Origin of the sequence: Pseudomonas urethralis, assembly GCF_021602465.1 — a bacterium.
GTDB lineage: Bacteria > Pseudomonadota > Gammaproteobacteria > Pseudomonadales > Pseudomonadaceae > Aquipseudomonas > Aquipseudomonas vlassakiae.
This window is the reverse complement of sequence record NZ_BQIJ01000004.1, coordinates 57672-445788: the sequence shown is the minus strand read 5'-3', so window position 1 is coordinate 445788 and position 388117 is coordinate 57672. Positions and strand designations below refer to the sequence as shown.

Sequence of the window (388117 nt, the reverse complement as noted above, 5' to 3'; positions counted from 1 at the left end):
AAAGTTGCGCCATGCAGAAGCAGTGTACGACGGGTAAGGAACGCCGGTTAAAGCGCTGGGAGCATGAAACGGTAGTCGAAGCGGTGCAGATCCGATTGGAGCATGATCCAGGAAAGATGAAAGTTCGCCGGCAAACGGTGGAGCATCCCTTCGGAACGCTCAAATACTGGATGGGAAGCACTCACTTCCTGACCAAAACCCTACCGAGGGTAAGCACCGAAATGAGCCTTCACGTGCTGGCTTACAACCTCAAACGAATGATGAGCATCTTTGGCATCGCTGGGCTGATTGAAGCGATCAGGACATGAGGCCAAGCATTTTTTGCGTCCGTATACGGCTATTCGGGCCGCTGCGGCGGCCCAAATAGCACAGGCCGCGTCTGGTGCCCGACTTAGGTAGATCAGCACTTAGATCTGCTGAATTAACAGGCTGCCCCAGCTTCTTTCGCTACTCGACGTACTTACTTGCGTTTTCACACAGCCTGGGTCGTAAGCAGTCGTTCGCGACTGGCCGTTAACGACCCATAGCGGTCGATGCTCTAAAACGACAGGTGCGATACAGTATTAACGCGCCCAGGCAACAAGACCATTTGCCTGCTGATCTGCCTTACTCTTGAAAAAATCTCTGAGGTGTTCAATGAAAAATGACACTTTCGCAGATAAATTCAGGCGCTCCAAGTAAACGGCATAGATGTCCGCCGGAGGTGTTTCATAATCCGCCAGCACCTCTTCAAGCCTTCCGGATCGTAAATGATCAGCCAGGTTCCACTCCGCACGCATAAGTATCCCATGCCCCTCCAAGGCCCAGCTCAAGGCGACCTCACCGTCATTGGTACTCAAGCCACCATGAACCTTTATGGACTCGATCTGCTTACCCCGACTCAATCGCCAAGTGGCAAATGCCGCATCGTTTTGCCGCAACACTATGCAGTTGTGCTTCATGAGATCACGTGGAGACTCCGGTCTGCCGAAGGTGTCGAGATAGCCCGGTGTGGCGCAGAGACGTCGACGGTTGCTGGCAATCTTTCGAGCAATCAGTCTGGAGTCCGGTAGCTCACCGAAACGAATAGCCACATCGATCGCGTCATCGGGAAGATGGATCGGACGGTCGCTCAGGTGCAGCTGGACCTCCACCTCAGGGTAACGCTTGGCAAAGGATGAAATTGCCGGCCCTACATGAGTACGCCCAAAGCCAAGAGGCGCATTCACACGCAGCAAACCCTTCGGTTCGGCGCGGCTGCTTGAGACCTGCCGCTCCATCTCCTCAATCTCCTCAAGGATCCGCTTGGCATTGACCAGATAAGTCTCACCTTCCGCCGTGAGGCTGATGCTGCGTGTCGTCCGATTCAGCAAGCGCACCCCAAGGCGCTTTTCCAGTTGCGCAAGACGCTTCGTCACTGCAGGTGGGGTGAGGTTCAGCTCGCGAGCGGTGGCCGCCAGGCTGCCCGCCCCGACCAGCTGACTGAAGAAAGCAAGCTCAGACACAGGGTTCATAATTAACTCTAGGTAAATAATGAGTTTAATTTCATTGTATTACACCGTTTCTAAAAAACCATTACCTTAGTCCCTGCGTGATTAACCACAAAAAAACTGGGCTATTAAGCTGCCAGCCTGTGAGGAGGTTTTCCTCCCGCTGCGTAGCCCAGTCGCCACATAAATCCGACTCACAACAATAATTCGGAGACGGCAATGGCCAAGCGATGGGTAGGTAAGTTGTACGTGCAGGTGCTGATCGGGGTTTCGATCGGCATCCTGTTAGGCGTGTTCTGGCCGCAGCTCGGCGTAGACATGAAGCCGCTGGGTGATGCGTTTATCAAGCTGATCAAGATGGTGTTCGCGCCCATCATCTTCGCGACGGTGGTGCTGGGCATCGCCAAGATGGAAAACATGAAAGAGTTGGGTCGGGTCGGTGTGCGCGCCCTGATCTACTTCGAGGTCCTGTCAACTTTTGCTCTCGTTCTGGGCCTGATCGTTGTCAATCTGGTGCAACCCGGACAAGGGATGAACGTCGACCCAGCCACCCTGGACACCCAGGCAATTTCCACTTACACCTCAGCCGCAGCTACGGGTACGGGCGGTGTCACCGACTTCCTGCTCCATCTGATTCCGGGCAGCGTAGTCGACGCCTTTGGCAAGAATGAGATCCTGCAGATCCTGCTTTTCTCTTCCTTGCTGGGCATTGCCCTGGCCAATCTGGGCGAACGCGGCAAACCGGTCGTTGACGTGCTGGAGGCATTCTCACACGGCATGTTCTACATCGTTGGCCTGGTCATGCGCGTCGCGCCGTTGGCAGCTTGCGGCGCAATGGCGTTCACCGTAGGCAAGTACGGCTTGGGCTCGATCGCGTCGCTAGGCAAATTGATGGCGACCATGTACCTGACTTGCTTCCTGTTCGTGGTGATCATCCTGGGCAGCATCGCGCGGATGTCGGGCTTCAGCTTGTGGAAGTTTCTCAAGTACCTGCGCGAAGAACTGTTCACCGTGCTCGGCACCAGCTCATCCGAGTCGGTAGTGCCGCAAATGATGAACAAGCTGGAAAAGGTCGGCGTATCCAAGCCAGTCGTCGGCCTGGTTATCCCCTCCGGCCTCACCTTCAATCCTGATGGCCAGTGCATCTACTACACCATGGCCGCGATCTTCATCGCCCAAGCCACCAACACACCATTGTCCCTGATGGATCAACTGATCGTACTCGGCGTGCTGCTGCTCACCTCCAAGGGTTCGGCAGGGGTTACCGGCTCAGGCTTCATCACGCTCGCTGCGACCTTGGCCACCATGGACAACATTCCGGTAGCCGGCATGGTGCTGCTGCTAGGCGTCGATCGTTTCATGTCCGAGGCTCGCGCTATCACCAACACCATCGGCAACGCGGTCGGAACGATGGCCATCGCGAAGTGGGTCGGTGCGCTTGATAGCGACCGCATGAACCAGGTTCTTGATGGCAAAGCCTGCGCTGAACCAGAGAAAGAAGCGTTAAAGGGTACGGCTCCACTCACTGCCGTCAGCCCTGAAAAAAAACACCTTGTGATGCACTGAGGAAATAACCGTGGACACCATAGATAAAGAAGCAGCCGTCTCATCGCTGACCGACACGCTGGCCAAGTTCACTGCCTATATTGGCAAACGCCTGCCCAAAGACGTGAAGGAAAAAACGGCCAAGCTGCGTGCAGCCGAAACCAATCCACTGGCCATTGCCGTGTATGACTCGATGGCCGACAACCAGGAATACGCCGACAAGCTCAACCGGCCGAGCTGCCAGGACACTGGCGTGATCCAGTACTTCATTTCGGCCGGCGCGCGTTTTCCGCTGCTCGGTGAAATGGAAGGCATCCTCGAAAATGCTACCAAGGAAGCCACTGTCCATGGGCCCCTGCGCCATAACGCGGTGGAAACCTTCATCGAGAAGAACACGGGCACCAACACCGGCTCGAAAATCCCGTGGCTGGACTGGGAAATCATCCCCGATGCCGACTACGCCATCGTCGACGTGTATATGGCCGGTGGTGGTTGCACGTTGCCGGGTTCGGCCAAGGTACTGATGCCAGGCCAAGGTTATGAAGGGGTGACTGAGTTTGTCTTCGATGTCATCACCTCCCGTGGTGTAAACGCCTGCCCACCTTTGCTGGTAGGTGTGGGTGTCTCCACCTCGGTGGAGACCGCAGCTCGCCTGTCGAAGAAGGCCATTCTGCGCGAAGTGGACTCCAGCCACCCGAACGAAAGCGCGGCGATGATGGAGAAGCTGCTGGAAGAAGGCCTCAACGAAATCGGCATCGGCCCGCAGGGCCTGACCGGCAACAGCAGCGTGATGGGCGTGAACATCGAGTCTTCGGCGCGTCACCCCTCGACCATTGGCGTGGCAGTTTCCACCGGTTGCTGGGCACACCGCCGCGGCAAGATTCGCATCAACGCCGACCTGACCTATGACATCCTCTCCCACGAAGGGGTAGTACTGTGAAGAAGATCATCAACACCCCGATCAGCGACGAAGATCTGGCCAACCTCAACCTCGGCGACGTGGTTTACCTTACCGGCCAACTGGTGACCTGCCGTGACGTCGCCCACCGCCGTCTCATCGAGCTGGGCCGCGAGCTGCCTGTGGACCTGCGTGGCGGCGCTATTTTCCACGCGGGCCCGATCGTCAAGAAGAAACAAGACGGCAGTTTCGAGATGGTGTCCATCGGCCCGACCACCAGCATGCGCATGGAAAAATTCGAGAAGCAGTTCATCGAACAGACCGGTGTCAAGCTGATCGTAGGCAAGGGCGGCATGGGGCCGGAGACCACTACCGGATGCCTGGAGAACAAAGCCGTACACGCAGTATTCCCCGGTGGCTGCGCAGTACTGGCCGCCACCCAGGTCGAGGAAATCGAGTGTGCCGAGTGGCAGGATCTGGGCATGCCGGAGACGCTGTGGGTCAACCGGGTGCGTGAGTTCGGGCCTCTGATCATCTCCATCGATACCAAGGGCAACAACCTGTTCGAGCAGAACAAGGTCCGCTTCAACGAGCGCAAAGGTGCGGTCATCGAGAAGATCAATAGCCAAGTCCGTTTCATCAAGTGATGAGCAGGGGCAGTCAAGTGAATGCCTGAACTGCCCATCTCTCAACCTTGCCAAGGCACTTATCTACATCGCTGTCAGCGGCGTCATCACCTCAGCGAGGGGTAGGATGGCTGGGCTTGCGCTCATCGCGGCTGGATCGTCGGGCCTCGGCGCGTACCACCAGGCAGATCCCGACCGCCGATAGCGCCATGCCCGCTGCCATCTGCCAGGACAACGGCTCATCGAACATCGCCCAGGCCCAGAGCAGGGTGATCGGTGGGCTGAGATAAAGCACGCTGGCGACGCGGGTGGCCGAGGACCTGCGCAGGCAGACCCAGTACAACCCGTAGCCACCAAGCGTCGACAGAACTACGGTCCACGACACGCTCAGTGCAAAGCCTGCGCTGGCAACCGGTGCCAGGCTGCGTTGGCTGCCTTCGAGGGCCGCGAAGGCGAAACTGGAGACGAAACACTGCAGCCAAAGGTTCGGCAACAGGCCCATGGCCTGCACCGTGCTGCGTTTTTGCCACAACGTGGCGACCGCCAGCGAACACATCCCGGCCACGGGCAGGCCATAGGCCCACATCGGTGCTGTGCCCAGCGTCAGCGCATCGTGGGTCACCCACAGCATCCCCAGCAGCCCGACGACCAGGCCGACCCACACCTGCAGCGGCAGGCGCTCGCCCAGCAGCAGCGCCGCGAGCAGCGCCATGCCCAGCGGCAACAGGTCGGCGCATAACGCGGCAAGGCCGGCGGGCACACCCAGGGCAATGCCCTGCGTCACGCCGGTGAGGTAGCCCGCCATGGCCAGCAGGCCGATGCCCGCGTGCCTCAGCAACACGGCAAACGGCGTCTGGCGCAGGGTGCGCCAGACGAACGGGAACAACAGCAGGCTGACCACGAGGCAGCGCCAGAACACTACCAGCAGGGCGGGGGCATGATCGACGGAAAAGCGTGCGCCGATGAACCCGGAGCTCCAGGTTAGCAGCAGTGCGGCTTCAAGCAAGGGCAGCGGCAAGGCCCGCCGCCAGGGGCGACGGGTCTGCATGGAGGGCGGAGTCGGCAGGTGCTGGTTCATACTCCCGACACTACGAAATCGGGGTAATCTGATAAATCAAAATTAACTGCAGCAGTGCTTTACGGATATTGAACCATGGCCACCACGCTCGATATCGACCTTCTGCGTACCTTCCATGCCGTGGTGCGTATCGGCAAATTCAGCGCTGCGGCCGAGCAGCTGCATAAAAGCCCGGCGGCTGTCAGCGTCCACATTCAACGCCTGGAGGCCGTCGCCGGCGGCAGGCTGCTCAATCGCGACAACCAGTCCATATCGTTGACGGCCCTGGGCCGACGGCTGCTGAATTCGACTGCCGAGCTGTTACGCACCCACGATCAGGTGCTGGCAGAGCTGCACGGGCCGGATCTGGCCGGGCGTATCACGCTCGGTGTCCCTGACGAATATGCAGCCCATGTGATTCGCGATATCTTGCCGACGTTCAGCGCTGCCTGGCCGAATGTGGTGCTCGAACTGAGGACCGGGCCGAGCCATGCCCTGAGGGATCTGGTCCGGCGCGGCAAGCTGCAGGCAGCAGTTGTCGCCCAGGCCGAAGGCACGCTCGGGCCCAATGCCGAGCGACTGCTGTCGACCACGCCGGTCTGGGTCGGGCCGATGAACGCGGCGGCGGTACTTCATGACCCGTTGCCGCTGGCTGCCCATGCGCTGCAATGCCCCTATCGTGAGGCCATGACCGAATCACTCAAGGCCTCGGGACGCCGCTCGCGGATCGTTCTTGAAAGCCACTCCAACCAGGCCGTCAAAGCCTGTGTGGAGGCCGGGTTGGCCATCAGTGTGATCGACCGGGCCAAGGTCACCGGGCGCATGCAGATCCTCGAGGGGCTACCGGCTATTCCCGACCACGATATCCTTTTCGTGCGCAGCCCGGCATCGGGCGGGGACGCCGCCGTGACTTTGCTGGCGCGGGCGATGCGGCAATCGTTTCGACTGTAGGCAAGGGGCGGACGCTTCGATGCGCAGCAGGCGGGTAGATAGCGCGTCCACGTTTCACCAAGGTGGATTCTGTGGCATCACGCCCGTTCACGGGGAGTACGGTTTCGATCATGCGCATCTGCTGCGTTCAGGGCAGCTGACCTTGATGGACAAGCGCGGCCAGCGCACCGAACTGTCTGAGCCAAGCATCAGTTGTTGGAACAACCATTTCCCATGATGCGGTACTCCATGACATGCCGCTCGCCATTGGAGTCATCGTAGGTCAGCTGCATCGGCACCACGTCGCAGACATCGGGCACCGGCGTAACAGCCACCACGTGCGCGATATCCAGGTGTTGAGCGTAGCGATAGGGTTCGACCGCAACCTGTGTGGCCTGGGTATTCTGTTCATCGGCCAGCGCAACAGAACCCAGGCAGCCCAGGAGCAATAGGGATAACAGTTTCATGGTAATCACCTGAAGTGGGGCGCAAGAACGCCAGAGCACCCAAGCGGTGCTCGGTCGTCATGAAGGTTGAAGGGTGGCCCGGCGCCGTCAGGCGCCGGGCTGGGCTGCATCAGAAAGGCTTGGTGGGCAGGTATTTGCCATCCAGGGTGATCACGGCACGGTGGCCACCCTCGGGATCTTCGACCTTCTTGATGTCCAGCTTGAAGTTGATGGCACTGATGATGCCGTCACCGAACTTCTCGTGGACCAGTGCTTTGAGGGTGGTGCCATACACCGACATCATTTCGTAGAAGCGGTAGATGGTAGGGTCGCTCGGCACGCCGTCGAAGAAGCTGCCGCGGATCGGCATCGATTGCAGCAGTGCCACTTGATCGGCATCGAGGTCGAGTTTTTCGCCCACCACCTTCGCGGCGCTTTCCGGCAGAGGGTGCTGGCCAAGCAGGGCAGCGGTGACAAAGGCTTCGGACAGGCCAGTGCCGTCAACGATCTGTGCGAATGACAAGTCCTTGCGAGCCTTGGCCTGAATGATCACTTCGGTCAGTTCCTGGCGAGCGGTACGGGTGGCTTGAGTCTGGATCATGGTGAGTCTCCTGGGTAAGTAGAGGTGCAGGTACAGGTTTCAGGCAACGTGCCTGGCGTGTTGGGAAACAGCGTGGACTTCCGGGTTTTCTGCAAGCGACACGAAGGTGCCGGTACTGCCATCAAAGGCGTCGATACGTCCGCTCTCGATGTCGTAGATCCAGCCATGCAAGGTCACGCGGCCTTCTTCGAGCGCCAGGCGTACGGATGGGTGGGTCTGGATGTTGGCCAGTTGCGCGATGACGTTTTCGCGCACCATGGAGGCGACTTTGCTCGGCATGTCCACGTGTTGGCGGGCCTCGTTGACGACCTTGGCCGAGTCGGCATAGCGCAACCATCCAGACACCGCGGGCATGTGATCGAGGCACTTGCAGCTGGCAATGGCCGTCATCGCGCCGCAGTCGGAGTGGCCGCAGATCACGATGTCTGCAACGTCTAGCCCGGCGACCGCGTATTCGACGGAGGCCGACACGCCACCTGGCTCTGGCCCATACGACGGCACGATGTTGCCGGCGTTGCGGATGACAAACAGATCACCTGGCTCGCGCTGGGTAACCAGTTCAGGCACCAGCCGGCTGTCCGAGCAGGAGATGAAGAGCGCCTTGGGGGCCTGTTGATTGGCCAGGTCCTTGAACAGTTTGACCCGCTCAGGGAAGGCGTTTTTTTGAAACTTCAGAAATCCGTCGATGATCGCTTTCATGGTTGCTGTCTCTGTGTCGCTGGGTGTGAGACAAAGATTAAGCAGTGCATGTGATAAGGTAAAAGTCTCAATTATTATGAAACGGATCAGATTATCTTATGGGTTGAGCATGCTGGCTCGATGACTGGGCCTGCATCGGTTGTTACGGCAAAGGCGAATGCCCTCGGCAGGGTGATGTCAGGCAGCGGGAGAGGGGACACTGAAAAGAATGCCCCCATTGGCTGTTTGAGGGCCAATGGGGGCTTATGGATTGCAAAGAACCTGGAACGGGGATGATAAACGCCAGCTGAAAAAAAACCTGATCCTGCATCAAAGCAGGATCAGGTTCGGCATGAATTAAAGGCCCAGTTCAGTCAGGCCTGGGTGGTCATCCGGACGGCGCCCCAGCGGCCAGTGGAACTTACGCTCGCTTTCCTTGATGGGCATGTCGTTGATGCAGGCGAATCGGCGTTGCATCAGGCCGTCGGCTTCAAACTCCCAGTTTTCATTGCCGTAGGAGCGGAACCAGTTACCCGAATCGTCGTGCCACTCATAGGCGTAGCGGACGGCGATGCGGTTATCGGTGAAGGCCCACAGTTCCTTGATCAGACGGTAGTCCAGTTCCTTCTTCCACTTGCGGGTCAGGAACGCCTGAGCTTCTTCGCGATTGTTTGCAAATTCGGCTCGGTTACGCCATTGGGTGTTCAATGTATAAGCAAGCGCAATTTTTTCAGGGTTGCGAGTATTCCAACCGTCTTCAGCGAGTCGGACCTTTTCAATCGCCGACTCGCGAGTGAAAGGAGGAAGTGGCGGGCGAGCCTGTTCGTTGGACATGGTGGTGCCTCCAATCTATTGGATGAATCAGTCGAGTGGGTATTGCCGGGGTGTCAGGCGCTTACGCGCTGTTGTTGTTCAAGCAGTAACTTGGCGATATCCCGTGCACTGTCGAGTGCCGTAAAATCACCCATCACGCGGGCGACGGTTATCGTGCCCTCTATCAGCACGAAGAGTTGCCTGGCCAACTTCACCGGATCGTTGACCTGCAACTGGCGGGTCAGCTCCAGTGTGTAATCCAGAAGCTTTTGCTTGTGCAGTTTTGCGATCTGCCGAATAGGGTCGTCTGCGTCGCCCACCTCGCCGGCGGTATTGATGAATGCGCAGCCCCGAAAACCGTCAGACTCGAACCAACTTCCAAGCACATCAAAAATGCCGAGAATGCGCGCGTGCGGCGTTGGGGCTTTTTCGCACTCACTCCTGAACCACTGCATCCAGCGTACATCGCGTGCATTGAGTGCCGCTGCGGCGACATCGTCTTTGGTTGCGAAATAGCGATAGATACTCTTACGGGCTACGCCTGAAGTCTTTACCAAAAGGTCCATGCCCGTGGCGTGAATCCCGTTTTCGTAAATCAGCTTCTCGGCAGTCGTGAGGATTTTTTCGCGTGTATCGTTCATTGGCTTGTTCATGTAGTTAGAGTAGAACGATCGTTCTCCCTGGTCAAGCAACGATTGATTTATTTCATTTGAGGGTTGCCAAGGAGTACTTAGCCGAAGCGCCGGCCCCGGCTATCGGTCATATCACTTTCAGTTCGTTCAGGCTGCGCTGGATACGGCTCTTCAGACGGGCGTTCGATGGCTGTGGCGCAGCCAGCGCGGTCAGCTGCAGCAAGCGTGCCTCCCAGGCATCCACTGCGGCGCGCCCTGGCTATCGATGCCCAGGCTGTTGATCAGCCCTTCCTCGATGCCGAGGAGCCGGCGGGACGCCGGCTCCGGTCAGTTCAACGAGCGGCCCAGGCGTTGAAGCGCTCTTCGAGCTCTTCGCCATGGTCGACCCAGAACTCGGCGTTCACCAGCTGCGCCTCGGCCATATTGCCCGGTGCGGTAGGCAGCTGTTGCTGGACGCCCTCAGGCAGCTGCGCCAGCGCTTGCGTACGTACCGGGCCGTAGGGGATTTGCGTGGAGAAGGTCTTCTGCGGCCCGACCTGGCTCGCGAACCTGATGAATTGCTCTGCCAGGTCCTTGTTGGCAGTGCCGCGCACGATCGCCCAGTGATCGGGGTCGTACAGGCTGCCCGGCCACACGATGCGCAGTGGTGAGCCTTCCTTCTGTGCGGCAGCGATGCGCCCGTTGTAGGCGGCGGACATCACCACATCGCCTGCCACCAGCCACTGGGGTGGCTGCGCACCGGCTTCCCACCACTGGATGCTCTGCTTGATTTGATCCAGCTTGTGGAACGCACGGTTGACGCCCTCGGGTGTACTCAGTACCTGATACAGGTCCGCGCGGGAAACACCATCGGCGAGCAGCGCGACTTCCAGGGTGTACTTGGCGCCCTTGCGCAGGCCGCGCTTGCCGGGGAAGCGCGTGGTGTCCCAGAAGTCTGCCCAGGAGGCGGGCCCGACGCTAAGCTTTTGAGGGTTGTAGGCCAGCACCATCGACCAGACATAGCTGGCTACGCCGCACTCGCTGACAGTCCCGGACAGGTAGCCGGACTGCTCGCCGAGAATGCCGGGGTCCATACGTTCGAACAGGCCCGCTTCGCAGCCGCGGATCAGTTCGGGGCTCTCGACCTCGACCACGTCCCAGGAGACATGGCCCACGTCCACCATGGCTTTGATCCTGGACAGTTCGCCGTTGTACTCACCCGCCACCACCCTGGCAGCACCGCTCTTCTCGAACGGCTGGAAGTACGCTGACTGCTGGGCCGCCTTGGTGGCCCCGCCGAAGGAGATGATGGTGAGACTGGCTTCATTGGCTACGGCGCACAGGCTGAAACCGGAAAGCAGTGCAACGCTGAGCGATGCGGCGATGATACGCATGGAAAACTCCCTCATTGCTTGTGGTTGTGTTGTTTTGTCGAGGCAGTTGGGCCAGTCGGCCCGAGCCCACTGCGCAGCGGTGTGCGCAGTGGTTTCTTGTTGTTGTGGTGAGTGCGTATCGCGAGGCGCTGGGTGGAAATGACTGGAAGGCGGTTGTCACTCACCTGGGGGATGGTGCGCCACAGCTGCGGCGGGGGAAATTAGTAAAAATATGCTCCAGTCATATGAAAATGCTCTGCAGGCCGCTGGCGCCAGGGTTACGCAGACGCTCAGCTGAGCGATGCTCCGCCAGGGCGAGCGGCTAGAAAACCACCGAGCGCCGATGCTCCGTGGTCGCCACCACGTTGCCCCGCTTGAGCACCATCAGCCGCGCTGGCAGGTCGAGAATCACATCGCTGACCGCCTGGGTATCCATCAGCACCAGGTCGGCGTCCTTGCCCACCGCCAGGCCATAGTGCTGCAAGCCCAGGGCCTTGGCCGGGCCGGTGGTGAGCATCGACAGCACCGTGGCCTGGTCGTCGGCACCGCCCAGGTGGCAGGCCGGCAGGGCCAGTTGTGCGATGTTCAGCAGGTCGCCGGTACCATACGGGGTGAACGCATTGCGAATGTTGTTGGTGGCCAGGCACACGTTCACGCCCCCATCGCGCAACGCCCGCACCGGGGTCAGGCTACGCCGTACGTTGTAGCTGTCGCCTCGGGCGCCCAGGTGCAGGTCGGTGGCCGGCAGGCACATCACACTGATGTCGGCTTCGCGCAGCAGCTCGATGATACGCGCCTGCCGCTCGGGTTCGACCGCGGCCAGGCTGGTCAGGTGGCCGACGCAGACGCGGCCTTGGTAGCCCTCGGCGAGGGTGCGGCGGGCCACATGCTCGATGGTCATCTGCTCGGCGTCATCGGCGAAGTCCTGGTGCAAGTCGATGTCCTTGCCGTAGCGCTTGGCCAGGTCGAACACGAAGTCGATGTGATCGAAGGGCGACACGTCGTTGTAGGGGATGCCACCCACGACATCGGCGCCTTTCTCCATGGCCTCGACCATCATGGCCTGCATGCCTGGCAGTTTCAGGATGCCTTCCTGGGGGAAGGCAACCACCTGGATGTCGATGATCTGGCGAAACTTATCACGCAGTTCCAGTACCACGTCGAGGCCGGTAAAGCCTTGCACCGGGTCGAACTCGGCGTGGGCGCGGACATGGGTGCTGCCTGCCTGCACGAGGGCGCGCAGCACCTGAGTCGAGCGCTCCAGGATGTCCTCGCGGGTGAGCGTCGGCTTGAGCGCGGCGGTGACCTCGATCGCTTCCTTCAGGGTGCCGGAGCGATTGGCCTTGCGCTGCATGACGTTGGCCTTTTCCAGGTGCAGGTGGCCTTCGACGAACCCTGGAATCAGTACGTTGCCGTTGCCTTGGACTTCCTGCGCCGCGCGTGCGGCAATCGCCGGTGCGATTTCGACGATCCTGCCGTTGTGTACGGCAACGTCCTGCAGCGGTTGTGCGTCATCGATGCGCACGTTTCGAAAGATGATATCCATGGGGTGTTGCTCCTCATAGCGGGTGAGGCCCGCCGCTGTGGCGCGGCGAGCCGGTCGGGCAGAGGTTAGGGGGCATGTGGCATAAGGTAAAAGTCTGATTTATGATCGTGTCGATCAGATTAGGTTATGTAAGAGACCATGCTTGCCCGACACATCCAGTACTTCCTCGCCGTGGCGGCGCATCACAGCTTCACCAAGGCCGCCGCGGCCCTGCATGTCTCCCAGCCGGCGCTGTCGCAACAGGTCCGTCAGCTGGAAGAAAGCCTTGGCGCCCAGCTGTTCGATCGCTCGGGGCGCACCACGCGGCTGACCGATGCCGGGGAAGTCTACCTGGCCTATGCACGCCGTGCCGCGCAGGAGCTGGAGGAGGCCAGGCGCGCCATCCACGACGTCAGCGACCTCAGCCGCGGTTCGCTGCGGGTCGCGGTGACGCCGACATTCACCACCTACCTGGTCGGCCCCCTGGTCGAAGCCTTCCACACGCGTTATGGGAACATCACCCTGAACGTGTGCGAGATGTCCCAGGAGCGCATGGAGGCACTGCTGCTCGCGGATGAGCTGGACGTGGGGATCGCCTTCGAGGGGGGCCAAGCCGAGGACATCGAGGCCAGCCCGCTGCTGGTCGAGACGCTGGCGCTGGTGGTCAACCGCCACCACCCCTTGGCCCGGGCAACGTCCATCGGGCTGGAGGCCCTGAGCGCAGAATCGCTGGTGCTGCTCAGCGGTGAGTTTGCCACCCGCGAACAGATCGACCGTTTTTGCCAGCAACATGGCATTCACCCGCAGGTGCGGATGGAGGCCAACACCATCAGCGCGGTGACCGAGATCGTGCGTCGTACGACGCTGTCGACCCTGCTGCCTGCCACGGTCGCGCTGGCCCATGACGAGCTGGCAGCCATTGCGCTCGACCCGGTCCGCCTGCAGCGCACGGCCGTGCTGATGCAGCGCAAAGGCGCCTACCAGAGCGCTGCGGCGCGGGTGTTCAGGGAGATGGCGACAGCTGTGGCTGCGCGGCTGGCCAGCTGAAAGGATGCGGCCGGAGCGGGCGCTTCGCTGATCAGCCCCGTGCTGCGAAGCGCAAGGCCAGTGGCAGCGCCAGTGCCCATACCGGTGCCAGGATCAGCGCGGTCTCCAGGCGCCCGAGTGGCAGCTCGATACCGGCCAGCCGGGCGCCGGCCAGATAGGCCAGCGGGCCACCGAACAGGCCCAGCAGCACCGCGCGCCACGCGGGCTGGCCGAGCCCTGCCAGGCTGTGGCGCATGCCACTGGCCAACACCAGCCACAGCAGTGCCAGCCACAGTGGCAGCGGCCACTGAGCGAAACTGAACACACCGAGCAGACCCAACGTACTGTCCAGCAGGCAGCCGGCCAGCGCTACCCACAGCAGCACGCGCAGCTCGCCGCTTGGGCTCAGCCGCAGGTGCAGCAGCAGGCCGCTCACTACCATAAGCAACAGCCACGGCCTGTGTGCCCCCAGCACACACAGCCACCAGCCCGCTTGCAGCCACAACGCGTTGCCGAGCAACCAGACACGACGGCCCATGTTCAGGCATCCGGTAGCGGTGCCCGCCGCGCCTGGGGGCCGGCCCATAACAACTGGGCGACGCCGATGGTCCGTTCCTCGAAGCCGCCCTGGCAATAGCACAGGTAGAACTCCCACAGGCGCTGGAAGGTGTCGTCATAACCGAGCCTGGCCAGTTCCGTGCGTGAATGGCGCAAGTTGTCGCGCCAATGTCGCAGGGTGCGCGCATAGTCCAGGCCGAAATCCTCCAGGTGCACCAGGTTCAGCTCCGTCTGGCGGCTGGCGGTATCGAGCAGGACGCTCAACGAAGGCAGCGCACCACCGGGGAAGATGTAGCGCTGGATGAAGTCCACCGAGCGACGGGCCTGGGCGTAGCGTTGGTCGCGGATGGTGATGGCCTGCAGCAGCATCAGGCCGTCGTCCTTGAGCAGCGTGGCGCATTGTCGAAAGTAGGTGGGCAGGTAGCGGTGGCCGACCGCCTCGATCATCTCGATGGACACCAATTTGTCGAAGCGCCCGCGCAGGTCGCGGTAGTCTTCGTGCAGCACGGTGACTTGCCGGTCCAGGCCCAGCGCCTTGACCCGCTGCAGGGTGTGGGCGTATTGCGCGGCGGAGAGGGTCGTGGTGGTCACCCGGCAACCGTGCTGCAAGGCCGCGTGGATGGCCAGGCTACCCCAGCCGCTGCCGATTTCCAGCAGGTGCTCGCCGGGCTTGAGTTCGAGCTTCTGGCAGATCTGCCGGAGCTTGTTCGACTGCGCCTGTTCCAGGGTTTGTTCGGCGCTGTCGAACTGCGCAGCGGAATACATCATGGTCGGATCGAGCAGCCGTTCGAACAGCGCATTGCCGAGGTCATAGTGGGCCAGGATGTTGCGCCGCGCGCCGCGCCGGCTGTTGCGGTTGAAGTGGTGCAGCAGGCGCAGGGCCGGGCGGGCCAGGCGCGCCAGGCCGCCTTCCATGGCGTCCAGCACTTCGAGGTTGGCGACGAACAGGCGGGTCACCGCGGCCAGGTCCGGGCTGCGCCAGTAGCCGTGGATGTAGCCTTCGCCCGCGCCGATCGAGCCATTGCCGGCCACCAGGCCCCAGGCTGCGTCGTCGACAATCTCCACTTCCGCATAGAGCGGGCTGGCGACGTCGCCGAAGGTCCATTGCCGGCCCTGGCTGATCAGGCGCAGGTGGCCACGGCTCAGGTGGCACAGCTGTGCCAGTACCGCACGCCTTGCCAGCCCGCCGAACAGCGGCGCGATGCTGACTGATTTGCTAACGCTCAGGGTCGGGTCGGGCATGATCGGGGTCCTCGTGTATGGCTTGGCCAAGCGACAGGTCGTGCTGGCTAGCGGTGTGGTCGTAGACAGGGGAGCGTTTGAGCAGCAGGCGCAGGGCTTGCCAGTAGATACCGGCGACGGTGCGCAGGCTCATCCAGGGAAAGGCCAGCAGGTGCCGCTGCAGGCTGGCGCGGTCGAGCGGCTGGCGCTGCACGGCGAGGTCCGCGGTGAACACCAGCCGCCCGGCTTGCCAGTTTTCCATGTGCACACGCACGCGTTGCCCATCGACGGCGAAGCGCAGCCGATAGTCCATGTCCATGGGCATGAACGGCGAGACATGGAAGGCCTTGGCCACGGTAAATGGGCGGGCCAGGTCGCCCTGTACTGGCAGCACGTAGTGGAAGCGCTCGCGCCAGGGTGTGTTGCGTACCTCCAGCAGCACGCTGGTGACCTGCCCTTGGCGGTCGTGGCAGAAATAGATGCTCACCGGGTTGAACGACAGCCCCCAGCAGCGCGGTTGCGTCAGCAGGTGCACGGCGCCTTCGGGCACTTGCCCGGTGGCCTGGCCGACCAGCAGGCGCACGGCCTCGCCCAAGGGCTTGCCCTGGCGAGTCAGCGCCGGCAGGTAGTCGGTTTCGCGCCAGCACAACGGCGCCAGGCGCGAACGCCCGAGCCAACGGGACAGGCTCAGCAGGCGCGGCAGTTCGTCGAGGTCCAGGTAGAACAGGCCGATGCGATAGCGGAACGCGTGCGGCCTGGGCGTCAGGCGCCGGTGGCTTAGCCAGCCGTGGCACAGGCTGCTGTTCACAGCTGCTCTCCGAAGTGCCTGGCGACGTTCAGTGCACTGAGCACGCCGTCTTCATGAAAGCCATTGGCCCAATAGGCGCCGCAGTAGTAGCTGTGCAGCGGGCCCTGCAGTTCGCCCTGGCGGGCCTGGGCGGCAACGGCGGCGAGGCTGTACTGGGGATGTGCGTACTCGAAGCGGGCGAGTATCTGTGCCGGGTCTATCAGCGCTGTCTGGTTGAGGCTGACGCAGAACGTCACCGGTGCATCGATGCCCTGCAGGATGTTCATGTCGTAGGTGAGCGCAGCGGGGGCCTCTTCGCTGCCACCCAGGCGGTAGTTCCAGCTGGCCCAGGCCCTGCGCCGGCGGGGTAGCAGGCGGGTGTCGGTGTGCAGCACCACGTCGTTGCTGGCGTAGTGGATGGCACCCAGGATTGCCTGCTCCTGTTCGCTGGGGGCGTCCAGCAGCGCCAGCGCCTGGTCGCTGTGACAGGCGAAGACCACTTTGTCGAAGCGTTCGCTGCCAGCGGCCCAGGTCACGTTCACACCCTCATCGTCGCGGCTTACCCGTTGCACCGGGCAGTTCAGGCGAATGTGCTCGGCAAAGGGCTGGCACAGTGGCGCCAGGTAGCTGCGTGAACCGCCCTCGATCACCCGCCATTGCGGGCGCTGGTTGACTGAAAGCAGGCCGTGGTTACGGCAGAAGCGCACGAAGAACTGCAACGGGAAGTGCAGCATGTCGGCCCGTGACATCGACCAGATGGCCGAGCCCATGGGCACGATGTAATGCTCGATGAAGCGCTGGCCGTAGCGGTTATCCCGCAAGTAGCTGCCCAAGGTGGTCGCGCCATCGATGCGCTGCTGGTCCAGGTCGGCCAGGGCCTGGCGGTTGAAACGCAGCACATCGCGCAGCATGCCCCAGAAGCCGGGCGACAGCAGGTTGCGCCGTTGGGCGAACAGGCTGAGCAGGTCGTGCCCGTTGTACTCGAAGCCGCTGCGCGGGTCGTGCACCGAAAAGCTCATCTCGGTCACCCGCGAGCCGACGCCCAAGTGTTGCAGCAGGCGGATGAACTGCGGGTAGGTCCAGTCGTTGAAGACAATGAAGCCGGTGTCCACCGCATACTGCTGGCCGCGCCACTGCACATCGACGGTATGGGTGTGCCCGCCCACCCGGTCGGCCGCTTCGAAAACGGTGACGGCATGCTGGCGTGACAACAAGTGGGCGCAGGTGAGGCCAGCGATACCGCTGCCGATGATGGCGATGCGCATGGGTCAGTCCTCGGGTTGTCGCGCCAGGCGCTGGCCCAGCTTCAGGCGCCAGCGTGCCGGCAATGCGCCGAGCAGGCGCAGTAACAGGGTGAAGGTGGCGGGGAAGGTGATCTCCAGCGGGCGACGGGGCAGGCGCGCGACAATGTGCCTGGCGGCGCGCTCGGCACTCCACAGCTGGGGCATGGGGAAGTCGTTGCGGCGGGTCAGCGGGGTATCGACGAAGCCGGGGTTGACCAGGGTGACATCGATGTTCTCGCGGGACAGGTCCAGGCGCAGGGATTCGACCAGGTAGCGCAGCGCTGCCTTGGACGCCCCATAGGCACCGGCCCGCGGCAAGGCCAACCAGCTGACCGAGCTGCCGATCACCACCAGATGTGGCCGCTCGCTGCGGCGCAGCAAGGGCAGGGCGGCCGCCAGGCAATGGCTGGTGCCGATCAGGTTGGTGCGCATGACCCGCTCGACCAGCGCCGGGTCGAATTGCCCCGGCTCGAGGTATTCGCAGGTGCCGGCATTGAGGATCACCAGGTCCAGCGAACCCCAGGCCTGCTCGATCTGTGCGGCGATACGTGCCACCTGCTCAGGCTGGTCGACATCGCCGACGGCCAACAGCACCTGGCCGGCAAACTGTTCGGCCAGGCCTGCCAGCCGCTCGGCTTGCCGCGCCCCAAGCGCTACCTGGTGGCCTTGCTCCAGCAGGCGCTGCGCCAGTGCTGCGCCGATGCCGCTGCTGGCGCCGGTCAACCAGCAGCGGCTCATGCCAGCCTGCCCTTGAGCCAGCGAACCGCGCCGCCCAGGACCGGAACATGTTCATACAGCAAGGCGCCAGCGTCGAAGTAGTCCTGATGGAAGTACACCCGCCCACGCCAGCGCAGGTGACTACAGCCCTGCAGGCTGATCGGCTGGCCGCCGGCCAGGCGCGGATGGCGGTAGTGCATGATCCAGCGGATGTAGCCGTGGCCCGGCGCTGGCTCATCGAGCCCTTCGAAGCGGTAGCCGACCTCGGAGACATTGGCATAGAGCTGTGCGAAATAGCCACGCAAGGCCGAGAGCCCACTGATGTGATGCAGTGGATCGCGGAAATTCACATCCTCGCTGTACAACTCGCCGAGCAGCTCGAGATTGTCTGGACCCAGCGTGGCAAAGCGTTCAGTGAAATGTTGCAGGTAGTCGGACATGCGCAATACCTGTACAAAATGAAATTACTGTACAAGGTATAGTGCAAGCGCCTGGAAAAATCTATACAGCCGAATACTTTTGTACAATTTTATCGTGCGCCTTCCATCGAGGCGCGGGCGTTCGCTGCTGCGCGACGCTTTCATGTTACCGATCGCGCCTGTTGGAGGGCTGACCGCGCTCGCGACAGCCTCCACTTTTGGCTATGTGCGTAGCGGGTCAGAAACCTTCCAGCACGATTTTCCCTTTGGCTTTACCGCTTTCGATCAAGCCGTGGGCGCGCTTGAGGTTCTCGGCGCTGATCGTACCGAAATGTTCGCCGAGGGTGGTTTTGATGTCACCCTGGTCAACCAGCTGCGAAACACGCTCGAGCAGCTGGTGCTGTTTGATCATGTCCTCGGTCTTGTACAGCGATCGCGTGAACATGAGCTCCCAGTGCAACGAAAGCGACTTGCGTTTGAGCGGCATCACATCCAGCTGCGCGGGGTCGTCGATCAGCGCGAGCTTGCCTTGGGGCCGCAGCACTTCGACCAACTGGGTAAGGTAGGTGTCGGTGTGCGTCAGGCTGATTACATAGTCGACCGGGTTGAGCTTGAGCGCTTCGAGCTGGAGCGGGATCGACTGGGCGTGGTCGATGACGTGATGGGCGCCCAGTTCCTTCACCCACGCTTGGGTTTCAGGCCGTGAGGCGGTGCCGATGACGGTCAGTTGCGTGAGCTTGCGGGCCAGCTGAACGAGGATCGAACCGACACCACCGGCAGCTCCGATAACCAGCAGACGTTGGCCCTTGCCCGCGTTCTCTTCGATACCCAGGCGGTCGAACAGCAATTCCCATGCGGTGATGGAGGTCAGCGGCAAGGCCGCGGCGCTTGCGTTGTCCAGGCTGCGCGGTTTGCGCCCGACGATGCGCTCATCGACGACATGCAGCTCGCTGTAGCTGCCGGGGCGATCGATGGCGCCGGCGTAGAACACCTCATCACCCGGTTGGAACAACGTCACTTCGGCGCCTGTCTCGCGGACGACGCCAACTGCATCCCAGCCCAGAACCTGCGGCAGCTCACCGCCACGGCTTGCGCGGATTTTCGTATCGACAGGGTTTACGGCAATCGCCTTGACCTCCACCAGCAGGTCCCGGGCACCCGGTTTGGGCGCGGGGAGTTCCGCGTCGTAGAGCGATTGCGGGTCATGGATAGGCAAACCGGGCTGGTTATAAACGACGGCTTTCATGGGCGCTACCTCCAGTGATGTGAAAAGTGCGTGCAGGCTATTGGTTTCGATTCATTCAAGACACAACCTGAATGGAGTAAGCCTTTATCGCTTGGGATGAAAATCGGGTGAAGCCGCCACGTCTGGCTGGCTTCACCCGGTGAACGGGGGATCACCTGGCGTTGTAGCGAGGGGCAAGCTGGTTGCTGGACAGCTGACCGAGCAGGGCCTTTCGGCTGGCTTCATAGCGTTCGAACGATTGCAGGTCATGCAGCGAGGGGATGGAAATCAGCACATCGTCGTCGAAGTCCTGCAAGGCACCGTCCACCAGGTCCTGGGCCGACATGACGATGGCGGGGTCCAGGTTCTCGACCGGCAGACCGCCGATCTGCCAGAAGTCGGTCGCTGTGGCCCCGGGCAGGACTGCCTGGATCCTGATGCCCTGGTCCGCAAGCTCCTTGTGCAGCGACTGGGTAAAGGCGGTGACATAGGCCTTGCTGGCGCCGTACACGCCGTTGAGCAGCTCCGGCGCCAGGCTGACGATCGACGAGATGTTGATGATGGCGCCTTGCTTGCGCGCCACGAAGCCTGGGACGGCCGCATAGGTGAGGCGGGTGAGGGCGGTGACGTTGAGGTTGATCATTTCGGCCATGCGCTCGACATCACTTTCCAGCAGGCTGGTGTGAGTGCCGATGCCCGCGTTGTTCACCAGCAGGCTGATGCTGGCGTCCTCACGCAGTTTGCGTTCCACCCTGGCCAGGTCAGCGGCGTTGCCAAGATCTGCCGGGAACACCTCCACGTTCTGTCGGGTTTGCGTGGTGAGCCGGCTGGCCAGCGTGTTGAGGCGTTCGCGGTTCCGTGCGACCAGCACCAGGTCGTAACCTCGGCGTGCCAAACGTTCCGCGTAGATCGAACCAATGCCGGTGGAAGCGCCGGTGATGAGGGCGGTGCCTTTGAATGACTGTGTCATGGTGGTGCTCCTGGTTGGGTGTAGCGCCATGATGGAACAGGTCGCTTTTGTCTTGAACGACGTATATGGTACGTTTTCAAGACATTGAACAAGGAGCGCTAATCATGCACCGGGTCGGCTACCTCATCACCGAAGGGTTCCAGATCATGTCGCTGGCGACGCAGTCGGTATTCGAGTTCGCGAACATCGTCGCGGGCGAAGCGGTTTACAAGATCCAGAACTTTTCCATCGAGGGTGGCACGGTGCGCTCTTCGCTGGGGATGTACATGGACACGCTGCCGTTGGGCGCGCCTGGTCTGGCCGACACCTGGATGATCACCGGGACCTTGACCCCGCTGACGCCGCCGAGTGAGCAAGTGCTGGCCAGCGTGCGAGGCTTCGTCGACGGCGCTCGACGTACCGCAGGCCTGTGTACCGGTTGTTTCATCCTGGCCCAGGCGGGCGTGCTGGATAACCGGCGAGCCACGACGCACTGGGCCTATGCGAAAAAGCTGCGTGAGCTGCATCCGAAAATCGAAGTGGAGGACGATCGGATCTTCATTGTCGATGGGCAGATCTGGACCTCGGCTGGCATGACCGCCGCCCTGGATATGGCGCTTGGCATGGTGGAAAAGGACCTGGGAACCGACATGGCCAGGTCAGTGGCACGCAAGCTGGTGATGCATCAACGCCGCTCGGGTGGGCAATCGCAACATTCCGAGCTGCTGACCCTTTCGCCAAAGTCGGATCGGATTCAGAGCGCCCTGGATTATGCGCGCAAGCACCTGAGTCGGCCGTTGAGTGTCGAGGAGCTCGCCGAAGCTGTGCATTTGAGCCCTCGGCAGTTCACGCGCGTATTCACCGCCGAGACCGGACAGTCACCGGCCAAGGCCGTGGAGAGCTTGCGGCTTGAAGCGGCCAGGCTGCTGATCGAGCAGAGCAGGCACAGCCTGGACGTGGTGGCGAAGGAGGCCGGCTTCAGGGATCGGCGGCACATGCGCGAGGCCTTCATGCGCGGCTATGGCGTCCCTCCGCAAGCCGTGCGCAGGGACGCCAGGCGGGTGGTGACTGCTTCCTGACCGGCATGGGCTCAGCGGGCTGACAGGCGCTCGCTGCTCGCTGGCCCGTCTTGTCGTGTCTGCAATCCCATTGCCGTCAACCGCCGGAGCTACCGCCACCTGATGCGCCACCTGAGCCGCCAGTGCCCGAGCCGCCACTGCCGTTGCCACCGCCGGTACCGCTGCCGGTACCTGAGCCGTTGGTAGTGCCGTCACCCCCGGTATTGTCCGTGCCATTGCTATCGGTACCCCCAGAACCGGTACCCATGCCATCCCCAGGCGTACCGGAGCCGGTGGCCCCGCCGTTGCCATTCATGTGGCCACTGTCCTGGGTCTGCGTACCTGGGGCGCGTTGGTCGTTCAGGTCAGTCGCCGCCAGTACCAGCGGGGCGCTGGCGCCAAGACACAGCGCCAGTAACAACGAATGAGGCTTGATGATCTTCATGGTCTGTCTCCATTAAGGGGTTTACCTTTGGTTGGGCCTGCCCGCGGGGCAACCTGTGCGATGGCGCCGACGAGCGGAGGCCACGGAGTCAGGCCCCTCTGATACCGAGGCTGTCGCGCCCCTGGCCCTGCAGGCCGGCCTCGTGTGGCAATGCGGTGACCTTGATCGCGCGCACCGGTACTGCGAACTTGGCGCCGATTTTCGAGAAGCGTTCGAGCAGCCTGAAGTTGATGGCCTGCTGTATGTCCATGTACAGGTTGTAGCCAGGGTCCTTGACGATGTACACGCATTCGAATTCCAGCGCCTCCTTGCCGAAACCGCGCAGGTGGGCGCGGTCGAAACGCACCTGTTCCTGAGCCTTGATGGCCTCTTCGACAATGCCCGGCGCTTTCTTCACCGCCTCGGTGGGCGTGTCGTAGGACAGGCCGAACTCGAAGACGATGCGTCGCTCCTGCAGGCGTTTGTAGTTCTGGATGGTGCTGCTGATCATGCTGGCGTTGGCCATCACGATCTGCTCGCCGCCGAGGCTGCGGATGCGTGTGGTCTTCAGGCCGACGTGTTCGACGCTCCCGGCCAGCGGCCCGATGACGATGAAGTCGCCGACCTCGAAGGGCTTGTCCACGGCGATCGACAACGAAGCGAACAGGTCGCCGAGGATGTTCTGCACGGCCAGCGCCACCGCGATGCCTCCCACGCCCAGGCTGGCGACGAACGCGGTGATGTTCACACCCAGGTTGGACAGCATTGCCAGCAGCACCACCGACCACAGCAGCACCCGCGCGCCCCAGGCTGACAGGGTGGCCAGTGCACTGCCCTGGTTCAGGCCAGCGGCGCGGTGGCGGGCGAAGTAGTGGCCCAGGCCCAGGCCGATGGCGCGGTTGGCCCAAAGGCCGATCTGCAATGCAGCGACCACGAACCACAGGCTGCCGACCCGGGTCAGCCAGCGCTCGGGCAGGTCGAGCATGCCCAGGCCCACCAGCAGCGAGGCCAGGAACAGGAGGAAATTGCTGGTGCCTGACAGCACCTTGGCCAGCACCTGGCTCAACGCGCCGTCATGCTCGGACCAGCGCCTCACCCGGTGCAGCAAAAAACTGATCGCGGCGCGGGAGACCAGGAAGGTCAGGACGGCCACGGTCAGTGCCAGCAGCAGGTTGAGGATGGAGATACCGAATACGGTGGTATCGGTGAAAAAGGCGATGATGCGTTCGTTCATGTGAGCCTCACCTCTGGTTTGCCCGATTGATTAGCCAAGGTTCTCTTGTTGGGACGCCCAACGGGCCCCACAGGTCGATTGGATTTCTCGGTTTCGGCAAATTCCAGGTTTCGTGGCCGGGATCAGCGCAGCTGGCCGGCCGTCCGACACTGGCATTTGATTTGGAGTGTTGGCGCACAGCAGGTGATCTACCGCTGACAACCGTGCAGAGGACAAGCAGATGAAACGACGAGGCGAAACCTATCGGCAGTGGTGCGACCCGATCTTGCACCACCAAACCCATGAGGAAGCGCTCGACAACGGGGTTTGCATTGAAGTGCAGTCTCGTTTGTCACGCACAGGTGCTACCCAGTTGTTCATCGGTGTCTATCGGGCAGACGGATCGGTGCTGCGTGAACGGGTCTATCATCAGCGCCCCGGCGAAACCATGAGCCGGGCGCTGGTTTGGGGCGTTGGCTATGCCCGTCGTCTAGCGAGCGAGGACAAGGTCGTAAGCGCCGAAACGGCAGGCCGATGAGCGTGTGGCTGAAGGCCCGGCGATGGCGCCTGGCGTTCAGCCAGTCTGCATCGCCGTGTTCTTTTTCCAGCCCCGCAGGTTCATCACGCACAGGCAGACCTGTAGGATGATCAACGCCCAGGCCTGTGCCTGCCACCCCCACACCGCCCACAGCACATTGCTGGCGATGAAGCAGCAGAAGCCGAGCTTGCGTCGGCCTGGGCGCCGTGAGCCGATGCACCAGGCAGCCAGTACGGTGAGGGCCATGGCGGGCCACTCGAGAAAGTCGATCCAGTCATTCATCCTGCGACATCCAAGCGATTGCGTTTCGATGTAGATTGCCCAGCGCTGAGTTGCCCACCCCGTAAGCCTGGGCCAGCGCGCCCGGATGGGGCGCGCTGGGGGTTGGTCAGGCGGCGCGCTGTTCACCCTTGAGCAGTTTCTTCTGGGCTTCCATGGCCTGGCCCATGTCCTCCAGTTGCTGCTTGCCCAGCAGCTTGCGAGCGGTGGGGAACAACTCGCTCTCTTCTTCCTCGATATGATGTTCCAGCAGCTCTTTCATCACTTTGACCCGGCCGGCGAATTCCACGCTTCCGGTCTCGGTCTCCAGCAGGTCGGGCAGAACCAGCGAGTCGACCGTGCGGTGTTCCTCCTTGGCTTCGTAGTACATCTTTGCCTCTTCCTTGCCGCCAGCCTGCTTGATCGCCGGGTACAGGATCTCTTCTTCCAGGGCCGTATGGATGGTGACTTCCTGCTTGATGCGTTCCAGCAGCTCGGCGCGTTTCTTCACCGCTCGTTCGGTGGTCGAGGACAGTTCCTCGAGCAGTTTCTTCACCAGTTGATGGTCCTGGATCAGCAGTTCGATCGCGTTCATGGGACACCTCTTCAGGGGGCTGGGAAAAATCACGGTTGCCTTCGATGGAGTGGGCCACAAGCGGCGGGGTTCAATGCAATTGATCAGCGCACTGGCGGGACGGGGTGTTCTGGCCACTGCGATCCGGGGTGTGACGCGCTCGGCCAGTATCGGACGCTGGATAATATGCGACGTATCCGGTCGTGCACTTTCACTGAATCTTTTCTTGCACGCGCTGCTCCTAGATCGGGAATCGTAAAAGGAGAGTCCGATGGCAGGTCAGCAACTTTTCGTGATCGAGTATGCGCTCAGGAGTGAATACCGCACATTCATCATCCGGCTGGACAAGATGGATAACGCCGAAGCGTGGCATTGGGCGAGCTGTGATGCCGGGGTCGGCATCATTCCTCGTTTTGGCCAGCACAAGATCAAGAAGGTCAGCCGGCCCATGGCAGAGCGCTATGGCATTTCCAATGTGAAATGGCGAGCCGCCGGGGAAGGCCCGGAGTTTGTCGCTCCGCCAGTGGACGTCAAGAAGTTCTCAACCCACTCTTGACTGATCGTTGCAGTGGCCAGGGCCGATCCGTCGCCCTGGCGAATATTCTTGATTGAGCCAGCGCCGCTCGTCTTCACGCAGTTATTGGCATGGAATTCTCATAGATTTTGACCGATCGAAATTATTTCCAACCACAATAAACACGGGGGCTTTATGAGCTGCCTTATCTGCGCAGGAAGTGCGGTGTCTGTCCAATGTACGGTCGGCTGGGAAGAGCGAAACTGCCCCCGCTGTGGGTGTTACCGAATGTCCCAGGCGCTCATTGCCTCGATGATGGAGGAGGGCCAGATCTTCGATGCAGAAAAAATGAGGCTCTGGCTTGGCACGTGTCGTAATGTCGCAGCGGTGCCCACCATAGAACCCCATCAAGCGATATTGATGCGATAACCGGAGGCAGTCATTCGTTTGCGATTATCGATATTTTTCCGTTTCGCTCCACGATCGCAAACTTGATCTGTTGCACCGATTCCAGTCCTTGGCTGTCGCGAGCTGATTCCAGAATGTCGTCCTCGGTCAACCGGGCCCGGCGCATTCGCTGGTGCAGAAATTGCCCATGCTCGACCACCAGGGTTGCGTGGCCATCCAGCAAGCGTGCAAGTGGGCGGGCGTTCAGTTTGGCCAGCGACAGGCCAACATCCAGCACGATCAATGTGGCGATCACCAGCATGGCATTGGTGAACGAAAAGTCTTCGCCCAGGAGCGCCTGCTGGGTAGCCTCGCCAATGATCAGCAGCAAGACGAAATCGAAGGTGGTCAGGTCGGCCAGCGAGCGCCGCCCGGCTATGCGGAACAGCAGCATCAGGGCGAGGTACATCCCGGCTGCGCGGAGGATCGAATCCATGACGCACTCCTAGGGGTAGAGGAATGTGGAAAAATGGACTTCAGTCTGCGAGCCTGCCCTCACGGCGCCCTGCAAAGTTCCGACGTGCTCGCTGCGTAGCGTCAGGTACAGGGTGGCGACGCCATCACTTGTCGTACCCAGTTGCAGGAGCAGGGCGGGGCCATGGGACATCGAGACCTGCGGCTCAGGCTGCATCGTCTCGATGCTGGCTTCGCGAAGCAGTGACCCCGCCAGTTCGACCATGACCGGTTTGCCCGGTACGCCTTGGACGGTGATGAACAGGCTGTCGGTTCTACCGCTGCGGCTGAGGCGCTGGTATTCGACCTTCAAGCGGCCATCCTGGCTTACCGCCTCGGCATCGCTCAACGGGCCGTTACCAAACAGCCCAGCCAAGGCAAGCACGACGATGATCAGCAGCACATACCAACCGACACGTTCGAAGCGCCAGACGCGCTGCTGCATCCGCATGTTCTCTTGGACGGGGTGGCGCCTGGACCACAGCTCATCGTCCGCCATTTCACTGGCCCTCAGGCACGTTCGCCGCGAAGCCAGCGTTGGTGGTAGTGAGCCAGGCGCGTGAGGCCGAATTGCGCGCCCTGGCGCATCACATCCGTCCTCTCGCCAAAGAAGCGCTGGGTACGGGTAAAGACCGCGACAGGCTCGCCGGCAAAGGCCCAGGCAAAGCACATCGTCCCGGGTGGCACCCCGGACTCAGGGCCGGGCCCGGCGACGCCGGTGGTGGCAATCACCACATTGGCATCGCTGTCTCGCAACGCACCCAGGGCCATTTCCCAGGCCACCGGCTCGCTGGTCAGTCCGTAGCGCTCGATCGTTTCGCCACTGACGCCCAACAAGCGCTTTTTTGCACTGGGCGAATACACGACATAGCCACTTTCCAGCACCTCGCCGGTGCCGGGGACTGCGGCCAACATGGCCACCATGCAACCTGCCGTGCACGATTCAGCAGTGGAAAGGATCAACTGATGGTCTTTGAGATAGCCAATCGCGGCCAGTACAGGATCGGACGTCATGAGGGTTTCGACTCGCTTGTTCTTTTGCTGTTGACGCAGCCGTTGCGCGAATGGTTCAGCCCTTGTTCGGCCCGCCTGTCCCAAGCCTGACACCTGGCCTGAACTTTGTCCGGCTTGCTGCCTTCACTTGTTTAGGGGCAGCGGACCTTCGGCATAAACCGGTATCAAAACGCTGCGGCTACTCAAATGGAAAATGGAGACAAGCAAATGGGCGATCTCGCAACGTATTTCTGGATTGCCGTGGCGGCCATCATTCTGCTGGTCGATCTATGGGCGATTGTCAGTGTGTTTCGCAGCGACAAATCTGACGCAGTCAAGGTGATGTGGTCGTTGATACTTATCGTGCTGCCCGTCGTCGGGCTTGCCATATGGGGCGTCGCTGGCCCGCGTGGGATCAAGCGCGGCACGGGGCCGACCTCACCCGAACACAGCAAAGGGTAGCGGGCAGGGCTCGCCGCGGGGCGAGCCCTTTTTGGGGCTAGAGGATCGGTTTGCCGCCCGTGACGGCATAGCGTGACCCGCTGATGTAGCTGGCCTCATCCGAGGCAAGCAGAACGTAAATCGGCGCGACTTCGACCGGTTGGCCAGGCCGCCCCATGGGGTAGCTGGCCCCGAAATTCTTGACCGCCTCATCCGGCATGGTCGCGGGTATCAAAGGCGTCCAGATCGGGCCCGGCGCCACGCAGTTCACCCGTATGCCCTGCTTGCCCAGAAGCTGGGCCAGCCCAGCCGTGAAGTTGGCGATGGCACCTTTGGTCGTGGCGTACGCCAGCAGTTGCGGCGAAGGATCATCCGAATTCACCGAGCTGGTATTGATGATCGAGCTGCCTTTGGGCATCGAGGGCAACGCCCGTTGGCAGATGCGGAAGATGGCCGTGATGTTGACGTTGAAGGTCATCACCCATTCATCGTCGTCGATTTCATCGAGGGTTTCGTGAGACATCTGGAACGCCGCGTTGTTGACCAGCACGTCGATGCGGCCGAACTGCTCGACGGTCTTGTCGACAATGTCATAGCAATGCTGCTTCTGCGCCAGGTCACCGGGGAGCAGCAGGCACTTGCGACCCGCTGCTTCCACCCAGCGGGCCGTCTCTTTCGCATCGTCATGCTCGTCGAGGTAGGCGATGGCGACATCAGCGCCTTCGCGAGCGTAGGCGATGGCCACAGCGCGGCCGATACCGCTGTCGGCACCGGTGATCAAGGCGACCTTGCCGGCAAGCCGGTCATGCCCTGTATAGGTCTGTTCGCCGCAGTCCGGATATGGATCCATCCGGCGCTGCGATCCGGGCACCGCTTGCGGTTGTGAAGGGAAGGGCGGGGTGGGGTATTCACTCATGGTCATAGCTCCTGCATTAACGAACGGATGTCTCCGTTTGAAACAGCACCGAGCAAAGTGTTGGACGTGATTGGCTGTCGCCGCGACGGACGGAGTGTTCTGCGAATTGCACTGAATTTTCGACAAAGGGCTCAGCTCTACCTGAGAGATGCCAGTCTTCTCTATACGCCGTTGCTGATCCAGGAGGAATAGAGTGCCCCGTATCATCACGCCCAGCACACCCGAGCACGAGCAGGAGGAGCGTAACGCCAGGATGTTCGGTTCGCCCAAGGAGCGCCTGGATTTCTACCGCAAGGAAATCCAGTACGAGACCAGCATCCTGGCCAACCGGACAGACGCCTACCTGGCGGCCCAGTCGTTCCTGGTCATCGCGTTCGTGTCTTCGATGGGCAACCTCAACCCAGGGTGGGGCGAAATGTTCACCCTGCTCGTGCCCGCCTTTCTCGCATTGCTTGGCGTGCTGAGTTCGCTCAACGCGTGGCCAGGCATTCGCGCTGCTTATCGCATCATTGAACACTGGCAGCTGAAACAGAGTCATCTGCTGCGCAGTGAACCGTTGATGGGGCTGGCTTACGACGAGTCGCCGCTGTTTTGCGAGGTCGAGACTTCGCAGGCAGGCCACCGTAAATCGCTGCTGTTTTCCTTGCGCACGCCGTGGATATTTCTTTGTTTCTGGATCGTGCTGGGCAGCTACTCGGTCTACATTCAGCTGGCTTGAAGCGGCAGGGCAAGGCCCCGTTGTCGATGCAAAGCATGCACGACAAGGGGCCGAATGCAGAAGGGGCTCAGCTGGCCAGGGCCTTGATCAATTGTTCATTGAAGGCCGGGATATCGTCCGGCTGGCGGCTGCTGATAAGGTTGCCATCCACCACCACTTGCTCATCCACCCAGTTGCCACCTGCGTTGCGGATGTCATCCTGCAATGTCTTGTAACTGGTCATCCGCTTGCCCTGTGTCAGGCCCGTCGACACCAGCAGCCAGGCACCGTGGCAGATCACCGCCAGCGGCTTGCCGGCCGAGTGGTGACTTTTCACCAGCTTCTGTGCCCCCGGAATCAGCCGGATCGTGTCGGAATTCTGTACACCGCCAGGCAACACGATCGCGTCGTAAAGATCGAGGTGGGCACTGTCAAAGGTGGCGTCCACCTCAAACGCGTCCGCAGGCTTGTCGTGGTTCCAGCCGCGTACCGTTCCTTCCTTGTCAGCCAGGATGTCGACCACAGCTCCGCTTTCTATCAAGGCGTCACGCGGCCCGGTCAGCTCGACCTGTTCAAAACCATCGGTTACCAGAAAGGCCACGCGCTTGCCGTTCAATTGTGTGCTCATCGTTGATTCTCCGTTCTCAATGGTAGGGTCAGTTCGTCGGGATCATTCAGCCGCGCCGGCGTTGCGAACGGGTAATGACGAAGCCTGCAAGGAAACCGATAACCGCTGCGCTGAGCAGCAGTGCGGTTTTATCTTTTGGCGTTCGCCATCCGCCTTCGACACTTCGACGGCCACTGGGCGGCTCGAACAGATTGCCTGCGGACTTTTCTGCGCTGGGACTGCGCTGCAGGCCCCTGCGGGCAAGCCACCCGGACAGTGCCGGCAGCCCGGGCACCAGGTAGCTGGCCAAATGGGCGATGCGGGCGCTTGCGCCGACGGTCGTGTTGGCGCGAGGCGAGATCGCGCAGGCCACCATGGCCTTGGCCACTCGCTCCGGGTCGTAGATTGGCCCCGGCGGTTTGAGGGCATGACCGGTGTAGTTGCCACCGTCGCGGAAGCCGGGGGTATCCATTACGGCGGGGTAAATGTCGCAGACGTGGATATCGGGGAACTCGGTAAGCTCGCCCCGCAGTGCCTCGGTGAGCCCGCGCAAGCCGAACTTGCTGGCCGAATAGGCGGCGGCGTAGGGTTGGGCAAGCCAGCTGCCCAATGACAGGGTGTTTATCAGTATGCCGCTGCCTTGCTGCTTGAAGTAGGGCAGTGCAACGTGAGCCCCTCGAAGGTAGCCCAGCAAATCGGTCTGGATCACCTGCTCGTGCGCTTCAAGCGGTGTCTCCTCGAAACTGCCCACCGCTCCCACACCTGCATTGTTCACCCAGATGTCTATGCGCCCATCGCCAAATTCGGCAGCGCGGGCTGCCAAGGCTTGTACCTGGTCGCTTTGGGTCATGTCGGTGGTCACGGCCACCGCGTCGGTGCCGCAATCGGTGCATTCGTCCAGCGTTTCGAACAGCGCTTCCTCATCCCGTGCCGCCAGCACCAGACGAGCGCCTTTACAGGCAAAGGCATGGGCAGCGGCTCGCCCTATGCCGCTGGACGCGCCAGTGATCACAACCACCTTGCCACGCAGCGGGCCCTTGATCGGCGAGCCGGTCAGTGGCGGTGGCTGGTCGGGTGCGACGGAGGGGTTGAACGGCGCCGTGAAGGGCTCACTGTCCTCAATGGGCGACAGCTGGAGCGTGGTGCCGTCCACCAGGTTCAACGTCAGGTTGCTGATGGTGCCGGCCACCCGATCGGGGAATACGGGCTCTCCTTGAGCATCCAGGCTGTCGTAGATGAACCGGTCATCCTCCAGCCATCCAACCGCCGTCAGCAGCTCCGGGCCCAGGTAATACTTGCCATCCTGAAAGAAGCCGGGGAACTGATGGGCCCGCTCGATGTTTTCGACACAATAGCGCTCACCTGGCTTCATTCCTGTCGCTTGATCAATCATGCTGCAAGCTCCTGTGAAGTTAAATGTGGTCGGGGCCGAGCGTTCCGGATGCCGCTCCTGGAACCAGGATCACCTTGCGGCAGTCATCCTCTTTTTGATCGAACATCCTGTAGCCCAGGGCTGCCTCTTCCAGCGCGAGGCGATGGGTCACGATCAATTCCGGCTGCAGCCGTCCCGCTTCGATATGCTCGAGCAGCTCGGGCAGGTACTTTTGGACATGGGTCTGCCCCATCTTGAAGGTCAGGCCCTTGTCAAACGCATCGCCGAACAGGAAGCCGTGGATGAACCCGGCATAGACACCTGGCACGCTGACCACGCCGCCACGCCGCACCGCCGCAATGCTCTGACGCAGCGCCTTGCCGCTGCTGCCCTCCAGCTTCAGGGCCGTCATGACGGTTTCCGTGGTGCTGCCCTTGGCTTCGAACCCGACGGCATCGATGACTGCGTCGACGCCGCGCATACCGGGTGTCTGGCGGATGATGCTGTCGGCAGGGTCGTCATCCTTTTCGAAATTGATCGGGATGACGCCGTAGGCATCCTGGGCATAGGCCAGCCGGTAGTCGTTGTCATCCACCATGAAAATGGTGTGAGCGCCCAGCATCCGTGCGCAGGCGGCACTCAGCAGCCCCACCGGCCCCGCACCATAGATCGCCACCGACGAGCCTTGGCCGATCTGGGCATTGACCACAGCTTGCCAGGCGGTAGGCAGGATGTCGGAGAGGAACAGCACCTTGTCATCAGCGAGGCTCGTCGGGACTTTGAACGGCCCGACGTTACCCTTCGGCACCCTGACATAATCGGCTTGGCCTCCCGGCACGCCGCCGTACAGGTGGCTGTAGCCAAACAGTGCTGCGCCGGGTGGAATCCCCTTCTTGTTGAGGATCGCTCCTCGCCCTGTGTTGGTCGTTTCGCAGGCGGCAAACAGATCGTGCTGGCAGAAGAAGCAGCTGCCACATGCGATGACGAACGGGATCACGACGCGGTCGCCAACCTGCAGGTTGGTCACGTCTTTGCCGACCTCTTCGACGATGCCCATGAACTCGTGGCCGAAGATGTCGCCGTGCTCCGTTGCCGGGATCTTGCCGTGATAGAGGTGAAGGTCGGATCCGCAGATGGCGGTGGCGGTCACCCTCAGGATGATGTCGTCCGCTTCGGTGATGATCGGGTCAGGGACGGTATCGACCCTGACATCGTTAGCGCCGTGGTAAGTCAGTGCTCTCATGCTGTTCGCTCCTGCATCACAAAAAATCGTGGGGGTATGCAGGGGAAGCCTCATGGGCGGGCAAAGTTCAGACCAAGTTGTTCAGTGGTGATCCTGGACACGGCAGAACACACATGCAGGTCGAGTCAAAGCCTAAAGAATGGATTGTCCAGCGTTTAGCCAGCCCCAGCATGCACTGAGGTGCCAGGCGGGCACACCGCTGACCTGTCCCGGCTGAACCTATTCACCGCTGCGTGCTCGACAGTCAAAGCGTGCGAGGGCAGGCGAGATGAACGCGATCAACCAGCAGATCAGCCAGGAACAGCGCCGTCTGGTTGCAGTGAACCGTTGGTTCATGGTGTATGACGATGTCGAGCGCAGGCGTCATTGCCCAAGCAGCCACCACGAAGCGCTGCTTGGCCAGGCCGACGAGATGGACCGCCTGGGACTCATTGGCTGGCGCGAGTGGCGGGACCTACGGCGCCTCGCCGACCGTGCATTTCTAAAAGCCATAGCCGGCGCGGACTACCATCATGTCCCTGGCGAACGCTTTCAGCCTGAGCCCACTTGAATCACTGTGACAGGGCAGCACGTCACGCAAGGGCTGAGCAGGCCAATGCCCCAGGCCGCGTCGCCCCGAAGCCACTCAAGCAGTCGCGGCCCTTTGAACTGAGCCTCGGCGTCGCATGCTGTGCTGACAGTGTTCGCCCCGAGCATGATGGGAACCGTGCCACCTGGCTACCCTGCCTGCCTGTCAAGGGCGTAATCCTTGAAACCAGCCACCCGATTCCATGGAAGCACTGTACATGTCTATCGACTTCAGGCCTGCCCAAGCCTCGGACGCGCACGATATTGCGCGCTTCTTTCAACTGACATCGGAGGGCATGGCCGATTACATATGGAGCAAGCTTGCCGCACCCGGAGAAGCATTGCTGAGCGTTGGTGCGTGTCGCTATGCCAGGGAGCAGGGCGACTTCTCCTACAAGAACTGCCTGATGGCCACGTCCGAAGGCCGGGTAATCGGCATGATGCACAGCTATGCCTTGCACGAGACGCCTGACCGGCCTGTCGAGACAGACCCGGTCCTCGCGCCTTATTCCGAAATGGAAATACCCGGCAGCTTGTACATCTCCAGCCTGGCCCTGGATGAGGGCTGGCGCAGCCAGGGCCTGGGCGCCCAGTTTCTCCGCCATGCCCAGCAGCGCGCCGAGGGCGCTGGCCTGGATGGGCTGTGCTTGATCGATTATGCAGAAAACCACGGTGCACGCCGCTTCTACGAGCGTCACGGTTTCCAGATTGTGAAAACCTGCCAGATCGTTGCGCACCCCATGCTGAGGGTCACCGGTGACGCCTATTTGATGTATCGCCCCAACCACCACGTGCTCGAGAAAAAATCATGAACCAGAAACTCACCGTGTTCCGCGAACTGGATATCCAACCGGTGCGCGACCTTCCTTTTTTTGCAGAGGTCGTGGAAGGCAGCCCCCATACGCTGACGTCCAGGTACTATCACGATGAACAGCAAGGTCGCATTTCCGGCGAATGGGAGGCCACTACCGGAGCGTGGCGCATCGACTACAAAGTCTGGGAGTTTTGCCATGTCCTCAGTGGCCGCTGCGTCATCGAGCTTGAGGGTTGCGCCCCCGTCACACTGGCAGCTGGCGATACGTTCATCATCGAACCGGGCGCCAAGGGTAAATGGACCGTGCTGGAAGACATGAAAAAGAACTTCGTGATCCTCGTGCCCACGAACTAGGACCGTTCACCCGGTTGACAGCTGGCTGCATCACGCCAGCCAGTATCGCCATGGCCGGCGCCTGAATCCTCTATCAGGCCTGCCCGCGCACGGCTTCGATGTTAAAATCTATACAAGGCCAGTAAAATATCTGTACATTGTGTTAGGGTTGTACAGTATTTCTGCGTGTTCGAGGCCAGTATGGCGCACCCTGCTCGTTGGACAGCGCTTTGCCTGCTACTGGTTGCCCTGTCAGCGACGGCGGATTGGCGTGCGGAACTGCCAGCTGCGCAACGGCTGGGTGCCGGTGAGTTCACCTGGTTTGGCCTGCGTCTTTACACAGCTCAATTGTGGACAGTAGGTCCTGTTCATGACTGGAACCAGCCTTTCGCCCTTGAGCTGCTGTACCACCGCTCGCTGTCCAGGGACACCTTGGTGCAGGCCAGTCTCGAGGAAATGCGCCGCCTCGACACGGGCAGCATGACGCCGCAGCAACGTGCCGCGTGGACCGATGCCATTGAGCAGGCATTCGTCGACGTGCATGCCGGCACGCGCATTACGGGCCTGTACCTGCCGGGGCAGGGCTGTCGCTTCTATGTCGATGGCAAGCTCAGCCGCGAAATTGCCGACCCAGCCTTTGCTCGCCAGTTCTTCGCCATCTGGCTCGACCCCCGCGCCAGGGATACCCAACTGCGTCAGCGCCTGCTTGGGCTGGCTGGCAACGACCGAGGACCATGAACATGTACAAGGCGCTGTTGCTGGCTTTCTGTGTGCTTCTGGGCAGCTGTGGCAATGTCGGTGTCGAGCAGTATGCCCAGCAGCAACCCAAACTGGACCTGGCTGCGTTCTTCTCGCGACCGGTGCAAGCCTGGGGGATGTTTCAGAAGCGTTCCGGGGAGGTGGTCAAGCGCTTCCACGTGCGCATCGACAGTCACCGCGAAGGTGAGCGTCTGATTCTCGACGAGCAGTTTCTCTATAGCGATGGCACACGCCAGCAACGTACCTGGACGCTGGTGCCTGACGGCCCCGGCCGCTGGCGCGGAACGGCGGGGGACGTGATCGGTGAGGCGCGAGGCGAAGTGGCAGGCAACGCGCTGCGATGGCGTTACCAGCTGGACCTGCCAGTTGACGGAAACCACTGGCAAGTAGACCTGGACGACTGGATGTACCTCATGGATGACGACACCCTGATCAACCGCTCGAGCATGAGCAAACTGGGCGTGGAGATAGGGCAGATCACCCTGTTCTTCCGCCGTCTGCCGGAGGGCACACCATGAACTTGATCGCGCTCACTCAACTGGTTTCGACCGGCGAGGCAAAGGAACTTGAGCTGCTGTCGCTGGAAGGGGGCTTCTACCTCCTGCGCGCCTTGACTGACGTAGGCCCCGTGACCTTGAGCGATGCCCTCGGGCAGCCTGTTCGCGTGCGCTCCACGACTGAACTGAGGCATTTGCTCGGCGGCCTGCCCCCCCGTGCCGTGCATGCTGGTACAGCAGGTGGTGCATGATGAGATGTGCGGGCAACGTGACGGCCCGATTGCGCCGCTGCGGCTGCCGATATCGCTCGCCAGCCAGTGGTAGCCTGAACGATGCGCCTGGGCCTGGTGCTGGGTGACCAGCTGTCGTTCGACCTGGCGAGCCTGGCCACGCTTGACCCTGCCCGCGATGCGATCCTGATGGTGGAAGTTGAGGGTGAGGCCCGGTACGTGCCGCACCATCCGATGAAGATCGTGCTGATCTTCAGTGCCATGCGGCACTTTGCCCAGGCCCTGCGGGAGCGGGGTTGGCAAGTGCATTATGTCGAGCTCGATGCTGACGGCAACAGCGGTAGCATCGTTGGCGAATTGCGGCGCTGGCAACACGCCTTGGGTGCCACCCACATTCACCTGACCGAATGCGGGGAGTGGCGCCTGGAGCAGGCTTTGCGCGATGCCGGATTGCCCCTGGTGTGGCATCGGGATACGCGTTTTCTGTGCTCGCGCGAAGCCTTCGCGCGCTGGGCCGACACGCGTCGCCAACTGCGTATGGAGCACTTCTACCGTGGCATGCGCAAGCGAACCGGCCTGCTGATGGAGGCCGATGGCAGCCCGGCAGGTGGGGCCTGGAATTTTGATGGCGACAACCGCAAGCCGTTACCGCGCCAGCTGCGCGGGCCGTTCGCTGCGCATTTCGCGCAGGACGGGATCACGGCAGCGGTGGTCGCCCTGGTACGTCAGCGCTTCAGCGACCACTATGGAGCCATCGACGGCTTCGACTACCCGGTGACCCATGCCGAAGCACGTCAGCTCTGGCAACATTTTCTGGACTTCGGGATGGCGGCCTTCGGTGACTACCAGGACGCTATGGCCGAAGGCGAACCCTTCCTGTTCCATGCGCGCATCAGTGCGGCGCTCAACATCGGGCTGCTGGATCTGCGGTGCCTGTGCCAAGAGGTCGATATAGCCTGGCGCGAGAGGCGGGTGCCGCTCAATGCAGCCGAAGGTTTCATCCGCCAGTTGATCGGCTGGCGCGAGTATGTGCGGGGCATCTACTGGCTGCGCATGCCGGAATATGCCGGGCTCAATCACCTGGGCAACGAGCGTGCGCTGCCGGCATTCTACTGGACCGGGCGCACCCGCATGCGCTGCATGGAGCAAGCTATCGGGCAGACCCTGCGATTGGGGTACGCCCACCATATCCAGCGGCTGATGGTGACCGGCAACTTCGCTTTGCTGGCCGGCATCGTGCCTAGTGCGATTTGTGAATGGTACCTGGCGGTTTACATGGATGCCTTCGACTGGGTGGAGTTGCCCAACACGCTCGGCATGGTAATGCATGCCGATGGCGGCTACCTGGGGTCCAAGCCCTACTGCGCCAGTGGTCGTTACATCCAGCGCATGTCCGACCACTGCAAGGCGTGCAGCTACAGGGTCGACCATATGATCGAGGAAGATGCCTGCCCGTTCAATGCCCTTTACTGGCATTTCCTCATCCGACATCGGCCTCAGCTTTCGGTCAATCCGAGGCTGGCGCTGGTCTATCGTAGCCTCGATCAAATGTCGGCCGACCGTCGCGATGCGGTGTGGCAGCGTGGCCAGGTACTGTTGGCCCGGCTCGATGCCGCGCAACCCATATGAAAAAGCGGGTTGCCCTGACCGGGTATGGGTGTTCAGTCAGCGCTCAGCCTGCCCCAGTTGCCGGCGCAACTCAGCCACTTCAGCTTCCAGCTCGCGTACCTTTTCCTCAGCGAAAATCTGTGCTGTGACGTCGCGCTGAATGCCGATGTAGTACGTCAGCTGGTCCGCCTCGTTGCGCACGGGCGTGATCGATAATTCGTTCCAGAACAGGCTCCCGTCCTTGCGGTAGTTGCGCAGCACCTGGCGGCAGGGCCTGCCTTCGCGGATCGCCTTGCGGATGACTGCAAGGCTCTCCTGGTCATGATCCTCGCCCTGAAGAAAGCGGCAGTCCTGATAGAGGATGTCGTCCGCGTAGTACCCGGTGAGGTGCTGGAAGGCGGGGTTGACGTAGATAAGGATGCTGTCATCGCCTTCCTGCTCGGCGACGACGATGCCATCGTTTGAATGCTCAACCATCAGTTGCAGGAGTTTCGCGTTTATCATGGGGCCACCCTACAGGCGTTTCGTGTGCGATATGCGCAGCGTAGCTTCTATGCAGAAGGTTTCGGCGACGTGTGTTGCATCATGAACCAAGACGGCTCAGCGCAGAAGGCGCATATGGGTCTAGAATGTTTCTCCCACTGGATGCCCCTCGTTATGACTGACGCCACTTCACCCGACCTGCTACCGATGCGCGATGTGGTCAGCTTGACCGGCGTCAACCCGGTGACCTTGCGTGCCTGGGAGCGGCGCCATGGCTTGATCAGTCCGCAGCGCACCGAGGGCGGCCATCGCCTGTACACGGCGCGGGATGTCCAGCGCATCCGCGACATCTTGCGTTGGACTGGCAACGGCGTGCCGATCAGCAGGGTCGGCGAAAGGCTCGCAGGCCAGCCTGAGGTCCCTGCCCAGCAGCTCCCGGCCTTTGACCAATGGCGCGCCAGCGTGGCGCGCGCCTCCAAGGCTTTCGATGCAACGGCGCTTGAAGGCATACATGGGCAGTTGTGCACACTTTTCCCCACGGCCACCGTCCTGCGGCAAGTGCTGATGCCGGTTTGGCACGACTTGGCTGCAGGGGCTGCGCCAGGCGAGCGCAGCCAATGGCTGTTTCTCGACACGTTCTTGCGCGCACGCTTGCTGCTGCGTCTGCAAATGAACCAGGCCGATGCGCCGCGAGTGGTGCTGGCCGCTACCGAGGGGCAAGCCGAACTCAAGGTCCTGTGCGCCGGGCTACTGTTGAGCAGTGCGCAGCAGCGTATCGAAGTGCTCGGTTGCGGGCAGCCGCTGGATGAGCTCCCTATCGTGTGTGCGGCGATGCGGCCTGCGGCACTGGTGATAAAAGTCCAGGCCCCGCTGAGCCCGGCCTTGATCAGGCGCTTGCGCGCGTTGCAGATGGAAATCGAATGCCCGCTGGCCTTGGTTGGCGAGGGGCTTGCCGATACTCAACCCGCCTTGAGTGAAATCCCTATAGGCCTGCTGGACGAGGGTAGCGCTGACGCGGCGCGCATGCTGAACGCCTTGCACCGTGGGGTGCTCGACCTTTGATCGATGGGCTTGCTCCTGGACACCACCTCGTCTGCCAGAACCGCTCAGGATTCAACGGCGCAAAAAACAGCGCGTACTCAATAGAGCTTGATCACAGACTATCGGGATCACCGAAGAACATTTGTATCCTCGACCTCAACCAGCGCTCAGCCGGGTCGTTATCCTGCGCCCCACGCCAGGCCATGTGCAGTTCGAACGAGCGCACGTCCAGCGGTAGGTCCTCAGCCCGCAAGCCTCCCGCCGAGGTCAAGGCATCGGCCGTATAGTCCGGCACCGTGGCGACGATATCGGTCCCCGCCAGCAAACTCCCCAGGCCATTGAACTGCGGTACCGCCAGCACCACATGGCGCTTGCGGCCTATCTCCTCCAGCGCCTCGTCGATGAAGCCCGACAGGTCCCCGGCAAACGACACCAGTGCATGCGGCCGCGCGCAGAAGTCGTCCAGGGTGATGCTGCCCGGCACGCTGTCGGCGCGCAGCAGCTTGGGCTTGCTGCGCCGCAGCACCTTGCGCTTGGCGTTGGCTGGCAGTTCGCTGGTATAGCTGACGCCCACGGAAATTTCGCCCGAGGCCAGCAGGGTCGGCATCAACAGGTAATTGACCCGACGTACCACCAGGACGATGCCGGGGGCTTCGGCGCGGATGCGCTTGAGCAATTGCGGCAGCAAGGCGAATTCGGCGTCGTCCGACAGGCCGATGCGGAACACTGCGTTGCTGGTGGCCGGGTCAAACTCGGCGGCGCGGCTGACGGCGGTGGAGATCGAGTCCAGCGCCGGTGACAGCAGGGCGAAGATTTCATGAGCGCGTGCCGACGGCTCCATGCTGCGGCCGGTACGCACGAACAGCGGGTCGTCGAACAGGTTGCGCAGGCGCGACAGGGCCGCGCTGATTGCCGGCTGGCCGAGGAACAGCTTCTCGGCAGCGCGGGTCACGCTACGCTCATGCATGAGGGTTTCGAACACGATCAGCAGGTTGAGGTCTACGCGACGCAGGTCGTTTCGATTCATCGGTGCGCTTCGCCTAAAGTGGGGCAGGGGTGAATCTTAAGGCCAAAGGCTGTTACCCTGCACCGATTTCCGGGGGCCAATGCACAGGAAAGTCAGGTGCCCAATCGATGACAGGCATGTCGACTATTAATAGCCACTGATGGTCTAACCGCAAAAGCCCGGATAAAGTCCGTGGTAATACGAGATTCACACAGGCGAGGTATGCGATGTCCCGCATGATCCGTTTCCACAAGTTCGGCGCTGCCGATGTGCTCCGTTGCGAGGAGCAGGCCGAACCGTCACCTGCCGTCGGCGAGGTGCAGATCCGCGTCGAGGCGATCGGCGTGAGCTGGTATGACGTGCTCTGGCGGCAGAACCTGGCGCCCTCCCAAGCCCGTCTGCCCGCAGGGATCGGCCACGAGATGGCCGGTGTGGTGACTGCGGTCGGCGAAGGCGTCGATGACATCGCAGTGGGCGACCGGGTCGCCAGCTTCCCGGCCACCAGCGCCAACGATCACCCGGTGTATGGTGACGTCATCGTGCTGCCGCGCACCGCCATCACCCGCTATCCGGACCTGCTCTCGCCGATCGAGGCCAGCGTGCACTACACGCCGCTTTTGATCGCCTATTTCGCCTACGTCGACCTGGCACGCGCCAAGGCCGGGCAGACCGCGCTGGTCACCGATGCCAGCCATTGTGCCGGGCCGGCCTTCGTGCAACTGGGCAAGGCGCTCGGCCTCAAGGTGTTCGCCGCCACACGCGAGCCCGAGCAACGTGAATACCTGCTGGGCCTGGGGGCCGACAAGGTGATCGTCACCGAGGAGCAGGACTTGCTCATGCAGGTTGGCAAGTACACCGATGGGCGCGGCGTGGACATGGTACTCGACGGCATGGGCGGGCCGCAGATGTCGCTGCTGGGCGATGTGCTGGCGCCGCGCGGCAGCCTGGTGCTGTATGGCCTGCAGGGGGGCAACCAGACACCGTTTCCGGCCTGCGCGGCGTTCCAGAAGAACATCCAGTTTTACGTGCACTGTATCGGCAACTTCACCGGCAAGCCGGAACTGGGCATCACCCAGGATCAGGTGGCGCTGCAACGGGCCTTGCGCGATATCAACCAGTTCACCGCCGATCAGTTGCTGACACCGCAGATCATCAAGGTGTATCCATTCGGCAAGGTGGTCGAGGCCCATCGGTACATGGATGAGTGCCCATGTGGTGGGCGGGTGGTGCTGGACATGGCCACGGCCTGAAGCACGTTTGGTAATGATAAAACCGGGCTGATGCCCGGTTTTTTGCATTATGGCTGGTTATATTTAGCTGGGCTGCGGCCACGAACTTTGTAAATAGATGTTGCCTCAAGCAACGTGGCAGTGTTTTCAAGCGGCGTTTCCGCGCTGTGCGGGTTGTGTTTGCCGATTTCTGAATGGTGTTTTCAGCAAGATCTGTATCTTTTAATCCTTATTCAACGCTCGATAATGGCGTATCGATAGTTGGCGCAAGGAGCGTGCAGTGGAGAACAACAGGCACAGCAGTGCGCGGTTGAAGGCGAGGGTAAGTCCATGGATGGGTTCATGTTTTGCGTTAGTGGAACGACAGCGTATTACAACTTCGAAGTTTCCCGGATGTTTGTAGGAAGTTTCCTCAAATTAAATTCGCTGTACTTAATCCTGAGCAGCGCGTTTTGTTGTGAAATGAAGTTGTGAGGTAACGCCGTGAGCATTGTGCACGACCAGGCTATGCACTTTATCTACCAACAGGTGCTGGAACGCCTGTTGAGCCATATGTCGAAGGAGCAACGCGCATCCCTGCAGTTATTGATACAGCGACTGCTGGTGGCCGCTGGCGGGCCGGAATATATCGGTACGTTCAGGTTGCTGGTGGTACACGGGGCGGATCGCCGTAGTGCCCGGCTATTGGCGATCTTGCGGGCCGCCCAGCTGAGCATTGCCTTGCGAGCACCGGTCACCTTCAAGTTACGGGTGTTGGTGGCCTGTTTGCCGACAGCCAGCAGCGCCGTGCTGGAGCAGCACGAGCGCACCTTCAGCGCCTTGTTCATGCATGATGACCCACGGGTGCTGTTGCAGATGGTCGAGGGCGCCGACGTGGTGCCGTTCTGTCGCCGCGCCGATGCCGCAGCCCGGCAGTCGCCGTTGACACGCGAAGCGTTGCTCTTGTTCGGTCACCTGGTCGATGCGCGCCCGCAAGCGTTGCTGGGCAGCCGCACCCACCTGGAACTGGCCGATGCCGTTCGCCGGGCACTGGCCGAGTACCCGGGTGCCGATGCACTGGTCACCGCCGTGCCCGCCTGTCAGCGACGGCGCTTTGCGGCCTGGGCCCGGCGCAGCCTGCGCCTGGCAGGTGCCACCCGCCTTGGCGCGCTGCATCAATGCGTCGATAGCCTGGCCAGGAGGCTGGGCCAGTTGCATGCCGCCGCCGATTCACCGGGTGTGGCCATCGCTGTGTCCGATAGCACCCGCTCAAGGGCATTGCCGATGCGGGTCATCGTGATCGACGATCTATTGGCCCAGTTGCTCAGCGACGGCCAGCTGGACGTGATCCTGGGTTGCGGCCTCGAGGGGATACAGGAAGGCCAGCCGCTGGCGGCGTTTGTCGACCCTCTGGCGCTGGCGCAGCTGCCAGAAACAGGCGCTCGCGGACAGTCGCCTGACGCGCCCCGGTTCAGCCAGGGCGACCCAGCCGGGTCGCAGGCGCTGCAGCCGAGGCGCCTGGCCAAGGGCTACGGGCTTGAGCCGACCCAGGTCGCCTGCATGTTGTACCGGCCGTTTTGCGACCAGGGGGCGGGTCTGGAGCGGTTTCTGCAGTATTGTCACGCTGACATGCTGGTCGCGTTGCCCTACCTGCATCGGGCCTTGCAGGGCAAGTCCTGCCCTGATGCCGTCAAGGACTGGATCGTCAACACCAGCGGCTTGCAGTTGGCACAGTTGCGCATGGTCTACAAGGGGCGGTTGGGCACGGGAGTACGGCGTTTGCTCGCCAACCTGGCAAGGCGCGATGTGCAGTTGCGGTTGTTGGGCCGTCCTGCGCCGTTCAAGGCCTCATCCTGATGGGCCGTGAATTCGCCTATCAGGTGGTGTACCGCTATCTGGTCGCCTTGATCGACGAAGCCGAGCGGGGAGGGCCGCCGCGCTTGCCTTCGCTGAGGGCCTTGTCCAGACGCCTGGGGGTTTCGTTGGCCACGGTGCAAGCGGCCTACAGCCTGCTCGAGCATGAAGGGCGGGTACATTCGGTGCCCAAATCCGGCTATTTCGCCCAGGTTGGCCTGCAAGCCGGCCGGGCCGACGTGGCCCAGGCGCTGCCCGCGCAGCCGCTGCTGCGCGCACTGTTCGCCCATGAGCGGCGCCTGGGGCGGGTGCGTACGCAACCCGCGCGGGGCCTGGGCGGGCCACGCCTGCGTGATGCCCTGGCCGAACGCTATACGCGCGCTTCGCGTCAGTGCTGGCGGCCTGAGGATGTGCACCTGGGCCCGGATGTGCAGGCATTGCTGGAAACGCTGCTGCTGGCGTTGGGGCTGCGTGGCTGTGCCGTGGTGGTCGCTTCACCCTGCTGTTGGCGGATCCTGCGGGTACTGCAACGCTGTGACATGCGGGTCCTCGAACTGCCGCTCGATAGCGGCGGCAGTCCGGATATCGGCAGCCTGTCCACGCTGCTGGGCTGTGAGCCGGTGCGCATGATGATCATGCCTTCGTGCCTGGGTTTTCCTGCCGGGCGCCTGATGCCCCAGCACGCCCAGCAGCAGATCGCCGAGCTGCTGGCGTTGCACCCGGTCTGGTTGCTGGAGAACGATCTCGACAGTGAGTTGTGTTTTTCCTTGCCTGTGGGGGCTCGGCTGCGCGACTGGGTTGACCCGCGCCGGCTACTGGTACTGGGTTCGCTGGAGGCAACCCTGGGGGCCGAGGTACCCTATGCCTACCTGTTGGGGTGCCACCCGGCGTTGGCCGATGCGGTCTCCCAGCGAGCCTTCCAGCTTGCCCCGCTGCGCCAGCAGGCGCTGGCGCAGATGATCAGTTCGGGCGAAATCGACCAGCACCTGGGGCGGATGCGCGGGGTACTGCAGGGGCGTATGGCGCAACTTTGCCAGCATTTGAGGGCGGTGTTGGGGGCGCAGGTGGCGTTCGACATGCCTGATGGCGGGTACGCCTTGTGGGTGCGCCTGTCACCGGAAAGTGTGGGCGCTCGAGCCGTGGCGGCGACAGCGGGCTCGGTACTACAGGTGCTGGCCGGGGAGCAATTCAGCGTCCACGGGCGTTATCGGCAATTTCTGCTGCTGACCTGGTTGGGCGAGCAGCCCGGTACACTGATCGAGGCGCTGCAACGCCTGGGGCTGGCCTTGGCGGTTGACACCGTTCGTCGGTAGAGCGCCGCAATCAACCAGGGTGCTTGCCTGTGCAGGTGGTCTGTATGTATAAACAGTGTTCACTCTGGCTGCCTGACCCCGTCTTGTGATCGCTCACCCTGTCGCTGACCCGCTGTATTACCTGCACAACTTCCGCCAGGTACTGCAGTGGGTCGACTCACGTTACGCCGACCTGCTCGATGAGCAGGAGCGGGCCTTTCTCCATGCCTTTGCCAAACTGGCGCAGCCGGCCCAGGCGCTGATGGTGCGCATGGTGATGCGCAAGGGCGAGCTGTTTCGCTGTGACCGCCTGGACTATGCCGAAATCGGCGACAGCATGGCTGCCTTGCAACCGCTGTTGGCATTGGGTTGGGTGCGCGAGCCCGAGGTCCTGAGCCTTGAGCAACTGTTCGCGCTGTTGCGCAAGGATGAACTCGCCGCAGGTTTCGCTGGGCTGTTAAGCCGCCCGCGGGCGGCCAAAAGTGACCTGCTCGAACAACTGCGGCCACTGTCGCTGGTCCCCAGGCCGTTGCGCGAGTGGTTTGCCCAGGCCCCGGTGGTTATCGTGCAATGGTGCCTGCAGCCACTGTGCGATCGCATGCGGCTGCTGTTTTTCGGCAACCTGTATCAAGACTGGTCGGAATTTGTGCTGGCCGACCTGGGCGTGCTGCGTTTCGAGCAGGTCGCGTTCAGCCCTGACTCACGCGCTCTGCAGCAGCGCAGCGAGGTCGATCAGGCAATGGCGCTGCACCAGTGTGGCGAGCGTCTGGAGCAGGGGGAAGACCCTGCGTCGATCCTCGCGTCACTGGCCGACCTGCGCTTCGACAACCCGTGGCTGGCGCGGCGCCATGGCCGGCTGCTGTTTGCCCTGGGTCACCAGTGCGAGCGCCTGGGTGACTGGGACCAGGCCCTGGCGGTGTATGCCCGCAGCAACCATGCGCAAGCGCGTATCCGCCAGGTTCGCGTGTTCGAGCGCAGCGAGCGTTGGGAGCAGGCTTACGCCTGTGCACGTGAGCTGGCGGCTGCACCGGCCAATGCCCTGGAAGTGCAAGCGCTGGAGCGCATGTTGCCGCGGCTGGCACGCAAGCTCGGCGGGCCGGCGCAGCGCCGCCGGCGTGCAGCACCCCTGGAACTGATCGAACTGGAGCTGCCACGCGAGCAGGCAGGGCTGGGTGTCGAGGAGGCCGTGCGGCAACACCTGGCGCAAGCGGGGGGGCAGGTGCATTACGTGGAAAACACGTTGTTCAACAGCCTGTTCGGCTTGTTGTGCTGGGAGGCGATCTTCGCTCCGGTTCCAGGAGCCTTCTTCAACCCGTTCCAGGCAGCGCCCCAGGACTTGCATGACAGCGACTTCCAGCACCGGCGCGCGGCACAGTTCCTGGCCTGCCTGGGGCGCCTGGACGATGGCTCCCATCGCCAGGCCATTCTCGACTGCTACGCGGCCAAGCAAGGCCTGCAATCGCCGTTCGTGTTCTGGCCCATGCTCAACGAAGTGCTGCTTGATGAAGCATTGACGTGTCTGCCCGCCGCGCACTTGAAGCAGTGTTTCCTGCGCCTGTTGCAGGATATACGCAACAACCGCGCCGGCATGCCTGACCTGATCCAGTTCTGGCCGGAGCAGCAGCGCTATCGGATGGTCGAGGTCAAGGGCCCGGGTGATCGCCTGCAAGACAATCAGCTGCGCTGGCTGGCGTTCTGCGCCGAACAGGGTTTGCCGGTTGCGGTCTGCCATGTGCGTTGGAGCGAGGCACCATGAGCTACCGCGTGGCAGTGCGGGCATTGTGCGAGTTCAGCGCCAAGGTCGGTGACCTGGACCTGCGCTTTACCCCGTCCCCCACGGCCCAGGAAGGTATCGAAGGGCATCGCCGGGTGGTCGCCCGGCGCGCAGCAGGCTATGAGGCGGAAATTGCTCTTGAGGGTGAGTACCAGGGCCTGCTGGTACGCGGGCGTGCCGATGGCTACGACCCGGCCGCCAATCGCCTGGAAGAAATCAAGACCTACCGCGGCGACCTGGCCCGCCAGCCCGCCAATCACCGGCAGCTGCACTGGGCCCAGGCCAAGGTCTATGCCTGGCTACTGTGCCAGGCCCGACAGTTGCCGGCCATCGAGGTGGCGCTGGTCTACCTGGAGGTCGACAGCGACAGCCAGACGCTGATCAGCGAGTCCTGTCGCGCCGATGAACTGCAGCGCTTCTTCGACACCCAGTGCCAACGGTTTCTCGGCTGGGCCCAGGCCCAACAGCAGCGACTTGCCGAGCGGGACCAGGGTTTGCTGGGGTTGGGCTTTCCTTACCCGCAGTTTCGCCAGGGCCAGCGGCAACTGGCCGAAACCGTGTACAAGGCGGTCAGCACTGGCCGCTGCCTGATGGCGCAGGCCAGTACCGGCATCGGCAAGACCCTCGGTACCGTGTTCCCGCTACTCAAGGCGATGGTCCCGCAGAAGCTGGACAAGGTGTTCTTCCTCACTGCAAAGACCCCCGGGCGGGCGCTGGCGCTTGACGCCCTGCGCCAGATCAGCGCAGGTTCGCCGCAGCCGGCCTTGCGCACCCTCGAGCTGATCGCCCGGGACAAGGCCTGCGAATACCCGGACAAAGCCTGCCATGGCGAGTCCTGCCCGTTGGCCCAAGGCTTCTACGACCGCCTCCCGGCCGCACGCGCGGCGGCGGCCTTGCGGCCCATGCTCGACCGCGCCGGCTTGCGCGAAGTGGCATTGGCGCATCAGGTGTGCCCGTACTACCTCGGCCAGGAAATGGCCCGTTGGGTGGACGTACTGGTGGCCGACTACAACTACTATTTCGATGCCCACGCGTTGCTGTTCAGCCTGACCCAGCTCAACCAGTGGCGGGTTGCGGTGCTGGTGGACGAGGCGCACAACCTGGTGGAGCGCGGCCGCAGCATGTACAGCGCCAGCCTTGACCAGGGCCAGGTGCTCGCCTTGCGCCAAAGCAAGCCGCAAGGGCTCGGCAGTGCCCTGGACCGGCTGAACCGGCAGTGGAACGCGCTGTACAAGGAGCAGCGCGCGCCTTACCAGGCCAGCGACCAGTTGCCGGAGAGCTTTCTGCGTGCCCTGCAGCACTGCATCGGGTTGATCCAGGAGCGCATGAATGAAAAGCCGGCCGAAGTCGATGCCCAGGTGCTGCAGTTTTTCTACCAGGCGCTGCAGTTCAGCCGGGTGGCGGAACTGTTCGGCGAGGATTTCCTGTTCGACGTCAGCCTGCGCGAGGGCTCGCGCAAACGGCGCCTGGCCAGCCTGTGCCTGCGTAACGTCACCCCGGCCCGGTTGCTTGCGCCGCGCATGCAGGCCGCGCGCAGTGTGGCGCTGTTTTCCGCCACCTTGAGCCCGAGGCCATTCTACGCCGACCTGCTCGGCATGCCTGCGGACTCCGCCTGGCTGGATGTGGCAGCGCCGTTCCGTGCCGAGCAGCTCGAAGTGCGCATCGCCAGCCAGGTCTCGACTCGCTATCGCGAACGCCAGGCCTCACTGGCGCCGATCACCGAGCTGATTGCCGAGCAGTATCAGCGCCAGCCAGGTAACTACCTGGCGTTCTTCAGCAGTTTCGAATACCTGCAGCAGGTAGCCCAGCGGGTCGCCGAGCGCCATCCGGGCATCCCGCTCTGGGCGCAGGCGCCGGGCATGGATGAAGGCGCGCGCCAGGGCTTTCTCGATCGTTTCGTCGCGCACGGGCAGGGCGTAGGCTTTGCCGTGCTCGGTGGCGCGTTCGGCGAGGGTGTCGACTTGCCTGGCACGCGCCTGATCGGCGCCTTCGTCGCCACGCTTGGCCTGCCTCAGGTCAACCCGGTCAACGAACAGTTCAGGCAACGTCTGCAGCGGCAGTTTGGCGCCGGTTTCGACTATGCCTACCTTTACCCCGGCGTGCGCAAGGTCATCCAGGCGGCCGGGCGGGTCATTCGTGGCGATCAGGACCGCGGTGTGCTGGTGCTGATCGACGAACGTTTCGCCGAGTCCCGGGTGCAGCAGATGTTTCCGGCATGGTGGCAGGTGGCCGTTAAATAATCCCGGGTGGCCCCATCGCACGGCACTGCAACTCCCAGTACACTGCGTGTTCCAACACCAACATCCGTTGAACTCGAGGTTTTTGCATGACGCTCAGTCCTTTGGCAGGCAAGCCGGCTCCGGCCAGCGTGCTGGTCGATATTCCCCGCCTGCTCACCGCCTATTACACCGGCCGCCCCGACGCCGCCGTGGCGGCCCAGCGCGTGGCCTTCGGCACTTCGGGGCACCGGGGCAGCTCGTTCGACCTGAGTTTCAACGAGCACCACGTGCTGGCGATCACCCAGGCCATCTGCCTGTACCGCCAGGAAAAGGGCATCGACGGCCCGCTGTTCATCGGCGCCGACACCCACGCGTTGTCCGCGCCAGCCGCAGCCAGTGCACTGGAAGTACTGGCTGCCAATGGCGTGCAGGTGATGCTGTCCAAGGATGACGAATACACCCCGACACCTGCGGTGTCCCATGCCATCCTCTGCTACAACCGGGGCCGCAGCCAGGGCCTGGCCGATGGCATCGTCATCACCCCGTCGCACAACCCGCCACAGAGTGGCGGCTTCAAGTACAACCCGCCCAACGGCGGCCCGGCCGACAGCGACGTGACCAAGTGGATCGAGGCCAGGGCCAACGAACTGCTGGCTGCGAACCTTGCCGGGGTCAAGCGCATGGCCTATGCCCAGGCGCTGCAGGCTGCCACCACCCAGCGCCATGACTACGTGGCCAACTATGTGGCCGACCTGGAAAACGTCATCGATTTCGACGTCATTCGTGGCGCCAACCTGCGCCTGGGCGTCGATCCGCTGGGTGGGGCAGGGGTGCGCTACTGGTCGGCGATCGCCGAGCGCTACCAGCTGAACCTGGAAGTGGTGAACACCGAAGTCGACCCGACCTTCCGCTTCATGAGCGTCGACTGGGACGGGCAGATCCGCATGGATCCGTCCTCGCCTTACGCCATGCAGGGCCTGATTAGTCTGCGTGATCGCTTCGACGTGGCTTTCGCCTGTGACCCGGACCATGACCGCCACGGCATCGTCACCGCCGATGGCCTGTTGCAGCCTAACAACTACCTGGCCGTGGCCATCGACTACCTGTACCGCAACCGCCCGCAATGGCGCAGCGACGCAGCGGTGGGCAAGACCGTGGTGTCCAGCGGCCTGATCGACCGCGTCACCGAGCGCCTGGGCCGTGAGCTGTATGAAGTGCCGGTGGGCTTCAAGTTCTTCGCCCAGGGCCTGTTCGACGGCTCGCTCGGCTTTGGTGGTGAGGAGAGTGCCGGTGCCTCGTTCCTGCGCAAGGACGGCACGGTCTGGGCAACTGACAAGGACGGCCTGATCCCGGCGCTGCTGGCGGCCGAGATGACCGCCCGCACTGGTCGTAACCCGAGCCAGGCCTACAACGACTTGACCGCGGCGCTGGGCAAGCCATACGCCACCCGCGTCGAGGCCAAGGCCGATGCCCGGCAGAAGGCCGCCCTGAGCAAACTGGCACCGCAGCAGGTACAGTCGACCGAACTGGCGGGAGAGCCGATCGTGCAGATCCTCAGCCAGGCGCCGGGCAATGGCCAGGCGATTGGTGGCCTGAAGGTGATGACCGCCAATGGCTGGTTTGCTGCGCGGCCTTCGGGCACGGAAGACATCTACAAGATCTACGCCGAGAGCTTTGTCGACGAGGCGCACCTCAAGCGCCTGGTGGAAGAGGCGCAGGTGCTGGTGGATGCGGCGATTGCCTGATTGACCTGAGTGGGGCCGCGGCGCGGCCCCACACACTCAAGCAACATCGACCAGGACGATCTCGCTGTCCTCGATCGCGGTCACTCGCAACAGGTCTTCCTGCTCGATCGCCACGCCATCCCGGCCCTTGGCACGCAGTCCATTGACTTCCACCAGCCCCTTGGCCGGCACCAGGTAACCCCGGCGCCCGGCATCGAAGCGGTATTCGGCGGTTTCGCCAGCCCGCAATGTCGCAGCCACCAGCCGTGCGTCGGTGCGGATCTGCAGGCTGTCTTCATCACCGGCTCGGCCGCTGGCCAGGGTCACGAAGCCTTCGCCGCGCTCACCTTTAGGGAACGGGCGGGTCCCCCACGACGGTGCATCGCCAACTTTCTCCGGCACGATCCAGATCTGGAAGATGCGGGTGTCGACCTCTTCGAGGTTGTACTCGCTGTGCACGATGCCGCTACCCGCACTCATCACCTGCACGTCGCCAGCTTCGGTGCGGCCTTTGTTGCCGAGGCTGTCCTGGTGGGTAATGGCGCCTTCACGCACGTAGGTGATGATTTCCATGTCGCGGTGCGGGTGTGGTGGGAAGCCGCTGCCGGCGGCGATCAGGTCATCGTTCCACACCCGCAGGTTGCCCCAGTGCATGCGCGCCGGGTCATAGTATTCGGCGAACGAGAAGTGGTGGTGAGCGTCGAGCCAGCCGTGGTTGGCGTGGCCGAGGCCTTCGAACGGTCGCAGTTGCAGCATGGTCGTGCTCCTTGAGTCAGTGGAATGAAACCATGATGCGCCAAATAAACATCGAAAATAAGCGTAAATATCGGCTGATAACAATCATTTTATTAGATTGATTATGACGATGTGGATTATGCGATTCATCGCCTAATACACTGATCTGCAAGCATTCGCTGGCGATTTTCGGCAGATGCGGCGAACATGGCCTGCTGATTTGATTTTCAACGGAGTGACCGTGGCCCACGAGCAAACCCAGGCCCCCGCCGAACTGACCCCGCCCGCCCAATTACCCTGGTTGCGCCGCCTGGCGGCCCGCCTGCTGGGCCGGGGCTTGACCTGCCTGCAGGCCCAACATCGCGACTCCTGGTTCCTGGGCCACGCCACCGGCCAGCGCAGCGGCCATGCCGATGGCCTGCGCGAAGGGTTCGAGCGCGGGCGAGCGGAAGGCTTCGAGGCCGGGCGCCAGGTGCTGGTGATCCGCGACGCCCGCCCGGATACCGCCGCCGTGCCTGGGCAGGACGACAATCTGTTCGACGATTGGCGTCTGCCTTTGAGCGCCGAGCTGAAAAAGCGCTTCAAGGCCGACGTTGCCCAGCGCCTGCCCGCCGAGGCCCAACCCAGTGTTGCGCAGTGGAAGCTGATCTTCAGCGACACACCGTCCACCTGTGTGGTGGCCGGCGCCGGGGCAGGCAAGTCGACCTCGCTGGTGCTGCGCATTCTGCTGTTGCGTCACTACCTGGGCTACGAGCTGGACGCGATGACCGTGGTCACCTTCACCCGCGAGTCGCGCAAGGACTTCATCAAGCGCCTGGTGCAGGTGTTCGCCCTGTGGCAGCTTGACCTGCAACCGGCCAAGGCGCGCGAGCTGGTGCGCACGTTCCATTCTCGGATCCTGCCACTGGTGCGCAGCTTGCCGGGTTTCGGCCAGGTGCGCGCGTTCGAGACCCTGGGCAACGAGATGCCGGCCGGCCGCGAAGCAGAGGCCGACAGCAACCCGTTCGACCTGCGCCTGAACGATGCCCAGCGGCAACAGTTGAACCAGTGCTATAGCCAGTTGCTGGGTGAAAGCCCGCGCTTCGCCGAAATTGTCGCCACCTTGCGCCGCGAGGCCCTCCAACTCAAGCCGCTGGACCCGGACCACCCGGACGTGCAAAAGCGGGTGCAGGTTACCCAGCTGGCCGCCCAGCGTGACGAAGAACTGTGCGACGTGATCGAAGACCTGTGGTTCGCTGCTGGCGCCTGGCCGATCAAGGGGATCGAGCCGTGCCGCGAAACGGTCGAGATCCGTGGCAGCCGCTTCCATGTGCATGGCCGCCTGGAAGGCCTCGATGCCTGGGTGGTGCTGGGCTTCGACCCCGCGGAAAGTGCCCAGTACCAACGCCCCGGCGCCAAGCTGGCGGTACGTGCCGAGTGGGCGGTCAAGCGCACCCTGCTGCAGGCGTTCTGCGACAAGCCGCTGATCTGGCTGGACAACTACGCCATGGCCCGGCGCCTGGCCGCATCGCTGGCTGGTGATGCCGTGGCCGGGCCGGGATTCGAGTACAAGATCAAGGGCGAGCTGGCCCCGGCACCGTTGCTCGACGCCTTTGTCGGTGCCGCCAACTTCATCGAGAACCTTGGCCTTGAGGTGAACCCGGCCGTTGCAGCCATGAGCTTCCCGCCCGGCGATACCGACGCGCTGTTCTTCGAGGCGTTGGCGCTGTACTGGAAAGCCCTGGAAGCGCACTTGCTCGACCAGTCGCCACCGGTGATGAGCTACAACCGCATGTTCGCCCTGTTCGGCGAGAACAACCCGGAGAACCTGCAGTTGCTGCCCGACCCGCTACTGCGGCCACTGGCGCACCTGATGATCGACGAGTTCCAGGACGTTTCGCCGCAGATCGTCAGCTGGCTGCGCGCCAGTCTCGCGGAAATCCGCCGTCGCGGCCCAGCCATGCACACCGGGCGTAATGCTCAGCATGCCTCGCTGATGTGCGTGGGGGATGACTGGCAGTCGATCTACGGCTGGCGTGGCAGTTCACCAAAGTACTTCATGGAGTTCACCAAGGCCTTCCCGTCGCCCGCCAACACCCGGGTGATGCTGGTCGACAACTACCGCTGCCAGCAGCAGGTGATTGATGCCGCTGAGCATCTGGTCAGGGGTACGCCGGCGATTGCTGGCAAGAAGGCCCGCGCCAGTGGGCCGGCGGCCGAGCTGCCGGGTGCCCCGGTGCGGGTCTTCGACCGTGATGAGGCGGCGCTGGGTGAGACGCTGATCGAGCATTACCAGCGCGGCGAGTCGGTGATGATGCTGTACCGCAAGGGCAGCGACAAAGCGCTGATGAGTGAGCACCTGCAAAGCGTCCTGCAGGCTGAAGCCCAGCTGCCGGCCGAGCAACGGCGCCTGCGTCAGCTGACCTACCACAGCGCCAAAGGCCTGCAGGCCGATGCGGTGTTCATGCTCGGCGATTGCCACTACCTGACCAGCTCGCCGTACAAGAACCAAGTGTACCGCCAGGCTGGCCTGGGCAAAGCGGGTGATGCGCAGCCATTCGACACGGCGCAGAAGGAAGAGGTGCAGCGCCTGGCCTATGTGGCTGTGACCCGCGCGGTGCGACACTGTTATTGGCACGTTGAGGCTGCCAACGGCGAGGCTGGCTCGATGCCGCGCGCATCGAGCCAGGTGGATGGCCGGCAGGCCTTCTTCGAAGACCTGCGCGGCCAGTGATCACCCGTCCAGGGTTTCCACCTGCCGGGTAAGGCTCAGCAAGAGACCGTCCTCAACCTTTTTCTGTTCGCGCGTCAACGCGTCCATGGCATCCTTGAAAGCCTTCTGCTCTAGCGGCACGCGGCGTAGCGTGCCGCGTTCGTCCAAAGGCGAGTCCGGCATGGCTTCTCTCAGCACCTGGGTTATGCCGCTGTCAAGCCGGGGAACCGGTTCGTATTGTTCATCCAGGCAATGAAACAGATAGTCGACGCCGGGCCGCCAGAAATCGGTTATGGCTTCGAACTGGCTGGCATATCTGGCTTTCAGATAGTCAACCCAGACCGGTTGCCCGGCCATCCATTGTTGCCGGGCATGAGTATCGGCATCGAGCTTCAGCACGGCAGCGCCTACGTTGTCGATTATCGTCTGGTTGATCCGTGCAGTACTTCGAAAGAGCATGCCGCTGCTGGGCTCGGGAAAATCGAGATGCTCGGCCAAGGACTGACGCAGGGCCAGGCGGACTTCTATGTCGTCGACCAGGCCGGTTTCCAGGTCCACGTCGGGAAAGGCTGCAGGGTAATCCAACACATCGTAGGCTGGCAGCTCATCGTCCATGACATTTTCCTGCAGCGCCTGTTTGCGCAGATTGCGCTTGAGGCTGATGCGATCAGCCAGTTGGTTGACCATTTCCCGGCGATACAACTGGCGATACAAGTCTACAAGCGGTTTGGCGCTGCCCTGTGCCTGGGCAGCTGCCCGATTGGCCAGCAATTCGACCTCCAAAGCGCTGAAGGCCTCGGCGCCAGCATCCCCACAGGTGGGAGGGTAGAGTTTCGCCACTTCCGTCAGGCGCTCTCGCAGCGCTGTGTCTTCGCTGGCTTGCTCCAGCAATGACCATACTCGCGTGCGCAGGCCCTGGGGATCGCTTTGTGCCTCCTTCGAGTCAGTCATGCGTTCGATCACGCCCTGCAGGTCACCGTTTTCATTCTGGTCGAACAGGTCGGCCCATAGCTGATCCTGTCGCATGGATGCCTGGTCGCGCCAGAACCCCTGCCACTCAGGCCTCTCGGGCGGGTGCTCGAAGGCATTTACACCGCTGGCACGCAAACGCCTTGATGATTCCGCCTCGATATTGTTGTAGTTGAACATCCAGTTGCGTTCAGGCAACCGGGCGGCGACATCGCGTGCATACGGGGTGCGGAGTAGGGTGGTGAGGTCCTGGATATGGTGGATGCGGTTGAACGACAGATCCAGATAACGCAGCTGATACTGTGGTTGGCTCATCAAGGTGGTGAGGCCGTTGGGCCATGCCAGCAACTCGCTGTTGTTCAAGTCCAGATGGCGGAGTCGAGCCATGAAACTGACGTCGGGTGCATGTTGCAAAGGGTTGAAGTCCAGGTCCAGCTGTTGCGGGTGGACCATATCCTGGAACCTTGCAGCGAGGCCTTCATCGAGTGTGATGCGGTTGCTGCCCAGCCTCAGGACATCCAGAGGCAGCTTGCAGAGGAATGCCAGTGTGCCTTCATCAAGCGTCAGCCGGTTACGGCGCAGGTTCAACTGGCGCAGGTCGGGCATCGCGGACAGCACCTGCTGTGCCGTGGGTGAAAGGACTTGCAGGGCATTGCTGGTCAGGTCCAGCGTGCGCAACCTGGGCACTGATCGAAGAGCCAGGTACAGCGCCTCTGCATTGATCTGCGGGTTGCCGGTCACTTCCAGTACCTGCAGGTTGGGGAAGCAGGACAGGAACTGTTCATTCAGATCGTGCAGTTCCAGTTCGGTCAGTTTCAGTTCCCGGATGTGGGGCATGCGGGCGCTGATTGCGGGTAGATCGGGTAAGCGCATGCGTGCCAGCACGAGCGTCTGCTGATTGCTGCCACCTTCCCGACGCCAGGCTCTTTTCAGTTGCTCGGCACATTGCTGTCGATCGAGACGATCGTCCAGGCCTTGCGCACTCCCGATCCATTCGTTCAGGTCATGTTCGAGGTTGTGCAGCTCTTTCTGCAATTCCTTGATCGCGGAGCCGAGGTCGCCGGTCCCGCTCAACTCGGCCTGCAAGGCCGCAATCTCGTCACTGTCCAATGTCGGGAAGAGTGAGCGCAGCCGCCGAGCAGCAACGCCCGCACCACGGCTGGCCGCGCCGCGACCGCTGAGCGGGTAGCCGATGCGACCATGGGCCAGGCGCATCGGTGTGCGAAAACCGGGCTTGATCGGTTGTTGGCCAAGCAGCTTGGCACAGCCTGGGCGGTCGGCAAGCGCGATATCCAGCACCTGGGCTTCGCTCGCTTGCGGGTGGGCAGTTTGCAGGGCGTGGCGCAGCAGCTGGCTGTCCGCATTGGCCAGGCTGGGCCGGTACAGGCCCAGCAAGGCGCGGTCAAGGCGGGCGCGGGCTTGCAGGTGGCGGGCTTCTTCTGCCACGCGCAAGGGCACGCGGCCACTCGCCATGCGTTGCCGTTCGCTGCTGCCGGCATGGGCAACCAGCTCTTTCAATGCGCTGTCGGGCAAGCCGGGAAACTGCCGGCCGAGCGTCTGTTCCGCGGCGCCGGGAGGCGTTTGTTGGCTCTTGAGCATGCTGTCGAAGACGTCGCTGCGGCGCTCCGTCAAACGCTTCGCCAATTGCTCGTCCAGGGCGCGTGCGCGTTGTTCCGGGGCACTGCCTGGCAGCAATTGTTGCAAGGCTTGCTCGTCCATCTGCTCGACGACGACGGTGCTCAGGTTGCCTGAGTCGAGGTCTTCCCGGCCGATCTCGATGGATAACGCCTCGGGTGCGTCATCAGCACCGAAGTAGATGGCATCCCCCCACTTTTCAGGCCCCGTGAACACTTTCAATCGGTAATGCGCTGGCCACCCCGGCATGCTGGTCAGTTCCGGCAGCGCGAAATTCTTGTAGGCCGCCAGTGGCAGGCCGTGGCGCACCCGGGTGATGATGCTCTGAGTTTCGTTATCCAGACGCAGGCGCAGCAAGGTATCGGCCAGCAACGCTGGCGGGCGAGCGCCATTGATCTGGCTGTGGCGCAGGCTGTCTGCATCGCCACCGGCAATGCGCAGGGCCGTGAGTTGTTCCGCGGGTTCAAGGCCGTCGCTGAACTGGCCAAGCCCGTTCAACAGCTTGCTGTCGTCCCATTCGAGCGGGTCGTCATGATCCAGCTGCCAACGTTTGTCACCCAGATAGCGCAATGCCGGGCTATAGGCATCGGGGTTTTGAGGATGGCGGACACGCCATTTACCGTCGGTGCCTTTGAACACTTCGTACAGCTGCCCCTCAAGCAGTACATGGTCTTTGCCACCGATGACGTAGAGCCCCAGGTCGTTGGGCTGTGCGTCTGCAGGCAGCAGTTCGCTGCTGGCATAAGGGCGCATGTCAGGCTGCCAAAGGCTTTGACGGCCATCTTTCCAGACGCTTTTCAGTGCATCGACAAACCCCGACGCCTTGAGCAGTTTTGTACCGACTGCAAAGCCCCCGATCGTGGCTGCGTTGATGGCCAGCGATTCCAGTTGCAACAATGCCTCATGGGTATCGCCGTTCTCCCAGGCCTCAAAGCCGGTGAACACCGAGTCCATGATGTCGTAGGCGAACACGCCGAGCATGACGACATCCAGGCCTGGCACGAAGAACGCAGCCACATTGAGCACGGTCATGCCGACATCAAACCACTGTGCAAGCCGTGCCTTGCGTGCCTTGGCGTCGGCCTCGGCAGTGGGCACCGCAATCGCTCGCGCATCAGCCATCAGGCGTCGCGTGTGGTTGCGGTACAGCACCGGCCAGATGGGCAAGGCCAGCCTGGCGGAGTCGAACGGCACGTGGGGATTCACAGCGGGCTTGCGCTCGGAAGGGGGGCCTTCGAAGAGGGCGGTTTCCATCTTTTCGGTGAGTTTGGCTTGATTGTCCTGGTCAGCGGATGCGATCAGTTGGTGGCGGAACGTGGTTTGCAGCAAGCGTTGCCGTAAATGCGCGCCAGCCTTCTGCAACGAGGGGAATTCCCTGAGAGGTTGCTCCTGATCCTGGGGAATGTAGAGCATGCAAGGGTTGGCCTGGTCGGTACGATCCGGGCCAATCAGCAAGACGTCATTCAGCGGGATGCCGAACAGGCTGAGGCGCCAGCAGTGAAGCCTGTCGCCGGCATAGTGCGGTGTAGGGTGGTTATCGCATAACTGGGTCAGCGCATCGCGCCCCTTGTGCGTCAAAAGGCCTTTGAGGTGGGCAATCATTGCCTGGGTTTTCAGCGCCTGCCGGCTTGCTTCAATCCATCGCTGTTCGATCTCTGCTTGCCAGGGCCCCTTGTAAATGGCTTGCAGGTGATCTTGATAGCGCTGGCCCAGGTCCAGCGCTCGGCATTGATCGATGAACATCTGTGGCGTGAGGCCGCGGGGCATTGTGTTGTTGCCAGGGCCTTGGGTCAGGGTGTCGTAGGGGCCTGCTTCCTCAGACGCCGCAAAATTATGCAGCGCGGCTTCCATCAGGGAGCGTGGTTGCGGCGGCCCGTCGGGTTTGGTGATGAAGGGTTGGGGCTGGTCCAGTGAAATCTCCAGGCCGGGCGGGTTTGTTTGCTCAGTGAACACCTTGTAGGGCTGGTGGATGTATTGGGCCTGGTCCACCTCGACATCCAGGCCCAATTGCTGGCTCAGCAACGGCTTGCAGAACTCATGGATCTGCTTGAAGCCCCGGAGCGCGCCGTGCAACGCCTTGAACTGCGTATCGCGATCGCCGATGAGTTGCCGCACATGCGCCTGGTCGTCCTTGCTGGCAGCAGCGTACCAGCTGTACGGCGTGCCATTTTCATCCAGGTAGTCCTTGCGCAGGGCCTGCACGATGCGGCGAGTATGCTCAGGATGCAGCGTGCGCGCCCAGAGGGGCAGGCTGCGGTCAATCTGGGCTTGATGGTAGGGCGTGGGTGGGGTCGTCATGGTGATGGCACTCCTGTTGAAAGAAGCGTCATTCGGCAGCCTGCGCGGCAGCAGAGGGTGGTAGTTAGATGGGTGCACGGGTCGGTCCTGTGCATGCAAGGGTCGGGGAGAGGCCAGCGCGGGCGGGGGGACTGAGGGAAGGTGGGGAACGGCATGTTGTCAGGGAGAACTCCAATGCATTCGCTGTGCAGTCCCAAGGATCATTTGCTGGACCTCGATGGTATTGAAATTGCGGTACGCACCTGGGGGCCAGAAGACGGCATCCCGGTGCTGGCCTTGCATGGCTGGCTGGACAATGCGGCCTCGTTCGAGCGCCTGGGACCATTGCTGGAAGGTTGCTTCGTGGTGGCCCCCGACCTGGTCGGCCATGGCCGTTCCGATCACCGCCGCCACGACAGTGGCTATTACCTCTGGGAGCATGCCGAGGACATGCTGGCGGTCACCGACAGCCTGGGCCTGTCCCGGTTTCACGTGATTGCCCATGGCATGGGCACCGGCATCGCCTCGCTGCTGGCGGCCATGACCAGTGGCATCGCCAGCATGATCTTCCTCGATGGCATCGGCGCGCCGTTCACCGTGGCCGAGGATGATCGTGTACAGCACCTGGCCCGCGCGTATCGGCTGAAGAAGATGGTCCAGCGCAGCCAGTTGCAAGGGTTTGGCGAGCCCCATGGCAGCCGGTTCGACAACCTGGAAACAGCGCTCGAACAACGGCGCAAGCGCCTGGACGGCGCACTGAGTGAGGATGCTGCGCGCCTGCTGGCCCTGCGCGACCTGCTGCAATTGCCCGACGGTTACTGTTGGCGCCACGACCCTCGGCTGGTGCTGCCCGAGCCGATGCCGCTGACCGAACGCGAGGCGTGTCACCTGTTGCAGGAAATCCGCTGCCCGTTGTACCTGATGTTCGGCAGGCAGGGTGCATTCAGCGGCCACGGTTTCGAACAGCGCCAGGCGGCTTTGCCAGGCCATGCCAAGGTGTCCTGGCACCCCGGTGGGCACCATTTCCATCTCGAGGCGCCGGACCGGGCGCTGGTCGACCAGGTTCTACGCATCCTCGCCCGCCATGAGGGGGGGCTGCTACAGCGCCTGGTGAACGAATAACGGGCTATGGGACTTCGTGGCGGCGCAAGTGCAGCGGTTTCTGGGGCGAGGGTATCTGGCGATGCTGGCAAGTGGATATTGCCGCAAAGCCGATTATGCTTCAGTTACCTTGCTGCGATCCGAGGCGGCTGACCTCGTCGTGCTTCGCGCAACCATTGTAGCCCTTGGGCCTGGGTGCGACGGTTAAAGGGAAGTGAGGTACTCCGGCCTGCGATAACGACAAGACGGAGGCAACCCATGGCGGTTCTCGACAGCGCTTCCACGGGCAGTAGCGCGCCCCAACGGGGCATCACCAAGGAGGAGCGCAAGGTCATCTTCGCCTCCTCGCTGGGCACCGTGTTCGAATGGTACGACTTCTACCTGTACGGCTCGCTGGCAGCGATCATCGCCAAGCACTTCTTCGCCGGCGTCAATGAAACAACCTCGTTCATCTTTGCCTTGCTGGCCTTTGCCGCGGGTTTTGCCGTGCGGCCGTTTGGCGCCATCGTGTTCGGCCGCCTGGGCGACATGATCGGGCGCAAGTACACCTTTCTCATCACCATCGTCATCATGGGCCTGTCTACCGCAGTGGTGGGGCTGCTGCCCAGCTATGCGGCGATTGGCGTGGCGGCTCCGGTCATCCTGATCACCTTGCGCCTGCTTCAAGGGTTGGCGCTGGGAGGCGAGTATGGTGGTGCAGCCACCTATGTGGCCGAGCATGCGCCCAAAGGCCGGCGTGGCTTCTTCACGGCGTGGATCCAGACCACCGCCACGCTGGGCTTATTCCTGTCGTTGCTGGTGATCCTGGCCTGCCGCACCGTCATGGGCACCGAAGTGTTCGAGGCCTGGGGCTGGCGAGTGCCGTTCCTGCTGTCGATCGTGCTGCTGGCGATTTCGGTGTATATCCGCATGCAGCTCAACGAGTCGCCGGTGTTCATGAAGATGAAGGCCGAGGGCAAGGCGTCCAAGGCGCCGCTGACCGAGTCGTTCGCCCGCTGGGACAACCTCAGGGTGGTGATCATGTCGCTGTTGGGCGGCACGGCCGGGCAGGCGGTGGTGTGGTACACCGGGCAGTTCTATGCGCTGTTCTTCCTGCTGCAGATGCTCAAGATCGACCCGCAGACCGCCAACCTGCTGATTGCCGGGTCCTTGCTGATCGGCACGCCGTTCTTCATTTTCTTCGGCAGCCTGTCGGACCGCATCGGCCGCAAGAAGATCGTCATGGCCGGCTGCATCATCGCTGCGCTGACCTACTTCCCGATCTTCAAGGCGCTGACCGAGTACGGCAACCCGGACGTGTTCGTCGCCCAGGAGCAGAACCCGGTGGTGGTGGTCGCCGACCCTGGCCAGTGCGCGTTCCAGTTCGACCCGGTGGGCAAGGCCAAATTCACCAGCTCGTGTGACATTGCCAAGAGCCTCCTGGCCAAGCGCGCGATCCCCTACACCAACCAGGCAGCCGAACCTGGCAGCGTGGCGCAGGTTCGTATCGGTGAGCGGGTGATTCCGAGCTTCGATGGCAGCAGCTTGGCGGCTGCCGACTTCAAGACCCAGGGCGATGCCTTCAACGCGACCATGGCCGGGGCCTTGAAGGAGGCGGGTTACCCGGAAAAGGCCGACCCGGCGAAGATCCATTACCCGATGGTGCTGCTGCTGCTGACCCTGCTGGTGATCTACGTGACCATGGTCTACGGGCCGATCGCCGCCTGGCTGGTTGAATTGTTCCCGGCGCGCATCCGCTACACCTCGATGTCGCTGCCATACCACATCGGTAACGGCTGGTTCGGTGGTTTCCTGCCGACAGTGGCGTTCGCCATGGTGGCGGCGACCGGGGACATCTACTACGGGCTGTGGTACCCCATCGTGATTGCGGTGATGACGGCGGTGTTGGGGATCTTGTTCCTGCCAGAGACCAAGGATCGGGATATCTCATAGGCAGGTCCGGCCTCTTCGCGGCTGAAGCCGCTCCCACAGGTGCAGTGCAGGGCCTGTGGGGGCGGTAAAGGTACCCATCAATCGAAATAGCCACGCAGGGTGAAGGCATACCCGGTATCCACCGCCTTGGCCTCACCCCGGCTCCAGCGTTTGGTCAACACGAACTCGAACGCCGGTTCGTACAATCCGTCCCTGATCAGCGCCCCCGCCAGCACCTCGACGTCATACCAGCCGTTTTCCAGCTCGATCATCGGCCGCCCCGGCACCTGATAACGGGCCAGCAGGTCACCCAGCGTCTTCGGGGTGAAGTGTTGCAGGATGCGCCAGGTGTACAGCATCAGCGCACGGTTCTCCACGTGCAGCACATAGCCGTTGCGCCGATGCTTGAGACGGCTGCCGGGTTCGAGCAGGGCGGGTGGATAACCATCGAGGGTGAACAGGATGTGATAGGGCAGGTTGTCGACGCCTGCCAGGGGTATCACCACGCCTTCGGCCACGGCTTTGTCGCCACTGTCGTTGCTGGTGAATTCACGGGCCAGGTCATCGGACAGGTGATTTTCTTCTTTGAAACGATCGAGCAGCTGGATATCGCCCAGCAGGAAATAGTCGACCAGGTCGTTGAGCACTTCGCTGAATTCGTGGCGCATCTGTTTTCCTTGTTGTGGCGCACGGGACACAGCTGCAATGTAGCCAATGGCAGCCTTGGCTGCCATGGGCGCCGCTCAGTGTTTTTGAGCGATCTGAATCAGGTTGCCGCAGGTATCGTCGAACACCGCGACAGTGACCGGGCCCAGGTTGGTGGGCGCCTGGATGAACTTCACGCCAGCTTTGCACAATCGGGTGTACTCGGCCTGGATGTCGCGCACGCCGAAGGAGGTGGCCGCAATGCCGTCCTGTTTCAGCGCTTGCTTGTAGGCCTTGGCGGCAGGATGCGCATCGGGCTCCAGCAGTAGCTCGACACCATTCGGGTCGTTGGGTGAAGTCAGCGTCAGCCAGCGATGCTGGCCCATGGGGATGTCGTGCTTGGGCTCGAAGCCCAGTACGTAGTGGTAGAAAGCCAGGGCCTTGGCCTGGTCGTCGACGAGGATGCTGGTGACAACGATCTTCATAGGCGTACACCGTACCTGCGGGTCGTTACCTAGCAGTAAAGACGGCTCTGGCTCAATTCACCAGCGAGGCCTGGCCCGGCTCCTTTACCTTGCTGCATTTCCAGATGGGGGCACAGGTTGCTCGGCGATAGCCTTGGCGAGCAACCTTATTCAGCAAGGAGTGATGCACATGAAGTTCAGGGCCATGGTTGTACTTCTGCTCGCTGCGGGCCTCGCGCAAGCACAACAGCAGTTGAATACCAGTGACGGCGGCAGCCAGATCGACGATTTGAAAACATTCCAGGCGGATGCCGTCGATGGCAGGGATGCTGACGCGATGGAAAAACTATCCCGAAAGAAACGCGGCGTTGCCCCGGTAGTCGGAATGCCGTGCGAGCACGGGCACAAGTTGATTGGCGATGATTGTGTAGTCGCCGGCATCTCCTTCGAATGACGACGATCGAAAATAGGGTTATGGGCCTCGGCACGTTGGTGTGCAGTTCTGCGACTACGGCAGTATGTTGACTGAAATGTCCTAGTCACCGGGAAGCCGGCGACTGGGACTTTGCTGCTTACAGCCAGCCCTTGATCTGCCGCGCCACCGCCTCGGTGGAGATGCCATAACGGTCATGCAAGGTCGGCAACGCCCCGGCATCGAGAAACGCGTCCGGCAGGGCGATCTGGCGGAAGGTCGGGGTCACGCCATTGCGCAGCAGCACGCCAGCCACCGCTTCACCCAGCCCGCCGATGATCGAGTGGTTCTCCGCCGTCACCACCAGCCGCCCCGGCTTGCGGGCCTCGGCCAGGATTGTCGCTTCGTCCAGCGGCTTGATGGTCGGCACATGCAGCACCGACACATCCACGCCATCCTTGTGCAGCTGTTCGGCGGCCTCCAGAGCGCGCATGGTCATCAGCCCGCTGGCAATCACCAGCACGTCACGGCCACCGCGCACCACCTGGGCCTTGCCCAGCTGGAAGCGGTAGTCGTAGCGGTCCAGCACCAAGGGCACGTTGCCGCGCAGCAGGCGCATGTACACCGGGCCCTGATGGGCGGCGATGGCCGGTACCGCCTGTTCGATCTCCAGGGCGTCGCAAGGGTCGATCACCATCAGGTTGGGCATGGCGCGCATGATCGCCAGGTCGTCGGTGGCCTGGTGGCTGGGGCCATAACCAGTGGTCAGGCCGGGCAGTGCGCAGACGATCTTGACGTTGAGGTTTTCTTCGGCAATGGCCATGCAGATGAAGTCGTAGGCGCGCCGCGAGGCAAACACCGCATAGGTGGTGGCGAACGGGGTGAAGCCTTCGCGGGCCATACCGGCTGCGGCGCTCATCAGCAGCTGTTCGGCCATGCCCATCTGGTAGAAGCGCTGCGGGTGGGCTTTGGCGAATATATGCAGGTCAGTGTATTTGGACAGGTCGGCGCTCAGCCCGACGATGTCCTGGCGCTGCTCGGCCAGCCTGGCGAGGGCATGGCCGAACGGCGCAGGGCGAGTCGGTTGGCCTTCGGCGGCAATCGAGGCGATCATCGCCGAGGTGGTCAGGCGTTTTGCTGCTACGGTCGGGTTGTTCATGCGCGGCTCCCGGCGTCCAGTGCTTGCAGGGCGAGGTCCCATTCGTGTTCGTCGACACGGATGAAGTGAGTCTTGTCGCGGTTTTCGAGGAAGGGCACGCCTTTGCCCATGCGCGTGTCGCAGACGATCACCCGCGGTTGCGCGCCGGTATGGGCGCGGGCCAGGTCGAACGCCTTGACCAGGGCGTCGAGGTCATTGCCGTCGACCCGTTGCACGAACCAACCGAAGGCCTGCCAGCGGTCGACGATGGGTTCGAAGGCGAGGATTTCACTGGAATGGCCGTCGGCCTGCTGGTTGTTGACGTCGATGATGGCGATCAGGTTGTCCAGCTGCCAGTGGCTGGCTGACATCGCCGCTTCCCAGGTCGAGCCTTCGTTCAGCTCGCCATCGGACAGCAGGTTATAGACCCAGCTGGTCGAACCCTTGCGCTTGAGGCCCAGGCAGGCGCCGACGGCAATGCCCAGGCCGTGGCCAAGCGAGCCGCCGGTGATTTCCATGCCGGGGGTATAGGCGGCCATGCCGGACATCGGCAGGCGGCTGTCGTCGCATCCATAGCTTTCCAGTTCATCCTCGGCGATTACCCCGGCTTCGATCAGCGCGGCGTACAGGGCGATGGCGTAGTGGCCGATGGACAGGTAGAAACGGTCGCGCTGTTCCCACTCGGGGTTGGCCGGGTCCAGGCGCAGGGCGTGGCAGTAGGCCACGGCCAGCAAGTCGGCGGCCCCAAGGGCTTGGCCGATATAGCCCTGGCCCTGGACCTGGCCCATGCGCAGGGCGTTACGGCGGATGTTGTAGGCGCGCGCAGCCAGAGGCCGCGCACCCGGGGTAGCGGGTACGGCATTCATGGGGTAGCTCCTTACGTGGGAAATTAACGGTTGACCAGGCTCGCCGGCACGCGGAACACCATTGCTGCACCGACGATCAGCACGGCGGTGATCAGGTACATGCCGATGGCGTTGTTACCCAGGGTGCTGGTGACCCAGCCGATCAGGAAGGGTGAGCAGAACCCGGCCAGGTTGGCGAAGCTGTTGACGGCGGCGATACCGGCGGCGGCCGACACCCCCCCAAGCAGCGTGGTCGGCAGCATCCAGAACAGCGACGAGGCCGAGAGGATGCCGGACGCCGCCAGGCACAGGCTGAGGATCGACAGGCTCAGGTGGCTGGCGAACACTGCCGCCAGGGTCAGGCCCAGGGCCCCGGCCAGCATCGGGATCGCCAGGTGCCAGCGCCGCTCGCGGTAGCGGTCACCGCTGCGCCCGGCCAGCAGCATGGCACCGATGGCGCAGAGGTAGGGCAGGCTGGTCAGCAAGCCGATGTGCAGCGGGTCGGCGACGCCGGCATTGCGCACCAGGGTCGGCAACCAGAAGGTGATCGCGTACTGGCCCATGACCACGCAGAAGTAGATGCCGGCCAGCAGCCACAGGCGGCGGTCGCCGATGAAGTCGGCCACCGAGCCATGCTGCACCTTGTGCTGCTCGTCCTCGGCCAGCTCCTTGCGCAGCAGGGCCTTTTCCTCGTCGTTGAGCCAGTGCGCCTGGTGCACGCCATCCTTGAGGTAACTGAGCACCAGGATGCCTACCAGCACGGTCGGCACCGCCTCGAGCACGAACATCCACTGCCAGCCGGCCCAGCCGTGCACGCCGGCGAAACGCTCCATGATCCAGCCCGACAGTGGCCCGCCGACCATGCCCGAGAGCGGGATGGCGATGAACCACAGGGCGGTCATCTTCGCCCGCCGGTACGACGGGAACCAGTAGGTCAGGTACAGCAGCAGGCCGGGTGCCAGCCCTGCTTCGGCGACGCCGAGGAAGAAGCGCAGCACATAGAACTGCCAGGCTGTCTCGACGAAGGCGAACAGCGCCGAAATCAGGCCCCAGGTGATCATGATGCGGGCGATCCAGCGCCGTGCGCCGACCTTGTGCAGGATGATGTTGCTCGGCACTTCGCAGAGGAAGTAGCCGATGAAGAACATCCCGGCGCCCAGGCCGTAGACCGCTTCGGACAGGGCCAGGTCATCCATCATCTGCAACTTGGCGAAGCCGACGTTGACCCGGTCGAGATAGGCGCACAGGTAGCACAGCATGAGAAAGGGCATCAGCCGCCAGGCCGTCTTGCGATAGGCATTGCTGCGCGCGGCTGTGGCCGCGTCGAGGGTTAGGGTGGTCATGTCGATCTGATCTCTTGTTGTTATCGATTGCCCTGCCGTGGCGGGGCTCAGATGCGATACAGAGTGCGTGGGGGCGTCAGTGAATCAGCATGCCCCCGTTGACGTCCAGCGTGATGCCGGTGAGATAGCTGGAAAGGTCGCTGGCCAGGAACAGGGCGGCGTTGGCCACGTCGCGGGCCTCGCCCAAGCGGCCCAGGGGGATGCCGTCGATGATGGCGTGGCGGCGCTCGTCCTGCATCAGGCCGCCGGTGATGTCGGTATGGATCAGGCCGGGCGTGATGGCGTTGACCCGCACATTGTCCGGCCCCAGTTCGCGGGCCATGGCCTTGCCCAGACCCAGCACGGCGGCCTTTGCGGCGCTGTAGTGCGGGCCGCCGAAGATGCCGCCGCCACGCTGCGCCGACACTGACGACATGCAGACGATACTGCCTGAGCGCTGGGCACGCATGGACGGGATCACGGCCTGGGACATCAGCAGCGTGCCGCGCAAATTTACGTCGAGGATGCGGTCATAGTCCTTGCCGGTGATGTCCAGGGTTTTCACCGGTTGGGTGATACCCGCGTTGTTGACCAGCACATCGATGCGACCGAAATGCGCCAGGACCTCGGCCACCGCATCACGCACCTGGGCTTCGTCGGCGACGTTGGCGGCCAGGCCCAGGTGGCCATCGCCCAGCTGCGCGGCGGCGTCGCGGGCGGCTTGCAGGTCGAGGTCGAGGATGGCCACCTTGGCCCCGTGAGCGGCAAAGGCCTGGGCGGTGGCGCGGCCGATACCGCGGGCAGAGGCGGCGCCGGTGACGATTGCGATTTTACCTTCGAGCAGCATGGGTGTACTCCGGATGTTTGTTGTTGTGGGCACAGCTTGGTATCCGGACGAGGGCTGGGCAACGCAGTGCGCTTCAGCCTATGCTGAAAAAAATTCAGCACAGGGCAGGGGCGTGATCACGTTCGAGGCCCGTGACACCCAAGGAATACGATGAATCACGATCCGGGCAAGAAGCCCTTGCAACTGCCGCCGCTGAAAGCAATTCAGGCCTTCGAACAGGCCGCACGGTTTGGTAACGTCGCGCGCGCCGCTGAGCAGCTCAACTTGACCCCTTCGGCGGTCAGCCACCAGATCGCCAACCTGGAGGCACTGATCGGTCGGCCGTTGTTCCTGCGCACGGCCAAGGGGGTGACCTTGACGGCGGCGGGGGATCAGTACCTGCGCGAGGTTTCCGGCATCTTGCAAAGCCTGGCCACCGCCACCGAGCGGGCCGGTAGCGCGGTCGGCTTCGACTGCCTGCGCCTGCATTCGGCGCCGAGCTTCGGCCTGCTCTGGCTGTTGCCGCGGCTGGAGCAGTTTCGCGCCAGCCACCCGGATATCCAGATCAACCTGTCGTGCTCCTATGAATCGCTGCACTTTGGCCGCCACCAGATCGACGTCGATATCCGCCATGGCTACCCCAACTGGCCAAGCCTGGAGGTACGCACCATCCGCCATGAGCGCGCCACGGTGCTGGCGTCGCCGGCGCTGCTGGCACGCCAGCCGATCGACCAGCCAGCCGACTTGTTGGGGCAGAACCTGATCCTCTCCGAGTCGGCGCTGGTGCAATGGCCGTTGTGGTTCGCCCAGCAGGGCGTATCGCTGCCACAGGCACCGTTTGCCTTGAGCTTTGACCGCTCGTACATGAGCCTGGAGGCAGCCAGCCATGGCTACGGGTTCATTCTGGAAAGTTCGCTGCTGGCGCAGGACTATGTGGCGCGTGGGCAACTGGTACCGGTGTTCGGCGCCGAGCAGGCAAGCCCGGTCAGTGCCCATCACCTGGTGTTTCCGCGGGGGCATGCCGAGCTGCCGCGGGTGAGGCGGTTTCTGGCATGGATGCAGGGGCAGTTGGGGCATGATTTCAGTTATTGATTGCCCGCACCGGCAACATACGAAAACTATGTTCAAGCCTTAGGCAAATCCTTCATCACCGGCAGCCCGCTGAATCAGGCCACAAGGTAAAGTGACAGGAAAATTCCAAGGCGCCCGCGAACGGCGCCACCGAGGTGCCTGTGGCTTCCTACACCCTGCGACAACTGAAGTATTTCGTCACCACCGTCGAGGCCGGCAGCGTTGCCGAGGCCTCGCGCCAGCTGTACATCGCCCAGCCATCGATCTCTACGGCGATCAAGAGCCTGGAAGAGAGCTTCGGTGTGCAGCTGTTCATCCGCCACCACGCCCAGGGCGTGTCGCTGACCCCCAGTGGCAAGCGCTTCTACGCCAAGACCAAGTCATTGCTGCAGATGGCCCATGAGTTCGAGCAGAACGCCCTGGCCGACAACGACACGGTGGCCGGGCAGATCGACATCGGCTGCTTTGAAACCGTAGCGCCACTGTACCTGCCGCGGTTGATCGCCGGCTTCCGCGAACGCTATCCGGGCGTGGACATTCGCTTGCGCGATGGCGAGCAGCAGGACCTGATCCAGGGCCTGACTGCCGGCACCTTCGATCTCGCCTTTCTTTACGACCACGACCTGGACGGCACCATCGAGGCCGAACCATTAATGCCGCCGCAGAAGCCTTACGTGCTGCTGCCCGAGAAGCACCGCTTCGCCGGCCAGGCGCAGGTTTCGCTGCGTGATCTGTGCCCGGAGCCGATGATCTTGCTGGACGTGGCGCCAAGCCGGACCTACTTCGTCAGCCTGTTCAATGAAATGGGCCTGACGCCGAACATCGTCTTCAGTTCGCCGTCGATCGAGATGGTGCGCGGGATGGTGGGGCAGGGCTTCGGCTTTTCGCTGCTGGTGACCCGGCCGCATTCGGAATGCACCTACGACGGGCAGAAGCTGGTGATGATCGACATCGCCGAGCCGGTGGCGTTGTCGGGGCTGGCGGCTGCGCACCTGAAGCGGGTGCAACTGACCAAGCCCGCGCAGTTGTTCGTCGAGTTCTGCCGCGAAGAACTGGCCAGGTTCTGAAAAAGCGTCGCGGGTAAACCCGCTCCCACAGGTTCAGCGCAGGCCCTGTAGGAGCGGGTTTACCCGCGAAAGGGGCGCAGCGCGCGCCCAGCTATCTCAAACGGATCACTGCTGATCCGGCACCACTGCAATCACGTCGATTTCCATCAGCCACTCGGCTTGGGCCAAGCCGGCCACCACCAGCCCGGTGGAGATCGGGTACACACCCTTGAGCCACTTGCCGACTTCCCTGTACACCGGCTCACGGAAGCGGGGGTCAGTGATGTAGGTGGTGGTCTTGACGATGTGCGAGAGGTCGGAGCCGGCTTCTTCGAGCAGCTGCTTGACGTTCTTCATCGCCTGCTCGGCCTGTGCTCGCGGGTCACCCAGGCCCACCAGTCTGCCTTCGAAATCGGTACCGACCTGGCCGCGCACATAGATCGTGTTACCGGCCCGCACCGCCTGGCACAGGTCGTTGTCCAGGGTCTGGTTGGGGTAGGTTTCCTTGGTGTTGAACATGCGGATGCGAGTATGGGTAGGCATCAGTGGGCTCCAAAGGTGCTGACGTTGCTGATCGGGTTTGCTTGTTCATCCGCTTTGCGCTGCTCGCGGTCGCGGTAGGCCAGGTAGGTGCGCTGCGTGGCGATGTGGCCGGCGACGTGCTTGGCGTCATGCCACACGCCCCAGATGAACGACGAGCCGCGGCGCGACAGCCAGGGCAGGCCGAGGAAGTACACACCCGGCTCGCGGGCTACGCCACGCTGGTGCTGGGGCTTGCCATTGGCGTCGAAGGTGTCGACCTGCAACCAGCTGAAGTCGACGCCGTAGCCGGTGGCCCAGATGATGCTGGTGACGCCGGCCTGGGCCAGGTCCAGTTGCTGCAGCGGGTTGACCATGCAGTCGGGGTCGGCCAGGCGCTTGCGCGCTTCGGGTTCTTCCGGCAGGTCCAGGCCGTTGCGCTCGATGTAGGCATCGGCGGCATCCAGCAGGGCCAGGTAGTTCTCGTCGCCGCGGTTGATGTTGTCGACCAGGTTGTCCTGGAAGTGGGCCACGCCGTTTTCGAACGACTGGGTCAGGCCGACCAGGGTCATGCCCTGGTGAGCGAGGGCGCGGAAGTCCACGGTGTGGCCGCCACGGGCGCCGCTGACGGCGATGGTCACATGCTCGCGGCCCGGCTTGGCGATTTCCGCGTCCCATTCGCCGAGCACGCCCAGCCACCAGCAGAAGTCGCGGTTGCGGTAGGATCGCGGCGGGCGGTCGTGGGCACCGACCGACAGGTACACCTGGCGCCCGGCACGCATCAGCTCTTCGGCAATCTGCACGCCGGAGGAACCAGCGCCCACCACCAGCACGGCGCCGTCAGGCAGCTGCTCGGGGTTGTAGTAGGCGGCGGAGTGGATCTGGTGCAGGTTGGCATCTTTCGGCGCGATCGCCGGGATCACCGGTTTCTGGAATGGGCCAGTGGCAGCCACCACGCGGTTGGCGCGGATCACGCCTTCGTTGGTCTCGATGGTGAAGCCAGGGCGGTCGGCGTTGCGTACCACCTTCTTGACTTCGATGCCGGTGCGTACCGGCAGGTTGTACTTGCGTACGTACTGCTCGAAGTAGTCGGCGACCTGGTCCTTGCCGGCGAATGCATCGGCATCGAGGCTGAATTCCAGCCCAGGGAAGCGGTCGTGCCAGACCGGGCCGTTGGCTACCAGGGAATCCCAGCGGCCGGTGCGCCAGGCCTCGGCAATGCGCTTGCGCTCCAGCACCAGGTGCGGCACGCCAAGCTTGCTCAAGTGTTCACTCATGGCCACGCCGGCCTGGCCGGCGCCCACCACGAGGGTGTCGATTTCGATGTTGTTCAGTGTCATGTCCGAGCCCTTGTTCAGGCGGTTTTTGTCAGGTCGGTTTGGAGGACCGCCGTTGCCTGGGGCCAGACTATGGATGCCTGGAAAATCGCGAAAATAGTATTTAGCTGGGGCTTGCCGATAAAACGGCGAAGGCCGCGTCTTGCCTGGGCTCGGCCAGGGTTCTGCGGGCTTTCCGGGCGCTGTGGGTCGGCCTTAGTTTTTTCCTGTTCAAGGCACAGGAAAATGTTGGTTTCGTGGCCCTGAAGGTTCCGCCCAGAATGCCGGGCATCGCACAGAACAACAGGAGCTCCACCATGACTTTCTCCATCATCGGTCGCTGCCAGGAAACCGGCCAGGTCGGTATCGCCATCAGTTCGTCGAGCATCGCCGTGGGCGCCCGCTGCCCATGGGTACGGGCAGGCGTCGGTGCCGTGTCCACCCAGAACATCACCTTGCCGGCCCTCGGCCCGCAAATCCTCGATGCCCTGGAGCAGGGCCAGTTGCCGCCTGCCGCCGCACTGGACCGAGTACTGAGCGCCAATGGCTGGAGCGAGTATCGCCAGGTCACGGTGATCGACAGCCAGGGCCAGGTGGCACTGTTCACCGGCAAGGAAGCGTTGGGCGTGCATCACGCTGTGGCCGGTGAACAGTGCGCGGCCGCTGGCAACCTGCTGTCTTCGCGCCAGGTGATCGACGCCATGGTGCAGGCCTTCGAACAGGCAGGCGGGCATCTGGCCGACCGCCTGTTGGCAGCCATGCATGCGGCGATGGCGGCGGGCGGTGAAGCCGGCCCGGTGCATTCGGCGGCGCTGAAGATTGCCGGTGAATTGACCTGGCCGCTGGTGGACCTGCGTGTGGACTGGGCCGATGAGGACCCGATCGGCGTGCTCGACGGCCTGTGGCAGGCGTACCGCCCGCAGATGCAGGACTACGTCACCCGCGCCCTCGACCCGACCGCCGCCCCCAGCTACGGGGTGCCGGGCGATGAGTGAAGTCAGCAGCCGCGCCTTGCTGGAAAGGCTGATCGGCTTTGCCACGGTCAGCCGCGACTCCAACCTTGAGCTGATCGCTTTCATCCGCGACTACCTGGCCGGGCTGGGGGTGGAGTGCGAGCTGTTCCACAACCCGGAAGGCACCAAGGCCAACCTGTTCGCCACGATCGGCCCCAAGGACGTCGGCGGAGTGGTATTGTCCGGGCACACCGACGTGGTGCCGGTGGACGGCCAGGCCTGGACGCTGCCGGCCTTCAACCTCACCGAACGTGACGGGCGCCTGTACGGTCGTGGCACCGCTGACATGAAAGGCTTCATCGCCTCGGTGCTGGCTGCCGTGCCAGCGTTCCTGGCGCAACCGCTGCGCATGCCGGTGCACCTGGCGTTTTCCTATGACGAGGAAGTCGGTTGCCTGGGCGTGCGCTCCATGCTTGCTGCACTGGAACAGCGCCCGCACAAACCGCGCTTGTGCCTGATCGGCGAGCCTACCGAGCTGAAGCCGGTGCTGGGCCACAAGGGCAAGCTGGCGATGCGCTGTGAAGTGCATGGCGCGGCGTGTCACTCAGCGTATGCACCTTACGGGGTGAACGCCATCGAGTACGCTGCGAAGCTGATCGGCAAGCTGGGCGAAATCGGTGATGCCCTGGCGCTGCCGGCGCATCACGACAAACGCTTCGACCCGCCGTTCTCCACGGTGCAGACGGGGCTGATCAAAGGGGGCAGGGCGCTGAACATCGTGCCGCAGGAGTGTGCGTTCGATTTCGAGGTGCGCGCGCTGCCGGGCTTTGAAGCGCAGGCAGTGGCCGACCAACTGCAGACCTACGCCGAGGCCGAGTTGCTGCCACGCATGCGCAAGGTCAATGCGGCCAGTGCGATTCGCCTGCAACCGTTGAGTGCGTATCCAGGGCTGGCCACGCCCGCCGACAGCGAGGCCGCGCGATTGGTGGCATTGCTCAGTGGTTCGGAGGATTTTGGCACTGTTGCGTTCGGCACCGAAGGTGGCCTGTTTGACCAGGCCGGGATACCGACTGTGGTTTGCGGGCCTGGCAGCATGGACCAGGGGCACAAGCCGGATGAGTTCGTCAGCGTCGAGCAGATGCAAGGTTGTGATGCGATGCTGCTGAGGCTGGTGGATTACCTCAAGCAGGAGTGACGGTGCTGGCTTCTTCGCGGGCACGCCCGCTCCCACAGGTACTGCACGGGGCTTGAGAGCTGTGCCGTCCCTGTGGGAGCGGGCGTGCCCGCGAAGAGGCCATTGGCTTGGACATCAGATTTCAATCCCCCCACTGACCAATCCATACACCGCAATCACGGCCCCCAGCACCACCACCGCGAACACCGCCCGCTCGAAGCCGTTGAACACCTGCCGCTGCTGCTCCCGGCGTGCCTTGATGTACAGCAGCGTCCCTGGCCCATAGATCACCGCCGACAGCAGCAGATACTTCAACCCGCCTGCCCACACCATCAACAACGCGTAGGCCGTCGCCAGCACGGCGACCAGCAGGTCCTTGCCACGCTCTCGGGCATCGTTTTCATAGGTCTCCCGGCTGAATGCCAACTTCAACGCATAGGCTGCCACCAGCAGGTACGGGATCAATGTCAGCGAACTGGTCAGCTCCAGCGCCAGGGTAAAGGCATACTCAGTGAACCAGGTCAGCAACAGGAACAGCTGTACGAACAGCGTGGTCAGCCACAGCGCGGCCGAGGGGGCATTGTGTGGGTTCTCACGGGTGAGAAAGGCCGGCATGGCCTGGTCGTGGGCAGCGGAGTAAAGCACCTCGGCGGCCAGCAGCGTCCACGACAGGTAAGCGCCGAGCACCGAGATGATCAGTCCGATGCTGATGAAGATCGCCCCCCAGCGCCCGACGATGGTCTCCAGCACGCCAGCCATCGACGGCTGGCGCAGGCCGGCCAGCTCCGGGCGCAGTAACACGCCGTAGCTGAGCAGGGTGATCAGCACCAGCAGGCACAGCACGCCGACGAAGCCGAGCACCGTGGCGATGCCCACGTCGCGGCGATTGCGTGCGTAGCGCGAGTAGACGCTGGCGCCTTCGATGCCGAGGAACACGAACACGGTGACCAGCATGGTGCTGCGCACCTGTTCGAACAGTGACTCGGCCGGCGGCAGCATCTCGGCGGCGGCATGCCCGACCCGGCCATAGTCATCCAGGTGTGCCAGGTCGGCGGCCGGACCGGCTGCGGCGGTGCCCCAGAAGTTCAGCGAAAACAGCTCGCTGTCGAAGGCAGCAATCATGACCACGACGAACACCAGGATCGGGATCATCTTCGCGACCGTGGCGATGGTGTTGATCACGGCGGCCTGCTGTACCCCGCGCAGCACCAGGAAATGGAAGCCCCACAGCAATACCGAGGAGACCGCGATGGCGGCCACCGTGTTGCCTTCGCCGAACACCGGGAAGAACGCGCCGAGGGTGGATTTGATGAGGATGAAGTAGGACACGTTGCCAATGCAGGTGCCGGCCCAGAAGCCGAATGCCGAGGCAAAGCCCAGGTAGCTGCCGAAGCCGGCGCTGGCGTAGGCGTAGATGCCGGAGTCAAGGTCGGGCCGACGGCGGGCAAGGGTCTGGAACACGAAGGCCAGCATGAGCATGCCGAAGCCGGCAATGCACCAGGCGATGATCGCACCCAGTCCGCCGGTGGCACGGCCGAAGGTGGCCGGGAGCGAGAAGATGCCGGCACCGACCATCGACCCTACGACCAAGGCGGTCAAGGCCCAGACGTTCAGTTTGCCTTCCGTTGCGGTGCTCATCGGGCTTGCTCTCCTTTGCGCTGAAAGGGTGAGTAAAGACCGAGGCTAGAGGGTCTGCCAGCTGACGCTGGTGTGCGGGCGCGGATTTCTCAGGACGCCGAAGCGCTGCGAAGGGGCCGCAGCGCGGCCCCGGCGATGTCAGAAGGTCGCCTTGACCTGCAGGCCAACCACCAGCGCGTTGTCGATGTCTTTGCCCGAGAACGCTCCTGGCTCGATGATGTACTGCACATCCGGGCGCAGGTTGAGCCACGGCGTAGCCTGGTAGCCATAGCTCAGTTCGATCAACTGCTCGGCATTGTCGATGTTGGGGAACTCTTGCCCGGCATTGAATGCAGCGTCTTCCAGCACATCGCGGCTACGCGGATTCGGCACGGCGCGGCCATAGCCCAGGGCCAGGGTGTCGCGCGGGCGGCCTTCGAACGGCTTGTACAGCACCACACCGGCGCCATACCACTTGGTGAATGGCGAGGCGGCCTCGCTCGCAGCCGAATACTGGCCGAACGCGTGCAGGCTGCGCCCCGGCGAGCCGGCATCGTTCCACACCGCCTGGTCGACCAACAGGTAGTGGCCGCCGCGGCCGGACACCTCCTTGCTGCTGTCGACGCGCTTCACGTCGGAGCTGTCGTAGTAGTAGCCCAGCTTGTACTCACCCGGCAGTTCGCCCTGCAGCTTGTACACCAGCTCCACCGGCACCACGGTACCGGTGGTGTGCTTGGGCCCCAGGTGCCAGGCGCGGCTGGAGTTGCCGTTGCTTTCCGGGTCGACGTTGAACGCCGCCACGCGCAGCTGCCAGGACGGCGACAGGTCGTACTTCAGGCGCACGCCGAGGTGGGCGTTGGGGTAGTTGGTCCAGCCGCTGCCACCGGACATGTTCAGCGGGTGGCCGCAGAAGCCGGCATTCATGAAGTTGCACAGGATGCCGCTGTCGAGGCCGCCGAGGTCGTTGCCCATGGCCATGTAGCCGAGCTTGACGTTGAGTGCTGGGGTGAACAGGGTGCGCTCGTAGCTCAGTTCGGTCAGACGGGTGTACAGGCCGCCGTAGTTTTCCTGAATCGGCAGGCGGTTGCCGACCAGGTCTTCCGAGGCGCTATTGCCGCGGCGGTCGTTGATGGTCAGCTGGACCTTGCCGCCGTTTTCCAGGCCGTACAGTTTCGACAGGTCGAACTGTGCGCCGAGCTTGATGTTCTGCGAGTAGCGCGCCGAGCGGTGCAGGCCGCCGTTGGCGTTGTAGGCGGTTTCACCGCTGTAGTCGCCGGTGAGCTTGACACCGTCTTCTTCGAGCTGGTGACGCAGGCCGCCCCAGTCACCGGTCATGGTGCTGCGGTTGAGCAGGTCGCCGTCGGCCAGGGCAGAGGTGCTGGCCAGTGCCAGAAGCAGGGTTGGGGTAATGCGGATAGCGGATGGCATTGCTGTGTCTCGTGTTGTTTTCGGGAGGCCATTCGCGATCAAGCCCGCTCTCATCAGGATCAGCGCAGACCCTGTGGGAGCGGGCTTGCCCGCGAATGCAGCGACGCGGTCTTACGGCAGGGCGTAAGAAATCACGTAGTCGCCACGATCAGTCGACTGGCGTGCACCGCCAGCGGTGATCACCACGTACTGCTTGCCGGTCTTCGGCGAAACGTAGGTCATCGGGCCACCCTGGCTGCCTACCGGCAGGCGGGCTTTCCAGATTTCGTTACCGTTGCTGCTGTCGTAGGCGCGCAGGTAGAAGTCCTGGGTGCCAGCGATGAACACCAGGCCGCCTTGGGTCGACAGGGTGCCGCCGAGAGTCGGCAGGCCAATCTTGATCGGCAGGTGCATGCGGATGCCCAGGGGGCCGGTGTCTTCCACGGTGCCGACCGGTACCTGCCAGGCGATCTGGCGGGTCTTCATGTCGATGGCGGTCAGGGTGCCGAATGGCGGGGCCTGGCATGGGATGCCGGCTACCGACAGGAAGCGGTTCTTGTTCACCGCGTACGGGGTGCCCTTGAGCGGTACGGCGCCCATGCCGGTGTTCAGTGCTTCACCGCCGGAGGCAGCGTCGCCCTTGTTCTGCGACGGGATCATCTGGATCCACAGGCCCAGGCGCATGTCGTTGACGAAGATGAAGCCATGCACCGGGTCGGTGGACAGGCTGCCCCAGTTCATGCCGCCCAGCGAACCCGGGAAGCTCAGCGACAGGTCGGTACCCGGCGCGGTGTACAGGCCGTCGTAGCGCATTTTCTTGAAGTCGATACGGCACAGCAGTTGGTCGTACGGCGTGGCACCCCACATGTCCGACTCGGTCAGGGTCTGCGCGCCGATCTGCGGCATGCCTACCGATTTCGGCTGGGTCGGGGAGTACGGCTCGTTGGGGATGTTGCTTGCCTTGACCGGTACCTCGTCGACCTGGGTCAGCGGCTTGCCGGTGGCGCGGTCGAGCACGTAGATCTGCCCGGCCTTGGTGCCGATCACCACCGCAGGCACGGATTTGCCGTCGTCCTTGGTGAAGTCGATCAGGCTCGGCTGCATCGGCAGGTCGAAGTCCCAGAGGTCGTTGTGCACGGTCTGGAATACCCACTTCTGGTTGCCGGTGGTGGCGTCCAGGGCCAGTACGGAAGCGCCGTAGGTGTGGTCCAGCTTGCTGCGCTCAACCCCATAGATGTCGGTGGACGACGAGCCCATCGGCAGGAACACGGTGTTCATCGCCGGGTCGTAGGACATCGGCGCCCAGCTGTTCGGCGTGCTGCGCACATAGGTGCGGCCATCGGCCGGCGCCTTGCGGTCTTCCGGGTTGCCCGGGTCGAAGGCCCAGCGCATTTCCCCGGTGATCACGTCGAAACCGCGGATCACGCCGCCAGGCATGTCGGTCTGGACGTTGTCGGCGACACGGCCACCAACCACCACGGTGGTGCCGGCCATCAACGGTGCGGAGGACAGCTGGTAGTAGGAGTCCGGTACGTCACCCAGGCCGGCCTTCAGGTCGACCTGGCCGTTGTTGCCGAAACCTTGGCAGAACTGGCCGTTGTCGGCGTCAACGGCGATCAGGCGGCCGTCGATGGTGTTGGTCAGCAGGCGACGCTGGCAGTTGGCACCGGCCGGCACGCTACCGACAGGGATCGGCGAACTGTTCGGCTGGGTCGGCTGGGCGATCGCGGCGGTGGCGTCGAAGTACGCCATGCCACGGCAACGCTGCCAGACCTTGGACTGAGCGTTGATCGCGTTCTTCCACAGCTCTTTGCCGGTGTCGGCGTCGAGGGCGATCAGGTTGTTGTGCGGGGTGCAGATGAACACCTTGTTGCCGATCTGCAGCGGGGTCAGCTGGTCTTCGGCGCCGTTGCCGTCACTGATGGCGACGTCACCGGTGTGGTAGGTCCAGGCCACCTTGAGCTTGTTGACGTTGTCGCGGTTGATCTGGTCCAGCGCGGCGAAGCGGCTGCCCCCTTCGGTGTTGCCGTAGTGGGCCCAGTCCTTCTGCTCCTTGCCGGCCTCGACCGGGGTGATGCCCGGGCCTTTGCCGGTGGGGGCAACGCTTGGGTGGGCGACGAACATGTTGCCTGCGGCGATCACCAGCAGCACGGCCAGCACACCGGCGATGCCGTATGCACCCCGGCCGGCGCTGGCGCCATTGGCGCGGGCGAGCATCGGGTAGACCAGCGCCACCACCATGCCGATTGCGCCGAACATGAACAGGCGCGAGAACAGTGGCCAGAACACCAGGCCGGCGTCGATCAGTGCCCAGACCACGGTACCGACCAGAAACGCCGCGTACAGCCAGGCGCCGGCCGGCTTGCGGCGAGCGATGAGAATACCGGCGATGGCCATGGCCAGGCCGCCGATCAGGAAGTACCAGGAACCGCCCAGGCCGGCGAGCTTGACGCCGCCAGCGGCCAGGAGCAGGCCGAGCAGGGCGACGATCACGCCCAAGCCGACCAGGATGATGGTTGTGGCGCCAGAGGCGCGCGGTGTTTCGTTCATGCCAGGGATCTCAGCAGGTGGAATGAGCGCAGTTTAAGCCCTTAGCTTGCTAATTAACAAGTTGGTACATAATTTAATGAGGCTGATTGTCGCAGGGCCGAACATGCAAATATGTGGCTAAAAGTGAAGATCATGCGCTGAAAATTGCATTAAACGCGGCGTTTATACCCCCTGTAAATTTTGATGGCCTGGACGCCTGCGCCAGGCAATGGGGTATCTCAATGAGGTGGCCATGGCGTGTCGATACCCTGAAACACGGCAAGCCAGACGGTCGGTTGCCCTTGGGCAGTCCATTCCACCCGATGCCGACAATGCGCCGGAATGTCCAGGCAATCACCCGGCAGCAGCAAGCGGGAGTAGTTCTCGCACTCAAGGCGCAGCCCGGCGCTGCCGGTCAACAGCAGGATCCATTCGCTTTCGGCCTGGTCGTACCAGAAGCCGTGCGGGCTGGCCTGGCCGCAGGAGACGATGCGTTCGATGCGCATCCCAGGGCGTTGCAGCAACACATCGACCCGCTCGGCGGCGGCGGGGTCGCAAGGGGGCAGGGCATTGAGCAGGTTGGCAATGGGCATGGGCGGTTCTCGCACTGACGGAGGTGCTTCCACTATGGACCTGATCGCTCTGTTGTGCGCTTCTTGACCCGCCTTGCCGATTGTAGGAGTGTTCCGAAATTGGAAAACTGGAGTAGCTATGGACAAGCTCCTGGCGATGAAGATGTTTACCGCAACAGTCGATGCCCAGGGCTTTTCTGCGGCAGCGCGCAGGCTCGGCGTCGCTACCTCGTCGGTGACGCGTCTGGTCGATGCGTTGGAGTCGGAGCTCGGCACGACCTTGCTCAACCGCTCCACACGGCAGGTCAGCCTGACCGAAGCCGGTGCACGTTATTACGCGAGGGCGAGGGACATCTTCGACGCGCTGGATGAGGCCGACGCCAGCGTCGCCGACCGAGGCGATGAGCCGGTCGGTGTGCTGCGCCTGTGCCTGCCGGTCGAGTTCGGCCGACGCGTGATCGCACCGCACCTGGGGCCATTCCTCGCCCGTCACCCGTCGCTGGAGCTGGACATCGACATGAGCGACCGGCTCGATGACCTGCTCGACGGCCGCTATGATCTGTCCATTCGCCTCGGCGACCCGTCGCCAAACGGCGAGCTGGTGTGCCGGCAACTTGGCCGCTTCCAGCGCTGGCTGGTGGCAAGCCCCGACTACCTGGCCAGGGGGGATGCGTTGCTGCACCCCGAGCAACTGCTGCGGCAGGCCTGCCTGCGTTTTCGCTACGGGCAGAAGGCGCGCGCCTGGCGCCTGCAGCGGGCCGACGAGGTGCTGGAACTGGAAGTGAGCGGGCCGTTGCGCAGTGCCAACGCCGACCTGTTGCGCGAAGCGGCGCTGGCCGGCAGCGGCATTGCCTTGCTGGCCGACTGGCTGGTGCGCGAGGACGTCGCGGCCGGGCGCCTGCAGCGGCTGTTTGCGGACTGGCAGGCGAGCCCCGGCACGGCCAACGACAGCATCAATGCCCTGTACTTGCCCAACCATCGCGGCTCACGGCGGGTCAACGCATTCATCGGCTTTTGCGAAGGCCTGCTCAACCCCTGATCCCTACCGTTGCGCCTGGCGCAAAGCCTCGTTGCGCCGGGGCCGGATTCTCTCGCAGGCAAGCGCTCGGTAAGGTGCCTGGCATATTCCAACCCGATGCCGAGGTGCCTTGCATGAATCCCTCCCTTGCTGCTGCCCAGCCAGCCCATGCCGGCCTGAGCCGTGCCCTGGTCGCGCTGCTGGCGTTCTGCTGCGGCGCGATCGTCGCCAATATCTATTACGCGCAGCCCATCGTTGGGCTGATCGCCCCGGACCTGGGCCTGTCTACCGAGCGCGCCAGCCTGATCGTGTCGTTGACCCAACTGGGCTATGCGCTGGGCCTTTTGTTGCTGGTGCCACTGGCCGACCTGGTGGAAAACCGCCGGTTGATGATCACCACTGCCGTGCTGGCCTGCGTCAGCCTGTTGCTGGCAGGGACCAGCAGCAGCGGGCAGGGGCAACTGTTCCTGATGTATGCCTTGCTGATCGGTTTCAGTTCGGTGGCTGTGCAGATGCTCATTCCGTTGGCCGCTCACCTTGCGCCTGAGCAAGAGCGCGGGCGGGTGGTCGGCAACATCATGGGTGGCCTGCTGCTGGGCATTTTGCTGGCACGGCCGTTGTCGAGCCTGGTCGCCGACCATTTTGGCTGGCGCACGGTGTTCATCGGCGCCGCTGGCCTGATGTTGGCCATCATCCTGTTGTTGGCGTTGACCCTGCCGCGCCGGACACCTGAGCACAAGGCCAGCTATGCCGGGCTGATGGTGTCGCTGGTCGCCCTGCTGCGCCAATACCCGGTGCTGCGTCAGCGCTCGTTGTATCAGGCGTTGATGTTTGCGGCGTTCAGCCTCTACTGGACCGCAGTACCGTTGGCCCTGGCCAGCGAGCATGGCCTGTCCCAAAGCCAGATCGCCTTGTTCGCCCTGGTTGGCGCGGTCGGCGCCATCGCAGCACCGATGGCTGGACGCCTGGCCGACGCCGGCCATGCCCGTGCCGGTTCGTTGCTGGCCCTGGTGCTGGCGCCCCTGGCGCTGCTGCTGGGCTTGACCACACCCGGCTACAGCGTGATCGGCCTGGGGCTGACCGGGGTGCTGCTGGATTTTGCCGTGCAGATGAACATGGTCATCGGCCAGCGTGAGGTCTATGCCCTGGACCCGGCCAGCCGCGGGCGGCTGAATGCGCTGTACATGACCAGCATCTTCCTGGGTGGGGCAGTGGGTTCGGCGGTGGCCAGCGCGGTGTTTGCCCAGTACGGCTGGCACGGTGTGGCGCTGGTGGGCGCAGCGTTGCCCGGCTTGGCTCTGCTGGTCTTCCTGCTGGTTTCGCGGCGCGCTTGAGCACTACCGGCCCAGCGGCAAGGCGACGCCAATCAGGGCGAACAGGCTCGCGCAACAGCGATTGAACCCCTTGCCGCCCTTGGCCAGCCACGGCCGGATACGAAAGGCCAGGCGCGCCAGCACGTATTCGACCCCGCATTCCACGCTGGCAAAGGTCGCCGCCATGATCACGAACTGCAGCAACAACCCACGCTGGGGCTCGATGAACTGCGGCAGGAAAGCGCCGTAGAACAACAGGACCTTGGGGTTGGCAAGCGCCGACAGCAGGCCTTGGCGGAACATTCCCAGGTTGCTCAGGCGGGCAGTACGCTCGGTCACCTCAAGCTGCAAGCCAGGGCTGCGCCACAGCTGGATGCCCAGCCACACGAGATAGGCGCCACCGACCCACTTGAGCACGGTCAGTACCGAGGCTGACGTCTGCAGCAGCGCGGTCAACCCGAACATTGCCAGGGCTATCAGTGCACTGAAGCCGAACACCCCGCCGACGATGGTGAACAGCGTCCGGCGCGCACCATACAGCGCGCCGTGGGTCAGGGCCAGCAGGCTGTTCGGGCCGGGCGTCAGCGACAGGCCGATGCTGGCCAGCAGGTAGAGGAGCCAGGTATTCAACGCCATGGTGTGCGCCTCAGCTGTTCACGTGTGTGTTGAACCGGCGTGGTGGTCATTGCGGCGTGCCGAACAGGCCGGTCCAGTAGATACCCGCATCGCTCTTCGGGTCGACCGCATAGGCCGCACCCATTTCGCGGAAATCCGGGTTCATCAGGGTGGCACAGTGGCCGGGGCTGTCGAGCCAGCCATCCACCACCTTCTGCGCGGTGTCGCGCCCGGCGGCGATGTTTTCGCCGATCTGCTGGTACAGGTAGCCGGCCAGTTCCGCCCGGTCACCGGGGGTGCGCCCGTCCTTGTCGATATGGTCGAAGAAATTCTGGTTGGCCATGGCCCGCGTATGGCTGGCAGCCACGCCTGCCAGCGCCGTGCTCCAGGTCAGCGCTGGCGCTGCAGCGAACGGCTGGCCACCGCATTGGCGGGGCGCCTTGCGTGCGGCATTGATGGCCTGCAGCACCTTTTGCCCCTCGGCTTGCCAATCGCCCAGGCGCCCGCTGAGCAAGGGCCGGGCGAGCACGATGCGCCAGTCGCGGCCTTCCTGGCTGACGCCGATATCGACAAACTGCGGGTCGAGCACGACCTGGCAGAAGCTCTCTTCGATGGCGTGCATGGCCGCACGGGCATCGCGTGGGCCGGACAGGCTGATGGCCTGGACATTGACCATGGGGTAGGCGGCGCGGCTCATGGCCTGTTGCAGGTCGCGAGTGCCTTCCGGCGACAGTGCCAGACGGGTATCGCTGTTGAGCGGCGGCAGCTCCACCGACACCTCGTCCCCGCAGCGCTGGGCCTGGCTGCGGTAGGCATTGATCGATTCGATCAGCTGCGCCTCTTCGCCGGTGGCGGCCATGGCCCCGGTCGACATGATCAGGCCCAGCGACAAGGCGGCAACGGATGACAGGACGCGCATGTGGATCTCCCTGTGGCTGGCAGCGTCTTGGTATGCGCTGCTCATCCTACACAAGCGCGAGGCTTTTGGCCCGGTCTCGTGCAAAGCAAAGAAAACGCCAGCAAGGACTTGCGGGCGACAAAAGAGGGAGTAGACCGGATAACGCCAGAAAAGTGCGATTGCGTATCAGCGGGCCAGCGCCTGGTTCGGTTTGTAGAACAGGAAGTGCCGGGTTTCGGCCGTCTTGCGATAGGCCTTGGCCCAGTCCGGGTGCACATTGCGGTCATGGAAATACAGCGCGCCTCCTGTCGAGTCCTTGAGCTGCTGGTTCAGGGCCTTGCGCGCAATCTCCTTGGCCACATCGTAGCGCTGCGCTTCCTCGACCTGATCGGAACGCCCGTCACACCACCAGGAAAATTGGCAGGCCTTGGTTTCCACGCCTTGCTTGACCACGCCGCAGATGGTGTCGGGAAACCCTTCCTGGCCCAAGCGGTTGAGCACCACGCTGGCCACTGCGCTCATGTCCTGGGCGTCGGCGCCCTTGGCTTCCCAGTAGAGGGTGCGGGCCAGGCAGGTGATGCTGTCGTCCAGCGGCGCCTGGCCTGCCGGGTCCACTGCCTGCACCTCGGCAGGGGTGATGGTTTCTGTTTTTCTGGGCGGCGGGGCATCATCCACCACCTTTTTCTCCAGCTTCTCTGCTTTGTCCTCGGCCACGGCGGCCTTGGCACTTTCGGCGGCATGCAAAGGGCTGGCGAGCAGGGGCAAGATCAGGCAGATCACCGTCCAGTCGAGGCGCATGGTCGCGTATCCGAAGTGTGGGCTGATTCACAGTCTAGCCAAGCGGCTTCATTTCAGCGCCAGCATGAGCATCAATGGCAAGGTCACGGCGGCCAGCACGGTCTGCAAGGCGATGATGGTGGCCATCAGCGGTGCGTTGCCGCCCATCTGCCGCGCCATCACGTAAGACGACGAGGCAGTCGGCAAGGCCTGGAACAACACGGCCACCACCGCCGCCTGGCCACCCAGCCCCAGCAGGCGGCACAGGCCCCAGGTGGTCAGTGGCATGACCAGGAACTTGAAGACCGAGGCTGCCAGCAGTGGCCGCGCCTGCTGGCCCAGGCTGGCACCACCCAGCGCCGCCCCCACGCACAGCAGGCCCAGGGGCAGGGCGGCCTGGCCCAGCGCCTTGACGGTGGGTTCCAGGCCCGCCGGCAGGCCCAGGCCGGTGGCCCGCAGCAACAGGCCGCCGGCGCAGCCGACGATCAACGGGTTGGCAAAGATGGCCCGCAACACCGTCGCCGGGGAGCTGTGACGTGCGCTGAAGCGGGCGAACACCAGCACGCAAAGCAGATTGACCAAGGGCACGATGGCGGCGTTGGCCACGGCGGCCAGGGCAATCCCGGCACTGCCAAAGAGGCCAGCGGCGAGGGTGGCACCGATGTAGTTGTTGAAGCGCACGCCGCCCTGGAACACCGAGGTGAAATCAGCGCCATCGTGGTTGGCCGCACCTTGGTAGAGCACCAGCAGCAAGGCCCCTAGCAGGGTCGAAAGCATCAGTACGCCAACCATGCCCAGCACTGGCACGCCATCGAGATTGGCCGTCGCCAGGCCATGCAGGAACAGTGATGGCAGCAGCACGAAATAGCTCAGGCGTTCGGCGCCCGGCCAGAACGACTCGGCGAGAAAGCCGCGCAAGCGCAGGAAGGTGCCCAGGGCAATCAGCAAGATGATGGGCACCAGGGTGGTCAGCAGCAGGTGGAGCATGGGTGTGATTCCGTGGTCGGGTACGGGCACAGGTTAGCGTGGCGGACCGATTGGGAAAAACGTTGATTTCTGCAGTGATCGTTGAGAAAAACTGTACGTTCAGGCGTCCATCGCAGCTCTCAGCACGGCAGTGAGGTGCCGCCGCTGGCTCTTCTCGTGTTCCAGCAACACCACCCGCCGCACCAGCTGCGGCTCGCCAAAGGGCAGGCAGGTGGCCGCCGGCAAGCGTTGCAAGTCGTCATCGGCCATGGGAATGATCGCCACCCCCAGCCCCATCACCGCCATGCGCGCCAGCGCTTCCTGACTGTCCAGTTCCATTTGTTCGCTGACCTGCAAATGTTGGCGGCGAAGTTCCTGCTCGATCTGCCGCCCGGCCCAGGCACGCTTGTCGAAACGCAGGAACGGCTGGCTGGCCAACAGCTGTGGCAGGCTCTGGCCCGCCAGGTCGGAGCTGGCGATGGCCCAGAACCGGTCTTCGAACAGGGGCGTGAAAACCAGGCTCTGCGGGTAGGGGCTGACCGGTTCCGTGGTGATGGCCGCATCCAGTTCGCCGTCTTCGACGCGCCGTGCCAGCTCCGCCGACATCCCTGAGTTGACGCTGATGTGCAGCTCCGGGTGATGCGCCTTGATCCAGACCAAGGCCTTGGGCAGGCGTCGCGCCAGGACGGTGTGGATCGCCCCCAGGCGCAGCCGGCCACGCAGGCTTGGGCCGCTGGCCAAGGTATCGGCCAGTTCGTCGTAGGCGCTGAGGATGTGTTCAGCTCGGGCCACTGCCAGTTGCCCGGCCTCGGTCAGTACCACCTGGCGGCGGCTGCGGTCGAACAGTGCGACCTTGAGTTCGTCCTCGAGAGTCTTGATGTGCAGGCTGACGGCCGAAGGGGTGAGGCTGAGCAGGTCGGCGGCACGGGCGAAGGTGCCGTGGCGGGCAATGGTCACCAGGGTGCGCAAGGCTTTGAGGGACACGCGAACGGGCTCCGGGCAGCAAGGGAAGTGTTTCAGTCTGTGGCTGAATGGAATGGCTGGCAAGCTGCGCAGTCCCACTCGTTACGCGGGTAAGAAACCCGCCTGACCCCAACCTTGGAGAACGTACATGAAAGCAGTCATCTTCACCGCGTTGCTGGCCTCGGCCGGTCTCGCCCAGGCCGCGCAAACGGTGGAATTGAAGCTGGCCGGGACGGATGGCCCGGGCAAGTCGATCGGGACCATCAGCATCGAGCAGAACAAGTACGGCACCGTGCTCACCCCGGATCTCAAGGACCTGCCGCCGGGCGTACACGGTTTCCACCTGCATCAGAAGGGCTCATGCGCAGCGGCAGAGGAAAACGGCAAGGCGGTGCCAGCAGGTGCGGCAGGCGGGCACTGGGACCCTGACGCCACCAACGCCCACAAGGGCCCCTATGACGACAGCGGCCACCGGGGTGACCTGCCGGCGCTGTATGTCGGTGCCGACGGCAAGGCCACCTACCCGGTGTTGGCGCCACGCCTGAAAGCCGCGGATTTCAAGGGTCATGCGTTGATGGTGCATGCAGGTGGCGATAACCACAGTGATCACCCCGAGAAGCTGGGCGGTGGCGGTGCCCGCGTGGCCTGCGGGGTGGTTCAGTAAGCCAGGAGCCGCTCAGGGCTGGCGCTCGGCTACCGCTCGCAAGGTACGCAGCGTCACCACCGGAGCGTCTACCACGAACCGGTTGGCCAACCAGCCCGGTACGTCCCCGGCCGGGTCGGCCTGCAACTGGTAGGTCACCTCGGTTTCCCGTTCGCCGAGTGGCTTCATGATCCATTCGCCCGAGAGGTGCTGGACGCGGATCAACCCCGGCTCTTCTGGCAGGCGGTTCGGTTCGGCGCTCAGGTGGCGCACCAGCGCGCCGTCATCCAGGCGTTCGGTGCGGACCTTGAGAATGATGTCGCGCGGCAGGGTCGGCCATGGCAGATTGGTGGTCAGGTAGACCCAGGTCGTGTCGCCTTCCACCTGCAGCAGGCGCATCTGCTCGCAGGCATACAGCCACTTGCAGGCCACCCGCAGGTTTTCCTGAAGGTCGGTGAGCGTGCGCACACTGGCTTTCATGGTACTGACGCCGCGAAACTGCTGGTAGGGCGAATCAGGTGCCGCGGCCAGGTAGACCTGGATACCTTCACGGTCGTAGGCGATTTTCCAGTCGTCAGCCGCCAGGCTGGCAATGGAGACAAGCAGTAGCGCAAGCATCAGGCAGCGGTTCATGGCGAGTACCGCGCAAGGGCAGGGCTAATCAGTATGCGCGGCAAACAGAAAGCCCGCCAGGTGGCGGGCTTTGGGGTACCAGCCTGAACTCAACGCTGAGGGTTGAGGGTCAGGTGCACGTGACGGTTGACGTCCTTGTACAGCAGGTAGCTGAACTTGCCTGGGCCGCCGGCGTAGCAGGCCTGCGGGCAGAAGGCCCGCAGCCACATGAAGTCACCGGCTTCCACTTCTACCCAGTCCTGGTTCAGGCGGTATACCGCCTTGCCTTCCAGCACATACAGGCCGTGCTCCATGACGTGGGTTTCAGCGAACGGGATCACGCCGCCCGGCTGGAAGGTGACGATGTTGACGTGCATGTCGTGGCGCATGTCAGCCATGTCGACGAAGCGGGTGGTGACCCAGCGGCCTTCGGTACCCGGCATTTCGATGACGGTGGCATTGTCGCGGTGGGTGACGAACGACTCCGGCACGGCCAGGCCTTCGACTTTCTGGTAGTGCTTGCGCAGCCAGTGGAAGGTGACGTTGGCCTTGCTGTTGTTGCGCAGGCTCCACTCGGCGCCAGGGGCGAGGAACGCATAGCCGCCCGGGGTCAGGGTGTGGTGCTTGCCTTCGACGGTGATGTCCAGCTCGCCTTCGACGATGAACACCACGGCTTCGGCGTTCGGGTCCAGCTCAGGGCGCTCGCTGCCGCCTTCCGGGGCGACTTCGACGATGTACTGCGAGAAGGTTTCGGCGAAACCGGTCAGCGGGCGGGCGATGACCCACATGCGCATCTTGTCCCAGAACGGCAGGTGGCTGGTGACGATGTCACGCATCACGCCTTTAGGGATGACGGCATAGGCTTCGGTGAACATGGCACGGTCAGTCAGCAGCTCGGTCTGAGCTGGGTGCCCACCGTGGGGGGCGAAGTAGGAGTGGTTCGACATGAGCAGTCTCGACTTGTTGTTCTCTCCCCGTGCCTTGGACCACACCGGCCGGTGCGTGCAGGGGATGTGCGGACAGCATAGGGGGCAGCCCGCGTCATCCACAAATTAAATGTTGAAATACTCGACATTCAGTTACTGAATGCGAACCTGGCGCCCGGCGTGCCCGTCGGGCAGCCGGTCGCCGTGGCCGAACAACTTGTGGCGCAAGGTGCCGTCGGTGTAGTTCAGCGGGTAGCGGCCACGACGCTGCAGCTCCGGCACCAGCAGATCGACGACATTGGCCAGGTCGTCCGGTTGCACGGCATAGGTGAGGTTGAAACCGTCGATGCCGGTCTGGTCGAGCCAGTGTTCCAGCTGGTCGGCAATGTCGCCGGGCGAGCCGACCAGTACCGGGCCACGCCCGCCCAGGCCGACGAATTCGGCGGCTTCGCGCACGCTCCAGCGGCGGTTCGGGTCGGCGGCGGTGAACGCCGCCAGGGCCGCACGACCAGCATCGTTTTCGACGTATTCGATGGGCGCATCGGGGTCGAGGCCGGCGAAATCGATGCCGGTCCAGCCCGAAAGCAGGGCTAGGGCGGCGTCCAGGTCGACGTAGCGGCGGTATTCGGCAAAGCGCGCCTGGGCCTCTTGCGAGGTCGGCGCGACGATCAGCAGCGCCTGGGCATAGATCAGCACCTCGTCCCGCCCACGCCCGGCCACCTCGCTGGCCTGGCGGATGCCGTCGGCGTAGCGGCGCAGCACGGCGGGCGTCGGGCCGCTGATGAACACGCACTCGGCATGCCGGGCGGCGAACTGTTGGCCACGCGCCGAGGCGCCGGCCTGGAACAATACCGGGGTGCGCTGGGGCGAAGGCTGGCACAGGTGCATGCCGGGCACCTGGAAGTGCTCGCCAGCGTGGTGGATGGCGTGCACCTTCGACGGTTCGATGTAGCGTCCGGTCTCGCGATCCAGTTGTACGGCATCGTCTTCCCAGCTCTTTTCCCAGAGCTTGTACAGCACCTGCAGATATTCCTCGGCCAGGTCGTAGCGCTGGTCATGGCCCAGCTGCCGGGCCAGGCCCAGGTTGCGCGCGGCGCTGTCGAGGTAGCCGGTGACGATGTTCCAGCCGACCCGGCCATTGCTCAAATGGTCGAGCGTGGACATGCGCCGGGCAAAGGGATAAGGGTGTTCATACGTCAGCGAAAAGGTGACGCCGAACCCCAGGTGCTCGGTGACCCCGGCCATGGCCGGCACCAGCAGCAGCGGGTCGTTGACCGGCACTTGCACGCCACCGCGCAGGGCGGCTTGTGGGCCACCTTGGTAGACGTCGTAGATGCCCAGCACGTCGGCGATGAACAGCGCATCGAACAACCCGCGCTCCAGCAGGCGCGCGAGGTCGGTCCAGTAGTCCAGGCGGTTGAACGCCACGCTGGTGTTGCGCGGGTGGCGCCACAGCCCCGGGGACTGGTGGCTGGCGGCGTTCATGCTGAAAGCGTTGAAACGGATGTGGCGGGGCATTGCCTTCACTCCCTGGTCACGGCAATACGGAAGCCGGGTAGATTGCATCGGCCACCTGCAACTTGTGCGGGATCAGGCCCAGGCCCTGGAAGGTATCGGCCAGTTTCTGCTGCTCGGCGATGATCTGCGGGGTGATGGCCACGGCGTTATAGTTGCGCCGCTCGCTGGCCACCTCCAGCACATTGGCGCTGATGCCCAGTTGCGGTGCCAGCAGTGCGGCAACTTCGGCGGGCTTGGCGTTGGCCCACTGGCTGACCTTGGCCAACTCGCTGAAGAAGGTTTTCAGCAGCTCGCGGTGCTGGTCGGCGAAGGTGGCGGTAGACAAGTAGAAGGTGCGGTTGTTGGTCAGGCCGCTGCCGTCGCGCAGGTTTTTCAGGCCTGGCTGGCTTTCGGCCGCAGCGAGGAACGGGTCCCACAGGGTGACGGCCTGGACGCTGCCCGATTGCAGGGCGGCGATAGCATCGGCGGCGTTGTTGACGTAGGCCGGGGTGATGTCCTGATAGCTCAAGCCGGCCTGTTCCAGGGCCACCGCCAGCAGGTATTGGGCGTTCCAGCCGCGGCCGGTGGCCACGCGCTTGCCTTTGAGGTCCTGCACTGCGGTGAGATGATCCTGCTCGCGCACCACCAGGCCGATGCCGCGTGGGTAGGGTTGTTCGGCGGCCAGGTAGACCACCGGCTTGCCGGCAGCCTGGGCGAATACCGATGGCGCGTCGGCCGCGTGGCCCAGGTCGATGGCGCCGGTGCTCAGTGCCTCGAGCAGTTGCGGGCCGGCGGCGAACTCGTGCCAGCTGACTTTGACGCCTTGTGGGGCCAGGGCCTTTTCCAGCGCGCCGCTGCCTTTGAGGATGTTGATGCTGTTGAATTTCTGATAACCGATACGCAGGGTCTTGGTGTCTTCGGCGAAGGCGCTGGACCAGGGCAGCAAGCTGCAGGCGACGGTTGCCAGGAGACCGCCGACGAGCAGGCGGCGCAGGGGGGAAAAGGGCATGGGCGACGCTCCTTGAGCAGGATGGGAAACGGTATGCCCAGCCTAAGGAGGTGGCGTATGGCTTTCAATTTTTTAATTCCATTTTGTTAGAATGTTTTGTTCTTTTTATATCCTTTTGTGATTTATTAGTGTTGACGAAATTTTCACATCCTCTTGCTAGGATTCGGGCCCATCACAAGGAGTCCTGTTCATGCCCATCCTGCGCCGGCGCAGTACCCGCATCGCCCTGGCTGCCACTACCGGCCTGGTGGCCGCCACCTTGGGTTTTTTCGCCTGGCAATCGTTCTATCCGGTGCAGGCCGCCAGTGGCTGGCGGGTCGACGTGCTGCACCGCGACGTGGCCAAGGCCGCGTCGTTGCTGCCCCAGGCTGACGGCAGCCTGCTGGTCAGTCGCGAGCTGGATGACAACAAAGGCAGTATTCTCAAGATCACCGCCAGCGGCGACCGCGTGGTCCTGATCGACAACCTGTCCAAGCCCGACGGCATGGTCGCGGCGCAAGGTGGCTGGGTGTTCAGCCAGGAAGGGGGCCGGGCTCCGGTCAGCCTGTCCCGCGATGGCCAAGTCACCCGCCTGTTCGACGGCGACAGCGTGCAAGGGCTGTGGAACGATGGCGATCACCTGTATGCCATCGAAGACCGCAAGGGCAATGGGCGCCTGATGCGTTATGAGTGGGCCAGCGGCCAGCTTGACGTACTGCGCTCGGGGCTGACCGAAACCGAGGGCCTGACCCGTTGCGCCGACGGCCGCCTGCTGTACACCGAGAAGGGCACCGGCATCGTTCGTGCATTATCCGAGGACGGTAGGGACCCGGTGGTGGTAAAGGGCCTGCGCCATCCGACCTTCCTGATGTGCGACCAGCGGGGCCTGTGGATCAGCGAAGACAATACCCATCGCGCACGATTGTTACGAGTGGACGCCGATGGCACCCAGCACGTGGTGCTGACCTTCCTCAAGGCGCCGCAGTCGATCATCGCCGATGGCAAGGGCGGCTACCTGCTCGCCGAAGGGGGGCGCGATCGCATACTGCAGCTGAGCCCGTCCGTGGACCAGGCCACAGCCCAGCGTTAACGGGGGCGAGGGCCCGGGTGTGAAAGGGTGGGATCAGGCTACTCCGCAATCATCAGCAATGACTGCGGCAGCGGGCTCTGCGGATGCTGCGGCTCCTGCAGGCTCAGCAACCGGAATCCCGCCATGTCCAGGGCATTCAGCCAGCTGGCCAAGGTCCGGAAGTACCACGGCATCGGCTGCCAGTCCCCGGCAAACCCGGCAAACGACTCCTCGCGCCAGCCGTCCTGATAGTTCCCGCCGGCCACGCTCCAGGGGTGCAAGGTCTGGATAACCAGCACGCCACCGGGCGCCAGCCGTGCTTTCATCGCCGCCAGCAAGGGGATGATGTCTTGTTGCAACAGGGCGAAATTGGCGCAGATCAGCGCGTAGCCGTGGCCGATATCCACTTCACCTGCGGCGAGCTGCGCATAGCTGGCCTGGTGCACGGGCGTCGAGCCTGCGGCCCGCGCAGCCTCGACCAACCCGACGTCGCCATCTACGCCAGTCACTTCGATGCCGCGAGCAGCCAGCGCCCGCAGCAACCAGCCTTCGCCGCAACCCAGGTCCAGCACCCGCTCAGGCTGACGACCGAGGATCGCCAGCAAAATTGCTGAGTCGGTGACCTGCCGGCGGCTTTCGATGACGCCGCCACGCACCGCTTCTATCCACGCCTGGGCATTGTGCTGCCAACTGTGCAGCAGGGCGTCTTCGGGGTTGGGCATGTCGCTGATCCTGAGCAGTGGCACTGCTCAAGCATAGGCGTTCACCGTCGCCTTGTCCGAGGGGGACCGAGCGGGCGCCTGGAGCGCTTCGCGCCCATAGAAGCCCAGGGCGGTGGCCCAGGTGGTCAGCCACACGAAGATGCCGGCCCAGAAGGTATGCGACATGTAGTGCCAGCCCTGCAGCACGCGGGTGGTGCCGTAGACGAAGCCGATCAGCAGGATGGCCACCAGCAGCTTGCGCGCATGCTGCCAGCGGTAACGCAGCGCCACGAAGTACAGCGCCAGCAGGGTGAAGCCGCTGGACGCGTGGCCGCCCGGCCAGCAACGGCCTTCACCGGCCTTGCTGAACCAACTGAACTGCTCGTACCACTCCACGCGCGCCTCTGGGCCACCGTAGAGGGTGGTTTCCACCGGGCAATACACACTGGTGTGGCTTTTCAGATAGTGAATGACCGTGGTGCACAGGGCAAATGCCACCACCACGAACAGAAAGTCGCGGCGATGACGGTGGGTGAAACGCAGCACCGGGCTGATTCTGACGGCATTCAGGCCACGGGTGACCATTGCGTCGGGGTGGTTGGCCAGGCGCGGCCAGATGAACGACAGCAGCGAACCGATAATCGCCGCCTCACCGGTCCAGTTCGGCAGCACGCGTGGCCATTTGTGGGTCACTTTTTCGAACAGCTGGTCATGCAGCAGCGGGAATTGCCCGCTGACGGGATCGAGCAACAGGTTGCTGATCCAGCGGTCGAGTTCGGTGAGGTCGAACAGCAGGAACGTGATCACTGCCAGCAGCAGCGGCAATAGCAAATTGTTGACGTAGAACGCGGTGCGTGGAGAAACGGGCATGCTTACATCCCTGTGCTGCTGTTGAGTGTCTGCCATTGGTTGGCGTTGAGTTGCCCGAGCAAGTGGGCCTTGCCGTTGCTGTCTTTGCTGACGAACAGTGCACTGGCATAGCCAGCAACCCGTTCGCCGCCTGCGACGCGCAGCTGCCGCTCGAGGTGGTCGATGCAGCCGCTGTGGGTGATCAGCACCAGGTTGTGACCCTCGCGCTTGTGAGCCAGGGCAGCGTTGGCAAAGGTACTGTCACAGCGTGCCAGCCAGTCCTGGGTTTCGATGGCTTTGCCAAACACGGCTGATGCCGTCTGCTGGGTGCGCACCTCCGGGCTGCTGAGGATATCGGCGTCGGCCAGGCCCAGGTGGCGGATGCCCTCGCCAACGGCGGTCGCGGCCTGGCTGCCCTCCACGGTGATGCCGGCAGGGTCGCCAAGGCAGGCATGGTTGGAGCGGTCGCAGCGTTCGGCATGACGGATCAGGACTATCACCTGGTCGCTGTTCCAGGCGCTGTAGACGCCGTGCTCGCTCATCAGCTGCGCGCTGCCCAGGTTGCTGACATGCGGACGAAGCACATGCCAAAGGCCGAACGCCGTGAAGGCCAGCACCACGGCCAGCAGCCAGGCAGCCGGCAGCTGACGGCCTTTGAGGCGCACAAGGCGCGGGTGCGTCGCAATTACATTTTCCAGCATGCTGCCACTCCGGGGACAAGGCTGGCTGCACCTTATCCTCGGCTTTGTGGCCCGTTAGTGAAGCGGATGTGAAAATTGTCTTAGCCCACACGCTGGCCCACGCCGAGGATTTTTTCCGCAGGTTGCGGCAGCTTGTGATGCACACGGTATGATTCGCGCCCGCAACTGGAGCCCACCATGGCCAAAGACATCGAAAACCCCTGCGTCGCGCTGTGCCAGCTCAACAGCGAGTTGTGCGTGAGCTGCGGCCGCACCCGTGAAGAAATCCGCAAGTGGCGCGGCATGAAGCGCCCGGAGAAGATGGCCACCGTGCAACGCGCGGCCACGCGAATGAAGGCCATCAGCAAGAAGAACGCCAAGCGCCAGGGTAACGACTGAAGCCGCTGGACTGTGTAAGATGCAGGCTTCGCAACGTTCGTGAGCTTGCCGTATGGATACCCACTCGCTTCTTGCCTTCACCCTGGTCGCTGCAATCGCCATCGCCAGCCCGGGGCCTGCCACGCTGATGGCCATCAACAACAGTATCAACCATGGCCAGCGCAGTACCCTGTGGTCGTCGCTGGGCAATGGCACGGGCCTGTTCTGCCTGTCGGCGGCAGCCATGCTCGGGCTCGGCGCTTTGTTGGCCAGTTCCGAAATGCTGTTCAACGCGGTCAAGCTGATCGGTGCTGGCTACCTGTTCTACCTCGGTGCCCGACAGTTGCTCAAGAAAGGCCCGATGCTGGTCGACCAGGCGGCAGCGAAGGTGAGCAAGCCGACTCCCCTGAAGTTGTACAAGTCGGCGTTCCTGACCGCCGTCACCAACCCCAAGGCAACCATGTTCTTCACCGCGCTGTTCCCGCAGTTCATCGACCAGGGCACGGCGTTGCTGCCGCAGTTTCTGACCCTGACCGGGATCTTCGTGGCGTTGTCGCTGATCTCGTTGACCCTGTATGCGGCGCTGGCGTCGCGGGCCAAGGGCGTGCTCACCCGGCCGGCGCTGTCGCGCTGGGTAAGCCGGGTAGTCGGCACGACCTTCATCGGCTTTGGTGCGGCGATTCTCACCATGCGCCGCCAGGCCGCTTCGGCGCCACTCTAGTCCCTGCGTGTCGCCTACTTCAACGGAATGTAAACGTCGGTTTGCCACTGCTCCAGCGGTGTCTCGGGGTAGACACTCAGGTAATGGAAAAACAACGGGTGGTCGCGCAGCTCTTCGTTGCTCGAGGGTAGCCAGTCGCGGTAAAGCGGGTAGAGGGTTTCGCCGATGTAGTCAGGCGAGCCTGCATGGCGAATGACGGCACATCGCCCGGCAGGGATGACCCGCTCCTGCACGCTGAAGGTATTGGGCATTATGGCTTCAGCTATCTCGCCACAGATCGCGAAGTGGAAATCGTCTTGCGCAACGGTGTCGGGGTTGTTGTACGGAATGCCGAAGGTGCGGCTCTGGGCTACCGGCGACTGACCGCTGTGCAGGCGCCATTGGCGAAAGCGTTCGACGCTTTCGCCGAGCAGGCCCGGTGCGCCATGGTGTTCGAGTGCCGCCACGCGGGTTTCGGCAAATTCCACGATTCGTATCTGCATGCTGATGCTCCTGGACAAGTGAGGGACCACGAATACCGCACTCCAGGCCTGCCAGTTCGGGGCTTTGGCAAACACACTGGGCGCCCTGCCGAAAGCCCGCTTGAACGCCCTGGAAAACGCTTCGGGGCTTTCGAAACCCGCTGCGAATGCGACTTCCAGCACAGGGGTTGCAGGCGAGGCGACCAGTTGATGTGCCGCGCGCCGAAGCCGAATCAGCTGTACATACCGCGAAACGGGAATGCCTATGTACGCGGAGAACTGCCGATGAAAGTGATACGTCGAGAAGTTGGCGATCCGGCTCAGGGCGTTCACTGACAGGTCGCCTTCGAGATGGCTGTCGATGTAGGCGAGCACGGCTTCGAACCGTCTGGCGTAGGCGGGGCTGGGCTGTATGTCAGTCAACGTACGGAGTCTCTGGAAGTGCGGTGAGCACTAGCATCTGCCGATCAGCCCTTGTCGTGCCTAGCCGTGATTGCTCTATCGGCACTTGCCTGGGTTCAGGCTTGCACGGCAGGGGTATCGGCGCCGGCAGCGGCCTGTGCCTCGGCATCCAGCTTCGCCCGGTCGGCCTTGCTGATGTACTTGGGCTTGTTGCTCTTGGGCGCCAGCTTGGCATTGGCCTTTTTCTGGTGGGCCTTGAGCAGCTGTTTGAGTTTCTTCTGGCGGTTCATTGTCCATCTCTGATGTGCAGCGTAGGTCGCGCATTGTACCTCGGGAACTTCAGGCTGCGGGCCCGGTCTGTGGCCTCTCGCCAAATTCACCTGACGCTCCTCCGAGTGCCCACTCCCATGCCAAACCAGCGCCTGCTGTCAGCACTGTTCCTGTTGTTCAGCACCATTGCCTGCCAAGTGGTGCAGGCGGGTTCATACTCGGCACCGGCACGCAGCAACAACGCCTCGACCCAGCTGATCGAGCGCGCTTCGCGCCAGTATGAAGAAGGCAGGCTGGACCAGGCCGCCGCCACGCTGGAGCGCGCCCTGCAGATCCAGCCAGGCAACCCGGCCACGCTGCACTATCTGGGCGTGCTGCGCCTGGAGCAGGGGCAGTATGAACAGGCCGAAGTGCTGGCGGTGCGTTCCAACCAGCGGGTTGGCGGCAACAGCGCCCTGCGCAATCGCAACTACCAACTGATCCAGGCTGCACATAAGGCCAGAAGCGCTGGCAGGGTGGTCGTGACCGGCCAGGCAAGGTGACACGCGCGGATCAGCCAAGCCTGGCGCCATTGGATTGATGAATTTTGTTCCTTCCATATATGAGAATTGGCCATTAATTGACGGTAATGGAATGAATAAACTGGGCGGCCACCCACCGGAGCCTCCCAATGTCTGCTTACGAAACAACCGCTCAGGTTGCTTCCTCTCCCAGGAGTGCAGGAATCAGCATCGCGATCCTGGCCTTTTCCGCCTTTCTTATCGTTACCACCGAATTCCTCATCGTAGGGCTGCTTCCCGCGCTGGCCAGGGACCTGAACATTTCAATCGCCATGGCCGGGCAACTGGTGACGCTGTTCGCCTTCACCGTGATGGTGTCCGGTCCGCCGCTGACGGCGGCGCTGTCACACCTGCCGCGAAAAAAACTGTTCATCGGCATCTTGCTGCTGTTCGCCGCGGCCAACGCGGTGGCCGCCGCCTCAAGCAGCTTCTGGCTGCTTGCCGTGGCCCGTGTCGTGCCTGCCTTGGCTTTGCCGGTGTTCTGGGGCACAGCCAGCGAGACCGCCGGGCAACTGGCCGGGCCGCAGCGGGCGGGGCAGGCTATTTCACGGGTGTACCTGGGGATATCGGCGGCCATGTTGCTAGGCATCCCGCTGGGTACCGTGGCGGCCAGTGCGATCGGCTGGAGAGGGGCTTTCTGGCTGCTCGCCGGGCTGTCGTTGCTCATGGCGGCGGCCATGTGGATCTACATGCCGAGCGTGGCGCGCACGGCCAAGGTGGATTTCCTTCAGCAGGCACGGATTTTCAAGGAACCGCGTTTCCTGGCCAACGTACTGCTTTCGGTGGTGGTGTTCAGTGCCATGTTCATCGCCTACACCTACCTGGCCGACATCCTCGAGCGTGTCGCGGGCGTGGCACCTGCTGATGTTGGCTGGTGGATGATGGGCTTTGGCGCCATTGGCCTGGTGGGTAACTGGATGGGTGGCAAGGCAGTCGACCAGTCGCCGATCAAAGCCACCATCGGCTTTCTCGCGTTGCTTGCGCTGGGCATGGCCGTGGCCGTTCCGCTGGCTCAAGATGGCTGGCTGTTCTGTGTTGCGCTTGGGCTGTGGGGCATCGCCAATACAGCGCTTTACCCGGTCAGCCAGGTGCGGGTCATGCATTCGGTCAGCCACGCACAGGCGCTGGCGGGCACCAGCAATGTCTCGGCGGCCAATGCCGGCATTGGAGTGGGTGCGATCGTCGGCGGCATGACCGTGTCGAACCTCGGCGTCGGCTACCTCGGCTATGTGGCTGCAGCTGTTGCGCTGTTCGCGATGCTGCTGGCGCTGGTCATTCTCCGCCTTGAGCGTTAGGGCAGGGCGGTCAGCTGTCACCACGCCGGCTGCCATGGGGCGTCAGCCGCGGCAGCAAGTAGTCCAGCAGTGCGCGGACCTTGGGCTGGTTCTCGCGGCTTTTCAGCCAGACCAGGTTCATGGGCAGGCCGTCCGTTGCCAGTTCTGGCAGCACCTCGACCAGCGTGCCTTGGTCGAGGTGCCGTTGGGTCAGCCAGGTCGGCAGCTGGCCAATGCCATGCCCGGCGAGCACAGCGGCCACTTCACCCTCGCCATCGCCGACTGCGATGCGTGCCTGCGGCGTACGCCGCTCCATCTCTCCCGGCTGCCGGCCTTTGAAGAACCACGGGCTGACCTGGCCGTCGCCGTGCCCATAGCCGACGCAGTGATGCTGATCGAGATCATCTTCGCTTTGCGGGGTGCCGTGCTGCGCAAGGTAGCCGGGTGAGGCGCAGAAGATCAGGCGCTGGGCGCCGAAATACTGATGGCCAAGGCTGGCTGGCCAGGCATCCGCGCCGCCGATGCGCACGACGATGTCGATGCCTTCGTGCTGCGGGTCGATAAAGCGGTCGGTAAACGAGATGTGCGGTCGCAGCAACGGATGCTGGTGGATGAAATCCAGGATCAGCGGCAGCACATGCAACCGGCCATACGAGGCTGGCAAATCGATCCGCACCTTGCCGTGAGGCTCGTCGCCCTCGGCGCTGAGCGCATGCTCGACCTGCTCCAGGTCGGCCAGTACCGACGTACAGGTGCGGTAGAACGTGATACCCGCCTCGGTCAGCGCCAAGGTGCGGGTGGTACGGTTGAACAGCCGTACCCCAAGGCGTTCCTCCAGGCGCGCGACACTCTTGCTCACAGCCGACCCCGTGAGGTTCAGCCGTTCGGCCGCGGCAGTGAAGCTGCCCAGGTCAGCGACCGCGACAAAGACGTCGAGACCCTTCAATCGTTCAGATGAAAACATTCGCGTCCCCGGTTGAGCGCCATGGAACAGGAATTGCTGGCAATGCTGTAAAGCTGACCAGGCGGGGGATACGCCCATGCTCGTGGAAGACCACTGCTTCATGTTCCTCGTGGTGATGATCGTGCTGGCCGTGGATGCGGTGGCGCTCACCCTTTATTGGCGCAGCAAACCCTGACCCAGCCTCGGGGGCAGGATACCCCCTGGTCGGGGCCTTTGCGATGAATGATCGACTGGCACCGCTTCCAAACCTGCGGTGACGGCGGTAGCCTCGGTAGACCTTCGCCGATAGAAATTCCATTCCCATGCCTGCTGGTTTTCCCGGGTTGCCGTCACTCAATGCGCTGCGTGTGTTCGAAGTGGTGGCGCGTCAGTTGAACTTCCGCCTCGCCGCCGAGGAGCTGGGCGTGACCCAGGCGGCTGTCGCCCAGCAGGTGCGCGGGCTGGAAGCCAGCCTGCAGGTACGCCTGTTCGAGCGTCTGCCGCGGGGCGTCAGGCTGACCGATGCCGGGCGTGGCTATGCCGCGAGTATCCGCAGCGCCTTGGGCATGATCGACGAAGCCACCCGGCTGCTGCGCCCGGCGCCTTCGCAGCTCACGGTCAGCGTGACGCCTACCTTTGCTTCGAAGTGGCTGATTCCAAGGCTCGGCCACTTCGCCGAGGCCTACCCCGACATCGATCTGCGCCTGCTGGCCAGCGAACGCCTCGCACACTTCCATACCGATGGCGTCGACATCGCCGTGCGCTACGGCCAGCCGCCATTCGCTGGCGGGCTGAACGCAGAGCTGCTGATGGAGCAGCGCATCGTCGCGGTGGCGAGCCCGGCACTGGTGGCTGAAATGGGCAGGCCAGACAGCTTTGCCGCGTTGCAGCGATACGTCGCCTTGCACGATGGGCACAACTTCTGGCCGCAGTTCACCGCCGCCTTGTTCCCAGCGCATCCGAAGCCGACGGCCAAGAGTGTGCGCTTCAACCAGACATCGCTGGCCATCGATGCTGCCGTCGGCGGGCAGGGTGTAGCACTCGCCAGCCATGCCTTCGTCAAGGACGACATCGCAGCAGGCAGGCTGCAACAGGTGTTTGCTCAGCAGCTGCGGCTGGACAAGGCCTTCTACCTGGTCTGGCCACGCAAGACGCAGGAGGCGCCAGCGCTGGGCTTTGTCAGAGCGTGGCTGAAAAGCCAGATAGGCGATAGTTAATCTACTGCATGCGCAAATCTTGACTGCCTCCCTCGATCAGTGGGTCGCTGCTAGTGTGATGGGACTCGCAACCGCACAGTTCCATTACCCCAGGAGGCAACATGTCTGTAGAAAAAGTGGCAATCATCACCGCCGGTGGCAGCGGCATGGGCGCAGCAGCGGCACGTCGCCTGGCCGCTGACGGGTTCAAGGTTGGCATCCTGTCCTCATCGGGCAAGGGCGAGGCGCTGGCCGCCGAGCTTGGCGGCATTGGCGTCACTGGCAGCAACCAGTCGGTCGAGGACCTGCAGCGCCTGGTAGAGGCCGTGGTCGAGCAATGGGGGCGCATCGACGTGCTGGTCAACAGCGCCGGCCACGGCCCGCGCGCACCCATCCTGGAAATCAGCGACGAGGACTGGCACAAGGGCATGGACACCTACCTGCTCAATGTCATCCGCCCGACGCGGCTGGTGACGCCTCATATGCAGAAACAACAGGGCGGGGTAATCATCAACATCTCCACCGCCTGGGCGTTCGAGCCGGTTGACCTGTTTCCTACATCGGCTGTGTTCCGTTCAGGCCTGGCCGCCTTCACCAAGATTTTCGCCGACAGTTTCGCCGGGGATAATGTGCGCATGAACAACGTGCTCCCCGGCTGGATCGACAGCCTGCCGGCCACCGAGCAGCGCCGCGACAGCGTGCCGCTCAAGCGCTACGGTACCAGCGAGGAAATCGCCGCCACCATCGCCTTCCTCGCCAGCGATGGCGCTGCCTATATCACCGGGCAGAACATCAAGGTGGATGGTGGCGTGACGCGCAGCGTCTGAGCAGGTTGTTTTGGGTGTGGCCGGGAGGTGTTCGCCATGGCGCTACATCCCTTGCGCATACACCTATAAGCCCAGATACCGATTTTACGTTTTGCGACAAATTTTTTACGTTTGTCGTTATAACGTTACGCCGCTCGTCAGCGGTGGCCGTCAGCGCCCTCGGCTCATGACTGGCAAAGCCTGGTATTCCTGGAGTCTTAATGAGAGTCGATCTAGACACTGAGGCCGCCGACCTCGATGCTTACCCGCGATTTCAGCGTGCGACGGTCCATGCGCGCACGTTGAGGCAATTGATGTACCTGGCGCTGGCGGTTGCGCTGCTGCTGGCGCTTGTGCAGGGGCTGATCGGCATTTTCAGCCCTGACTCGCACTGGCGCGTCCTGCTGGCGGTCAACAGCGCGGTGTTGCTGCTGTTGGCGGGCGCCGCGCAGTCGGCGTGGCAGGTGGCCAGCTGGCGCGCGACCGCCATGGGCCAGGTGCCGGCCCCGCTGCTGTTCTGGCGCACAGCCAGCGAAAGCGTCGAGCCCGAGTCGCTCAGCCGCTTCGATCGCTGGTGCCGGCAAATGGCCGATGCCTGCCGACGGCAATGGCGCAGGCTCGGTGCAGAAGCCCCCTGGCTGATTGGCCTGGCGTGCCTGGCACTGCTGCTGGTGACGGGGAGCTGGCGCTTCGACCTGCCGACACCGACGGCGGCAGGGCAGGTGACCTGGGTTGCCATCGGCCTGTTGGCCGTTTTTGCGTTCTGCCTGGTCGTGCTCGAACGCCACCTGATGGCTGAAAGCGAGGCGACCTGGCCCGAAGCCGCAGCGCTTGCCGCTAGCTTGCGGCTGGTCATCGCTGTGCAGGTACTGAGCATTGCCTGCCTGGTCTGTGTTGACGGCGAGCGCCTGTGGCCGGCCCGTGTGGCCGTGCTGATCGGCCTGTTGCCCGGCCTGGCAGCGCTCGAACTGCTGACCCGGGCAGTGCTGGCCATGTTCCGCCCTTCGCGCCCGGGTGAAGAGCCGGCGCTGGTGGCGCGCAGTCTTGCGGGCGACTTGCTGCAATGGCCGCCGCGGCCATTGGCCGTGTTGCAGGATGAACTGCATGAGCGCCTGGGCATCGACCTGCGCCAGGTATGGGCTTTCGCTTTCATGCGCCGGGCGTTCCTGCCGGTGGCCGCGCTGGTGGCCTTGGTCGGCTGGTTGCTGACCGGCATTATCGAGGTGCCGACCAACAATCGCGGCGTCTACGAACGCTTTGGCAACCCTGTGGCGGTGTATCCCCCTGGCCTGCATGTCGGCTTGCCATGGCCGTTTGGCAAGGTGTTGCAGGTGGACAACAGCATCGTCCATGAACTGGCGACCACGACGGCCGAGGGCGTCAGCGAACCCTTGGCCGCTGCCGATGGTGCGCCGCCGACAACCGCCAACCGGCTGTGGGACGCCACCCACCTGAGCGAGAATTCGCAAGTCATCGCCGGTGCCGATGGCGGGCGTCAGGGCTTCCAGATCGTCAACATGGATGTGCGCTTCATCTACCGCATCGGCCTGAGCGACGCAGCCGCGCTGGCGGCGGCCTATCACACGGCGAATGTCGAGCAACTGCTGCGCAGCGTCGCCAATCGGGTGCTGGTCCATGATTTTGCCAGTCGCTCGCTGGATGGCCTGCTAGGGGCCGAACGTGCCGAACTTGGCCGTGACATCGGTCGTGCGGTGCAGGCCGACCTCGACCGTATGGACACCGGGGTGGAGCTGCTGGCGACCTCGGTGGAGGCGATCCACCCGCCAGCCGGTGCGGCCAACGCCTATCATGCCGTGCAGGCCGCGCAGATCACCGCCCAGGCGTTGGTCGCCCGTGACCGTGGTCGGGCTGCACAGAAGCTTGACGAAGCCCGCCAGAGCGCCACGTCGTTGACCGACAAGGCCGTGGCCGACGCCCATGAAACCCAGACCAGCGCCGACACTGCCGCGCTGCGCTTCGACGCCGAGCATACCGCCTGGCGGCATGCAGGCCAGGCGTTCATCCTGGAACAGTACCTGGAGCGGCTGTCCCAAGGCATGGCGCACTCGAGCAGCCTGATCATCGATCACCGGCTGGCGGCAAACCAGGCACCGACCCTGGACCTGCGCAGCTTTGCCGTACCCATCGACCCTTCGCAACCGAAACCCGCATCCGGCCGTACCCAGGAGCGTAACCCGTGAGTTCCCATACCGCACATGGTCATGACCACGACCACGACCACGACCACGATCACCATCACCATCGAGATCATGTTGAGACCCCCGACCGTGCCCGGCCCGCCTGGGTACGGATCGGGGTAGCGTTGCTGCTGGTCTTGATCATGGCCGCAACGGCCTGTCTGGTGCAGGTTCGTGTCGGCGAAGCAACGGTCATCACGCGCTTCGGCAACCCGTCGCGGGTGCTCATCGAGCCCGGGCTCAACTGGCGTTGGCCCGTGCCGTTCGAGGCTGCGGTACCGGTCGACCTGCGCCTGCGCACTACCTCCAGCGGGCTGCAGGATGTCGGCACGCGGGATGGCCTGCGCATCATCGTGCAGGCCTATGTCGCCTGGCAGGTGGCAGCGGATCCGCAGAGCATCCAGCTGTTCATGCGCGCGGTGCAGAACCAGCCCGACGAGGCGGCGCGGCAGATCCGCACCCTGGTCGGTTCGGCCCTGGAAACCACGGCCAGCGGTTTCGAACTGGCCGACCTGGTCAACGTCGATGCCAGCCGGGTGCGCATCGATGCTTTCGAGCAGCGCCTGCGCGAGCAGATCGAGCAGCAACTGATCACCAGCTATGGCGTACGCGTGGTGCAGGTGGGCATCGAGCGCCTGACCTTGCCCAAGGTCACCCTCGAAGCCACCGTCGACCGCATGCGCGCCGAGCGCGAGACCATCGCCACCGAACGCACGGCCGAAGGCAAACGAAAAGCGGCCGAGATCCAGTCGGCCGCCGAGCGTGATGCGCGCATCCTGCAGGCCGATGCCAGCGTGAAGGCCGCGCAGATCCAGGCACAATCGCAGGTGCAGGCCGCGGACATCTACGCCAAGGCCTATGCCGGTGCGCCGCAGCTGTACACCTTGCTGCGTTCGCTCGACACCCTCGGGTCGGTCATCAACCCCGGCACGAAGCTGGTGCTGCGCACCGACGCGGCACCGTTCCGCGCGCTGGTTGAGGGGCCTGTGCAGCCTGCGGGGGTTGACCATGGCCGGCCGTGAGCCATTGTCGGGCGGGCTGCCCGCCGGCCCCTGGCTGCAATCCGGGCGCATCGGTTTCGTGGCGCTGTATGGGGTGGCGTTGTTGGCGGCGGTGGGATGGCTGTTCGGCAATGTGCGTCAGATAGGGCCGGAAAACCGTGCGGTGGTGTTGCGCCTGGGAGCCGAGGAGCGCATCCAGAATGCAGGCTTGCTGCTGGCCTGGCCCGAGCCCTTCGAGCAGGTGGTGATGTTGCCCTCGGCAGCGCGGGTCAGCGAACGCCGGGTGGAGCTGCTGCTGCGCTCGGAACTTGCACAGAAGTCCGACAAGGACGGCACGTTGGCCAGCGATGCCACGGCGGGCTCCGGTTACCTGCTGACTGGCGATGCCGGGGCGGTGCAGCTGGACGTCCGGGTGTTCTATACCGTCAGCGATCCCTACGCCTATGCGCGCCAGGGGCAGCATGTGGAGCCCGCGCTGGACCGCCTGGTGGAGCGCAATGCGGTGCAAATCTGCGCTTCGCGCGACATGGACGCGATCCTGGTCGCGCGCCCTGAGCTGGTTGGCGCGGATGCCGGGCTGGCCAGCCAGCGTGAGCGTCTGCGTGGCGACCTGCAACAGGGCATAAACGCTAGCCTTGCCCGGCTGCGTTCGGCCGGTGCCAGCCTGGGAGTCGAGGTGGTGCGGGTCGACATCCAGTCGTCGCTGCCATGGTCGGCCGTCAGCGCCTTCAATGCGGTGCTCACCGCCAGCCAGCAGGCCGAGCAGGCAGTGGCCAAGGCCCGTAATGATGCTGCGCGGCAACTGCAGCAGGCCACCCAGGCCGCCGACCGCACCGTGCAAGTGGCCCAGGCCGAAGCCAGCGAGCGGCTGTCCCGCGCCCAGGCCGCCACCGCGACGATCGTTGGCCTGGCCCAGCAGCAGGATCCGCAATTGCTGCTGCGGCTCTACCGCGAGCGGGTACCGGCGATACTGGCGCGCGCCGGCTCGGTCACCACCGTCAACAAGGATGACACCGGGCACATGATCCTGCAGGGGCCAGCGCAATGAGTTCGACGCTTTATTCCCATTTCTGGAGCGGCTCGCGATGAGTACTCATCATTGTCATGGTCACGGGCACCATCACCACGCCCATACTCACCTCACCTCCGGTTTGCTGTCGCAGGCCGAGCAGCGCTCAGCCGCACGCCAGTTGAGCCTGGCGATGCTGGCCCTGGGGTTGCTGGCACTGGGGCTGGCCTGGCGCTGGCTGGCGCCGACCCAGGAGGGGATCAGCCAGTTGCTGCTCGGCGGCGCCTCGTTGCTGGTTGCCGTCCCGGTATTGCGCTCGGCCTGGTACAGCCTGCTGCACCCCAGCCTGCATGGCCTCACCGATCAACTGATCGCCCTGGCCATGCTGGGCGCCTGGGCGACCGGCGACCTGGCCACGGCGGCGCTGCTGCCGATCATCATGATCTTCGGTCACATGCTCGAAGAGCGCAGTGTGCTGGGTTCGCAAGAGGCCATTGCCGCGTTGGGGCAACTGACCCGCAGCCATGCGCGGCTGATCGATGCCGATGGCCAGGTGCGCGAGGTCGATAATGCCAGCCTCAAGCCAGGCGACCAGGTCGAGGTGCGCGCCGGTGACCGTGTGCCGGCCGACGGCCGCGTCCTGCAAGGCCAGGCCAGCCTGGATACCGCGCCGATCACTGGTGAGGCGGTGCCGCTGGAAGTCGCCAGTGGCATGGATATCCACGGTGGTTCGATCAACCTGGATGGGTTGCTGCGGGTAGAAGTCACCCGGGTGGGCGATGATTCCACCTTGGGCAAGGTCATCGCCCTGATGCAGCGCGCCGAGCAGGCCAAGCCGCCCATCACCCGGCTGCTCGAACGCCACGCCGGGCGCTACCTGGTGCTGGTCTTGCTGATTGCCGCCGTGACCTGGTTCATCACCCGCGATGCCCAGGCCATGCTGGCCGTGCTGGTGGCTGCCTGCCCGTGCGCGCTGGTGCTGTCGGCGCCGGCGACAGCGGTGGCGGGGATAGCCGTCGCTGCCCGGCATGGCATCCTGATCCGCGGTTCGGCCTTCCTCGAGGAACTGGCCGACCTGTCGTCACTGGTGATCGACAAGACCGGCACGCTGACCTACGGCGACCTGCGTCTGCGCAGTGTGGTCGGTACTGCGGCGACCGTGCCGCAGGGCGAAATCGTCAAGCTCGCGGCCAGCCTTGGCGCCGCCAGCAGCCACCCGGTCAGCCGCGCCCTGGCGGCGCTGGTACCCCATGAGCAGCACCTGGCGCTGCTGGACATCCAGGAACGCCAGGGCTTTGGTGTGGTGGCGCACACGGTCGAGGGTGAAGCGGCTCTGGGCCGCCCGGAGCTGTTCCGCCAGCTCGGTCTGCAGGTGCCGCCCGTGCCCGAGCATGACGGCCCGATTGCCGGCCTGGCGCGAAACGGGCAGTTCCTCGCCTGGCTGCTGCTGGCCGACAACCTGCGGGCAGAGTCTGCCGAGGCCATGCAGCAGCTGCGCGAGCTCGGCCTGCAGCGCCAGTTGCTGCTGACCGGCGACCGTAGCCGTGTCGCCGAAGCCATTGCCGAGCAGGTCGGCATGACGCGCGTGGTGGCCGAAGCGCTGCCGGAAGACAAGATGCACCACGTCAACCAGGAGCTGCAGCTGGGCTTCCGCCCGTTGGTGGTGGGGGACGGCATCAATGATTCGCTGGCGCTGAAGGCCGGTGTGGTCGGGGTGGCCATGGGGGCTAACGGTGCCGACATTGCCCTGGCTGCGGCGGATATCGTGCTGATCAACGGCGACCTGCGGCGCCTGGCCACCTGCATTCGCCTCAGCCGCCAGTGCCGCCGCACGCTGCAGGTGAATGTACTGATCGGCCTGGGTTGGACCTTGGCGATTGTGGTAGCCGCCGCGTTCGGCCTGCTGGGTGCAGCCGGTGCGATGATCGCCGCGCTGCTGCACAACCTCAGTACGCTGTTGGTGCTGACCAACGCCGGGCGCCTGTTGCGTTATGACGAACGGCTCGGGCCGAGCAACGCGGTGCCGGCACTGAAGCCCTAGCCCTAAGCGCACGGCACGCAACATCTGTTCGGTCACCGAACACAAACCGTATGGGCGCGCTCAAGCCTGCGGCGGCGACTCCGATAGCTGCTGACCCACCGTCGAAACCTCGACCCGAAGTGGCGTCAACCAGCACAAAAGGAGTACCGCACGCATGTTTGCCGACCTGAAGATCCGTACCGGAATGTTCTGGGTGCTGTTGTTGTTCAGCCTGACCTTGTTGTTTTCCACCGTCAGTGCCTGGCGGGCGGCGCTGGGCAGCGACGAGCAGATCACCGAGCTGGATCGGACCGCGCACCAGTCGGACCGGCTGAACAATGCCCTGCTGATGGCGATCCGCTCCAGTGCCAACGTGTCTTCGGGCTTCATCGAGCAGCTGGGTGGCCACGACGAGAGTGCGAACAAGCGCATGGCGATGTCGGTCGAGCTGAACGACAAGAGCCAGAAGCTGGTCGACGAGTTCGTCGAAAACACCCGCGAGCCGGCGCTGCACGCAGTGGCCAGCGAGCTGCAAGCCACCTTTGCCGAGTACGCCAGGGCGGTAGACGGGCAGCGCGAAGCCACGCGGCAACGCTCGCTGGAGCAGTATTTCAGGGTCAATACCGATGCTGGCAATGCCATGGGCCGGTTGCAGGCGCTGCGCCAGCAACTGGTTGCAGCCTTGACCGAGCGCGGGCAGCAGATCATGCAGGAATCCGACCGTCGCCTGGAGCGTGCGCAACAGCTGAGCCTGGGGTTGTTGGCGGTGACATTGTTGCTTGCCGGCCTGTGCTGGGCCTTCATCGCCCAGCGTGTGCTGCACCCATTGCGTGAAGCGGGCCGGCACTTCCAGCGCATTGCCAGTGGCGACCTGAGCGTGCCGGTGCAGGCTCAGCAACGCAACGAGATCGGCCAGCTGTTCCATGAACTGGAGCGTATGCAGCAGAGCCAGCGCGATACCTTGGGCAAGATCAGCAGTTGCACCCGGCAGCTGGCCGACGCGGCGCAAGCGTTGAATGCCGTCACCGAGGAAAGCGCCAACAACCTGCGCCAGCAGGGCCAGGAGCTGGAACAGGCGGCCACCGCCGTCACCGAAATGACCACGGCGGTGGAAGAGGTCGCACGCAATGCCGTGACGACCTCCCAGGCGACCCATGAATCCAATCAGCTGGCGGAGCAAAGCCGTCAGCAGGTCAGCGACAACATCGATGGCACCCAGGCCATGACCCGCGAGATCCAGACCAGCAGCGGCCATCTCGAGCAGCTGGTGGGGCAGGTGCGCGATATCGGCAAGGTGCTTGAGGTGATCCGTTCGGTGTCCGAGCAGACCAACCTGCTGGCACTCAACGCAGCCATCGAGGCGGCTCGCGCCGGGGATGCCGGGCGCGGTTTTGCGGTGGTGGCCGATGAGGTGCGCACGCTGGCCTACCGCACCCAGGCCTCGACCCAGGAAATCGAGCAGATGATCGGCCGCGTGCAGCAGGGGACCGAGGCGGCGGTCGCCTCGATGCAGGCCAGCACCAGCCGGGCGCAGTCGACACTCGACGTAACCCTGGCTTCAGGCCAGGTGCTGGAGGGGATCTACAGTGCCATTGGCGAGATCAACGAGCGCAACCTGGTGATCGCCAGTGCAGCCGAAGAGCAGGCGCAGGTGGCGCGTGAGGTGGACCGCAACCTGCTGAACATCCGCGAGCTGTCGAGCCAGTCTGCGGCGGGTGCGCAGCAGACCAGCGAGGCCAGCCAGGCGTTGTCAGGGCTGGTCGGGGAGATGACCGCCCTGGTGGGACGGTTCAGGGTCTGAAGCGCCCACCTGCTGCCATGCAAACAGATATACTCCGCGGCCGTTTCGAGCATTCAGGAGTCGTTCATGCAGCAGGTTCTGCTCATCGTTGATGTCCAGTCCACCTTCAGCCCCCCCGAGTGGCTGGTGGACGGGATTCGTCTGTTGTCAGCGAGGATTCCGTCGTTCGCCTCGATCGAATTGCACGATGAGCAGGTGACGCCGTTCCAGCGCCAGCTCGGCTGGCACCCGGCAGCCGAGGACGAGTGCCTGGTCGAGGTGGACCAGGTGTTCATCAAGCATGGCTATGGCCAGACCGCCGAGACCATCGCCCAGATCCGCCAACTGGGCGTGGAGCGCGTGCTGGTATGCGGCATGCAGACCGAAACCTGCGTCCTGGCAGCAGGTTTTGCGCTGTTCGATGCCGGGCTCTGCCCGACACTGGTGACCGACCTGACCGTCGGCTCATCACTGGACCGCTCTGGCAAACTGGGGACCGACCTGTGGAAGCACCACTTCGGCAACGTGACCACGCGGGCCGAGGTAATGGCCGAGCTCGCGCAGTCGGGCTGCTGAGAAAACCGCGAAAAGCCAGCGCGCATCGTTTAGCATGGGGGCGCCGATTTACCTGGCCCCCCCTCTTATCGAAATGCTCTGGCTTGCCATGACTGCCTTCTACCTCAAGTTTCTGATCACCCCCACGCTCATGTTGGCCATCTCGCTGGCGGCCAAGCGCTGGGGCACGCAAATCGGCGGGCTGCTGTCCGGGCTGCCGGTTACCTCAGCCTTGGTCGTGCTGTTCCTGAGCCTCGAACAGGGCCCTGGTTTTGCCTTGCAGGCAGTGCCTGGCGCGTTGGCCGGCCTGGCGGCGGTGCAGGCGACCTACCTGTTCTACTACCAGGTGACGCGACGGATCGGTGCATTGCCCGGTTGCATCGCCGCGCTGGCGGTTTACGCGGCCATGGCAGCCTTGATGAGCCACCTGGGTTGGCTCGCGCTGTCGGTGCTGGTGACCCTGGCACTGCTCACCCTGATCATCATCGTCACCTCGCAACCGGCGCCGGCCGCTGATGCCAAGGTGGTGCAACTGCTGCGCTGGGTGATCCCGATGCGCATGCTCACGGCCACCGCGCTGCTGGTGGCGATCACCGCCAGCGCCGAATGGCTCGGGCCGGTGGCCAGCGGCCTGCTGGCGCCGATCCCGGTGATCGCCTGGCCGCTGGCGGTGTTCGCCCATGTTCAGGGCGGGCACCCTGAATTGGGGGCGATCGTGCGCGGCAACGCCATTGGCGGCGTGGGCGTGCTGGGGTTCTACCTGACAGTCAACAGCTTCATCGAGCAGTGGGGCAGCGTGCCGGCCATTGCCGCCGCCGTGGTGCTGGCCGTGGCGGCCACCTTTGCCCTGGCCAGGCTGCTGGACCGCCGCTGACCTCTGCACCCAGGCAGGCGCTTGTATCGTTCTGTATCAAGGCGCCTGCCACGCCTACTTGCTTACAAAACCTTCGCTCTGCTGATACGCCCGGGATACATCCCTGGGGCCAAATGAACCAGCCCGAACGAACAAGCCCTACGGCTCGCGTTCCCTGGCGCTTCGCCCTTGAGGCATGACCGTACGACTATCAGGAGAAACACCATGTCCCGTATTCAATTCCCCAACAAGACTCGCCTCGGCCTGCTGAGCATCGCCCTGGTGGGCGGTATCAACCTGGCGTCTTCGGCATTTGCCGTCGAGGCACTGCCGCAAGGCTACCAGCTGGCGGCTGCGGAAAAGGCCGGCGAGGGCAAGTGCGGCGAAGGCAAGTGCGGTGCCAGTGGCGCCAAGGCCAAAGCCACCCAGGCCGAAGGCAAGTGCGGCGAGGGCAAGTGTGGCGCCAGCGGGGCCAAGGCTACCCAGGCTGAAGGCAAATGCGGTGAAGGCAAGTGCGGCGACGCTTCGTTTGCCCGCACGGACGCCGACCATGACGGCCGCGTGTCCCGCGCCGAACTGCTGGCGGTCGCGCCGAAGGCCGGTGCCGAGTTCGATGCCATCGATGCCAACCACGACGGCTACCTTTCCGAAGCCGAGGTCTACCAGTTCCGCAAGCATCAGTTCGACGCCAACGGCAAACCCTTCCCGACCGACCTGTACAGCAAGCTGAGCCAGGCAAAGCACTGACCCGCAGCGGCATCCTCCCCAGGCTGCCAGCCGGGGAGGGCGCTGCACCTCAAGGAGCCTGCGATGAGCACTCAAACCAACCTGCAGGGCGCCGGCCTGGGCTTGCGCCGTGCGCTGCTGCCAGAGCTGCTGAGCATGGACAGCACAGCCGTGGACTTTCTCGAATGCGCGCCAGACAACTGGATCGGCGTCGGCGGCGCCTTCGGCGAAGGCCTGGCGCAGCTGGCCGAGCGCTATCCGCTGGCTTGTCATGGCCTGTCATTGTCGCTGGGCGGCCCGGCACCGCTGGACCATGGCTTCCTGCGCCAGATTCGCGCCTTTCTCGACCGTCACCAGGTGCCGCTGTTCAGCGAACACCTGAGCTACTGCGCCGATGACGGCCATCTGTACGACCTCATCCCCATGCCGTTCACCGAAGCAGCCGTGCGCCACACTGCCCAGCGCATTGCTGAGGTCCAGGATGCCCTGGGTCGGCGGATTGCCGTGGAGAATATCTCTTACTACGCCGCACCGTATCAGGCGATGAGCGAAATCGAGTTTCTGCAGGCGGTGTTGAGTGAAGCCGACTGCGACCTGCTGCTGGACATCAACAATATCGTGGTCAATGCCTGCAACCATCGCTACGACGCTGCCGGGTTCCTGGCCCAGGTGCCGGCCGAACGGGTGGTCTGCCTGCATGTGGCCGGGCACTACGACCAAGCGCCGGACCTGAAGATCGACACCCATGGTGCCAGCGTCAGGCCTGATGTCTGGGGCCTGCTGGCCAGTGCCTACCAGCACTTGGGGCCGGTGCCGACCTTGCTCGAGCGCGACTTCAACCTGCCACCGCTGGCCGAACTGCTGGTCGAGGTGGAGCACATTCGCAGCCTGCAATCTACAGCGCAGGCCTTGGCGGTGCGCCATGGCTGATTCACTGCATGAACAGCTGCTGCGCATGGCTGGCCATATCCGCGATCCGCACGCCAATCCGCCACCGCCTGGTATCGAAGCGCGGCGCCTGGCGGTCTATCGGCAGCTGTTCTTCGGCAACCTGCAGGCACTGCTGGCCGGCAGCTTTCCGGTGCTGCACGCCAGTCTCGCTGCCGAGCACTGGCAGGGGTTGTGCGAAGACTTTTACGCCAACCATCGCTGCCACACGCCGCTGTTCACCGAAGTGGGCAGCGAGTGGGTCGAATACCTGCGAGGGCGAGGCGAGCAGCCCGGGTGGATCGCCGAGCTTGCCCATTACGAGTGGATAGAAACGGCATTGTTGCTCAGTGATGCCGCCGAACCTGAGCATGCCCCGGAGGGTGATCTGCTGGTTGGCGTGCCGGTGCTGTCCAGCCTGGCTATGCCATTGGCCTATGCCTGGCCGGTCAGCCATATCGGGCCGGACCATCTGCCGGGCGAGGCGCCCGATGAGCCCACCTTGCTGCTGGCTCATCGAGGTAAAGACCACAAGGTGGCCTTTTCGCGCCTTGCGCCGCTGGCCCATGCGCTGTTGCAGTCGTTGCAAGACCAGCCCGTGAGCGGGCGTGAACATCTGGCGGTCTTGGCCGCAGCTGCCGGCGTCGAACCCGCTGCCATCGCGGCACCTGGCCTGGCGCTGCTGCAGAGCCTGAAAGCCCAGGGCGTCGTGCTCGGCACCCGATAGGTGCGAGCGGTGAAGCGTTTACTGATACTTGATCACGATCGCCTTGAGCGTGCGCCCTTCGACACTGCGGATATCACGATCCCACAATGGCCCTTCGACATAGGCTGCCAGTGGCTGGCTGCAGTGAACAGAGTCGAAGGGAGTGTAGGGCACAAATTGCCACTGAGGGTCAGCGGCGGTAGTAGCGATGGTCAGCATCGTAATGGTGGGCCCGCTCGTGTCGGCGCTCCCAGTCGCGGCGGCGCTCCGCCTCACGGCGCGCCTCTTCCCGCCGCCATTGGGCCCGGCGCCATTCTTCGCGGCGGCGGTCTTCGCTGTGGTAGTGCCAGCGACCGTCGCGCCAGTAGCGGTCATCATCATGGGCGAGCAGTGGCCCTGGCTGGCCGTCGGCGATGCGGGCCAGGTTCGGCCAAGGGCTCTGGGCCGGCTTGGCCGGCGACGGGGCGATGGTTTCAGTGGCCAGGGCCGCATTCGACGCGTGGATCGGTGTCGCTGAGGCAGCGCCCATGGCTACCAAGGCGAACAGGCCGGCAAAGAGGATTCTCGGGATATGGCGTTTCATCGGCGTAGGCAACCCCAGGTTGTCATTGAACATGCGGTTGGGCAGCACCGTAAGGCGGCGCCCACCGCGAGCGTGAGCATGTCCAGATAGACAAGTAATTGGGGAAAAGTTCTGTTCGTTCAGCGCCTTAGCTTCTACACGTCGCTGAACCAGACCAATGGCCCGCCTGCAAAGCATCTTCCAGCCGTTCGACCGGGGTGGGCAGAGCGGCGCCGATGGCTTGTGCGTGACAACGCTGTTGCCACGCCTGGGTTGATGCGTCTGAGCGCCTGGGGTCAGCGGCCGAGCATCACGGTCTGCAGTTGCGCCTGAGCCTGCTGTACGGTCTTCGCCTGAGCCGTGAGGTCTTGCAGCAAGGCATTCAGTTCAGCCTGCACCTTGGGGTCGTTGACCTTGACGATCGGCCCGTTGATCTCGATCTGCGCCTTGTGGGCATCCACGTAGTCGGCGACTTTCAGGCTGCTGTCGAGGGTGCCGTTGATCTGTGGCAGCACCTGCAGGAAGGTCTCGGCCGGGACGCTGACGGTGCGGTCGTAGGCTTTGTCGTAGACCAGCTTGAGGTCATCGGGCTGCTTGAGCTGGGCATGGGCGCTGTCGGCCTTGGCTTTTTGCGCCTGCAGCTGGACACCCATGTCGTTCAGACCGGTCTGTACCGCCTTGATGTCGTCACGGCGACTGGTGATATCGTTCAGCGACCGCACCGCACCTTTCTGCAGCAGGCTGCCCAGCGGTTTCACCGCGCTATCCATGGCACCGTTGAAATCGGTGATCACCGCGTAATGGTCGTTGTAGGGGCCAAACGCCTTGGACTCGTCGGCGCTCGGCTTGGGCACGTGAACGCCGGGCTTGTCGATGATACGGGTTTGCAGGAATTCGCTGAAGGCAGCGCGCTGCTTGGGTTCATTGTCGCCACAGGCGGCAAGGGCGAGGGGCAGGGCGAGGGCGAGTAACCAGTTGCGGCGGAATGAGACGTTCATGTCGATGAAACTCCGTAGGGGGGAGGGGCGCCAGCGCAATGGCTCGCGCGGCGGGCAAGGGTAGCGCTTTTTCAGGACTGGATCCAACTTGCGTTGTGGTGTTCGCCGCGGTATTTGCAGCGAACCCCCGCAAGCCATCACTCAATGCACCGGAATTAAATCACCCGAGCCTGATGCAGGGCTTCCAGCGCTTCCCCGCGCAGCCGCGAGAGGCGTTCGTCGCGCCGGTCACGCGGGTATTCCAGCCCGACCCGCAATGCCCGGCAGACCGTGCCGGGCCGGTTGCCGATCACCAATACCCGATCACTCAAGTACAGCGCCTCGTCCACATCGTGGGTCACCACGAGCAAGGCAATCCCGTGCCGGTGGGCCAGTTGCAACAGCAAGTCCTGCAGCTTGAACCGGGTAAACGCGTCCACCGCGCTGAACGGTTCATCGAGCAGCAACAGTTGCGGCTGGCCATACAAGCCGCGGGCGATGGCCACGCGTTGCGCCATGCCGCCCGACAGGGCTTTGGGTAGCGCATCAGCGAAGCCCGTAAGCCCGACTTCTTCGAGCAGCGCCGCAACCCTGGCGCGGTCGTAGCGGTTGTCCTCGCTGAAGCCGATATTGTCGGCCACGCTCAGCCAGGGCATCAGCCTGGGTTCCTGGAATACGAAACCCACTTGCTCAGGGCGCCGGTGCAGGCAGCCGCTGAAGTGCGGGTCAAGCTGCGCCACCAGCCGCAGCAATGTGCTCTTGCCGCAGCCACTGGGGCCGAGCAGGCTGACGATTTCGCCGGGCTGCAACTGCAGGTCGATCTGCCCGAGGACCGGGGTTGCACCGAAGGACTTGGCTTCGACCTGTAAGTCGAGCAGCGGCGCAACGGGCAGTGTGCTTAGGGGTTGGTTCATCGGTTCAGGCCTTTGTGTCGGTGCCGTCGAAGGTGTCGCGCCAGGCCAGCCAGCGTCTCTCCAGCCCGGCCAGTAGCCCGTCGCTTAGCTTGCCGAGCAGGGCCAGGGCGATGATTGCCGCCAGCACCAGGTCTGGCCGGGAGGTTTCCCGCCCGTCGCTGAGCAGGTAGCCCAGGCCGCGGGTGGCGGCGATCAGCTCGGCGGCCACGAGGAACATCCAGCTCAGGCTCAGTGCACTGCGCAGGCCGGTGAATACACCGGGGATGGCGGCTGGCAACAGCACCCGCCGGGCCAGGCGCAGCGGGCCGAAGCCGTACATGCGGGCCACCTCGACCAGTTTGCGGTCGATGTTGCGGATCGCCGCTACGCCGTTGAGGTACACCGGGAAGAATGCGCCGATGGCAATCAGCGTGACTTTGGAGGTTTCACCAATACCTAGCCACAGCAGCAACAGCGGCACCCAGGCCAGGCTGGGAATAGCCCGCAGGCTGGCGAAGGTCGGTTCGAGCCAGGCTTCGGCTTCGCGGCTGAGCCCGACCCAGGCGGCAAACACCAGGCCGAGCAGGGCGCCAATGGCGAACCCGGCCAGCACGCGGCTCAGGCTGGCGCCGATATGTTTCCACAAGGCACCGTCCGCCAGTTGCAGCAAGGTCTGGGCAACCTCGCTGGGGGCTGGCATTTGGTAGGACGCTATCCAGCCAAGGCGTACCACGGCCTCCAGCACAACGATCAGCGCCAGCGGCAAGGCCAGGCCCTTGGCCCGGCGCGGCCACTGGCGCCGTGCAGGCACGGGCAAGGTGGTGGCGGTCATTCGATGTTGGCCTCGCCGAAGGACGGATCGATCAACTGGTCAATCACCTGGTTGACGTCGGCACCGCGCTTGACCAGTTCCTCGGAGACCAGGATGGGCGCCGCCGCCTTGGAGGCCTTGGCATCGTCGGCAGTCAGCTGCGGGGCGGAGAGGTCGGTGCGCGACAGCTGGAGCTTGGCGACGTCCAGCGGCAGTTTGGACTCGTCAGCCAACAACTGGGCGAATTCGCCTGGATGCGCGATTGCCCAGTGGCGGGCCTTTTCATACGCCTTGATGACCGTGGCGATGGTTTGCGGGTGCTGTTTGGCAAAGGTCTCGGTGACGCTGATCACGCCGTAGCTGTTGAAGTCCTTGTTGCGGTACAGCAGGCGCGAGCCCGCCTGCAGCTCGCTGGCGGCCATGTGTGGGTCGAGGCCCGCCCAGGCGTCGACATCGCCTTTTTCCAGGGCGGTACGGCCGTCCGGGTGCTGCAGGTGCAACAGTTCGACGTCGTCCTTTTGCAGGCCGGCCTGTTCCAGGGCGCGCAAGGTGAACAGGTACGGGTCGGTGCCTTTGGTGGCGGCGATCTTCTTGCCCTTGAGGTCATTGACGCTGTTCAGCGGTGAGTCCTTGGCCACCACCAGCGCGGTCCATTCCGCGCGGCTGTACACATACACCGATTTGATCGGGCTGCCGTTGGCGCGGGCCAATACGGCGGAGAGGCTGGCGGAGGAACCGAAGTCGGCACCGCCGCTATTGAGGTACTCCAGCGAGCGGTTGCTGCCCTGGCTGAACACCCAGCTGACCTTGGCGCCGGGCAAGGCTTGCTCCAGCCAGCCGAAGTGCTTCAGCACCAGGCTGACCGGCGAGTAGTAGGCGTAGTCCAGGCGTACTTCCTTGGGTGCGTCTTCAGCGTGGGCGGTGAGGTTGAGAAGGAGCGCGGCCAGGCCAGCGGCGAGGGTCTTGAGAGGGAGGCGCATTGCAGAATCCAGTCGAATGAAGGTGTGTTCATTCGATTGCAGGGGGCATGCCATTTGGCCATGCACTTGCCCCAGGCGTTGGCGCTAACCCTGTGGGAGCCGGTTGACCCACGCATGCCGTGTGGTAGAGACCGACGCATACGCGGGTGACCTGCTCCCACAGGCTACGTGGCTGGGCGCCTGGGCTGTACGCAGCTGTACTTTCTGTTGATCGGCTGTTGCCGTGCAGACAGTGCCTGAGGCCTCAAGGGTTGACCTGATAGCCACGCCCCTGCAGGCAACCGCTGTAAGCACTGGCGTGCGCCGAACTTTGCGCCTGGCCCTGGTTGCGCCGGTCTTCGCGGCGCTCCTGGCGTTGCCGCGAGGCACCTACCGCAGCGCCGGCGGCTGCCCCCTGGCTTGCACGGTTCTGCCGATATTGCTCCTTGGCATCGTCGCCGACCCGGTCATACACCTCCTCGTGCTGGTTGCCCCGCACCTGGGCGCCAACCGCACCCGCTGCGGCACCGGCCGCCGCGCCCTTGACCCTGCCGCCGACATGGCTGCCGGTGGAACTGCTGCCGGCGCTGTTTGCGGCGTTGTTCGCCACGGTGTTGCAGTCGTTGATGTCCAGCTGCATCTGTTGGCTGCTCTGGCCCTTGAGCGGCACCACCGACTGGGCCTGGGCTGCAGACGCCGCGCACAGCAGCATCAGCAGGTAACTCCACGTGAACGCACGCATCGCACACCTCCAGCGGATGGGAATTGCATCTCACAGGATAGCCGGGGCTACGGTAGCTGGCGGTGTGCAGTGGCCAGTTGATCTGTAGCGTTTGCCGGTACTGGCCTTTTGGCGGGTACCGGCTGTGCAAGGCTCAATGGGCAGTACGCAGTGGCACCTCGCGCAACAGCCACGACAAGGCAAAAGCCACACAGGTAACGATCGCCGCCAGCAGAAATACCCCCTGCATGGCTGCGCAGAAGGCCTCGAGATAGGCCTGCTGCTGCGGTGCCGACAAGGCGTGCACCGCCGTTGGCGAAAGGCTTGCGGCACCGCCACTGCTGGCCGCGAAATCACTCGGCAGGCCGTCGAGCAGGGCATGGGAAAACAACGCGCCAAACACCGAAACGCCCACCGAACCACCAATCGAACGGAACAGCGTGGCCCCTGATGTTGCCACCCCCATGTGCCGGCGTTCGACACTGTTCTGCACTGCCAGGATCAGCACCTGCATCACCATGCCCAGGCCTGCGCCAAGCAGCCCCATGTACAGGTTCATGCGCCACATCGACGTGCCCAGTTCCAGGCGGCTCAGCAGCCCCAGCGCGACCACCTGCAGCAGCGTGCCGACGATGGGGAACACCCGGTAGCGCCCCCAGCGGCTGATCAAACGCCCGGTGATTGCCGACACCACCAGCAAGCCCCCCATCAATGGCAGCATCTGCAGGCCGGCGCTGGTGGGCGAGGCGTTTTTCACCACCTGCATGTACAACGGCAAGAACGTCACCGAACCGAACAGCGACACGCCGACGATCAGCCCGATCAACCCGGCCAGCACGAAGGTGCGGTGGCGGAACAGGTGCAGCGGCATGATCGGTTCGGCCGCGCGGCGTTGTTCGAACACGAAACCGACCAGGCCGATGACCGCGAACAGTGCCAGGCACAGCACATCCAGCGAGGCCCAGGGCAGCAAGCTGCCGCCCAGGCTGGTGATCAGCACCAGCGCGCCCAGGGTAATGGTGAGGAAGAACGCGCCGATGTAGTCGACCACATGCTTGACCGGCGCCACAGAGGGACGAAACACGCCGCCGATCACCAGCACCGCCAACAGGCCCAGCGGCAGGTTGATGAAGAAGATCCAGTGCCATGACAGGTGTTCGACCAGAAACCCGCCGATCAACGGGCCCACCACGGTGGCCAGGCCGAACACGCCGCCGAACAGGCCCTGGTAGCGGCCCCGTTCGGCGGGTGGAATGACGTCGCCGATGGCCGCCATGGCCACCACCATCAGGCCGCCGCCGCCCAAGCCCTGCAGCGTGCGGAACAGGATCAGCTGGGTCATGTCCTGGGCCAGCCCGCACAGCGCCGAGCCGAGCAGGAACAAGGCAATCGCAATCTGCAGGACGCGCTTGCGCCCGTAGAGGTCGCCGAACTTGCCATACAGCGGCACGACGACGGTGGAGGCCAGCAAATAGGCGGTGACCACCCAGGACAGCCAGCGTAGCCCGCCGAGGTCGCTGACGATGGTGGGCAGCGCGGTAGAGACAATGGTCTGGTCCAGTGCCGCGAGGAACATCACCAGCATCAGGGCGCCGAGCAGCAGCGGGATGGAGGCTTGAGTGCCGGGTTCGGCCTGTACGGAGGAGGGCGCGTCAGCAGATGTCGGTTGCATGCGGTTGCCTTGAGCCTGTGAGGGCGACTGAGTGTCCATGGGCGTCAGCAGCCTTTGCCCTGGGCATGCTGGCGGCCGGCTTCCTGCAGGCCGGCCAGGGCGAAGCTGAACAACTGGGCAGACACGTCTGCGGTTGGCATGCCGAGGATTTCGTGCAGGGTCCCGGTGGACCCGCGCGGGCCGATCAACAGCATCGCCCAAGGCGCGGTGACACAGAGGATGCAGCGGGTCAGTGCCGGGTCGCTCTGGGGAATGCCTGTGATTTCGCTGAACAGGCCCTTGAGCAGCGACAGCTTCAGCGGTGCCTCAGCCTGCAGGTGCGCCTGGCCGTGCGGGCTGGGGGCGAGGATTTCCGCCGCGAGCACCCGCAGGTGCCAGATGTCGCGGCGCTGCGTGGCCTTGCGTACGACCAGTTCGACCAGTGCCCGCAGCTTCTGCGCTGCCGGTTGCTCGCCGGCGGTGATCCGCTGCAGGTCGCTGATGTCCAGAAAGCGCCGCCGCGCTTCATCGAGCACGGCCAGGTACAAGCCACTGCGGCTACCGAAGTGGTAGTTGATCGAGGCCAGGTCGACCTCGGCCTTGGCAGCGACGGCTTTGTTGCTGGCCTCGGCATAACCCACAGCGGCGAACAGCTCGCCGGCGGCCTGGAGGATGCGCGTGCGAGTCGCTTCGCCGTCCTTGCGCGGTTCACGTTGAGTAATGGCCATGGGCGGGCGCTCGGATCGGTGGAATGGAAGTCAGCCTGATTCAGGCTGAATCTAAATTCAATTTAAATTTAATGATTGCCACGGGCGGCCGACAGAAGGTGTCGCTGCACTGCGCCCGGATGGCGCACGCCACTAGGGAGAGCACCCTCAGTTGTGGTACAACACGCTAGTTGACACCAGCCTCGCAGGCGCCCGGATGCGTCGCGGCCGGCTGGTGATTCCCTTGCACCTGCTCCTTTTACTGTGAAACGGAGATTCGAAGATGACCGCCACCGACCGTCTGAGCCTGCTGCAGTACGAGCACCTGGGCCTGGACGATGTTGCCGCTGCCGAGTTCAAGGTGGCTCTGGAGGAGCTGCGTAAACTGGCGCTCGAAGACCGCTATGAACATCCCGCCGCCCTGCACCTGGGTGATATCGCTGACGCCGAAAACCGTCAGGAACTGGCTGAAACCAAAGGCTGGGGGATCGGTTTTCTGCAGGGGCTGACCTGCGCCAAGGCACTTACCCAGGAGCAACTGGAAGCACTGCGCCGAGTGTTCCAGGCCGCAGCGGAGCGCGCGATCAAGCGTATGTGCAGGTAACTACCGCTTTATTGACCTTGCCGCTCTTCGCAATGGATAGCGGCAACCTGCGCATACATGACTCTAAGGCAATGGCTTTCTCGCCAATGCCTTATGCCATTGGCTAACTTCCTGTTTTTCAAGCGCTGTCGCGATCGTCGGCAGATCCGCGCAAAAAACCCTTCAGGGTCAACCAGCTAAGCCGCCAGGGCCGAACTTTCGAAACAGGCTTTTCCCTTCCGGTGAAGACGAGCGCATCCGCCGTTTATCGACTTTACTGGAGAGGCGCTGCGGTCAAATCTTCATGTATCACGCGCATTGAGTAGTGGCTTTGAGTGACGGCATGGAGTGACGCGGGCCTTTGGGGAAGACCATGAGCCAGAGCCAGACACTGATCATCTGTGAATACTGCGACGCGGTGTATGAACGTACGCCGGTGCACAAACATCAACGTGCATTGTGCGTGCGTTGTGGCGGCGTACTGTATCGCCATGCAAGTCTGACCATCCAGCAGCGTCTGGCGCTCAGTGTCACCGGTGCGATTCTGTTGATATTCGCCAATGCCTATCCGGTCATGACCATTGGCATGCAGGGGCTGACCAACTCTGCGACGCTCTGGGATTCGGTGCTGATCCTCAGCAACGGCAGCATCACCTTCATTGCGCTGGTCATGGCCTTGGCCATCATCTTCGCGCCAGTCCTGCAGATTGCCTTGCTTTGCTGGGTGCTGAGCTTCGCCCTGGCCGGGCAGCGGGCGCCTGGCTTTGCCATGTGCATGCGCTGCCTGGAAGGGCTGCGGCCCTGGAGCATGCTGGAAGTCGGCCTGCTGGGCGCACTGGTGGCGGTGATCAAGCTGGCCGGCCTGCTCGATGTGATCCCGGGCATCGGCCTGATCGCATTGGCAGCGCTGAGCATGCTGATCATCTACATTGCCGGGCGCGATATCCGTGACCTGTGGGACCCGCTATGAGTTCGCCCGCGCTGGCAGACGAACTGGGCCTGTGCCTGTGCCATGGCTGCGGGTATGCCTGCGAGCAGGGCGGTCATGTGCACACCTGCGCGCGCTGCGGCGCGCCCCTGCATCGGCGCAAGACCAATGCCATCGCCCGTGGCTGGGCCTTTCTGGTGGCCGCGCTGGTGTTCTACGTGCCGGCCAACCTGCTGCCGGTGATGCATACCGAAATGCTGGGCAGTGGCAGCGACAGCACCATCGGTGGCGGCGTGGTGGAATTCTGGGAACACGGTGCCTGGGACATCGCCCTGATCATCTTCATCGCCAGCATGGGCGTACCGGCCATCAAGTTCTTTTCCCTCGGGCTGCTGCTGTACACCGCCCAGCGTCGTTCGAGCTGGGCTTGCCGGCAGCGCTCGCAACTGTATCGCGGCGTCGAGCTGATCGGCTACTGGTCGATGCTCGATGTCATCGTCGTCGCACTGGTGGCCGCGTTGGTGCAGCTGCGCGGGCTGGGCACCATCGAGCCGCGCCCGGGCATCCTGTTTTTCGGCATGGTCGTGGTGCTGACCATGTTTTCGGCAATGAGCTTCGACCCACGCTTGATCTGGGATCACCCTGGCAATGAGGGAGGCCGCACCGATGGCGCAAGCGAGTGACGCGCGAAATGGCGCCGGGCAGGCAGATGTACGCACCCGGCGCTGGAATGTTTCACTGGTGTGGATCGTGCCGATCCTGGCGATCCTGGTCGGGGCATCGCTGGTGGTACGCAACTGGATGCAGCAGGGGCCGGTGATCTCGATTTCCTTTCGCTCCGGTGAAGGGCTGGTGGCGCACAAGACACAGGTCAAGTACCGCAGCGTGGTGATTGGCGAAGTGACCACCGTGGACCTTGCCGAGGACCACAACAGCGTCATCGTCAAGGTGCAGCTGTCCAATGACGCGCGCTCGTTCGCCACCCAGGGCGCGCGCTTCTGGGTAGTCCGCCCGCGGATCGGCGCGGGCGGGGTATCCGGGGTCGACACCTTGCTCTCTGGCAGCTTCATCGGCGCCGATGCCGGTGAATCGAAAGGCGCTGAAAAGAACTTTACGGGCCTGGAACTGCCACCGGCGATCACCTATGGCGAGAAGGGCAAGCGTTTTATGCTAAGCGCCGATGACCTCGGTTCGCTGGATATCGGCGCCTCCATCTATTACCGCAAGATCCCGGTGGGTGAGGTGGTGTCCTATGCGTTGCAGGATGATGGCAAGGGCGTGGATATCGGCATATTCGTGCAGTCGCCCTACGATAGCTTCGTCACTGGCGATACCCGGTTCTGGAATGCCAGCGGCGTCGACATGCAGATCGGCGCCAATGGCCTGAAGGTCGATACCGAGTCGCTGTCGTCCATCCTGGTCGGCGGGCTGGCATTCGGTTCACCGGACTTCAGCGCCGATGCTCAGCCGGCCGCAGACCAGGCGCGCTTCCAACTGATCGCCGACCGCGACGCTGCCCTGGCACCGCCTTTCGGCAAGGGCCAGTACCTGCAGCTGCGCTTCGACCAGTCCATGCGCGGTCTGTCGGTGGGGGCCCCGGTGGAATTCAAGGGCGTCGAGTTTGGCCGGGTCACGGCGATCAAGCTGGATTACGACCCGGTGAAGCAGATATTCCCGGTGGTGGTGGATGCAGTGGTCTACCCGCAACGCCTGGGCCCTGTGCATCAGAAGATGCTGGCAGTGTTCAAGCACACCGAGGGTGACCTCAATGGTGCCCGGCAGTTGATTGGTACCTTCGTCGAGCATGGCCTGCGGGCGCAGGCGCGCAGCGGCAACCTGATCACCGGGCAGATGTTCGTCTCCCTGGACTTCTATCCGAACGCGCCCAAGGTCGCGTTCGACCGCGAGGCCAACCCTATCGTCATCCCGACGATGCCCGGCAGCCTGGAGATGCTGCAGGAGCAGTTGCAGCATTTCGTCGAGCGCATCGGCAAGTTGCCGTTGGAGAGCATTGCCAGCAACCTCGATGGCACCCTGCGCGACCTGCGCGCCAACCTGAAGACATTCAACAGCCAGACGCTGCCTGGGGTGAAAGCCACCCTCGACGATATGCAGCAAACCTTGAAGACGGCCAACGCGACCATTGCCGACAACTCACCGGAGCGCGAACGGCTGGGTGAAACACTGGACGAGCTGGAACGCATGTCGCGTTCGCTGCGCGACCTGACCGACTACCTGGGGCGCCACCCCGAGTCGCTGATTCAAGGCCGGCCGAAGGCGGCCGGGGCGCAAGACTTGAGACCTTGAAACTGGCAGGCCAAAGGAGTGTCAGCTGATGCATCGAGTGCGCAACCTGTGTGGGGCCAGCCTGCTGATCTGGCTGAGCGGCTGCAGCAGTACCCCGAACAACTACCACACCCTGGTCCCGGCCCAGCCGGTGCAAGGGGGTAGCCAGCATGTGCTGGTGAGCCGGGTCAGCCTGCCGCCGCAAGTGGACCGTCCGCAACTGGTGGTGCGCCAGGGCAGCAGCGGCCTGGCCATCCTGGAAACGGAGTGGTGGGGCGCCAACCTGGTGGACGAGTTTCGCAGTGCCCTGCAGGACATGCTGGGCGGCCCGGTGTCTGGCCCCGGCACTGTGTTGAGGGTCGAGGTGCAGCGATTCGACAGCGTGCCCGGCCAATACGCCTCGCTCGATACCTTGTGGCGCCTGAAACGGCCAGGCGAGCCCGCAATCACCTGCCGGACGTCGGTGCAGACCGCCGCCGACAACAGCATCAACAACCTGGTCAACGCCCACCAGGCCAACCTGCGCAAGCTGGCCGAAGCGGTGCGCGCAACGGCGGCGCCAGGCAGGCCCTGCCCAACCACCTGATGCAGGTGAACACGGGTACGGGGAGCCCGCATGACGTTACGCACGAGATTGCTCTGGCTGTTCGTACCGCCGTTGCTGCTGGTGTTGTCGCTTGTCTACTTCGCAGCCCAGGGCATGCTGCTGGCACGGCTGGACAAGCAGGACGAGCGGCTGCTGGTGGCCGAGGCCGAGCGCCTGCGTGCCTTGCTGGGCAACAGCTTCGAGCGCGACGCCAACCGCCTGCGGCAATGGGCCCAGGCGATGCCGGGTACGGTGCCGTCGGCTTTTCCGCTCGATGCCGCCACGCTGGGCCGCAGTGGCTTCGACTTCATCCTGTACTTTGCCAATGGTGAGCAGCGGGTGAGCTGGCGTCCGCTGGACCTCGCAGCGCTTGAGCGCCCGGCCGGCGCGCCGGCGCTGAACCTGAAGGCGCTGCATGACGGCGTTGCCCAGCAATTGGCGCGCCTGCTGCAGCCTCAGGATGTGGCGCCGCCTGCGCAACTGCTGGCCGTGCTCAGGGTGCCGCTGATCCTGGTCGCCGTGGATACCGCGCGCAGCGGCGACAGGGCCAGCGGTGTGCTGCTGGCGGGCACCTTCCTCGACAGCAAGCGCATCGCCATGTTGCAGCAACAGCTGGGCGGTGAGCTCACCTGGTTGCCGTCGACCAGCGGGCAGGAGCGGCCCGTGCTGCAGGCTGAACTGATGAGCATCGGCAACCGTCGGGTGGTCGATGCCCGCCTTCAGAGTATCGACCTGCTGTTCCAGGACAGCCTGGGCGAGCCTCAGCTGCGCCTGCAACTGACCCGCGAGCGCCATCTGTACCTGGAAGGCGAACAGCAGCTCGCTGTATTCCTAGGCGTGACCGGCGGGCTCATCGGCCTGGCCTGGCTGCTGATCTACCTCGCCCTGGACGTCACCTTGCTGCGGCGCATTGCCCGCTTGCATCACGAGCTTCTGGCCATTGGCCCGGCGGCGGCAGGGCGGCGCCTGACCGATGACGGCCGTGATGAGCTGGGCCAACTGGCGCGCGAGGCAAACCGTGCGCTGGACCGCCTGGAGCAAAGCGAAACGCGTGACCGGGCGATCCTCGATGCCATTGAGGACGGCTACTTCGAACTCGACGATCAGGCCAGGATCGAGTCGGTCAACCCGGCTTTCTGCAGGCTGCTTGGGTATTCGGCGGCGCAGGTGCTGGGACGCACCTTTGCATCGCTGCAGGCACAACCAGCGCCCACCACGACGACAGAACCGGTGATCGCCGAAACCGAGCCCGGCGCGCCACTTTCGGCTCGCCTGCGGCGTGCCGACGGCAGCATCGGTCACTTCGAGACGCAGATCTCCAGGCGCCACAACGCCGGGGGGCGGCTGATCGGCTACCGCGGCATCCTGCATGACGTCAGTGAGCATGTGCTGCATCAACAGCAACTGTTTGACCTGGCCTATCAGGATGCCCTGACCGGGTTGGGCAATCGCAAGGCGTTTCATGAGGACCTTGCCCGGTACCTGCACAGCGCCAGCATGCCGCTGGCGCTGATCTTTCTCGATCTGGACCGTTTCAAGCAGGTCAATGACCGCTTTGGCCACGACGTCGGTGATGCCTTGCTGGCGTGCATGGCCGAGCGCCTTCGCAATGCGCTGCGTCAACCGAACAAGGCCTATCGTTTGGGCGGAGACGAATTCACCGTGATTGTCCCGGCACCCGGGTGCCAGGCGGCCAGCGCGCTGGCCCAGCGCTTGCTAAAGGTGTTGGGCGAGCCGGTCAGCGTCAGGGGAGTGAGCATCGATTTCGTCACGCCAAGCATCGGCGTTGCCTTTGCGCCTGCCCATGCCAGCGAGGTGGATGCCCTGATCAAGGCAGCCGATCAGGCGATGTACGAGGCCAAGCGTGAGCGCGGGCGGGTCTGCGTGTACCAGCCTGCCGAGTGATCAGCCCAGGAGGGTGTCGATGGTCGAGCGTTGTCGTTGCCAGTCCTGGCTGTTGCCGCTGTTGATGCTCCTGCTGCCCGACCTCGCGCTGGCAGAGCCGTCGTGCGGCCAGCTGACTGCGACTGGCAATCCGGAATACCCGCCGTATCTCTGGCGTGACCCGAGCAACCCTGAGCAACTGATCGGAGCCAATGCCGACTTGCTCAAGGAGGTCGGCCAGGCACTGGGGCTGGAGGTGAAGGTGATCTATGGCGGGCCTTGGTCAAGGGCTCAGGAAGAGGTGCGTACCGGGCGTATCGACCTGATGGCGGGGTACTTCATGACCCAGGAGCGTCAGCAGCGGATGGACTTCATCAGCCCGCCGTTCCTGCGGACCCGCAGTGTGGTCTGGGTCCGCCAGGACGGTGCCTTTGCCTATCAGGGTTGGGCGGACCTCAAGGGCCGCAACGGCGGGACGCTGGTCGGTAACAGTCACGGCCAGCAGTTCGACGACTACGCCAGGACCAACCTCCAGCTCGAAGCGGTGCCCAGCGCCAGGCAGGCGTTCGAAAAACTGTTGCTCAAGCGCAATGATTACCTGATCTACGAGCAGTACCCCGGCATGGCCCTGGCGCGCACGCAGGGTTGGGATACGCAGTTGAAGCTGCTCGACCCGCCGGTGTCCAGCGAGGGACTGTACCTGGCGCTGTCGCATCAGTCGAAGTGCAATCGACCCGAGCTGCGCGAGCGGCTGGCACTGAAAATGAAAGCGCTGGTGGATGGCCCGATACCGGAACAACTGGTCGAAAAGAACCTGGAGTTATGGCGGCGGCAGCAAGCCGGTGGGCAGCCCTGACGGCGTCGACTACCCATCCATCTCCAGCGCCCGCTTGGCCTCGCTCACGGTGACCTCGCCAGGCAAGGCGACGCCGTTCTTGGTCGCCAGGATCTCGGCCATGACACTGACGGCAATCTCGGCCGGCGTCTTGCTGCCGATATAGATACCGATCGGCCCGTGCAAGCGTCGTAACGAGGCCTCGCTTACCCCGAAGTGCTCGATCAGGCGTTCCCGGCGCGACTGGTTATTGCGCCGCGAACCGATCACGCCGATGTAGAACGCCGGGCTGTGCAAGGCTTCGAGCAGGGCCAGGTCGTCCAGCTTGGGGTCGTGGCTGAGGCCGACGATGCAGCTGCGCAGGTCCGGGGCGAACGCACGCACCACGTCATCCGGCATGCCGACGATCTTCTCCACGCCCGCCACGTTCCAGCCATCCATGTATTCGGGGCGCGGGTCGCAGACTGCCACCTTGAAGCCATTGAACAGGGCCATGGTCGCCAGGTACTCGGCCAGCACCCCGGCGCCGATCAGCAGCATGCGATAACCCGGGCCCAAGGTATTGAGCATGTGCCGGCCATCGAAACCGAACTGCTCCGGTGCGCCGGTGGTGGTCAGGTGGACCTGGCCGTTGTCCAGGTCCAGTTCGCGGCGCACCAGGTTGCCGCTGTCCAGCAGGGGCAGCAGTTGCTCCAGGCTTGCCAGCGCCGGCTCGAATTCGAGGATCAGCTCGAGGGTGCCGCCGCAGGGCAGGCCGAAGCGCTGCGCTTCATCGGCGCTGACGCCATATTGCACCACGTGCGGCAGGCCATGCGGCATGCCGCCGCCCTGATAGGCCGTGGTGTAGCGGTGGATGAGGTCGTCCTCGATGCAGCCGCCGGAGACGCTGCCGACCACGCGGCCGTCGCCGCGCAGGGCCATCATCGAACCCACGGGCCGCGGTGATGAGCCCCAGGTGCGGGCCACGGTGGCCAGCAGAACCCGTTGCCCGGCCAACAGCCAGTCACGGGCGGTGCGCAAGACCAACAGGTCGATGCTTTCCATGGGAGCCTCTTGAAAATCCAGATTCGGTTGATACCTGCGCCGGCCTGTTCGCGGCTAAAGCGCTCGCAGAGGTACAGCGCAGCACTTGAGCCTTGCGATGCCCCTGTAGGAGCGGCTTTGGCCGCGAAGAGGCCAGTACAGGCACCATCATTTACCGCATGTGCAAGATGATCGGGCTGCTGCTGGCCGGGTCGGTGTGCCCGCGCAGTTTGCCGACCGCTTGCGCATCCACCGCGGCGCCCTTATTGCCCCAGGTGCTGCGTACGAAACTCAGCACATCAGCGATTTCCTGGTCCGACAGCTGTTCGCGGAACGCTGGCATGCGGTAGGCATCCGGCAGACCGGCGGCGACGATGCGCTGCGAACCATTGAGGGTAATGTTGATCGCCGAGGCGTCTTCCCTGGCCAACGCCGAGGTGGCACCGGCCAGCGGGGGCATCCATTCGGCCTGGCCCTTGCCGTCCAGGCCGTGGCAACTGGCGCAGCGGGTGACGTAGAGGTGAGCACCAGGGCTGTCCGGGCGCGTGGCCGCGGAAAGCGCCTGGTACTGCCAGGGCGCACCGTCACGCTGTGGATCTCCGGGCAGCGACTTGAGGTAGCGGGCAATGGCGCTCAGGTCGTCATCGCTCATGAACTGCGTGGAGTTGTTGAAGGCCTCGGTCATCGACCCATACACCACGGCGTGCTGGTTGCGCCCGGTCTTGAGGAACTGGACGATCTCGGCCTCGCTCCAGCGGCCAAGCCCGGTGTTAGGGTCACTGCGCAGACTGGGGGCGTACCAGCCATCGAGCAGGGCGCCGGCGAGGAATGGCGCCCCGGCTTCATCCAGGGCTTTCTCGTTGAAGGCCAGGCCCCGTGGCGTATGGCAGCTGCCGCAATGGCCAGGCCCCTGGACGATATAGGCGCCGCGGTTCCACGACGCATCCTGGCCGGCCTTGGGCGCGTAAGGCGTGTCGGCGGCAAACACGCCGTTCCACAATGCGATGGGCCAGCGCAGGTTCAGCGGCCAGGGAATATCGCTGGGGATGTTCGGCTGTTGTGCCGGCTGTACACCCTTCATGAAGAAGGCGTACAGCGCCTTCACATCGTTATCGCTGAGCTTGGCGTACGAAGGGTAGGGCATTGCCGGGTACAAGCGCCGGCCACCCGGCGCGACGCCATGGCGTACGGCGCGGTCGAAGTCGGCCAGGCTGTAGTTGCCGATGCCGGTCTCGCGGTCGGGCGTGACGTTGGTGGCGTGGATCGTTCCCAGCGGCGTGGCCATCTGCAGGCCGCCCGCAAACGGCTTGCCGTCGGGCAGGCTGTGGCAGGCTACGCAGTCGCTGAGGCGGGCGACATATTCGCCCTGGCTGACCAATGCGGGGTCAAAGCGGGGGGGCTGTTCGGCAGCGAATGGCGAGGCGGGTTCGCGGGTCACGTACCAGGCCAGCAGGCCGGCCGCGACCAGGCACGGCACGGCCAGCCAGCCCGCAGTGCGGGCAAAACGGCTGTGGGTCATGGGGCAGTCCTTGTCCGGTCAGCTGAAGGTGTGGCGGCTAAGCGGCAGGCTACGCACGCGCTGGCCGGTGAGCTGCGCCACGGCGTTGGCCACGGCAGGCGCTACCGCGGGCAACGGCGGCTCGCCGATACCGCCCATCTTCGCCCCGCTCTCGACGATGCGCACATGCACCCGGGCCATGCGCGAGGGCGGCAGGATCGGGTACAGGTCATAGTTGCGCGCGCGCGGCTTGCCGTCGATGAACACCGCTTCTTCCACCAATGTCTGCGACAGGCCCAGGGCTACCGCACCGTTGACCTGATGCTCGATGATCGCCGGGTTGACGATGCTGCCAGGATCGATCGCCTGCCAGATGTCGTGCACTTTGACCTGGCCATTGTCGATCGACACTTCGGCGATTGCCGCAGCCTCGGAGCCGAACGGCGAGGCCATGGCAATGCCCCGGGCGCGCTTGCTGCCGTCTTCTGCGGTGAACGGCCCACGCTTCCAGCCGCCAGACAACTCGGCCACCGCATGCAGCAGGTTGGTCAGGCGCTGATTGTCACGCAGCAGGTGCAGGCGCAGTTCGTAGGGGTCCTTGCCACCCTTGTCGGCCAGCTCGTCAAGGAACGACTCATAGAAGAAGTCGTTCAGCGAATTGCCTACCGAGCGCCAGTAGCCAAGCATGGCCGGGCCTTTGACGTAGATCTGGGCGATGCGTTTGTTGGCTATGGCGTAGGACTTGCCCGACAGCCCTTCGAGCGCCGTGGGGTCGATCTTGTCGCCTTGCTTGCCGGCCAGGGCTTCGGTCGGGCCTTCGGTGGCACTTACCGCTTCGATGGCCACCGGCAGGCCGTCGGCATCCAGCCCGGCGCGGAACTTGACCACCGCGACGGGGCGCAGCACGTCGCGCAGAAACTCCTCTTCGCGGCTCCAGATCAGCTTGACCGGGCGGCCGACGGCCTTGGCCAGGGCGATGGCCTGGGGATACGGATTGGCCGAGTCATAGAGGAAATGGCGGCCGAAGAAGCCGCCGAGCAGCGGCGAGTGCAGGGTGATTTGCGCGGCATCCAGGCCGGTGCGCTTGGCGATGTCGTCGCGGAACATGTCTGGCGCCTGGTTGGGCAGCCAGACCTCCAGGGTGCCGTCCGGGTTGAAGCGAGCGAGGGCAGACGGCGGCTCCAGCTGGGCATGGTTGAGGTACTGGTTGTGGTAGCTGGCCTCGACCTTGGTCTTGGCATTGGCCAGGGCACCGGCGATGTCGCCTTGGTTTTCTTCGTCGCGGGCCGGCCCTTCAACGCTGGCCAGGTGCTCGCGCCAGCCGTCGCTGGAAAAATCTGCCGGCATCGGCCGGACCTTGCTGTCGGCGCCCGGTTCTTTCCAGTCCACCTGGATCGCTTCCACTGCGCGCTTGGCGTGCCACCAGCGTTCGGCTACCACGGCCACCGCGCCCGGCAACTGGTGCACCGAGTGCACCCCTTTCATGCCCTTGACCTGCTCCTCGTTGCGCAGGCTGCCCACGGTCATGCCCAGGCGGGGCGCGTGCTGCACGGCGGCGTGGAGCATGCCGTCGACCTTGAGGTCGATGCAGTATTGGGCCCTGCCGGTGGATTTGTCATAGGCGTCCAGGCGCCGCACCGGTTTGCCGATCCAGCGGAACTGGCTGGGGTCGCGCAGCTTGATGCTGGCAGGGTCCGGTACTGGCAGGTCCATGGCACGGCTGGCCAGCTCGCCATAGGCCAGCGAACGGCCCGAGGCGGCGTGAATGACCTTGCCAGGCTCGGTGGACAGCTCGCCGACCGGTACCCCCCATTGTTCGGCCGCTGCCTGCAGCAACATGGCACGGGCCAGGCCGCCGAGGCGGCGCATGGTCGGGTAGCTCATGCGCACCGACATGCTGCCACCGGTAATGCGCATGCCATTCTCCATCACCACGTAGGCTTCACCGGGCGGCGCGCTTTCCACCAGGAAGCTGGCGGGGTCGACGTCGAGTTCTTCACCGACGATCTGGGCCATGGCCGTGAACGGGCCTTGGCCACCTTCCATGAACGGGCTGAGCAGGCGCACCGTGCCGTCCGGGCGGATCTCCAGGAATGCCGGCACCTGGGTGCCGCGCTCAGGGGTGGCTGCCGCCGCTGCCTGCGCGCGGGGCGCGGCCATCGGCAGGCCGAAACCCAGCACCAGGGCACCGACCGCGGTGCTGGCCAGAAAGCGTCGGCGCGACAGGTTGACGGTTTCGCCCAGTTGCAGCCTGAGCAGTTCTGCGGGGGTGTCGACGGGCGTGTTCATCAGGCCTGCTCCCCTTGGGCCAGTGCATGCACGGCGGCATGGATGGCGTTGTAGGTGCCGCAGCGGCAAAGGTTGACCATCGCCGCGCTGATCTGTTCATCGCTGGGCTTGGGGGTGTGCTTGAGCAGCGCGGTGGCCGCCATCACCTGGCCGGACTGGCAGTAGCCGCATTGGGCCACCTGGTGCTCGACCCAGGCCGCCACCACTCGCTTGCCCACCGCGTCGGCCTCGACCGCTTCGATGGTGGTCACCTCCCGCCCGACCACGCCGGCCACGGGAGTGACGCAGGCGCGTACGACATTGCCATCCACCAGCACCGAGCAGGCGCCACACTGGGCCAGGCCACAGCCATACTTGGTGCCGGTCATGCCCAGATCGTCACGCAGCACCCACAGCAGGGGCGTGTCGGCATCGGCGTCGACCTGGTAGGTCTTCTGGTTGATATGAAGTTCCATGGCTTACCTGCTGATCATCGGTTGATGGCGTTTTATTGTCTGCCGGGGAGTCCGTTGTTCCCCGATCCAGAAACGCTAGCACAGGGGGCCCCGCACGGGGCCCGTGGCAGGCGCAGGTTCAGAGGATCAGGCAAGCAATCCGGCGGAATGCGCAAGCCAGCCCTGGCCACGGGGCAGCACAGACAAACAGGACTTCCGCGGCGAAAACCCGGATAATGCCGGCCAATTTCGTTTTGCACGCTTAAATCACGGTAATCCCCGCATGGAAATCAAGGTCAATTTTCTCGACAACCTTCGTCTTGAAGCCAAGTTCGACGACTTCACGGTGATCGCCGACCAGCCGATCCGCTACAAGGGCGACGGTTCGGCCCCGGGCCCGTTCGACTATTTCCTGGCCTCGTCGGCCCTGTGCGCGGCGTACTTCGTCAAGCTGTACTGCCAGACCCGCGATATCCCCACCGAGAATATCCGCCTGTCGCAGAACAACATCGTCGACCCGGAGAACCGCTACAACCAGATCTTCAAGATCCAGGTCGAATTGCCCGAGGATATTTCCGAGAAAGACCGCCAGGGCATCCTGCGCTCCATCGACCGCTGCACCGTGAAAAAAGTGGTGCAGACCGGCCCCGAGTTCATCATCGAGGAAGTCGACAACCTCGATGCCGATGCCCAGGGCCTGCTGATGCCGGTGGCCGACACCACCACCTACATCCCCGGCAAGGACCTGCCGCTGGAGCAGACCATCGCCAACATGTCCGGCATCCTTGCCGGCCTGGGCATGAAGATCGAGATCGCCTCGTGGCGCAACATCGTGCCCAACGTCTGGTCGCTGCACGTGCGCGACGCGCAGTCGCCCATGTGCTTCACCAACGGCAAGGGTTCGACCAAGGAAGCCGCACTGGCCTCGGCGCTGGGTGAGTTCATCGAGCGGCTGAACTGCAACTTCTTCTACAACGACCAGTTCTGGGGCGAAGACATTGCCAACGCGCCGTTCGTACATTACCCGAACGAGCAGTGGTTCAAGCCAGGGCCGAAGGACGAACTGCCGGCCGAGATCCTCGACCCACACTGCCTGGCGATCTACAACGCGGACGGCGAATTGCGCGGTTCGCACCTGTACGACACCAACTCGGGCAACACCGAGCGCGGCATCTGCTCGCTGCCGTTCGTGCGCCAGTCCGATGGCCAGGTAGTGTACTTCCCGTCCAACCTGATCGAGAACCTGTTCCTCAGCAACGGCATGAGCGCCGGCAACACCCTGGCCGAAGCCCAGGTGCAGTGCCTGTCGGAAATCTTCGAGCGCGCGGTGAAACGCGAAATCCTCGAAGGCGAGCTGGCCCTGCCGGATGTCCCCCAGGAGGTGCTGGCCAAGTACCCAAGCATTCTCGCCGGCATCCAGGGCCTGGAAGAGCAGGGCTTCCCGGTGCTGGTCAAGGACGCCTCGCTGGGCGGTGAGTTCCCGGTGATGTGCGTGACCTTGATGAACCCGCGCACGGGCGGCGTGTTCGCCTCGTTCGGCGCGCACCCAAGCTTTGAAGTGGCGCTGGAGCGCAGCCTCACCGAACTGTTGCAAGGCCGCAGCTTCGAAGGCCTCAACGACCTGCCGCAACCGACCTTCGAAAGCCATGCGCTGACCGAGCCGAACAACTTCGTCGAGCACTTCATCGACTCCAGCGGTGTGGTGTCGTGGCGTTTCTTCAGTGCCAAGGCCGATTTCGAGTTCGTCGAATGGGACTTCTCCGGCCAGGGCGAGGACTCCAACGCGCAGGAAGCCGCGACCCTGTTCGGCATCCTCGAAGACCTTGGCAAAGAGGTGTACATGGCCGTGTACGACAACCTTGGCGCCACGGCCTGCCGCATCCTGGTGCCGGGTTATTCCGAGATCTATCCGGTCGAAGACCTGATCTGGGACAATACCAACCGCGCCCTGGAGTTCCGTGCCGACATCCTCAACCTGCACAGCCTGGATGACCGCGCCCTGCGCGCGCTGCGCCGGCGCCTGGATAAATGCGAGGTGGATGACTACACCACGATCACCACCTTGATCGGCGTCGAGTTCGACGAAAACACGGTGTGGGGCCAGCTGACCATACTGGAGCTGAAACTGCTGATCTGCCTGGCGCTCAAGCGCTTCGAGGATGCCAAGGAACTGGTCGAGGCGTTCTTGCAGTTCAACGACAACACCGTCGAGCGCGGCCTGTTCTACCAGGCGCTGAACGTGGTGCTGGAAGTGCAGCTGGATGATGAGCTGCAACTGGCCGATTACGAGGCCAACTTCCGCCGCATGTTCGGCAACCCGCGGATGGACGCGGTGCTGGGTTCGGTCGACGGTAGCGTGCGCTTCCATGGGCTGACCCCGACCAGCATGAAGCTTGAAGGGCTGGACCGCCATCTGCGGCTGATCGAGAGCTACAAGAAGCTGCATGCCGCGCGGGCCAGGTTTGCCTGACCGACCCTGGGGGGCGCAGCACCGGTGCAGGCGTCAGTTCTTGCACTTGGCCAGCACCACTTGGCAGGTGTCAGGCGTACCGCCTGAGCGCCCCGCATAGCGGATGCAGTTGTTCAGCGACTTCTGCCGGGCAATGCCCAGTGTGTTGCCCCAGGCCAGGCCGCCTTCACCGCTGCTCGGAAGCGCCTTGGCGTAGCAGTTGGCGCCCGGCGCGGCGGCGTAATAGCGTGCCTTGCCGGTTTTGCTCGAACAGCCGGCATTGAGTGCCAGGCTGACGGCCAGCAAGGCATGCGCGGTCCAGTACGCGTACGGTCGTGTGTTGCGAGTCTTCATGCTATCCCTCATCCCGACCCATCAAGTCTTTCAGGATATTTCTCTCAAGCCAAGCGGTGAACTATCCGAACGTCAAGGTGATCCCTTCTTAAGCGCACCCTGCGCACGCCTGATGGACCAGGCCCACGCGCCTGTCTGTCAGCCTTGGGTCACCGATGAATAAGGAGGCGCCGTGACCGCTACAGAGCAAACCCTCTACCGATGCACGCCCGGACCGCTGCATGCGATCCTGCTGGCTGGCACGGTCCCGCTGTTTCTCGGCGCGCTGCTGAGCGACATTGCCTACTTCAAGAGCTACCAGATCCAGTGGAGCAACTTCGCCGCCTGGCTGATTGCCGGTGGCTTGCTGTTTTGTGGGCTGACGTTGTTGTTCGCCCTGGCCAACCTGATCCGCGCCCCGCGCAAGGGCGGGCGGCCAACCCTGTACTTCCTGCTGTTGCTGGTGACCTGGGTGTTGGGACTGATCAACGCGTTCGAACATGCCAAGGATGCCTGGGCGGTCATGCCCGCGGGCCTGGTGCTGTCGGTCATCGTCACCTTACTGGCCTGCGTGGCGGCATGGCTGGGCATGAGCGACCTGGGTTCGGGAGGTGAGGCATGAAGCCGTTGCAAGGACTGTCGTTGTTGAGTGTTGCGGTACTGTTGGCCGCCTGCGGGGGGGACGGTGAGCCGACCCAGGCACTGGGGCCTGACCCGAAACTGCCGGCCCCGGAGCGCGGCCTGCTGCCGAGCATGAAGATTGCACAACCGGCGCAGTGGGGGGATCAGAAACCCACCGTGCCTGAGGGCTATCGCATCACGGCCATCGCCACGGGCCTGAACATCCCGCGCCAGAGCCTGGTGCTGCCCAATGGCGATATCCTGGTCGCCGAAGGGCGGGGCGGCAGTGCGGCCAAGCTCAAGCCCAAGGACGTGATTGCCAGCCAGATCAAGGCCAAGGGCAATACCCAGGTGAAGGGCGGCAACCGCCTGACCTTGCTGCGTGACGCCGATGGTGATGGCAACTACGAGGTGCAGACGGTGTTCGCCGAAGGCCTCAACGCGCCCTACGGGCTGGCCTTTGCCGACGGCAAGCTGTACGTGGCCAACCAGGACGCGTTGGTGCGCTTCGATTACCAGGACGGCCAGACCAAGGCCGGCGGCCCGCCGACCAAGGTCACCGACCTGCCGGCCGAGATCAACCACCACTGGACCAAGGCGCTGACGATCAGCCCCGATGGCCGCTACCTCTACGTGGGCATCGGCTCGAACAGCAACATCACCGAGCGTGGCATGGAAGTGGAGATCGACCGCGCCATGGTCTGGCAGATCGACGCCGTGACCGGGGCGCACAGGCCTTATGCCACCGGTTTGCGCAACCCGACGGCGCTGACCATTCAGCCGGACACCGGGCAGTTGTGGACGGTAGTCAACGAGCGTGACGAACTGGGGCCGGACCTGGTGCCGGACTACCTCACTTCGGTGCGTGAAGGTGGCTTCTATGGTTGGCCATACAGCTACTGGGGGCAGAATGTCGATGAGCGGGTGAAGCCGCAGAACCCGGACAAGGTGGCGGCTGCCATCAAGCCGGATTACAGCCTGGGGTCGCATGTTGCCGCGCTGGGTGTGGACTTCTCCATCCCGGCCATGGGCGAGCGCTTTGCCGACGGGGTGTTCGTGGGCGAGCACGGTAGCTGGAATCGCCCGAACCCGGTGGGTTACAAGGTGATCTTCGTGCCGTTCAAGGCGGGTAGGCCGGCCGGTGAACCGATCGACTTTGCCACCGGATTCCGCGGGGATGATGGCAAGACCCGCGGCCGGCCTGTAGGGGTGACCGTCGATCCGCGCGGGGCGTTGATCATCGCTGATGACCTGGCCAACACCATCTGGCGGGTGACGCGTAACTGAGGAGCGGAGCGAGGGCCTTGGTTTTGTACGAGTCTCCAAGGTCTACTCAGTCCGTGTGGGAGCGGGCACGCCCGCGAAGCAGGCGCCGCGGTGCATGGCACCGGCTGCGCCGGTGTTCGCGGGCTTGCCCGCTCCCACAAGTCCAGGCTTAGAAGCGGTAACTGAGGCTGGCTTCCAGCGTGCGCGGCGCACCCGGGGTTATCAGGTTCACCGAACCGTGTGCCGAGGCGTAATAGTCGCGGTCGAACACGTTCTTCAACCGCAGCGCGCCGTCCCAGTGCGCCTCGCTGTACAGCAAGGCGGTGTCGACCGTGGTGTAGCTCGGCATCACCACCACGTTATCCAGCGCGGTGTAGCGCTGGTCGACGTAGTTGGCGCCAGCGGCCACGCGCCATTGCGGCGTCAGCGTGCGCACCAGCCAGACGTTGGCACTGTTGCGCGGCGTCAGGGTTGGCGTCTGGCCCTCGTTGGCGACACCGTTGGTCTTGCTGTTGGACTTGGTGATCTCGGCATCAAGGTACGCGTAACCGGCATAAACCTGCCACTTGTCGGTGAGCTGCCCGCTGACGGTGGCCTCGAAACCATCGGTGCGCTGTTCGCCGGCGAGCACGGTCAGGTTCGGGTTGGCCGGGTCGGCTGTTTTCATGTTGGTGCGTTCGAGGCGGAAGATCGCCGCCGTCACCGCCAGGCGGCTGTCGAGCAGGTCCCACTTGGCACCGATTTCGTAGTTGGTGGTTTCTTCAGGCTCCAGGTGCTCGTTGCTCGGGCTGACCGCGAACACTTCGCCAGAAGGCTGGTAGCTACGGCTGACCGACACGTAGTACGACTGGATCGCATCCGGCTGATAGACCAGACCGGCGCGTGGGCTCCAGGTCTTGTCGGTGCGGTCGAGGTCGACATTCTGCACACGTTCGTCGTCGTATTCCTGGCCGAAGATGTCGTAACGCACGCCGACCAGCGCCTTCCACTGCTCGCTCAGGGTAATCAGGTCCTGCACATACAGGCCAGTGGTCTGCTGGTAGTTGGTGCCTTTGGAGCTCAGGTTGGCTGCATGGTCCGGCACCGGTACCAGGCCGTCGCGGAACACCGGCACCTGGGCCACATTGTTCTGGCTCAGCACCCGCTGGTGCTTGTCCTGGTAGCCGACTTCCACGCCGTACAACAGGTTGTGCTGCATGCCCAGCAATTGAGCCTGTTGCTTGAGCTCGGTCTGGTTGAACACGCCGTATTCGTCACGGGCGACGTTACCGCGGTTGAGCTTGACCAGCAACTCGCCATTGGGCGCGGTGACGAAGCGGGTCGGGCTGCTGTCGGCCAGGGTGTTGTTGCGGTCCAGGTCGTAACGGTAGTAGCGGCTGGTGTTGGTCAGGGTGAAGTCGTCGTTGATGCGATAGTCGAGGCTGGCGGTGAGCGAGAACACTTCGCTGCGCGCATAGTCCTGGTCGGCATCGCCGGAGCCGAAGCGCTTGTCACGGTCGACATCCACCGGGCGATTGCCCAGGGCCGGAATGCCGAAGTCGATCAGGCGCTTGTCGTACAGGTAGGTGGCGCCGAGGTTCAGGTCAAGGTCGTCGGACAGCTTGAAGTAGGCCGACGGGGCGATGGCCTTGCGGTCGATATAGCCGTCGTCGCGGAAGGTGTCGCTGTCTTCGAAGGCACCGGTCATGCGGTAGGCCTGGTTGCCTTGCGAGTCGGCCCAGCCGCTGTCGAACTGGGTGCGACGCTTGCCTTCGCTGTCGAAGGTCACGCCGACTTCCTGCTTGGGCGCAGAGCCGGGCTTCTTGCTGATGCTGTTGATCAGGCCACCGGAAGAGCCGCGGCCGTAGAGCACGGCCGCAGGGCCCTTGATCACTTCGACCCGTTCGATGTTGGACAGGTCGCGGAAGTACAAGGCGTCGTCGCGCACGCCATCGATGTACATGTCGCCAATTGCACTGAAACCGCGGATCGTCACCTGGTCGCGCTGGCCGTCGCCGTTGGACAGGCCAACCCCGGGCACGTTCTTCAGTACGTCTTCCATGGACTGCGCACCCTGGTCCTTGATCACGCTTTCCGGCACGACGTTGACGGTTTGCGGGATATCGCGCAGCGGCGCGTCGATCTTCAAGGCGCTGCGGCTTTCCGTGGCCTTGTAGCTTTGTTGCTCATAGGCACTGGTGACCGCAGTGGCGGGCAGGGCGACTTCGCCTTGGCTTTCAGCGTGAACAGCAGGGACCACCAGCAGGCCCAGCACCGATAGGGATGCCGGGGCAACAGACTTTTTTGCCATTATGGATGACTCATTGTTGTTTTGGAGGGTTGCGAATAGTAATGATTTGTAAATGTAAAGCAAGTGTAAAGAATTCGTATTCGCTAAAACAACCTCCGCCTTGACGGGAAGGGGTTGAAATATGTCGCGGGCGGGGCGTTTGCCTGCAGAGTGGCGGGCAATGACTATGCTTGTTTGCGCGTAAACATTTCACGCACTTATCCGGTCTTGATCACATGGAAGCAGGCCTATGAATCCTATTTGCACCCTCGCTCGCGCTGTTGCTCTTGCCACCCTGGTGTCCGCTGCCGCCTTCACGGTGCAGGCTGCCGAGATCCCGATTGGCAGCCAGGCGCTGGAAAGCCATGTCAAAACCCAGGTCACCGCCATTGACCTGGCCAACCGCCAAGTCACGGTAAAAGGGCCGAACGATAAGGATGTGACCCTGCAACTGACGGAAAAGGCCAAGGCGCTGCCCAACCTCAAGGTCGGCGACAACGTCGATATCTATGTCACCCGGGCCATCGCCTATGTGCTCAACAGCGACGTGGGTGGTGCGCCAAAGGCCACCGAGGAATCCGGGGAAATTCGCGCCACCAAGGACAACCCCAACCCCGGCGGCGAAGCCTTCCGCCAGGTGCGGGTGACCTCGCAAATCAAGAAGATCGACCTGAAGAAACATGAAGTCAGCCTGCTGCCGCCGGAAGGCAAGCTGCAGGTGGTCAAGGTCGAAAACCCTGACCTGCAGGCGCGCATGAAGAACCTCAAGGTTGGCCAGACCGTCGATGCGATCTACACCGAAGTGCTGCGGGTCGATACCTGGCGTTGAGGTCGGGCAGCGGGCACGCTTCGGCTGGCCCGCATCTGGCTGTATGCGTGTGGCGAATACACCCTGTGCATCCTTTCGATTTCCATAACCGTGGTCGATTTACTCATCATGGTCTCATCCACTCCTCAGATGAGACCTTTCATGCCCTACAAGACCCTGTCGCTTGCAATCCTTCCCGTGATGATGGCCCTGCTGGCGGGCTTCGTGCTGCCTTACCAGGCCGCCAGCAACGCGGCCGTCGGCCGTGCGCTGGGGCACTGGTTGTGGGGCGCCTTCACCTCATTGACGGTCAGTTCGGTGGTGGTCATCACGGCGCTGCTGATCCTGCGGGTGCCCATGCCTGACCTGGGCAAGGCGTTGCAAGGCCCCTGGTGGCTGTGGATCGGTGGCGTGCTGGGTGCGCTGTATGTGGCCGGCGCTGCGGCATTGACACCGAAGCTGGGCACGGCGGGCTTCCTGGTGCTGGTAGTGGCGGGGCAGATCCTGACCTCGGTGATCGTCGATCACTTCGGGCTGATGGGCGTTGCCAGCAAGCCGGTGAACCTGGCCCGGGTGGCCGGCGTGCTGCTGATCCTCGGCGGCGTTTTGCTGGTACAAGGCGGCTGGGCCTCGACGCCGCCGTCTGGCCAAGCGGTGGCCGAGCGCTGATCAATGCCCGGGCTGGCTGCAGGCCCAGACTGCTTCGCGCAGCCAGCGGTGGCCAGGATCGCTGTCCTTCCTGGCGTGCCAGGCCTGTTGATAGGCGAGGGCGGGGATAGGCAGCGGTGGCATGAACTGGCGCAGTGACGGGTGCTGGCGCATCGGGCCAACCGCTCGCCTGGCCACGGTGAGAATCAGGTCGGTGCCGGCGAGCACTTCAACTGCGGCGCTCCAATGGGGCAGCGCCAGTGCGATATGCCGGCGCAGGCCTTGTTCGGCCAGGGCCCGCTCGATCTCATCGTGGGCATCCGGATGCATGGCCATGAGCACGTGTGGGCGCGTCAGCCAGTCCTCCAGGGTGAGCCCGCCCTTGGCTGGCAGCTCCTGGCGATCGGCGACGCTGATGAAGCTGTCTTCGAACAAGGTCTGGGCGGTGATGTCGGCTGGCAGTTCCGGGAAGATGCCCAGGGCCAGGTCGAGTTCGCCATCGAGCAGCTGCGCGAGCATGGTCTCGCGGCTGGCTTGGCTGATCGCAAGGTCGACGCCGGGGGCGAGCTGGCGCAGATGGCGGACCAGGGGTGGCAGGATGATGCGCGAGGAATAGTCCGACAATGACAGCCTGAAGCGGCGCTGGGCCTGGGCCGGGTCGAACTGCGGCGCGGCCAGCAGGCCGTTGAGGCTGCCGAGGGCATCCTGCAGCGGCTTGGCCAGGGCTTGGGCACGAGGCGTCAGGGCCATCTGTCCCTGTTGGCGGATCAGCAACGGGTCGTCGAAGTGTGCACGCAATTGCGCCAGGGCATGGCTGACGGCGGGTTGGCTGCGGTGCACACGCAGGGCGGCGCGGGTCACGTGCTTTTCGCTGAGCAGGGCGTGCAGGGTCAGCAGCAGGTTGAGGTCGATCTTGCGCAGTTCATCCATGGGGCGAATGCTTCGGTTGGCTTTGGCAGGTGATTATCAGCCTAACAGATGTGCTGGCCCCATTGCGGGCAACACATTCCAGCTTTGGGGTTTATACTCGCCCCCCGTTTCACTGTAATCCGAGTACTCCGATGGGTCTTTCCGCAACCGCCACACCCGAACCGCGCCGCCTTGGCGCGCCCTTGATCGCCTTGGCCCTGCTGCTGGCCGGCGCCTGGTTCCTCAACCTCAACGCCGGCTTCAAGCAAATGCTGCTGCTGATGGTCGGCGCTGCCCTGGGTTTGACGCTCTATCACGCCGCTTTCGGCTTCACCTCGGCCTGGCGCGTGTTCATCAACGAACGCCGCGGCGCCGGCCTGCGTGCACAGATGGTCATGCTGACCCTGGCCGCGCTGTTGTTCTTCCCGGCGCTGTCGGCCGGCAGCCTGTTCGGCACCCCGGTCACCGGCCTGGTCGCGCCGGCTGGCGTGTCGGTGGTGTTCGGTGCGTTCATCTTCGGCATCGGCATGCAACTGGGCGGTGGCTGCGCCTCGGGCACGCTGTTCACCGTGGGTGGCGGCAATGCACGGATGCTGGTAACCCTGCTGTTCTTCATCGTCGGCTCGGTCACCGCTACCCACCATGCCGACTGGTGGTTCGCGCTGCCGTCGTTCCCGGCCACTTCGATTGTCCAGGCCTGGGGTGTGGCGCCAGCGCTGCTGGCCAGCGTTGCGCTGTTCGCGCTGATCGCCTGGGCCACAGTGGTGATGGAGAAGCGTCGCCATGGCGCCCTGGAAGCCCCTGTGAGCAGTGAGCACCAGGGCCTGCGCCGCTTCCTGCGTGGCCCGTGGCCGCTGCTGTGGGGGGCAATTGCCCTGGCCTTGCTCAACTACGCCACCCTGGCCCTGGCCGGGCGCCCGTGGGGCATCACTTCCGCGTTTGCCCTGTGGGGGGCGAAAACTTTGTCCAGCTTCGGTGTCGATGTCGGCAGCTGGGTGTTCTGGCAGGCGCCGGCCAATGCCAAGGCACTGGCCGCGCCGCTGTGGCAGGACATCACCACGGTGATGGACATCGGCATCGTGCTTGGTGCACTGCTGGCGGCAGGCCTGGCTGGCCGCTTCGCACCAAGCCTGAGGATTCCGCTGCCATCGCTGATTGCCGCAGTCATCGGTGGCCTGTTGCTGGGCTATGGTTCGCGCCTGGCGTATGGCTGTAACATCGGCGCCTACTTCAGCGGCATCGCTTCGGGTAGCGTGCACGGTTGGCTGTGGCTGATCGCCGCCTATGCCGGCAACCTGATCGGCGTGCGCCTGCGCCCACTGTTCTTTGCTGGCGAACGCCGCCCGGTGGCGCTCAGCGGCTGCTGATATCACCCGATCAATTGAACAAGGAGGTTCGAATGGCGCAATACACCGCCCATGTGGCCTGGGCTCGAGAAGGTCAGGATTTTCTCGGTAACCAGTACAGCCGCCGGCACCTGTGGCGCTTCGATGGCGGCATCGAGGTGCCGGGCTCTTCGTCGCCCCATGTGGTGCCACTGCCGATGTCCGATGCCTCGGCCGTGGACCCTGAAGAGGCATTCATCGCGGCGCTGTCCAGTTGCCACATGCTGTGGTTCCTGTCGCTGGCGGCCAAGCAGCGGTTCTGCGTCGAGCACTATGCCGACGACGCAGAGGGGGTGATGGCGCGCAATGAGGCAGGGCGGATGGCCATGACTGTGGTCACCCTGCGGCCGCGGGTTGAGTTCTCCGGTGAGCGCCAGCCCACGGCGGAGCAACTCGAGCACCTGCATCACCTGGCCCACGAAGAATGCTTCATCGCCAATTCGGTGAAGACCGAGGTGCGCTGCGAGCCGGTGTATCTCAGCTGAATTCTTAAATAAATCAAATTAGCTTTATATTCTAACCTATTGATTATTAACGTTTATCGCCTGGCAAGCGTGTGCTGGACACACTGCTCGTAGTAGGTCTGCTTGATCGCCGCTGGCTTGAGTCGTGAGCGGCTGTTGTAGGTTTGTTCGGTGATGCCCATGGCGGTCATGCGCATCCAGGGTTTGGCGAACCGGCGTACCTGCAGCTTCTTGCGCGTGGCGTAAAGGGTGACGCCGGAGAGCTTGGCCTGCTGCGCCTCGGCGGCGATCTGCGAGCCCCATCCACAGGTTTCGCGGTCATTCTGGCTAAGCGCTTTGGCCTGGGCGCCGAAGGCGGCGGTGGCCAGCAGGCAGCCGGTCATCATTGCTAGAAATACTCGCATGTTGCTGTCCTAAGCATCTGAAGATGAAGGGAGTTTGCCTTGGCTAAAGATGCCTGTGGGCCAGCATTTTCCAATCAGGTAGTGGCGATGCGAATGCGATTTGCCAGTGCGGGGCGCAGGCTGGTGAGCGCCAGGCCTGCGATCCAAATCGCCGACACCCCGTAGTTCAGCCGCTGATACAACCCGAACAGCTGGCCGCTCTTGGCGGCCTGAGCCATGAGCACAACGGTGACCACCGCAGTCATCAGGCACGCCAGGGAAAACCAGCCCAGAGCCCTCGAGCCGGCCAGGCATTTGCCGAGCCTGGCCCACAGCGCACTGGCCAGGGTCAACGAGAGAAACATCAGCAGGCCGCAGAGGTTGTGCAGTTGCTGCGAGCTCGACGGCTCGGCAGGTGCGCAACCCTGGTCGCACGGAAACAGGCCAGTGCCGAGGCTGCCCAGGCCATGCAGCAGGACCAAGGCAGCGCTCAGCAGCGCAAGTTTCGATGCGCGCCAACGCCGTGCAAGGCCCCAGGCAAACAAGGCGAATAGCAGGGCGAGCGGGAAGTTGTTGACCAGGGGCGACCAGGGCTGGGTGGGCGAACCCTGGGCGCCAAGCTGGCTCATGGCCTGTTGCAGGTGGTCGTAGCCGGGGTAGGCCTGTGCGGTGAACCAGACGCCGATCAGCAGCCAGAACGGGATGAGCAGGCCACAGGTCAGCAGGGCACGGTCGAGCGGTTTCATGCGCGTGTTCCTTCCATGGAAAGCACCTACTGTAGCGGTTTCAGCCCTGCGTGTCCCGGCGCATCTGGGTCACCAGGGTGAACCGGTCATCCGGGTGCACCGTCTCGGAAACGGCCATCAGGTCGCCGTTTTTTTCGCGGTAATGGCGGATGATCTTCAGCCCCGGCGAACCCGTCTCGGCCTTCAGTTCGAGCGCCATCTCTGCGGTCAGCAACACGGCCCGTACCTGCTGATCAACGACTGCGATCGACCGGCCGTAGTGCTGTTCGATCAGCGCTGCGATCAGCTGGTCGGGGTGCTCATGGGCCAGTTCGATGACGTCGGCGTAGTCGCGCTGGGCGTAGACATCGCTCCAGCACAGCGGCGCGGCATCGTGCTGGCGGTCGACGCGGATGCTCGATAGGCAGAAGTAGTGTTCCCCCGGCACCAGTCCAAGGCGTTCTGCTTCACTCACGTTGGCGACGAAGTGGCGCATTTGCCGGATCCTGCGTTGCTGGGTTTGCGTCAGCTGCGCAAGGTCGGCCACTGTCGCCAGCGTCTGGGAATAGCCACCACGCGGGCTGCTGGCCTCGACCCGGGTGCCGACCCGCTTGCGGCGTGACACCAGCCCTTGGTTGAGCAGCTGGTTGATCGCCGCCCGCACCGTATGCCGGCTCACCCCATACAGATCGCACAGTTCAAATTCGGTCGGCAGCAGGCTGCCCACTGGGTATCGGCCATTGGCGATGCCTTTCATCAAGTCTTTCGCCACCCGGGTGTATCGCGTTTCGTTCATGCCTTCGGTGAGTCCGGTCAGATGCGCCGTTTGGCAGTGTACCAGTGCTGGCGCGTGCACCTGACGCAGCGCCTTGATGAAATACCGCATCGGGCGTATGTGATCGTACAACTGCTTGCGCTATCATGACGGCTGTCTTTCAAGGTGAAATACAGGGCATGACAGAGCAGCAGGTACAGGCAAGGACCCGGCGCAAGCCGCGCAGTCTGGCCCAGGAACTGGTCACGGTGCTGACCGAGCGCATTCGCAGCGGCCAGCTCAAGCGCGGCGACAAGCTGCCGACCGAATCGCAGATCATGGCCGAGGAGGGCGTCAGCCGCACCGTGGTGCGTGAGGCGATCTCCAGGCTGCAAGCGGCCGGGCAGGTCGAGACGCGCCATGGCATCGGCACTTTCGTGCTGGATGCACCGGCGACCGGAGGCTTCCGTATCGACCCAGCGACCGTGGTGACCTTGCGCGAAGTGCTGGCGGTGCTGGAGTTGCGCATCGCCCTGGAAATCGAGTCGGCGGGCTTGGCGGCGCAACGGCGCAGCGATGAAGAGCTGGCTGGCATGCGTGCAGCGCTGGACGAACTCAACGAGGGCGCGGCGCATGCCACCGATGCAGTGTCGGCGGACTTCCAGTTCCACCTGCGCATTGCCCAGGCCAGCGGCAACCATTATTTCGCCGATATCATCAACCACCTGGGGACCAGCATCATTCCGCGTACCCGGTTGAATTCGGCGCGGTTGGCCCATGATGACCAGGCGCACTACATGAGCCGCCTGATGCATGAGCATGAAGCGATTTATGAAGCCATCGCCCGGCGCGACAGCGAAGGGGCGAAGATGGCCATGCGCATGCACCTGAGCAATAGCCGCGAGCGCTTGCGCCAGGCTCATGAAGAAGCCGAGGCCCAGGGGGCCTGAGCCCTTCATAACCTGTACCGGCCACTTCGCGGGTGAACCCGCTCCCACAAGTACTGCACAGCCCTCAGGCTTGGCGCCATCCCTGTGGGAGCGGGTTCACCCGCGAAGAGGCCGGTACAGGCGATAAAGAAAAGCCCCGCATGTGCGGGGCTTTCTAGTTTCAGAGCACTCAGATCGAGCCTTCGCTCCACTGCCCATTCACCAGGCGACGCAGCCCCAGCGGGTTGCCGTCACGCAGCGCCTCCGGCAACAGCGCTTGCGGGTAGTTCTGGTAGCACACCGGGCGCAGGAAGCGGTCGATGGCCAGGGTGCCGACCGAGGTGCCACGGGCATCGGAGGTGGCCGGGTACGGCCCGCCGTGGACCATCGCGTCGCACACTTCCACGCCGGTCGGGTAGCCATTGACCAGAATGCGGCCGACTTTCTCTTCCAGCAGCGGCACCAGCCAGGCGTAGGCTTCGAAGTCCTCTGGCTCGCCGATCAGCGTTGCGGTCAGCTGGCCGCGCAGGCCGAGCAGGGCGTCACGCAGTTGCGCGTTGTCCTTGACCTCGACCGCCACGGTGGTCGGGCCGAACACTTCTTCCTGCAGCAACGGGTCGGCTTCTACCAGCAGGCGGGCATCGGCCTTGAACAGCTGGGCGCGGGCCTGGCTGCCTTGCTGAGCCTGGCCGGCCAGGTGCTCGATGCCAGCGTGCGCGTGCAGGTGCTCGAGGCCGCCGACGTAGCTGCGCAGGCCGCCAGCATTGAGCATGGTCTGCCCGGCCTGCTGGTCCAGGTGCTGGCCAAGGTCGGCGAGCAGCTGGCTGTACTGCGCCGACTGCAGGCCGATCACCAGGCCCGGGTTGGTGCAGAACTGCCCGGCACCCATGCAGACCGAGCCGGCCAGCTCGCGGGCGATGGCCTCGCCACGCTTGGCCAGGGCGCCTGGGAGGATGATCACCGGGTTGATGCTGGACATCTCGGCGAACACCGGAATCGGTTGCGCGCGCTCGGCAGCCATGCGGCACAGGGCGTCACCGCCCTTCAGCGAACCGGTGAAGCCGACGGCCTGGATAGCCGGGTGCTTGACCAGCGGCTCGCCAACGCCAGCGCCGAACACCATGTTGAACACACCCTTGGGCATGCCGGTGCGCTCGGCGGCGCGCTGGATGGCGCAGCCGACCAGGTCGGCGGTGGCCATGTGGCCGCTGTGCGCCTTGAACACTACCGGGCAACCGGCGGCCAGGGCGGCGGCGGTGTCACCACCGGCGGTGGAGAAGGCCAGCGGGAAGTTGCTGGCACCGAACACGGCGACCGGGCCGACGCCGATGCGCATCTGGCGCAGGTCCACACGTGGCAGCGGTTGGCGCTCGGGCAGGGCGAGGTCGATGCGCGCACCGAGGAAATCGCCGCGGCGCAGCACCTGGGCGAACAGGCGCATCTGCCCGCTGGTGCGGCCGCGTTCGCCCTGGATACGGGCGGCGGGCAGGGCGGTTTCGCGGCAGACGATGGCGACGAAGGCGTCGTCCAGTTCGTCCAGTTCGGCAGCGATGGCGTCGAGGAACTCGGCGCGGCGAGCCGGTTGCAGGTTGCGGAATTCGACAAATGCGCCGGCGGCAGCCTTGGCGGCCTGGTCCACTTCGGCCTCGGTAGCCTGGGCGAAGCTGTAGGGCAGGGCCTCGCCGGTGGTGGCGTCCAGGCTCTGCAGGCGTTGCGAGCCAGCGGCGCTGCGCTGGCCGGCGATGAAGTTGTGGCCGAGGATCTCTGGCATGTGGGGCTCCTAGGGTTGAATGATCAGGTTATCGGTGCCGGATTGAACAGGGTGATGTCGTTGTGCAGGCGGTGCTGTTCGGCCCAGGTCTGTTTGCGGCCGCTGGCCACGTCCAGGTAGTAGTGGAACAGCTCCCAGCCCAGCTCCTCGATGGTCGCGCGGCCGCTGGCGATGCGCCCGGCGTCGATGTCGATCAGGTCCGGCCAGCGCTGGGCCAGCTCGGTGCGGGTGCAGACCTTGACCACCGGCGCCATGGCCAGGCCGTACGGCGTGCCACGGCCGGTAGTGAACACGTGCAGGTTCATGCCGGCGGCCAGTTGCAACGTGCCGCAGACGAAATCGCTGGCCGGGGTGGCGCAGAAGATCAGGCCCTTGCGGTTGACCCGCTCGCCTGGGCCGAGTACGCCCTGGATGGCGCCACTGCCGGACTTGACGATCGAACCGAGGGACTTCTCGACAATGTTCGACAGGCCGCCTTTCTTGTTGCCCGGCGTGGTGTTGGCGCTGCGGTCTGCAGCCCCTTGCTGCAGGTAGCGGTCGTACCAGTCCATCTCGCGCACCAGGGCAGCGGCGACTTCCTGGTTTTCGGCGCGTGAGGTGAGCATGTAGATGGCGTCGCGCACTTCGGTCACTTCCGAGAACAGCACGGTGGCGCCAGCGCGCACCAGCAGGTCAGCGGCAAAGCCGAGCGCCGGGTTGGCGGTGATGCCGGAGAAGGCGTCACTGCCGCCGCACTGCATGCCAAGGATCAACTCGCTGGCCGGCACGGTTTCGCGGCGGCGCTGGTCGAGCTTCTTCAGGCGGGTTTCAGCAAGGCCCATGATCTGTTCGATCATTTCGCCGAAGCCGAGGCTGGCATCCTGAAGCCGATACAGCCAAGGCTCGCTGAGGTCGACCGACGGGTCGTTGTCGTGCATCACCTGGCCGGCCTGGAGCTTTTCGCAACCCAGGCTGATCACCAGCGCTTCGCCACCGAGGTTGGGGTTGCGCGCCAGGTTGCGCACGGTGCGGATCGGGATGTAGGCATCGCGGGCATTGATCGCCACGCCGCAGCCGTAGCTGTGGGTCAGGGCGACCACGTCATCGACATTGGGGTATTTGGGCAAGAGTTCGGCGCGGATGCGTTTGACCGCGTGTTCCAGCACGCCGGTCACGCACTGCACGGTAGTGGTGATGCCGAGGATATTGCGGGTGCCGACGGTGCCGTCGGCGTTGCGGTAGCCTTCGAAAGTGAAGCCGTCCAGCGGTGGCAGGGCATCGGGTACGGCATCGCAGCGCGGCAGGCTGTCCAGTTCGGGGGCGGCTGGCATGGCCAGCTGGCTTTCCTGCACCCAGCTGCCCTGGCGCAGGTCTTCCAGTGCGTACCCGATGATTTGCCCGTAGCGACGCACCGGCTCGCCCTTGGCGATCGGCACGGTGGCAACCTTGTGGCTCTGGGGCACGCCTTCGACCAGGGTCAGGCCATCGGCGAAGCGGGCGCCTTCGCCCAGGCCGCCGTCATTGACCACGACCACGACGTTGTCGTCCTCGTGCAGGCGGACGTAGCGGGGCGAGTCGGAATGTTCGATCAACTGCATGTTTGGGCCCTACTTGTCAGGTTCTCAGGCTTTTGTACATCCGCCCGCGCAGGCTTCTACCGGCGCAGGCGTGCTCGGTCAGTGCCGCGAGCTGGCCAGTTCGCCACGGGCGGCCGGCTCAGGCTGTGGCTTTGGCGCATCGTCGCGCAACTCGATACGCTTGATCGGGCCGACGATCACCAGGTAGCTGAACACCGCCACCAGGGCGTTGGCGCCCACGTATACCAGGGCCCACTTGAACGAGCCGGTGGCGCTGATGATGTAGCCGATGACGATGGGAGTGGTGATCGAGGCGATGTTGCCAAAGGTGTTGAACAGGCCACCGGACAGCCCGGCGATCTGCTTGGGCGAGGTATCGGCCACCACCGCCCAGCCCAATGCGCCGATGCCTTTGCCGAAGAAAGCCAGGGTCATGAAACCGACCACCATCCACTCGGCGTCGACATAGTTGCAGAAGACCATGGTGGTCGACAGCAACAGGCCGCAGACGATCGGCAGCTTGCGCGAGAAGGTCAGCGAATTGCCGCGGCGCAGCAGCCAGTCAGAGATCACCCCACCCAATACACCACCAATGAAGCCGCACACCGCCGGCAACGAGGCGATGAAGCCGGCCTTGAGGATGGTCATGCCACGTTCCTGCACCAGGTACACCGGGAACCAGGTGAGGAAGAAGTAGGTGATGGCGTTGATGCAGTACTGGCCCAGGTACACGCCCAGCAGCATGCGGCTGGTCAGCAGTTGCTTGACATAGCCCCATTTCGGCCCGTCGTTGCCACGCTTCTGGTCCATGTCGACCAGGCCGCCGTTCTGCTCGATGTGCTCGAGTTCGTCCCTGCTGATGCGCGGGTGCTGCCGTGGGTTGTAGATGGTCTTCAGCCACACCATGGAGAACGCGATGCCCAGTGCACCCATGACCACGAACACGTGCTCCCAGCCAAAGCTGAACACGATCCAGCCCATGATCGGGGCGAACAGCGCGGTGGCAAAGTACTGCGCCGAGTTGAAGATCGCCGAGGCGGTGCCGCGTTCCTGGGTCGGGAACCAGGCCGCGACGATACGGGCATTACCCGGGAACGACGGGGCTTCGGCGAAGCCGACGAGGAAGCGCAGGGTGAACAGGGTCACCACCGCCCAGGCCACCGGCAGGCCGCCGACAAAGCCCTGCAGCAGAGTGAACAGCGACCAGGTGAAGATGCTGAAGGCGTAGACATTCTTCGAGCCGAAGCGGTCCAGCAGCCAGCCACCGGGGATCTGCCCGGCCACGTAAGCCCAGCCGAAGGCGGAGAAAATATAACCAAGGGTAACGGCGTCGATGCCGAGGTCTTTCTGCAGGCTGGAGCCTGCGATAGCGATGGTTGCTCGGTCTGCGTAGTTGATCGTGGTCACCAGGAACAGCATGAACAGGATCAGGTAGCGCACATGCGTCTTTTTAGTCGCTTGCATGCTGGTAATTCTCCCACTAGTTATTTTTGTGCGGGCTGACGCGTTGTAGCCGGAGTGGGGCAGGCCCACTCCGGAGGCGGCAATGGCAGGCCGCGCGGGGGCGCTTATTGCGGACCCATCTTGTCCATCAGTGCTGCGAGCAGCTCGTACTCTTCGGCGCTCAGGTCGGTCAGCGGGGTGCGCACCGGGCCTGCGTCGTAACCGGCGATCCTGGCGCCGGCCTTGACGATGCTCACGGCGTAGCCGGCCTTGCGGTTACGGATGTCCAGGTACGGCAGGAAGAAGTCGTCGATCAGCTTGGCCACGGTGGCGTGATCGTCACGGGCGATGGCGTGGTAGAAGTCCATCGCGGTCTTCGGAATGAAGTTGAACACTGCCGAAGAGTATACCGGCACACCCAATGCCTTGTAGGCCGCTGCATACACCTCGGCAGTCGGCAGGCCACCCAGGTAGCTGAAACGATCACCCAGGCGGCGACGGATCGACACCATCAGTTCGATATCGCCCAGGCCGTCCTTGTAGCCGATCAGGTTCGGGCAGCGCTCGGCCAGCTGCTCCAGCAGGTTGGCATTCAGGCGGCAGACATTGCGGTTGTACACCACCACGCCGATGTTGACCGACTTGCACACCGCTTCGACGTGGGCGGCAACGCCGTCCTGGCTGGCTTCGGTGAGGTAGTGCGGCAGCAGCAGCAGGCCCTTGGCGCCCAGGCGCTCGGCTTCTTGTGCGTATTCGATGGCCTGGCGGGTGGAACCGCCGACGCCGGCGAGGATTGGCACCGACTTGGCGCAGGTGTCGACTGCCGTCTTGATCACTTGGCTGTACTCACTGGCAGCCAGGGAGAAGAACTCACCGGTGCCACCGGCGGCGAACAGCGCGCTGGCGCCGTAAGGGGCGAGCCACTCCAGGCGCTTGATGTAGCCAGCCTGGTTGAAGTCGCCCTGGGCATTGAAGTCGGTGACCGGGAAAGACAGCAGGCCGTGGGAGAGGATGGATTTCAGTTCTTGTGGAGTCATTGTTGTAGGCATCCTGTGGCGCTTGGGGTGAAAGGGTGTTGTTTTGCGTTGGAGGTAAGTTATCGTACAACTTGTACGATGACTAGTCCCCTTGCAGAAATTTTTGCTGAGGGCGCCCAGGTGATCGGTTCAAGGTTTGTGTTGGTGCAGAAATCGAGCGCCGCCCGCGCGGCGCTTCGCGGGGCAAGCCCGCTCCCACAAGTCTGTTTCGGGCCAGTTACGCCTGTGAAGTCTCCACTGTCCGCCTTGTTCCCCTTTGATATCTGAGGGGTGCGCAGTAGCTTTTCATCTGTCTTCAGTCATGCACCAAGGCAGGCGCCGGTACTTGCGCAGGAGAGATTGGCCCGAAATAGACTGTGGGAGCGGGCTTGCCCCGCGAAGCGCCGCGCGGGCGGCGCTCGATCTCACAGGCGCAGAAAATCTGACGACAACCACTCGGCAGTCATCGTATCTCTAAGGGGAAGGGCAAAAAAACGATCGCGGAGACAGGCACAAGCCCGCCGCCCGCTTCCACGGGAAGTGTTCTGGGACCAGCAGAGGGTGACCGGGGAAGCGGGGGCGACCTTGCGCCGCCCCGCGATCAAAGCTAACGAAGCTGAAACCGGGTATCAGGCAGCCTGCTGGCGCTTGATCTGGCTTTTGCGCACCTGCGCGCGGCAGGCATCGCCGAAGGCCTGGAAGATCTTGATCGAATCAGGGTTCTTCGCCGCTTGCCATTCCGGGTGCCACTGCACGGCAAACAGGAACGGCGAGATGCTTGGCGCGTGGATCGCCTCGACCAGGCCATCTTCGGCGTGGGCGATCGGCTCGATGCCTGCGCCGAGATTGCGCAGGCCCTGGCCATGCAGCGAATTGACGCGGATCTCGTCGGTGCCCAGGGTTTCACGCAGCCAGCTGTCCGGCTTGATCTTCACGCCATGCACCTGGGCGTATTGCACATCGACCGGGTCTTCCGGGTTTTCCCGGTGGTCGTTGAAGCCAGGCTCGGCGTAGACCTTCTGGTAAATGTCGCCGCCCAGGGCAACGTTGATTTCCTGCATGCCGCGGCAGATGCCGAAAATCGGCAGGCCGCGCTTGAGCGCTGCCTTCACCAGGGGGATGTCGAACAGGTCGCGGTTCTTGTCCTGGCCTTTGCCAGGGGTTTCGTTTTCCTGGCCGTACAGGGTCGGGTCGATGTTACTACCGGCGCCGGTCAGGTACACGCCGTCGGCCATGTCCAGATAGGTCTCCAGGTCATCGATGCCACAGCAGGTGGGCACCAGTACCGGGACGCAATCGGCGAAGTCGACCAGCGGGGTGATGTATTTGTGGGTCATGACCTGATAGTCATGGCCTTTGCGCTCTTGGCTGCCCATGGTCATCAGGACGACGGGTTTGCGCAGGGAAGGTTGCTTGTTGCCAATGTTGCTGTTGGACATATGTCACCTTATGACAGGGCTCTGCCTGTCGTTGTTGTGCAGGTGCACGGCCCGTGGCCTTGATGTGCTACCTGAAGTCCCGAGCACTGCCGGCTCATCACTGGACGATTCCGGTCGGGGCTTGTAGATAGCTTGCCAGAGCCGTTCGATATGTCAAACGAGCAAAAAGCGGTTAAGGCGCCGAATTACGGGGCCATAACCCTTGCGAGCCTGAGCCGGCAAGGGTTTGGCGGGGGCTATGGTCAATTATATTTAACGACGCAGTCGGTTCATTGCAGCGCTGCAATGATCGACCGTTCAGTGCAGTATCTGCGCCAGGAAGGCCTTGGCCCGTGCAGTGCGCGGCTGGTTGAAGAACACCTGGGGCGGGCTGTCCTCGATGATCTGCCCGCCTTCGAGGAACAGCACCCGCTCCGCCACCTGGCGGGCAAAGCCCATTTCATGGGTGACGCAGAGCATGGTCATGCCGGTGCCTGCCAGTTGCACCAGTACGTCCAGCACCTCGGCGACCATCTCGGGGTCGAGCGCCGAGGTCGGCTCGTCGAACAGCATGATCCGCGGTTTCATGCACAGCGCCCGGGCGATGGCCACGCGCTGCTGCTGGCCGCCGGACAACTGGCTGGGGTATTTGTGCGCCTGGCTCTCGATACCGACCTTGCTCAGGTACATGCGCGCCCGTTCCTCGGCGTCCTGGCGCGACAGGCCGCGCACGCTGGTGGGGGCGAGCAGGCAGTTGTCCAGCACGCTCATGTGCGGGAACAGGTTGAAGTGCTGGAACACCATGCCGATCTCGCTGCGCACCTGGGCCGCCTGGCGGGTGTTGGCGGCCAGGTCGGTGCCGGCAACCCGGATGCTGCCCTGTTGGGCGATTTCCAGGCGGTTGATGCAACGGATCAGCGTCGATTTGCCCGAACCGGACGGGCCACACAGGACAATGCGCTCACCTTCGCGCACCTGCAGGTCGATGTCGCGCAGCACGTGGAAGGCGCCATAGTGCTTGTTCAGCCCCTCGATGCGGATCAGCTCCGGACGAGGGTCAGTTTCGGGGGCAAGGCTGGCAACGCTCAAGGGGGCGGTCATGTTGTTGTTCTCCCGCTGGGTGTCAGTCGAAACGTGCCGCGCTGTAAGGCGCAGGGTCGGTGAAAGGGCGCTCGCCTGTGAGCAGCTCGGCCACCAGGCGGCCGCTGACCGGGCCCAGGGTGAGGCCGTGGTGGGCGTGGCCGAAATTGAACCATAGGCCTTCATGCCGTGGCGCAGGGCCGATTACCGGGCGCATGTCGGGCAGGCATGGCCGGCGACCGAGCCAGGGCTTGTCATCAAGGCGCTCGCCCAGCGCCGGGAACAGCTTGCGGGCCAGCGCTTCGCAGCGCTTGAGCTGGATCTCGTTGCCCGGTGCGTCACTGGCGGCGAACTCGATACCGGTGGTCAGGCGTACGCCGCGGGCCATCGGCGCCAGTACATAGCCACCCTGGGTGTCGCAGATCGCATGCCGCAGCTGCGCACCCTCGCGGGTGCTGTAGTGCATGTGGTAGCCACGCTTGATGCCCAGCGGAATGCGGTAGCCCAGGCGCTCGAACAGGTCGCCCGACTGCGGCCCGAGGCAGGCCACCACCTCCTCGGCGGTAATCAGCCCCCGTTGGCTGTCGACCTGCCACCGGCCGTCGACCTGGCGCAGGCTGCGCGCATCGCCATGCACGAACTGCCCGCCGCGCTGCACGAACAGTGCGGCATAGCCACGGGTGAGGGCGCCGGGGTTGGTGACGGTCTTCGGATCGAGCCAGTGGATGCCGCCGACCACGGTGCTGTCGAGCTGGTGCTCGCACGCCTGCAGCTGGCCACGTTCGAGAATCTGGTACTGCAGGCCGTAACGGGCCAGGCCTTTGAGCTCGGCCTTGGCCTTCTCGAACAGCGCCGGGTCGCGATAGACTTCGATCCAGCCTTTGGCCTGGATCAGCCCTTCAAGGCCGGCCGCCTGGACCAGCGCATCATGTTCCTCGACGCTGCGCTGAACCAGCGGCAGCATGTCGGCCGCCGCCCCGGCCAGGCGCCCGGGCGCCGACTGTTGCCAGTAGCGCAGCAGCCACGGCGCCGCCTTGGGCAAGTGCAGCACGCTGTAGCGCACATCGGGCTGGCGGTTCAGCCCATAGCGCAGCAAGGCGCCGAATTGCCGCGGGAAGGCATAGGGGATCACGCTGGAGCGCTCGATCAGCCCGGCGTTGCCATGGCTGGTGCCGGTGCCGGGGTCATCGCGGTCGAGCAAGATCACCTGGCGCCCGCGGGCCTGCAGGTGCAGCGCGGTACTGACGCCGACGATGCCGGCGCCGAGGACAAGGGTCTGGCAGTGCATGGATGTATCCTTCGATCAGTTCAGGTGGCGGCCCAGGCGGGCTTCCAGGTGTTTGAGCACGCGTCGGACCAGCTCGACGATCACCAGGTAGAGCACCGCGGCCCAGAGGTAGATCTGGAAGTCGAAACTGCGCGAGAACGCCAGCTTGGTCACGCCCATCAAGTCGTAGAGGGTCACCAGCGAGGCGATGGCGCTGGCCTTGATCATCAGGATCAGCTCGTTGCCCAGCGGCCCGATGGCCACCAGCAACGATTGCGGCAGGATGACCTTGAAGAAGGTGGTCGAACGCTTGAGGTTCAGTGCCCGTGCCGCTTCGTACTGCCCCGGCGCCACGGCCATCAGGCTGCCGCGGAAGATCTCGGCCTGGTAGGCGGCGGTGTTCAGGGTGAACGCCAGCAAGGTGCAGAACCAGGCTTCACGGAAGAACCACCAGAGGCCCAGGTCCTGCCAGAAGCCCTTGAGCGAGCCCAGGCCGTAATACAGCAGAAACAGCTGTGCCAGCAATGGCGAACCGCGGAAGAAGTAGATGTAGCCGGCCGCCATGCGTTGCAGCAAGCGGTGGTGCGAGAGGCGCGCCAGCGCCAGCAGCAGGCCGAGCACGGCGCCCAGGCTGAAGGAGATCGCCACCAGCTTGGCGGTCACCAGCAGGCCATCGACGAAGCGCGGGCCATAGCGCTCCAGCAGGTCCGGGTCCAGTACCAGGCCCAGCAGTTGTTCGGCACTCATGCGCGTGCTCCTTGCAGGTGGCGGTTGCTGCGGCGCTCGATATAGGCGAAGACCCGCCCGGAGACCGCCGAGAACAGCAGGTAGCCGAGGCAGGCGACGCCATAGAAGAACATCGGCTCCTTGGTCACGCTGACCGCAAGGTTGGTCTGGCGCATCAGGTCGACCAGCGAGATGGTGGATACCAGCGAAGTGTCCTTGAGCAACGACAGCCAGTTGTTCGACAGGCCCGGCAGGGCGATGCGCGTCAGTTGCGGCAGCACCACCTTGAAGAACCCGGTGCGCTTGCTCAGGCCCAGCGCCGAGCAGGCCTCCAGCTGGCCCTTGGGCAGGGTCTTGAACGCCGCCAGCCAGATTTCGCTGGAGAACGCTGCGAAGACCAGGCTGAAGGCGATCATGGCGGCCAGGAAGGTGTTGATCAGGAATTCGCCTTCATAACCCATGGCCGCCAGCAGCTTTTGAGCAGCGATCTGGCAGCCGTAATAGATGATCAGCAAGGTCAGCAACTCGGGCAGCCCGCGGAACACCGTGGAAAAGCTGGTGGCCCAGGCTCGGGCCAGGCGTTTGCGCGAGCGCGCCGCCAGGGCGACGGCCAGGCCCAGCGGCAGGCCGATGGGCAGGCAGGCGAGGGCCAGCGACACGGTAACCAGCGCGCCGGCCAGCAGCGCCTGGCCCCAGCCGCCACTGGCGAAGGACAGCAAGGACAATTGATCGAGCATGACGAGCCCCTTTGACGGGTAATGCGGTGTCTGTGTGGGAATGCCTGTGGGAATGCCTGTGGGAGCGGCCTTGCGTCGCGAAAGGGCTGCGCAGCAGCCCCAGGATTTATGCATCAGCACAGAATGCCGGGGCCGCCTTGCGGCCCTTTCGCGACGCAAGGCCGCTCCCACAGGCCGCTCCTACACAAATTGCGCAGTTTTCCGAAGATCAGTTGTAGATATCGAAGGCAAAGTACTTGCTGGCGATCTTCTGGTATGTGCCGTTGGCAACGATCTCGGCCAGTGCGGTGTTCAGCCGCTGGCGCAGCGCGTCATCGTCCTTGCGCACGGCAATCGCAGCGTCGGCCTTGGTGTTGGCTACATCGCCAAGGATCTTGCAGCAGTCGCCGCCGTTCTTGTTCATCCACTCGTGCAGCGGGAACTTGTCGGCGATCACCCCGTCCAGGCGACCGGCGGCGAGGTCGGCGTTGGCCTCGTCCATGGTCGGGTAGAGCTTCACCTCGGCACCGGCCTTGGCGTAAACGTCTTCGGCATAGATGGCCTGGGTCGAGGACGACTGGGCGCCGACGGTATAGCCATCGAACGTGGTTTGCGCGTCGCTGATCTTGCTGTCCTTGGCCACGGCGACGGTCAGCGGGGTGCGGTAGTAGTGGTCGGTGAAGGCGATTTTCTTGCGCCGTTCCTCGGTGTCGATCATCGAGGCCACCACCGCGTCGTACTTGCGCGCCATCAAGGCGGGAATGATGCCTTCCCAGTCCTGGGCAACCAGGGTGCATTCGACTTTCATCTGCTCGCACAGGGCATGGGTGATGTCGATGTCGAAGCCGTGCAGCTGATTATCGGCATCGACATAGTTGAAGGGCGGGTAGGCCCCTTCGGTGGCGAAGCGCAGGGTCTCGGCGCTGGCGTTAGCGGCCAGCAGCAGGGCACACGCACCCAGCATTGCCATGGTCTTGTTCATCTCGCACCTCTTGCACTCTTGCTATTGTTGTTTGCCCGCGGGCCACGAGGTGTAGCCGACGAACTCGTTATGTAGAGCGGCAGTTGCTTCCAAGCGTTTTTCAACATCAGGCCCGAGCTTCTTGCAGACCTCGTTGACCATCAGGTGCACCCACGACAGCATGGTCGCGGTGGACTCCCAGAACAGGTTGAATTCGGTGGGGATGCGGAACACTTCGTCGGCATGGGCCTCGGCCCAGTCGCAGAAGGTGTCGGTCACCAGGGTGACCGGGATGCCGGCGGCGCGTGCCTTCTGGCACAGCTGCAGGGCGTGGCGCGAATAGCGGCGGGCCTCGAACACCACCAGCGCGGTGTCTTCACTGCGGCCGAGCAGCACCTCGCCGAAGTGCCCGGCGCTGCCATCGACCAGTTGCACGCCATCGCGCAGGTATTGCAGCAGGTGGCTCATGCACATGGCGATGCCGCGCTCGGTCTGGAAGCCGGCGATGCACACCCGTGGCTTTGCTGCCAGGCGCTGGGCCACGGCGTGCCAGGCGTCGCTCTGACGGTACTCGTGGACGCGTACCAGCGCGGCGATTTCCCGTTCCAGGCTGCCGGCGTTGTCGCTGACATCCTGGTTCTGGCGGTATTCTTGCAGGCGATCACCCATCAGCCAGGGGCCGTCGCCGAGGTCGCTCTGCAGGTCTTGCTTGAGCGCTTTGAGATGGGCATAACCGAGGGAGCGGCAGAAACGCCCGACGCTGGACTCGCTGACACCCAGCTTGGCGGCAATGCTGGCCGAGGTCTGGAACGGCAGTTCGTGCAGGTTGGCGAGCATGTAGCTGGCGATCTTGCGGCCTGAGGCTGCGGCCCCTTGCAGGCTGTTTTCCAGGCGTTGCTTGATCGGTTGGCTCATGCTGCGGCTCCAGGTGAGGCGTGGAATAGAAAATGGCTGTTTTCTGTCATCTCGTCAACATTTGACAGATAGCTGTCACTTATCGGAAAGTTTTTGTCGTTGCATACGCTGTTGCCATTCCAATTCCAAGAAAGGAGCTACAGATGTCCGCACCTTCCACCAGCCCGCTCGTGCGCCTGCCCTTCGCCGAGCTGCAGGGGCTGTTGCAAGCGATCCTCCAGCAGCACGGTTGCAGCGAGGCGGTAGCCAACGTGCTGGCCCACAACTGCGCCAGTGCCCAGCGCGATGGCGCCCACAGCCATGGCGTGTTCCGTATTCCCGGTTACGTTTCGACCCTGGCCAGTGGCTGGGTCGACGGGCGTGCCATCCCCCAGGTAACCGACCTGGCGCCAGGCTACGTGCGCGTGGATGCCGCCGGTGGTTTCGCCCAGCCCGCCCTGGCCGCAGCGCGTGGGTTGCTGGTGGAAAAGGCCCGCAGCGCCGGCATTGCCGTGCTGGCGATCCACAACTCGCACCATTTCGCTGCACTGTGGCCGGATGTCGAGCCCTTTGCCGATGAGGGCCTGGTGGCGCTGAGCGTGGTCAACAGCATGACCTGCGTAGTGCCGCACGGTGCGCGCAAACCGCTGTTCGGCACCAACCCGATCGCCTTTGCCGCGCCGTGCGCCGGGCATGACCCGATCGTTTTCGACATGGCCACCAGCGCCATGGCCCACGGCGACGTGCAGATCGCTGCGCGGGCCGGCCAGGCATTGCCCGAGGGCATGGGCGTGGATGCGCAAGGCCAGCCGACCACCGACCCCAAGGCCATCCTCGAAGGCGGCGCGCTGTTGCCATTTGGCGGGCACAAGGGCTCGGCGCTGTCGATGATGGTCGAATTGCTGGCGGCGGCGCTGACCGGCGGGCATTTCTCCTGGGAATTCGACTGGTCCGGCCACCCGGGGGCGAAAACGCCGTGGACCGGGCAACTGATCATCGTCATCGACCCGAGCAAGGCCGAAGGTGAGCGGTTTGCCCAGCGCAGCCGCGAACTGGTCGAGCACATGCAAGCCGCCGGGTTGTCGCGCATGCCAGGCGAGCGTCGCTACCGCGAGCGGGAACAGGCCGAGCGGGAAGGGGTGGCGGTGACTGAAAAAGAGTTGCAAGGACTGAAGGAATTGCTTGGCTGATCCGGCCCTTTCGCGGGTTTACCCGCGAAGAATCCAGCACGAATCTCCGGCTGTGCAAAGTTGCATAGACAACCTTGCACTTATGTGATGTTCCTTGGGCCTGAGTCCGGGTATCCTCAGGGCAGTCTTTCCGAACTGTCCTGATCCAAGGAGCTGCACGCTGTGTTCAAACATGTCGATGCCTATGCCGGCGACCCGATCCTCTCGTTGATGGAAACCTTCAAGGCCGACCCGCGCGCCGACAAGGTCAACCTGAGTATCGGCCTGTATTACGATGAGGCCGGTGTGGTGCCGCAGCTGGCAGCGGTGGATGCGGTGGAAAAACGCATTGCCGGCCAGGCCCATGAAGCCTCGCTGTACCTGCCGATGGAAGGCCTGGCCAGCTACCGCCAGGCGATCCAGGCGCTGCTGTTCGGTGCCGACCACCCGGCCGTGACCGGCAAGCGCGTGGCCACCGTGCAGACCGTTGGCGGCTCCGGCGCGCTGAAAGTCGGTGCCGACTTCCTCAAGCGCTACTTCCCGCAGTCGGAAGTCTGGGTCAGCAACCCGACCTGGGACAACCACCGCGCCATCTTCGAAGGTGCCGGGTTCAAGGTGCACACCTACCCGTACTTCGACCAGGCCAGCCGTGGCGTCGACTTCGAGGGCATGCTGCAGGCCCTGCAAGGCCTGCCGGCCAACAGCATCGTGCTGCTGCACCCGTGCTGCCACAACCCGACCGGTGCCGACCTCGAGCCGGCCCAGTGGCAGCAGGTGGTCGAAGTGGTCAAGGCGCGCCAGCTGATCCCGTTCCTCGACATCGCCTACCAAGGCTTCGGCGCAGGCCTGGTGGAAGACGCCTACGCCATCCGCGAAATGGCCCGTGCCGGCGTGCCATGCCTGGTCAGCAACTCGTTCTCCAAGATCTTCTCGCTGTACGGCGAGCGAGTAGGGGGCCTGTCGGTGGTCTGCGACGACGAAACCACCACCCAGAGCGTGCTCGGCCAGCTCAAGGCCACCGTGCGTCGCAACTACTCCAGCCCGCCCAACTTCGGTGCCCAGCTGGTGGCGGGCGTGCTCGGCGATGCCGCGCTCAACGCCCAGTGGGCCGCAGAAGTGGAAGTGATGCGCAAGCGCATCCTCGACATGCGCCAGGCGCTGGTCGATGCCCTGGCGGTGCTGCTGCCAGGCCAGGATTTCCAGTTCTTCCTGCGCCAGCGCGGCATGTTCAGCTACACCGGCTTCAGCGTCGAGCAGGTGCGTCGCCTGCGTGACGAGTTCGGCGTGTACCTGATCGACAGCGGCCGGGTGTGCATGTCCGGCCTGCGCCCGGCCAACCTGCAGCGGGTTGCCGAAGCCTTCGCCGCAGTACAGAAGTAAGGCTGTCGGGGGCTGCAGCGCAGCCCCCCGGCACAACCTGCTTGTAAAGACAAGTGCAACCGCCTCTCGGAAAGGGGCTTCGCAAGTGCAACCTTTCGGTGCACAATCGCGCCCCTCTTTCCCGGTTGAGTTGGGCGATCACGCAATTTCGCCATTCTCAGCCTGTTGCAGTCTTGCGAGTGGAGCTTCACCCGGAATGAATGAGCAGGCCCCAAGCGTTGAACAACGCTTTGCAGAATCGACCCCCGCCACCCTCGGCAGCTGGTCGCGTAACGACACCACCTGGATGCTGGGCCTGTTCGGCACAGCCATCGGCGCAGGCACCTTGTTCCTGCCGATCAACGCCGGTCTGGGCGGCTTCTGGCCGCTGCTGATCCTGGCCGCGCTGGCCTTCCCGATGACCTATTTCTCGCACCGTGGCCTGACCCGCTTCGTGCTGTCCGGGCGCAGCGGCGGCGACATCACCCAAGTGGTCGAAGAGCACTTCGGCATCAAGGCCGGTGCGCTGATTACCGTGCTGTACTTCTTCGCCATCTTCCCGATCCTGCTTATCTATAGCGTGGCGCTGACCAACACCGTCAGCAGCTTCATGGAGCACCAACTGCACATGGCGCCGCCACCACGGGCAGTGCTGTCATTCGTGCTGATCCTCGGCCTGCTGGCGATCGTGCGCTGCGGCGAGCAGGCCACGGTCAAGGTCATGAGCCTGCTGGTGTACCCGTTCATCGTTGCGTTGGGGCTACTGGGCCTGTACCTGATTCCGCACTGGACCGGTGGCATCCTCGACAGCGCCGCCCAGGTGCCGTCGGGCTCGGCCTTCCTGCACACCCTGTGGCTGGCCATTCCGGTGATGGTGTTCTCGTTCAACCATTCGCCGATCATTTCTGCCTTCGCCGTCGACCAGAAGCGCAGCTATGGCGAACACGCCGACGAGCGCAGCGGCCAGATACTGCGCCGTGCCCACCTGCTGATGGTGGTCATGGTGCTGTTCTTCGTGTTCAGCTGCGTGCTCACCCTGAGCAGCACCCAGCTGGCCGAGGCGAAGGCGCAGAACCTGTCGATCCTGTCGTACCTGGCCAACCACTTCAGCAACCCGACCATTGCCTTTGCCGCGCCACTGATCGCCTTTGTCGCCATTGCCAAGTCGTTCCTGGGCCACTACATCGGTGCCAGTGAAGGCCTCAAGGGCATCATCGCCAAGGCCGGTGCCCGCCCAGGCGCCAAGACCCTGGACCGCGTGGTCGCCGCGCTGATGCTGGTGGTCTGCTGGATCGTCGCCACCCTCAATCCGAGCATCCTTGGCATGATCGAATCGCTCGGCGGCCCGATCCTCGCCGTGCTGTTGTTCCTGATGCCGATGTACGCCATCCGTCGCGTGCCGTCGATGCGCCAATACAGTGGTGCGCTGTCGAACGTGTTCGTGGTGGTGGTCGGCCTGGTTGCGCTGACCTCCGTGGTGTATAGCCTGATCAGCTGACTCACTGCCTGAATCGGAAAAAGCCCGGGGTGTTTGTCGCCATCCGGGCTTTTTTTTGTCCACAGGAACAGTCCGGAAATAGAACAATTTCAATGCCCCCATAGGCACCCGGCCGCCTTCATGATTAACTCAGTGTCCTTTTCAAAACCCCGCATAAGGATTTCGTCATGGCTCAAGTGACCCTCAAAGGCAACCCGGTTCAGGTCAACGGCACTCTGCCACAGGTCGGTGCCCAGGCTCCGGCTTTCTCCCTGGTCGGTGAAGGCCTGGCTGACAAGTCGCTGAAGGACTTCGCCGGCAAGCGCAAGGTGCTGAACATCTTCCCGAGCGTCGACACCCCGACCTGCGCCACGTCGGTTCGCAAGTTCAACGCCCAGGCCAACGACGTGGCCAACACCGTCGTACTGTGCATCTCGGCCGACCTGCCGTTCGCCCAGGCGCGCTTCTGCGGTGCCGAAGGCCTGGACAACGTGAAGAACCTGTCCACCCTGCGTGGCGCCGAATTCCTCAAGAACTATGGCGTTGCCATTGCCGACGGCCCGCTGGCCGGCCTGGCTGCCCGTGCTGTGGTGGTACTGGATGAGAACGACAAGGTGCTGCACAGCGAGCTGGTTGGCGAGATCGCCGACGAGCCGAACTACGAAGCAGCCCTGGCGGTACTGAAGTAAGGGTTGCCTGGGGGTATAGGAACTCTTCTGCCTGGCCCCTCTCCAAGCAACACCCTGTAACGGCCCGGAACGCTTTCCGGGCCGTTTTCGTTTAAAGTTCAGCCTTTTGGCAACGTCAGGCAAAGGTAAACCTCTGGTAAAGGGCCTTTGCTAAAACAGTGCCAGTGCTTATCGTTCAACCTTCCCAAGCCGCCATTTCTGAACAAGGTTCGTTCAACCCATGCAAGTGTCCAATTCCCGATCCCCTCGTCGCTGGCTCGTCGGCCTGCTGATCCTGCTGCTGGTGGCCCTGCTGACCTGGTGGCTGTGGCCTGCGGCAACGCCTGCCCACAAAGCGGCCAGCGCAGGGCGCGGCGGCAAGGGCATGGGGATGGGCATGGGCCGGCCGGGCTTCGGCGGCTCCACCGACCCGGTGCCGGTGCGTGTCGAGCCGGTGCGAGTGGGCGACTTTCCGCTCTACTACAAGGCCTTGGGCACTGTCACGGCGACCAACACGGTGAATGTGCGCAGCCGGGTGGCCGGCGAGCTGGTGAAAATCCTGTTCAAGGAGGGCCAGCAGGTCAAGGCAGGCGACCTGCTCGCGGAAATCGACCCACGCCCTTACCGCATTGCCTTGCAGCAGGCCGAAGGCACCCTGGCACAGAACCAGGCGCAACTGAAGAACGCCCAGGTCGACTTGGCGCGTTACAAGGGCCTGTATGCCCAGGACAGCATCGCCAAGCAGACCCTCGATACCGCCGAAGCCCAGGTTGCGCAGTTCCAGGGGCTGGTCAAGACCAACCAGGCCCAGGTCAACGATGCCCGCCTGAACCTCGATTTCACCCAGATCCGCGCCCCGATCAACGGCCGCGTGGGCCTGCGCCAGCTCGACCTGGGCAACCTGGTGGCGGCCAACGACACCACCGCCCTGGTGGTGATCACCCAGACCGAGCCGATCAGCGTCGCCTTCACCTTGCCCGAGACCGAGCTGAACACCGTGCTTGACCGTTACCGCAGCGGCGCCAGCCTGCCGGTCGAGGCCTGGGACCGCACTGACAGCAAACTGCAGTCGACCGGCGTGCTGGGCAGCATCGACAACCAGATCGACACCACCACCGGTACCCTGAAGTTCAAAGGCCGCTTCGAGAACAAGGACCTGGCCCTGTTCCCCAATCAGTTCGTCAACGTGCGTCTGCTGGCCGACACCCTCAAGCAGGTGGTGATGGCGCCGGCCGCGGCCGTGCAGTTCGGCAACGAGGGCACCTTCGCCTACGTGGTCAATGACCAGAGCACGGTCAACATCCGCAAGCTCAAGGTTGGCGCCAGCGATGGCCAGAACAGTGTCATCCTCGAGGGCCTCAAGGCCGGTGAGCGCCTGGTGCTGGAAGGCACCGACCGCCTGCGCGAAGGGACCAAGGTCGAAGTGGTCGAAGACAGCTCGCAAGTGCCGACCACCCCCGGTCAGCACCTGCAGGGCCAGGACGCCAAGGGATCAGCCCAGAGCGATGAGGCGCCTTCCGGCAAAACGGCAGCCAAGGCGGGCGCATGAACCTGTCACGCCTGTTCATCCTGCGCCCGGTCGCTACCACGCTGACCATGCTGGCCATCGTCCTGGCCGGGCTGATTGCCTACAAGCTGTTGCCCGTTTCCGCCTTGCCCCAGGTCGACTACCCGACCATCCGGGTCATGACCCTGTACCCGGGCGCCAGCCCACAGGTGATGACCAGTGCGGTCACCGCACCGTTGGAGCGCCAGTTCGGCCAGATGCCCGGCCTTGAGCAAATGGCCTCGACCAGCTCCGGCGGCGCCTCGGTGCTGACCCTTCGTTTCAGCCTGGACATGAACATGGACGTCGCCGAGCAACAGGTGCAGGCCGCGATCAACGCCGCCAGCAACCTGTTGCCCAGCGACCTGCCTGCGCCGCCGGTATACAACAAGGTCAACCCGGCCGACACCCCGGTGCTGACCCTGGCCATTTCCAGCAAGACCATGCCGCTGCCCAAGCTCAACGACCTGGTCGACACCCGTGTGGCGCAGAAGCTCGCGCAGATCAGCGGCGTAGGCATGGTCAGCATCGCCGGCGGCCAGCGCCAGGCGGTGCGGATCAAAGTGAACGTCGACGCTCTGGCAGCCAACGGCCTCAACCTCGACGATGTGCGTACCCTGATCGGCGCGTCCAACGTCAACCAGCCCAAGGGCAACTTCGACGGCCCGACCCGGGTGTCGATGCTCGACGCCAACGACCAGCTGCGTTCGCCCGAGGAATACGCCAACCTCATCCTCGCCTACAACAATGGCGCGCCGCTGCGCCTGAAGGACGTCGCCGAGATCGTCGACGGCGCCGAGAACGAACGCCTGGCTGCCTGGGCCAACCAGAATCAGGCCGTGCTGCTCAATATCCAGCGCCAGCCTGGGGCCAACGTCATCGACGTGGTCGACCGCATCAAGGCGCTGCTGCCATCGGTCACCGACAACCTGCCGGCCGGCCTCGATGTGTCGGTGCTGACCGATCGTACGCAAACCATCCGTGCCGCAGTCAAGGACGTGCAACATGAACTGCTGATCGCCATCGTGCTGGTGGTGATGGTCACTTTCGTGTTCCTGCGCCGCTTCAGCGCCACGATCATTCCTTCGATTGCCGTACCGCTGTCGCTGATCGGCACCTTCGGCGTGATGTACCTGGCCGGCTTCTCGGTGAACAACCTGACGCTCATGGCCCTGACCATTGCCACCGGTTTCGTGGTTGACGACGCCATCGTCATGCTCGAGAACATCTCGCGCCACATCGAGGAAGGCGAAACGCCGCTGCAGGCGGCACTCAAAGGTGCCAGGCAGATCGGCTTCACCCTGATTTCGCTGACCTTCTCGTTGATCGCCGTCTTGATCCCGTTGCTGTTCATGGCCGATGTGGTCGGCCGGCTGTTCCGCGAATTCGCCATCACCCTGGCGGTGGCCATCCTGATTTCCCTGGTGGTGTCGCTGACCTTGACGCCGATGATGTGCGCGCGCCTGCTCAAGCGCGAGCCCAAGGAGGAAGAGCAGGGCCGCTTCTACCGCGCCAGCGGTGCCTGGATCGACTGGATGATCGAACACTACGGCCGCGGCCTGCAGTGGGTGCTCAAGCACCAGCCGCTGACCTTGCTGGTGGCCGTGGCGACCCTGGCGCTCACCGTGCTGCTGTACATGGTGGTGCCCAAGGGCTTCTTCCCGGCGCAGGACACCGGGGTGATCCAGGGGATTTCCGAAGCGCCGCAATCCACCTCGTTCGCCGCCATGAGCGAGCGCCAGCAGGCGCTGAGCAAGGTGATCCTGCAAGACCCGGCGGTGCAGAGCCTGTCGTCCTACATCGGTGTCGACGGCGACAACGCCACGCTCAACAGTGGCCGCCTGCTGATCAACCTCAAGCCCCACGGCGAGCGTGATGTCAGCGCCGCGGAAGTGATCAGCCGCCTGCAACCGCAGCTCGACAAGCTGGTCGGTATCCGCCTGTTCATGCAACCGGTGCAGGACCTGAGCATCGAGGACCGGGTCAGCCGCACCCAATACCAGTTCAGCCTGTCTTCACCTGACGCCGACTTGCTGGCGCAGTGGAGCGGCAAGCTGGTGCACGCCCTGCAGCAGCGCCCGGAGTTGCAGGATGTGGCCAGTGACCTGCAGGACAAGGGCCTGCAGGTGTACCTGGTGATCGACCGTGACATGGCCAGCCGCCTGGGCATCAGCGTGTCGCAGATCACCAACGCCCTGTACGATGCCTTCGGCCAGCGGCAGATTTCCACCATCTACACCCAGGCCAGCCAGTACCGCGTGGTGCTGCAGTCGCAGGACGCGGCAGTCATCGGCCCGCAGGCGCTGGAATCGATCCACGTCAAGGCCACCGATGGCGGCCAGGTGCGGCTGTCGGCACTGGCGCGGATCGAGCAGCGCCAGGCGCAGCTGGCCATCTCGCACATCGGCCAGTTCCCGGCAGTGACCCTGTCGTTCAACCTGGCCCGGGGTGCGTCGCTGGGCGAGGCGGTCAAGGTGATCGAGCAGGTGCAGCAGGACATCGGCATGCCGCTCGGTGTGCAGACCCGCTTCCAGGGCGCCGCCGAAGCCTTCCAGGCATCGCTGTCGAGCACCTTGCTGCTGATCCTGGCGGCCGTGGTGACCATGTACATCGTGCTCGGCGTGCTCTACGAGAGCTACATTCACCCGGTGACCATCCTTTCGACCTTGCCGTCGGCGGCGGTCGGCGCGTTGCTGGCACTGATCCTCAGCGGCAACGACCTGGGCATGATCGCCATCATCGGCATCATCCTGCTGATCGGCATCGTCAAGAAAAACGCGATCATGATGATCGACTTTGCCCTGGAGGCCGAGCGCAACCAGGGCATGAGCCCGCGCGATGCGATCTACCAGGCGGCGCTGTTGCGCTTCCGGCCGATCCTGATGACCACCCTGGCCGCGCTGTTCGGCGCCGTACCGTTGATGCTGGCCACCGGCTCCGGTGCCGAACTGCGCCAGCCGCTGGGCCTGGTGATGGTCGGCGGCCTGCTGGTCAGCCAGGTGCTGACGCTGTTCACCACACCGGTCATCTACCTGTATTTCAACCGCCTGGCCCGCCGCTGGCGCCCGGCCGATGACGCACAGCAGGCCGAGGCATGAACCTGTCCGGACCTTTCATCCGCCGGCCTGTGGCGACCATGCTGCTGAGCCTGGCGATCATGCTGCTCGGTGGTGTCAGCTTCGGTTTGCTGCCGGTGGCGCCGTTGCCGCAGATGGACTTCCCGGTGATCGTGGTGCAAGCCAACCTGTCCGGGGCCAGCCCGGAGGTCATGGCCGCCACCGTGGCCACGCCGCTGGAACGCAAGCTTGGCAGCATCGCCGGCGTCACCACCCTGACCAGCAGCTCCAACCAGGGCTCGACCCGGGTGATCATCGGTTTCGAGATGGGGCGTGACATCGACGGTGCCGCACGGGAGGTGCAGGCGGCGATCAATGCCACGCGCAACCTGTTGCCCAGCGGCATGCGCAGCATGCCCACCTACAAGAAGATCAACCCGTCGCAGGCGCCGATCATGGTGCTCTCGCTGACCTCCAGCGTGCTGCAGAAGGGCCAGCTGTACGACCTGGCCGATACCATCCTGTCGCAGAGCCTGGCGCAGGTCAGCGGGGTCGGCGAAGTGCAGATCGGTGGCAGCTCGCTGCCAGCGGTGCGCATCGCCGTGGAGCCGCAGTTGCTCAACCAGTACAGCCTGTCGCTGGACGAGGTGCGCACGGCGGTCTCCAACGCCAACCAGCGCCGGCCCATGGGCTTTGTCGAGGATGCCGAGCGCAACTGGCAGGTGCGCGCCAACGACCAGCTGGAAACCGCCAAGGACTATGAGCCGATCGTGATCCGCCAGTCCAATGGCACCATCCTGCGGCTGTCGGACGTGGCCACCATTACCGATGGCGTCGAGAACCGCTACAACAGCGGTTTCTTCAACGACCAGAGCGCCGTGCTGCTGGTGGTCAACCGCCAGAGCGGCGCCAACATCATCGAAACCGTCGACCAGATCAAGGCGCAGCTGCCGGCCCTGCAGTCATTGCTGCCGGCCAGCGTGCAGTTGAACGTGGCCATGGACCGCTCGCCTGTGATCAAGGCGACCCTGAAGGAGGCCGAGCACACGCTGCTGATTGCCGTGGTGCTGGTGATCCTGGTGGTCTACCTGTTCCTCGGCAGCTTGCGCGCCTCGCTGATCCCCAGCCTGGCGGTGCCGGTGTCGCTGGTGGGCACCTTCGCGGTGATGTACCTGTGCGGTTTTTCGCTGAACAACCTGTCGCTGATGGCGTTGATCCTTGCCACCGGCCTGGTGGTCGACGATGCCATCGTGGTGCTGGAGAACATCTCCCGGCACATCGAGGATGGCCAGCCGCCGATGCGTGCGGCGTTCCTGGGCGCCAGGGAAGTCGGCTTCACCTTGCTGTCGATGAACGTATCGCTGGTGGCGGTGTTCGTCTCGATCCTGTTCATGGGCGGCATCGTGCGCAACCTGTTCCAGGAGTTCTCTGTCACCCTGGCGGCGGCGATCATCGTCTCGCTGGTGGTCTCGCTGACCCTCACGCCGATGCTCTGCGCCCGCTGGCTCAAGCCTCACCGCGCCGAGCCGACACGCCTGCAGCGCTGGAGCGACAAGGCGCACCAGCGCATGGTCGATGTCTATGACCGAAGCCTTGGCTGGGCCTTGCGCCACAGGCGCCTTACCCTGATCAGCCTGTTGGCGACCATCGGCCTGAACATCGCCCTGTACGTGGTGGTGCCCAAGACCTTGATACCGCAACAGGACACCGGCCAGCTGATCGGCTTCATCCGGGGTGACGACGGCCTGTCGTTCAACGTGATGCAACCGAAGATGGAAATCTACCGCCGCGCCTTGCTCGCCGACCCGGCAGTGGAAAGCGTGGCCGGCTTCATTGGTGGCAACAGCGGCACCAACAACGCCATGGTGCTGGTGCGGTTGAAACCAATCAGCGAGCGCAAGCTCGACGCGCAGAAGATCATCGAGCGCCTGCGCAAGGAAATGCCCAAGGTCGCCGGTGGGCGGCTGTTCCTGATGGCCGACCAGGACCTGCAGTTGGGCGGCGGTGGCCGCGACCAGTCCTCCTCGCAATACCTGTATACCCTGCAGAGCGGCGATCTGGCGGCCCTGCGCCAGTGGTTCCCCAAGGTGGTCGCGGCACTGCGCGCATTGCCCGAGCTGACCGCCATCGATGCCCGCGACGGTTCCGGCACCCAGCAGGTGACCCTGGTGGTCGACCGTGACCAGGCCAAGCGCCTGGGCATCGACATGGACATGGTCACCGCCGTGCTGAACAACGCCTACAGCCAGCGGCAGATCTCGACCATCTACGACAGCCTGAACCAGTACCAGGTGGTGCTGGAGATCAACCCGAAATACGCCTGGGACCCGAGCACGCTGGAACAGGTGCAGGTCATCACCAGTGACGGTGCGCGGGTGCCGCTGTCGACCATCGCCCGTTACGAGAACAGCCTGGCCAACGATCGGGTCAGCCATGAAGGCCAGTTCGCCTCCGAAGACATTGCCTTCGACGTTGCCGAAGGCTACAGCCCCGACCAGGCCATGGCTGCCGTGGAGCGGGCGGTTGCCAAGCTGGGTTTGCCCGAGGAGGTGATCGCCAAGCTCGGTGGCACGGCCAGTGCCTTCGCCAAGACCCAGGAAGGGCAGCCGTTCATGATCCTCGGCGCCCTGGTGCTGGTTTACCTGGTGCTGGGCATCCTCTACGAAAGCTACATCCACCCGCTGACCATCCTGTCGACCTTGCCCTCGGCCGGCGTCGGTGCCTTGCTCGCCCTGTACGCCACCGGCGGCGAGTTCAGCCTGATCTCGTTGCTGGGCCTGTTCCTGCTGATCGGCGTGGTGAAGAAGAACGCCATCCTGATGATCGACCTGGCCTTGCAGCTGGAACGCCACCAAGGCCTGAGCCCGGAAGAGTCGATCCGCCGCGCCTGCCTGCTGCGCCTGCGACCGATCCTGATGACCACCCTGGCCGCCATCCTTGGCGCCTTGCCGCTGCTGATCAGCCGTGCCGAAGGTGCGGAGATGCGCCAGCCGCTGGGCCTGACCATCATTGGCGGCCTGGTCGTCAGCCAGGTGCTGACCCTTTACACGACACCGGTGGTCTATCTGTACCTGGACCGCCTGCGTCACCGATTCAACCATTGGCGTGGTGTACGCACCGACGCCGCCCTGGACACACCGCTATGAACTTCGCCCAGACCCGACTTCACCGTGCCTTGCAGCTGTTGACCCGTGGGCGAGGCTCTCGCCTGGCCGGCGCCGGTCTGTGCGTGGCCATGCTCAGCGCCTGTACCCTGAGCCCGGACTACCACCGCCCGCAGCTGAGCACCCCGGCGCAGTACAAGCAGGCCGAAGGCTGGACCCAGGCCAATCCGTCCGATGCCATTGCCCGTGGCGCCTGGTGGGAAATCTACGGCGACGCCGGGTTGAATGCGCTGGTCGAGGAACTCAACCGCAGCAACCAGACCGTCGCGCAGTCGGAAGCCCAGTATCGTCAGGCCCAGGCCCTGGTGCGCAGCAGCCGGGCGTCGCTGTTCCCCAGCCTGGACCTGAGTGCCAGCAAGAACCGCTCGGCACAAGGCACCGGCAGTTCCAGTTCAAGCCTGTCCAACAACAGCAGCGGCATCCGCAACACCTACAACGCGCAGCTCGGCGTCAGCTGGGAAGTCGACCTGTGGGGCAAGCTGCGCGAGACCCTGAACGCCAACGAGGCCAGCGCCGAAGCCAGCTTTGCCGACCTGGCCGCGATTCGCCTGAGCCAGCAGTCCGAACTGGTACAGAACTACTTGCAACTGCGGGTGATCGACCAACAGAAGCGCCTGCTCGAAGCCACCGTCGCCACCTACGAGCGCTCACTGCGGATGAACGAAAACCAGTACCGCGCTGGCGTCGCCGGCCCGGACGCAGTGGCCCAGGCGCGGACCCAGTTGAAGTCCACGCAAGCGGACCTGATCGACCTGGTCTGGCAGCGTGCACAGTTCGAGAACGCCATCGCCGTGCTGCTGGGCAAGGCCCCGGCCGAATTCTCCCTGGCTGACAGCCAGCGTATTCCGGCGCTGCCGCAGATCCCGGTGACGCTCCCGTCGCAACTGCTCGAACGCCGCCCGGATATCGCCTCGGCCGAGCGCAACGTGATGGCCGCCAACGCCAATATCGGCGTGGCCCGCGCCGCCTACTTCCCGGACTTGAGCCTGAGCATGAGCGGTGGTTATTCCAGCAGCAGCTTCAGCAACTGGATCGAACTGCCGAACCGCTACTGGTCGGTGGGGCCGCAACTGGCGATGACGTTGTTCGACGCCGGCAAGCGCGGCGCCGAAGTTGATCGCACCCGGGCGGTGTATGACCAGACGGTGGCGCAGTACCGCCAGACCGTACTCGACGGCTTCAAGGAGGTGGAAAACTTCCTGGTGCAGCTGAAGGTGTATGCCGACGAAGCCGTAGTGCGCCAGGAAGCGCTGGAGGCGGCCCGCGAATCGCTGCGTCTGACCGAGAACCAGTACCGCGCTGGCCTTATCGGTTACCTCGATGTGGTCAACGTGCAGACCACTGCGCTGAGTAACGAGCGCAGTGCACTGACCCTGCTGGAAGGGCGGCTGGTGGCCAGCGTGCAGCTGATCGCAGCGCTGGGCGGTGGCTGGGATGCCGAGCAGGCGTTTGCCCGGCAGGAATGACCGGCTGACCCGGTCAGAGTGAGCGGGTCAGCCGACAAATGGCAATGTGCCTTCATTCTGCGTTGAAAAGGCTCTGACTCAAGCATTCCGAGGGTGCTTTTCATTCGTTGGATCCATTCCCATTCGCACAAAGCCCGTGCGTTTCGCCAAAGCTTGAGTACAATCGTCAGTTTTTTCGGGCCCCCTGTCCCGAGCTGGATTTCCCAATGTTGACCGGTACTTACTCCTCCGCGCTGGTGCTGATATCACTCTGCGTGGCGATCCTTGCGTCCTACACCGCTCTCGACCTGACCGGCCGTATCGCCACGGCCAAGGGCCGTGCCGTGCATCTGTGGATGGGCGGCGGCGCGTTGGCCATGGGCATCGGCATCTGGTCGATGCACTTCATCGGCATGCTCGCTTTCAGCCTGCCCATCGCCCTGGGCTACGACATCGGCCTGACCGCGTTTTCGCTGCTGATTGCCGTGCTATCTTCCGGCTTCGCCCTGTGGCTGGTCAGCCAGCCCAGCATGCCCCGGTTGCAGCTGGCGTTTGGCGCCCTGATCATGGGCACTGGCATCGCCTGCATGCATTACGTCGGCATGGCGGCGCTGCGCATGCTGCCCGGCATCGATTATGACCCGGCCTTGTTCGGCGCCTCGCTGGCCATCGCGGTAGGTGCCTCGGCGGCCGCGCTGTGGATTGCCTTTCGCCTGCGTCAGCACACCCCATACGTGCGCCAGATCCGCGGCCTGGCGGCGATGGTGATGGGTGTTGCAATCGTCGGCATGCACTACACCGGCATGGCGGCAGCGAATTTTCCCGAGGGCAGTTTCTGTGGTGCGCTGACCGATGGCCTGCAGGGCGATGGCCTGGTCTATCTGGTGCTGATCACCACCCTGGCGGTGCTGGCTGTGGTGCTGCTCACCTCGGTGCTGGATGCACGCCTTGAAGCCCGAACGGCAGCGCTGGCCCATTCGCTGACCCTGGCCAACCAGGAGCTGACCCAGTTGGCCTTGCACGACACCTTGACCGGCTTGCCCAACCGCACGCTATTGTCCGACCGCATCGAGCAGGCGATTGGCAAGGTGGCGGAGCAGGGCGGCTGCTTTGCGCTGATGTTCATCGACCTGGATGGTTTCAAGCCGGTCAATGACGCCTTTGGCCACCATGTCGGCGATCTGCTGCTCAAAGCCGTCGCGGCCCGCCTGCGTGGCCACCTGCACAGCCAGGACACCCTGGCGCGGATCGGCGGTGACGAATTCGTGCTGCTGGTGGAGCTGCAGGAGCCTGAAGACGCCATGGATGTGGCGGCCAAGCAGGTCAACCTGGTGTCGCGCGCGTTCCGCGTTGCCGAGCATGATCTGCAGCTGACCGCCAGCCTGGGTATCGTGTTGTACCCCGGCAATGGCCAGGACCAGCTTGAGCTGCTGCGCAATGCCGACGCCGCCATGTACCACGCCAAGAGCGCCGGCAAGAATGGCTACAGCTTCTTCGACGCCTCGATGAACAGTAACGCCCGCCAGCAGTTGCAGCTGTTGCAGGACTTGCGCACGGCCCTGGAGCAGGGCCAGTTCCGCCTGCACTACCAGCCCAAGTTCGCCGCCCAGGCCTGCCTGCCGATCGGCGCCGAAGCCTTGCTGCGTTGGGAACACCCACAGCACGGCCTGATGCTACCGGACCGTTTCATTGGTCTGGCAGAAAAGACTGGCCTGATCATTCCGATCGGCGAGTGGGTGCTGGATGAAGCCTGCCGACAGATGCGCCAGTGGCTCGAGCAAGGCCACAGCGAATGGCGCATGGCGGTCAACTTGTCGGCCATCCAGTTCTGCCATGCCGGCCTGGTCGACAGTGTCGCCCGCGCCCTGCAGGAAAACGGCCTGCCGGCCAACCGCCTGACCCTGGAGATCACCGAAACCACTGCCATGCACGACGCCGATGCCAGCCTGGCCGTGTTGCAACGGCTTTCCGACATGGGCGTGGACCTGTCCATCGATGACTTCGGCACCGGTTATTCGAGCCTGATGTACCTCAAGCGCTTGCCGGCCAACGAGCTGAAGATCGACCGGGGCTTCGTGCGTGACCTGGAGCAGGACAGCGACGACGCCGCGATTGTCTCGGCGATCGTCGCACTGGGCCAGGCGCTGGGCTTGCGTATCGTGGCTGAAGGCGTGGAAACCGACCGCCAGCAGGACTTCCTGACCCGCCTGGGCTGTGATTCGCTGCAGGGCTACCTGTTGGGCCAGCCGGTGCCGGCCGAGCAGTTCATGGCAAGGTTGCAAACCTTGCGCGAGGAAAGCGTCGCGGCTGTCTAGCCTGCGTCACGCAAGGCGAAGGCCGGTGCAAACGCATCCATCTCGGCTTCCACGGCTTCGATGATGCGTTCGACATCCGCTGCGGCCATGATCGCCGTGCAGGGGATACCGGCAATGGCCAGCAGGGTCTCGCCGGTGGCCCGGTCGAACAGCCGTGCAACCATGCTGCGTGGGGCATCCATGGTGGCTTCGAAGCCCAGCGGATGGAAGTGCCAGCGCATCACCTGGCAGGCGTTGGGGAACGTCATCTTGTTCATGCCAGCCTCCTTGTCCTTGCCTGGTCAGGGTGATGGGCAACCTTGCGCGGCTGCCGGGAAGGTAACCATAGCACCTGCCACAGCGCATGTTCCGTGTAAATCATGACAAATGTGCTAATGCATGACGGTGATCACAAGGTGAGCAATGGCGCCGACGGCAAGCAGAGCGCCGTGGCTAACGCTCTGTGACGGAGGGTGGGCGAAATCGCACTGGTTTTCTAGGATCCCCGGCCGCTTTTGTTTCGGACGAATGGCCTTGGACGCCGGCTGCCGTTCATTCAGCCCAGCAGGCCTGCAGCGATGTTGATGGTGAAACCGAGAATCGCCGTGTTGAACACGAAGCCCACCAACGAATGCGCCAGCACCACCCGGCGCATGCCGCGCCCGCCGACTCCGATGTCAGAGGTCTGCACGGCAACGCTGAGGGTGAACGAGAAGTAGTGAAAGTCCCAGTAATCCGGGTTGCACTCGCCGTCGGGGAAGCGCAGCGCCGGCGCATCGCGTTCGCCGGTGTAGAACAGGCGGGCGTAGTGCAGGCTGAAGATGCAACCGATCAGCAGCCATGAACCGGCCACGGTCAGCCCGGTGTAAAGGTAGTGCAGGGCCTGCGCGCTGCCTTGCAGGTCTCGGCTGGAAACCAGTTGCAGGGTCACGGCGGCCAGGCTGGCGATGGCGGCGATGCACACGGTGAACAGCACCAGGCCGGCGTTTTCGTCTTCGACCCGGGCGACTTTGCGCACCTTGTCGGGGGTGGCGCGGCAGGTCAGCCACAGCACCAGCAACAGGTACAGCCAGACGCCCAGGTTCCAGCCAGCAAGGATGCGCTGGACGATATCGTCGGCCGGGATCAGCCAGGCACCGAGCAGGCCGACCAGTGCGGCGATGCTCAGGCGCGGGTGAGTACGGGTCAGGCGGTGGAATACCATGGGGGCTCGCAGGTGGGGGCTTGGGCTGAACTCTAGACCACAGATCACTTGCCAAGGCGAGGGTTCGATCAAGTCGTCTGGTTTACGGTACCATTGCGCGCCGTTGCTTCGATTCGCTTCAGGATTCACGTTTTGTCCGACCTTTCACAAAATCCACTGCTGCAATACCTGGCCCGGCTGGCACCGTCCAGCCAGCAGACCATGCGTTACATCCTGCAGGATGCTGCCGACCGGCTTGGTTTCGTTGACTGCAACCTGGTCGACGTGCCGTGGCACCGGCTTGAGCCTGGCCATGTGATTGCGCTGGTGGCGGCATTGCGCGCCGATGGGTACGCGCCTAACAGTTCCTCGCTGTATGTCAACGCGGTACGCGGGGTGATGAACGAAGCGTGGCGCCAAGGTCTGATCGACCATGAACAGCTGTTGCGAATCCGTGAGGTCAAGCCGGCGTCCGGCAGCCGCCTGCCGCCCGGGCGCAACCTGCGTCGCAGCCTGATTCGCGAACTGATGGACCTGTGCGAGGCTGACCCACGGCCCCAGGGTGTGCGCGATGCGGCGATCATCGCCTTGCTCTACGGCACCGGCATGCGCAAGTCGGAATCCGTGGATATCGATCTCAGTCAGGTCGACTTCGAGGCGCGCAGCCTGCAGGTGACCGGCAAAGGTAACCGGCAGTTGATCAAGTATGCCCCGGCCTGGGCTTTCGAGAAGCTGCAGGCCTGGCTGGACCTGCGCCGGCAGGCGCTGCCCGAAGGGGCCTCGGATGACCCGTTCCTGTTCAACCGCATCCGCCGTGGCAACCACATCACCCGTGCGCGCATCACCAAGCATGCGATCTACTACATCGCCCGCCAGCGCGGTGCCCAGGTCGGAGTGAAAATCATGCCCCATGATTTTCGCCGCGCGTTCATCACCCGGGTGATCGAGGAGCATGACCTGTCGATCGCGCAGAAGCTTGCGCACCATGCCAACATCCAGACCACGGCCGCCTATGACCGGCGTGATGACAACGAGCGGCGGCGTGCGGTGGACCGGTTCGACTACTGATCTGAAGCGGCCTCTTCGCGGGCACGCCAGCAAAGAGGCCGGTACCAGCTAGTGAATGCTTGAAGCCAGGTCGAAGATCGGCATGTACATCAGGATCACGATCCCGCCGATCAGCAGGCCGATGAAGGTCATCAGCAGCGGCTCGAACAGTTTCACGAACCACTCCACCCAGCGGCCGATTTCCTGGTCATGGAAATCCGCGCAGCGTTCGAGCATCTCCCCCAGGTTCCCCGATTGTTCCCCGGCCCGCAGCAAGCGCAGTGACACCGGCGTGACCAACTGCCCGGCCTCCAGCGCGTCCGACAACGGCAACCCTTCACCGACGCGTCGGCTGGCCTGCTCAAGGCCTCGCGCCGAAGCGCTGCCGAGCAGCCCGTGGGCCATGCCCATGGCGGTAAGGATCGGGATACCGCCCTGCAGCAGAATGCCCAGCGAGCGGTAGAAGCGCGCCAGTTCATACATCAGCAGGCGTTGATGCAAGGCTGGCAAGCGCCGCAGTTGTCGGGAGGCACAGCGCCGCACCAGGGGGTTGCGCCGCACTATCAGCAAGGTCCCGATACCGCCGGCAACCGCCAGTGCCAGTGGCATCTGCTGGGCATGCAGGAACAGGCCGACATCCATCAGCACCCGGGACAACCAGGGCAGTTCGCTGCCCATGCCCTCGAACACCAAACTGAAGCGTGGCACCACATAGCCGAGCAGGAACAGCACCACACCACCGCCCACCAGCAACAGCAGCAATGGGTAGACCGAAGCCCCCACCAGCTTCTGCCGAACCAGGTCCAGGCGCTGGCGATAGCCGATGTAGCGGGCCAGGGCATCGCCCAACGCGCCGGTACGCTCGCTGGACTGTACCAGCGCCACGTACAACGTCGGGAATACCCGCGGTTGCCTGGCCAACGACTGCGACAGCGAGTGGCCTTCATAGAGCTGGCGTACCAGTTCGGTCAGGACCTTGCGCGTAGCGCCGACGGGGGACTTTTCCGCCAGGCTTTCCAGCGCATCGATCAGCGGCAGGCCAGCGTGCAGCAGGGTGGTCAGTTCCTGGCTGAACAGCACCAGGTCGAACGCCGCCGCACGGCGCCAGGCCAGGCCGCCCAGGGCTTTGCCCTGGCCGCGCACGCTGACCACCCGCAGCCCCTGGCTCTCGGCCTGGCGACGCGCGTGCTCGGCATCCTCGGCGTCGATCTGCAACTGCACGATGCCCTGTCTGCCGAGGGCCTTGAGGCTATAGCGCATGGCGGTTCTCCTCATTGCCAGCTGGTGATTTCGGCGTTTTCACCATCGCCGCCGGGCTGGCCGTCCTTGCCCATCGACAGCAGGTCGTATTCGCCGCCGTTTTCCCCGGGTTGGCGGTAGATGTAGGCGCGGCCCCAAGGGTCCTGCGGCACGGCCTTCTGCAAGTAGGGCCCCGACCAGTGCGCCTCGCCACTGGGGGCGGTGACCAGCGCCTGCAGGCCTTGCTCACTGCTGGGGTAATGGCCCACCTCCAGGCGATACAGGTCCAGGGCCTTGCCCAGGCCCTCGATCTGCGCCTTCGCCACCTTGGCTTCCGAGCGACCGAGCTGGCTGAAGTACTTGGGCGCGACGATACCGGCCAACAAACCGAGCACCACCAGGACCACCAGGAGTTCGAGCAGGGTGAAACCACGTTGGGGGTTGGATTTGCGCTGCATGGTGAAGCCCTCCGCTGCATGGGGACACAGGTTGGCCAGCCCCATGCAACAGCCGTGCACGTCTGTCACGGGGCCTTGCGCCATGCGCCATGGCAGGCGGCACGGTGCTTGCGTCGTAGCAGAAAAGCCCGGGTTTTCCGGGGCATTTCCCCCACATCGGGGGAGCACGGCGGGGAGGTAGCCGACATGCGTGTGGTGATCCTGGTAGTGACCTGGCTGGTGGCGGCAAGCGCCCAGGCCGACATGTACATTTCCATCGATGCCAACGGTGGTTATGTACTGAGCAACGTGCACCGGCCAGGACGCCATTACGAACGGGTGATCAGTGAATCGCTTGCCCAGGCGGGCCCGGTCGACGCGCAGATGATCACCGGGCGGCCCTATGCCGAACTGGTGGCGGCGGCGGCCCGTGACTATGATGTGCCGCTGGCGCTGCTGCATGCCCTGATCAAGGCCGAGTCAGGCTACAACCCGAAGGCCCGGTCGGCGGCCGGGGCGGTGGGACTGATGCAACTGATGCCGGACACGGCCAGGGAGATGGGCGTGGAAAACCTGCTGGACCCCGAAGACAACGTGCAGGGCGGGGCACGCTACCTCAAGCGCATGCTGACCCTGTTCGACAATGACATTACCCTGGCCGTGGCCGCCTACAACGCCGGCCCCGATGCCGTGCGGCGGCGCGGCGCGGTCCCCCCGTACGCCGAGACCCGCCGTTACGTGCCAACCGTGTTGCGCGAATACCGCAAGCTGCAGGGGCTGGCTGATGACTCGCCACTCTGAATGGGCCTTGCGTCGCGAAAGTGGCGCAACTCGTCCTCAAGCAATGCCATGGTTACCCAACTCTGGGCTATAACCTTTCAAAGGTGCCCGGCAGTGGAGTCCGTCATGGTCATCGCCCCCCGTTCAGAAGTACTCGAGGCGCCTGCGGGCACCGAAGCCGCTGCTGCGCACCGGTCATTCAACCTGTTGCGCTGGTACGCCTGGGTGAGTTTGGCGGTCATCCTGTCTGTGGCCGCTGGCCTGGGGCTGATCTCCAGTCGCTTCATCATCGATGAAAGCATCGAGCGCGACGCCTTGCTCACCGCGCAGTTCATCACCTCGATAGCCGACGCCGAAGTGCGCCATGTGGCGATCCCCAATGTGCGCACCATGGGCGAACTGCTTGACCCACGCACCGACCGTGCGGCAATGCCCGATGTCGACCCCGAAGCACGGCGCAAGGCTCGCGGTGAGTTCCTCGATCATATCGCCCACCTGCCAGACATGCTGCTGGCCAACATCTATGCCCCGGACCGGACGGTGATCTGGTCGACCAACCCGGCGCTGGTGGGCAAGCTGATCGAAGGCGATGGCGACCTGGACCGTGCCTTCGAATACAAGATGCGGGTCTCGGCCAGTTACCACAATTTCGAGCAGGCCCGAGCCGAGCAGAAGTTCGTGACCCCGCCGGAACAGCTGTTGATCGAAAACTACATCCCGCTGTTCGATGCCGACGGCGATACCGTCACGGCGATGGTGGAAATCTACAAGGAACCCCGGGACCTGATCGTGCGCATCGAGCACGGGCTGATTCTCATCTGGCTGGCCATCACCGTCGGTGCCGGGCTGGTCTATATCGGCCTGTACGGCATCATGCGCCGCGCCGCGCGGGTGATGGCGGTGCAGCAGAAACGCTTGATCAACAGCGAGACCTTTGTGGCCCTCGGCGAGGTGTCCTCGGCGGTAGCCCACAGCCTGCGCAACCCACTGGCCAGCATCCGTTCCAGCGCCGAGCTGGCCCAGGCCTTCGATGAAGGCCCGGCGCAACGCAACATCAATGACATCATCAGCCAGGTCGACCGCATGTCGCAGTGGATTCGTCAGTTGTTGCAATCCTTGCGGCCGCTGAATGACGAAGCGGTGCCGGTCGATTTACCCCAGGTCCTGCAGGAAAGCCTGCAGAGCTTCGCCGTGCCGCTGGCCCGCAGCGGAGTAACCCTGGACCTGCAGCCGTTACCGCCAGTGCAGGTGCTTGGCCAGCCGGCGTTGCTCGCCCAGATCTTCAACAGCCTGATCGCCAATGCCCTCGAGGCGATGGAGAACGGCGGGCGGTTGCGCATCGAGGTGGTCAAACGTGACCGGCGCAGCCTGACCCTGCGCCTTGCCGACACTGGCAAAGGCATGAGCGAGCAGCAGCAGCGTTTGGCGTTCCGGCCGTTTTTCAGCACCAAGCAAGGTGGCTTGGGTGTGGGGCTTGTACTGGTCAAACGCATCATGGAGCGCTTTGGCGGCTCGGTCCGCCTGAGCAGCAGCCAAGGCCATGGCACGCGGGTCTCGCTCAGCTTCAGGTTGGCACGTTTGTGATAACGAGCATCAATAAAAACGTGCAACTTCTTGATTTGTAAGTATTTACAGATTATGGGTATACGGCACCCAAATGTGGGGGATGAACCTCGAACCTAAATCAATAATGCTGCTTAAGCTATTGATTTATAAAGATGTGACCATTGGTTATCGGGCGTGGCGAAGTTCTTGCAAGTTCTCTCGACAGGTAACGCGCGACATTGGCGGCACTAGCTGCCCGGGTGGGATGGCGTCAATTTGCTACTATCGGTAGCAATGCGATGACCACCTTCTGAACGGACTCCCTGTACGGGAACGACGCGATGCAGATGCTGGATGAAGATGTTCCCGTGAAACCCGCTGCACTGCCCGCTAGCAGTGGCCTGGCCGTACCGCTTCGCGAGTTCAACCTGCTGCGCTGGTTTTCACTGATCAGCCTGTTGATCATCGCTTCGGTGGCTGGCGGGCTGGGCTACGTGTCGACCCGCTTCGTGGTGCGCGACAGCGTCGAGCGGGATGCCATGCTTACCGCCCAGTTCATCCAGTCCCTGGCGGTGGCCGAAGTGCGTCATTCGCAGCTCCCCCCGGGCGCCACCATGGGCGAACTGCTCAACCCGCAGCTGGACCAGCAGCACCTGCAGATCAGCCCGGGCCTTGTCGCGGCGACCCGGGCGGAGTTCCTCGACCACGTCGAGCATTTGCCGGATACCTTGCTGGCCAATGCCTATGCCCGAGACCGCACCATCGTCTGGTCCACCAACCCCGAGCTGATCGGCAAGCGTATCGAAGACGATGGTGGCCTGAACCGTGCATTCAGCTCGCGCAAGGCGGTATCTGCCAGCTACCACAGGGTCGAAGGCGGCCGTGAGGAGCAGAAATTCCTCCGTGAACCCAAGTACCTGTTCATCGAAAACTACATTCCCTTGTTCGATAGCCAGGGCGAGCAGGTCCTGGCCATGGTCGAGATCTACAAGGAGCCGCAGGACCTGGTACGGCGAATCCAGCGCGGTTACGTGCTGATCTGGGCTTCGACGCTGGTGGGTGGCGCGCTGATCTATTTCGGCCTGTTCTGGATCGTGCGCCGCGCTGCATTCATGCTGAATCAGCAGCAGAACCGGCTGGTGGCCAGCGAAACTTACGTAGCCCTGGGCGAGATGTCCAGCGCAGTGGCCCATAGCTTGCGCAACCCGCTGGCCAATATCCGCTCCAGCGCCGAGCTGGCCGAGGGCATAGCCAGCCCGCTGGCGCAGAAGAACATCAACGACATCATCTGCCAGGTCGACCGCATGTCGCGCTGGGTGCGCGAGTTGCTGGTGTCGCTGCGCCCGGCCAGCGATACCGCCGAGGCCGTGGACCTGGTGGCAGCCATCGAAGATACCCACCAGGCCTTCGCTCAGCAGATCGAGCGCAACGGCGTGCGCTTCAGCTTCGAAGGGCCGCACGTGCAATGGGTGGCCAGCCAGCCCCTGCAATTGACGCAGATTCTCAACAGCCTGTTTTCCAATGCCCTGGAAGCCATGCCCAAGGGCGGCGTCCTGCATGCGCAGGTCAGCGTGCAGGATGGGCAGCGTGCGCAACTGGTGCTCAGCGACACCGGCAAGGGCATGAGCCAGCAGCAGGAAAGAATGGTGTTCAAGCCATTCTTCACGACCAAGCAGGGCGGCCTGGGTGTCGGCCTGGCCCTGGTCAAGCGGATCATGGAACGGTTTGGCGGCTCGGTCAGCCTGAGCAGCCGTGAAGAGGAAGGAACCCGCGTCAGCCTCACTTTCAATATCGCAGCGGGAGAGGACCATGGAGCACAGCATCCTGGTAGTTGAGGATGACGAAATCCTCGGCGACAACATTCGCACCTACCTGAGCCTCAAGGGCTTTGAGGTGACGCTCTGCAACAGTGCGGAGCTGGCGCTGGAACAGATCAAGCGGGCCCAGCCCGATGCGGTATTGACCGACAACTCATTGCCGGGCATGAGCGGGCACGACCTGCTACGCACTCTGGTGGAGCAGGCGCCGGACCTGAAGGTGATCATGATGACCGGGTACGGTAATGTCGAAGACGCCGTGCAGGCCATGAAAGAGGGTGCATTCCACTACCTGACCAAACCGGTGGTGCTGGCCGAACTCAAGTTGACCCTGGAAAAGGCCCTGGCGGCCGAGCGCATGGAGCGCACCTTGTCGTTCTACCAGGAGCGCGAGGCGCAGAAGTCCGGGTTCCAGGCGCTGATCGGCGAATCGCCGGCTATGCTCACCCTCAAGCACACCTTGCATCAGGTGCTGGACGCCGAGCGGCGCATGGCCAGTGACGATCTGCCGCCCGTGTTGATCGAAGGCGAGACCGGGACCGGCAAGGAGCTGGTCGCCCGCGCGTTGCATTTCGACGGTTCGCGCAGCAAGGGGCCGTTCATCGAATTCAACTGCGCGTCGATCCCGGCCAATCTGCTCGAGGCCGAGCTGTTCGGCCATGAGAAGGGCGCGTTCACCGACGCCAAGGAGCGCCGTGTGGGCCTGGTGGAAGCGGCCGATGGCGGTACGCTGTTCCTCGACGAGATCGGCGAGATGGACCTGGTGCTGCAGGCCAAGCTGCTCAAGCTGCTGGAGGATCGCAGCATCCGCCGCATCGGTGCGGTCAAGGAGCGCAAGGTCGACCTGCGGGTGATCAGTGCCACCAACTGCAACCTCGAACAGATGGTGCAGCAAGGCAAGTTCCGCCGCGACCTGTTCTTCCGCCTGCGCATCATCGCGTTGAAAGTGCCACGGCTATACGCCCGCGGCCAGGATGTGCTGCTGCTGGCCCGGCATTTCCTGGCGCATCACGGGCGCCGCTATGGTAAGCCGAACTTGCGCTTCAGTGCCGAGGCGGAAGCCTTGATGTTGAGCTACAGCTGGCCGGGCAACGTGCGTGAATTGCGCAACATGCTGGAGCAGACCGTGTTGCTGGCGCCCAATGAAGTGATACAGGCGCACCAGCTGAACCTGTGCCTGACCTTGATCGACGAACCGCTGGTGGCTCAACCCACGGCGACCCTGTACGAATTGCCGCGCCATGAACCGGAGCCTGGCACCAGCCTGCCGGACATGGAGCGTGACCTGGTGTGCAAGACCCTTGATCGTACTGACTGGAACGTCACCAAGTCGGCGCGGATGCTGGGGCTGTCGCGGGACATGCTGCGTTACCGCATCGAGAAGCTGGGGCTGACCCGGCCTGACAAACGTCAGTGGTGAGGCAAGGGGCGTCTGGCGCCCCTTGGACTCTATTGTTGACTGCCGCCTGAGCCCTTTCCGCCTTGTCGCCCGGAACCCTCGGAGCCACTGCCATCCATCCCCGGCAGGTCGCGGTTGTCATTCTGCCTGGCTGGCGGGCTTTCCGGGTCATTGCCCTGGATGCGCGGGTCGGTATCACGAGGCATGGGCTTTTCGATCGGATCAAGGGTGCTGTCGACTCCCGGCTGCGGCGCCGGGTTGTGCGGGTCATCGGGGTAGGTTGGCCCGGTGCCGACTGCCAAGGCCAGTGGTGAAGTGAGCAGGGCAACCAGCAGCAAGGTTGAACGGGGCATGGCAAGCTCCTTTGCGTAGGGTAGGGCGCATACTTGTGTTGGGCCCTACCGGGTTGCTCAGGTGCCATCCCCCCGATCAGCGGTCACACCACCGTCGACAACGCCATGATGAAGATGATGCCGACGATGGACAGGATCGTCTCCATCATGCTCCAGGTCTTGAAGGTTTCCGCCACGGTCATGTTGAAGTACTGCTTCACCAGCCAGAACCCGGCGTCGTTGACGTGGGACAGGATCAGCGAGCCAGCGCCGGTAGCGAGCACCAGCAATTCGCGGTTGACCCCCGGGACCAGGTCGATCACCGGGGCGACGATGCCGGCGCCGGTGATGGTGGCCACGGTCGCGGAACCTGTGGCGATACGGATTACCGCTGCCACCAGCCATGCAAGCAGGATCGGCGAGATCTGCGCCTGTACGGCCATCTGCCCGATGACGTTGCCGACGCCGGTATCCACCAGCATCTGCTTGAAGCCGCCACCGGCGCCAACGATCAGCACGATGGCCGCGGTCGGTGCCAGGCTCTGGTCGAGCATTTTCATGATCTGCTGGCGGTTGAAGCCACGGGCCGAGCCGAAGGTATAGAAGGCCAGCAACAGGGCGGCGAGCAGGGCGGTGATCGGGTGGCCGATCAGGTCCATCCACTGGCGGACGATGTGCTCGGCCGGCAGCACCACGTCAGCCAAGGTCTTGAGCAGCATCAGCACCACCGGCAGCAGCACGGTGATCAGGGTGACACTGAAGCTTGGCAGGTTGTTCTGGTCCGACTCCTTGGCAATCTGGTCCATCAGCTCCTGTGACGGGCTGCCCGGAATGTAGCGGGCAATGAAGTTGCCGAACAGCGGGCCGGCGATGATCGCCGTGGGCAGCGCCACCAGCAGGCCATAGAAGATGGTCTTGCCGATGTCGGCATGGAAGATGCCGATTGCCAGCAGTGGCCCCGGGTGTGGCGGGACCAGGCCATGGACCACCGAAAGGCCGGCCAGCAGTGGGATGCCGATCTTGATCAGCGACACCCCGGAGCGCCGGGCGACGATGAACACCAGGGGGATCAGCAGCACGAAGCCGATCTCGAAGAACAGCGGGATGCCCACCAGGAAGGCGGCGAACATCATCGCCCAGTGCACGTTCTTCTTGCCAAAGGCGCGGATCAGGGTCTGGGCGATCTGGTCGGCGCCACCGGAGTCGGCCATCAGCTTGCCGAGCATCGTCCCCAGGGCGAGGACGATGCCGACGAAGCCGAGCACGCCACCGAAACCGTCCTGGAACGACTTCATGACCTTGGCCACCGGCATGCCGGAGGTCAGGCCGAGGAAGCCGGCCGCCAGGGTCAGGGCGACGAAGGGGTGGACCTTGAAATGGGTGATCAGCAGGATCAGCCCGACGATGGTGACCAGCGCGTCGAGCAGCAGGTAGGTATCTGTAGCCAGTCCGAACATGGTTTTGATGCCTCGGTCTTATCGTTGTTTTTGGCGTAGCTTTTCTATTGAACTTTCGCCGCCTTCCGGCGTCGAGACAGCGCTATCTTTGGTGAGCCGGAAAAACCGCCGGTTCAGGCAGTCCGCGCCAGGTCCCGCTCACCGCAGGGCTTTAGCCAGGCGTCGACCGTTTCGGCGAGTACCGCAATCGGCTGAGTGGCATCCAGCGCCAGGGTCAGAGGCTCGCCACGGGGTGACTCTAGGGCGGCGAACTGGCTGTCGATCAGGCTCGCCGGCATGAAGTGGCCTGGGCGGGCGAGCACGCGTTTTTCGGCCTCGGTGGGGGTGAGTTCGAGGAACACGAATACCAATTCCGGCATCGCTGCGCGCAGGGTGTCGCGGTAACGACGCTTGAGTGCCGAGCAGGTGAGGATCGGCCGTTCGCCCGCTTTCACCGTCGCTTGCAGTTCCTGGCCCAGGCGTACCAGCCAACCGGCGCGGTCATCGTCGTCCAGGGGGATGCCGGCGCTCATCTTGCGGATGTTTTCGGCAGGGTGGAATGCGTCGCCTTCGATCAGGCGACCGCCGCTTCGCTTGGCAATGGCATCGCCGACGCAGCTTTTGCCGCAGCCGGCCACACCCATCACCACGATGGCGGACAGGGGAGAATTCATCAGTACCTCCTGCGGGGTGAGACAGCGCTGTCCCGTTGCAAACGAAACGCCAGCTCCCCGGTGTTATTGATCTTGTCCTTACGCAGTATGGACGCTTGGCAGCGTGCTGCAGTGGCCACTACCAAAGATTACATTGCCTGCGTCCTGAGACAGCGCTACCTTAGTGGCCGTTCCCCATTCCTGCAAGTAGTAAAATTACAACATCCATGTCCCGCACAGGCTCTCGCACCACAGGTCGTCCCACGCTGGCTGAAGTCGCCAGGCTCTCCGGGGTTTCCCCGATCACGGCTTCGCGCGCACTGCGCGGGGTCAGCACGGTTGCCCCTGGGCTGGTGGAAAAGGTCATGGCCGCCGCCACGTCCCTGGGCTATGTCGCCAACCCGGCGGCGCGGGCGCTGGCGTCGGCACGCAGCCAGTCGGTGGTGGTGCTGATTCCGTCGTTGTCCAACCAGCTGTTCATCGATACCCTGGAGGCCATCCACGAGGTGATGCGCCCGCGTGGGCTAGAGGTGCTGATAGGTAACTACCACTACGATCTCGACGAAGAAGAAAACCTGATCCGCAACTACCTGGCCTATCAGCCGTGCGGCATGCTGCTGACCGGCTTCGATCGCAGCGATGCCGCGCGGCAGATGTTGGCAGCCAGCGGCGTGCCCTGCGTGCACATGATGGAACTGGGTGGAGAGGCTGGCGCGTTGTCGGTGGGCTTTTCCCAGCAGCAGGCGGGGCGGGCTGCGGCAACGCACCTGATCGAGCGCGGCCGACGGCGCCTGGCGTTCATTGCCGCGCAGCTCGACCCACGGGTGATGCAGCGCGCCGAAGGCTTTCGCCAGGCCCTGGCCGAAGCCGGCATGCAGGCCACCGAGCTGGAGATTCTGGCGCCGCAACCGTCATCCATTGCACTGGGCAGCGAACTGTTCAGCCAGTTGTTGGCACAGGCGCCGGATGTGGACGGGATCTTCTTCTGCAACGACGACCTTGCCCAGGGCGCGGTATTGCAGGCATTGCGGCAAGGGATCGAGGTGCCACGGCAGGTGGCCATGGTCGGTTTCAACGACTTGCCGGCTTCGGCGCACATGGTGCCGCGCCTGACCTCCATTCGCACCCCGAGGGCAGCCGTTGGCCGGGGCGCCGCCCAGGCACTCCTGGCACTGCTCGATGGCAAGCGGGTAGCCACCGAACAGCAGGACCTGGGCTTCGAACTGATGGTGCGCGAGAGCTCATGAAATGCCTGAAGAAACATCGCTAACTGGCTAATCACAACGTGATATCAAGTTGCTTGCATGCGATCAAAGCCGATCTATGCTCAGAAAACACTGGGCATCAAGGATCCTGGCGCCATGTTCGACTTCCACCGCAAATCTGACTTGATCGAGATTCAGCGCACCCGCAAGGCCCTGGCCGACGCCCAGGCCAAGCTCGCGGCGATAAGCCGCTGTATGGCGATGATCGAGTTCGCCCCCGACGGCACCATTATTGATGCCAATGCCCAGTTCTGCCAGGCGATGGGCTACAGCGTGGACGAATTGCGCGGTAAGCACCATCGCCTGTTCTGCGACCCAACCTACGCCAAAAGCGCCGAATACCAGCAATTGTGGCGTGAGCTGGGGCAAGGCAAGGCCATCAGCGGTACCTTCGAGCGTGTCGACAAGGCAGGCCGCGAGGTATGGCTGGAGGCCAGCTACATGCCGGTGTTCGACGAGCAACAGCAGGTGACCAGTGTGATCAAGGTGGCGGCCGATATCAGCCAGCGGGTGAAGGACGAGCACGAGAGCGAAAGCCTGCTCAAGGCAATCGGGCGCTCCATGGCGGTGGTCGAGTTCACGCCGCAAGGCCGGGTGATCAAGGCCAACCCGAACTTCCTGGCGACCATGGGCTATCGCCTGGAGGAAGTCGTGGGGCGTCATCATGGACTGTTCTGCCTGCCCCATGAGCGCGAATCGGGCGCATACCGTGAATTCTGGGCTTCGCTCAACCGTGGTGAATATCACTCGCACCGCTTCGAACGCATCAACAAGCAGGGCCAGACGGTTTACCTGGAAGCCTCGTATAACCCCATCTTCGACAACAAAGGCCGCTTGTACAAAGTGGTCAAGTTCGCCAGCGATATCACGGCGCAGGTCAATACCCAGCAGAGTGCCGCCGATGCGGCCCATGCCAGTTCGGTGCAGACCGATGCCTGCGCGCGTAAAGGCACCGAGGTCGTCCAGCAGACCGTAGCGGTCATCGAGCAGATCTCCCAGGAGCTCAATGATGCTGCCCGCAGCATCGATGCGGTAAGCAAGCAGTCGGATGTGATCGGGCAGATCGTGCTGACCATCCGCGGTATTGCTGACCAGACCAACCTGCTGGCCTTGAACGCGGCCATCGAGGCGGCCCGGGCCGGTGAGCACGGCCGCGGCTTTGCCGTGGTGGCCGACGAGGTGCGCAGCCTGGCGGCGCGCACCAGCAAGGCGACACTGGAGATTGTCGATGTGGTGCGGCAGAACCATGACCTGTCGTTGACCGCCGTGGCCAGCATGCAGTCGAGCCTGTCACGCACGGGGCGTGGCGTTGCCCTGGCCAACGAGGCGGGGACGGTGATCATGGAGATCCAGCAAGGTTCGCGGCATGTGGTCGATGCCATCAGCCAGATCAACTCGACGCTGCAATTGCACTGAGCGTGTCGCCCAGTTCACGCAGCAAGGCCTGCAGGCTCGTCTCCAGCTGCAGGTGCAGCGCGTCTGTTGGCAGCCCCTGGGCATGGGCCTGCTCGATGGCTTCGCAATCTTTCACCACCTCGCGTACCCGCAGCATCTTGGCCCCCCCTTTGATGCGATGGGCAAGGGTGCGCAATGCCTCGCGGTCAGTGGATTGATCAAGGGCTTGCAAGGCGTTGAGGTCTTCGCGGGCGCTTTGCGTCAGTTGCTCGAGCAGCTGCCTGGTCAACTGTGGGTCATCCTGGGTCAGGTTGCGCAGTTCATCCAGGTTGAATCCGCTCGATAGCGGTGCGGTGACGCGTATCTGCGACAGGTAAGCCTTCAGGGTTCGCAGCCCGATGGGCTTGAACAGGCAATCGTCCATGCCGCTTTCCCGGCAACGTTGGCGCTCTTCGGCCTGGGCATTGGCGGTGACCCCGAGAATGCAGCAGGCGGGCTGCCCGCGTTGGCGCTCCAACTGGCGAATCCTGCGAGTCAGTTCATGGCCGTCCATGACCGGCATGCTGCAGTCCGTGATGACCAGGTCGAAAGCATGCGTTTGCCACAAGGCCAGCGCCGCTTCGCCATGCTCGGCCAGCGTCACCCTGTGGCCTAGGTTGTTGAGCTGTTTTTCCAGCAGCAGCAGGTTGGCCGGATAGTCATCGACCACTAGCACATTCAGTTTCCTCACGTTGGCTTCGTCGTCGGCTGCGTTGTGCACCACGGCTATGGGGGGCTCACTTAGCGGCAGCGTCAACTGGACCTGCACGCGCGTGCCGACACTTTCAACGCTTTGCAGGTCGAGCCTGCCCCCCATCAGTTCGGCCAGGGTCCGGCTTATCACCAGACCCAGACCCGCCCCTTGACTCGCCCTTGGGCCTGAAACCTGGGTGAAGCTGTTGAAGAGCCGAGCCTGGTCCTGTGCGGCTATGCCGATGCCGGTGTCGCTCACAGCCAGTTCGACCCTGGCGCTGTCGCCTGCCGTCGAGGCTTGGAACTTGACTTGGGCCAGGACCTCGCCACGGTCGGTGAACTTGATCGCATTGCTCAACAGGTTGGAGAGGATCTGCTTGATCCGCAGTGGGTCAGCCAGGACCCAGAGTGGCCCTTCAGGCAGTTCGCCACGCAGGTGCAGGCCCTTGATTCGGGCATTGCCCTCGAACACACGCAAGGTACTGCGGACCAGGTCCAGCAGGTCGGTTGCCACCGGCTGCAGCGTCATCTGCCCGGATTCGATGCGCGAGATGTCGAGAATGTCGCCGATCAGCCCGAGCAGGCCGACCGCTGAGTCGTGAGCGGTCTGCAAGGTCTGGGTGTCGCAGCGACTGGTACGGTTGTCTTCCAGTGCCAGTTCCAGCAGGCCGATTACCGCGTTCATGGGCGTGCGGATTTCGTGGCTCATGGTTGCCAGGAACGCGCTTTTGGTCTTGCTGGCCTGTTCGGCTTCGTCCTTGGCCTGGCGCAGTTGCTCCAGCAGCCCCCGGCTGAATGCCAGTTGTGTCTGGAGCGCCCGTTGAGCTTCGGTGCGCTGCTGGATCAGCTTGCGCAAGTAGCTGTTCCAGAACACTACGCCCGCGAGCAGTAGGGCTGAGAGCACCAGCACCTGCAGGGCCAGCCTGCGGTAGTCGCGCCAAGGGCTGTCGCTGACCAGGGTGCTGGTGTGCCAGCGGTTCAACAGCTGGTCCAGCTCATCGGGGGGAATGCTCATCAGCGCCTTGTCGAGGATAGCTTGCAGTTGCGGCTGGTCAGGGGCTACGGCGAATGCGGCGACGGCCGGCTCGTCGTCCATGACGCTGGCGATACGCAGCTGCCCCTTGAACACTTGATTGATGTAATAGGAGGCATTGATATAACTGCTGTAGGCAGCGTCAGCATGACCATTGACCACGGCCTCCATCAGGCCGAGGGGATTGTTGACCATCACCAGTGTCGCCTGCGGAAAGCGCCGCAATACCTCGGCACGCAGGTGCGAACCATGGAGGAGCGCGATGCGCTGCCCGTCGAAATTCTTGGCCTGCAATGGCGAGGGCCCTTGGTTGCGCGTCACCCACACCCTGGGGCTGACCAGATAGGGGCGGGTATAGCGCAGCCGCGCCGCGCGCTCTGTGCCATAGCCCAGTGCGCCGATCATCTGTGCCCTGCCGTGGGTGACCTTTTCAACCATCTCCTGCACGGTGTCCTGCTCGATGAATTTGAATTGCAAGCCGGTGCGCAGGGTGATCTGCTTGAGCAGGTCGACGGTGATCCCGCTGACATGCTGCTGGGCGTCGTTGAAGGTCAGCGGGGCAAGGGCCGTGTCGACCAGTACGGTCACGGTCGGATGCTGGGCGATCCAGTTTTTTTCTTCCTCGGTCAGCGCTGACAGGTGTCGCTCCAGCAACAAACTGGTATTGCTGCTGCTCCAGCGGCGCAGGATGTTCAGGCGCTCGCTTTCGCTGATCCTGGCCAGGGCGCTATCGACCAGGCGGCGCAGCCGCAGGTTGTCATTGGCGAAGGCGAAGGCAAAGGTGCCGGATGCCATCTGGGAAAAGTGGTCGATCTTCACGGTGCCCTGGTAGCTTTTGCCAATCTGGTAGTCGGTGCTGATGGCATCGCCCAGATAAGCGTCGACCTGACCCAGGTCGACTGCTGCCAGGCCAGCCAGCGTGGAGCGATACAGACTCAGTTGCACCTCTGGATAGAGCGCCCGGACGGCCTCGCCCGGCAGGTAGTGATCGACCATTGCCAGGCGCAAGCCGGCCAGCGCCTTGTCTTGCCTCAGCGGGGCATCCTTGCGTGTCGCGATAACAGGCAGGTCTTCGGCATAGGGCAGGCTGAGGCTGAGCATGGCATCGGCGGCCTCAAAGCTGTTGGAACTGCCCAGCAGGTCGATCGTGCCAGCACGTAGAGCGGCGATCGCCTCATGGCGGCTGGCGTAGCGCCTGACTTCCACCGGTACCCCCAGTTGTTCGGCAATCAGCCCGGCATAGTCGGCACTGAGGCCTTCGTAAGCATCCAGGCTGACGTTGATTTCGAAAGGGGGGTAATCCGGCCGTGAGGTACCCAGTAGCAATGCGCCGCGTCGCTGCAGCCACTGGCGGTCGGCATCATTCAATTGCAGCGGCTGTGCGGCGCTGGTGGCGCGTGCCAGCAAATGCCGCGGCTCACCGTCGGCGAGTGACATGAGCGGGCAGCCGAGCAGGGCGACGAACAGGATCAGGCCAGCCAGGACAGGTTTCATACGCGCCGCGCGCTCAGTTGACGTGGTTGCGTTTGGCCAGATCGACCATCTCCACCAATGATTCGGTCTTGAGCTTCTCCATGATGCGGCCACGGTAGGTGCTGATGGTCTTGGCACTGAGGTTCATGCAAGCGCCGATGTTCTTGTTGTTTTCACCACGGCTCAGGCGCCGCAGTACTTCCATTTCACGGTTGGACAGGCTGCCCAGGCGGGCGGGCTCGCTCTCCAGGGTATTGCTGTTGACCGCCATCTGGGGGAAGGTCGAGTAGCCCTTGATCAGTGCCTTGAGGGCGAACACCACAGCCTCCAGGTCTTCGCCCTTGGTGACGAAGGCACCGATACCGGCATCCAGGCAACGGCGCACGTAGAGGTCGGTGGCTTGCCCGGTCAGCACCATTATTTTCGGTGCCGGCTCCTGTTGTTGCAGGCGCTTGATGACCTCCATGCCATCCAGCCCGGGAAGCCCTATGTCCAGTACCACTACATCCGGGCGTAATTCGCGCACCTTCTGTGCCACTTCGCTGCCATTGTCCAGTTCACCGACGATACGAAAGCGCTCGCGCTCGAACAGTATGCGCAGGGAAAAACGAACGATGGCGTGATCATCAACGATCAGCACGGTTGTCATGTCATCAACTCCTGTCGGAATGTGGTCGGCTTCCTGAAGTAATCAGGGGGTACGTCTGCCAGCTTTTTCGGCTGTGCAGCACGATACGACCATTCCGGATCCGTAGTAATGGCGAGTATAGATGTGTTGAACAAGCGAGCCGGTATTGTGGAAATTTCCTACAAGAATGGTGTTACAGGCCTCGTTGCAAGCGGCGAGGCCCGTAACCGGCCGAGGGTCAGGCGCAGGCCGGGTGAGGCTTGAGCACGCGCTGGGTCGAGGCGGGGTTGTTGTTCAAGGCCTGGCCCACCCGCGTCGGGCGGGCCAGCAACTGGCCGCCGCAATTCGGGCAGCGGCCCTGCAAGCGGTGGTCAGCGCAGTGGCGGCAGAAGGTACATTCGAACGAGCAGATCATGGCGTCAGGGCTGTCGCCCGGCAGGTCGGCATCGCAGCATTCACAATTAGGGCGCAGCTCCAGCATGGATAGTCCTCCGGTGGTGGAAAACGCAGTCTGCGCCGCCCTTCGCCGGCTTGGCAATGCTAGTCGCCGGGGCGGAACAAGTGCGCGTGGCCGGCGCGGTACAACGCTGACTCGGTGAAGGGGGCGTCGCCGAGTACATGGCCGACGAGGATCAGGGCGGTGCGCCTGAAACCCTTGCTGGCGACCTGTTCGACGATATCGGCCAAGGTGCCGCGCACCGAGTCCTGGTCTGGCCAGGTGGCACGATGGACTACGGCGACCGGGCAGTCGGGGCCGTAGTGGGGAAGCAATTCTTCGACGATGCGCGGCAGGTGCTTGACCCCCAGGTGAATGGCCAAGGTACTGCCGTGCCGGGCCAGGTCGCCGAGCTGTTCGCCTGCAGGCATCGGAGAGCTGTCGCCGTAGCGGGTGAGGATAACGGTCTGCGCGACCTGTGGCAGGGTCAGTTCGCAGCCGAGCAGCGCCGCGCTGGCGGCGGTGGCCGTGACCCCGGGGACGATCTGGTAATCGATGCCCAGTTCGCGCAGGTGGCGGATCTGCTCGCCGATGGCACCGTACAGGCTGGGGTCGCCACTGTGCACCCGGGCCACGTCCTGGCCGTTGGCGTGTGCCGCGCGAATGGCGTCGATGATTTGTTCGAGGTGCAGTTCGGCACTGTTGATGACCTTCTCCGCCTGGTGGCCTTCGAGTACCGCTGCGGGTACCAGCGAGCCGGCATAGATGATCACAGGGCACTGGCGGATCAGGCGTTGGCCCTTGACCGTGATCAGTTCCGGGTCGCCGGGGCCGGCGCCGATGAAGTAGACCGTCATGGCAAATCCTTGAAAATGGAAGCAATTATCCGGCGCAGGCCAGAGCCAGGGTAGCGGGGCCGCGCACCTGGCGGGCCACCTTGAGTGTGACGCTGGGGTGACTGAGGCTGGCCAGGGCCAAGGCGGTGCTCTCGGCGACACCCCAGCAACCGCCATGCGCGAAGGCCACGGCGGAGCGGTGGCTGAGCTGGGGTTCGAACCGCTGCAGCTGCTCGGCCGCGAAAACCACCAAGGGCAAGGCGTGACGTGCGGCGAGTTGCTGCAAGCCCGGCTCGTCGGCTTTGCCAGCGATGCTGGCAAAGCCACGGAGTGCTGTGATGCTCAGGCCGTTATGTTGCAACACTGCTTGCAGCAGGGCTTCGAGCACATCCACCGGGCAGCCCCGGCGGCAACCGAAGCCTGCGTACAGCACCGGCAATGGCGGGGCGGTCATCAGGCCAGGCTGGAGCGGCGATACAGCCAGGCGCTGAGCAAGCCCAAGGCCACCCAGAAGGCCGCGTTGGTCAGCCACGAAGCGATCATGAACTGGGTTTCCAGGGCATGCGGTGCCAGGCTTTCGTGGACCTCCGGCTGCGGCGCGCCGATCACATGCGGTACCACCAGCAACACGGCACCCAGGGCCTTCAGCAGGCCATGACGTGCGAACACCAGCAGGGCCAAGCCCAGTGCCGTCGCGGCGGCGGTGCCGACCCACCAGCTCTGGCGCTGACCGAGATCGGCGGCGGCAGTGCCGGGCAGTTCGGGTGGCAAGCCCAGGGTAGGCGCGAGGCAGAACACGGCAAAACCGGCCAGCCCCCACAGTGCGCCCGTGCTGGTGCGGCCAGGCTCCCGCAGGCTGTAGAGGGCGGCGAGGATCAGGGCGAAGCCGACGGCAACCACCAGATTGCCGCCAGTGGTCGAGAGGGTGCGCTGCCAGCCATCTTCTGGCGACCAGGCTTCTTCGCCATGGGTGTGGCCAGCGCCAGCTTCTTCGCCGTGGCTGTGGTGCGCGGCTGCCGGGCTGGCCGCTTCGTAGGTTTCCGCCTCAAGGATCAACGGTGCGACCCAAAAGCTTTGCAGGAGGGTCAGCAAGAGGGCAGCGAGCAGGCCGCTGAACCCGGCTGTGCGGGCAATACGCTTGATCATGGCAGCCTCAGTGGCAGGGGAAGGCGGCGCTATGGCGCGTGTCGTGCGCGGCGTTGTGCACGGCTTCGATGTGCGAGAACCCGGCGAAGTAGACCAGGCACAGGCCGAGCAGGCTGGCACCGACGGCGATGACCACGCGCTGGCTGAGGGTGATGGGGGTGGCGATGCCATGTTTGGCGTTGGTGATGGGCATGACGCGATCCTCTGCTTTTTTGTAAGGGCAACGGACAAGCGCGGCAGTCCCGGGGGCAAGGCGCCCGAGGAGATGCGACAGCGCCCGCCCACCGCGGGGTGTTCATGGACGACAGGCCGGTCTCCGGGCTTGCGAGGAGGAGTTGGGCTCCTTGAAAGGCATCACCTTCCCATGCCGGACTGCGTGGCACAGTGGTCTGGACGCTTCGCTCGCTTACCGTTGCGGGGGCAGCACCGGCTTTGCCCGGCCCTGAAGGGCCTGCGACGCACCGATTTCCCGTTTCACCCCCGCTTGGGGGCACCTGACGCAAGGCGTAAGGAGAGCACGGGGCGAGGGAGACGTCAAATGTCATGCAGATGCAATGCTTGCTCTTGCTCTTGCTCTTGCTCTTGCTCTGCTTTTGCTTCTAAGCGCGCGGTAGTTCAGCAAACGCGGAATGCGACTTCAGGAGGCCGAACGCAGGCGTCTGGAGGGCCAGGGTGCGCAGCACCCCTTCGGCGCAGCCGAAGGCGCGAGATGTAGACTTGCGCAGCAAGTCGTAGGCCGCGCGGGCCCGGAGGGCGCCGGAGTGAGGGGACCCCGGAGCGCAGCGGAGGGGCCGGATGATGGGAGCCAGCGTTTTTTGGTTACTTTTTGTCGCGTTTGACAAAAAGTGACCCGCCGTAAGGGCGGAAAGGTGACTGTGCGTCGCCACCGCCAATGAATGCACTCGACTCAATCAAAACCATCGCTGTCCAGCTTTTGGCTTTTGGCTTTTGGCTTTTGGCTTTTGGCTTTTGGCTTTTGGAAGTGGGCTTTCAAATCAAGTCAACATTCATTTGCCATGGTGGCGCTGAATCAGCTTTTCGCCTTTACGGCGACCTACTTTTTGACTGGGCAAAAAGTAGGCAAAAACCCCCGCTCCCATCATCCGGCCCCTGCGCTTCGCTCCGGGGTCCCCTCACTCCGGCGCCTTCCGGGCCCGCGCGGCCTACGACTTGCTGCGCAAGTCTACATCTCGCGCCTTCGGCTACGCCGAAGGGGTGCTGCGCACCCTGGCCCTCCAGACGCCTGCGTTCGGCCTCCTGAAGTCGCACTCTGCGTCGCCTGAGCTACCGCGCGCTTAAAAGCAAAAGCAAAAGCAAGAGCAAGAGCAAGAGCAAGAGCAAGAGCAAAAGCTGACCGATGGGCTTTGTGGACGGGATGGCAACAGTTGACCACCCGCCACCCCCCGCGTAGCCTTGCGACTTCGAGGTTCTTCGGCACTGCCGAAGCTAAGACGGGAACGCGGTACAAGCCGCGGCTGCCCCCGCAACTGTAGGCACCGACAATGGGTCGACACAGCCACTGCGCCAACGCGCGGGAAGGCGTCACCCCGCCAGCTGCTTGATGCACTGGAACGGTGCAAGCCAGGAGACCTGCCTCGAGACGATTTCGACTTTCAACCGGGCGGGGTGATCCGGTGGCGAACGAGCCCGGCCGGCCTGGCCTGCGGCTTTCGTCCCGTGTGCCCGCACCAACCTGCCAAGGGCAACGCGACATGAAAACACTGGCCAAGCTCCCCGTCACCATCGTTACCGGCTTTCTCGGCTCGGGCAAGACCACCTTGCTCCGCCACATGCTCGACAACGCCCAAGGCCGCCGCATCGCGGTCATCGTCAACGAATTCGGCGAGCTTGGCATCGACGGCGAAATCCTCAAGCAATGCAGCATCGGCTGCACCGAGGAAGAAACCAGCGGCCGCGTCTATGAACTCGCCAACGGCTGCCTGTGCTGCACCGTGCAGGAAGAATTCTTCCCGGTGATGCGCGAACTGGTCGCACGCCGTGGCGACCTCGACCACATCCTCATCGAAACCAGCGGCCTGGCACTGCCCAAGCCCCTGGTGCAAGCCTTCCAGTGGCCGGAAATCCGCAACGCCTGCACCGTCGATGCGGTCATTACCGTGGTCGACAGCCCGGCCGTGGCCGCCGGCACCTTCGCCGCCTACCCGGAGCAGGTCGACGCGCAACGCAAGCTTGATCCCAACCTTGATCACGAATCGCCACTGCACGAACTGTTCGCCGACCAGCTGGCCAGTGCCGACCTGGTGGTGTTGAACAAGGCTGACCTGATCGACGCCGAAGGCCTGGCCAAGGTGCGTGCCGAAGTGGCCGAGGAGCTGCCGCCAGCCGTCAAGGTAATCGAAGCCAGCAGCGGCCGACTGCCGCTGGAAGTGCTGTTGGGCGTGGGGGCGGAGTCCGAGGCGCACATCGATGGCCGTCGCACCCACCACGACGCCCACCATGACGGCGACGATCATGACGATCACGACCACGATGCCTTCGACTCGATCTCCATCGACCTGCCCGAAGCTGACGAAAGCCTGCTGCTCGATGCCCTGACCCAGCTGGTGGTGGAATTCGGCATCCTGCGCGCCAAAGGCTTCGCGGCCATCCCCGGCAAGCCGATGCGCCTGTTGGTACAGGGCGTGGGCACCCGTTTCGACAAGCACTTCGACCGCGCCTGGCGCGCCGACGAGCCCCGCATCACCCGCCTGGTGCTGATTGGCCAGGACCTCGATGCCCCACAACTGGAAGCGCGCCTGCGCCAGGCCCTGGGCGCCTGACCCATGCACCTGCTGCGGACCCAGCCCGGCGGCTTCGTGCCAGACGACAGCATCGCCGACCTCGGCCAGACGCCCGCCGACCTGGTGATCCTCTGCAGCGGCGACTCGCACCTGGCACTGCTTGCCGAAACCGCCGAGCAGCTGCCAGACGATTTCCCCAGCCTGCGCCTGGCCAACCCGATGCAGGTGCAGAACCATGCCTCGGTCGACTTGTATGTCGACGAGGTCCTGCGCCATGCCAAGGTAATCCTGGTGTCGCTGCACGGTGGCGTCGGCTATTGGCGCTACGGCGTCGAGCAGCTGGTCGAACTGGCAACGCGGGGCGTGCAGCTGATCCTGGTCCCCGGCGATGATCGCCCGGACCCGGAGCTGACCGGCCTCGGCACGGTCATCGGCGAGCCGGCCGAGCGGCTCTGGCACTACTTGCGCCAGGGCGGCAAGCGCAACGCCATCAACCTCTTCAACTGCCTGGCCAACCAGTGGCTGGGGCGTGACTACCCCTGGGACGAACCGCAGCCTTTGCCGCGCACTTCGGTGTATCACCCGCGCATACCTGGCGCACGGCTCGAAGACTGGTACAGCCACTGGAACAGTGAGTATCCAGTGGCACCGTTGCTGTTCTATCGTTCTCACCTGCAGGCTGCCAACACCACATTCATTGATGTGTTCTGCGAGCGCTTGCAGGCCGCCGGCCTCAACCCGCTGCCCATCGCGGTGGCCAGCCTCAAGGAAAGTGCCTGCCTGGAGCAGGTCGAAGCCTGGCTGGACGAAGTAGGGGCCGAGGTGTTGATCAACACCACCGGTTTTGCCCTCTCCAGCCCGGAACGGCCCAACCTGCGCCCGTTCCGTCGTGATATCCCGGTGTTGCAGGCCATCTGTGCGCAGGACAACCAGCCCGGCTGGGAGGCCAGCGAGCAGGGCCTGGGTGCCCGCGACCTGGCCATGCACATCGCCTTGCCCGAACTGGACGGGCGCATCATCACCCGACCGGTCAGTTTCAAGGACATGGCCTGGCGCAGCGAGCGCAGCCAGTCCGATGTGGTCTGTTACCGTGCTCACCCCGAGCGCATGGACTTTGTCGCCGAGCTGGCACGGCGTTGGGTCGAACTGGCGCGCCTGCCCAATGGGCAAAAGCGCGTGGCCCTGGTGCTGGCCAACTACCCGACCCGCGATGGCCGTATCGGCAATGGCGTCGGCCTGGATACCCCGGCTGCCGCCCTCAACATCCTCAAGGCACTGCAGGCCGAGGGCTATCCGCTCGCGCAGCTGCCTGGCAGCGGCACGCAACTGATTCACCAGCTGCTGGGCGGGGTGACCAACGACCTCGAACAGCTCGACCAACGCCCGTGTGCCCAGAGCCTGAGCCTGGCGGACTACCACGCGGCCTTCGCACGCCTGCCAGAGGCCAATCGGCAGGCTGTGCTGGAGCGCTGGGGGCCGCCCGAGCAAGACCCGATGTACCGCGCTGGCCGCCTGATGGTCGCCGGCCTGCGCTTTGGCCTGACCTTCGTCGGTATCCAGCCAGCGCGCGGTTACCAGGTCGACCCCAGCGCGGTGTACCACGACCCGGACCTGGTGCCACCGCATGGTTACCTGGCGTTTCACTTCTGGTTGCGTCATGCCTTTGCTGCCGATGCCGTGATCCACGTCGGCAAGCACGGCAACCTGGAGTGGCTGCCCGGCAAGGGCGTCGGCCTGTCCGCACAGTGCTGGCCGGACGCGCTGCTCGGCCCGCTGCCCAATATCTACCCGTTCATCGTCAACGACCCGGGCGAAGGCGCCCAGGCCAAGCGCCGGACCCAGGCGGTGATCATCGATCACCTGATGCCGCCGCTGACCCGCGCCGAAACCTACGGCCCGCTGCGTCATCTGGAGCAACTGGCGGACGAATTCTACGAAGCCCAGCTGCTCGACCCACGGCGTGCACGAGAGCTGCAACGCGACATTCTCGAGCTGGTCAAGGCCAACCATATCGACCGTGAGTTGCAGCTGGAGGGCCAGCTGGACGATGCCGCGGTGTGGTTGCCGCGCCTGGATACCTACCTGTGCGACCTCAAGGAATCGCAGATCCGCGATGGCCTGCATGTATTCGGTCAGTCGCCGCAGGCGCGCCTGCGCCTCGATACCTTGCTGGCCTTGCTGCGCGTGGAGCGGGGCGATGGCCGCGGTGGCAATGCCAGCTTGCTGCGGACCCTGGCCAAGGCACTGACGCCGGGCTTCGATCCCCTCGACTGCGACCTTGGCGAGGCCTGGTCAGGGCCACGCCCGGCGATGCTGCAGGCCGTGCAAGCGGGCGCTTGGCGCACTGCTGGCGATACCCGCGAGCGCCTTGAGTTGCTTGCGCTGCGCATCATCGAACAGGCGCTGGAAGGGCCGGCGCAGCTGCCCGAGCAACCGCAATGGCAGCCGGTGCACGAGGTGCTGGACTCTCTGCGCGAGCAGGTCGCTCCTGACCTGGATGCGTGCGGCGCTGCGGAGATCAATGGGCTGCTGGCCGCGCTGTGCGGGCGGTTCGTACCGGCCGGTCCCAGCGGTGCACCCAGCCGCGGCCGCCTGGATGTACTGCCCACCGGGCGTAACTTCTACACCGTCGATGTGCGCAACCTGCCCACCACCACCGCCTGGCGCCTGGGGTTCGCCTCGGCCAACCTGATCCTCGAACGGCACCTGCAGGACCATGGCGACCATCTGCGCCAGCTGGGTTTGTCGGTGTGGGGCACGGCGACCATGCGCACCGGTGGCGACGACATCGCCCAGGCCATGGCGTTGATGGGGGTGCGCCCGGTGTGGGCTACCGGCAGCCAGCGCGTCGACGACTTCGAGATCCTGCCACTGAGCCTGCTCGACCGCCCACGGGTGGACGTGACGCTGCGCGTCTCGGGCTTCTTCCGCGATGCCTTCGGCAACCTGATCCGCCTGTTCGATGCGGCGGTGCAGGCAGTGGCGGCACTGGACGAGCCGGACGACCTCAACCCGCTGGCCGCGCGGGTGCGCAACGAACGCGCCAGCCTGCAGGCGCAGGGCGTGGATGCCGAACAGGTGGCGCGCCAGGCGGGATGGCGGGTGTTCGGGGCCAAACCAGGCGCCTACGGTGCCGGCGTGCAGAACGCCATCGACGGCCGCCTGTGGCACAGCCGTGAAGACCTCGCCGAGGTTTACCTCAATCATGGTGGCTACGCCTACGGTGGCCGCGATGAAGGCACCCCGGCGCGCGCCCAGTTCGCCCGGCGCCTGAGCCAGGTGCAGGCGGTGTTGCAGAACCAGGACAACCACGAGCACGACCTGCTTGATTCCAACGATTACTATCAGTTCCAGGGCGGCATGCTGGCCGCGTCGGAGACCTTGTCCGGTGGGGCAGTGGCCAGTTATCACGGCGATCACAGCCAGGTCGACCGGCCGCGGATCCGTACCTTGAAGGAAGAACTGAACCGCGTGATCCGTGCCCGTGCCTTGAACCCGAAGTGGATCGACGGGGCGAAACGCCATGGCTACAAGGGTGCGTTCGAGCTGGCCGCGACCGTCGACAACCTGTTCGCCTTCGACGCCACCACGCACCTGATCGATGACCATCATTACCAGTCGCTGGCCGATGCCTACGTGCTCGACCCGGCGACCCGCGACTTCATGCGCGAGCACAACCCCGAGGCGCTGCGCGACCTCACCGAGCGCTTGCTGGAAGCCCAGCAACGCGGGCTTTGGGAAGCCCCCGGTGACTATCGCGAGGCCCTTGAGGAACAGTTGCTCGACGGCGAGGAACAGCCTTGAAATGAGTGAACCCGTGCAATTCCCACTGGCGGCCGTGGTCGGCGCCGAGGACCTCAAACTGGCCCTGTGCCTCACCGCCATCGACCCGAAGATCGGCGGCGTGCTCATCGAAGGCCCGCGCGGCATGGCCAAGAGTACCTTGGCTCGGGGCCTGGCCGATCTGCTGGGCGAGGGCCCGTTCGTGACCTTGCCGTTGGGCGCAAGTGAAGAGCGTTTGATCGGGACGCTGGACCTGGATGCTGCGCTTGGCCAGGGCAAGGCGCAGTTTAGCCCCGGTGTGCTGGCCCAGGCCGATGGTGGCGTGTTGTATGTCGATGAAGTCAACCTGCTGCCGGATACCCTGGTCGACCTGCTGCTGGATGTGGCTGCCAGTGGTACCAACCGCATCGAACGCGATGGTATTTCACATCGGCACAGTGCCCGTTTCGTGCTGATCGGCACCATGAACCCCGAGGAAGGCGAGTTGCGCCCGCAATTGCTCGACCGCTTCGGCCTCAATGTGGCGCTCGATGGCCTGCCGGCTCCCGAGGCACGCCAGCAGATCATCCGTCGGCGGCTGGCCTTCGACAGCGACCCGCAAGCATTCTGCGAGCAGTGGGCCAGTGCCCAGGCGCAACTGCGCGAGCGCTGCCAGGCGGCGCGCCAGGGGCTGGCGGCGATTGCCCTGGACGATCAGGCCCTGGCCTGGATCACCGAGCGCTGTTTCGCCGCTGGTGTTGATGGCCTGCGTGCCGATCTGGTGTGGCTGCGCGCTGCCCGTGCACATTGTGCCTGGCGCGGTGGGCAGGCGATCGAGGAAGGGGATGTCGACGCCGTGGCCGAATTCGCCTTGCGCCATCGCCGGCGCACGCCGGCCGAGGTGCCAGCCTCTGCGCCGCCCGGTGCAGCGGATGGCCGCGACAGGCAGGGTGAGGGTGGCCAGGGTGATTGGGGCGCACTGCCGGCGCAACCGGTGAGCAGCGGCGCACGGCGAGAGGTGCCGAACTGGGCAAAAAAGCCCTGAGCATCCGCCAACCAGGTTTGAAGGGGGCGGATGCCATGCCCCGTGCCGGAAAACTGCCAGGTGCCAGCCGAGGCCGCAGCCGTGCAGCCTCCGCTGGCCGGGTGGCCTGGCTGCCGACCTTGCTCAAGGGCCGCCCGAGGTTGCGCCAGGACCTGTGCTGGCAGCAGCGCCAGGCGCAGGCCAATGAACTGTGGCTGGTGATCGTCGATGCATCGGCTTCCACCCGGCGCCACCAGGCGCTGGCGCAGTGCAAAGGCCTGCTCGCCGAGCTGTTCGACCAGGCCTATCGGCAACGCGCCCGCCTTGCGCTGCTCACGGCCAGCGGTGGCGCACCGCAGTGGCAGCGTCATGGCCTGAAGGCCTCGGCAAGCCTGCAGCCTTGGCTGCAGGCCCTCGGGGCTGGCGGCGGCACGCCTTTGATTGAAGCGCTCGACCAGGCCAGGCGCTGGTTGCAGGCCCGGCACAAAGCCCATCCCCACGAGTCGCAGCGCTGCCTGGTATTCACCGATGGGCGCCTGCAGCGCTGCAATGGCGTGCAGCCCATGCCTTGCGCAACGGTGCTGGTTGACATGGAATTGGCGCCAGTTCGCCTTGGCCGGGCGCACCAGTTGGCCACGCAATTACAAGCCGTCTATCAGCATCTTGAGCAATTCAAGGTAAAGCAGTGAATAAGGCGGGACGGGATGGGCGCGACACTATGTCGCAATAAGAAAGTTGCCTGGCAGGCCATCGCTAAGTTGCTCAAGTGCGTGCCGGGCACGCACTTGCAGAGGCGCAACGCGATTATTTCGGCATTGACCAAGGTTGCAGGTCGTAACCTTTCTGCGACAGTTCGGCGCGGACTTCCTCGATCAGGCTGGCCCACTGTGCAGGGTCCGAATAGATACGCGACGATACTTGTTTGCTGCCGATACGGGTGCTGGTCCGGTCGATCACCGCAAGGCTCAGTTCGCCTGTACCGTTGGGCGCATCCCAGGCAACGCACTGGAAGGGTTCGAATGCGTGGTCGGCAATCAGCAGTGCCTCGTTGACACGGAGCGGTGCATTCATGGTTCGGTCTCTCTATGGTCCCAAACAGCGAAATGAGGTCCGCGTAACTGCTACGTCGCTTCAAGTGTTATCGCGATCCGCAGCGCGGGGTTACTCGTACTGATGCTCCAAGTTAGGAGTGGAGTCACACAGCGCATGTAAATTTTTTGCCGGTTACAGATTTTTTGTTTCCCGGCGCCGCTGTGACGCCAATGCATATGAAAAATTCCCGAGCCGGTTTGGTTCGTCAGACTCCGGCAGACAAACGGTCGTGGGCAGCGTCAAGTTCGTTGCTACTGTTAATTCGGCGCCGCAACTTACTGTTTTAGCGAAAAAAACCAACAATTGGCGCCAAGGAACGGTCATGCACGAGACTGCCGCCCTGCGTCGCTTGCTCATCGTCGACCCCTGCGACGATTGTCACCGTCTGCTACCCGGCTTGGAGAGTGCCGGCTGGGAGGTTCACAGTTGTGGCCTGGATCAGGCCCTGGAGCACCGTTGTGATATTGGGGTGTTGCGCCTGCAGGCCTCTCACTTGCGGCATCCGGACGCGGTCAAGGACATGATCAAGCGCAGCAACACCGAGTGGATAGCCGTGCTCAACGCCGAGCAGTTGCGCATGCAGAACGTCGGTGACTTTGTCTGCGAATGGTTCTTCGATTTTCACACCTTGCCGTTCGATTACTCCCGCGTGCTGGTGACATTGGGGCGAGCATTCGGCATGGCCCGCCTGCGCGGCAAGGGCACGGTGAGGGTGGATGGGCTGGAGCATGAACTGCTCGGCGACAGCCGGCCGATCCTGGAGTTGCGCAAATTGCTCGGCAAGTTGGCGCCTACCGAATCGCCTGTGTTGATCCGCGGCGAGAGCGGCACCGGCAAGGAGCTGGTGGCGCGCACACTGCATCGGCAATCCCAGCGCAGCGAAATGCCGTTCATCGCCATCAACTGCGGGGCGATCCCTGAAAACCTGATCCAGTCCGAATTGTTCGGGCACGAGAAAGGGGCCTTTACCGGTGCCCATCAACGCAAGGTGGGGCGGATCGAGGCGGCCCATGGTGGCACCTTGTTCCTCGATGAAATCGGCGACCTGCCCCTGGAGCTGCAGGCCAACTTGCTGCGTTTTCTGCAGGAAAAACACATCGAGCGGGTAGGTGGAAGCCAGCCGATACCGGTCGACGTGCGGGTACTGGCGGCAACCCACGTTGACCTGGAAAAGGCCATCGAACAAGGGCGCTTTCGGGAAGACCTCTACTACCGGCTCAACGTGTTGCAAGTGGTGACAGCGCCGCTGCGTGACCGGCATGGCGACCTGTCGATGCTGGCCAATCATTTTTCCCACTTCTACAGCCTGGAAACAGGCCGCAGGCCCCGCTCATTCAGCGACCATGCGCTGGCAGCGATGGGGCGCCACAACTGGCCGGGCAATGTCCGTGAACTGGCCAACCGGGTCAGGCGCGGGCTGGTGCTCGCCGAAGGGCGCCAGATCGAGGCCCAGGACCTTGGCCTGCAGGGCCTGGAACAGGAGGAGCAGCCGCTGGGCACGCTGGAAGACTACAAGCACCGGGCCGAGCGCCAGGCGCTGTGCGATGTGCTGGACCGGCACAGCAATAACATGAGCATTGCCGCGAAGGTGCTTGGTGTATCACGGCCGACGTTCTACCGGCTGCTGCACAAGCACCAGATTCGTTGATCAGCTGGATTGGGCGATATGCCCGTCAGACAAGTCTTCCAGCGGCTCTTCCTCGCCAGGTAGCGCGGTGATCACGCTGAAATCACTGACCTCGACCTCGCCGCCGCCGTAGCCGAGCAGGTGGAAGGAAAACGCCTTGCGCATCGTCGGGTTATCGAACCCGAACTCGATTTCCAGCGGTTCGTCGGCCGTCACCCGGATCTCTTCGGGCAACCCCAGCGGCACATCCTGTTCCAACTCCTTGGCCTTGAGCTGAATATAGGCCGCGTGCTGGCGGTCCAGCGAACGCACCTTGACCCGCACCCGGGTGTGCGAGCCTTCGGGCATTTCCAGGTACTGCGCGCCGATCAGGTTGTCAGCCCAGTCGTCGCGTATGCGCGCGTGCAACTGAATGGCGGACGGGCCGCCGAACTGATAACGCAGGTTGAGCGGCGTCTGCAAAAGCGACTGGTCGAGCACGCCGGCCAGCGCGCCAATCTGCATACCCAGGGTGCTGTCGCCAGGGCCGAGGTAGCGGGCCTTGTCCGCGATGAAGCCTGGGCTGTCGTAGCGGCGGCAACGCTGCTGGAAATCGCACTCGGTGAAAACGCCCTTGCCGTCGTGGTAGCGCAGCATGCCGTTGGTGTAGGAAATCATCTCCCGGCCGCTGTCGTAATCGCGGAACAGCGAGCGCCCGCCAAGGGCGACCGGGATCGGCAGGGCAAAGTAGTCGAGCAGGGACGTGGCCAGGTCAACGTGGCCGTAGGTCCCGCGCTTGATGCGCGGCAATTGTGCTTGCTCGGGTGCCAGGGTCAGGTTGAAACCCCAGGACGAGGCCAGGCGTACGCCATCGATACCGTGGGACTCGTCCGAGGTGATCACCACCAGGGTGTCGTCGAGCACGCCCTGGCGTTCGAGGTTGTCGAGGAAGGCGCCGATCGCGTCATCGAGGTAGGCGACCGCCGCTTGCTTGGCGGTGTCGAAGCGCTGCAGGTAGTCATCGGGGGCGGAGTAGGGCTGGTGAGTCCCTACGGTCAGCAGGGTGAGCATCCATGGGCGGTCTTGCTGTCGCAGCTGGCCAACATAGTCCAGGGCGCCTTCAAAGAAGGCTCGATCATCCTTGCCCCAAGGGAATTCCAGGTAATTGTCGTTGCTGAACCACTCCAGGCCGTGCACCGAGTCGAAGCCGACATGCGGCATGATCCGGTCCTTGGCCATGAAGCGCAGGCCCGCGCCTTGCAGGTAGTGGGTGGTGAAGCCGGCCTGGCGCAGCTGTGCTGGCAGGCAGGCCTGGTTGCGCTGCTGCTGGGTGAGCAGTTCGACCCCCTTCGGTGTGCCGTTGGCCAGCTTGTCATAGTCGCCACACAGCATCGCGTACAAGCCGCGGATGGTCTGGTGCGTGTGCAACACGTAGTCCGGGGTGTTCATGCCTCGTTCCGCCCAGTGGCTGAGCTTGGGCATCAGGTCTTCATCGAAGCGGCTGTGCAGGGCCTGGCGGTTGGGGCGCACATAAGCGCCGGGGATGCCTTCGAGGGTGATCACCAGGAGGTTGCGGGCACGACCCGGGGCGGCCAGCAGCTTTTGCCCGCTCAGGTCATGCTGGGTCAGGCCGGCACTTGGCAACGGCGTGACAGCGGGCGCCCGACCGGCCCAGTGCTGGGCGTAGCGCTCCAGGTCGCCGACGGCCGCAGACAGCAGTTGATGAGCAAGCGTGTACTGGCGCCACTGGTCAGCGTCGCTGGGCGCCAGGTGCTGGCTGCCCCAGTGTGCAGCGAACAACAGCGCCGGGATGGCCCAGGCCTTGCGCGGGAGCTTCGCACCCGGCTGCCCGCGGCTGCGCCAGGCGCTCCCCAGCCAGACCAGCAGGCCGCCGGCGAGCAACAGGGGCAGCCAGGCATGGGCCAGACCGCCGCCGGTGGAGTTTTCCATGAATTGCGGGTCGAACAGATAGCTCAGGTCGGCACTGGTCGGCAGCCTGCCCACGGCGCTGACCAGCTCGGCCGAAGCCACCCACAGCGCGGCCCAGGTCAGCAGAACCGGCAGCGCCAGCCACCATGCGCGGCGCTGTAACAACAGCACCAGCAGACTCCCTAGCGCCAAATCCGACAGATAGCCATACGGGCTGGACCAGCCCAGCAGGGCGCGCACGACCAGGGGGATCACCAGCACCAGAGTTGCCAGGGCGAGCAGCCGGGTGCGTGGTGGGCCTTGCAGGTTTTTCACGAAACTTTCCTTTTTGCCATGAAATCGTCACACATTTGTGCGCGATGATAACAGGCCGATTCCCGGAAAGCCGTTGGCTACAAGGTTGGTAACCAATTGGGGCGCGATGCGCCCCGCATGTCAGAAGTAATACGGGAACTTCAGACTAAAGGAAAAATCCGGTGCATCGTCTGTCAGACCAATCGACAAGTTCGGCACGATCGTCAGGTTGTTGGAGGCAGCAAAGGTCAGGCCGACGTTGAAGTTGGCGGCGTTATAGTCGCTGTTGGTGATCGATTGCCAATCGCCGCCATCGGGCTTGATCTTGCTCTTGCGGGCGAACTGATCGGTGACCGAGAACGACATACTCATCTTCTCGTTGAGGGCAAAGGCAATACCCCCACCGATCTGCCAGGAATCGCCGAGTTTCACATCGCCCGGCACCTTGGTGTTTACCTGGGGACTGATGTCGCTGAACGAGTCCTGCATGTTGTAGGTGTACGACAGGCTGCCGAACAGCACGGCAGGGTCAAAGGTCTTCACCAGCGACACGCCCGGGGTAATGGCCCACACCCCGTTGCCGGTCGGCAGGTCCTCTGGCACCGCCAGGTTGTCGTTGCCCGCCACCTGTTGCAGCTTGATGCCGTACGGGTCTTTGCCGGTTGGCGCCTTCACGCGCAAGGTGGCAACGGCATCCGGCCAGGTATCCGACTCGTCGAGGAACTTGTAGGCGATACCGAAGTTGACGTCGCCGAGGGTCGGGTCACGGGTGACCGATGCGTCGGAGGTGGTGCCGGCGGCGCCGCCTGCCCCTCCGGAGGAATAGGTGGAGTCGCGGTAGACGATGGGCACGTTGATGTCGAACTGCCAACGCTGGTCGACGTTGTAGCGCGCGGTCAGGTCCAGGGTCCAGTTGTCCGCCTTGATGCGGTCGATGTTGATGTTGCCAAGGAAGATCGAGTCCAGTGCCAGAAACCCGTTGAGGACGAGGGCGCGGGTATCGTAGTGGGTGTAGGTGAGCCCGGTTTCGACGCTGAACTTGCCGCCACCGAAGAAGCCGCTGGCCTCGTCATACAGGTTGGACACGCTTTGCGCCGGTTCCGAATTGTCCTGCAGCGACTGCCCATACGAGGCGCCACTGCTGCCTGGCGTACCCGTGGCCACGGTCTGGCCGCCTTTCACGCCCTCTGCGGGGGACCTGGTCAGGCGCTTTGGTTGGGGCTGGGCGGGAGCTTCCTCGACCTGCTTGAGCCGCTGTTCCAGCACCATCAATGCGTTCTGTTGGGCCTCGTAGCGCTGTTTCAGCGCTATCAGTTCCTGTTTGAGTGCTTCGACCTGAGGGTCGGTTGCCGCCTGTAGCAGAGTGGCCGGGGCCATTGTGGTAAAGCAAACGAGAGCTCTGAACGTCGACAAACGGTGCATGGATTAGCCGTCCCTTCTGACTACTTACGATGAGACTTGAGCGTAGATCAGTATCCGAGATTGCGAATGCCTTTAAGCTGCTCAAGATTGGCGCCCACGGAACCGGCCATCGGTGCACTGTCGCGGAGCACGACATTGAGTGAAGTCAGGTTGCTGACCCGGTTGCTGGCACCGAGCAGGGTGGTGTTCTGCATCAGCCCACCTTGGCCCAGGCTTTGTACCGAGTTGCCCTGGTTGCCGTTGGCGACGATATTCATCTGTACGCCGGTTCCCGTGGACGACACGCTCAAGGTGCCAGCGCCATTGCTGCCGACCAGCGTGGCGCCTGCAGCCAGGGCCTGGCCTTGCGGTTGACTGGCCGGCGCTTGGTTGCCTTTGGTGACATTGATGTCGACATTGTTGTTGGCTGCGTTGAAGTCACCGGCAGCACGTACCACCTGGGTCACCCCTTGGGTCGTGTTGAGGCCGCTGCCACCGCTGACGGTACCGGTGCCGGTGCTGGTGTGCGCGCTGCCAGTGCCTTTTTCATCGATCATCGAGACGTAGAACTGTGGCTTGAGGGTCGACTGCTGCACCTGCATCGCCGAGGTTGCGCCAATCACTTCGCCATTGGCGTTCTGCCAGGTGCTGGTCATGACGATGCCAAAGCTCACGATCCGCCCTGGCATCACATAGCGGCCACGCAGGTTGGCCAACTCCTGGTCCTTCAATTCGATCGGTTTGAACGTTTCTGCATGGGTTGGCAGGCTGGCAGCCAGGCAAACCACTGCCAGCCAGAGGGAAGTCTTCATGGGGTCTCCCTGAGCGTCTTGCCCTGCGTCATTGAAAAGTCGTTAGAAGAAGTCGCTTTGAATGAAACCAAAGTCCATCAACTCTGCATCCGGCACCGGCGTGAAATTGCTGATGCGGTTCTTGGCGCTCAGCGGCAGCGGTGGGTCGAGCAGGATGTTGTTCTTGTCATAGCCCTTGCCGATCACGGCGAAGATGATGCCGTTCCAGCCTTTGACGAAGTCGTCGAGCTTGAAGCGCTTGTGCCCCAGCACCGGGTCACCGATATACACCCAGCCTCTGTCGACCTTCTGCATCACCACGAAGTGCTTGTAACCGCGGATATCCATCAGCACCACCACCGGGATGCGGATGCTGTTCAGGGTGTCGGGGGCTACCTTGTAGCCGCGTGCCCGCATGCCCAGGCTTTCCACGTAGTGCTTCATGTCGAGCATCGAGAAGCCTTGGGTTCGGACCAGGTCTTCATTGGCATGGGCCAACATACCCTCGATCACCTGGTTTTCATCCACGTCCAGCCAGTAGGCTTGGCGCAGGATGGTCGCCAGCGAGGCCGCGCCACAGCTGAAGTCGGTTTTCTGCTGGACCAGGTCGGCGAACTTGCGCTCGCGGATGCTCTGGACCGGCTTGTAGATCACCGCACCACCCGGCAGCACGGACAACGGCATCTGGGTGGCTTCGCCGACGCTGGCGATGCACAGCAGAAATGCCAAGGCGAAAATGCGCATGTTCGACGCCCCCTGCCTTCTTCTTGTTGGAAAGAGGCTCCCCGAAGGGAGCCTCCAGACCGCAGTGGTTACATCGAGGTGTTGGAGATGGCCAGCGAGTTGCTCTGCTGGTTGCCTACACCCGCTGCCACGTTCACGCCCAGGTTGCCGCTGCCACCGTTCACCGAACCACTCAGGGTGGCGGTGTTGGTCACAGGGTTGGCCCAGCCGGTCGGGGTCAGCACCTGGAACGACACGGTGTTGCTCAGGGCATACTCGCTAGACTCGCTGAAGCTCTTCGAGATGCTGTCCGACGATTGCGACGCTTTCTCGCCAGCTTTCTCGTAGGCCGAGGCACTGGCTTTTTCCCATGCCGATGCGTTGGCCTTCTCGTAGGAGGTATCGCGAGACTTGTCGTAGGACGAGTCATGGCTGCGGTCATACGAAGAGTCGTAGGCTCTGTCGAAAGAGGAGCTCAGCGACTTGTCGAACGACGAATTGCTGGACGATTGATGCGACTTGTCGACCGATGCATCCAGCGAGGCGCTGAGCGATGCGTCGAAGTCCGAACTACGCGAGCGCGTGAAGTTGCCGAAGGTTTGCGACGACGAAGCGCTGCCATTGGCGCTGGCATCGAGCGATGCGCTGACCGTGGTGTTGGAAGAAGAGCTGTGGTCGCGGCTGGAAGAGCCGTTTGCAGCCCAGTTGTTGGAGCCGCTGGCGGTCGAACTGTTGCTGCCGCTGGCGCTGCTGCTGTTGGAGCCGCTGGCGGTCATGCTGGTCGAACCGCTGGAGCTGCTGCTCTTCGAACCGCTGGCGCTGGCGCTCTGGCTACCCGACGCGCTGTAGCTGGAGCTGGAGCTCTTGTCGACGCTGGCATCGAAGGAGCCGCTACGCGAGGCCGAACCACTCGAAGACGTGGTGAACGACAGCGTATCAATGGTGTAGGTCCGGTCGGCACGGTTGTTCACGGTCAAGCCAGGGCCGTTCTGATCGGCCGAAGCAGTCGCGCTGGAGTTACCGATAGGCGCTGCGTTGTTGGCGATGGCCATGGTATTTTTCTGCTGGTTCAGGTCGCCACCAGCAATGTTGATACCAATGTTGCCGCTGCTGCCATCGGCCGAGCCACTCATGACGGCGGAGCTTCGGGTCGACCAGTTATTGACGGTGTTGTTGTTGCTGCGCTGCGTCACTTCAGCGTTCGCAGTAGCGGTGCCGAAGACAAAGCTGTTGTCGATGTCGGCATTGTCGGAGGAAGTATTGGCGATGGCTGCGGCATTGTCTTGCTGGTTGCCGTTACCTGCCGCCACGTTGACACCCACGTTGCCGCTGGCGCCAGCACCTGAACTGCTCATCTCGGCTTCGTTGATGGTGCCTTCGTTGTGGATGGTGTTGCCAGTGCTTCGCTGGGAATCAGTGGCTTCAGCAGAAGCACTGGTGAACACAGCCCTGTCCATTTGCCGGTGGTGGTTATTGTGATTGTCGTGTCCGCGACGATTGTTCTGATCCGCTTGTGCAGCAACAGCCATGACCGCAGCAATTGCGAAAACCAGAGGCTTGATTGCCATCGAGGGTTTCATGGTGTTTCTCCGTCTTTAGGTTAAGTGTTGTTCTTACCTGTACCTTCCGGGTCAGTTCGCGACCCTTACGCTCAGGGTGTTTGCCGTCTGGTTGCCCACCCCGGCGCTCTGATTCAGCTGGATGACGCCGCGGCTACCGGTGAATGCCTGGTCACCGGTGGTGATATGGCGATAGCCGGGTGAGGTATCAGCTGGATCGGAGCTGTTGATCAGCGCCACGTTCTGTTGCAGCAGGACGCTGTCATCGATGCTTTGCGGTTGTGTACTGATGCTGATGCGCAGGGCATTGGCCTGCTGGGTGGCAGCCCCCGCGCTCTGGTTGACGCCCAGGGCGCCGCTGCCATGGCTGAAGGCATTGCCCTGAATGCTGGCGCTGGCGCCCATGTTAGGGTCGACGATGGACGACTGGCGCTGGCGGATCTGGGTGCTCGCATTGGCCTCGTGGCCGGTGGCTATTGCCCGTGCGTTGGCTTGTTGCTGGCCATCGCCGGCGGCCTGGTTGACGCTGAAGTTGCCTTGGTACTGTGCGCCGGAATTGTCGATGTTGGCGTCGTTGAGCACCGGAACCGGCGAAGGCATGGGGGCTTGCGCCAGCGCCGAGGCACTGCTCAACAGGGCCAGGAGAAACAGCGTCTGCCTCATCTCATTTACCTCCCGTGAGGATCTGCAGTGGGGCAAGACCCCGCTGTACGCTTGAGTTGACCATGTTGGATATGCCGTTGCCCGAACCCGTCCCGCGGCCAGCAGCCTGGTTCGTCAACTGCGTCTGGTTGCCGATGTGGCCGCCAAGGTTGCCGGTCGGTTGGGTGATCAAGGAGGAAATGCCCGTGCCGCTGGTGATGCTGGCGAAGTCACCATCGCTCAGTTCGTTGGTCTGCTTGAGCACTTGCGCTGAGGGGTTGGCGTTGGCGGTGGTGGGGTAGGGGTCGGGCGCCAAAGGGGCGCGAATGGCCATGCGCGGCTGCACATCGCGGGTGATCACGATGATGCCGTTATCAGCCTGCACGCAGAGCGCCGAACCCAGTGCACAGCCGACCAGCAACAGGCGAAAAATGCCTTTATCCAGTTTCCCCATGACGGCGACTCCTTCTTCGAGCGCTGGTCTTGTTCAGCGGTGCGAAGGAGGAGAGCGAAAGCCGTGCCGGTTTTGGATTTCCGATAAGAATCAGTGTGTTGAGCGCATTGCCTGAACAAACTGTGAATTTGCTGTATCAACGCTGAGACAGATTTTCAGTGAAAGCGCGTTTGGCCCAGCATTTGCGTTACCCGAAGGGCCTTTTTCACGAATGTTTCACAGCCTTGACACTGCCCCCATAAATGGCTTTGAGCCCGCAGAAACAGGGGCTTGGCCTTAGCCGGGTGTGTCATGGGATTAACACTCGGTGGGGCAGAGCGGGGTTTTCCCCTGCAGCAGGCGCTGAACCGCCAGCAGGGCCGCGGCGCTGCGTTGCTGCCAGTCGCCTTCAATGATCTGCAGCGGTTGCCCGTGGCGCTCCAGCCAGCGACGGCTGTCGTCGAAAAACGCCTGGCGGTCGGCAAGGGCTGGCTGGCTGCGCTGGCCATCGTCGACCCAGCCTACGCCTTGCGGGCTGAGCAGCAGATGCAGGTCGTAGCGGCGGGCAAGCAACGCCTGCTCCAGCCAGGGCGGGCACGCGGCGAACAGGGCCTGGCTCCACAGCATGTTGCTGAGCAGGTGGGTATCGAGGATCAGCAGTTCAGGCGCCTGCTGGCGGGCCTGGTCTTCCCAGGCCAGCTGGCCGCGGGCGATGGTGGGGATATCGGCATAGCAGGTGTCGCGGCATTCCTGGTCGATGAAGTAGCGAACGTATTCGGCCACCACGATGCCGCCGAAATGCGCCTGGATTTCACCGCTGAGCCAGCTTTTGCCGCTGGATTCGGGGCCGCACAGCACCAAGACCTTCATGCGTGCCCCACGGCCGGGTCACGGCGCCATTCCAGCCAGCCGCGTACCGCGATCAGGGTCAGTACGGCAAAGAAACCTGCCGTGAAGTACAGCTGCTGGTGCAGGTACTGGCCGACATAGACCACGTCCACCACGATCCACAGCGGCCAGCACTGCAGGCGCTTCTGTGCCATCCACAGTTGCGCAACCAGGCTGAAGCCGGTCAGCGTGGCATCCAGCCAGGGCAGGGCGGCATCGGTCCAGCTGGCCATCGCCGCACCGAGGGCCACGCTCAGCAGCAGCCCTGCCAGCAACCCGCCGAACAACGCCCGGGTTGGCAGGCGCGAGACCTGGCGAGCGTCCTCGACCCGGTCCGGGCGCTTCCATTGCCACCAGCCATACAGCTGCAGCACGGCGTAGGCCAGCTGCAGCAGCATGCCCGAGTACAGCTTCACTTCGTAGAACAACCAGCCATAGATCAGCACCATGACCAGGCCGATCGGCCAGCACCAGGCATTCTGTTTGACAGTGAGCCACACGGCGGTGACGCCGAGCACGGCGGCGAGGAGTTCGAGGCCGGACATCGGCGATCCCAGGTTGGCAAAGGGCGCCGATTGTAGCGTGTGCAGCGCAGGAGGTGTAGCGCACAACCCGCAGCGGCCCGCCTGGCGGGCCGGTGATCACGCCCGGTTCAGACGCGGAATTGGCGCAATAGTTGTTCAAGCTCCTCGCTCAGCTGCCCAAGCGCCATGCCGGCGTCGCTGGACTGGCGCGCGGCATCGGCGGTCTGCTGGGACAAGCTGGCGGTGTCCAGCACATTGCGGTTGATCTCCTCGACCACCTGCGACTGCTGCAAGGTGGCACTGGCGATCGACGCATTGAGTGCCGTGAGGTTATGCAACGCCTGGCTGATGGCAACGAGGCTGGTGCCGGCCTCGCGGGCCTGGTGCACGGTCTGGCGCGAGGCCTCGCTGCTGGTATCGATGGCTTTGACCGCGGCATCGGATTGGCCTTGCAAGTGCTCGATCATGGTGTGGATTTCGGCCGTCGACTGCGCGGTACGTTGCGCCAGCAGGCGGACCTCGTCGGCAACCACGGCAAAGCCGCGGCCCTGTTCGCCAGCGCGAGCGGCTTCGATGGCAGCATTGAGGGCCAGCAGGTTGGTCTGTTCGGCGATAGCGCGGATCACTTCCAGCACCCCGCCGATCTTCGTGCTGTGCCCGGCCAGCTCCCGGATCACCTGCACGGCCTGTTCGATGGTCACCGAGAGCCGGTCGATCTGCTGCAGGCTGCCGTGAATGGCCTGCTGGCCGTGTTCCACCTGCTGCTGCGCGGCGCGCATCTCAGCGGCGGCCTGTTCGGCGGTCTTGGCCACGTCCTGCACGGCATAGGTGACTTCGTTGACCGCCGTCGCCACCTGGTCCATCTGCTGGGACTGCTGGGCGCTGTGCTGCTGAGCAGCGCCAGCGTTGTCGCCCACATGCCCGGCCGACTGCGCCAGGGCATGGGCGGCACCCTGAAGCTGGCCGATTACCCCCTGCAGTTTGCCGTTGAACTGGTTGAAGTGCTGGCCCAGGTGGGTGATCTCGTCGTGGCCGTGGGTGTCCAGGCGGCGGGTCAGGTCGCTTTCGCCGCTGGCGATGTTGCCCATCGCCTGCACCGCTTCCTGCAGCGGGCGGGCAATGCTGCGGGCAATCAGCATGACCACCAGGGCCATCAGCACGGCGATGGCCAGGCCGACCAGTGAGGCATCACGCAACTGACGGGCGAATTCGGCTTGCACATCGTCGACGTAGACGCCGGAACCGATGATCCAGCCCCAAGGCTCGAACAGCTGGATATAGGAGGTCTTGGCCACCGGCTCGCTGGCGCCCGGCTTGGGCCAGCGATAGTCGACCGGGCCGGCACCCTGGCTGCGGGCGAGGGCCACCATCTCGTTGAACACGGCGAAGCCGTCCGGGTCGCGAATGGCGGAGAGGTCCTGGCCATCGAGCTTGGGGTTGGCAGGATGCATGATCATCTTCGGCCCCAGGTCGTTGATCCAGAAATAGTCGTTCTGGTCGTAGCGCAGCGCCCGCACCACTTGCAGGGCCTGCTGCTGCGCCGCCTCGCGGCTGAGCGTACCGGCGGCTTCCAGGCCCTGGTAATAGGCCAGTACGCCAGCGGCGGTCTGCACCACGTGGCGGGTTTTTTCCGCCTTGGCCTGGTACAGATCGCCATGGATCTGGCGCAGCATCAGCAGGCCGAGCATCACCAGCATGCCCACCGCAACCACCAGAATCAGCCATAACCGACGGCTGATCGACATCGACCGCAATGCCTTCATCGAATCCTCTCCTGCATTGTTCTTCTTATTCAGGTGCATCCAAGCATGCTTTGCAGATGGCAGGCACTCGACTAATGGCTAAGTGCTAGTTATTGGCTACTCTGCCACAGGCCGAGCGCGCGTTTGCCTTGCCGCTTTGATAGGATCTCGGCCGGGCAAGATGAAACCTTTAGCCAAGGTGAACTTTTCCACTGGCGTAGGTCCCAGAAGGCGCTGTAAAAAGGCCGCGCCGCGTGCGGCAATCACAAGCAAATCAAGAATAAGGGGCCTGCAAGCAGCAGTGCTTCATCGGGGGAATGATGGATTTTTGGACTGCCTTCCAGGCAATCATCTTAGGCGTGGTCGAGGGGCTCACGGAGTTTCTGCCGATTTCCAGTACCGGTCACCAGATCATCGTCGCCGATCTGATCGGGTTTGGTGGCGAACGGGCCATGGCGTTCAACATCATTATTCAGTTGGCGGCGATCCTGGCGGTCGTGTGGGAGTTCCGCAGCAAGATTCTCGAAGTGGTGTTCGGCCTGGCCAACCAGCCGAAGGCCCGGCGCTTTACCGGTAACCTGCTGCTGGCGTTCATGCCGGCAGTGGTGTTGGGTGTACTGTTCGCCGACCTGATTCATGAATACCTGTTCAACCCGATCACCGTGGCGACGGCGCTGGTCATCGGTGGCGTGATCATGCTCTGGGCCGAGCGTCGCCAGCACACCGTAGCGGTCGACCATGTTGACGACATGCGCTGGACCCACGCCTTGAAGATTGGCTTCGTGCAGTGCCTGGCGATGATCCCGGGTACCTCGCGCTCGGGTTCCACCATCATCGGCGGCCTGTTGTTTGGCCTATCGCGCAAGGCAGCCACCGAATTCTCGTTCTTCCTGGCAATGCCGACCATGGTCGGCGCAGCGGTGTATTCGGGCTACAAGTACCGCCATCTGTTCGAACCCAGCGACCTGCCGGTTTTCGCCATCGGTTTCGTGACCTCGTTCATCTTCGCCATGATTGCTGTGCGGGCGCTGCTGAAGTTCATCGCCAACCACAGCTACGCGGCGTTTGCCTGGTACCGCATCGTCTTTGGCCTGCTGATCCTGGCGACCTGGCAGTTCGGCTGGGTCGACTGGGCGACGGCGCACAGCTGACATGGCGCGGGCACCGCACACGGCGCCACGCGGCGCTGGACACACGCAGAGCGTGCGCAATGCGCGCATCAAGGGGTTGCTGCTGGCCGTGCTGTGTCTGCTGCCAGGGCTTGGCGCGGCGAAGATGGGCTGGAACGGGCAGAACTGGGTACCCCTGGCGATGTACCCGCTGGTCAGCCTGATCAGCCTGCTGTTGTACTGGCAGGACAAGCGCCAGGCCCAGGGCGATGCCTGGCGCACACCAGAAAAGGTCCTGCATGCCAGCGAATTGCTGGGGGGCTGGCCCGGCGCACTGGTCGCTCAGCAACTGTTCCGACACAAGACGCGCAAATGGTCCTACCAGCTGGTGTGCTGGGGCATCGTGCTGCTGCACCAGGTGTTCTGGCTCGACTACCTGTTCCTCGGCAGCCGTTTCCTGCCTTTCAACTGATCAGCCCCGCAGGCCTGCCTGCAAACGTCTTGGCAGCCGCCGCACCACCAGTTGGTGCGAGCGCTGGAGCAAGTCGCACAGTTCTTCACGGCCCATCGGGTAGGGTGGCGCCATGCTGATCCATTTCGCCCGTGCCAGATAGGGTGCGGGCCGCACACCCGGCCGGTCGCAATAGCCCAGGAACAACTCATCGGCCACCTTGAACGACAACCCGGCGCCAGCCAGGTCGAGCACCGCGAACATCTTGTTGCCGGCTACGGAAAACACCCGGACGCCGCCCCATTTGTAGTCTTCCCGCGCACCCGGCAGGCTCAGGCAGAACGCCGCCACCTGGTCTTCGCTGATCTTGTGCCTAGACATAACGCTCCCCACATGCCTCGAACGACGCCGCCAGGTGGTCTATCCATGCCCGCACGGCCGGTAACAAGCCACGCCGATGAGGGTAGACCGCCTGCAGGTAGCCGCCAGGCAAAGACCAGTCCGGCAGCAGCTTCACCAACTCGCCACGTTCCAGCTCCTCTTCGCAGAACATGCTGGGCAGAGCGGTAAATCCCAGCCCGGCGCGCACGGCAGCGTTACGCACGACAAAATCGTCAATCGCCAGGCGTGGCTCCAGGGCGATTTCCTGTTGCCGGCCATTGGGCCCGAACAAGCGAAAGTGCACCAGCCGATCGGCTTCGGCGGCTCCCAGCACGGGCAATGTGGCCAGTTCGGCGGGCTCGCGCAGGTGCTCGGCAAAGCCCGGCGCTGCCACCAGTTGCATTTGCGCCTGGCGCAGCCGGCGAGTGACCAGGGCCGGGTCCTCGTCGCCCAGGTCGCGCACGCGCAGGGCCACGTCGATGCCTTCGGAAATCAGGTCGACCCGGCGGTTGAGCAAGACCATGTCCAGTTGCACCTGTGGATACTGCTCGAGAAAGCGGCTGATGATGTCCGGCAGAAAGGCATGGGCCAAGGCCACCGGGCACGACACACGCAGCCGCCCGCGCGGCTCGCTGCTCATGCTCGCCACCACCTCGTCGGCAGCCTCGGCCTCAAGCAGCATGGCCTGGCAGTGGTGCAAGTAGCGTTCACCCACGGCAGTGAGTTTGAGCTGGCGCGTGGTGCGCTGCAGCAAGCGGGTGCCGAGGCGTTCCTCCAGTTCGGCGATGCGCCGCGACAGGCGCGACTTGGGGATGCCCAGCTGGCGACCGGCGGCAGCAAAACCGCCGGCTTCGACTACCTGGGCAAAATAGAAGAGGTCATTGAGGTCTTGCATGGTACCGGCTCACTGTTCTACCTGTGGGACAAACTAACGCATTTTTAGCGACTTTTCAGCTATTCGTCGTCCCGGTAGGATTCTTTCCATCGTGATCGCCCACCGCTGCGGTCTTCACTCACAGGAGAGTCCCATGAAACTGTTGCATATCGATTCGAGCATCTTGGGCGACAATTCCGCCTCTCGCCAACTGAGCCGCGAAGTTGTCGAAGCCTGGAAAGCTGCAGACCCAAGCATCGAAGTGGTCTACCGTGACCTGGCCGCCGACGCCATCGCCCATTTCTCGTCCGCCACCCTGATGGCGGCCGGTACCCCGGAAGAAGCCCGTGACGCCGCGCAGGCCTTCGAGGCCAAGCTGAGCGCCGAAACCCTGGAAGAATTCCTTGCGGCCGACGCCGTGGTGATTGGCGCGCCGATGTACAACTTCAGTGTGCCGACCCAGCTCAAGGCCTGGATCGACCGTGTGGCCGTAGCGGGCAAGACCTTCCGTTACACCGAAGCCGGTCCGGAAGGCCTGTGCGGCAACAAGAAAGTGGTGCTGGTCTCCACCGCCGGTGGCCTGCACGCTGGCCAGCCGACCGGCGTCGGCCATGAAGATTTCCTGAAGGTGTTCCTCGGCTTCATCGGCATTACCGACCTCGAAGTCGTCCGCGCCCACGGCCTGGCCTATGGCCCGGAGCACCGTACCCAGGCCATCGACGCCGCCCAGGCGCAGATTGCCAACGAGCTGTTCGCCGCAGCCTGATCCTCTGGCGACAGACAAGCCGGCTGGCGCTCCATGCGCCAGTCGGCTTTTTTTCATCCAGTTTTCATGTGCCGTTGGCCGTGCCGGTTCTATGCTGACGCTATCCTGGTGCCTGCTGCGCGATAGCCGACCAATGAACACTCCCCGCTGTTTGCTGGCATTGCTGCTCGGTGGCCTGTTGAGCCAAGCCGAGGCCTCCCCTTGGGTTGCCGGTTTGCACCACATGACCCTGGATGACCCGGTCGATGCCCGGCCGATGCAGGCCTTGGCGTTCTATCCCTCCCAGGGTACGCCGCGTAACATCCGCATCGACGGTTACCCCATCGACGTCGCTGAAGAGGCCCCGGTCGCCCTTGGGCAGTTTCCGTTGCTGGTGCTGTCCCACGGCAACACTGGCAGCCCGCTGGCGCTGCATTACCTGGCCACGTCCCTGGCCCGGCAGGGCTTCGTCGTGGTGGCGGTCGTACACCCGGGCGACAACGCCCGCGACCACAGCCGCCTCGGCACGCTGAGCAATCTTTATGGTCGGCCCCTGCAGATCAGCGAGGCCATCACCTCGGCCCGTGAAGACGCGTTGCTCGGCCCTTACCTCAATGATGGCAAGGTCGGCGTGATCGGCTACTCGGCTGGCGGTGAAACCGCGTTGATCCTGTCTGGCGCCCAGCCCGACCTGGATCGCCTGCGCCGCTATTGCCTGGAGCGCCCCGGTGATGCCGATGCCTGCAAGACCCATGGCGTGCTGATTGCCGACCGCAGCGAGCTGGCGCCCAAGGCCGACCCCCGGGTAGGTGCGGTGATGCTGATGGCACCGCTGAGCCTGCTGTTTGGCCGCCATGCCCTGGCTGCTGTGAAGGTGCCTGCGCTGATCTACAGCGGCGACAGCGACCAGTTGGTGGCGGTGGACCGCAATGCCGAAGAACTGGCGCGCAAACTACCGATCACCCCTGATTACCGTTTGCTCGAGGGGGCCGGGCACTTCGTGTTCATGGCCCGCTGCGACGAGGAGCAGCATGCGCGCATGCCGGTGCTGTGCAAGGACGCCGAGGGTGTCGACCGGCGCCACATCCACCATTCACTGCAGCGCGACACGGCCGCGTTCTTCACCCAGGCCCTGGGCGCACCGGAGCCGGCCGAGCGTTCAGCCGCGGCGGCTGCGCCGCGCCAGTAGCAGTGTCAGGCCGACGCCGGCCAAGGCCAGCAGGGCTGCGACGCAGAAGATCCAGGCATACCCCAGGTGCACGGCCACCGCGCCCATCAACGGGCCGGCGATGGCCAGTGCCATGTCGAAGAACACAGCATAGGCCCCCAGCCCGGCGCCCCGGCTGCTGCTTGGCACGTGCTTGATGGCTTCGACGCCCAGTGCCGGATACACCAGCGACAGACCGAAGCCGGTCAGGCCGGCACCGACCATTGCCCAGGGCGGCGAGGGGGCCAGCCACAGCAGGCTCAGGCCGATCACTTCGGTGGCCATGCAGGCCATGGCCACGTTGTAGCCGCCGAAGCGGTTGACTGCATTGACGAACAACAGCCGAGAAATGATGAAGCACACGCCGAAGGCGCTCAGGCACCAGGCGGCGCCAACCCAGCCGCGTTCCAGGTAATAAAGGGTGACGAAGGTGGTCAGTGTGCCATAACCGATCGACGCCAGGGTCAGCCCCAGGCCGCAGGGCGCGACACGGCCAAAGGCCGACCAGAAGGGCAACCGTTCACCGCGCGTCACCACCACGTCGGGGCGTTTGCGCAGCACCAGCAACGCCAGCAGCGCCAGTACCAGCAGGGCAGGCCCAAGCAGGCTGAAACCCAGGCCAGCGACTGCCAGCACACCGACCGGCGCGCCGATGGCGATAGCCCCGTACGAGGCGATGCCATTCCACGAGATCACTCGCGCCGTGTGTTCCGGGCCGACGTGGCTGATACCCCAGCTCAAGGTCGCGACGCCGATCAGCCCCTGGGCCAGCCCTAGCAGCACCCGGCCACCGAGTAGCAGGGCCAGGCTCAGTAGCGGCGCGTTCAACGACCAGGCCGAAAGCAGCGTCAGCACCCCGCAACCAGCGATGCCCAGCAAGCCATAGCCAATGGCCTTCTTACCCCCCAGGGTATCGGCCACGCGACCGGCGAAAGGGCGGCTGAGCAGGGTCGAGAGGTACTGCAGGCCGATGGTCACCCCGGCAACCACCGCGCCGAAGCCCAGCTGGTCGTGCACATAGCCGGGCAGCACCGCGATTGGCAGGCCGATGCAGAGGAAGGCAATGAAGGTATAGAAGACGATCGACAGGATCTGCAGGGTAATGCTGAAGGTACTGCTGGCGGGGGCGGGTTGTTGCGCGGTCATGGGCACGTTCGCGGGCGGGCGGTTGGGCGTGCCCTAATCATGGCCGCTGCGCGAAGTAAATGAAAGCATGCTAACGAAATATTCGTCGGGGAGTGTCATCCAGTGACATGGACAGCGGCCTCTTCGCGGGTAAACCCGCGAAGAGGCCGGCCCAGCCACCACAAGGTGATCTGGCCAGCTCAGCTACCTCAGACCACAACACCCTGGCTACGCAGGTAGTCGTCATAAGTCCCGCTGAAGTCCACTACACCATCAGGGCTCAGCTCGATGATACGCGTCGCCAGCGACGACACGAACTCGCGGTCATGGCTGACGAACAGCAGGGTGCCCGGGTAGTTTTCCAGCGCCAGGTTCAGCGCTTCGATCGATTCCATGTCCAGGTGGTTGGTCGGTTCGTCCATCACCAGCACGTTCGGCTTCTGCAGGATCAGCTTGCCGAACAGCATGCGGCCTTGTTCACCACCTGAAATCACTTTCACCGACTTGAGGATCTCGTCGTTGGAGAACAGCATGCGCCCCAGGGTGCCGCGGATCACCTGCTCGCCGCTGGTCCACTGGCCCATCCAGTCGAACAGGGTCATGTCCTCTTCGAAATCGTGGGCATGGTCTTGGGCGTAGTAGCCCACCTCGGCGCTGTCGGTCCACTTGACCGAACCTGCATCCGGGGTCATCTCGCCGACCAGGGTGCGCAGCAGGGTGGTCTTGCCGATACCGTTGGGGCCAATGATCGCCACGCGCTCGCCCGCTTCGACGGTGATGTCGAAGTTCTTGAACAGCACCTTGTCATCGAAGGCTTTGGCCATCTTCTCGACGACTACCGCCTGGCGGTGCAGTTTCTTGTTCTGTTCGAAACGAATGAACGGGCTGACACGGCTCGAAGGCTTGACCTCGGCCAGCTGGATCTTGTCGATCTGCTTGGCACGCGAAGTCGCCTGCTTGGCTTTGGAGGCGTTGGCCGAGAAGCGGCTGACGAAGGTCTGCAGTTCGGCGATCTGGGCTTTCTTCTTGGCGTTGTCCGCAAGCAACTGCTCGCGCGACTGGGTGGCGGCGGTCATGTACTCGTCGTAGTTGCCCGGGAACAGGCGCAGCTCACCGTAGTCCAGGTCGGCCATGTGCGTGCACACGCTGTTGAGGAAGTGCCGGTCGTGGGAAATGATGATCATGGTGCTGTTACGCGCCGTGAGAATGTTTTCCAGCCAGCGGATGGTGTTGATATCCAGGTGGTTGGTCGGTTCGTCCAGCAGCAGCACGTCCGGGTCCGAGAACAGTGCCTGGGCCAGCAGTACCCGCAGCTTCCAGCCCGGTGCCACTTCGCTCATCGGGCCAAAGTGCTGTTCCAGCGGAATACCCAGGCCGAGCAGCAGCTCACCGGCGCGGGATTCGGCGGTGTAGCCGTCCATTTCGGCGAATTCGGTTTCCAGCTCGGCGACGGCCATGCCGTCTTCCTCGGTCATTTCCGGCAGCGAGTAGATACGGTCGCGCTCGGCCTTGACCTTCCACAGCTGGCCGTGGCCCATGATCACGGTGTCGATCACGGTGAATTCTTCGTAGGCAAACTGGTCCTGGCGCAGTTTGCCCAGGCGGGTGTTCGGCTCGAGCATGACTTGGCCGCCGGACGGCTCCAGGTCGCCGCCGAGGATCTTCATGAAGGTCGACTTGCCGCAACCGTTGGCACCAATCAGGCCATAGCGGTTGCCGTTGTTGAATTTGACCGAAACGTTTTCGAACAGCGGCTTGGAGCCGAACTGCATGGTGATATTAGCGGTGGAGATCAAAGGGCTTACCTATCAGGGGTTTACGGTATCGCCTTTTGCCGCTGGGACCAATTTGGGACCAATCTGGAGCTTTTCCAGTTCCTGCCAATCGTTGGATGAGTTAATCCAACGTGCATAAGTGGAAAGAAGCATCTGGACGCTGTGTCCCAGCTGCTGGGCGATGAATGCAGGGTTAATGCCAGACATTAGGCATATTGTGGCATAGGTGTGCCGGCAGTTATACGGCGGTCGATGACGCAGCCCTAGGGCCTTGATGACCGGTCGCCATTGGTGGTGCAAATCTGACGTTTGCTTGACGTATTCACCGTTTTTCCCGGGCGGGAACACATAGGGCGAGTTGGTGAACTGGCCTTTCCCGCTCCTACGGCGTTCCGCATAGCCCTGCGCAAACTCGATGGCATGCATAGACCGCGAGTTCAGCAGCACAAACCGGTCGCGCCCGGTCTTCGTCCGTTCCTCGACCACGCCCAGGGCGACGGTGCGCCGAACGTGCGCGGTCTTCTTGACCAGGTCCACCGCATCCCAGCGCAGCGCCAGCGCCTCGGACAGGCGCAGGCCGGTGAAGAACACGAATTCAAAGAACGCGGCGTAAATCTGGCTTGGCCAGTGCGGGTGTTCGTACAGCTTCGCCACAATGGCGTTTGCTTCGTCCAGGGTGAAAGGGTCGACCTCTTTCCTGGTCCTGCCAGGCAGTTGCAGTGATTCGGCCGGGTTGCGCGGTATCAGCCCGTCCTGGACGGCTGACCGGAGAATGGTTGACAGCTTGACCATCGCGTTTCGCTTCACCGCCGGCGATGTCCAGTCGGTGGATGCGAGCATGCGACGCAGTAGGGTGGTTGTGATCAGGTCAATTCGCACCAGGGCAAGGTGGGGCACCAGGTACATATTCAGCACGCTTTTGTAGTTGAGCCGTGTTCCTGCCGCGATTTCCCGGCTGTCGAGCCAGAGCTGGGCGTATTCGCCGAAGGAAGGGATTCCGCCGACTGCCATATCGGAGCTGGGGAACAGCTCCGCGTATTTGTCCAGGTCCAGCAGGTTCAACTTGATCAGGCTCATTACCTGATCGCGAAGCTGGGATGCAGCTTTGATGCCCTTTTGTGTCGGGGGATAGGGAAGCGTTTCGCTACGTCTGCTACCTTCCCAGGAGAATCGGAGCCGTAACGACCCGTGGTGTACGTCGATTCCTGGGGGTAGGTCCATTGGCTTTCCAGCCATTCGTCATACCTTTTTTTGCTGTAGATGATTCGCCCGCCGTGTTTCATCCAGACGCCTTCGGGGATCTGCCCGCGCGCGCGGCGACCTTGCAATGCCCGGACGGTGACGCCCAGCACAGTGGCCATCAGGGCTTCGCTGATCTTGTCGATGTCGTGCGCTTCGGTTTCGGTCATGTTTCCTCGATACGCCTGGGCGGCGGATGTTGATCTAAGTTGGCGGACCGCCGGCGACGGCCCTACATAATCCATCCCTGGCGGCGGCCGCTGCTGGGCGACCAGGCCGAATCAACCGGCGACGCGCCGGCCTGTGGCTGTGGTGCTGGCGCCTGGGCGCCGATGGCGCACCGATAGGCTTTGTCTGCGCTGTAGAACACGCCGAAGCGCTGGCAGTCGCGGGCGATGCTGTGGTGGGCGTAGAACCACCCGCCAGCGGCGCCCAGGGCCGCTACAATCGCCCAGGCTCCCAGGTCGGCGCGGATGCCTTCCAAGGTGTTCCACTGGGCCAGGCTCATGGCGTCACCCGAGCGAGCGCCGCGCGCATCTGCCAGCCCTCATAGGCGGCCTGTGACTGACGCGATTTGCAAAGTAGAGCCGCCTTGACTGGAGTCACGTTGGCGATCACTGTTTTACTGAACCGGTTTCCTATGGGCATTGAACTTCCTTCAGAGTATTCTTCCCCCTTCGTACAGCTAGGAGGGTGTGATGGAAAAACTTGAATTGACGGTTGAGGCTGTAAAACTCAATCAGACGGGACTATTACAAGGAAGCCTTGCCTCGACCGGTGAGAAGCAGAGCCCTGTGTATCTTAATGTCGACACCGGCATCGATTACGCCGCGATTGTCACTGCTGCTTTAAGCTTTTTAGTGGCCATCATTGTTGCAAGGTTTACTGTTGGCGTGCAGCAGAACCAGATTCAGGCAAATATAAGTAACTTTAGGCATCAGTGGATGGTTGAATTGCGCGAGTGTGCGTCAGAACTGGTCCAACTCATGGCACTCATGATAAATGGTTCAGCCAAGACCGCGGGGTACAAGCCTGGTGCCCTTTATACTACGCACTACTCAAGAGCCATGCAGCTCCGCTCAAAGATTGACCTCTTATTGAGTCGTGACGACGATCAGAGTTATACAGCGCGGAAGTACTGTGGTGACCTCTTAGATAAAATCAATTTGCTCCCTCATGGATCAAATATTGATAACATAATTGCCGATATGGTGCATTTTCAAAATCTCATCCGGCATGAGCTCGAAGAGGCATGGAAAGACACAAAGAATGATCTTGGAATAAACAGAAAAGTGTTTGGATTCCGACTGTTTAAATGAATTCTCAGTTGGCTGGTGTTCCAACTAGATAGGTAAATGACGCGGCCCAGTGCGCCTGGAGGTATGTCCTAGGCTGCGGTCATTCGTTGGTCTCATTCATAAAGACCGCGATGCGGTCGGCGTTGACGGTCGTAACAGTGGCGCTACAGGTATTGCAGCCGAAGACAAACAGGCAGGTCACATCGTCCAGGCGCAGGCGTCCGTTTTGGACGCCCGAAGTTGTTGTCTGCTGGGTGAACCAGGACAGATCGGTACCGCCGCATTCCTGGCACTTGGCTTTCCCGTCTGGCGTCATGCTGTGCGCTCCTGGTCGGTCGATACCGAGTCATAGCCAGCCAGCATCGCGGTGATTTGCGCGTCGGTGAGGCGGTCGGTTCTGTAGGTCAGCGATTTGAAGCGGTCGCGATTCTCGCTGGTGCGGATGCGTTCCTTTATCAGGTCAGTGACTGGCTCAATCTTCGGGGTGTAGCTCTTTCCTACCATCACTCCGCCAGATTTCCGGTACCGTTGGCCGTAGTGGCTAACGATGATCTGCGTACCGGTGAGGCGGACCACCTGCGCCAACAAGTAGCGCGACCGGCCGGCGGTGGTGCCGTCGTAAATTGCCACCTGCTCGCCGGGCTGGAGGCTGGCCAGCCATTGCTGGCGGGCCTCATATTCCTGGTTCATGCGACCCCCAAAAGGCGGTGGCCTTCGGTATGGCGCGCGATGTCTATCTGGTCGTAAAGCGCATCGACTTTCTTCTGCCGGCGCTCCAGCGCTTCCCACTCTTTCGAGTTCCGCGCCGCGCGCTCGTTGAAGGCGGTTATCTGGTCCAGAATCTTGAGTTTCTTTTTCCGGTCTGGCTCCTGGTTGTACTGCGACCAGAGCCGATCCCGCTGGCCCAGGTCCATGGCATTCAGTTCCTTGAGCGCTTCGGCCCTGTCGGCTTCGAGCTTCCCGGAAAGCCGGAGCCAGCGGATGTACAGCACGTCACTGCGCTTTGGCCGGCCGAAACAAAACTGGCGGATCCAGTCCACCAGTTCGCCTTTGGACATATCGTCCAGGATGTCGGGGGCTTTCGGTTTCATTCCTGCTCCAGCTCCCGCGCTGGCGCCGATTCGTCGGCGTTATCAGGCTTCGGCATGCCGGCCTGAATTCGGTTGTAAATTTCCTCACGGTGGACCGCTACAGACTTCGGCGCGGTGACGCCGATGCGAACCTGGCAGCCATTCACCCCCAGCACGGTGACGGTGATGTCGTCGTTTATGCGGATGGTTTCGCCGATTCTTCTGGTCAAAATGAGCAACGTTCAATTCCTTATGTTTCGAGAGTAGGAGCGGCACTAGGAGGATTCCCGGTGCCGGGGAACAGCAGGTGGGGCAGGCTGGCGCCAGCCGGTCGTGGCCGGCGCCGGTGGTGATCAGCGCGGGTCGAAAGCGCCCAGGCGCAGGGTGGCTTTGCCGTCTACCGCATCCAGCAGAACGCCCTTGAACTCCTGGGCGATTTCTTCACGCTGGGCCGCTTCGCCGATCCAGCGCAGCACCAGGGCAGGCTCCCGGCCGCTGGTGATCACGGACAGGCGCAGCACGAATTCACGACTGGTCAGGCCCTCATAGGGCGAGGTGGTGAACACCAGGTTGGCGGGCAGCGTGTCTTTGCTGCTGGCTTCGATCTGGTCCATGGCGCTGCGGCTTGCGGCCACTTCGGAGACGGCGTGATCGCTTTCGGAAATCGACTTGATGGTGATGTTTCGAACAGCGGTCACTACCTTGGCCACGCTCATTGCCTGGCCGGCGGCGTCGAAGCCTTGAATGTTCTGGTTCCAGTCTTCGATCCAGTCGGACAGGTCGCGCTGACCCATGCGGCGGCCGGCAATCTCCTGCACCGCGTTGAAACCGACGGTCGCCTTGAGGCGCAGCGATGCCTTGTCATCGGCGTGGCCTGGGGAGTCCTGGTTGCCCAGGTTGAAGAACACCAGCGATGACATCGCGTCCTGATCGATAAAGCCCTGGGTTTCGTCGTTGCCGCGCTCCTGGACATAGGCGCCGAAGTCGGCCAGCGAGGTGGTGGTGAAGGTGCCACGGAAACGCGAGCGGCCGGCCTGGTAGCTTTCCAGGTTCACCACTTTGGTGGCCTCGGGCAGCAGGGCGGTAGGCGTGTGGGTCGGCAGGGCGTTGCCAGCAGCGCCCAGCGCCGCATCGATCACCAGTTGCAGCGCTTCTTTGGAAAGGGACATCGGGGTAACTCCTGTGGGTGGTGTTAGGTGCGTTGTGGAACTGGGGCCTGGTCACGGGTGAACAGCTGGTCAACCTTTTCAGGGAATAGGGTCAGCTTTCCGCCGGTACCGACGTGCATCGGGGTATCCAGGCTGGTGTTTTCGCTGCGGTCGCCGCGCTTCGTCGGCACCTTGTATGCCAGCTTGTGCTTGACCTTGACCTGGTGCGTTTCGCCGATCTGCGAAATGTCGAAGGTGATGGAGATTTTCCCGGCCTTGCCGTTGTTCACGACGCCGGCGGCGACTTCGGAAAGGGCATGGCCGATCTGGCTGGCGAAGGCGCCGGCGTTCAATTCTTCGAGGAATTCGGCGGCGTTGGTTGGGGTGGACATTGCATTGTCTCCGGCGCGGCCAGGCCGCTGGGTGGTAGTTGGATATGGTGCTGGCGCCGCTTGCGGGCGCGCTGTCGAAAGCGTTTCAAGCTGGAACCTTGGCCTGGCGCCAGACGCCGACCGACTCAAACAGGGCGGCCGCCTGGGCTTCGGGGATCATCACGAGAGTGGGAACGGCCAGCCAGCCCATCGCTACGCGGTGGTTTGGGTTACAGCCGTCCCGCAATTCGTTGTAGAAATGTTCGATCACGTCGTTGAGCGAGTCGGTGCGGTACATGCCCACGGGGTTAATTTCCTGGGATTTCATGTAGCGAGCGCCGAACTCATCAACGCAAAACGCGGCGATGTACACGGTCCAGCGGTGGGGCAGGTCGCAAAGCGCGTCCGCCACCAGGCGGTTTCGGATCTGCCGGCATTTGCGCCAGTCGACCATCACCTGGAGGCCGCTGGGATCGATGGCGACCACGGCGGCGTTATTGGTGATGATCAGCGACCGCGCGGCCCGGTCCATCCGGCGTTGGAAGTTGTGGGCCTTGCGCTTACTCATCGGCGCTCCTGGGCCATCCGGTGAACGTCGGCCTGGGTGATACCGAGGCGGGCAGCAATGCGCTTGATGCCAACGCCCTTGTCCATCAGCTGGACCACGCGGGCCGAAATGCTGGGCGGTGTGCGGCTGAGCGAAAATTCCCGGCGCGCCGGTGGTGGTTGATAGCTGTAACCCTCAACCGGGGTGATCACCCCGCCGCGCGCAAAGAACGCGGCTTTTGCTGCTTCCAAGCCTTCTGCATCGCGGATCATTTGGACACCTTCACGGCGAACACAATCAGGATCAGGGCGAACAAGGAAACCCAGCGCGTGGCGCGCTCGCCGATGGCTTTGGCTGTGAATGCGGAATCGGCGGCCGGCGCGCGGCGCGGAAAGATCCGGTCCAGCTTTTCGGCGTACTTCACCGCCTCAATGTGGGTTTTGTTCTGGCCTACCAGGCGGTTGTGATCAGCCGACACCACCGACCACCCGCCACCGGGGCTGGCCAGTACCTGGAACCGGGATTTGCTGCGGAATTCCTCGGTGGCCAGGATGACTTGCTGGCGCAGGGATTGGCGTTCCGCTTGGGCTTTGCGAATTTGTTCGAACACGGGCGAATCTCCATATCAGGCGGTGATGTCGGTAATGGGGCAAACCTCATTGGCCAGGCGCCAGCCGGCCGGCTGCTACCAGATGGGGGATGGAATACCCGCCTGGCGCCTGCCAATGAAGTCTGAAAAAGGGGGAGGGAAGGCCCCGCATTGCGCGGGGCCTGGATTGGCGCTAGAGGCGCGCCGGAACAGCTCGGATCAATATTTTGGGGTGAGCCACACGCTTTGGCCGTCGCAAACGTATTTGTAGGCCAGCTTTCCTTTCCGGGTCATGCGTGCCGGCGCCCCTTCGATGGCGCGGCACTTTGCCGGATCGACAGCAGCAACGCGCTTATGTGGAAGGGGGGTGCACCCTGCCAGGGCAGCGATCAGAAAAAGCAACGGTTTGTTTTTATACACCAGGTCAATTCCTTATCTTTGAACCAATCACCCAGTCATCGGATGATTGGGCGTGAGGATAAGCTATTGACTGGCCATCACTTGCTTTCTAGGGAGCCAACCGGATGGCGTCTTGATGAAACAGCCCATGAATGTGACGTACTTCACGGTTTGTTCGGCCTGGTAGCCGTAGTAAGAACAGCTTAACCGACTACCTCCGCTGCTGATCGCGGCGATGGCCAGAGCGCCACCGGCGACCACCAGCGCCAGCTTTCGGCCGGGCGTCAACCTTCGATCCCGAAGTCAGCCAGGCGCAGGCCCAGCAGGCGACCAACTTCGGCCAGCACCTTGAGTTCGCCTGCTTCGATTTCGCCGTCTGCTTCGGCAATGGTCAGCATGTTTACAAACACTTCCTCCGCGTCCAGCGGGTTGTCCTTGATGTCGCCGATTTCGCGCATGATGTTCATGCGGCCGACGCGGAAACCGGCATTCAATTGCTCGGTGAAGCGGCCCAGGGTTACGGTGATTTCAGCGCCGAAATGCTCCAGGTTCTTGTTCGAGCGAATCAGCTGGTCGATCTTTTCCAGCTCGCTCTTGGAAATCTCGCCATCAGCCGCGGCGACCAGGATGCACGCACCCACAATGGCTTCCATGAGCTGACGGTTTTCTACCTTTTTCAGCTCGACTTTCGCCTTGCCGAATTTCTTGCCCAGCAACTTGCCAAACATGGCGTTTCCTCTTTGGTGATTTCCCGGCAAGCCCTGTTCCCAAGGCTTGCGAGTGAAATCAGTGATCAAATCAACGAGTGCCACACAGCAACCGATCAGGCCGACGACCAGGGCAAGCAAAAAGAGCTTGGCGCCCAGGGTGAAACGAATTCGTGACGGCATGCGCTTACTTGCCCGAGCGGAAAGACGGCATTGGGGAGTTGTAAAGCTTCTCCAGCGTGTCGTCGTCGAGGCTGGCGACCCACGCCCCCATATCGTCCCAAGGGCGCGAAAATGCGGCGCTCAGCTTGTTCATTCGCGCGGCCACTTCGGCTTCCATTTCCGCCCGTGTCGCTGGCTTGGCTGGCTTTTCAGCCTGTTTTGCGACCAGTGCCTGGTGGCATTCCTCAAACTTGGCCAGCAGCTTTGCCCGAGCTTCGGCAGATGGGAGCGCGCCGAACAGCTCGACCATCGCGTCTTCGAGGTAGCCCCGGACTCGGTAGGGTTTGCCGTTAATTACCGCGCCGCCGGTGATGAAATTGCTTGTCTTGATGAACATCGGTTTTCCTTGGCTGGATGATTTCCCGGCAGCGACTCTTGGGAATCGCTGCGAGTGAAATCTGTGCGGACGCTTTAGCTTTCTCACCACCGGCCTGGCCGGTACGTCGCGTGGGGTTCGTCTGGTTTTGAAAGAGCGCGGGCCTTCGCCCCTGCCACCGGATGCTGCCTGGTGGCGGAGCGAAATATAAGGTGCATTATATGAATGCGTCAATAAGTCAGCTTATAAAAATATTCTGGCCAAAAAAAAGCCCGCGTATGGCGGGCGGGGTAGCGGGCGAGTGCGGCCTAGATGAAATCGGCCCAGTTTATGAGAACCTGGCAGTCGCTGATGAATTGCAGGGTGACGCCGGCCGTAGCGGACAGGTTTCGTATAAGCCGCTGCCAATCGTCCGGGTTTTCACTGGGCCGGCGAGCGACGACGGCGGCCCGTATCTTGCGAGAGTGAGGGCTTGCCACAATGCGGGCAACACGGTCGAGAAGGAGGTTATAGGTTCGTGCAGCGGGGGATCTATCTGGGCGCAACATCTTGTAAATCGTCCGATGAATCTATCTGTATGCAGACGGTAATAACGCCGAAGGTGCCCCCGCAATGCTGGCGCGGCATGAAATTTCCTGATGCGCCATCACCTGCGGCAATGCGCCGCAACAGGGCACAAAAAAACCCGCCGAAGCGGGTTTTCTGCACAAAATCAGTGCGTTACGGAAGGGTGCCCATGACGCGGACGGCCACTCCGATGATTCGGCAATCGTCACCGCAAGGGATCATCTTGTAATCAGGGTTCAACGGTTTCAGGTACCTGACGCCGCCATCTTCCACCAGTTTTTTAAACGTCGCCTCATTGCTGGAACTGAGCTTGGCAACTACCAGCTTTCCTGGGCGCGCTTCGGCTTCGGTATCAACCAGGATCAGCATGCCCTCGGGAATGCTGGTGCCGATTGGCGCTGTCATTGAGTCGCCGCGCACCTCAAGCCAGAAGGCGGCGCCTTTCGAGTTGTAGTCTGACAATTCGTATCTATCCGCGAATCCGTCAGTGAACGGTTCGCATGCTTCGACCCAATCACCCGCCTGGACCCAGCTGATTACAGGGTAGCGGTATGCCATATCCGGTTGGGGAGTGTCGGCCACGCTGGGGGCAGGGGCCTGCGCTGCACCGACTTCCATCGGGCCTTTGCCCTCTGCAAGCCATAGCCAATTCACGCCGCAAACGTGGGCGATCTTGGCTAAATGGGTGCTTTGCTGGTTTTTCCCTGTTTCGAGCTGGGAAATAACGGGCTGCTCGATTCCTACCATGGAAGCGAGAGCTTTCTGGGTCAGTTGGCATTTTTGGCGCGCCATCTTGATGCGCTGGGCGAGTGTGTTCATCAAATCCATCGTATAAGGGCGCTAATAGCATTGCAAATAAGACGCCGCATAAATAATCTATAAGCCGCCTTATTCTTCAAGTGGCTTGACATGACCCCCATTCAAACCTTGGTTCGCCATTTTGGCGGCCAATCCAAAACGGCCCAGGCCCTCGGGGTATCCCAGCCTGCGGTATCCCACTGGCTCGCCGGTACGCATCGGATGAGCGCAGCTAGCGCCTTCAAGGCTGAAGAACTGACCGGGGGGCTTGTCTCCGCCAAGGAGCTGTGTTCGCCGGTCCCTGACGAATCAGGCCCCGCTTAACGCTGGAACCATTCTCCAGAACCTGGCCCGACGCCACCACTGAAAAACCGCCTGAGATTTTCATATGTATGAATTCTTGAAGTCCCTACACACGGCCGTCCTGGACAGCAATGCCAAGGAAGTGGCTCCAAAAATGCGGCTGTCACATACCGGCCTGCTGGGTCGCGCCAATCCCGACAACGACGCCGCGCACCTTCGCGCCGAGCACGTTTTTGAAATCCTGGAGCACACAGGCGATATGCGTCCGCTGGCTGTCCTGGCCAACGCATTCGGCTTCGACCTGGTAGCGCGCGAACAGCCGCAACCACAAGCGCTTACCGCGTCCCTGATGACCGTCGCCAAAGAGGTTGCAGAACTGACGGTCGCTGTCCACGCCGCGCTTGAGGACAACTTTGTGAGCAGCACCGAGAAGAAACACATTGCCCAGGAAATTGAGCACGTGCGCGAGGGCCTGCGGGTCATGGCCGCGTCGGTTACGGCCGCTTGACCTGAGCGCTACCACTTTTCTCAAGGCGAAAAAAAACCGCCGGCTAGGGCGGTTTTCGTACAGCTGAACAACTAGAGATGTTCGAGGCCGATTATGGCGTATAGCCAGAACCAGATTCAACCCCCCGGAATTCCCGCAATGCCATATCACCTTTTCGAGGGGGCGCACCAATGAGCATTCGCCGCGTCAAGCGCCCTGATCGGTACACCGTAGTTTCCAACCGCGTGTTTGATTCAAATCTGAGCTTTCGCGCTGTGGGTCTGCTGGCATACCTACTGAGCAAGCCCGACAACTGGGAGGTATCCGTGGCCCAGTTGGTGAAGGTGAGCGCCACCACTGCGCGTCCAGATGGACGCGATAGCGTGTATTCGATCTTGGGCGAGCTGATCGCCGCCGGCTACGTCACCCGCCACCAGGCCAGGAAGGGTGGAAAGCTGAGCGGTTATGACTATGACGTGTTCGACGAACCCCAGGAGCCAGCACCGTGTACGGATCTGCCGGAAACAGAGCCACCGTGTACGGATTTGCCGGATACGGCGCCACCGTATACGGCGCCACCGTATACGGCAGAGCCGACACTAATAAATACTGAAAATCAACTAGTACCGAAGGTACAAAATACTGTCATTGCAGCGTCGTGCGACGCCGCCGCCCTGGAGGGTCAGCTGGTCGACGCCAGCCCGAAAGACATCCAGGCCCTTTGCCGCGAAACCTGGACCCGGTACGCCGCCGCCTACCACCAGCGCCACGGCGTAATGCCGCCGCGAAATCAGAAAGTGAACTCCCTGGTTAAAAACCTGGTCAAGCGGCTGGGCGCCGAGGCTGCGCCCGTCGCGGAATATTTCGTGGGGATCAATGACCGGTATTTGATCCGCAACTACCACGACTTGGGATCGCTGCTGGCCAAGTGCGAGGGCTACCACACGCAATGGGCGACGAATAGCCAGATGAACGCTACCACCGCCCAGCAGCTGGAGCGGACCCAGGCGAACATGAACGCAGGCCTGGAGGCGGCCCGCCAGATCCGCGAGCGGAACGGGGAACGCTTGAATGAGTTTTTCTAACCGCATGGACGCCGGCCAGATCGAGCGGCTGGCGCTGGCTATTGCCGCCACGGCTGAAACCCTGGGTCAAATCGTCACCAGCACCGCCGCCAACATGATGGCCGACGACCTGGCCGACTACGAACCGGGCGCCGTGCGCGCCGCGCTCAAGACTTGCCGACGCGATCTGAAAGGCCAGCTGACATTGGGGGCGATCCTAGATCGAGTTCACGCCACCGATGGCCGCCCAGGCAGGGATGAAGCCTGGGCCATCGCCCTGAGCGCCAGCGACGAATACGCAACCGTCGTGCTGACCCAGGAGATTCGCGGGGCAATGGCGGCGTCGGCGCCGGTGCTGGCCGCCGGCGATAAGATCGGCGCCAGAATGGCGTTCCTCTCGGCATACGACCGCCTTGTTTCCGCTGCGCGCGCCACCGCCACCCCTGCGCAGTGGGAGGTTTCACTGGGGCAAGACCCTACCGGCCGCGCCATCGCCATCGAGCAGGCGGTTCGGGCGGGGCTGTTGCCGCAAGAACGCGCGAACCTGTACCTGGATCAGCTCGCCATCAAGCCCGCCGCGATCACCCAGGACGGCCACGCCATTGCCGGCCTGATCAAGGGCGAGGTTCGACCGGCGAGCGCCGATGTTCGCCGCCGCCTGGATGGCATCCGCCATCAGATCAAGCAAAACCAGCAGGATGCCGAGCGCCGCCGCCGAAAGCAGGGGCAGCGCGACCGCGTGGATACCTACCTGGGCAAGCGCAGGCTGCGCGCCGCCCTTGCCGAATCGCCAATCTCCGAGGTGCACGAATGCCAATGAGCGAAACGCGGCTGATGAAGCTGCTGGAAGGGCAGTCATCAACCGCAAACAAGATTTTTCGGTTTGTCCCGATCCAGGAAGCATGGGACAGCCAAGAGATTCACCGCGCCGCGATGGTCGCCGGCGTTACCACCGTCACCAGTCACGCTATCCGGCGTGGCCTGGGCGAGCTGTCCGATGCCGGCGCCATCCGTGAACCACGGCCTGGCTATTTCCAGCGCGACGCAGTGACCCCGAAACAGAACCAGGAGCGCGACAAGATGGCCAAGCCAGCAGCAAAACCCAAGACCACCCAGGAGCAGCCCGCCGGTACGCTCGACGTTCTGGCCAGCCTTTCCGCCGATGTCATCAGCCTGGGCGAAGAAATGGGCAAACGCCTGAAAGTCCTGGCCGCCCGGATTGACGACGCCGCGCTGGCGGTCGAGGCCGAGCGCGAGGCCAACGCCGAAGCATCGTCGGAGCTTCGCCAGCTCCAGGCCATGCTGAAAAAACTGGCAGGTGTTTGATGGGCCGCCAGGGTTTCCCGATCAACGTACCGGTACCAGCTGACTACCGATACGCGGTCTATTGCGGGTCCACGCTGGTGGGCCTGCGCCATGACCCGGAGGACGCCGTGGCGTTGTTCAAGGACAAGCGCCCGGCCGAGATTTTCGGCGGCCAGATGTGGCCAGGTACTTTCGCGGTGATCGACCTGGAGAGCTACCGCAACGACGACCAGGAGCAGGTCGACCGATGAAAGACTGGTCTGCACTTGCCTGGATCATGGCGTCCACGCTGGGCGCGCTGGTGTTCGAAATCGCCGTTCTTGAGCTGGGGCGCGCATATCGCCGCTTGCGCAAGCGCTGGGGGCAGCGGTGAAGGCCGCCGCCCTGAAAGGGTTTGGAGCAAGGAAGCCGAGAGCAAAACGAATCGACCGGGAAGGCCAGGAACAATCCGCGCTGGTCCAGGAATTCGATCTGCGGTACCCGCGCTATTCGCGGTTGCTGTACCACGTCCCGAACGGTGGCCACCGCCACAAGGCTACCGCCGGCAAGCTGAAATCCCAGGGCGTCCGCGCTGGGATCCCCGACCTGGTGCTGGCTGTGGCACGCGGCGGGTATTTCGGGCTGTACATCGAGTTCAAGGCCCGGCCGCCGTATGACGCCGATGTGAGCCCGTCCCAATACGCCTGCATTCAGGCCCTGAACGATGAGGGATATCTGGCCGTGGTTTGCCGCGGCTCATTCGATGCGATGGAAGCGATCCGGGCCTACCTGATTCAACCCCCTACGCTAAGGGCCGTTCCATGAGTTTCACCGTTTCAGTGAAGTTTTCCGATGCCGAGGTGCGCCGCCAGGCTGCCCGGGCGGAGGTGCGCGACCTGCGCGACCCGCGACACCCCGGTCTGTACCTGCGCCTATGGCAGAACCGCGAGCGCGGCACCTGGTACCTGGTTCGCGGGAAAGTTTGGTTGCAGATCGCGCGCTGGCCTGACGTGGGCGTTTCTGCGCTCCTGGGCGAGCTGCCAGCGATTCAGCTTCGCCTGGCGCGTGATCCTGCCGCCAGCGCGCGCGCCGGGGAGCTGGCCACCGCCGGCGCGGTCCTGGACTGGTACGGCGACCGGGCCGCCCGTGACCGCACCTTGTCGACCAAACGCAAAATGGCCGTTCGGACTGTGATCGGCTGCCACCTACGCCCGCGCCTGGGTGATACCCCTGTGCTGATGCTGTCCCGTGCTGTCCTGGACCGGGATTTGGTGTGGCCGCTCCAGGAGCAGCTTTCGGTTTCCTACGTTCGGCAAATCCTGGTGCTGCTGCTGACCGCATTTCGCAAGGCGCACAAGGTTGGCCAGATCAGCACCAATCCGCTGGAGGGGCTGCGGTTTGTCGATTTCATCCAGGCCAAGATCCCGCCGAAACCTGCCCGGCTGCGCGGCGTGCAACTTCGCGACCTGCTGGCCCAGCTGGCTGCCGTGTTCGACCAGGAGCCAGCCGACGCGATGCTGGCGCTGATGATGCTGTGCCACGGCACGCGAGTGGGGGAAACCCGGCAAGCCCGCTGGCCTGAAATCTCATTGGCAGATGGCGAGTGGTTCATTCCAGCCGAGCGCACCAAAACCCGAACTGAACACCGCGTGCCACTGACGGCCCAGGCATGTGCCCTTCTGGCTCGCTACAGGGCCACCCAGAACGCGAAAGGCTATGACGGGGTGTATCTGTTCCCGTCGAAGCGGAAAAGCGCTCTGAGCGAAAGCCAGGCCAGCCAGGCGTTCGTTCGCCTCGGGCAGGGGGAGTGGACAAGCCACGACCTGCGCAAAGTGGCGCGCACCGGGTGGACCGACCTTGGCATTGACGCCCATATCGGTGAGCTGCTGCTGAACCACACGCTGGGCAAGATCGCCGGCGCCTACATCAACACCCGGGCGCGCAACCAGCGAATGGAAGCGCTGGAGAAGTGGCATGCATGGTTAGACGGCCTCGGATTCGAGCAGATTCACGGGTCGACCGATGCCCAATCGGACAGCCCTACAGAAACGCTACAACCCAGTAATAGCGCGGCCTGCGCCGTAGGTTCTGACTTTGCACCGGGCGAGAATTCAAAATGACGAATGAAAGCATTTTCACAGCAACCGTGACCGAATGGCAGGCCTACGCGATGTTGCTGGGCGGCGTGGCAGCGGGTTCCGCCAGCACCGCTTGGGGCACGGCCATCGCTACGGCCATCGTGCTGGTGGTTGGGTACGGCATCGAGCGGATCGCCACCGCCCGCCGTAAGGTTTTGAAATGAGAGGTCGAGGCAAATCCCGAATGCCGGTCCTAGTGGTCGGCGCCGGAATCGTTGGCATGTCCGTGGGCCGGGTCATCGTTGACGAGCTGTGGATGCCACCGCTCCAGGAGGTCGCCCCGTTACCGCACCCGCCGCGCCCGTGGCTGCGAGCGAAAAAGGGGAGGCCGCGCGAATGACGAAATCCCACGGCCCGGACCTGCGCCGCGCGGTGATCGACTTGGCCAGGTGCGAATCCTGCCGTGGCCGTGGCCTGGTTCGCGGCGTGTTCCATGAAATGGACTGTTTCGCCTGCAACGCCTCGGGCTGGGTCCGGGCCGACTCCCTGGAGCCGCTGCCGCTCCAGGAGCTGGTCACGCAGCTGAATTTCAAACTGCTGGCAACCGAGCGCCTGCTGGCCGAAGCGCGACAACCGCGCCACGCCGTGGGAGCGGCTGCCGACTACTACCGAAACAACCGTCGCGGCGCCGGCGGTACCAATTACACCGGGGATTGATCATGAAGAAAAGAACGTATGCCGACAAGGCGCTGGGTGACACGGAGTACATGCTGGAGCAATGGGGCTGGTGGCGGATGGATGGGATGGGCCTGCCCAGTTACGTCTCCCAGCTCGATGCCATGATTCGTCACAATACACCGAGCGCCAGCCCGACCAAGCAATACGTTATCACCGACGACCTGGCACTGGCCATTGACGGCGCGGTCGCCAGGCTGTGCGCTCGCAATCAGCAGATGGGCGATTTCCTCTGGCTGTACTTCGGCGCGAAATGGACAAGCATGCGGGTTGGTGAATTGCATATGTTGTCGGAACGCAAGGCCCGCGAAATCATCAAGGCCGGCGTGGCTTGGGTTGACTGTGCCCTGGAGCAATTCAGGGAAGCAGCCTAGAAAGAGGGCCCTGACTGACCGCTTTCGACCCAAGCGGTCATCGGAAATTTTTTATCTAGCGGGTACGCAGCTAGAAAATAAGCCTCGATGCTGCATTCACGCCTGGCAGCGTCGTAAAGGAGATGTCCTTCGCCGTGAGCAGGAAATCACTCATATACGACATTTCGAGCATGTCGCTGCGTACCGCTGCGTACAGAGTGGCCTGCAGCCCTTGCTCACCCAGGCGTTTGGCAATTACATAGCCTCGGGAGGTGTACTCGTGCACGGCCCAGTTCGGCAGGCAGCACACCCCACGGCCGCTGGCAACCAACTGCATCATCATCACCGTCATCTCCGCCGTTCGCACTCGGGCCGGCTCGATATCGGCCGGGTCGAGGAAGCGAGAGAAGATGTCCAGGCGGTTGCGCTCGATGGGGTAGGTGATCAGGGTCTGGCTGGCGAGGTCGGCCGGTTCCAGATACGGCTTTTCGCGCAGGGCGTGATGCTTGTCGATGGCCAGCAGCGCCTCGTAGCCGAACAACGGCACATAGGTGATGCTAGGCAGGTCCACCGGGTCGGACGTCACCACTAGATCGAGGTCGCCGCGCTCTAGGGCCGGCAGCGGGGCGAAAGACAACCCCGACGCCAGGTCCAGTTCCACTTCGGGCCAGGCGCTGCGAAACTCGTCCAGCGAGGGCATCAGCCACTGGTAGCAGCTATGGCACTCGATCGCGATGTTCAGCCGGTCGGGGGCGCCGCCGGCCAGCCTGCTCAGGTTGCGCTCCGTGGTGCGGATCAGCGGCAGCACCTGGTCGGCCAGTTGCAGCAGCTTGAGGCCGGCGGTGGTGAAACGCACCGGCTTGGATTTGCGCACGAACACCGGCATGCCAAGACGGTTTTCCAGCTCCCGGAACTGGTGCGACAGCGCCGATTGAGTCAGGTGCAGGAACTCGGCGGCTTCAGGCAGGCTGTCCGTTTCGCGCAAGGCATGGAGGGTGCGCAGGTGTCTCAAGTCGATCATGGGCAGAAGGCAGGCACTCAAGCCGCGCCAAGCGCGGCAAGGTTGCAATATTGTCCTTTGAAATACAGCAAGGGTTGCGCCGCTGCAGCACTCTGGCGCCTCAACGCTTTCACTTCACCGATCACGATCAGGTGATCGCCTGCCGCGTGCTCGGCGTGGATTTCGCAATCCAGCCAGTGCAGGCTGCCGGCAATCACCGGGTTGCCCAGAGGCGACAGCTGCCAGTCGACGCCACGCCACTTGTCCGTGCCCTTCCGGGCGAACTGGTTGGAGATCCCGACCTGTTCACCCGAAAGGATATTGACCGCGAACCGGCCCGCCTGGCGAATGCCTGGGTAGCTGGCCGAGTTGGACATCACGCTGAACGACACCAGCGGCGGGCTCATCGACACGCTGTAGAACGACTGGCAGGTGAAGCCGATCGGCTCGCCTTCGATGAGCGACGTGATCACCGTGATACCGGACGCGTAGTGCCCGAGCGCTTCGCGAAAGTGAAAGGGCTCGATGGCCGTACTGGAAAGTGACATGGTGGGTCCTGATGGTGGGCAGCCTTCAACGAGCCAAGAGTTCTCGACGAACGATTTCTGCACCGGCACTCAAGGCATTCAGCTTGCCCCTGGCCACTTGGCGAGGCAGGGGGGCCATGCCGCAGTTGGTGCACGGGTAGAGTTTGTCGGCATTCACGAATTGCAGCGCTTTGCGCAGGGTGTTGGCCACTTCCTCGGGCGTTTCAATGACATGGTTCGCCACGTCGATGGCACCGACCATAACTTTCTTGCCGCGGATGAGCTCGATCAGTTCCATCGGCACATGGGAGTTGTGGCATTCCAGCGAGACGATATCGATGCTGGATTTCTGCAGCTTGGGGAAGGCCTCTTCATATTGGCGCCACTCGGAGCCCAGGGTCTTCTTCCAGTCGGTGTTAGCCTTGATGCCATAGCCGTAGCAGATGTGAACGGCGGTTTCACACTTGAGGCCTTCGATGGCCCGTTCCAGGGTGGCAACACCCCAGTCATTCACTTCGTCGAAGAACACATTGAAGGCGGGTTCATCGAACTGGATGATGTCGACGCCGGCCGCTTCCAGCTCCCGGGCTTCCTGGTTGAGGATCTTGGCGAATTCCCAGGCCAGTTTTTCACGGCTTTTGTAGTGGCTGTCGTAAAGCGTGTCGATCATGGTCATCGGGCCAGGCAAGGCCCATTTAATCGGCTGCCGAGTCTGCTGGCGCAGGAATTTGGCGTCTTCGATGAACACCGGCTTCTGGCGGGCGACAGCACCCACGACAGTCGGCACGCTCGCGTCATAGCGATCACGGATGCGGACGGTTTCACGCTTCTCGAAATCGACGCCGCTGAGGTGTTCGATAAAGGTGGTGACGAAGTGCTGGCGGGTTTGCTCGCCGTCACTGACGATATCAATGCCTGCATGTTCCTGTTCTTGCAACGACAAGCGCAGAGCATCCTGTTTGCCTTCGATCAGTGATTCGTCTTGCAACTTCCAGGGTGACCAGAGTGTTTCAGGTTGTGCTAGCCAGGATGGTTTAGGGAGGCTGCCGGCGGTGGAAGTAGGAAGCAATTTCTTCATGTGGGATGACCTTGTATTCCGGGTAAGTCAGGCAGCGTACTGGGAGGCCCATTGCTCAAGAACAGCGTGGTAAGGTTTGATGAAGTGCTCTTCGGCAAACTTTCCCTGTTCGATAGCCAGCCGACTACGTTCTTCGCGATCATAAACAATGCGCGTCAACGAATAATCCTGGTGCTGCAGGCTTGGCTGGTAGGATTTACCGGCCGCAGAATTTGCGTTGTAGATCTCGGGGCGATATATTTTCTGGAACGTGTCCATGGTGCTGATGGTGCTGATCAGTTCGAGATTGGTGTAGTCACCGAGTAAGTCACCGGAGAAATAGAACGCCAACGGTGCGACACTGTTTGGCGGCATGAAGTAACGAACTTTCATGCCCATTTTTTCGAAATACTCATCTGTCAGAGAATATTCGTCCTGCTGGTATTCTGCGCCCAGTACTGGGTGCTGGTTTTCGGTTCGATGGTAGGTTTTGCTGCTCGAAACGCTCAGGCAGATGACCGGCGATTTCTCGAAATGTGTACTATAAGCTGGTGAATTAACAAAGCTTTTGAACAGTTTGCCATGCAGCTCGCCGAAGTGTTCAGGCGTGCTGAAGGCCGCCTGCTCTTTATTGTGCCCCGGCAGCAATACGCTGAAGTCATAATCCCGCACGTAGGAAGAAAAATTATTCCCGACCATGCCCGCGGTTCGCTCGCCGGTTTTCTGGTCGACGATGGTTGTCTTCAATATTTCGATCAGCGGGAGGGCGCTACCGCTGCGGTCAGCATCGATATTCATCTCGACTGAAATTATTTCGAGTTCGACGCTGTAACGGTCCCCTGTAGGGTTGTCCCAATGCGCCAGTGCGTTAAAGCGGTTGTCAATCATCCGCAACGTGTTGCGCAAGTTTTCCTGACGGCTCGCGCCCCTTGCCAGATTGGCAAAGTTGGTGGTGATGCGCGTGTTTTCAGAAGGGTGGTAATTTTCGTCGAAGCGGATGCTCTTGATGGAGAATTCGAAATCTTTATTCGTCATGATCGGGTGCCCCACTCGAATATTCATAGACTCTAAAATTGAGACGTATTTTATGTAGGGGGCTGATCGAGTGGAACTGAATTGATTTCACAGAACCTTTAGCTATGTTCATGACGTAGCAGCAATAAGGTGATGGATGAGCCCTTGGGCTCATCGACCCGCTTCCAGTTTTTCCAGCTGTGTAATGAGGCGTGCGTTCGCGCGTGCCGGGAGGTCGGCGGGTAGCAGCGGCTTGTCGGCATTTGGTTCACCCACCTGGATCAACGTCACCACGCCCATCGCCAGGTGCGGGATGCACTGGATGCCGTAGAGGCCCGGCACCGTGAAAGCCTGCTCGAAAGGCTGGCTTATCTTGCCTTTGAAAGGCTCGGCCTTGGCCGGAAGCAGCGCCGGTACACTGGCTGCGTTGTGGCTGCTTTGCGTAGGCACGAAACTCACGGTGTTCCGTTTGGCTCACATGGAGGTGCGTGACGGATTCCCTATTAATTCCGAGGCGGAAACCGGCGAGCGGCATCGTCGACGATCAGGCTGGCAATGGAAAGGCTGGGATGCTTGGATGCATCGCAAGAGTGGAGGCAGATAGGACGGACTACTTTCCTAGCATTAATGACAGCTTTGGGTCGTTAGCTGCCGGTCGTGTATGGCTATTCTCGGTCCTCGGCGATTACTACCGCTAGCCCACCAGGATGTAAAAGGTCTTTCCGGGCGGATAAAAGCCTGGTTTCATGGCAGCGTGTCACAGCAGCAATCGTGGACACCCAGTATTCAAGGCCCCGGATCAGTCCGGGGCCTTTTTCGTTCTGACGTGGAAACCGGAGCCAGGCCGGCCCATTGTGGGAGTCCTGGACGCGGTATAGCTGGTGAGTCACGAGCGAGAGTAGAACCCCAGCATTCGTTGACCTGTTTAGCGTTTTTCAGGGGCTGCGATGGGCGGTGTGGGAAGACACACAGAATGCAGGTGACACGCCCGGGCAGCCGGGCTAAGTCGGTAGAGGCGTCGTCTAATCCCGTGAGGACAATGGGCGGCAACGCGATGAGAGCCACGGGGTACGCGACCCAGCGAGCCATGGCCACCAAGCCGGATATGCGCCGGCCCCCTGCACCTATTCCAAGCCCTGGCAAATCAGGGCACAAATAAGCCCGCATAACGGGCTCATTTTGGCTAGCCATCTTCGAAAATCTGGAAACGGACATCGGAAATGTCCAGATCAGCGATTGCGGTTCGTCGTTCAGACGTAGTGCTAAGTGGCGCGGCGCGCATGGCCTTCAAAGTATTTTGTCTGCGATGAAGGGCCAGTAACGCGTCCAACGCGTCATCATCGGCGAAGGATTGGTGCGCTTTGCAAATCCAAAAACGTTGCTTGCCTCTTAGCATGTAGTCGATGCGGCATTTCATTGTCCCAGCCCTTCGCATCAAGCCGGGTCTGATTTGCGCCAGTTGACGAGCGAGATCCCGTATCTTTCCGCTTGGTCCTTGCCAACTGGGCGAATGCCCCGACCACCAAATTTGGGAATCACGGCCACCCCTGCATCGCAAGCCGCCCAATTCCAGGCTGCGGCATCGTTCATGCTCTCGAGGCGTAAAACGAAGCTACGAGGTTTCCCGTGGAGATGATATTCCACGGTGAAAAGCGTTGCTCCTGGCATCCATTGCTCCTTTGAATCTCCGGCTGTTTCATATTCTTTTAACGCTAACACTTAGCGACTACAAGCCGCTGCGCTCAAAATCGGACGTGGTTATGAGTTTGGGTCAATTGGTGTGGCGAAGTGCTACGACACATAACGCCTGTTGATACTGGCTATCTATACATTTCAACGCCCTGGCAATTGCCGGGGCTTTTTTGTTTTTGCGCACCGGATGGCCCGGACAGCAATCGAAACGAGAGCTTTATGGATAAAGACCCTGGAATGTGGGCCGCTGTGCTGTCCTGGGCAGTGACCCATCAAACTCAACTGTACGCGGCCGGAATGTCCATGCTGATGGCAATTTTTCGCGTTGTGCGCGGTGGTGGAACCCGCCGGCAGATGCTGCTGGAAGGCGCCATGTGCGGCCTGATCACCCTGGCCCTGGTGCCGTTGCTCCAGTGGCTGGGCCTACCCCAGTCCATGGCGACGTTTGCCGGCGGCGCCGTTGGCTTTATGGGCGTGGACAAGATTCGCGCATATTCCGACACCATATTGAGCCGCAAGGCGCAGGGCTGACCATCACCTGGAGAACACCATGGACAATCAGCACAAGAAAATCACCGGTTATCGCGATTTGAGCCAGGCCGAAATCGACGCCATGAACGCAATTAAGGCCCTGGAAGCCCAGGCCGGCGAGTTGTTCAAGCGGGTGAGCCTGATCGACGGTGTGGATCCGCGTGCCCTGGCCCTGGCCAAGACCGAATTGCAACAGGGGTTTATGTGGTTCGTTCGTTCGGTGGCCAAGCCTGCGGACCCCTTCGCCTGATGGCTGCCGAGACTGAGCAGCAGCGGGCCGCCCGCCATTCCCGAGGTGACTACACCCCCGAGGAATGGCGGGATATTTTCGCGCACCTGGAGCAAATGACCGAACAGGAATGGCTGGCCCTGGTGTGTGATGAGCTGGGACTGAATGAGTCCGGGCAGGCGGCCCAAGCGGTGCAGTATGGTGGCCTGTAGCGGATGCGCCGCCCGGCGCGCACGGATGCTCAAGTGGGCAAGGATCGCAAAGCAGCGGCTGGATACCCTGGTGGGCAACCGTGGCAAGACTAAAGACCCTAGCGGATCGGGTGAGCGTGAAGCCCGATCAGTTCAAGACACTCAACCCTGATTCCTGGCGCGCTTCCAAGCAGACGGCGGCCCAGCGTGGCTATGGCTACAAGTGGCAGCAGGCCAGGCTTGCGTTCCTGGGCAAGCATCCGTTGTGTGTGTATTGCGAGCGGCAAGGCCTGGTGACCGCGGCTAACGTGGTTGACCACATCGTGCCGCACCGTGGAGACATGACTCTGTTCTGGAATCGTGAGAACTGGCAATCGTTATGCGGCCCATGCCATGACCAAGTGAAGAAGGCCGAAGAGTCGGCCGGCCTGGTTGGATGATCGGCATTCTCATTTGAATCTGATATGAGAATCAATCGCATCAAGATGCACCAGAAGAGTGCAATATAGGCCCTGCCTATTAGGGGGGGAAGGTCATAAACCAGGCCTTTCGCCCTTCTAGACCGAGTGAGCCCGCACGCACAGATTTTTTTTCGTCCTGAGATTTTTTGTTAATGGCTTTAACACCTAGAAAACGCGCTTTTGTCGATGCGCGCAGGAAAGGTGCGTCCAATCGCGATGCGGCAATTGCTGCCGGCTATTCAGAGAAAACGGCGTCTGCAGCCGGATCGAGGTTGGCGAAAGACAAGGGCGTAATGGGCGAGCTGCACAAGCTTGGCGCCTTGGGGCTCATGCCACCGGACGTTAACAAGTTGTTAAAGCCCGATGTTAAAGCTCCGGCCGACCAGGAGCCGGCCAGCGCCAGCGGTCAGCCCGCCGACCAGGAGCAAAGCGCACCCCCTGGGCCGGCCGGTTTCGACCTGGCAAAGGTGCTGATGCACAGCGACCCCAAGCAATTTTTGCTGGCCGTGATGAACGACCAGGGCCAGGAGGCGAAGTTGCGCGTCGATGCCGCCAAGGCGCTGATGCCGTTTATCCACCAGCGGAAAGGCGAGGGCGGGAAGAAGGAGCAGGCCAAGGACAAGGCGGCCGAGGTCGCGAAAGGCAAGTTCGGTACCAGGGGGCCACCCCTCAAGGCGGTTAAATGAAATCCTGGTCTACGGCTTGCCCCGACTGGGAAAAACGGATTCAAGCGCGGGAGTCGCTGATTCCATTCGCGCCGTTGTTCCCCGATCAGGCCGCCGACGCCCTGGGCGTGTTCGGTGAGCTGCGCATGGTGGACGCCACCGGCAGCCCGCTGATGAAAGAAACCGTCCGACCCTGGGTGACCGACTTTGTGGCGTCGATTTTCGGTGCATACGACCCGGATAGCGGCCGCCGGCTGATCAAGGAATTCATGCTCCTGATCAGCAAGAAAAACGGCAAGTCGACAATCGCCGCCGGCATCATGCTGACGGCGCTGATCATCAACTGGAGGCAGTCGGGCGAATTCATCATCCTGGCGCCCACGAAGGAAGTAGCGGACAACTCCTATCTGCCCATCCGCGACATGATCAACGCCGATGACGAGCTGAAAGCGTTGCTCAAGGTTCAGGACCATCTACGCATGGTCACGCACCGGGAAACCCAAGCCACGTTGAAGGTGGTGGCGGCTGACAGCGAAACCGTGTCGGGCAAAAAGGCAATCGGCGTTTTCATTGACGAACTGTGGGTGTTCGGCAAGCGTCACAACGCCGAAGCGATGTTGCGGGAAGCCACCGGCGGGCTGGCATCGAGGCCCGAAGGTTTCATTATCTGGGCCACAACCCAATCCGACGCGCCGCCGGCCGGCGTGTTCAAGCAGAAATTGCTGTATGCCCGAAAGGTGCGAAGTGGCGAAGTTTCGGACCCGTCATTTTTGCCGGTGCTGTACGAATTCCCGAAACACATGCTCGACGCCGACGCCCATCGAGACGCGGCAAACGCTTACATCACGAACCCTAACCTGGGGCTTTCCGTCGATGAGGAATTCATCGACCGGGGCTATTCACAAGCCCAGCTGGAAGGCGAGGAATCGTTTCGGGGCTTTTTGGCGAAACACCTTAACGTCGAGATTGGTCTGGCGCTCCTTTCGGATCGCTGGGCCGGTACCGACTTTTGGGAAGCTCGGGGGATTCTTCCTGGTCTGTCGCTCGATGACCTGATCGAACGCTGCGAGGTGATCGACATCGGTATCGATGGCGGGGGGCTCGATGACCTGCTGGGGTTTGCTGCTGTCGGCCGGGATCGGCTGACCCGGCAATGGCTGCTGTGGACCAGGGCCTGGGCGCATCCCTCGGTATTGGAGCGTCGCAAGGCCGAGGCGCCGCGTTTCCGCGACTTCGACAAGGACGGACACCTAGTCCTGGTCGAGCGGATCGGTCAAGACTTCGACCAGGTAGCCGAGCTGGTTGCTAAGGTTCACCAGGCGGGCATTCTCGACCAGGTGGGAGTCGACCCGGCGGGCGTCGGTGGCATCCTTGACGCCCTGGTCGAGGCCGACGTTCCCCAGGACAAAGTTATAGGCATTTCCCAGGGCTGGAAGCTGGGTGGTGCAATCAAGACCGCCGAGCGGAAACTGGCCGAGGGAATTCTGGTGCATGGCGCCCAACCCATGATGGCCTGGTGCTGTTCGAATGCTCGGGTCGAGCCTCGGGGTAACTCGATCTTGATCACCAAACAGGCATCGGGGGCGGCCAAAATTGACCCGTTAATGGCCATGTTCAACGCCGTGTCACTCATGGCCCTGAACCCCGTGCCACCCCAGAAGCAATACCAGATGTTGATCCTGTAGCCCTGCTACATCCCCCAACCCGCCCCGGCGGGTTTTTGCGTTTGAGAGAAACCATGAACCGCGCATATAGCCTCCTGGAAATCAAGGCGGTGGACGATGACGCGCGCGTGATTACGGGTATCGCCACCACGCCCAGCGCTGACCGCGAGGGCGACGTGGTGGAACCGAAGGGGGCGCAATTCAAGCTGCCGATTCCCTTCCTGTGGCAGCACGACCATAGCCAGCCCATTGGCCAGGTCACGAAAGCCACGGTCACCGCGCGAGGCATTGAGGTAACCGTAGAAGTCGCCAAGGTGGACGAACCGGGCACCCTAAAAGACCGAATCGACGAAGCCTGGCAGTCAATCAAGGCGAGGCTGGTCCGGGGCCTTTCGATTGGCTTCGCTCCCATCGAACACGCCGCCATCGACGGCACCTGGGGCCGCCGTTTCTCCAAATGGGAATGGCTGGAACTGTCCGCCGTCACCGTCCCGGCCAACGCCGGGGCATCCATCCAAACCATTAAATCCATCGACCGGAAGTCGCGCGGCGCGTCCGCCATTGGCGCGCTCCCGGTCGTGCGCATCACTCCCGCCGGCGTTTCGGCACCCGTAACAAAGTCAATTCAAACCGCCGAAGGCGAGGACGATATGAACCTGCAAGAACAGATCGAGCAATTCGAAAAAACCCGCAAGGCCAAGGCCGCGCGACTGGAAGAAATCATGTCCAAGTCTGCCGAGGAAGGCCGCACCCTGGACGCCGCCGAGTCGGAAGAATACGACACCCTGGAGGGCGAGCTGGCCGCCGTCGATAGCCACCTGAAACGCCTGCGCACCCTGGAGAAATCCGCCGCGTCCACTGCCAAGCCAGTGGAGCCGCGCGTGGTGAACAAGGCCGCCGGCGGCGCCGAGTTCCGCGATAACGCCATCATCCGCGTTGAACGCTCGCTGCCGAAGGGCACCGCATTTACCCGCTATGCCATGGCCCTGGCCCGCTCCAAAGGCAACTTGATGCAGGCGGCCGAAGTGGCGAAGGGCTGGGCGGAATCGACCCCGGAAGTCGAAACCGTGCTGAAAGCCGCTGTCGCCGCTGGCACCACCACCGACCCGGAATGGGCCGCGCCGCTGGTTGAATACCAGAACATGACCAGCGAATTCATCGAGCTGCTGCGCCCGCAAACCATCGTTGGCCGCATCCAGGGCCTGCGCAACGTGCCGTTCAACATCCGTATGCCTGGCCAGACTTCTGGCTCGTCGGTCGGCTGGGTAGGCGAGGGCAAGCGCAAGCCGGTTTCGTCCCTGGCGTTCGACACCAGCAAGCTGGGCTTTACCAAGGTTGCCGGTATTGTCGTGCTGACTGATGAACTGGTGCGATTCAGCAACCCGAGCGCCGAAGCCCTGGTGCGCTCGGACCTGACCGCATCCATGGCGCAGTTCCTGGACGGTCAATTTGTTGACCCGAGCGTGGCCGAAGTCGAAGGCGTGTCGCCAGCGTCGGTTACCAACGGCGCCGCCAGCATCGCCGCCACCGGTGTTGATGCCGACTCGCTGCGGGCTGACGTTCGCGCGCTGTTCCAGGAGTTCATCGCCGCGAACATGACGCCATCGAGCGGCGCGTTCATCATGTCCAACACCACGGCCCTGGCTATCTCGATGATGGTCACCCCGCTGGGCCAGACTGAGTTCCCAGGCCTGACCATGAACGGCGGTACGTTCTTTGGCCTGCCGGTAATCACCTCCGAAACCGCCGGCGACATGATCATTCTGGTGGCCGCGTCCGAAATCCTGCTGGCCGATGATGGCGGCGTGACGCTGGACGCCTCCCGCGAGGCATCGCTGGAAATGTCCGACTCTCCAGACGGCACCGGCACCATGGTTAGCCTGTGGCAGCAAAACATGGTCGGCCTTCGCGCCGAGCGTTTCATCAACTGGAAGCGCCGTCGCGCAAGCGCCGTGGCCTACATCACCGGTGCGAAATACGGCTCTGTCGTTGATGCCGGCGGCACCGGTGGCGGTAGCGAGTAATCGACCCGCTGCAACTCGATAGGGCGCCCAGGTGGCGCCCCTTTTTTTTCTGCCGAGGGTTGAACCATGAAGACTCAAGTTCGCGCGCTGCGCGATCACTACGGCCACAAGGCCGGCGACGTGTTCCTGGTTGGTAGCCAGTACGTCCGCGCCCTGGTGGCGCTGGGCCGGGTTGCCGTGGTCACGTCGGCGGCTGAGCTGGCGCAAGACGACGAAACACCACGCAAAAAGCGAGCGTACAAGCGCCGCGACATGCAAGCCGAATAACTGCGAGGCGCGCAAATGAGGTTGCCATTTTTCGGGCGCAAGGCCAGAACCGAAGTCGCCGCCGGGCAGGCCCAGGAAAAGGCGCTGCGCCCCGCCGACAATCGCGGCACCGGATGGCTCGGGGTGATCCGTGAGTCATTCACCGGCGCATGGCAAGCAAACGTCGAGATTCACCAGGACACGGTTCTGGCTTTTTCGACGGTGTTTTCGTGCGTCACGCTCATTGCATCCGACATCGCGAAAATGCGGGTCAAGCTGGTGGAACTGACGGGCGATGGGATCTGGAAGGAAACCCAAAGCGCGGCGTTTACCCCAGTCCTGCGCAAGCCTAACCACTTCCAGAACCGGATTCAGTTCTATGAATCCTGGGCTTTGTCCAAGCTGACCACGGGCAATACCTACGCGCTCAAACAGCGCGATGCGCGCGGCGTTGTGGTGAAGCTGTACATCCTGGACCCGCGCCGCGTCACGCCCCTGGTGGGCGACGACGGGAGCGTGTTCTACGACTTGAAGGCCGACAATATTTCCATGCTCCAGGAGGGCGTGGTGGTGCCGGCCAGTGAAATCATCCATGACCGGATGAACTGCCTTTTCCATCCCCTGGTCGGGATTTCGCCAATCTATGCATGCGGCCTGGCCGCGATGCAGGGGCATGAAATCCAGAGTAATTCGGCCCGCTTTTTCCGCAACGGATCGAAGCCGGGCGGTGTGCTGACCGCACCAGGAGCGATTGGTGAGGACACGGCCAAGCGCCTGAAAGAACACTGGGACCAGAATTTTTCGGGTGAAAACTCGGGCAAGGTCGCGGTGCTGGGTGACGGCCTGACCTATGAGGGCATGGCGCTGTCGGCGGCCGACTCGCAGCTCATCGAGCAATTGAAGTGGTCGGCGGAAACGGTCTGTTCCGTGTTCCATATGCCCGGCTACAAGGTTGGCGTAGGCACGTCCCCGACCTACAACAACGCCGAAATCTTGAACCAGGTGTATTACTCCGACTGCCTGCAATCGCTGATTGAGGCCCTGGAGCTGTGCCTGGACGAAGGCCTGGAGCTGCCGACGCCCTACGGCACCGAGTTTGACCTGGACGGCCTGTTACGGATGGATACCGGCGCGCTGTACAAGGCGAATAACGACGCAATCGGCGGCGGCTGGATGGCGCCGAACGAAGGCCGGAAACGGGCAGGGCTGGCGCCTGTTCCTGGTGGTGACTCGCCGTTCATGCAGCAACAGCAATTCAGCCTTGAGGCGCTGGCGAAGCGGGATCAAGACGACCCATTCAGCAAGCCGGCCGCGCCATCGGCGCCGGCCGCCGGCGACACGCCCGCCGATACCGCCGATGACGAAACGCCCGAACCTTCCCGGGATGATGAAGAAGACCAGGTGCGCTTGTTCGCGCTCCTGGTTGAAAAGGAGCTGACCCTTGAAACTTCGTGAGCTTGAGGCCCAGGCCAAGGCCCTGGCGCCTGTACTGAAAGGGTTTGTCGAGCGTGCCCTGGGCGTGTTCCGCGACGACCTGGCCAAAGACCAGGCCGAACGTGACGCGGCGTTGCGAGAGGAATTCGCCAAGGGCCTGGAGCAAGTCCAGCGGGTTGACCCTGCGGCGCTCGCCCAGGAAGCGGCCGCCCTGGTGCCGGTACCGGAGAACGGCAAGGATGCCGACCCCGAAGCCATGCGCCAGGCCGTCGCGGATGAAGTGGCCAAGCTGCCGCCGCCCAAGGATGGCGAGTCGGTCACGGTTGAAGACGTGGCGCCGATGATCCAGGAGCAGGTCCAGAAGGCGGTCGCCGCGCTGCCGCCCGCTGAGCCTGGCGCGAGCGTGACGGCCGAGGACTTGCGCCCGCTGATAGCCCAGGAGCTGGCCAAGGCCTTGGAAGGCCTGGAGCTGCCCAAGGATGGCGAGCCGGGCCGCGATGCGCTCCAGCTTGAAATCATGCCGGAAATCGACCCGTCGAAATCCTTTGTCCGTGGCACGTTCGCGAAGCACGCCGGCGGCCTGTGGCGCGCCTTCGAGCGCACCCACGGGATGAAAGGCTGGGAGTGCATCGTGGAAGGCCTGGCGGGCGTCGAGGTCGAGCAAAGCGGCGAGCGGGGCCTGGACGTGTCACTAACGCTGTCGAGCGGTGCCCAGGTGCGAAAGGCGCTGGCGCTGCCGGTGATGATCTATCGCGGCGTGTTCACTCCTGGCGACTACACGCCGGGCGACACCGTGACCTGGGGCGGGAGCCTGTGGCACTGCGACGAAGCCACCGCCGACAAGCCGGGCGAGCTGGGCAGCAAGGGATGGACCCTGGCAGCCAAGCGCGGCCGCGACGGCAAGCCCGGGACGAATGGGCGTGATCTGACCAAAGGAGTAGCCGCCCTATGATGTACATCACGCTTGACCAGGGTAAAGCGCACCTGCGGATTGACGACGACGCCGACGACACCGACCTGGAAGACAAAATTCAGGAGGCAAGCGACCTGGTGCGCGGCTATTTGAAATCGTCCGCCGACGCTTACCTGGACGACGACGGCGAGGTGGTGCCCAACCTGGTTCCGTATGCGGTCAAGGCCGCCACGAAACTGATGCTGGGCTATCTGTACCTGCAACGCGACGGGGATCAAAGCCGCGAATTCGAACCGGGCTATTTGCCGCGCCCAGTAACGGCGCTGCTGTACCCGCTGCGCGACCCGGCGCTGGCGTGAGTATCCAAGCGGGCAGGCTCCGCCATCACGTCACCTTCGAACAGCGCGGGTTTAGTCAAAACCCTGACACGGGCGAAATGCTCCCTGGTGAATGGGCTCAGGCTTTCAAAGCCTGGGCGGCAGTAGAGCCGATGTCTACCCGAGAAGTCATCGCCGCGCGCGAGCGCAGCAGTGCCGCAAGTCATCGGATCGTAATCCGGTACCGGGCTGGGGTAGATGCGCAAATGCGCGTTGTGTACCGGGGCGTGGTGTACGAAATCATCGGTGATCCGCTGCCCGACAAGGAATCAGGCAGGGAGTATCTAACCATCATGGCGTCAACAGGACTCACAAATGGCTGATTTCGTCACCTACCAACTGAAAGGCACTGAGACGCTATCGGCCAGGTTCCGCCAGTTCAGTCAGGACATGCGCGAAAAGGTGGCCAGGCCCGCCGCTAAGGAAGCAATGGGCCTTGTCCTGGATGACGCCAAGGACAGGGCATTGCGGATCGATGACCCCGAAACCAGGAACGTCATCGCGAAGAACATCGGCATGGTTGAGCGCAAGGACGAAGGCGCCGAACTGGGGGCAGTGATCTTTTCTGTGGGCGTGCGCAATACACGCGCCCGGCAGCGCGGCGGCGCGACGTTTTACTGGCATATGGTCGAGCTGGGCACCGAGCATTCACGCGCCCGGCCGTTCCTGCGGCCCGCGCTTTCGAACAACCGGGAAGCTGTGTTCAAGGCATTTATCGGCGCTGCCAAGGCCGAGTTGCTGACGCTGGGGGTTTCCTGATGGCAGTGATTTTCAAACTGTGCGCCGCTTCGGCGTCGGTAACCGACCTGCTGGGCGTTTCTCCGACCAGGCTGTTTCCATTCGGCGAAGCCCCGCCAAACGTGGCAAAGCCATATGCCGTGTGGCAGGTGATCGGCGGGTCACCCATCAACGTGATCGACGGCCCGCCCAATGCTGACCGCACCAGGATTCAGGTTGATATCTACGGCGAAACCGGGGAATCGGTCGCCGCTGTGGCCGCCGCAATCCGGTCTGTGATCGCTCGCCGCGCCTACGTGACGGGGTTCAACGTCGACGGCCGCGACCCCGACACCAAAAGCTACCGAAAAAGCTTCGATGTCGACTGGATAGTCGACCTGTAGCCCGCCGGTTTTCCCCTTTGCCCGCCCTGTGCGGGCTTTTTTTTATCTGCGGTTGAGGAAACTATGAAGACTCAAGGCACCGACCTTTACGCCATTGACCCGGCCAACAACACGCTATTGACCGTGGGTTGCTTCACGTCGCTGGATGGCATCGACACCAGTATCGATCAGATCGAAACCACCTGCCTGAACTCCAAGGCCCGCGAGTATGAGGCAGGGCTGGCCACCCCGGGCTCCGCCACTTTCGGTATCAACGTCGAGCCCTCTAACGCCGACCATGTTCGGCTGCATCAGCTCAAAACCGCCGGCACCAAACTGCGCTGGGCAGTAGGCTGGGGCGATGGTCTGGACGCCAACGGCGACGGCATTCCGCCAACCGTCGAAACCGAGGAAGATGCCGGCGACGATGCGCCCGACTTTGTTCTGCCTGAAACCCGCACCTGGTTGACCTTCGAAGGCTACATGAACGCCTTCCCGTTCGCCTTCGCGCTGAACGATGTTGTGAAATCCACCGTCGGCATCCAGGTATCGGGCGAAATCACCTGGGTGCCGAAAGTATCTGGCACTACGTCAGGCGGCACTGACGATGGCGGCAGTGGTTCGGGTGGCGGTGGGGAGTAATAGCCAATGACCCTGACTATCGAAGCCCTGCGCGCGTCCGGTGCGTTTGTCGGCGCACCTGTCGCCCAGGATGTGACCTGGCACGCGAACGGCAAACCGGTGACGATGACTTTCTACGTTCGCCCGGAATCATTCCATACGATCACCAGCAAATGGGAAAGCAGCGCCCAGGGCGCCGATGCGGTGGTATCGCGCCTGGTGGCTTGTATCGTCACCGAGGATGGCCAGCCACTGTTCACGCCGGCCGACATTGTGGGCGATCCGTCCACCGACCACGGCCCGTTGTCTGCTGAGCTGACCGTAGCGCTGCTGGCCGCCATTCACCGCGCCAACGGCCTGGGTGAAAACAAGGATGACGGTAAAAAAAAATCGCGCCGGAAGAAGAATTCTGGCACGACCTAGTGCTGCACGGCATCGGCGGCCGAACGGTTGCCGAAGCCAAAATGCGCATGAGCTACGCCGAGGCCAGAGACTGGATGGCCTACATCCGCCAGAACGGGCCGCTAAACACCGGCCTGCGTCTGGAGTTCGGCGTGGCCCAGCTCCTGCACGCCATGTACCGCCTGATGGGTAACGATGTGCGACTGGCTGACTTCCTGCCCGACCGGGTGCAAGAGGATGAACCGGTGGCCACGATCCAGGATGTTATGGCCATTCTCAACCGCGCCCGCCGCTGATCGGCAGAGACAACTACGAGCCCGCCCAGTGCGGGCTTTTTTGCGCCTGGAGGTACAACGATGGCAGCGGAAAGCCTGGGCTCCGCCACGGTAGACCTGATCGCCAACACCGGCGGTTTTGAGCGGGGAATGGATCGGGCCGAACGGCGAATGCGATCCGCAACAAAAGAAGCGGCATTCCAGGGAAGCCAGCTGGAGAAACTGCTGGGCCAGATCGACCCGGTGGTCGCCGGCCTCGGTCGGCTCGACAAGATGGAGGAACAGCTGCGCCAGCATCGGGCGGCGAATCGTATCGATGATGACGCGCTGACCGAATACCTGGACAAGCTGACCCAGCAGCGAAACGCGCTCACGCGGGTGGATGATGCTTTCGGCAAAGGTGCGACCAGCGCGAAAGGCTACAACGCAGCGCTGCGCACGCTGCCCGCCCAGTTCACTGACATTGCAACCAGCATTCAGGGTGGCCAAGACCTGCTGACCGTGTTCCTGCAACAGGGCGGCCAGATCAAGGATTCATTCGGCGGCATCGGGCCGGCGCTTGGGGCCGTGGGCCGCTACATTGCTGGCCTGATTACGCCGATCACCGCTACCGGCGCGGCGATTGCCGGCCTGGCGGCAGTCTATTTCGACGCTGAAAGCGACATTTCGGCGTTTGACCAGGCTTTGAGCGACGGCAACCATACGCTGGGCCTGACCTCTGATCAGCTCCGAACGATGTCCGGGCAGGTCGGTGCGGCCGTTGGGGATTACGGCGACGCCCAGCAGGCCATTATTGCGCTGGCACAGTCGGGCAAGGTAGGTGCAACGCAGATCCAGAACCTGGGGTCGGCGATCACCGCGGTTACCCAGTATTCCGGTCGAAGCGTTGACGATATTTCGAAGGCGTTTATCGACTTCGGCGACAACGCCACCCAGGCCGCGCAGAAAGCCAGCGAACAGTTCGGGCTGCTGACGGCCGAACAGTACGACGTGATCAAGGCGCTGGACGACCAGGGCGACCATCAGAAAGCGCTGGACACGCTCTCCGAGGATTTGAACGCCAACGCGCTCAAGCGCCTGAGCGATTACAAGGAATCGATCGGCGGGATTGAAGGCGCCTGGGATAGCGTCAAGGAAGCAATCGCTGGCGCCTACAACGGGCTCAAGCAAGCGATTGACCCCGGGATCGACAAGCAGATCAGCGACCTGCAAGAGATCATCAATAACCGGCAGAACGGCGTTTCCCTCAAAAACATTTTCAGCGCCAACCTGGGCAACGATAACGTTTCGACGGCGACGTACAAGGCCCAGCTTGACGCCCTGATCAAGCAGCGCGCCCAAACCCAGGCGAACACCCAGGCGCAAGACGACCTGAACAAGGCGAACCAGGAGTACATCAAGTATTCAGGGATCCTTGAGAAAGGGCTGTCCGACACGTCGCCCGAGGAAAAGAAAAAGAATGCGCTGAAAGAGCTTCACGACCAGTATTTCAGCCTTTATTCAGCGGCCGGCCGCGCGAACAAGGACAGCCCGCTATTGGCCGGGGTGGAGTACGACGGCCAGAATTTTTCCGGGGGCAGCTATGACGCCCGCCTCAAGAAAATTAACGATGACTATGCCAAGGCCACGAAGCAGCCGGCTTACCGCGACGATGCAGCGACCAGGATGCTGGAAACGCTGAAACAGCAGAACGCCGAGCTACAGGCCCAGGCCGCGCTGATCGGCAACCAGGATGGGCAAGCCGCCGCGCTGGGCGACAAGGCAAAAGCGCTGGTGGCCTGGGAGCAGCAGCTGGCCGACATCAAGTCGAAACAGACGCTGACCGCTGACCAGAAATCGCTCCTGGCCAACCAGGACAAGATCACCGCCCAGCTCAAATCAAACGCCGAGCTGGAAAAGGAAATTCAGCTCAAAAAGGAATCGGCGGCCGAATCGGCCAAGCTCAAGGCGTTTCAAGGCAATCTGGATGCGCAGCTTTCGACGGCGCAAACGGGGCTGAACCAGAACCTGGTCGGCCTCGGAATGGGCAGCGTAGCGGCGCAGCGCGCCCAGGAGCAGGCCCGGATCGCACAGTCCTACCAGTCCCAACAGGATCGGCTGACCAGCGATTACAACAAGATCCAGAACCCGACCCAGGCTGACAAAGATCTGTACCGCGACGAAACCGCCGCATTGAATGATGCGCTGGCCCAGCGCCTGGGTATGCAGCAGAAGTATTACGCCGACGTTGACGCGGCGCAGGCCGATTGGACGCTGGGCGCGAAGGCCGCTTACCAGGATTATTTGCAGAGCGCGGCCGATGTCGCCAGCCAGTCGAAATCGCTATTCAGCGATGCTTTCACTGGCATGGAGGATGCCATTGTCCAGTTCGCCAAAACCGGCAAGCTAAGTTTCTCCAGCTTTGCAGAATCGGTGATCGAGGATATGGCACGTATCGCCGCCCGGCAGGCTTCGTCCAGCATTCTGAGTTCCGTGGTTAGCCTCGGTTCGACCGCGCTTTCAAGCTATTTTGGCGGTGGGGCCACGCCCGGGTCATCTGCCGCTGACTATTCCCCGGACATCATCAACAACTGGGCCAACAGCCTGGGCGCCCGCGCCACTGGCGGCCTGGTGTCGCCGAACTCCATGTACCAGGTCAACGAGCGCGGCCCCGAGCTGTACAACCAGGACGGCCGTAGTTACCTGATGACCGGATCGAATGGCGGGAGCGTCACGCCAGTTTCGACCGCAAGCGGTGGCGCTGGCTCCGGCGGTGGCGCGGGTGGCGGTGGCGTCGTGGTCAACATCGCTATCACCGGCGATGGAGGGGCCAAAGCTGACAGTTCGGCGGATGGGTACAAATCGTTCGGGGATGACATCGGCCGCTATGTTGACGCCCGGTACAAGCAACTGGAGGCCAAGTCCCTGAGCCCCCAAGGGAACATCCGCAAAGCAATCAACGGGAGGGCCTGATGGCCAACACGTTTACCTGGTGCCCGTACATCGAACCGACCGGCACCGGGACATTTCGCGTTCGGTCGGCCCAGTTCGGGAATGGCTATCGCCAGGTGGCCGGCGACGGGATCAACAACGAAACCCAAAGCTGGCCACTGACGTTCCGGGGGTCAGAATCTGACATTACGGAAATCCTTAGCTTCCTGCGGGAAGCGAAGGGGGCCACGCCGTTCAACTGGACCCCGCCGCTTGGCGAGCCCGGGCTGTACACCTGCGCCACCTGGAGCCTGACCCCTCACGGCGCGGGAATCTACACCCTGACCGCAACTTTCGAACAATATTTCGGGGTGGCTTGATGGCCGAGAGCATCTATGAAGACATTCAGCGGCTGGCGCCAGGAGATTACGTCGAGCTATTCACGCTCGACCTGACCGCCCTTGGCGGCGATCTGTACCGCTTCCATGGATACACCCAGGTAGGGCCGATCTACTGGCAGGGCGAGGAATATTCGCCCTGGCCGATCAAGGTCGAGGGCATGGGCATGACCGGCGAAGGGCAGCAGAACAACCCGACGCTAACCGTCGGCAACGTGACCGGGTTTATCACCGCCCTTTGCTTCACATACCAGGATCTTGTCGACGGCAGCATTACGCGCCAGCGGACGCTGGGGCGCTACCTGGACGCGCGCAATTTCGCAGAGGGCAACCCCGAGGCCGACCCCGACGAATATTTCGCGCCTGACCTGTACACCATCGATCAGAAACAGTCGGCCGATCCCGAGCTGGTGGCCTTCGTTTTGAAGTCGCCGCTGATCGCCACCGACCGAAAGCTGCCTGGCCGGCAGATCGTTGCCAACTGCTGCCAGTGGCTGACTATCGGAGGGTATCGTGGTCCGTATTGTGGGTACACGGGGAACGGCTATTTCACCGACAAGGATGTCGCCACCGACGACCCGGCCCTGGATCAGTGTTCCGGCACCCTTACCGGCTGCAAGCTCCGGTTTGGCGAGAACAACCAACTCCGTTACGGCAGCTTCCCAACCGCCGGCTATTGAGGCGCTTCGCGCCGAGGTTCCCCAATGAAAATTTCCAAAGGCGTCATTGACGCCGCGTATGCGCACGCCCGCGAAAAGGCGCCCGAGGAATGCTGCGGCCTGGTGGTGAAGACTGGTCGCCGGCTCCAGTATCTGGCGCTGACCAACACGGCCGCCAACCCCCTGGAGGATTTCCGAATCTCCGCCGAAGCCTGGGCCGACGCGGAGGACCAGGGAGAGGTGGTGGCGGTGGTGCATAGCCACCCCGGGCAGCCCGCGCGCCTGAGTGGCGCCGACCGCGTTTCGATGGAGGCTACAGGCTTGCCGTGGCTGATTGTCGAGGTTCGCCAGGGTGAGCCAGTCGCGCATCTGGTGCACCTCCCAACCGGATACCAGGCGCCGCTGGTAGGCCGTCCGTTTCACCACGGCGTGCTCGATTGTTACACCCTCGTGCGTGACTTCTATCAGCGAGAGCTGGGCATCGTCCTGGACGACTTCGCCCGGGATGATGGCTGGTGGGAGAAAGGCCTGGACTTGTACGCCGAGAACTTCGCCCGTGCCGGCTTCTATGCCGTCGACCCGTCCGACCTGCGCCAGGGTGACATGGTTGTCATGCAGGTGCGGGCCCCGGTGGCGAACCATGCCGGCGTGTTCCTGGCTGATGGACGCTTGAAGACTGAGCCCGGTTTGCACCCGGTGCCGGGCGGCATCCTGCACCACCTCTACGGCCGCGATTCGAAGCGGGATATTTTCGGCGGCTTCTGGCGCGAGTCGGCCCGCTACTACATGCGACACAAGGATTCACCACATGGCTGAGCGCATCCGCACTGTGCGGCTCTACGGAAAGCTTGGCGCGCGTTTCGGACGGGTCCACCACCTGGCGGTAAATTCCGCCGCCGAGGCCGTGCGCGCCCTGGGCGTGCTCCACAAAGGCTTCACCCAGTTTCTGGCCGAAGCAAAGGACATGGGCCTTGCCTTCGTCATTTTCTACGGCAAGCGAAACCTTGCCCAGGAACAGCTCGGTGATCCGCCAAGTTCGAATGATATCCGTATCGCCCCGGTAGTCACTGGCCGGAAAAGTGGCGGGTTGCAGGTGGTTCTCGGCATCGCGCTGATCGCTGTCGCGACTATCGCCACGGCCGGCGTTGCGGGGCTGGCCTCCGCTTCTGCCTGGGCCGCGGCAATCGGCGGGACTGGGTGGGGGGTTGTCGGTTCTATCGGCCTGTCGCTGGCGCTGGGTGGCGTGGCATCACTTATCGCTGGTACTCCGCAAGGGCTGTCCAGCTCGGAAAGCACCAGCAATACGCCCAGCTACAACTTTTCCGGCATCAAGAACACCACCGCCCAGGGCGGCCCGGTACCGCTTTGCTACGGCGAAATGACGGTCGGGTCGGCCATGATTTCCTTGGGGATTCGGGCCGAAGATCAGCAGTAGAGGGATGCAATGACTTCACATGCAATCCAGGGCGCAAAAGGCGGCTCGAAGCCGCATACGCCTTACGAAACGCCCGACAGCCTAATCAATACCAGCTATGCGAATCTCCTGGATGCGATCAGTGAGGGGCCGATTGTGGGCTTGGTCAACGGCGCCCAGTCGATCTACCTGGACCAGACGCCGCTGGCGAACGCCGACGGCAGCTTGAATTTCAGCGGTGTGACTTGGGAGCAGCGCACGGGCGAGGCCGATCAGGATTACATCACCGGCTTTCCGGCGGTCGAGACTGAACACTCTGTCGGTGTAGAGCTGAAAGCGGACCAGCCGTGGACACAGGCAATCAACAACCTTGAGTTGTCCGGGGTTCGCCTCCAGCTCGGCGTTTCCACGCTCTACCAGCAACAGAGCAACGGCGACACCAACGGGTACACCGTCAATTACGTCATTGAGCTTTCGACTGATGGTGGTGATTTTGTTCAGGTGCTGGCGTCGGCTTTCAGCGGCAAAACCACCACTGGCTACCAGCGCTCCCACCGGGTCGATCTGCCGGCCGCGACCGAAGGTTGGACAATCCGCGTTCGGCGTACCACTCCCGACGCGACCCAAAGCACGACCCAGGCCAACACCTCGGTTGCGAGCTACACCGAGGTGATCGACGCCAAGTTGCAGTACCCCTACACGGCGTTGGTCGGCATCAAGATCGACGCCAGCCAATTCTCGAACATCCCGGAGCGGGCATTCAGGATTCGCGGTCGAATCGTCCAGGTGCCGAGCAACTACGACGCGGCGACCCGGACTTACACCGGTTCCTGGGACGGCACTTTTAAGCTGTCCTGGACGGACTGCCCGCCCTGGATCTATCGCGACATCATCGTCAATGACCGTTATGGCCTGGGCCGCTATATCAGCGACAACCAGGTCGACAAGTGGGAGCTGTATTCCATCGCGCAATACTGCGACGAGATGGTCAGCGACGGGAAGGGCGGCCAGGAGCCGCGATTTGCCTGCAACGTCTATCTCCAGACGCGCGCGGACGCGCTCCAGGTGCTCCAGGATCTGGCGAGCGTATTCCGGGGGATGTCCTACTACGCCGCCAGCCAAGTTATCGCATCGGCTGATATGCCTAGCGATCCGGTTTACACCTACACCAACTCCAACGTAATTGACGGCCGGTTTTCGCGGGCCGGTTCTTCTGGCTCGACCCGCTACAGCGTGGCCAAGGTTAGCTGGACCAATCGCGAGAACTTCGGTGAACAGAAAGTCGAGTATGTGCCCAGCCGCGAGGCCATCGCGCGTTATGGCATCCGGGAAACCGAGGTAAACGCTTTCGGCTGCTGTTCGCAGGGCCAGGCCCAGCGCATGGGCCATTACATCCTGCTGACGAACCAGCTCGAAACGGAAACAGTCAGTTTCAGCGTGGGCCTGGACGGCACCCTGGTGCGCCCTGGTTCGATCATTCGGGTGGCTGACCAGAACTATGCGGGCAAGCCCATTGGCGGCCGATTGAAGGCGGCCACAAGCGACACGGTAACCGTCGATGATGACCTGACCGTCGCGGCTGGGGATACGCTGGTTGTGATCCAGCCGAATGGCGTTGCTCAAACACGCGTGATTGAGTCCGTCGCCGGCCGGGTGATCACTGTCACGGAAAGTTTCGACGCGGCGCCGATTCCCGAATCGATCTACGCGGTGGAAACGGCCGAGGTAGTGGCGGAAACCTACCGCGTTCTGACCGTCACCGAGAATTTCGGTGACGACAAGCTGCAATATGACGTGGTGGCGATCCAGTACAACAGCAGCAAGTTTGCCGCCATCGATTCAGGCGCACAGATCGTTACGCCGCCGACCACGGCCTTGCCGGCTGCCGTCCAGGCACCGCCTACCAATGTTGAACTGACGACGTTTGACGCTGTGCAGCAGGGCCTGACCGTGGCCACGATGCGGATCACCTGGACGCCGCCGAAGGGAGCGCAGAGTTACAACGTGTGGTGGAAGCGTGACAGCGGCGACTGGATCTACGCAGGCGTCGCCTACACGGCAGCGATTGAGGTTTTGGGCATTTACAGCGGTGTGTATACCGCCCGCGTCGCAGCAATAGGCGTGGGAAACGCCACTTCGATTTGGGCCACTTCTGAGGCCACCCAGCTCTACGGCAAAACCGGGTCGCCGCCGGTGCTGGCCAGCTTCACCACCGCGTCCGAGCTGTTCGGCATTCGAATGAACTGGGAGTTTCCCGAAGGCGCCGAGGATACGTTTTGCACCGAGGTGCAGCAGTCGGAGTTTGCCAGCGGCGAAAGCCCGACCCAGCTTTCGCTGGTCTCCTACCCGGGCAAGACGTACCTCAAAAGCGGCATGGCGGCGGGCGTCACGGGGTATTTCAGGGCGCGGCTGATGGACCGCACCGGCAACACCGGGGAATGGACGGATTGGGTATTCGGCCAGTCCAGCGCCGACGCCGACGCAATCTTGGACTACATCACCGGGCAAATCACCGAGAGCCAGCTGGGGCAGGATCTGCTGTCCGAAATCGACAAGATCAGCGGCGACGGCGAAGGATCGGTGAATGAACGGCTCGACGGCATAGATAAAGCACTCCAGGATCAAATCAGCGCAATGCAATCCCAGCTCGATGATGTGCTGGGCACGCCCGATTGGGATTCAGGCCAGGACTATCTGACCGGCTCCCTGGTCAAGGAAGACGGCAAGCTCTATCGGGCGATCCAGGACGTGCCGGCCGGCACCGCTGTAACCGATGCCAGTTACTGGGAATACATCGGCGACTATGAGTCGATTGGCGATACCGTGGCAGCGCTCGCCGTGCGCGTGGATTCGGTAGAAACCAGCGTCGAGGATATCGACGGCGAGCTGGCGGCGATGGCCACCAGGATGATCGGCGTGGAGGCCCAGGTGTTCCCGCATATGGCTGGCGATACGGGCTGGCTGGCGGGCGACGAAGGCGTCAATGCAACGGCATACACCGTTTACAGCGCCATCGCGGACGGCGATTCAGCGCTGAGCCAGCGGCTCGATTTGGTGGAGGCGTCCGTGGGCGACAACCTGGACGCCAAAATCCAGGAGGAAACCACCGCGCGGGTGGATGCCGACGAAGCGCTGGCCGAACAGATCACCACCGTGTCGGCGCGCTTCGATGACGCCGACGCGGCATTGCAGGAGGAAATCACCGCCCGAGCGAATGCTGACGAAGCGTTCACCGAGCAAATGACAACCCTGCAGAGCCAGATTGGCGACACCGTGGCCCAGGTCAGTGACACGGCCCAGGCGGTGATTGATCTAGAGGGCAACGTCTCGGCCACCCGCACCATCAAGGTGGGCGTAGACCAGAACGGGCAGTATTACGCCGCTGGCATGGGCATTGGCGTCGAGAACACCGAGGAAGGGATTCAGTCCATTGTGACGTTCCTGGCGGATCGCTTCGCGGTAATGAGCCAGGTAAACGGCACCCCTCAGACGATGTTCGACATCGAGGACGGACAGACGGTAATTCGGAGCGCATTCATCAGCCAGGCGCAGATCATGGAGTTGATTGTCTCGGGAGAATTGAAAAGCCCTGATTACGTCCAGGGCCAAACTGGGATCAGTATTAACTTTTTGACCGGAGAGCTTGAAATCAACAAATCGACCTCTACCGGCCGTACAACAATCAACGGCGGCGGTACCAAAGTCTGGTCGGGAAATATCGACGTGGTGACGCTCGGGGAGTTGAGCTGATGGCTGAGTACGGGCTCAGGATCAAGCATCCCGACACCGGCGCTGTGCTGCTGAACATTACGGATCGGATCACCAGGGTACTCGGAACTTTGAACACCGGCACCGCTAACGGGAGCTATTCCGTTGACTCGATGTTGGGAACAGCTTTTTTCAGCTGCTTGGTCGCGAACAGCTTCGATGCTCAGTCGGCCCAGCCCGATATCACGGTAAGCGGCAACACAGTGAGTTGGTCATTTGATGGCGCGGGTTTTTATACGAAAGTCCCCGTCACAATTCTCTACGGGGTTTACTGAATGGCTGAATATGGTCTAACGATCAAAAATTCCAGCGGATACGTTCAGATTGATGGCGAGTATTCTAACCTTGCTCTTGTTGAGTCTCTGACGCTGTCAGCGACAAGCCGGGGTGGGGGGCCTAACGGGTCAGTCTGGTATGTGACTCGCAGTTTCCCTAACTACGTGAGCCCGGTTGTCGCCATCTACGCAAACAATGGCGTAACGGTTTGCTATCAGGCGGCTCAGGTGAATGGAGTGTGGCAGTTCACGTTTTGGGCTACCACGCAAAATGCTTTCCAGGTCTATATGTTTGACCAGGCCGGCCGAGGAGCCCGGTTCGCCATTAATTACGGGCTTGTCGTCAAAAACAAGACAACTAATGCCGTGGTGTTCGATTCTCGAATGAAATACATGAGGGTCGTTGACTACATTGCCGCAAACCTTGGCGGTAATTACTTTGACAATATTTCTAAGGATTACACGGCTTATAAGAAGGTGGCTATCGTTCAAGGGGCTTTTTGGGCTACTTCTATCCAGGAAGTAATCCCGGATGATCCCACAGACCCGACAGCGATCACGCTGATTGAAGTTAGCGGCATGTTGAATCATTCCGTGAATGGGATCTCCATTCAAGTGATGGACACTTATTCAAACTCCAATCGATTGAGCCAGAATCCGCTCCCTAACTGGTACTGCAATAGCTACAGCTATTTGGTTCTAGATGTATCCGATTTCGACTAGGAGGCCATAGTGGCTCAACAAACAATCAACCTTGGTACCTCTCCTGGTGGCGCCGGTGGCGATGACGCGCGGACGGCCTTTGACAAGGTGAACGACAATTTCAACGAGCTTTACGACGGCGGTGTGAATCAGCCGGTAAGCGCCAAGCTGTCGGCCATTGCGGCGTCCGTCTGGGCTGCTAACACGGTTATGGTTGCCACTGGTGAAAACTCACTTTCGGTCCTGACCTATGCACAGTTCAAGACTGCGCTCGGACTTGAACAAGTTGGCAACACCAGTGACGCCGACAAGCCGGTATCCACTGCGCAGCAGGCTGCGTTGAATACGAAGCTTAACCTGTCTGGTGGAAAGATGACGGGTGCTATCAACGAAGCGACCATTGTTGCTCTAGCGTCTGCCGCAACAGTTGCTATCGGTGCAGCTGCTGCCAACACTGTGACGATTAGCGGTACCACTACTATCACAGCATTCGATGCGGCCACCACTGGCACCCGCCGAATGGTTCGGTTCATCGGTGCAATGACGCTCACGCATAGCAGCGCCTTGCAGCTACCCGGTGCAGCCAACATCGTTACGGCCTCGGGAGACATTGCGGAATTTGTAGCGTTCAGCTCTACGGCCTGGATTTGCACTCAATACTTGCCAATAAGTGGAGGGCCAGTACGAACCATTCCAGTTTCGCAGGGCGGCACTGGTGCAACTACTACCGCTGGTGCGCGTGCTAACCTAGGTCTTGGCACAGGTGCACTTCTCGACGCAACTACGTCAGTGGAAGATCCGACTGTAGGTCGATTGCTGCGGGTTAATGACTTCGGTTTGGGCGGAACTTTGCCATCCATAAATAGTGATGCCGACACTGTTGCCGTAAGTATCGACTACTGGACCGTTCCTGGTGTGACCGGCACACCAGCTAGCAACTACGGTTATTTGCAGCATCGTCAAAGCTCTGATGCACAGTACGCCACCCAAACATGGCAGCAGCTTGACCAATCAACGCAATGGCGAAGGACCAAAACTGCCGGTACATGGAGTGCATGGATTCAAGTTTTGGCAAACGACAAAATTGTTGGCGCGGTAGCTGGCGATGTTAACAGTTCTGCAATTTTTGAGTACGGCAATAATGCAAATGGCCGGTATATTCGTTATGCTGACGGAACGCAAATCTGTTGGACATGGTCCGTTACCACGCAGCAAGGTGTCGCGAACGGAAACGTGGACTATGCTTGGACATTCCCCATAAACTTCGTTGATGTTGGTTATGCCATTTCTGCGGGCGTGGTTCCTAATGGGTCGTGGGACCTATATGGGGTCGTTGGTTATTACGGCAAGTCGGCCAATAGTGTAAACGCGCGTATCCGTAACGGCGCAACCGCTCAAACATTTGGGGTTGATCTTATGGCTGTAGGTCGCTGGAAATAAAACATGAAAATCATTTTCTCCCCAGTTCGAATGGACGAACCGTTAATGCTTGACGTTGAGGGCGACGTGGTGCACGTCAACGGCGAGGCGTTCGATTTTTCGCCGCTAAGCGAAGGCGCCACGCTGCCGGCTGCCGCGATTTTGTCCGACTGGTTTCCTGGCTCGGCTGATCGTATCGACGGCGAACTGATTCTGACTCTCCGCCTGCCGCATGGGGCGAACGCCCCGGAAAGCACTAGGTTCCCCGAGCCGATGACCATTACCGAGGATGGCTCTGTGGACGTGCCAGCCTTCGACGCCGTTCCCGAGCAACCCCAGGAGGTCGCAGTCAATGACTAACATTGATTGGTCGCAGATGATCACCGCTGAAATGAAAGCCGCCGCCGCTGCCGCCCAGGTGCTGGCCGCCGCCCAGGCCGAGGCCGCCCGGTTACGCGCCGTGGCCGACGCTGCAATTGCCCCACTGCAAGATGCTGCCGACTTGGACATGGCCACCGACGACGACAAAGCCTCCCTCACAGCCTGGAAGCGGTACCGCGTTGAACTTAGCCGCGTGCCGAGCCAGGAGGGCTACCCGGCCAATATCGAATGGCCAACGGCACCGGCCTAATTCCGATACCGATCATCGCAACCCGCTTCGGCGGGTTTTTTATGCCTGGAGGAAAGATGACACAAGCAATTACCAGGGGTGTGCGCAACTGCAACCCCGGCAACGTCGACCACAACGCAAGCAACTTGTGGGTAGGTGAGCTGCCCGTGGACAAGGCCCTGGAGTCGCGGTTTTGCCGCTTCGACACCCCCGAAAACGGTATTCGATGCATCGGCAAAATCTTGATCAGCTATTACCACGGCCATGGCCTGAAAACGATTCGTCAGATCCTGACGCGCTATGCGCCCGGCCTGGAGAACGACACCGGCGCCTACATCCGGGCAGTTGCAGCCGAAACCGGTTTCGGTGCCGACCAGGAGCTGCCCACGGTAAAGGATCAGCGGATCATGGCTGCGCTGGTGCGCGCGATCATCCGTCACGAAAATGCGAACTATGAATACCCGGCCGACGTTCTGGCCGAAGGTATCCGCCGGGCGCTGACATGAACGCGCTACTGGAGCGCTACAGGGGCGCGCTGGCGGCCGTTGCCGGCCTGGCTCTGGTTGGCCTATTGGTCGGGTGTGGTTTTTGGCTGTACGGCGCAGGGAAGGGCGCAGAGGATCGCCGCTGGCGCGAGAAGTGGGCCAACCTGCAAGCGCAGCAAGCGCAGGCCCAGGCCGCCGACGAGCGCCAGCAGCGAGAGGAAGAACAAAGGCGCCAGGGCGCCGTCGATGAGGTGGGAGAGAATGCAAGGGAGCAAAACGCGGCTGTGGCCGCTGATGTGGCTGGCGCTGGCGCTGTCGATGACCGGGTGCGCGCAGCGGCCGACAATCAACTTGCCCGTGTCGGCGCAGCCTGCGGCGATCCCGGCGTTGCCCGCCGAGGCGAGGCAGCCACCCGCGCCGCCGGGGTGCTCTCCCACTTGCTCAAGCGGGCTGACGAAAGAGCGGGAGTCCTGGCTGCGGCTTATGACCGGGCCAGGGTAGCCGGCCTGGCGTGCGAAGCGGCCTATGACCAGGTGAGGGGAGTAGAGACGAAAAGGCCCGGCGTAATGGCCGGGCTTCAAGATCACTCGCGATAACGGCCTAGCTTGTGCCAGCGGATCAGCACTAGGTTCATTGCGACGGTGCCGACCGCTGACCGGTCATTGCCGGCTTTGATTCAGGTCTATACGATACTGTTCATCCGTACAGTATTAGGGGCGACTGATGTACTTCCTCCTGGTTCGCCGCAGAGAGCGCGGCATTGCCATCCCTATAGAAAAGCTTCGCAAGATTCAGCCGCTGCGCGCCGACGTACATATCGAGTACGGCAACAGCAAAGTGCTCGGCCGTCCATGCATAGAGGCTTGGGTTTTCAACCCTACCCCGAGCGGCGATGTAATCCCCCGGCTACATGACGCCTGTGTCAATGGCATGTCGCAGCTGGGGATGAATATCACTAGAGTGGAAGAGGTGGATGGCACCCTCTACGCACAGTCCTGGTGGTGTAGGAGGGAATGATGGTCGGGATACCGAAGGCATGGCTGGATGAACTGAACGACCAATTTGCTTTGATCGCTGATCCCGAAGGAAGGTCGGCCGTACTCGATGAGATGGCCTATGCTGCCCATCGAAGACAGGCCGTGACCGAAGCAGAGCTGGTCGAAATGCTGGAGCTTTCCGAGGCTGGGAAGACCTGGGCGCTAGTGGAATTCGGCACGTTCAGCCCTGCGCCGATAATGAATGATCAGGAAAAGGGAGGCTCTATCAGTGAATCGTGATTTGAAGCCCGGTGAATTCATCGCAGGCATTACCATGCCGCCAGCAATCCACGGACTTCTGCGAAAGCGAGTGATGGAAATCGAATGCTGTGACACAGCGGTTAACTGTCTGATCGCCCAGGCGCGGGCCGAAAGCCTAGTGGAAGGGCTCGAGGTGCTAAAAGCGTTGGAGGCCGACGCGATAGAGCGCCTGTATCTAGTGGTCGAGGAAGCCGCTCGCAAACGCCTGGACGAATTGAGGGCCAAATAATCCTAGCTAGCGCACGCCGGGGAGTGTGATCGGAAGGGGTGTTATGCATGATCGGCATGGGCGTCGAAAAAGGGCCTGGGACCAATCGGCGTACCAGGTGATGCGTTTCGGTGGGTAGCTATGTGTGGTTTCGCCCAATGATTACTACCCTAGAGCACCATGGGCTACCCATTGGATAGTGCATGGTGATATTAGCGGTGGAGATCAAGGAGCTTACCTATCAATAACTTACGTGGCTTCGTCGCAGCTACGGACCCATTCCGGACCACTCTGGAGCTTTGCAAGCTCCTGCCAGTCGTTGGACGAGTTGATCCAGCGCGCATGAGTCGACAAGAGCATCTGCACGCCATGCCCGAGCTGTTGGGCGATAAATGCGGGGTTGGGACCAGACATTGAGCGCATTGTCGCATAGGTGCGGCGGCAGTTATACGGGGGGGCGCTATCCGACGCCCCAAACCGTTGAGAATCGGGTGCCCCCGCGTGAGCAGGTCCTATGGCTGCTCGACGTGCATTCCATCCTGCCTAGGCAGGAAGCCGAACGGCGACTCGCTGAATTGCCCTTTGTTCCTGAACGAGCGCTGCATGGAAATGCCTGAGTCATAGCTTCGCCTCGCCGCCATTCGGCGGAACGGTTAGCATTGATGGAAAGAAGGCAGGCCATGAAGGTCTACCAGGCAGAAGCCTCGGACAGGCTCAAACCTTGCTGTGCATTGTGGGGGGCAGGACCATGCCGGAACGTGAAAGAAGGTACCGCGCATACACGTTGCTTCGCGAACTCGATTCGCTTGTTTCATCAACGATGAACCAGGTGGCCTATGGCCGTCTTGGTGGGCCGGACTGGCAAGCCATGTGCGAGGCGCACCGGGCTGCATTTAAACAGTGGATTGAATTTGCCGAGTCGCTACCGAGCGGAAGCGAAGCTGGCGAGGGCCGCGAAGTTTCACAAATGCCCTCCAGAACTTATACAAAATTATAGTTTTGTATCAGTTTTCGGGCCGCCTGTCGTTCAAGTATTGTTTTCGGTAAAGGGCACTTGAAAGTTATTTGATGCGCCTTACTTTGATCTTCCTATGGATCTTAAATACAAGATTGAAGGAGGGTCACATGCGAGTTCGTGGAAATGTGTTCTGGGATTGGGCAGACCCGACGCTGCACCACCGGACCCATGACGAAACGCTCGACGACGGCACGCACATTGATGTTCAGGTAAGGCTTTCAAGGACCGGTCAAACGCAGATGTTCATAGGCGTTTATGCACCTCAAGGCATGGCGGTTCACGAGGAGTCGTTCGCTGCCCGTCCAGGCGAATCGATGACCCGTGCGATGGCGTGGGGTGTAGGAAGGGCACGAAAAATCGCAGTCGAGGGCGTGCATGCAGTGATACCGACGGTGGCTGCGGGCTAAATAGCGTTAAGGGTTGGTCCGGACCACGGACCAACCCACCTCGTCCTCCAGCGCTTTCAATCTCCGTACCGCCGCTGCGCTTGCTTCGGGTAGCTCCTCCCTGTGGGCGGGAAACGGAACGCTTCTGCAAAGGCACCTGTCGTATCTCCATCAGAGGCGCATTCGAGGCGCCCAGTTGGAGAACGTGATGAGCCTTCAGTCCACCAGTCATGACCTTTACGTCCATTCCTACCTGGGCTACCAGGCATCCATATACGTACTGTGGGAGTCGAGTATCGAGTTCCCCACCGGAATGTTGGTTGAAGTAGGGAAACCAGGTGCAACGGCACGAACGCTGCGGGTGAGTCGGCCTTTTTCCTCTTCGACTGAAGCCATTCTGGAGGGGAAGGTCATGGCTGAACAGTACGTTCAAAGCCAAAGCGGCTGAACCCCTCTGGCGCGCCCTCTTGGCAGAAAGAGGTCACAAGCATTACAGCCAGGGCGTGCCGACGGTGATATCTGCGGTAGCCGCCGGTGAGATCAGGGGTTTATATTCCGAGTCTCGCCGCGCCAAGGCTGGCAAATGAGTGAGTGCTCAATGACTAATAATTCAACAAACATGAGACCCTCCCACCCACCTGTAGAGGATATCCTCGGCGCCCCCGGGAAATGGGTGGAGCCCCCCAATATCCGCAGAGGCGGGGAGAGTGGTGTACTTCGCGTCGAGCTGGAGGGCCTGACTTTCTACAAGAAACAGCAAGTCGGGCATGTCTATCGAAGCTTGTTGCACCCGTTGGGCTACCCGACAGTTGCGCGTGAAGCGAAGGCCCTGCGTGCGGCTGCATCATTAGGTGTATCAACGCCATCGCTTGTCCACGCCCATGTCCGTAAACAGGGCGGGGAGTGGCATGCCGTGATGGTGACGGCAGCGCTGGACGGTTACCTGTCGCTGGAGGACTTCTACGCCAACCACCTCGACCAATCACTCGGGTCCAGGCGTCACCACGAAATCCTGGAGGCGTATGGCCGAGTACTCGCCAGGTTGAACGTTGGCCGTTGGCAGCACGGTTGCCTGTATCTGAAGCATGTCTTTGTCGATTTCAGCGAGCCGAGCATCAAGGTGGCCTTGCTGGATCTTGAGAAGGCCAGGCAACGTCTTACCGCGAAGCGGGCTGCACGGCACGACTTGAGGCAGGTCAAGCGCAGGTCCGGCTGGTCGGGCGATGAATGGGATGCGTTCTGTAGAGGCTATCGGTATTCGTTCGGCCATAACGTTGAGCGGCTTCTTTGACGGTTGAACGTCAGCCGTCTTCCGTCCGAGCGTTTGCCGTGGGCATGATCTAACTGTCACCCTTCAGGTGGGGTTATACCGCAGACGAATTCATCCGAACCGAGTCGGTGCGAGCCAAATTCGACCACATAGCCATCGCCACGGCGCTGCGCCTCGGCCCTGGCGGTTTTCTGGTCGGCATAGACGTCGACAAAGTGCCAAGGGTGCAAGGCTCGCAGCACGCCCCAGCCAAGCACCCAGCCTTCTTTATCAGGGTCTGCAGGAAGATGTCTGGCAAGGCTGCGAATGCTCATGTTTATCTCCTCGACACGGGGCAGCAGGATACCGTCACTACTGATACAAGGTAGCCTGCCTGCCAGTCACGCTTCATCCAGCAACCGTTCTGGGTTGAAGAAGAACGACGCAATGATGATGGCACTGATCACGCCCATCGCGTCCGCCACCAGCAACAGGAAATCGCTGCCATCCCCCAGCAGCGTTTGCTGGTTGACGGCAAAGCTCGCACCATGCGGAAAGGCCGCAATGCCCAGCAATGCCACCGCCAGTACGGCTGACATCAGTTTGCTGTAAGTCCGGCCAAACAGCAGCGTACAGGCCCAGAAAACGAAAATGCTGAACACGGCAAGGCCTGCGGAAACCATGAACTGAGCGAGTATCTCCAGCCACCACAGCATGGGTTGCTCCTGAACGATGCGCCGGGTCGATACGCATGAGAATCAGGGCTGCTTGAATCGTTCCGTTGGCCTAAAGAAATAACTCGAAAGTCGAAAATCCTAAGGGTCATTGGCCATTATCTCTATAGCCAACAAGCCTATCGTGCTGTCTGTATTGCGCAGTACCATTGGGCAATGAAAACCAAAAAAGGGCGGTGTGCTTGGCCACTTTTCAAGTTCTAGAAGGGGCAGCAGGAGCGTGTCGCGTGAAGAACTCAAGATCGGTTGCAGGTGCAGTACTGTTATCCACATCCGCTACGCTGTTCATGGCCGGGTGCGCACAGAACCCGGATGTGCGAAGTGGCCATGATTATACGTCTGGCACCACCGAGAGAAGCACGCCAGCCTATCTGGGGTGCGTCAAAGGCGAACTTCCGGTCAGTGTCAAAACCTATGAAGTGGACACCGGCAACTCGGTCAAGCTGTACGTTGAAAGTACCGACCCCAACAAGGCCGATGGCCTGGTGGAGCTGCACGGTACGGGAACCGACCGCCAGTTCACTGCTTACCAGCGCGACGCCTGGTACGACCATGGCAGGCTGCTCGATGCGGCGCTGATGTGCAAAAAAGCTTGAAGTGATGATTTGCAGCAGAACAAAGCCCGCACACAAGCGGGCTTTTTGCATTGGCTCGATCCCGGATAGAATGGCACACGTTTCTGCCTGGTTAATTGCAAATGCCAACCCTTCGTATCTTGTTCAGTTTCGCAGTCATTGTCAGCCTTGCCGCTTGCGCAAACCCAGGCAAGCCTACCGCCAGTAAGCTGACCTCGAAATCCCCGGAAGATTATGCCGCCTGCGTCCTGCCAAAGTGGCAGGCGCTGTCCCCTCATACTACGCAAAAGTCGATCAATCACGGTTATCGGCTGACCGCGCCCAGCGCCGTGACGTCAGACGAAGTGCTGGAAGTCGTTGAGTACCGCGAAGGTAGCCGCGCAACGTTCTACAAAGGCAGTTTCCTGTCGAGTGACAAGTTGCGCCTGGCCGCACGAGAATGCCTGGATTGACCGGCTGCCATTGGCGTCAATAGCCTGAATGGTCGACCCGGCCATGATCGAACAGCATCAATCCAGCCGGTTAGCCATCATACGCTTGTATTGCTTCACCCGGCGCAGGGTGCACCACTGTTCCAGCAGCAGTGCTCCCAGAGGGGAGGCCTTGGCCTTGGTTTTGCTGCCCTGGGCCAGCCGGCGCATCTGCAGCTTGACCAGCGCCATGTAGGCCAGGGCGGCGAATGCCTTGCGCTTCCAGCGGATCGGCGGCAGTTCGGCCAGGGCCTTGGTCTCGCCGGCTTGCCAGCGTCGAGGCAGGTTGGGGTCGACCGCCAGTGCGGTGGCGATACCGGCCATGGCCACGCCACTGGCAAGCACCTGTTCGACCACGGGGAGGCGGCGGATGCCACCGGTGACCATCACCGGCATCCGGGCGATCGCGGCGATTTCGCGGGCGAACTCCAGGAAGTAGGCCTCCCGTGCCAGGGTGCGCCCGTCGCGGGCGTCGCCTTGCATGGCCGGTGCTTCGTAGCTGCCGCCGGACAGTTCCACCAGGTCCACCGGCAGTTCGTTCAGCCACAGCACGACCTGGCGCGCGTCGGCAGGCTCGAAGCCGCCGCGCTGGAAGTCGGCCGAGTTGAGTTTGACCGCCACGCTGAAGCCAGGAGACACCACCTCGCGCACCGCCTTGACCACCTCCAGCAGCAGCCGCGCGCGGTTTTCCAGGCTGCCACCCCAACGGTCCTGGCGGCGGTTGGTCAGTGGCGAAAGAAACTGGCTGAGCAGGTAGCCGTGGGCGGCGTGGATCTGCACCCCGCTGAAGCCGGCTTGTTCGGCCAGTGCCGCAGTGCGGGCGAAGCGCTGAATGAGCGCGGCAATTTCGCCTTCGTCCAGGGCCTTGGGCTGCGGGAACAGCTTCGACAGACCGCCCATGTCCAGCGCCACCGCCGAGGGTGCCACGGTGGGTTGGCCGAGGTTGGCCTGCATCTGCCGCCCGGGGTGGTTGATCTGCATCCAGAACTGCGCGCCCTTGGCGCGACCGGCCTCGGCCCATTGGCGAAAAGGTTGCAACGGTTGGCTGTCATCGAGCATCACGCCGCCCGGGCCGGTCATGGCGCCGGGGTCAACCATGACATTACCGGTCAGCAGCAAGCCGGCGCCGCCTTCAGCCCAGGCCTGATACAGGCGCAGCAAGCGATCGGAAGGGGTCTGGTCCTGATTGGCGAGGTTTTCTTCCATGGCCGCCTTGGCCAAGCGGTTGGGGATGACACTGCCATTGGGCAGTTGCAGGGGCTGGAAGGGGGACATGCGGTGTTCTCCAAGGTAGCGCCGGGCGTCGGGCGGGTTGGGTTTTGGAGAAGGCTAAGGTTAAAGTAAACCTTAAGGTCAACAGGGAATTTCATCCACTCATGAAAATTGGCGAACTGGCCCGACGCACGGGCCTCAGCGCATCACGCATCCGTTTCTATGAGGCCAGCGGCCTGATCGAGGCTCGACGCCTGGGCAACGGTTACCGGGACTACCCAGAGCAGGCGGTGAGGTCGCTGGAGATCATCACCTGCGGACAGCAGGCAGGCTTCAGTCTGGAAGAAATGCGCAAACTGACCAGCGCAGCGGGTGACGGCCCAGCACGGCATGACCTGCTGCTGGCAAGCCTCAAGCGCAAGGTGGCTGAAATCGAAGCCATGCAGTTACGCCTGGCGCAGAACCGCGCGCAATTGCTAGCGGTGATTGCCGGGATGCAGAGCAAGCCACAGGGCATGGATTGCGATGCCAATGCCCAGCGCCTGATTGCCGGGTGGCAGGACGGCGAGGCCGGCAAGGCTGATGACGGCGCAGTTCGCTGAGAGCCGGCTTGCCGGCCCTCACGCATGACGGTCAGGGTAGCTGACTACCTGGTTTGCTTGGCCATGTTCATGTTTCGGCACTGTACCTCGGCATCCGTCCTGCTCGGGTAACTGGGTTTGAGCCGCTCCTTTTCCTGATTGTCATAGATATCGAAACCGCCGCATTCGGTCGCCGCGTAGTAACGAGTGCCGATGCGGAACGACTGCTTTTCGATGGGCACCGCCGGAACGATAACGAATCTTGGTTGCATGTTTCGTGCCTCCCCAGGCAGAGATTTAAGTATTAGTCGGGCCTTTGCTAGCCATCAAGGTGGCTCATGAAGAAAACATTGCAGCCCCAGCCCCGGCGCTCTGTCATCAAATGAAAACCCGCTGTCGCCCGATGCGAAGCACCCCACACCCCAAGCGCTTACATTCCAGTTACCCAGAACTGACGCCCCGCGTTCAGATCGATGATTGGAGAGACAAGCATGTCCAAAGTCGTACGTTTCCATCAGACCGGTGGCCCCGAAGTGCTGCGTTACGAGGACGCCGAGGTCGGTGAACCCGGCCCGGGCCAGGTGCGCCTGCGTCAGGTGGCGGTGGGCCTGAACTATGCCGACACCTATTTTCGCAACGGCACCTACCCGATCCCGCTGCCCAATGGCATTGGCGTGGAAGCCTCCGGCGTGGTGCAGGCGGTAGGCGAGGGCGTGACCCAGGTGGCGGTGGGTGACCGGGTGACCTACACCGGCTTCCTCAACACCCTCGGCGCCTATTGCAGCGAACGTCTGATCCCCGCCGCGGCGCTGATCAAGCTGCCGGAAACCATTGCCTTCGAGACCGCTGCCGCCATGACCATGCGCGGCCTGACGGCGGCCTACCTGATGCGCCGGCTGTACGCCTTCAAACCCGGCGACACCGTGCTGCTGCACGCGGCGGCGGGTGGAGTCGGCCTGATTGTCGCGCAGTGGGCGCGCCTGCTGGGGCTGAATGTGATTGGCACGGTGTCTACCGAGGCCAAGGCCGAGATCGCCCGCGCCCATGGTTGCAACCAGATCATCAACTACAGCGTCGAGGACGTGGCCAGCCGAGTGCGAGCACTCACCGATGGCGTCGGCGTCAACGTGGTGTTCGATAGCGTCGGCAGGAACACGTTCATGGGCTCGCTCGATTCGCTCAAGCGCCGTGGCCTGATGGTCTGCGTCGGTACCGCCTCCGGCACCATCCCGCCGTTCGACCCACAGCTGCTGGCGATCAAGGGCTCGCTGCAACTGACCCGCCCGGCACTGGCCGACTTCATTGCCGACCCTGCCGAAAAGGCCGACCTGGCCGGCGAGCTGTTCGACCACGTCAGCAGCGGCCGCATCCGCATCGAAATCAACCAGCATTATGCCCTGCAGGACGCCGTCCAGGCCCATCGTGACCTGGAAGCGCGCAGGACCACCGGCTCGTCGATCTTCGTCATCTGAAGAGGGCAACAGCATGCACATCGAACAACTGACCTGTGCGATCGGCGCCGAAATAACCGGGGTCAACCTGGCTGACGCGATCCATGACGACGACCTGTTCGAGCTACTGCGCGGGCAGTTGCTCAAGCACCGTGTGCTGTTCCTGCGTGACCAGCATTTCAGCCGTGCCGAGCATGTGGCCTTCGCCCGGCGCTTTGGCGAGCTGGAAGACCACCCGGTAGCCGGCAGCGACCCGGAGCACCCAGGCCTGGTGCAGATCTACAAGCGCCCTGACCAGCCCAATGACCGCTATGAAAACGCCTGGCACACCGACGCCACCTGGCGCGAGGCACCGCCCATGGGCTGCGTGCTGCGCTGTGTCGAGTGCCCGCCGGTGGGCGGCGACACGATGTGGGCGAACATGGTGCTGGCCTATGAAAACCTGCCAAGTGACGTGAAGGCGAAGATCGAAGGCCTGCGCGCACGCCACAGCATCGAAGCCAGCTTCGGCGCCGCCATGCCGATCGAAAAACGCCTGGCACTCAAGGCGCAGTTCCCGGATGCCGAACACCCGGTAGTTCGCACGCACCCGGACACCGGCGAGCAGGTGCTGTTCGTCAATGCCTTCACCACCCATTTCAGCAATTACCACACGCCCCAGCGCGTGCGCTTCGGCCAGGACGCCAACCCCGGCGCCGCCGACCTGCTGCGCTACCTGGTCAGCCAGGCCTACCTGCCCGAATACCAGGTGCGCTGGCGCTGGAAGCCCAACAGCGTGGCCATCTGGGACAACCGCAGCACCCAGCATTATGCGGTCATGGACTACCCGGCGTGCCATCGCAAGATGGAGCGTGCGGGGATCAAGGGCAGCCCCACCTACTGAGTCAACCGCCGCGCACGCACGCGGCGCACAGCACAATAACAATAGCGAGGACTACTGCATGCAATTCTTCGACGATTCGTTGCACCCGGAAAACATGGAAAAGGTGATCATCACCGTCGCCCCGTATGGCCCGGAGTGGATGCCCGAGGACTTCCCCGAAGATATCCCGCTGACCATGGACGAGCAGGTGCAGAAGGCAGTCGATTGCTATGAAGCCGGCGCCACCGTGCTGCACCTGCATGTGCGCGAACTGGACGGCAAGGGCTCCAAGCGCCTGTCCAAGTTCAACGAGCTGATCGCCGGGGTGCGCGAAGCGGTGCCCGACATGATCATCCAGGTCGGAGGTTCGATTTCCTTCGCCCCCGAGGGCGAAGGCGAGGCCGCCAAGTGGCTGTCCGACGACACGCGGCACATGCTCGCCGAGCTGACCCCGCGCCCTGACCAGGTGACCGTGGCGATCAACACCACGCAAATGAACATCATGGAGCTGCTGTATCCGGAGTATCTGCAAGGCACCTCCCTGGCCCACCCGGCCATTCACGCTGCCTACAGCGAAATGACCGTGCCTGCCGGGCCGGCCTGGGTCCGCGAACACCTGCGCCGCTTGCAGGCCAGTGGTATCCAGCCGCACTTCCAGCTGACCGGCATGCATGCCCTGGAAACCCTCGAGCGCATCGTTCGCCGGGGTGATTACATGGGCCCGCTGAACCTGACCTGGATCGGGATCGGTGGCGGTTTCGACGGCCCCAACCCGTTCAACTTCTTCAACTTCATCCACCGCGCACCGGATGGCTGCACGTTGACTGCTGAATCGTTACTGAAGAACGTGCTGCCGTTCAACACCATGGCCCTGGCCATGGGCCTGCATCCCCGTTGCGGCAACGAAGACACCATCATCGACCAGCATGGCAAGCGCTTCGGCTCGGTGCAGCAGATCCAGCAGACCGTGCGCGTGGCCCATGAACTGGGCCGCGAAGTGGCCAATGGCAAAGAGGCCCGGGCCATTTACCGCATTGGCGAGCAGTACGCCAGCATCGAGCAGACCCTCAAGGCCAACGGCATGGCACCGAATCGCCAGCCGGGGCAGAAGGGGGTGCCGCAGCGGGCCTGACAGGCAGGACCGGCCTCTTCGCGGGCACGTCGGGGCCCCGTAGAGGCCAGCCCACGCGGTAAAGATTTTGGCTGTAACCCATAACAACAAGAACACCACCCACGCCAGATACCCCGAGGAGGCAGCATGGCCACCTATCTTGCCAGTGCCGAGGCACCCGGCAGCGACACTGCGCACAGCGTACCCAGGCGCTATGCCTGGGTCGTCTTCGCCCTGACCTTCGGCCTGTTGATCTCCGACTACATGTCGCGCCAGGTGCTCAACGCGGTATTCCCGCTGCTCAAGGGCGAGTGGGCCCTGAGCGACAGCCAGCTCGGCCTGCTCAGCGGCATCGTCGCACTGATGGTCGGCCTGCTGACCTTCCCGTTGTCATTGCTGGCCGACCGCTTTGGCCGGGTCCGTAGCCTGGTCTTGATGGCCGTGCTGTGGAGCCTGGCGACCTTGGGCTGCGCCGTGGCAGAAAACTACCCGCAGATGTTCATCGCCCGCTTCCTGGTGGGTGTCGGCGAGGCCGCCTATGGCAGCGTCGGCATTGCCGTGGTGGTGGCGGTGTTCCCCCGCGACATGCGCTCGACCCTGGCCGGCGCCTTCATGGCCGGTGGCATGTTCGGCTCGGTACTGGGCATGGCCCTGGGCGGCGTGCTGGCCCAGCACCTGGGTTGGCGTTGGGCATTCGCCGGCATGGCCCTGTTCGGCCTGGTGCTGGCACTGCTGTACCCACTTATCGTCAAGGAGGCCTGCATCACCGCCAGCGGCGCCGAACCGGCCGAGGTCAAGGCGAGCCACCCGCTGCGCAGCCTGTACGGCTCGCGCTCGGTGATCGCTGCGTACATCGGCAGCGGCTTGCAACTGTTTGTCGGCGGCACGGTGATCGTGTGGATGCCCAGCTACCTGAACCGTTACTACGCCATGGGCACCGACCGCGCTGGAGCGATCGCCGCGGTGATCGTGCTGTGCAGCGGCATCGGTACCATCCTCTGCGCGATGCTCTGTGACCGCCTGGGCCGTCAGCGGCCTGACCGCAAGATCAGCTTGGCCATCGGCTACTGCCTGGGCGGCTGCCTGCTGCTGTCGGTGGCCTTTGCGCTACCGGCAGGCACCGCGCAGCTGGTACTGATCGGCCTGGGCATGATGATCGCCGTCGGCACCAACGGCCCGTCCAGTGCCATGGTCGCCAACCTGACCCACGCCGCCGTGCACGGCACTGCATTCGCCACCCTGACCCTGGCCAACAACCTGCTGGGCCTGGCGACCGGCCCGCTGATTACCGGCCGTGTTTCCGACCTGATCGGTCTGCACGCTGCGTTCCAGCTGGTGCCGTTGATGAGCATCGCCGCCGCCGCCGTATTCTTCATCGCCAAACGCCATTACCACTGCGACATGGAGCGTCTGCAAGCATCGGTCAGCCGTACCGAGGAGTTGAGTTCGTGAAACAGACGTTGTCCGTCGAAGTGTTCTTCGATTTCATTTGCCCGTGGTGCCTGATCGGCCAACGGCAACTGCAGGCCGCCCTGTTGATGCTGCAGCGCGAGCAGCCACAGGTGGAGGTGGCCTTGCAGTGGCGCGGCGTCCAGCTGCTGCCTGGGTTGCCTGCCAATGGCTTGCCATTCCACGCCTTCTATGTAGAACGACTGGGCAGCGAGCAGGCCGTACGCGAGCGCCAGGCCCAGGTGCGAGCAGCGGCCAGCGTAGTGGGTGAAGACATTGACTTCGCGCGTATCCGCCGCATGCCCAACACTGCCAATGCCCACCGCTTGCTGCAGCGTGCGTCCGGCCTGCTCAGCGCCAGGCGGCTTGAAACCCTGCTGACTCAGCTGTTCATTGCCTACTTCCATCAGGGCCGCGACCTGGGCGACAGCCGGGTATTGCTCGCCGTTGCCCAGTCTTGTGGGCTGGAGGCGGCGCAAGTGGTCGATTGCCTGCGTGAAGATGGCGGCCCGTTCCTCGACGGTGCCGGGCGCGCCGGCAGTGCGGTGCCCTGTTTCCGCTTCAATGAGGGCCGCCTGATTCCTGGGGCACAACCTGCTGATGTGCTGTTCGCGGCCATGCTTGAAGCCCTGCAAGTACAGGTGCCGGCATGAGTCGGCGTATCGCCCTGGCGGCGAACCAGGTGCCTGAGCGCAACGAGCGTGTGCTGGTGGAGAGCCACGGCAAGAGCCTGGCCGTGTTCAATGTGGCCGATACCCTCTACGTGATCGACGACAGTTGCCCGCACCAAGGTGCCTCGCTGTGCAGCGGGCGCCTGGAGGGCCGGGTCATCCAGTGCTGCGCCCATGGCCTGCGCTTCGACCTGGCCAGCGGCTACCTGCTCAACTCCACGGCGCTGAAGGTCAACAGCTACCCGGTCGAATGCCAGGGCCAGCGGGTGTACATCGTGCTGAGCGACGAGGAGAGCGGGCGATGAGGGCAGTATCGATGCCTTGTCACGTAGCGGCCTGACGCTGACCGAGGTGCACTCGGGTGTTCAGGCCCCCTGCACGGCATGCTGTGCCCGCCAGGTGGCGGGTGGCATGCCGAACTGGGCAATGAACCAGCGGGTGAACGAACTGGGCATCGAATAACCGAGCATGTCGGCGATGCGCCCCAGCGAATAGGTGGGGTTTTCCAGATAACGCATCACCAGGTCGCGGCGCACGTTGTTGATCATGTCCTTGAACGTCAGCCCGTCTTCTTCCAGGCGTCGTTGCAGGGTGCGCACATTCATGCCCTGGGTCTGCGCCACCTGCTCGATGGTGGCGCGGCCCATGGGCAGCAGCAGGTAGATGGTCTTGCGCAACTCCAGCTCCAGGGACGGCGTGCCGCCGGCAGGCAGGGTGTCCAGGTAGCGCCGTGCCAGGCGCGCCATGGCCTCGTTGGCCTGGGGGCTGGCGCAGTCGAGGTCGGCGGCGGGGCAGACGATGCCGTTGAACTCGCTGCCGAACACCAGCGTGCAGCCGAAGATACGTCGATGGATGGCCAGGTCGGCCGGCGCGGCATGGGTGAAGTTGGCGCTGATCGGGTGCCACTGGCCACCCAGCAGCGCCGCACACAGGCGCAGCATCACGCCGATGGCAAGCTCCGTGGCCTGGCGGCTGCACGGCGCCCGCTCGTTGATCACTTCTTCGCGAATGATGACCGTCTTGCCGGCTTCCTCGACATGGATGGCCAGGGCATCGTTGAGCAGGTGACGATACTGGACGATCACTTCCAGGGCATCGCGCAGGTTGCGCTGATGGCTGAGCAGCAGGCTGATCTCGCCGAAATCCGAGAGTTGACGCGATTCGGCCATGCGCAGGCCGAAGGTTTCACAACCACTGACACGGGCCGACTCTTCCAGCAGGGCAATCACGTTGGCCGCCGGAATACGCCGGTTGGGGTCCTCCAGCAGGGCAGCGCTGAGGCCCACCTGGGCGAGCAAGGGGGTGGGGTTCAGGCCCACATGGCGGGACACTTCGAGGTAGTTGGTCAGGCTGGCGGCACGGACGAGGGCGGGCATTTTTATTGTTTTCCGTCAAACGGTCTGTGATTTATAGCCTGCGTGTCATCCATTGAGAAGCACAAGCCAGTAAACGCCGCTTGTCATCAAATGAAAAGTCACTGACGTGCAATGTGAAGCACCCGCCGAGCCCCCTCTTTACTGTGAACCTCGTACCCGATCCAAGCCCCGATGCAAAACGAGGTTCTGACGTGGAAAAACTGCAAACCACCGCCACCGTGCTGATCATCCCTGGCCTGCGCGAGCATGTCAGCGAGCATTGGCAGACCTTGCTCCAGGCGCGCCTTGCCAAGGCCCGCAGCGTACCGCCGCTGCGGGTCGACAGGCTCAGCTGCGATGCCCGAGTCGAAGCCATCCAGCGCGAGCTTGAGCAGATCGACGGTGAGGTGGTGCTGGTGGCGCACAGCGCTGGCGTGCTCATGGTGGCCCACTGGGCCGCTCGCTATCAGCGGCCGATCAAAGGCGCCTTGCTGGCAGCACCGCCCGATCTGCACGCCCAGTGGCCGGCCCACTACCCCAGCCCGCAAAGCCTGGCCGAGCAGGGCTGGTCGCCGTTGCCGAGGGCGCCGCTGCCGTTCCCCAGCATCGTCGCCGCCAGCAGCAACGACCCGCTGGCCAGTTTCGACGCCGCTGGCGTCATGGCCCAGGCCTGGGGCAGCGAACTGGTTGCCCTTGGGCCGGTCGGCCACCTCAACCCGGCAGCCGGCTTTGGCCCCTGGCCGCTGGCCGAGAACCTGATTCGTCGCCTGGACCACTGACCTGCCAACCCCGCACGGATGCCCAAGCCAAGCCCGCAGATGACGGGCGGCCATGAACAACAAGAACAATAAGTGGAGTCATCGCCATGCCACAACACCGCATCCACCGTGCTGTGAAACCACAGCGCTGCCTGCTCGCCTGCGCCATCAGCCTGCTCAGCCTGCCCGGCGCGCAAGCCTTCGAAGTGACTACCGGCAGCGAAGACTGGGCCGTACGCTTCGACAATACCGTCAAGTACAACTATGGCGTGCGCACTGAAAGCGCCGATAAACGTCTGCTGGGCACGCCCAACAGCAATGACGGTGACTACAACTTCCGCAAGGCCGGCACCAACATCACCAACCGCGTCGACCTGCTGACCGAACTGGACGTGGTCTACCAGGGCAACACCGGCTTTCGCGTCAGTACCGCCAGCTGGTACGACAAGGCTTATGACAATACCGGCTCCAACAGCAACCGGCTGGTCAACGGCAACGGTGACCAGTCTGGCATCAATCCCAGCCTCAATGGCCTGCCGGGCACCGGTGTGCCGCTGGGTAGCCCGCACCTGAGCCACTATGCGCAGCGCTACTACAGCGGCCCTTCGGGCGAGGTGCTGGATGCCTTCGTGTTCTTCAGCCGCGAGGTGGGCGAGCAATCGCAAATCAGCGCCAAAGTCGGCCAGCACAACCTGTTCTGGGGGGAAACCCTGCTCAACCCGGTGCACTCGCTCAGCTACGGCCAGTCCGGGCTGGACCTGGCCAAGCTGGCTGCCTCGCCGGGTACCGAAGCCAAGGAGCTGTTCGTCCCCCGCAACCAGTTGTCCACCTCGTTCATGGTCAACCCTGAGCTGACCCTGGGCGCCCAGTATTTCTTCGATTGGGATGCTGCGCGCCTGCCGGAAGCCGGTACCTACTACGGAGGCTCCGACGTGGTGGGCGAGGGCGCCCAGAGCTTCCTGCTCGGCCACACCGGCACCCCGGGGCTGATCCCGGTGCGCGGTGCGCTCACCAGCATCCGCCGTGGCGATGACCTGACCCCGCGCAACAGCGGCGACTGGGGCGTCATGGCCAAGTGGTCGCCCGAGTGGCTCGGCGGCACGATGGGCTTCTACTACCGCAAGACCTCCGAGATCCTGCCGCAGGCCTGGCTCGACGCACGCGGCATGACCGTGGCCCGCGGCCCGTTCGGCGCGCCCCCGGCCAGCCGCCAGGGTGCGGTCGGCAACCTGTACAACTCGTTGCAGAGCACCACCTACCAGTTCGCCTACTCCGACGACATCGACATCTATGGCCTGAGCCTGTCCAAGGACATCGGCGGCATCAGCGTCGGCAGCGACCTGAACATTCGCCACCACATGCCCCTGGCGAGCATCCCGGCGATCGTCAGTGCCCCCGGCACGGCTGGCCTGGGCGGCGGCTTCGGTCTGCTGCCGCCACGCCTGGCCAGCAGCGGTGTGGTCTACGACGTGCCCAAGGACGGCGACAGCCTGAGTGCCACCGGCGAGACCCTGCACTGGACCCTCAACGGCCTGATGACCCTCGGCAACACGCCGCTGTTCGATTCGGCGACGCTGCTGGGCGAGCTGTTCTACAGCAACCTGCTCAAGCTCGATGGCCACAACGAGGCCTTGTACAAGGGCAAGAGCAGCTACCGCGGCATCGACCAGCCGACCCGTGACAACTGGGGAATTGCCGTCAACTTCACGCCCACCTGGTTCCAGGTGATGCCAGGTATCGACCTGAGCATGCCGCTTTCGGTCAACGTCGGCATCGACGGTGTGTCGCCAGTGCAGGGTGGCGGTGCCAAGGACACCGGCAACTATGCGGTGGGCGTCAGCGCCGCCATCTACAACCAGTACTTCGTCGACCTCAAATACGTCGATAGCTTCGGCAAGACCCAGTCCTGCAAGGATGGCCAGACCGACGGCAGCACACCGAACGCCCTCGATGGCGAGCAGGACTACACCTGCTACGGCGGCGGCTACGCCTCCTTCTCCGGCGGTGGTGCCACCACCGAAGACCGTGGCGCCCTGTACCTGACCCTCAAGACCACGTTCTGAGACCTGTCCTCCACAGACTTCACAGGAAAACAACAATCATGAACCACGTGAAAACCCTGTTGGCCACCTGCCTGTCCCTGGCTGCCCTCAACGCTGCCCACGCTGCGGTATCGCCTGACCAAGCGGCCAAGCTGGGCAAGAGCCTGACCACCCTGGGCGCGGAACAGGCCGCCAGTGCCGATGGCTCGATCCCGGCTTACCAGGGCGGCTTGCTGACGCCACCGGCCAGCTACCAGAGCGGCGCCAGCATGCGCCCCGACCCGTATGCCAACGAAAAGCCGCTGCTGGTCATCGATGGCAAGAACGCCGACCAGTACAAAGCCCAGCTGACGGCCACCACCCTGGAACTGCTCAAGCGCTTCCCGACCATGCGCGTCGATGTCTACCCGACCCATCGCAGCGTGGCGCTGCCCCAGGCGGTGCTGGACAACACCCTGAAGAATGCCACCGGCGCCAAGAGCCAGGAGGGCGGCACTGCAGTGGACAACGTGCTACCGGGCATTCCGTTCCCGATCCCGCAGAACGGCGCCGAGGCGATGTGGAACTTCCTGCTGCGCTATCAGGGCGTGAGCATGACCGCCAAGTACGATTCGTGGAACGTCGACGCCGCCGGCAAGCCGTCGCTGTCGACCACCGGCCAGGCCAACATCAGCTACCCGATCTACGAAGACATGAACAAGCCGATCGGTGCCAAGGACACGTACTACCAGATGAAACTGGTGTATACCGGCCCCGCCCGTCGTGCCGGTGAAGCGATGATGCTGCGCGATGCCGCCAACCCGCTGGTGCAGCCGCGCAGCGCCTGGCAGTACCTGCCGGGGCAGCGTCGGGTCAAGCTGGCGCCGAACCTGGCCTACGACACACCCAACCCGGGGACTTCAGGGTCTGGCACCTACGACGACGTGTTCGTATTCAACGGCGCCCTTGACCGCTACGACTGGACCCTGGTCGGCAAGCAGGAAATGTACGTGCCGTACAACACCTACCAGCTGACCTACAACACCGACGTCAAGCAGTTGATCACCCCCAATCATCTTGCCCCGCAGTTCGTGCGCTGGGAAAAACACCGCGTGTGGGTGGTCGAAGGCAAGCTCAAGGACGGTGCACGGCACATCTACCACAAGCGCCGCTTCTACCTCGACGAGGACAGCTGGGTGGCCTTGGCCTCGGACCAGTATGACGCCCGCGGCCAGCTGTACCGTGGCTCATTCGCCTTCCTCACCCAGAGCTACGACAAACAGACCCCGGATGCCACGCCGTTCATGATCTACGACCTGGTCGGCGGCACCTACAACCTCAACGGGGTGGTCGGCGCCTACGGCGGTATCCGCTACATCGACCCGTTGTCCAAGGCGCAGTGGTCGCCTGAGTCGCTGGCCGGCAACGGCATTCGCTGAGCGCATGGCGCAGAGGTGGGCAATGGCTGTCTTCAAACGATGCAGCGTGGCGATACTGCTCTGGGGCGCGCTGCAAGGCGCGCTCCAGGCAGCGCCTTTCACCGACGTGCTGGACCTGCCGGCCATGCCCAGTGCATTGGCCGCGGGCAGTGCGCTGCGTGATGTGACCCGGGCCGGTGGGCGCCTGGTGGCGGTGGGCCCGCGCGGGCACATCCTGTATTCCGATGACCAGGGTGCGCACTGGCAGCAAGCCCAGGTGCCGGTCAGCGCCGATCTCAATGCCGTCAGCTTCCCCACTGCCCAACACGGTTGGGCGGTGGGCAACGACGGCGTGGTGCTGCACAGCCGCGACGGTGGCCAGCACTGGGAAAAGCAGCTCGATGGCCGTGAATTGGCCGAGGGTACCGACAGCACCTTGCTCGATGTCTGGTTCAGCGATGACCAGCACGGCTATGCCGTGGGCCTGTTCAACCTGTTGCTGCGCACCGTGGACGGCGGCCAGCACTGGTTGCCCTGGCAGGACCACAGCGACAACCCGCAGGGCCTGCACCTGACCAGCCTGGCGCCGGTCGGTGACGCGCTGTACATCACCGGCGAGCAGGGCCTGTTGCTCAAGCTGGATGCCGCAGGCGAACGCTTCGACCAGGTGCCGACGCCGTATGCCGGCACCTTGTTCGGCGCCGTGGGCAAACCCGGGCTGCTGCTGATCTACGGCTTGCGCGGCAATGCCTACCGCAGCACCGATGGCGGCCAGCAATGGCAACCGGTCAGCAGTGGGGTGAAGACCAGCCTCACGGCGGCCAGCCTTGGCACAGGCGGCGATGTCTGGCTGGCCAGCCAGGCCGGCGACCTGCTGCTCAGCCGCGACGGTGGCGCCAGCTTCAGACTGCAGCCACAAGCCACACGTGGCCCGGTGACCGCGCTCACCGACGACGCCGGTACCGGCCTGGTACTGGTGGGCGAGCGGGGCGCGCGTACCTTCGACGAGAGAAGACCCTGATGGCCGATATCCGCCAAGACCCACTGCCGGTGATCCACGACCTTGCCGACTTCGACCCCCGTTCGGGCAATCGCCTGGAGCGCCTGGTATTCAACCACCGCCTGGCCTTCGTGCTGGGCATGCTGTTGACCACTCTGGTGCTCGGCTACCTGGCACTGACCCGCCTGGAACTGCGCCCCAGCTTCGAAAAAATGCTGCCGCAGAGCCACCCCTACATCCAGAACTACCTGGCAAACCGCCAATCGCTGCGCGGCCTGGGCAACTCGGTGCGGGTGGTGGTGGAGAATACCCGCGGCGACATCTTCGACCCCGACTACCTGCAGGCCCTGCGCCAGATCAACGACGAGCTGTTTCTCAGCGATGGCGTCGACCGCGCCTGGATGAAATCGTTGTGGAGCCCGGCAGTGCGCTGGACCGAGGTCACCGAGGAGGGCTTCCAGGGTGGCCCGGTGATGCCCGACGGCTACCGAGGTACGGCTGCCGACATCGAACAGCTGCGGCAGAACATCGAACGCGCCAGTATCGTCGGCAGCCTGGTGGCCCGCGACTTCAAGTCGAGCATGCTCATCGTGCCGCTGCTGGACCAGGATTCGGCCACCGGCAAAGGCATTGACTACCGGGCCTTTTCGCAAAAGCTCGAACACCTGCGCAGCCGCTATCAGGCCAGCGGCCAGTACCAGATCCACGTGATCGGCTTTGCCAAACTGATGGGCGACCTGATCGATGGGCTGATCCAGGTCATGGCGTTCTTTGCCCTGGCCGTGGTCACCAGCCTGGTGATCATCTACCTGTACACCCGCTGCGTGCGCAGCACCTTGCTGGTGGTGCTGTGTTCGCTGACCGCAGTGGTCTGGCAGCTGGGCATCGTCGCCTGGCTGGGCTATGCCATCGACCCGTACTCGATTCTGGTGCCGTTCCTGATCTTCGCCATCGGTGTGTCCCACGCTGCGCAGAAGATGAACGGCATCCTCCAGGACATTGGCCGCGGCACTCACCGGCAGATCGCCGCACGCTACACCTTCCGCCGCCTGTTCGTGGCCGGGGTCACCGCGCTGCTGGCGGACGCGGTGGGCTTTGCCGTGTTGATGCTGATCGATATCCCGGTGATCCAGGACCTGGCCATCACCGCCAGCATCGGCGTGGCGGTGCTGATCTTCACCTCGCTGCTGCTGATGCCGGTGGCATTGTCGTACGTCGGTGTCGGCCGCAAGGCCGCCGAGCGCGCCTTGTACATCGATGCCCGCGCGGCGCAGCACCGGGGCTTTGGCCGCGTGTGGGACGTGCTAGACCGTTTCACCGAGCGCAAGTGGGCCAGCGGTGCACTGCTGGTAGCCATGGTGCTGGCCGCCATCGGTGCATGGGGCAGCCTGCAGCTGAAGATCGGCGACCTCGACAGCGGTGCCCCGGAGTTGCGCGCCGATTCGCGCTACAACCGCGACAACGCCTTCATCACCCGTCACTACGCGCTCAGCAGTGACACCTTTGCAGTGATGGTCAAGACACCGCCGGAAGGCTGCCTGCGCTACCAGACGCTGGTGCTCGCCGACCGCCTGGCCTGGGAGCTGCAACAGTTGCCTGGGGTGCAGACCACGCTGTCGCTGGCCAACGCGGTGCGCCAGATCACCGCCGGCACCTACGAGGGCAACCCGCGCCTGAACAGCCTGCAGCGCAACCAGGACGTGCTCAACTACGCCGCCCAGCAGGCCTCGGTCAACACCCCTGAGCTGTTCAACAACGACTGCTCGCTGATGCCGGTGATCGCCTACCTCAAGGACCACCGTGCCGACACCCTGGCGCAGGTCGCCGTCGCCGCCGAGCGTTTCGCCCAGGCCAACGGTAGCGAGGATCGTCAGTTCCTGTTGGCCGCCGGCAGTGCCGGTATCGAGGCCGCCACCAATAGCGTCGTGCGCGAGGCCAACCATCGCATGCTGCTGCTGGTGTACCTGGCCGTTACCCTGTTCTGCCTGTTCACCTTCCGCAGCTGGCGCGCCACCGTGGTGGCCGTCCTGCCATTGATGCTCACCTCGCTGCTGTGCGAAGCGCTGATGGTGGCCCTGGGCATCGGCGTCAAGGTCGCCACCTTGCCGGTGATCGCTCTCGGCGTAGGCATTGGCGTCGACTATGCGTTGTACCTGCTCAGCGTCCAGCTGCATCACCAGCGTGCCGGCCTGCCACTGGCCCAGGCCTATAAGAAGGCCGTGGCCTTCACCGGGCGCGTGGTCGGCCTGGTGGGCATCACCCTGGCCGCCGGTGTGGTCGGTTGGGCCTGGTCGCCCATCAAGTTCCAGGCCGACATGGGCCTGCTGCTGACCTTCATGTTCCTCTGGAACATGCTCGGCGCGCTGGTGCTGATCCCGGCGCTGTCGCACTTCCTCCTGCGTGGCCATGGCGCCCCGGCGGCAAGCCGGGCCCGCGCCGCGTCACGTTCGTCAACCCCAGAAACCGAGTGTTCGCCTCATGTCTGATTACCTTCCGCCACTGCGCGACATGGATTTCCTGTTAAACGAAGTGTTCGATATCCCGGCCTGGTGGGCGCAGACCCCGGCGCTGGCCGAGCAGGTCGATGCCGACACCGCCCGGGCCGTGCTCGAACAGGCCGGCAAGCTGATTGCCGACGTGGTGGCGCCGCTCAACCGCAGTGGTGACGAGCAGGGTTGCCGTTGGGATAACGGTCGCGTAATCACCCCGGATGGCTTTGCCGACGCCTACCGGGCGTTTGCCGAAGATGGCTGGGTGGGTGTGGCCGGCGCCCCGGAATATGGCGGCATGGGCATGCCGAAAGTGATCGGCGCCCAGCTCGAAGAAATGCTCAACGCGGCCAACCTGTCGTTCGGCCTGTACCCGATGCTCACCGCAGGCGCCTGCCTGTCACTGCTCAACCACGCCAGCGAGCCACTCAAGGCCCGTTACCTGCCGCCGATGTATGAAGGGCGCTGGACGGGCTCGATGTGCCTGACCGAGCCGCACTGTGGTACTGACCTGGGCCTGCTGCGCACCCGCGCCGAACCCTCGGCCGATGGCTGCTACCGGATCAGCGGCAGCAAAATCTTCATTACCGGGGGTGAGCAGGACCTGACCGAGAACATCATTCATCTGGTGCTGGCCCGCCTGCCTGATGCACCTGCAGGTGCAAAGGGCATTTCCCTGTTCCTGGTGCCGAAAGTGCGGGTCGGGGACGATGGCACGCTGGGTGAGGCCAACGCGGTCAGTTGTGCTTCGATCGAGCACAAGATGGGCATCAAGGCCTCGGCCACCTGCGTGATGAACTTCGACGGCGCCATCGGTTACCTGGTCGGCGAGCCGAACAAGGGCCTCAATGCCATGTTCACCATGATGAACTACGAGCGTCTGGGCGTGGGAATTCAGGGCCTGGCCCTGGGCGAGCGCTCCTACCAGAACGCCATCGCCTATGCCCGCGACCGCCTGCAGGGCCGTGCACCGACCGGCGCCGAGGCGCCCGGGCAGGCCGCCGACCCGATCGTCGTGCACCCGGATGTGCGGCGCATGCTGCTGACCATGAAGGCACTGAACGAAGGCGGTCGGGCGTTTTCCACCTACGTGGCGCTGCAGTTGGACCTGGCCAAGTACAGCGAGGATGCCGGCGCGCGTCGTCTGGCCGAGGCCAGGGTGGCCTTGCTGACGCCGGTGGCCAAGGCTTTCCTCACCGACATGGGCCTGGAAACCACCGTGCATGGCCAGCAGGTGTTCGGTGGCCACGGTTATATCCGTGAATGGGGCCAGGAACAGCTGATCCGCGATTGCCGCATTACCCAGATCTACGAAGGCGCCAACGGCATCCAGGCCCTCGACCTGGTGGGGCGCAAGCTGCTGGGCGATGGTGGCCAGACCTACCGCTTGCTGTCGGCAGAGATCCGCACCTGCGCCGAGGCGTTTTCAGCCGAGTTCGCGACTCCGCTGCTGGCGGCACTGGACGAACTGGACGAACTGACGGACTGGGTGCTCGACCGTGGCCAGGGCAACCCCCAGGAGATAGGCGCTGCGTCGGTGGAGTACCTGCATGCGTTCGGCTACACGCTGTATGCCTACCTGTGGGCACGCATGGCTGAAGTCGCCCTGAACACCTTACAGCCCGAGCCGTTGCACCAGAGCAAGCTGGCTACCGCGCGCTTCTTCTTCGCTCGCCTGCTGCCACGCACCCATTCGCTCAGCGCCAGCGTCAGGGCAGGCAGCCACAGCCTGTACCTGCTCGATGCCGACCTGCTGTGAAGGAAGCCGCGATGACTACCACCCGCATCATGCCGGCCGCCGAACAGGCCTATGGCTACCCGTTGCTGATCAAGCGTCTGCTGTTGTCGGGCGTGCGCTACCAGCCGAACCAGGAAATCGTCTACGCCGACACGCTGCGCTACTGCTACACGACGCTGATCGAACGCATCCAGCGCCTGGCCAACGTGCTCACCGAGGCCGGGGTCAGGCCTGGCGACACCGTCGCCTTGCTCGACTGGGACAGCCACCGCGCCCTGGAATGCTTCTTCGCCGTGCCGATGCTCGGTGCGGTGCTGCATACCGTCAACGTGCGGCTGTCCACCGAGCAGGTCCGCTATACCATGAACCATGCCGAAGACCGGCTGGTGCTGGTGCATGACGACTTCCTGCCGCTGATGGAGCAGCTGCACGACGAGCTGCCGACGGTGCAAGGCTTCATCCGCCTCAGCGATGGCGCCTGTGACCAGCCGACACTGCCCACGCTGGGCGAGTACGAGGCGCTGCTGGGCGCGGCGGGCGCCAGCTTCGACTTCCCCGACTTCGACGAAAACTCCCTGGCCACGCTGTTCTACACCACCGGCACCACCGGCCAGCCCAAGGGCGTGTACTTCAGCCATCGCCAGCTGGTGCTGCACACCCTGGCCGAACAGGCGACCCTGGCTGCCTGCGGCGCTGAGCCGCTGTTGCGCGAGGGCGACGTGTACATGCCGATCACGCCGATGTTCCATGTGCATGCCTGGGGCGTACCCTATGTGGCCACGGCGCTGGGCATCAAGCAGGTCTACCCGGGGCGCTACGAGCCCAACCGCCTGGTACGGTTGTATCGGCAGGAGGGGGTGACCTTCTCGCACTGCGTGCCGACCGTGCTGCAGATGATGCTCGACTGCGACGAAGGCCGGCGCACCGACCTGGTCGGCTGGAAGATGCTGCTCGGTGGCAGCGCGCTGACTGTAGGGCTGGCGCAGCGCGCCAGCCACCGCGGCATCCGCGTGCACTGCGGCTATGGCATGTCGGAAAGCTGCCCGCTGCTCAGTGTCACCCGCCTCAGTACGCAGGACCTGGCGCTGCCCGTGGCCGAGCAGGTGCCGTTGCGCATCAGTGCCGGTGTGCCGATCGCGCTGGTGGACCTGCGTATCGTCGACGACGCAGGCCATGATGTGCCGCACGATGGCGAGCGCCTGGGTGAAGTGGTGGTGCGCGCGCCATGGTTGACCCAGGGTTACCTCAACGAACCGGAGCAAGGCGCTGCGCTGTGGCGCGGTGGCTGGCTGCACACCGGTGACCTGGCCTGCGTCGATGCAGGTGGCGTGTTGCGCATCCGTGATCGCATCAAGGATGTGATCAAGACCGGTGGCGAGTGGATCAGCTCGGTCGAACTGGAAAGCCTGATCAGCCAGCACCCGGCCGTCGAGGCGGTGGCAGTGGTCGGCGTGCCGGACCCGCAGTGGGGCGAGCAGCCGCTGGCCTTGCTGGTGTGCACTGAAGGCCGGCAACTGGATGCGGCGGCACTGGCCGAACACCTGCAACCCTTTGTCGCCAGCGGCCAGCTGAACAAGTGGGCGATTCCACGGCAGATACGCTGTGTCGGGCAAATTCCGAAAACCAGCGTAGGCAAGGTCGACAAGAAGCTGATCCGGCAGTCGCTGCTCACCGAATAACCTGCGCAAGAAAGCGAGTGCGGGAGGCGGCGCGCGACGTTAAAGTGCGCTGAAACGGGTTTGCCGGAGGGAACTCAGATGTCCAGCGCCTTTACCTTGATGCCGTCTCCGGTCGGCACCCTGACCCTGGTGGCACGCGGCGAGCGCCTCGCCGCCGTGCTGTGGGAGGAGGAGCGCGAGAACCGCGTGCGGCTTGGCCAGCTGCACCGCGATGACCGCCATCCGACGCTGCGCGAAACGGCCCGGCAACTGGGCGAGTACTTCGCTGGCACGCGCCAGCGCTTTGAACTGGCGCTGGACTTTGCCGGTACCGAATTCCAGCGCCAGGTATGGGCGGCCTTGCTGACCATTCCCTTTGGCCAGACCCGCAGCTACCACGACATCGCCTGCCAGATCGGCAACCCCGGTGCCGTGCGGGCAGTGGGTGCAGCCAACGGGCGCAACCCGATCTCGATCATTGCGCCGTGTCACCGGGTGATCGGCGCATCCGGGAGCCTGACCGGGTTTGCCGGGGGCTTGCCGGCCAAGCAGTATCTGCTGGCGCTGGAGGGGCGGCAGAGCCTGGCCCTGGACCTCTGAACAACCTGCACCGGCCGCTTCGCGGGTGTTCAATTCAGGCCGAGAGGTACACCGAGCGCAAGGTTGCTGGCGGTATCCAGCAGGATCAGGCCTTCGGCTTTGTCATCCAGCGCCGCCAACAGATTGCCCTGGTTGTCCCAGGCTGCCGAGCCGCCGGCCCCGATGAAGTTGTCAGCCGGCCCGACGCAGTTGGCCAGCAGCACCGGTATGCCCAAGGTGCGCGCCACCTCCGGGTAATGTTCGTGGCCCTCGCGGATACCTTTGGCGGTCTTGGCCACGCTGACCAGATACAACTCGGCACCCAGCCCATGGGCCTGCGCGGCATGTTCGATGAACATCGATTCGTAGCAGATGGCCGGGGCGATCTGCAGCGCCCCGGAATCGAACACCAGTGGTTGATCGCCAGGCGTGAAGAACGGCCGTTCATCGTCATGCAGGCGCTGCTTGGCGTACGTCAGGGGCGGCAGGCCCGGGCGCAGGATGGGCATACCGATGCGAATGCCCTCTGCGGTCGGCAGTGGCATGCCCACGGCAGCGCTGATTGCCAACTGATCGCAAAGCGCCTGCAACGGTTGGAGGCGGGCCGAGGTCACCGGCAGGGCCACCTGGCGCGCCAGGGTGGGTTCGTAACCGGTCAACGACAGTTCCGGGAACACCACCAGTTCCGCGCCCAGTGCCGCGGCTTGCTCGATGCAGCGCAGATGGCGGGCGAGGTTGCCGGCCAGGTCGCCCTTGCGCGACGCCAGTTGTACGGCACAGAGTTTCATGGTGGGTCCCTTCCCTGGTACAGGTCGAAGGCCGAGCATACTCCCGTCACGCTCGCCTGTACCAGCAAAGGGTGACCTCAGGACGATGAATGCCGGCCGAACCGCTGGCGGAACCAGTCGTCGAGCATGGCTTTTTCCGCATACAGGCGGTCGCTGCTGTGGGAAGCGCGGCCTGGGCGGCTCAGGTACATCTTGTCGCTGACCCGCTCCTGCGCCTGGTGGTCGGGGTTGCCGGGCTGGTGCAGGGTGTAGCTCAGGTCGATGGTCGGCCAGGTGATGTCGCGCATGAAGCGCACATCGTAGGCCTGGCTGTGCCAAGGTTCGTAACGGCCAGCGAGGTCGATGTCGCGAATGTCGATGACCAGCTGCTGGTCGGGCTGCAGGTAGCGCTGGCCGAGTTTCTGCAGGTACTCGGTCAAGGTCTTCATCACGTAGGGGTCGGCGCCGCGGTCATAGCCAGGGCCATCGAGGCTGGCGTCGCGGAATTTTTCCGGGTGGTCGAAACGCACCTCGACCTGCGCAGGCGGGGTGCCTTGTGCCATGCTGTTGAATGACAGCGCCATGAGCACGGCACAGACAAGAGCGGTACGCATGATGCACCTCCGGGGCGGGCTGCGTGTCGCTCCATTTTACGCCGGCCGCAGCGCGCCAGCAGAGGAACATTGTAATGAGCCGGTTTCGGCGGGTAGCCGCCAACAGCAAGGGTCGTGACCTGGCCGTGGGCGATATCCACGGGCATTTCCGGCGGCTTGAGCAATGCCTGGCAGCGGCCGGTTTCGACCCGGCAGTGGACCGCCTGTTCAGCGTCGGCGACCTGGTCGACCGCGGGCCGCATAGTGAAGAGTGCCTGGATTGGTTGGAGCAGCCCTGGTTCCATGCCGTGCAGGGTAATCACGAGTCGCTGGCGATCACCTGCCTGCATGGCGGGCGCCTGGATCTGGAGATGTACCGTGCCGCCGGTGGTGGCTGGTTCATCGATATGCCCAAAGACAGGCAGGCGATCTTCGTCGAACGGTTCCTGCAGCTGCCGATTGCCCTGGAAGTCCAGACCGACACCGGCCTGATCGGTTTACTACATGCCGATAGCCCGTTCAACGACTGGAGCGCATTGCGCGACAGCCTGCTGTTCGATGACGACGCCGGCGTTCGTGAGGTGTGCCAGTGGTCGCGGCAGCGCCTGAAGGAAGGCAGCACCGAGCGCGTGGCAGGCTTGCGCGCCTTGCTGGTAGGGCATACGCCGGTATTGCGGGCCAAGCAGCTGGGCAACGTCTGGCACCTGGATACCGGTGGCTGGGCCAGCGGCCATTTTAGCCTGATGGACCTCGCCAGCCTGCGCCTGGTCAGCCCGGCAGCAGATGAATGAGCAACGCTACGGCCAGCCCCATCAACATGACTCCGGAGGCTCGTTCCAGCCACGGCAGGGCATGGGCGAAGCGCCGCAGCAGGCGTTGATTGCCGATGGCCGCAGCCACCAGCAGGTCCCACAGCAGCACGATGCTGAACATCCAGGCGCTGTAGAGCCATTTCCAGCCCGCGCTGCTGCTGGCCACCATGCCGGCTAGGCTGGCGTAGAACAGCGCGTTCTTCGGATTCAGCGCCCCAGACAGAAAACCCATGCCCAGGCCACGCCACCAACCGGCTACCGCACCCTTTCCGGCAACGGCCGTCAGTTCACTGTTACCGGCATGGCGCAGGAACAGCAGGCCGATGTACAGCAGGTAGCCGGCACCGGCCAATTGCAAGGTAATGAACAATCCGCTGCCTTCGCGCAGGATGGCCAGGCCGGCAAAGGCCATTGCAATGAACAAGCCATTGGCCAAGGCGATGCCCAGGCAGGCGCCGCTGGCCACGCGCCAGCCGGCCGCGACCGAGGTGCGGGCGACCAGGAAAAAGTCCGGGCCGGGTGAAAGCAGGGCGAGGAAGTGGGCGAGGGCGACGATCAGGAACTGCTCCATGGTGGGCTGTCTCGGTAGAAAAGCCGCAGTCTGGAGGCTGCCCTGTCCCGGGTATTGAAGATTATTGCGCGCGCCGATATTGCCCCGGTGTTACCCCGACATGGGCTTTGAACACCCGCTGGAAATGGCTCTGGTCGGCAAACCCCAGCTGGTAGGCAACCTCGGCCAACGCCAGCCCGTCACGTAGCAGCCGTCGGCCCCGGTTGATCCGTGCGTTGAGCAGGTAGGCATGGGGTGTCAGCCCGGTCGCGGCGCGAAACGCGCGGATCAGCTGATAGCGGCCAAGGCCTGCTTGCCTGGCCAGGCGTTCGAGGCTCAGTTGCGTCAGGTCTTGCGCTTCGATGTGTTCGATCAACCCGCGCAAGGTCGGCATCCCCAGCACAGGGGCCGGGGCCGCGAGCGCTGCCGGTTGCGCCGAAAAGTCGTGATCGCCCAGGAACGTCAGCAGCGCCGCTTCTTTCTCGCCGACGCCCGCCGCCGAAAAGAGCAGGTCATTCAGCGCGCAGAATTCACGGTACAGCGCCGGTTCCCGGCTGATCCGCGCCGGGGCACCGGGCCTGGCGGCGGCAAGCCCAGACTCCAGCCGCCACTGTGCCAGCCAGGCGGCGTCGACATGCAGCATCTGGTAGCTCCAGGCCTGGCCGGGTGCAGGGTTGCAGGCATGCACCCGTTGCGCCGGCACCAGCACCAGGGTGCCCGCTTCCAGGCGCTCCTGGCCGTCGCCAGCGCCTGTGAAGCAGCTGCTGCCGGCATCCACCGCGCCGATGGAGAAGGTCGGGTGACTGTGCGCCTTGTAGCAGGCGCGGCTATGGCAGGCGCGGCGGCTTTCCACCCAGGGCAGTGCCGGGTCGTGCCAAAGCTGGGAGCGGGCAGTGGGCATGACAGGGTCCTCGATCAGCTGGGCAGCTTAGCAGCGGCGGGCGCCCGGCCATACAATTTTTGCCGCTGACTGTACCTTGACCCGGCGGTGCCCGGCATCGACAGTAACGGCTGATTGCCTGGAGAACAAAATGGACCTGTCGAGCCTGCTGCTATTCATCCCTGCCTGCTTTGCCCTGAACATGGCGCCGGGGCCGAACAACCTGTTGTCGCTGCACAATGCCAGCCGCTACGGCCTGCGTACCGCCTGCGTCGCCGGCGCCGGGCGGATTCTGGCCTTCAGCGGCATGATCGCCCTGGCCGCCATGGGCCTGGCGGTGGTGCTGCATACCAGCGAGTACCTGTTCCTGGCCATCAAGGTGGTGGGCGCGGCGTACCTGTTCTATATCGCCTGGCAGCTGTGGCGCGCCCCGGTCGGCGAAGCCGTGGTCGCCAGCGATCACCCGCGTGGCACGTGGCGCCTGGCGCGTCAGGAGTTCTGGGTGGCGGCGGGCAATCCGAAGGCCATCCTGATTTTCACCGCCTTTCTGCCGCAGTTCGTTACGGTGGGCAGCGCCACCCCGGTGAGCGAGCAGTTCCTCTGGCTGGGCGTGCTGTTCCTGCTGCTGGAGTGGGCGGCGATTGCCATCTACGCGGGCCTCGGTGCCTACCTGCAGCGTTGGTTCAGCCAGCCCGGGCCGCGCCGGCTGTTCAACCGGGTCAGCGCTTCGCTGCTCGGTTGCGCAGGTATCGGCCTGCTGGCGGCGCGCCGCTAGAACTGCCAGCGCAGACCCAGGTTCACGCCGCTGGCTTCCTGCTGGCGGCTGTCGAGGTTGCTTGAGTACTGCACGCCGCCGTGCAGGCTCAGCGCCGCGCTGAGCTGGGCGACCAGGCCGGTTTCCAGCTGCAGCGAGGTGTAGCGGTAGTCGGTCTTGATCTTGTCCACCCCATCAAACGTTAGCGTGTCGCGGCCGCCGTCGCCGTGCCACACGTTCACTTGCGCATAGGGTTGCAGGCGCACGCTGCTTGCTTTGTAGGCGCCTTCGAGGCGCACGCCGAGCCGGCCGGTCAGCTCGACCTGGGCATCATGGCTAACGTGCGAGACGCGGTCGTTGGCGCTGTACAGCGAGACCTTCTGGGCAATCAGCTGGGCTTGCGGCTCCAGGGTCCAGCGTTCGGACAGGCTGAATGGGTAACCGGACTCCAGTGATGCGGTCCAGGCGTGGCCGTCGATGTTCAGCTTGTCGCCACGGTCGGAGCGGGCGCGGCCATCGAGTCTGGTGTACTGCAACACGCTGTCGAAGTACCCGCCTTGCGGGTCGACCAGCGTCCAGTAACCGCCGACACTGTCACCGTCCAGCTTGAGATCACCGACGCTGCGATCCTCCACAGCCAAGGCGAAGCCTTTGACGTCGGCGTCCAGGCGGCTGTGGCTGACATACAGGCCCACATGCTGGCGATAGCCGTCATCGCTGAGCCTGGCATACAGGTCCTGGCCCACCTTGAAGCCATACAGGTCACCGTCCAGGCTCGGGTTCACCGTACCGCTCCATTGCTGGCGCAACGCGCCGCCGTAGGCCTGGCCCCAGCTGGCCTTGAGGCTGCCTTGGCCGGCCAGCAACTGCTGGCCACCCTGGCGCTGGTGGAAGGTGCCCAGGGCCTGGCGAGCGATGATCGCAGCACCCCGTGGTGCAGCGGCGTAAACCGGCACTTCGGGCCGGTACAGGGGCACACTGACGCCGGCAATCGGCGCTGGCAGCTCGGCCTGGCCGGGAGCCGGTGCAGCCACGGGTGGGGTTGCCGCGGGCTCGACTGGAGGCTCTCCTGGCGCCGGGGCGGCAGGGGGAGGTGTGGCCACCAGCGTCGAGCGCAGGTACCAGCTGTTCTCGCTGCCAGCAGTTACCCCGCCTTTGAACAGCCGGTAATCGTAGGCGCCGACCGACAGCGTCTGTGTCTGGACAAAGGCGTTGGCGGTGCTGGCGGCGCCATCGCGAGCCTCGACCACCTGGATGCCGTTCTGCAAGGTGGTAGCACCGGTACCGCCCAGGTTGTTGACCCACAAGCGCGTACTGCCGGTGATCGTGCCGCGGCCGACGACAAGCCGGTCGGAGGCTGCGTCGTCACCCGCCAACACGCTGTTTACGCGCAACAGGCCGTTTTCCCCCACGTAATTGCCTTCCACAGTCAATCTGCCCTGGGCGTCATCGCCACTGCTGAGGTCGAGGGTGCCAGCATTGTTCAGCGTCGCCTTCTGCCCTTGGCTGACCGGCGTGATGGTGCCTTGGCGGGAAACCAGTGTACTGCTGTCGTCGATGAGCAAGGCGCCAGTGCCGCTGCCAGGCTGCTCAGGGGTGCCGTCGCCAAGGGTCAAGGTGTCGTCAAGGATGAGGCGGCTGTTTTCCAACAGGCCGAAGGCTTCCCAGTTTACATACCGGGCGCCGCCATTGATCTGACTGTTCTCGAACACCAGGCTGTCGTTGCCGCGGCCGCCGTCCAGTTCAGTGACCAAGGTGCTGGCGTCGAGGCCAACGATGCGCGCATGGTCATCACCTATGCCCATGTCGACCTTGCCGCCGATACGGCCCCCGGTCCAGGTGAAGACGTCGTCTCCCGTGCTGGCCAGTACACTGCCTTTTAACCAGCCACCGCTGATGGTGATGTCGTCGGTACCGCCGCTGGTGCTGATGTTGCCGCCGATGGTCCCACCGCGCAGGACGATGGTGTCGTTGCCGAAGCCGCTGACCAGGTTGCCATCGATCTGGGTTTCGACACCAAGGTCCTGGGACATTTCAAAGTAGTTGTCTGCCAGCTTGAGGTCGACCCGGCCAATACGCCCGCCAGCGAATAGCGCGTAGTCGCCATCCTCGAATGCACCGACGATGCGCCCGGCGGACATGTAGAACGTGTCGTAGCCTTGCCCCTGATTGAGCGATTGCACGGTCCCGCCGCTCATCCTGAAGTCGTCGATAGCCTGGGTCTGCACGACGGCACCCAGGGTGTCGCCAGGCGACACCACCAAGGCTTGTGCCTGAACGATCAGCGGCAGGGTCAGGAGGGGAAAGGCAGCGGGCAGCAGCAGGCGAGGGCAACGCATAGGCAGGTCTCCGTGTCCATGAAGGGACCACTACCTGAAACGGCATTCGCTGCCGCTTCGGCCCTGCCTGCGTTGTATGTGAAGCGCGAACATGGGGCAACTGGCAAAAATGCCAGGTGGCCCGTGGCTATCAGTCGCGGTAGAAGGTCTGCACCAGGTGGTAGCCGAACTTGCTCTTGATCGGCCCGTGCACCACGCGCAGGGGCTTCTTGAAGATGACCTGGTCGATCGCGCCGACCAGCTGGCCCGGGCGCACTTCGCCCAGGTCGCCACCGCGCTTGCCCGACGGGCAGGTGGAGAACTTCTTCGCCAGCACGTCGAAGGCCTCGCCGTTGGCGATGCGCTGCTTGAGCTTTTCAGCTTCGTCAGCGGTCTTGACCAGGATGTGGCGGGCTTGAGCTTTCATGGGTACACCTGTGCTTCGGGGCAAAAAAGGGCGCCATTATGCCTGATCGCGCAGCTCCGTGCGGTCGCGAAACTGCTCCAGGGCCTGCGGGTTGGCCAAGGCGTCGGTGTTTTTCACCGGCATGCCGTGCACCACGTTGCGGATGGCCAGTTCCACCAGCTTGCCGCTGATGGTACGCGGGATGTCGCTGACCTGGGCGATCACGGCCGGCACATGGCGTGGCGTGGTGTACTGGCGGATCACCTGGCGAATGCGCTGGCGCAGGGCGTCGTCGAGTTGCAGGCCATCGCGCAGGCGCACGAACAGCACCACGCGCACATCGCCGTGCCAGTCCTGGCCGATGGCTACGCTTTCCAGCACCTCTTCGACCTTTTCCACCTGACGGTAGATCTCTGCCGTGCCGATGCGCACGCCGCCGGGGTTGAGCACGGCGTCGGAGCGGCCATGGATCAGCAGGCCGCCGCTGCTGCGCTGCTCGGCGTAGTCGCCCTGCGCCCAAACCCCGGGGAACTGGCTGAAATAGGCGTCGTGGTAGCGGCTGCCGTCGCTGTCGTTCCAGAAACCAAGGGGCATCGACGGGAAATTGCGGGTGCACACCAACTCGCCTTTTTCATCGAGTACCGGTTGGCCCTGTTCGTTCCATACCTCTACGGCCATGCCCAGGCCCTTGCAGGCCATTTCGCCACGGCGCACCGGCAGGGTCGGATTGCTGAGCACGAAGCACGAGACGATATCGGTGCCACCGGACATCGATGCCAGGCACAGGTCGGCTTTGATCTTGCCGTACACATAGTCGTAGCTGTGAGGCGACAAGGGCGAACCGGTGGACAGGATCAGGCGCAGGCTGTCCAGGCGATGGCTGCGGCCTGGTTCCAGACCTTCCTGTTCAAGCGCAGCCAGGTACTTGGCACTGGTGCCAAAGGCCTGGATGCGTTCAGCGTCGATCAGGTCGAGCAGACGCGCCGGGCCTGGGTGGAACGGTGAGCCGTCGTACAGCACCAGGGTGGCGCCGACGGCCAGGCCGCTGGCCAGCCAGTTCCACATCATCCAGCCACAGGTGGTGTAGTAGAACAGCACGTCATTGGCTTTCAGGTCATTGTGCAGGCCGTGTTCCTTGAGGTGCTGCAACAGCACGCCGCCAGCGCGATGGACGATGCATTTGGGCACCCCCGTGGTGCCGCTGGAATAGAGGATGTACAGCGGGTGGTCGAACGGTAGCGAAGTAAATGCAGGTTCGCCGCCAGGTCGGTAGAAATCGTCCCACAGGCTGACCTTGGCGGCGGTGAATTCGCCAGCTTGGGTGTGGGGGCGGGTATACGGGACCACGATCAACTGCTGCAGCCCCGGCAACTGGGCGCAGACCTGGTTGATCTTGTCGACCTGGTCGACCGATTTGCCGGCGTATTGGTAACCGGCGCAGACCAGCAGCAGCTTCGGTTCGATCTGGCCGAACCGGTCGATGATGCCATGCAGGCCGAACTCCGGCGAAGACGTTGACCAGACCGCACCCAGGCTGGTACAGGCGAGCATCGCTACCAAGGTTTGCCAGGTATTGGGCATGACCGCAGCGATGCGGTCACCGGGCTCGATGCCGGCTGCCTTGAAGGCTTGCTGCAGGCCTGCAACTTCGGCGGCCAGTTGCGCATGGGTGAAGACCACACGCTGGCCATCTTCGCGCACGGAAACCACCGCAGGCCGGTCGTCACGCCGGCGCAGCAGGTGTTCGGCGAAGTTCAGGGTGGCGCCGCTGAACCAGCGGGCGTCAGGCATGTGTGCGCCTTCGCTGAGGACCTGGCTGGGCGGGGTGTGCCAGGCCACCTGGAAATAGTCAGCCAGGGTTTGCCAGAAGGCCGGACGCTGCTCGATGCTCCAGCGGTGCAGGGCCGCATAGTCATTGAGCTGCAAGTTGAAGCGCAGGTTGACCCGGCGGCGGAAGGCATCCATCCGGCTGGCTTCGATCTGCGCCGTGGAGGGGCGCCAGAGCACATCGTTCATGCCGAACCTCCAGAAACTGCTTGGGGATGAGGGCCCAGGAAGGGGCCCTCGGTGTCACTTATTCCACTTTAGCGGTTTGCACATCGGCCGATGCCGACCACACGCGATAACGCACTTCGACCCCTTGCGGCACGTACACCACCACGGGCAGCTTGCTGTTGTAGCGCAGCATGAAGCCTTCACCCACTACCGGTACGAAGGCCTGGGTCTTCTTGCCATCGGGGCAGGCCATCAGCGTGCTGGCTGGGCCACCGACCTTGGCCAGGCGGTAGTAGCTGTAGCCCCAGCCTTCGAGGGTGTGCTCTTCCAGGCTGCCGGCCAGGCGCTGGCGGTTGCAGTCCACTTCCAGGGTCTTGCCGGCCAGGATTTCCAGTTTGTGGGCCGATTCATCGGTTTGCGCCGGCAGGTGGATGACCTGCCGGGTGAAGCCTTTTTCCGCCTCGGGATAGGGTGCGACGTCCTTGAGGCCGGCTGCCACCGCCGGTACGGTGGCGGCCAGGGTCAAGGCAAAGATCGCGGTCATTGGGGTTGGGCGCATAGGGCCTCCTTGCAGATAAACGAGTGCAAGACCGTTGCCAGGCCCAGGCCGCCCTTCACTGGGCCAACCAGCCACCATCGACGTTCCAGGCGGCACCGCGAACCTGGCTACCGGCCTCGCTGCACAGGAAGAGTACCAGTTCACCGAGGTGTTGGGGGGTGACGAAAGCCAGTGAAGGTTGCTTCTCGGCCAGTAGATCGTGCTGTGCTTGCTGCGGATCAACGCCGTTGGCAGCACGATCGTCGATCTGTTTCTGCACCAGCGGGGTCAGCACCCAGCCGGGGCAGATGGCGTTGCAGGTAATGTTGCTGGTGGCGGTTTCCAGCCCCACCACCTTGGTCAGCCCGACCACGCCATGCTTGGCCGCCACATAGGCCGCCTTGCCGGTGGAGCCGACCAGCCCGTGCACCGAGGCAATATTGATGATCCGGCCCCAGTTGCGCGCGCGCATGCCAGGCAGGGCCAGGCGGGTGCCATGGAACACCGCCGAGAGGTTGAGGGCGATGATCTTGTCCCAGCTTTCCAGCGGGAATTGCTCCACCGGCGCCACGTGCTGGATGCCGGCGTTGCTGACCAGAATGTCGACGCCGCCGAACTCACGTTCGGTCATCGCGAACAGCGCCTCGATTTGCGCCACATCGGAGAGGTCCGCCGGGTGGTGGGCAACCTTGACGCCATGGCGGGCGATCTCTGCCAAGGCCGGCGATGGGTCGCCGAAACCGTTGAGCACAATGTTCGCTCCGGCGCGGGCCAGCACCTGGGCGATACCCAGGCCGATGCCGCTGGTCGAGCCGGTGACGAGTGCCGTCTTGCCTTTCAAAGTCATACAAAAGCTCCTTAGACGATGCCGGTGGCGTAGAAGGTGGCAATGACCACGAATACCGCCAGGGTCTTGATCAGGGTGATACCGAAAATGTCCTTGTAGGCTTCGCGGTGGGTCAGCCCGGTTACCGCCAGCAAGGTGATCACCGCGCCGTTGTGCGGCAAGGTGTCCATGCCGCCACTGGCCATCGCGGCCACCCGGTGCAGCACCTCGAGGGGGATGTTGGCGGCATGGGCCGCCGCGATGAAGCTGTCGCTCATGGCCGCCAGGGCGATACTCATGCCGCCCGAGGCGGAGCCGGTAATGCCTGCCAGCAGGGTCACGGTGATCGCTTCGTTGACCAGCGGGTTGGGAATCCCGCGCAAGGCATCGGCCAGCACCAGAAAGCCCGGCAGCGAAGCGATGACGGCGCCAAAGCCATACTCGGACGCGGTGTTCATGGCGGCCAGCAGGGCACCACCGACGGCACTCTTGGTGCCTTCGGCCAGGCGTTCGCGGATCACCCCGAAGGCACACGCCAGCACCATCAGGATGCCCACCAGCAGCGCCGCCTGCACCGCCCAGATCGCCGTGAGCTTGGCCACGTCGCTGTTGACCGGCGCGCTCATGCCCGGCAACTGCAGGGTGTGACTGGGGCCGTACCACTGCGGGATCCAGTGGGTGAAGAGCAGGTTCATCACGCCTACCAGCACCAGCGGTGACAGCGCCAGCCAGGGGTTGGGCAGGGCCAGGTCGGCTGCCGTCTCCGGTTCGTTGCGCAGGTTGTTGCCATAGCCTTCCCCCGCACGCTGGGCCTTGTTGCGCTGGCGCTGCAGGTACAGCATGCCGCTGCAGAACACGAACAGCGTACCGATCAGCCCCAGCCATGGCGCGGCCCAGGCTGTGGTGTTGAAGAAGGTGCTGGGGATGATGTTCTGGATCTGCGGGGTGCCGGGCAAGGCGTCCATGGTGAACGAGAACGCGCCCAGGGCAATGGTTGCCGGAATCAGGCGCTTGGGAATATCGCTCTGGCGGAACATTTCGGCGGCGAATGGATACACCGCGAACACCACCACGAACAGCGACACGCCGCCGTAGGTGAGCAGGGCACAGACCAGCACGATCACCAGCATCGCCTGGCGAGTGCCGAGCAAGCGAATGGCGGCGGCGACGATCGAACGCGAGAAGCCGGACAGTTCGATGAGCTTGCCGAACACGGCGCCGAGCAGGAACACCGGGAAGTACAGCTTGATGAAGCCGACCATCTTTTCCATGAATACCCCAGTGAACGCAGGGGCAACCGCGGCAGGGTCGGTGAGCAGGACGGCGCCGAGGGCGGCGATGGGGGCGAAGAGGATCACACTGTAGCCGCGGTAGGCGGCCAGCATCAGCAGGGCCAGAGCGGCGAGGGCGATGAGCACGGTCATCGGGATGGATCTCCTGGGTGAGTCTTGTTGTTATGGGTGACCAAGAGATAGCGGGAATCGTGCCAGATATGTAAGCAGTTGTTTTTTAAAGGGTAATTGTTTTTTGTTGGTTGGCTTTGTCTACATTTTGAGAGGGCTGGGGCCGCGTTGCGGCCCATCGCGGATAAATCCGCTCCTACAGGAGAACGCCGTAGGAGCGGTTTCATCCGCGATCGAGGGCAAAGCCCTCGCAGCAATCTCAAAATAGAAACGCAAATCTCGAATCAGAGACCAAGCGCAACCATCTTCTTGTACAAGGTTGAGCGCCCCAACCCGAGTGCCTTGGCCGCTTCGGGCACATTCCCCGCATGCTCGGCCAAGGCCCCGGCAATCAACCTGCGCTCGAACTGTGCACATGCCTCACGATAGCCCATCCGCTGTTCCTGACCCGCGACCGGGCTCAACGGCCCCAGCGCCGCCGCGAGGTCGGCCAGGCCAAGCCGCGGCTGATCAGCCAGCAACGTCGCCCGCTCCAGCACGTTGCGCAACTCACGTATATTCCCGGGCCACCCATGGCGCGCCAGCAATGCCTGGGCGTCCTGCTCCAGCTCGAACTGGCTGCCCAGCTCGGCCAGGATCGCCTCGCACAACGCCGGCAAGTCTTCGACCCGCTCGCGCAGCGGCGGCACTTCGATTGGCAGCACGTTCAGCCGGTAGTAGAGATCGGCACGAAACGCCCCACGGGCCATGGCCGCCTGCAGGTCGATGGAGGTAGCGGCGATGATGCGCACGTCGCTGCGCAGCATCTGGTTGGAGCCGACCGGTTCGTATTCCTTTTCCTGCAGGACGCGCAGCAACTTGCTCTGTAGTGCCAGGGGCATGTCGCCAATTTCGTCGAGGAACAGCGTGCCGCCTTCGGCCAGTTGCAGCTTGCCGCTGCGGCCCTTGCGGTCGGCACCGGTAAAGGCGCCGGGTGCGGTGCCGAAGAACTCGGCCTCCAGCAAGGTTTCGGGGATTGCCGCACTGTTGATGCTGACAAAGGCCTTGTGCGCCCGTGCCGAAGCCGCATGGATGGCATGGGCCAGCAACTCTTTGCCGGTGCCGGTCTCGCCCAGCAACAGCACGGGCGAATCGCTGCCGGCACCGCGCCGTGCCCGGCGCTTGGCTTCGAGGCTGGCCGGGCTGCTGCCGACGAACTGGGCGAAGCTGTACTTGGCCTGGCGTGCACGCAATTGCGAGCGGGTGCTGGCCAGCTCCTGCTGCATGCTCGCATAGCGCTTGAGCAGGGGCGACAGGCTGCGCAGCTCTTCGAACAGGGCAAAGCCGATGGCGCCGATCAGGGCGCCCCGGGCATCGTGGATCGGCAGGCGCATCACCACCAGCGGCTCGTTGGGCGTATCGAGCATGTCCAGCAGGATCGGCCGGCCATCGCTCACCACCTGGCGCATCAGGCTGCCCGGTATGACCGCCTCGCACGGCTGGCCGATTGCGCTGGCTGCGTCGGCCAGACCGAAGCGCCGGGCGTAGCGCTCGTTCATCCAGACGATGCGGGCGTCGCGGTCGACGATCACCGTGCCTTCGCTGGACTGCTCGATGATCTCGAACAGCGAGCGAATCGCCAGTTGCCGTACCTGGGGGTAGTCCTTGAGGCTGTCGCTGTCGTGCATGGGTAATCCTGAAACCTATCCTCTGGGGTCGAACGCCTCGCGCAAGGCATCCCCGATAAACACCAGCAGCGACAAGATGACTGCCAGCGCAAAGAACGCGGTAAAACCCAGCCATGGCGCTTCCAGGTGCTGCTTGCCCTGGGTCACCAGTTCGCCCAGCGAAGCGCTGCCGGCGGGCATGCCGAAGCCGAGGAAGTCCAGCGCTGTCAGGGTGGTGATCGCCCCGGTGAGCATGAAGGGTACATAGGTGAACGTCGCGTTCATCGCATTGGGCAGTACATGGCGCAGCATCACCAGGGTGTCTGGCAGGCCCAGGGCACGCGCCGCTTTCACGTATTCAAGGTTGCGCCCGCGCAGAAACTCGGCGCGTACCACATCGACCAGGGCCAGCCACGAAAACAGCGCCATGATCCCCAGCAACCACCAGAAATCCGGCTCGACGAAGCCACTGAGAATGATCAGCAGGTAGAGTACCGGCAGCCCCGACCACACCTCCAGCAAGCGCTGCCCGAACAGGTCCACCCAGCCACCGTAATAGCCTTGTAGCGCGCCGGCAGCGACCCCGATGAGCACGCTGATGACGGTCAGGGCAAAGGCGAACAGCAGCGAGGTACGCGTGCCATACAGCACCCGCGCCAATACATCGCGGCCCTGATCGTCGGTCCCCAGCCAGTTGCTCGCGCTCGGCGGGCTGGGGGTGGGTACCAGCAGGTCATAGTTGGGGGTGTCGGCACTGAACGGGATGGGCGCGAACAGCATCCAGCCGCCCTGGCTCTCGATCAGCTGGCGCACGTAGGCACTGCGGTAGTCCGGCTGGAACGGCAGCTGGCCACCAAACTGCTGCTCGCTGTAGCGCGTGAGTGCCGGAGTGTACCAATCGCCCTTGTAGCTCAGCAGCAGTGGCTTGTCGTTGGCCACAAGCTCCGCGCACAGGCTCAGCACCAGCAGGCCGGCAAACAGCCACAGCGACACCCAGCCCAGGCGGTTGCGACGAAAACGCTGCAGGCGACGACGCGAAACCGGCGATAGCATCAATGCGCCCTCGTGTCGAAGTCGATGCGCGGGTCGAGTACGGTGAAGGCCAGGTCACCGATCAGGCGGAACAGCAGGCCGGCCAGGGTGAAGATGAACAGCGTGCCGAACACCACCGGGTAGTCGCGTGACACGGCCGCTTCGTAGCTCATGCGGCCAAGGCCGTCGAGGGAGAAGATCACCTCGATCAGCAACGAGCCGGCGAAGAACACCGTGATCAGCGCCTGCGGCAGCCCAGCCAGCACCAGCAGCATGGCATTGCGCAGCACATGCCCATACAGCACACGGCGCTCGCTCAGGCCCTTGGCGCGGGCGGTGACCACGTACTGGCGCGAGATTTCATCGAGAAACGCGTTCTTGGTCAGCAGGGTGAGGGTGGCAAAGCCACCGATGACCAGGGCGCCGACTGGCAGCACCAAGTGCCAGAAGTAATCGGCGACCTTGCCCAGCAGGCTGAGCTGGTCGAAATCATCCGAGACCAGGCCACGCACCGGGAACCAGTTCAGCGAAGTGCCGCCCGCGAACAGCACGATCAGCAGCAGCGCGAACAGGAACGAGGGCAGGGCATAACCGACCACGATCAGCGCGCTGCTCCAGGCATCGAAGCGGCTGCCGTGGCGCACCGCCTTGCGGATGCCCAGCGGAATCGACACCAGGTAGGTGATCAGCGTGGCCCAGAAGCCCAGCGACAGGGTCACCGGCAGCTTGTCGACGATCAGGTCGGTGACCTTGGCCCCGCGGAAGAAGCTCTGGCCGAAGTCCAGCCGGGCATACTGGCCGAGCATCAGCCACAGGCGTTCCGGGGCGGTCTTGTCGAAGCCGTACTGTCGCTTGATTTCTTCGATCAGCTTCGGGTCCAGGCCGCGGGTAGCACGGGACTCGCCGTGAACCACCTCGACCCGGGAACCGGGCGCGCCGCCGCCCAGCCCCTGCAACCGCGCCACCGCCTGCTCGACCGGGCCACCGGGCGCGGCCTGGACGATGGCGAAGTTGACCAGCAGGATCGCCAGCAAGGTCGGGATGATCAGCAGCAGGCGCCGCAGGATGTAGCTGGTCATGGCCGGGCCTTCTGCCGTTCGGCCATCTGTGCGTTGGTCAGCGCCGTCGGGCTGATTTCCCACCAGCTGTCCAGGCCTTCGTCATAGGCAGGCTGAACGTTCGGCAGGCCGAAGCGGTTCCACCACACCGTCGAACTGCCGGGTGGGTAATAGTTGGGGATCCAGTAGTAGTTCCATTGCAGCACCCGGTCCAGGGCATGGGCGTGGTGCAGCATGTCGGCCTGGCTGTCGGCGCGCACCAGGCCGTCGATCAGCTGGTCGACCGCCGGGTCCTTGAGCACCATCAGGTTGTTCGAGCCTGGGTCGTTGGCGGCGGCCGAGCCAAAATAGTTGTACAGCTCGGCGCCAGGCGACAGAGTCACCGCATAGCCGGTGACGATCATGTCGTAGTCGCGGGCCATCAACCGGTTCACGTACTGCGCCGAATCGACGTTGCGGATGTTCAGGGTGATGCCGATCTGTGCCAGGTTGCGCTTCCACGGCAGCAGCAGGCGCTCGATGCCGGACTGGCCGTTGAGGAAGGTAAATGCCAGCGGCTCACCCTGGGCGTTGACCAGGCGATCACCGTCGGGGCGCCAGCCGGCCTGTTGCAACAAGGCCAGTGCCTGCAACTGCTGTGGGCGAATGATTCCGGAGCCGTCGGTCATTGGCGCCGTGAAAACCTGCGTGAAGACTTCGTCCGGCACCCGGCCGCGCAGCGGTTCGAGCAGTTTGAGCTCGCCTGCATCCGGCAATGCGCGAGCGGCCAGCGGGGTATTGGAAAACACGCTCTGCTGGCGGATGTACAGGTTGCGCATCATCTGCCGGTTGCTCCATTCGAAGTCCCAGAGCATGGCCAGTGCCTGGCGCACACGGCGGTCCTTGAAGAGTGGCTTGTCCAGGTTGAACACGAAGCCCTGGGCCACTTGCGGCTTGGCCGGGCCGAGGTGCGCGCGCTGCAGGCGGCCATCGTCCAGTTGCGCGCCGTTGTAGCCCAAGGTGTAGGCGGTGGCGGAAAACTCGCGGTTGTAGTCGTAGCCGCCGCCCTTCAGCACCTGGCGCGCCACTTCGGTATCGCCGAAATACTCGATGCGGATGCGTTCGAAGTTGTAGCGCCCCCGGTTGACCGGCAGGTCCTTGGCCCACCAGTTCGGGTCACGCTCGAAGGTGATGCTGCGGCCATTGTCGATGTGCCCGATACGGTATGGGCCGCTACCGACCGGCTTGTCGAAGCCGGCACCGTTGGTGAAGTCGCGGTTGGCCCAGTCGTGTTCGGGCAGTACCGGCAGGCTGGCCAGGTCCAGTGCCAGCGTGCGGCCGTGGGGCTGCTTGAAGTCAAAGCGCAACTGCCGCGGGCCTTCGATCGTGACCCCGGCGACGTCGGCGAACTGGGTGCGGTACTTGAGGCTGCCTTCGGCCATGAGCTTGTCGAAGCTGAAGCGCACATCTTCGGCGCGTACTGGCTTGCCGTCGGCGAAGGTCGCCTTGGGGTCGATCTCGAAGCGCAGCCAGGCGTCGTCCGGGCCACGTTCCATGCGCCGGGCGATCAGGCCATAGACGGTGTATGGCTCGTCGAACGAGCGCTGCGCCAGGGGCGCATACAGCCAGCCATCGACCTCGCTGACACCGATGCCTTTGTCGATGTACGGCAGCAGATGATCGAACTGGCCGATCTCGATGGCCGAGCGGCGCATCAGGCCACCCTTGGGGGCGTCGGGGTTGACGTAGTCGAATTGGCGGAAGCTTTCGTTGTAGCGGGGGGCTTCGCCGTAGACGGTAAGCGCGTGAGTGGGCGCGGCTTGCACCATCCAGCCCATACACAAAAGCACGACCCCATAAATGACCTGTGGGAGCGGGTTTACCCGCGAATAGGCCCGAGCAGGCAATGGGTTTACCTGGTCTGGCCTCTTCGCGGGTGAACCCGCTCCCACAAGGGACACGATGATCAGCAGATCAGTCCTGGCGGCTGGTCACTTCCAGCAGGTGGTAGCCGAACTGGGTCTTGACCGGGCCCTGTACGGTGTTGACCGGGGCGCTGAACACCACGGTGTCGAATTCCTTGACCATCTGGCCTGGGCCGAACGAACCCAGGTCACCGCCCTGGCGGCTGGACGGGCAGGTGGAGTTGGCCTTGGCGATTTCAGCGAAGTCGGCACCGGCTTCGATCTGGGCTTTCAGTTCGTTGCACTTGTCTTCGGTGGCAACGAGGATGTGACGGGCGGTGGCGCGTGCCATGGTTACTGCTCCTTGGAGGGGTGAAAACGGCAAGCCTAGCGCACTTGCTCGGGTCATGTCTCGCCAGGCTTGCTGTAGCCGCTTCACATGCGGGCTGCGGCCTCGCGCAGCAGGGTTTCGGTCGCGCTCCAGCCCAGGCAGCCATCGGTGATCGACACGCCGTATTTGAGCGCGCCCTTGCCCAGCGCCTGGCAGCCGTCGAACAGGTGGCCTTCGAGCATCATGCCGACAATCGAGCGGTCACCGGCCAGGCGCTGGGCCAGCACGTCCTCGAACACGGCTGGCTGGCGGGCAGGGTCCTTGCCGCTGTTGGCATGGCTGCAGTCGACCATGATGCGCGCTTGCAGGCCGGCCTTGGCCAGCCCCTGGCGAGCCTGGGCGATGCTGGCGGCATCGTGGTTGGGGCCCTGGTGGCCGCCGCGCAGCACCAGGTGCGTGTCCGGGTTGCCCAAGGTCTCGATGATTGCCGGGTAGCCCTGCGCATCCATGCCGAAGTGGCGGTGCGGGGCCGCAGCGCTGCGCATGGCGTCGCAGGCGATGCCGACGCCGCCGTCGGTGCCGTTCTTGAACCCGACCGGCAGCTCCAGGCCGCTGACCATTTCCCGGTGAATCTGCGATTCGGTGGTGCGCGCGCCAATCGCCGCCCAGCCCAGCAGGTCATCGAAGTAGCCAGCCGCCATTGGTTGCAGCAACTCGGTGGCGATCGGCAGGCCACGTTCGATCATGCTCAGCATCAAGCCACGGGACAGGGCGATGCCGGCATGCATGTCGTCGCTGCCATCGAGGTGCGGGTCGTAGGCCAGGCCCTTCCAGCCGACGGTGGTGCGTGGCTTTTCCACATAGGCGCGCATCACCAGCAGCAGCTTGTCGTCGACATCGCGGCTCAGCGCCGCCAGGCGGTCGGCGTATTCCAGGGCCGAGCGCGGGTCGTGGATCGAGCAGGGGCCGACGATCACCAGCAGGCGCTCGTCGCGGCCTTCGAGAATGGCGCGGATGGCCTGGCGGTGGCGGTGGACTTGCTGGGCGAGTTCGCTGGACAGCGGCATCTGCTGCTTGAGCAGGTGCGGGCTGGGCAGGCGCTGGCTGACGGTGGTGTTGGCCGCGAGCGGTTGGGTCAGGGGCAGAGCGAGGTTCGAGGCTTGCATGGCGTATGTTCCCTGGGCGGACGGCGGGTCTGGCCCGCGCGGTCGGCCCTATCGAGGTGTTCGACTAGTCGTTGATTGGTTGTCTGCAGCATTGCCACCGGTGATGGACCGATCGGAGGCGGCAGGCTGGCCCGAACGGGATTGGCTAAATCGCCAGGCATAGGTGCTTGCGTAGTCATAAGTGGCGTAGTTCATGAATCTGTCCTCGGTTCGAATCGGTAAAAGTGCAATGGCCTGAAAAGCAAAACCCCCGGTCGGGAAGCCGACCGGGGGTTTGAGTATTCTCATGTTCGGCGGCCCCTCGAAGGTGGGCGCCGGCTGGGTATCGGCGCCTAGTGGCTAAACCAATACCCAAAGTAATAGCTGGCAGCAGCCTGGCAGCCGGCAACGGCCAGCACAGGGCGCAGGCTGCGACCGGTGTGGTTGGCGTGGTTGCGGGTGTGTTTTGGCATGTTGCGCTCCAGTGATTGAGCCCGAGCTTACTTCAGGCGCTGCGCACTGTTCAATGGATAAATGCTATCGCGCCGATATTTGCACAAAACGGATAGCACTCTGCAGGCGATGGATATTGCCAACCCAGGCCCCGCCCTAACCTGACCCGGTCTGAACAATAACAATGGAGACCCTGGCCATGTCCCTGGGATTCGACTACCTCAATGCCATGCTCGAGGACGATCGCGAAACGGGCGTCTATCGCTGCAAACGCGAAATGTTCACCGACCCGCGCCTGTTCGACCTGGAGATGAAGCACATCTTCGAGGGCAACTGGATCTACCTGGCCCATGAAAGCCAGATCCCCGAAAAGAACGACTTCCTCAGCCTGACCATGGGGCGCCAGCCAATCTTCATCGCGCGCAACAAGGACGGGGAACTCAATGCCTTCCTCAACGCCTGCAGCCACCGCGGCGCCATGCTGTGCCGGCACAAGCGCGGCAACCGCGCCAGCTACACCTGCCCGTTCCACGGCTGGACCTTCAACAACAGCGGCAAGCTGCTCAAGGTCAAGGACCCGAGCAACGCCGGCTACCCCGCCAGCTTCAACTGCGACGGCTCCCACGACCTGACCAAGGTGGCCCGCTTCGAGTCGTACCGTGGCTTCCTGTTCGGCAGCCTGAAGGCCGACGTCAAGCCGCTGGTCGAGCACCTGGGCGAATCCGCCAAGATCATCGACATGATCGTCGACCAGTCCCCGGAGGGCCTGGAAGTGCTGCGCGGTGCCAGCTCGTACATCTACGAAGGCAACTGGAAGCTCACCGCCGAGAACGGCGCCGACGGTTACCACGTCAGCTCCGTGCACTGGAACTACGCCGCCACCCAGCACCAGCGCAAGCAGCGCGAAGCGGGTGACGCGATCAAGACCATGAGTGCCGGCGCCTGGGCCAAGCAGGGCGGTGGCTTCTATTCCTTCGACCACGGCCACCTGCTGCTGTGGACCCGTTGGGCCAACCCTGAAGACCGCCCGGCCTTCGAGCGCCGCGAGCAACTGGCCGCCGACTTCGGCCAGGCCCGCGCCGACTGGATGATCGAAAACTCGCGCAACCTGTGCCTGTACCCGAACGTGTACCTGATGGACCAGTTCAGCTCACAGATCCGCATCGCCCGGCCGATTTCGGTGAACAAGACCGAAATCACCATCTACTGCATCGCCCCAAAAGGCGAGAGCGCCGATGCCCGGGCCAAGCGCATCCGCCAGTACGAAGATTTCTTCAACGTCAGTGGCATGGCCACCCCGGACGACCTGGAAGAGTTCCGCTCCTGCCAGACCGGCTATGGTGGCGGCACCGGCTGGAACGACCTGTCCCGTGGCGCGCAGCACTGGGTGGAAGGCGCCGATGAGGCCGCCAGGGAAATCGAACTCAAGCCGCTGCTGTCGGGTGTGCGCACCGAGGACGAAGGTTTGTTCGTGCTGCAGCACAAGTACTGGCAGGACACCATGATCAAAGCCCTGGAAGAGGAAACCCAGTTGATCCCCGTGGAGGCCGTACAATGAGCCTGCATGACACCGTGCGCGACTTCCTCTACCGCGAAGCGCGCTACCTGGACGATGCCCAGTGGGACCAGTGGCTGGAGCTGTACGCCAGCGACGCGACCTTCTGGATGCCGTCCTGGGACGATGACGACAGCCTCACCGAAGACCCACAGAGCGAAATCTCGCTGATCTGGTACGGCAACCGTGGCGGCCTGGAAGACCGGGTGTTCCGCATCAAGACTGAGCGCTCCAGCGCGACCGTGCCGGACACCCGTACTTCGCACAACATCAGCAACATCGAGATCGTTTCGCTGTGCGAAGGCAGCTGCCAGGTGCGCTTCAACTGGCACACCCTGAGCTTCCGCTACAAGACCACCGACAGTTATTTCGGCACCAGCTTCTACACCCTCGACCTGCGCGGCGAGCAGCCGCAGATCAAGGCCAAGAAAGTGGTGCTGAAAAACGACTACGTGCGTCAGGTCATCGACATCTACCACATCTGATCCGAGGTAACGCGAGCCGCTCGGTGTGCCATTTGGCGCGCCGCGGCCAGGCTCGCCCGCGAGGTGCAACATGAGCTTCCAGATCGCGCTTAATTTCGAAGACGGCGTGACCCGCTTCATCGAGGCCAGCGGCCATGAGACCGTGGCCGATGCCGCCTACCGCCAGGGCATCAACATCCCGCTGGACTGCCGCGACGGCGCCTGCGGCACCTGCAAGTGCAAGGCCGAGTCCGGGCGTTACGACCTGGGCGACAACTTCATCGAAGACGCCTTGAGCGAGGCCGAAATCGCCGAAGGCTACGTGCTGACCTGCCAGATGCGCGCCGAAAGCGACTGCGTGGTACGCATTCCGGCGTCGTCGCAACTGTGCAAGACCGAGCAGGCCAGCTTCGAGGCGGCCATCAGCGACGTGCGCCAACTGTCGGCCAGTACCATCGCCTTGTCGATCAAGGGCGAGGCGCTGAGCCGCCTGGCGTTCCTGCCGGGGCAGTACGTCAACCTCAAAGTGCCGGGCAGCGACCAGAGCCGCGCCTATTCCTTCAGCTCGCTGCAGAAGGACGGCGAGGTCAGCTTCCTGATCCGCAATGTGCCGGGCGGCCTGATGAGCCGTTTCCTCACCGGCCTGGCCAAGGCCGGTGACAGCATGAGCCTGGCTGGCCCACTGGGCAGCTTTTACCTGCGTCCGATCCAGCGCCCGCTGTTGCTGCTGGCCGGCGGTACGGGCCTGGCACCGTTCACGGCGATGCTGGAGAAAATCGCCGAGCAGGGCAGCGAACACCCCGTGCACCTGATCTATGGCGTCACCAACGACGTCGACCTGGTCGAGCTGGACCGTTTGCAGGGCCTGGCGGCGTACATACCCAACTTCACTTTCAGCGCCTGCGTCGCCAACCCCGACAGCCAGTACCCGCAGAAGGGCTACGTGACCCAGCACATTGCGCCGCAGCACCTCAACGACGGCGATGTCGATGTGTACCTGTGCGGGCCGCCGCCGATGGTCGAGGCGGTGAGCCAGTACCTGCGCGAGCAGGGCATCACCCCGGCGAACTTCTACTACGAGAAGTTTGCAGCGGCTGCGGCCTGAGGTTCCTTTGGGGCCGCCGGCATCGTGCGGGTGAAGGCGGCCTCTTTTTATTGACTGCGGGATTGCTGGGGCCGCGTTGCGGCCCTTTCGCGACACAAGGCCGCTCCCACATGTTCGGCGTTCCCTTGTGGGAGCGGCCTTGTGTCGCGATGGAGGGCGAAGCCCTCCCGGCAGTTTCGGATCGAGAGGAAGTCGAAATGAACAAGAGATTCCAGAGCAAGGTCGCGTTGGTCACCGGCGCCGCCCAGGGCATTGGCCGTGGCGTGTGCTGGCGGCTCAAGGCCGAAGGCGCGCAGGTGGTGGCGGTGGACCGTTCCGAGCTGGTCCACGAGCTGGCCGGGGAGGGCATGCTGACCCTCACCGCCGACCTCGAGCTGCATGCCGATTGCGCCCAGGTCATGGCCTCTGCGGTGGAGACCTTCGGCCGCCTCGACATCCTGGTCAACAACGTCGGCGGCACGATCTGGGCCAAGCCCTTCGAATACTACGAAGTGGAGCAGATCGAGGCCGAAGTGCGTCGCTCGCTGTTCCCGACCCTGTGGTGCTGCCACGCGGCACTGCCGTACATGCTCGAACGCGGCAGCGGCGCCATCGTCAACGTCTCGTCGATCGCCACCCGCGGGATCAACCGCGTGCCGTACGGTGCGGCCAAAGGCGGCGTCAATGCGCTCACGGCCTGCCTGGCCTTCGAAACCGCTGGCCGCGGCATCCGGGTCAATGCCACTGCGCCTGGCGGCACTGAAGCCCCCGCGCGCCGTGTACCGCGCAACAGCAGCGAGCAGAGCGAGCAGGAAAAGGCCTGGTACCAGCAGATCGTCGCCCAGACCCTCGACAGCAGCCTGATGCACCGCTACGGCAGTATCGACGAACAGGTCGGCGCGATCCTCTTCCTGGCCTCCGACGAGGCCTCCTACATCACCGGCGTGACCCTGCCAGTCGGGGGCGGTGATCTCGGTTGATGCCTGGGCCCGGATGACGACTGCCCGATTCTTCACTGACTGAACTGGAGCTTTAGCATGACAAGCCCGACCATCGAACGGCTGGACGCGATCATCGTCGACCTGCCGACCATCCGCCCGCATAAGCTGGCGATGCACACCCTGCAGCAGCAGACCCTGGTGGTCCTGCGCCTGCGCTGCAGCGACGGCGTCGAAGGCATCGGCGAGGCCACCACCATCGGCGGCCTGGCCTACGGCTACGAGAGCCCCGAGGGCATCAAGGCCAACATCGATGCATACCTGGCGCCCGCGCTGATCGGCCTGCCGGCGGACAATATCAACGCCGCCATGCTCAAGCTGGACAAACTGGCCAAGGGCAACACCTTCGCCAAGTCCGGCATCGAAAGCGCCTTGCTCGACGCCCAGGGCAAGCGCCTCGGCCTGCCGGTCAGCGAGCTGCTCGGTGGCCGGGTGCGTGACAGCCTGGAGGTGGCCTGGACCCTGGCCAGTGGTGACACCGCCCGTGACATCGCCGAGGCCGAGCACATGCTGGAGATTCGCCGGCACCGCGTGTTCAAGCTGAAGATCGGCGCCAACCCGCTGGAGCAGGACTTGCAGCACGTGGTGGCGATCAAGCGCGAACTGGGCGAACGTGCCAGCGTGCGGGTCGACGTCAACCAGTACTGGGACGAATCGCAAGCCATCCGCGCCTGCCAGGTGCTCGGCGACAACGGCATCGACCTGATCGAGCAGCCGATCTCGCGCATCAACCGCGGCGGCCAGGTGCGCCTCAACCAGCGCAGCCCGGCGCCGATCATGGCCGACGAATCCATCGAAAGCGTCGAGGATGCCTTCAGCCTGGCCGCCAGTGGCGCGGCCAGCATCTTCGCCCTGAAGATCGCCAAGAATGGTGGCCCACGTGCGGTGCTGCGCACCGCGCAGATCGCCGAAGCGGCCGGTATCGCCCTGTACGGCGGGACCATGCTCGAAGGCTCGATCGGCACCCTGGCCTCGGCCCATGCCTTCCTGACCCTGCGCCAGCTGACCTGGGGCACCGAATTGTTCGGGCCGCTGCTGCTGACCGAAGAGATCGTCAACGAGCCGCCGCAGTACCACGACTTCCAGCTGCATGTGCCGCGCACCCCAGGTCTGGGCCTGACCCTCGACGAACAACGCCTGGCGCGCTTTGCCCGCCGCTGATCCACGGGCTGAAGGAACACACATCCCCTGTAGGAGCGGCTTTAGCTGCGAAGCAGGCGACGCGGAGGATGACACCGGCTGTGCCGGTGTTCGCGGCTGAAGCCGCTCCTACAGGGACCGCGCAAGCTTTTGGAAATAGGAGAACACAACATGCTGTTCCACGTGAAGATGACCGTGAAACTGCCGGTCGACATGGACCCGACCAAGGCCGCGCAACTGAAGGCCGACGAGAAGGAACTGGCTCAGCGCCTGCAGCGCGAGGGCAGTTGGCGCCACCTGTGGCGCATCGCCGGGCACTACGCCAACTACAGCGTCTTCGACGTGCCCAGCGTCGAGGCGCTGCACGACACGCTCATGCAGCTGCCGCTGTTCCCGTACATGGACATCGAGGTCGACGGCCTGTGCCGCCACCCGTCGTCGATCCACAGCGACGATCGCTGATTCAACCCCTTGCACAAGAACAAGATGAGGTCACCATCATGACTGTGAAGATTTCTCACACTGCCGATATCCAGCAGTTCTTCGAAAAAGCCGCCGGCTTTGACAATGACCAAGGCAGCCCGCGCCTGAAGCGCATCATCCAGCGCCTGCTGCAGGACACCGCGCGCCTGATCGAAGACCTGGAAATCACCGAGGACGAGTTCTGGCACGCCGTCGACTACCTGAACCGCCTTGGCGGGCGCGGCGAGGCCGGGCTGCTGGTGGCTGGCCTGGGCATCGAGCATTTCATCGACCTGCTGCAGGATGCCAAGGATGCCGAAGCCGGCTTGACCGGCGGCACCCCGCGCACCATCGAAGGCCCGCTGTACGTGGCCGGCGCGCCGCTCGCCCAGGGTGAAGTGCGCATGGACGATGGCAGCGAGGAGGGCGTGGCTACGGTCATGCTGCTTGAGGGCCAGGTGCTCGACCCGCAAGGCCAGCCACTGGCCGGCGCCATCGTTGACCTGTGGCATGCCAATACCCGTGGCACCTATTCGTTCTTCGACCAGAGCCAGTCCGCGTACAACCTGCGCCGACGCATCGTCACCGATGCCGAAGGCCGTTATCGCGCGCGCTCCATCGTGCCTTCGGGCTACGGCTGCGACCCGCAGGGTCCGACCCAGGAATGCCTGGACCTGCTCGGCCGTCACGGCCAGCGTCCGGCGCATGTGCACTTCTTCATCTCGGCACCGGGCCATCGGCACCTGACCACGCAGATCAACCTGGCCGGCGACAAGTACCTGTGGGACGACTTCGCCTACGCCACCCGTGACGGGCTGGTGGGCGAGGTGGTGTTCCATGAACGGGCTGAAGGCCGTTATGCCGAGCTGAAATTCGACTTCCAGTTGCAGAAGGCCCAGGCCAGTGCGGATGAGCAGCGCAGCGGGCGACCGCGGGCGCTGCAGGAGGCCTGATACGCCGCGCTGGTTTGTTCGCGGGCACGTCCGCTCCCAGAGGAGCACCACAGGTGCTGGACGGTGTCCATGGGTTGCGCCGTGCTCAGAACCGGCTGACCCTGGTATACACCTGGCAGCTGCCTTAAGGCATCATCGGCCATTTGTTGTCACACAGCAGCGATTGCGCCACCCGGCCACTGGGGGTTAGGTTTCCTCAAGTGCCATTCAGGAAGGCTGACTGTGGACTCCATCACCCAAGCCGTGCTCGGTGCTGCGCTGCAAGGCACGGTACTCGGCCGCCTTCAGGGCCGGCGCTCGCTCATTTATGGCGCTGCACTGGGCACCGTACCAGACCTCGACGTGGTCATCCGCTACGCCGACCCGGTGTCGCAGATGACCTACCACCGCGGCTTTTCCCACTCGATCTTCGTCCTTACCGGCCTGGCCTTGCTGCTGGCCTGGCTGGTCAACCGGCTTGGCCGAACGCGCTGGCCCGACAAGGGCTACACCTTGCCCCGTCTGTTCTTGGCGTTCTGGCTGGTGCTGGTGACCCACCCGATACTCGACGCGTTCACGGTCTACGGCACCCAGCTGTTCTGGCCGTTGCCATTCACCCCGCTGAGCTGGGCGGCAGTGTTCATCATCGATCCGGTGTACACCGTGCCGCTGCTGGTGGCGGTGATTTATGCCGCATGCAAGGGCCTGCAGGGAAGGGCGATACGGTTTTTGAGCCTGGCACTGCTGTTCAGCACGGCCTATCTGGGTTTCGGCCTGGCCGGTCGCATGGCCGCCGAACAGCGCCTGCAGGCAGCGCTCGATGCGCAGGGCATCGTGGTCACCGAGGTGCGCGCAGTGCCGATGGCGTTCAACAGTCTGGTCTGGCGGGTGCTGGCGAAGACCCCGGATGGCGACTACTACGAAGGCATCAGTAGCGTATTCGACCGCGAAGCGCCTGAAATGCAGCGCCTGCCATTGAACCTGGACGCGGCGAAGGCGTTGCGCGGTTCCGCGCTGCTCCAGCGCTTGCGCTGGTTCACCGACGACTGGCTGCGCTATGACCAGATCGGTAACGCACTGGTGGTCACTGACCTGCGTATGGGCATTCCGGGCAATTACACCTTTCGCTTCAACATGGCCCAACGCGACAGCCAGGGCAATTGGATTGTCGACCGGCCGAGCATATGGCGAGGCGCCGGCGCGGGCTCGATGTTCAGCAGTGCCGACCTGGCACTGATCTGGCGGCGTATCCTGGACCAGCGAACACCGTTGCCACTGGCAACCTGGACCAGCAAGTACCTGGGACAGGCCAGCGAGGCTGGGCGCTAGGGGTGCGCTCGGCGGGGCTGGACCTGGTCAAGTGGGTGGCGATCGTGACCATGGTCGCCGACCATGTGCGGTTCATCTGGCCCGCAGCGCAGGGCCTGTTCATCGTCGGTCGGTTGGCGTTTCCCTTGTTCTGCCTGGCCATGGCGGTCAACGTGGCCCGTGGTGGCAACAGCAACCTGCGCTATCTCGGCTGGATGCTCGCATTCGCCGTATTGTCCGAAGCACCCTATCGCTGGCTGGATCCGGACTCGCAAACCTTCAGCATCATTCCCACGCTGACCCTCGGCTTGCTGGTCGCATGGGGTGTACAGCATCCGCAGCTATGGGTTCGGCTGGCCGGGCTTGCTGCGGTTCTGCTCGCTGCGCTCTGCAGTGAACGCTTGATGTACGGCCTACCGGGTGTCTTGCTACCGGCCGGTTGGCTGTTGGCACGTCGCCAGGGCGGGCTGACCTGGCTGCTGCCGAGCCTGCTCGCCGTGGCGGGCAACCTGACCAACAGCTGGCTGCGCGGGCACCTCGCGGCCCCGGTGACCTTGCTCACCATGGCCGCAGCGACAGCGGCCATTCCCATCGGCTGCCTGCTGCTCCGGGTCGAGCACTGGCCGGTGCCAGCGGTGCGACGTTGGGGCTATTGGTTCTACCCTGTGCACTTGTTACTCATCAAAGTGCTTGTTTAAGCCTTGCGAATTGCCGAATCCATCTACTTTTTCACAAAACGAAAATGAACAGAACTGATAAAAATGCCAGTAGCTATTGCCGCTTGCGCGTTCGAAGATGAAGCGGCGCTGGACATCTGTGTCCCAACGGTTGCCCAGTAAACCCAAATTCAGTGGTCAAAGGTGCAGATCATGTCTGAAACAAAATCGGGCACAGTGAAATGGTTCAATGATGAGAAAGGATACGGATTCATCACGCCAGATGACGGTGGCGCTGACCTTTTCGTCCATTTCAAATCCATTGCATTGGAAGGATTCAAAACCCTGAAAGAAGGCCAGAAGGTCACTTTTGTAGAAGAAAAGGGGCAGAAGGGCATGCAGGCAGCCAAGGTTCAACCCTCATAGACAACCGGCACCTTGCACGATCCAGCGAGCGCCCGAACGAGCGCAAGATCCACCCGCACGGAGGTGTTGTTCATGTCCAGTAAAGTGCGTGACATAAACCCGGTATCCGTATCTGCCGATCCTGGGACGGGGACAGCAGAACAAGGCATGTATTTTCTGCATGAGCCCGGCAAACAGTTTCGTGAGGGCCAAGCTGTTTCCTACGAAGTAGGCATTGATGACCAAGGCCGACTTTACGCTTTCAATGTGCAGATTGAAGTGGAACCCCCCGTGCATTGATCAGGCTGCTGGGCAAGGGGGGAGCCTTCAAGCTCCCTTCTTCAGTAACAGGCCTGCATCGGCGGGGCCCATACCAACCTTGGACGCGACCAGCCAGTCCTGCGGGTGACGCGCCAGCGCTTGAGGGGCTTTGAGAGGTTGCTGGCACGTTGAGTCAGCCAATCAGCTGAAGTGCCTCCTCCAGGCTCAAGGATCGCTTCATCCGCTGTGACAGCGTCGCCATGGCATCCGAATAGCCCTTGGCAATCACTGCCTCGACCTGTTCCCCGATACACTGCAAGGCAATGAAGTCGCCTTTCTCCGGTTCCCCGACGAATTCGATACGGTCCCAGTCCCGGGCATGCCCCAGCACCTCGTAGGTGCGCCCGTTCTGGTAGGTCCAGAAAAACGGCACATCGTTGTAGCGGCGCTGTTCACCCAACATGTTGGCAGCGGCGATCACCCCAAGCTGCTGGGCCAGGCGCCAGTGCTCGATGCGCACCGGCCGACCGTCATGAGGGAAAGTAGCGATGTCACCGGCTGCCCATAGCCCCTCGGCGACATGCAGTTCGGCATCGACCTTCAGCGACTGGTCCTTGCCCAGCGGCACGCCTTGCACGAAGGCAGTGGCGGGCTTCACGCCGGTGCCAAGCAGTACCAGGGCGGTGGACAGTTTTTCGCCATTGGCCAGTTGCACGGCTTCGACTTTGTCCTCGCCGAGGAAGCGTTCGACCTCGGTCGGGCCATGAAAGACCACGCCCTTGCGTTCATGCAGCTCACGCATACAGCGGCCGATACGCTCACCGAGCTGCTTGGCCAACGGGACTTCGTGACGGGTGACCACGTGCACCTGCGCACCGTACTTTCGCAGTGCCGAGGCGGCTTCCAGGCCTATGAAGCTGTCTCCGACGATCACCACCGGCTGCCCCGGTTCGGCGGCATCGAGCAGGCGTGCGGCATCCTCGCGTGAGCGCAAGGTCATGATGCCGGGCAGGTCGACACCTGGCAGCTGCGGACGCACCGGCTTGCTGCCAGTGGCCAACAGGGCCGCGTCGTAATCGATGTGCTGGCCGTCGGCGAGGATGATCTGGCGCTTTTTCGCGTCGAGAACCCGGACTTTGCCGAAGCGCCGATCCAGATGGCCTCTGCGCAACTGGTCGGGTTCGATCAGGCTTGACACCTCGTCCGGCGCCATCTCGCCGGCAATGACGAATTTGCTCAAGGCGGTGCGGTCGTAGGCGGGTTGGCGCTCCTGGTCAAGCCAGATCAGGTGCCCGCCAAAGCCGTGGTCGAGCAGTGTGGCAACGGCCGCCGAGCCGGCAGCACCGGCACCGATCACCACGAAGGTGCGGGCATCGCTGTGACGCGGTGGCTCGTTCTTTGGCAACGGCTGGTCATCGACCCAGACTTCACCGTCTTTGACCCACGCCCGGTAGCGGCGCAGGCCGGTCAAGGCCGGAGGTTCACAGACCGCACCTTCGTCGACGGCAAACGCTGCCTTGTGCCAAGGGCAGATCAGCAGGCCGCCACAGACCACGCCTTCTTCCAGTGGCGCGCCTGCGTGCGGGCAGTTGCCCTGGTAGGCATGGACCTGATCGCCCTGGCGGACGAGGATCATTTCTTCGTTGCCTGCCTGGACGCGCAATGGGCGCTTGGCATCGAGCTGTTCGAGGCGGGCCACGGCGTGCTGGGTCATGGGGCTTCTCCAAAGGGGGCCTTTGGAGACATTTGACGCCTGAGGGGCGAAGGGGATGCGTTGAGCTGACGATCGGCGTCCAGTGCTCGCCTCGGGATTTGCAGTGCCGATGAGATCGAGCGCCGCGCGGGCGGCGCTCGATCTCATCGGCACTGCAAACCTCCCGGCGAACGCACCAGAAAGCTCAATTGGCCGGCGCAGTCTTCAGTGCACCGGCCCGGGTAACCCGCAGGGCCACCAGGCTCCCCAGCACGATCAACGCGGCCAGCGAATACAGTGCGGCATCGGTCGAGCCGGTCTGGTCCTTGATGAAGCCGACCAGGTACGGGCTGAGGAACCCGGCCATCTGGCCCACCGAGTTGATGATCGCCAGGCCTGCCACTGCGGCACTGGCGCTGAGCAGCGCGGTCGGCATCGGCCAGAACATCGGCAAGCCGGTGAGGGCACCCATGGTGGCGATCGACAGGCCGAGGATGGCAAGGGTCGGGTTGCCGGCGAAGTTGACCGCGATCAGCAGGCCGACGGCGCCCATCAGCATCGGTACCACGAGATGCCAGCGGCGCTCGTTGCGCAGGTCAGCCGAGCGCCCGCAGAGGATCATGAACACGCCGGCCAGCAGGTACGGAATGGCGCTCAGCCAGCCGATCAGCAGCGGGTTGTCGAAGCCCATGTTCTTGATGATCGACGGCAGCCAGAAGTTGATCGCGTACACACCGCTCTGGATACAGAAGTAGACGAAGCCGAAGGTCCAGATCAGCGGGTTGGTCAGCACGGCCATCACGCTGTCGCCACGGGTGGCTGGCTTGCTGGCAGCGTCGGCCTCAAGGTCGGCGGCGATCAACTGGCGCTCGGCAGTGCTCAGCCAGGCGGCTTTCTGATAGCCGTCGCTGAGTAGCTTGATGGCCAGCACGCCGAGGAGCACGGTAGGCACCCCCTGGATCAGGAACATCCACTGCCAGCCGGCCAGGCCATGCTGGCCGGCGGCGAAGTGGTCGAGGATCCAGCCCGAGAATGGCCCACCGAGCAGGCCCGACACCGGGATCGCCGACATGAACAGGGCCATGATGCGGCCACGGCGGTCGGCCGGGAACCAGCGCGAGAGGTACAGCACCACGCCGGGGAAGAAGCCCGCTTCGGCGGCGCCGGTCAGCAGGCGCAGGGTGTAGAACTCGGTCGGGGTGGTGACGAACAGCAGGCAGGTCGACAGGCTGCCCCAGGCGATCATCATCGCGGCAATCCAGCGCCGCGGGCCGAAGCGGTTGAGCGCCAGGTTGCTCGGCAGGCCGCAGAGCACGTAGCCGATGAAGAAGATGCCGGCGCCCAGGCCGTACACGGTCTCGCTGAACTTCAATGCGTCGAGCATCTGCAGCTTGGCGAAGCCGACGTTGACGCGGTCCAGGTAGTTGAACAGGTAGCAGATGAAAATGAACGGGATCAGCCGCAAGGTGATGCGCCGGTACAGCGCGTTGCGGGTGATGTCGGTGCCTTGGTCAGGGGCAGGGCTGTGTGCCATGATCGTGGTCTCTGTTGTTATGGTTGTCGCCGCGTCGCCTGTGCCGGCGCTCGCCCTGACGAGTCTCGGGGAGTGCGACGCGCCTGTCTTTGTGCGTTTGCACAGCGTATCGTGCATGGCGCTGTGCTGCTGTACAAAAGCTGACACGTTTAAGGATCGCTGAATGTTCGAACTGGACCATGACCTGGCGCAGGATATCGTCGATCGGGCGATGGCCATTCTGCCGTGCAACGTCAATGTCATGGACAGCCAGGGGCTGATCCTCGGCAGTGGCGAGCCGGAACGCATCAACACCCGCCACGAGGGTGCGCAGCTGGTATTGGCCAATGGCCGGGTGGTCGAGCTGGACGTCGACGCGGCCAGGTGCCTGAAGGGCGTGCAGCCGGGGGTCAACCTGCCGTTGATGCTCGACGGGCGCCTGATCGGCGTGCTTGGCCTGACCGGTGAGCCGCAGCAACTGCGCACCTACGGCGAACTGGTGCGCATGACCGCGGAAATGCTCCTGGCGCAACGCCACCTGCAGGTCGAGCAGCAGTGGCGGCGCCAGCGTTGCGACGACTTGCTGGCGTTGCTGCTCGGGGGTAGTGGCGATTCGCCGCGGCTGCTGGATGAGGCGCAGCAACTGGGCCTGAAACCTCAGTTGCCACGGGTGCCATGCCTGTTCGAGCTGCGCGCCGGCCCGCCCGCCGAAACGCTCTCGGCCTGGTTGATGAGCCGTTACCCGGAAAGCTGGTGCGTGAGCCCTTCACGCGAGTCATTGCTGTGGTGCCGGCCGGCGGGCCTGGTGCTGGATGAAGCACGCCTGATCGAACGCCTGCAGCGCCACGGCTGGGAGGTCGAACGCCTGGCCCTGGGCGGCGCAGCGCAGAGCCTGGAGCAGCTGCGCCGCGGTTATCGACGCGTGCGTGACTTGCTGGCCTATGGCCGCGAGGTGCTGCCGCAAGAGCAAGTGCTGAGCCTCAACCGCTACCGCTTGCCGGCGTTGCTCTGGCGCCACCGCAACGAAGACGCGCTGGATGAGTTGCTGGAGCCGCTGCAGCGCCTTCGCGCCCGCGATGCCAGCGGCCAGCTGCTGAACACGCTGCGCGCCTGGTGCGCGCACGATGGCCAGAGCCAGGCTTGTGCCGATGCCCTGGGGATTCACCGCAACAGCCTGCGTTACCGGCTGGAGCGCATCGCCGAACTTGGCGAAGTGGACCCGTTGCGCCTGGAAGGCATGCTGAGCTTGTACCTGGGGCTGCAACTGCTGCCGGCCGACTGAACGGCGGCAAAGGCATTTGCCCAAACAACGCCGCCGGGATTTTGTGCATCCGACCGAGGCCGGCGCGCCAGACAGCTGTCAGCATGCCGGTCATCAGGACAGGAGAATCCCATGAAAATCGTCATCGCCCCCGACTCGTTCAAGGACAGCCTCGACGCTGCCGGTGTCGCCCGTGCCATCGCCCTGGGCTTGAGCGAGGCGTTGCCCGCCGCCGAACTGGTCGAATGCCCGATGGCCGATGGCGGCGAAGGCACCCTGCAGGCGATCGTCGCTGCCAGCCATGGCGAACTGCGTCGCCTGACCGTGCGTGGGCCGCTGGGGCAGCAGGTCGAAGCCGGCTGGGGCTGGCTCGCAGACAGCCGCACCGCAGTGATCGAGATGGCCCAGGCCAGCGGTATCCAGCTGGTGCCCAATGGCCAGCGCGATGCCTGCCGCAGCAGCACCTGGGGCACAGGCGAGCTGATCGCCGCGGCGCTGGCGGCCGGGGCGCAACGTATCGTCCTGGCCATCGGCGGCAGTGCCACCAACGATGGCGGCAGCGGCATGCTGCGCGCCCTGGGCCTGCGCCTGCTGGATGCCGATGGGCAGGCGCTGGAAGAGGGAGGGCTGGCCCTGGCGCGGCTGGCCCGAATCGATGCCAGTGGCTTGGACCCGCGCCTGGCCCAGGTGCAGGTTGAGGTGGCAGCCGATGTCGACAACCCGCTGTGTGGCGTCAATGGCGCCTCGGCGATCTTCGGCCCGCAGAAGGGCGCCAGCCCGGAGCAAGTGCAGGCCCTGGACCGGGCGCTTGGCCATTTCGCCGACCACTGTGCGCAGCTGCTGGGTGAAGACGTGCGCGATTTCCCGGGTTGCGGCGCGGCAGGCGGAATGGGCTTTGCCGCCAAGGCCTTCATGGGCGCGCGCTTCCGTCCAGGCGTGGAAGTGGTCGCCGAACTGGCCGGCCTGGACGCGCTGGTGCAAGGTGCCGACCTGGTGATCACCGGGGAAGGGCGCTTCGACGCCCAGACTCTGCGCGGCAAGACCCCCATGGGTGTGGCGCGGGTGGCCAAGCGTCACGGGGTGCCGGTGGTGGTGCTGGCGGGGACCTTGGGCGAAGGCTATGAACAACTCTATGCCCACGGGATCGACGCCGCGTTCGCGCTGGCCAGCGGGCCGATGACCTTGGAGCAGGCTTGCGCTGACGCCGGACAATTGTTGCGAGCGCGGGCCGGTGACATTGCCCGTGTCTGGCGCTGCGCCACAAACCGCTGAACGCTTCGAAAAAAGCCGTCGGCATTCAGTGTCAATGTCGTTGTAACACGGTACCTGGCATTGGCAGAGTCTGCCCAGCCGAGGGCGGCGGCCTTGATCTCGACGCTGATCAAGGGGCCTGTAGGCAGGCAAGCTACGCTGCGCGTCAGGCTGGAGCATTGTGCCAATGTTTCATTGGCCCATGACCAGAGTCGCCTGTGATGGACGCGCTGATTGACGCTCATGCCATTGCCCCAGGGGGGTGTAAAGCTCAGCGTCTCCAGCTCGTTCAAGGAGTGCCCCGATCCGCCAGGGGCGCCTGTATGCGCGCCGTTTCTTCCTGCAGGTAAGTGATCAGCGCGGTGATCTCGGTATCGCCCAGCCGCATGTTGGGCATGGCCAGGCGGTTGTACTGTTCATAGAGCAGGGTGGCCAGCGGTTCCTTCTCGGCCAGCATCTGGTCCGGTTCCTTCAGCCAGCGTAGCAGCCAGCTTGGGTCGCGTTGCTGGGTGACACCGAGCAGGTCAGGGCCGATGCCGGGTTGGCCGGGTTCGGTATTGCCCACGGTGTGGCACGAAGAGCAGCGGGTGCGGAAGATCTGTTCGCCACTGCTGGGCGGGCGGATCTGCGGTGCGCTGGCGTAGTCGTTGGTCGTGGCACTGGCCTGTTTCCAGTTGTGCAAGCTGTTACCCAGGCGGTCGGCGAGGATGTACGGGCTTTCGAACGGTGAAGCCTTCATCCAGCGGCCTGTGGCCTGGTTGCCGATGATCAGGCTCAGGTTGTGGTCCCTGGAACGCCCGTTCTCAAGGCCTTCGATGTACAGGCCCAGGCGCCGGCGCAGTTGTTCGATGGCTTCGGGTTCGCCGGTCAGCAGCGTCCAGCCGGGGCCGATGCCGAATTTCTCGGCATAGCGTTTGAGGGTGGCGGGGGTGTCGTTGTAGGGGTCGATGCTGATGGAGTAGAGAAAGATGTCCTTGCCCACCCGGTCACCGAGGATCTTCTGCACCTGGCGCAGCCGCGCCGTTTCCACGGGGCAGGAATCGGAACAGCCAGTGAAGATGAAGTTGATCGCCACCACCTTGTCCTTGATCAGGTCGTCGAAGAAGCGCACCGTCTTGCCGTCCTGGGTGACCAGCGGGGTATTGGGAAAGTAGCTGGAGCCCCACGGTGTGGCAGCCCCGGCCGATGCTGGCGACTGCGCCGATTCAGCTGGCTTGATCGGCCAGTAGTGAGTACCGGCAGCGAACAGGGTGAGGGCAAGCAGAACACGCCATGACAGGGCCATGATGTCATTCCTCCAGTGATGAGGCAGCCGGGGCCGCAAGGCGGCCCCCTTTCAATGGAACAGTCACTTGATGCTGATTGGCGCCGTCACGCTTTGCCCCAGTGCCGACTTCACGGTGATCGTCGCCGGTGTCGCCGGGCCGCTGCCGGTAGTGGTCACCGACAACCGCCAGCGGGCCCCGCTGCCTGCCGCCGTCAGCGTCGCCGTGCCCAGGTTCAGCGGGCCACTGGTGGTGGCTGCGGTCACGCTGATGCTGTTGCCGCTGGCCACCGAGGTGGTGCCGGAGATGTCCCAGGTGTAACGGTTGTTGCTGCGTACCTGCACGACGGCGCTGCTGACTTGGACCTGGTCCGCTGCTACGGCAGGGCTTACCGCGACACTGACCGTGGCCTGGGTCAGCGAATCGGCACCTTTGGCATCACGCGCCGTGTAGGCAAAGCTGGCGGTGAATGGCGTGTCGACCGTGGCCGGCGGGTTGTAGGTCACGGTGGTGCCATCGGTGCTGACCGTACCCTTGCCGGAGTCCGGCTGGCTGAGGTCCCTGATGGTCAGCGGCAGGTTGCCTTCGGGGTCGGTGTCATTGGCCAGCACATTGATCACGATCGGCTTGCCGGCCGTGGTCGCGGCGCTGTCGTTGTTGGCCACCGGTGGCTTGTTGGCGGTGTCGGTGCTGGTATTGCTGGCGGTGCGGAAGGTTGGCAGGCCCACCGACGCCATGTACTGCACGCCATCCCAACCCGGCAGCGGGGTCGGCATCACCTGGAACTGGCCCGGGTGCTCGATGTCCCAGCGCAACAGCATCGAGTTGTCTTCGTGCTGGGTGTTGTGGCAGTGCTCCATGTAGGTGCCGGCGAACTCACGGAAGTGAATGGCCATTTCCACTTCTGCCGAGGAGTCAGCGTCCGGGCCGATGCGGTAGACGTCCTTGCGTGCCCATTTTTCCCATTCCGGCGGCGCCTTGCCGTCACGGCTGAGGATCACGCCCTCCTCGAAGTGCACATGCACCGGGTGGCTCCAGCCGCTGCCGCCGTTCTTGATCTTCCACACTTCCAGGGTCCCGTCGCCGCTGAAACCGGCCTGGGTCGCTTCGCTGGACAGCTGCGCTGCCGCAGAGATGCGCCGCGGGTCCATGCTGTAGCCGAAGCCACCGTCGGTCTTGATGGTCCAGGGGGTCGTGTCGGTGCCATCGGAGCGACCGAAGGTGAACTCGCGGTGTCGGGCGGCCTTGATCCTGGCCTGGTCGGCCACGGCATTGCGATCGATCACCAGCGGGATCATCTTCAGGCCTTCGGCCTTGCCCGGCTTGGCCGGTTCATAGGCCGTCGGATCCATGCTCAGGTCCTGGCCGCTGTAGGGCTGCACGACCAGTTGCATGACCTTGCCCACCACCGGGTCACCGTTGTCCCACTGCGGGCCGTTGCTGGTCTGCTTGATCACGGCCTTGTACTTCTCGGACAGCACGTCGGCCAGCGGGATGGCCTGTTTCGGACCCTTGCCGGTTTCATGCTCCATGATGTTGACGATGTACAGCTTGTCGCCGACCTTGATCCCGCTCTTGGCGAAGTTGATGATGATGTCGTAGCGCTCGGCGATGCCTTGCAGCGGCAGGATGCCGTTGTTGTCGTCGGTCTTGCCGTCGCCGTTGAGGTCCATGGTGCCGTCGAACGGCACGGCGTGTTCCATGATGTTGCCGTCATTGGCGATCATGTGGAATGGCACGCGGGCGTAGGACACGTTGGAGCCGGGAGGGCCCTTGAACTCGCCACTGTTGCCGGCAACTTCACGCACCACGGCAAACTTGAAGTAGCGCGACACCGAGCCGTTGAGGATGCGGAAGCGATAGCTGCGGGCGCGGACCTTGAGCTTGGGCTGGTACTGCCAGTTGACCAGCACCTGGTCGCCGAGGAAGCCATCGGTGTTGAACGGGTTGAACCACAGCTGGCCGTTCTGATCCCAGGCCTTGTCGGCGATCACCAGGTTGACGTCGTAGTCGCGATTGCCCCAGGGCATCCCCGCACCGCTGGGGAAGCGCAGGTTGACGCCGTCCTGCAGTGCTTCGTTGCCACGGTCGATGGCGCTGTAGTAGTTCATCATCACGGCGTTGCCCTTGTAGACGTTCTGCGCCGTGAAATCGAGCATGTGGTCGTGGAACCAGTGAGTACTCATGGTTTCGTGCCAGTCGCCGCGGATCTTGATGCTGCCGTTCTCGCAGGTCTTGAGCCCTGGGTTGGCGTCGTTGACGAACAGGGTTTCACCCGGCGAGCAGGGGAAGGCGGCGCGCGGGTCTTCGGCACGGGTGTTGATGGTGTCGTAGCCGGCCAGCTGGATCGGCCAGCGATAGTCGTAGTACTGGCCTGGGAAGAAATAGGCGTTGGCGAAGCCATCGCTTTCGGCCGGCGAGTGACCGTTGTGCTCGTGGGTGGAGATGGTGTGCAAGCCGAAGCCTGCGTTGGCTGCCGGGTCGATCGGCAGCGCGTTGTAGTGGCGCATCAGCACTGGCTGGCCATAGCGGACCATCAGCAGCTTGGCCGGGAAGGTACCGTCGAATGTCCACAGCGACTTGTGGTTCTGCAGCGGCATGTTCGGGTGGAAGCGGGTGTCGATGCCCTTGGTGGTGCCGAGGGTGTTGGGGATGTCCGAGGTCTGGTAATACAGCCCACCCGGCGCGAACTCGCCGACGGCATAATTGTGCAGCTGCTTGCGGTCACGCAGCCCCTGGTTGATGCGTGCGCCTGCCTGTGCGGTCTTGAACGCAGCCTGGGGGTAGAACTCGTTCCAGCGCTGGTGCGACCAGCCTTTTCCTGGTGGCCGGCCTTCTGCCGGCGAGCCGACCGAATTACGGTTGAGGAACATTTCGATCTGCGCTTTCCACGGGTTGCGGTCCAGGGTGTTGGCGTACTGGGTTGGGTACGGGTACAGGCCCGGTTGCTTGAGGAAGGCTTCCAGGGCATTGCCGTTGGGGCTGCTGCGAGCGACCACATTCGGGTCTTGCGCAGGTTCCGGGCCGAGTGTGGGAACCGGGAAGGTCAGCGTTGGTGGCGGCAGGTTGGGGTCGAGTTTTTCCGGGCCGAATTCTTCGAACAGCAGCAATTGCTGGGTGAAAGGCTGCGCACCGAACAACGGGCTCGGCTTGCCGTTGGTTGGGTAATTGCGCGACGTCTGCAGCGCAGGCGGCAGCACGTTGTCGACGCGGTTGCTGGTACGGTCACCGTAAACCCCGTTTTGCAGTTCCAGCGAGCCTTGGTTGGCTTCCGGCAGGTTGAACAGGTTCAGCAGCGCGGGCGTGGGGTCAGCCGGCTGGTCATCATAGTGCGACGGGTCTGTCGGCGGCGGCTGGCTGACATCATCCAGCGAGGCGGCCATGGCTGAGATCAGCCCGAGGCTGAGCATCAGTGCGGTCACGGCGGACAATCTGAAGGCGTGGCTGGTGGGGTGGATCACGGCAGGTGTTTTCATTGCCTGGTGCCTCGCTCGCGGCTAAATGGCTGAGAGCCATCAATGGCGTATTGCCGGGTTTTTATGGCCTGAGCAACGGCTGTGCCAACGGAGCCTTGGGTAATACTTTGTTAAACAAACCTTTGTGATGCCTGAGGTGCGTTAAATAACAGAGTGTCAATGATCGGGTGTAGGCCCCCGAAACTGGGGTGTAGCGGCACCCAACTGCGGTGATCGCACTGGTGACAATTCTTGTTCAGCGCTGTATACATGACGGCCACCAAGGGGAGCCCGGCAACGGGCTGAGAAACCGCTGGCAGCTGCAGCGCGGTGACCCTTCGAACCTGATCCGGATAATGCCGGCGAAGGGATGGGACTGCCGACCTGCCTTTTGCCGGCCTCACTGCGAGGCCTCACCATGACCGTACGCTTCAGCGAAACCCTGCAACGCCAGAACCAGCCGACCTGGTCGGCGGCCGTCAGCCATCGCTTCGTCACCGAACTCTGCGCGGGCAGCGTGGCTGACCCGATCATGGTCAACTACCTGGTCCAGGACCACCGCTTTCTCGACAGCTTCCTGACCTTGCTCGGCGCCGCCATCGCAACCGCCGACACCTATGAGGCCCGCCTGCGCTTCGGTCGCTTCGCCGGGATGATCTGCAGCGACGAGAACACCTATTTCCTGCGTGCGTTCGAAGCCCTCGGTGTCAGCCCGGCGCAGCGTGCCGAGCCCGCCGACACTGCACCGACCGCCGGTTTCAAGGCCATCATGCGCGAGGCGGCGGCCACCCGGTCCTACGCCGCCGCACTGGCCGTGCTGAACGTTGCCGAAGGCCTGTACCTGGACTGGGCCCTCAAGGCACCCAAGCCGTTGCCAGCCAACTTCGTCTACGCCGAATGGATCACCCTGCACGACAACCCGGCGTTCTGCGATTTCGTCGCCTTCCTCAAAGCCGAACTGGACCGGGTCGGCCCCCAGGAGGCGGCATTGGCCAGTGATTTCTACACACGTACCGTTGAGCTGGAGCTTGCCTTCTTCGACGCCGTCTACCGCGAGGAGGCATGAGCATGGATATTTTCGAGCGTTTGAAGGCTGCTACGGCCGGGCAGTGGAACCGCTATGTCGACCACGACTTCGTGCGCCAGATGGGCGAGGGCACCTTGTCGGAAGACGCCTTCCGCACCTATCTGATCCAGGACTACCTGTTCCTCATCCAGTTCGCCCGCGCCTGGGCTCTGGCTGCCTACAAGAGCCGCCTGCCGGCGGATATCCGCGCTGCCCAGGCGGGCTTGGCGGCCATTCTCGACGAGACCGAACTGCACCTGCGCCTGTGCGCGCGCTGGGGGCTGTCGCAGGCCGATATCCAGGCTGCACCTGAGCACCAGGCGACCGTGGCTTACACCCGTTATGTGCTCGACTGCGGCGCGGCGGGTGATCTGCTTGAGCTGCATGTGGCGTTGGCGCCGTGTGTGATTGGTTACGCCGAGATTGGCCGCACGCTGGCGGAGCGCATTGGCGACCTGAGCGATCACCCCTATCGGGAGTGGATTGGCGAGTATGCCGGGGAGGCTTACCAAGGCGTGGCAGCGGCGGCGCGCAAGCACCTGGATGAACTGGCGGCGCGGAGCATGACCGAGCAGCGGTTTGTCGAGCTGGCACAGATCTTTGGCCAGGCTTCGCGGCTGGAAGCTGACTTCTGGCAGATGGGATTGGATGGCGCGGCCTGAGGCTGGGCTGAGCCTTCAACCAGAGGTTTTGGGGGAGGTTTTGTGAATCGCCGTGCACATGTACCGCACGGCGATCCGGTCGCGTTCGGGCAGTGTGCGGAAGTAACTGATGAGGTTCACCTCTTCCTTTGTGAGGCGGCGCAGGAACAGGCGTTGGTTGAAGGGGATGAACGCCCGGAGCACACGGAGCAGAACGGAATCGATCGCCATGGAATCGCCTTGCTGGATTGTGGGCCTCGTCCGTGAGATTTTCCTTACTTTGTCAGGGGATAAAGGCGAAGTCTAGCGACATGGATCAATGATTGGGTGGTTGGGCTGCTGCAGTTCGTATACGGATTGCAACAATGTCGCTCCGGATGCCTCTGGCAAACGGCACAGCGCGGTCAGGTGTGCTGCAATGTCCGCGGGCGGCGCTTCGCTTAGCAGCCAACCGCAGTCCGTCAGTTTCAGAAGCCGGACAGTGGCTCTGCCCGGTTTCGGCCATTTAGGTCAAACTGCGGTTTCCAGGGGCTTGCGCCAGTCGTCAGAAGCAGAGGTCGCAGAAACCTTATGCTCCCAACTGATCTTGCGGTAACTCATCGAAACTTCGACGAGTTGCGTGTAGTTGGCGTTCTCCTGATTCTGTGCATGCGGTAATACTGTGTTGATATCGACGATGATGGCGTCAACCAACTCGGTGGTGAAGAAGTGCTCCTGCATACCAGCAGCGGATGTGCGGTACCACCGGACAGTCGTCATCGTCAGCACCTCTCCGGTTACCAGCGCTTGATACAACAACGGGACAGCTTTGTTCAGCGAGCAGGTGAAAGTGAACGGTTTGTGAACGCGCTGCCCCGCAGGCTGCCCGCTCTGAGGGTCGGTTGGTACGGTTACCCTATGCTTTATTTCTTGTATGAGAATTTCGTTTTCGTGGCCCTCCACGTATACGTTTCCAACTGAATCTTCTGTAAATGCATTGGCAGTAATCAGCCCTTGAGTGGAGCCTTCAATGACGATGTAAGCTGGGGTCGGCATAGCAGTCTCTCCTGCATCCAAGTGGATAAAACACGCGCACCACAAGTGGCGTGGCCATCGGTATCGATGGGCTTGTCAACGAGCCCGGAGTCTCGCCAATTCGTGGAAAGAGATCACTGCTGGAGAATGCCGTTGAGCGACTCCAGCACTTCGGTGGTCAGCAGGTGCAGGCGATAGCTGTAAATTCCGTACACCACCGCCATGGCCACGGCGCTGATCAGCAACGGGCCCCACCATGGCCACTGGCGGTGCATGCGAAAGTCGCTCGGGGCGACATTGGCCAGGGGATCGCAGACCTGCTCCGGGACCGGACCACGTACTTCCCGGATAAGCCTGTTGATTTGTTGGAGCAGGGCGTTCACCGCCTCATCGCCATTGGGCGCGAGGCCGTATTTGCCCTTGAGACCAAGGCACAGACACAAGTACAGGAACTCCAGCACATCGATGTAGCGCTGGGGTTCCTGCATCAGGCGCGATAACACCGTGTAGATCTTCTCCCCGCCCCAGGTCTCGTGATGGAAAATGCTCAGGAGCGACTCCTGGCTCCAACAGGAATTGCTGCCCCAGGGGCGGCTCATCACGGCCTCGTCCAGGTACAGGCACAGGGCATAGGAATAAGCCAGCAGTTGTGCGGGCTCATACCCGCGCTGGCGCATTTCCTCGACGATGTTGTCGACCTGAGTGCGCACCTGATGGTGCACTTCCTGGATATTGGGCAGGCTGTCCAGGGTGCGCAGACGCATCACCAGGCCGAATAGCGGCATTGCGGCATCGATCATGGGGTTCTGGAAAGTGCCGCGAAGCTGGAAGTCCGGGTCTGCCGGGTAGCCTGCAGAAACATGCTCGGCATCAGCCTCATAGGCATCGGCAGCCCGGGATTTCGCAGGGTGAAGCGCAGTTTCCAGCGGTTCACGTTTCGTTGGCGGTGTGTCCACTTCATTCACTCCTGATCGCCCAGAACTGCAATTCAAGGCCCGGGATCTTCCCGCCGATGTGGATGCCGAACCCGTGGCTGTCCTTCATGGAAGCCCAGGCCGGGCTGCGTCGGTCCAGCTCGAAGTAGCTGAAGCCGGCATGAAAGGGCAGGTCGCGGGGGGCCACAGGCAAGGCCACCAGCGTAATGCCCGGCAAATGATGCAGGACCATCTCGTTCATCGCTTCCAGCGCGCTGACCTTGACTGTGTGCACGAAGATCTGGCGCAGCGATTCCACCGGCTGGTCGGCGCGCACCGCGATGACAAAGTCGGCCTCGTCGATCAGGCGGCGGTCTTCCAGGGTCGTGGTCATCACGCCCCAGTCGAGCGTCTCCAGCGGCAACGACACCGCACGCGGCTGCAGCACCGTGCTCAGGGCGCGGCGCAGCGTGTCTTCCAGCGGTTTGAAGGAAGTGCGCAGGGCATTGTGGTGATACGCCGGGTACTCCTGCGGCAGGCGATTCTCGTCGGTGAAGGTCACCAGTTCACCGCAGGCCTGGCTCAGGCAGAGATAGAGCTGCTCCGGGTGGGTCTGCGGTTGCCGGGCCAGGTGGGCGAAGCACGGCCACCAGCGGTTAAGCGCCTGCAGCAGGTTGAAGTCGCGGATATCGGCGATGCCGGACTGGCCCGACGAGCCGATGCGCGCTGCCAGGTTGCGCGCCCGTTCACGCAAGGTGTTGCTGATCTCTTCAAGGAAGCGCTTCAGCGCCGGTATTGCCCCCACGGACACGCTGGTGGGGTAGAACGATTCGTCCAGCTTCAGGCTGCCATCGGGGCGACGCTCGAGGATCTTTGCCAGAGCGAGGCGAGTATAGGCACTGCTGTCTTCGCCTTGCCGCCGCAACTGCAGGTTCGGCACGGCGAGGTGCACCTGGGTCAGGTCGCCATCGGCCGTGTGGGTGTCCTTGATTTCCTGGGCGTGTGCGACATAACGCAGGTTTGCCACGCTGTCCGGCCAGCTCACTTCACGGCCACCGTCGGTGCGCAGCGGCAGGCACAGATAGATCTCGCCGTTCTGCGCACCATCGTCGCTGATCTCCAGAGGCGGCGGTGGCGGCAGATCGCCGGGGATATCGAAGACGGTACCGTCGGGCATGATGCCCCTGGCCCGAGTAATGGCGACCTTGCCAAGGCACAGGTATTCATCGTTCAACTGCAGTTCGCTGAAACCATAGAACGCGGCATTCAGGCTGCTCAGGCGTTGGTGCAGGGCTGCCTCGCTGGACCGGGCCGCTTGCTGGAAGTGCTGCGGTTTGACGAACAGGCCTTCGGGCCATAGCACAGGGTTACGTGAACTCATGGGCACTCCATGTCAGGGATGAGGGGATTGCAGGCCAGCTGATCGATCATCGGTCCTCTTCCTTGAGCTCAATCTGCGCATCATGGACGTGCAGTGCGAGCACGACCCGGCGGCCGCGAGGGACGATGCGCAGCACCTGTTGCCAGGTCGCACTTTCCACGCTGCGGTAGTCGGCGATCACGGCAATGAAGCGGGTGTCGGCATGGATGGGTTCGAACGGCACGAACTTGAACTGGCCGGGAGACAGCAGGTAATCGTCATGGCGGATGTAGGTGCTGCGCAGCGCCTTGGCCGGGTCAAGTTCCAGCTGCTGGTAAACGCTGTTGAGCAGCAGCGAGTCGTCCCGCAGTTGCAGGACCTTGACGGCGATGGGGCTGGCGAGCTGGGGGCCGTGGCCGGGCGCTGCATCGGGCCGATCGAACGCTGTTGTAGGTGGCTCGTAGTCCCCGAGCGCACTCTCGTCAGCCGGCGCTGCTTCGCGGTACTGAGCCTGCAGGTAGCCGTACAGGCTGGCGACTTTCTCGGTGAGCTCATGCGGGTCGTCTGCGCTGAGGTTCACCGTGTAAGGGCTCGGTTCGACTGCGCCCGGTGCTCCCTCAGCGGGTTCGCTGTCATCGGTGACTCCATTCAGCGTAGGGCTGACATGGATGCTCATGGCCAGTTCGGTCGGCACATCTTCTGGCGCGCCCACGGGGATGGACGGGTCTTTCAGCACCTGGACCATCTTGCCCAGGGCTGTGCAGCCAGCGGTGGCCGTAAGCACAAGCAGCAAAGCGCAGATCATCAGGCGTTGGAGCATGGTCGCGGTCCTGTAATGAGATCTTGCAGAGGGTTCTGGTCCGAAGGGCAAGCTGACAATTTCGCATCGAGAGCAACCAAGGGGTCGCGCCCGGGGAGCGGGTCGAATGCCGAGCACACCTCGATGGTGAGGGGGGGGAACGTGTCGATGGCGTTGACACTTGGGCTGATCGAGGCGCTGGCTTCCAGGGCCTCGTGCACGGTCTGCGAAGGACGGAAGACTTCCCCCAGCGAAAGCCGGTTTAGCTGCTCCGGTTGCAGGTCGACCCGTAGCCGGTAGGTGCCGACCTGCAGGATGTCTCCATCCTTGAGGCGCATGGGCTGGCCGTTCCCGAGCGCGTGTGTGCTGCCATTCAGATACGTCCGGCCGCTATGGTCGATGGCGCAGAAGCCGCCTTCCATCCAGCGGATTTCACAGTGGATGGGCTGTACGCTCAGGTCCCGGTCGATCAAGAGCCAGTCTGCACCCCGGCTGCCGAGGGTGCCGCCGCCGCGGCCGAACCGATGCTGACGGTTCACACTGAGCGGTAGTTGTGCGAGGTTGCTGACGTGCAGGGTCAAAGCGCTCATGCTCGCCCCCTGAAACGCACCACCGGGCTGATCACCCCGTGGCGGTCATCGATGAAACTGGTCCAGCCCAGCCAGGCACCCTGGCCAGGATGCAAGCAGAACGACGTCAGTACGTTGCGCTTGAGGCGCAGTTCGAGGTCGTACGCCAGCCCGTCACGTAGCAGCACGTCGATCAATGCACGCAAGCGGCCGAAGTTAATGCCACTGGGCAGCAGGTCGCGCAACTGTGCCTGGTCAAGTTCGCCGATCACGATCGTGAACTTGCTGCTGCGGGTACGTGGTCGGCTGCCGATCATGAAGCTGTTCCCCAGCTCGCCGTTGGCCCGGCCGAGGCACACCAACTGGCCGGCGGCGGTCAGTACCGAGCGCGTCTCGAACTCGCGAATGTGAACTTGTGTGAGGTCGAAGCAGTGGCCGATGATGCCGGCTACGGTGCCTGGTGAACGGCTGCGGCTGGCGATCACACCGGCAAAACTGAGCAGGCGGCTCCAGGGCAGCGCGGTGTCGCCTCGCAACTGCCGATCATTGAGGCCGGTCAGCGCGAACACGTATTGCGAAAACTGATCGTTGGCGCCAGGTTGAAAGCGGATGTAGTAACGGTACTTGCGCCAGGCACGGTGCAGCAGGCCAAGCAGACAATGGTTGAAGAAATCGAGGAATGCCGGGCGTACACCAATACTTTGGGCATGTTCATGGGCGATCTGCTCCAGGTAGTAGGTAGGCAGCGGCGAGTCGCTGCCGTGCATGCCCATGAAGGTGGTGCAGATTCGGTAACGACTATCATGGCCGGGCATCCGCTCGGCCTTCAGCACGTCGCTGGTTGGAAAGCGCAGCCGTGGATCGCTACCCAAGCGAACCCGCAGGCGCGTGGCAGCGTCGGGCCAACGGGCGTCCAGGTCGTCACCATGCAGGCCATGCAGATGCTCCAGCAACTGGAAGAAATCGTAGCGATGCGCTTGCGCGAGCAGCGAGTCGGCTAGATCAGGGGCTGTTTGCCGGTCAGCGGTGGCCATGTGTAGTGCTCATTGTTGGTGGTGTTGGTCACTTCCAGCTGATGGAAGGAATTGATGCTGGCGTACAGGGCAAAGAAGTGTGCGAGCACACAACTGAAGAGGTACAGGTCGCCCTCGCAGAGAAAACCCTGCTGGTCGAGTTGCAGTCGGGTGTGCAGGCCGCGAACGGGCTGCCCGCTGATCAGCCAGTCCAGGGGCGCGGTCTGCACCTCACGGATAGCATCCAGGCGCTTGCGCGTAGTGCGCGCCTGCTGGATGTCATGCAGGGCGGCGAAGTCATAGGCGCGGATGACCGCCTTTAACGGGTCAGCCGACAGCAGCGACAGGTAGTTGAGCGACAGGTTGGAAATCAGCGCCCATTGCAACTGGCCGTCGAGGACAGGGCGGCACGGCCGGGTCGGGCGCTGGAGGTTGCGGTAGGTGGTCAGCGGCGGAGTGAATTCATTGATGACACAGATATCGCCGGCATTCAGCGCCAAAGGCAGGTCGCGGTTGGTGCAGGTCAGGTCGATGGAGGCTGTTTCCAGGGTGCCGCGGTAGACGCTGGTATCCGCGCGTACGAAAGCGATTCGGTGGATCACGCCATCGTCAAGCAATGACGCCTCGAGCTGGCAGCAGTAATACAGCGTGGTACGGCCCTGTGCGTGCTCGATTTCATGAGCGAACGACTCGAAAGGCAGGAAGGCCCGCAGCGGCTCGCCCGGCTCGCCCGGCTCGCCATCGGCCATGGTACGCGTACTGATCACCTGGTCGACACTGAAGATTTCGTAACCGTGCGCTGCGCTGCGGTTTGGCTTCAACAATGCGTGCGGATGCTCACCTGACAGGTCGATCGGTTCGGCACCGCAGTGCAACAGGTTGACCGCCGGCGTGCAGAACAGGCAGAAGTCGTCGAGGCCAACGGCCATCGCGCCAGGCAGTGGGCGACTGAAATGGAAGTCGATACTTACCTGACCGTTGCCATCGGCCGGCCAGCACTCGCCCAGGCCGATCAGGGTGAAGAAGTGGAAGCGCTGAGGAAATACCAAATACTCCTGCAGGATCCGGTAGCCGTCGAAGACATTCTGCGGGTAGGGCAGCAACGCTTCTTCGGGTCGAAAGCCTGGAAAGGCCAGGCTGCTGGCCGGCAGCCGGCGGACTTCGCCGTTGATGGTCACGCTGATGTGCTTCAGGTACTGGGCGAGCCACAGGTACAGGGTCTGCGCGCAGCGGTCATCGCCACTGAGGTGAACGTCCAGGCTTTCGCAGCCCAAGGTAATCAGCGGGCGCTCGACCAGTGTCTCGAGGTCGATGCGCACCACGGATTGTGCCGGCGTGTGGGTCGCCTGGACGTTGTGGATGGCAAAAGGATGCAGCTTCACCTCGGTACAGGTTCGGTACTCGCAGGTGATACCATCCACGGGTATGGAGAACAACCGTGTACCCCTGGGAATGCTGCGTGACTGGCTGAGCGCCTGTTTTTCCGGTGTGAACTGGATGATCGTTGCGCTCGGCAGGGGGCGCAGGTAATTGGGCCAGAGCAGTTGCAGCATGGGGTGGGTCAGTTCCGGCAGGTCATCCTCAAGCTTCAATCGCAGCTTGGCAGTCAGGAACGCGAAGCCCTCGAGCAGCCGCTCCACGTCCGGGTCGCCGCTGTCCTTGCCTAGAAATCGCGCCAGTTGCGGGTTGTCCTTGGCGAAATCCGCGCCCAACTCGCGCAGGTAGCGAAGCTCTTCATTGAATCGATCCTTTAATGACATGGTTAACTTACTCGGGTGTATCGGCTAAGGCCGTTGACCAGCAGCTCGACCTGCAACAGTTCTGGGTGATCGTTCACCTGTACCAGGCAATCGAGCCGCAAGTGCAGTTCGAGTGGGGCATGGGCATCGGGCATGGCTTTCAATTCACAGATCCGGATGCGCGGCTCGAAGCGCCGGAGGGTCTGGCGGATGTCATCGCTGACCTGCCGCACCCGATCTCCAGTGCTCAAGTCGTATCCGTTGAAATCTCGCAGACCCAAGCCAGGGCTGCTCCGGGAGCAACCCTGGCGGGCATTGAGCAATGTCTCGAGATGGCGTTTGATCACCTCGAACTTGTGCCCAGCCTGTTCTCGCCGAGAAAGCGCGCGACGGGTCGGCTGCCTGGCAGTCAGGCGGTCGAACAGGCCGCTCATTGCGTATCGAGCCGCCCGACCAGCGAGATCTCGAAGTTGGCGCCCATGTATTTGAAATGCGGGCGCACGGCGATGGTGACCTGATACCAGCCCGGATCTCCGGCGACATCCGAGACTGCGATCGAGGCGGCGCGCAACGGGCGACGACTGCGTACATCGGCCGAAGGGTTTTCCTGGTCGGCGACGTATTGCTTGATCCACTTGTTGAGCTCCGACTCCAGGTCGCGGCGCTCCTTCCAACTGCCGATCTGTTCGCGTTGCAAGACCTTGATGTAATGCGCCAGGCGGTTGACGACGAACAGATAGGGCAGCTGGGTGCCGAGCTTGTAGTTGGTCTGGGCCTGCAGGCCTTCGGGGGTCTTGGGAAAGGTCTTGGGTTTCTGCACCGAGTTGGCCGAAAAGAACGCCGCGTTGTCGCTGTCCTTGCGCATGGTCAGGGTGATGAAACCTTCCTCGGCAAGTTCATACTCTTTGCGGTCGGAGATCAGCACTTCGGTCGGGATCTTGGCCTGCAACTGGCCCAGCGACTCGTACAGGTGCACCGGCAGATCTTCCACTGCACCACCCGACTGCGGCCCTATGATGTTCGGGCACCAACGGTAGCGGGCAAAGCTGTCATTGATACAGCTGGCCAGCAGGAACGCGGCATTGCCCCACAGGTAGTTGCCGTGGCGAGCGTCCATGTTCTCGTGGTAGCTGAAGCTCTCGGTTGGCAGTTCCTCGGGATGGTAGGGCGGGCGCAGCATGAAGCGCGGCGCGACCAATGCGGTGTGGCGAGCATCCTCGCTGTCGCGGAACGCCCGCCACTTGGCATGTCGGGGACCGGCAAAGATGTCCTTGATCTCTTTGAGGTCAGGCAGGTCTTCGAAACTATTGAGGTTGAAGAATTCCGGCGCTGGCGCTGCCAGGAACGGCGCGTGAGCCATGGCGCCGACCGATGCCATGTAACTTAGCAGTTTGATATCCGGTGATGACGGGCCGAAACTGTAGTTTCCCAACATGGCGGCAATCGGCTCTCCGCCGAACTGGCCATAACCGGCGGTGTAAACATGTTTGTAGATACCGCTGCACGTGATGTCGGCAGCGTTTTCGAAGTCGTCGAGCAACTCTTCTTTGTTGGTGTGCAGGAACTCAAGCTTTATGTTCTCGCGAAAGTCCGTGCGGTCGACCAGCAGTTTGAGGCTACGCCAGGCAGACTCCAGTTGCTGGAACGCTGATTGGTGGAGAATGGCGTCCATCTGCCTGCCAAGCACACGATCGACTTCGGCAATCATCTGGTCGACGCGATGCTTGTTGATCGATTGCTCCGGCTCATCGCTGCGCAGAATCTGCGTGATGAATGCGGCTACGCCTTGCCGGGCGACCTGATAGCCTTCCTGGGTCGGCATCAGCAGTGTTTGCGCCATGATCTGGTCGAGCAACGTAGCCTCGCCCAACGCTTCGGATGAAACTTCTGCTGTGACGGCCGTGCTGTTCTGTGTCGGCATGCTGACGCTCCGTTGTCTTCAGTCTTGTTGTGGTGCGTCGAGCACCAGGTCCAGTTCCCGCGCCAGTCGCTGGCGAGCATGATCGTCACTCAGCAACTGCTGGAGCTGCCTGCGAAACGCCGGGACGTTACCCAAAGGGCCTTTGAGGGCCACCAGCGCTTCGCGCAACTCGATCAGCCGGTTCAGTTCCGGTACCTGGCGCGCGATCCGGTCAGGCCCGAAGTCCTTGATCGAGGCAAATTTCAGGTTGACGGCCAGCTCGGCGTCGGCGTCCTGGCCGAGCAGGGAGGGGATCGACAGGTTCAGGCTCACCTGAGCGTCTTCCAGCACACTGTCGAACGAATGCTTGTCGACCCGCAGGACCGGCCGGTCCTCGAGTGCACGGCTGTCCTTCAGCCCGAAATCACCGATGACCAGCATCTTGTGGGGCAGTTCGACTTCAGCCTGCTCGCCGCCTGTAGCGGGAACATAGCGGATATTGATGCGTTCTTTCGGTGCCACGGAGTTCATGTTCTTTGGCATGTTTGTTTAAACTTCCTGCTTTGTTTGTAAGGCGTTTCGCAAAAGTTATTGGTGTGGATGCTTGTTATTTGTAGGGCGTTTCCGTGATGCCTGGGTGTTTTTGTAGGGGTCTTCCTATAAAAAGCGAATGTGTTGTATTGAATGGCTGATGCCAAATGCTCTCTTCTTAAAACATGCGCAGGAAGTTACTTGTTGGTCGAGGGCTTAAGTGTAAGGAAATATTTATTTGTATATTTCATCCGGCATGAATAGTCTTCGGTGAACTTGGCTGCGCCTGAAGTTGCGAACTTCTTGAAAGTGCAAGCTGAACATCACTCTTTCAGATGGAGTACTCGCTGACGATGATTGCCCGCAGTGCATACGCCGCCGGTCTTTCGTTGCTGTTCGTTTTGCAATCGGCGTCTGCCATTGCCGCACGGGACTGCCCAAGCCTGGTATCCAATCTGGAGCGCCTGGCCTGCTTCGACGAGGCCGCTGGCACGCCTGCACGGGTGGTCAGCCAGGCATGGTCGGCACCGGAGCAGGACGCTCCAAGCGTGTCACGGGTGATGGCGAACGAGGCCGACCGCTCCGTCGATGACCTGGCTTTTCGGCTTGGCAGCTCACGCGAGGATGCTGGCGCCGCGCAACCGTGGCTGGTGATATCTGCACCGGCGATTGCGTCAGCCGAGCCACGCAGCTATCTCGCGATCAGCTGTATCCAGAACATCTCCAGGCTGCAACTGGTCACAGGGCAACCGCTTCATGGCAACCGCGTCAAGGTGCAACTGCGGGGTGAGCGTGGCGCTACCACGGCAACGGCTTGGCAAGTGATGGAAAACGGCCGTGTACTCGATGCCGGCCGCGGACTACCGGCGATCGAACAGATCAAGCAACTGATCGGTGCGCATCGGGTACAGGTAACCAGCGATGAGCCGGGAGTCGACGGGCTGATCTTCGATGCCCAGGGGCTGGATCCACTGATCGACCAGGCGCGAAAGACATGTCGCTGGTAGCCGAGGTGTCGGCGCAGGACATCGAGCGGCTGCTTGCGCCCATTGACTCCGAAGTACCGGCGGGCCTGTTCGACGTGGAGGACGATAGCTATCAGGCGGTCGACCAGGAAATGGTCAAGCTGGGCGGCTTGCAGGAAGCGACCATCGATTGGCCTTACATCGAGGAGGCTTCCCGCGAGTATTTGAGCCAGCGCTGCAAGCACCTGCGCATCGTCGCGCACCTGAGTGCCGCATGGTTGCGCAGCGGTTGCTGGGCACGCTGGGGCTTCACGGCGGAGCTACTTGCCGGTGTGCTCGACCGTTATTGGGAGTGCGCACACCCAAAGCCCGGTCCGAAAGGCTTTCCTGGCAAGCGCAAATTGGTAGCGCTGGTGCTCAATCGTTTGCTGGAGGCGCTGCCGCGTCTGGACCGCTTGACCTTCGGTCCCACTCAGGCAGCGGCGGCACGCCAGGCAATGGAATGTCTGCAGCGCCAGATGGACAAGGTGCAACTGGAGCCAAGTCTGCTCGACGCGTTGCAGCAGCAGTTATGCAAGCGGCTGGCATGTGCCGGCGCAAACGCCGAAAGAGCCCCTGCCGCGGTTGCCACGCCTCGGCCAGCGCCCCCGCCGCCGCTGACCGACACCTTCGTTACGCCCACGGCCAACCTGTCCCTGGGCAGCGAGCGTGAGACCCGACGGGCACTGTTGAACATGGCCGAGTTCATCAACCAGCAGGACCATTACGACCCCACGGGCTACCAGCTGCGCCGCGTTGGCTTGTGGGCGCCCATCAAGGCAGCACCGATGTCCAGGCAGGACCATCGCACCGAGCTGATGGCGGTGCCGACCGATATTGCTGGCAGCTACGAGGATGCCATCGCCAGCAACGCGACGGATCTTGCGCTGCTGTTGCGCATTGAAAAAAGCGTGGTGGCCTCGCCGTACTGGATCCGCGGCAGCTTCCTGGCGGCCTCGGTAGCAAGGCGCCTGGCGATGGGCGAGGTGGCCGAAGCCATTCGCGCCGCCACCGTCCGGTTTGTCCAGCGCCTTCCGGCCCTGCTGCGCTTGTGCTTCAGCGACGGCACGGCGTTCGTCGACGAGCCGTGCCTGGCATGGCTCAAAGGCGCGCAAGGGCAGGCGGACCCAGGCGCGCCTGCCCTTGAGTTCCGGGCACTTCGTGAAGAGCTGGCTAACCAGCTGGAAGCGGGAGGCATCGAGCCGGTGCTGCTGCGCCTGCAGGCATTGCAGGCGGATTTTTGCGCACCACGCGAGCGCTGCCACAGCACGCTGATCGCCGCCGATCTGCTGGCGGCGCGCGGAGTTTCCTGGTTGGCCCAGGACCTGTGCAGCAGTGTCGCCCGGACGATGCAGCAAACCACGGCGGACGCCTGGGAACCCCATGTGTTCCAGAGGCTTCAGCAGTACGGCGCTCACGCTGAGCTGACCGATCAGAACAAGGACTGGATATCTTCATGAGTCAATTCTGGAAACGATTCAAACGTTGGGGCGTCCCGCTGGTCATGCGAATCGGCCTTGCCATGCCGCTGCTGCTTGGATTGGGCGCATCGTTGATGCTGGTTGCCATCTGGTGGCTGGGGCCGCAGTGGACCTGGCGCGAGCAACAACCCTTGGCCAGTGTCGCGCACCGCAGCGTGGCCAGCCTGGTGCTGGTCCTGGTGCCGCTGTTGTGCTGGGTCGTTGTACTGCGCCACCGCTTTCGTGGCCTGCAAGCGGAACGCCGCCAGGACGCCGCAGCCCAGGCCGATCCATGCTTGCCATTTGTTCACGCCCAGCAACAGGCGCTGGACCGCCATTTGGCCATCTACTTGTGCAACGCCGGTGGACGGCGGGCGCTGTATCGCCAGCCCTGGTACCTGATACTGGGCGATAAATGCGCTGGCAAGAGCGATTTCATCAACGGTACCAACCAAAGGTTCTCTCTGACGCGCATCGGCAATGTCCAGGCGCGTGGCCAGCAGCTTGAGCGACCTGCCTTGGCGGTAGGGTGGTGGGTCAGCAATGAGGCAGTGATCATCGACCCGCCGGGCGATCTCATCGTCCACGACGCCATTGATGCACAACAGCAGGACACCGGGCAGGGGCCGGCGGCGCAGGTACCACCAGGCACCCAGGCCAGGCTCTGGAGCGACCTGTTGGCCTGGTTGCTGCGCAATCGCAGCCGCCGGGCGCTCAATGGCCTCTTGCTGGTCGTTGATCTACCCGCGTTGCTGCATGGGACGCCGCAGCAACGTACCGCGCTAGCCTATGCATTGCGCACCCGGTTGCATGAGGTGAGCAGCCAGTTGGGTGCCCGGTTGCCGCTCTATGTGGTTCTGAGCAAGTTCGACCTGCTGGACGGCTTCGACTCGTTCTACAACCGTCTTTCACCGACCCAGCGTGAGCAGTTGCTGGGCTTCACCTTCACGCTCGATGCGCTCAACCATTTCGATGCCTGGCAGGATGAGTTCGTCGAGCAATACGATCGCCTGATCATGCAGCTGCAGGCGCAGGCCCTGCAGCAGCTACTGCTTGTGGACGGTCTGGCCCAGCGCACATCCCTCGTGTCACTGCTCGCGCAACTGGGCGGGCTGCGGCCGATCCTGACCGGTTTCCTTCGCGAAGTGCTGGTCAGTGACCGCTTCACCACGCCGCCGCTGGTGCGCGGGGTGTTCTGGTGCTCCGTGCAGCAGCAGGGGGAGGTCAGTAACGCCTTTGTGCGCGAGGCTGCGCAACCCTACAATACCGTGCTGCCGCCACGCGCGAGCAAGCGTCAGGGAACGGCCCAGAGCTATTTCGCCCAGCAAGTCTTCCAGCAGGTCGTCTACAAGGAAGCTGGCCTGGCCGGCGACAACGTGCGAGTTGCGCGAAGCAAACGCCGGTTGTTATGGGTCGGTTCCGCTGTGAGCGTGCTGGCATTGGCCGTGGCAACCGGCACCTGGCACCGCTACTTCGAGCTGAACGGTAGCAAGTCGGCCGGCGTGCTGGCCAAGAGCCGGTCGTTCAGCCAGCAGGCCGTGGATCCGCGCATGGACCCGACTGGCCGTAACCTCCTGGAACCACTCGACGAGATCCGCGACGCTGTTGCAGTGTTCGGCGATTATCGCTCTGCATGGCCGCTGGTGGCGGATGTCGGTCTGTACCAGGGCCGGGTCATCGGCCCCCGGGTCGACGAAGCGTACCTGAGCCTGCTTTCGCGGCGCTTCCTGCCCGCCCTGGCCAGCGGCGTGGTTGATGCAATGGATGTCGCGCCAGCCGGCAGTGAGCAGCAGATGGCTGCGCTCAGGGTCTATCGCATGCTGGAAGACCGCCACAACCGTCGCCCGCAATGGGTCGAGGAATGGATGGCGAGCTATTGGCAGCAGGCGTTTCCCGGGCAAGGCCAGGTACAGCGTGACCTCATGCGGCATCTGCAGTATGCCCTGGCCTATGCCGATGCCGACCTGCCGCAATTCCATGCCCGCGTCGAGAAAGTCCAACAGGCCTTGCGCAAGGTGCCGTTGCCGCAGCGGGTGTATGCCTCTCTCAAACAGAGGGCTCTGAATCAGCTGCCTTACGGCCTGGACCTGCGCCACCAGGTGGGCCCGGTATTCGACGTCGTCTATCAGCTTGACGACCGCACCAAAGAGGGCTTCTATCTGGCGCCCCTGTTGACGGCAAAAGGGTTCACCGAATATTTCGAGCCGCAGAGCCGGCACATTACCGATATGGCCTTGATCGACCAGTGGGCGCTGGGCGAGCGCAAGGCCCTGGACTACTCCGATGCCGACCGCGAAGCCCTGACCGAGCGGGTCCGAGCCCTGTACAGCGCGGACTATATCGCCAGCTGGCAACGCGCGTTGCAGGCCTTGGCCATCGCCGACTTCCGCGATCTGGACCATGCCGTGACAATCCTCGAGCAACTCACCGGGCCGGCGGCGCCGCTGCAACGGCTGCTGGAAACTGTGCGTGACAACACCTTCACCCAGCCTTTGTCAGCACCGCCCAACGTGGCCGATGTCGTGCCGGGCGGCCCGCAGCCATTGCAGGTTACCGGCATCAGCCGGGCATTTTCGGGCCTGAACGCCATGCTCGAAGCGAAAGGTGAGAAGCCCAGTTATTACGATGAAACCCTAGGCGCGATCATGGCGGTCCACGACTATGCCAGGACGGTGCAAGGCAGCCCGGACCGGGGCGATGCGGCGCTGCGGGCGGTGCTTCAGCGTTTCTCGATGCAGGGCGCCGACCCGATCGGTGTGTTGCAGCGTGTCGCGACCGGCCTGCCCGAACCCGTCAGGCAGCAGGTAAGGGCGGTCGCCGAGCAGACCGCCCGGGTACTGAACATTGAGGCCCTGCGGGAGCTTGAGCGGCGCTGGGACAGTGAGGTTTACAGTTTCTTCCAGCAACGCCTGGCGGGCCGCTACCCCTTCGTGGTGAAAGCGCCCGATGCCTCGCTGGATGACTTCGAGGCCTTCTTCGGGCCGAGAGGGCGGTTGCAGCAGTTTCAGGATCAGTACCTCAAGGTCTTCCTGAAAGACAATCTCGAGGCGCTGCGCTCGGACCAGCAGGGTACTTCGCTGATTCGCGAGGATGTCATCGAGCAGCTGGGCGCCGCCGATCGCATACGTGAGACGTTCTTCGACCCTCGCGGCAACCTCAGCGTGCAGTTCAGCATCGAGCCTCTGGGGCTCAGTGCCAACCAGCGCACCAGCCTGCTCGACCTCGATGGCCAGCTGATTTCCTACACCCACGGACCACGCCAGATCATCGGAGTGATCTGGCCCAATACCCTTGGGCCGCAGGTGCGCAACAACCTCACGCTGCTCAGGCAAGGCGGCAGCAGCAGCAGCCTCGAGTATCGCGGCCCCTGGTCCATGTTCCGCCTGCTCAGCCGAGGCGTACTCAATGGGCGTACCGAGAGCAGCGTCGACCTGAGCTTCCGAGCTGGCGATGGCGTGATGCGCTACCGGTTGAATGCTGAAAAAGCGTTCAATCCCATTACCCAGCAACCTTTCAAAGGTTTCAAACTACCGCGCGGTCTGCTGCGCAATCCTGGTTGAGCACCCGGGGTCAGTTGCTCACCATCAGCTCCGGCCGCGGATAACCATTATCAAGAGCGTTTCGCTTGAGCCTGGCGATGCGAGAATCTCGATTATCGAACCATAGATTTCACTTGAAATCCTGCCTGGCAGAGAAGAACATCCACTCCCTAATACGTGGTACGTACCATGTTACGAAAATTCGAGGAGTACACATGGCCCGGGGCGGTATCAACAAGGCGGTAGTGCAGCAGGCGCGGCAAGTGCTGATCGCCCGGGGTGAGTACCCCAGTATCGATGCAGTACGTATCGAGCTGGGCAATACCGGGTCGAAGACCACCATCCACCGCTACCTGAAAGAGCTCGAAGGGCCAAAACCTGTGGCGTTGCAGGGGCAGGCAGCCCTCAGCGACTCGTTGACCAGGCTGGTTTCGCAATTGGCCGCGCAGGTGCAGGAGGAAGGCGACGCCCGTATCGAGCAGGCCGAAGCCGCGTTCAACGAGCAGCATGAGCAGCTCGTGGCGCAGTTGCAGCTGGCGCAGCAGGCACTGGCCGCAGCACATCAGCAACAACAGATCCAGGCCGCTGCGCTGGCTGCCGAGTCGGAGCGCCTGGTGACCGCGCAACATTCGCTTCAGGCTGAACAGTTGCGCAGCGCCAGCCTCAGTCAATCCGTGGGTGAATTGCAGTTGCGCCTGGCCGACAAGGAGGAGCAGGTGCGTTCGCTGGAGGACAAGCACCGCCATGCCCGTGAAGCGCTGGAGCATTACCGCAGCGCCAGTCGCGAACAACGCGAACAGGAACAACGCCGCCACGAAGCGCAGGCCCAGCAATTGCAGCTGGAGTTGCGCCAGTTGCAACAAGGCATGAACGCCAAACAGGAGGAACTGACCCGCCTGCACCGCGACAACGAACGGATGCTCGGCGAACATCGCCAGGCGGCCAGTGCATGCGAGGCCAAAGACGCCTTGCTCGAGCAGCGCGATGCGCAGATCCAGGGGTTGCGGACCATTCTTGCCCAGGCGCAGGGTGCCAGCGATGAAATGCGTCGGCAATTGCAGGAGCAAACGCAAAGCCTGGAAGACAACCGTGCGCGCTGCTCGGAGCAGGGCAGGCAGTTGCAGCAGATGCAGGACGAACTGCGCAAACGCGATGAGGCGCTTGATGCACTCAAGGCGCAGCTAGCCGGCAATTGAATCAAACTTCCTGCTGCGGCTGCGTTCTTCCGTAGACATTCCCCGGGAGCACGCAACATGAAAAAGCCAGAGCAGCATCAGCAGGGCCCGCATTCTTCAGGCCATGCGCAGAGAAAGGACGATCTGGGGTTTGACCCGGATTCTCCGGACCTGAGCGATCCGCAGGTGGACCCGCAAGGGCCGGCAAAGCCGCCACGGGACGTGGAAAAGAACCACCAGGACCGATGATTCGGCCCGCCCCATCGCCGCGCTGCGAGCGATGGGGCGGGTGAGCCTCAGCCCTCCACTTGCTTGGCCGCTTCGACACCCGCCGCCGACAGCTTGATTGGATAGTTCACGCTGATCTGGTGGTCATCGTCGACCGCCACGGCGCCATCCTGGATCAGGCCGTGCTCCTGCAGAGTCTTGAGCATGCCGGCCACGGCCTTCTCACCGCGATAGTTGTCCAGCAACTCCTTGCCCAGCCCTTGCGGGTGGGCGTGCAGCAGGCGGGTGAGAATTTCGCTTCGCAATGCATCGTTAGTCATGGGTGGCCTCGTGTCGTCGGGCGGTCACTTGCCGTGAGTGGCCTGAAGTGCCTTGGCCTGCTCCAGATGGTGTTCAAGCTTTGGCAGGGTTTCGCTGGCGAAGGCTTTGAGCTCGGGCTTGTCGGAAGACGCCGCTTCCTTCTTGAACAGCTCCACGGCTTTTTCGTGGGCGTCGACCTGGTTGTTGACATAGGACTTGTCGAACGACTCGTCGCGCCATTCGAGGATCATCTTCTTCACTTTATCGGTCAGCGCCGCTTCGTCCGGCACGCTGATGTCCAGCTTGCGGGCGATGTCGCCGAGCTTCTGGTTAGCCGCGGTGTGGTCGGTGACCATCTGCTGGGCAAACTTCTTGATTTCAGCGTTCTGGCTTTTTTCCAGGGCCAGGTTCCCGGTGACCACCTCGGCAATGCCGGATTCGGTGGCGGCCTCGACAAAGTCGTCGGAAGTGGCGGCCAGTGCCTGCAGCGATGCCATGCCCAGTACCAGCGACAGCCCAGCGCGTTTGATGAACAGATTGCTCATGCCTGACTCCTCATAACCGTTGGCGCGACCTCAGTGTCGCGTACGGTTGAGCAGCGATGACGGGCAAAGGTTTCGTTTTTCTCGGCGCCGGTCGACCATCGAAAGGCACTTGGGCGCTGAACTATAGTCATAACGGGCATACGCTTGAGGACAAGGACTTCCATGGGGGCGGCCAGAAAGCAGGACGAGGACGGGCTGATCACCGCCAGTGGCGAGGGGCGTGCCTTGGCGTTGTTCCGCCTGGTGCTGTCGTTCATGGCGGTGATGATGCTGGCATTCGTGGTGGTCGAGGGCTGGCGTACCTGGCGCGATTACCGTCACGCATTCAGCAATGCCGAGAACATGGTCACCAACCTCGCCAGGGCCACCAGTCAGCACGCCGAGGATGCTATTCGCCAGGTGGATGCGATCACCGCAGCACTGGCCGAGCGCATCGAAGGGGACGGTTTCGCCCACCTGGACCGCCCTCGGCTGCATGCACTACTGGCTCAGCAGATGGCGATCATGCCGCAGCTGCATGGCTTGTTCGTCTTTGCTCCGGACGGTAGCTGGGTGGTGACTGATCGCGCCGCGATACCGCCCAAGGCGAACAATGGCGACCGCGACTACTTCATCTATCACCGCCTGCATACCGACCGCAGCGTGCAGATCGGCTCGGTTGTGCGCAGCCGTACCACGGGCGACCTGGTCATCCCCATCTCGCGCCGGTTGGATTACCCCGACGGCAGTTTCGCCGGGGTATTGCTCGGTACCATCAAGGTGGACTGGTTCGTGCGCTATTACGGCGATTTCAAGATCGATGAACGAGGCGCGCTGGTACTGGCCAAGCGCGATGGCACCATCCTGGTTCGCCGGCCGTTCGTGGAGCAGGTGGTGGGGCGCAGCCTGGCCAACAGTGAAGTGTTCCGCAATTACCTGCCTTATGCCAACGAAGGCCTGGCCGAGGCGGTGGCTGTGATTGACGGCACCCCGCGGCTCTATGCCTACCGGGCATTGTCGAGCTACCCGCTGGTGGTCGAGGCCGGCTTGTCACGGGAGTCGATCATCGCGCCCTGGCGGTACGATGTCATCAAGTCGGTTGCGGTACTGCTGCTATTGCTGGTCGGCCTGGCGGCGTTCGGCTGGGTTGTGCTGCGCCAGCTGCGCGAGCGCATTGCCATCGAACGGGCGCTGCACCAGGCGCACCAGACCCTCAAATCACTGGCCCTGACCGACAGCCTGACCGGGCTCGGCAATCGCCGGCGGCTGGATGCGGTGTTCGAGGCCGAGCTCAAGCGGGCTCACCGCCAGGGTTACCCGGTAACGCTGGTGATGCTCGATCTGGATTACTTCAAACTGTACAACGACCGCTATGGTCACCCCGCCGGCGATCAATGCCTGCGGCGCTTTGCCGAGTTGTTGCAGCAAGTGTTGAAGCGGCCGGCGGATTTGGCGGTGCGCTATGGCGGTGAGGAGTTCACCCTGTTGCTGCCCGACACTGATGCAGCAGGCGCCGAGCTGGTCGTCGATGAGGTCATGCAGTTGCTGCGCCGCCACGCAATCCCCCACGCCGGCAGCCCCTTGGGGGTGGTATCGGCCAGTGCCGGGATCGCGGTTGGCCATCCAGCACGAGACGGGTGTACGCCGGAAAGCCTGATGGCGGCGGCCGATGCGGCCTTGTACCAGGCCAAGCGGCAGGGGCGCGATGGTTATACGGTGGCAGCGGCGTTGGCCGAGAGCGGCAGATGACCGCTCAGGCCAGCGCCAGACGCATTGCGCATCGCCCCGACAAGCCATGCGCGCGCTCGGTTGCGAGAATGCCCTGCAGCCTCGGTTCCAGGTGCTTTTCGTCGAGCACCTCGAACCCGTACCGCGCATAGAAAGGGCCATTCCAGGCGACTTGCGCAAACGTGGACAAGGTCAGCTCCCGGGCTCCCCGATGCCGCGCCACGGCACAGGCCTGGTCGAGCAACTGCCTGCCAATACCTCGCCCTTGCGCCTGCAAGCGTACCGAAAGCTCATGAATGTGCAGCGCGTGGCCCTCCAGGCTCAGGCATACAAAACCCAGGGCGATGCCCTGATCATCCTCGGCCAACCAACTGCCCCGGTGGTCAATGAAGGCCTTGTGCGCTTCTTCGTCCAGCCCCTCGGCACGGGCCAGCCAGGCCAGCTCGGGCAGCTGCAAGAACGCTTGTGCGGCTGATTGTTCGATGGCGATCAACTGGCGGATGTCTGAGAGCAGGGCAGGGCGTATGTGCATGAAAAGTTCTCTGTGGGCTGGCACTAGTCTGCGATGAGTTGACCATGGCTTGCAATGACAGTGTTATAACGTAACACTCACACTTTCCCAGCGACCCGAGACTGCCGTGATGACCGAAGACGAACTGCTGCGCCAGGCGCCCGCAGCCTACATGAACGAAGTCCAACAGCAATTTTTCCGCAACCTGCTGCTGGGCCAGCGCGCCGACCTGCAAGCGCGTATCGACGAGGAATTCCAAGCCTTGCGTGAGCAGGAAGTGCTCAGCGACCCAGCCGATATCGGCAGTGCCGAGGAGGAACGGCAATGGCGGCTGCGCTCGCTGGAGCGGGAAAAGAAGCTGCTGGATAAAATCGACCAGGCCCTGGAGCGGCTGGCGCGAGGTGAATATGGCTGGTGCGAGGAAACCGGTGAGCCGATCGGCCTGCGTCGCTTGCTGCTGCGCCCCACGGCAACGTTGTGCATCGAAGCCAAGGAGCGCCAGGAGCAGAAGGAGCGTCACCTGCGCGAAGAGCGTTAGTCTGTCGCCAGTGCCTGTGGCTGCAATTGCCAGCGCACCGAGCTGACGCCCTTTTCCAGGCTCACCCGACCCACCAGCCGCTCCAGTTGTGCCGGGGCCTGCGGGTTGCCGAGCAGTTCGGCACGCACTTCAAGGCGGGCTGGGTTGGCCAAGTCTTCACTGTGCAGCGATTGCAGGCGCAACTGTGGGTCGCCCAGGCTGTGCAGCATCAGGCTACGCACCTGGATCTCGTCTTCGGCGCGGCAGACGATGCGCACCTCGAAACGTTGTTCGACCTCGTTGGCTGGCAGCACCTCCTGGCGGTCCAGCCGCTGGGCGATATCGCGCAGCAGGATGTTGGCACACAGCACCATCAGGCTGCCAAGCGTTGCTTCAAGCAACAGCCCGAGGCTGCACAACACACCGACCGCGGCGGTGCACCAGAGCGTGGCGGCGGTGTTCAGGCCACGCACGTTGAAGCCGTCGCGCATGATGACGCCGCCACCGAGGAACCCGATGCCCGACACCACGTAGGCGGCCACCCGCGAGGCGTCGTTGGGGGCCATGCCCGGCACCGCCTGGGTCATCAGCACGAACAGGCAGGCACCGGTGCTGACCAGCGCGTTGGTACGCAGCCCGGTCAGGCGTTGGCGCAGTTGGCGTTCGGCACCGATCAGGGCGCCGAGCAGCAGGGCAATGCTGACGCGCAGCAGAAAGACTTTCCAATCCATAGCAAACCTCTTCCACGGGCACGCGCCCGCACGGTTGAATAACCAGAAAATGCGCAGGACCACGAAAGGGAAGAGGGGAAAGCCGTCAAAGGCTGGAGATTTCCACCGCCTGGCCAATGGCGAGACAGTGGCAGGAAGCTGCCGGACTAGCTCGCCGTGTGGGCCTGTCGCAAGCGACTGGGGCTACTGTCCAAAGCAGGACTCCTGTTCAGGGATGCGAAATTGCGTCGCGGACCTTACGCCGCCGCCAGCACTGGGTCAAGGGTAAAAACATGACAAGAAATCCATTCGGAAATGCCCTACAGCCGGTCACGCCTGCGTGGAAATAAACCTGGGTAATCGGTACCCTAGCGCCATTTTCCGCCATACCCCGGACCGTTACATGCTGTTCAATCTCGCCGTGCTGTTCGGCACCCTGGTGGCCATGGAAGGTGTCGGCACGCTGGCTCACAAGTACATCATGCATGGCTGGGGCTGGTGGCTGCACCGTTCGCACCACGAGCCGCAGCTGGGCATGCTGGAAACCAACGACCTGTACCTGGTGGCGCTGGGCCTGATCGCCACGGCGCTGATCGCCCTGGGCAAGGCCGGCCATGCGCCATTGCAGTGGGTGGGCGCTGGCGTGGCCGGGTATGGGGTGCTGTACGTGCTGGCCCATGATGGCTTCTTTCACCGCCACTGGCCGCGCAAGCCACGGCCAGTCAACCGCTACCTCAAGCGGCTGCACCGCGCCCATCAGTTGCACCATGCCGTCAAGGGGCGCACGGGCAGCGTGTCGTTCGGTTTTTTCTATGCGCCGCCATTGAAGGTGCTCAAGCGCCAGTTGCAGGCGCGGGTGCCACGCGACCGCGGCTGACCCACCAGCCAAACCCAGCTGCGGTAAAGAACATGATCAGGCTATAGAGCGCGGCTGGCACGGCCATGGTGGCGTTGTTCAGCAACGATGGGCTCAGTGCCAGGGCGATGGCCAGGGTGCCGTTGTGGATGCCGATTTCCATGCCGATGGCAATGGCCTGGCGCTTGGGGATGCTCAGCAGCCGTGGTACCCAGTAGCCGAGCGTCAGGCTGATCAGGTTGAACAGCAGGGCCGCCAGGCCCACCACCGGGGCGTAGGCGACGACGGTCTGCCAATCCTTGGCCAACGCCAGCACGATGGTGAATGCCAGGAACAGCGCGGCCACCAGTTTCATCGGTTTTTCCATGCCTGCAGCAAAGCGCGGCGCCCAATGGCGGATCAGCATGCCCAGGGCCACCGGCAGCAGGACAATGGCAAACACCTGCATGACCTTGGCAAATTGCAGCGGGATCGCTTGGTCCGATGCCATGAACCACCCCAGCGACAGGTTCACCAGCAGTGGCATGGTCAGGATCGCGATCAGTGAATTGACCGCTGTCAGGGTGATGTTCAGCGCTACGTCGCCGTGGGCCAGGTGGCTGAACAGGTTGGCAGTGGTGCCACCCGGGGAGGCTGCCAGCAGCATCAGGCCGACCGCCAGCGCCGGCTCCAGGGCAAAGCCATTGGCGATCAGGAAGCACACCAGCGGCAACAGCAGGATCTGGCAACACAGGCCAACCACCACCGGTTTCGGGTATTTCACCACGCGGGCGAAATCGGCCAGCGTCAGCGACAAGCCCAGGCCGAGCATGATGATGCCCAGCGCCAGGGGAAGGAATGCAGTCAGCAAGGGAGAGGCGGTCATCGGCGGGCACTCGGGCAAAGGATGCAGGCAGTCTAGGTCGGCCTTGCGGGCTGGCTAATCGCAATGCGCCAGTACTTGGTAACCGTTTGTTACCGGATTGCCGGTGAACCTCGCCGCACAGCGTCTGCATGCCGCGTTGCGATAGGCGCTCCGGCGCAGTAGCATTCCGCTTTTTTGCCGAGGATTAGCCTGTCATGCCGTTCCAGCAAGGTCTGCTTGCCACCCCTGTGCCGGCCCACGCCCGCCACCTGTTCTTTGCCCTGCAGTCGCCCGATACGTTGCCTGCCGTGCTGGATGCATTGCTGCCACAGGTGGATGGCCAGAATCTGATCCTCGGTATCGGTGCGCCGCTGGTGAAAGCCTTGGGGCGTGACGTACCTGGCCTGCGCGCCTTCCCGCAGCTGGATGCCGCGGTGGAAAACCCCAGCACCCAACACGCCTTGTGGCTGTGGCTGCGTGGCAACGAGCGGGGTGATTTGCTGCTCCAGGCCCAGGCGCTGGAACAGGCGCTGGCCCCGGCACTGCGCCTGGCGGACAGCGTCGACGGCTTTTTGCACCGCGGTGGCCACGACCTGACCGGCTACCAGGACGGCACCGAGAACCCGGTGGACCTGGATGCCGTGGACGCCGCCATTCTGGCCGGCGAGCAGCCGGGGCTGGCCGGTTCCAGCTTCGCCGCCTTCCAGCTGTGGAAGCATGACCTGGACTATTTCAAGTCACTGCCCCAGGCCGACCAGGACAACATCATCGGCCGCCGCCTGAGCGACAACGAAGAACTCGACGATGCGCCGGAGTCGGCCCACGTCAAGCGCACCGCCCAGGAAAGCTTCGCACCAGAGGCCTTCATGGTGCGCCGCTCGGTCGCCTGGGCCGACAGCCGCGGCGCAGGCTTGGCGTTCGTCGCCCTGGGTCGTAGCTTCGATGCCTTCGAAGTGCAACTGCGGCGCATGAGCGGCCTGGAAGACGGCATCATCGACGGCCTGTACCGCTTCAGCCGGCCGCTGACCGGCGGCTACTACTGGTGCCCACCCATGGCTGCGGCGGGTCTGGACCTGAGCGCGCTGCTGCAGGCCTGATTACAAAACATCCAGATACAGAATCATCTGCCGGCGCAGGATAGAGCGGCTAGCCTTGGAAGTTTCCGACTTATGACGGGAGCTTTGCCATGTACAAGCGTCGCGATGTCCTACGCGCCAGTGCGGCTTTGGCGCTGGTTGCCGCCAGCCCGTGGCTGCAGGCCGCCGGCGCTGGCGGATTGCTGACGCGCAAGGTCCCGACCACAGGCGAGGCCTTGCCGGTGATTGGTGCCGGTACCTCTGGCAGCTTTGAAGTCGAGGCCGGCTCTGCCGCGTACCAGCAGCTCAAGGTGGTACTCAAGGCGTTCTTCGACGGTGGCGGCAAGGTCATCGACACCTCGCCCAATTACGGCGGCGCCGACCGCGTGCTCGGCCAGTTGCTGGAGGAGGGGGGCTGGCACCAGCAGTGCTTCATCGCCACCAAGATCGCCGCCGATAGCCAGGCCGAAGCCCAGGCGCAATGGGCCGGCACGCTCAAGAGCCTGCGTACCGACACGGTCGACCTGTTGCAGATTCACAACCTGCGCGACTGGCAGACGCAACTGCCCTACGCACATGAGCTCAAGCAGCAGGGCAAGACCCGTTACGTCGGTATCACTCATTACCTGAACAGTGGCCACGAAGACGTGGCGCGCATCGTCCGCAGCGAGCCGCTGGACTTCATCCAGATCAACTATTCGGTGAATGCCCCCCACGCCGCACGCGAACTGTTGCCGCTGTGTCAGGACAAGGGCGTCGCCGTGCTGGTCAACCGGGCCTTCGACGACGGCCGGCTGTTTGCCAGGGTCAAGGACCAGGCCTTGCCGGCATGGGCGGCCGAGGCCGGAATCGGCAGCTGGGCGCAGCTGTTTCTCAAGTTCGCCATCAGCCATCCGGCCGTGACGACGGTCATCCCCGCGACCGGGCGCCCTGACCGCCAGCTCGACCAGCTCAAGGCCGGCCATGATCCCTTGCTCAGCCAGGCGCAACAGCAAGCGCTGATCAAGCAGTTCGCCTGAGGCCATGGGCAACTGGCGCAAGCGCCTGGACGAGGGGCTGAGTATCCAGCCTGGCGAAGGCCCGGCAGTCATCGCTGGGCTGTTGTTGTTCTACCTGCTGTTCACCGGCTATTTCATGCTGCGCCCGGTGCGCGAGACTATGGGGGTGGCGGGTGGCGTCGACAACCTGCAATGGCTGTTCACCGGTACGTTTGTTGCCACCCTGGCCTGCCTGCCATTGTTTGGCTGGCTGGCCTCGAAGGTACGTCGCCGGTGTATCCTGCCCTGGACCTATGGTTTCTTCGCCAGCAACCTGTCGTTGTTCGCTGTGCTGTTTGCAGTTAATCCAGAGGACTTGTGGAATGCCCGGGCGTTCTACATCTGGCTGTCCGTGTTCAACCTGCTGAGCATTTCGCTGGCCTGGAGCGTGCTCACCGACCTGTTTTCCACCGAACAAGGCAAGCGGTTGTTCGGCCTGCTGGCCGCCGGTGCCAGCCTGGGAGGCCTGAGCGGGCCGGTCCTGGGCACCCTGCTGGTGGCGCCGCTGGGGCACGCCGGGTTAGTGCTCGTGGCCGCGGTGTTGCTGTTGGGCAGCGTGTTCGCCTGCCTCGTGTTGCAACGCTGGCGCGATCGCAACCCGTTGGCCGTGGCGAATGAACAGCCCTCATCGCGCCCGTTGGGCGGCAATCCCTTTGCTGGCGCGACGGCCGTGTTGCGTTCGCCTTATTTGCTGGCAATCGCCTTGTTCGTGACGCTGCTCGCCAGCGTCAGCACGTTCTTGTACTTCGAACAGGCGCGCATCGTCAGCGAAACCTTCACCGATCGTACCCGCCAGACCCAGGTGTTCGGCCTGATCGACACCGTGGTGCAAGCGCTGGCGGTCCTCACTCAGGTGTTTCTCACCAGCCGCCTGGCCAAGCGCATGGGAGTAGGGGTGTTGCTGGTGGCGGTACCACTGGTGATGGCTGCCGGCTTTATGTGGCTGGCCCTGGCGCCAGTCTTTGCCGTGTTCGTGGTGGTCATGGTGGTTCGCCGGGCAGGTGAATATGCGCTGGTGCGGCCGGGCCGCGAGATGTTGTTCACGGTGTTGCCGGCCGAAGACAAATACAAGGCGAAGAATTTTCTCGATACCGTGGTCTATCGCGCTGGCGATGCCCTGAGTGGCTGGCTCAAACGTGGCCTGGACCTGCTGGCTGATCACCCGCAACTGGCGATGCTGATCGGCACTGCGCTGGCGCTGGGCTGGGCGTTCACCGGTGCCTGGCTGGGAAGGCGGCAGCGCCAGGCAGAATCGGCTGGCGCGCCAAATAATCCATCGCCGCTTATTTAACGCCACCGGTCCGAACCCTTCGCAATAAAACGAATCCCCCGTTATGGCCGAACTCCCACCTTATGTACGGCGCAGCGCCGTGCACCTTCGAAGCCACAAGAGGTGAGAGACCATGGCCAGCAAAGAGAACAGCCGCAGCGGCAGCCAGGGTGGCAACAAGAACCCAGGCAACTTCGCCAACGACCGCGAAAAAGCATCCGAAGCAGGGCGCAAAGGCGGCCAGAGCTCTGGCGGCGGGCGCAGCAGCAGTAGCGAGTCGAGCCGCAAGGGCGGCCGTTCGTAACGGAGGGAACGCGGTGCCAGGGCAACCTGGCACCGCGATTGACCGCAATGGGAGGCCCTATGTACCTGAAGCCCCTGATCGTCTTGCTTGGCAGCCTGACGCTGCTCGGCGGCTGTTTCGACCGCGACAACAACCATCCTGGCAAGGACAACGACTCGAGCAAGGCGTCGGTGCAGATGCAGCAGCATGACGAAAAACCCGCGCCGCAACCTGCTCCGGATCCAGAGCCCATGCCGCGAGATGACAAAAGCCAATGATTGCATAAGGAGCATGGCATGACGGTAATGACCCGCAACCTTGCCGCCGCCGCCGCAGCCCCGACGACGGACTGCCTGCTTAAGCGTTACCAGACCATGCTGGAAGGATTTGATGCGTGCGCCGCCCCTTGGCTCGAAAAGCAGCTCGCACGCGCCGAGCAGTTGCAAGACGACCTGCCGGATTCGCCGGGCCAGTTGGCTCAGTGGAGTGCGCAGCATGCCGCCCAGGTGGCCAGCGATTACGCGGCCTATCTTGCCGAGCGGCAGCGTGGTGCGCCGCGGCGCTATTTCAGCAATCGTTCACAGGCGATGTGGTTCCTGCAGCAGGTGGCGCCGACCAAGGCCGTGGACGGCGCCTGGCTGCAGGGTACCTTGCAGCACTGGGCAGACCCGCGCTACCACGGCTTGATCCGCACCTATCTGGAAGAGCTGGGCAACGGCGACCCGCGCTGCAATCACGTGCTGATCTATCAGCGCCTGTTGAGCCGCCTCGGGTCGCATCCGCTGTTGCTGCCTGATGACCGTTATCTGCAAGGTGCGTTGCAGCTGGCCCTGGGACAACACAGTGAGCGCTTCCTGCCCGAGGTGATCGGCTACAACCTCGGTTACGAACAGCCGCCGCTGCACCTGCTGATCACCACTTACGAACTGGCGGAACTGGGCATCGATGGCCATTATTTCCAGCTGCATGTGACCATCGACAACGCTGCCAGCGGTCATGCGCAGAAGTCGATAGAAGCCGTGCAGCAACTATGCCCCGCTGGAGATGAAGCAGACTTCTATGCGCGTGTGCGTCGAGGCTATCGCCTCAATGACCTGGGTATCGACACCCCCAGCCTGATTGCCAGTTTCGACCTGCACGCGCAGCTGATCGCTGCGCTGGAGCAAAAAAGCCTGTACGGGCGCTTCATGCATGCCGACCGTTGCCGCTTGCAAAAGCGCACGATCAACCAGTGGCTGGCCGAGCCGGGCGCGATGCCTGCCTTTGTGGACGCCATGTGCGAGCAAGGATGGATCAGGCGCGGCGAAGACCCCAGCCAAAGCCGTTGGTGGAAGGTCATCGAAGGGCCGGCGGCACCGATGTACGGCGTGTTCACGGTTTACGAAAAGCAGCTCTGGCATGACTGGATAGCCGCTGACTGGCAAGCCCCGCTGCGCCGTGTGCAACCCGGCAGTTGGGAGCCGCACCTGGACATGGACGCAGCACCAGGCCCGTTACCCGCCAATCAGGATATCCCTGCCCTGATCGAACGCATGCTTGGCAATCGCCATGCGTCCCCGGACGGGCTGCTGGCCACCCGGGCCTATCTGCAAGCCACCGGTCTCGCTCAGGAGGAGCCCCATTGATGATGCTGGAACCTCAACAAGCTCGCGCCGATGAGGCGCTGCTGCAACTGGGCAAACGCTTGCGGGCCGACGGTTACCGCTTTACCTGCGTGACGCCTGCCACCCATGGCCGCAACAACGCGCGCGCAGGTGCCGAGCGCGCTAGGACCTTGCGTGACGTGTTTGGCTGGAGCCGGCCCTTTGCGCCGTCTCTGCTGTCAGCTGATGAATTGCAGCAACTGCAGCAAGCGCAGCTACTCACCGAGGCAGAGGGTTTGCTGCGCAGCAAGGTCCGCTTCGCCAGCCTCGACGAGTTGTTGCTGGTGCATTCCGCGTACCCGACCGAGGCCAGTGATGCGGTGTTCTTTGGCCCCGACAGCTACCGCTTCGCCCAGGTCATCCATGACCACCTGCAGCGCCGCCATACGCGCGTACAGCACGCCGTGGATATCGGCTGCGGCAGCGGTGTAGGCGCATTGCTCATTGCCCGGGCGGCGCAGCATGCCCAGGTCAGCGCGGTCGACATCAACCCCCTGGCCCTGCGCTACACCGCGATCAACGCGGCCTTGGCCGGGGTGAGCAATCTATCGGTGGAACCGAGTGACGTGCTCGAGGGTATTACTGGCACCTTCGACCTGATCGTGGCAAACCCTCCCTACATGCTCGATGCCGGGCAACGGACTTATCGCCACGGTGGTGGCTCGCTGGGCGCAGAACTGTCGCTGCGCATCGTCGAGCAGGCGTGTGAACGCCTCAGCGCCCACGGCTCGTTGTTGCTGTACACCGGGGTGGCCATCATCGACGGTCGGGATGCACTGCTGGAGGCCGTGCGCTTGCGTCTGGCCGGCCCGCAATGGTCGTGGAGCTATCGGGAAATCGACCCCGACGTGTTCGGCGAACAGTTGGACGAAGCGGGGTATGAGCGGGTCGAGCGTATCGCCGCAGTCGCCCTGACCGTCACTCGCAATGGGTAACGCCATGACGCCGCCTTGTACGTTCGGCATCGAAGAAGAATACCTGTTGGTGGATCTTTCCAGTGGCCGGGTGCCGGTGACGCCGCCATTGACCGTCACCCGGCGTTGCCGTGAGGTGTTGGGCAAGCATTTCACCGAAGAGATGTTTCGCAGCCAGGTGGAGCTGGTTTCACCGGTACTCGCCTCAACAGGGGAAGCCCGCGAGTTCTTTGGCCTGAGCCGCCAACGTCTGCAGCAAGCCCTGGCCGCAGAGGGTATTGGCCTGTATGGCGCTGCCAGTCATCCCAATGCGCCGTGGCTGAAGCACAAGCCCAGGTCCTCGGCGCATTACCGGCAGGTGTTCGACGATTACCGCCACGTCGCACGCAGGTCGCTGGTCAATGGCCTGCATGTCCACGTAGGCGTGCCCGGGGGCTGCGACCGGATGCAGTTGATCAACCGCGTGGTGGGCTGGTTGCCGCTGTTCCTGGCATTGAGCGCATCGTCACCGCTGTGGCAGGGGCAGGAAACCGGCTACATGAGTTATCGGCGGGTGATTTGCGGCGAGTGGCCGCACATGGGGCTGCCCGAGCCGCTGGCCGACTGGGCGGCCTACGAGCGCTATCGGGCGTTGTTGCAACGCACGGGGTCGATGGCTGTCGACGGTGACTTCTGGTGGGCGATCAGGCCCTCGCGACGCTTTCCGACCGTGGAGCTGCGTGTTTGCGACGCCTGCCCCAACATTGAAGATGCGTTGTGCATCGCCGCGTTGTTCCGCCACCTTGTTGAGCATGCCCTGGCGTATCGTCAGCCGTGTGGCCCGCTGGTCCGGGAGCTTCGTTGGGTTGCTCAGGAAAACTACTGGCGAGCCCTGCGTCACGGCAGGCATGCCGAATTCATTGGTATCGACGCGCAACAGCCGGTCACGGCCGAGGGCTGGCTGGCTCAGCTCGAAAGCCAGTTTCCGGTCGACACCGTGGACGCCGAACGGGGTTTCATGCACGCCCGCCAGATCCTGCGCGATGGCAACAGTGCCGACAGGCAGCTGGCCTGCCTGCGCCAAGCCCGTGACAACGGCTTGAACCCTGCCCAGGCGCAACGCCAGGTGATCGACCTGGTGCTGCAGCAAGGGTCATGCACAGCGGCCAGCAGCGCTGCCTGAGATCATCGGCTTGCAATCCTGCGGGTTTGGCTGACAATGGCTGCCCATTTCGCCAGCCACCCGGACCCACTCCATGACCACGCCCCTCATGCTGCATGACATCCCATTGGACGACATCCTGTTTGTCTTCGCCCTGGAAGACGAGGCGGGCGGCGCTTTCGCCGGGTGCAACGTGCTGTTCACCGGTATCGGCAAGGTTAACGCAGCGATCGCCCTGACCCAGGCACTGCAGCGCCACCGCCCGCGCCTGATCGTCAACCTCGGGTCGGCGGGCAGCCAACGTTACGGCAAGGGGCAGGTGGTCTGTTGCAACCGCTTCGTACAGCGCGACATGGACGCGACACCCCTCGGCTTCGCCCGCTATGAAACGCCGCTTTCGCAGCTGCCGATCGTGCTCGAGCATGGCCTGGTACAGCCTGGCGTGCCATTGGGCGTGTGCGGCAGCGGTGACAGCTTTGAAACCGGCCATGGCGAAGCGCCCTACGACGTGGTCGACATGGAGGCCTATGTGCTGGCCCGGATCGCCCGGGATGAGGGCATTGAGCTGCTCTGCCTGAAATACATATCCGATGACGCGGGCAGCGATGCTGCCGGCGATTGGGCGGTGCAGGTTCATCTGGCGGCCGAAGCCCTGAAGCGTGTGCTGTTCAGCCAGTCACACTGAAGCGCAACTGGAATAAACCTTCCGCGCCTCCCGTAGTCAGTTGATGAAAGGGCCCGGCATTCTGGGCAGGGAGGTGACGGATGAGCTTTATCTGCTTGCTGCGTGGTTGCCATTGGCGCGCCATGCCAGAGATCCAAAGTTCCGGGTTGCAGTGCCATTGCTGCGAGCGCTGCGGCACGCTGCGCTACTGCCAGCCCGGCCGACCGTAGGAGGCGCTCATGGCCAGGGCTATCTGGAAAGGCGCAATCAGCTTCGGCTTGGTGCATATCCCCGTTTCGCTCAACACCGCCGTGCGCACCGAGCGAGTCGATTTCGACTGGCTCGACAAGCGCAGCATGGAGCCGGTGGGCTATAAGCGGGTGAACAAGGTGACCGGCAAGGACATCGACAAGGACAACATCGTCAAGGGTGTGGAATACGAAAAAGGCCGTTATGTGGTCATCAGCGAAGACGAGATTCGCAAGGCGCGCCCCGAAGCCACCCAGACCATCGACATCTTCTCGTTCGTCGAAGCCAGCGAGATTCCGCTCCAGCACTTCGATACCCCTTACTACCTCAGCCCGGACAAACGCGGCGGCAAGGTGTACGCGCTGTTGCGCGAGACGCTGGAAAGTACCGGCAAGGTCGCCTTGGCCACGGTCGTGCTGCACACGCGTCAGCACCTCGCACTGCTGCGCCCGCTTGACGAAGCGCTGGTGATGATCACCCTGCGCTGGCCCGAGGAAGTGCGTGGGCTGGAAACGCTGGAGCTGGACAAGAGCGTGACCGACAGCAAGCTGGACAAGCGTGAGCTGGACATGGCCAAGCGGCTGGTGGAGGACATGAGCGGGCCCTGGACGCCGGACGAGTATCACGACGCCTTTCGCCAGACCATCATGGACCTGGTTGAAGAGAAGGCCAGCAAGGGCAAGATCGCCGTGGTCGAGAAGGGCGAGGGTGGGGCTGCCGAGAAGGGGGCCGACATCATCGACCTCACCGAACTGCTCAAACGCAGCCTGGGTGGCAAGGCAACGAAGCAGGCGACCGCTGAGAAGAAACCCGCCAAGCGCCCGCGCAAGGCCTCCTGAATGCTGTTCCGGCCTGTTGACGGGCTCAGCCGTGAACAGGTCGGGACAGGCAACTACAGACTCGCCAGATAGTCCCCGAAACCTTCCCGGGCCCGGCTGTCGATGCGGCTACTGGTGGCCACGCTGTGCCTGGCAGTCCAGACGATCTGTGCGCCCTCAGCCTCAAGATCGCGCACCAGCTGCACGTCTTCATGTGCCGCCAGCGGCTGAAAGCCGCCAACCCGCTCATAGGCGCGCGCACACACGCCCAGATTGGCCCCATGGATATGCCGATGGCCCTCTCGGGCCTCATAGCGGCTGAGGTACAGCTTACGCAGTGCCGCCCGTTGCCAGGGCTGCCAGCGAGCGATATGCACCGTGCCGCACACCACTTCGGCCGCACACGCCAACTGCGACAGCAGCCAGTGCGCCGGCACCTGGCTATCGGCGTCGGTACAGGCCAGCCAGCTGGCGCCGCGTTCGAGCATCCAACGGGCCCCCAAGCGGCGTGCCATGCCGACACTTCCCGCCTCGACCTCCAGCGCATCCACACCATAGCGGGCGGTCACCCGGGCGCTGGCATCGACACAGCGGTCCAGCACCACGAGCACACGTACCGTATGGCCAGCCTGTTCGGCCAAGGCAACGGCGGCCGCCATCGCGGTCAGGCAACGCCCCAGACGCCGCGCTTCGTTATGCGCGGGGATCACCACACCGATCATGGGCAGGTCTCATCCAGGTCGACCACGCTGGGCTGGCATGACCAGTACTCAAGCATGAAGTCAGCCTCTTCATGGCGATAGACCGAAAACAGCGGCAAGTGCTTGGCCAGCAACTGGTGCACTTCCCGACCATCCTGCGGGCAACCGGCGATTGGATGCTTCCAGTGGCAGGCCAGCAGTCCGCCGTCATAACTCAGGCTGGCGACCGATTGCTCGATCACCTGCAGCCAATCGGTGGGGTCCAGGTAGTACCCGACCTCGCTCAGCACGATCAGGTCGAAGCGCCCTCCCGGCCAGTCACCCGGTAGTCTGGCCTGTTCGACCGAGGCATTGGGCACCTCGGCCAGGCGCTGGCGGGCCAGTTGCACAGCGGTGGGGTCGAGGTCCTGGCACAGCAGATCGGCACAGCGCTCAGCCAGCAGCGCACTCAGTTCACCATTGGCACAGGCAGGCTCGAACACCCGTTGATAGCATTGGCGCGGCAGGCTGGCCATCACCAGTTCGCGTTTGCGCTTTTCATACCAACGGGTGCGAAATGCCCAGGGATCTTCGGTAGCCGCGTACAAATCGGCGAAATACTGCGCATCGAGGCTCATGACAACTCCGTTTACAGGAACACCAGTTCGAAAGGTTGCAGCAGGCACTCCTGCAGGTGCGCAGGCAGCACCGCAGGCTGCGGGCCGTCGGGTACCAGCTGGCTGACATGGGCGGCGAGCGCCTTGCGTTTGCGTGCCAGGCTGGCTTCGGTGAGTTGCACCCGGTGGGCGCGCGGCCAGGGCAGGCGCGGGTCATCCGGTTGCGCCCAATGCCAGGCCCAGACCGGCACTTCGATCAGCTGCGCGTTGCGCGCCAGAGCGGCCTGGGCTGCTGCTCGGCCAACCGCTTCGTGGTCACAGTGGCCATCGCCGCGCCAGGTCGCCATCAACAGGTCGTCGGGGCGCAGGCACTGGGACAGGTGGTTGGTGAGGAACGCTTCTTCACGGGGCAGGCCGCCATCTTTGAGGTTGAGCCTGCGCCACTCCAGGCGGTTGGGGTCGAGGTCAAGCTGAACCAAGGCCTGCCGGCTCTCCAGTGGCCGTTGACGGCGCAGGCGATGCTCGCTCCACTGCGCCGAGCCCGGGTGGCTGCCTTCGCCATCGGTGGCGGAAATGATCAGCAGATCAGCCTCACGGCCGCGGAAGTGGGTAAGCAGGCCACCCGCCATCAGGATCTCATCGTCCGGGTGCGGTGCGACCAGTACCAGCCGGCGCCCAGGCGGGCAGAGCTGCTGCGGGGTCATCCAGGTGGCACGGGCCAGGTGGGCCGCGTGTTGCCAGGCAGACCACGGCGTACCGCTACTGGCCTGGATCAGGTCTTCACTCATAGTTGCCACGCTCCTGCCGGCACCTGTGCTACCTGTTGGCCCAGCGCGGCGAGGTCCCGTTCGGCATGGCTCTGACGCAGGTAGACCGGCAGGTCGGCACTGAGGCGGGCGAAATGACTGTTGCGGCAAAATGGGCTCGCGCCCAGCGCCCGGCCGACGTGGTTGATGACATGGTCGACCGCCTGCTCCACCTGGGCGCGGGTGCGGCGCACTTCGAAACTGGCATCCGCGTCGGGGTGCTGATCGATCCATTGCGCACATTCGCGCAATGCGGCGCGAGCGCCATACAAGGCGGCATCGACCGCGCCGAGGTGGGCCTGGGCATGGACGTCGGGGTGCGGGTTGCGACAGTAGGCGCGCAAATAGTCCGCCAAGGCTTCCGCTGCACCGTACCAACAGGCGGCGATACCGGCGCCGCCATGCCAGAATCCCGGGCGCGACAGGTATTGCCCGGGGCGGCCGATGGCGGTGCCAGGGGAGTTGTCGAAGGTCACTTCGATGCTGGCGGTGGTGCCCATGCCCACCGCCTGCCAGCTTTCGATGTTCAGCCCCTGGCTGGGTTGCGACAGTTCGATGGCCACCAGTTGCGGCTGGTCACCCTCGGCCCAGGCGGTAATCAACGCCCGGTCGATCTGTAATGCACCTGAACACCAGGCCTTGCGGCCGGCCAACCGCACGCTGTCACCGTCACGCGCCACAATGTGCGCGCGCGCTTCGGGCGGCTCTGCAGCCCAGACGCCCCATATGCCGTCGGCGACAAGGTGGGCGGCCCCGCATTCGGCCAGTATCGCCATCGCGTCGGTATGCCCTTCGTACAACTTGGCCAAGGCCAGGTCACACCCTGCCACCCGTGCCAGGGTCTGCCAGCGCTGCAAGGTGCTGCCCTGACCAGGCAATGGCAGCAGGTCCAGCTGATCGGCGCGTAACGCCTGAATCAGTTGCGGCAGCTGCGTGTCGAGGTTCAAGGGCTGTGGTCGCTCGCAGAAGTCGCGTAGCAGGCGGTCGAGGTTGTTCAGGTCGAAATCCTGGATGATGCTCATGCCAGCCCCATTTTCTTGCGCATGCCTGCGGTGATGGTTTGACGGGTCTTGCCCATCTGCGCCCATGGGTCGTCCACCTCGGCCAGGCGTTCGCGCAGGTTGCCGATGTGCCATTGGTTGGCGCCCTTGAGCTGGCCCAGTTCCTCACGCCAGATCGGTACCGAAACCGGCAGCCCCTCCCGCGCCCGCAAGGAGTAGGCGCAGACGGTCGTGGCACCCTTGCCGTTGCGCAGGTAGTCGATGAAGATCTTGCCGACCCGATTCCTGGGCCCCGATACGGCACTCAAGCGGTCGGGGAACAACTTGGCCAGGTAATTGACGATGGCGTGGCTGAAATCCTTGACTTCATCCCAGCCGGCACGGCGTGTCAGCGGCACCACGAGGTGCATGCCTTTACCGCCGCTGGTTTTCAGAAAGACCTTGAGCCCGAGCTCGTCAAGCAAGGTGAGCGTCAGTTGCGTGGCCTCGAGCATGGCTTTCCATGGCAGCGCCGGGTCGGGGTCGAGGTCGAGCACGAAGCGGTCAGGCTTGTCGAAGTCCTTGTCGGTACCATTCCAGGTATGCATCTCCAGCATGTTCATCTGCACGGCGCCGAGCAATGTGTCGGGGCGATTGATGACCATGGCCGCCTGGCCGGCCTCGGCCTTGTCGTAACTGACCACGTTCGGGATGTGCAGCTGGCCGGCATTTTTCTGGAAGAACAGCTCGCCGCCCAGGCCATCGGGGGCGCGCACCAGTGCGACCGGGCGGCCCTTGAGCTGCGGCAGTATCCATTGGCTGACTGCTGCATAGTACTCGGCGACCTGGCGTTTGGTGGCACCGACGGTGGGGTCGATGACGCGGTCAGGGTGGGTCAGGCGCAGCTCACCGAGGTCGTCCGGCAGCTCGGCTTGCTTGCGTTTGGGTACGCTCTTGCCAGGCATGGCGCGCTCCAGGTCGATATCGGTGGCTGGCTTGTCGTCGCGCAGCCCGTGGAACACCGAATGGCGCACCACGCCGTCGCGGGTCATCTGGGCATAGGCCACTTCAGCCAGCAGCTGTGGCTTCAGCCAATGTACGCTGCGCGCCTCGGCACCTGTAGGCGGCTTGGGCAGGGCAGGCTTGTCGATTTCCAGGGGTCTGAGGCGGGCAAGGATGCTGTCCAGGGTGGTGGCGCTGAAGCCTGTACCGACCTTGCCGGCGTAGCGCAGCTCGCCGCTGTCGTCGTCATGCAGCGCCAGCAACAATGCGCCGAAGCCGGTGCGGCTGCCCTTGGGGTCGGTGTAGCCGACAATCACGAACTCCTGGCGTTGCTTGCACTTGAGCTTGACCCAGTCGGCACTGCGCCGGCCGACATAGGGGCTGTCGGCGCGCTTGCCGATGAGGCCTTCGAGTTCCAGCCGACAAGCGCTGTCGAGCAACGAGTCGACAGGCTGGTCGAAATCCTGCGAGTACCTGAGCAGCTCCGATTCACTGTGCTCGAGCAAGCGGCGCAAGGCCTCACGCCGTTCCTGCAAGGGCACCTTGCGCAGGTCCTGATTGCCTAGATACGGCAGGTCGAAAACGTAGTAGCAGATCTGTTCATCACGCTCGGTATCGAAGGCGTTCTGCAGGGCCTGGAAGTCGGCCTTGCCGTTTTCGTCGTTGACCACCATCTCGCCATCGAGCCAGGCGCGATCCACCCCCAATGCCCGCAGCGCCGCAACTTGCCCAGGCATCTTGGCCGTCCAGTCGTGGCCATTGCGGGTGAACAGGCGGACATCGTCACCGTCGATCCGGGCAAGTATGCGATACCCGTCGAATTTCACCTCATAGTGCCAGTCACCCGCTGGCGGCGAGTCGACCAGGGTTGCCAGCTGGGGTTGCAGTCGATCGGGCAACGCCGCCTTGACCGCGCTGCCTGCGCGCTTTTTGGCCGGCTTTGCAGGTGCAGCACGCGGATGCAAGGTGCGATCGCTGATGACGCTGTCCGGCTGCGCCTCGACGATGCTGTAGTCGTCTTCGCTGCGGGCCTCGCCGTCGTGGGACTTGACCAGCATCCATTGCTCCTTCTTGCCCGCCAGGTGGGTGCGAAAGAGGTTCCATACGCCCGCCAGCTTCTCACCCTGCAAGCGAAAGCGCAGCTTGCCCTTGGCATAGGCCTGCCGAGGATCGCCTTCGGGCTCCCATACCCCCCGGTCCCAGACGATGACATCGCCGGCACCGTAGTGTCCCTCCGGGATATGCCCCTCGAAGTCGGCATAGTCCAGCGGGTGATCCTCGACGTGAACCGCCAGGCGCCGCACCTTTGGATCGAGCGAAGGGCCTTTGGGTATCGCCCAGCTCTTCAGCGTGCCGTCCAGTTCCAGGCGGAAGTCGTAGTGCAGGTGGCTGGCATCATGCTTTTGTATGCAGAACTGCAGTGCGTGAGCGCGTTTGGCTCGGCCTCCCTTGCCGCTGGGCTCGGGCGTGGCGTTGAAGTCGCGCTTGCGCTCGTATTCTTCGAGAGGTTTGGCCATGGCGGGCTCCGAATCATCCGCTGTCTGTAGGTTGGGAGATGGCCAGTCACCCGGTAGTTCAAAAAAACTCTGAATCATCCGCAGCTTGGCGCAGTCGACCGCAGGTAAGCCACAGAAGGAGAGCCGATATGTCCGGACCAGATGACCCCAAGCCATACACCCCGACAGAGATCGATGACACTGAAGACCGCATGGGCAGTGTCCATGAGCTGGACTTCAGTGACCGCAACGATGACCGCGTGGGCCGGGTGGGTGACGAGCGGCCTGCACAGGAAGTCGACCAGGAGTTTCCCCCCAGGCGGGTTGCCGAAAGTGGCATGAGCGGAGGCGAAGCGTTGAGCGACAGCTTGCACGAAGACAATGTCACCTATGACGACCTGAGCCCTGACACCCTGCTGGACGAAACCGGTGCCCGCGACCCCCATGAACCGGGCGATGGCAGTGGGCCCGCGGACAAGACCCTGCGTCATGTGGATGCCGAGGAGATCGGCGGTGGCATCGGCCTCGACGAAGCGGAGCTGGCGCGCTCCGCGCCGTTGGACGGCGAGCCGTGGACAGACGACGTCATAGACGATGAACAGGGGAAAACACCATGAACGAGCAACGTTGTGCCTGCAACCATTGCAGTTGCACTGTCGACGCCAACGCCGTGCAGCAGGGCGGCAAGGCCTACTGCTGCGAAGCCTGTGCCAGCGGCCACCGCAATGGCGAGCCCTGCCGAATGGCCGATTGCAAGTGTGGCGACATGGAGCAGCCGAAGGAGAGCAACGTCGACAACGCCCTGGATGAGACCTTTCCAGCCAGCGACCCGATCTCACCCTGACAGGCGGGGTCGTCAATGGGTTTGCCAGATGCCTTCGTTACGCTCGCAATCGGCCCGGGCCTGGCCAAGGCTCGGGGTGTCGTAATAGTAGGTAATCACCCTGGCATCCCTGGACAGGGCCGGCCTTGACGAAGGCTGGTCCTGCCCGGCTGCTTTGGGGTTGGCCAGGGTCTCCTGGGTCAACGGCGCGATGCAGCTGCCCACGCTGCCATCGGCGCAACGAGCCACCTTGTGTTTTTCCGTGCTGAGCATGTCCTTGCTCTCGTTGCTGCACGACCAGTTGATGGCTTCAGCGGGCATGTTGCTGAAGCTGTAGCAAGTGTGCCGCTCGACGGGCTTCACCGCCTCGCTGGAAGACCGGGTCAGCACATCGCAAGCCTCTGCGAAGGCTTCGCCGCTGGCCAGGCTGGCGAGCATCAGCATCAATGCAGGAACGCGCATGATTACCTCCAGGCCCTCTAGGCCGGTTTGTCGCGCTGGCGCATGGCCTTGGCGCGTTTTTCCAGGATCAGATAAGTGAGCACGGCGGCCACCAGCGGTATCAGGTAATACAACGTCCGATAGCCCAGCAGCGCCGCCACCAGCGTGCCTTGGCCAAGCTGCCCGTGCAGCAGTGCCAGGAACACCGTTTCGAGCACCCCAAGGCCGGCGGGTATGTGGGCGACCACCCCGGCTACGCAGCTGATCAGCAGGATGCCGAGGATCGATGGGTAGAACGCCTCGCCAGGCAGCAGCCAGAAAATCAGCAAGGCCATCATCGCCCAGTTGCTGGCGCCCAACGCAACCTGGCCCAGGGCCAGACGCAGCGAGGGCAGGGTGACTTCATGCTCACGCCAGCGCCAGGTGCGCTTTTTCGCCAGCCCGCACGCCAGCAGGTAGCCGATCGCGATCGCCAACAGCAGCACGCCGATCAACCGCAGGCCGCCGGCCCCGACCGCCCAGTTAGCCGGCAGCTTGACCAGGCCCAGGGCGAATACAGTACCAGCCAGCAGCATGTAGCCCATCCAGTTGGTCAGCAGGCCCAGGGTGAGGATGCGGGTGATGGTGGGCGTATCCAGGCCCAGGCGGCTGTACAGGCGGTAACGCAGGGCCACACCGCCGACCCAGGTGGTGAAGTTCAGGTTGAAGGCATAGCACACGAAGGCTATCGGCAGCACCTGGCGGGCGGGCAACGAGTGGCCGGTGTAGGCCCGGGCCAGCAGGTCGTAGCTGGCGAAGATCAGGTAACTGCACAGCGCGAGGGCCAGGCCGATGGCCAGCGTGCTCGGCTTGTAGGCCAGCAGTGACTGGCGCACCTCGTTCCAGTCAAGGTTGCGCGCAAGCACGTACAGCAGCACCGGTATCAGGATCAGGAACGCCACGGTAAACAACCGCTTGCCCCAGATTTGCCAGGTTTTTTGCGCCATCAGGTGTTGCCCTCATGCAGATCGCCCCCGGCCTCGACTTCCGGCTGCAGCGAACGCAGGCGCTGGCGGTGGGCGGGGAACCAGCCAGCGATCCTCGGAAAATGCCGGATAACGTGGAAACACACGAAGATCAACGGTGCGCGCCACCAGTAGCCACGGATCATGCGCTCCAGGGTCACCGGCTTGCATTGCTCGTCTGCCAGTGCCTGCAGGTGCTCATACAATTGCTGGTTGAATGCCGGGTCACGGATGAACAGGTTGGCCTCGAGGTTGAACGACAAGCTCAGGGGGTCGAGGTTGCTGGAGCCGACCGTGGCCCACTCGTGGTCGACCAGCGCCACTTTGCCGTGCAAGGGTCGCTGGCAGTATTCGCGGATGCGTACGCCGTCGCGCAGCAGGTAGTTGTAGAGCAGGCGCGACAACGCGCGTACCCAGCGCATGTCGGGCTGGCCCTGAAGGATCAAGGTGACGTCGACCCCACGGCGGGCAGCGTTGCGCAATTCTCGCATCAGGCGGTAGCCCGGGAAGAAATAGGCATTGGCCACCACCACCCGCTGGCGCGCCGAGCGCAGGGCTTGCAGGTAGTGGGCTTCGATATCGGTGCGGCGCAGGCGGTTGTCGCGTTCCACCAGCACCGCCTTGCTCGAGCCTGTCGGTGCCGTCTGCGGCCGTACCTCGCTGGGCGGCTCCAGCACTGGAGCCATCAGCCTGCGGCTGGCGGCATGCACTTGCGCCACCACCGGCCCGGTCACCTCCACGGCATAGTCCTGCTTGGCCATGGGGCCAAAATCGCCCAAGTGGTCAGCGCTGTAGTTGATCCCGCCGATAAAGGCCCGCGCACCATCGATCACCACGATCTTGCGGTGCAGGCGCCGGAACAGGTTGGTGCGCATGCCGGCGACCCTGGGTTGCGGGTCGAAGGCGTGGAAGCTGACACCGGCATCGGTCAGCGCTGCGACGAAACTGTCAGGCAGGTCGGCGGTGCCGTAGCCGTCCACCGCGACCTCGACCCGTACGCCGCGCCGGGCGGCATCGATCAGCACGCCCTGCAATTGCTGGCCGACCTTGTCGTCGAAGATGATGAACGTTTCCAGCAGAATCTCTTCCTGTGCCTGGGCCATTGCCTCGAATACACGGGGGTAATACTGCTCGCCGTTGATCAGCAGTTCGATACGGTTACCATCGAGCCAAGGTCGGTTCACAGGTTGATCTCCGCAGCCAGTGGAGCATGGTCGGACAGATGCGACCAGGGATACATGGACAGCACCTGAGCCTTGGTCGGCATGGCATTGCGCAAGTAGATGCGGTCCAGGCGCAGTAACGGCAGGCGCGCCGGAAAGCTGCGGGCAGGGCTGCCGAAGTGTTCGCCAAACGCCTCCACCAGGCGCCGGGAGAGCACCGCGTCGGCCTTGAGCCGCCAGTCATTGAAGTCACCGGCGATGATCACCGGCGCTTGTGCCGGCAGCCGCTCAAGCAGCTGCAGCAACAGCTGCACCTGGCTTTGCCGGTGCGCTTCGCGCAGCCCCAGGTGCACGCAGATCGCGTGCACCTGCTCATGCCCCGGTACCTCCAGGCGGCAATGCAGCAGGCCGCGCTGTTCGTTGCCCTGGATCGACACGTCGAGGTTTTCATGGTGGCTGATCGGGAATTTCGACAGCAGGGCATTGCCATGGTCACCCTCGGGGTACACCGCGTTGCGGCCGTAGGCGAATTGCGGCCACATGCTGTCGGCGAGAAATTCATACTGCGGCGTCTCTGGCCACGCGGGGTGGTGCATAGCGTGCTGCTGATGGCTGCCATGGACTTCCTGGAGAAACACCAGGTCGGCATGGGTGGCGCGCACGGCTTCGCGCAACTCGGGGAGGATGAAGCGCCGGTTGAACAAGGTGAAGCCCTTGTGCACGTTGATGGTCAGCACGTTCAGCCGGTGCACGGCGGTGACCTTGTCGATGATGCAGCGCGGCGAGGGCAGGGTGTTGTTCACAGCGGCACCTCCGGCTCCACGCCCGGCTCGGTGAGCAGGTGGTAATCGAGCTTGAGCTTTTCCAGCAGGCGCCGCGCATCGTAGGGCGCATGGACTTTCTGATCGTTGTCGAAGTAGCAGTAGACATCGCGCGACGCCCGTTTTGGCGGCGCCTTGGCCACGACCAGTTGCGCATCTTCCACCTGGCCGCCTGCGGCCCAGGCCTGGATGCGCTGCTTCCAGCGTTTCAGGGCACGCGCCGTGTAGCCACTGCTGTAGAGTTCGACGTCGCCGTGCAGGCGCATGTAGACGAAATCGGCGGTCACATCCTCGACATAGGGCCATTTGCCTGCGCTGTCCGCCACGACCAGGGCGACGCGGTGCTTGCGCAGCAGTTTGATGAAGCGCTCGCAGAGAAAGCTCTCATGGCGGATCTCCACGGCGTGACGCAACCGCGCATTGCCCTTGATCGCGGTGCCACCGTTATCCTTCAGGCGCTCGGCACAGCCTTCAGCGCAGGCGCGAGCAGCCTTGCGATCCTTGGGCAGCAACTCGAAGAAATGGCTGAAGCGTGCTTCGTCGAACTTCATGTTGGGCGGGAATTGCCACAGGAACGGCCCCAGTTTGTCCCCCAGCAGCAGCGGGCCTGACGCGTAGAAATTGGCGATGGCCTCTTCGACCTCCTTCAGCCGCCGCACATGGGTGATATAGCGCGGGCCCTTGACCGAAAAAACGAAGTCCTCCGGCGTTTCGTCACGCCAGTTCACATAGCGTTCAGGGGTTTGCAGGCTGTAGAACGAGCCATTGATCTCGATGCTGTTCACGGCTCGCGACGCAAACGCCAGCTCACTGTCCTGGCGCAGGCCCTTGGGGTAGAAGTCCTTGCGCCAGGGGCCGTAGCGCCATCCGGAAATACCGATGCGGATATCGCTCACGCTGTTCTCCTCATAGCCTGCTCCATTGCACGTCACTTGAATGTGCGACCGGGGCAGCGCGGCAAGGGTTCAGCGCAGATGATCGAAGGCAAGCCGGGCGCCCGGAGTTGAACTTTGCCGGCCTGAGCGATTCCACCGCATAGCAGATCTGCAGCACAGGAGTCCGTCGGTATGAAATTCGACCGTTTCTGTCAGGGGCTGGCCAACTGGACCGGCCGACCGCTGACGTTTGCCATCGCTTTCCTGATGATTCTGGTGTGGGGCATCACCGGGCCGCTGTTCCACTTCAACGACACCTGGCAACTGGTGATCAATACCTCGACCACCATCATCACCTTCCTGATGGTGTTCCTGATCCAGAACACCCAGAACCGCGACAATGACGAACTCCATATCAAGATCGACGAATTGCTGCGCACCACCCAGAAGGCGCACATGGCATTGCTCGACCTGGAACACATGGACCCGGCCGAACTGCATGCCTTGCGCAAACACTACCAACAGATGGCGGAGCGCGACGACGAAGGGCAGAGCCCCAAGGAATGACCTGCCAGAAGCGGAGGCAAGCATGGCCAGACATATCATTCACTTTACCGGTCCGATCAATTCATCCACTTGCGGCAACCTGATCAATACCTGTTCGCGGGCGATGCAGCAGGGTGCCGACGTGCTGCAGCTGAACATTGCCACCATGGGCGGCGAGTGCAGCTACGGCTTTACCCTGTACAATTTCCTGCGCGCGCTGCCGATCAGCGTGCACACCCACAACCTCGGCACCGTCGAGTCCATGGGCAATATCCTGTTTCTGGCGGGCGAACACCGCACAGCGTGCAGCTACAGCAAGTTCCTGTTCCACCCGTTTCACTGGACGCTGCATGGCTCGGTGGATCACTCACGCATGGCCGAGTACGCCATGAGCCTGGATTACGACCTGCGCCTGTATGCGCAGATCGTTGCCGAACGTACGGAGGGCAGCAGCGAAGTGCTGGATGTGCCGCGCTACCTCATGGCCTACCCGCGTATCCTGGGGCCCAGGGAGGCGCTGGAGAGTGGCATGATCCACGCCATCGACGAAATGCCGATTGCGAGCGAGGTCTGCCAGTGGAGTGTGCACGCCTGAAGCCGGGCTTGCTCAGCGTAGCGACGCGGCGACCGTGCGGTCGCACGCCAGCAGAGAGCGGATCACTGTCTTGATCTCGGCGTTGATGGCCGACACCTGGTCCAGGTGCTGAAAGCAACAGTCGGCGATCTCGTGGTCGGCGGTCGGCTTCGGCGCGTGGGTGAAGTCGGCCTCGAACACATAGTGCATGCGCTCACCGGTTTCAAAGCGCATGAGCAAGGTCAAGGTATCGGCCTGCAAGCCAGTCTCTTCCCGTAATTCCCGCTCGGCCGCCTGCACCGGCGTCTCTCCCGGCTCGATCTTGCCGCCGGGCAAGGTCCACGGTGCCTTGGGTTTCCTCACCCACAGCCATTTCTGCGATTGCTTGCCATGCCGGCAAATGATGGTGGCGCGTTGCTTGACTGGCTTCATGCAGCCTCCTGCGGCAAATCCCTGGTTCATATGGGTTTGTCCGCAGGTGCGCAATGAACGTTCTGTTTAACTGGCTAACGGTTCAGCAGGGCACCGAGCCGCTTAGCGCCTCGATGGTCTCGACCAGCTCGTCATAGCCCACTGGCTTGTTCAGGTGACGATCGAAGCCGGACTGGCGCGATTTGTACTGATCGGCACTGGCACCGTAGCCGGTGAGGGCGATTGCTGGCGTCTGACGCAGGTGGGCAAGGCCGCGCAGGGCCTTGATCAATGCGTGACCGTCCATGCCTGGCATACCGATGTCCGAGATGATGACGTCATAGTCGCCACTGGCTGCGGCCTCCAGCGCCTTCGACGGATCGCTGTACGCCGCGACCTCGGCGCTTTCCATCTCGAGCAACGTCTGCATCACCTCCAGCACTTCGGGTGAGTCGTCGACCAGCAAGATCGTCGTGCCTTGCAGCCGCCCCTCGCTGACGGGCTCTGCGGTGTCTGAACGCAGTTGCACACCGGGGTCGCACAACGGCAGGCGCACGGTAAAGGTGCAGCCCTTGCCGAGCCCCGCCGAGCTGGCTTCGACACTGCCGCCATGGGCCTCGGTCAGCTGGCGTACGAGGGAGAGGCCGATGCCGAGGCCTTCACGGCCATGGCTGGCGACCTGCGGGGCCGCCTGGCTGAACAGGTCGAAGATATGCTCCAGGTTATCGTGGCTCAAGCCCACGCCCTGGTCGATCACCTGCAGGCGCGCCTGCGTTTCGTCGTGGCTCAGCACCAGGCGAATGTCATTGCCCGCCGGGCTGAACTTGAGCGCGTTGTTCAGCAGGTTCCAGATGATCTGCTCCAGGCGCGTCACGTCGCCCTCGATCATCAGCGGCGGGTCGTCGGCTGGCATTTCCAAGCGTACCGGGCAAGGGTGCTGTTCGCTCAGTATCACCGCATGGATGCCCCGGACAATGGCGCCGAGGTCCACGGGTTCGGTCTTGAGTTTGAGTTTGCCGGTGCGAATGCGCGCCACATCGAGCAGGTCATCGATGATCCGGGCCTGGCTGGACACCGCTTCGCAGATGGTGCCCACGGCCTTGCTGGCGGCGCCGATGCTCTTGATCGTCGGCAGCCGGCGAAGGATTTCGGCATTGAGCTGGATCAGGTTGAGCGGGTGTTTGAGTTCATGGGACATCACCGCGAAAAACTCGTCCTTCATGTGGCTGGAGGTCTGCGATTCGGCCAGTTGCTTGCTCAGGCGCTCTTCACCCAGGCGCACGCGCTCTTCGGCGGCGTGGCTCTTGCTGATGTCGATGAAGGTGAGCACGGTGCCGTCGATCTCCTGCTCGCTGGAGCGATACGGCAGCAAGCGCGCCAGGTACCAGTGGTTGTCCTGGGCGCCGATCTCGCGCTCGATGATGGTTTCACCCTTGGCCACGGCGCGGGCGTCATCGGCCAGTGCCGGGTAATCGAGGCGGTGGGTGATGTCCAGCAGCGAGCGGCCGGTGTCCACCGGCAGCATGCTGAACAAGTCGGTGGCGCGTGGGGTGAACCAGCGAATGCGCAGGCTGCGGTCGACGAACACCGTGGCGATGTCGGTCGAGGCGATCAGGTTGCTCAGGTAGTCGTTGACCTTGTCGGTTTCCTCGACCTTGTTCTTGAGCTCGTAGTTGACGGTGAGCAACTCCTCGTTGATCGATTGCAGCTCTTCCTTGCTGGTTTCCAGCTCCTCGCTGGCCGAACGCAGTTCTTCGTTGATGGCCTGCATTTCTTCGTTGGAAGCGGTCAGCGCTTCGCTGGAAACCTCCGACTGTTCGATGGTTTCCTGCAGTTGCTGGCGGGTACGCTGCAGTTCGCGCTCCAGGTTGTTCAGCACCATGCTGTCGGTCTGGCGGATGACCCCGGGCAGCGGCAAGGACGGGTCGGGCGCACGCTCTTCGAACACCACCAGCAGGCACTCGCCGGTGCTGAGTTCGTCCTTGAAGGGTTGCACGGTGATTTCGGCTTGCTGCTTGTCTTCACCTTCGCCAAGGTCGACCGGCCGCGAGGTGACGGCCTCGGTGCCCTGGCGGGCCTGGAACAGGGTACTGCGCAAGGCCAGGCGCAGGCTCGGCAGCACCAGGTTGAGCAGGTTACGGCTCGGCTCGCCCCCTGCCAGCTGCAGGTAGCGCCCGACGCCGTCGCTCATGTGCAGGATATTGCCGTCGCCATCGATGATCAGGCTTGGCGGCATGCGCCGGGCCAGGGCACGCTGGTGCATCTCGGCATAGGACGGCTTGCGTCCGGGCTTGGCCTTGGCCTGAAGGTCCTGGGCGATGCTGGTCATGTTCGCGCCGGGCAGCTGCCGGCCTGAGCGGCGGCCGGCCGGGCTGACGTCACGGGCGCGGAAGATGCGGTTGCGCTTGTCTACCGGGGCGAACAGTTCACCGGCCACATCGGCCGATTCGGAAGTGCCGAGGAACAGGTAGCCGCCGCTGCGCAGGGCATAGTGGAACATCTGCAGGATGTCGTGCTGGACTTCGCGGTCGAGGTAGATCAGCAGGTTGCGGCAGACGATCAGGTCGATCTGCGAGAACGGCGGGTCGGACAGCAGGTTGTGGCGGGCGAACAGCACCTTCTCCCGCACCTCCTTGCGCACCCGGTAGTGCTGGTCTTCCTTGACGAAGAACTGGCGTAGCCGGGTGGGCGGCACGTCGGTCACGATCGCCTCGGGATAGGAACCCGCGCGGGCGATACTGATGGCGCGTTCGTCGAGATCGCTGGCGAACACCTGGAGCTTGCGTGCGCGTTGTTCCAGGGCCAGTTGCTCACACACCAGCATGGCCAGGCTGTAAGCCTCTTCGCCGGTGGAGCAGCCCGCTGACCAGATGCGGATCTCGCGGTTGTCCTCGCCTTCGCTGACCAATTGCGGCAGCACGTGACGCTCCAGCGATTCAAAGGCCTCGCGGTCGCGGAAGAAATTGGTCACACCGATGAGCATGTCGCCCAGCAAGGCAGTCGCTTCGCTGCCGTGTTGCTCCAGATAGTTCAGGTAGCTGCCCAGGTCGGTCTGCCCGGTGACATGCAGGCGGCGCTCGATCCGCCGTAGCACGGTGGCGCGCTTGTAATGCTGGAAGTCGTGGCCGGTGGCGGTGCGCAGTTGCAGCAGGATTTCTTCGAGCAATGGCTCGGCGGCCTGGGCATCGCCAGCCCGAGTGCCCAACGGCGGCGGCAGGGTATCGTCTTCGATCTCCGGCAATTTCACCTGCCGCGCCGTACGCCACAGTTCCGTCAGCTTCTGCGGCATCTCGGCAGCCGGCAGCACCAGGTCGACCATACCGGTCTCGATGGCGGCGCGCGGCATGCTGTCGTACTGGGCGTCGTCCGGGGTCTGCGCCAGGGTCACGCCGCCTTGTTCCTTGATCCGCGACAGACCCACCGCGCCGTCGGCACCGGTGCCCGACAACACCACGCAGAAGGCGTGGTCCTTGTGCACGTCGGCCAGATCACGGAAGAACAGGTCGATGGCCACATGGTCGCCGCGTCGGCGGTTGGCCGGGGTGACGCGCAGGTAGCCGTCATTGGTGGAAAGACGGTTGGCCGGCGAAATCACGTAGACATGGTTGCATTCGATCGGCACCGGCTCGGTGACTTGGCGCACCGGCATCGGCGTGGCTTCCTGGATGATCCTGTCGGCCACGCTCTGGTGGTCGGGCGACAGGTGCAACACCACCACGAAGGCGGCACCGCAATCGCCGGGCATCTGCTGGAAGAAGGTGCGAATGGCCTCCAGCCCTCCAGCCGACGCACCGATACCGACCACCGGGAAATCCAGGTGGCTTGGGCTTAGCGCGGGGTTTTGCGGCGACGCGGGTTGCTCAGTCATGAAGATGCCTTGTGCAGACCTTGAGAACGGCCCATTGAAGCATCGCCGGGCAGATGAGCGAGCATTATAGGCCGCTCGTCGTCTCTGCTGCGAGGCTTGGCAGTGTGAGGCCGTTTGCAGTTGTGACCCTGAAGTTGTGACCCTTGAGCACGAGAAAAATTGCCCGTCCAGAACCAATCGCGCATGCATTTGCCACGGGGGCCTTTGGTGCCGCCGGTCGGCCACCTGCAATCCGATTGAGCAGAGCCTGTCATCGCCTGTTCGGAACCAGAGCAGGGCACCGTTTCATGCGCCCAACCCATCCGCATCGCAAGGAGAAAGGACATGGCTGTTGATCAACAACGGACCGGACAACGTGGCGGCACAAAGGAGACCAACCCAGGCAACTTCGCCAATGACCGCGAACGCGCCTCCCGGGCTGGTCACAAAGGTGGCCAGGCGTCGGGCGGTAACTTCGCCAACGACCGGCAGCGGGCATCGGAAGCCGGCCGCAAGGGCGGGCAGAACAGCCACGGAGGTGGCCGCCAGCAGCAATGACGAGGGCTCGCTGAGGCCCGCCGGCATCAGGGTGCCTGGCAAGGACCCTGATGCATCCCTTTGAATTGTTCGACAATCTTTTTGAATCTTTCGCGGACGGCATCACTCAATGAATAGTCATCCATGGAGAAGAGGAGGGCCGCGTGATGCCTAGTCCCCAGCTGTACATTATCGATTACCTGCTGCACGGCCAGCCGCGCAGTTTCATTATCCGGCTCGAGAAAATCGATAACGCCGAGGCTTGGCACTGGGCCAGTTGTGATGCAGGGATCGGCATCATCCCGAAGTTTGGCCGAGAGAGGATCAAGAAAGTGAGCCGGCCAATGGCCGAGCGTTACGGCATCACCGCAGTGACCTGGCGGCCGTCAGGCAGCAAGCCCAGCCAGACGGTCAGCGACTCAAGTGTGACCAGCTGACCCTTCATGCACCGGATTCGGGGTCGCTCGCAGGCACTCCGGGCCGGTTCTGCTCATCCTCTGTCAGGTTGGGATCGGCGTCCGAATCAGCTGCCCGGTCGTTGCGTTCTTCTGGGTCCAGTTCGGGCCAATCGTCCTGGGCGCTACCTCCGCCCATTTGCAGTATCCGGTTCATGATGGCGCCCTCGCTTGGCGAAAAAGGCCCACCCGAGGGTGGGCCAAGCACAGGAGTGATGAGCGGTGATGATTGACCAGCGCTCATGGATTGAGAGTGCCGGGCGCCCCCGCATGATCACTTGCATTGCCATCGGCACCGACCGACGGTATCAGGTACCGCTGTACTTGACGGCCGCGGCCGTGCGCGAGGTGACATTCAGCGCCTTGAGCAACGATGACACGTGAATACGGACGGTGAACGGCGAGATGTCCAGGGCGCGGGCAATTTCCTTGTTGGTCTTGCCTTGGGCGATCAGGCGCAGCACCTCGTGCTGACGGTGAGTGAGTTGTTCCAGCTCGTTGGCGCTGCCCAGGTTCGGCAACAGGCCTGAAGGGCTGTACTTGACCAGCACCTCGCCATCCCGGATCGCCAGGATCGCCGCGCCGAGTTCATCAGGGGCGACGCTTTTACCAATGAAGCCATCCACGCCGCTGGCCATGACGTGTTCGATCAGCGCCGGCTCGTCGACCATCGACACGATGATCAGGGTGGTACGGCGTAACAGCTGACGCAGTTCGGTCAGGCGTTCGATGCAATCGAGCCCAGGGAAGCGCAGGTCGAGAATCAGTGTGTCTGGCACCTCGCCCTGGCGGGCAAGCGCCAGCACCTGCTGCAGGTCCCCGGCCTCTTCCAGTTGTGCGTGCGGCAGTACCCGCTGCACGGTACGGACCATGGCTTCCCTGAACAGCGGATGGTCGTCCGCCACGATGATGCGGCACGTCACGATCTGGCACTCCCTGTGAACGGCGTTGTCGCCACCATGCTAACTTAGCAGCCTGTTGCCGCAAACGCCCGCAAGCGCTGCGCCAAGAAGGCGCCCAGGCGGCCCCGTGCACAAGGACGTTTACCATGGACTACAACAAGAACAACGAGCTCGACCAGGCCAACCTGCGTGTCATCGTCGCCAGTTGCGCGCTGGTCTACATCACCGTGCTGGGTTTCCTGCCGGGTGAATCGATCGCCAGCTACCTGCCGGTGATCTACTACATCATCAGTTTCATCCTGCTGTCGATCGGCCTGCGCCAGGCCATCGCCCGCTGGCCTGGGCACTACCCATGGCGTCGGGTGCTGGGCATCGTGCATGACTACACCGGTAGCTGTTTCGGCCTGGTGCTGGGCGGCGAAGCGGCGCTGCCGCTGTACGCGGTGATGGTCTGGGTCAACCTCGGCAACGGCATGCGCTTCGGTACCCGCTACCTGGCCATCGCCACGGTACTGGCGCTCACCGCGCTGGTCGCGGTGTACCAGCTCAACCCGTACTGGCAGGCCAACCCGTTCATGGTGCTGATGCTGCTCACCACCAGTACGGTCATCCCGCTCTACGCCCACATGCTGCTTGAGCGCACGCGCAAGGCCTCGGAGCTGGCAATGGCGGCCACCCAGGAAAAATCGCGTTTCCTGGCCCAGGCCAGCCATGACCTGCGCCAGCCGATCCACTCCATCGGCCTGTTCACCGCCTGCCTGCGCGAGGCGCCGCTGGCCGAGCAGGAACGGCGCCTGGTGGACAGCATCGACCGCTCGCTGCTCAACGTATCGCAGCTGTTCCGCTCGATCCTCGACCTGTACACGCTGGACAACGGCAGGGTGCAACCGAAATACGAGGCCTTCGCGTTGCACGAGTTTCTCGCCGAACTGCTGCGGCAGAACGCCGAGGCGGCGCGCTGGGCTGGCGTCGAGATGCGCTTGCGCCCATGCGCCTACTGGACCCGCGCCGACCGCGGCATGCTCGCGACCATGGTGCAGAACGTACTGTCCAACAGCTTCAAGTACGCAGCCCAGCGGCCGCTGCTGATCGGCGTGCGGCGTCAGGGCCAGGCGCTGGCCATCGTGGTCTATGACCAGGGGCGCGGGATCGATGAGGTGCACCTGGGTTTGGTCTTTGAAGAGTTCTATCGGGTACGCCAGGTGCGTGACAAGGATGTCGAAGGCGTTGGTCTGGGCCTCTCGATCGTCAAGCGCCTGGGGCATCTGATGGGCATGCAGGTTCAGCTGCGTTCGCAACTGGGGCGCGGTACGGCGGTGAGCCTGCAAGGCTTGCCGCGCCTGGCGGCGCAACCGGTCGCCCGGAGCAGTGAACAGCAAGTGTTGCAAGGTGCCATGTTCGGCGGCCTGAAGGTGTGCCTGGTGGAAGACGATCACAACGTCCTGCGCGCCACCTCGGCGC

General features: G+C 63.2%; 396 protein-coding genes, 6 pseudogenes and 3 riboswitches (1 of these 405 running past the window's edge). Of the genes and pseudogenes, 204 read left to right on the top strand and 198 right to left on the bottom strand.

Translation table 11 applies throughout. The features are described from left to right. On the top strand, window positions 1-308 hold a 308-nt coding region (locus L6D64_RS09860; protein WP_236192402.1), incomplete at its 5' end, for a transposase. Between the two features lie 255 nt (window positions 309-563). Here L6D64_RS09860 and L6D64_RS09855 read toward each other — a convergent pair. Next, window positions 564-1493: a LysR substrate-binding domain-containing protein gene (locus L6D64_RS09855; protein ID WP_176506752.1), complete on the bottom strand. Its 930-nt coding sequence runs from the start codon at window positions 1491-1493 to the stop codon at window positions 564-566. 195 nt (window positions 1494-1688) lie between these two features. On the opposite strand from L6D64_RS09855, the gene L6D64_RS09850 reads away from it, so the two are divergent. The 3 genes from L6D64_RS09850 to ttdB are packed head-to-tail and all read left to right on the top strand — an operon-like array spanning window position 1689 to window position 4559. Further along, window positions 1689-3035 carry a dicarboxylate/amino acid:cation symporter gene (locus tag L6D64_RS09850; RefSeq protein ID WP_176506751.1) on the top strand — a complete coding sequence of 449 codons (1347 nt, stop codon included), beginning with the start codon at window positions 1689-1691 and terminating at the stop codon, window positions 3033-3035. Window positions 3036-3054: 19 nt separating this feature from the next. After that, window positions 3055-3954 (top strand): L(+)-tartrate dehydratase subunit alpha, encoded by a 900-nt coding sequence (ttdA, locus tag L6D64_RS09845; protein WP_081255345.1) that lies wholly within the window; start codon window positions 3055-3057, stop codon window positions 3952-3954. Next, window positions 3951-4559, top strand: coding sequence for a L(+)-tartrate dehydratase subunit beta (ttdB, locus tag L6D64_RS09840; RefSeq protein WP_176506750.1), 609 nt, complete (start codon window positions 3951-3953; stop codon window positions 4557-4559). Before ttdA ends, ttdB begins: the two co-directional genes overlap by 4 nt. A gap of 91 nt (window positions 4560-4650) precedes the next feature. Here the strand turns inward: ttdB and L6D64_RS09835 are convergent, their stop codons facing one another. Next, a complete protein-coding gene (locus L6D64_RS09835) occupies window positions 4651-5616 on the bottom strand; it encodes a DMT family transporter (protein WP_176506749.1) in 966 nt (321 codons plus the stop codon). A 75-nt stretch (window positions 5617-5691) separates the two neighbouring features. On the opposite strand from L6D64_RS09835, the gene L6D64_RS09830 reads away from it, so the two are divergent. Beyond that, a complete protein-coding gene (locus L6D64_RS09830; protein ID WP_176506748.1) occupies window positions 5692-6546 on the top strand; it encodes a LysR family transcriptional regulator in 855 nt (284 codons plus the stop codon). A gap of 188 nt (window positions 6547-6734) precedes the next feature. Here the strand turns inward: L6D64_RS09830 and L6D64_RS09825 are convergent, their stop codons facing one another. The 8 genes and pseudogenes from L6D64_RS09825 to L6D64_RS09790 all read right to left on the bottom strand — a co-directional run bounded on the left by L6D64_RS09825 (window position 6735) and on the right by L6D64_RS09790 (window position 12593). After that, window positions 6735-6992, bottom strand: coding sequence for a DUF2790 domain-containing protein (locus tag L6D64_RS09825; protein WP_176506747.1), 258 nt, complete (start codon window positions 6990-6992; stop codon window positions 6735-6737). A 109-nt stretch (window positions 6993-7101) separates the two neighbouring features. Next, a complete protein-coding gene (gene cynS, locus L6D64_RS09820; RefSeq protein ID WP_054887772.1) occupies window positions 7102-7572 on the bottom strand; it encodes a cyanase in 471 nt (156 codons plus the stop codon). 39 nt (window positions 7573-7611) lie between these two features. Then, on the bottom strand, window positions 7612-8271 hold the full coding sequence (locus L6D64_RS09815; protein WP_176506746.1) for a carbonic anhydrase: 660 nt from the start codon (window positions 8269-8271) through the stop codon (window positions 7612-7614). Between the two features lie 336 nt (window positions 8272-8607). After that, window positions 8608-9084, bottom strand: a complete 477-nt coding sequence (locus L6D64_RS09810; protein WP_054887770.1) for a nuclear transport factor 2 family protein — start codon at window positions 9082-9084, stop codon at window positions 8608-8610. Window positions 9085-9137: 53 nt separating this feature from the next. Then, window positions 9138-9716: a TetR/AcrR family transcriptional regulator gene (locus L6D64_RS09805; RefSeq protein WP_176506745.1), complete on the bottom strand. Its 579-nt coding sequence runs from the start codon at window positions 9714-9716 to the stop codon at window positions 9138-9140. A gap of 118 nt (window positions 9717-9834) precedes the next feature. After that, window positions 9835-9948, bottom strand: a pseudogene (locus tag L6D64_RS09800) (RNA polymerase subunit sigma-70); the annotation flags it as partial. 79 nt (window positions 9949-10027) lie between these two features. After that, window positions 10028-11068 (bottom strand): ABC transporter substrate-binding protein, encoded by a 1041-nt coding sequence (locus L6D64_RS09795; protein ID WP_176506744.1) that lies wholly within the window; start codon window positions 11066-11068, stop codon window positions 10028-10030. Window positions 11069-11369: 301 nt separating this feature from the next. Beyond that, window positions 11370-12593, bottom strand: a complete 1224-nt coding sequence (locus tag L6D64_RS09790) for an amidohydrolase family protein (RefSeq protein WP_176506743.1) — start codon at window positions 12591-12593, stop codon at window positions 11370-11372. A 138-nt stretch (window positions 12594-12731) separates the two neighbouring features. Here L6D64_RS09790 and cynR point away from each other — a divergent pair, with 138 nt between their 5' ends. Continuing rightward, window positions 12732-13619 (top strand): transcriptional regulator CynR, encoded by an 888-nt coding sequence (cynR, locus tag L6D64_RS09785; RefSeq protein ID WP_176506742.1) that lies wholly within the window; start codon window positions 12732-12734, stop codon window positions 13617-13619. Between the two features lie 31 nt (window positions 13620-13650). On the opposite strand, the gene L6D64_RS09780 is transcribed toward cynR, so the two are convergent. The 8 genes from L6D64_RS09780 to L6D64_RS09745 all read right to left on the bottom strand — a co-directional run bounded on the left by L6D64_RS09780 (window position 13651) and on the right by L6D64_RS09745 (window position 20778). After that, the gene (locus L6D64_RS09780; RefSeq protein ID WP_176506741.1) at window positions 13651-14136 is read right to left on the bottom strand and encodes a DUF2878 domain-containing protein; all 486 of its coding nucleotides are present in this window, start codon (window positions 14134-14136) and stop codon (window positions 13651-13653) included. Between the two features lie 2 nt (window positions 14137-14138). After that, window positions 14139-15398: an SAM-dependent methyltransferase gene (locus L6D64_RS09775; RefSeq protein ID WP_176506740.1), complete on the bottom strand. Its 1260-nt coding sequence runs from the start codon at window positions 15396-15398 to the stop codon at window positions 14139-14141. Next, window positions 15373-16185: a DUF1365 domain-containing protein gene (locus L6D64_RS09770; protein ID WP_176506739.1), complete on the bottom strand. Its 813-nt coding sequence runs from the start codon at window positions 16183-16185 to the stop codon at window positions 15373-15375. Before L6D64_RS09770 ends, L6D64_RS09775 begins: the two co-directional genes overlap by 26 nt. Next, window positions 16182-17429 (bottom strand): NAD(P)/FAD-dependent oxidoreductase, encoded by a 1248-nt coding sequence (locus L6D64_RS09765; RefSeq protein WP_176506738.1) that lies wholly within the window; start codon window positions 17427-17429, stop codon window positions 16182-16184. The genes L6D64_RS09770 and L6D64_RS09765 overlap by 4 nt, the downstream gene beginning before the upstream one ends. Window positions 17430-17432: 3 nt before the next feature. Continuing rightward, complete coding sequence (locus tag L6D64_RS09760; protein WP_176506737.1) at window positions 17433-18185, bottom strand: SDR family NAD(P)-dependent oxidoreductase; 753 nt, start codon at window positions 18183-18185, stop codon at window positions 17433-17435. Further along, the gene (locus L6D64_RS09755; protein WP_176506736.1) at window positions 18182-18604 is read right to left on the bottom strand and encodes a nuclear transport factor 2 family protein; all 423 of its coding nucleotides are present in this window, start codon (window positions 18602-18604) and stop codon (window positions 18182-18184) included. The genes L6D64_RS09760 and L6D64_RS09755 overlap by 4 nt, the downstream gene beginning before the upstream one ends. 217 nt (window positions 18605-18821) lie before the next feature. Continuing rightward, window positions 18822-19829, bottom strand: a complete 1008-nt coding sequence (locus L6D64_RS09750; RefSeq protein WP_176506735.1) for a zinc-binding alcohol dehydrogenase family protein — start codon at window positions 19827-19829, stop codon at window positions 18822-18824. Window positions 19830-19980: 151 nt separating this feature from the next. Next, the gene (locus L6D64_RS09745) at window positions 19981-20778 is read right to left on the bottom strand and encodes an SDR family NAD(P)-dependent oxidoreductase (RefSeq protein WP_176506734.1); all 798 of its coding nucleotides are present in this window, start codon (window positions 20776-20778) and stop codon (window positions 19981-19983) included. 104 nt (window positions 20779-20882) lie between these two features. On the opposite strand from L6D64_RS09745, the gene L6D64_RS09740 reads away from it, so the two are divergent. Then, window positions 20883-21836 carry a GlxA family transcriptional regulator gene (locus L6D64_RS09740; RefSeq protein ID WP_054887759.1) on the top strand — a complete coding sequence of 318 codons (954 nt, stop codon included), beginning with the start codon at window positions 20883-20885 and terminating at the stop codon, window positions 21834-21836. Between the two features lie 76 nt (window positions 21837-21912). On the opposite strand, the gene L6D64_RS09735 is transcribed toward L6D64_RS09740, so the two are convergent. Together L6D64_RS09735 and L6D64_RS09730 are read right to left on the bottom strand one after the other, a co-directional pair. Then, window positions 21913-22260: a hypothetical protein gene (locus tag L6D64_RS09735; protein ID WP_176506733.1), complete on the bottom strand. Its 348-nt coding sequence runs from the start codon at window positions 22258-22260 to the stop codon at window positions 21913-21915. An 88-nt stretch (window positions 22261-22348) separates the two neighbouring features. Further along, on the bottom strand, window positions 22349-23473 hold the full coding sequence (locus L6D64_RS09730) for a mechanosensitive ion channel family protein (RefSeq protein ID WP_176506732.1): 1125 nt from the start codon (window positions 23471-23473) through the stop codon (window positions 22349-22351). A gap of 220 nt (window positions 23474-23693) precedes the next feature. Between L6D64_RS09730 and L6D64_RS09725 the strand changes: the two genes are divergently transcribed. Beyond that, window positions 23694-23990: a hypothetical protein gene (locus L6D64_RS09725; protein ID WP_176506731.1), complete on the top strand. Its 297-nt coding sequence runs from the start codon at window positions 23694-23696 to the stop codon at window positions 23988-23990. A 36-nt stretch (window positions 23991-24026) separates the two neighbouring features. On the opposite strand, the gene L6D64_RS09720 is transcribed toward L6D64_RS09725, so the two are convergent. Further along, a complete protein-coding gene (locus tag L6D64_RS09720) occupies window positions 24027-24272 on the bottom strand; it encodes a hypothetical protein (RefSeq protein ID WP_176506730.1) in 246 nt (81 codons plus the stop codon). 106 nt (window positions 24273-24378) lie between these two features. Continuing rightward, window positions 24379-24843 (bottom strand): hemerythrin domain-containing protein, encoded by a 465-nt coding sequence (locus L6D64_RS09715; protein ID WP_054887754.1) that lies wholly within the window; start codon window positions 24841-24843, stop codon window positions 24379-24381. 250 nt (window positions 24844-25093) lie between these two features. Between L6D64_RS09715 and L6D64_RS09710 the strand changes: the two genes are divergently transcribed. Further along, window positions 25094-25378: a DUF6555 family protein gene (locus L6D64_RS09710; protein WP_176506729.1), complete on the top strand. Its 285-nt coding sequence runs from the start codon at window positions 25094-25096 to the stop codon at window positions 25376-25378. 397 nt (window positions 25379-25775) lie between these two features. On the opposite strand, the gene L6D64_RS09705 is transcribed toward L6D64_RS09710, so the two are convergent. The 3 genes from L6D64_RS09705 to L6D64_RS09695 form a co-directional block, all read right to left on the bottom strand. Then, window positions 25776-26219, bottom strand: coding sequence for a DUF421 domain-containing protein (locus L6D64_RS09705; protein WP_054887752.1), 444 nt, complete (start codon window positions 26217-26219; stop codon window positions 25776-25778). A 9-nt stretch (window positions 26220-26228) separates the two neighbouring features. Beyond that, window positions 26229-26681, bottom strand: coding sequence for a hypothetical protein (locus L6D64_RS09700; protein WP_236192400.1), 453 nt, complete (start codon window positions 26679-26681; stop codon window positions 26229-26231). A gap of 65 nt (window positions 26682-26746) precedes the next feature. Beyond that, window positions 26747-27250, bottom strand: coding sequence for a CinA family protein (locus tag L6D64_RS09695; RefSeq protein WP_176506727.1), 504 nt, complete (start codon window positions 27248-27250; stop codon window positions 26747-26749). Between the two features lie 207 nt (window positions 27251-27457). Between L6D64_RS09695 and L6D64_RS09690 the strand changes: the two genes are divergently transcribed. Then, the gene (locus tag L6D64_RS09690; RefSeq protein WP_054887750.1) at window positions 27458-27691 is read left to right on the top strand and encodes a PLD nuclease N-terminal domain-containing protein; all 234 of its coding nucleotides are present in this window, start codon (window positions 27458-27460) and stop codon (window positions 27689-27691) included. A gap of 37 nt (window positions 27692-27728) precedes the next feature. Here the strand turns inward: L6D64_RS09690 and L6D64_RS09685 are convergent, their stop codons facing one another. After that, entirely contained in the window at window positions 27729-28586 is an 858-nt protein-coding gene (locus L6D64_RS09685) for a glucose 1-dehydrogenase (RefSeq protein WP_176506726.1), read from the bottom strand. A gap of 193 nt (window positions 28587-28779) precedes the next feature. Here L6D64_RS09685 and L6D64_RS09680 point away from each other — a divergent pair, with 193 nt between their 5' ends. Further along, window positions 28780-29304: a hypothetical protein gene (locus L6D64_RS09680; protein ID WP_176506725.1), complete on the top strand. Its 525-nt coding sequence runs from the start codon at window positions 28780-28782 to the stop codon at window positions 29302-29304. Window positions 29305-29371: 67 nt separating this feature from the next. On the opposite strand, the gene L6D64_RS09675 is transcribed toward L6D64_RS09680, so the two are convergent. The 3 genes from L6D64_RS09675 to L6D64_RS09665 are packed head-to-tail and all read right to left on the bottom strand — an operon-like array spanning window position 29372 to window position 32505. Beyond that, complete coding sequence (locus L6D64_RS09675) at window positions 29372-29911, bottom strand: type 1 glutamine amidotransferase domain-containing protein (RefSeq protein ID WP_176506724.1); 540 nt, start codon at window positions 29909-29911, stop codon at window positions 29372-29374. Between the two features lie 46 nt (window positions 29912-29957). Beyond that, window positions 29958-31283 carry an SDR family oxidoreductase gene (locus tag L6D64_RS09670; RefSeq protein WP_176506723.1) on the bottom strand — a complete coding sequence of 442 codons (1326 nt, stop codon included), beginning with the start codon at window positions 31281-31283 and terminating at the stop codon, window positions 29958-29960. 19 nt (window positions 31284-31302) lie between these two features. Then, on the bottom strand, window positions 31303-32505 hold the full coding sequence (locus L6D64_RS09665; protein WP_176506722.1) for a zinc-dependent alcohol dehydrogenase: 1203 nt from the start codon (window positions 32503-32505) through the stop codon (window positions 31303-31305). A 268-nt stretch (window positions 32506-32773) separates the two neighbouring features. Between L6D64_RS09665 and L6D64_RS09660 the strand changes: the two genes are divergently transcribed. From L6D64_RS09660 to L6D64_RS09630, 7 genes and pseudogenes are all read left to right on the top strand, one after another. Then, window positions 32774-33055, top strand: coding sequence for a hypothetical protein (locus L6D64_RS09660; protein ID WP_176506721.1), 282 nt, complete (start codon window positions 32774-32776; stop codon window positions 33053-33055). A 235-nt stretch (window positions 33056-33290) separates the two neighbouring features. Then, window positions 33291-33884 carry a GNAT family N-acetyltransferase gene (locus L6D64_RS09655; protein WP_176506720.1) on the top strand — a complete coding sequence of 198 codons (594 nt, stop codon included), beginning with the start codon at window positions 33291-33293 and terminating at the stop codon, window positions 33882-33884. Continuing rightward, window positions 33881-34240, top strand: coding sequence for a cupin domain-containing protein (locus L6D64_RS09650; RefSeq protein ID WP_176506719.1), 360 nt, complete (start codon window positions 33881-33883; stop codon window positions 34238-34240). Before L6D64_RS09655 ends, L6D64_RS09650 begins: the two co-directional genes overlap by 4 nt. Before the next feature lie 180 nt (window positions 34241-34420). Continuing rightward, on the top strand, window positions 34421-34957 hold the full coding sequence (locus L6D64_RS09645; RefSeq protein ID WP_176506718.1) for a chalcone isomerase family protein: 537 nt from the start codon (window positions 34421-34423) through the stop codon (window positions 34955-34957). Between the two features lie 2 nt (window positions 34958-34959). Continuing rightward, window positions 34960-35496, top strand: a complete 537-nt coding sequence (locus L6D64_RS09640) for a DUF3833 domain-containing protein (protein WP_176506755.1) — start codon at window positions 34960-34962, stop codon at window positions 35494-35496. Continuing rightward, window positions 35493-35799: pseudogene (locus tag L6D64_RS09635) on the top strand (DUF6482 family protein). The gene L6D64_RS09640 and the pseudogene L6D64_RS09635 overlap by 4 nt, the downstream one beginning before the upstream one ends. An 8-nt stretch (window positions 35800-35807) precedes the next feature. Then, the gene (locus tag L6D64_RS09630; protein WP_176506717.1) at window positions 35808-37334 is read left to right on the top strand and encodes a cryptochrome/photolyase family protein; all 1527 of its coding nucleotides are present in this window, start codon (window positions 35808-35810) and stop codon (window positions 37332-37334) included. Window positions 37335-37370: 36 nt separating this feature from the next. On the opposite strand, the gene L6D64_RS09625 is transcribed toward L6D64_RS09630, so the two are convergent. After that, window positions 37371-37817 carry a PAS domain S-box protein gene (locus L6D64_RS09625; RefSeq protein ID WP_176506716.1) on the bottom strand — a complete coding sequence of 149 codons (447 nt, stop codon included), beginning with the start codon at window positions 37815-37817 and terminating at the stop codon, window positions 37371-37373. A gap of 153 nt (window positions 37818-37970) precedes the next feature. Between L6D64_RS09625 and L6D64_RS09620 the strand changes: the two genes are divergently transcribed. Next, window positions 37971-38858 (top strand): MerR family transcriptional regulator, encoded by an 888-nt coding sequence (locus L6D64_RS09620; RefSeq protein WP_176506715.1) that lies wholly within the window; start codon window positions 37971-37973, stop codon window positions 38856-38858. Window positions 38859-38949: 91 nt separating this feature from the next. On the opposite strand, the gene L6D64_RS09615 is transcribed toward L6D64_RS09620, so the two are convergent. Further along, the gene (locus L6D64_RS09615) at window positions 38950-39864 is read right to left on the bottom strand and encodes a LysR family transcriptional regulator (protein ID WP_225923451.1); all 915 of its coding nucleotides are present in this window, start codon (window positions 39862-39864) and stop codon (window positions 38950-38952) included. A gap of 206 nt (window positions 39865-40070) precedes the next feature. Between L6D64_RS09615 and L6D64_RS09610 the strand changes: the two genes are divergently transcribed. From L6D64_RS09610 to pgm, 6 genes are all read left to right on the top strand, one after another. Then, complete coding sequence (locus L6D64_RS09610) at window positions 40071-41093, top strand: zinc-dependent alcohol dehydrogenase family protein (RefSeq protein ID WP_176506714.1); 1023 nt, start codon at window positions 40071-40073, stop codon at window positions 41091-41093. Between the two features lie 462 nt (window positions 41094-41555). Continuing rightward, window positions 41556-42908: a hypothetical protein gene (locus tag L6D64_RS09605; RefSeq protein ID WP_176506713.1), complete on the top strand. Its 1353-nt coding sequence runs from the start codon at window positions 41556-41558 to the stop codon at window positions 42906-42908. Continuing rightward, window positions 42908-44218, top strand: coding sequence for an aminotransferase class I/II-fold pyridoxal phosphate-dependent enzyme (locus L6D64_RS09600; RefSeq protein WP_176506712.1), 1311 nt, complete (start codon window positions 42908-42910; stop codon window positions 44216-44218). The genes L6D64_RS09605 and L6D64_RS09600 overlap by 1 nt, the downstream gene beginning before the upstream one ends. Before the next feature lie 85 nt (window positions 44219-44303). Beyond that, complete coding sequence (locus L6D64_RS09595) at window positions 44304-45953, top strand: VRR-NUC domain-containing protein (RefSeq protein WP_176506711.1); 1650 nt, start codon at window positions 44304-44306, stop codon at window positions 45951-45953. Further along, window positions 45950-48211, top strand: a complete 2262-nt coding sequence (locus L6D64_RS09590; protein ID WP_176506710.1) for an ATP-dependent DNA helicase — start codon at window positions 45950-45952, stop codon at window positions 48209-48211. Before L6D64_RS09595 ends, L6D64_RS09590 begins: the two co-directional genes overlap by 4 nt. An 86-nt stretch (window positions 48212-48297) precedes the next feature. Next, window positions 48298-49935: a phosphoglucomutase (alpha-D-glucose-1,6-bisphosphate-dependent) gene (gene pgm, locus L6D64_RS09585; protein ID WP_176506709.1), complete on the top strand. Its 1638-nt coding sequence runs from the start codon at window positions 48298-48300 to the stop codon at window positions 49933-49935. Window positions 49936-49971: 36 nt separating this feature from the next. Here pgm and L6D64_RS09580 read toward each other — a convergent pair whose 3' ends face one another. Further along, window positions 49972-50670, bottom strand: a complete 699-nt coding sequence (locus tag L6D64_RS09580; RefSeq protein ID WP_176506708.1) for a pirin family protein — start codon at window positions 50668-50670, stop codon at window positions 49972-49974. 175 nt (window positions 50671-50845) lie between these two features. Between L6D64_RS09580 and L6D64_RS09575 the strand changes: the two genes are divergently transcribed. After that, window positions 50846-53362 carry a UvrD-helicase domain-containing protein gene (locus L6D64_RS09575; RefSeq protein ID WP_176506707.1) on the top strand — a complete coding sequence of 839 codons (2517 nt, stop codon included), beginning with the start codon at window positions 50846-50848 and terminating at the stop codon, window positions 53360-53362. Here L6D64_RS09575 and L6D64_RS09570 read toward each other — a convergent pair whose 3' ends face one another. Further along, window positions 53363-58243, bottom strand: coding sequence for an NEL-type E3 ubiquitin ligase domain-containing protein (locus tag L6D64_RS09570; protein ID WP_371870293.1), 4881 nt, complete (start codon window positions 58241-58243; stop codon window positions 53363-53365). A 174-nt stretch (window positions 58244-58417) separates the two neighbouring features. Between L6D64_RS09570 and L6D64_RS09565 the strand changes: the two genes are divergently transcribed. Further along, the gene (locus tag L6D64_RS09565) at window positions 58418-59344 is read left to right on the top strand and encodes an alpha/beta fold hydrolase (RefSeq protein ID WP_176506706.1); all 927 of its coding nucleotides are present in this window, start codon (window positions 58418-58420) and stop codon (window positions 59342-59344) included. 237 nt (window positions 59345-59581) lie between these two features. Next, on the top strand, window positions 59582-61255 hold the full coding sequence (locus L6D64_RS09560) for an MFS transporter (RefSeq protein ID WP_176506705.1): 1674 nt from the start codon (window positions 59582-59584) through the stop codon (window positions 61253-61255). 77 nt (window positions 61256-61332) lie between these two features. Here L6D64_RS09560 and L6D64_RS09555 read toward each other — a convergent pair whose 3' ends face one another. Together L6D64_RS09555 and L6D64_RS09550 are read right to left on the bottom strand one after the other, a co-directional pair. Continuing rightward, the gene (locus L6D64_RS09555; protein ID WP_176506704.1) at window positions 61333-61902 is read right to left on the bottom strand and encodes a hypothetical protein; all 570 of its coding nucleotides are present in this window, start codon (window positions 61900-61902) and stop codon (window positions 61333-61335) included. Window positions 61903-61977: 75 nt separating this feature from the next. Further along, window positions 61978-62364, bottom strand: coding sequence for a VOC family protein (locus L6D64_RS09550; RefSeq protein ID WP_176506703.1), 387 nt, complete (start codon window positions 62362-62364; stop codon window positions 61978-61980). A gap of 169 nt (window positions 62365-62533) precedes the next feature. Here L6D64_RS09550 and L6D64_RS09545 point away from each other — a divergent pair, with 169 nt between their 5' ends. Then, window positions 62534-62797, top strand: coding sequence for a hypothetical protein (locus L6D64_RS09545; protein ID WP_176506702.1), 264 nt, complete (start codon window positions 62534-62536; stop codon window positions 62795-62797). Window positions 62798-62915: 118 nt separating this feature from the next. Here the strand turns inward: L6D64_RS09545 and L6D64_RS09540 are convergent, their stop codons facing one another. The 4 genes from L6D64_RS09540 to L6D64_RS09525 all read right to left on the bottom strand — a co-directional run bounded on the left by L6D64_RS09540 (window position 62916) and on the right by L6D64_RS09525 (window position 66907). Next, window positions 62916-63914 carry a transketolase family protein gene (locus tag L6D64_RS09540; RefSeq protein WP_176506701.1) on the bottom strand — a complete coding sequence of 333 codons (999 nt, stop codon included), beginning with the start codon at window positions 63912-63914 and terminating at the stop codon, window positions 62916-62918. Further along, window positions 63911-64759, bottom strand: coding sequence for a transketolase (locus tag L6D64_RS09535; protein ID WP_176506700.1), 849 nt, complete (start codon window positions 64757-64759; stop codon window positions 63911-63913). The genes L6D64_RS09540 and L6D64_RS09535 overlap by 4 nt, the downstream gene beginning before the upstream one ends. A 23-nt stretch (window positions 64760-64782) precedes the next feature. Further along, window positions 64783-66081, bottom strand: coding sequence for an MFS transporter (locus L6D64_RS09530; RefSeq protein ID WP_176506699.1), 1299 nt, complete (start codon window positions 66079-66081; stop codon window positions 64783-64785). Between the two features lie 76 nt (window positions 66082-66157). Beyond that, the gene (locus L6D64_RS09525) at window positions 66158-66907 is read right to left on the bottom strand and encodes an SDR family NAD(P)-dependent oxidoreductase (protein WP_176506698.1); all 750 of its coding nucleotides are present in this window, start codon (window positions 66905-66907) and stop codon (window positions 66158-66160) included. Between the two features lie 150 nt (window positions 66908-67057). Between L6D64_RS09525 and L6D64_RS09520 the strand changes: the two genes are divergently transcribed. Together L6D64_RS09520 and L6D64_RS09515 are read left to right on the top strand one after the other, a co-directional pair. Continuing rightward, window positions 67058-67978, top strand: coding sequence for a LysR substrate-binding domain-containing protein (locus L6D64_RS09520; protein ID WP_176506697.1), 921 nt, complete (start codon window positions 67058-67060; stop codon window positions 67976-67978). 140 nt (window positions 67979-68118) lie between these two features. Then, window positions 68119-69024 (top strand): LysR family transcriptional regulator, encoded by a 906-nt coding sequence (locus L6D64_RS09515; RefSeq protein ID WP_176506696.1) that lies wholly within the window; start codon window positions 68119-68121, stop codon window positions 69022-69024. Window positions 69025-69129: 105 nt separating this feature from the next. Here L6D64_RS09515 and L6D64_RS09510 read toward each other — a convergent pair whose 3' ends face one another. Both L6D64_RS09510 and L6D64_RS09505 read right to left on the bottom strand, forming a co-directional pair. Further along, complete coding sequence (locus L6D64_RS09510) at window positions 69130-69546, bottom strand: RidA family protein (protein WP_176506695.1); 417 nt, start codon at window positions 69544-69546, stop codon at window positions 69130-69132. After that, window positions 69546-70862 carry a flavin-containing monooxygenase gene (locus tag L6D64_RS09505; RefSeq protein ID WP_176506694.1) on the bottom strand — a complete coding sequence of 439 codons (1317 nt, stop codon included), beginning with the start codon at window positions 70860-70862 and terminating at the stop codon, window positions 69546-69548. The genes L6D64_RS09510 and L6D64_RS09505 overlap by 1 nt, the downstream gene beginning before the upstream one ends. 293 nt (window positions 70863-71155) lie before the next feature. On the opposite strand from L6D64_RS09505, the gene L6D64_RS09500 reads away from it, so the two are divergent. Both L6D64_RS09500 and argE read left to right on the top strand, forming a co-directional pair. Beyond that, complete coding sequence (locus tag L6D64_RS09500) at window positions 71156-71833, top strand: DUF1028 domain-containing protein (protein ID WP_176506693.1); 678 nt, start codon at window positions 71156-71158, stop codon at window positions 71831-71833. Next, the gene (gene argE / locus L6D64_RS09495) at window positions 71826-72986 is read left to right on the top strand and encodes an acetylornithine deacetylase (protein ID WP_176506692.1); all 1161 of its coding nucleotides are present in this window, start codon (window positions 71826-71828) and stop codon (window positions 72984-72986) included. Before L6D64_RS09500 ends, argE begins: the two co-directional genes overlap by 8 nt. A 114-nt stretch (window positions 72987-73100) precedes the next feature. Here argE and L6D64_RS09490 read toward each other — a convergent pair whose 3' ends face one another. From L6D64_RS09490 to L6D64_RS09475, 4 genes are all read right to left on the bottom strand, one after another. After that, entirely contained in the window at window positions 73101-74603 is a 1503-nt protein-coding gene (locus L6D64_RS09490) for an amino acid permease (RefSeq protein ID WP_176506691.1), read from the bottom strand. A 138-nt stretch (window positions 74604-74741) separates the two neighbouring features. Next, entirely contained in the window at window positions 74742-76010 is a 1269-nt protein-coding gene (locus tag L6D64_RS09485) for a carbohydrate porin (protein ID WP_176506690.1), read from the bottom strand. A gap of 111 nt (window positions 76011-76121) precedes the next feature. Beyond that, window positions 76122-78539, bottom strand: coding sequence for a glucose/quinate/shikimate family membrane-bound PQQ-dependent dehydrogenase (locus L6D64_RS09480; protein ID WP_176506689.1), 2418 nt, complete (start codon window positions 78537-78539; stop codon window positions 76122-76124). 218 nt (window positions 78540-78757) lie between these two features. Continuing rightward, window positions 78758-79111: a cupin domain-containing protein gene (locus L6D64_RS09475; RefSeq protein ID WP_176506688.1), complete on the bottom strand. Its 354-nt coding sequence runs from the start codon at window positions 79109-79111 to the stop codon at window positions 78758-78760. 118 nt (window positions 79112-79229) lie between these two features. Between L6D64_RS09475 and L6D64_RS09470 the strand changes: the two genes are divergently transcribed. Both L6D64_RS09470 and L6D64_RS09465 read left to right on the top strand, forming a co-directional pair. Then, a complete protein-coding gene (locus L6D64_RS09470; RefSeq protein ID WP_176506687.1) occupies window positions 79230-80129 on the top strand; it encodes a LysR family transcriptional regulator in 900 nt (299 codons plus the stop codon). A gap of 113 nt (window positions 80130-80242) precedes the next feature. Next, window positions 80243-81442 carry an MFS transporter gene (locus L6D64_RS09465; protein WP_176506686.1) on the top strand — a complete coding sequence of 400 codons (1200 nt, stop codon included), beginning with the start codon at window positions 80243-80245 and terminating at the stop codon, window positions 81440-81442. A 3-nt stretch (window positions 81443-81445) separates the two neighbouring features. Here L6D64_RS09465 and L6D64_RS09460 read toward each other — a convergent pair whose 3' ends face one another. The 5 genes from L6D64_RS09460 to L6D64_RS09440 form a co-directional block, all read right to left on the bottom strand. Continuing rightward, window positions 81446-82057, bottom strand: a complete 612-nt coding sequence (locus L6D64_RS09460) for a LysE family translocator (RefSeq protein ID WP_176506685.1) — start codon at window positions 82055-82057, stop codon at window positions 81446-81448. A 46-nt stretch (window positions 82058-82103) separates the two neighbouring features. Continuing rightward, the gene (locus tag L6D64_RS09455) at window positions 82104-82955 is read right to left on the bottom strand and encodes a CAP domain-containing protein (RefSeq protein WP_176506684.1); all 852 of its coding nucleotides are present in this window, start codon (window positions 82953-82955) and stop codon (window positions 82104-82106) included. Window positions 82956-83120: 165 nt separating this feature from the next. Next, window positions 83121-83732 (bottom strand): cell wall hydrolase, encoded by a 612-nt coding sequence (locus tag L6D64_RS09450; protein ID WP_176506683.1) that lies wholly within the window; start codon window positions 83730-83732, stop codon window positions 83121-83123. Window positions 83733-83780: 48 nt separating this feature from the next. Then, a complete protein-coding gene (locus L6D64_RS09445; RefSeq protein ID WP_176506682.1) occupies window positions 83781-84698 on the bottom strand; it encodes an AEC family transporter in 918 nt (305 codons plus the stop codon). A gap of 99 nt (window positions 84699-84797) precedes the next feature. After that, window positions 84798-85661, bottom strand: a complete 864-nt coding sequence (locus tag L6D64_RS09440) for a LysR family transcriptional regulator (RefSeq protein WP_176506681.1) — start codon at window positions 85659-85661, stop codon at window positions 84798-84800. A gap of 127 nt (window positions 85662-85788) precedes the next feature. On the opposite strand from L6D64_RS09440, the gene sodC reads away from it, so the two are divergent. Next, complete coding sequence (sodC, locus tag L6D64_RS09435) at window positions 85789-86304, top strand: superoxide dismutase family protein (protein ID WP_176506680.1); 516 nt, start codon at window positions 85789-85791, stop codon at window positions 86302-86304. A gap of 12 nt (window positions 86305-86316) precedes the next feature. Here the strand turns inward: sodC and L6D64_RS09430 are convergent, their stop codons facing one another. The 4 genes from L6D64_RS09430 to L6D64_RS09415 all read right to left on the bottom strand — a co-directional run bounded on the left by L6D64_RS09430 (window position 86317) and on the right by L6D64_RS09415 (window position 90327). Continuing rightward, window positions 86317-86916 carry an START domain-containing protein gene (locus L6D64_RS09430; RefSeq protein ID WP_176506679.1) on the bottom strand — a complete coding sequence of 200 codons (600 nt, stop codon included), beginning with the start codon at window positions 86914-86916 and terminating at the stop codon, window positions 86317-86319. Window positions 86917-87005: 89 nt separating this feature from the next. Next, window positions 87006-87842, bottom strand: a complete 837-nt coding sequence (locus tag L6D64_RS09425) for a bifunctional allantoicase/(S)-ureidoglycine aminohydrolase (RefSeq protein WP_027918838.1) — start codon at window positions 87840-87842, stop codon at window positions 87006-87008. Window positions 87843-87974: 132 nt separating this feature from the next. Further along, entirely contained in the window at window positions 87975-89339 is a 1365-nt protein-coding gene (locus L6D64_RS09420) for an LLM class flavin-dependent oxidoreductase (protein ID WP_176506678.1), read from the bottom strand. A gap of 16 nt (window positions 89340-89355) precedes the next feature. Continuing rightward, on the bottom strand, window positions 89356-90327 hold the full coding sequence (locus tag L6D64_RS09415; RefSeq protein ID WP_176506677.1) for an aliphatic sulfonate ABC transporter substrate-binding protein: 972 nt from the start codon (window positions 90325-90327) through the stop codon (window positions 89356-89358). Window positions 90328-90517: 190 nt separating this feature from the next. Here L6D64_RS09415 and L6D64_RS09410 point away from each other — a divergent pair, with 190 nt between their 5' ends. Further along, on the top strand, window positions 90518-91396 hold the full coding sequence (locus L6D64_RS09410; protein ID WP_176506676.1) for an SMP-30/gluconolactonase/LRE family protein: 879 nt from the start codon (window positions 90518-90520) through the stop codon (window positions 91394-91396). Between the two features lie 38 nt (window positions 91397-91434). Here L6D64_RS09410 and L6D64_RS09405 read toward each other — a convergent pair whose 3' ends face one another. From L6D64_RS09405 to pmrG, 3 genes are read right to left on the bottom strand one after another with little or no spacing between them, the layout of a single operon-like run. Continuing rightward, window positions 91435-92097, bottom strand: coding sequence for a class I SAM-dependent methyltransferase (locus L6D64_RS09405; protein WP_176506675.1), 663 nt, complete (start codon window positions 92095-92097; stop codon window positions 91435-91437). Between the two features lie 27 nt (window positions 92098-92124). Continuing rightward, window positions 92125-92946, bottom strand: a complete 822-nt coding sequence (locus L6D64_RS09400; protein ID WP_176506674.1) for a phosphatase PAP2 family protein — start codon at window positions 92944-92946, stop codon at window positions 92125-92127. Window positions 92947-92948: 2 nt separating this feature from the next. Then, window positions 92949-93626 (bottom strand): lipopolysaccharide core heptose(II)-phosphate phosphatase PmrG, encoded by a 678-nt coding sequence (pmrG, locus tag L6D64_RS09395; protein WP_176506673.1) that lies wholly within the window; start codon window positions 93624-93626, stop codon window positions 92949-92951. Between the two features lie 177 nt (window positions 93627-93803). Here pmrG and L6D64_RS09390 point away from each other — a divergent pair, with 177 nt between their 5' ends. Together L6D64_RS09390 and L6D64_RS09385 are read left to right on the top strand one after the other, a co-directional pair. After that, window positions 93804-94004 (top strand): DUF1289 domain-containing protein, encoded by a 201-nt coding sequence (locus L6D64_RS09390; RefSeq protein ID WP_054887672.1) that lies wholly within the window; start codon window positions 93804-93806, stop codon window positions 94002-94004. A gap of 52 nt (window positions 94005-94056) precedes the next feature. Then, window positions 94057-94704 carry a LysE family translocator gene (locus L6D64_RS09385; RefSeq protein WP_176506672.1) on the top strand — a complete coding sequence of 216 codons (648 nt, stop codon included), beginning with the start codon at window positions 94057-94059 and terminating at the stop codon, window positions 94702-94704. Window positions 94705-94718: 14 nt separating this feature from the next. Here L6D64_RS09385 and L6D64_RS09380 read toward each other — a convergent pair whose 3' ends face one another. Together L6D64_RS09380 and L6D64_RS09375 are read right to left on the bottom strand one after the other, a co-directional pair. Continuing rightward, window positions 94719-95588: an AraC family transcriptional regulator gene (locus L6D64_RS09380; protein ID WP_176506671.1), complete on the bottom strand. Its 870-nt coding sequence runs from the start codon at window positions 95586-95588 to the stop codon at window positions 94719-94721. A 95-nt stretch (window positions 95589-95683) separates the two neighbouring features. Next, complete coding sequence (locus L6D64_RS09375) at window positions 95684-95857, bottom strand: DUF2986 domain-containing protein (RefSeq protein ID WP_176506670.1); 174 nt, start codon at window positions 95855-95857, stop codon at window positions 95684-95686. Between the two features lie 117 nt (window positions 95858-95974). Between L6D64_RS09375 and L6D64_RS09370 the strand changes: the two genes are divergently transcribed. Together L6D64_RS09370 and L6D64_RS09365 are read left to right on the top strand one after the other, a co-directional pair. Further along, the gene (locus L6D64_RS09370; protein ID WP_176506669.1) at window positions 95975-96379 is read left to right on the top strand and encodes a tetratricopeptide repeat protein; all 405 of its coding nucleotides are present in this window, start codon (window positions 95975-95977) and stop codon (window positions 96377-96379) included. A gap of 128 nt (window positions 96380-96507) precedes the next feature. Further along, window positions 96508-97692 carry an MFS transporter gene (locus tag L6D64_RS09365; RefSeq protein ID WP_176506668.1) on the top strand — a complete coding sequence of 395 codons (1185 nt, stop codon included), beginning with the start codon at window positions 96508-96510 and terminating at the stop codon, window positions 97690-97692. 10 nt (window positions 97693-97702) lie between these two features. Here L6D64_RS09365 and L6D64_RS09360 read toward each other — a convergent pair whose 3' ends face one another. Then, complete coding sequence (locus L6D64_RS09360; RefSeq protein WP_176506667.1) at window positions 97703-98635, bottom strand: LysR family transcriptional regulator; 933 nt, start codon at window positions 98633-98635, stop codon at window positions 97703-97705. A gap of 302 nt (window positions 98636-98937) precedes the next feature. Between L6D64_RS09360 and L6D64_RS09355 the strand changes: the two genes are divergently transcribed. From L6D64_RS09355 to L6D64_RS09300, 12 genes are all read left to right on the top strand, one after another. Further along, window positions 98938-99831, top strand: a complete 894-nt coding sequence (locus L6D64_RS09355; RefSeq protein ID WP_176506666.1) for a LysR substrate-binding domain-containing protein — start codon at window positions 98938-98940, stop codon at window positions 99829-99831. A gap of 101 nt (window positions 99832-99932) precedes the next feature. Next, window positions 99933-100637: an SDR family oxidoreductase gene (locus L6D64_RS09350; RefSeq protein WP_176506665.1), complete on the top strand. Its 705-nt coding sequence runs from the start codon at window positions 99933-99935 to the stop codon at window positions 100635-100637. 200 nt (window positions 100638-100837) lie between these two features. Beyond that, window positions 100838-102817: a protease modulator HflK gene (locus L6D64_RS09345; protein ID WP_176506664.1), complete on the top strand. Its 1980-nt coding sequence runs from the start codon at window positions 100838-100840 to the stop codon at window positions 102815-102817. Beyond that, window positions 102814-103836: a protease modulator HflC gene (gene hflC, locus L6D64_RS09340; RefSeq protein WP_176506663.1), complete on the top strand. Its 1023-nt coding sequence runs from the start codon at window positions 102814-102816 to the stop codon at window positions 103834-103836. Before L6D64_RS09345 ends, hflC begins: the two co-directional genes overlap by 4 nt. Further along, window positions 103823-104863, top strand: coding sequence for a protease modulator HflK (gene hflK, locus L6D64_RS09335; protein ID WP_176506662.1), 1041 nt, complete (start codon window positions 103823-103825; stop codon window positions 104861-104863). Before hflC ends, hflK begins: the two co-directional genes overlap by 14 nt. 37 nt (window positions 104864-104900) lie before the next feature. Then, on the top strand, window positions 104901-106865 hold the full coding sequence (locus L6D64_RS09330) for a heavy metal translocating P-type ATPase (RefSeq protein ID WP_176506661.1): 1965 nt from the start codon (window positions 104901-104903) through the stop codon (window positions 106863-106865). 154 nt (window positions 106866-107019) lie between these two features. Continuing rightward, a complete protein-coding gene (locus tag L6D64_RS09325; protein ID WP_176506660.1) occupies window positions 107020-108645 on the top strand; it encodes a methyl-accepting chemotaxis protein in 1626 nt (541 codons plus the stop codon). 66 nt (window positions 108646-108711) lie between these two features. Continuing rightward, window positions 108712-109200 (top strand): isochorismatase family protein, encoded by a 489-nt coding sequence (locus L6D64_RS09320; RefSeq protein WP_176506659.1) that lies wholly within the window; start codon window positions 108712-108714, stop codon window positions 109198-109200. An 88-nt stretch (window positions 109201-109288) separates the two neighbouring features. Next, a complete protein-coding gene (locus L6D64_RS09315; RefSeq protein WP_176506658.1) occupies window positions 109289-110053 on the top strand; it encodes a hypothetical protein in 765 nt (254 codons plus the stop codon). A gap of 204 nt (window positions 110054-110257) precedes the next feature. Next, complete coding sequence (locus L6D64_RS09310) at window positions 110258-110779, top strand: HvfA family oxazolone/thioamide-modified RiPP metallophore (protein ID WP_176506657.1); 522 nt, start codon at window positions 110258-110260, stop codon at window positions 110777-110779. A gap of 63 nt (window positions 110780-110842) precedes the next feature. Next, a complete protein-coding gene (locus tag L6D64_RS09305; RefSeq protein WP_176506656.1) occupies window positions 110843-111688 on the top strand; it encodes an HvfB family MNIO-type RiPP peptide maturase in 846 nt (281 codons plus the stop codon). Next, window positions 111681-112412 (top strand): HvfC family RiPP maturation protein, encoded by a 732-nt coding sequence (locus L6D64_RS09300; RefSeq protein ID WP_176506655.1) that lies wholly within the window; start codon window positions 111681-111683, stop codon window positions 112410-112412. The genes L6D64_RS09305 and L6D64_RS09300 overlap by 8 nt, the downstream gene beginning before the upstream one ends. An 18-nt stretch (window positions 112413-112430) precedes the next feature. On the opposite strand, the gene L6D64_RS28305 is transcribed toward L6D64_RS09300, so the two are convergent. The 9 genes from L6D64_RS28305 to L6D64_RS09260 all read right to left on the bottom strand — a co-directional run bounded on the left by L6D64_RS28305 (window position 112431) and on the right by L6D64_RS09260 (window position 119693). Then, complete coding sequence (locus L6D64_RS28305; RefSeq protein WP_276575175.1) at window positions 112431-112565, bottom strand: hypothetical protein; 135 nt, start codon at window positions 112563-112565, stop codon at window positions 112431-112433. Between the two features lie 16 nt (window positions 112566-112581). After that, window positions 112582-113007, bottom strand: a complete 426-nt coding sequence (locus L6D64_RS09295) for a hypothetical protein (RefSeq protein ID WP_236192399.1) — start codon at window positions 113005-113007, stop codon at window positions 112582-112584. 242 nt (window positions 113008-113249) lie between these two features. Continuing rightward, window positions 113250-113951, bottom strand: coding sequence for a DUF3053 domain-containing protein (locus L6D64_RS09290; protein WP_176506654.1), 702 nt, complete (start codon window positions 113949-113951; stop codon window positions 113250-113252). A 155-nt stretch (window positions 113952-114106) separates the two neighbouring features. Further along, on the bottom strand, window positions 114107-114844 hold the full coding sequence (locus L6D64_RS09285) for an ABC transporter ATP-binding protein (RefSeq protein WP_176506653.1): 738 nt from the start codon (window positions 114842-114844) through the stop codon (window positions 114107-114109). A gap of 4 nt (window positions 114845-114848) precedes the next feature. Next, on the bottom strand, window positions 114849-115655 hold the full coding sequence (locus L6D64_RS09280) for an ABC transporter permease (protein ID WP_176506652.1): 807 nt from the start codon (window positions 115653-115655) through the stop codon (window positions 114849-114851). Next, window positions 115652-116614 (bottom strand): aliphatic sulfonate ABC transporter substrate-binding protein, encoded by a 963-nt coding sequence (locus tag L6D64_RS09275; RefSeq protein WP_176506651.1) that lies wholly within the window; start codon window positions 116612-116614, stop codon window positions 115652-115654. The genes L6D64_RS09280 and L6D64_RS09275 overlap by 4 nt, the downstream gene beginning before the upstream one ends. A gap of 244 nt (window positions 116615-116858) precedes the next feature. After that, a complete protein-coding gene (locus L6D64_RS09270; RefSeq protein WP_176506650.1) occupies window positions 116859-117335 on the bottom strand; it encodes a YMGG-like glycine zipper-containing protein in 477 nt (158 codons plus the stop codon). Window positions 117336-117468: 133 nt separating this feature from the next. Next, window positions 117469-118986, bottom strand: a complete 1518-nt coding sequence (locus L6D64_RS09265; protein ID WP_176506649.1) for an MDR family MFS transporter — start codon at window positions 118984-118986, stop codon at window positions 117469-117471. Window positions 118987-119030: 44 nt separating this feature from the next. After that, on the bottom strand, window positions 119031-119693 hold the full coding sequence (locus L6D64_RS09260; RefSeq protein WP_176506648.1) for a TetR/AcrR family transcriptional regulator: 663 nt from the start codon (window positions 119691-119693) through the stop codon (window positions 119031-119033). 262 nt (window positions 119694-119955) lie between these two features. Here L6D64_RS09260 and L6D64_RS09255 point away from each other — a divergent pair, with 262 nt between their 5' ends. From L6D64_RS09255 to L6D64_RS09225, 7 genes are all read left to right on the top strand, one after another. Continuing rightward, a complete protein-coding gene (locus L6D64_RS09255) occupies window positions 119956-120276 on the top strand; it encodes a hypothetical protein (protein ID WP_054887645.1) in 321 nt (106 codons plus the stop codon). Window positions 120277-120628: 352 nt separating this feature from the next. Further along, a complete protein-coding gene (locus tag L6D64_RS09250) occupies window positions 120629-121225 on the top strand; it encodes a paraquat-inducible protein A (protein WP_176506647.1) in 597 nt (198 codons plus the stop codon). Further along, entirely contained in the window at window positions 121222-121866 is a 645-nt protein-coding gene (locus L6D64_RS09245) for a paraquat-inducible protein A (RefSeq protein WP_176506646.1), read from the top strand. The genes L6D64_RS09250 and L6D64_RS09245 overlap by 4 nt, the downstream gene beginning before the upstream one ends. Then, entirely contained in the window at window positions 121850-123490 is a 1641-nt protein-coding gene (locus tag L6D64_RS09240) for a PqiB family protein (protein WP_176506645.1), read from the top strand. Before L6D64_RS09245 ends, L6D64_RS09240 begins: the two co-directional genes overlap by 17 nt. A gap of 28 nt (window positions 123491-123518) precedes the next feature. Next, window positions 123519-124055, top strand: a complete 537-nt coding sequence (locus L6D64_RS09235) for a PqiC family protein (RefSeq protein ID WP_176506644.1) — start codon at window positions 123519-123521, stop codon at window positions 124053-124055. Between the two features lie 30 nt (window positions 124056-124085). Next, window positions 124086-125960 carry a diguanylate cyclase domain-containing protein gene (locus L6D64_RS09230; protein ID WP_176506643.1) on the top strand — a complete coding sequence of 625 codons (1875 nt, stop codon included), beginning with the start codon at window positions 124086-124088 and terminating at the stop codon, window positions 125958-125960. Between the two features lie 19 nt (window positions 125961-125979). Further along, window positions 125980-126795 carry a substrate-binding periplasmic protein gene (locus L6D64_RS09225; protein WP_176506642.1) on the top strand — a complete coding sequence of 272 codons (816 nt, stop codon included), beginning with the start codon at window positions 125980-125982 and terminating at the stop codon, window positions 126793-126795. 9 nt (window positions 126796-126804) lie between these two features. On the opposite strand, the gene L6D64_RS09220 is transcribed toward L6D64_RS09225, so the two are convergent. From L6D64_RS09220 to L6D64_RS09205, 4 genes are all read right to left on the bottom strand, one after another. Beyond that, window positions 126805-127818, bottom strand: coding sequence for an XdhC family protein (locus L6D64_RS09220; RefSeq protein ID WP_176506641.1), 1014 nt, complete (start codon window positions 127816-127818; stop codon window positions 126805-126807). Window positions 127819-127969: 151 nt separating this feature from the next. Next, on the bottom strand, window positions 127970-129316 hold the full coding sequence (locus L6D64_RS09215) for a c-type cytochrome (protein ID WP_176506640.1): 1347 nt from the start codon (window positions 129314-129316) through the stop codon (window positions 127970-127972). An 18-nt stretch (window positions 129317-129334) separates the two neighbouring features. Then, window positions 129335-131584: a xanthine dehydrogenase family protein molybdopterin-binding subunit gene (locus tag L6D64_RS09210; protein WP_176506639.1), complete on the bottom strand. Its 2250-nt coding sequence runs from the start codon at window positions 131582-131584 to the stop codon at window positions 129335-129337. Continuing rightward, window positions 131584-132039 (bottom strand): (2Fe-2S)-binding protein, encoded by a 456-nt coding sequence (locus tag L6D64_RS09205; RefSeq protein WP_054887635.1) that lies wholly within the window; start codon window positions 132037-132039, stop codon window positions 131584-131586. Before L6D64_RS09205 ends, L6D64_RS09210 begins: the two co-directional genes overlap by 1 nt. Window positions 132040-132301: 262 nt before the next feature. Here L6D64_RS09205 and L6D64_RS09200 point away from each other — a divergent pair, with 262 nt between their 5' ends. Beyond that, a complete protein-coding gene (locus tag L6D64_RS09200; RefSeq protein WP_176506638.1) occupies window positions 132302-134488 on the top strand; it encodes an OsmC domain/YcaO domain-containing protein in 2187 nt (728 codons plus the stop codon). 33 nt (window positions 134489-134521) lie between these two features. Here L6D64_RS09200 and L6D64_RS09195 read toward each other — a convergent pair whose 3' ends face one another. Next, window positions 134522-134821, bottom strand: coding sequence for a hypothetical protein (locus L6D64_RS09195; protein ID WP_176506637.1), 300 nt, complete (start codon window positions 134819-134821; stop codon window positions 134522-134524). Between the two features lie 172 nt (window positions 134822-134993). On the opposite strand from L6D64_RS09195, the gene L6D64_RS09190 reads away from it, so the two are divergent. Further along, on the top strand, window positions 134994-135422 hold the full coding sequence (locus L6D64_RS09190) for a DUF2231 domain-containing protein (RefSeq protein WP_176506636.1): 429 nt from the start codon (window positions 134994-134996) through the stop codon (window positions 135420-135422). After that, window positions 135419-136708 (top strand): PQQ-dependent sugar dehydrogenase, encoded by a 1290-nt coding sequence (locus L6D64_RS09185; RefSeq protein WP_176506635.1) that lies wholly within the window; start codon window positions 135419-135421, stop codon window positions 136706-136708. Before L6D64_RS09190 ends, L6D64_RS09185 begins: the two co-directional genes overlap by 4 nt. Before the next feature lie 148 nt (window positions 136709-136856). Here L6D64_RS09185 and L6D64_RS09180 read toward each other — a convergent pair whose 3' ends face one another. Beyond that, complete coding sequence (locus L6D64_RS09180; protein ID WP_176506634.1) at window positions 136857-138977, bottom strand: TonB-dependent receptor; 2121 nt, start codon at window positions 138975-138977, stop codon at window positions 136857-136859. A gap of 229 nt (window positions 138978-139206) precedes the next feature. Between L6D64_RS09180 and L6D64_RS09175 the strand changes: the two genes are divergently transcribed. Next, entirely contained in the window at window positions 139207-139785 is a 579-nt protein-coding gene (locus tag L6D64_RS09175; protein ID WP_176506633.1) for a hypothetical protein, read from the top strand. 141 nt (window positions 139786-139926) lie between these two features. Further along, window positions 139927-140433 (top strand): DMT family transporter, encoded by a 507-nt coding sequence (locus tag L6D64_RS09170; RefSeq protein WP_176506632.1) that lies wholly within the window; start codon window positions 139927-139929, stop codon window positions 140431-140433. Here the strand turns inward: L6D64_RS09170 and L6D64_RS09165 are convergent, their stop codons facing one another. After that, entirely contained in the window at window positions 140434-141342 is a 909-nt protein-coding gene (locus tag L6D64_RS09165; RefSeq protein WP_176506631.1) for a LysR family transcriptional regulator, read from the bottom strand. Window positions 141343-141473: 131 nt separating this feature from the next. Between L6D64_RS09165 and L6D64_RS09160 the strand changes: the two genes are divergently transcribed. Then, a complete protein-coding gene (locus L6D64_RS09160; RefSeq protein ID WP_176506630.1) occupies window positions 141474-142688 on the top strand; it encodes a YeeE/YedE family protein in 1215 nt (404 codons plus the stop codon). Between the two features lie 32 nt (window positions 142689-142720). Then, window positions 142721-143191: an OsmC family protein gene (locus tag L6D64_RS09155; protein WP_176506629.1), complete on the top strand. Its 471-nt coding sequence runs from the start codon at window positions 142721-142723 to the stop codon at window positions 143189-143191. A gap of 53 nt (window positions 143192-143244) precedes the next feature. On the opposite strand, the gene L6D64_RS09150 is transcribed toward L6D64_RS09155, so the two are convergent. The 3 genes from L6D64_RS09150 to L6D64_RS09140 form a co-directional block, all read right to left on the bottom strand. Then, window positions 143245-143574 carry a hypothetical protein gene (locus L6D64_RS09150; protein WP_176506628.1) on the bottom strand — a complete coding sequence of 110 codons (330 nt, stop codon included), beginning with the start codon at window positions 143572-143574 and terminating at the stop codon, window positions 143245-143247. Window positions 143575-143648: 74 nt separating this feature from the next. Further along, window positions 143649-144299 carry a DUF998 domain-containing protein gene (locus tag L6D64_RS09145; protein WP_176506627.1) on the bottom strand — a complete coding sequence of 217 codons (651 nt, stop codon included), beginning with the start codon at window positions 144297-144299 and terminating at the stop codon, window positions 143649-143651. 40 nt (window positions 144300-144339) lie between these two features. Next, a complete protein-coding gene (locus L6D64_RS09140) occupies window positions 144340-145074 on the bottom strand; it encodes a GntR family transcriptional regulator (RefSeq protein ID WP_176506626.1) in 735 nt (244 codons plus the stop codon). A gap of 158 nt (window positions 145075-145232) precedes the next feature. Here L6D64_RS09140 and L6D64_RS09135 point away from each other — a divergent pair, with 158 nt between their 5' ends. After that, window positions 145233-145982: a FadR/GntR family transcriptional regulator gene (locus L6D64_RS09135; protein ID WP_085678821.1), complete on the top strand. Its 750-nt coding sequence runs from the start codon at window positions 145233-145235 to the stop codon at window positions 145980-145982. A 169-nt stretch (window positions 145983-146151) separates the two neighbouring features. Here L6D64_RS09135 and L6D64_RS09130 read toward each other — a convergent pair whose 3' ends face one another. From L6D64_RS09130 to L6D64_RS09080, 11 genes are all read right to left on the bottom strand, one after another. Continuing rightward, complete coding sequence (locus tag L6D64_RS09130; RefSeq protein ID WP_176506625.1) at window positions 146152-147732, bottom strand: aldehyde dehydrogenase (NADP(+)); 1581 nt, start codon at window positions 147730-147732, stop codon at window positions 146152-146154. Between the two features lie 23 nt (window positions 147733-147755). After that, entirely contained in the window at window positions 147756-149309 is a 1554-nt protein-coding gene (garD, locus tag L6D64_RS09125) for a galactarate dehydratase (RefSeq protein WP_176506624.1), read from the bottom strand. Between the two features lie 78 nt (window positions 149310-149387). Further along, window positions 149388-150752 (bottom strand): MFS transporter, encoded by a 1365-nt coding sequence (locus L6D64_RS09120; protein WP_176506623.1) that lies wholly within the window; start codon window positions 150750-150752, stop codon window positions 149388-149390. Between the two features lie 104 nt (window positions 150753-150856). Next, a complete protein-coding gene (kdgD, locus tag L6D64_RS09115) occupies window positions 150857-151768 on the bottom strand; it encodes a 5-dehydro-4-deoxyglucarate dehydratase (protein WP_176506622.1) in 912 nt (303 codons plus the stop codon). Between the two features lie 608 nt (window positions 151769-152376). After that, window positions 152377-153186: a gamma-glutamyl-gamma-aminobutyrate hydrolase family protein gene (locus L6D64_RS09110; RefSeq protein ID WP_054886601.1), complete on the bottom strand. Its 810-nt coding sequence runs from the start codon at window positions 153184-153186 to the stop codon at window positions 152377-152379. A 297-nt stretch (window positions 153187-153483) separates the two neighbouring features. After that, window positions 153484-154266 carry an amino acid ABC transporter ATP-binding protein gene (locus L6D64_RS09105; protein ID WP_176507950.1) on the bottom strand — a complete coding sequence of 261 codons (783 nt, stop codon included), beginning with the start codon at window positions 154264-154266 and terminating at the stop codon, window positions 153484-153486. Between the two features lie 22 nt (window positions 154267-154288). Further along, the gene (locus L6D64_RS09100; protein WP_176507951.1) at window positions 154289-155533 is read right to left on the bottom strand and encodes an NAD(P)/FAD-dependent oxidoreductase; all 1245 of its coding nucleotides are present in this window, start codon (window positions 155531-155533) and stop codon (window positions 154289-154291) included. A 15-nt stretch (window positions 155534-155548) separates the two neighbouring features. After that, window positions 155549-156259 carry an ABC transporter permease gene (locus L6D64_RS09095; RefSeq protein WP_176507952.1) on the bottom strand — a complete coding sequence of 237 codons (711 nt, stop codon included), beginning with the start codon at window positions 156257-156259 and terminating at the stop codon, window positions 155549-155551. Continuing rightward, a complete protein-coding gene (locus L6D64_RS09090) occupies window positions 156256-156975 on the bottom strand; it encodes an ABC transporter permease (protein WP_176507953.1) in 720 nt (239 codons plus the stop codon). The genes L6D64_RS09095 and L6D64_RS09090 overlap by 4 nt, the downstream gene beginning before the upstream one ends. Before the next feature lie 208 nt (window positions 156976-157183). Then, window positions 157184-157936 carry a transporter substrate-binding domain-containing protein gene (locus tag L6D64_RS09085; RefSeq protein ID WP_176507954.1) on the bottom strand — a complete coding sequence of 251 codons (753 nt, stop codon included), beginning with the start codon at window positions 157934-157936 and terminating at the stop codon, window positions 157184-157186. A 21-nt stretch (window positions 157937-157957) separates the two neighbouring features. Next, window positions 157958-158830, bottom strand: a complete 873-nt coding sequence (locus tag L6D64_RS09080) for a MurR/RpiR family transcriptional regulator (protein WP_176507955.1) — start codon at window positions 158828-158830, stop codon at window positions 157958-157960. A 143-nt stretch (window positions 158831-158973) separates the two neighbouring features. Here L6D64_RS09080 and L6D64_RS09075 point away from each other — a divergent pair, with 143 nt between their 5' ends. The 9 genes from L6D64_RS09075 (at window position 158974) to L6D64_RS09035 (ending at window position 175008) form a co-directional block, all read left to right on the top strand. Further along, window positions 158974-159999 carry an Ldh family oxidoreductase gene (locus L6D64_RS09075; protein WP_176507956.1) on the top strand — a complete coding sequence of 342 codons (1026 nt, stop codon included), beginning with the start codon at window positions 158974-158976 and terminating at the stop codon, window positions 159997-159999. Between the two features lie 162 nt (window positions 160000-160161). Further along, window positions 160162-161358 (top strand): amino acid aminotransferase, encoded by a 1197-nt coding sequence (locus tag L6D64_RS09070; RefSeq protein WP_176507957.1) that lies wholly within the window; start codon window positions 160162-160164, stop codon window positions 161356-161358. Window positions 161359-161554: 196 nt separating this feature from the next. After that, window positions 161555-162835, top strand: a complete 1281-nt coding sequence (locus L6D64_RS09065; protein WP_176507958.1) for a serine/threonine transporter — start codon at window positions 161555-161557, stop codon at window positions 162833-162835. Between the two features lie 167 nt (window positions 162836-163002). Further along, window positions 163003-163503 carry a thiol peroxidase gene (tpx, locus tag L6D64_RS09060; protein ID WP_176507959.1) on the top strand — a complete coding sequence of 167 codons (501 nt, stop codon included), beginning with the start codon at window positions 163003-163005 and terminating at the stop codon, window positions 163501-163503. A gap of 220 nt (window positions 163504-163723) precedes the next feature. Next, the gene (locus L6D64_RS09055) at window positions 163724-165031 is read left to right on the top strand and encodes an MdtA/MuxA family multidrug efflux RND transporter periplasmic adaptor subunit (protein ID WP_176507960.1); all 1308 of its coding nucleotides are present in this window, start codon (window positions 163724-163726) and stop codon (window positions 165029-165031) included. Next, window positions 165028-168126, top strand: coding sequence for an MdtB/MuxB family multidrug efflux RND transporter permease subunit (locus tag L6D64_RS09050; protein WP_176507961.1), 3099 nt, complete (start codon window positions 165028-165030; stop codon window positions 168124-168126). Before L6D64_RS09055 ends, L6D64_RS09050 begins: the two co-directional genes overlap by 4 nt. Then, entirely contained in the window at window positions 168123-171230 is a 3108-nt protein-coding gene (locus tag L6D64_RS09045) for an efflux RND transporter permease subunit (protein ID WP_176507962.1), read from the top strand. The genes L6D64_RS09050 and L6D64_RS09045 overlap by 4 nt, the downstream gene beginning before the upstream one ends. Next, entirely contained in the window at window positions 171227-172714 is a 1488-nt protein-coding gene (locus L6D64_RS09040) for an efflux transporter outer membrane subunit (protein ID WP_176507963.1), read from the top strand. The genes L6D64_RS09045 and L6D64_RS09040 overlap by 4 nt, the downstream gene beginning before the upstream one ends. A gap of 206 nt (window positions 172715-172920) precedes the next feature. Beyond that, window positions 172921-175008: a putative bifunctional diguanylate cyclase/phosphodiesterase gene (locus tag L6D64_RS09035; RefSeq protein ID WP_176507964.1), complete on the top strand. Its 2088-nt coding sequence runs from the start codon at window positions 172921-172923 to the stop codon at window positions 175006-175008. Here L6D64_RS09035 and L6D64_RS09030 read toward each other — a convergent pair. Together L6D64_RS09030 and L6D64_RS09025 are read right to left on the bottom strand one after the other, a co-directional pair. Beyond that, window positions 175005-175265 carry a DUF1652 domain-containing protein gene (locus L6D64_RS09030; protein ID WP_054886585.1) on the bottom strand — a complete coding sequence of 87 codons (261 nt, stop codon included), beginning with the start codon at window positions 175263-175265 and terminating at the stop codon, window positions 175005-175007. The genes L6D64_RS09035 and L6D64_RS09030 overlap by 4 nt on opposite strands. A 278-nt stretch (window positions 175266-175543) precedes the next feature. Next, entirely contained in the window at window positions 175544-176191 is a 648-nt protein-coding gene (locus L6D64_RS09025) for a DUF1345 domain-containing protein (protein ID WP_176507965.1), read from the bottom strand. A 132-nt stretch (window positions 176192-176323) separates the two neighbouring features. On the opposite strand from L6D64_RS09025, the gene L6D64_RS09020 reads away from it, so the two are divergent. After that, window positions 176324-177238, top strand: a complete 915-nt coding sequence (locus L6D64_RS09020; protein WP_176507966.1) for a site-specific integrase — start codon at window positions 176324-176326, stop codon at window positions 177236-177238. A gap of 48 nt (window positions 177239-177286) precedes the next feature. Here the strand turns inward: L6D64_RS09020 and L6D64_RS09015 are convergent, their stop codons facing one another. Beyond that, window positions 177287-178477: a type II secretion system F family protein gene (locus L6D64_RS09015; protein ID WP_176507967.1), complete on the bottom strand. Its 1191-nt coding sequence runs from the start codon at window positions 178475-178477 to the stop codon at window positions 177287-177289. 11 nt (window positions 178478-178488) lie between these two features. Beyond that, window positions 178489-178914, bottom strand: a complete 426-nt coding sequence (gspG, locus tag L6D64_RS09010; protein WP_054886602.1) for a type II secretion system major pseudopilin GspG — start codon at window positions 178912-178914, stop codon at window positions 178489-178491. 186 nt (window positions 178915-179100) lie between these two features. Here gspG and L6D64_RS09005 point away from each other — a divergent pair, with 186 nt between their 5' ends. The 4 genes from L6D64_RS09005 to L6D64_RS08990 all read left to right on the top strand — a co-directional run bounded on the left by L6D64_RS09005 (window position 179101) and on the right by L6D64_RS08990 (window position 184455). Then, entirely contained in the window at window positions 179101-179694 is a 594-nt protein-coding gene (locus L6D64_RS09005) for a lytic transglycosylase domain-containing protein (protein WP_176507968.1), read from the top strand. A 105-nt stretch (window positions 179695-179799) separates the two neighbouring features. Continuing rightward, window positions 179800-181257, top strand: a complete 1458-nt coding sequence (locus tag L6D64_RS09000; protein ID WP_176507969.1) for a sensor histidine kinase — start codon at window positions 179800-179802, stop codon at window positions 181255-181257. A gap of 302 nt (window positions 181258-181559) precedes the next feature. Then, the gene (locus L6D64_RS08995; protein ID WP_176507970.1) at window positions 181560-183053 is read left to right on the top strand and encodes a sensor histidine kinase; all 1494 of its coding nucleotides are present in this window, start codon (window positions 181560-181562) and stop codon (window positions 183051-183053) included. After that, window positions 183028-184455, top strand: a complete 1428-nt coding sequence (locus L6D64_RS08990) for a sigma-54-dependent transcriptional regulator (protein ID WP_176507971.1) — start codon at window positions 183028-183030, stop codon at window positions 184453-184455. The genes L6D64_RS08995 and L6D64_RS08990 overlap by 26 nt, the downstream gene beginning before the upstream one ends. 29 nt (window positions 184456-184484) lie before the next feature. On the opposite strand, the gene L6D64_RS08985 is transcribed toward L6D64_RS08990, so the two are convergent. The 3 genes from L6D64_RS08985 to L6D64_RS08975 form a co-directional block, all read right to left on the bottom strand. Further along, window positions 184485-184787: a hypothetical protein gene (locus L6D64_RS08985; protein WP_176507972.1), complete on the bottom strand. Its 303-nt coding sequence runs from the start codon at window positions 184785-184787 to the stop codon at window positions 184485-184487. An 83-nt stretch (window positions 184788-184870) separates the two neighbouring features. Beyond that, window positions 184871-186223, bottom strand: coding sequence for a GntP family permease (locus tag L6D64_RS08980; RefSeq protein WP_054886576.1), 1353 nt, complete (start codon window positions 186221-186223; stop codon window positions 184871-184873). A 113-nt stretch (window positions 186224-186336) separates the two neighbouring features. Next, window positions 186337-186876, bottom strand: coding sequence for a gluconokinase (locus L6D64_RS08975; RefSeq protein WP_176507973.1), 540 nt, complete (start codon window positions 186874-186876; stop codon window positions 186337-186339). A gap of 206 nt (window positions 186877-187082) precedes the next feature. On the opposite strand from L6D64_RS08975, the gene gntR reads away from it, so the two are divergent. The 3 genes and pseudogenes from gntR (at window position 187083) to L6D64_RS28465 (ending at window position 189536) form a co-directional block, all read left to right on the top strand. Next, entirely contained in the window at window positions 187083-188102 is a 1020-nt protein-coding gene (gntR, locus tag L6D64_RS08970; protein WP_176507974.1) for an HTH-type transcriptional regulator GntR, read from the top strand. A 57-nt stretch (window positions 188103-188159) separates the two neighbouring features. After that, window positions 188160-188999 (top strand): annotated as a pseudogene (locus L6D64_RS28470) (PAS domain-containing protein); the annotation flags it as partial. Between the two features lie 42 nt (window positions 189000-189041). Next, window positions 189042-189536, top strand: a complete 495-nt coding sequence (locus L6D64_RS28465) for a methyl-accepting chemotaxis protein (protein ID WP_371263259.1) — start codon at window positions 189042-189044, stop codon at window positions 189534-189536. Here the strand turns inward: L6D64_RS28465 and L6D64_RS08960 are convergent. The 7 genes from L6D64_RS08960 to L6D64_RS08930 all read right to left on the bottom strand — a co-directional run bounded on the left by L6D64_RS08960 (window position 189511) and on the right by L6D64_RS08930 (window position 195992). Then, on the bottom strand, window positions 189511-192774 hold the full coding sequence (locus L6D64_RS08960) for a transporter substrate-binding domain-containing protein (protein WP_176507976.1): 3264 nt from the start codon (window positions 192772-192774) through the stop codon (window positions 189511-189513). The genes L6D64_RS28465 and L6D64_RS08960 overlap by 26 nt on opposite strands. A gap of 13 nt (window positions 192775-192787) precedes the next feature. Beyond that, complete coding sequence (locus L6D64_RS08955) at window positions 192788-193402, bottom strand: response regulator transcription factor (RefSeq protein WP_176507977.1); 615 nt, start codon at window positions 193400-193402, stop codon at window positions 192788-192790. Window positions 193403-193619: 217 nt separating this feature from the next. Continuing rightward, window positions 193620-193862: a DUF1272 domain-containing protein gene (locus tag L6D64_RS08950; protein ID WP_176507978.1), complete on the bottom strand. Its 243-nt coding sequence runs from the start codon at window positions 193860-193862 to the stop codon at window positions 193620-193622. Window positions 193863-193921: 59 nt separating this feature from the next. Continuing rightward, window positions 193922-194674: a precorrin-4 C(11)-methyltransferase gene (gene cobM, locus L6D64_RS08945; protein ID WP_176507979.1), complete on the bottom strand. Its 753-nt coding sequence runs from the start codon at window positions 194672-194674 to the stop codon at window positions 193922-193924. A 25-nt stretch (window positions 194675-194699) separates the two neighbouring features. Next, window positions 194700-195092 carry a cobalamin biosynthesis protein gene (locus L6D64_RS08940; protein WP_176507982.1) on the bottom strand — a complete coding sequence of 131 codons (393 nt, stop codon included), beginning with the start codon at window positions 195090-195092 and terminating at the stop codon, window positions 194700-194702. Window positions 195093-195106: 14 nt separating this feature from the next. Continuing rightward, on the bottom strand, window positions 195107-195799 hold the full coding sequence (locus L6D64_RS08935; RefSeq protein ID WP_176507980.1) for a CbtA family protein: 693 nt from the start codon (window positions 195797-195799) through the stop codon (window positions 195107-195109). 7 nt (window positions 195800-195806) lie between these two features. Beyond that, a complete protein-coding gene (locus L6D64_RS08930; RefSeq protein WP_176507981.1) occupies window positions 195807-195992 on the bottom strand; it encodes a CbtB domain-containing protein in 186 nt (61 codons plus the stop codon). Between the two features lie 97 nt (window positions 195993-196089). Then, a riboswitch (cobalamin riboswitch) is annotated at window positions 196090-196312 on the bottom strand. A gap of 894 nt (window positions 196313-197206) precedes the next feature. Further along, window positions 197207-197411, top strand: a riboswitch (cobalamin riboswitch). A gap of 100 nt (window positions 197412-197511) precedes the next feature. Here L6D64_RS08930 and cobW point away from each other — a divergent pair. Genes cobW through L6D64_RS08910 form a run of 4 tightly spaced genes read left to right on the top strand, consistent with a single transcriptional unit; the run spans window position 197512 to window position 204015 of the window. Beyond that, entirely contained in the window at window positions 197512-198579 is a 1068-nt protein-coding gene (gene cobW / locus L6D64_RS08925) for a cobalamin biosynthesis protein CobW (protein ID WP_176506427.1), read from the top strand. A 3-nt stretch (window positions 198580-198582) separates the two neighbouring features. Then, a complete protein-coding gene (cobN, locus tag L6D64_RS08920; RefSeq protein ID WP_176506426.1) occupies window positions 198583-202344 on the top strand; it encodes a cobaltochelatase subunit CobN in 3762 nt (1253 codons plus the stop codon). Window position 202345: 1 nt separating this feature from the next. Further along, complete coding sequence (locus L6D64_RS08915) at window positions 202346-203347, top strand: magnesium chelatase ATPase subunit I (RefSeq protein WP_176506425.1); 1002 nt, start codon at window positions 202346-202348, stop codon at window positions 203345-203347. 35 nt (window positions 203348-203382) lie between these two features. Further along, the gene (locus tag L6D64_RS08910; RefSeq protein WP_176506424.1) at window positions 203383-204015 is read left to right on the top strand and encodes a vWA domain-containing protein; all 633 of its coding nucleotides are present in this window, start codon (window positions 203383-203385) and stop codon (window positions 204013-204015) included. A 115-nt stretch (window positions 204016-204130) separates the two neighbouring features. Here L6D64_RS08910 and L6D64_RS08905 read toward each other — a convergent pair whose 3' ends face one another. Next, a complete protein-coding gene (locus tag L6D64_RS08905) occupies window positions 204131-204397 on the bottom strand; it encodes a hypothetical protein (protein WP_054886513.1) in 267 nt (88 codons plus the stop codon). 343 nt (window positions 204398-204740) lie between these two features. Here L6D64_RS08905 and L6D64_RS08900 point away from each other — a divergent pair, with 343 nt between their 5' ends. Continuing rightward, on the top strand, window positions 204741-206066 hold the full coding sequence (locus L6D64_RS08900; protein ID WP_054886512.1) for a sigma-54 dependent transcriptional regulator: 1326 nt from the start codon (window positions 204741-204743) through the stop codon (window positions 206064-206066). Here the strand turns inward: L6D64_RS08900 and L6D64_RS08895 are convergent, their stop codons facing one another. From L6D64_RS08895 to L6D64_RS28455, 11 genes and pseudogenes are all read right to left on the bottom strand, one after another. After that, window positions 206067-208268, bottom strand: a complete 2202-nt coding sequence (locus L6D64_RS08895) for an LTA synthase family protein (protein WP_176506423.1) — start codon at window positions 208266-208268, stop codon at window positions 206067-206069. Between the two features lie 120 nt (window positions 208269-208388). After that, a complete protein-coding gene (locus L6D64_RS08890; protein ID WP_176506422.1) occupies window positions 208389-209669 on the bottom strand; it encodes a coiled-coil domain-containing protein in 1281 nt (426 codons plus the stop codon). Window positions 209670-209716: 47 nt separating this feature from the next. Continuing rightward, entirely contained in the window at window positions 209717-210460 is a 744-nt protein-coding gene (locus L6D64_RS08885; RefSeq protein WP_176506421.1) for a hypothetical protein, read from the bottom strand. Between the two features lie 42 nt (window positions 210461-210502). Beyond that, on the bottom strand, window positions 210503-211183 hold the full coding sequence (locus L6D64_RS08880) for a C39 family peptidase (RefSeq protein WP_176506420.1): 681 nt from the start codon (window positions 211181-211183) through the stop codon (window positions 210503-210505). A 68-nt stretch (window positions 211184-211251) separates the two neighbouring features. Next, window positions 211252-212742, bottom strand: coding sequence for an autotransporter outer membrane beta-barrel domain-containing protein (locus L6D64_RS08875; protein ID WP_176506419.1), 1491 nt, complete (start codon window positions 212740-212742; stop codon window positions 211252-211254). 51 nt (window positions 212743-212793) lie between these two features. Then, window positions 212794-213384 carry an adhesin gene (locus tag L6D64_RS08870; protein ID WP_176506418.1) on the bottom strand — a complete coding sequence of 197 codons (591 nt, stop codon included), beginning with the start codon at window positions 213382-213384 and terminating at the stop codon, window positions 212794-212796. A 1-nt stretch (window position 213385) separates the two neighbouring features. Continuing rightward, window positions 213386-213817 carry a hypothetical protein gene (locus tag L6D64_RS08865; RefSeq protein ID WP_176506417.1) on the bottom strand — a complete coding sequence of 144 codons (432 nt, stop codon included), beginning with the start codon at window positions 213815-213817 and terminating at the stop codon, window positions 213386-213388. 297 nt (window positions 213818-214114) lie between these two features. Further along, window positions 214115-214666, bottom strand: a complete 552-nt coding sequence (locus L6D64_RS08860) for an AAA family ATPase (protein ID WP_176506416.1) — start codon at window positions 214664-214666, stop codon at window positions 214115-214117. After that, window positions 214663-215229 carry a nicotinamide riboside transporter PnuC gene (gene pnuC / locus L6D64_RS08855; RefSeq protein WP_176506415.1) on the bottom strand — a complete coding sequence of 189 codons (567 nt, stop codon included), beginning with the start codon at window positions 215227-215229 and terminating at the stop codon, window positions 214663-214665. Before pnuC ends, L6D64_RS08860 begins: the two co-directional genes overlap by 4 nt. A gap of 107 nt (window positions 215230-215336) precedes the next feature. Then, complete coding sequence (locus L6D64_RS28460; protein ID WP_371870289.1) at window positions 215337-216071, bottom strand: methyl-accepting chemotaxis protein; 735 nt, start codon at window positions 216069-216071, stop codon at window positions 215337-215339. A 138-nt stretch (window positions 216072-216209) separates the two neighbouring features. After that, window positions 216210-216881: pseudogene (locus tag L6D64_RS28455) on the bottom strand (cache domain-containing protein); the annotation flags it as partial. A 389-nt stretch (window positions 216882-217270) separates the two neighbouring features. Here L6D64_RS28455 and L6D64_RS08845 point away from each other — a divergent pair. Together L6D64_RS08845 and L6D64_RS08840 are read left to right on the top strand one after the other, a co-directional pair. After that, window positions 217271-218101 carry an undecaprenyl-diphosphate phosphatase gene (locus tag L6D64_RS08845; protein WP_176506413.1) on the top strand — a complete coding sequence of 277 codons (831 nt, stop codon included), beginning with the start codon at window positions 217271-217273 and terminating at the stop codon, window positions 218099-218101. A gap of 1 nt (window position 218102) precedes the next feature. Further along, window positions 218103-218531: a DUF1294 domain-containing protein gene (locus L6D64_RS08840; RefSeq protein ID WP_176506412.1), complete on the top strand. Its 429-nt coding sequence runs from the start codon at window positions 218103-218105 to the stop codon at window positions 218529-218531. Here L6D64_RS08840 and L6D64_RS08835 read toward each other — a convergent pair whose 3' ends face one another. Continuing rightward, a complete protein-coding gene (locus L6D64_RS08835; RefSeq protein ID WP_176506411.1) occupies window positions 218532-218891 on the bottom strand; it encodes an MmcQ/YjbR family DNA-binding protein in 360 nt (119 codons plus the stop codon). Then, window positions 218884-219786, bottom strand: coding sequence for a LysR substrate-binding domain-containing protein (locus L6D64_RS08830; protein ID WP_176506410.1), 903 nt, complete (start codon window positions 219784-219786; stop codon window positions 218884-218886). The genes L6D64_RS08835 and L6D64_RS08830 overlap by 8 nt, the downstream gene beginning before the upstream one ends. A 133-nt stretch (window positions 219787-219919) precedes the next feature. On the opposite strand from L6D64_RS08830, the gene L6D64_RS08825 reads away from it, so the two are divergent. Beyond that, window positions 219920-220531 (top strand): FMN-dependent NADH-azoreductase, encoded by a 612-nt coding sequence (locus tag L6D64_RS08825; RefSeq protein ID WP_176506409.1) that lies wholly within the window; start codon window positions 219920-219922, stop codon window positions 220529-220531. A gap of 133 nt (window positions 220532-220664) precedes the next feature. After that, window positions 220665-221699 (top strand): alpha/beta hydrolase family protein, encoded by a 1035-nt coding sequence (locus tag L6D64_RS08820; RefSeq protein WP_176506408.1) that lies wholly within the window; start codon window positions 220665-220667, stop codon window positions 221697-221699. Here L6D64_RS08820 and L6D64_RS08815 read toward each other — a convergent pair. From L6D64_RS08815 to L6D64_RS08800, 4 genes are all read right to left on the bottom strand, one after another. Further along, window positions 221670-222863: an MFS transporter gene (locus L6D64_RS08815; protein ID WP_176506407.1), complete on the bottom strand. Its 1194-nt coding sequence runs from the start codon at window positions 222861-222863 to the stop codon at window positions 221670-221672. The genes L6D64_RS08820 and L6D64_RS08815 overlap by 30 nt on opposite strands. 188 nt (window positions 222864-223051) lie before the next feature. After that, complete coding sequence (locus tag L6D64_RS08810) at window positions 223052-224638, bottom strand: ABC-F family ATPase (protein WP_054886495.1); 1587 nt, start codon at window positions 224636-224638, stop codon at window positions 223052-223054. A 12-nt stretch (window positions 224639-224650) separates the two neighbouring features. Next, a complete protein-coding gene (locus L6D64_RS08805) occupies window positions 224651-225853 on the bottom strand; it encodes a tyrosine-type recombinase/integrase (protein ID WP_176506406.1) in 1203 nt (400 codons plus the stop codon). A 235-nt stretch (window positions 225854-226088) separates the two neighbouring features. After that, window positions 226089-226364 (bottom strand): hypothetical protein, encoded by a 276-nt coding sequence (locus tag L6D64_RS08800; protein WP_176506405.1) that lies wholly within the window; start codon window positions 226362-226364, stop codon window positions 226089-226091. 190 nt (window positions 226365-226554) lie between these two features. Here L6D64_RS08800 and L6D64_RS08795 point away from each other — a divergent pair, with 190 nt between their 5' ends. Further along, window positions 226555-227175 carry a hypothetical protein gene (locus L6D64_RS08795; protein WP_176506404.1) on the top strand — a complete coding sequence of 207 codons (621 nt, stop codon included), beginning with the start codon at window positions 226555-226557 and terminating at the stop codon, window positions 227173-227175. A 79-nt stretch (window positions 227176-227254) separates the two neighbouring features. Here the strand turns inward: L6D64_RS08795 and L6D64_RS08790 are convergent, their stop codons facing one another. The 14 genes from L6D64_RS08790 to L6D64_RS08730 form a co-directional block, all read right to left on the bottom strand. Beyond that, window positions 227255-227470: a hypothetical protein gene (locus L6D64_RS08790; protein WP_176506403.1), complete on the bottom strand. Its 216-nt coding sequence runs from the start codon at window positions 227468-227470 to the stop codon at window positions 227255-227257. Beyond that, window positions 227467-227844, bottom strand: a complete 378-nt coding sequence (locus tag L6D64_RS08785) for a hypothetical protein (RefSeq protein WP_176506402.1) — start codon at window positions 227842-227844, stop codon at window positions 227467-227469. The genes L6D64_RS08790 and L6D64_RS08785 overlap by 4 nt, the downstream gene beginning before the upstream one ends. Then, window positions 227841-228245, bottom strand: a complete 405-nt coding sequence (locus L6D64_RS08780; protein WP_176506401.1) for a hypothetical protein — start codon at window positions 228243-228245, stop codon at window positions 227841-227843. Before L6D64_RS08780 ends, L6D64_RS08785 begins: the two co-directional genes overlap by 4 nt. Next, window positions 228242-228463: a carbon storage regulator CsrA gene (csrA, locus tag L6D64_RS08775; protein WP_176506400.1), complete on the bottom strand. Its 222-nt coding sequence runs from the start codon at window positions 228461-228463 to the stop codon at window positions 228242-228244. The genes L6D64_RS08780 and csrA overlap by 4 nt, the downstream gene beginning before the upstream one ends. Before the next feature lie 114 nt (window positions 228464-228577). Then, the gene (locus L6D64_RS08770; RefSeq protein WP_176506399.1) at window positions 228578-229393 is read right to left on the bottom strand and encodes a DUF2303 family protein; all 816 of its coding nucleotides are present in this window, start codon (window positions 229391-229393) and stop codon (window positions 228578-228580) included. 23 nt (window positions 229394-229416) lie between these two features. Beyond that, the gene (locus L6D64_RS08765; RefSeq protein WP_176506398.1) at window positions 229417-229764 is read right to left on the bottom strand and encodes a hypothetical protein; all 348 of its coding nucleotides are present in this window, start codon (window positions 229762-229764) and stop codon (window positions 229417-229419) included. 85 nt (window positions 229765-229849) lie between these two features. After that, a complete protein-coding gene (locus L6D64_RS08760; protein ID WP_176506397.1) occupies window positions 229850-230311 on the bottom strand; it encodes a hypothetical protein in 462 nt (153 codons plus the stop codon). Next, window positions 230308-230562 carry a hypothetical protein gene (locus tag L6D64_RS08755; protein WP_176506396.1) on the bottom strand — a complete coding sequence of 85 codons (255 nt, stop codon included), beginning with the start codon at window positions 230560-230562 and terminating at the stop codon, window positions 230308-230310. The genes L6D64_RS08760 and L6D64_RS08755 overlap by 4 nt, the downstream gene beginning before the upstream one ends. Beyond that, window positions 230559-230900 (bottom strand): hypothetical protein, encoded by a 342-nt coding sequence (locus L6D64_RS08750; protein WP_176506395.1) that lies wholly within the window; start codon window positions 230898-230900, stop codon window positions 230559-230561. The genes L6D64_RS08755 and L6D64_RS08750 overlap by 4 nt, the downstream gene beginning before the upstream one ends. A gap of 198 nt (window positions 230901-231098) precedes the next feature. After that, complete coding sequence (locus L6D64_RS08745) at window positions 231099-231299, bottom strand: hypothetical protein (protein ID WP_176506394.1); 201 nt, start codon at window positions 231297-231299, stop codon at window positions 231099-231101. A gap of 263 nt (window positions 231300-231562) precedes the next feature. Further along, on the bottom strand, window positions 231563-232006 hold the full coding sequence (locus L6D64_RS08740; protein WP_176506393.1) for a tellurite resistance TerB family protein: 444 nt from the start codon (window positions 232004-232006) through the stop codon (window positions 231563-231565). Between the two features lie 166 nt (window positions 232007-232172). Beyond that, a complete protein-coding gene (locus L6D64_RS08735) occupies window positions 232173-232544 on the bottom strand; it encodes a hypothetical protein (RefSeq protein ID WP_176506392.1) in 372 nt (123 codons plus the stop codon). A 287-nt stretch (window positions 232545-232831) separates the two neighbouring features. Continuing rightward, a complete protein-coding gene (locus tag L6D64_RS28450) occupies window positions 232832-233071 on the bottom strand; it encodes a DUF1654 domain-containing protein (RefSeq protein WP_176506391.1) in 240 nt (79 codons plus the stop codon). A 172-nt stretch (window positions 233072-233243) separates the two neighbouring features. Then, entirely contained in the window at window positions 233244-233909 is a 666-nt protein-coding gene (locus L6D64_RS08730) for a LexA family protein (protein ID WP_176506390.1), read from the bottom strand. A gap of 90 nt (window positions 233910-233999) precedes the next feature. Here L6D64_RS08730 and L6D64_RS08725 point away from each other — a divergent pair, with 90 nt between their 5' ends. The 12 genes from L6D64_RS08725 to L6D64_RS08675 all read left to right on the top strand — a co-directional run bounded on the left by L6D64_RS08725 (window position 234000) and on the right by L6D64_RS08675 (window position 240213). Continuing rightward, window positions 234000-234212, top strand: a complete 213-nt coding sequence (locus L6D64_RS08725) for a transcriptional regulator (RefSeq protein WP_176506389.1) — start codon at window positions 234000-234002, stop codon at window positions 234210-234212. Window positions 234213-234276: 64 nt separating this feature from the next. After that, the gene (locus L6D64_RS08720; protein ID WP_176506388.1) at window positions 234277-234699 is read left to right on the top strand and encodes a phage regulatory CII family protein; all 423 of its coding nucleotides are present in this window, start codon (window positions 234277-234279) and stop codon (window positions 234697-234699) included. A 170-nt stretch (window positions 234700-234869) separates the two neighbouring features. After that, complete coding sequence (locus tag L6D64_RS08715; RefSeq protein ID WP_176506387.1) at window positions 234870-235763, top strand: helix-turn-helix domain-containing protein; 894 nt, start codon at window positions 234870-234872, stop codon at window positions 235761-235763. Continuing rightward, window positions 235750-236562, top strand: a complete 813-nt coding sequence (locus tag L6D64_RS08710; RefSeq protein WP_236192398.1) for a hypothetical protein — start codon at window positions 235750-235752, stop codon at window positions 236560-236562. The genes L6D64_RS08715 and L6D64_RS08710 overlap by 14 nt, the downstream gene beginning before the upstream one ends. A 14-nt stretch (window positions 236563-236576) precedes the next feature. Then, window positions 236577-237068: a hypothetical protein gene (locus L6D64_RS08705; RefSeq protein WP_236192397.1), complete on the top strand. Its 492-nt coding sequence runs from the start codon at window positions 236577-236579 to the stop codon at window positions 237066-237068. Then, entirely contained in the window at window positions 237068-237298 is a 231-nt protein-coding gene (locus tag L6D64_RS08700; RefSeq protein WP_176506385.1) for a hypothetical protein, read from the top strand. Before L6D64_RS08705 ends, L6D64_RS08700 begins: the two co-directional genes overlap by 1 nt. Beyond that, window positions 237295-237420 carry a hypothetical protein gene (locus L6D64_RS28300; protein WP_276575168.1) on the top strand — a complete coding sequence of 42 codons (126 nt, stop codon included), beginning with the start codon at window positions 237295-237297 and terminating at the stop codon, window positions 237418-237420. Before L6D64_RS08700 ends, L6D64_RS28300 begins: the two co-directional genes overlap by 4 nt. Further along, window positions 237417-237851, top strand: a complete 435-nt coding sequence (locus L6D64_RS08695; RefSeq protein WP_176506384.1) for a VRR-NUC domain-containing protein — start codon at window positions 237417-237419, stop codon at window positions 237849-237851. The genes L6D64_RS28300 and L6D64_RS08695 overlap by 4 nt, the downstream gene beginning before the upstream one ends. Beyond that, the gene (locus L6D64_RS08690) at window positions 237848-239146 is read left to right on the top strand and encodes a tyrosine-type recombinase/integrase (protein ID WP_176506383.1); all 1299 of its coding nucleotides are present in this window, start codon (window positions 237848-237850) and stop codon (window positions 239144-239146) included. Before L6D64_RS08695 ends, L6D64_RS08690 begins: the two co-directional genes overlap by 4 nt. Beyond that, window positions 239143-239328, top strand: coding sequence for a hypothetical protein (locus L6D64_RS08685; protein WP_176506382.1), 186 nt, complete (start codon window positions 239143-239145; stop codon window positions 239326-239328). Before L6D64_RS08690 ends, L6D64_RS08685 begins: the two co-directional genes overlap by 4 nt. A 172-nt stretch (window positions 239329-239500) precedes the next feature. After that, window positions 239501-239821 carry a hypothetical protein gene (locus tag L6D64_RS08680; RefSeq protein WP_176506381.1) on the top strand — a complete coding sequence of 107 codons (321 nt, stop codon included), beginning with the start codon at window positions 239501-239503 and terminating at the stop codon, window positions 239819-239821. Window positions 239822-239823: 2 nt separating this feature from the next. Further along, on the top strand, window positions 239824-240213 hold the full coding sequence (locus tag L6D64_RS08675; protein WP_176506380.1) for an antiterminator Q family protein: 390 nt from the start codon (window positions 239824-239826) through the stop codon (window positions 240211-240213). A 70-nt stretch (window positions 240214-240283) separates the two neighbouring features. On the opposite strand, the gene L6D64_RS08670 is transcribed toward L6D64_RS08675, so the two are convergent. From L6D64_RS08670 to L6D64_RS08640, 7 genes and pseudogenes are all read right to left on the bottom strand, one after another. Further along, window positions 240284-241213 (bottom strand): LysR family transcriptional regulator, encoded by a 930-nt coding sequence (locus L6D64_RS08670; RefSeq protein WP_176506379.1) that lies wholly within the window; start codon window positions 241211-241213, stop codon window positions 240284-240286. A 17-nt stretch (window positions 241214-241230) separates the two neighbouring features. Continuing rightward, complete coding sequence (locus L6D64_RS08665; protein ID WP_176506378.1) at window positions 241231-241740, bottom strand: flavin reductase family protein; 510 nt, start codon at window positions 241738-241740, stop codon at window positions 241231-241233. Window positions 241741-241765: 25 nt separating this feature from the next. Further along, the gene (locus L6D64_RS08660) at window positions 241766-242797 is read right to left on the bottom strand and encodes a methionine synthase (protein ID WP_176506377.1); all 1032 of its coding nucleotides are present in this window, start codon (window positions 242795-242797) and stop codon (window positions 241766-241768) included. A gap of 27 nt (window positions 242798-242824) precedes the next feature. Then, window positions 242825-243811, bottom strand: a complete 987-nt coding sequence (locus tag L6D64_RS08655) for a DUF1852 domain-containing protein (protein WP_176506376.1) — start codon at window positions 243809-243811, stop codon at window positions 242825-242827. Window positions 243812-243961: 150 nt separating this feature from the next. After that, window positions 243962-244264 (bottom strand): annotated as a pseudogene (locus tag L6D64_RS08650) (plastocyanin/azurin family copper-binding protein); the annotation flags it as partial. 709 nt (window positions 244265-244973) lie between these two features. Continuing rightward, on the bottom strand, window positions 244974-245207 hold the full coding sequence (locus L6D64_RS08645; protein WP_236192396.1) for a hypothetical protein: 234 nt from the start codon (window positions 245205-245207) through the stop codon (window positions 244974-244976). A gap of 17 nt (window positions 245208-245224) precedes the next feature. Beyond that, on the bottom strand, window positions 245225-245458 hold the full coding sequence (locus L6D64_RS08640) for a DUF6555 family protein (RefSeq protein ID WP_236192395.1): 234 nt from the start codon (window positions 245456-245458) through the stop codon (window positions 245225-245227). A 243-nt stretch (window positions 245459-245701) separates the two neighbouring features. On the opposite strand from L6D64_RS08640, the gene L6D64_RS08635 reads away from it, so the two are divergent. The 37 genes from L6D64_RS08635 (at window position 245702) to L6D64_RS08455 (ending at window position 273456) form a co-directional block, all read left to right on the top strand. Continuing rightward, window positions 245702-246013 carry a phage holin, lambda family gene (locus L6D64_RS08635; protein ID WP_176506375.1) on the top strand — a complete coding sequence of 104 codons (312 nt, stop codon included), beginning with the start codon at window positions 245702-245704 and terminating at the stop codon, window positions 246011-246013. A 19-nt stretch (window positions 246014-246032) separates the two neighbouring features. Beyond that, window positions 246033-246263, top strand: coding sequence for an Acb2/Tad1 domain-containing protein (locus L6D64_RS08630; RefSeq protein WP_176506374.1), 231 nt, complete (start codon window positions 246033-246035; stop codon window positions 246261-246263). Then, window positions 246263-246454 carry a hypothetical protein gene (locus L6D64_RS08625; RefSeq protein ID WP_176506373.1) on the top strand — a complete coding sequence of 64 codons (192 nt, stop codon included), beginning with the start codon at window positions 246263-246265 and terminating at the stop codon, window positions 246452-246454. Before L6D64_RS08630 ends, L6D64_RS08625 begins: the two co-directional genes overlap by 1 nt. 80 nt (window positions 246455-246534) lie before the next feature. Next, entirely contained in the window at window positions 246535-246873 is a 339-nt protein-coding gene (locus L6D64_RS08620; RefSeq protein ID WP_176506372.1) for an HNH endonuclease, read from the top strand. Between the two features lie 173 nt (window positions 246874-247046). Further along, window positions 247047-247580: a terminase small subunit gene (locus L6D64_RS08615; protein ID WP_176506371.1), complete on the top strand. Its 534-nt coding sequence runs from the start codon at window positions 247047-247049 to the stop codon at window positions 247578-247580. Further along, window positions 247577-249244 carry a terminase large subunit gene (locus tag L6D64_RS08610; protein ID WP_176506370.1) on the top strand — a complete coding sequence of 556 codons (1668 nt, stop codon included), beginning with the start codon at window positions 247577-247579 and terminating at the stop codon, window positions 249242-249244. The genes L6D64_RS08615 and L6D64_RS08610 overlap by 4 nt, the downstream gene beginning before the upstream one ends. Before the next feature lie 53 nt (window positions 249245-249297). Continuing rightward, window positions 249298-251247 (top strand): phage major capsid protein, encoded by a 1950-nt coding sequence (locus L6D64_RS08605; protein WP_176506369.1) that lies wholly within the window; start codon window positions 249298-249300, stop codon window positions 251245-251247. A gap of 66 nt (window positions 251248-251313) precedes the next feature. After that, the gene (locus L6D64_RS08600; RefSeq protein ID WP_176506368.1) at window positions 251314-251514 is read left to right on the top strand and encodes a hypothetical protein; all 201 of its coding nucleotides are present in this window, start codon (window positions 251314-251316) and stop codon (window positions 251512-251514) included. Between the two features lie 15 nt (window positions 251515-251529). Beyond that, complete coding sequence (locus L6D64_RS08595; RefSeq protein ID WP_176506367.1) at window positions 251530-252948, top strand: phage portal protein; 1419 nt, start codon at window positions 251530-251532, stop codon at window positions 252946-252948. After that, window positions 252935-253879 (top strand): phage portal protein, encoded by a 945-nt coding sequence (locus tag L6D64_RS08590; protein ID WP_176506366.1) that lies wholly within the window; start codon window positions 252935-252937, stop codon window positions 253877-253879. Before L6D64_RS08595 ends, L6D64_RS08590 begins: the two co-directional genes overlap by 14 nt. Next, window positions 253876-254199 carry a head-tail connector protein gene (locus tag L6D64_RS08585; protein WP_176506365.1) on the top strand — a complete coding sequence of 108 codons (324 nt, stop codon included), beginning with the start codon at window positions 253876-253878 and terminating at the stop codon, window positions 254197-254199. Before L6D64_RS08590 ends, L6D64_RS08585 begins: the two co-directional genes overlap by 4 nt. Then, on the top strand, window positions 254196-254540 hold the full coding sequence (locus L6D64_RS08580; RefSeq protein WP_176506364.1) for a phage head closure protein: 345 nt from the start codon (window positions 254196-254198) through the stop codon (window positions 254538-254540). The genes L6D64_RS08585 and L6D64_RS08580 overlap by 4 nt, the downstream gene beginning before the upstream one ends. Further along, complete coding sequence (locus L6D64_RS08575; RefSeq protein WP_176506363.1) at window positions 254533-254976, top strand: HK97-gp10 family putative phage morphogenesis protein; 444 nt, start codon at window positions 254533-254535, stop codon at window positions 254974-254976. Before L6D64_RS08580 ends, L6D64_RS08575 begins: the two co-directional genes overlap by 8 nt. Further along, window positions 254973-255338: a DUF3168 domain-containing protein gene (locus L6D64_RS08570; RefSeq protein WP_176506435.1), complete on the top strand. Its 366-nt coding sequence runs from the start codon at window positions 254973-254975 to the stop codon at window positions 255336-255338. The genes L6D64_RS08575 and L6D64_RS08570 overlap by 4 nt, the downstream gene beginning before the upstream one ends. A 63-nt stretch (window positions 255339-255401) precedes the next feature. Continuing rightward, window positions 255402-255959: a phage tail tube protein gene (locus tag L6D64_RS08565; RefSeq protein WP_176506362.1), complete on the top strand. Its 558-nt coding sequence runs from the start codon at window positions 255402-255404 to the stop codon at window positions 255957-255959. A gap of 6 nt (window positions 255960-255965) precedes the next feature. Then, window positions 255966-256361 carry a phage tail assembly chaperone family protein, TAC gene (locus L6D64_RS08560; RefSeq protein ID WP_176506361.1) on the top strand — a complete coding sequence of 132 codons (396 nt, stop codon included), beginning with the start codon at window positions 255966-255968 and terminating at the stop codon, window positions 256359-256361. A gap of 41 nt (window positions 256362-256402) precedes the next feature. Next, on the top strand, window positions 256403-256636 hold the full coding sequence (locus L6D64_RS08555; RefSeq protein WP_176506360.1) for a phage tail assembly protein T: 234 nt from the start codon (window positions 256403-256405) through the stop codon (window positions 256634-256636). A gap of 60 nt (window positions 256637-256696) precedes the next feature. Further along, window positions 256697-259567 carry a phage tail tape measure protein gene (locus L6D64_RS08550; protein WP_176506359.1) on the top strand — a complete coding sequence of 957 codons (2871 nt, stop codon included), beginning with the start codon at window positions 256697-256699 and terminating at the stop codon, window positions 259565-259567. Beyond that, window positions 259567-259905 carry a phage tail protein gene (locus tag L6D64_RS08545; RefSeq protein WP_219824745.1) on the top strand — a complete coding sequence of 113 codons (339 nt, stop codon included), beginning with the start codon at window positions 259567-259569 and terminating at the stop codon, window positions 259903-259905. The genes L6D64_RS08550 and L6D64_RS08545 overlap by 1 nt, the downstream gene beginning before the upstream one ends. After that, on the top strand, window positions 259905-260603 hold the full coding sequence (locus tag L6D64_RS08540; RefSeq protein WP_176506358.1) for a phage minor tail protein L: 699 nt from the start codon (window positions 259905-259907) through the stop codon (window positions 260601-260603). The genes L6D64_RS08545 and L6D64_RS08540 overlap by 1 nt, the downstream gene beginning before the upstream one ends. A gap of 24 nt (window positions 260604-260627) precedes the next feature. Then, window positions 260628-261398: a C40 family peptidase gene (locus L6D64_RS08535; RefSeq protein ID WP_176506357.1), complete on the top strand. Its 771-nt coding sequence runs from the start codon at window positions 260628-260630 to the stop codon at window positions 261396-261398. Then, window positions 261391-262017 carry a tail assembly protein gene (locus tag L6D64_RS08530; RefSeq protein WP_176506356.1) on the top strand — a complete coding sequence of 209 codons (627 nt, stop codon included), beginning with the start codon at window positions 261391-261393 and terminating at the stop codon, window positions 262015-262017. The genes L6D64_RS08535 and L6D64_RS08530 overlap by 8 nt, the downstream gene beginning before the upstream one ends. 9 nt (window positions 262018-262026) lie before the next feature. Further along, window positions 262027-265746, top strand: a complete 3720-nt coding sequence (locus tag L6D64_RS08525) for a TipJ family phage tail tip protein (protein ID WP_176506355.1) — start codon at window positions 262027-262029, stop codon at window positions 265744-265746. Beyond that, window positions 265746-266039: a hypothetical protein gene (locus L6D64_RS08520; protein WP_176506354.1), complete on the top strand. Its 294-nt coding sequence runs from the start codon at window positions 265746-265748 to the stop codon at window positions 266037-266039. Before L6D64_RS08525 ends, L6D64_RS08520 begins: the two co-directional genes overlap by 1 nt. Further along, window positions 266040-266762: a hypothetical protein gene (locus L6D64_RS08515; protein ID WP_176506353.1), complete on the top strand. Its 723-nt coding sequence runs from the start codon at window positions 266040-266042 to the stop codon at window positions 266760-266762. A 9-nt stretch (window positions 266763-266771) separates the two neighbouring features. Beyond that, on the top strand, window positions 266772-268181 hold the full coding sequence (locus L6D64_RS08510) for a pyocin knob domain-containing protein (RefSeq protein WP_176506352.1): 1410 nt from the start codon (window positions 266772-266774) through the stop codon (window positions 268179-268181). 3 nt (window positions 268182-268184) lie between these two features. Then, window positions 268185-268520: a hypothetical protein gene (locus L6D64_RS08505; protein WP_176506351.1), complete on the top strand. Its 336-nt coding sequence runs from the start codon at window positions 268185-268187 to the stop codon at window positions 268518-268520. Then, complete coding sequence (locus tag L6D64_RS08500; RefSeq protein ID WP_176506350.1) at window positions 268513-268791, top strand: tail fiber assembly protein; 279 nt, start codon at window positions 268513-268515, stop codon at window positions 268789-268791. Before L6D64_RS08505 ends, L6D64_RS08500 begins: the two co-directional genes overlap by 8 nt. Beyond that, on the top strand, window positions 268770-269276 hold the full coding sequence (locus L6D64_RS08495) for a structural protein (RefSeq protein ID WP_308809881.1): 507 nt from the start codon (window positions 268770-268772) through the stop codon (window positions 269274-269276). Before L6D64_RS08500 ends, L6D64_RS08495 begins: the two co-directional genes overlap by 22 nt. Then, window positions 269273-269851 (top strand): DUF2514 family protein, encoded by a 579-nt coding sequence (locus L6D64_RS28445; protein WP_176506349.1) that lies wholly within the window; start codon window positions 269273-269275, stop codon window positions 269849-269851. Before L6D64_RS08495 ends, L6D64_RS28445 begins: the two co-directional genes overlap by 4 nt. 127 nt (window positions 269852-269978) lie before the next feature. Next, complete coding sequence (locus tag L6D64_RS08485) at window positions 269979-270272, top strand: hypothetical protein (RefSeq protein WP_176506348.1); 294 nt, start codon at window positions 269979-269981, stop codon at window positions 270270-270272. Further along, the gene (locus L6D64_RS08480) at window positions 270269-270532 is read left to right on the top strand and encodes a hypothetical protein (RefSeq protein WP_236192393.1); all 264 of its coding nucleotides are present in this window, start codon (window positions 270269-270271) and stop codon (window positions 270530-270532) included. The genes L6D64_RS08485 and L6D64_RS08480 overlap by 4 nt, the downstream gene beginning before the upstream one ends. After that, window positions 270522-270782, top strand: coding sequence for a hypothetical protein (locus tag L6D64_RS08475; RefSeq protein ID WP_236192392.1), 261 nt, complete (start codon window positions 270522-270524; stop codon window positions 270780-270782). Before L6D64_RS08480 ends, L6D64_RS08475 begins: the two co-directional genes overlap by 11 nt. Before the next feature lie 727 nt (window positions 270783-271509). Next, window positions 271510-271758, top strand: a complete 249-nt coding sequence (locus L6D64_RS08470) for a hypothetical protein (protein WP_176506346.1) — start codon at window positions 271510-271512, stop codon at window positions 271756-271758. A gap of 128 nt (window positions 271759-271886) precedes the next feature. After that, entirely contained in the window at window positions 271887-272186 is a 300-nt protein-coding gene (locus tag L6D64_RS08465) for a hypothetical protein (protein ID WP_054884578.1), read from the top strand. A 187-nt stretch (window positions 272187-272373) separates the two neighbouring features. Next, window positions 272374-272613 carry a hypothetical protein gene (locus L6D64_RS08460; protein ID WP_176506345.1) on the top strand — a complete coding sequence of 80 codons (240 nt, stop codon included), beginning with the start codon at window positions 272374-272376 and terminating at the stop codon, window positions 272611-272613. 150 nt (window positions 272614-272763) lie between these two features. Beyond that, a complete protein-coding gene (locus L6D64_RS08455; RefSeq protein WP_232244352.1) occupies window positions 272764-273456 on the top strand; it encodes a lipopolysaccharide kinase InaA family protein in 693 nt (230 codons plus the stop codon). Window positions 273457-273512: 56 nt separating this feature from the next. Here L6D64_RS08455 and L6D64_RS08450 read toward each other — a convergent pair whose 3' ends face one another. Together L6D64_RS08450 and L6D64_RS08445 are read right to left on the bottom strand one after the other, a co-directional pair. After that, window positions 273513-273749, bottom strand: coding sequence for a hypothetical protein (locus tag L6D64_RS08450; protein ID WP_176506343.1), 237 nt, complete (start codon window positions 273747-273749; stop codon window positions 273513-273515). A gap of 66 nt (window positions 273750-273815) precedes the next feature. Continuing rightward, entirely contained in the window at window positions 273816-274130 is a 315-nt protein-coding gene (locus L6D64_RS08445; protein ID WP_176506342.1) for a hypothetical protein, read from the bottom strand. 245 nt (window positions 274131-274375) lie between these two features. On the opposite strand from L6D64_RS08445, the gene L6D64_RS08440 reads away from it, so the two are divergent. Then, window positions 274376-274744 carry a hypothetical protein gene (locus L6D64_RS08440; protein WP_176506341.1) on the top strand — a complete coding sequence of 123 codons (369 nt, stop codon included), beginning with the start codon at window positions 274376-274378 and terminating at the stop codon, window positions 274742-274744. A 101-nt stretch (window positions 274745-274845) separates the two neighbouring features. Beyond that, window positions 274846-275175 carry a hypothetical protein gene (locus L6D64_RS08435; protein WP_054884573.1) on the top strand — a complete coding sequence of 110 codons (330 nt, stop codon included), beginning with the start codon at window positions 274846-274848 and terminating at the stop codon, window positions 275173-275175. 57 nt (window positions 275176-275232) lie between these two features. On the opposite strand, the gene L6D64_RS08430 is transcribed toward L6D64_RS08435, so the two are convergent. Next, window positions 275233-276468, bottom strand: a complete 1236-nt coding sequence (locus L6D64_RS08430; protein WP_176506340.1) for an NADH:flavin oxidoreductase/NADH oxidase family protein — start codon at window positions 276466-276468, stop codon at window positions 275233-275235. A gap of 101 nt (window positions 276469-276569) precedes the next feature. Between L6D64_RS08430 and L6D64_RS08425 the strand changes: the two genes are divergently transcribed. After that, window positions 276570-277007: a MerR family transcriptional regulator gene (locus L6D64_RS08425; RefSeq protein WP_176506339.1), complete on the top strand. Its 438-nt coding sequence runs from the start codon at window positions 276570-276572 to the stop codon at window positions 277005-277007. Window positions 277008-277051: 44 nt separating this feature from the next. Here L6D64_RS08425 and L6D64_RS08420 read toward each other — a convergent pair whose 3' ends face one another. Then, complete coding sequence (locus tag L6D64_RS08420) at window positions 277052-277258, bottom strand: hypothetical protein (RefSeq protein WP_054884570.1); 207 nt, start codon at window positions 277256-277258, stop codon at window positions 277052-277054. Between the two features lie 219 nt (window positions 277259-277477). Here L6D64_RS08420 and L6D64_RS08415 point away from each other — a divergent pair, with 219 nt between their 5' ends. The 6 genes from L6D64_RS08415 (at window position 277478) to L6D64_RS08390 (ending at window position 282835) form a co-directional block, all read left to right on the top strand. Next, window positions 277478-278458 (top strand): quinone oxidoreductase family protein, encoded by a 981-nt coding sequence (locus L6D64_RS08415; RefSeq protein ID WP_176506338.1) that lies wholly within the window; start codon window positions 277478-277480, stop codon window positions 278456-278458. Window positions 278459-278471: 13 nt separating this feature from the next. Further along, window positions 278472-279320: a TauD/TfdA dioxygenase family protein gene (locus L6D64_RS08410; protein ID WP_176506337.1), complete on the top strand. Its 849-nt coding sequence runs from the start codon at window positions 278472-278474 to the stop codon at window positions 279318-279320. A 58-nt stretch (window positions 279321-279378) separates the two neighbouring features. After that, window positions 279379-280431 carry a beta-keto acid cleavage family enzyme gene (locus L6D64_RS08405; RefSeq protein ID WP_176506336.1) on the top strand — a complete coding sequence of 351 codons (1053 nt, stop codon included), beginning with the start codon at window positions 279379-279381 and terminating at the stop codon, window positions 280429-280431. Between the two features lie 126 nt (window positions 280432-280557). After that, complete coding sequence (locus L6D64_RS08400; protein ID WP_176506335.1) at window positions 280558-281862, top strand: MFS transporter; 1305 nt, start codon at window positions 280558-280560, stop codon at window positions 281860-281862. Beyond that, a complete protein-coding gene (locus L6D64_RS08395) occupies window positions 281859-282512 on the top strand; it encodes a DsbA family oxidoreductase (protein ID WP_176506334.1) in 654 nt (217 codons plus the stop codon). Before L6D64_RS08400 ends, L6D64_RS08395 begins: the two co-directional genes overlap by 4 nt. After that, on the top strand, window positions 282509-282835 hold the full coding sequence (locus L6D64_RS08390; RefSeq protein ID WP_176506333.1) for a Rieske (2Fe-2S) protein: 327 nt from the start codon (window positions 282509-282511) through the stop codon (window positions 282833-282835). Before L6D64_RS08395 ends, L6D64_RS08390 begins: the two co-directional genes overlap by 4 nt. Before the next feature lie 60 nt (window positions 282836-282895). Here the strand turns inward: L6D64_RS08390 and L6D64_RS08385 are convergent, their stop codons facing one another. Then, complete coding sequence (locus L6D64_RS08385; RefSeq protein ID WP_176506332.1) at window positions 282896-283906, bottom strand: AraC family transcriptional regulator; 1011 nt, start codon at window positions 283904-283906, stop codon at window positions 282896-282898. 191 nt (window positions 283907-284097) lie between these two features. Between L6D64_RS08385 and L6D64_RS08380 the strand changes: the two genes are divergently transcribed. The 8 genes from L6D64_RS08380 (at window position 284098) to L6D64_RS08345 (ending at window position 295567) form a co-directional block, all read left to right on the top strand. Further along, entirely contained in the window at window positions 284098-284664 is a 567-nt protein-coding gene (locus L6D64_RS08380) for an RBBP9/YdeN family alpha/beta hydrolase (protein ID WP_176506331.1), read from the top strand. A gap of 86 nt (window positions 284665-284750) precedes the next feature. Further along, complete coding sequence (locus L6D64_RS08375; RefSeq protein ID WP_176506330.1) at window positions 284751-286706, top strand: DUF1302 domain-containing protein; 1956 nt, start codon at window positions 284751-284753, stop codon at window positions 286704-286706. A gap of 38 nt (window positions 286707-286744) precedes the next feature. After that, window positions 286745-288103 carry a DUF1329 domain-containing protein gene (locus L6D64_RS08370; RefSeq protein WP_176506329.1) on the top strand — a complete coding sequence of 453 codons (1359 nt, stop codon included), beginning with the start codon at window positions 286745-286747 and terminating at the stop codon, window positions 288101-288103. 22 nt (window positions 288104-288125) lie between these two features. After that, the gene (locus tag L6D64_RS08365; protein ID WP_176506328.1) at window positions 288126-289103 is read left to right on the top strand and encodes a WD40/YVTN/BNR-like repeat-containing protein; all 978 of its coding nucleotides are present in this window, start codon (window positions 288126-288128) and stop codon (window positions 289101-289103) included. Then, the gene (locus L6D64_RS08360; protein WP_176506327.1) at window positions 289103-291568 is read left to right on the top strand and encodes an efflux RND transporter permease subunit; all 2466 of its coding nucleotides are present in this window, start codon (window positions 289103-289105) and stop codon (window positions 291566-291568) included. The genes L6D64_RS08365 and L6D64_RS08360 overlap by 1 nt, the downstream gene beginning before the upstream one ends. After that, entirely contained in the window at window positions 291561-293330 is a 1770-nt protein-coding gene (locus L6D64_RS08355) for an acyl-CoA dehydrogenase C-terminal domain-containing protein (RefSeq protein ID WP_176506326.1), read from the top strand. The genes L6D64_RS08360 and L6D64_RS08355 overlap by 8 nt, the downstream gene beginning before the upstream one ends. An 11-nt stretch (window positions 293331-293341) precedes the next feature. Then, the gene (locus L6D64_RS08350; protein WP_176506325.1) at window positions 293342-294988 is read left to right on the top strand and encodes a fatty acid--CoA ligase; all 1647 of its coding nucleotides are present in this window, start codon (window positions 293342-293344) and stop codon (window positions 294986-294988) included. A 78-nt stretch (window positions 294989-295066) separates the two neighbouring features. Next, window positions 295067-295567 carry a methylated-DNA--[protein]-cysteine S-methyltransferase gene (locus L6D64_RS08345; protein ID WP_176506324.1) on the top strand — a complete coding sequence of 167 codons (501 nt, stop codon included), beginning with the start codon at window positions 295067-295069 and terminating at the stop codon, window positions 295565-295567. A 29-nt stretch (window positions 295568-295596) separates the two neighbouring features. On the opposite strand, the gene L6D64_RS08340 is transcribed toward L6D64_RS08345, so the two are convergent. Both L6D64_RS08340 and L6D64_RS08335 read right to left on the bottom strand, forming a co-directional pair. Next, the gene (locus L6D64_RS08340) at window positions 295597-296334 is read right to left on the bottom strand and encodes a carbon-nitrogen hydrolase family protein (RefSeq protein ID WP_176506323.1); all 738 of its coding nucleotides are present in this window, start codon (window positions 296332-296334) and stop codon (window positions 295597-295599) included. Between the two features lie 77 nt (window positions 296335-296411). Then, window positions 296412-296927, bottom strand: a complete 516-nt coding sequence (locus L6D64_RS08335) for a DUF3016 domain-containing protein (protein ID WP_176506322.1) — start codon at window positions 296925-296927, stop codon at window positions 296412-296414. A gap of 74 nt (window positions 296928-297001) precedes the next feature. Here L6D64_RS08335 and L6D64_RS08330 point away from each other — a divergent pair, with 74 nt between their 5' ends. Further along, window positions 297002-297697, top strand: coding sequence for a metallophosphoesterase (locus tag L6D64_RS08330; protein ID WP_176506321.1), 696 nt, complete (start codon window positions 297002-297004; stop codon window positions 297695-297697). On the opposite strand, the gene L6D64_RS08325 is transcribed toward L6D64_RS08330, so the two are convergent. Beyond that, window positions 297675-298289: a LysE family translocator gene (locus tag L6D64_RS08325; RefSeq protein WP_176506320.1), complete on the bottom strand. Its 615-nt coding sequence runs from the start codon at window positions 298287-298289 to the stop codon at window positions 297675-297677. The genes L6D64_RS08330 and L6D64_RS08325 overlap by 23 nt on opposite strands. Window positions 298290-298350: 61 nt before the next feature. After that, complete coding sequence (locus tag L6D64_RS08320; RefSeq protein WP_176506319.1) at window positions 298351-299169, bottom strand: AraC family transcriptional regulator; 819 nt, start codon at window positions 299167-299169, stop codon at window positions 298351-298353. 130 nt (window positions 299170-299299) lie between these two features. Here L6D64_RS08320 and L6D64_RS08315 point away from each other — a divergent pair, with 130 nt between their 5' ends. Then, window positions 299300-299923, top strand: a complete 624-nt coding sequence (locus L6D64_RS08315; protein ID WP_176506318.1) for a LysE family translocator — start codon at window positions 299300-299302, stop codon at window positions 299921-299923. Here L6D64_RS08315 and L6D64_RS08310 read toward each other — a convergent pair. The 12 genes from L6D64_RS08310 to L6D64_RS08255 all read right to left on the bottom strand — a co-directional run bounded on the left by L6D64_RS08310 (window position 299920) and on the right by L6D64_RS08255 (window position 314504). Next, a complete protein-coding gene (locus L6D64_RS08310; protein ID WP_176506317.1) occupies window positions 299920-302241 on the bottom strand; it encodes an autotransporter family protein in 2322 nt (773 codons plus the stop codon). The genes L6D64_RS08315 and L6D64_RS08310 overlap by 4 nt on opposite strands. A 130-nt stretch (window positions 302242-302371) precedes the next feature. Then, on the bottom strand, window positions 302372-302647 hold the full coding sequence (locus tag L6D64_RS08305) for a peptidylprolyl isomerase (RefSeq protein WP_008095636.1): 276 nt from the start codon (window positions 302645-302647) through the stop codon (window positions 302372-302374). Window positions 302648-302683: 36 nt separating this feature from the next. Beyond that, on the bottom strand, window positions 302684-304642 hold the full coding sequence (locus L6D64_RS08300) for an acetoacetate--CoA ligase (RefSeq protein ID WP_176506316.1): 1959 nt from the start codon (window positions 304640-304642) through the stop codon (window positions 302684-302686). 58 nt (window positions 304643-304700) lie between these two features. Beyond that, entirely contained in the window at window positions 304701-305180 is a 480-nt protein-coding gene (gene eco, locus L6D64_RS08295; protein WP_176506315.1) for a serine protease inhibitor ecotin, read from the bottom strand. 55 nt (window positions 305181-305235) lie between these two features. Beyond that, the gene (gene hbdH, locus L6D64_RS08290) at window positions 305236-306006 is read right to left on the bottom strand and encodes a 3-hydroxybutyrate dehydrogenase (protein ID WP_176506314.1); all 771 of its coding nucleotides are present in this window, start codon (window positions 306004-306006) and stop codon (window positions 305236-305238) included. Between the two features lie 11 nt (window positions 306007-306017). Further along, window positions 306018-307409: a GntP family permease gene (locus tag L6D64_RS08285; protein ID WP_176506313.1), complete on the bottom strand. Its 1392-nt coding sequence runs from the start codon at window positions 307407-307409 to the stop codon at window positions 306018-306020. 263 nt (window positions 307410-307672) lie between these two features. Next, window positions 307673-309055, bottom strand: a complete 1383-nt coding sequence (locus tag L6D64_RS08280) for a sigma-54 interaction domain-containing protein (RefSeq protein ID WP_176506312.1) — start codon at window positions 309053-309055, stop codon at window positions 307673-307675. 15 nt (window positions 309056-309070) lie between these two features. Next, entirely contained in the window at window positions 309071-310087 is a 1017-nt protein-coding gene (locus L6D64_RS08275) for an ABC transporter permease (protein WP_176506311.1), read from the bottom strand. After that, window positions 310087-311145, bottom strand: a complete 1059-nt coding sequence (locus L6D64_RS08270; protein ID WP_176506310.1) for a microcin C ABC transporter permease YejB — start codon at window positions 311143-311145, stop codon at window positions 310087-310089. Before L6D64_RS08270 ends, L6D64_RS08275 begins: the two co-directional genes overlap by 1 nt. Further along, a complete protein-coding gene (locus L6D64_RS08265) occupies window positions 311142-313070 on the bottom strand; it encodes an extracellular solute-binding protein (RefSeq protein ID WP_176506432.1) in 1929 nt (642 codons plus the stop codon). Before L6D64_RS08265 ends, L6D64_RS08270 begins: the two co-directional genes overlap by 4 nt. A gap of 7 nt (window positions 313071-313077) precedes the next feature. Beyond that, window positions 313078-313359 (bottom strand): peptidylprolyl isomerase, encoded by a 282-nt coding sequence (locus L6D64_RS08260; protein ID WP_054884552.1) that lies wholly within the window; start codon window positions 313357-313359, stop codon window positions 313078-313080. A gap of 83 nt (window positions 313360-313442) precedes the next feature. Next, complete coding sequence (locus L6D64_RS08255) at window positions 313443-314504, bottom strand: 3-deoxy-7-phosphoheptulonate synthase (RefSeq protein WP_176506309.1); 1062 nt, start codon at window positions 314502-314504, stop codon at window positions 313443-313445. 631 nt (window positions 314505-315135) lie between these two features. Here L6D64_RS08255 and benA point away from each other — a divergent pair. The 11 genes from benA (at window position 315136) to L6D64_RS08200 (ending at window position 324240) form a co-directional block, all read left to right on the top strand. Then, window positions 315136-316494 (top strand): benzoate 1,2-dioxygenase large subunit, encoded by a 1359-nt coding sequence (gene benA, locus L6D64_RS08250; RefSeq protein ID WP_176506308.1) that lies wholly within the window; start codon window positions 315136-315138, stop codon window positions 316492-316494. After that, a complete protein-coding gene (gene benB, locus L6D64_RS08245) occupies window positions 316491-316976 on the top strand; it encodes a benzoate 1,2-dioxygenase small subunit (protein ID WP_099814917.1) in 486 nt (161 codons plus the stop codon). The genes benA and benB overlap by 4 nt, the downstream gene beginning before the upstream one ends. A 70-nt stretch (window positions 316977-317046) precedes the next feature. Continuing rightward, window positions 317047-318060 (top strand): benzoate 1,2-dioxygenase electron transfer component BenC, encoded by a 1014-nt coding sequence (gene benC / locus L6D64_RS08240; RefSeq protein WP_176506307.1) that lies wholly within the window; start codon window positions 317047-317049, stop codon window positions 318058-318060. A gap of 197 nt (window positions 318061-318257) precedes the next feature. Further along, window positions 318258-319019, top strand: a complete 762-nt coding sequence (locus L6D64_RS08235; protein WP_176506306.1) for a 1,6-dihydroxycyclohexa-2,4-diene-1-carboxylate dehydrogenase — start codon at window positions 318258-318260, stop codon at window positions 319017-319019. A gap of 57 nt (window positions 319020-319076) precedes the next feature. Further along, window positions 319077-320198: a muconate cycloisomerase family protein gene (locus L6D64_RS08230; protein ID WP_176506305.1), complete on the top strand. Its 1122-nt coding sequence runs from the start codon at window positions 319077-319079 to the stop codon at window positions 320196-320198. A gap of 150 nt (window positions 320199-320348) precedes the next feature. Next, window positions 320349-320639 carry a muconolactone Delta-isomerase gene (gene catC, locus L6D64_RS08225; RefSeq protein ID WP_176506304.1) on the top strand — a complete coding sequence of 97 codons (291 nt, stop codon included), beginning with the start codon at window positions 320349-320351 and terminating at the stop codon, window positions 320637-320639. 38 nt (window positions 320640-320677) lie between these two features. Next, window positions 320678-321592, top strand: coding sequence for a catechol 1,2-dioxygenase (gene catA, locus L6D64_RS08220; protein ID WP_176506303.1), 915 nt, complete (start codon window positions 320678-320680; stop codon window positions 321590-321592). A 222-nt stretch (window positions 321593-321814) separates the two neighbouring features. Next, window positions 321815-322900: a metal-dependent hydrolase gene (locus L6D64_RS08215; RefSeq protein ID WP_176506302.1), complete on the top strand. Its 1086-nt coding sequence runs from the start codon at window positions 321815-321817 to the stop codon at window positions 322898-322900. 2 nt (window positions 322901-322902) lie between these two features. Beyond that, entirely contained in the window at window positions 322903-323577 is a 675-nt protein-coding gene (locus L6D64_RS08210; protein WP_176506301.1) for a TraX family protein, read from the top strand. A 171-nt stretch (window positions 323578-323748) separates the two neighbouring features. Further along, on the top strand, window positions 323749-323961 hold the full coding sequence (locus tag L6D64_RS08205; protein ID WP_176506300.1) for a cold-shock protein: 213 nt from the start codon (window positions 323749-323751) through the stop codon (window positions 323959-323961). A 72-nt stretch (window positions 323962-324033) separates the two neighbouring features. Continuing rightward, window positions 324034-324240, top strand: a complete 207-nt coding sequence (locus L6D64_RS08200) for a hypothetical protein (protein ID WP_176506299.1) — start codon at window positions 324034-324036, stop codon at window positions 324238-324240. A gap of 154 nt (window positions 324241-324394) precedes the next feature. On the opposite strand, the gene L6D64_RS08195 is transcribed toward L6D64_RS08200, so the two are convergent. Together L6D64_RS08195 and L6D64_RS08190 are read right to left on the bottom strand one after the other, a co-directional pair. Next, a complete protein-coding gene (locus tag L6D64_RS08195) occupies window positions 324395-325915 on the bottom strand; it encodes an FAD-dependent oxidoreductase (RefSeq protein WP_176506298.1) in 1521 nt (506 codons plus the stop codon). A 184-nt stretch (window positions 325916-326099) separates the two neighbouring features. Further along, the gene (locus L6D64_RS08190; RefSeq protein ID WP_176506297.1) at window positions 326100-327428 is read right to left on the bottom strand and encodes an MFS transporter; all 1329 of its coding nucleotides are present in this window, start codon (window positions 327426-327428) and stop codon (window positions 326100-326102) included. A 163-nt stretch (window positions 327429-327591) separates the two neighbouring features. On the opposite strand from L6D64_RS08190, the gene L6D64_RS08185 reads away from it, so the two are divergent. Both L6D64_RS08185 and L6D64_RS08180 read left to right on the top strand, forming a co-directional pair. Next, complete coding sequence (locus L6D64_RS08185) at window positions 327592-328689, top strand: sugar diacid recognition domain-containing protein (RefSeq protein WP_176506296.1); 1098 nt, start codon at window positions 327592-327594, stop codon at window positions 328687-328689. A 111-nt stretch (window positions 328690-328800) separates the two neighbouring features. Continuing rightward, on the top strand, window positions 328801-329940 hold the full coding sequence (locus tag L6D64_RS08180) for a glycerate kinase (protein ID WP_176506295.1): 1140 nt from the start codon (window positions 328801-328803) through the stop codon (window positions 329938-329940). Window positions 329941-330208: 268 nt separating this feature from the next. Here the strand turns inward: L6D64_RS08180 and L6D64_RS08175 are convergent, their stop codons facing one another. Both L6D64_RS08175 and L6D64_RS08170 read right to left on the bottom strand, forming a co-directional pair. Then, window positions 330209-331204, bottom strand: coding sequence for an SCO family protein (locus L6D64_RS08175; RefSeq protein WP_176506294.1), 996 nt, complete (start codon window positions 331202-331204; stop codon window positions 330209-330211). 63 nt (window positions 331205-331267) lie between these two features. Then, window positions 331268-334660 (bottom strand): Ig-like domain-containing protein, encoded by a 3393-nt coding sequence (locus tag L6D64_RS08170; RefSeq protein WP_176506293.1) that lies wholly within the window; start codon window positions 334658-334660, stop codon window positions 331268-331270. 252 nt (window positions 334661-334912) lie between these two features. After that, window positions 334913-335027, top strand: a riboswitch (TPP riboswitch). A gap of 30 nt (window positions 335028-335057) precedes the next feature. Between L6D64_RS08170 and L6D64_RS08165 the strand changes: the two genes are divergently transcribed. Both L6D64_RS08165 and tenA read left to right on the top strand, forming a co-directional pair. Continuing rightward, complete coding sequence (locus L6D64_RS08165) at window positions 335058-335705, top strand: TenA family protein (RefSeq protein WP_176506292.1); 648 nt, start codon at window positions 335058-335060, stop codon at window positions 335703-335705. Next, entirely contained in the window at window positions 335702-336367 is a 666-nt protein-coding gene (tenA, locus tag L6D64_RS08160) for a thiaminase II (RefSeq protein ID WP_176506291.1), read from the top strand. The genes L6D64_RS08165 and tenA overlap by 4 nt, the downstream gene beginning before the upstream one ends. Before the next feature lie 15 nt (window positions 336368-336382). Here the strand turns inward: tenA and L6D64_RS08155 are convergent, their stop codons facing one another. The 11 genes from L6D64_RS08155 to tssB form a co-directional block, all read right to left on the bottom strand. After that, window positions 336383-336577, bottom strand: coding sequence for a hypothetical protein (locus L6D64_RS08155; protein ID WP_176506290.1), 195 nt, complete (start codon window positions 336575-336577; stop codon window positions 336383-336385). Window positions 336578-336856: 279 nt separating this feature from the next. After that, window positions 336857-337381: an Hcp family type VI secretion system effector gene (locus L6D64_RS08150; protein WP_176506289.1), complete on the bottom strand. Its 525-nt coding sequence runs from the start codon at window positions 337379-337381 to the stop codon at window positions 336857-336859. Between the two features lie 113 nt (window positions 337382-337494). Next, complete coding sequence (gene icmH / locus L6D64_RS08145) at window positions 337495-338286, bottom strand: type IVB secretion system protein IcmH/DotU (RefSeq protein ID WP_371870288.1); 792 nt, start codon at window positions 338284-338286, stop codon at window positions 337495-337497. A gap of 31 nt (window positions 338287-338317) precedes the next feature. Continuing rightward, window positions 338318-339655 (bottom strand): type VI secretion system baseplate subunit TssK, encoded by a 1338-nt coding sequence (tssK, locus tag L6D64_RS08140; protein ID WP_176506288.1) that lies wholly within the window; start codon window positions 339653-339655, stop codon window positions 338318-338320. 46 nt (window positions 339656-339701) lie between these two features. Then, window positions 339702-340454, bottom strand: coding sequence for a type VI secretion system lipoprotein TssJ (gene tssJ / locus L6D64_RS08135; protein ID WP_176506287.1), 753 nt, complete (start codon window positions 340452-340454; stop codon window positions 339702-339704). Continuing rightward, window positions 340439-341023: an FHA domain-containing protein gene (locus L6D64_RS08130; RefSeq protein ID WP_176506286.1), complete on the bottom strand. Its 585-nt coding sequence runs from the start codon at window positions 341021-341023 to the stop codon at window positions 340439-340441. Before L6D64_RS08130 ends, tssJ begins: the two co-directional genes overlap by 16 nt. Further along, the gene (gene tssG / locus L6D64_RS08125; RefSeq protein WP_176506285.1) at window positions 341020-342036 is read right to left on the bottom strand and encodes a type VI secretion system baseplate subunit TssG; all 1017 of its coding nucleotides are present in this window, start codon (window positions 342034-342036) and stop codon (window positions 341020-341022) included. The genes L6D64_RS08130 and tssG overlap by 4 nt, the downstream gene beginning before the upstream one ends. Continuing rightward, window positions 342000-343775, bottom strand: a complete 1776-nt coding sequence (gene tssF / locus L6D64_RS08120) for a type VI secretion system baseplate subunit TssF (RefSeq protein WP_176506284.1) — start codon at window positions 343773-343775, stop codon at window positions 342000-342002. The genes tssG and tssF overlap by 37 nt, the downstream gene beginning before the upstream one ends. A 2-nt stretch (window positions 343776-343777) precedes the next feature. Continuing rightward, on the bottom strand, window positions 343778-344188 hold the full coding sequence (gene tssE, locus L6D64_RS08115) for a type VI secretion system baseplate subunit TssE (protein WP_176506283.1): 411 nt from the start codon (window positions 344186-344188) through the stop codon (window positions 343778-343780). Further along, window positions 344185-345675 (bottom strand): type VI secretion system contractile sheath large subunit, encoded by a 1491-nt coding sequence (gene tssC / locus L6D64_RS08110; RefSeq protein ID WP_176506282.1) that lies wholly within the window; start codon window positions 345673-345675, stop codon window positions 344185-344187. The genes tssE and tssC overlap by 4 nt, the downstream gene beginning before the upstream one ends. A gap of 18 nt (window positions 345676-345693) precedes the next feature. Beyond that, window positions 345694-346197 carry a type VI secretion system contractile sheath small subunit gene (gene tssB, locus L6D64_RS08105; protein ID WP_176506281.1) on the bottom strand — a complete coding sequence of 168 codons (504 nt, stop codon included), beginning with the start codon at window positions 346195-346197 and terminating at the stop codon, window positions 345694-345696. 341 nt (window positions 346198-346538) lie between these two features. On the opposite strand from tssB, the gene vasI reads away from it, so the two are divergent. From vasI to L6D64_RS08080, 5 genes are all read left to right on the top strand, one after another. Beyond that, window positions 346539-347192, top strand: a complete 654-nt coding sequence (gene vasI, locus L6D64_RS08100; protein WP_176506280.1) for a type VI secretion system-associated protein VasI — start codon at window positions 346539-346541, stop codon at window positions 347190-347192. Next, window positions 347180-348649: a type VI secretion system protein TssA gene (gene tssA / locus L6D64_RS08095; protein ID WP_176506279.1), complete on the top strand. Its 1470-nt coding sequence runs from the start codon at window positions 347180-347182 to the stop codon at window positions 348647-348649. Before vasI ends, tssA begins: the two co-directional genes overlap by 13 nt. Further along, a complete protein-coding gene (gene tssM, locus L6D64_RS08090; RefSeq protein ID WP_176506278.1) occupies window positions 348646-352209 on the top strand; it encodes a type VI secretion system membrane subunit TssM in 3564 nt (1187 codons plus the stop codon). Before tssA ends, tssM begins: the two co-directional genes overlap by 4 nt. A gap of 194 nt (window positions 352210-352403) precedes the next feature. After that, on the top strand, window positions 352404-353384 hold the full coding sequence (locus tag L6D64_RS08085; protein ID WP_176506277.1) for a DNA-binding protein: 981 nt from the start codon (window positions 352404-352406) through the stop codon (window positions 353382-353384). Between the two features lie 57 nt (window positions 353385-353441). Next, entirely contained in the window at window positions 353442-353612 is a 171-nt protein-coding gene (locus tag L6D64_RS08080) for a DUF6021 family protein (RefSeq protein ID WP_176506276.1), read from the top strand. A gap of 47 nt (window positions 353613-353659) precedes the next feature. Here L6D64_RS08080 and L6D64_RS08075 read toward each other — a convergent pair whose 3' ends face one another. Together L6D64_RS08075 and L6D64_RS08070 are read right to left on the bottom strand one after the other, a co-directional pair. After that, window positions 353660-353911 carry a hypothetical protein gene (locus tag L6D64_RS08075; RefSeq protein ID WP_176506275.1) on the bottom strand — a complete coding sequence of 84 codons (252 nt, stop codon included), beginning with the start codon at window positions 353909-353911 and terminating at the stop codon, window positions 353660-353662. Window positions 353912-353935: 24 nt separating this feature from the next. Then, window positions 353936-354436, bottom strand: coding sequence for a DUF4142 domain-containing protein (locus L6D64_RS08070; protein ID WP_176506274.1), 501 nt, complete (start codon window positions 354434-354436; stop codon window positions 353936-353938). 162 nt (window positions 354437-354598) lie between these two features. On the opposite strand from L6D64_RS08070, the gene L6D64_RS08065 reads away from it, so the two are divergent. Beyond that, window positions 354599-356164 (top strand): sensor domain-containing diguanylate cyclase, encoded by a 1566-nt coding sequence (locus L6D64_RS08065; protein ID WP_176506273.1) that lies wholly within the window; start codon window positions 354599-354601, stop codon window positions 356162-356164. A 4-nt stretch (window positions 356165-356168) separates the two neighbouring features. On the opposite strand, the gene L6D64_RS08060 is transcribed toward L6D64_RS08065, so the two are convergent. Next, the gene (locus tag L6D64_RS08060; RefSeq protein ID WP_176506272.1) at window positions 356169-356675 is read right to left on the bottom strand and encodes a GNAT family N-acetyltransferase; all 507 of its coding nucleotides are present in this window, start codon (window positions 356673-356675) and stop codon (window positions 356169-356171) included. 109 nt (window positions 356676-356784) lie between these two features. On the opposite strand from L6D64_RS08060, the gene dksA reads away from it, so the two are divergent. After that, window positions 356785-357192, top strand: coding sequence for an RNA polymerase-binding protein DksA (gene dksA / locus L6D64_RS08055; RefSeq protein ID WP_176506271.1), 408 nt, complete (start codon window positions 356785-356787; stop codon window positions 357190-357192). Here the strand turns inward: dksA and L6D64_RS08050 are convergent. Beyond that, window positions 357189-357902: an MgtC/SapB family protein gene (locus L6D64_RS08050; protein WP_176506270.1), complete on the bottom strand. Its 714-nt coding sequence runs from the start codon at window positions 357900-357902 to the stop codon at window positions 357189-357191. The genes dksA and L6D64_RS08050 overlap by 4 nt on opposite strands. 382 nt (window positions 357903-358284) lie before the next feature. Between L6D64_RS08050 and L6D64_RS08045 the strand changes: the two genes are divergently transcribed. After that, window positions 358285-358758 (top strand): sterol desaturase family protein, encoded by a 474-nt coding sequence (locus L6D64_RS08045; RefSeq protein WP_176506269.1) that lies wholly within the window; start codon window positions 358285-358287, stop codon window positions 358756-358758. Here the strand turns inward: L6D64_RS08045 and L6D64_RS08040 are convergent. Continuing rightward, window positions 358715-359602: a bile acid:sodium symporter family protein gene (locus L6D64_RS08040; protein ID WP_176506268.1), complete on the bottom strand. Its 888-nt coding sequence runs from the start codon at window positions 359600-359602 to the stop codon at window positions 358715-358717. The two genes, L6D64_RS08045 and L6D64_RS08040, sit on opposite strands and share 44 nt — an antisense overlap. Before the next feature lie 194 nt (window positions 359603-359796). On the opposite strand from L6D64_RS08040, the gene L6D64_RS08035 reads away from it, so the two are divergent. From L6D64_RS08035 to ku, 11 genes and pseudogenes are all read left to right on the top strand, one after another. Next, window positions 359797-360678: a Dyp-type peroxidase gene (locus L6D64_RS08035; RefSeq protein WP_176506267.1), complete on the top strand. Its 882-nt coding sequence runs from the start codon at window positions 359797-359799 to the stop codon at window positions 360676-360678. An 89-nt stretch (window positions 360679-360767) separates the two neighbouring features. Next, a complete protein-coding gene (locus L6D64_RS08030; RefSeq protein WP_176506266.1) occupies window positions 360768-361676 on the top strand; it encodes an aldo/keto reductase in 909 nt (302 codons plus the stop codon). 4 nt (window positions 361677-361680) lie between these two features. Continuing rightward, window positions 361681-362985 carry an NTP/NDP exchange transporter gene (locus L6D64_RS08025; protein ID WP_176506265.1) on the top strand — a complete coding sequence of 435 codons (1305 nt, stop codon included), beginning with the start codon at window positions 361681-361683 and terminating at the stop codon, window positions 362983-362985. Window positions 362986-363142: 157 nt separating this feature from the next. After that, a pseudogene (locus tag L6D64_RS08020) lies at window positions 363143-363268 on the top strand (KGG domain-containing protein); the annotation flags it as partial. Window positions 363269-363327: 59 nt separating this feature from the next. After that, window positions 363328-363525 carry a hypothetical protein gene (locus L6D64_RS08015; protein WP_176506263.1) on the top strand — a complete coding sequence of 66 codons (198 nt, stop codon included), beginning with the start codon at window positions 363328-363330 and terminating at the stop codon, window positions 363523-363525. 18 nt (window positions 363526-363543) lie between these two features. Then, complete coding sequence (locus tag L6D64_RS08010) at window positions 363544-364872, top strand: iron-containing redox enzyme family protein (RefSeq protein WP_176506262.1); 1329 nt, start codon at window positions 363544-363546, stop codon at window positions 364870-364872. Then, window positions 364872-365825: a methyltransferase gene (locus L6D64_RS08005; protein ID WP_176506261.1), complete on the top strand. Its 954-nt coding sequence runs from the start codon at window positions 364872-364874 to the stop codon at window positions 365823-365825. Before L6D64_RS08010 ends, L6D64_RS08005 begins: the two co-directional genes overlap by 1 nt. Window positions 365826-365829: 4 nt before the next feature. After that, window positions 365830-366966 carry a carboxylate-amine ligase gene (locus tag L6D64_RS08000; protein ID WP_176506260.1) on the top strand — a complete coding sequence of 379 codons (1137 nt, stop codon included), beginning with the start codon at window positions 365830-365832 and terminating at the stop codon, window positions 366964-366966. Window positions 366967-367039: 73 nt separating this feature from the next. Next, window positions 367040-367630: a 5'-methylthioadenosine/S-adenosylhomocysteine nucleosidase family protein gene (locus L6D64_RS07995; protein WP_176506259.1), complete on the top strand. Its 591-nt coding sequence runs from the start codon at window positions 367040-367042 to the stop codon at window positions 367628-367630. Between the two features lie 80 nt (window positions 367631-367710). Next, window positions 367711-367839, top strand: a complete 129-nt coding sequence (locus L6D64_RS28375) for a PSPA7_2676 family Cys-rich small protein (RefSeq protein WP_282441545.1) — start codon at window positions 367711-367713, stop codon at window positions 367837-367839. Between the two features lie 9 nt (window positions 367840-367848). Next, the gene (ku, locus tag L6D64_RS07990) at window positions 367849-368697 is read left to right on the top strand and encodes a non-homologous end joining protein Ku (RefSeq protein ID WP_176506258.1); all 849 of its coding nucleotides are present in this window, start codon (window positions 367849-367851) and stop codon (window positions 368695-368697) included. A 53-nt stretch (window positions 368698-368750) separates the two neighbouring features. Here the strand turns inward: ku and L6D64_RS07985 are convergent, their stop codons facing one another. Genes L6D64_RS07985 through ligD form a run of 5 tightly spaced genes read right to left on the bottom strand, consistent with a single transcriptional unit; the run spans window position 368751 to window position 374278 of the window. Further along, a complete protein-coding gene (locus tag L6D64_RS07985; RefSeq protein WP_054884511.1) occupies window positions 368751-369398 on the bottom strand; it encodes a glycosyltransferase family 2 protein in 648 nt (215 codons plus the stop codon). Further along, window positions 369395-369994 (bottom strand): class I SAM-dependent methyltransferase, encoded by a 600-nt coding sequence (locus L6D64_RS07980; protein WP_176506257.1) that lies wholly within the window; start codon window positions 369992-369994, stop codon window positions 369395-369397. Before L6D64_RS07980 ends, L6D64_RS07985 begins: the two co-directional genes overlap by 4 nt. 11 nt (window positions 369995-370005) lie before the next feature. Then, the gene (locus tag L6D64_RS07975) at window positions 370006-370761 is read right to left on the bottom strand and encodes a PIG-L deacetylase family protein (RefSeq protein WP_176506256.1); all 756 of its coding nucleotides are present in this window, start codon (window positions 370759-370761) and stop codon (window positions 370006-370008) included. After that, window positions 370758-371801 (bottom strand): acyl-CoA dehydrogenase family protein, encoded by a 1044-nt coding sequence (locus L6D64_RS07970; protein ID WP_176506255.1) that lies wholly within the window; start codon window positions 371799-371801, stop codon window positions 370758-370760. The genes L6D64_RS07975 and L6D64_RS07970 overlap by 4 nt, the downstream gene beginning before the upstream one ends. After that, window positions 371798-374278 carry a DNA ligase D gene (ligD, locus tag L6D64_RS07965; RefSeq protein WP_176506254.1) on the bottom strand — a complete coding sequence of 827 codons (2481 nt, stop codon included), beginning with the start codon at window positions 374276-374278 and terminating at the stop codon, window positions 371798-371800. The genes L6D64_RS07970 and ligD overlap by 4 nt, the downstream gene beginning before the upstream one ends. Before the next feature lie 128 nt (window positions 374279-374406). On the opposite strand from ligD, the gene L6D64_RS07960 reads away from it, so the two are divergent. Continuing rightward, window positions 374407-374874, top strand: coding sequence for a phosphotransferase system, HPr-related protein (locus tag L6D64_RS07960; protein WP_176506253.1), 468 nt, complete (start codon window positions 374407-374409; stop codon window positions 374872-374874). Continuing rightward, window positions 374871-375101, top strand: coding sequence for a metallothionein (locus L6D64_RS07955; RefSeq protein WP_176506252.1), 231 nt, complete (start codon window positions 374871-374873; stop codon window positions 375099-375101). The genes L6D64_RS07960 and L6D64_RS07955 overlap by 4 nt, the downstream gene beginning before the upstream one ends. 12 nt (window positions 375102-375113) lie before the next feature. Here the strand turns inward: L6D64_RS07955 and L6D64_RS07950 are convergent, their stop codons facing one another. The 5 genes from L6D64_RS07950 to L6D64_RS07930 are packed head-to-tail and all read right to left on the bottom strand — an operon-like array spanning window position 375114 to window position 379405. Further along, entirely contained in the window at window positions 375114-375542 is a 429-nt protein-coding gene (locus L6D64_RS07950; RefSeq protein ID WP_176506251.1) for a hypothetical protein, read from the bottom strand. Window positions 375543-375559: 17 nt separating this feature from the next. Continuing rightward, window positions 375560-376507 (bottom strand): lysylphosphatidylglycerol synthase domain-containing protein, encoded by a 948-nt coding sequence (locus L6D64_RS07945; RefSeq protein WP_176506250.1) that lies wholly within the window; start codon window positions 376505-376507, stop codon window positions 375560-375562. After that, on the bottom strand, window positions 376507-377709 hold the full coding sequence (gene clsB / locus L6D64_RS07940; protein ID WP_176506249.1) for a cardiolipin synthase ClsB: 1203 nt from the start codon (window positions 377707-377709) through the stop codon (window positions 376507-376509). Before clsB ends, L6D64_RS07945 begins: the two co-directional genes overlap by 1 nt. Beyond that, on the bottom strand, window positions 377706-378491 hold the full coding sequence (locus tag L6D64_RS07935; RefSeq protein WP_176506248.1) for an endonuclease/exonuclease/phosphatase family protein: 786 nt from the start codon (window positions 378489-378491) through the stop codon (window positions 377706-377708). The genes clsB and L6D64_RS07935 overlap by 4 nt, the downstream gene beginning before the upstream one ends. Further along, the gene (locus tag L6D64_RS07930) at window positions 378488-379405 is read right to left on the bottom strand and encodes a DUF72 domain-containing protein (RefSeq protein WP_176506247.1); all 918 of its coding nucleotides are present in this window, start codon (window positions 379403-379405) and stop codon (window positions 378488-378490) included. The genes L6D64_RS07935 and L6D64_RS07930 overlap by 4 nt, the downstream gene beginning before the upstream one ends. 171 nt (window positions 379406-379576) lie before the next feature. On the opposite strand from L6D64_RS07930, the gene L6D64_RS07925 reads away from it, so the two are divergent. Both L6D64_RS07925 and L6D64_RS07920 read left to right on the top strand, forming a co-directional pair. Next, complete coding sequence (locus L6D64_RS07925; RefSeq protein WP_176506246.1) at window positions 379577-379951, top strand: low affinity iron permease family protein; 375 nt, start codon at window positions 379577-379579, stop codon at window positions 379949-379951. Window positions 379952-379973: 22 nt separating this feature from the next. Next, window positions 379974-380525, top strand: coding sequence for an ATP-dependent Clp protease proteolytic subunit (locus L6D64_RS07920; RefSeq protein ID WP_176506245.1), 552 nt, complete (start codon window positions 379974-379976; stop codon window positions 380523-380525). Between the two features lie 12 nt (window positions 380526-380537). Here L6D64_RS07920 and L6D64_RS07915 read toward each other — a convergent pair whose 3' ends face one another. Together L6D64_RS07915 and L6D64_RS07910 are read right to left on the bottom strand one after the other, a co-directional pair. Continuing rightward, a complete protein-coding gene (locus tag L6D64_RS07915) occupies window positions 380538-380936 on the bottom strand; it encodes an NUDIX hydrolase (protein WP_176506244.1) in 399 nt (132 codons plus the stop codon). A gap of 82 nt (window positions 380937-381018) precedes the next feature. Continuing rightward, complete coding sequence (locus tag L6D64_RS07910; RefSeq protein ID WP_176506243.1) at window positions 381019-384783, bottom strand: CheR family methyltransferase; 3765 nt, start codon at window positions 384781-384783, stop codon at window positions 381019-381021. A 324-nt stretch (window positions 384784-385107) separates the two neighbouring features. Here L6D64_RS07910 and L6D64_RS07905 point away from each other — a divergent pair, with 324 nt between their 5' ends. Together L6D64_RS07905 and L6D64_RS07900 are read left to right on the top strand one after the other, a co-directional pair. Continuing rightward, window positions 385108-385320 (top strand): con-10 family general stress protein, encoded by a 213-nt coding sequence (locus tag L6D64_RS07905; protein ID WP_176506242.1) that lies wholly within the window; start codon window positions 385108-385110, stop codon window positions 385318-385320. 146 nt (window positions 385321-385466) lie between these two features. Next, the gene (locus L6D64_RS07900; protein ID WP_176506241.1) at window positions 385467-385736 is read left to right on the top strand and encodes a DUF6555 family protein; all 270 of its coding nucleotides are present in this window, start codon (window positions 385467-385469) and stop codon (window positions 385734-385736) included. A 4-nt stretch (window positions 385737-385740) separates the two neighbouring features. Here L6D64_RS07900 and L6D64_RS07895 read toward each other — a convergent pair whose 3' ends face one another. Together L6D64_RS07895 and L6D64_RS07890 are read right to left on the bottom strand one after the other, a co-directional pair. Then, a complete protein-coding gene (locus L6D64_RS07895) occupies window positions 385741-385911 on the bottom strand; it encodes a hypothetical protein (RefSeq protein ID WP_176506240.1) in 171 nt (56 codons plus the stop codon). A gap of 151 nt (window positions 385912-386062) precedes the next feature. Continuing rightward, the gene (locus L6D64_RS07890) at window positions 386063-386677 is read right to left on the bottom strand and encodes a LuxR C-terminal-related transcriptional regulator (RefSeq protein WP_176506239.1); all 615 of its coding nucleotides are present in this window, start codon (window positions 386675-386677) and stop codon (window positions 386063-386065) included. Between the two features lie 125 nt (window positions 386678-386802). On the opposite strand from L6D64_RS07890, the gene L6D64_RS07885 reads away from it, so the two are divergent. After that, window positions 386803-388117, top strand: partial view of an ATP-binding response regulator gene (locus L6D64_RS07885; RefSeq protein ID WP_176506238.1) — the 5' portion only. It continues 347 nt past the right edge of the window; 1315 of the gene's 1662 nt are visible here — the first part of the coding sequence; it begins with the start codon at window positions 386803-386805; its stop codon lies beyond the right edge, outside the window.

Excerpts from the sequence above, each read along its gene's own strand:
- L6D64_RS09375 (WP_176506670.1), bottom strand. The coding sequence starts at position 95,857 with ATGAACCGCCAGAAGAAACTCAAACAGCTGCTCAAGGCCCACCAGAAA.
- L6D64_RS09325 (WP_176506660.1), top strand. The coding sequence starts at position 107,020 with ATGTTTGCCGACCTGAAGATCCGTACCGGAATGTTCTGGGTGCTGTTG.
- L6D64_RS09265 (WP_176506649.1), bottom strand. The coding sequence starts at position 118,986 with ATGCAACCGACATCTGCTGACGCGCCCTCCTCCGTACAGGCCGAACCC.
- L6D64_RS08030 (WP_176506266.1), top strand. The coding sequence starts at position 360,768 with ATGTACAAGCGTCGCGATGTCCTACGCGCCAGTGCGGCTTTGGCGCTG.
- L6D64_RS08995 (WP_176507970.1), top strand. The coding sequence starts at position 181,560 with ATGCAGATGCTGGATGAAGATGTTCCCGTGAAACCCGCTGCACTGCCC.
- L6D64_RS08675 (WP_176506380.1), top strand. The coding sequence starts at position 239,824 with ATGAAGAAAAGAACGTATGCCGACAAGGCGCTGGGTGACACGGAGTAC.
- L6D64_RS08155 (WP_176506290.1), bottom strand. The coding sequence starts at position 336,577 with ATGGCGATCGATTCCGTTCTGCTCCGTGTGCTCCGGGCGTTCATCCCC.
- L6D64_RS08315 (WP_176506318.1), top strand. The coding sequence starts at position 299,300 with ATGGACCTGTCGAGCCTGCTGCTATTCATCCCTGCCTGCTTTGCCCTG.
- L6D64_RS08530 (WP_176506356.1), top strand. The coding sequence starts at position 261,391 with ATGGCTGAGCGCATCCGCACTGTGCGGCTCTACGGAAAGCTTGGCGCG.
- L6D64_RS08575 (WP_176506363.1), top strand. The coding sequence starts at position 254,533 with ATGGCTGATTTCGTCACCTACCAACTGAAAGGCACTGAGACGCTATCG.
- L6D64_RS07900 (WP_176506241.1), top strand. The coding sequence starts at position 385,467 with ATGCCTAGTCCCCAGCTGTACATTATCGATTACCTGCTGCACGGCCAG.
- garD (WP_176506624.1), bottom strand. The coding sequence starts at position 149,309 with ATGCAGTTGATCGAACATTCCGACTCGCCCCGCTACGTCCGCCTGCAC.
- L6D64_RS09625 (WP_176506716.1), bottom strand. The coding sequence starts at position 37,817 with ATGATAAACGCGAAACTCCTGCAACTGATGGTTGAGCATTCAAACGAT.
- L6D64_RS08720 (WP_176506388.1), top strand. The coding sequence starts at position 234,277 with ATGTATGAATTCTTGAAGTCCCTACACACGGCCGTCCTGGACAGCAAT.
- L6D64_RS08825 (WP_176506409.1), top strand. The coding sequence starts at position 219,920 with ATGAAACTGTTGCATATCGATTCGAGCATCTTGGGCGACAATTCCGCC.
- L6D64_RS08000 (WP_176506260.1), top strand. The coding sequence starts at position 365,830 with ATGACGCCGCCTTGTACGTTCGGCATCGAAGAAGAATACCTGTTGGTG.
- L6D64_RS28445 (WP_176506349.1), top strand. The coding sequence starts at position 269,273 with ATGAACGCGCTACTGGAGCGCTACAGGGGCGCGCTGGCGGCCGTTGCC.
- L6D64_RS08390 (WP_176506333.1), top strand. The coding sequence starts at position 282,509 with ATGAGTCGGCGTATCGCCCTGGCGGCGAACCAGGTGCCTGAGCGCAAC.
- L6D64_RS08835 (WP_176506411.1), bottom strand. The coding sequence starts at position 218,891 with ATGTCTAGGCACAAGATCAGCGAAGACCAGGTGGCGGCGTTCTGCCTG.
- L6D64_RS08285 (WP_176506313.1), bottom strand. The coding sequence starts at position 307,409 with ATGACCGTGCTCATCGCCCTCGCCGCTCTGGCCCTGCTGATGCTGGCC.
- L6D64_RS08305 (WP_008095636.1), bottom strand. The coding sequence starts at position 302,647 with ATGAAAGCTCAAGCCCGCCACATCCTGGTCAAGACCGCTGACGAAGCT.
- eco (WP_176506315.1), bottom strand. The coding sequence starts at position 305,180 with ATGCGCCCAACCCCAATGACCGCGATCTTTGCCTTGACCCTGGCCGCC.
- L6D64_RS08790 (WP_176506403.1), bottom strand. The coding sequence starts at position 227,470 with ATGACGCCAGACGGGAAAGCCAAGTGCCAGGAATGCGGCGGTACCGAT.
- L6D64_RS08330 (WP_176506321.1), top strand. The coding sequence starts at position 297,002 with ATGAGCCGGTTTCGGCGGGTAGCCGCCAACAGCAAGGGTCGTGACCTG.
- L6D64_RS09165 (WP_176506631.1), bottom strand. The coding sequence starts at position 141,342 with ATGGATGAACTGCGCAAGATCGACCTCAACCTGCTGCTGACCCTGCAC.
- L6D64_RS08500 (WP_176506350.1), top strand. The coding sequence starts at position 268,513 with ATGACTAACATTGATTGGTCGCAGATGATCACCGCTGAAATGAAAGCC.
- L6D64_RS09425 (WP_027918838.1), bottom strand. The coding sequence starts at position 87,842 with ATGTCGAACCACTCCTACTTCGCCCCCCACGGTGGGCACCCAGCTCAG.
- L6D64_RS09740 (WP_054887759.1), top strand. The coding sequence starts at position 20,883 with ATGCACCGGGTCGGCTACCTCATCACCGAAGGGTTCCAGATCATGTCG.
- L6D64_RS08765 (WP_176506398.1), bottom strand. The coding sequence starts at position 229,764 with ATGTCCACCCCAACCAACGCCGCCGAATTCCTCGAAGAATTGAACGCC.
- L6D64_RS08845 (WP_176506413.1), top strand. The coding sequence starts at position 217,271 with ATGGATTTTTGGACTGCCTTCCAGGCAATCATCTTAGGCGTGGTCGAG.
- L6D64_RS08740 (WP_176506393.1), bottom strand. The coding sequence starts at position 232,006 with ATGTTTGGCAAGTTGCTGGGCAAGAAATTCGGCAAGGCGAAAGTCGAG.
- L6D64_RS09300 (WP_176506655.1), top strand. The coding sequence starts at position 111,681 with ATGGCTGATTCACTGCATGAACAGCTGCTGCGCATGGCTGGCCATATC.
- L6D64_RS09540 (WP_176506701.1), bottom strand. The coding sequence starts at position 63,914 with ATGAACAACCCGACCGTAGCAGCAAAACGCCTGACCACCTCGGCGATG.
- L6D64_RS08755 (WP_176506396.1), bottom strand. The coding sequence starts at position 230,562 with ATGATCCGCGATGCAGAAGGCTTGGAAGCAGCAAAAGCCGCGTTCTTT.
- L6D64_RS09410 (WP_176506676.1), top strand. The coding sequence starts at position 90,518 with ATGCCCATCCTGCGCCGGCGCAGTACCCGCATCGCCCTGGCTGCCACT.
- L6D64_RS09810 (WP_054887770.1), bottom strand. The coding sequence starts at position 9,084 with ATGTCCAACGAACAGGCTCGCCCGCCACTTCCTCCTTTCACTCGCGAG.
- L6D64_RS09105 (WP_176507950.1), bottom strand. The coding sequence starts at position 154,266 with ATGACCGCCCCCTTGAGCGTTGCCAGCCTTGCCCCCGAAACTGACCCT.
- benA (WP_176506308.1), top strand. The coding sequence starts at position 315,136 with ATGTCCCTGGGATTCGACTACCTCAATGCCATGCTCGAGGACGATCGC.
- L6D64_RS08610 (WP_176506370.1), top strand. The coding sequence starts at position 247,577 with ATGAAATCCTGGTCTACGGCTTGCCCCGACTGGGAAAAACGGATTCAA.
- L6D64_RS09155 (WP_176506629.1), top strand. The coding sequence starts at position 142,721 with ATGGCGCAATACACCGCCCATGTGGCCTGGGCTCGAGAAGGTCAGGAT.
- L6D64_RS09085 (WP_176507954.1), bottom strand. The coding sequence starts at position 157,936 with ATGAACAAGACCATGGCAATGCTGGGTGCGTGTGCCCTGCTGCTGGCC.
- tssJ (WP_176506287.1), bottom strand. The coding sequence starts at position 340,454 with ATGCTCCAACGCCTGATGATCTGCGCTTTGCTGCTTGTGCTTACGGCC.
- L6D64_RS09090 (WP_176507953.1), bottom strand. The coding sequence starts at position 156,975 with ATGCTCGATCAATTGTCCTTGCTGTCCTTCGCCAGTGGCGGCTGGGGC.
- L6D64_RS08670 (WP_176506379.1), bottom strand. The coding sequence starts at position 241,213 with ATGATCGACTTGAGACACCTGCGCACCCTCCATGCCTTGCGCGAAACG.
- L6D64_RS09135 (WP_085678821.1), top strand. The coding sequence starts at position 145,233 with ATGACAGAGCAGCAGGTACAGGCAAGGACCCGGCGCAAGCCGCGCAGT.
- L6D64_RS09360 (WP_176506667.1), bottom strand. The coding sequence starts at position 98,635 with ATGTTTTCATCTGAACGATTGAAGGGTCTCGACGTCTTTGTCGCGGTC.
- tssE (WP_176506283.1), bottom strand. The coding sequence starts at position 344,188 with ATGAGCGGCCTGTTCGACCGCCTGACTGCCAGGCAGCCGACCCGTCGC.
- L6D64_RS08355 (WP_176506326.1), top strand. The coding sequence starts at position 291,561 with ATGTCTGATTACCTTCCGCCACTGCGCGACATGGATTTCCTGTTAAAC.
- L6D64_RS09465 (WP_176506686.1), top strand. The coding sequence starts at position 80,243 with ATGAATCCCTCCCTTGCTGCTGCCCAGCCAGCCCATGCCGGCCTGAGC.
- L6D64_RS09775 (WP_176506740.1), bottom strand. The coding sequence starts at position 15,398 with ATGCCCGACCCGACCCTGAGCGTTAGCAAATCAGTCAGCATCGCGCCG.
- L6D64_RS08400 (WP_176506335.1), top strand. The coding sequence starts at position 280,558 with ATGGCCACCTATCTTGCCAGTGCCGAGGCACCCGGCAGCGACACTGCG.
- hbdH (WP_176506314.1), bottom strand. The coding sequence starts at position 306,006 with ATGACTTTGAAAGGCAAGACGGCACTCGTCACCGGCTCGACCAGCGGC.
- L6D64_RS09645 (WP_176506718.1), top strand. The coding sequence starts at position 34,421 with ATGGCGCACCCTGCTCGTTGGACAGCGCTTTGCCTGCTACTGGTTGCC.
- L6D64_RS09830 (WP_176506748.1), top strand. The coding sequence starts at position 5,692 with ATGGCCACCACGCTCGATATCGACCTTCTGCGTACCTTCCATGCCGTG.
- L6D64_RS09750 (WP_176506735.1), bottom strand. The coding sequence starts at position 19,829 with ATGAAAGCCGTCGTTTATAACCAGCCCGGTTTGCCTATCCATGACCCG.
- L6D64_RS09535 (WP_176506700.1), bottom strand. The coding sequence starts at position 64,759 with ATGAATGCCGTACCCGCTACCCCGGGTGCGCGGCCTCTGGCTGCGCGC.
- L6D64_RS09505 (WP_176506694.1), bottom strand. The coding sequence starts at position 70,862 with ATGACACTGAACAACATCGAAATCGACACCCTCGTGGTGGGCGCCGGC.
- L6D64_RS09655 (WP_176506720.1), top strand. The coding sequence starts at position 33,291 with ATGTCTATCGACTTCAGGCCTGCCCAAGCCTCGGACGCGCACGATATT.
- L6D64_RS08540 (WP_176506358.1), top strand. The coding sequence starts at position 259,905 with ATGGCCGAGAGCATCTATGAAGACATTCAGCGGCTGGCGCCAGGAGAT.
- L6D64_RS08365 (WP_176506328.1), top strand. The coding sequence starts at position 288,126 with ATGGCTGTCTTCAAACGATGCAGCGTGGCGATACTGCTCTGGGGCGCG.
- L6D64_RS09555 (WP_176506704.1), bottom strand. The coding sequence starts at position 61,902 with ATGCGCCACGAATTCAGCGAAGTGCTCAACGACCTGGTCGACTATTTC.
- L6D64_RS08040 (WP_176506268.1), bottom strand. The coding sequence starts at position 359,602 with ATGACCGCCTCTCCCTTGCTGACTGCATTCCTTCCCCTGGCGCTGGGC.
- L6D64_RS08605 (WP_176506369.1), top strand. The coding sequence starts at position 249,298 with ATGAACCGCGCATATAGCCTCCTGGAAATCAAGGCGGTGGACGATGAC.
- L6D64_RS09855 (WP_176506752.1), bottom strand. The coding sequence starts at position 1,493 with ATGAACCCTGTGTCTGAGCTTGCTTTCTTCAGTCAGCTGGTCGGGGCG.
- L6D64_RS08730 (WP_176506390.1), bottom strand. The coding sequence starts at position 233,909 with ATGAACACACTCGCCCAGCGCATCAAGATGGCGCGCCAAAAATGCCAA.
- L6D64_RS09575 (WP_176506707.1), top strand. The coding sequence starts at position 50,846 with ATGCGGCGAACATGGCCTGCTGATTTGATTTTCAACGGAGTGACCGTG.
- kdgD (WP_176506622.1), bottom strand. The coding sequence starts at position 151,768 with ATGACTCCACAAGAACTGAAATCCATCCTCTCCCACGGCCTGCTGTCT.
- L6D64_RS09670 (WP_176506723.1), bottom strand. The coding sequence starts at position 31,283 with ATGATTGATCAAGCGACAGGAATGAAGCCAGGTGAGCGCTATTGTGTC.
- L6D64_RS08420 (WP_054884570.1), bottom strand. The coding sequence starts at position 277,258 with ATGCAACCAAGATTCGTTATCGTTCCGGCGGTGCCCATCGAAAAGCAG.
- ligD (WP_176506254.1), bottom strand. The coding sequence starts at position 374,278 with ATGGCCAAACCTCTCGAAGAATACGAGCGCAAGCGCGACTTCAACGCC.
- L6D64_RS09305 (WP_176506656.1), top strand. The coding sequence starts at position 110,843 with ATGAGCACTCAAACCAACCTGCAGGGCGCCGGCCTGGGCTTGCGCCGT.
- L6D64_RS09500 (WP_176506693.1), top strand. The coding sequence starts at position 71,156 with ATGACTTTCTCCATCATCGGTCGCTGCCAGGAAACCGGCCAGGTCGGT.
- L6D64_RS08545 (WP_219824745.1), top strand. The coding sequence starts at position 259,567 with ATGGCCAACACGTTTACCTGGTGCCCGTACATCGAACCGACCGGCACC.
- L6D64_RS08190 (WP_176506297.1), bottom strand. The coding sequence starts at position 327,428 with ATGGCACACAGCCCTGCCCCTGACCAAGGCACCGACATCACCCGCAAC.
- L6D64_RS09490 (WP_176506691.1), bottom strand. The coding sequence starts at position 74,603 with ATGAGCACCGCAACGGAAGGCAAACTGAACGTCTGGGCCTTGACCGCC.
- tssA (WP_176506279.1), top strand. The coding sequence starts at position 347,180 with ATGTCGCTGGTAGCCGAGGTGTCGGCGCAGGACATCGAGCGGCTGCTT.
- L6D64_RS08465 (WP_054884578.1), top strand. The coding sequence starts at position 271,887 with ATGCGAGTTCGTGGAAATGTGTTCTGGGATTGGGCAGACCCGACGCTG.
- ku (WP_176506258.1), top strand. The coding sequence starts at position 367,849 with ATGGCCAGGGCTATCTGGAAAGGCGCAATCAGCTTCGGCTTGGTGCAT.
- L6D64_RS09315 (WP_176506658.1), top strand. The coding sequence starts at position 109,289 with ATGACTGCCTTCTACCTCAAGTTTCTGATCACCCCCACGCTCATGTTG.
- L6D64_RS09420 (WP_176506678.1), bottom strand. The coding sequence starts at position 89,339 with ATGCCCCGCCACATCCGTTTCAACGCTTTCAGCATGAACGCCGCCAGC.
- L6D64_RS08780 (WP_176506401.1), bottom strand. The coding sequence starts at position 228,245 with ATGAAACCGAAAGCCCCCGACATCCTGGACGATATGTCCAAAGGCGAA.
- L6D64_RS08200 (WP_176506299.1), top strand. The coding sequence starts at position 324,034 with ATGTCCAGTAAAGTGCGTGACATAAACCCGGTATCCGTATCTGCCGAT.
- L6D64_RS08230 (WP_176506305.1), top strand. The coding sequence starts at position 319,077 with ATGACAAGCCCGACCATCGAACGGCTGGACGCGATCATCGTCGACCTG.
- L6D64_RS07980 (WP_176506257.1), bottom strand. The coding sequence starts at position 369,994 with ATGAGCCTCGATGCGCAGTATTTCGCCGATTTGTACGCGGCTACCGAA.
- L6D64_RS08080 (WP_176506276.1), top strand. The coding sequence starts at position 353,442 with ATGAAAAAGCCAGAGCAGCATCAGCAGGGCCCGCATTCTTCAGGCCAT.
- L6D64_RS08195 (WP_176506298.1), bottom strand. The coding sequence starts at position 325,915 with ATGACCCAGCACGCCGTGGCCCGCCTCGAACAGCTCGATGCCAAGCGC.
- L6D64_RS09035 (WP_176507964.1), top strand. The coding sequence starts at position 172,921 with ATGTTGACCGGTACTTACTCCTCCGCGCTGGTGCTGATATCACTCTGC.
- L6D64_RS07905 (WP_176506242.1), top strand. The coding sequence starts at position 385,108 with ATGGCTGTTGATCAACAACGGACCGGACAACGTGGCGGCACAAAGGAG.
- L6D64_RS08320 (WP_176506319.1), bottom strand. The coding sequence starts at position 299,169 with ATGCCCACTGCCCGCTCCCAGCTTTGGCACGACCCGGCACTGCCCTGG.
- dksA (WP_176506271.1), top strand. The coding sequence starts at position 356,785 with ATGACCGAAGACGAACTGCTGCGCCAGGCGCCCGCAGCCTACATGAAC.
- L6D64_RS09815 (WP_176506746.1), bottom strand. The coding sequence starts at position 8,271 with ATGAAAGCGATCATCGACGGATTTCTGAAGTTTCAAAAAAACGCCTTC.
- L6D64_RS09590 (WP_176506710.1), top strand. The coding sequence starts at position 45,950 with ATGAGCTACCGCGTGGCAGTGCGGGCATTGTGCGAGTTCAGCGCCAAG.
- L6D64_RS08705 (WP_236192397.1), top strand. The coding sequence starts at position 236,577 with ATGAAGCTGCTGGAAGGGCAGTCATCAACCGCAAACAAGATTTTTCGG.
- L6D64_RS09205 (WP_054887635.1), bottom strand. The coding sequence starts at position 132,039 with ATGGAACTTCATATCAACCAGAAGACCTACCAGGTCGACGCCGATGCC.
- L6D64_RS08645 (WP_236192396.1), bottom strand. The coding sequence starts at position 245,207 with ATGAAATGCCGCATCGACTACATGCTAAGAGGCAAGCAACGTTTTTGG.
- L6D64_RS08860 (WP_176506416.1), bottom strand. The coding sequence starts at position 214,666 with ATGAAGGTCTTGGTGCTGTGCGGCCCCGAATCCAGCGGCAAAAGCTGG.
- L6D64_RS09110 (WP_054886601.1), bottom strand. The coding sequence starts at position 153,186 with ATGTCCAACAGCAACATTGGCAACAAGCAACCTTCCCTGCGCAAACCC.
- L6D64_RS08015 (WP_176506263.1), top strand. The coding sequence starts at position 363,328 with ATGTACCTGAAGCCCCTGATCGTCTTGCTTGGCAGCCTGACGCTGCTC.
- L6D64_RS07985 (WP_054884511.1), bottom strand. The coding sequence starts at position 369,398 with ATGATCGGTGTGGTGATCCCCGCGCATAACGAAGCGCGGCGTCTGGGG.
- L6D64_RS09485 (WP_176506690.1), bottom strand. The coding sequence starts at position 76,010 with ATGCCATCCGCTATCCGCATTACCCCAACCCTGCTTCTGGCACTGGCC.
- L6D64_RS08485 (WP_176506348.1), top strand. The coding sequence starts at position 269,979 with ATGTACTTCCTCCTGGTTCGCCGCAGAGAGCGCGGCATTGCCATCCCT.
- L6D64_RS09260 (WP_176506648.1), bottom strand. The coding sequence starts at position 119,693 with ATGGCCATTACTCAACGTGAACCGCGCAAGGACGGCGAAGCGACTCGC.
- gspG (WP_054886602.1), bottom strand. The coding sequence starts at position 178,914 with ATGCAGCGCAAATCCAACCCCCAACGTGGTTTCACCCTGCTCGAACTC.
- tssM (WP_176506278.1), top strand. The coding sequence starts at position 348,646 with ATGAGTCAATTCTGGAAACGATTCAAACGTTGGGGCGTCCCGCTGGTC.
- cynS (WP_054887772.1), bottom strand. The coding sequence starts at position 7,572 with ATGATCCAGACTCAAGCCACCCGTACCGCTCGCCAGGAACTGACCGAA.
- L6D64_RS09675 (WP_176506724.1), bottom strand. The coding sequence starts at position 29,911 with ATGAGCACACAATTGAACGGCAAGCGCGTGGCCTTTCTGGTAACCGAT.
- L6D64_RS09310 (WP_176506657.1), top strand. The coding sequence starts at position 110,258 with ATGTCCCGTATTCAATTCCCCAACAAGACTCGCCTCGGCCTGCTGAGC.
- L6D64_RS09320 (WP_176506659.1), top strand. The coding sequence starts at position 108,712 with ATGCAGCAGGTTCTGCTCATCGTTGATGTCCAGTCCACCTTCAGCCCC.
- L6D64_RS09250 (WP_176506647.1), top strand. The coding sequence starts at position 120,629 with ATGAGCCAGAGCCAGACACTGATCATCTGTGAATACTGCGACGCGGTG.
- L6D64_RS07920 (WP_176506245.1), top strand. The coding sequence starts at position 379,974 with ATGGCCAGACATATCATTCACTTTACCGGTCCGATCAATTCATCCACT.
- L6D64_RS08975 (WP_176507973.1), bottom strand. The coding sequence starts at position 186,876 with ATGAATTCTCCCCTGTCCGCCATCGTGGTGATGGGTGTGGCCGGCTGC.
- L6D64_RS08410 (WP_176506337.1), top strand. The coding sequence starts at position 278,472 with ATGCACATCGAACAACTGACCTGTGCGATCGGCGCCGAAATAACCGGG.
- L6D64_RS09050 (WP_176507961.1), top strand. The coding sequence starts at position 165,028 with ATGAACCTGTCACGCCTGTTCATCCTGCGCCCGGTCGCTACCACGCTG.
- cobN (WP_176506426.1), top strand. The coding sequence starts at position 198,583 with ATGCACCTGCTGCGGACCCAGCCCGGCGGCTTCGTGCCAGACGACAGC.
- L6D64_RS09030 (WP_054886585.1), bottom strand. The coding sequence starts at position 175,265 with ATGAACAAGATGACGTTCCCCAACGCCTGCCAGGTGATGCGCTGGCAC.
- L6D64_RS08460 (WP_176506345.1), top strand. The coding sequence starts at position 272,374 with ATGAGCCTTCAGTCCACCAGTCATGACCTTTACGTCCATTCCTACCTG.
- tssB (WP_176506281.1), bottom strand. The coding sequence starts at position 346,197 with ATGCCAAAGAACATGAACTCCGTGGCACCGAAAGAACGCATCAATATC.
- L6D64_RS08715 (WP_176506387.1), top strand. The coding sequence starts at position 234,870 with ATGAGCATTCGCCGCGTCAAGCGCCCTGATCGGTACACCGTAGTTTCC.
- L6D64_RS09560 (WP_176506705.1), top strand. The coding sequence starts at position 59,582 with ATGGCGGTTCTCGACAGCGCTTCCACGGGCAGTAGCGCGCCCCAACGG.
- L6D64_RS08375 (WP_176506330.1), top strand. The coding sequence starts at position 284,751 with ATGCCACAACACCGCATCCACCGTGCTGTGAAACCACAGCGCTGCCTG.
- L6D64_RS09235 (WP_176506644.1), top strand. The coding sequence starts at position 123,519 with ATGCATCGAGTGCGCAACCTGTGTGGGGCCAGCCTGCTGATCTGGCTG.
- L6D64_RS09075 (WP_176507956.1), top strand. The coding sequence starts at position 158,974 with ATGTCCGCACCTTCCACCAGCCCGCTCGTGCGCCTGCCCTTCGCCGAG.
- sodC (WP_176506680.1), top strand. The coding sequence starts at position 85,789 with ATGAAAGCAGTCATCTTCACCGCGTTGCTGGCCTCGGCCGGTCTCGCC.
- L6D64_RS09220 (WP_176506641.1), bottom strand. The coding sequence starts at position 127,818 with ATGGAAAGCATCGACCTGTTGGTCTTGCGCACCGCCCGTGACTGGCTG.
- L6D64_RS08005 (WP_176506261.1), top strand. The coding sequence starts at position 364,872 with ATGATGCTGGAACCTCAACAAGCTCGCGCCGATGAGGCGCTGCTGCAA.
- L6D64_RS07955 (WP_176506252.1), top strand. The coding sequence starts at position 374,871 with ATGAACGAGCAACGTTGTGCCTGCAACCATTGCAGTTGCACTGTCGAC.
- L6D64_RS09415 (WP_176506677.1), bottom strand. The coding sequence starts at position 90,327 with ATGCCCTTTTCCCCCCTGCGCCGCCTGCTCGTCGGCGGTCTCCTGGCA.
- L6D64_RS09210 (WP_176506639.1), bottom strand. The coding sequence starts at position 131,584 with ATGAACACGCCCGTCGACACCCCCGCAGAACTGCTCAGGCTGCAACTG.
- L6D64_RS08990 (WP_176507971.1), top strand. The coding sequence starts at position 183,028 with ATGGAGCACAGCATCCTGGTAGTTGAGGATGACGAAATCCTCGGCGAC.
- L6D64_RS28460 (WP_371870289.1), bottom strand. The coding sequence starts at position 216,071 with ATGGACCAGGTGGCGACGGCGGTCAACGAAGTCACCTATGCCGTGCAG.
- L6D64_RS09850 (WP_176506751.1), top strand. The coding sequence starts at position 1,689 with ATGGCCAAGCGATGGGTAGGTAAGTTGTACGTGCAGGTGCTGATCGGG.
- L6D64_RS08905 (WP_054886513.1), bottom strand. The coding sequence starts at position 204,397 with ATGAATGCACCGCTCCGTGTCAACGAGGCACTGCTGATTGCCGACCAC.
- L6D64_RS07915 (WP_176506244.1), bottom strand. The coding sequence starts at position 380,936 with ATGAAGCCAGTCAAGCAACGCGCCACCATCATTTGCCGGCATGGCAAG.
- L6D64_RS09695 (WP_176506727.1), bottom strand. The coding sequence starts at position 27,250 with ATGACGTCCGATCCTGTACTGGCCGCGATTGGCTATCTCAAAGACCAT.
- L6D64_RS09355 (WP_176506666.1), top strand. The coding sequence starts at position 98,938 with ATGCCTGCTGGTTTTCCCGGGTTGCCGTCACTCAATGCGCTGCGTGTG.
- L6D64_RS09225 (WP_176506642.1), top strand. The coding sequence starts at position 125,980 with ATGGTCGAGCGTTGTCGTTGCCAGTCCTGGCTGTTGCCGCTGTTGATG.
- L6D64_RS07910 (WP_176506243.1), bottom strand. The coding sequence starts at position 384,783 with ATGACTGAGCAACCCGCGTCGCCGCAAAACCCCGCGCTAAGCCCAAGC.
- L6D64_RS09160 (WP_176506630.1), top strand. The coding sequence starts at position 141,474 with ATGGGTCTTTCCGCAACCGCCACACCCGAACCGCGCCGCCTTGGCGCG.
- L6D64_RS08955 (WP_176507977.1), bottom strand. The coding sequence starts at position 193,402 with ATGACAACCGTGCTGATCGTTGATGATCACGCCATCGTTCGTTTTTCC.
- L6D64_RS09100 (WP_176507951.1), bottom strand. The coding sequence starts at position 155,533 with ATGCACTGCCAGACCCTTGTCCTCGGCGCCGGCATCGTCGGCGTCAGT.
- L6D64_RS08935 (WP_176507980.1), bottom strand. The coding sequence starts at position 195,799 with ATGATCAAGCGTATTGCCCGCACAGCCGGGTTCAGCGGCCTGCTCGCT.
- L6D64_RS28300 (WP_276575168.1), top strand. The coding sequence starts at position 237,295 with ATGAAAGACTGGTCTGCACTTGCCTGGATCATGGCGTCCACGCTGGGC.
- L6D64_RS08690 (WP_176506383.1), top strand. The coding sequence starts at position 237,848 with ATGAGTTTCACCGTTTCAGTGAAGTTTTCCGATGCCGAGGTGCGCCGC.
- L6D64_RS08370 (WP_176506329.1), top strand. The coding sequence starts at position 286,745 with ATGAACCACGTGAAAACCCTGTTGGCCACCTGCCTGTCCCTGGCTGCC.
- pnuC (WP_176506415.1), bottom strand. The coding sequence starts at position 215,229 with ATGTCCGGCCTCGAACTCCTCGCCGCCGTGCTCGGCGTCACCGCCGTG.
- tssF (WP_176506284.1), bottom strand. The coding sequence starts at position 343,775 with ATGTCATTAAAGGATCGATTCAATGAAGAGCTTCGCTACCTGCGCGAG.
- L6D64_RS09580 (WP_176506708.1), bottom strand. The coding sequence starts at position 50,670 with ATGCTGCAACTGCGACCGTTCGAAGGCCTCGGCCACGCCAACCACGGC.
- L6D64_RS09510 (WP_176506695.1), bottom strand. The coding sequence starts at position 69,546 with ATGCCTACCCATACTCGCATCCGCATGTTCAACACCAAGGAAACCTAC.
- L6D64_RS08915 (WP_176506425.1), top strand. The coding sequence starts at position 202,346 with ATGAGTGAACCCGTGCAATTCCCACTGGCGGCCGTGGTCGGCGCCGAG.
- L6D64_RS09040 (WP_176507963.1), top strand. The coding sequence starts at position 171,227 with ATGAACTTCGCCCAGACCCGACTTCACCGTGCCTTGCAGCTGTTGACC.
- L6D64_RS08185 (WP_176506296.1), top strand. The coding sequence starts at position 327,592 with ATGTTCGAACTGGACCATGACCTGGCGCAGGATATCGTCGATCGGGCG.
- L6D64_RS08170 (WP_176506293.1), bottom strand. The coding sequence starts at position 334,660 with ATGAAAACACCTGCCGTGATCCACCCCACCAGCCACGCCTTCAGATTG.
- L6D64_RS09185 (WP_176506635.1), top strand. The coding sequence starts at position 135,419 with ATGAAGCCGTTGCAAGGACTGTCGTTGTTGAGTGTTGCGGTACTGTTG.
- L6D64_RS09450 (WP_176506683.1), bottom strand. The coding sequence starts at position 83,732 with ATGCGCCTCGACTGGACGGTGATCTGCCTGATCTTGCCCCTGCTCGCC.
- L6D64_RS08560 (WP_176506361.1), top strand. The coding sequence starts at position 255,966 with ATGACCCTGACTATCGAAGCCCTGCGCGCGTCCGGTGCGTTTGTCGGC.
- argE (WP_176506692.1), top strand. The coding sequence starts at position 71,826 with ATGAGTGAAGTCAGCAGCCGCGCCTTGCTGGAAAGGCTGATCGGCTTT.
- L6D64_RS08035 (WP_176506267.1), top strand. The coding sequence starts at position 359,797 with ATGCCGTTCCAGCAAGGTCTGCTTGCCACCCCTGTGCCGGCCCACGCC.
- L6D64_RS08950 (WP_176507978.1), bottom strand. The coding sequence starts at position 193,862 with ATGCTGGAGCTGCGCCCTAATTGTGAATGCTGCGATGCCGACCTGCCG.
- L6D64_RS09765 (WP_176506738.1), bottom strand. The coding sequence starts at position 17,429 with ATGCGCATCGCCATCATCGGCAGCGGTATCGCTGGCCTCACCTGCGCC.
- L6D64_RS08175 (WP_176506294.1), bottom strand. The coding sequence starts at position 331,204 with ATGGCCCTGTCATGGCGTGTTCTGCTTGCCCTCACCCTGTTCGCTGCC.
- pmrG (WP_176506673.1), bottom strand. The coding sequence starts at position 93,626 with ATGCTGGAAAATGTAATTGCGACGCACCCGCGCCTTGTGCGCCTCAAA.
- L6D64_RS09735 (WP_176506733.1), bottom strand. The coding sequence starts at position 22,260 with ATGAAGATCATCAAGCCTCATTCGTTGTTACTGGCGCTGTGTCTTGGC.
- L6D64_RS07960 (WP_176506253.1), top strand. The coding sequence starts at position 374,407 with ATGTCCGGACCAGATGACCCCAAGCCATACACCCCGACAGAGATCGAT.
- L6D64_RS08830 (WP_176506410.1), bottom strand. The coding sequence starts at position 219,786 with ATGCAAGACCTCAATGACCTCTTCTATTTTGCCCAGGTAGTCGAAGCC.
- L6D64_RS08255 (WP_176506309.1), bottom strand. The coding sequence starts at position 314,504 with ATGCAAGCCTCGAACCTCGCTCTGCCCCTGACCCAACCGCTCGCGGCC.
- L6D64_RS09640 (WP_176506755.1), top strand. The coding sequence starts at position 34,960 with ATGTACAAGGCGCTGTTGCTGGCTTTCTGTGTGCTTCTGGGCAGCTGT.
- L6D64_RS08555 (WP_176506360.1), top strand. The coding sequence starts at position 256,403 with ATGCGCATGAGCTACGCCGAGGCCAGAGACTGGATGGCCTACATCCGC.
- cynR (WP_176506742.1), top strand. The coding sequence starts at position 12,732 with ATGCTTGCCCGACACATCCAGTACTTCCTCGCCGTGGCGGCGCATCAC.
- L6D64_RS09295 (WP_236192399.1), bottom strand. The coding sequence starts at position 113,007 with ATGTTCAATGACAACCTGGGGTTGCCTACGCCGATGAAACGCCATATC.
- L6D64_RS08425 (WP_176506339.1), top strand. The coding sequence starts at position 276,570 with ATGAAAATTGGCGAACTGGCCCGACGCACGGGCCTCAGCGCATCACGC.
- L6D64_RS08880 (WP_176506420.1), bottom strand. The coding sequence starts at position 211,183 with ATGCGCATTTTCGCCTTGGCATTTCTGCTGTGCATCGCCAGCGTCGGC.
- L6D64_RS09600 (WP_176506712.1), top strand. The coding sequence starts at position 42,908 with ATGGGCCGTGAATTCGCCTATCAGGTGGTGTACCGCTATCTGGTCGCC.
- L6D64_RS08045 (WP_176506269.1), top strand. The coding sequence starts at position 358,285 with ATGCTGTTCAATCTCGCCGTGCTGTTCGGCACCCTGGTGGCCATGGAA.
- L6D64_RS09795 (WP_176506744.1), bottom strand. The coding sequence starts at position 11,068 with ATGCGTATCATCGCCGCATCGCTCAGCGTTGCACTGCTTTCCGGTTTC.
- L6D64_RS08680 (WP_176506381.1), top strand. The coding sequence starts at position 239,501 with ATGACGAAATCCCACGGCCCGGACCTGCGCCGCGCGGTGATCGACTTG.
- L6D64_RS08865 (WP_176506417.1), bottom strand. The coding sequence starts at position 213,817 with ATGGGGAAACTGGATAAAGGCATTTTTCGCCTGTTGCTGGTCGGCTGT.
- L6D64_RS09140 (WP_176506626.1), bottom strand. The coding sequence starts at position 145,074 with ATGAACGAAACGCGATACACCCGGGTGGCGAAAGACTTGATGAAAGGC.
- L6D64_RS09720 (WP_176506730.1), bottom strand. The coding sequence starts at position 24,272 with ATGAATGACTGGATCGACTTTCTCGAGTGGCCCGCCATGGCCCTCACC.
- L6D64_RS08130 (WP_176506286.1), bottom strand. The coding sequence starts at position 341,023 with ATGAGCGCTTTGACCCTGCACGTCAGCAACCTCGCACAACTACCGCTC.
- L6D64_RS09390 (WP_054887672.1), top strand. The coding sequence starts at position 93,804 with ATGGCCAAAGACATCGAAAACCCCTGCGTCGCGCTGTGCCAGCTCAAC.
- tenA (WP_176506291.1), top strand. The coding sequence starts at position 335,702 with ATGAGCATGGATATTTTCGAGCGTTTGAAGGCTGCTACGGCCGGGCAG.
- gntR (WP_176507974.1), top strand. The coding sequence starts at position 187,083 with ATGTCCCGCACAGGCTCTCGCACCACAGGTCGTCCCACGCTGGCTGAA.
- L6D64_RS08585 (WP_176506365.1), top strand. The coding sequence starts at position 253,876 with ATGATGTACATCACGCTTGACCAGGGTAAAGCGCACCTGCGGATTGAC.
- L6D64_RS08520 (WP_176506354.1), top strand. The coding sequence starts at position 265,746 with ATGGCTGAGTACGGGCTCAGGATCAAGCATCCCGACACCGGCGCTGTG.
- tpx (WP_176507959.1), top strand. The coding sequence starts at position 163,003 with ATGGCTCAAGTGACCCTCAAAGGCAACCCGGTTCAGGTCAACGGCACT.
- L6D64_RS09270 (WP_176506650.1), bottom strand. The coding sequence starts at position 117,335 with ATGCGTGCGTTCACGTGGAGTTACCTGCTGATGCTGCTGTGCGCGGCG.
- L6D64_RS09015 (WP_176507967.1), bottom strand. The coding sequence starts at position 178,477 with ATGCGCTATAGCCTCAAGGCCCTCGGCAGACAGGGCATCGTGCAGTTG.
- L6D64_RS08010 (WP_176506262.1), top strand. The coding sequence starts at position 363,544 with ATGACGGTAATGACCCGCAACCTTGCCGCCGCCGCCGCAGCCCCGACG.
- L6D64_RS07975 (WP_176506256.1), bottom strand. The coding sequence starts at position 370,761 with ATGAGTGAAGACCTGATCCAGGCCAGTAGCGGTACGCCGTGGTCTGCC.
- L6D64_RS08980 (WP_054886576.1), bottom strand. The coding sequence starts at position 186,223 with ATGTTCGGACTGGCTACAGATACCTACCTGCTGCTCGACGCGCTGGTC.
- L6D64_RS09130 (WP_176506625.1), bottom strand. The coding sequence starts at position 147,732 with ATGCCAGAGATCCTCGGCCACAACTTCATCGCCGGCCAGCGCAGCGCC.
- L6D64_RS09455 (WP_176506684.1), bottom strand. The coding sequence starts at position 82,955 with ATGCGCGTCCTGTCATCCGTTGCCGCCTTGTCGCTGGGCCTGATCATG.
- L6D64_RS09685 (WP_176506726.1), bottom strand. The coding sequence starts at position 28,586 with ATGAGTGAATACCCCACCCCGCCCTTCCCTTCACAACCGCAAGCGGTG.
- L6D64_RS08270 (WP_176506310.1), bottom strand. The coding sequence starts at position 311,145 with ATGACCAGCTACATCCTGCGGCGCCTGCTGCTGATCATCCCGACCTTG.
- L6D64_RS09620 (WP_176506715.1), top strand. The coding sequence starts at position 37,971 with ATGACTGACGCCACTTCACCCGACCTGCTACCGATGCGCGATGTGGTC.
- L6D64_RS08550 (WP_176506359.1), top strand. The coding sequence starts at position 256,697 with ATGGCAGCGGAAAGCCTGGGCTCCGCCACGGTAGACCTGATCGCCAAC.
- L6D64_RS08150 (WP_176506289.1), bottom strand. The coding sequence starts at position 337,381 with ATGCCGACCCCAGCTTACATCGTCATTGAAGGCTCCACTCAAGGGCTG.
- L6D64_RS08025 (WP_176506265.1), top strand. The coding sequence starts at position 361,681 with ATGGGCAACTGGCGCAAGCGCCTGGACGAGGGGCTGAGTATCCAGCCT.
- L6D64_RS09610 (WP_176506714.1), top strand. The coding sequence starts at position 40,071 with ATGTCCCGCATGATCCGTTTCCACAAGTTCGGCGCTGCCGATGTGCTC.
- L6D64_RS09025 (WP_176507965.1), bottom strand. The coding sequence starts at position 176,191 with ATGGTATTCCACCGCCTGACCCGTACTCACCCGCGCCTGAGCATCGCC.
- L6D64_RS09400 (WP_176506674.1), bottom strand. The coding sequence starts at position 92,946 with ATGCCCGTTTCTCCACGCACCGCGTTCTACGTCAACAATTTGCTATTG.
- L6D64_RS09245 (WP_176506646.1), top strand. The coding sequence starts at position 121,222 with ATGAGTTCGCCCGCGCTGGCAGACGAACTGGGCCTGTGCCTGTGCCAT.
- L6D64_RS09405 (WP_176506675.1), bottom strand. The coding sequence starts at position 92,097 with ATGCCCAACCCCGAAGACGCCCTGCTGCACAGTTGGCAGCACAATGCC.
- L6D64_RS09550 (WP_176506703.1), bottom strand. The coding sequence starts at position 62,364 with ATGAAGATCGTTGTCACCAGCATCCTCGTCGACGACCAGGCCAAGGCC.
- tssK (WP_176506288.1), bottom strand. The coding sequence starts at position 339,655 with ATGAGTTCACGTAACCCTGTGCTATGGCCCGAAGGCCTGTTCGTCAAA.
- pgm (WP_176506709.1), top strand. The coding sequence starts at position 48,298 with ATGACGCTCAGTCCTTTGGCAGGCAAGCCGGCTCCGGCCAGCGTGCTG.
- L6D64_RS09520 (WP_176506697.1), top strand. The coding sequence starts at position 67,058 with ATGAATCACGATCCGGGCAAGAAGCCCTTGCAACTGCCGCCGCTGAAA.
- L6D64_RS09760 (WP_176506737.1), bottom strand. The coding sequence starts at position 18,185 with ATGAGCCGCTGCTGGTTGACCGGCGCCAGCAGCGGCATCGGCGCAGCA.
- L6D64_RS08495 (WP_308809881.1), top strand. The coding sequence starts at position 268,770 with ATGGCCAACGGCACCGGCCTAATTCCGATACCGATCATCGCAACCCGC.
- L6D64_RS08470 (WP_176506346.1), top strand. The coding sequence starts at position 271,510 with ATGCCGGAACGTGAAAGAAGGTACCGCGCATACACGTTGCTTCGCGAA.
- L6D64_RS07945 (WP_176506250.1), bottom strand. The coding sequence starts at position 376,507 with ATGGCGCAAAAAACCTGGCAAATCTGGGGCAAGCGGTTGTTTACCGTG.
- L6D64_RS08235 (WP_176506306.1), top strand. The coding sequence starts at position 318,258 with ATGAACAAGAGATTCCAGAGCAAGGTCGCGTTGGTCACCGGCGCCGCC.
- L6D64_RS09370 (WP_176506669.1), top strand. The coding sequence starts at position 95,975 with ATGCCAAACCAGCGCCTGCTGTCAGCACTGTTCCTGTTGTTCAGCACC.
- L6D64_RS09715 (WP_054887754.1), bottom strand. The coding sequence starts at position 24,843 with ATGAACGCGATCGAACTGCTGATCCAGGACCATCAACTGGTGAAGAAA.
- L6D64_RS09175 (WP_176506633.1), top strand. The coding sequence starts at position 139,207 with ATGAATCCTATTTGCACCCTCGCTCGCGCTGTTGCTCTTGCCACCCTG.
- L6D64_RS09005 (WP_176507968.1), top strand. The coding sequence starts at position 179,101 with ATGCGTGTGGTGATCCTGGTAGTGACCTGGCTGGTGGCGGCAAGCGCC.
- L6D64_RS07950 (WP_176506251.1), bottom strand. The coding sequence starts at position 375,542 with ATGCGCGTTCCTGCATTGATGCTGATGCTCGCCAGCCTGGCCAGCGGC.
- L6D64_RS07925 (WP_176506246.1), top strand. The coding sequence starts at position 379,577 with ATGAAATTCGACCGTTTCTGTCAGGGGCTGGCCAACTGGACCGGCCGA.
- L6D64_RS09150 (WP_176506628.1), bottom strand. The coding sequence starts at position 143,574 with ATGCGAGTATTTCTAGCAATGATGACCGGCTGCCTGCTGGCCACCGCC.
- L6D64_RS09660 (WP_176506721.1), top strand. The coding sequence starts at position 32,774 with ATGAACGCGATCAACCAGCAGATCAGCCAGGAACAGCGCCGTCTGGTT.
- L6D64_RS08455 (WP_232244352.1), top strand. The coding sequence starts at position 272,764 with ATGACTAATAATTCAACAAACATGAGACCCTCCCACCCACCTGTAGAG.
- L6D64_RS09700 (WP_236192400.1), bottom strand. The coding sequence starts at position 26,681 with ATGCAGCAGCGCGTCTGGCGCTTCGAACGTGTCGGTTGGTATGTGCTG.
- L6D64_RS09615 (WP_225923451.1), bottom strand. The coding sequence starts at position 39,864 with ATGAATCGAAACGACCTGCGTCGCGTAGACCTCAACCTGCTGATCGTG.
- L6D64_RS08450 (WP_176506343.1), bottom strand. The coding sequence starts at position 273,749 with ATGAGCATTCGCAGCCTTGCCAGACATCTTCCTGCAGACCCTGATAAA.
- L6D64_RS08435 (WP_054884573.1), top strand. The coding sequence starts at position 274,846 with ATGCCAACCCTTCGTATCTTGTTCAGTTTCGCAGTCATTGTCAGCCTT.
- L6D64_RS09055 (WP_176507960.1), top strand. The coding sequence starts at position 163,724 with ATGCAAGTGTCCAATTCCCGATCCCCTCGTCGCTGGCTCGTCGGCCTG.
- L6D64_RS08360 (WP_176506327.1), top strand. The coding sequence starts at position 289,103 with ATGGCCGATATCCGCCAAGACCCACTGCCGGTGATCCACGACCTTGCC.
- L6D64_RS08300 (WP_176506316.1), bottom strand. The coding sequence starts at position 304,642 with ATGAACGATGTGCTCTGGCGCCCCTCCACGGCGCAGATCGAAGCCAGC.
- L6D64_RS08565 (WP_176506362.1), top strand. The coding sequence starts at position 255,402 with ATGAAGACTCAAGGCACCGACCTTTACGCCATTGACCCGGCCAACAAC.
- L6D64_RS08050 (WP_176506270.1), bottom strand. The coding sequence starts at position 357,902 with ATGGATTGGAAAGTCTTTCTGCTGCGCGTCAGCATTGCCCTGCTGCTC.
- L6D64_RS09120 (WP_176506623.1), bottom strand. The coding sequence starts at position 150,752 with ATGCAAGCGACTAAAAAGACGCATGTGCGCTACCTGATCCTGTTCATG.
- vasI (WP_176506280.1), top strand. The coding sequence starts at position 346,539 with ATGATTGCCCGCAGTGCATACGCCGCCGGTCTTTCGTTGCTGTTCGTT.
- L6D64_RS09650 (WP_176506719.1), top strand. The coding sequence starts at position 33,881 with ATGAACCAGAAACTCACCGTGTTCCGCGAACTGGATATCCAACCGGTG.
- L6D64_RS09180 (WP_176506634.1), bottom strand. The coding sequence starts at position 138,977 with ATGGCAAAAAAGTCTGTTGCCCCGGCATCCCTATCGGTGCTGGGCCTG.
- cobW (WP_176506427.1), top strand. The coding sequence starts at position 197,512 with ATGAAAACACTGGCCAAGCTCCCCGTCACCATCGTTACCGGCTTTCTC.
- L6D64_RS08405 (WP_176506336.1), top strand. The coding sequence starts at position 279,379 with ATGCAATTCTTCGACGATTCGTTGCACCCGGAAAACATGGAAAAGGTG.
- L6D64_RS08870 (WP_176506418.1), bottom strand. The coding sequence starts at position 213,384 with ATGAGGCAGACGCTGTTTCTCCTGGCCCTGTTGAGCAGTGCCTCGGCG.
- L6D64_RS08515 (WP_176506353.1), top strand. The coding sequence starts at position 266,040 with ATGGCTGAATATGGTCTAACGATCAAAAATTCCAGCGGATACGTTCAG.
- L6D64_RS09230 (WP_176506643.1), top strand. The coding sequence starts at position 124,086 with ATGACGTTACGCACGAGATTGCTCTGGCTGTTCGTACCGCCGTTGCTG.
- L6D64_RS08070 (WP_176506274.1), bottom strand. The coding sequence starts at position 354,436 with ATGAGCAATCTGTTCATCAAACGCGCTGGGCTGTCGCTGGTACTGGGC.
- L6D64_RS08340 (WP_176506323.1), bottom strand. The coding sequence starts at position 296,334 with ATGAAACTCTGTGCCGTACAACTGGCGTCGCGCAAGGGCGACCTGGCC.
- L6D64_RS09665 (WP_176506722.1), bottom strand. The coding sequence starts at position 32,505 with ATGAGAGCACTGACTTACCACGGCGCTAACGATGTCAGGGTCGATACC.
- L6D64_RS09385 (WP_176506672.1), top strand. The coding sequence starts at position 94,057 with ATGGATACCCACTCGCTTCTTGCCTTCACCCTGGTCGCTGCAATCGCC.
- benB (WP_099814917.1), top strand. The coding sequence starts at position 316,491 with ATGAGCCTGCATGACACCGTGCGCGACTTCCTCTACCGCGAAGCGCGC.
- L6D64_RS08260 (WP_054884552.1), bottom strand. The coding sequence starts at position 313,359 with ATGGCACGCGCCACCGCCCGTCACATCCTCGTTGCCACCGAAGACAAG.
- L6D64_RS08840 (WP_176506412.1), top strand. The coding sequence starts at position 218,103 with ATGGCGCGGGCACCGCACACGGCGCCACGCGGCGCTGGACACACGCAG.
- L6D64_RS08890 (WP_176506422.1), bottom strand. The coding sequence starts at position 209,669 with ATGCACCGTTTGTCGACGTTCAGAGCTCTCGTTTGCTTTACCACAATG.
- L6D64_RS07970 (WP_176506255.1), bottom strand. The coding sequence starts at position 371,801 with ATGAGCATCATCCAGGATTTCGACCTGAACAACCTCGACCGCCTGCTA.
- L6D64_RS08280 (WP_176506312.1), bottom strand. The coding sequence starts at position 309,055 with ATGCACGACAGCGACAGCCTCAAGGACTACCCCCAGGTACGGCAACTG.
- L6D64_RS08310 (WP_176506317.1), bottom strand. The coding sequence starts at position 302,241 with ATGCGTTGCCCTCGCCTGCTGCTGCCCGCTGCCTTTCCCCTCCTGACC.
- L6D64_RS09525 (WP_176506698.1), bottom strand. The coding sequence starts at position 66,907 with ATGCTGCTCGAAGGTAAAATCGCAATCGTCACCGGCGCCGCCTCTGCC.
- L6D64_RS08960 (WP_176507976.1), bottom strand. The coding sequence starts at position 192,774 with ATGAAACCTGTCCTGGCTGGCCTGATCCTGTTCGTCGCCCTGCTCGGC.
- L6D64_RS08760 (WP_176506397.1), bottom strand. The coding sequence starts at position 230,311 with ATGAGTAAGCGCAAGGCCCACAACTTCCAACGCCGGATGGACCGGGCC.
- L6D64_RS09745 (WP_176506734.1), bottom strand. The coding sequence starts at position 20,778 with ATGACACAGTCATTCAAAGGCACCGCCCTCATCACCGGCGCTTCCACC.
- L6D64_RS08060 (WP_176506272.1), bottom strand. The coding sequence starts at position 356,675 with ATGCACATACGCCCTGCCCTGCTCTCAGACATCCGCCAGTTGATCGCC.
- L6D64_RS09365 (WP_176506668.1), top strand. The coding sequence starts at position 96,508 with ATGTCTGCTTACGAAACAACCGCTCAGGTTGCTTCCTCTCCCAGGAGT.
- L6D64_RS08600 (WP_176506368.1), top strand. The coding sequence starts at position 251,314 with ATGAAGACTCAAGTTCGCGCGCTGCGCGATCACTACGGCCACAAGGCC.
- L6D64_RS09445 (WP_176506682.1), bottom strand. The coding sequence starts at position 84,698 with ATGCTCCACCTGCTGCTGACCACCCTGGTGCCCATCATCTTGCTGATT.
- L6D64_RS09545 (WP_176506702.1), top strand. The coding sequence starts at position 62,534 with ATGAAGTTCAGGGCCATGGTTGTACTTCTGCTCGCTGCGGGCCTCGCG.
- L6D64_RS09755 (WP_176506736.1), bottom strand. The coding sequence starts at position 18,604 with ATGTCCGACTACCTGCAACATTTCACTGAACGCTTTGCCACGCTGGGT.
- L6D64_RS08085 (WP_176506277.1), top strand. The coding sequence starts at position 352,404 with ATGGCCCGGGGCGGTATCAACAAGGCGGTAGTGCAGCAGGCGCGGCAA.
- L6D64_RS09145 (WP_176506627.1), bottom strand. The coding sequence starts at position 144,299 with ATGAAACCGCTCGACCGTGCCCTGCTGACCTGTGGCCTGCTCATCCCG.
- L6D64_RS08885 (WP_176506421.1), bottom strand. The coding sequence starts at position 210,460 with ATGAAGACTTCCCTCTGGCTGGCAGTGGTTTGCCTGGCTGCCAGCCTG.
- L6D64_RS09565 (WP_176506706.1), top strand. The coding sequence starts at position 58,418 with ATGCATTCGCTGTGCAGTCCCAAGGATCATTTGCTGGACCTCGATGGT.
- L6D64_RS08625 (WP_176506373.1), top strand. The coding sequence starts at position 246,263 with ATGGCTGCCGAGACTGAGCAGCAGCGGGCCGCCCGCCATTCCCGAGGT.
- L6D64_RS09285 (WP_176506653.1), bottom strand. The coding sequence starts at position 114,844 with ATGAACCAACCCCTAAGCACACTGCCCGTTGCGCCGCTGCTCGACTTA.
- L6D64_RS09330 (WP_176506661.1), top strand. The coding sequence starts at position 104,901 with ATGAGTACTCATCATTGTCATGGTCACGGGCACCATCACCACGCCCAT.
- L6D64_RS08615 (WP_176506371.1), top strand. The coding sequence starts at position 247,047 with ATGGCTTTAACACCTAGAAAACGCGCTTTTGTCGATGCGCGCAGGAAA.
- L6D64_RS08630 (WP_176506374.1), top strand. The coding sequence starts at position 246,033 with ATGGACAATCAGCACAAGAAAATCACCGGTTATCGCGATTTGAGCCAG.
- L6D64_RS08505 (WP_176506351.1), top strand. The coding sequence starts at position 268,185 with ATGAAAATCATTTTCTCCCCAGTTCGAATGGACGAACCGTTAATGCTT.
- L6D64_RS08385 (WP_176506332.1), bottom strand. The coding sequence starts at position 283,906 with ATGCCCGCCCTCGTCCGTGCCGCCAGCCTGACCAACTACCTCGAAGTG.
- L6D64_RS08735 (WP_176506392.1), bottom strand. The coding sequence starts at position 232,544 with ATGTTCATCAAGACAAGCAATTTCATCACCGGCGGCGCGGTAATTAAC.
- L6D64_RS08595 (WP_176506367.1), top strand. The coding sequence starts at position 251,530 with ATGAGGTTGCCATTTTTCGGGCGCAAGGCCAGAACCGAAGTCGCCGCC.
- L6D64_RS09835 (WP_176506749.1), bottom strand. The coding sequence starts at position 5,616 with ATGAACCAGCACCTGCCGACTCCGCCCTCCATGCAGACCCGTCGCCCC.
- L6D64_RS08770 (WP_176506399.1), bottom strand. The coding sequence starts at position 229,393 with ATGTCCCTTTCCAAAGAAGCGCTGCAACTGGTGATCGATGCGGCGCTG.
- L6D64_RS08180 (WP_176506295.1), top strand. The coding sequence starts at position 328,801 with ATGAAAATCGTCATCGCCCCCGACTCGTTCAAGGACAGCCTCGACGCT.
- L6D64_RS09780 (WP_176506741.1), bottom strand. The coding sequence starts at position 14,136 with ATGGGCCGTCGTGTCTGGTTGCTCGGCAACGCGTTGTGGCTGCAAGCG.
- L6D64_RS09095 (WP_176507952.1), bottom strand. The coding sequence starts at position 156,259 with ATGAGTGCCGAACAACTGCTGGGCCTGGTACTGGACCCGGACCTGCTG.
- L6D64_RS09790 (WP_176506743.1), bottom strand. The coding sequence starts at position 12,593 with ATGGATATCATCTTTCGAAACGTGCGCATCGATGACGCACAACCGCTG.
- L6D64_RS09480 (WP_176506689.1), bottom strand. The coding sequence starts at position 78,539 with ATGAACGAAACACCGCGCGCCTCTGGCGCCACAACCATCATCCTGGTC.
- L6D64_RS09280 (WP_176506652.1), bottom strand. The coding sequence starts at position 115,655 with ATGACCGCCACCACCTTGCCCGTGCCTGCACGGCGCCAGTGGCCGCGC.
- L6D64_RS08325 (WP_176506320.1), bottom strand. The coding sequence starts at position 298,289 with ATGGAGCAGTTCCTGATCGTCGCCCTCGCCCACTTCCTCGCCCTGCTT.
- L6D64_RS09080 (WP_176507955.1), bottom strand. The coding sequence starts at position 158,830 with ATGAGCCAACCGATCAAGCAACGCCTGGAAAACAGCCTGCAAGGGGCC.
- L6D64_RS09275 (WP_176506651.1), bottom strand. The coding sequence starts at position 116,614 with ATGCGCCTCCCTCTCAAGACCCTCGCCGCTGGCCTGGCCGCGCTCCTT.
- L6D64_RS09215 (WP_176506640.1), bottom strand. The coding sequence starts at position 129,316 with ATGACCCACAGCCGTTTTGCCCGCACTGCGGGCTGGCTGGCCGTGCCG.
- L6D64_RS08725 (WP_176506389.1), top strand. The coding sequence starts at position 234,000 with ATGACCCCCATTCAAACCTTGGTTCGCCATTTTGGCGGCCAATCCAAA.
- catA (WP_176506303.1), top strand. The coding sequence starts at position 320,678 with ATGACTGTGAAGATTTCTCACACTGCCGATATCCAGCAGTTCTTCGAA.
- L6D64_RS09475 (WP_176506688.1), bottom strand. The coding sequence starts at position 79,111 with ATGCCCATTGCCAACCTGCTCAATGCCCTGCCCCCTTGCGACCCCGCC.
- benC (WP_176506307.1), top strand. The coding sequence starts at position 317,047 with ATGAGCTTCCAGATCGCGCTTAATTTCGAAGACGGCGTGACCCGCTTC.
- L6D64_RS08805 (WP_176506406.1), bottom strand. The coding sequence starts at position 225,853 with ATGGCTGGAAAGCCAATGGACCTACCCCCAGGAATCGACGTACACCAC.
- L6D64_RS09200 (WP_176506638.1), top strand. The coding sequence starts at position 132,302 with ATGGAAATCAAGGTCAATTTTCTCGACAACCTTCGTCTTGAAGCCAAG.
- L6D64_RS08335 (WP_176506322.1), bottom strand. The coding sequence starts at position 296,927 with ATGCGTACCGCTCTTGTCTGTGCCGTGCTCATGGCGCTGTCATTCAAC.
- L6D64_RS28375 (WP_282441545.1), top strand. The coding sequence starts at position 367,711 with ATGAGCTTTATCTGCTTGCTGCGTGGTTGCCATTGGCGCGCCATGCCA.
- L6D64_RS09570 (WP_371870293.1), bottom strand. The coding sequence starts at position 58,243 with ATGACGACCCCACCCACGCCCTACCATCAAGCCCAGATTGACCGCAGC.
- catC (WP_176506304.1), top strand. The coding sequence starts at position 320,349 with ATGCTGTTCCACGTGAAGATGACCGTGAAACTGCCGGTCGACATGGAC.
- L6D64_RS08345 (WP_176506324.1), top strand. The coding sequence starts at position 295,067 with ATGTCCAGCGCCTTTACCTTGATGCCGTCTCCGGTCGGCACCCTGACC.
- L6D64_RS07995 (WP_176506259.1), top strand. The coding sequence starts at position 367,040 with ATGACCACGCCCCTCATGCTGCATGACATCCCATTGGACGACATCCTG.
- L6D64_RS09710 (WP_176506729.1), top strand. The coding sequence starts at position 25,094 with ATGGCAGGTCAGCAACTTTTCGTGATCGAGTATGCGCTCAGGAGTGAA.
- L6D64_RS08660 (WP_176506377.1), bottom strand. The coding sequence starts at position 242,797 with ATGAAGAAATTGCTTCCTACTTCCACCGCCGGCAGCCTCCCTAAACCA.
- L6D64_RS08655 (WP_176506376.1), bottom strand. The coding sequence starts at position 243,811 with ATGACGAATAAAGATTTCGAATTCTCCATCAAGAGCATCCGCTTCGAC.
- L6D64_RS08910 (WP_176506424.1), top strand. The coding sequence starts at position 203,383 with ATGCCCCGTGCCGGAAAACTGCCAGGTGCCAGCCGAGGCCGCAGCCGT.
- L6D64_RS08710 (WP_236192398.1), top strand. The coding sequence starts at position 235,750 with ATGAGTTTTTCTAACCGCATGGACGCCGGCCAGATCGAGCGGCTGGCG.
- L6D64_RS09690 (WP_054887750.1), top strand. The coding sequence starts at position 27,458 with ATGGGCGATCTCGCAACGTATTTCTGGATTGCCGTGGCGGCCATCATT.
- L6D64_RS08480 (WP_236192393.1), top strand. The coding sequence starts at position 270,269 with ATGATGGTCGGGATACCGAAGGCATGGCTGGATGAACTGAACGACCAA.
- L6D64_RS09065 (WP_176507958.1), top strand. The coding sequence starts at position 161,555 with ATGAATGAGCAGGCCCCAAGCGTTGAACAACGCTTTGCAGAATCGACC.
- L6D64_RS08165 (WP_176506292.1), top strand. The coding sequence starts at position 335,058 with ATGACCGTACGCTTCAGCGAAACCCTGCAACGCCAGAACCAGCCGACC.
- L6D64_RS08815 (WP_176506407.1), bottom strand. The coding sequence starts at position 222,863 with ATGACCGCGCAACAACCCGCCCCCGCCAGCAGTACCTTCAGCATTACC.
- L6D64_RS08900 (WP_054886512.1), top strand. The coding sequence starts at position 204,741 with ATGCACGAGACTGCCGCCCTGCGTCGCTTGCTCATCGTCGACCCCTGC.
- L6D64_RS07895 (WP_176506240.1), bottom strand. The coding sequence starts at position 385,911 with ATGAACCGGATACTGCAAATGGGCGGAGGTAGCGCCCAGGACGATTGG.
- L6D64_RS08415 (WP_176506338.1), top strand. The coding sequence starts at position 277,478 with ATGTCCAAAGTCGTACGTTTCCATCAGACCGGTGGCCCCGAAGTGCTG.
- L6D64_RS09290 (WP_176506654.1), bottom strand. The coding sequence starts at position 113,951 with ATGAACGTCTCATTCCGCCGCAACTGGTTACTCGCCCTCGCCCTGCCC.
- L6D64_RS08525 (WP_176506355.1), top strand. The coding sequence starts at position 262,027 with ATGACTTCACATGCAATCCAGGGCGCAAAAGGCGGCTCGAAGCCGCAT.
- L6D64_RS08535 (WP_176506357.1), top strand. The coding sequence starts at position 260,628 with ATGAAAATTTCCAAAGGCGTCATTGACGCCGCGTATGCGCACGCCCGC.
- L6D64_RS08820 (WP_176506408.1), top strand. The coding sequence starts at position 220,665 with ATGAACACTCCCCGCTGTTTGCTGGCATTGCTGCTCGGTGGCCTGTTG.
- L6D64_RS09195 (WP_176506637.1), bottom strand. The coding sequence starts at position 134,821 with ATGAAGACTCGCAACACACGACCGTACGCGTACTGGACCGCGCATGCC.
- L6D64_RS09805 (WP_176506745.1), bottom strand. The coding sequence starts at position 9,716 with ATGAACAAGCCAATGAACGATACACGCGAAAAAATCCTCACGACTGCC.
- L6D64_RS08800 (WP_176506405.1), bottom strand. The coding sequence starts at position 226,364 with ATGAGCCTGGCCCAGTGGAACACCTTGGAAGGCATCCGCGCCGACCTG.
- hflK (WP_176506662.1), top strand. The coding sequence starts at position 103,823 with ATGGCCGGCCGTGAGCCATTGTCGGGCGGGCTGCCCGCCGGCCCCTGG.
- L6D64_RS09240 (WP_176506645.1), top strand. The coding sequence starts at position 121,850 with ATGGCGCAAGCGAGTGACGCGCGAAATGGCGCCGGGCAGGCAGATGTA.
- L6D64_RS09170 (WP_176506632.1), top strand. The coding sequence starts at position 139,927 with ATGCCCTACAAGACCCTGTCGCTTGCAATCCTTCCCGTGATGATGGCC.
- L6D64_RS08205 (WP_176506300.1), top strand. The coding sequence starts at position 323,749 with ATGTCTGAAACAAAATCGGGCACAGTGAAATGGTTCAATGATGAGAAA.
- L6D64_RS08350 (WP_176506325.1), top strand. The coding sequence starts at position 293,342 with ATGACTACCACCCGCATCATGCCGGCCGCCGAACAGGCCTATGGCTAC.
- L6D64_RS08430 (WP_176506340.1), bottom strand. The coding sequence starts at position 276,468 with ATGTCCCCCTTCCAGCCCCTGCAACTGCCCAATGGCAGTGTCATCCCC.
- L6D64_RS08640 (WP_236192395.1), bottom strand. The coding sequence starts at position 245,458 with ATGCCAGGAGCAACGCTTTTCACCGTGGAATATCATCTCCACGGGAAA.
- L6D64_RS08665 (WP_176506378.1), bottom strand. The coding sequence starts at position 241,740 with ATGTCACTTTCCAGTACGGCCATCGAGCCCTTTCACTTTCGCGAAGCG.
- L6D64_RS08985 (WP_176507972.1), bottom strand. The coding sequence starts at position 184,787 with ATGCCCCGTTCAACCTTGCTGCTGGTTGCCCTGCTCACTTCACCACTG.
- tssG (WP_176506285.1), bottom strand. The coding sequence starts at position 342,036 with ATGGCCACCGCTGACCGGCAAACAGCCCCTGATCTAGCCGACTCGCTG.
- L6D64_RS08875 (WP_176506419.1), bottom strand. The coding sequence starts at position 212,742 with ATGAAACCCTCGATGGCAATCAAGCCTCTGGTTTTCGCAATTGCTGCG.
- L6D64_RS28450 (WP_176506391.1), bottom strand. The coding sequence starts at position 233,071 with ATGTTGCGCCCAGATAGATCCCCCGCTGCACGAACCTATAACCTCCTT.
- L6D64_RS09705 (WP_054887752.1), bottom strand. The coding sequence starts at position 26,219 with ATGGATTCGATCCTCCGCGCAGCCGGGATGTACCTCGCCCTGATGCTG.
- L6D64_RS09530 (WP_176506699.1), bottom strand. The coding sequence starts at position 66,081 with ATGACCACCCTAACCCTCGACGCGGCCACAGCCGCGCGCAGCAATGCC.
- L6D64_RS09000 (WP_176507969.1), top strand. The coding sequence starts at position 179,800 with ATGGTCATCGCCCCCCGTTCAGAAGTACTCGAGGCGCCTGCGGGCACC.
- cobM (WP_176507979.1), bottom strand. The coding sequence starts at position 194,674 with ATGACGGTCTACTTCATCGGCGCCGGCCCCGGCGACCCGGAACTGATC.
- L6D64_RS09255 (WP_054887645.1), top strand. The coding sequence starts at position 119,956 with ATGACCGCCACCGACCGTCTGAGCCTGCTGCAGTACGAGCACCTGGGC.
- L6D64_RS09350 (WP_176506665.1), top strand. The coding sequence starts at position 99,933 with ATGTCTGTAGAAAAAGTGGCAATCATCACCGCCGGTGGCAGCGGCATG.
- L6D64_RS08795 (WP_176506404.1), top strand. The coding sequence starts at position 226,555 with ATGGAAAAACTTGAATTGACGGTTGAGGCTGTAAAACTCAATCAGACG.
- L6D64_RS08445 (WP_176506342.1), bottom strand. The coding sequence starts at position 274,130 with ATGCTGTGGTGGCTGGAGATACTCGCTCAGTTCATGGTTTCCGCAGGC.
- L6D64_RS09730 (WP_176506732.1), bottom strand. The coding sequence starts at position 23,473 with ATGAACGAACGCATCATCGCCTTTTTCACCGATACCACCGTATTCGGT.
- L6D64_RS08685 (WP_176506382.1), top strand. The coding sequence starts at position 239,143 with ATGACGAATGAAAGCATTTTCACAGCAACCGTGACCGAATGGCAGGCC.
- L6D64_RS09470 (WP_176506687.1), top strand. The coding sequence starts at position 79,230 with ATGGACAAGCTCCTGGCGATGAAGATGTTTACCGCAACAGTCGATGCC.
- L6D64_RS08075 (WP_176506275.1), bottom strand. The coding sequence starts at position 353,911 with ATGACTAACGATGCATTGCGAAGCGAAATTCTCACCCGCCTGCTGCAC.
- L6D64_RS09460 (WP_176506685.1), bottom strand. The coding sequence starts at position 82,057 with ATGGCGTTGAATACCTGGCTCCTCTACCTGCTGGCCAGCATCGGCCTG.
- L6D64_RS09345 (WP_176506664.1), top strand. The coding sequence starts at position 100,838 with ATGAGAGTCGATCTAGACACTGAGGCCGCCGACCTCGATGCTTACCCG.
- L6D64_RS08635 (WP_176506375.1), top strand. The coding sequence starts at position 245,702 with ATGGATAAAGACCCTGGAATGTGGGCCGCTGTGCTGTCCTGGGCAGTG.
- L6D64_RS08930 (WP_176507981.1), bottom strand. The coding sequence starts at position 195,992 with ATGCCCATCACCAACGCCAAACATGGCATCGCCACCCCCATCACCCTC.
- tssC (WP_176506282.1), bottom strand. The coding sequence starts at position 345,675 with ATGCCGACACAGAACAGCACGGCCGTCACAGCAGAAGTTTCATCCGAA.
- L6D64_RS08785 (WP_176506402.1), bottom strand. The coding sequence starts at position 227,844 with ATGAACCAGGAATATGAGGCCCGCCAGCAATGGCTGGCCAGCCTCCAG.
- L6D64_RS09725 (WP_176506731.1), top strand. The coding sequence starts at position 23,694 with ATGAAACGACGAGGCGAAACCTATCGGCAGTGGTGCGACCCGATCTTG.
- L6D64_RS09825 (WP_176506747.1), bottom strand. The coding sequence starts at position 6,992 with ATGAAACTGTTATCCCTATTGCTCCTGGGCTGCCTGGGTTCTGTTGCG.
- L6D64_RS09630 (WP_176506717.1), top strand. The coding sequence starts at position 35,808 with ATGCGCCTGGGCCTGGTGCTGGGTGACCAGCTGTCGTTCGACCTGGCG.
- L6D64_RS08700 (WP_176506385.1), top strand. The coding sequence starts at position 237,068 with ATGGGCCGCCAGGGTTTCCCGATCAACGTACCGGTACCAGCTGACTAC.
- L6D64_RS08065 (WP_176506273.1), top strand. The coding sequence starts at position 354,599 with ATGGGGGCGGCCAGAAAGCAGGACGAGGACGGGCTGATCACCGCCAGT.
- L6D64_RS09045 (WP_176507962.1), top strand. The coding sequence starts at position 168,123 with ATGAACCTGTCCGGACCTTTCATCCGCCGGCCTGTGGCGACCATGCTG.
- L6D64_RS08275 (WP_176506311.1), bottom strand. The coding sequence starts at position 310,087 with ATGCTATCGCCGGTTTCGCGTCGTCGCCTGCAGCGTTTTCGTCGCAAC.
- L6D64_RS09430 (WP_176506679.1), bottom strand. The coding sequence starts at position 86,916 with ATGAACCGCTGCCTGATGCTTGCGCTACTGCTTGTCTCCATTGCCAGC.